Annotated in this window: 436 protein-coding genes, 4 tRNA genes, 3 other RNA genes, 1 pseudogene and 1 riboswitch (2 of these 445 running past the window's edge); of the genes and pseudogenes, 221 read left to right on the forward strand and 223 right to left on the reverse strand. The window is 68.5% G+C overall.

Going from position 1 to position 439,393, the window contains the following annotated elements; translation table 11 throughout:
* The 10 genes from ACSSVZ_RS02680 to ACSSVZ_RS02725 form a co-directional block, all read right to left on the reverse strand.
* Window positions 1-223: the 5' portion of an anti-CBASS protein Acb1 family protein gene (locus tag ACSSVZ_RS02680; protein ID WP_453968116.1), read on the reverse strand. The gene continues 389 nt to the left of window position 1, outside the view; 223 of the gene's 612 nt are visible here — the first part of the coding sequence; the start codon lies at window positions 221-223; its stop codon lies beyond the left edge, outside the window.
* Window positions 220-1,458, reverse strand: coding sequence for a PBSX family phage terminase large subunit (locus ACSSVZ_RS02685; RefSeq protein WP_453968117.1), 1,239 nt, complete (start codon window positions 1,456-1,458; stop codon window positions 220-222). Before ACSSVZ_RS02685 ends, ACSSVZ_RS02680 begins: the two co-directional genes overlap by 4 nt.
* The gene (locus tag ACSSVZ_RS02690) at window positions 1,439-1,666 is read right to left on the reverse strand and encodes a hypothetical protein (RefSeq protein WP_453968119.1); all 228 of its coding nucleotides are present in this window, start codon (window positions 1,664-1,666) and stop codon (window positions 1,439-1,441) included. Before ACSSVZ_RS02690 ends, ACSSVZ_RS02685 begins: the two co-directional genes overlap by 20 nt.
* Before the next feature lie 786 nt (window positions 1,667-2,452).
* The gene (locus ACSSVZ_RS02695) at window positions 2,453-2,980 is read right to left on the reverse strand and encodes a hypothetical protein (protein WP_453968120.1); all 528 of its coding nucleotides are present in this window, start codon (window positions 2,978-2,980) and stop codon (window positions 2,453-2,455) included.
* Window positions 2,981-3,009: 29 nt separating this feature from the next.
* Complete coding sequence (locus tag ACSSVZ_RS02700) at window positions 3,010-3,960, reverse strand: hypothetical protein (protein WP_453968122.1); 951 nt, start codon at window positions 3,958-3,960, stop codon at window positions 3,010-3,012.
* A complete protein-coding gene (locus ACSSVZ_RS02705) occupies window positions 3,960-5,315 on the reverse strand; it encodes a replicative DNA helicase (protein WP_453968123.1) in 1,356 nt (451 codons plus the stop codon). Before ACSSVZ_RS02705 ends, ACSSVZ_RS02700 begins: the two co-directional genes overlap by 1 nt.
* A 7-nt stretch (window positions 5,316-5,322) precedes the next feature.
* A complete protein-coding gene (locus ACSSVZ_RS02710; protein WP_453968124.1) occupies window positions 5,323-5,847 on the reverse strand; it encodes a helix-turn-helix domain-containing protein in 525 nt (174 codons plus the stop codon).
* Window positions 5,844-6,944: a BRO-N domain-containing protein gene (locus tag ACSSVZ_RS02715; protein WP_453968127.1), complete on the reverse strand. Its 1,101-nt coding sequence runs from the start codon at window positions 6,942-6,944 to the stop codon at window positions 5,844-5,846. The genes ACSSVZ_RS02710 and ACSSVZ_RS02715 overlap by 4 nt, the downstream gene beginning before the upstream one ends.
* A 5-nt stretch (window positions 6,945-6,949) precedes the next feature.
* A complete protein-coding gene (locus tag ACSSVZ_RS02720) occupies window positions 6,950-7,282 on the reverse strand; it encodes a DUF2312 domain-containing protein (protein ID WP_453968128.1) in 333 nt (110 codons plus the stop codon).
* A gap of 3 nt (window positions 7,283-7,285) precedes the next feature.
* The gene (locus tag ACSSVZ_RS02725; RefSeq protein ID WP_453968129.1) at window positions 7,286-7,765 is read right to left on the reverse strand and encodes a phage regulatory CII family protein; all 480 of its coding nucleotides are present in this window, start codon (window positions 7,763-7,765) and stop codon (window positions 7,286-7,288) included.
* A 95-nt stretch (window positions 7,766-7,860) separates the two neighbouring features.
* Between ACSSVZ_RS02725 and ACSSVZ_RS02730 the strand changes: the two genes are divergently transcribed.
* Window positions 7,861-8,196, forward strand: a complete 336-nt coding sequence (locus ACSSVZ_RS02730; protein WP_453968130.1) for a hypothetical protein — start codon at window positions 7,861-7,863, stop codon at window positions 8,194-8,196.
* A 37-nt stretch (window positions 8,197-8,233) separates the two neighbouring features.
* On the opposite strand, the gene ACSSVZ_RS02735 is transcribed toward ACSSVZ_RS02730, so the two are convergent.
* On the reverse strand, window positions 8,234-8,395 hold the full coding sequence (locus tag ACSSVZ_RS02735; protein ID WP_453968131.1) for a hypothetical protein: 162 nt from the start codon (window positions 8,393-8,395) through the stop codon (window positions 8,234-8,236).
* Window positions 8,396-8,523: 128 nt separating this feature from the next.
* The gene (locus ACSSVZ_RS02740) at window positions 8,524-9,297 is read right to left on the reverse strand and encodes a hypothetical protein (protein ID WP_453968132.1); all 774 of its coding nucleotides are present in this window, start codon (window positions 9,295-9,297) and stop codon (window positions 8,524-8,526) included.
* A 105-nt stretch (window positions 9,298-9,402) separates the two neighbouring features.
* On the opposite strand from ACSSVZ_RS02740, the gene ACSSVZ_RS02745 reads away from it, so the two are divergent.
* From ACSSVZ_RS02745 to ACSSVZ_RS02885, 29 genes are all read left to right on the forward strand, one after another.
* Window positions 9,403-9,768 carry a hypothetical protein gene (locus ACSSVZ_RS02745; RefSeq protein WP_453968133.1) on the forward strand — a complete coding sequence of 122 codons (366 nt, stop codon included), beginning with the start codon at window positions 9,403-9,405 and terminating at the stop codon, window positions 9,766-9,768.
* Entirely contained in the window at window positions 9,765-10,130 is a 366-nt protein-coding gene (locus ACSSVZ_RS02750) for a hypothetical protein (protein WP_453968135.1), read from the forward strand. Before ACSSVZ_RS02745 ends, ACSSVZ_RS02750 begins: the two co-directional genes overlap by 4 nt.
* The gene (locus ACSSVZ_RS02755; protein ID WP_453968136.1) at window positions 10,127-10,420 is read left to right on the forward strand and encodes a hypothetical protein; all 294 of its coding nucleotides are present in this window, start codon (window positions 10,127-10,129) and stop codon (window positions 10,418-10,420) included. The genes ACSSVZ_RS02750 and ACSSVZ_RS02755 overlap by 4 nt, the downstream gene beginning before the upstream one ends.
* Window positions 10,417-10,674, forward strand: coding sequence for a hypothetical protein (locus ACSSVZ_RS02760; protein WP_453968137.1), 258 nt, complete (start codon window positions 10,417-10,419; stop codon window positions 10,672-10,674). Before ACSSVZ_RS02755 ends, ACSSVZ_RS02760 begins: the two co-directional genes overlap by 4 nt.
* Complete coding sequence (locus ACSSVZ_RS02765) at window positions 10,671-10,979, forward strand: hypothetical protein (protein ID WP_453968138.1); 309 nt, start codon at window positions 10,671-10,673, stop codon at window positions 10,977-10,979. The genes ACSSVZ_RS02760 and ACSSVZ_RS02765 overlap by 4 nt, the downstream gene beginning before the upstream one ends.
* Entirely contained in the window at window positions 10,976-11,335 is a 360-nt protein-coding gene (locus ACSSVZ_RS02770) for a hypothetical protein (RefSeq protein ID WP_453968141.1), read from the forward strand. The genes ACSSVZ_RS02765 and ACSSVZ_RS02770 overlap by 4 nt, the downstream gene beginning before the upstream one ends.
* Before the next feature lie 43 nt (window positions 11,336-11,378).
* A complete protein-coding gene (locus ACSSVZ_RS02775; RefSeq protein WP_453968143.1) occupies window positions 11,379-11,708 on the forward strand; it encodes a hypothetical protein in 330 nt (109 codons plus the stop codon).
* Window positions 11,701-12,390 (forward strand): Lar family restriction alleviation protein, encoded by a 690-nt coding sequence (locus tag ACSSVZ_RS02780; protein ID WP_453968146.1) that lies wholly within the window; start codon window positions 11,701-11,703, stop codon window positions 12,388-12,390. Before ACSSVZ_RS02775 ends, ACSSVZ_RS02780 begins: the two co-directional genes overlap by 8 nt.
* Window positions 12,387-12,575 carry a hypothetical protein gene (locus tag ACSSVZ_RS02785; protein WP_453968148.1) on the forward strand — a complete coding sequence of 63 codons (189 nt, stop codon included), beginning with the start codon at window positions 12,387-12,389 and terminating at the stop codon, window positions 12,573-12,575. The genes ACSSVZ_RS02780 and ACSSVZ_RS02785 overlap by 4 nt, the downstream gene beginning before the upstream one ends.
* 184 nt (window positions 12,576-12,759) lie before the next feature.
* Window positions 12,760-13,050, forward strand: coding sequence for a hypothetical protein (locus tag ACSSVZ_RS02790; RefSeq protein ID WP_453968149.1), 291 nt, complete (start codon window positions 12,760-12,762; stop codon window positions 13,048-13,050).
* A gap of 41 nt (window positions 13,051-13,091) precedes the next feature.
* Window positions 13,092-13,571: a siphovirus Gp157 family protein gene (locus ACSSVZ_RS02795; RefSeq protein WP_453968150.1), complete on the forward strand. Its 480-nt coding sequence runs from the start codon at window positions 13,092-13,094 to the stop codon at window positions 13,569-13,571.
* Window positions 13,572-13,633: 62 nt separating this feature from the next.
* Complete coding sequence (locus tag ACSSVZ_RS02800) at window positions 13,634-14,101, forward strand: HNH endonuclease signature motif containing protein (protein ID WP_453968650.1); 468 nt, start codon at window positions 13,634-13,636, stop codon at window positions 14,099-14,101.
* Window positions 14,098-15,078, forward strand: coding sequence for a phage recombination protein Bet (gene bet / locus ACSSVZ_RS02805; RefSeq protein ID WP_453968151.1), 981 nt, complete (start codon window positions 14,098-14,100; stop codon window positions 15,076-15,078). The genes ACSSVZ_RS02800 and bet overlap by 4 nt, the downstream gene beginning before the upstream one ends.
* Window positions 15,075-15,587 (forward strand): hypothetical protein, encoded by a 513-nt coding sequence (locus tag ACSSVZ_RS02810; RefSeq protein ID WP_453968153.1) that lies wholly within the window; start codon window positions 15,075-15,077, stop codon window positions 15,585-15,587. Before bet ends, ACSSVZ_RS02810 begins: the two co-directional genes overlap by 4 nt.
* A complete protein-coding gene (locus ACSSVZ_RS02815; protein WP_453968155.1) occupies window positions 15,584-15,793 on the forward strand; it encodes a hypothetical protein in 210 nt (69 codons plus the stop codon). Before ACSSVZ_RS02810 ends, ACSSVZ_RS02815 begins: the two co-directional genes overlap by 4 nt.
* Complete coding sequence (locus tag ACSSVZ_RS02820) at window positions 15,790-16,161, forward strand: hypothetical protein (protein WP_453968156.1); 372 nt, start codon at window positions 15,790-15,792, stop codon at window positions 16,159-16,161. The genes ACSSVZ_RS02815 and ACSSVZ_RS02820 overlap by 4 nt, the downstream gene beginning before the upstream one ends.
* Window positions 16,158-16,640 carry a hypothetical protein gene (locus ACSSVZ_RS02825; RefSeq protein WP_453968157.1) on the forward strand — a complete coding sequence of 161 codons (483 nt, stop codon included), beginning with the start codon at window positions 16,158-16,160 and terminating at the stop codon, window positions 16,638-16,640. Before ACSSVZ_RS02820 ends, ACSSVZ_RS02825 begins: the two co-directional genes overlap by 4 nt.
* Window positions 16,637-17,080 carry an HNH endonuclease signature motif containing protein gene (locus tag ACSSVZ_RS02830; protein ID WP_453968158.1) on the forward strand — a complete coding sequence of 148 codons (444 nt, stop codon included), beginning with the start codon at window positions 16,637-16,639 and terminating at the stop codon, window positions 17,078-17,080. The genes ACSSVZ_RS02825 and ACSSVZ_RS02830 overlap by 4 nt, the downstream gene beginning before the upstream one ends.
* The gene (locus tag ACSSVZ_RS02835) at window positions 17,077-17,340 is read left to right on the forward strand and encodes a hypothetical protein (RefSeq protein ID WP_453968159.1); all 264 of its coding nucleotides are present in this window, start codon (window positions 17,077-17,079) and stop codon (window positions 17,338-17,340) included. The genes ACSSVZ_RS02830 and ACSSVZ_RS02835 overlap by 4 nt, the downstream gene beginning before the upstream one ends.
* Window positions 17,337-17,726, forward strand: coding sequence for a hypothetical protein (locus ACSSVZ_RS02840; protein ID WP_453968161.1), 390 nt, complete (start codon window positions 17,337-17,339; stop codon window positions 17,724-17,726). Before ACSSVZ_RS02835 ends, ACSSVZ_RS02840 begins: the two co-directional genes overlap by 4 nt.
* Entirely contained in the window at window positions 17,719-17,937 is a 219-nt protein-coding gene (locus tag ACSSVZ_RS02845; protein ID WP_453968162.1) for a hypothetical protein, read from the forward strand. The genes ACSSVZ_RS02840 and ACSSVZ_RS02845 overlap by 8 nt, the downstream gene beginning before the upstream one ends.
* Window positions 17,930-18,643: a hypothetical protein gene (locus tag ACSSVZ_RS02850; RefSeq protein WP_453968164.1), complete on the forward strand. Its 714-nt coding sequence runs from the start codon at window positions 17,930-17,932 to the stop codon at window positions 18,641-18,643. The genes ACSSVZ_RS02845 and ACSSVZ_RS02850 overlap by 8 nt, the downstream gene beginning before the upstream one ends.
* Window positions 18,633-18,944 (forward strand): hypothetical protein, encoded by a 312-nt coding sequence (locus tag ACSSVZ_RS02855; protein WP_453968165.1) that lies wholly within the window; start codon window positions 18,633-18,635, stop codon window positions 18,942-18,944. The genes ACSSVZ_RS02850 and ACSSVZ_RS02855 overlap by 11 nt, the downstream gene beginning before the upstream one ends.
* Window positions 18,944-19,141: a hypothetical protein gene (locus tag ACSSVZ_RS02860; protein ID WP_453968167.1), complete on the forward strand. Its 198-nt coding sequence runs from the start codon at window positions 18,944-18,946 to the stop codon at window positions 19,139-19,141. The genes ACSSVZ_RS02855 and ACSSVZ_RS02860 overlap by 1 nt, the downstream gene beginning before the upstream one ends.
* Window positions 19,138-19,323: a hypothetical protein gene (locus ACSSVZ_RS02865; protein WP_453968168.1), complete on the forward strand. Its 186-nt coding sequence runs from the start codon at window positions 19,138-19,140 to the stop codon at window positions 19,321-19,323. Before ACSSVZ_RS02860 ends, ACSSVZ_RS02865 begins: the two co-directional genes overlap by 4 nt.
* Complete coding sequence (locus ACSSVZ_RS02870; RefSeq protein WP_453968169.1) at window positions 19,313-19,525, forward strand: hypothetical protein; 213 nt, start codon at window positions 19,313-19,315, stop codon at window positions 19,523-19,525. Before ACSSVZ_RS02865 ends, ACSSVZ_RS02870 begins: the two co-directional genes overlap by 11 nt.
* Entirely contained in the window at window positions 19,518-19,775 is a 258-nt protein-coding gene (locus ACSSVZ_RS02875; protein WP_453968171.1) for a hypothetical protein, read from the forward strand. The genes ACSSVZ_RS02870 and ACSSVZ_RS02875 overlap by 8 nt, the downstream gene beginning before the upstream one ends.
* 208 nt (window positions 19,776-19,983) lie before the next feature.
* Entirely contained in the window at window positions 19,984-21,198 is a 1,215-nt protein-coding gene (locus ACSSVZ_RS02880; RefSeq protein WP_453968174.1) for a hypothetical protein, read from the forward strand.
* Between the two features lie 108 nt (window positions 21,199-21,306).
* Window positions 21,307-21,380 (forward strand) — tRNA-Cys (locus tag ACSSVZ_RS02885).
* A gap of 240 nt (window positions 21,381-21,620) precedes the next feature.
* Here ACSSVZ_RS02885 and ACSSVZ_RS02890 read toward each other — a convergent pair.
* Window positions 21,621-23,282, reverse strand: coding sequence for a LysM peptidoglycan-binding domain-containing protein (locus tag ACSSVZ_RS02890; protein ID WP_453968176.1), 1,662 nt, complete (start codon window positions 23,280-23,282; stop codon window positions 21,621-21,623).
* A gap of 252 nt (window positions 23,283-23,534) precedes the next feature.
* On the opposite strand from ACSSVZ_RS02890, the gene ACSSVZ_RS02895 reads away from it, so the two are divergent.
* Window positions 23,535-24,134 carry an LOG family protein gene (locus ACSSVZ_RS02895; protein ID WP_453968179.1) on the forward strand — a complete coding sequence of 200 codons (600 nt, stop codon included), beginning with the start codon at window positions 23,535-23,537 and terminating at the stop codon, window positions 24,132-24,134.
* A 45-nt stretch (window positions 24,135-24,179) separates the two neighbouring features.
* Here the strand turns inward: ACSSVZ_RS02895 and cimA are convergent, their stop codons facing one another.
* Window positions 24,180-25,799, reverse strand: coding sequence for a citramalate synthase (cimA, locus tag ACSSVZ_RS02900; RefSeq protein ID WP_453968182.1), 1,620 nt, complete (start codon window positions 25,797-25,799; stop codon window positions 24,180-24,182).
* The gene (gene cysS / locus ACSSVZ_RS02905; protein ID WP_453968184.1) at window positions 25,796-27,256 is read right to left on the reverse strand and encodes a cysteine--tRNA ligase; all 1,461 of its coding nucleotides are present in this window, start codon (window positions 27,254-27,256) and stop codon (window positions 25,796-25,798) included. Before cysS ends, cimA begins: the two co-directional genes overlap by 4 nt.
* Window positions 27,257-27,594: 338 nt before the next feature.
* Here cysS and ACSSVZ_RS02910 point away from each other — a divergent pair, with 338 nt between their 5' ends.
* Both ACSSVZ_RS02910 and ACSSVZ_RS02915 read left to right on the forward strand, forming a co-directional pair.
* The gene (locus ACSSVZ_RS02910) at window positions 27,595-27,795 is read left to right on the forward strand and encodes a hypothetical protein (RefSeq protein ID WP_453968186.1); all 201 of its coding nucleotides are present in this window, start codon (window positions 27,595-27,597) and stop codon (window positions 27,793-27,795) included.
* Between the two features lie 247 nt (window positions 27,796-28,042).
* Complete coding sequence (locus ACSSVZ_RS02915; protein WP_453968189.1) at window positions 28,043-28,237, forward strand: sugar transporter; 195 nt, start codon at window positions 28,043-28,045, stop codon at window positions 28,235-28,237.
* Window positions 28,238-28,321: 84 nt separating this feature from the next.
* Here the strand turns inward: ACSSVZ_RS02915 and ntrC are convergent, their stop codons facing one another.
* The 3 genes from ntrC to dusB are packed head-to-tail and all read right to left on the reverse strand — an operon-like array spanning window position 28,322 to window position 31,916.
* Window positions 28,322-29,776 carry a nitrogen regulation protein NR(I) gene (gene ntrC, locus ACSSVZ_RS02920; protein ID WP_453968191.1) on the reverse strand — a complete coding sequence of 485 codons (1,455 nt, stop codon included), beginning with the start codon at window positions 29,774-29,776 and terminating at the stop codon, window positions 28,322-28,324.
* Complete coding sequence (locus ACSSVZ_RS02925; RefSeq protein WP_453968192.1) at window positions 29,776-30,894, reverse strand: two-component system sensor histidine kinase NtrB; 1,119 nt, start codon at window positions 30,892-30,894, stop codon at window positions 29,776-29,778. The genes ntrC and ACSSVZ_RS02925 overlap by 1 nt, the downstream gene beginning before the upstream one ends.
* Window positions 30,891-31,916 carry a tRNA dihydrouridine synthase DusB gene (gene dusB, locus ACSSVZ_RS02930; RefSeq protein WP_453968193.1) on the reverse strand — a complete coding sequence of 342 codons (1,026 nt, stop codon included), beginning with the start codon at window positions 31,914-31,916 and terminating at the stop codon, window positions 30,891-30,893. The genes ACSSVZ_RS02925 and dusB overlap by 4 nt, the downstream gene beginning before the upstream one ends.
* 149 nt (window positions 31,917-32,065) lie before the next feature.
* Here dusB and ACSSVZ_RS02935 point away from each other — a divergent pair, with 149 nt between their 5' ends.
* The 3 genes from ACSSVZ_RS02935 to ACSSVZ_RS02945 all read left to right on the forward strand — a co-directional run bounded on the left by ACSSVZ_RS02935 (window position 32,066) and on the right by ACSSVZ_RS02945 (window position 35,066).
* A complete protein-coding gene (locus ACSSVZ_RS02935; RefSeq protein WP_453968194.1) occupies window positions 32,066-33,292 on the forward strand; it encodes a bifunctional 2-C-methyl-D-erythritol 4-phosphate cytidylyltransferase/2-C-methyl-D-erythritol 2,4-cyclodiphosphate synthase in 1,227 nt (408 codons plus the stop codon).
* A 121-nt stretch (window positions 33,293-33,413) separates the two neighbouring features.
* Window positions 33,414-33,911, forward strand: a complete 498-nt coding sequence (locus tag ACSSVZ_RS02940; protein ID WP_453968195.1) for a CinA family protein — start codon at window positions 33,414-33,416, stop codon at window positions 33,909-33,911.
* A gap of 300 nt (window positions 33,912-34,211) precedes the next feature.
* Complete coding sequence (locus ACSSVZ_RS02945) at window positions 34,212-35,066, forward strand: GNAT family N-acetyltransferase (RefSeq protein WP_453968197.1); 855 nt, start codon at window positions 34,212-34,214, stop codon at window positions 35,064-35,066.
* A gap of 80 nt (window positions 35,067-35,146) precedes the next feature.
* On the opposite strand, the gene ACSSVZ_RS02950 is transcribed toward ACSSVZ_RS02945, so the two are convergent.
* The gene (locus ACSSVZ_RS02950) at window positions 35,147-35,977 is read right to left on the reverse strand and encodes a TrmH family RNA methyltransferase (RefSeq protein ID WP_453968198.1); all 831 of its coding nucleotides are present in this window, start codon (window positions 35,975-35,977) and stop codon (window positions 35,147-35,149) included.
* Window positions 35,977-36,921 (reverse strand): class I SAM-dependent methyltransferase, encoded by a 945-nt coding sequence (locus ACSSVZ_RS02955; protein WP_453968199.1) that lies wholly within the window; start codon window positions 36,919-36,921, stop codon window positions 35,977-35,979. The genes ACSSVZ_RS02950 and ACSSVZ_RS02955 overlap by 1 nt, the downstream gene beginning before the upstream one ends.
* A 202-nt stretch (window positions 36,922-37,123) precedes the next feature.
* Between ACSSVZ_RS02955 and ACSSVZ_RS02960 the strand changes: the two genes are divergently transcribed.
* The 4 genes from ACSSVZ_RS02960 (at window position 37,124) to ACSSVZ_RS02975 (ending at window position 41,709) form a co-directional block, all read left to right on the forward strand.
* Complete coding sequence (locus ACSSVZ_RS02960) at window positions 37,124-37,897, forward strand: SRPBCC family protein (protein ID WP_453968651.1); 774 nt, start codon at window positions 37,124-37,126, stop codon at window positions 37,895-37,897.
* An 83-nt stretch (window positions 37,898-37,980) separates the two neighbouring features.
* On the forward strand, window positions 37,981-38,466 hold the full coding sequence (locus tag ACSSVZ_RS02965) for a (2Fe-2S)-binding protein (protein ID WP_453968200.1): 486 nt from the start codon (window positions 37,981-37,983) through the stop codon (window positions 38,464-38,466).
* Between the two features lie 52 nt (window positions 38,467-38,518).
* Complete coding sequence (locus ACSSVZ_RS02970) at window positions 38,519-40,888, forward strand: xanthine dehydrogenase family protein molybdopterin-binding subunit (RefSeq protein WP_453968202.1); 2,370 nt, start codon at window positions 38,519-38,521, stop codon at window positions 40,886-40,888.
* 20 nt (window positions 40,889-40,908) lie between these two features.
* A complete protein-coding gene (locus ACSSVZ_RS02975; protein WP_453968204.1) occupies window positions 40,909-41,709 on the forward strand; it encodes an FAD binding domain-containing protein in 801 nt (266 codons plus the stop codon).
* Between the two features lie 100 nt (window positions 41,710-41,809).
* Here ACSSVZ_RS02975 and ACSSVZ_RS02980 read toward each other — a convergent pair whose 3' ends face one another.
* Entirely contained in the window at window positions 41,810-42,187 is a 378-nt protein-coding gene (locus ACSSVZ_RS02980) for a hypothetical protein (protein WP_453968206.1), read from the reverse strand.
* A 424-nt stretch (window positions 42,188-42,611) separates the two neighbouring features.
* On the opposite strand from ACSSVZ_RS02980, the gene ACSSVZ_RS02985 reads away from it, so the two are divergent.
* The gene (locus ACSSVZ_RS02985) at window positions 42,612-44,177 is read left to right on the forward strand and encodes a bifunctional aminoglycoside phosphotransferase/ATP-binding protein (protein WP_453968207.1); all 1,566 of its coding nucleotides are present in this window, start codon (window positions 42,612-42,614) and stop codon (window positions 44,175-44,177) included.
* A gap of 15 nt (window positions 44,178-44,192) precedes the next feature.
* On the opposite strand, the gene ACSSVZ_RS02990 is transcribed toward ACSSVZ_RS02985, so the two are convergent.
* A complete protein-coding gene (locus tag ACSSVZ_RS02990) occupies window positions 44,193-45,392 on the reverse strand; it encodes an MFS transporter (protein WP_453968209.1) in 1,200 nt (399 codons plus the stop codon).
* Window positions 45,393-45,619: 227 nt separating this feature from the next.
* Here ACSSVZ_RS02990 and ACSSVZ_RS02995 point away from each other — a divergent pair, with 227 nt between their 5' ends.
* A complete protein-coding gene (locus ACSSVZ_RS02995; protein WP_453968210.1) occupies window positions 45,620-47,152 on the forward strand; it encodes an acyl-CoA carboxylase subunit beta in 1,533 nt (510 codons plus the stop codon).
* A 180-nt stretch (window positions 47,153-47,332) separates the two neighbouring features.
* On the opposite strand, the gene cysQ is transcribed toward ACSSVZ_RS02995, so the two are convergent.
* Window positions 47,333-48,145: a 3'(2'),5'-bisphosphate nucleotidase CysQ gene (cysQ, locus tag ACSSVZ_RS03000; RefSeq protein ID WP_453968211.1), complete on the reverse strand. Its 813-nt coding sequence runs from the start codon at window positions 48,143-48,145 to the stop codon at window positions 47,333-47,335.
* A gap of 43 nt (window positions 48,146-48,188) precedes the next feature.
* Window positions 48,189-50,327, reverse strand: coding sequence for an NAD-dependent DNA ligase LigA (gene ligA, locus ACSSVZ_RS03005; protein ID WP_453968212.1), 2,139 nt, complete (start codon window positions 50,325-50,327; stop codon window positions 48,189-48,191).
* Between the two features lie 169 nt (window positions 50,328-50,496).
* Here ligA and ACSSVZ_RS03010 point away from each other — a divergent pair, with 169 nt between their 5' ends.
* Complete coding sequence (locus ACSSVZ_RS03010; RefSeq protein ID WP_453968214.1) at window positions 50,497-51,072, forward strand: YceI family protein; 576 nt, start codon at window positions 50,497-50,499, stop codon at window positions 51,070-51,072.
* Window positions 51,073-51,211: 139 nt separating this feature from the next.
* Entirely contained in the window at window positions 51,212-51,784 is a 573-nt protein-coding gene (locus ACSSVZ_RS03015) for a cytochrome b (RefSeq protein WP_453968216.1), read from the forward strand.
* A gap of 131 nt (window positions 51,785-51,915) precedes the next feature.
* Here the strand turns inward: ACSSVZ_RS03015 and recN are convergent, their stop codons facing one another.
* The 22 genes and pseudogenes from recN to ACSSVZ_RS03125 all read right to left on the reverse strand — a co-directional run bounded on the left by recN (window position 51,916) and on the right by ACSSVZ_RS03125 (window position 77,292).
* Entirely contained in the window at window positions 51,916-53,583 is a 1,668-nt protein-coding gene (recN, locus tag ACSSVZ_RS03020) for a DNA repair protein RecN (RefSeq protein WP_453968217.1), read from the reverse strand.
* Between the two features lie 182 nt (window positions 53,584-53,765).
* Window positions 53,766-54,578 carry an outer membrane protein assembly factor BamD gene (locus ACSSVZ_RS03025; RefSeq protein WP_453968218.1) on the reverse strand — a complete coding sequence of 271 codons (813 nt, stop codon included), beginning with the start codon at window positions 54,576-54,578 and terminating at the stop codon, window positions 53,766-53,768.
* 286 nt (window positions 54,579-54,864) lie between these two features.
* On the reverse strand, window positions 54,865-55,800 hold the full coding sequence (lpxC, locus tag ACSSVZ_RS03030) for a UDP-3-O-acyl-N-acetylglucosamine deacetylase (protein WP_453968220.1): 936 nt from the start codon (window positions 55,798-55,800) through the stop codon (window positions 54,865-54,867).
* Between the two features lie 269 nt (window positions 55,801-56,069).
* The gene (gene ftsZ / locus ACSSVZ_RS03035) at window positions 56,070-57,884 is read right to left on the reverse strand and encodes a cell division protein FtsZ (protein WP_453968652.1); all 1,815 of its coding nucleotides are present in this window, start codon (window positions 57,882-57,884) and stop codon (window positions 56,070-56,072) included.
* Window positions 57,885-57,982: 98 nt separating this feature from the next.
* Window positions 57,983-59,311 (reverse strand): cell division protein FtsA, encoded by a 1,329-nt coding sequence (ftsA, locus tag ACSSVZ_RS03040; RefSeq protein ID WP_453968222.1) that lies wholly within the window; start codon window positions 59,309-59,311, stop codon window positions 57,983-57,985.
* Window positions 59,308-60,147 (reverse strand): cell division protein FtsQ/DivIB, encoded by an 840-nt coding sequence (locus ACSSVZ_RS03045; protein ID WP_453968224.1) that lies wholly within the window; start codon window positions 60,145-60,147, stop codon window positions 59,308-59,310. Before ACSSVZ_RS03045 ends, ftsA begins: the two co-directional genes overlap by 4 nt.
* Window positions 60,144-61,064, reverse strand: a complete 921-nt coding sequence (locus tag ACSSVZ_RS03050; protein ID WP_453968225.1) for a D-alanine--D-alanine ligase — start codon at window positions 61,062-61,064, stop codon at window positions 60,144-60,146. The genes ACSSVZ_RS03045 and ACSSVZ_RS03050 overlap by 4 nt, the downstream gene beginning before the upstream one ends.
* A gap of 2 nt (window positions 61,065-61,066) precedes the next feature.
* Window positions 61,067-62,029, reverse strand: a complete 963-nt coding sequence (murB, locus tag ACSSVZ_RS03055) for a UDP-N-acetylmuramate dehydrogenase (RefSeq protein ID WP_453968227.1) — start codon at window positions 62,027-62,029, stop codon at window positions 61,067-61,069.
* On the reverse strand, window positions 62,026-63,444 hold the full coding sequence (murC, locus tag ACSSVZ_RS03060) for a UDP-N-acetylmuramate--L-alanine ligase (RefSeq protein WP_453968229.1): 1,419 nt from the start codon (window positions 63,442-63,444) through the stop codon (window positions 62,026-62,028). The genes murB and murC overlap by 4 nt, the downstream gene beginning before the upstream one ends.
* A complete protein-coding gene (gene murG, locus ACSSVZ_RS03065) occupies window positions 63,441-64,571 on the reverse strand; it encodes an undecaprenyldiphospho-muramoylpentapeptide beta-N-acetylglucosaminyltransferase (protein WP_453968231.1) in 1,131 nt (376 codons plus the stop codon). Before murG ends, murC begins: the two co-directional genes overlap by 4 nt.
* A gap of 23 nt (window positions 64,572-64,594) precedes the next feature.
* Window positions 64,595-65,755, reverse strand: a complete 1,161-nt coding sequence (ftsW, locus tag ACSSVZ_RS03070) for a putative lipid II flippase FtsW (RefSeq protein ID WP_453968232.1) — start codon at window positions 65,753-65,755, stop codon at window positions 64,595-64,597.
* Complete coding sequence (gene murD, locus ACSSVZ_RS03075) at window positions 65,755-67,146, reverse strand: UDP-N-acetylmuramoyl-L-alanine--D-glutamate ligase (protein WP_453968234.1); 1,392 nt, start codon at window positions 67,144-67,146, stop codon at window positions 65,755-65,757. The genes ftsW and murD overlap by 1 nt, the downstream gene beginning before the upstream one ends.
* Before the next feature lie 76 nt (window positions 67,147-67,222).
* Window positions 67,223-68,308, reverse strand: coding sequence for a phospho-N-acetylmuramoyl-pentapeptide-transferase (gene mraY, locus ACSSVZ_RS03080; protein ID WP_453968235.1), 1,086 nt, complete (start codon window positions 68,306-68,308; stop codon window positions 67,223-67,225).
* Window positions 68,309-68,317: 9 nt separating this feature from the next.
* Window positions 68,318-69,781, reverse strand: coding sequence for a UDP-N-acetylmuramoylalanyl-D-glutamyl-2,6-diaminopimelate--D-alanyl-D-alanine ligase (locus ACSSVZ_RS03085; protein WP_453968653.1), 1,464 nt, complete (start codon window positions 69,779-69,781; stop codon window positions 68,318-68,320).
* Window positions 69,755-71,194: pseudogene (locus ACSSVZ_RS03090) on the reverse strand (UDP-N-acetylmuramoyl-L-alanyl-D-glutamate--2,6-diaminopimelate ligase); the annotation flags it as partial. The gene ACSSVZ_RS03085 and the pseudogene ACSSVZ_RS03090, both read right to left, overlap by 27 nt.
* A 178-nt stretch (window positions 71,195-71,372) precedes the next feature.
* Window positions 71,373-73,088 (reverse strand): peptidoglycan D,D-transpeptidase FtsI family protein, encoded by a 1,716-nt coding sequence (locus ACSSVZ_RS03095; RefSeq protein WP_453968236.1) that lies wholly within the window; start codon window positions 73,086-73,088, stop codon window positions 71,373-71,375.
* A 9-nt stretch (window positions 73,089-73,097) separates the two neighbouring features.
* The gene (gene ftsL / locus ACSSVZ_RS03100) at window positions 73,098-73,451 is read right to left on the reverse strand and encodes a cell division protein FtsL (RefSeq protein WP_453968237.1); all 354 of its coding nucleotides are present in this window, start codon (window positions 73,449-73,451) and stop codon (window positions 73,098-73,100) included.
* A complete protein-coding gene (gene rsmH, locus ACSSVZ_RS03105) occupies window positions 73,448-74,467 on the reverse strand; it encodes a 16S rRNA (cytosine(1402)-N(4))-methyltransferase RsmH (RefSeq protein WP_453968238.1) in 1,020 nt (339 codons plus the stop codon). The genes ftsL and rsmH overlap by 4 nt, the downstream gene beginning before the upstream one ends.
* Window positions 74,464-74,925, reverse strand: coding sequence for a division/cell wall cluster transcriptional repressor MraZ (locus ACSSVZ_RS03110; RefSeq protein WP_453968239.1), 462 nt, complete (start codon window positions 74,923-74,925; stop codon window positions 74,464-74,466). The genes rsmH and ACSSVZ_RS03110 overlap by 4 nt, the downstream gene beginning before the upstream one ends.
* A gap of 532 nt (window positions 74,926-75,457) precedes the next feature.
* An RNA gene (gene rnpB, locus ACSSVZ_RS03115) (RNase P RNA component class A) lies at window positions 75,458-75,859 on the reverse strand.
* Between the two features lie 140 nt (window positions 75,860-75,999).
* Window positions 76,000-76,713 (reverse strand): Crp/Fnr family transcriptional regulator, encoded by a 714-nt coding sequence (locus tag ACSSVZ_RS03120; protein ID WP_453968240.1) that lies wholly within the window; start codon window positions 76,711-76,713, stop codon window positions 76,000-76,002.
* Between the two features lie 204 nt (window positions 76,714-76,917).
* Complete coding sequence (locus ACSSVZ_RS03125; protein WP_453968241.1) at window positions 76,918-77,292, reverse strand: response regulator; 375 nt, start codon at window positions 77,290-77,292, stop codon at window positions 76,918-76,920.
* Window positions 77,293-77,549: 257 nt separating this feature from the next.
* On the opposite strand from ACSSVZ_RS03125, the gene ACSSVZ_RS03130 reads away from it, so the two are divergent.
* Complete coding sequence (locus tag ACSSVZ_RS03130) at window positions 77,550-78,173, forward strand: class I SAM-dependent DNA methyltransferase (protein ID WP_453968242.1); 624 nt, start codon at window positions 77,550-77,552, stop codon at window positions 78,171-78,173.
* A 70-nt stretch (window positions 78,174-78,243) separates the two neighbouring features.
* Here the strand turns inward: ACSSVZ_RS03130 and ACSSVZ_RS03135 are convergent, their stop codons facing one another.
* The 4 genes from ACSSVZ_RS03135 to ACSSVZ_RS03150 form a co-directional block, all read right to left on the reverse strand.
* Window positions 78,244-78,873, reverse strand: coding sequence for a response regulator transcription factor (locus tag ACSSVZ_RS03135; RefSeq protein ID WP_453968243.1), 630 nt, complete (start codon window positions 78,871-78,873; stop codon window positions 78,244-78,246).
* Entirely contained in the window at window positions 78,870-80,048 is a 1,179-nt protein-coding gene (locus tag ACSSVZ_RS03140; RefSeq protein WP_453968245.1) for a PAS domain-containing sensor histidine kinase, read from the reverse strand. Before ACSSVZ_RS03140 ends, ACSSVZ_RS03135 begins: the two co-directional genes overlap by 4 nt.
* Window positions 80,049-80,195: 147 nt before the next feature.
* Window positions 80,196-80,516 (reverse strand): hypothetical protein, encoded by a 321-nt coding sequence (locus tag ACSSVZ_RS03145; RefSeq protein WP_453968246.1) that lies wholly within the window; start codon window positions 80,514-80,516, stop codon window positions 80,196-80,198.
* Window positions 80,517-80,724: 208 nt separating this feature from the next.
* A complete protein-coding gene (locus ACSSVZ_RS03150) occupies window positions 80,725-81,165 on the reverse strand; it encodes a secondary thiamine-phosphate synthase enzyme YjbQ (protein ID WP_453968247.1) in 441 nt (146 codons plus the stop codon).
* Between the two features lie 72 nt (window positions 81,166-81,237).
* Between ACSSVZ_RS03150 and ACSSVZ_RS03155 the strand changes: the two genes are divergently transcribed.
* Window positions 81,238-82,104 (forward strand): acyl-CoA thioesterase, encoded by an 867-nt coding sequence (locus ACSSVZ_RS03155; RefSeq protein WP_453968248.1) that lies wholly within the window; start codon window positions 81,238-81,240, stop codon window positions 82,102-82,104.
* Complete coding sequence (locus tag ACSSVZ_RS03160; protein ID WP_453968249.1) at window positions 82,101-82,988, forward strand: D-alanyl-D-alanine carboxypeptidase family protein; 888 nt, start codon at window positions 82,101-82,103, stop codon at window positions 82,986-82,988. The genes ACSSVZ_RS03155 and ACSSVZ_RS03160 overlap by 4 nt, the downstream gene beginning before the upstream one ends.
* Window positions 82,989-83,020: 32 nt before the next feature.
* Here the strand turns inward: ACSSVZ_RS03160 and ACSSVZ_RS03165 are convergent, their stop codons facing one another.
* Window positions 83,021-83,524 (reverse strand): hypothetical protein, encoded by a 504-nt coding sequence (locus ACSSVZ_RS03165; protein WP_453968251.1) that lies wholly within the window; start codon window positions 83,522-83,524, stop codon window positions 83,021-83,023.
* Window positions 83,525-83,623: 99 nt separating this feature from the next.
* On the opposite strand from ACSSVZ_RS03165, the gene ACSSVZ_RS03170 reads away from it, so the two are divergent.
* A complete protein-coding gene (locus ACSSVZ_RS03170) occupies window positions 83,624-84,607 on the forward strand; it encodes a zinc-dependent alcohol dehydrogenase family protein (RefSeq protein WP_453968252.1) in 984 nt (327 codons plus the stop codon).
* A gap of 6 nt (window positions 84,608-84,613) precedes the next feature.
* Here ACSSVZ_RS03170 and ACSSVZ_RS03175 read toward each other — a convergent pair whose 3' ends face one another.
* Window positions 84,614-85,234, reverse strand: coding sequence for a LysE family translocator (locus tag ACSSVZ_RS03175; RefSeq protein WP_453968253.1), 621 nt, complete (start codon window positions 85,232-85,234; stop codon window positions 84,614-84,616).
* A 132-nt stretch (window positions 85,235-85,366) separates the two neighbouring features.
* On the opposite strand from ACSSVZ_RS03175, the gene ACSSVZ_RS03180 reads away from it, so the two are divergent.
* The gene (locus tag ACSSVZ_RS03180; RefSeq protein WP_453968254.1) at window positions 85,367-86,626 is read left to right on the forward strand and encodes an extensin-like domain-containing protein; all 1,260 of its coding nucleotides are present in this window, start codon (window positions 85,367-85,369) and stop codon (window positions 86,624-86,626) included.
* A 143-nt stretch (window positions 86,627-86,769) separates the two neighbouring features.
* Here the strand turns inward: ACSSVZ_RS03180 and ACSSVZ_RS03185 are convergent, their stop codons facing one another.
* From ACSSVZ_RS03185 to ACSSVZ_RS03225, 9 genes are all read right to left on the reverse strand, one after another.
* Window positions 86,770-88,266: a DegQ family serine endoprotease gene (locus ACSSVZ_RS03185; RefSeq protein WP_453968255.1), complete on the reverse strand. Its 1,497-nt coding sequence runs from the start codon at window positions 88,264-88,266 to the stop codon at window positions 86,770-86,772.
* 133 nt (window positions 88,267-88,399) lie between these two features.
* Window positions 88,400-88,585, reverse strand: a complete 186-nt coding sequence (locus tag ACSSVZ_RS03190) for a DUF2065 domain-containing protein (RefSeq protein ID WP_453968257.1) — start codon at window positions 88,583-88,585, stop codon at window positions 88,400-88,402.
* Window positions 88,582-89,826 carry an SPFH domain-containing protein gene (locus tag ACSSVZ_RS03195; protein WP_453968258.1) on the reverse strand — a complete coding sequence of 415 codons (1,245 nt, stop codon included), beginning with the start codon at window positions 89,824-89,826 and terminating at the stop codon, window positions 88,582-88,584. The genes ACSSVZ_RS03190 and ACSSVZ_RS03195 overlap by 4 nt, the downstream gene beginning before the upstream one ends.
* Window positions 89,826-91,037, reverse strand: coding sequence for an FtsH protease activity modulator HflK (hflK, locus tag ACSSVZ_RS03200; RefSeq protein WP_453968261.1), 1,212 nt, complete (start codon window positions 91,035-91,037; stop codon window positions 89,826-89,828). Before hflK ends, ACSSVZ_RS03195 begins: the two co-directional genes overlap by 1 nt.
* A gap of 239 nt (window positions 91,038-91,276) precedes the next feature.
* A complete protein-coding gene (locus ACSSVZ_RS03205) occupies window positions 91,277-92,539 on the reverse strand; it encodes a flavin monoamine oxidase family protein (RefSeq protein ID WP_453968264.1) in 1,263 nt (420 codons plus the stop codon).
* Complete coding sequence (locus ACSSVZ_RS03210) at window positions 92,536-93,084, reverse strand: dihydrofolate reductase (protein ID WP_453968265.1); 549 nt, start codon at window positions 93,082-93,084, stop codon at window positions 92,536-92,538. The genes ACSSVZ_RS03205 and ACSSVZ_RS03210 overlap by 4 nt, the downstream gene beginning before the upstream one ends.
* Complete coding sequence (locus ACSSVZ_RS03215; RefSeq protein WP_453968654.1) at window positions 93,081-93,566, reverse strand: N-acetyltransferase family protein; 486 nt, start codon at window positions 93,564-93,566, stop codon at window positions 93,081-93,083. The genes ACSSVZ_RS03210 and ACSSVZ_RS03215 overlap by 4 nt, the downstream gene beginning before the upstream one ends.
* Before the next feature lie 66 nt (window positions 93,567-93,632).
* Window positions 93,633-93,962 (reverse strand): DMT family transporter, encoded by a 330-nt coding sequence (locus ACSSVZ_RS03220; protein WP_453968266.1) that lies wholly within the window; start codon window positions 93,960-93,962, stop codon window positions 93,633-93,635.
* Window positions 93,963-94,021: 59 nt separating this feature from the next.
* A complete protein-coding gene (locus tag ACSSVZ_RS03225; RefSeq protein WP_453968267.1) occupies window positions 94,022-94,819 on the reverse strand; it encodes a thymidylate synthase in 798 nt (265 codons plus the stop codon).
* Window positions 94,820-94,956: 137 nt separating this feature from the next.
* Between ACSSVZ_RS03225 and ssrA the strand changes: the two genes are divergently transcribed.
* From ssrA to ACSSVZ_RS03245, 4 genes are all read left to right on the forward strand, one after another.
* Window positions 94,957-95,317, forward strand: a transfer-messenger RNA (tmRNA) gene (gene ssrA, locus ACSSVZ_RS03230).
* Between the two features lie 79 nt (window positions 95,318-95,396).
* Window positions 95,397-95,918: an SspB family protein gene (locus tag ACSSVZ_RS03235; protein WP_453968269.1), complete on the forward strand. Its 522-nt coding sequence runs from the start codon at window positions 95,397-95,399 to the stop codon at window positions 95,916-95,918.
* A 36-nt stretch (window positions 95,919-95,954) separates the two neighbouring features.
* Window positions 95,955-96,551 (forward strand): glutathione S-transferase family protein, encoded by a 597-nt coding sequence (locus tag ACSSVZ_RS03240; RefSeq protein WP_453968271.1) that lies wholly within the window; start codon window positions 95,955-95,957, stop codon window positions 96,549-96,551.
* Window positions 96,552-96,616: 65 nt separating this feature from the next.
* Complete coding sequence (locus ACSSVZ_RS03245) at window positions 96,617-97,549, forward strand: MBL fold metallo-hydrolase (RefSeq protein ID WP_453968274.1); 933 nt, start codon at window positions 96,617-96,619, stop codon at window positions 97,547-97,549.
* A gap of 55 nt (window positions 97,550-97,604) precedes the next feature.
* Here ACSSVZ_RS03245 and ACSSVZ_RS03250 read toward each other — a convergent pair whose 3' ends face one another.
* Window positions 97,605-98,393, reverse strand: a complete 789-nt coding sequence (locus ACSSVZ_RS03250) for a hypothetical protein (protein ID WP_453968276.1) — start codon at window positions 98,391-98,393, stop codon at window positions 97,605-97,607.
* 174 nt (window positions 98,394-98,567) lie between these two features.
* On the opposite strand from ACSSVZ_RS03250, the gene fumC reads away from it, so the two are divergent.
* From fumC to ACSSVZ_RS03265, 3 genes are all read left to right on the forward strand, one after another.
* Window positions 98,568-99,959 (forward strand): class II fumarate hydratase, encoded by a 1,392-nt coding sequence (gene fumC / locus ACSSVZ_RS03255; protein WP_453968277.1) that lies wholly within the window; start codon window positions 98,568-98,570, stop codon window positions 99,957-99,959.
* 11 nt (window positions 99,960-99,970) lie between these two features.
* The gene (locus tag ACSSVZ_RS03260) at window positions 99,971-100,153 is read left to right on the forward strand and encodes a DUF4169 family protein (RefSeq protein ID WP_453968279.1); all 183 of its coding nucleotides are present in this window, start codon (window positions 99,971-99,973) and stop codon (window positions 100,151-100,153) included.
* A 243-nt stretch (window positions 100,154-100,396) separates the two neighbouring features.
* Window positions 100,397-100,609: a ribbon-helix-helix domain-containing protein gene (locus ACSSVZ_RS03265; protein ID WP_453968280.1), complete on the forward strand. Its 213-nt coding sequence runs from the start codon at window positions 100,397-100,399 to the stop codon at window positions 100,607-100,609.
* A 17-nt stretch (window positions 100,610-100,626) separates the two neighbouring features.
* On the opposite strand, the gene ACSSVZ_RS03270 is transcribed toward ACSSVZ_RS03265, so the two are convergent.
* Window positions 100,627-104,490: an AsmA family protein gene (locus ACSSVZ_RS03270; RefSeq protein ID WP_453968655.1), complete on the reverse strand. Its 3,864-nt coding sequence runs from the start codon at window positions 104,488-104,490 to the stop codon at window positions 100,627-100,629.
* 40 nt (window positions 104,491-104,530) lie between these two features.
* Window positions 104,531-105,952, reverse strand: a complete 1,422-nt coding sequence (locus ACSSVZ_RS03275; protein ID WP_453968282.1) for an FAD-binding oxidoreductase — start codon at window positions 105,950-105,952, stop codon at window positions 104,531-104,533.
* A 138-nt stretch (window positions 105,953-106,090) separates the two neighbouring features.
* On the opposite strand from ACSSVZ_RS03275, the gene ACSSVZ_RS03280 reads away from it, so the two are divergent.
* Together ACSSVZ_RS03280 and ACSSVZ_RS03285 are read left to right on the forward strand one after the other, a co-directional pair.
* Window positions 106,091-106,585 carry a thioesterase family protein gene (locus ACSSVZ_RS03280; RefSeq protein WP_453968284.1) on the forward strand — a complete coding sequence of 165 codons (495 nt, stop codon included), beginning with the start codon at window positions 106,091-106,093 and terminating at the stop codon, window positions 106,583-106,585.
* Window positions 106,586-106,685: 100 nt separating this feature from the next.
* Window positions 106,686-108,092, forward strand: coding sequence for a chloride channel protein (locus tag ACSSVZ_RS03285; protein ID WP_453968285.1), 1,407 nt, complete (start codon window positions 106,686-106,688; stop codon window positions 108,090-108,092).
* A gap of 40 nt (window positions 108,093-108,132) precedes the next feature.
* Here ACSSVZ_RS03285 and ACSSVZ_RS03290 read toward each other — a convergent pair whose 3' ends face one another.
* Window positions 108,133-109,941, reverse strand: a complete 1,809-nt coding sequence (locus tag ACSSVZ_RS03290) for a chloride channel protein (protein ID WP_453968286.1) — start codon at window positions 109,939-109,941, stop codon at window positions 108,133-108,135.
* Window positions 109,942-110,126: 185 nt separating this feature from the next.
* On the opposite strand from ACSSVZ_RS03290, the gene ACSSVZ_RS03295 reads away from it, so the two are divergent.
* From ACSSVZ_RS03295 to ACSSVZ_RS03305, 3 genes are read left to right on the forward strand one after another with little or no spacing between them, the layout of a single operon-like run.
* Window positions 110,127-110,984: an AraC family ligand binding domain-containing protein gene (locus ACSSVZ_RS03295; protein ID WP_453968287.1), complete on the forward strand. Its 858-nt coding sequence runs from the start codon at window positions 110,127-110,129 to the stop codon at window positions 110,982-110,984.
* A 49-nt stretch (window positions 110,985-111,033) separates the two neighbouring features.
* Window positions 111,034-111,744, forward strand: coding sequence for an AzlC family ABC transporter permease (locus tag ACSSVZ_RS03300; RefSeq protein WP_453968288.1), 711 nt, complete (start codon window positions 111,034-111,036; stop codon window positions 111,742-111,744).
* Window positions 111,741-112,043: an AzlD family protein gene (locus tag ACSSVZ_RS03305; RefSeq protein WP_453968289.1), complete on the forward strand. Its 303-nt coding sequence runs from the start codon at window positions 111,741-111,743 to the stop codon at window positions 112,041-112,043. The genes ACSSVZ_RS03300 and ACSSVZ_RS03305 overlap by 4 nt, the downstream gene beginning before the upstream one ends.
* A 133-nt stretch (window positions 112,044-112,176) precedes the next feature.
* Here the strand turns inward: ACSSVZ_RS03305 and ACSSVZ_RS03310 are convergent, their stop codons facing one another.
* Complete coding sequence (locus ACSSVZ_RS03310; RefSeq protein WP_453968290.1) at window positions 112,177-113,997, reverse strand: M24 family metallopeptidase; 1,821 nt, start codon at window positions 113,995-113,997, stop codon at window positions 112,177-112,179.
* Window positions 113,998-114,300: 303 nt separating this feature from the next.
* Here ACSSVZ_RS03310 and ACSSVZ_RS03315 point away from each other — a divergent pair, with 303 nt between their 5' ends.
* Window positions 114,301-114,519 (forward strand): hypothetical protein, encoded by a 219-nt coding sequence (locus tag ACSSVZ_RS03315; protein ID WP_453968291.1) that lies wholly within the window; start codon window positions 114,301-114,303, stop codon window positions 114,517-114,519.
* Between the two features lie 205 nt (window positions 114,520-114,724).
* Here ACSSVZ_RS03315 and ACSSVZ_RS03320 read toward each other — a convergent pair whose 3' ends face one another.
* Both ACSSVZ_RS03320 and ACSSVZ_RS03325 read right to left on the reverse strand, forming a co-directional pair.
* Entirely contained in the window at window positions 114,725-115,621 is an 897-nt protein-coding gene (locus ACSSVZ_RS03320; protein WP_453968292.1) for a 50S ribosomal protein L11 methyltransferase, read from the reverse strand.
* Window positions 115,614-115,811 carry a hypothetical protein gene (locus tag ACSSVZ_RS03325; protein WP_453968293.1) on the reverse strand — a complete coding sequence of 66 codons (198 nt, stop codon included), beginning with the start codon at window positions 115,809-115,811 and terminating at the stop codon, window positions 115,614-115,616. Before ACSSVZ_RS03325 ends, ACSSVZ_RS03320 begins: the two co-directional genes overlap by 8 nt.
* Window positions 115,812-116,067: 256 nt before the next feature.
* Between ACSSVZ_RS03325 and ACSSVZ_RS03330 the strand changes: the two genes are divergently transcribed.
* Window positions 116,068-116,142, forward strand: a tRNA-Thr gene (locus ACSSVZ_RS03330).
* A gap of 94 nt (window positions 116,143-116,236) precedes the next feature.
* On the opposite strand, the gene ACSSVZ_RS03335 is transcribed toward ACSSVZ_RS03330, so the two are convergent.
* Window positions 116,237-117,148, reverse strand: coding sequence for a GGDEF domain-containing protein (locus tag ACSSVZ_RS03335; protein WP_453968294.1), 912 nt, complete (start codon window positions 117,146-117,148; stop codon window positions 116,237-116,239).
* A 382-nt stretch (window positions 117,149-117,530) separates the two neighbouring features.
* On the opposite strand from ACSSVZ_RS03335, the gene ACSSVZ_RS03340 reads away from it, so the two are divergent.
* Window positions 117,531-119,075 carry a putative bifunctional diguanylate cyclase/phosphodiesterase gene (locus ACSSVZ_RS03340; RefSeq protein WP_453968295.1) on the forward strand — a complete coding sequence of 515 codons (1,545 nt, stop codon included), beginning with the start codon at window positions 117,531-117,533 and terminating at the stop codon, window positions 119,073-119,075.
* A gap of 60 nt (window positions 119,076-119,135) precedes the next feature.
* On the opposite strand, the gene ACSSVZ_RS03345 is transcribed toward ACSSVZ_RS03340, so the two are convergent.
* Window positions 119,136-120,110 carry a flavin reductase gene (locus tag ACSSVZ_RS03345; RefSeq protein WP_453968297.1) on the reverse strand — a complete coding sequence of 325 codons (975 nt, stop codon included), beginning with the start codon at window positions 120,108-120,110 and terminating at the stop codon, window positions 119,136-119,138.
* A gap of 766 nt (window positions 120,111-120,876) precedes the next feature.
* Here ACSSVZ_RS03345 and ACSSVZ_RS03350 point away from each other — a divergent pair.
* Entirely contained in the window at window positions 120,877-121,302 is a 426-nt protein-coding gene (locus ACSSVZ_RS03350) for a helix-turn-helix domain-containing protein (protein ID WP_453968298.1), read from the forward strand.
* An 82-nt stretch (window positions 121,303-121,384) separates the two neighbouring features.
* Here the strand turns inward: ACSSVZ_RS03350 and ACSSVZ_RS03355 are convergent, their stop codons facing one another.
* Window positions 121,385-122,194 (reverse strand): hydroxypyruvate isomerase family protein, encoded by an 810-nt coding sequence (locus tag ACSSVZ_RS03355; RefSeq protein ID WP_453968299.1) that lies wholly within the window; start codon window positions 122,192-122,194, stop codon window positions 121,385-121,387.
* 143 nt (window positions 122,195-122,337) lie between these two features.
* Here ACSSVZ_RS03355 and ACSSVZ_RS03360 point away from each other — a divergent pair, with 143 nt between their 5' ends.
* Window positions 122,338-122,847: an N-acetyltransferase family protein gene (locus ACSSVZ_RS03360; protein WP_453968300.1), complete on the forward strand. Its 510-nt coding sequence runs from the start codon at window positions 122,338-122,340 to the stop codon at window positions 122,845-122,847.
* Window positions 122,844-123,764: a DMT family transporter gene (locus tag ACSSVZ_RS03365; RefSeq protein ID WP_453968301.1), complete on the forward strand. Its 921-nt coding sequence runs from the start codon at window positions 122,844-122,846 to the stop codon at window positions 123,762-123,764. Before ACSSVZ_RS03360 ends, ACSSVZ_RS03365 begins: the two co-directional genes overlap by 4 nt.
* A 7-nt stretch (window positions 123,765-123,771) precedes the next feature.
* Here the strand turns inward: ACSSVZ_RS03365 and wrbA are convergent, their stop codons facing one another.
* A complete protein-coding gene (gene wrbA, locus ACSSVZ_RS03370) occupies window positions 123,772-124,371 on the reverse strand; it encodes an NAD(P)H:quinone oxidoreductase (protein ID WP_453968302.1) in 600 nt (199 codons plus the stop codon).
* 333 nt (window positions 124,372-124,704) lie between these two features.
* Here wrbA and groES point away from each other — a divergent pair, with 333 nt between their 5' ends.
* The 4 genes from groES (at window position 124,705) to ACSSVZ_RS03390 (ending at window position 129,424) form a co-directional block, all read left to right on the forward strand.
* Complete coding sequence (groES, locus tag ACSSVZ_RS03375) at window positions 124,705-124,992, forward strand: co-chaperone GroES (RefSeq protein ID WP_453968303.1); 288 nt, start codon at window positions 124,705-124,707, stop codon at window positions 124,990-124,992.
* A 57-nt stretch (window positions 124,993-125,049) separates the two neighbouring features.
* Complete coding sequence (gene groL, locus ACSSVZ_RS03380) at window positions 125,050-126,696, forward strand: chaperonin GroEL (protein ID WP_453968304.1); 1,647 nt, start codon at window positions 125,050-125,052, stop codon at window positions 126,694-126,696.
* A gap of 275 nt (window positions 126,697-126,971) precedes the next feature.
* Complete coding sequence (locus ACSSVZ_RS03385; protein ID WP_453968305.1) at window positions 126,972-127,874, forward strand: mechanosensitive ion channel family protein; 903 nt, start codon at window positions 126,972-126,974, stop codon at window positions 127,872-127,874.
* Window positions 127,871-129,424 (forward strand): phytoene desaturase family protein, encoded by a 1,554-nt coding sequence (locus tag ACSSVZ_RS03390; protein ID WP_453968306.1) that lies wholly within the window; start codon window positions 127,871-127,873, stop codon window positions 129,422-129,424. The genes ACSSVZ_RS03385 and ACSSVZ_RS03390 overlap by 4 nt, the downstream gene beginning before the upstream one ends.
* Before the next feature lie 6 nt (window positions 129,425-129,430).
* On the opposite strand, the gene ACSSVZ_RS03395 is transcribed toward ACSSVZ_RS03390, so the two are convergent.
* The 5 genes from ACSSVZ_RS03395 to ACSSVZ_RS03415 all read right to left on the reverse strand — a co-directional run bounded on the left by ACSSVZ_RS03395 (window position 129,431) and on the right by ACSSVZ_RS03415 (window position 135,463).
* Entirely contained in the window at window positions 129,431-130,264 is an 834-nt protein-coding gene (locus tag ACSSVZ_RS03395) for an ABC transporter permease (protein WP_453968307.1), read from the reverse strand.
* Complete coding sequence (locus ACSSVZ_RS03400; protein WP_453968656.1) at window positions 130,261-131,211, reverse strand: ABC transporter permease subunit; 951 nt, start codon at window positions 131,209-131,211, stop codon at window positions 130,261-130,263. The genes ACSSVZ_RS03395 and ACSSVZ_RS03400 overlap by 4 nt, the downstream gene beginning before the upstream one ends.
* A gap of 282 nt (window positions 131,212-131,493) precedes the next feature.
* Entirely contained in the window at window positions 131,494-132,642 is a 1,149-nt protein-coding gene (locus ACSSVZ_RS03405; RefSeq protein ID WP_453968308.1) for an ABC transporter ATP-binding protein, read from the reverse strand.
* A 155-nt stretch (window positions 132,643-132,797) separates the two neighbouring features.
* Window positions 132,798-133,892, reverse strand: a complete 1,095-nt coding sequence (locus ACSSVZ_RS03410) for a polyamine ABC transporter substrate-binding protein (RefSeq protein ID WP_453968309.1) — start codon at window positions 133,890-133,892, stop codon at window positions 132,798-132,800.
* Window positions 133,893-134,083: 191 nt separating this feature from the next.
* Window positions 134,084-135,463, reverse strand: coding sequence for a glutamine synthetase family protein (locus tag ACSSVZ_RS03415; protein ID WP_453968310.1), 1,380 nt, complete (start codon window positions 135,461-135,463; stop codon window positions 134,084-134,086).
* Between the two features lie 369 nt (window positions 135,464-135,832).
* Between ACSSVZ_RS03415 and ACSSVZ_RS03420 the strand changes: the two genes are divergently transcribed.
* Genes ACSSVZ_RS03420 through ACSSVZ_RS03435 form a run of 4 tightly spaced genes read left to right on the forward strand, consistent with a single transcriptional unit; the run spans window position 135,833 to window position 141,417 of the window.
* Window positions 135,833-137,230 carry a glutamine synthetase family protein gene (locus ACSSVZ_RS03420; protein WP_453968311.1) on the forward strand — a complete coding sequence of 466 codons (1,398 nt, stop codon included), beginning with the start codon at window positions 135,833-135,835 and terminating at the stop codon, window positions 137,228-137,230.
* Window positions 137,223-138,626, forward strand: a complete 1,404-nt coding sequence (locus ACSSVZ_RS03425; RefSeq protein WP_453968313.1) for an aspartate aminotransferase family protein — start codon at window positions 137,223-137,225, stop codon at window positions 138,624-138,626. Before ACSSVZ_RS03420 ends, ACSSVZ_RS03425 begins: the two co-directional genes overlap by 8 nt.
* On the forward strand, window positions 138,623-139,933 hold the full coding sequence (locus tag ACSSVZ_RS03430) for an NAD(P)/FAD-dependent oxidoreductase (protein WP_453968314.1): 1,311 nt from the start codon (window positions 138,623-138,625) through the stop codon (window positions 139,931-139,933). The genes ACSSVZ_RS03425 and ACSSVZ_RS03430 overlap by 4 nt, the downstream gene beginning before the upstream one ends.
* Before the next feature lie 35 nt (window positions 139,934-139,968).
* On the forward strand, window positions 139,969-141,417 hold the full coding sequence (locus ACSSVZ_RS03435) for a peptide MFS transporter (protein WP_453968315.1): 1,449 nt from the start codon (window positions 139,969-139,971) through the stop codon (window positions 141,415-141,417).
* A gap of 15 nt (window positions 141,418-141,432) precedes the next feature.
* Here ACSSVZ_RS03435 and ACSSVZ_RS03440 read toward each other — a convergent pair whose 3' ends face one another.
* Entirely contained in the window at window positions 141,433-142,794 is a 1,362-nt protein-coding gene (locus ACSSVZ_RS03440; protein WP_453968316.1) for a malonyl-CoA decarboxylase, read from the reverse strand.
* Between the two features lie 116 nt (window positions 142,795-142,910).
* Window positions 142,911-145,265: a DUF3141 domain-containing protein gene (locus ACSSVZ_RS03445; protein ID WP_453968317.1), complete on the reverse strand. Its 2,355-nt coding sequence runs from the start codon at window positions 145,263-145,265 to the stop codon at window positions 142,911-142,913.
* Between the two features lie 201 nt (window positions 145,266-145,466).
* Between ACSSVZ_RS03445 and ACSSVZ_RS03450 the strand changes: the two genes are divergently transcribed.
* The 6 genes from ACSSVZ_RS03450 to ACSSVZ_RS03475 all read left to right on the forward strand — a co-directional run bounded on the left by ACSSVZ_RS03450 (window position 145,467) and on the right by ACSSVZ_RS03475 (window position 151,003).
* The gene (locus tag ACSSVZ_RS03450) at window positions 145,467-146,024 is read left to right on the forward strand and encodes an NUDIX domain-containing protein (RefSeq protein WP_453968318.1); all 558 of its coding nucleotides are present in this window, start codon (window positions 145,467-145,469) and stop codon (window positions 146,022-146,024) included.
* Between the two features lie 257 nt (window positions 146,025-146,281).
* A complete protein-coding gene (cysG, locus tag ACSSVZ_RS03455) occupies window positions 146,282-147,721 on the forward strand; it encodes a siroheme synthase CysG (RefSeq protein WP_453968319.1) in 1,440 nt (479 codons plus the stop codon).
* A gap of 11 nt (window positions 147,722-147,732) precedes the next feature.
* Window positions 147,733-148,047 (forward strand): DUF2849 domain-containing protein, encoded by a 315-nt coding sequence (locus ACSSVZ_RS03460; RefSeq protein WP_453968320.1) that lies wholly within the window; start codon window positions 147,733-147,735, stop codon window positions 148,045-148,047.
* A 34-nt stretch (window positions 148,048-148,081) separates the two neighbouring features.
* Complete coding sequence (locus tag ACSSVZ_RS03465; RefSeq protein WP_453968321.1) at window positions 148,082-149,743, forward strand: nitrite/sulfite reductase; 1,662 nt, start codon at window positions 148,082-148,084, stop codon at window positions 149,741-149,743.
* Window positions 149,718-150,458 (forward strand): phosphoadenylyl-sulfate reductase, encoded by a 741-nt coding sequence (locus ACSSVZ_RS03470; protein ID WP_453968323.1) that lies wholly within the window; start codon window positions 149,718-149,720, stop codon window positions 150,456-150,458. The genes ACSSVZ_RS03465 and ACSSVZ_RS03470 overlap by 26 nt, the downstream gene beginning before the upstream one ends.
* A 23-nt stretch (window positions 150,459-150,481) precedes the next feature.
* Window positions 150,482-151,003, forward strand: a complete 522-nt coding sequence (locus tag ACSSVZ_RS03475; protein WP_453968324.1) for a DUF934 domain-containing protein — start codon at window positions 150,482-150,484, stop codon at window positions 151,001-151,003.
* A gap of 220 nt (window positions 151,004-151,223) precedes the next feature.
* Here the strand turns inward: ACSSVZ_RS03475 and ACSSVZ_RS03480 are convergent, their stop codons facing one another.
* Entirely contained in the window at window positions 151,224-152,303 is a 1,080-nt protein-coding gene (locus ACSSVZ_RS03480; RefSeq protein WP_453968325.1) for an NAD(P)-dependent alcohol dehydrogenase, read from the reverse strand.
* A 223-nt stretch (window positions 152,304-152,526) separates the two neighbouring features.
* Here ACSSVZ_RS03480 and hisS point away from each other — a divergent pair, with 223 nt between their 5' ends.
* From hisS to hisG, 3 genes are read left to right on the forward strand one after another with little or no spacing between them, the layout of a single operon-like run.
* Entirely contained in the window at window positions 152,527-154,056 is a 1,530-nt protein-coding gene (gene hisS / locus ACSSVZ_RS03485; protein ID WP_453968326.1) for a histidine--tRNA ligase, read from the forward strand.
* An 8-nt stretch (window positions 154,057-154,064) separates the two neighbouring features.
* Window positions 154,065-155,201 (forward strand): ATP phosphoribosyltransferase regulatory subunit, encoded by a 1,137-nt coding sequence (locus ACSSVZ_RS03490; protein ID WP_453968327.1) that lies wholly within the window; start codon window positions 154,065-154,067, stop codon window positions 155,199-155,201.
* On the forward strand, window positions 155,198-156,184 hold the full coding sequence (gene hisG / locus ACSSVZ_RS03495; RefSeq protein ID WP_453968328.1) for an ATP phosphoribosyltransferase: 987 nt from the start codon (window positions 155,198-155,200) through the stop codon (window positions 156,182-156,184). The genes ACSSVZ_RS03490 and hisG overlap by 4 nt, the downstream gene beginning before the upstream one ends.
* A 254-nt stretch (window positions 156,185-156,438) precedes the next feature.
* On the opposite strand, the gene ACSSVZ_RS03500 is transcribed toward hisG, so the two are convergent.
* On the reverse strand, window positions 156,439-157,083 hold the full coding sequence (locus tag ACSSVZ_RS03500; RefSeq protein ID WP_453968329.1) for a DNA-3-methyladenine glycosylase I: 645 nt from the start codon (window positions 157,081-157,083) through the stop codon (window positions 156,439-156,441).
* A gap of 150 nt (window positions 157,084-157,233) precedes the next feature.
* On the opposite strand from ACSSVZ_RS03500, the gene ACSSVZ_RS03505 reads away from it, so the two are divergent.
* Window positions 157,234-157,965: a DUF2927 domain-containing protein gene (locus ACSSVZ_RS03505; protein WP_453968330.1), complete on the forward strand. Its 732-nt coding sequence runs from the start codon at window positions 157,234-157,236 to the stop codon at window positions 157,963-157,965.
* A gap of 54 nt (window positions 157,966-158,019) precedes the next feature.
* Here the strand turns inward: ACSSVZ_RS03505 and ACSSVZ_RS03510 are convergent, their stop codons facing one another.
* The 9 genes from ACSSVZ_RS03510 to ACSSVZ_RS03550 form a co-directional block, all read right to left on the reverse strand.
* Window positions 158,020-158,979 (reverse strand): AEC family transporter, encoded by a 960-nt coding sequence (locus ACSSVZ_RS03510; RefSeq protein WP_453968331.1) that lies wholly within the window; start codon window positions 158,977-158,979, stop codon window positions 158,020-158,022.
* 83 nt (window positions 158,980-159,062) lie between these two features.
* Window positions 159,063-159,845, reverse strand: coding sequence for a M48 family metallopeptidase (locus tag ACSSVZ_RS03515; protein WP_453968332.1), 783 nt, complete (start codon window positions 159,843-159,845; stop codon window positions 159,063-159,065).
* A gap of 159 nt (window positions 159,846-160,004) precedes the next feature.
* Window positions 160,005-160,451, reverse strand: coding sequence for a DUF2852 domain-containing protein (locus ACSSVZ_RS03520; protein ID WP_453968333.1), 447 nt, complete (start codon window positions 160,449-160,451; stop codon window positions 160,005-160,007).
* A gap of 198 nt (window positions 160,452-160,649) precedes the next feature.
* The gene (locus tag ACSSVZ_RS03525; protein WP_453968335.1) at window positions 160,650-162,290 is read right to left on the reverse strand and encodes an ABC transporter ATP-binding protein; all 1,641 of its coding nucleotides are present in this window, start codon (window positions 162,288-162,290) and stop codon (window positions 160,650-160,652) included.
* 8 nt (window positions 162,291-162,298) lie between these two features.
* Entirely contained in the window at window positions 162,299-163,435 is a 1,137-nt protein-coding gene (locus ACSSVZ_RS03530) for an ABC transporter permease (RefSeq protein WP_453968657.1), read from the reverse strand.
* A 34-nt stretch (window positions 163,436-163,469) separates the two neighbouring features.
* On the reverse strand, window positions 163,470-164,624 hold the full coding sequence (locus ACSSVZ_RS03535; RefSeq protein ID WP_453968336.1) for a microcin C ABC transporter permease YejB: 1,155 nt from the start codon (window positions 164,622-164,624) through the stop codon (window positions 163,470-163,472).
* 12 nt (window positions 164,625-164,636) lie between these two features.
* A complete protein-coding gene (locus tag ACSSVZ_RS03540) occupies window positions 164,637-166,544 on the reverse strand; it encodes an extracellular solute-binding protein (protein ID WP_453968337.1) in 1,908 nt (635 codons plus the stop codon).
* Window positions 166,541-168,391, reverse strand: coding sequence for an extracellular solute-binding protein (locus tag ACSSVZ_RS03545; protein WP_453968338.1), 1,851 nt, complete (start codon window positions 168,389-168,391; stop codon window positions 166,541-166,543). The genes ACSSVZ_RS03540 and ACSSVZ_RS03545 overlap by 4 nt, the downstream gene beginning before the upstream one ends.
* Before the next feature lie 203 nt (window positions 168,392-168,594).
* The gene (locus ACSSVZ_RS03550) at window positions 168,595-169,680 is read right to left on the reverse strand and encodes a c-type cytochrome (RefSeq protein ID WP_453968339.1); all 1,086 of its coding nucleotides are present in this window, start codon (window positions 169,678-169,680) and stop codon (window positions 168,595-168,597) included.
* A 189-nt stretch (window positions 169,681-169,869) separates the two neighbouring features.
* Between ACSSVZ_RS03550 and ACSSVZ_RS03555 the strand changes: the two genes are divergently transcribed.
* Window positions 169,870-170,601, forward strand: a complete 732-nt coding sequence (locus ACSSVZ_RS03555) for a 3-deoxy-manno-octulosonate cytidylyltransferase (RefSeq protein ID WP_453968340.1) — start codon at window positions 169,870-169,872, stop codon at window positions 170,599-170,601.
* Window positions 170,602-170,633: 32 nt separating this feature from the next.
* The gene (locus tag ACSSVZ_RS03560; RefSeq protein WP_453968341.1) at window positions 170,634-171,521 is read left to right on the forward strand and encodes a prephenate dehydratase; all 888 of its coding nucleotides are present in this window, start codon (window positions 170,634-170,636) and stop codon (window positions 171,519-171,521) included.
* Between the two features lie 40 nt (window positions 171,522-171,561).
* On the opposite strand, the gene nudC is transcribed toward ACSSVZ_RS03560, so the two are convergent.
* Both nudC and ACSSVZ_RS03570 read right to left on the reverse strand, forming a co-directional pair.
* Window positions 171,562-172,512: an NAD(+) diphosphatase gene (nudC, locus tag ACSSVZ_RS03565; protein ID WP_453968342.1), complete on the reverse strand. Its 951-nt coding sequence runs from the start codon at window positions 172,510-172,512 to the stop codon at window positions 171,562-171,564.
* Between the two features lie 99 nt (window positions 172,513-172,611).
* Window positions 172,612-173,028, reverse strand: coding sequence for an HIT domain-containing protein (locus ACSSVZ_RS03570; protein WP_453968343.1), 417 nt, complete (start codon window positions 173,026-173,028; stop codon window positions 172,612-172,614).
* A 128-nt stretch (window positions 173,029-173,156) separates the two neighbouring features.
* Here ACSSVZ_RS03570 and ffs point away from each other — a divergent pair.
* The 5 genes from ffs (at window position 173,157) to ACSSVZ_RS03595 (ending at window position 176,616) form a co-directional block, all read left to right on the forward strand.
* Window positions 173,157-173,253, forward strand: an RNA gene (ffs, locus tag ACSSVZ_RS03575) — signal recognition particle sRNA small type.
* A gap of 34 nt (window positions 173,254-173,287) precedes the next feature.
* Window positions 173,288-175,060 carry a DNA polymerase III subunit gamma/tau gene (locus ACSSVZ_RS03580; RefSeq protein WP_453968344.1) on the forward strand — a complete coding sequence of 591 codons (1,773 nt, stop codon included), beginning with the start codon at window positions 173,288-173,290 and terminating at the stop codon, window positions 175,058-175,060.
* 3 nt (window positions 175,061-175,063) lie between these two features.
* Window positions 175,064-175,387 carry a YbaB/EbfC family nucleoid-associated protein gene (locus ACSSVZ_RS03585; protein WP_453968345.1) on the forward strand — a complete coding sequence of 108 codons (324 nt, stop codon included), beginning with the start codon at window positions 175,064-175,066 and terminating at the stop codon, window positions 175,385-175,387.
* Between the two features lie 199 nt (window positions 175,388-175,586).
* Entirely contained in the window at window positions 175,587-176,189 is a 603-nt protein-coding gene (recR, locus tag ACSSVZ_RS03590) for a recombination mediator RecR (protein WP_453968346.1), read from the forward strand.
* Window positions 176,190-176,328: 139 nt separating this feature from the next.
* Complete coding sequence (locus ACSSVZ_RS03595; RefSeq protein ID WP_453968347.1) at window positions 176,329-176,616, forward strand: GIY-YIG nuclease family protein; 288 nt, start codon at window positions 176,329-176,331, stop codon at window positions 176,614-176,616.
* Between the two features lie 139 nt (window positions 176,617-176,755).
* Here the strand turns inward: ACSSVZ_RS03595 and ACSSVZ_RS03600 are convergent, their stop codons facing one another.
* Window positions 176,756-177,757 carry an adenosine kinase gene (locus ACSSVZ_RS03600; protein WP_453968348.1) on the reverse strand — a complete coding sequence of 334 codons (1,002 nt, stop codon included), beginning with the start codon at window positions 177,755-177,757 and terminating at the stop codon, window positions 176,756-176,758.
* 301 nt (window positions 177,758-178,058) lie between these two features.
* On the opposite strand from ACSSVZ_RS03600, the gene ACSSVZ_RS03605 reads away from it, so the two are divergent.
* The 6 genes from ACSSVZ_RS03605 to ACSSVZ_RS03630 all read left to right on the forward strand — a co-directional run bounded on the left by ACSSVZ_RS03605 (window position 178,059) and on the right by ACSSVZ_RS03630 (window position 183,348).
* Window positions 178,059-178,730, forward strand: a complete 672-nt coding sequence (locus tag ACSSVZ_RS03605) for a sulfate transporter family protein (protein ID WP_453968349.1) — start codon at window positions 178,059-178,061, stop codon at window positions 178,728-178,730.
* A gap of 268 nt (window positions 178,731-178,998) precedes the next feature.
* Window positions 178,999-179,397 carry a succinate dehydrogenase, cytochrome b556 subunit gene (gene sdhC, locus ACSSVZ_RS03610; RefSeq protein WP_453968350.1) on the forward strand — a complete coding sequence of 133 codons (399 nt, stop codon included), beginning with the start codon at window positions 178,999-179,001 and terminating at the stop codon, window positions 179,395-179,397.
* Window positions 179,398-179,406: 9 nt separating this feature from the next.
* Window positions 179,407-179,790, forward strand: a complete 384-nt coding sequence (gene sdhD, locus ACSSVZ_RS03615) for a succinate dehydrogenase, hydrophobic membrane anchor protein (protein ID WP_453968351.1) — start codon at window positions 179,407-179,409, stop codon at window positions 179,788-179,790.
* A gap of 4 nt (window positions 179,791-179,794) precedes the next feature.
* A complete protein-coding gene (gene sdhA / locus ACSSVZ_RS03620) occupies window positions 179,795-181,660 on the forward strand; it encodes a succinate dehydrogenase flavoprotein subunit (RefSeq protein WP_453968352.1) in 1,866 nt (621 codons plus the stop codon).
* A 23-nt stretch (window positions 181,661-181,683) separates the two neighbouring features.
* On the forward strand, window positions 181,684-182,556 hold the full coding sequence (locus ACSSVZ_RS03625) for an FkbM family methyltransferase (protein WP_453968658.1): 873 nt from the start codon (window positions 181,684-181,686) through the stop codon (window positions 182,554-182,556).
* Between the two features lie 12 nt (window positions 182,557-182,568).
* The gene (locus ACSSVZ_RS03630) at window positions 182,569-183,348 is read left to right on the forward strand and encodes a succinate dehydrogenase iron-sulfur subunit (protein WP_453968353.1); all 780 of its coding nucleotides are present in this window, start codon (window positions 182,569-182,571) and stop codon (window positions 183,346-183,348) included.
* A gap of 121 nt (window positions 183,349-183,469) precedes the next feature.
* Here the strand turns inward: ACSSVZ_RS03630 and ACSSVZ_RS03635 are convergent, their stop codons facing one another.
* The 3 genes from ACSSVZ_RS03635 to ACSSVZ_RS03645 all read right to left on the reverse strand — a co-directional run bounded on the left by ACSSVZ_RS03635 (window position 183,470) and on the right by ACSSVZ_RS03645 (window position 185,784).
* Complete coding sequence (locus tag ACSSVZ_RS03635) at window positions 183,470-183,847, reverse strand: MAPEG family protein (RefSeq protein ID WP_453968354.1); 378 nt, start codon at window positions 183,845-183,847, stop codon at window positions 183,470-183,472.
* A 60-nt stretch (window positions 183,848-183,907) separates the two neighbouring features.
* A complete protein-coding gene (locus ACSSVZ_RS03640) occupies window positions 183,908-184,933 on the reverse strand; it encodes a diguanylate cyclase (RefSeq protein WP_453968355.1) in 1,026 nt (341 codons plus the stop codon).
* Between the two features lie 332 nt (window positions 184,934-185,265).
* The gene (locus tag ACSSVZ_RS03645; protein WP_453968357.1) at window positions 185,266-185,784 is read right to left on the reverse strand and encodes a Dps family protein; all 519 of its coding nucleotides are present in this window, start codon (window positions 185,782-185,784) and stop codon (window positions 185,266-185,268) included.
* Between the two features lie 223 nt (window positions 185,785-186,007).
* On the opposite strand from ACSSVZ_RS03645, the gene ACSSVZ_RS03650 reads away from it, so the two are divergent.
* On the forward strand, window positions 186,008-188,200 hold the full coding sequence (locus ACSSVZ_RS03650) for a cytochrome c biogenesis protein CcdA (RefSeq protein WP_453968358.1): 2,193 nt from the start codon (window positions 186,008-186,010) through the stop codon (window positions 188,198-188,200).
* A 47-nt stretch (window positions 188,201-188,247) separates the two neighbouring features.
* Here the strand turns inward: ACSSVZ_RS03650 and ACSSVZ_RS03655 are convergent, their stop codons facing one another.
* The 3 genes from ACSSVZ_RS03655 to hrpB all read right to left on the reverse strand — a co-directional run bounded on the left by ACSSVZ_RS03655 (window position 188,248) and on the right by hrpB (window position 192,791).
* Complete coding sequence (locus tag ACSSVZ_RS03655) at window positions 188,248-189,474, reverse strand: adenylate/guanylate cyclase domain-containing protein (RefSeq protein ID WP_453968359.1); 1,227 nt, start codon at window positions 189,472-189,474, stop codon at window positions 188,248-188,250.
* A gap of 8 nt (window positions 189,475-189,482) precedes the next feature.
* Window positions 189,483-190,217 carry a metallophosphoesterase family protein gene (locus ACSSVZ_RS03660; RefSeq protein ID WP_453968360.1) on the reverse strand — a complete coding sequence of 245 codons (735 nt, stop codon included), beginning with the start codon at window positions 190,215-190,217 and terminating at the stop codon, window positions 189,483-189,485.
* 102 nt (window positions 190,218-190,319) lie between these two features.
* Complete coding sequence (hrpB, locus tag ACSSVZ_RS03665) at window positions 190,320-192,791, reverse strand: ATP-dependent helicase HrpB (RefSeq protein ID WP_453968361.1); 2,472 nt, start codon at window positions 192,789-192,791, stop codon at window positions 190,320-190,322.
* Window positions 192,792-192,886: 95 nt separating this feature from the next.
* Here hrpB and ACSSVZ_RS03670 point away from each other — a divergent pair, with 95 nt between their 5' ends.
* Genes ACSSVZ_RS03670 through ACSSVZ_RS03680 form a run of 3 tightly spaced genes read left to right on the forward strand, consistent with a single transcriptional unit; the run spans window position 192,887 to window position 196,454 of the window.
* Window positions 192,887-194,104 carry an ABC transporter substrate-binding protein gene (locus tag ACSSVZ_RS03670; protein WP_453968362.1) on the forward strand — a complete coding sequence of 406 codons (1,218 nt, stop codon included), beginning with the start codon at window positions 192,887-192,889 and terminating at the stop codon, window positions 194,102-194,104.
* Window positions 194,105-194,127: 23 nt separating this feature from the next.
* Window positions 194,128-195,813, forward strand: coding sequence for an ABC transporter permease (locus ACSSVZ_RS03675; protein WP_453968363.1), 1,686 nt, complete (start codon window positions 194,128-194,130; stop codon window positions 195,811-195,813).
* The gene (locus ACSSVZ_RS03680; RefSeq protein WP_453968364.1) at window positions 195,810-196,454 is read left to right on the forward strand and encodes an ATP-binding cassette domain-containing protein; all 645 of its coding nucleotides are present in this window, start codon (window positions 195,810-195,812) and stop codon (window positions 196,452-196,454) included. The genes ACSSVZ_RS03675 and ACSSVZ_RS03680 overlap by 4 nt, the downstream gene beginning before the upstream one ends.
* A 67-nt stretch (window positions 196,455-196,521) precedes the next feature.
* Here ACSSVZ_RS03680 and bfr read toward each other — a convergent pair whose 3' ends face one another.
* From bfr to hemC, 6 genes are all read right to left on the reverse strand, one after another.
* A complete protein-coding gene (gene bfr, locus ACSSVZ_RS03685) occupies window positions 196,522-197,007 on the reverse strand; it encodes a bacterioferritin (RefSeq protein ID WP_453968365.1) in 486 nt (161 codons plus the stop codon).
* A gap of 256 nt (window positions 197,008-197,263) precedes the next feature.
* A complete protein-coding gene (locus ACSSVZ_RS03690) occupies window positions 197,264-197,893 on the reverse strand; it encodes a class I SAM-dependent DNA methyltransferase (protein WP_453968366.1) in 630 nt (209 codons plus the stop codon).
* 295 nt (window positions 197,894-198,188) lie between these two features.
* Window positions 198,189-199,976 carry a heme biosynthesis HemY N-terminal domain-containing protein gene (locus ACSSVZ_RS03695; RefSeq protein WP_453968367.1) on the reverse strand — a complete coding sequence of 596 codons (1,788 nt, stop codon included), beginning with the start codon at window positions 199,974-199,976 and terminating at the stop codon, window positions 198,189-198,191.
* 18 nt (window positions 199,977-199,994) lie between these two features.
* Window positions 199,995-201,671 carry a hypothetical protein gene (locus ACSSVZ_RS03700; protein WP_453968368.1) on the reverse strand — a complete coding sequence of 559 codons (1,677 nt, stop codon included), beginning with the start codon at window positions 201,669-201,671 and terminating at the stop codon, window positions 199,995-199,997.
* A gap of 132 nt (window positions 201,672-201,803) precedes the next feature.
* Entirely contained in the window at window positions 201,804-202,517 is a 714-nt protein-coding gene (locus ACSSVZ_RS03705; protein ID WP_453968369.1) for a uroporphyrinogen-III synthase, read from the reverse strand.
* A 2-nt stretch (window positions 202,518-202,519) separates the two neighbouring features.
* Entirely contained in the window at window positions 202,520-203,443 is a 924-nt protein-coding gene (hemC, locus tag ACSSVZ_RS03710; RefSeq protein ID WP_453968370.1) for a hydroxymethylbilane synthase, read from the reverse strand.
* A gap of 111 nt (window positions 203,444-203,554) precedes the next feature.
* Here hemC and tsaD point away from each other — a divergent pair, with 111 nt between their 5' ends.
* From tsaD to ACSSVZ_RS03750, 8 genes are all read left to right on the forward strand, one after another.
* Window positions 203,555-204,631: a tRNA (adenosine(37)-N6)-threonylcarbamoyltransferase complex transferase subunit TsaD gene (gene tsaD, locus ACSSVZ_RS03715; protein WP_453968371.1), complete on the forward strand. Its 1,077-nt coding sequence runs from the start codon at window positions 203,555-203,557 to the stop codon at window positions 204,629-204,631.
* Window positions 204,632-204,633: 2 nt separating this feature from the next.
* Window positions 204,634-205,632, forward strand: a complete 999-nt coding sequence (locus tag ACSSVZ_RS03720) for an NAD(P)H-dependent glycerol-3-phosphate dehydrogenase (RefSeq protein WP_453968372.1) — start codon at window positions 204,634-204,636, stop codon at window positions 205,630-205,632.
* Between the two features lie 158 nt (window positions 205,633-205,790).
* Entirely contained in the window at window positions 205,791-206,084 is a 294-nt protein-coding gene (locus ACSSVZ_RS03725; protein ID WP_453968373.1) for a YciI family protein, read from the forward strand.
* Between the two features lie 4 nt (window positions 206,085-206,088).
* Complete coding sequence (locus tag ACSSVZ_RS03730; protein ID WP_453968374.1) at window positions 206,089-206,508, forward strand: EVE domain-containing protein; 420 nt, start codon at window positions 206,089-206,091, stop codon at window positions 206,506-206,508.
* Complete coding sequence (locus tag ACSSVZ_RS03735; protein ID WP_453968375.1) at window positions 206,469-207,194, forward strand: class I SAM-dependent methyltransferase; 726 nt, start codon at window positions 206,469-206,471, stop codon at window positions 207,192-207,194. Before ACSSVZ_RS03730 ends, ACSSVZ_RS03735 begins: the two co-directional genes overlap by 40 nt.
* Window positions 207,195-207,306: 112 nt before the next feature.
* On the forward strand, window positions 207,307-208,290 hold the full coding sequence (locus ACSSVZ_RS03740; RefSeq protein ID WP_453968376.1) for a L,D-transpeptidase: 984 nt from the start codon (window positions 207,307-207,309) through the stop codon (window positions 208,288-208,290).
* A 225-nt stretch (window positions 208,291-208,515) separates the two neighbouring features.
* On the forward strand, window positions 208,516-209,379 hold the full coding sequence (gene pdxY, locus ACSSVZ_RS03745) for a pyridoxal kinase PdxY (RefSeq protein WP_453968377.1): 864 nt from the start codon (window positions 208,516-208,518) through the stop codon (window positions 209,377-209,379).
* Complete coding sequence (locus ACSSVZ_RS03750; protein ID WP_453968379.1) at window positions 209,376-210,113, forward strand: DUF429 domain-containing protein; 738 nt, start codon at window positions 209,376-209,378, stop codon at window positions 210,111-210,113. The genes pdxY and ACSSVZ_RS03750 overlap by 4 nt, the downstream gene beginning before the upstream one ends.
* Before the next feature lie 3 nt (window positions 210,114-210,116).
* Here the strand turns inward: ACSSVZ_RS03750 and ACSSVZ_RS03755 are convergent, their stop codons facing one another.
* Entirely contained in the window at window positions 210,117-210,848 is a 732-nt protein-coding gene (locus tag ACSSVZ_RS03755; RefSeq protein WP_453968380.1) for a L,D-transpeptidase, read from the reverse strand.
* 270 nt (window positions 210,849-211,118) lie between these two features.
* Here ACSSVZ_RS03755 and ACSSVZ_RS03760 point away from each other — a divergent pair, with 270 nt between their 5' ends.
* Entirely contained in the window at window positions 211,119-212,027 is a 909-nt protein-coding gene (locus ACSSVZ_RS03760) for a DMT family transporter (RefSeq protein WP_453968381.1), read from the forward strand.
* Window positions 212,028-212,037: 10 nt separating this feature from the next.
* On the opposite strand, the gene ACSSVZ_RS03765 is transcribed toward ACSSVZ_RS03760, so the two are convergent.
* The gene (locus ACSSVZ_RS03765; RefSeq protein ID WP_453968382.1) at window positions 212,038-212,955 is read right to left on the reverse strand and encodes a YihY/virulence factor BrkB family protein; all 918 of its coding nucleotides are present in this window, start codon (window positions 212,953-212,955) and stop codon (window positions 212,038-212,040) included.
* A 117-nt stretch (window positions 212,956-213,072) separates the two neighbouring features.
* Between ACSSVZ_RS03765 and ACSSVZ_RS03770 the strand changes: the two genes are divergently transcribed.
* Entirely contained in the window at window positions 213,073-214,755 is a 1,683-nt protein-coding gene (locus ACSSVZ_RS03770) for an acyl-CoA dehydrogenase family protein (RefSeq protein ID WP_453968383.1), read from the forward strand.
* Window positions 214,756-214,768: 13 nt separating this feature from the next.
* On the opposite strand, the gene ACSSVZ_RS03775 is transcribed toward ACSSVZ_RS03770, so the two are convergent.
* The gene (locus tag ACSSVZ_RS03775; protein WP_453968384.1) at window positions 214,769-215,260 is read right to left on the reverse strand and encodes a winged helix-turn-helix transcriptional regulator; all 492 of its coding nucleotides are present in this window, start codon (window positions 215,258-215,260) and stop codon (window positions 214,769-214,771) included.
* A 95-nt stretch (window positions 215,261-215,355) separates the two neighbouring features.
* Here ACSSVZ_RS03775 and ACSSVZ_RS03780 point away from each other — a divergent pair, with 95 nt between their 5' ends.
* On the forward strand, window positions 215,356-216,015 hold the full coding sequence (locus tag ACSSVZ_RS03780) for a glutathione S-transferase family protein (RefSeq protein ID WP_453968385.1): 660 nt from the start codon (window positions 215,356-215,358) through the stop codon (window positions 216,013-216,015).
* Between the two features lie 3 nt (window positions 216,016-216,018).
* Window positions 216,019-216,585 (forward strand): dihydrofolate reductase family protein, encoded by a 567-nt coding sequence (locus ACSSVZ_RS03785; protein WP_453968386.1) that lies wholly within the window; start codon window positions 216,019-216,021, stop codon window positions 216,583-216,585.
* Window positions 216,586-216,617: 32 nt separating this feature from the next.
* Here the strand turns inward: ACSSVZ_RS03785 and ACSSVZ_RS03790 are convergent, their stop codons facing one another.
* The 3 genes from ACSSVZ_RS03790 to gltB all read right to left on the reverse strand — a co-directional run bounded on the left by ACSSVZ_RS03790 (window position 216,618) and on the right by gltB (window position 224,386).
* Window positions 216,618-218,000 carry an MFS transporter gene (locus tag ACSSVZ_RS03790; protein ID WP_453968387.1) on the reverse strand — a complete coding sequence of 461 codons (1,383 nt, stop codon included), beginning with the start codon at window positions 217,998-218,000 and terminating at the stop codon, window positions 216,618-216,620.
* Between the two features lie 35 nt (window positions 218,001-218,035).
* On the reverse strand, window positions 218,036-219,460 hold the full coding sequence (locus ACSSVZ_RS03795; RefSeq protein WP_453968388.1) for a glutamate synthase subunit beta: 1,425 nt from the start codon (window positions 219,458-219,460) through the stop codon (window positions 218,036-218,038).
* 210 nt (window positions 219,461-219,670) lie between these two features.
* A complete protein-coding gene (gltB, locus tag ACSSVZ_RS03800) occupies window positions 219,671-224,386 on the reverse strand; it encodes a glutamate synthase large subunit (protein WP_453968389.1) in 4,716 nt (1,571 codons plus the stop codon).
* 870 nt (window positions 224,387-225,256) lie between these two features.
* On the opposite strand from gltB, the gene acs reads away from it, so the two are divergent.
* Entirely contained in the window at window positions 225,257-227,203 is a 1,947-nt protein-coding gene (acs, locus tag ACSSVZ_RS03805) for an acetate--CoA ligase (RefSeq protein ID WP_453968390.1), read from the forward strand.
* An 89-nt stretch (window positions 227,204-227,292) separates the two neighbouring features.
* Complete coding sequence (locus ACSSVZ_RS03810; protein WP_453968392.1) at window positions 227,293-228,012, forward strand: M15 family metallopeptidase; 720 nt, start codon at window positions 227,293-227,295, stop codon at window positions 228,010-228,012.
* Between the two features lie 3 nt (window positions 228,013-228,015).
* Here the strand turns inward: ACSSVZ_RS03810 and ACSSVZ_RS03815 are convergent, their stop codons facing one another.
* Window positions 228,016-228,621 (reverse strand): septation protein A, encoded by a 606-nt coding sequence (locus tag ACSSVZ_RS03815; protein ID WP_453968393.1) that lies wholly within the window; start codon window positions 228,619-228,621, stop codon window positions 228,016-228,018.
* A 290-nt stretch (window positions 228,622-228,911) separates the two neighbouring features.
* Between ACSSVZ_RS03815 and lptB the strand changes: the two genes are divergently transcribed.
* From lptB to leuC, 5 genes are all read left to right on the forward strand, one after another.
* Window positions 228,912-229,802 carry an LPS export ABC transporter ATP-binding protein gene (lptB, locus tag ACSSVZ_RS03820; RefSeq protein WP_453968394.1) on the forward strand — a complete coding sequence of 297 codons (891 nt, stop codon included), beginning with the start codon at window positions 228,912-228,914 and terminating at the stop codon, window positions 229,800-229,802.
* 78 nt (window positions 229,803-229,880) lie between these two features.
* Complete coding sequence (rpoN, locus tag ACSSVZ_RS03825) at window positions 229,881-231,470, forward strand: RNA polymerase factor sigma-54 (RefSeq protein WP_453968395.1); 1,590 nt, start codon at window positions 229,881-229,883, stop codon at window positions 231,468-231,470.
* Between the two features lie 160 nt (window positions 231,471-231,630).
* A complete protein-coding gene (hpf, locus tag ACSSVZ_RS03830) occupies window positions 231,631-232,212 on the forward strand; it encodes a ribosome hibernation-promoting factor, HPF/YfiA family (RefSeq protein WP_453968396.1) in 582 nt (193 codons plus the stop codon).
* A gap of 87 nt (window positions 232,213-232,299) precedes the next feature.
* Window positions 232,300-232,761 (forward strand): PTS IIA-like nitrogen regulatory protein PtsN, encoded by a 462-nt coding sequence (ptsN, locus tag ACSSVZ_RS03835; protein WP_453968397.1) that lies wholly within the window; start codon window positions 232,300-232,302, stop codon window positions 232,759-232,761.
* Between the two features lie 90 nt (window positions 232,762-232,851).
* Window positions 232,852-234,264 (forward strand): 3-isopropylmalate dehydratase large subunit, encoded by a 1,413-nt coding sequence (gene leuC, locus ACSSVZ_RS03840; RefSeq protein WP_453968398.1) that lies wholly within the window; start codon window positions 232,852-232,854, stop codon window positions 234,262-234,264.
* Between the two features lie 111 nt (window positions 234,265-234,375).
* Here leuC and ACSSVZ_RS03845 read toward each other — a convergent pair whose 3' ends face one another.
* Window positions 234,376-234,738 (reverse strand): hypothetical protein, encoded by a 363-nt coding sequence (locus ACSSVZ_RS03845; protein WP_453968399.1) that lies wholly within the window; start codon window positions 234,736-234,738, stop codon window positions 234,376-234,378.
* Window positions 234,739-235,160: 422 nt separating this feature from the next.
* Complete coding sequence (locus ACSSVZ_RS03850) at window positions 235,161-235,478, reverse strand: hypothetical protein (protein WP_453968400.1); 318 nt, start codon at window positions 235,476-235,478, stop codon at window positions 235,161-235,163.
* A 254-nt stretch (window positions 235,479-235,732) separates the two neighbouring features.
* On the opposite strand from ACSSVZ_RS03850, the gene ACSSVZ_RS03855 reads away from it, so the two are divergent.
* Window positions 235,733-236,185 carry a GNAT family N-acetyltransferase gene (locus ACSSVZ_RS03855; RefSeq protein ID WP_453968401.1) on the forward strand — a complete coding sequence of 151 codons (453 nt, stop codon included), beginning with the start codon at window positions 235,733-235,735 and terminating at the stop codon, window positions 236,183-236,185.
* A gap of 134 nt (window positions 236,186-236,319) precedes the next feature.
* Here ACSSVZ_RS03855 and ACSSVZ_RS03860 read toward each other — a convergent pair whose 3' ends face one another.
* Window positions 236,320-237,213 carry a polyprenyl synthetase family protein gene (locus ACSSVZ_RS03860; RefSeq protein ID WP_453968402.1) on the reverse strand — a complete coding sequence of 298 codons (894 nt, stop codon included), beginning with the start codon at window positions 237,211-237,213 and terminating at the stop codon, window positions 236,320-236,322.
* Between the two features lie 206 nt (window positions 237,214-237,419).
* Here ACSSVZ_RS03860 and ACSSVZ_RS03865 point away from each other — a divergent pair, with 206 nt between their 5' ends.
* The 4 genes from ACSSVZ_RS03865 to ACSSVZ_RS03880 all read left to right on the forward strand — a co-directional run bounded on the left by ACSSVZ_RS03865 (window position 237,420) and on the right by ACSSVZ_RS03880 (window position 239,383).
* Window positions 237,420-238,133: a transglycosylase domain-containing protein gene (locus ACSSVZ_RS03865; RefSeq protein ID WP_453968403.1), complete on the forward strand. Its 714-nt coding sequence runs from the start codon at window positions 237,420-237,422 to the stop codon at window positions 238,131-238,133.
* A 217-nt stretch (window positions 238,134-238,350) separates the two neighbouring features.
* Window positions 238,351-238,536, forward strand: a complete 186-nt coding sequence (gene rpmF / locus ACSSVZ_RS03870) for a 50S ribosomal protein L32 (protein ID WP_453960665.1) — start codon at window positions 238,351-238,353, stop codon at window positions 238,534-238,536.
* 147 nt (window positions 238,537-238,683) lie between these two features.
* Window positions 238,684-239,103 (forward strand): hypothetical protein, encoded by a 420-nt coding sequence (locus tag ACSSVZ_RS03875; RefSeq protein WP_453968404.1) that lies wholly within the window; start codon window positions 238,684-238,686, stop codon window positions 239,101-239,103.
* A 40-nt stretch (window positions 239,104-239,143) separates the two neighbouring features.
* Window positions 239,144-239,383, forward strand: a complete 240-nt coding sequence (locus ACSSVZ_RS03880; protein WP_453968406.1) for a YdcH family protein — start codon at window positions 239,144-239,146, stop codon at window positions 239,381-239,383.
* Between the two features lie 254 nt (window positions 239,384-239,637).
* On the opposite strand, the gene ACSSVZ_RS03885 is transcribed toward ACSSVZ_RS03880, so the two are convergent.
* Window positions 239,638-240,069 carry a GlcG/HbpS family heme-binding protein gene (locus ACSSVZ_RS03885; protein WP_453968408.1) on the reverse strand — a complete coding sequence of 144 codons (432 nt, stop codon included), beginning with the start codon at window positions 240,067-240,069 and terminating at the stop codon, window positions 239,638-239,640.
* Window positions 240,070-240,124: 55 nt separating this feature from the next.
* Window positions 240,125-240,799: a polyhydroxyalkanoate synthesis repressor PhaR gene (gene phaR / locus ACSSVZ_RS03890; RefSeq protein ID WP_453968410.1), complete on the reverse strand. Its 675-nt coding sequence runs from the start codon at window positions 240,797-240,799 to the stop codon at window positions 240,125-240,127.
* 314 nt (window positions 240,800-241,113) lie between these two features.
* On the opposite strand from phaR, the gene ACSSVZ_RS03895 reads away from it, so the two are divergent.
* Both ACSSVZ_RS03895 and ACSSVZ_RS03900 read left to right on the forward strand, forming a co-directional pair.
* Entirely contained in the window at window positions 241,114-242,295 is a 1,182-nt protein-coding gene (locus ACSSVZ_RS03895; protein WP_453968411.1) for an acetyl-CoA C-acetyltransferase, read from the forward strand.
* Window positions 242,296-242,573: 278 nt separating this feature from the next.
* The gene (locus tag ACSSVZ_RS03900; protein ID WP_453968412.1) at window positions 242,574-243,080 is read left to right on the forward strand and encodes a Panacea domain-containing protein; all 507 of its coding nucleotides are present in this window, start codon (window positions 242,574-242,576) and stop codon (window positions 243,078-243,080) included.
* 426 nt (window positions 243,081-243,506) lie between these two features.
* Here the strand turns inward: ACSSVZ_RS03900 and ACSSVZ_RS03905 are convergent, their stop codons facing one another.
* Complete coding sequence (locus ACSSVZ_RS03905; protein ID WP_453968413.1) at window positions 243,507-244,481, reverse strand: nucleoside recognition protein; 975 nt, start codon at window positions 244,479-244,481, stop codon at window positions 243,507-243,509.
* A gap of 183 nt (window positions 244,482-244,664) precedes the next feature.
* On the opposite strand from ACSSVZ_RS03905, the gene ACSSVZ_RS03910 reads away from it, so the two are divergent.
* Window positions 244,665-245,117 carry an Lrp/AsnC family transcriptional regulator gene (locus ACSSVZ_RS03910; protein ID WP_453968414.1) on the forward strand — a complete coding sequence of 151 codons (453 nt, stop codon included), beginning with the start codon at window positions 244,665-244,667 and terminating at the stop codon, window positions 245,115-245,117.
* An 89-nt stretch (window positions 245,118-245,206) separates the two neighbouring features.
* Here ACSSVZ_RS03910 and ACSSVZ_RS03915 read toward each other — a convergent pair whose 3' ends face one another.
* A complete protein-coding gene (locus tag ACSSVZ_RS03915; RefSeq protein ID WP_453968415.1) occupies window positions 245,207-246,025 on the reverse strand; it encodes a hypothetical protein in 819 nt (272 codons plus the stop codon).
* 807 nt (window positions 246,026-246,832) lie between these two features.
* On the opposite strand from ACSSVZ_RS03915, the gene phbB reads away from it, so the two are divergent.
* Together phbB and ACSSVZ_RS03925 are read left to right on the forward strand one after the other, a co-directional pair.
* The gene (phbB, locus tag ACSSVZ_RS03920) at window positions 246,833-247,561 is read left to right on the forward strand and encodes an acetoacetyl-CoA reductase (protein WP_453968416.1); all 729 of its coding nucleotides are present in this window, start codon (window positions 246,833-246,835) and stop codon (window positions 247,559-247,561) included.
* 481 nt (window positions 247,562-248,042) lie between these two features.
* Window positions 248,043-248,975 carry a GGDEF domain-containing protein gene (locus tag ACSSVZ_RS03925; RefSeq protein ID WP_453968417.1) on the forward strand — a complete coding sequence of 311 codons (933 nt, stop codon included), beginning with the start codon at window positions 248,043-248,045 and terminating at the stop codon, window positions 248,973-248,975.
* 36 nt (window positions 248,976-249,011) lie between these two features.
* Here ACSSVZ_RS03925 and ACSSVZ_RS03930 read toward each other — a convergent pair whose 3' ends face one another.
* On the reverse strand, window positions 249,012-251,009 hold the full coding sequence (locus ACSSVZ_RS03930; protein ID WP_453968418.1) for a copper amine oxidase: 1,998 nt from the start codon (window positions 251,007-251,009) through the stop codon (window positions 249,012-249,014).
* Window positions 251,010-251,292: 283 nt separating this feature from the next.
* On the opposite strand from ACSSVZ_RS03930, the gene ACSSVZ_RS03935 reads away from it, so the two are divergent.
* The 4 genes from ACSSVZ_RS03935 to ACSSVZ_RS03950 all read left to right on the forward strand — a co-directional run bounded on the left by ACSSVZ_RS03935 (window position 251,293) and on the right by ACSSVZ_RS03950 (window position 255,673).
* Window positions 251,293-253,209, forward strand: a complete 1,917-nt coding sequence (locus ACSSVZ_RS03935) for a PhoX family protein (protein WP_453968419.1) — start codon at window positions 251,293-251,295, stop codon at window positions 253,207-253,209.
* A 305-nt stretch (window positions 253,210-253,514) separates the two neighbouring features.
* Window positions 253,515-254,321 carry a class D beta-lactamase gene (gene blaOXA / locus ACSSVZ_RS03940; protein WP_453968420.1) on the forward strand — a complete coding sequence of 269 codons (807 nt, stop codon included), beginning with the start codon at window positions 253,515-253,517 and terminating at the stop codon, window positions 254,319-254,321.
* Window positions 254,322-254,440: 119 nt separating this feature from the next.
* The gene (locus ACSSVZ_RS03945) at window positions 254,441-255,202 is read left to right on the forward strand and encodes a YrhK family protein (RefSeq protein WP_453968421.1); all 762 of its coding nucleotides are present in this window, start codon (window positions 254,441-254,443) and stop codon (window positions 255,200-255,202) included.
* Between the two features lie 174 nt (window positions 255,203-255,376).
* Window positions 255,377-255,673: a hypothetical protein gene (locus ACSSVZ_RS03950; protein ID WP_453968422.1), complete on the forward strand. Its 297-nt coding sequence runs from the start codon at window positions 255,377-255,379 to the stop codon at window positions 255,671-255,673.
* A 614-nt stretch (window positions 255,674-256,287) separates the two neighbouring features.
* Here the strand turns inward: ACSSVZ_RS03950 and ACSSVZ_RS03955 are convergent.
* From ACSSVZ_RS03955 to ACSSVZ_RS03980, 6 genes are all read right to left on the reverse strand, one after another.
* The gene (locus ACSSVZ_RS03955; protein WP_453968423.1) at window positions 256,288-256,563 is read right to left on the reverse strand and encodes a DUF1127 domain-containing protein; all 276 of its coding nucleotides are present in this window, start codon (window positions 256,561-256,563) and stop codon (window positions 256,288-256,290) included.
* A 469-nt stretch (window positions 256,564-257,032) separates the two neighbouring features.
* On the reverse strand, window positions 257,033-257,902 hold the full coding sequence (ccoP, locus tag ACSSVZ_RS03960) for a cytochrome-c oxidase, cbb3-type subunit III (protein WP_453968424.1): 870 nt from the start codon (window positions 257,900-257,902) through the stop codon (window positions 257,033-257,035).
* A 6-nt stretch (window positions 257,903-257,908) separates the two neighbouring features.
* Complete coding sequence (locus tag ACSSVZ_RS03965) at window positions 257,909-258,100, reverse strand: cbb3-type cytochrome c oxidase subunit 3 (RefSeq protein ID WP_453968425.1); 192 nt, start codon at window positions 258,098-258,100, stop codon at window positions 257,909-257,911.
* A gap of 4 nt (window positions 258,101-258,104) precedes the next feature.
* Entirely contained in the window at window positions 258,105-258,839 is a 735-nt protein-coding gene (gene ccoO / locus ACSSVZ_RS03970) for a cytochrome-c oxidase, cbb3-type subunit II (protein ID WP_453968427.1), read from the reverse strand.
* A gap of 14 nt (window positions 258,840-258,853) precedes the next feature.
* On the reverse strand, window positions 258,854-260,515 hold the full coding sequence (gene ccoN / locus ACSSVZ_RS03975; RefSeq protein ID WP_453968428.1) for a cytochrome-c oxidase, cbb3-type subunit I: 1,662 nt from the start codon (window positions 260,513-260,515) through the stop codon (window positions 258,854-258,856).
* A gap of 148 nt (window positions 260,516-260,663) precedes the next feature.
* Complete coding sequence (locus ACSSVZ_RS03980) at window positions 260,664-261,713, reverse strand: AbrB family transcriptional regulator (protein ID WP_453968429.1); 1,050 nt, start codon at window positions 261,711-261,713, stop codon at window positions 260,664-260,666.
* Window positions 261,714-261,889: 176 nt separating this feature from the next.
* On the opposite strand from ACSSVZ_RS03980, the gene hemN reads away from it, so the two are divergent.
* The 11 genes from hemN (at window position 261,890) to ACSSVZ_RS04035 (ending at window position 270,692) form a co-directional block, all read left to right on the forward strand.
* The gene (hemN, locus tag ACSSVZ_RS03985) at window positions 261,890-263,242 is read left to right on the forward strand and encodes an oxygen-independent coproporphyrinogen III oxidase (protein WP_453968430.1); all 1,353 of its coding nucleotides are present in this window, start codon (window positions 261,890-261,892) and stop codon (window positions 263,240-263,242) included.
* 155 nt (window positions 263,243-263,397) lie between these two features.
* The gene (locus ACSSVZ_RS03990) at window positions 263,398-264,255 is read left to right on the forward strand and encodes an urease accessory protein UreD (protein WP_453968431.1); all 858 of its coding nucleotides are present in this window, start codon (window positions 263,398-263,400) and stop codon (window positions 264,253-264,255) included.
* Between the two features lie 55 nt (window positions 264,256-264,310).
* Window positions 264,311-264,613, forward strand: coding sequence for an urease subunit gamma (locus ACSSVZ_RS03995; RefSeq protein WP_453958597.1), 303 nt, complete (start codon window positions 264,311-264,313; stop codon window positions 264,611-264,613).
* 10 nt (window positions 264,614-264,623) lie between these two features.
* The gene (locus ACSSVZ_RS04000; protein ID WP_453968432.1) at window positions 264,624-264,929 is read left to right on the forward strand and encodes an urease subunit beta; all 306 of its coding nucleotides are present in this window, start codon (window positions 264,624-264,626) and stop codon (window positions 264,927-264,929) included.
* Window positions 264,926-265,285, forward strand: a complete 360-nt coding sequence (locus ACSSVZ_RS04005; RefSeq protein WP_453968434.1) for a GFA family protein — start codon at window positions 264,926-264,928, stop codon at window positions 265,283-265,285. The genes ACSSVZ_RS04000 and ACSSVZ_RS04005 overlap by 4 nt, the downstream gene beginning before the upstream one ends.
* 46 nt (window positions 265,286-265,331) lie before the next feature.
* Entirely contained in the window at window positions 265,332-265,826 is a 495-nt protein-coding gene (locus tag ACSSVZ_RS04010; RefSeq protein ID WP_453968435.1) for a GFA family protein, read from the forward strand.
* Window positions 265,827-265,898: 72 nt separating this feature from the next.
* Window positions 265,899-267,608, forward strand: a complete 1,710-nt coding sequence (gene ureC / locus ACSSVZ_RS04015; protein ID WP_453968436.1) for an urease subunit alpha — start codon at window positions 265,899-265,901, stop codon at window positions 267,606-267,608.
* Window positions 267,609-267,848: 240 nt separating this feature from the next.
* On the forward strand, window positions 267,849-268,514 hold the full coding sequence (locus tag ACSSVZ_RS04020) for an urease accessory protein UreE (protein WP_453968437.1): 666 nt from the start codon (window positions 267,849-267,851) through the stop codon (window positions 268,512-268,514).
* On the forward strand, window positions 268,504-269,439 hold the full coding sequence (locus ACSSVZ_RS04025; RefSeq protein WP_453968438.1) for an urease accessory protein UreF: 936 nt from the start codon (window positions 268,504-268,506) through the stop codon (window positions 269,437-269,439). Before ACSSVZ_RS04020 ends, ACSSVZ_RS04025 begins: the two co-directional genes overlap by 11 nt.
* Window positions 269,436-270,065 (forward strand): urease accessory protein UreG, encoded by a 630-nt coding sequence (ureG, locus tag ACSSVZ_RS04030; RefSeq protein ID WP_453968439.1) that lies wholly within the window; start codon window positions 269,436-269,438, stop codon window positions 270,063-270,065. Before ACSSVZ_RS04025 ends, ureG begins: the two co-directional genes overlap by 4 nt.
* Before the next feature lie 84 nt (window positions 270,066-270,149).
* Window positions 270,150-270,692: a methylated-DNA--[protein]-cysteine S-methyltransferase gene (locus ACSSVZ_RS04035; RefSeq protein ID WP_453968440.1), complete on the forward strand. Its 543-nt coding sequence runs from the start codon at window positions 270,150-270,152 to the stop codon at window positions 270,690-270,692.
* 10 nt (window positions 270,693-270,702) lie between these two features.
* Here ACSSVZ_RS04035 and ACSSVZ_RS04040 read toward each other — a convergent pair whose 3' ends face one another.
* Window positions 270,703-271,497, reverse strand: a complete 795-nt coding sequence (locus tag ACSSVZ_RS04040; protein WP_453968441.1) for a siderophore-interacting protein — start codon at window positions 271,495-271,497, stop codon at window positions 270,703-270,705.
* 241 nt (window positions 271,498-271,738) lie between these two features.
* On the opposite strand from ACSSVZ_RS04040, the gene ACSSVZ_RS04045 reads away from it, so the two are divergent.
* From ACSSVZ_RS04045 to ACSSVZ_RS04060, 4 genes are all read left to right on the forward strand, one after another.
* The gene (locus ACSSVZ_RS04045; protein WP_453968442.1) at window positions 271,739-272,728 is read left to right on the forward strand and encodes a DODA-type extradiol aromatic ring-opening family dioxygenase; all 990 of its coding nucleotides are present in this window, start codon (window positions 271,739-271,741) and stop codon (window positions 272,726-272,728) included.
* A gap of 123 nt (window positions 272,729-272,851) precedes the next feature.
* Window positions 272,852-274,582, forward strand: a complete 1,731-nt coding sequence (locus ACSSVZ_RS04050) for a thiamine pyrophosphate-requiring protein (RefSeq protein WP_453968443.1) — start codon at window positions 272,852-272,854, stop codon at window positions 274,580-274,582.
* A gap of 5 nt (window positions 274,583-274,587) precedes the next feature.
* Window positions 274,588-275,475, forward strand: a complete 888-nt coding sequence (locus ACSSVZ_RS04055; protein WP_453968444.1) for an amidohydrolase family protein — start codon at window positions 274,588-274,590, stop codon at window positions 275,473-275,475.
* A gap of 78 nt (window positions 275,476-275,553) precedes the next feature.
* Window positions 275,554-276,237, forward strand: a complete 684-nt coding sequence (locus ACSSVZ_RS04060; RefSeq protein ID WP_453968446.1) for a dienelactone hydrolase family protein — start codon at window positions 275,554-275,556, stop codon at window positions 276,235-276,237.
* A 55-nt stretch (window positions 276,238-276,292) separates the two neighbouring features.
* Here ACSSVZ_RS04060 and ACSSVZ_RS04065 read toward each other — a convergent pair whose 3' ends face one another.
* From ACSSVZ_RS04065 to ACSSVZ_RS04085, 5 genes are all read right to left on the reverse strand, one after another.
* Window positions 276,293-276,925 carry a class I SAM-dependent methyltransferase gene (locus ACSSVZ_RS04065; protein WP_453968447.1) on the reverse strand — a complete coding sequence of 211 codons (633 nt, stop codon included), beginning with the start codon at window positions 276,923-276,925 and terminating at the stop codon, window positions 276,293-276,295.
* On the reverse strand, window positions 276,922-278,160 hold the full coding sequence (locus tag ACSSVZ_RS04070) for a LysR family transcriptional regulator (RefSeq protein WP_453968448.1): 1,239 nt from the start codon (window positions 278,158-278,160) through the stop codon (window positions 276,922-276,924). The genes ACSSVZ_RS04065 and ACSSVZ_RS04070 overlap by 4 nt, the downstream gene beginning before the upstream one ends.
* Before the next feature lie 122 nt (window positions 278,161-278,282).
* Entirely contained in the window at window positions 278,283-279,341 is a 1,059-nt protein-coding gene (locus tag ACSSVZ_RS04075) for a 4-oxalomesaconate tautomerase (RefSeq protein ID WP_453968449.1), read from the reverse strand.
* 8 nt (window positions 279,342-279,349) lie between these two features.
* Window positions 279,350-280,042 (reverse strand): 4-carboxy-4-hydroxy-2-oxoadipate aldolase/oxaloacetate decarboxylase, encoded by a 693-nt coding sequence (locus ACSSVZ_RS04080; protein ID WP_453968450.1) that lies wholly within the window; start codon window positions 280,040-280,042, stop codon window positions 279,350-279,352.
* Complete coding sequence (locus ACSSVZ_RS04085) at window positions 280,042-280,770, reverse strand: PIG-L deacetylase family protein (RefSeq protein ID WP_453968451.1); 729 nt, start codon at window positions 280,768-280,770, stop codon at window positions 280,042-280,044. The genes ACSSVZ_RS04080 and ACSSVZ_RS04085 overlap by 1 nt, the downstream gene beginning before the upstream one ends.
* Before the next feature lie 414 nt (window positions 280,771-281,184).
* Between ACSSVZ_RS04085 and ACSSVZ_RS04090 the strand changes: the two genes are divergently transcribed.
* Complete coding sequence (locus ACSSVZ_RS04090; RefSeq protein ID WP_453968452.1) at window positions 281,185-282,015, forward strand: sulfite exporter TauE/SafE family protein; 831 nt, start codon at window positions 281,185-281,187, stop codon at window positions 282,013-282,015.
* Between the two features lie 149 nt (window positions 282,016-282,164).
* Here ACSSVZ_RS04090 and ACSSVZ_RS04095 read toward each other — a convergent pair whose 3' ends face one another.
* The gene (locus ACSSVZ_RS04095) at window positions 282,165-284,540 is read right to left on the reverse strand and encodes a mechanosensitive ion channel domain-containing protein (RefSeq protein ID WP_453968453.1); all 2,376 of its coding nucleotides are present in this window, start codon (window positions 284,538-284,540) and stop codon (window positions 282,165-282,167) included.
* 313 nt (window positions 284,541-284,853) lie between these two features.
* On the opposite strand from ACSSVZ_RS04095, the gene ACSSVZ_RS04100 reads away from it, so the two are divergent.
* The 3 genes from ACSSVZ_RS04100 to ACSSVZ_RS04110 all read left to right on the forward strand — a co-directional run bounded on the left by ACSSVZ_RS04100 (window position 284,854) and on the right by ACSSVZ_RS04110 (window position 287,569).
* On the forward strand, window positions 284,854-285,285 hold the full coding sequence (locus ACSSVZ_RS04100; protein WP_453968454.1) for a hypothetical protein: 432 nt from the start codon (window positions 284,854-284,856) through the stop codon (window positions 285,283-285,285).
* A gap of 143 nt (window positions 285,286-285,428) precedes the next feature.
* Window positions 285,429-285,929, forward strand: coding sequence for a copper chaperone PCu(A)C (locus ACSSVZ_RS04105; RefSeq protein WP_453968456.1), 501 nt, complete (start codon window positions 285,429-285,431; stop codon window positions 285,927-285,929).
* Window positions 285,930-286,087: 158 nt separating this feature from the next.
* Window positions 286,088-287,569: a methyl-accepting chemotaxis protein gene (locus ACSSVZ_RS04110; RefSeq protein ID WP_453968457.1), complete on the forward strand. Its 1,482-nt coding sequence runs from the start codon at window positions 286,088-286,090 to the stop codon at window positions 287,567-287,569.
* Window positions 287,570-287,721: 152 nt separating this feature from the next.
* On the opposite strand, the gene ACSSVZ_RS04115 is transcribed toward ACSSVZ_RS04110, so the two are convergent.
* From ACSSVZ_RS04115 to ACSSVZ_RS04145, 7 genes are all read right to left on the reverse strand, one after another.
* Window positions 287,722-289,314 (reverse strand): serine hydrolase, encoded by a 1,593-nt coding sequence (locus tag ACSSVZ_RS04115; RefSeq protein ID WP_453968458.1) that lies wholly within the window; start codon window positions 289,312-289,314, stop codon window positions 287,722-287,724.
* 110 nt (window positions 289,315-289,424) lie between these two features.
* On the reverse strand, window positions 289,425-291,008 hold the full coding sequence (locus ACSSVZ_RS04120) for a serine hydrolase (protein WP_453968459.1): 1,584 nt from the start codon (window positions 291,006-291,008) through the stop codon (window positions 289,425-289,427).
* A gap of 197 nt (window positions 291,009-291,205) precedes the next feature.
* Entirely contained in the window at window positions 291,206-292,468 is a 1,263-nt protein-coding gene (locus ACSSVZ_RS04125; RefSeq protein ID WP_453968461.1) for an amidase family protein, read from the reverse strand.
* Window positions 292,452-293,279, reverse strand: a complete 828-nt coding sequence (locus tag ACSSVZ_RS04130) for an ABC transporter ATP-binding protein (protein WP_453968462.1) — start codon at window positions 293,277-293,279, stop codon at window positions 292,452-292,454. Before ACSSVZ_RS04130 ends, ACSSVZ_RS04125 begins: the two co-directional genes overlap by 17 nt.
* A gap of 11 nt (window positions 293,280-293,290) precedes the next feature.
* Window positions 293,291-294,046, reverse strand: a complete 756-nt coding sequence (locus ACSSVZ_RS04135) for an ABC transporter permease (RefSeq protein ID WP_453968463.1) — start codon at window positions 294,044-294,046, stop codon at window positions 293,291-293,293.
* A gap of 61 nt (window positions 294,047-294,107) precedes the next feature.
* On the reverse strand, window positions 294,108-295,067 hold the full coding sequence (locus ACSSVZ_RS04140; RefSeq protein ID WP_453968464.1) for an ABC transporter substrate-binding protein: 960 nt from the start codon (window positions 295,065-295,067) through the stop codon (window positions 294,108-294,110).
* A 117-nt stretch (window positions 295,068-295,184) separates the two neighbouring features.
* Window positions 295,185-295,946, reverse strand: a complete 762-nt coding sequence (locus ACSSVZ_RS04145) for an IclR family transcriptional regulator (protein ID WP_453968465.1) — start codon at window positions 295,944-295,946, stop codon at window positions 295,185-295,187.
* Between the two features lie 114 nt (window positions 295,947-296,060).
* On the opposite strand from ACSSVZ_RS04145, the gene ACSSVZ_RS04150 reads away from it, so the two are divergent.
* Window positions 296,061-296,798, forward strand: coding sequence for a sulfite exporter TauE/SafE family protein (locus tag ACSSVZ_RS04150; RefSeq protein WP_453968466.1), 738 nt, complete (start codon window positions 296,061-296,063; stop codon window positions 296,796-296,798).
* Window positions 296,799-296,949: 151 nt separating this feature from the next.
* Window positions 296,950-297,339 (forward strand): hypothetical protein, encoded by a 390-nt coding sequence (locus tag ACSSVZ_RS04155; RefSeq protein WP_453968467.1) that lies wholly within the window; start codon window positions 296,950-296,952, stop codon window positions 297,337-297,339.
* A 78-nt stretch (window positions 297,340-297,417) separates the two neighbouring features.
* Here the strand turns inward: ACSSVZ_RS04155 and ACSSVZ_RS04160 are convergent, their stop codons facing one another.
* The gene (locus ACSSVZ_RS04160) at window positions 297,418-298,995 is read right to left on the reverse strand and encodes a DHA2 family efflux MFS transporter permease subunit (protein WP_453968468.1); all 1,578 of its coding nucleotides are present in this window, start codon (window positions 298,993-298,995) and stop codon (window positions 297,418-297,420) included.
* 182 nt (window positions 298,996-299,177) lie between these two features.
* A complete protein-coding gene (locus tag ACSSVZ_RS04165; protein WP_453968469.1) occupies window positions 299,178-300,626 on the reverse strand; it encodes an HlyD family secretion protein in 1,449 nt (482 codons plus the stop codon).
* A gap of 249 nt (window positions 300,627-300,875) precedes the next feature.
* Between ACSSVZ_RS04165 and ACSSVZ_RS04170 the strand changes: the two genes are divergently transcribed.
* On the forward strand, window positions 300,876-301,526 hold the full coding sequence (locus ACSSVZ_RS04170; RefSeq protein ID WP_453968470.1) for a TetR/AcrR family transcriptional regulator: 651 nt from the start codon (window positions 300,876-300,878) through the stop codon (window positions 301,524-301,526).
* A gap of 73 nt (window positions 301,527-301,599) precedes the next feature.
* On the opposite strand, the gene ACSSVZ_RS04175 is transcribed toward ACSSVZ_RS04170, so the two are convergent.
* Window positions 301,600-302,382, reverse strand: a complete 783-nt coding sequence (locus ACSSVZ_RS04175) for an SDR family oxidoreductase (protein ID WP_453968659.1) — start codon at window positions 302,380-302,382, stop codon at window positions 301,600-301,602.
* Window positions 302,383-302,513: 131 nt separating this feature from the next.
* Here ACSSVZ_RS04175 and ACSSVZ_RS04180 point away from each other — a divergent pair, with 131 nt between their 5' ends.
* The 3 genes from ACSSVZ_RS04180 (at window position 302,514) to ACSSVZ_RS04190 (ending at window position 304,980) form a co-directional block, all read left to right on the forward strand.
* Window positions 302,514-302,897 carry a winged helix-turn-helix transcriptional regulator gene (locus ACSSVZ_RS04180; RefSeq protein ID WP_453968471.1) on the forward strand — a complete coding sequence of 128 codons (384 nt, stop codon included), beginning with the start codon at window positions 302,514-302,516 and terminating at the stop codon, window positions 302,895-302,897.
* 109 nt (window positions 302,898-303,006) lie between these two features.
* The gene (locus ACSSVZ_RS04185) at window positions 303,007-304,167 is read left to right on the forward strand and encodes an iron-containing alcohol dehydrogenase (protein ID WP_453968472.1); all 1,161 of its coding nucleotides are present in this window, start codon (window positions 303,007-303,009) and stop codon (window positions 304,165-304,167) included.
* A gap of 174 nt (window positions 304,168-304,341) precedes the next feature.
* Complete coding sequence (locus ACSSVZ_RS04190; protein ID WP_453968473.1) at window positions 304,342-304,980, forward strand: LysE family translocator; 639 nt, start codon at window positions 304,342-304,344, stop codon at window positions 304,978-304,980.
* Window positions 304,981-304,999: 19 nt separating this feature from the next.
* On the opposite strand, the gene ACSSVZ_RS04195 is transcribed toward ACSSVZ_RS04190, so the two are convergent.
* The 7 genes from ACSSVZ_RS04195 to ald form a co-directional block, all read right to left on the reverse strand.
* Window positions 305,000-305,443 (reverse strand): PaaI family thioesterase, encoded by a 444-nt coding sequence (locus ACSSVZ_RS04195; RefSeq protein ID WP_453968474.1) that lies wholly within the window; start codon window positions 305,441-305,443, stop codon window positions 305,000-305,002.
* Window positions 305,440-306,045, reverse strand: coding sequence for a glutathione S-transferase family protein (locus ACSSVZ_RS04200; RefSeq protein ID WP_453968475.1), 606 nt, complete (start codon window positions 306,043-306,045; stop codon window positions 305,440-305,442). The genes ACSSVZ_RS04195 and ACSSVZ_RS04200 overlap by 4 nt, the downstream gene beginning before the upstream one ends.
* A gap of 139 nt (window positions 306,046-306,184) precedes the next feature.
* Complete coding sequence (locus ACSSVZ_RS04205) at window positions 306,185-307,333, reverse strand: cobalamin-independent methionine synthase II family protein (RefSeq protein ID WP_453968476.1); 1,149 nt, start codon at window positions 307,331-307,333, stop codon at window positions 306,185-306,187.
* A gap of 40 nt (window positions 307,334-307,373) precedes the next feature.
* Window positions 307,374-308,678 carry a TRAP transporter large permease gene (locus ACSSVZ_RS04210; RefSeq protein WP_453968478.1) on the reverse strand — a complete coding sequence of 435 codons (1,305 nt, stop codon included), beginning with the start codon at window positions 308,676-308,678 and terminating at the stop codon, window positions 307,374-307,376.
* Window positions 308,675-309,178, reverse strand: coding sequence for a TRAP transporter small permease (locus ACSSVZ_RS04215; protein WP_453968479.1), 504 nt, complete (start codon window positions 309,176-309,178; stop codon window positions 308,675-308,677). Before ACSSVZ_RS04215 ends, ACSSVZ_RS04210 begins: the two co-directional genes overlap by 4 nt.
* A gap of 41 nt (window positions 309,179-309,219) precedes the next feature.
* Complete coding sequence (locus ACSSVZ_RS04220) at window positions 309,220-310,233, reverse strand: TRAP transporter substrate-binding protein (RefSeq protein ID WP_453968480.1); 1,014 nt, start codon at window positions 310,231-310,233, stop codon at window positions 309,220-309,222.
* 259 nt (window positions 310,234-310,492) lie between these two features.
* Window positions 310,493-311,629 carry an alanine dehydrogenase gene (gene ald, locus ACSSVZ_RS04225; RefSeq protein ID WP_453968482.1) on the reverse strand — a complete coding sequence of 379 codons (1,137 nt, stop codon included), beginning with the start codon at window positions 311,627-311,629 and terminating at the stop codon, window positions 310,493-310,495.
* A 150-nt stretch (window positions 311,630-311,779) separates the two neighbouring features.
* On the opposite strand from ald, the gene ACSSVZ_RS04230 reads away from it, so the two are divergent.
* Window positions 311,780-312,253, forward strand: a complete 474-nt coding sequence (locus ACSSVZ_RS04230) for an Lrp/AsnC family transcriptional regulator (protein ID WP_453968483.1) — start codon at window positions 311,780-311,782, stop codon at window positions 312,251-312,253.
* Window positions 312,254-312,292: 39 nt separating this feature from the next.
* On the opposite strand, the gene ACSSVZ_RS04235 is transcribed toward ACSSVZ_RS04230, so the two are convergent.
* The gene (locus ACSSVZ_RS04235) at window positions 312,293-312,811 is read right to left on the reverse strand and encodes a YcgN family cysteine cluster protein (RefSeq protein ID WP_453968484.1); all 519 of its coding nucleotides are present in this window, start codon (window positions 312,809-312,811) and stop codon (window positions 312,293-312,295) included.
* 225 nt (window positions 312,812-313,036) lie between these two features.
* Here ACSSVZ_RS04235 and ACSSVZ_RS04240 point away from each other — a divergent pair, with 225 nt between their 5' ends.
* Window positions 313,037-313,756, forward strand: coding sequence for an EAL domain-containing protein (locus ACSSVZ_RS04240; protein WP_453968485.1), 720 nt, complete (start codon window positions 313,037-313,039; stop codon window positions 313,754-313,756).
* Between the two features lie 113 nt (window positions 313,757-313,869).
* Window positions 313,870-314,616, forward strand: coding sequence for an EAL domain-containing protein (locus tag ACSSVZ_RS04245; RefSeq protein WP_453968486.1), 747 nt, complete (start codon window positions 313,870-313,872; stop codon window positions 314,614-314,616).
* 11 nt (window positions 314,617-314,627) lie between these two features.
* Here ACSSVZ_RS04245 and ACSSVZ_RS04250 read toward each other — a convergent pair whose 3' ends face one another.
* Both ACSSVZ_RS04250 and ACSSVZ_RS04255 read right to left on the reverse strand, forming a co-directional pair.
* Complete coding sequence (locus ACSSVZ_RS04250) at window positions 314,628-314,966, reverse strand: DUF1491 family protein (RefSeq protein ID WP_453968487.1); 339 nt, start codon at window positions 314,964-314,966, stop codon at window positions 314,628-314,630.
* Between the two features lie 55 nt (window positions 314,967-315,021).
* Complete coding sequence (locus ACSSVZ_RS04255; protein WP_453968488.1) at window positions 315,022-315,774, reverse strand: peptidoglycan-binding domain-containing protein; 753 nt, start codon at window positions 315,772-315,774, stop codon at window positions 315,022-315,024.
* Between the two features lie 324 nt (window positions 315,775-316,098).
* Here ACSSVZ_RS04255 and ACSSVZ_RS04260 point away from each other — a divergent pair, with 324 nt between their 5' ends.
* Together ACSSVZ_RS04260 and ACSSVZ_RS04265 are read left to right on the forward strand one after the other, a co-directional pair.
* Complete coding sequence (locus tag ACSSVZ_RS04260; RefSeq protein WP_453968489.1) at window positions 316,099-316,518, forward strand: DUF5330 domain-containing protein; 420 nt, start codon at window positions 316,099-316,101, stop codon at window positions 316,516-316,518.
* 113 nt (window positions 316,519-316,631) lie between these two features.
* On the forward strand, window positions 316,632-317,069 hold the full coding sequence (locus tag ACSSVZ_RS04265; RefSeq protein ID WP_453968490.1) for a SufE family protein: 438 nt from the start codon (window positions 316,632-316,634) through the stop codon (window positions 317,067-317,069).
* A 40-nt stretch (window positions 317,070-317,109) separates the two neighbouring features.
* On the opposite strand, the gene ACSSVZ_RS04270 is transcribed toward ACSSVZ_RS04265, so the two are convergent.
* Entirely contained in the window at window positions 317,110-317,652 is a 543-nt protein-coding gene (locus ACSSVZ_RS04270) for a DUF6456 domain-containing protein (protein WP_453968491.1), read from the reverse strand.
* Complete coding sequence (locus ACSSVZ_RS04275) at window positions 317,649-318,068, reverse strand: helix-turn-helix domain-containing protein (RefSeq protein ID WP_453968492.1); 420 nt, start codon at window positions 318,066-318,068, stop codon at window positions 317,649-317,651. The genes ACSSVZ_RS04270 and ACSSVZ_RS04275 overlap by 4 nt, the downstream gene beginning before the upstream one ends.
* Before the next feature lie 244 nt (window positions 318,069-318,312).
* Here ACSSVZ_RS04275 and ACSSVZ_RS04280 point away from each other — a divergent pair, with 244 nt between their 5' ends.
* Window positions 318,313-318,609, forward strand: a complete 297-nt coding sequence (locus ACSSVZ_RS04280) for a hypothetical protein (protein WP_453968493.1) — start codon at window positions 318,313-318,315, stop codon at window positions 318,607-318,609.
* A 146-nt stretch (window positions 318,610-318,755) separates the two neighbouring features.
* On the opposite strand, the gene ACSSVZ_RS04285 is transcribed toward ACSSVZ_RS04280, so the two are convergent.
* From ACSSVZ_RS04285 to ACSSVZ_RS04320, 8 genes are all read right to left on the reverse strand, one after another.
* Window positions 318,756-319,190 carry a MucR family transcriptional regulator gene (locus ACSSVZ_RS04285; protein ID WP_453968494.1) on the reverse strand — a complete coding sequence of 145 codons (435 nt, stop codon included), beginning with the start codon at window positions 319,188-319,190 and terminating at the stop codon, window positions 318,756-318,758.
* 296 nt (window positions 319,191-319,486) lie between these two features.
* Complete coding sequence (mnhG, locus tag ACSSVZ_RS04290; RefSeq protein ID WP_453968495.1) at window positions 319,487-319,891, reverse strand: monovalent cation/H(+) antiporter subunit G; 405 nt, start codon at window positions 319,889-319,891, stop codon at window positions 319,487-319,489.
* Window positions 319,891-320,214: a cation:proton antiporter gene (locus ACSSVZ_RS04295; RefSeq protein ID WP_453968496.1), complete on the reverse strand. Its 324-nt coding sequence runs from the start codon at window positions 320,212-320,214 to the stop codon at window positions 319,891-319,893. The genes mnhG and ACSSVZ_RS04295 overlap by 1 nt, the downstream gene beginning before the upstream one ends.
* The gene (locus ACSSVZ_RS04300) at window positions 320,211-320,684 is read right to left on the reverse strand and encodes a Na+/H+ antiporter subunit E (RefSeq protein ID WP_453968497.1); all 474 of its coding nucleotides are present in this window, start codon (window positions 320,682-320,684) and stop codon (window positions 320,211-320,213) included. The genes ACSSVZ_RS04295 and ACSSVZ_RS04300 overlap by 4 nt, the downstream gene beginning before the upstream one ends.
* Window positions 320,684-322,210 carry a Na+/H+ antiporter subunit D gene (locus ACSSVZ_RS04305; protein ID WP_453968661.1) on the reverse strand — a complete coding sequence of 509 codons (1,527 nt, stop codon included), beginning with the start codon at window positions 322,208-322,210 and terminating at the stop codon, window positions 320,684-320,686. The genes ACSSVZ_RS04300 and ACSSVZ_RS04305 overlap by 1 nt, the downstream gene beginning before the upstream one ends.
* Window positions 322,211-322,250: 40 nt before the next feature.
* Complete coding sequence (locus tag ACSSVZ_RS04310) at window positions 322,251-322,628, reverse strand: Na+/H+ antiporter subunit C (protein ID WP_453968498.1); 378 nt, start codon at window positions 322,626-322,628, stop codon at window positions 322,251-322,253.
* Complete coding sequence (locus ACSSVZ_RS04315; RefSeq protein ID WP_453968499.1) at window positions 322,628-323,047, reverse strand: MnhB domain-containing protein; 420 nt, start codon at window positions 323,045-323,047, stop codon at window positions 322,628-322,630. Before ACSSVZ_RS04315 ends, ACSSVZ_RS04310 begins: the two co-directional genes overlap by 1 nt.
* On the reverse strand, window positions 323,044-325,434 hold the full coding sequence (locus tag ACSSVZ_RS04320; protein ID WP_453968500.1) for a putative monovalent cation/H+ antiporter subunit A: 2,391 nt from the start codon (window positions 325,432-325,434) through the stop codon (window positions 323,044-323,046). The genes ACSSVZ_RS04315 and ACSSVZ_RS04320 overlap by 4 nt, the downstream gene beginning before the upstream one ends.
* 284 nt (window positions 325,435-325,718) lie before the next feature.
* Here ACSSVZ_RS04320 and msrB point away from each other — a divergent pair, with 284 nt between their 5' ends.
* The 4 genes from msrB (at window position 325,719) to ACSSVZ_RS04340 (ending at window position 329,052) form a co-directional block, all read left to right on the forward strand.
* Window positions 325,719-326,147, forward strand: a complete 429-nt coding sequence (msrB, locus tag ACSSVZ_RS04325) for a peptide-methionine (R)-S-oxide reductase MsrB (RefSeq protein WP_453968501.1) — start codon at window positions 325,719-325,721, stop codon at window positions 326,145-326,147.
* A complete protein-coding gene (locus ACSSVZ_RS04330) occupies window positions 326,144-328,267 on the forward strand; it encodes a S9 family peptidase (protein WP_453968502.1) in 2,124 nt (707 codons plus the stop codon). The genes msrB and ACSSVZ_RS04330 overlap by 4 nt, the downstream gene beginning before the upstream one ends.
* Before the next feature lie 132 nt (window positions 328,268-328,399).
* Window positions 328,400-328,633, forward strand: a complete 234-nt coding sequence (locus ACSSVZ_RS04335) for a type II toxin-antitoxin system prevent-host-death family antitoxin (RefSeq protein ID WP_453968503.1) — start codon at window positions 328,400-328,402, stop codon at window positions 328,631-328,633.
* Window positions 328,633-329,052 (forward strand): PIN domain-containing protein, encoded by a 420-nt coding sequence (locus ACSSVZ_RS04340; RefSeq protein ID WP_453968504.1) that lies wholly within the window; start codon window positions 328,633-328,635, stop codon window positions 329,050-329,052. Before ACSSVZ_RS04335 ends, ACSSVZ_RS04340 begins: the two co-directional genes overlap by 1 nt.
* 13 nt (window positions 329,053-329,065) lie before the next feature.
* Here the strand turns inward: ACSSVZ_RS04340 and ACSSVZ_RS04345 are convergent, their stop codons facing one another.
* A complete protein-coding gene (locus ACSSVZ_RS04345; RefSeq protein WP_453968505.1) occupies window positions 329,066-329,896 on the reverse strand; it encodes an MBL fold metallo-hydrolase in 831 nt (276 codons plus the stop codon).
* 229 nt (window positions 329,897-330,125) lie between these two features.
* On the opposite strand from ACSSVZ_RS04345, the gene ACSSVZ_RS04350 reads away from it, so the two are divergent.
* From ACSSVZ_RS04350 to ACSSVZ_RS04365, 4 genes are all read left to right on the forward strand, one after another.
* Window positions 330,126-330,857, forward strand: coding sequence for a DUF1194 domain-containing protein (locus tag ACSSVZ_RS04350; protein ID WP_453968506.1), 732 nt, complete (start codon window positions 330,126-330,128; stop codon window positions 330,855-330,857).
* Between the two features lie 73 nt (window positions 330,858-330,930).
* Window positions 330,931-331,233, forward strand: coding sequence for a hypothetical protein (locus ACSSVZ_RS04355; protein ID WP_453968507.1), 303 nt, complete (start codon window positions 330,931-330,933; stop codon window positions 331,231-331,233).
* A gap of 344 nt (window positions 331,234-331,577) precedes the next feature.
* Window positions 331,578-331,934, forward strand: coding sequence for a hypothetical protein (locus ACSSVZ_RS04360; protein ID WP_453968508.1), 357 nt, complete (start codon window positions 331,578-331,580; stop codon window positions 331,932-331,934).
* A gap of 132 nt (window positions 331,935-332,066) precedes the next feature.
* Window positions 332,067-332,384, forward strand: coding sequence for a hypothetical protein (locus ACSSVZ_RS04365; RefSeq protein ID WP_453968509.1), 318 nt, complete (start codon window positions 332,067-332,069; stop codon window positions 332,382-332,384).
* Window positions 332,385-332,475: 91 nt separating this feature from the next.
* Here ACSSVZ_RS04365 and ACSSVZ_RS04370 read toward each other — a convergent pair whose 3' ends face one another.
* Both ACSSVZ_RS04370 and ACSSVZ_RS04375 read right to left on the reverse strand, forming a co-directional pair.
* On the reverse strand, window positions 332,476-333,072 hold the full coding sequence (locus ACSSVZ_RS04370) for a superoxide dismutase (RefSeq protein WP_453968511.1): 597 nt from the start codon (window positions 333,070-333,072) through the stop codon (window positions 332,476-332,478).
* Between the two features lie 212 nt (window positions 333,073-333,284).
* Window positions 333,285-334,139, reverse strand: coding sequence for a branched-chain amino acid aminotransferase (locus ACSSVZ_RS04375; protein ID WP_453968512.1), 855 nt, complete (start codon window positions 334,137-334,139; stop codon window positions 333,285-333,287).
* Window positions 334,140-334,462: 323 nt separating this feature from the next.
* On the opposite strand from ACSSVZ_RS04375, the gene ACSSVZ_RS04380 reads away from it, so the two are divergent.
* Complete coding sequence (locus tag ACSSVZ_RS04380; RefSeq protein ID WP_453968513.1) at window positions 334,463-335,125, forward strand: haloacid dehalogenase type II; 663 nt, start codon at window positions 334,463-334,465, stop codon at window positions 335,123-335,125.
* A gap of 35 nt (window positions 335,126-335,160) precedes the next feature.
* Here ACSSVZ_RS04380 and ACSSVZ_RS04385 read toward each other — a convergent pair whose 3' ends face one another.
* The 5 genes from ACSSVZ_RS04385 to ACSSVZ_RS04405 all read right to left on the reverse strand — a co-directional run bounded on the left by ACSSVZ_RS04385 (window position 335,161) and on the right by ACSSVZ_RS04405 (window position 340,674).
* On the reverse strand, window positions 335,161-336,237 hold the full coding sequence (locus ACSSVZ_RS04385; protein WP_453968514.1) for an NAD(P)H-dependent flavin oxidoreductase: 1,077 nt from the start codon (window positions 336,235-336,237) through the stop codon (window positions 335,161-335,163).
* 221 nt (window positions 336,238-336,458) lie between these two features.
* Window positions 336,459-337,052, reverse strand: a complete 594-nt coding sequence (locus ACSSVZ_RS04390) for an HdeD family acid-resistance protein (protein ID WP_453968515.1) — start codon at window positions 337,050-337,052, stop codon at window positions 336,459-336,461.
* Window positions 337,053-337,113: 61 nt separating this feature from the next.
* Window positions 337,114-338,496, reverse strand: coding sequence for a M20/M25/M40 family metallo-hydrolase (locus ACSSVZ_RS04395; protein WP_453968516.1), 1,383 nt, complete (start codon window positions 338,494-338,496; stop codon window positions 337,114-337,116).
* A 289-nt stretch (window positions 338,497-338,785) separates the two neighbouring features.
* Window positions 338,786-338,995 carry a hypothetical protein gene (locus ACSSVZ_RS04400; protein ID WP_453968517.1) on the reverse strand — a complete coding sequence of 70 codons (210 nt, stop codon included), beginning with the start codon at window positions 338,993-338,995 and terminating at the stop codon, window positions 338,786-338,788.
* Between the two features lie 83 nt (window positions 338,996-339,078).
* Entirely contained in the window at window positions 339,079-340,674 is a 1,596-nt protein-coding gene (locus ACSSVZ_RS04405; protein WP_453968518.1) for a helicase HerA-like domain-containing protein, read from the reverse strand.
* A 181-nt stretch (window positions 340,675-340,855) separates the two neighbouring features.
* On the opposite strand from ACSSVZ_RS04405, the gene ACSSVZ_RS04410 reads away from it, so the two are divergent.
* The 6 genes from ACSSVZ_RS04410 to ACSSVZ_RS04435 all read left to right on the forward strand — a co-directional run bounded on the left by ACSSVZ_RS04410 (window position 340,856) and on the right by ACSSVZ_RS04435 (window position 347,348).
* A complete protein-coding gene (locus ACSSVZ_RS04410) occupies window positions 340,856-341,242 on the forward strand; it encodes a DUF2267 domain-containing protein (RefSeq protein WP_453968519.1) in 387 nt (128 codons plus the stop codon).
* 115 nt (window positions 341,243-341,357) lie between these two features.
* Window positions 341,358-341,768, forward strand: coding sequence for a DUF4332 domain-containing protein (locus tag ACSSVZ_RS04415; protein ID WP_453968520.1), 411 nt, complete (start codon window positions 341,358-341,360; stop codon window positions 341,766-341,768).
* A gap of 172 nt (window positions 341,769-341,940) precedes the next feature.
* Window positions 341,941-343,914 carry a methylmalonyl-CoA mutase family protein gene (locus ACSSVZ_RS04420; protein ID WP_453968521.1) on the forward strand — a complete coding sequence of 658 codons (1,974 nt, stop codon included), beginning with the start codon at window positions 341,941-341,943 and terminating at the stop codon, window positions 343,912-343,914.
* A gap of 102 nt (window positions 343,915-344,016) precedes the next feature.
* Window positions 344,017-346,179 (forward strand): methylmalonyl-CoA mutase, encoded by a 2,163-nt coding sequence (gene scpA / locus ACSSVZ_RS04425; protein WP_453968522.1) that lies wholly within the window; start codon window positions 344,017-344,019, stop codon window positions 346,177-346,179.
* 7 nt (window positions 346,180-346,186) lie between these two features.
* The gene (locus tag ACSSVZ_RS04430) at window positions 346,187-346,666 is read left to right on the forward strand and encodes a cytidine deaminase (RefSeq protein WP_453968523.1); all 480 of its coding nucleotides are present in this window, start codon (window positions 346,187-346,189) and stop codon (window positions 346,664-346,666) included.
* A 172-nt stretch (window positions 346,667-346,838) separates the two neighbouring features.
* Window positions 346,839-347,348, forward strand: a complete 510-nt coding sequence (locus tag ACSSVZ_RS04435) for a hypothetical protein (protein ID WP_453968524.1) — start codon at window positions 346,839-346,841, stop codon at window positions 347,346-347,348.
* 48 nt (window positions 347,349-347,396) lie between these two features.
* Here ACSSVZ_RS04435 and ACSSVZ_RS04440 read toward each other — a convergent pair whose 3' ends face one another.
* The gene (locus ACSSVZ_RS04440) at window positions 347,397-347,945 is read right to left on the reverse strand and encodes a glyoxalase superfamily protein (RefSeq protein ID WP_453968525.1); all 549 of its coding nucleotides are present in this window, start codon (window positions 347,943-347,945) and stop codon (window positions 347,397-347,399) included.
* Between the two features lie 271 nt (window positions 347,946-348,216).
* Between ACSSVZ_RS04440 and ACSSVZ_RS04445 the strand changes: the two genes are divergently transcribed.
* The 4 genes from ACSSVZ_RS04445 (at window position 348,217) to ACSSVZ_RS04460 (ending at window position 351,050) form a co-directional block, all read left to right on the forward strand.
* Window positions 348,217-348,633: a DUF3574 domain-containing protein gene (locus tag ACSSVZ_RS04445; protein WP_453968527.1), complete on the forward strand. Its 417-nt coding sequence runs from the start codon at window positions 348,217-348,219 to the stop codon at window positions 348,631-348,633.
* Window positions 348,634-348,726: 93 nt separating this feature from the next.
* Window positions 348,727-349,278: a DUF1131 family protein gene (locus ACSSVZ_RS04450; RefSeq protein ID WP_453968528.1), complete on the forward strand. Its 552-nt coding sequence runs from the start codon at window positions 348,727-348,729 to the stop codon at window positions 349,276-349,278.
* Window positions 349,279-349,336: 58 nt separating this feature from the next.
* Window positions 349,337-350,359 (forward strand): methylmalonyl Co-A mutase-associated GTPase MeaB, encoded by a 1,023-nt coding sequence (gene meaB, locus ACSSVZ_RS04455; protein WP_453968530.1) that lies wholly within the window; start codon window positions 349,337-349,339, stop codon window positions 350,357-350,359.
* Window position 350,360: 1 nt separating this feature from the next.
* A complete protein-coding gene (locus ACSSVZ_RS04460) occupies window positions 350,361-351,050 on the forward strand; it encodes a pyroglutamyl-peptidase I family protein (RefSeq protein ID WP_453968532.1) in 690 nt (229 codons plus the stop codon).
* Here the strand turns inward: ACSSVZ_RS04460 and ACSSVZ_RS04465 are convergent.
* Both ACSSVZ_RS04465 and ACSSVZ_RS04470 read right to left on the reverse strand, forming a co-directional pair.
* On the reverse strand, window positions 351,043-352,026 hold the full coding sequence (locus tag ACSSVZ_RS04465) for a DnaJ C-terminal domain-containing protein (RefSeq protein WP_453968533.1): 984 nt from the start codon (window positions 352,024-352,026) through the stop codon (window positions 351,043-351,045). The genes ACSSVZ_RS04460 and ACSSVZ_RS04465 overlap by 8 nt on opposite strands.
* Window positions 352,027-352,142: 116 nt before the next feature.
* Window positions 352,143-352,625, reverse strand: coding sequence for an RT0821/Lpp0805 family surface protein (locus tag ACSSVZ_RS04470; RefSeq protein WP_453968535.1), 483 nt, complete (start codon window positions 352,623-352,625; stop codon window positions 352,143-352,145).
* Between the two features lie 12 nt (window positions 352,626-352,637).
* On the opposite strand from ACSSVZ_RS04470, the gene pdxH reads away from it, so the two are divergent.
* Entirely contained in the window at window positions 352,638-353,276 is a 639-nt protein-coding gene (gene pdxH / locus ACSSVZ_RS04475) for a pyridoxamine 5'-phosphate oxidase (protein ID WP_453968537.1), read from the forward strand.
* A gap of 417 nt (window positions 353,277-353,693) precedes the next feature.
* On the opposite strand, the gene ACSSVZ_RS04480 is transcribed toward pdxH, so the two are convergent.
* From ACSSVZ_RS04480 to ACSSVZ_RS04505, 6 genes are all read right to left on the reverse strand, one after another.
* A complete protein-coding gene (locus ACSSVZ_RS04480) occupies window positions 353,694-353,978 on the reverse strand; it encodes a GIY-YIG nuclease family protein (RefSeq protein WP_453968538.1) in 285 nt (94 codons plus the stop codon).
* 225 nt (window positions 353,979-354,203) lie between these two features.
* Window positions 354,204-355,187 (reverse strand): magnesium transporter CorA family protein, encoded by a 984-nt coding sequence (locus ACSSVZ_RS04485; RefSeq protein ID WP_453968540.1) that lies wholly within the window; start codon window positions 355,185-355,187, stop codon window positions 354,204-354,206.
* Window positions 355,188-355,959: 772 nt separating this feature from the next.
* The gene (locus ACSSVZ_RS04490; RefSeq protein ID WP_453968541.1) at window positions 355,960-356,103 is read right to left on the reverse strand and encodes a hypothetical protein; all 144 of its coding nucleotides are present in this window, start codon (window positions 356,101-356,103) and stop codon (window positions 355,960-355,962) included.
* 278 nt (window positions 356,104-356,381) lie between these two features.
* Window positions 356,382-357,386: a hypothetical protein gene (locus ACSSVZ_RS04495; protein WP_453968542.1), complete on the reverse strand. Its 1,005-nt coding sequence runs from the start codon at window positions 357,384-357,386 to the stop codon at window positions 356,382-356,384.
* Between the two features lie 56 nt (window positions 357,387-357,442).
* Complete coding sequence (locus ACSSVZ_RS04500) at window positions 357,443-359,044, reverse strand: AAA family ATPase (protein WP_453968543.1); 1,602 nt, start codon at window positions 359,042-359,044, stop codon at window positions 357,443-357,445.
* Between the two features lie 72 nt (window positions 359,045-359,116).
* Window positions 359,117-359,515, reverse strand: a complete 399-nt coding sequence (locus ACSSVZ_RS04505; RefSeq protein ID WP_453968544.1) for an acyl-CoA thioesterase — start codon at window positions 359,513-359,515, stop codon at window positions 359,117-359,119.
* A gap of 542 nt (window positions 359,516-360,057) precedes the next feature.
* On the opposite strand from ACSSVZ_RS04505, the gene ACSSVZ_RS04510 reads away from it, so the two are divergent.
* The gene (locus ACSSVZ_RS04510) at window positions 360,058-361,701 is read left to right on the forward strand and encodes a long-chain-fatty-acid--CoA ligase (RefSeq protein WP_453968545.1); all 1,644 of its coding nucleotides are present in this window, start codon (window positions 360,058-360,060) and stop codon (window positions 361,699-361,701) included.
* Here the strand turns inward: ACSSVZ_RS04510 and ACSSVZ_RS04515 are convergent.
* Window positions 361,698-362,639, reverse strand: coding sequence for an MBL fold metallo-hydrolase (locus tag ACSSVZ_RS04515; RefSeq protein ID WP_453968546.1), 942 nt, complete (start codon window positions 362,637-362,639; stop codon window positions 361,698-361,700). The two genes, ACSSVZ_RS04510 and ACSSVZ_RS04515, sit on opposite strands and share 4 nt — an antisense overlap.
* Before the next feature lie 331 nt (window positions 362,640-362,970).
* On the opposite strand from ACSSVZ_RS04515, the gene ACSSVZ_RS04520 reads away from it, so the two are divergent.
* Window positions 362,971-363,047: transfer RNA gene (locus tag ACSSVZ_RS04520), tRNA-Pro, on the forward strand.
* 266 nt (window positions 363,048-363,313) lie between these two features.
* Here ACSSVZ_RS04520 and ACSSVZ_RS04525 read toward each other — a convergent pair.
* Window positions 363,314-363,439: a hypothetical protein gene (locus tag ACSSVZ_RS04525; protein ID WP_453968547.1), complete on the reverse strand. Its 126-nt coding sequence runs from the start codon at window positions 363,437-363,439 to the stop codon at window positions 363,314-363,316.
* 252 nt (window positions 363,440-363,691) lie between these two features.
* The gene (locus ACSSVZ_RS04530) at window positions 363,692-364,450 is read right to left on the reverse strand and encodes a sulfite exporter TauE/SafE family protein (protein ID WP_453968548.1); all 759 of its coding nucleotides are present in this window, start codon (window positions 364,448-364,450) and stop codon (window positions 363,692-363,694) included.
* Window positions 364,451-364,781: 331 nt separating this feature from the next.
* On the opposite strand from ACSSVZ_RS04530, the gene ACSSVZ_RS04535 reads away from it, so the two are divergent.
* Window positions 364,782-366,404 carry a sensor domain-containing protein gene (locus ACSSVZ_RS04535; RefSeq protein WP_453968549.1) on the forward strand — a complete coding sequence of 541 codons (1,623 nt, stop codon included), beginning with the start codon at window positions 364,782-364,784 and terminating at the stop codon, window positions 366,402-366,404.
* 158 nt (window positions 366,405-366,562) lie between these two features.
* Here ACSSVZ_RS04535 and ACSSVZ_RS04540 read toward each other — a convergent pair whose 3' ends face one another.
* Both ACSSVZ_RS04540 and ACSSVZ_RS04545 read right to left on the reverse strand, forming a co-directional pair.
* Window positions 366,563-366,829 carry a DUF1488 domain-containing protein gene (locus tag ACSSVZ_RS04540; RefSeq protein ID WP_453968550.1) on the reverse strand — a complete coding sequence of 89 codons (267 nt, stop codon included), beginning with the start codon at window positions 366,827-366,829 and terminating at the stop codon, window positions 366,563-366,565.
* 149 nt (window positions 366,830-366,978) lie between these two features.
* Window positions 366,979-367,302 (reverse strand): hypothetical protein, encoded by a 324-nt coding sequence (locus tag ACSSVZ_RS04545; RefSeq protein ID WP_453968552.1) that lies wholly within the window; start codon window positions 367,300-367,302, stop codon window positions 366,979-366,981.
* Window positions 367,303-367,795: 493 nt separating this feature from the next.
* Here ACSSVZ_RS04545 and ACSSVZ_RS04550 point away from each other — a divergent pair, with 493 nt between their 5' ends.
* Window positions 367,796-367,966, forward strand: coding sequence for a hypothetical protein (locus ACSSVZ_RS04550; protein ID WP_453968553.1), 171 nt, complete (start codon window positions 367,796-367,798; stop codon window positions 367,964-367,966).
* 144 nt (window positions 367,967-368,110) lie between these two features.
* On the opposite strand, the gene ACSSVZ_RS04555 is transcribed toward ACSSVZ_RS04550, so the two are convergent.
* From ACSSVZ_RS04555 to ACSSVZ_RS04570, 4 genes are all read right to left on the reverse strand, one after another.
* On the reverse strand, window positions 368,111-368,809 hold the full coding sequence (locus tag ACSSVZ_RS04555) for a TIGR00266 family protein (RefSeq protein WP_453968555.1): 699 nt from the start codon (window positions 368,807-368,809) through the stop codon (window positions 368,111-368,113).
* A 234-nt stretch (window positions 368,810-369,043) separates the two neighbouring features.
* Window positions 369,044-369,532 carry a hypothetical protein gene (locus ACSSVZ_RS04560; protein WP_453968556.1) on the reverse strand — a complete coding sequence of 163 codons (489 nt, stop codon included), beginning with the start codon at window positions 369,530-369,532 and terminating at the stop codon, window positions 369,044-369,046.
* 279 nt (window positions 369,533-369,811) lie between these two features.
* Window positions 369,812-370,201 (reverse strand): RidA family protein, encoded by a 390-nt coding sequence (locus ACSSVZ_RS04565; protein ID WP_453968558.1) that lies wholly within the window; start codon window positions 370,199-370,201, stop codon window positions 369,812-369,814.
* Window positions 370,202-370,206: 5 nt separating this feature from the next.
* Entirely contained in the window at window positions 370,207-370,527 is a 321-nt protein-coding gene (locus ACSSVZ_RS04570) for a hypothetical protein (RefSeq protein WP_453968559.1), read from the reverse strand.
* Between the two features lie 136 nt (window positions 370,528-370,663).
* Here ACSSVZ_RS04570 and ACSSVZ_RS04575 point away from each other — a divergent pair, with 136 nt between their 5' ends.
* The 16 genes from ACSSVZ_RS04575 (at window position 370,664) to ACSSVZ_RS04650 (ending at window position 385,755) form a co-directional block, all read left to right on the forward strand.
* Complete coding sequence (locus tag ACSSVZ_RS04575; protein WP_453968560.1) at window positions 370,664-370,924, forward strand: recombinase-like helix-turn-helix domain-containing protein; 261 nt, start codon at window positions 370,664-370,666, stop codon at window positions 370,922-370,924.
* Between the two features lie 30 nt (window positions 370,925-370,954).
* Window positions 370,955-372,004 carry a Rieske 2Fe-2S domain-containing protein gene (locus tag ACSSVZ_RS04580; RefSeq protein WP_453968561.1) on the forward strand — a complete coding sequence of 350 codons (1,050 nt, stop codon included), beginning with the start codon at window positions 370,955-370,957 and terminating at the stop codon, window positions 372,002-372,004.
* 22 nt (window positions 372,005-372,026) lie between these two features.
* On the forward strand, window positions 372,027-372,653 hold the full coding sequence (locus ACSSVZ_RS04585) for a pentapeptide repeat-containing protein (protein ID WP_453968562.1): 627 nt from the start codon (window positions 372,027-372,029) through the stop codon (window positions 372,651-372,653).
* 46 nt (window positions 372,654-372,699) lie between these two features.
* Window positions 372,700-373,479, forward strand: a complete 780-nt coding sequence (locus ACSSVZ_RS04590; protein WP_453968563.1) for an ABC transporter ATP-binding protein — start codon at window positions 372,700-372,702, stop codon at window positions 373,477-373,479.
* Window positions 373,480-373,507: 28 nt separating this feature from the next.
* Window positions 373,508-374,500: an ABC transporter substrate-binding protein gene (locus ACSSVZ_RS04595; RefSeq protein ID WP_453968564.1), complete on the forward strand. Its 993-nt coding sequence runs from the start codon at window positions 373,508-373,510 to the stop codon at window positions 374,498-374,500.
* Window positions 374,501-374,571: 71 nt separating this feature from the next.
* Entirely contained in the window at window positions 374,572-375,372 is an 801-nt protein-coding gene (locus ACSSVZ_RS04600; RefSeq protein WP_453968565.1) for an ABC transporter permease, read from the forward strand.
* A 167-nt stretch (window positions 375,373-375,539) separates the two neighbouring features.
* Entirely contained in the window at window positions 375,540-376,406 is an 867-nt protein-coding gene (locus ACSSVZ_RS04605; RefSeq protein ID WP_453968566.1) for an alpha/beta fold hydrolase, read from the forward strand.
* Window positions 376,407-376,487: 81 nt separating this feature from the next.
* A complete protein-coding gene (locus ACSSVZ_RS04610; RefSeq protein ID WP_453968567.1) occupies window positions 376,488-377,402 on the forward strand; it encodes a VOC family protein in 915 nt (304 codons plus the stop codon).
* Between the two features lie 4 nt (window positions 377,403-377,406).
* On the forward strand, window positions 377,407-378,198 hold the full coding sequence (locus tag ACSSVZ_RS04615; RefSeq protein ID WP_453968568.1) for an SDR family oxidoreductase: 792 nt from the start codon (window positions 377,407-377,409) through the stop codon (window positions 378,196-378,198).
* Window positions 378,164-379,870: a thiamine pyrophosphate-binding protein gene (locus ACSSVZ_RS04620; RefSeq protein WP_453968569.1), complete on the forward strand. Its 1,707-nt coding sequence runs from the start codon at window positions 378,164-378,166 to the stop codon at window positions 379,868-379,870. The genes ACSSVZ_RS04615 and ACSSVZ_RS04620 overlap by 35 nt, the downstream gene beginning before the upstream one ends.
* Before the next feature lie 8 nt (window positions 379,871-379,878).
* Window positions 379,879-380,706, forward strand: a complete 828-nt coding sequence (locus ACSSVZ_RS04625; RefSeq protein ID WP_453968570.1) for an aspartate dehydrogenase — start codon at window positions 379,879-379,881, stop codon at window positions 380,704-380,706.
* 9 nt (window positions 380,707-380,715) lie between these two features.
* Window positions 380,716-382,209: an aldehyde dehydrogenase gene (locus ACSSVZ_RS04630; RefSeq protein ID WP_453968571.1), complete on the forward strand. Its 1,494-nt coding sequence runs from the start codon at window positions 380,716-380,718 to the stop codon at window positions 382,207-382,209.
* A 106-nt stretch (window positions 382,210-382,315) separates the two neighbouring features.
* Window positions 382,316-383,068: an SDR family oxidoreductase gene (locus ACSSVZ_RS04635; protein WP_453968572.1), complete on the forward strand. Its 753-nt coding sequence runs from the start codon at window positions 382,316-382,318 to the stop codon at window positions 383,066-383,068.
* 32 nt (window positions 383,069-383,100) lie between these two features.
* Complete coding sequence (locus ACSSVZ_RS04640) at window positions 383,101-384,372, forward strand: FAD-dependent oxidoreductase (RefSeq protein ID WP_453968574.1); 1,272 nt, start codon at window positions 383,101-383,103, stop codon at window positions 384,370-384,372.
* Between the two features lie 2 nt (window positions 384,373-384,374).
* Window positions 384,375-384,845, forward strand: coding sequence for a flavodoxin domain-containing protein (locus ACSSVZ_RS04645; RefSeq protein ID WP_453968575.1), 471 nt, complete (start codon window positions 384,375-384,377; stop codon window positions 384,843-384,845).
* A gap of 121 nt (window positions 384,846-384,966) precedes the next feature.
* Window positions 384,967-385,755, forward strand: coding sequence for an IclR family transcriptional regulator (locus tag ACSSVZ_RS04650; RefSeq protein WP_453968576.1), 789 nt, complete (start codon window positions 384,967-384,969; stop codon window positions 385,753-385,755).
* A 100-nt stretch (window positions 385,756-385,855) separates the two neighbouring features.
* Here ACSSVZ_RS04650 and ACSSVZ_RS04655 read toward each other — a convergent pair whose 3' ends face one another.
* Window positions 385,856-386,806 (reverse strand): cupin domain-containing protein, encoded by a 951-nt coding sequence (locus tag ACSSVZ_RS04655; RefSeq protein WP_453968577.1) that lies wholly within the window; start codon window positions 386,804-386,806, stop codon window positions 385,856-385,858.
* A 101-nt stretch (window positions 386,807-386,907) separates the two neighbouring features.
* On the opposite strand from ACSSVZ_RS04655, the gene ACSSVZ_RS04660 reads away from it, so the two are divergent.
* Window positions 386,908-387,795 carry an IclR family transcriptional regulator gene (locus ACSSVZ_RS04660; RefSeq protein ID WP_453968578.1) on the forward strand — a complete coding sequence of 296 codons (888 nt, stop codon included), beginning with the start codon at window positions 386,908-386,910 and terminating at the stop codon, window positions 387,793-387,795.
* 57 nt (window positions 387,796-387,852) lie between these two features.
* On the opposite strand, the gene ACSSVZ_RS04665 is transcribed toward ACSSVZ_RS04660, so the two are convergent.
* Window positions 387,853-388,701, reverse strand: a complete 849-nt coding sequence (locus ACSSVZ_RS04665) for an IclR family transcriptional regulator (RefSeq protein WP_453968579.1) — start codon at window positions 388,699-388,701, stop codon at window positions 387,853-387,855.
* Window positions 388,702-389,026: 325 nt separating this feature from the next.
* Between ACSSVZ_RS04665 and ACSSVZ_RS04670 the strand changes: the two genes are divergently transcribed.
* The 3 genes from ACSSVZ_RS04670 to ACSSVZ_RS04680 all read left to right on the forward strand — a co-directional run bounded on the left by ACSSVZ_RS04670 (window position 389,027) and on the right by ACSSVZ_RS04680 (window position 391,309).
* Window positions 389,027-390,169, forward strand: a complete 1,143-nt coding sequence (locus tag ACSSVZ_RS04670) for an FAD-dependent monooxygenase (RefSeq protein WP_453968581.1) — start codon at window positions 389,027-389,029, stop codon at window positions 390,167-390,169.
* A gap of 57 nt (window positions 390,170-390,226) precedes the next feature.
* Window positions 390,227-390,378: riboswitch (FMN riboswitch) on the forward strand.
* Between the two features lie 174 nt (window positions 390,379-390,552).
* A complete protein-coding gene (locus ACSSVZ_RS04675; protein ID WP_453968582.1) occupies window positions 390,553-390,987 on the forward strand; it encodes a 6,7-dimethyl-8-ribityllumazine synthase in 435 nt (144 codons plus the stop codon).
* Between the two features lie 34 nt (window positions 390,988-391,021).
* Entirely contained in the window at window positions 391,022-391,309 is a 288-nt protein-coding gene (locus tag ACSSVZ_RS04680) for a hypothetical protein (RefSeq protein WP_453968583.1), read from the forward strand.
* 16 nt (window positions 391,310-391,325) lie between these two features.
* Here ACSSVZ_RS04680 and ACSSVZ_RS04685 read toward each other — a convergent pair whose 3' ends face one another.
* The 3 genes from ACSSVZ_RS04685 to ACSSVZ_RS04695 all read right to left on the reverse strand — a co-directional run bounded on the left by ACSSVZ_RS04685 (window position 391,326) and on the right by ACSSVZ_RS04695 (window position 394,205).
* Window positions 391,326-391,826, reverse strand: a complete 501-nt coding sequence (locus ACSSVZ_RS04685; protein WP_453968584.1) for a MarR family winged helix-turn-helix transcriptional regulator — start codon at window positions 391,824-391,826, stop codon at window positions 391,326-391,328.
* A 65-nt stretch (window positions 391,827-391,891) separates the two neighbouring features.
* Complete coding sequence (locus tag ACSSVZ_RS04690; protein WP_453968586.1) at window positions 391,892-393,040, reverse strand: alpha-hydroxy acid oxidase; 1,149 nt, start codon at window positions 393,038-393,040, stop codon at window positions 391,892-391,894.
* 4 nt (window positions 393,041-393,044) lie between these two features.
* Window positions 393,045-394,205 (reverse strand): mandelate racemase/muconate lactonizing enzyme family protein, encoded by a 1,161-nt coding sequence (locus ACSSVZ_RS04695; protein ID WP_453968587.1) that lies wholly within the window; start codon window positions 394,203-394,205, stop codon window positions 393,045-393,047.
* A gap of 168 nt (window positions 394,206-394,373) precedes the next feature.
* Here ACSSVZ_RS04695 and ACSSVZ_RS04700 point away from each other — a divergent pair, with 168 nt between their 5' ends.
* From ACSSVZ_RS04700 to ACSSVZ_RS04715, 4 genes are all read left to right on the forward strand, one after another.
* Complete coding sequence (locus tag ACSSVZ_RS04700) at window positions 394,374-395,336, forward strand: Bug family tripartite tricarboxylate transporter substrate binding protein (protein ID WP_453968588.1); 963 nt, start codon at window positions 394,374-394,376, stop codon at window positions 395,334-395,336.
* Window positions 395,337-395,367: 31 nt separating this feature from the next.
* Window positions 395,368-395,844, forward strand: coding sequence for a tripartite tricarboxylate transporter TctB family protein (locus ACSSVZ_RS04705; protein ID WP_453968590.1), 477 nt, complete (start codon window positions 395,368-395,370; stop codon window positions 395,842-395,844).
* 69 nt (window positions 395,845-395,913) lie between these two features.
* Window positions 395,914-397,392 carry a tripartite tricarboxylate transporter permease gene (locus ACSSVZ_RS04710; protein WP_453968592.1) on the forward strand — a complete coding sequence of 493 codons (1,479 nt, stop codon included), beginning with the start codon at window positions 395,914-395,916 and terminating at the stop codon, window positions 397,390-397,392.
* Window positions 397,389-398,111 carry an arylmalonate decarboxylase gene (locus ACSSVZ_RS04715; RefSeq protein WP_453968593.1) on the forward strand — a complete coding sequence of 241 codons (723 nt, stop codon included), beginning with the start codon at window positions 397,389-397,391 and terminating at the stop codon, window positions 398,109-398,111. Before ACSSVZ_RS04710 ends, ACSSVZ_RS04715 begins: the two co-directional genes overlap by 4 nt.
* Before the next feature lie 39 nt (window positions 398,112-398,150).
* On the opposite strand, the gene ACSSVZ_RS04720 is transcribed toward ACSSVZ_RS04715, so the two are convergent.
* The 8 genes from ACSSVZ_RS04720 to ACSSVZ_RS04755 form a co-directional block, all read right to left on the reverse strand.
* Window positions 398,151-400,019, reverse strand: a complete 1,869-nt coding sequence (locus tag ACSSVZ_RS04720) for a TRAP transporter large permease (protein WP_453968594.1) — start codon at window positions 400,017-400,019, stop codon at window positions 398,151-398,153.
* 117 nt (window positions 400,020-400,136) lie between these two features.
* Window positions 400,137-401,168, reverse strand: coding sequence for a TRAP transporter substrate-binding protein (locus tag ACSSVZ_RS04725; RefSeq protein ID WP_453968595.1), 1,032 nt, complete (start codon window positions 401,166-401,168; stop codon window positions 400,137-400,139).
* Window positions 401,169-401,226: 58 nt separating this feature from the next.
* On the reverse strand, window positions 401,227-402,174 hold the full coding sequence (locus ACSSVZ_RS04730; protein ID WP_453968596.1) for a fumarylacetoacetate hydrolase family protein: 948 nt from the start codon (window positions 402,172-402,174) through the stop codon (window positions 401,227-401,229).
* Window positions 402,175-402,296: 122 nt separating this feature from the next.
* A complete protein-coding gene (locus ACSSVZ_RS04735) occupies window positions 402,297-403,115 on the reverse strand; it encodes an IclR family transcriptional regulator (protein WP_453968597.1) in 819 nt (272 codons plus the stop codon).
* Between the two features lie 39 nt (window positions 403,116-403,154).
* Complete coding sequence (locus ACSSVZ_RS04740) at window positions 403,155-404,846, reverse strand: hydantoinase B/oxoprolinase family protein (RefSeq protein ID WP_453968598.1); 1,692 nt, start codon at window positions 404,844-404,846, stop codon at window positions 403,155-403,157.
* A complete protein-coding gene (locus tag ACSSVZ_RS04745) occupies window positions 404,843-406,927 on the reverse strand; it encodes a hydantoinase/oxoprolinase family protein (protein WP_453968599.1) in 2,085 nt (694 codons plus the stop codon). Before ACSSVZ_RS04745 ends, ACSSVZ_RS04740 begins: the two co-directional genes overlap by 4 nt.
* 126 nt (window positions 406,928-407,053) lie before the next feature.
* Window positions 407,054-408,250: a sugar-transfer associated ATP-grasp domain-containing protein gene (locus ACSSVZ_RS04750; protein ID WP_453968601.1), complete on the reverse strand. Its 1,197-nt coding sequence runs from the start codon at window positions 408,248-408,250 to the stop codon at window positions 407,054-407,056.
* Between the two features lie 178 nt (window positions 408,251-408,428).
* Entirely contained in the window at window positions 408,429-408,602 is a 174-nt protein-coding gene (locus ACSSVZ_RS04755; RefSeq protein ID WP_453968603.1) for a hypothetical protein, read from the reverse strand.
* A 104-nt stretch (window positions 408,603-408,706) separates the two neighbouring features.
* Between ACSSVZ_RS04755 and ACSSVZ_RS04760 the strand changes: the two genes are divergently transcribed.
* The 4 genes from ACSSVZ_RS04760 to ACSSVZ_RS04775 all read left to right on the forward strand — a co-directional run bounded on the left by ACSSVZ_RS04760 (window position 408,707) and on the right by ACSSVZ_RS04775 (window position 412,774).
* Window positions 408,707-409,651, forward strand: a complete 945-nt coding sequence (locus ACSSVZ_RS04760; protein ID WP_453968604.1) for a hypothetical protein — start codon at window positions 408,707-408,709, stop codon at window positions 409,649-409,651.
* An 11-nt stretch (window positions 409,652-409,662) separates the two neighbouring features.
* Window positions 409,663-410,535, forward strand: a complete 873-nt coding sequence (locus tag ACSSVZ_RS04765) for a sulfotransferase domain-containing protein (RefSeq protein WP_453968605.1) — start codon at window positions 409,663-409,665, stop codon at window positions 410,533-410,535.
* Window positions 410,536-410,619: 84 nt separating this feature from the next.
* The gene (locus ACSSVZ_RS04770; RefSeq protein ID WP_453968606.1) at window positions 410,620-410,886 is read left to right on the forward strand and encodes an HPr-rel-A system PqqD family peptide chaperone; all 267 of its coding nucleotides are present in this window, start codon (window positions 410,620-410,622) and stop codon (window positions 410,884-410,886) included.
* 4 nt (window positions 410,887-410,890) lie between these two features.
* Complete coding sequence (locus ACSSVZ_RS04775) at window positions 410,891-412,774, forward strand: asparagine synthase-related protein (RefSeq protein ID WP_453968607.1); 1,884 nt, start codon at window positions 410,891-410,893, stop codon at window positions 412,772-412,774.
* 191 nt (window positions 412,775-412,965) lie between these two features.
* Here the strand turns inward: ACSSVZ_RS04775 and ACSSVZ_RS04780 are convergent.
* Together ACSSVZ_RS04780 and katG are read right to left on the reverse strand one after the other, a co-directional pair.
* Window positions 412,966-413,042: transfer RNA gene (locus ACSSVZ_RS04780), tRNA-Arg, on the reverse strand.
* Between the two features lie 330 nt (window positions 413,043-413,372).
* The gene (katG, locus tag ACSSVZ_RS04785) at window positions 413,373-415,592 is read right to left on the reverse strand and encodes a catalase/peroxidase HPI (RefSeq protein ID WP_453968609.1); all 2,220 of its coding nucleotides are present in this window, start codon (window positions 415,590-415,592) and stop codon (window positions 413,373-413,375) included.
* Between the two features lie 273 nt (window positions 415,593-415,865).
* On the opposite strand from katG, the gene ACSSVZ_RS04790 reads away from it, so the two are divergent.
* Window positions 415,866-416,795: a LysR substrate-binding domain-containing protein gene (locus ACSSVZ_RS04790; RefSeq protein WP_453968611.1), complete on the forward strand. Its 930-nt coding sequence runs from the start codon at window positions 415,866-415,868 to the stop codon at window positions 416,793-416,795.
* Window positions 416,796-416,877: 82 nt separating this feature from the next.
* Here ACSSVZ_RS04790 and pnp read toward each other — a convergent pair whose 3' ends face one another.
* The 14 genes from pnp to ACSSVZ_RS04860 form a co-directional block, all read right to left on the reverse strand.
* Window positions 416,878-419,001: a polyribonucleotide nucleotidyltransferase gene (pnp, locus tag ACSSVZ_RS04795; RefSeq protein ID WP_453968612.1), complete on the reverse strand. Its 2,124-nt coding sequence runs from the start codon at window positions 418,999-419,001 to the stop codon at window positions 416,878-416,880.
* A 214-nt stretch (window positions 419,002-419,215) separates the two neighbouring features.
* Window positions 419,216-419,485: a 30S ribosomal protein S15 gene (gene rpsO, locus ACSSVZ_RS04800; protein WP_453958774.1), complete on the reverse strand. Its 270-nt coding sequence runs from the start codon at window positions 419,483-419,485 to the stop codon at window positions 419,216-419,218.
* A gap of 231 nt (window positions 419,486-419,716) precedes the next feature.
* Window positions 419,717-420,718, reverse strand: coding sequence for a tRNA pseudouridine(55) synthase TruB (gene truB, locus ACSSVZ_RS04805; RefSeq protein WP_453968614.1), 1,002 nt, complete (start codon window positions 420,716-420,718; stop codon window positions 419,717-419,719).
* Complete coding sequence (gene rbfA, locus ACSSVZ_RS04810; RefSeq protein ID WP_453968616.1) at window positions 420,715-421,119, reverse strand: 30S ribosome-binding factor RbfA; 405 nt, start codon at window positions 421,117-421,119, stop codon at window positions 420,715-420,717. Before rbfA ends, truB begins: the two co-directional genes overlap by 4 nt.
* 36 nt (window positions 421,120-421,155) lie before the next feature.
* On the reverse strand, window positions 421,156-421,818 hold the full coding sequence (locus ACSSVZ_RS04815) for a class I SAM-dependent methyltransferase (protein ID WP_453968618.1): 663 nt from the start codon (window positions 421,816-421,818) through the stop codon (window positions 421,156-421,158).
* Between the two features lie 125 nt (window positions 421,819-421,943).
* A complete protein-coding gene (gene infB, locus ACSSVZ_RS04820; RefSeq protein ID WP_453968619.1) occupies window positions 421,944-424,937 on the reverse strand; it encodes a translation initiation factor IF-2 in 2,994 nt (997 codons plus the stop codon).
* A gap of 50 nt (window positions 424,938-424,987) precedes the next feature.
* Window positions 424,988-425,632 (reverse strand): RNA-binding protein, encoded by a 645-nt coding sequence (locus ACSSVZ_RS04825; protein WP_453968621.1) that lies wholly within the window; start codon window positions 425,630-425,632, stop codon window positions 424,988-424,990.
* Between the two features lie 49 nt (window positions 425,633-425,681).
* Window positions 425,682-427,301, reverse strand: a complete 1,620-nt coding sequence (gene nusA / locus ACSSVZ_RS04830) for a transcription termination factor NusA (RefSeq protein WP_453968623.1) — start codon at window positions 427,299-427,301, stop codon at window positions 425,682-425,684.
* A 71-nt stretch (window positions 427,302-427,372) separates the two neighbouring features.
* On the reverse strand, window positions 427,373-427,975 hold the full coding sequence (gene rimP, locus ACSSVZ_RS04835; protein WP_453968624.1) for a ribosome maturation factor RimP: 603 nt from the start codon (window positions 427,973-427,975) through the stop codon (window positions 427,373-427,375).
* Between the two features lie 306 nt (window positions 427,976-428,281).
* Entirely contained in the window at window positions 428,282-429,043 is a 762-nt protein-coding gene (locus ACSSVZ_RS04840) for an ABC transporter permease (RefSeq protein ID WP_453968625.1), read from the reverse strand.
* Window positions 429,040-429,966: an ABC transporter ATP-binding protein gene (locus ACSSVZ_RS04845; RefSeq protein WP_453968626.1), complete on the reverse strand. Its 927-nt coding sequence runs from the start codon at window positions 429,964-429,966 to the stop codon at window positions 429,040-429,042. Before ACSSVZ_RS04845 ends, ACSSVZ_RS04840 begins: the two co-directional genes overlap by 4 nt.
* A gap of 127 nt (window positions 429,967-430,093) precedes the next feature.
* Complete coding sequence (locus ACSSVZ_RS04850; protein ID WP_453968628.1) at window positions 430,094-430,864, reverse strand: SDR family NAD(P)-dependent oxidoreductase; 771 nt, start codon at window positions 430,862-430,864, stop codon at window positions 430,094-430,096.
* A gap of 350 nt (window positions 430,865-431,214) precedes the next feature.
* Window positions 431,215-431,772 carry an HNH endonuclease gene (locus ACSSVZ_RS04855; protein ID WP_453968629.1) on the reverse strand — a complete coding sequence of 186 codons (558 nt, stop codon included), beginning with the start codon at window positions 431,770-431,772 and terminating at the stop codon, window positions 431,215-431,217.
* A 118-nt stretch (window positions 431,773-431,890) separates the two neighbouring features.
* On the reverse strand, window positions 431,891-432,544 hold the full coding sequence (locus ACSSVZ_RS04860) for an alpha/beta hydrolase (RefSeq protein ID WP_453968630.1): 654 nt from the start codon (window positions 432,542-432,544) through the stop codon (window positions 431,891-431,893).
* Between the two features lie 205 nt (window positions 432,545-432,749).
* On the opposite strand from ACSSVZ_RS04860, the gene ACSSVZ_RS04865 reads away from it, so the two are divergent.
* Window positions 432,750-433,010 (forward strand): GlsB/YeaQ/YmgE family stress response membrane protein, encoded by a 261-nt coding sequence (locus ACSSVZ_RS04865; RefSeq protein ID WP_453968631.1) that lies wholly within the window; start codon window positions 432,750-432,752, stop codon window positions 433,008-433,010.
* Between the two features lie 86 nt (window positions 433,011-433,096).
* Here ACSSVZ_RS04865 and ACSSVZ_RS04870 read toward each other — a convergent pair whose 3' ends face one another.
* Window positions 433,097-433,738, reverse strand: coding sequence for a DNA-3-methyladenine glycosylase family protein (locus ACSSVZ_RS04870; RefSeq protein WP_453968662.1), 642 nt, complete (start codon window positions 433,736-433,738; stop codon window positions 433,097-433,099).
* A 144-nt stretch (window positions 433,739-433,882) separates the two neighbouring features.
* Between ACSSVZ_RS04870 and gluQRS the strand changes: the two genes are divergently transcribed.
* Window positions 433,883-434,785, forward strand: coding sequence for a tRNA glutamyl-Q(34) synthetase GluQRS (gene gluQRS, locus ACSSVZ_RS04875; protein WP_453968663.1), 903 nt, complete (start codon window positions 433,883-433,885; stop codon window positions 434,783-434,785).
* 22 nt (window positions 434,786-434,807) lie between these two features.
* Here the strand turns inward: gluQRS and ACSSVZ_RS04880 are convergent, their stop codons facing one another.
* From ACSSVZ_RS04880 to ACSSVZ_RS04895, 4 genes are all read right to left on the reverse strand, one after another.
* The gene (locus ACSSVZ_RS04880; RefSeq protein WP_453968632.1) at window positions 434,808-435,629 is read right to left on the reverse strand and encodes an exodeoxyribonuclease III; all 822 of its coding nucleotides are present in this window, start codon (window positions 435,627-435,629) and stop codon (window positions 434,808-434,810) included.
* Entirely contained in the window at window positions 435,629-436,519 is an 891-nt protein-coding gene (locus tag ACSSVZ_RS04885; protein WP_453968633.1) for an HpcH/HpaI aldolase/citrate lyase family protein, read from the reverse strand. Before ACSSVZ_RS04885 ends, ACSSVZ_RS04880 begins: the two co-directional genes overlap by 1 nt.
* A 167-nt stretch (window positions 436,520-436,686) precedes the next feature.
* Window positions 436,687-438,030, reverse strand: coding sequence for a DUF2252 family protein (locus ACSSVZ_RS04890; protein WP_453968634.1), 1,344 nt, complete (start codon window positions 438,028-438,030; stop codon window positions 436,687-436,689).
* Between the two features lie 58 nt (window positions 438,031-438,088).
* Window positions 438,089-439,393, reverse strand: the 3' portion of a protein-coding gene (locus tag ACSSVZ_RS04895) for an acetoacetate--CoA ligase (protein WP_453968635.1). It continues 654 nt past the right edge of the window; 1,305 of the gene's 1,959 nt are visible here — the last part of the coding sequence; the start codon falls outside the window, past its right edge; its stop codon occupies window positions 438,089-438,091.

A 439,393-nucleotide genomic window follows, 5' to 3' on the forward strand; every position in this document is an offset into this window, starting at 1 on the left:
TCTCCAACAGGAACGGATAGTCCTGCCAGGTCTTGAGGATTGTCTTCTCGACGCCTGCCCGGGCGAGCCCGTTGCGGCGGAACATGTCGTAGAGGTTCTGGAAGGTGACCTCGGTCGGAAACCCGAAGTCGCGGTAGTGGTTGTGCTTCGCCTCGGGGAAGTAGCCCGGGAACATGGCCTCCACGCGCCGGTAGGCCGCGTTCACGATCTGCAGAGCGTTCATGCGGCGCGGTGCCTCTTTTTGAGGATCATCATGCTCTGACCGGCGCGCTTGATCAGCGGCGTCACGGCGTAGCGGATCGCATCGATGTAGTGGTTCCAGGCATCGACGACGTCCGGCAGGATGTCCCCGCTCATCCGATCGACCTTGTAGGAGTAGAGGCGCATCTCACGGGCGGTCTCAGTACAACGCGGGTGCACCACGATCCGGCGAAACGAGCGCAGGAAGGCGATGCCGTCCTCCACGCTGCCAGGCCATTTATCGACCGACTCCGACCTGGGTAGACCGTGCCGCTTGATGTGGCTGATCGACTCCGGCCGGGCGTTGTCCCAGCGCGTCACGTAGTCGGCAAAATCTGGGATGCGTCGGGTGATGAAGCCCGCCGTGTCGTCCAGTTCCAGCCCCGTCTTGCCGGCCTCGTATTCCACGTAGAGGCAGTCGCCATGCACCCAGCACCGAACTGCGGCTGTCGGGTCCTGACTAAACCCGAAGTCGCCGCCCTGATACGGCCCCTCCCATCCGTCGGAGGGTTCGAAGTCCGCGACCTCCCACTTGCCGCCAAGGATCTGGACCTCGGAGTTGGTGAGATAGGCCCCGTCCCACACATGGGCGTAGGTGTTGGGGTCGAGCCGCTTTTGCTCGCGCTGGCGAAGCTCCTCTAGGCCGGGCGGGAAGAACGGGTTGTCCTGCCAGTTGAGCGTTGCGATCAGTGCGTTCGCAGGCGGGTCTTTGACGAACCGGAGATCCACCGGAGACCCGTCTAGGCGAGGGTTCCAGATCGGCCATAGCTCCGACCGTGGCCGGCGAAAGACGGTGGCCTCCAGGGCCAACCACGACTCCTCCGGGACGTCCTCCGCTTCCTCGACGATGGTCAGATCGATGTTGGCGAGCGACTTGATCGATTGCGTGTTGCGCCGAAGCCCACGGAAAATGAACTCCGTGCCGTTCTTGCCTCGCAGGTAGTCGCGGCCGACGTCATAGGCGGCGTCGAGCCAAGGTTCGCTTGCAATCGCCGCCTTCAGTTCGGCATGGAAGCTCTCAGCGATCGAGACCTGAAACTCACGAGCGCAGAGGATGCGCAGCGGCTCGGCGTATCCCCAGATCGCTGCCATCTTCGCGGCGTTGAGGCTCTTGCCTGACCCGCGACCTCCCTTGAGCGCCCTGTATTGGACCGATCCGCGCGCCGTGCCGAACACCGGCACCAGCTTCGGAGGGAGCTCAACCGTCGCTGTCGTCATTCCCTGAGCCTGCGGCGACGAGCTTGATCACGCTCGGGCCGATACTGCTTCCGTCAGGATTGCTGAGAGCCATCGACTGCGGTGCCTTGCCAAACGCCCTATCCAGGATCGCTGACGCAGCGGAGACCCGTGCGGCGGCCGGTGCGCCATCATCGGCGTGGATCGTGGCCAGCGTGGCCAGAGCATCATCGGCGTACTCGCGCGCCATCTCGGAGATGGTTGCTCGCGTCTTTGCCGTGGCCCTGTTTCTTGCCCCCTTCGGCCTTCCGGCGCCGGGGCGCTTCCCGCCTCTATGCGCCATTTGATTTCCCTGATTGGTTTTTCAAACCGGTCGTGCCGGAGCCTTGCCCTGACACTTCGGGCACTGGCACTCGTCCCCGGTGTCTTGATCGTGACGGGCGGCTCGGATGAGGCTGTCGCCGGCTGCGGACATCTTCGCCTCTCGGAATGAGAAAGGCCGCCACCCCTTTCGAGATGACGGCCTCGCGTCAATGCTGGCGTTACCAGCGCGTTACATGACAACCTCCATCGGGGGTAAGTCACGAAGGCCACAGACGGGCCGCTATCAATGCCCTGATTGTGCCTGAAACGCTGGAGTCTGGCAAGTTGAAAGGGCCACCTTCTCTGAAGCTCTTTGCATTTTCTGCAATTTACTCGGAGATGACGGCCCTGTCCGGCGGGGCGTGCCTGCCGGGGAATTTCAAGCGGGCCCCACGCTACCGGGGCTCCTTGGCGATGTCTTAGGCTACGGGCCGGCCGACCCGAGTTAGCCTTTGGCTTTCACCGGCAGCCACTACCGCGCTTCCTGCTTTCAGCGCCGCCGCTTGAACTGATCCGGTGCGGTGGGGCCTGCGGGAACCCCACAATGCGCTCCAGGCTTTCGCCTGTGCTACGGCCAGCAGAATATCACCGTGTCACGCACCGGATCAGAACGCCCAGCCAATAGCTAGCTGAGCTGGGCGCAATCTTTTCACTGTGAATTTAAGACCCGAAATTACGCAGCCTTCCCGATGCTGTCAAGCCCATAGTGCGCGGAAAGAGCATCAAGCCCGGCCTCGATCATGGCCATGTTCCGATCAGCCAAATCGCAGTCCGAGATAGTCAGCATCGTGACCACGCGATAGACGTCCCGGCCGGCGTCTTTGAGCGCGCCTGCGGCCCCGAGGAAGCGCTTCACCGCAGCAACGTCCTGATCGCTGTCCGGCTCATGGCTCACCCGCTCCCCGTCGACGATGACCTTGCCGAGGATGGACCGCGCAACGTCCGGCGCGCCACAGATCCGCAGATAGGCCCGGTGCTGCTTCGCGTAGAGCCTGCCCGCTTCGAAGCGGCGCATCCACCGATCCGAGCTGGCGTGCCGCAGGTACAGGCGCCCTAGTGCGCTCTCGAACCGCGGGTCAATCGCATTGCTCGAGGTAGCCCCGTGATGAATGATCCGCTGTGCCTTGACCACGCCCTGGATATCCTCTCGCCTTGCCGCCGTGTCCCGCTGGACTTTTCCATTGGGCTCACGGGATTTCATGCTCCGCTTGCGTCCGCGCCTAGCCATGGCTACTCAGCCGCCTCCTGATCGTGTGGTTGTGGGTTCTCGCGTCGGTATCGCTCGACAAACTCCCAAGGCACCGTCGTGTCCCTGAGATCCGGCGCCGGCCCGTACGCATTCCACGGCCAGTAGCCGTTGGCGTGCCAGCCCTGGAGCGCTGGAAGGAGCTCGTCGTAGGTCCACGATCGCTGGTCTGCCGGCGACGCCGTCGCCGCCGTCCTGGAGGGCTTCACGCTACCGTGCTCGATCGCCGTGCGGATCCAGTTCCGCCACGTCGCCTGCCAATCGGCCTTGGTGGCCCCCTGCCCGGTTTTGGCGTGCCAGTAGTCCCGGAACTTCGCAGCCTCTCGCCTGATATCGTCGGCAGAGGCGCCAAACTCCTGCATGGCCCAGTCGCCCCAGGGCTTGGGAAGGGTCCAGTCTGCTGGAAGGCGTGAGCCTCGCTTTGCCGGCGAAGCGCGCTTCGGGCGCGCGTCAACAAACGAAGGTTCGTTAGAACCGTAGTTTGTTGTTCTTTCTGCCTCTGCTTCTGGCTTTGGCTTATGGGGCTTATCCTCAAGGTTAAGCCTAGGGTTATCCGACGGGTGATTTCCCTTTTGTTTGCATAGGGTTGGGTTGCCCCCTTCTTTGCCATTTTTTCGCGCAATCCGCGACTTTTTTTCATCCCGAACCATTCGCCGGGAATAGATGCGGCCTTTGGCGTCGCGGGAAAAGACGCCGTTAGAGGCTAGCTCTGAGAGCAGCGTTTCGATCTCTTGCTCGCTTGAACCGACGAGGCGGGCCATGTCGGCAGGAGAAAGAGAACGTCCGGCTGCAACCAGGTAGCCCTTCGGGTTCGCTTTCGCGCAAACGCAAAGGACACGCATCCACAGTCCCTGCGCAGCCAGGCTGCACAGTCTCAGTGCTGGGTCGGTTTCCCAGTCATTCCAGAAAAACTTGCCCCATGGGTTGCCTGACATTACGCCCCCTCATCTCGGATGGCGTTGCAGGCGACATCGATAAACAGATCCACCCGCCCTTCGGCACCGGATCGGTTCTTTGCGATGATCACCTCCAGGAGGTTCGCGATGCTCTCCGCTACGGGGTTCCCGGCCTTGTGCTCGTAATAGGCCGGCCGATAGAGGAAACAGACCGCATCGGCGTCCTGTTCGATTGCGCCACTGTCGCGGAGGTCGGAGAGCACCGGGCGCTTGTCCTCGCGGCTCTCGACCTGACGGGAGAGCTGGCAGAGCAGGATGACGGTGATGTCCATCTCCTTCGCCAGCGCTTTAAGCGCTCCGGTGATCTCTCCGATTTCATCGACCTTCCGGCCCTTGTAGCGATCGCTGGCCTGGACAAGGCCGAGATAGTCGATCACCACTGCCCCGAGGGGTTTGCCCTCCTGTCGGCACCAGTCCGCAAAGGTACGGGTCGACGCGATGATGTCTGTGATGCCCAAACCGCCGCGCGTGTCGATATGGAGCGGAAGCCCCGAAAGCTGCTCATGGCAGGCCGTGAGGCGTCGCTGTTCGGCTTGCGATAGCTGCCCCTTCATGATGCGGCTGAAATGGATGCCCTGGACCGGGTGCCACATCTCGTTTGCGACGAGCCGGGCCGTCACCTGGGTTTGCGACAGCTCCAGGCTGTAGAGCGCCACGCCCCTTCCCTGGTGGGCAATGGCGCGCGCGGCGCATATCGCCTGCACAGACTTCCCCATGCCCGGTCGACCGGCGAAAACGACGAGTTCCCCCTTCCGGTAGCCGCCAAGCTTCGCGTCCAGAAGCTGCAGCCCGGTCGAAAGCGTACCGTCGGAATAGTCTCCCAGACCGATTGCTTCGATCCGGCTGTAGAGTGCGTCGATTGCCTTCGAAACGAGCGCGCGGTCGCTGTCCTGCCCCCGCATGCGGGACACGATGGACTCGTAATCTCCCTGGTGGCGATCGAGGGCCTTGCGGTCGTTCACATCCCGAACGCCCTTGGCGACCACCGCGGCAAGCTCGCTCCAGTGCCATTCTGTGATAAGGTCGGACGCGAGGTTCGGCACGTTGATGAGCGAGACGAATTCCCGGATCAGGCAGAACAGCGACTTCGCATCCACACCCTCGGCACGCGCCGCAATGGCAAACGGGGTTGGCGTTTCCTCCGCCTCGAGGCACGTCATGAACGCCTTAAGCACCTTCGCTGCCCACGGGTCCGGGAAATGCTCCGGCCGCAGGAACGACAGCTCTCCCCACACCTCCGGGTCGGACAGGAACGCCCCGAGCAATTGCCGCTGCGCATAGAGGATGTGGGGGCGCTCGACCTCGTCGGCCTGGGCGATTGAAATGACGTTCATCGCGCGATCACATCCCTTCCGGGAGGCGATAGCCGCGGGCCCGCAACTCGGCGGCGCAGGTGCGGACGAGCGCCGACGCTGCTTCGTCCCCAGCCTTCAGCAGCCGTTCGATCTTCTGAACGGCATAGAGGACGGTGGTGTGGTCTCTGCCGTCGAATTTCTTCGCGATGACAGGATACGAATGCGGCGTCGTCGCCTTTGCGATGTACATCGCAACATGGCGCGGGAGGACGATCTCGCGGGCGTGCCGATGGGAGACGATGTCGCTGAACGAGACACCGCTCTCAACCGAGACGATCTGAATGATCACCTCGATTGTCGGGAGCCTATTGACCTCTGAAATGCGAGGCCGTGTCCAGTCTGGCACCTCTAGGCGCTCACTGCCCCTGATCCGCACATGCGACCACAAGAACCCCTTTTCCTCGCTCGTGAGCCTGTCAGCCCCTTCGAGCCTCCGAAGGCGCACCTTCCGTTCGTCCGCAAGCCTGCGAGCCGTCTCCGTGATCATCGGTGCATACGCATGGGCGTTCACGAAGCCACCTCCTTCCGGTGATCCGAAAGGGCAAGCACGACAGCGCGAACACCATGGGCGCCCGCCACACGCTGCCGGATGAAGTCCCGGCCTCCAGTGGCGAGCCAATCCCGGCAGACGGACGGGTCGAACAGCTTGCGGCTGGACGTGCCGTTGCGCTGGATGTGCACGGTGACGCCGCGCTGCCGATGGATTTCGCAGAGTGAAGCGGAGACGGCGTTGATGGGGCCACGAAGCCCCCTCCGATCACCGACGCCTGCCAGTGACATGACCTCTCCTGCGGTCAGCCCGGTATCTGCCGGATGCCGCGGCGCGAGGTGCGCCATCATCTCCGGCAGAATGCGCGCCACGGTGTCAGCGGCGGCCCGTGACGCGATCTCTGCGATGCGGGCGTAGTCGATGGCCTGGGGTGCGCCAGTGGCCACGTAGGCCCCCGTCTTGCGGATTGTCGGCAGGACTTCCGACGTCACCCAGCGTTTGAACCGCTTCGCCTCCGGTTTCCGGCTGGTGAGGATCAGGGAATAGAGGCCGGACTCGTTGATGATAGTGACGTTCTGTGGGCCACCAAGGGTGTCCACTACTACCGACCCCCTTTCGTCGGGGTCCAAGCGGGCGGCCGCATCCCTGTGCTTGCTGATTTCCAAAATCCGGCAAACGTCGGCGAGGACGAACCAAGGCTCTCCGCTATCGGAGGGAACCGTGCGGACGGCCTGCCCATCGAAGTCGAACGGGACGACGCCACGGGCAGGCTGGGGCTCCGGTGCGGGCGGGGGCACGTCCAGATAGAGGCGCCCGTTGTCGACGTCGGCAGCGGTATGATGGTTGATCTTCAGCTCACGGCCGCGCCCCGGTTCCATCCGAAGGGCCTCGATGCCGCGCTCCAGCTTCTTCGCATGGGTGACATGGCTACGGCCCCGCGTCGAAGGCGTGCAGGCGAAGTGAAACTTGACCTTCCAGCCGTTCACTCCGAAGCCGATGTACGGGTGCGGACGGCAGTCCTCGACGGTCCAGCCCTCGATGCGCTCGGCCTCGAGCACGCGCTCCAGAGCCTTGTAGACGTCGCCGTTGCGGATTTTGGAGAGGGTGTCCTTGCTCATGGCGCCTACTCCGCAGCCATGAGGGACGCGGACTCGATGTCGATCTGCCCGGTGTAGCGCTCGACAGCCTGCACACGCTCCGCAGTCGTCATGCCGAGCGCGTGCATGTAGAGGTCCAGCAGCTGCTCTTGCTCGGACCGCTCCGCCGAATCCTGCTTCCGAAGGCGAACCACTTGCCGAATGATTTTGCTGTCGTATCCGTTCGCCTTGGCCTCCGCGTAGACATCCTTGATGTCGTCGGCGATGGTCTGCTTTTCTTCCTCGAGCTTCTCGATCCGCTCGACGATCGCCCGGAGCTGATCGGCTGCAACGCCGCCTGAAACGTTCTCGTAGGTCATTGGTCAGTCCCCCTTCATCACCACGGCGGTCAGGGCGCTGCGCATCCGCGCGAGAGCCCTTTCCGCCTGATGGATTTCTTCGATCAGAGCGGCGGCTTCGGTGGCGTCGACTTCGCCGTCTGCCATTGCCTCTGCCAGCCCGATTTCCACATCGCCGCCCTCCCGAATGAAGGTGGTGAGGTAATCAATCCAGTTGGCGTCTTCTCTCCCGTGCTGGGGGCAGCGCTGGAGAACGTGCCCCTGGAGCCGGGAAAGGCGTTCCGTCACCGGGGCCATGCCACAGGACCGCTCAAGGTCCATCACCACGTCGATGGTCAGGAAGCTGTCGTGGAAGTTGGACGTGCAGCGCTGCAACTGCGAAGGCGAGATGCGGGTCCGCTCCGCCGAAGCGTCGAGCCCGCCGTTCTCCTCCACCAGACGCCGGCTCGCGTCCTTGAGGGCCTTGTATTCCACGACGGAGAGAGCGCGGGCGTCGATGTTCACGGTGCGTCCTCTTCGACGGGGCGGGTGAATGAAAATTCCCGGTGACGGTCGCTATCCCGCGTCGCATCATTCCTGCGACCAAGGGGGCCAAACCGATGGATCCAGTGACACGCCAGCAGCCCGACGAAGGCCAGCGACGCCAGAAGCTCCAGATAGTCGGAGGTCTCGACTACGCCGGTCATGACGCGGCCTTGAAATCTGACGGGGCCCGGCCGGACGTGGGGGAGGAAGACCGGGCCCCGTTCCCGTCGCGCATTGCGGGGGAGGACCGCCGCGCGCCGGAAACTGCATTCGGGAAAGCCGTCCGGGAGGTCATGGCCGAAGCCAAGCCGGACGAAGACGGGATCGTGTCGATCTCGCTTGTGGGGATACTGGACCGCGCCGTCGCGAAGATGCGGGCAGCGGCATACGACAGCTCGGCAAACTCGTGATCGGTGCGGAGGGAATGGTGCTCGCGGTGGGAGAACATCAGAGCACCGCCCATACGTGGTGCGCGAGGATCAGTCCTGCGCCGACCCATGCAACGGCAGCGGCGCCGGCTGGCTGACCGGATCGGATGGACATGCCAGCTTGGTTCGCCGACAGCGCGAAAATGAACATCCAGACGACGATTAGATCAGTGCTGCTCATCGGTCAGTCCTCCGCCCGGCCGGAAAGACGCCCGACGCGAAGGCACTCAACCGTGAGCGCGACAATCGCGGCCGTCAGAAACGGAGCGGCGATCCAGACCAGTACCGAAGGGAATTGTCCAGCGAACGTCATGATCCAAACCTTCCGTCCATTACTGGCTGGTCAACCTGTTCGATGAACATCTGACGAGCCTGCGGGGATGACTTGTTCCAGAGCCGAAGGAGGGCTTCGACTTGATCTGCGATCATTTCTTGATTGCTCTTCGGAGCGGTGCGGCGCGCGGCCTCATGCCGGATCACGTCGGCCTGACGGTCCGGGGCAGCCTTGGCGGCCTCCAGAAGGATGACGTTGTTGTCGTCGACCCCGACCTCACGGGCCGCAGCCTTGGCCTCGTCTGTGAGAGATGCGACCTTGACGGCGCGACGGGCTGCGGTGCGTTCAACGCCGAGTTCCCGCGTTGCAGCGCTGAGTCCGCCCTCTGGGCGACCTCCCTGAGGTTTCTGGGCGACTTGCCCAGAAACCTTCTGATCCGTCAGTTCGACCCATCGAGCGATCTGCTCTTGCCGCTCCAAAGCCGTCAGCTCGGAGCGGTGCAGGTTCTCCGAAATTTCCCAGAGTTCAGCGTCGGTGTCATCGCACTCGACAAGGTAGGCGTCGATCTTCTCCCAGCCGAGCTTCTTGGCTGCGGCAAGACGATGCGCTCCCGTGACGAGAACAATGCTATCATCGGCGCTTCCATCTTCAGACGGGCGGTTAGCGAAATAGCGAACCGTCACCGGAATACGAAGGCCGATTGCCGACATGGAGTCAGCAATTCTGGAAACCGCATCCGGGCTGACTGGTCGGCGACCGGGCATTGCCTCGATATCGTCGACCGCGATCTGGGAAATTTTCCGGTCCATGACGGATTACGCCGCGACCTTCGGCAGAGAGCCGGTCCGCATAACCCGCTTGATGCGGCGGTTGGCCCGGTACGCATTCCAGCCATGAAAGATCAACTCGATCTTGTGCTCGGGTCGAAGGCCCCGCTCAGCAATAAGACGCTCACCGAGCCTGTCGAGCGCGGACCTGTCCAGACGCGCACGGTGTTTCTGACCGTGCCGTGGCACCTCCGGGACCTCTCCGAATGGCGCGATCAGAATTGCCGCGTCCACGTCGACGCGTGGATGGAGCACGGCGATCTGGAATGGCGGATCGCGATGATCTGCCCGGCCGATGACGACGGGTTCGAGGAGTGGGGAGAGGGTTCGTCCTCTGCCGCTCAGAAGCTCTTCTACCGGCATCGCGAGACCATCGGGAACGACCCCGGTTTCGAAACCGCAGTATCAGACGCCGCCCACGAGGCCGGCATTACCGAAGGGGAAGCAGCGTGAGCGAGAAGAGGAAGATCCCGAACATCGACCCTGAGTTCATCGTCATTACTGCATATGCATGGATGAACAGCGGCGGCTTTGGCATCGGATACGCTTGGGACGGAGAGCGGTTTAATAATCGAAATGACGCCATCAAGCACGGATGGAAACTCCGCGAGTCAGACGACTTCAACATCGCCCAAACCTATGGCGATGACCTGATCTGGTTCGGCTGGATGGACCGCCGGCTCGATGAGGACGAGGCGTCCATGCGCGAAATCGCAGAGGCCATCGGCCTGACCTTCGATCCGCGCTGGTATTCCCTCGATTTTTCTAAGGCGACCGGTCAGCCGATCGGATGGCGCACGGAGCCCCAGTCATGACCACCGCCACCACCCACACGATCGACATCCCCGCGTTCATCGAGTTCTGCCGGAGCAAGCCGGAGGGGGAGAAGTATTCGTTCGGCAGCTGCACAAATTGCGCCTTGGCGCAGTTCGGAAGGTCGAAGTATCCGAACGCGGATATAGATGCTGGAGCGCACGGCTTCGGTGACGAAAGCTTCGAGTGTGAGCTGCCTGTGGAACTCCACGATGCGGAAAAGAACCCCGTCATCGCCGAACCCCACACCTTCTCCGCCCTCGCCGACCGCCTTGCGGAGCTGGGCCGATGAGTGGGACATGGCGAAATCTGTCCAACCGATTTGGCTCTGGTGAGGAATACCTCCTCGGCAAGGTCGTCGTCGGGTCCGCGTTTTACAACGCCTTGGCCCAGCGCGATGACCCCTTGAAATACGCGATCAAGGTGCGCCTGCCGGGCGTGACACCGAAGGATGACGGGTTCTCTAAGATCGAAGCCGCAAAGGAGCGCGTCGAGGAAATCGTCTCTGCTTGGTGCATCCGCGCTGGTCTGGAGGAAAGCCGATGAGCGCGCACACCGAGGGGGATCTGAAGCAAGACGCGAACTTTCCGTACCATGTGCTCGATGCGGCTGGGATGAGTGTCGCGTCTGCTCACGGGCGTACTTTGGAGCAAGCCCGCGCCAACGCCTCCCACCTCGCCCTGTGCTGGAACACGCACCCGGAGCTGGTGGAGGCGCTGACGAAGCTCGAGAAGTCCGCGTCTGAAGTGGCCCGGCATGGAGCAATACCCGGATCTCAGTGGGTGAAAATGTCCACTGACCTGCTGCTTGCCCGCGCCCTCCTCGCCCGCATCCAGGAGACAAAGTCATGAGCGGCCGGGCGCAGTTCATTCTTCGTTCGAAGGTCTATCAGACCCCGGTTCACAGAGGCGACGGATACGACTGGGGCGGCGATTGGATGGTCACCATTGGCGGTCTGGCCATCAACTTAGGTGGCGGGGATGAGGCGAAAGAAATCGCCCACCTGATCGCGGCAGCTCCTGACATGCAGGACGCTCTGGAGACGGCACGTCCGTACGTCGCATCAGCGGAGGAAGGCCGGTTTGCCAAAGAGGATTCGGCAGAGATCGACGCCGCCCTCGCCAAGTCGCGAGGCGCCATCCCCATCGACCACGAGCTTGACGGAGACCCGTCCGGCTCCGCTCTGGAGGGCCAGAACGATGAATAAGGCGCACCCGATGCCCGGTCCGTGGACCGCATCCGAGATGACCATGTCGAAGAAGGCATGGGCCTCGCTGAACACCGGGCACTGCCTGACCATGGTGCGGGCGAACTGGGATGGCTGGGTCGGCGACGTTGTCGCCTGCGTCTGGGCGGATGATGACCACGACGAGAAGGCGACTGCCCGTCTGATCGCAGCGGCTCCTGACCTCGCCAGAGAGCTTCAGGAATGCCGAACGGATCTGATGATCGCGGCATCGAACGCTGACCACGCGGCGAAAACGGACAGCCGATGGGAAGGGGTCGGGGACAAGCTCCGCATCCGCGTCAAGGCCGCCGACGCCCTTCTCTCCGCTCTGGAGGGAGGCGAGCATGGGTGAGATCAGGGAGTGGAAGCGCTGGGCAGACGAGCGCCCGACCGAAGCTGGCGTCTATTGGTGGCGCCTGCCGGAGAAGGACTACAGCGGGCTCACCTTGCGCCCGGAATGGACGTGCGAAGTGTCTTCGTGCGGCATGGGCTATGCCGACAATGAACTGTGGCCGAGCTTTTCTCACTGGAACGGCTACGTCCGGACGGTCCCGGCCAATCTGGAGTGGACGGCTGCCGAGCCGGGTGAAAAGGGCGGAGCGCACAAGATCCACGTTGACACGCTCGCGCCGTGCCCATTTTGCGCGAAGACTCCGCGCATGGTCGGCGATGACCGCCCGAAGGAAGGTGGATTTCGCCTCTACACGATTCCCTTTCTCCCGTGGAGGTTCAGCATCTCGTGTTGCGGCCGCGCCTCCACAGGCTGGCGCGCGAAACCGGCCGAAGCGATCGCCCTCTGGAACACCCGCCCCACCGAGGACGCGCTACGGGCGGAGGTGGAGAGGCTTACGGCCGCGCTCGATTCGATTTTCTCGCTGATCTCCTACGTCAACATTCATGGCGTGGGCCAGCAACCGGAACCGACCGGTGAACCGCAGCCGATGCGCGTCTCACCGATCGAATTCTGGAGCATTTTCCAGCAGATCGGAAAGCTTGCGTCCGCCGCCCTCCAGCCGAAGGGGGACGGGGGATGAACACGGCGCCGAGCATAGACGATTTCGACGATTTCGATGGCGACGATTCCACCTGCTGGAAATGCGGGGGCGAAGGCTTCTACGCCGACTGCTTCGAGGAATTCGCGTGCATCGATCCGGAGGGCAGCTGCGACCTGTGCACCCGTCGGTGCGATGTCTGCCGGGGGAAAGGGGATCTGAAATGAGCTGGGACCCGCGATATCGGCGACTGTCCGAAGGCGAGATGATCCGAGCGGACGATGAAGTCCTGACGGATACCGACAAAGGCTGGCAGATCACCAACCCGCGTTGCGTCGGCACGCCGGCCCCGTCCCCGCTCTACACGGCGCACCGGATCTATCGGCGCCGGCGGCGATCCGAGGTCTCGTCATGACCCGCCAGTTCACCCCGCCTCCGGAGCACGTCTCCGCCCCGCTGGACAGGATCATAGCCCGGCTGGGCGAAAAGCTCCGCACCGAAGCGCTCGATCGCATATCCGAGCGCACCGAGTTCCGCGAGGGCCTGGGCGCCGCGCTCCACGCGCTACGGGATCACGAGGTCCGGTTCATCGACATCGGCGACGCCGGAAGCCCTGAGGATTCGGAGATCCTGAAGGAGATCCGCGAGGGATACCGGCACCTGTTTAACGCACACCAGCTTTTGAAGGGATCGACGACATGAACGAACACGCAATCCGTCGCGAGACCGAGGCCGCGAAGCTCTTGCTGCGCACCGTCCGCGACATCGTCGGCGATGATGAGGAAGCGCTGGCCGACACCGTCGAAGGCGAGACCGGCCTGATGGAAGCCATCGACGGGGCCGTTGCCCAGATGGATGAGTGCGACATTCTCCTGACCGGCATCGCCGCGAAGATGGCGGACCTGACCGCGCGCAAGAAAAGCGCAGAGGACAGGCAGATGCACCTTCGCGCCGCGATCGAACAGGCCCTCGTCGTGCTGGACATGCGCGAGCCGCTGCGCCGGCCGACCATGACGCTCAGCATCCGCAAGACGCCGCCCGGCCTGATCATCACAGACGAGTCCGCGATCCCGCCGAAGTTCTGGAAGCAGAAGCCAGCGCCGGATCCGACGCTCGACAAGAAGGCCCTGACGGATGCGCTTGGCGCGCTGCCGAAGGGCGAACACATCCCCGGGGCGTCGCTCGACAACGGCGGCGTGTCTTTATTCGTGAGGCGCCGATGAAACCGGGGACGAAAGCAAGATCAGCAGAAAGCAGATTTTGGAAGAACGTAGACACATCGAATATGGATGGATGCTGGGAATGGTCCGGGTATCTTTCCTCCCATGGATACGGAAGGCTTTATACTGGAAGTCGATCGAATAAAAGCAGAAAGCATATCTCGGCTCATCGTCTTTCGTATGAACTAAATATTGGAGAGATCCCATACGGGCTTTTCGTTTGTCACAAGTGTGACAATAGACGCTGCGTGCGCCCCTCTCATCTGTTCCTCGGAACAGCAACGGACAATATGCACGATGCGGCCCTTAAGGGGCGGGTGCGTAATGGATCGGAAGGCGCCACAAAGTGCAAAAACGGCCATCAAAAGAATGGGCCTGGGACTTGCAGAGAATGTCAGCGCGCCGCGTCTCGGCGCCACTATTCCCGCAACGCGGAAGCAGAGCGTAGTCGCGTCCGAGAGCGTTATTGGGCAGACCCGGACAGTGCCAGAGTCCGAAGCTTGAAATACTACCATCGAGGGGAAAAATCATGAACGCTGTCGCGAAGCTCAACACCGGTCAGCTCGCTCTCGTCAAGCGGACGATCGCAGGCGACTGCAACGATGAGGAATTCGACCTTTTCGTGGAAGCTGCCCGCTCGTATGGGCTCGACCCGTTCCGAAAGCAGATCATCCCGCTTGTCTTCGGCAAGAACGCCAAGGATCAGTCGAAGCGGCGCATGTCGATCGTCGTCACCCGAGACGGCCTCCGGATTCTGGCACAGCGCTGCGGCAACTATCGCCCGGCCTCGAAGCCGGCAGAGTACATCATCGATGAAGGATCGCGCTCCCCGACAAACCCGCTCGGCATCGTTTGCGCCCGCGTCACACTCTGGCAGCGCGACGACCGCTCAGGGGATTGGTACGAGGTCGCTGGCGAAGCCTATTGGGACGAGTTCGCTCCGATCAAGAAGGACGCGGAAGACGGCTACGACTGGGTCGAGACCGGCGAAGTATGGCCGGACACCGGCAAGCCGAAGAAGAAGAAGGTGCCGCGCGGCGCTGAGACGCTGAAGCTCGACGAGGACGGCAACTGGGGGCGGATGCCCCGCGTCATGATCGCCAAGTGCGCCGAAGCGCAGGCCCTTCGCGCCGGGTGGCCCGACCAGTTCAGCGGCGTCTACGTCCAGGAGGAGATGGACCGAGCCGTCGTCGACGACATGACGGCATCGCAGGCGCTTCTGCAGCAGGAACAGGAAAACCGCCTGTTGCTCACGTCCGGCGCGAACAGCGTCATGATCGTCTGGCTGGCAGGGATGCCGCTGGAGCCGGTGCCGGTCGGGACCCTCGCTGATCGCATCCTCGAATGGATCAACGACCCGTCACGGTCGGCGGACCAGATCGACCAGTTCACCGGGATGAACACCCATTCCCTTCGCGAGTTTTGGGCGAAGGCGAAGAACGACGCCCTGGGGGTCAGGAACGCCATCGACCGGAAGCTCGCTGAATTGCGGGCGAGCGAGGCGGCATGACGCGCCCGATCCCCTTTTCATGGGATGGCGAGGCCATGGTGCCCCTCAAGGGCTTTGGGGCGGCGTGCGACCGGGCATACGTGATCGGTGAGGTCTACCGGCTCGCGCCGGCGGAGGAACGGTCGGCGAAGTCGCACTCGCACTTCTTCGCGGCCGTGCACGATGCCTGGGCCAACCTTCCCGAGAAGATCGCGCCCCGGTTCCCAACGTCGGAGCACCTCCGAAAATTTGCGCTCGTGAAGGCCGGGTACTGCGACGTGCACGAGATCATCGCGGCGGACGATCGGCAGGCGATGGAAGCGGCCACCCTGTTTCGCCAGATCGACGGGTACGCCGTCATCACGATCAACGGGCCTGTGGTGACCGTGCACCGCGCGCAATCCCAATCACGCCAGGCGATGCGCGGGAAGGCCTTCCAGGAGAGCAAGACCGCCGTGCTCGACATTATCTCGGAGATGATTGGCGTGGACGCCGGGACGCTCCACAAGCAGGCAGGAATGGCGGCATGATCGAGGCATATCGAGCATCCGAGATGATCGCCGATTTCGCCGCTGCGGTCCGGGACGCAAAGACCATGGACAGGCTGGACGCGGTCGGCCGGGACAACAGCGCGTCGATCCTCCGCCACGGGGTGCGGTCTCTCTGCGCTGAGATCTACTCGCGGCGGAAGCTGGAGCTATCGCAGCCGGGAGACGGCGGGGGAGAGGCGGCATGATGCGGAAGCCGGAAACCTATTGGACCCGCAAGGGACCGCCTATCCCGGATGCCAGTGATCTGCCCGCCGGGACCTTCAACGGCGATGAGCGGGCGTTCGGCTCCCTATCGCCGGGCATGCGCCGCGAGATCTGGCGGGACGCTATCCAGCGCGAGGCCGCCAAGCGGGGCCTGCCGGAAGATGTTCTGTCCCGCCTGCGGTCGGCGACCATCGACGGCGGACACAGCACGCTCGACGACTACCTCTTGCTGTTCGAACGACAGGACGCCGCGCGGGCAGTCATCCGCGAGGACGTAGACCGTCTGGAGCGCGCCGACGCCATGCACGCGCAATCCGAAGTTCAGATCGCGGCGAGGGAAACCCTATGACCAGCTATCGCCCATGCGCGGGATGCGCGTTCGGAGGACAACACTGCGCTGAACGCGAAAGGGTCCGGGCACATATCAAGGGCCTAGCCGTGTCGCTCGTCAGTTGGCGGTGCCGCTGGCGACAGCCTGCCTACCGCCCCGGTGATGCTGTCTGGGCAAGGCTCGCGGCTGATTTTGAGGGCCCGGAAGGCGATGTTGTCTACGCTGATTTTCCCGCGCACGTCGTGCAGATGAACGGCGGCAAGGTCGTGGTCTTCGTGAGCCCCGGCGCTGAAAGCCGATCCGGCGGCTACGAGTTCGAGCCTCACCACAATAGCCGTGGATTCTGCCGGACCGGCATCGCCCGGATCTCGAAGCGCGACGCTCCGGCCATGAACCCGTGCGGCGACTGCGGAGCCTTCCCCGAGATCCACGGCCATGACGCCATGTGCAAGCGGCATCCCGACTGGGAGAAGAACTGGCGGGAGATGTGGGCATGACGATCCGCGAGCCCGCCCCCGCCCCGCCGAAAGCCAAGCGCCGGCAGCCAACCGAAAAGCAGAAGCTCCAGATCATGGCGCGCTATTGCCGCTGCCCTGGTCTTCCAGAGCTGAACCACGAGTGCGGTAAGCACCTGCCGAGTATGCACGAGACGCAGTTCGACCACATGCACGCACGGGCGCTCGACGGCCCGGAAGACCTCGATAATTTCCGGCCCCTCTGCCCGGACTGCCACGATATCAAGACGAACGGTCGGAAGGCGACGACGGCGGGATCGGATAAGCACCGGATCGCGAAGATGAAGCGCCTCGAGGCCAAGCGGTCCCCCCCGAGCGAGTCCCGCGACCACAGCATAGAGGGGCCGGCCAAGCCGAAGCGCGCATGGCCGAAGGGCCGGAAGCTTCGCGGCGGCGGGTTTCAGAAACGGAGAGTGGGATGAAGATCCAGAGCACGTTCGCAATTCTCGATGTCAAAGGAGGCCGCGATCGGCTTACCAAGCTGTTCGAAGGGCGCCCCCGCATGGGGCCGTGTCCGGAGAACATGCGCGTCCCCGTGACGATCGTCGGCTACATCGACAGCATCCACGGAAACGACGACGGCGAGAGCCGGGAGTTCAACGTCACGGTCGAGCGTGTCGATGTCCGCAGTGCGGCCCCGGTTCTCCGACTGGTGCCCGACAATGACGGAGACGCAGCATGACCACCGACGACCCGAGTGAAGTCCGCCCCGGCGACGTGCGAACGTTTACGGGCTTGGTGGATATGCACGATGAGAGCGAAGCCTGCTGGGTGGTCACTTTCGGCACACAGGGGCGCTTGCAAAGCCGGTTCATCTACCGAGAAACCGTCGCCGCCTCCACGCTCATCCGCCGCGCCCGGCCGGAGATCAAGGTGGGAGACACAGTAGGCGTTCCCAATGAGCCGTCTTGGGTTGGCGACGTGGATGCTCTCAGCGCCGATGGACGGCGTGCTTACCTTCGCAACATGCGTGCAAGGCCGGAATACATCGTCAGTGCGTCCACACCGTCGGCTGGCCCCCACGACATCTCCGACCTCACCCCCGTGGAGGACAATGCCGATGGGTGACCTCGGAGTGCCTGCGCCGAAACGGCCCGATCTGGACGCGCTGCTTGAGAAGGCACGCAACCACGTCATGACCGAAGACGAAATCGCAGATCAGCGAGCGTCGTGGGTACGAGCATTCACCACGCCTTGCGAGCATGGCGAACTGGACTGGGAGCAGTGCGGCCCATGCCGTGATGCCGCCCGCAGCCGAAAGGACCCGACCGATGTCTAAGACAGTGCCGTCAGAGGCGTTCACGCGTGTGATCGTTTCAGTTTGTGAATTTCTCGAAGACTGGCGCAAAGGTGATATCAACCTCTCGACCTTGGCAGCGCTGGACGCACAGAGCATCGAGGAAGCGCTGACCGAGCTTGGCGCGGCGATGGACGCCGCCCCCTCCGTCGAGCCGGATGCGGACAGGGTCGAGCAGGCCGCACCGCGCGATATCTACGTTCCGGGCGTCTGGCAATGCCCGAAGTGCGTATTCAGGCTCGTGCAGAGCAACCTCAACGCCAGAGACGGCACGGTCACGCCTCGCGACAACCCCGGCGACAAGTGCCCCAACTGCAATAGCTCGCTCTGGCGGGTGTCTTGGAAAGACGAGGCCAAGGAAGCCTACCAGATCGCCGAAAATCAGATGACCCGCGCGCTTGAAGCGGAAGCAGCCCTCGCCGAAGCCCGCGCCACGATCGCCGCCATGGGCGACCGCTGGCGAACTGACGAAAAGCCGAAGACCGGAGAATGGATCACGGTCCGCGCCGAATGCACCTATCGATGGCTCCCCTACAAGCCCGGCGCGCCCCAGCGAAAGCACGGGAAAATGGGCCGTTGGCAGGAGGCAGATGAGTACGGGTTCAAGAACTGCCCCGAGCCGTTCGGCGACTGGCGGCCCTCGCCTCCGATCCGCTCCGCCCTCCAGGGAGACGGCCATGACGATTGAGATGGATCCGGCCGAATGGCAGTACAGATGGCGATGGGCTGGAGGCCCGTGGAGCGAATGGCAGGACGGACGCGCTCCGGACGCTTCCCAGATTTTCGGCGAGATCGAGACTGAAGAGCGGCCTGTCTACACCGAGGCGCAGGTCAAGGCCCGCGAGGCCGCCGCCTGGGAAGCCGGGCGAGAGGCGAGTGCGGGGGTGGCGGACGAGCATAGCACCGGCGGAACGAACACCTACGGGCACGGGCGGGCCGATGCGGCCAACGCCATCCGTGCCCTCGATAACCCGCACAAGGTGCCGTGATGGAACTGATCGAGCGATCTATCCGTGCTTGCCTGCCGCGGGATGTCGATTTCGTCATCTACTCCAGTGCCGGCGCGAACAAGCCGCGCGTCGTGCTGATGTCGAAAGACCGTCGGCGCTACATCGGCCGAGAGGCTGACAGCGTCGACAAGGCCGTCGAGGCGGCGGCTACCGCCTACCAGCGAGGCGAGAAATGACCCCGCCCATGACCTCCCCACCCACCCCGGCCGACACGCTGCGCAGGATGATCGCAGAGGCGGAGGACGAAGTGGCGTGGTGGAAGCTTCATCACGACAGCGCCAAGGAATCCGCTTGGCTGTCCGAACTGGCGGAGCGCCGCGAAGCCCTCAAGGTGCGGGAGAAGAACGATGCCGGGTGAACCGATCGACCACGTCCTCGCCGACGCGATCCGCAATTTCTACATGCGCGGCCCGGTGCGCCCGCTGTTCGATGATTTGCCGGCAGAACGGCAAGAGGCATGGCTGTCCGAAGCCGCGCGCCTCCGGGTCGTACTGCGGTCGCGGGGCGTGACGCTCAGCGGCTCTCCGGGCTCCGACGAGAAGGAACAGGACGATGGGTAGAAACGTGACGAGGAAATTAACAGACGCCGAAGTCGTCTCCTGTTTTTCTCCGAAGGAGAAGATCGCATTGCGCTCGCTCATCGCCATCGTCGGCGACGACACGGACACGATGCTCAACTACCTGCACAGCTTGGCTGCCCGCGTTGCGATCCTGGCAGGGGTTGAGCCGGAGGACTTCGCGGCGGGGGTGAAAGCTCATTGGGATGCGGCCGCCGAAGTGGTCAACGCCCTCCCTCCGGGCTCCGAATAGCCATGCCCCGCGCCGGCGCCCGTTTCAGCCAGGTTGCGTTGAAGCGCGCATTGCGTGGCGCGAGCGATGCCGGCGTGCCAATTGATCGGGCGGAGATCGACCCGGACGGACGGATCGTCCTATTCTTCGCCCGTGGCGAGGCGAAGGAAACGGGTGACGATCAATGCCGGGAGGACGGAGTCCTGGACGCAGGAGAGGCGTGGTAGCCGTGTCGATCGTCAAACCGCCCTATGTCCAGGACCGGGAGCGCAAGGGCGGCACGGCGTTCTTCTGGATCCCGCCGTCGAAGTACCGCAAGGCCGCACAGGAGGCCGGTGAGCCGTTCCCGTTCGAAACGGTGCATCTCGGCACCAACCTCTCTCAGAACGCGCTGGACGAGGCCGCCCGGCCCCACAACGATCATCTCCATGCGTGGCTGAAGGATCGGGCCCAGCCGAACGCCGACGCCAGGCCGAAGCACAGCACGCTTCGTTGGCTCCTGTTCGAGGTCTACCTCGAGCACGCCGTGTTCACGCGCAAGGTGGCGCCGCGGTCCAGGCCGGACTACGAGCGCCTGTTCCGCCGCCTGTGCGACATGCCGGCGAAATCGGGCGGGACGATCGGAGACGCCGCGGTCAACACGATCACGGTGACGGCCGCCCAGAAGCTCTACGACCGGATAAGCGAGGAATGGTCCGTCGCCCAGGCGAACAAGGCGATCCGCTACCTGACCCCGGTGTGGAAGCGCCTGCGGCCGCATCACCCGGCATTGCTCGGATCACAGGCCGACGCAATCCCATGGGCCGGCGTGGCGAAGATCCAGCACACCAGGACTGAAAAGGCCGCGGTGGATCGCGAGACGGTCTACCGGTTCACCGAGGCGGCGATTGCCGAGGGCCGGCCGGAGTGCGCCGCGGCCGCCGTGATCTGCTTCGAGTGGCTGCAGCGGCCTGAGAACGTGATCAGTGGGAAGATCAGGTGGGGGGATTATCGCAATCGCGATTGGCCGAACGCTCTCCGGATCGAGCATCACAAGACCGGAGCGTTCGTCTGGCACCCGCTGGAAGGTGAGGACCCGGAATCGGGCGAGCGGGTGCTGTTCTACGCCGATGCCGAAACGGTGCTGTGGAAGCTACCGCGGCGGGGCGTGTCGATGATCCTCGGGCCCCAGGGGCAGCAGTATCGAGGATCGAGGTTTGCCCACATCGTGCGCTCGATCGCGGAACGCGCGGGGCTTGTCGGCTTCAACCTGGACGCCTGCCGGCACGGCGGGCTGAACGAGCTCGACGATGCCGGCCTGTCCGATGGGGACGGCATGGCTCTATCAGGACACCGGACCAAGAGCGCCTACCGGGGCTACATGAAGCGGTCGCTGGAACGGGCCATGGCGCCGACGATGAAGCGCATGGCACACCGGCAGGCTGACCAGGCGAAGGCGTCGTGACGGAACATGCGGGGAATGCAGTTCCCACAAGGCTGCGGACAGCTGTTCCCACAAGATATTTTCGGGCTTGATTAAGTGATTGAGGCCGAATAAGTATTCGCCCCTGTTGGCGACGTGGCGGAGTGGTTACGCAGCGGACTGCAAATCCGTGCACGCCGGTTCGATTCCGGCCGTCGCCTCCATCCGCTTCCCCGACCATCTCCGACCTGCATGCGGCCGCGGCGCTGAGTTCAGCGGTCCGCCGACGCTCGGATCCGGCTCGCCACTTCGGTGAGCGGCGGGATGGCGGCCGCTTCGGGCTGCGCCGCTACGAAGCCGGTCCCGATCGCTTCCGATCGTCTAAATCGGGAGACGGGCGACCCACCGCGCCGATCCGCACCCGCACCGACACGCCGACGAGACATGGCGCCGGAGAGGATCGGTCAGAGCGCGCGCCCTTTGGCGGCGTCGCCGATGTCCTTCTTCGTCAGGCCCGGCATCACGAAGACCTGGCCCGGATAGATCAGGTGCGGATTGCGGATCTGACCGTTGTTCTCGCGGTAGATGTTCGCGTAGCTGAAGCCGTCGCCATAGAAATGGTGGGCGATCGTCCAGAGATTGTCGCCGCGGCGGATGAGCACCCGCACGCCGTCCTCGGTTTCGCCGAGCACCGCCACCTTGGTGTCGCCAGCGGCCACCGCAGGCCCCTTGCCGGCCCGCTTGAAGGCGAACGGAACCTCGGCCCGGGTCGCCACCGCGCCCGCCCGGTTGGCGACCTGGTCGACGCGGATGCTGTAGTCGCCCTCCTCGAAGTCCATCGTCGCCTCGAACGACCAGCGCCCGGCATCGGTGGCATGGGCCTCGCCGATGTACTCGCCGGCGAGGTAGACCCAGATGTCGGCGCCGGGCTTGCTCGTTCCCTGCAGCCGGAACGTGTTGCCTTCCGCCTCGGCGATCTCGATCGTCACCGGAACGGCATCCTGCGGGGTGGGCGCCTTCTGGCCGGCGGTGGCGCCGGACGGGGCCGCGCTCGGCGCGTCCGCCGTGGAGACCGCCCCCGCGGCAGCGCCGGACTCTGCCGCGGCGGCAGGCGGCGCGGGTGCTTCGGCAGCCGGTGCCGCCACCTTCGGCGCGGCAGGCGCCTCCTCGCCCGCGTTCGGGCGATCGGCCCCGCCGTCACGGCCAGCGGCCGTCCCGCTCGCCTGCGCCGGGCCGGAAGATGCCGGTGCGCCGTCGGCGGCGGATGCGGGCGCGGGATGGCCGGATGCAGCGACGTCCGCCGACGCGGCGGCGTCCGTCCCGCCCGCAGGCGGCGACGGTTCTGCGGCCGCAACCTGGGTGGCGGGGGGCTCGATGGTCGCGGCCGGCTTCTGCAGCACCTGGATCGGAGCGTTGGGCCGCGACAGCGCCACCATCGGCGTTTCGGTGCGGTTGGCCGGAATGGAGACCGCGAGCCGGTCGTTCGAGGTCGTCGGCGCCTTGGCGTTCTTCGCGCTCGCCCTGAGCGCGATGTCGTAGTCGCCCGGCGCGAGCGGCTGGTCGAGGACGATCACCCATTCGCCGCTGTCGTTGGCCACAGTCGATCCGACGACCTTGCTGTTGGCTTCGAGCTCGACGGTGGCGCCGGCCCCGGCGCGGCCGGCGATGACGGCATCGCCGGTCGGCTCGACGCGCACCAGATCATAGGTGGGCGCCGCGTCCTCGGACGCGCTGTCCGCGTCGCCCGGCTTGCCGGATGCCGTGTCAGGGGCGGCCGCCGTCCGCGCGCCCTGGGCAGGGGATGCCGGCGCGGGCGCGATCGAGGCGGACTGCGCAGGCGGTGCGGGGTCGGGAGTGCCGGAAGCCGTGTCGGCGGCTTCGGGTTCAGCCGCCGGGGGCGCCTCCGCCGTGGCGGGCGCGGCGCCGGAGGAAGCACCGGCCTCGTCGCGCGCCGGCGCGATCGGGGTGGTGGCCACCGCATCGGCGGTGTCGCCGACGGACGCCGACGGGGGCGCGGAGCCCGCCGCGTCCGGCACCTTCCGTTCCGCCCGATAGGCGGCCAACAGACCGATGCCCACAATGGCGACGACAAAGACGATAGCGCCAGCGCTCGAACGTGAGCTCATGATTTTCGATCCAGTGGCGCACGAATTGCGGTACGCCGCCGGCCCCGGGTCGCGCGCCCGAACTGTCGAGCCTGATTCGGCGCGTGTGTCGTCGAATAATCGGGCCTGCGGCGGCTCGACTTCAAGTGCGAAATCGCAATAACTTTCCGGTTATTAGCGCCGAAATCCGAGCCACACAACTGCATGCCGGCCATTCGGACGGAGGCCGACGGCGTTCTTGACGGCCCTCGGCCCGCCTGCCACATCGATGCCATGACACATCTGAAGCGCGTTTGCGTCTATTGCGGCTCCGGCCACGGTATCAATCCCGCCTACGAAGCCGCAGCGGCGGAGCTTGGCCGGGCGCTTGCCGGAGAGGGGCTGGAGCTCGTCTACGGCGGCGGTTCCGTCGGCCTGATGGGCACCCTCGCCCATTCCGTGCTCTCCGCCGGCGGCACCGTCACCGGCGTGATCCCCCAGTTCCTGAAGGACCGGGAGGTGATGCTGAACGACGTGACCGAACTCGTGACCACCGTCGACATGCACGAGCGCAAGCGCATCATGTTCGAGCGCGCCGATGCGTTCGTGGCGCTGCCGGGCGGCGTCGGCACGTTGGAGGAAGTCGTCGAGATGATGACCTGGGCACAGCTCGGCCAGCACCGGAAGCCGATCCTGCTCGCCAACATCGAGGGCTTCTGGGAGCCGCTGACGGTGCTGCTTGCGCACATGCGCCAGGAGGCGTTCCTGCGGCCGGGCCTCGACGTCACCTTCGTCGTCGCCGACAGGATCGCGGACGTGATCCCGCGCCTGCGCGACGCGCTCGGCCGAACCACGGCGAGCAGCGGCATGAAGGCGCCCATCGAGGGGCTGTAGTCGCGCCTCCGATCGGGTGTCGGACCCGTCGGATCGGACGCGGATCTACTCCGCCGCGACCTGCACGTCCGCGCCCGCCTTCATCTTCATGAGGCGGTAGGTGATCGAGTCCGTCAGCGCCTGGAACGACGCGTCGACGATGTTCGGCGACACGCCGATGGTGAACCAGCGGGCACCGTGGGAATCCCCGCTCTCGATCAGCACCCGGGTGACCGCAGCCGTCGATCCGTTGAGGATGCGGACCTTGAAGTCCAGCAGCTCGAGGTCGGCGATCGCGTCCTGATAGGGGCCGAGGTCCTTGCGGAGCGCAACGTCGAGGGCGTTCACCGGGCCGTTGCCCTCCGCCACCGACATCACCGTTTCGCCACCGACCTTGATCTTCACCACGGCCTCGGAGACCGACACCAGCTCGCCGATCGCGTTGTGGCGGCGCTCGACCATGACGCGGAACGACTCCACCTCGAAGAAGTCCGGCACCGAGCCCAGGATGCGGCGCGCCAGCAGTTCGAACGACGCGTCCGCCGCCTCGTAGGAATAGCCCTCGGCCTCGCGCTGCTTGACCTCGCTCAGCAGCCGGTCGAGGCGCGGATCGTCGCTGGCGACCTTGATGCCGAAGCGCTCGAGCTTGGAGATCAGGTTGGACTTGCCCGCCTGGTCGGAGACCAGCACCCGGCGCTGGTTGCCGACGATCTCCGGACGGATGTGCTCGTAGGTTTCCGGCTCCTTCAGGATCGCCGAGGCGTGGATGCCCGCCTTGGTGGTGAAGGCCGACACGCCGACATAGGGCGCATGCTGGCTCGGCGCCCGGTTCAGCAGCTCGTCGAAGCGCCGCGACAGCAGCGTGATGTCGGCGAGCGCGTCGTCGCTGACGCCGATCTCGAACCGGTCGCGGTACGGCGCCTTCAGCTTCAGCGTCGGGATCAGCGTGATCAGGTTGGCGTTGCCGCAGCGTTCGCCGAGGCCGTTGAGCGTGCCCTGGATATGACGCACGCCGGCGCGCACGGCGGCCAGCGAATTGGCGACGGCATGGCCGGTGTCATCGTGGGCGTGGATGCCGAGATGGCTGCCCGGCACCCGTTCGCAGACCTTGGCGACGACCGCTTCGACGGTGTCCGGCATCGTGCCGCCGTTGGTGTCGCACAGGATGACCCAGCGCGCGCCGGCCCGGTACGCCGTCTCCACGCAGGCGAGCGCGAACTCCGGATCGGCCGCGTAGCCGTCGAAGAAATGCTCGCAATCGACCAGCGCCTCCTTGCCGGCCGCCAAGGTGGCGCCGACCGAGTCGGCGATGCCGTCGAGGTTTTCCTCGAGCGAGATGCCGAGCGCGACGCGCACATGGTAGTCCCAGGCCTTGGCGACGAAGCAGATCGAATCCGAGGCCGACTGGAGAAGCCCCTGCAGGCCCGGATCGTTGGCTGCCGAGCGTCCGGCCCGCTTGGTCATGCCGAACGCGGTGAAGCGTGCCCGCGTTGTCCTCGGCACCGTGAAGAACGCGGTGTCGGTGGGGTTGGCGCCCGGGTAGCCGCCCTCGATGTAGTCGACGCCGAGCGCCTCCAGGATATCGACGACCGCGATCTTCTCCTCCAGCGAGAAGTCCACGCCGCTGGTCTGCGCGCCGTCTCTCAGCGTGGTGTCGAAGAGGGTCAGCGTCTCTTTCTCGGTCATCTGGAAACCTCCCACGTCGTGATCAGCTGGCCGCTTTCCGGATCCTTGCCGTCCTTCAGGACGATGCCGTGCTGCACGAGCACGTCGCGGATCCGGTCGGCCTCGGCAAAATCGCGGTTGATGCGCGCGGCCACCCGGGCCTCGATCATCGCGGCGATCTCGGCTTCCGGGATCGGCGGCGGCGCCTGCGCGGCGGACGCGAACCCCAGATCGAAGCCGAGAAGCGCCAGCGAGGCCGCCAGCCGGGCGGCCGCCTTCGGGTCGGCGCCGTCCTGACTGATGGATTTGGCGATCCCGTGGAGACGGGCGATCGCCTTCGGCGTGTTGAGGTCGTCGGCAAGCGCGGCCACCACGTCGGCGTCCGGCTCGGCGTCGGTCGCCGCGGCGTCGCCGATGCGCCGGCTCCAGCGGCGCAGGGTCGTCTCCGCTTCCTGCAGCCCCTTCACCGTCCAGTCGATGGGCTGGCGGTAGTCGGTTGCCAGCATCGCAAGCCGCAGCACCTCACCCGGCCAGGTCCGGCCGCCGAACACCTCGGTGCTCAGCAGGTCGCGGATGGTGATGAAGTTGCCGAGCGACTTCGACATCTTCTCGCCCTCCACCTGCAGGAAGCCGTTGTGCATCCACACCGTCGCCATGCCGCCGGTGTGGAAGCAGGCGCGCGACTGGGCAACCTCGTTCTCGTGGTGCGGAAAGACGAGGTCGATCCCGCCGCCGTGGATGTCGAACTGATGCGGCTGGGCGCGCGCCGCCTCGCTGAGACGGTCTTCCAGCGCCGTCCAGAGGAACCGGTCGGCCATCGCCGAGCACTCGATGTGCCAGCCGGGCCGCCCCTCGCCCTCGATCCCGCACGGGCTCGGCCATCCCGGCTCCCCGGCGGCCGACGGCTTCCAGAGCACGAAGTCGGCCGGGTCCTTCTTGTAGGGCGCCACCTCGACCCGCGCGCCGGCCAGCATCTCGTCCATCGAGCGGCCCGACAGGCGACCGTATTCCGGAAGCGACGGCACGTCGAAGAGGACGTGGCCTTCCGCGACGTAGGCGTGGCCGGAGGCGACCAGGGCCTCGATCATCGCCGCCATGTCGCCGATGTGCTCGGTCGCCCGCGGCTGATGGGTCGGCGGCAGGCACTGCAGCGCGGCCACGTCGTCAGAGTATTCGGCGAGCGTCGTCTCGGTCAGTTCGCGGATGGTGATGTCGCGCTCGGCCGCCCGCGCGTTGATCTTGTCGTCGACGTCGGTGATGTTGCGCACGTAGGTGACGTGCGGGTCGCCGTAGACATGGCGCAGCAGCCGGAACAGCACGTCGAACACGATCGCCGGGCGCGCATTGCCGATGTGGGCGCGGTCGTAGACCGTCGGCCCGCAGACGTACATGCGCACGTTCGCCGGATCGATCGGCTCGAACGGCTCCTTGCGTCGCGTCAGCGTGTTGTGGAGCGAGATCGTGCTCTCAGGCGCCATGCCCAAATCCCTCCGTCGCCGGCCGGGTCCGTGATCTCTTCCGATTGTCCGTTTGGGCAGAAGAAGACGGCCACAGCCAGCGAGCGCTAGCTGTTAATAATGATCCCGCAGATGATGGCTGCAGCGACGTGCGTCTTCATGGCTTCGGTGATCCTCCATCGCGAGGACTTCGTCAAGCCTTGGTTTGACGGTCCGGCCGGGATTCAGCTTCTCTTAACGCCTACGGAATAGGCTCTGGGGAACGGAGGTGGGCAGCGACCCGCCCAGGCGAGAGGCCGCCGCCATCGCGTCGGCCCCTTGGCTGGATAAGATCCGGATACGATAAGGAGCCGTCGACCATGATCCGCATCGCTCTCCAGGCGATCTGTGGTGGCGCCATTCTCGCCGTCATCGCAGTCGGCCCGACCGTCCTCTTCGCCAGCGCCGCGCGCCTCAATCGCGAGCCCGGCGTCATCACCGAACGCATGCCCTGCGGCATGACCGGGTCCGAGTGTGCCGAAGCCCGCATGCTCGCAAACCTGCAGGGCTTTCAGCAGTAGCCGCCCGCCTTTCTGCAAGTCTTACCCGCCCGCGCCGGATGGCCTTCGAGAGAGGCCGCCGGCGCCTTTCGTCGTGTCCAGGGCGAAGTCCGACAGCGCCGCAGCCCGCCATTCCGGCGGGCGATTCATCATTCTGAACCCCAGCTAAAAGACCGGCTCAGGATCGGTTCAGGGCCACTCCGTCAGTCTCGCAATCAACACGGCGCCACCAACCCGGCGCTCCCGATTGTGAACCGGAGTATCCCCCATGACCCGCACCCTGATCCAGGCCATTTCCGCCGGCGCACTGATGGCCACCCTGATGGTCGGCCCGATCGCGGCCTCGGCGGTTGCCTTCCACGGAACGCCGTCGGTCCTGTCGGACAAGGTGCTGTGCTACGCCCGGGGCATCTCCTGCGGCCAGGGCCCGGTGCTCCTGCCGGCGATGATGCGCATCCGGTAGGCCAATCCCCGCCCGGGAACGATCGATCCGCGCAAGGCCGCGCCCCGCCCCAGTCAGGACGCGCCCGCGATTGCCGGCTTCGCTTCAGCGGTTCCAGCGGATCAGCTGGATGTCCAGGTCGCGGATCTTCTTGCGCAGGGTGTTGCGATTGACGCCCAGCAGCTCGGCCGCCTTGATCTGATTGCCGCGCGTGGCCGCCAGCGCTGCCGAGATCAGCGGATACTCCACGTCCCGGATGATCCGGTGGTAGAGCCCCGGCGGTGGGAGCTGGTTTCCGAAGCTGGTGAAATAGGCATTCAGGTGCCGCTCGACGGACAGCGGCAGCGTCTCGTCGTCGCGCCCTTCCGACCCCTCGTCCTCCATGGAAACCGGCGCATCCGCCTGTTCCAGCTCGTGCTCGATCAGGGCGGCGTTGACGACGTCCTGGGGATAGAGCGCCGCGAGGCGACGCACCAGGTTCTCCAGTTCGCGCACGTTGCCGGGCCAGCGATAGGCCTGCAGGCGTTCCAGCGCGTCCTGCTCGATGCGCTTCGGGGCCAGGCCTTCCTTTTCGATCTCCACGAAGAAGTGGCGGACCAGATCCGGAATGTCCTCCCGCCGCTCGCGCAGCGGCGGAATGCGGATCGGCACCACGTTCAGCCGGAAGAACAGATCCTCGCGGAACAGTCCCTGGCGGATCAGCTGGCGCAGGTCGCGGTGGGTGGCGGCGACGATGCGCACGTTCGATTTGATCGGGGTGCGCCCGCCGACCGTCGTGTACTCGCCCTGCTGCAGCACGCGCAGCAGCCGCGTCTGCGCCTCCATCGGCATGTCGCCGATCTCGTCGAGGAACAGGGTCCCGCCCTCGGCCTGCTCGAAGCGGCCGGCGTGGCGGGTGGCCGCCCCGGTGAACGCCCCCTTCTCGTGGCCGAACAGCTCCGCCTCGATGAGATCCTTGGGGATGGCCGCCATGTTGATGGCGACGAACGGCCCCTTGCGGCGCTTGCCGTAGTCGTGGAGGGCCCGGGCGACGAGCTCCTTGCCGGTTCCGGACTCGCCCACGATCATCACCGACAGGTCGGTCTGCATCAGCCGGGCGAGGACCCGGTAGATGTCCTGCATGGCGGGAGACCGGCCGACGAGCGGGATCTTCTCGCCGGAATCCGCCGCCTGCTCGGTGTCGCGGGGCGTCTTCGGTTCCGCGAGCGCCCGCCCGATGATCGAGGTCAGCTCCTTCAGGTCGAAGGGCTTCGGCAGATACTCGTAGGCGCCGCGCTCGGACGCCTTGATGGCCGTCATGAACGTGTTCTGCGCGCTCATCACCACGATCGGCAGGTCCGGCCGGATCCGCTTGATCCGGGGAATGAGGTCGAACGCGTTTTCGTCGGGCATCACCACGTCGGTGATGACCAGATCGCCCAGGCCCTGGCTGACCCAGTTCCATAGCGTCGTGGCGTTCGACGTCAGCCGGACATCGTACCCGACGCGCGACAGCGCCTGATTGAGGACGGTGCGAATGGCCGCGTCGTCGTCGGCGACGAGGATTGTTCCCTGGGACATTAGTGCTCCGTAGCCTGGCCGCCCTGGTGGCCTTTGATTTCGAAGAAGGCCGGCATGAGGATCCGGAACGTCGTGCCGCCGTTGCTGGTGTCACATTCGATGACACCGCCATGATCGCCGATGATCTTCGCGACGAGCGCGAGGCCGAGACCCGACCCGTTGGTCTTCGTGGTGATGAACGGATCGAACAGGTGCGGCAGGATGTCTTCCGGCACGCCCGACCCATTGTCGCGCACGCAGAATTCCATCGGCAGGCTGACCCGGTCCGTGCTGCCCGGCATCGAGAGCCGGATGCCCGGCCGGAAGGCGGTCGACAGCACGATCTCGCCATCGTGCCGGTCGCCGATCGCCTCGGTCGCGTTCTTCACCAGATTGATGAACACCTGGATGAGCTGGTCGCGGTTGGCCAGCACCGGCGGCAGCGAGGGGTCGTATTCCTCGACGATCCGGACCTGCCGCGCGAACCCCGAGGCGGTCAGCCGTTTGACGTGCTCGAGCACGGCGTGGATGTTCACCGGCTCCCGCTCGATCGGCCGCTCGTCGCTGAACACCTCCATGCGGTCGACGAGCTTCACGATGCGGTCGGTCTCGTCGGTGATCAGCCGGGCGAGCGGGCGATCCTCCTCGTTCAGGCTCGGCTCGAGAAGCTGCGCCGCCCCCCGAATGCCCGAAAGCGGGTTCTTGATCTCGTGCGCCAGCATCGCGGCCAGGCCGGTGACCGTTCGTGCCGCGCCGCGCGATGTGAGCTGACGGTCCATCTTGTCGGCCATCGTGCGTTCCTGCAGCATCACCACGATGTCGCGCGTCTCTTCGGATGTGGGGGCGGCGTAGATGTCGACCATGCGGTCGGCGCCAAGCCGCGGTGAGGACAGATCAATGCGGTACTCCGCAACCGCCCCCCCGCGCGTTCGCACTTGCATGAGGAGTGCCAACAGCGGGCTGCCGAACGGAATCAGGTCGGCGAGCCGGGTCCGCTTGAGAACCGGAAGGCTCGCCTGGAAGAACGCCTCGGCGGCACTGTTCGCCGCGCGGATTCGGTCGCTCTCGTCGAGGAGCACGATCGGATGCGGCAGGGCGTCGAGCATCGCTTCGGACAGGAAGGCCCGCGCGTCTGTCATGCCGCTTGCTCCTTTGGGGTTTCGTCGAACCAGACCGCCAGAAGGCGCAGGACGGCCTCCGGCTTCGTTTCGGTGAGAATCGCGCGGCGCAGATGCGGCCTGTCGCTGGCGCATCCGGTCGCGACGGTGTGCTCGAGGGCGGCGGCCAGATGCTTGCGCGCGGTCCGCACGCCGACATCGTCGCCGTAGTGATCGACGCAAGCCGAAAAATGGCCGGCGCTGATGGCGGCAAGCGTTCCCGCATCCGGTGCGACCGCGTCGGCGCAGCCGGCATCGAGGGCCCGGGCGATCGCCCCGGGAAGCCATGGCTTTCCGGTGGCCGCACGGCCCACCATGATCGCCGCGGCGCCCGATCGGGCGAGCATCTCGCGCGCATCGGCCGCCGTGGCGCAGTCGCCGTTCGCCACGACCGGGATCGAGACGGCCTCGACCACCTCCCGAATCGCGTCCCAGTTCGCCTGGCCCTTGTAGAACTGCTGGCGCGTGCGTCCATGCACGGTGACGAGCTTCGCGCCCTCGTCCTCTGCGCGCCGGGCGAGTTCCGGCGCATTGATGGTCGCCTCGTCCCAGCCAAGCCGCATCTTCACCGTGACCGGAACGGACACCGCCGCGACCACGGCGCGGATGAGCGACACGGCATGGTCGAGGTCCCGCATCAGCGCCGATCCCGCCAGGCCGCCGGTGACCTTCTTGGCGGGGCACCCCATGTTGATATCCACGAGATCGGCGCCGTTCGCCTCGACAAAGCGCGCCGCCTCGGCCAGATAGTCGGCGCGGCAGCCGGCAAGCTGCACCGCCCGCGGCGACATGTCGGCGCAGTCGGCCTTCGAAGTCGCCTCGATGTCGCCGGCAAGCAGACGGTCGCCGGCCACCATCTCCGAAAAGACGAGGCCAGCGCCCAATCGATGGGCAATGCGGCGAAACGGGAGGTCGCTGACGCCGGACATCGGCGCAAGCAGCACCCTGTTCGGAACCGACAGGCGATCTATCCGGAAGGCCGGGGGGGAAGAGGGGTCCGGCATGCCTACTCTCTACGCAAAATTATGCGTTGCCTATAATGTAGCCATTTCTGAGGCAACAGCAAGCAACTCCGTGCCTTGTCGGTTGCAGCGATCACGAACTAAACGATTGGCGTGAAGGTGCAAGGAACGAGGGAACGGATTGGGCCTTGGTGAACGGTGAAGAAAACGGCGGAATTCGGGTCGCGGCCCTCGTCGTCGCAGCGGGACGGGGCGTGCGTGCGGCCGATCCGGCCGCGCCGCTGCCCAAGCAGTACCGACGGATCGGCGGGGCGGCCGTCCTGACCTGGACGCTGCGGTCCCTGCTCGCGCATCCGCGCGTCTCCCGGGTCTGCTGCGTCATCCACCCGGACGACGCGGACCTCTACGTGGAGGCGGCAACCGGCGACCCGCGCGTCTCGCCGCCCATTGCGGGCGGCGCCTCGCGGCAGGTCTCCGTACGGCTCGGGCTGGAAGCGCTCGCGGCTGAGGCGCCCGACATCGTCCTCATCCACGACGGCGTCCGGCCATTTGTCGCCCCGCCGCTCATCGACCGGCTTCTGGAGGCCGTCGGCCATGCCGACGGCGCGATTCCCGCCCTCCCCGTCACCGACACCGTCAAGCGCGTCGATGGCGCCGGGCGGGTCATCGAAACGGTGCCGCGCGACGGCCTGTGGACGGTGCAGACGCCGCAGGCCTTCCGCTTCTCGGCGCTGCTGGAGGCCCACCGACGCGCGGCGATGGACGACCCCGACCGATTCACCGACGATGCGAGCATCGCCGAATGGGACGGACTGACCGTCGCGATCGTGCCGGGAGACCCGATGAACCGGAAGCTGACCACCGCCGCAGACATCGCCGAGGCCGGCGCGCACCTGACGGCCGCCGGCGCGCCGCTGACGGACGTCCGCGTCGGCTCCGGCTATGACGTGCACCGCTTCGGGCCCGGCACGTCGGTCACCATCGGCGGCATCGACATCGCCCATGACCAGGGCCTCGTCGGCCACTCGGACGCCGATGTCGGCCTTCATGCCCTGACCGACGCGATCCTCGGCGCGCTCGCCGACGGCGACATCGGCGCGCACTTTCCGCCGACCGACGCGCGCTGGAAAGGCGCAGCCTCGGACGCGTTCCTGGCATTCGCCGTGCAGAAGGTCGCGGCCCGGGGCGGCCGCATCACCCATCTCGACCTCACCATCATCTGCGAGAGGCCGAAGATCGGACCGCATCGCGACGCCATGCGCGCCCGCATCGCGGAGATCGCCGGCCTCTCGCTCGACCGGGTCGCCGTGAAGGCCACCACCAGCGAGACGCTCGGCTTCACCGGCCGGCGCGAGGGCATCGCCGCGAGCGCCACCGCAACCGTTTCCCTCCCCTCGTCGCCGGAGGGCGGAAGCTGAGGCCCCTTCCGACCGGGCGGATCGCCTGGTCGACAACAACGGCTTCCGATTCACATATGTTGAGCAAATCCCCTTTGCCGGGATCGCTTCGATCGGAACGGGAATTGCTCCAGGAGGTCCCATGACCACATCCGCAACCCTGATCGCTTCGGCGACGTCGCTCCTCCAGCTGTGCCGGGAGCGCGGCGTGATGCTGGCCACCGCCGAATCGTGCACCGGCGGTCTGATCGCGGCGACGCTGACCGAGGTAGCCGGGTCGTCCGACGTCGTCGATCGCGGCTTCGTGACCTACTCGAACGCCGCCAAGCGAGAGCTTCTGGGCGTCGCCGCCGACCTCATCGAGGAACAGGGCGCCGTCAGCGAAGGGGTGGTCCGGGCGATGGCCAAGGGGGCGCTGGCCCGCTCCATTGCCGACGTGACCGTCGCCGTCTCCGGCGTCGCCGGGCCGGGCGGCGGGACCGAGGAAAAACCGGTCGGCCTGGTCCACTTCGCGGTCGCCCGCACCGGCCGCCCGACACTGCACCGGGAGCGCCGATTCGGAGATGTCGGACGGGCACAGGTCCGGCTCGAAACGGTCGCGGAAGCCTTCGCCCTCATCGAGCAGACGCTGGCCGGCTGACCCGGGCTGTTGCGCCGGCGCACTGCCGGCACAATTTAATGGGTGCCGATTGTCACGGCTTGCCCGGAAAAGTATGGTCGGCTTCAAACAAGCAAGCGGGTGGGATGACGCTCAGGTCAGAGTTTGAGCATTCGCCCGCAGCGGCTGGAATTCGTTCCGCTCCCACATTAGGCGGTGGATTGAGAGCGGACTGAGGGGGCCAGACGGCCGGCCAATGAGCGAATGACACCAAAGCCATCCATGAGACGATCTGTTCCCGCCGACCGACCGTATGGCCGCCCGGTTCGATGGATTCCCGGAATGCGGTTCGCCAACGGCCGCTTTACGCCGCGCGACCGTTTTTCGCCGAGCCTCGGCCAGCTCGGGCCGCTGGAGGTCCGGCTCGCCCGGACCGCGGCCGAAGTGCGCAAGGCCCAGAACATCCGCTACCGGGTGTTCTATGAGGAAATGGCGGCGATTCCCGACATCAATGTGCTTGCAACGCGGCGCGACCAGGACTCCTACGACGCGCTCTGCGATCACATGCTCGTCCTCGATCACGAGGCCCCGCAGAAGGCGTTCCGCCGGCGCAAGCCCCAGGTGGTCGGCACCTACCGGCTGCTGCGCCAGGAAACCGCCGACCTCAACGGCGGCTTCTACACCTCCGGCGAGTACGACGTTCAGCCGATCATCGATTCGCATCCGAACCTGCGCTTCATGGAGCTCGGCCGCTCCTGCGTGCTGAAGCCGTACCGCAACAAGCGCACCGTCGAGCTTCTCTGGCACGGCGTCTGGTCCTACGTGCTGATGCACGGCGTCGACGTGATGATCGGCTGCGCCAGCCTCGAGGGCACCGACCCGGAGCGCCTCGCGACGCCGCTCTCATTCCTGCACCACAATTGCCTCGCGCCCGATGAATGGCGCGTGCAGGCGCTGCCCGAGCGCTACACCAGCATGAACCGGATGCCGAAGGAGGCCGTCGACGCGCGTGCCGCGCTGCATGCGCTGCCGCCGCTCATCAAGGGCTATCTGCGGCTGGGCGCCTTCATCGGCGACGGTGCGGTGGTCGACCACCAGTTCAACACCACCGACGTGCTGATCGTTCTGCCGGTGTCCGGGATCTCCAGCCGCTACATCAACTACTATGGTGCCGACGCCAGCCGCCACGCGAGCTGACGGCACGCCGGCGCACCAGCGGGAACCGGCATGGAGACGTTTCGCGCCGCTCTGGCGATCCCGCCCGAGCGGCCAATCCTCTACAGCGCGAGCCGGTTTCGCCCGAGTTCGTAGAGCATCACGCCGGTCGACACGGCGAGATTGAGCGAGTCCGCGTGTCCCGCCATCGGGATCTTTGCCAGCTGGTCGCACGCCGCCGTCAGCGCGTCCGACAGGCCGCGCTGCTCGGTGCCCATCAGCAGCATCACCGGCTCGTCCGTCGCCACGGTGCGATAGTCGACCGCGCCGGCAAGATGCGCGCCGACCACCTTGCCCGGATACTGCGCCCGCCAGGCGAGGAACGCCTCGCGGCTGGTCTTCACCATCGGCACGTGGAAGATCGAGCCCATCGTCGCGCGCACGGCCTCCAGGCCGAACGGATCGGTGGTGTCGCCGATCAGCACGATGCCGGCGCCGGCAACCGAATCGACGGTCCGGATGATGGTGCCGAGATTGCCGGGATCGCGGACATCCTCGAGCCCCACCCACACGGGCCCCGGATTGGCGAGGACGGCATCCAGATCCGCGAAGCGCTGGCGGAAGACGCCGATGACGGCCTGCGGGTTCTCGCGCCGCGTCAGCCGCGCCATGATCGATCCGCTCGCCTTGACGATCAGCGCCCCGCGGGCGCGCGCCGTGGCGGCCGTCTGGGCGGTCATCGGCTGGCTCTCGAAGTCATCCGACACCACGACGGTGCGCACCGGCCAATCCGCTTCCAGCGCATCCGCCACCAGCTTCAGGCCTTCGGCGAGAAACAGGCCGGTTTCGGCGCGGTGCTTGCGCTGGGTGAGCGCCCGGATCTCCTTCACCACCGGGTTGGCGGCGCTGGTGACCGTCTTGATGGCGCCGGCGCGGGGGGCTTCGGTGCTCATCAGCGTGACCATCTGGAAAACAGGGAGGTGGGAAGGAGCAGCCGTCCGCCGTCCTCGCGAATCGCCAGATCGCCGCTCTCGAGCGCGCCGCCGAGGTCGCCGAACGTCTCCGCCATCAGTCCGTGCGCGGCCAGCGCCGATGCCCGGATCGCATAGGCGGTGAGGACGACGAAGCCGGCATCGTCGGAGACGATCTTGCGCAGGTCCGACAGCAGCGGCGGCAGGCTCTCGAACACCTGCCACGTCTCGCCCTTCGGTCCCCGACCGAACTTCGGCGGATCGAGCAGAATGCCGTCATAGACCGAGCCGCGCCGGGTCTCGCGGGCGACGAACTTCGCCGCGTCCTCGCAGATCCAGCGGATCGGCCGGTCGTCGAGGCGCGACAGCGCCTGGTTGTCGCGCGCCCAGCCGATCGCCTTCTTGGACGCGTCGACATGGGTCACCGCCGCGCCCGCCGCCGCTAGCAGCAGCGAGGCGACGCCGGTGTAGCCGAACAGGTTGAGCACCTTGAAATCGCGCTTGCCGCTCGCCTTGACGCGCTCGGCCATCCAGTCCCAGTGAGCCCGCTGCTCCGGGAACACGCCGAGATGGCGGAAATTCGTGAGACGGCCATGGAACGTCGCCGCGTCGTAGGACATTTTCCATGTTTCCGGCACCGCACGCGACGTGCGCCAGCGGCCGGGCCCGTCGTCGTCCTCGCTGCCGGTGAAGACCGCGTCGGCCTTCTCCCAGACCGCCTCGGGAAGATGCCGGCGCCACATCGCCTGGGGCTCGGGCCGGACCACGGTGAAGCGGCCATAGCGCTCGAGCTTCTGACCGGCGCCGCAATCGAGGAGCGCATAGTCCGCCCACCCGTCGCTGACGAGGGCGGTGAGGCCGGACGGCAGGCCGGGCGATGCGCCGGCGGGCGGTATGGGGGTCGGGGAAGCGGGCGAACAGGACATCGGCACCTCTTATCACCCCAATTCGCCGGGCGCATCGTGGCAGGCACCCACGCCGGCGCAAAAAACGCGATGCGCAGCGGCCAGTTGCTCCGCGCCGGGCGACGCGGCAAGGTAGCCCGCGAATGCCGGTGCCACGCTGGCGAACAGATCGACTGCTCAATTGCCCGGCGACGGGTTCATCAGAAAAAGGAGTTCGCGTTCCATGGAAATGTCAGGGGAATATCGGATCCCGGCAAGCCGTGATGCGGTTTGGCAGGCCCTCAACGACCCCGAGATCCTCAAGGCGTGCATCCCGGGCTGCAAGTCGCTCGAAAAGACGTCGGACACCGAGATGTCCGCGGTCGTGCAGGCGAAGGTCGGCCCGGTGAAGGCGACCTTCACGGGCAACGTCACCCTGCAGAACCTCAATCCGCCGACCAGCTACACGATCTCCGGCGAAGGCAAGGGCGGCGTTGCCGGGTTTGCCAAGGGCGGCGCCGACGTGAACCTCGCCGAACACGACGGCGAGACGCTGCTCACCTACAAGGCGACCGCGCAGATCGGCGGCAAGCTCGCCCAGCTCGGCTCGCGCCTGGTTGATTCGACCGCCAAGAAGTACGCCGATGAGTTCTTCTCCTGCCTGTCGCAGAAGGTCGGCGACGCCTCGGCCACCGGCGGAACCGTGACTTCGGAGGCACCGGCCGCGGCCGCCCCTGTGACCCCGGCCGCCACTGCCGCCCCTGCGGCCACGGCCCCCGCAACGGCCGAACCCGCCCCCGCTCCCGCCTCGGCGGCTGCCGCACCGGCGCCAAAGCCCGCCGCACCGGCGAAGCACGAGTCCTCCCTGGAGGAGTTCGAGCACCAGGTCGAGGAACGATATCACGATGTCGAAGAACGGGTTGAGGTGGAAGCCGGCAAGGGAACGTTCGGCGGACCGTGGATGTGGGGACTGATTGCCTTTGCGGTCGTCATCGTACTCCTGCTAGTTTTTAATTGATGGAAGTCGAGATACGGCCAAAGTAAGCGCGGGCCGGGCCCGGGACGTACGGGCACGGCCGCCGCGCAGTAAGGGAGGACTGGATGACCACCGTTTCCATGACCGTCAACGGACGCTCCGTGTCGGGCGACGTTGAGGATCGCACCCTGCTCGTGTCCTTTCTTCGGGAGACACTGGGCATGACGGGAACCCACGTCGGCTGCGACACGACCCAGTGCGGCGCCTGCGTGATCCACATGAACGGCAAGGCCGTGAAGTCGTGCACCGTCCTGGTCGGCCAGGCCGACGGCGCCGAGATCACCACGATCGAGGGTCTCGCCACCGGCACCCAGCTGCATCCGATGCAGGCCGCCTTTCGCGAGCATCACGGGCTGCAGTGCGGCTTCTGCACGCCGGGCATGATCATGATGGGCGTCGACATCGTCCGTCGTCACGGCGCGAGCCTCGACGAGCAGACCATCCGCCACGAGCTCGAGGGCAACATCTGCCGCTGCACCGGCTACCACAACATCGTGAAGGCCATTCAGGCCGCGGCGCAGTCGTCGGAGGTTGCCGAAGCAGCCGAATAATCCACGCAGCAAAAGCCGGAGAACGGCGCTTTTCGATCGGGAGGACGAAATTATGGGTGCGGAAGGGTTCGGCGCACGCTTGCTGCGCAAGGAAGATCGGCGGTTCATCACCGGCCGGGGCCAGTACACCGACGACATCAGCATGAAGGACACGACGCATGGTGCCTTCGTGCGGTCGCCGCACGCCCATGCGAAGATCCGCTCGATCGATACGGCTGCGGCCCGGGCCATGCCGGGCGTCGTCGGCGTCCTGACGGGCCAGGATCTCGCCGCCGACAGTCTCGGTCCGCTGATCTGCGGCTGGATGATCCATTCCCGGGACGGCACGCCGATGAAGATGGGCGCCCACCCGGCGCTGGCGGCGGAGACGGTCCGCTACGTCGGCGACGCGGTCGCCATCGTCATCGCCGAAACCCGCAACCAGGCCCGGGACGCCGCGGAGGCCGTCGAGATCGACTACGAGATCCTGCCCTCCGTCACCGACCCCGCCCGGGCCACCGAGGCCGGGGCGCCGCTGATCCATCCGGAAGCCGAAAACAACCTGATCTACGACTGGACCATCGGCGAGGAAGCCGCGACGGAGGAGCAGTTCGCCCGCGCCGCGCACGTCACCCGGCTGGATCTCATCAACAACCGGCTCGTCCCCAACGCGATGGAGCCGCGCGCGGCGATCGGCTCCTACGACCCGGGCGGCGAGCATTTCACCCTCTACACCACCAGCCAGAACCCGCATGTCGCCCGTCTGGTGCTGTCGGCCTTCGTCGGCATGGCGCCCGAGCACAAGCTGCGCGTCATCGCCCCGGACGTCGGCGGCGGCTTCGGCTCCAAGATCTTCATCTACCCGGAAGAGACGGCCTGCCTGTGGGCCTCCAAGCAGATCGGCGGGCGCCCGGTGAAATGGGTCTCCGACCGCACCGAGGCCTTCCTGACCGACGCCCATGGCCGCGACCACGTCACCCATGCCGAGCTGGCGCTCGACGCCGACCACAAGGTCATCGGCCTCAGGGTGAAGACGGTCGCCAACCTCGGCGCCTACATGTCGACCTTCTCGTCGGCGGTCCCCACCTACCTCTACGCCACGCTGCTGTCGGGCCAGTACGCGATCCCGCAGGTCTTCGCGGAAGTGCAGGCGGTCTACACCAACACCACCCCCGTCGACGCCTATCGCGGCGCCGGCCGGCCCGAGGCGACCTTCGTCGTCGAACGGCTGATGGAAACGGCGGCGCGCGAACTCGGCGTCGACCCGGCCGAACTGCGCCGCAAGAACTTCGTGCGGACCTTCCCGCACCAGACGCCGGTGATCATGGCCTACGATGCGGGCGACTACGAAGCGAGCATGTCGGCCGCCCTCGCCGCCGCCGACTACGACGGCTTCCCGGCCCGTAAGGCCGAGGCCGAGCGCCGTGGCAAGAAGCGCGGCATCGGACTGTCCTGCTACATCGAGGCCTGCGGCATCGCGCCGTCCCAGGCGGTGGGCTCGCTCGGGGCCGGCGTCGGGCTCTGGGAGTCGGCGGAGGTGCGGGTCAACCCGGTCGGCACCATCGAGGTGCTCACCGGCACCCACAGCCACGGCCAGAGCCACGAGACGACGTTCGCCCAGATCGTCAACGAGCGCTTCGGCGTGCCGACCGATTCCGTGTCGATCGTCCACGGCGACACCGACAAGGTGCAGTTCGGCATGGGCACCTACGGCTCGCGCTCGGCCGCCGTCGGCCTCTCTGCCGTCTTCAAGGCCCTCGACAAGGTCGAAGCCAAGGCGAAGAAGCTCGCCGCCCACCTGATGGAGGCGGCGGAAAGCGACATCGTGCTGGAGGACGGCAGCTTCAAGGTCGCCGGCACCGACCGGAGCCTGGCCTTCCACGAGGTGGCCCTCGCCGCCTACACCGCCCACAACATGCCGGAGGGGATGGAGCCGGGCCTGAAGGAGACCTCCTTCTACGATCCGACCAACTTCACCTTCCCGGCCGGCTGCTACGTCTGCGAGGTTGAGGTCGATCCGGACACCGGCGTGACGACGATCGTCCAGTTCGTAGCCGCCGACGACTTCGGCCGCATCATCAACCCGATGATCGTCGAGGGTCAGGTCCACGGCGGCCTCGCCCAGGGCATCGGCCAGGCCCTCATGGAGGGCTGCGTCTACGACCACGAGTCGGGCCAGCTGCTCACCGCCTCGTTCATGGACTACTGCATGCCGCGCGCCGAAGATCTCCCGTCGTTCAAGGTGATGACGACGGAGACCGTCTGCCCGGGCAACCCGCTCGGCGTGAAGGGCTGCGGAGAGGCGGGCGCGATCGGCTCGCCGCCGGCGCTCATCAACGCCCTCACCAATGCGATCGGCACCAACGAGCTCGCGATGCCCGCCACCCCGCTCAGGGTCTGGCAGGCGCTGAAGAGATCGTCCCCGAACGCGGTCGCCGCATAACTCCGAGTAAGGACAGGACCATGTACGCCACGCACTACTCCAAAGCGACTTCGCTGGACGACGCCGTCGCCAAGCTCGGCGGCGCGGAAGACGGCAAGTTCCTCTCCGGCGGCCAGACGCTGCTGGCCACCATGAAGCAGCGGCTCGCCGCGCCGTCCGATCTCATCGACGTCACCCGGATCCCCGAGCTGAAGGGGATCTCCCTCGACGGCGACACCCTCACCGTGGGCGCCGCCAGCACCCACTACGAGGTGATGTCGTCGGAGACGGTGAAGAACGCGATCCCGGCGCTCGCCGAGATGGCCGGGGTGATCGGCGACCCGGCCGTCCGCAACATGGGCACCATGGGCGGCTCCATCGCCAACAACGACCCGGCCGCCGACTATCCGGCCGCCCTCGTCGGCCTCAACGCCACGGTGCACACCAACAAGAGGGCGATCTCGGCGGACGAGTTCTTCACGGGCATGTTCGAGACGGCGCTCGAGGACGACGAGATCGTCGTGAAGATCTCGTTCCCGGTCCCCGAGAAGGCCGGCTACGAGAAGTTCCGCAACCCCGCCTCGCGCTATGCCATGTGCGGCGTGATGGCGGTGAAGCTGAAGGACGGCTCTATCCGCGTGGCGGTGACCGGTGCCGGCGACGGCGGCGTCTTCCGCGTGCCCGAGATGGAATCCGCCCTCGCCTCCAACTGGTCGCCGGATGCGGTCGCCTCGATCACCGTACCGGCCGACGACATGATGGGCGACCTGCACGGCTCGCAGGAATACCGCGCGCACCTGGTAACGGTGATGGCGAAGCGGGCGGTTGCCGCCGCCCACTGAGCAGACAAATACCCGACTGAAACGGGAAAGCCCGGCCTCTCGCGAGGCCGGGCTTTTTCATGCCTGGACGGTGAAAGGGTGCGGCAAGCCGCGCGAGGCGCTACGCGTCCTCCACCGTCACGACGGTGAACGTGTGCATTTCGTCGTCGTCGTCGCGCACCGACACGTACTCGCCCGGGACGAAGGCGTGGGCGCCGAATCGGTAGCCGCTCTCATCGTCCTCGTCGCCATCGATGTCGTAGCGAAAGGCCCAGCGCCCGCCGGGACCGTGCACGAGATGGCCGATGTCCCACTCCTCGTCGGCCCAGAAGCGCCGCACGGTGCATTTCTCGCGGACCGTGCGCCACGCCTCGGCATCGATGTGGCCGTCTTCGTCCAGCGGCGCGAAGAACTCGTAGCCGTGCCTGGCCGAGCCGTTCGGGAATTCCTTGGTGCGCGCGAGATTGAGGCGGATTCTCTTCAGTTCGGTGTCGCTCATCGTCTTCTCCTGGCAATCGGCGGCTGGAGCCGCATCCCGTCGGCCGACATCGCCGGACCGAAACCTTGGCTCCAGATCCAATCGTGTGAGCAGGTCGTTCCCGTCCAGATCGGGTCGATCCGGCCGGAAACCCCTGCTGGGCTTCCTCCCGCGCCGTCTTCCTGCGCAGCGTACGGCTGTGCGCCCTGACCGCGCGCCGGATCGGGGCATCGGGTCATGGAACGCTCCGGGGCATCGGACGGTTCTGTCCGGACGGACGATCGGTTCGAGGCCCCGCGCCGATGCTCCGCAGGTTTCGCCTTGCCGGTCAAGCGCAGCAGCCGCTTGCGACACGACGACACCGTCGGCGCAGACGCCTTGATGCGGGTCAAACCGGCGCCCAGACTTCGGGCGTATTTCCGACTGCCGCTTTCCGGAGGACGACATGAGCGCCGAACCGAACGCTTCGGACCAGGACGGGCAGGCTGCGGTGATCGCCTTCCTGGAGGATCCGGCGACCCATGGCGGCGCACGCACGCGCCGGATCGATACCCATGCAGCGATGGTCTTCCTGGCCGGCGACGACGTCTACAAGGTCAAGCGGCCGGTCAAGTACGCCTACCTGGATTTCTCCACCCTGGAGCGGCGGAAGGCGGCCTGCGACCGCGAGCTGGAGGTCAATCGCGCCTATGCCGGCGAGATCTACCGCGGCGTGGTGCCGATCACCCGCGATCCGGCCGGCGGGCTGGCGATCGACGGGGACGGCGTGCCGGTCGAGTGGGCCGTGCACATGCAGCGTTTCGACGAGACCGCGACCCTCGACCACGCGATCCTCGACGCCCCGCTGCCCGCCGATGTGCTCGACATGCTTGCAGACCGGCTGGTCGAGGCCCATGCGGTCGCGCCGCGCCGGGACGGAGGGCCGTGGATCGACGACCTCGGCAGCTATCTCGACGACAACGCCGCCTCGTTCGCCGCCGCCCCCGACCTGTTCGCGGTCGACGACGCGGACCGGCTCGATGGCCGGGCCCGCGACACGCTTGCCGCGATCCGACCGCTGCTGGAAGCGCGCGGCAGGGAAGGCAAGATCCGCCACATCCACGGCGACTGCCACCTCGGCAACGTCGCGATGATCGACGGCGCCCCGCGCTTCTTCGATGCCATCGAGTTCGATGACCGTATCGCCACCGGCGACGTGCTCTACGACCTCGCGTTCCTGGTGATGGACGTCTGGCGCCACGGGTATCCCGCCGGCGCCTCGCGCATCTTCAACCGCTACCTGACGGTCCACGGCGACGCGGGGGATCTGGCGGCGCTGGAGGCCTTTCCCTTCTTCCTGATGATGCGGGCCGCGATCCGCGCAAAGGCGGGTGCGGCGCGGCTGCGCTTGATCGACGAGAGCGAACGCCCCGACGCCGGGCGTGACGCGAGCGACGCCTTCCACCACGCCTGCGGCTTCCTGGAGCCGGTGCCGGCCCGCCTCGTCGCCGTCGGCGGACTGTCCGGAACCGGCAAGACGACTATCGCGCGCCGGCTTGCCCCTGCCCTCGGCCGCCCCCCCGGGGCGGTCCATCTGCGCACCGACGTGCTGCGCAAGCGCCAGGCGGGCGTGGCGCTCACCGACCGGCTGCCGCCCGAGGCCTACACCAGAGCGGCCTCGGAGGCCGTCTACGCCGAGCTGTTCGCCCAGGCCCGCACCGTGCTGTCGGCCGGCCAGGCTGTGGTGCTCGACGCGGTGTTCGCCGCGCCGGACGAACGCGCCGAGGCCGAGCGCATCGCCACGGAGACCGGCGTGCGCTTCTCCGGCATCTGGCTGGACGCGCCGCCGGAAACCCTTGAGGCACGGGTCGGAGCGCGTACCGGCGATGCCTCCGACGCCACCGAGGACGTGGTGCGCACTCAGGCATCCTACGATCTCGGCGAGATCGGCTGGCGGCGGGTCGCGGCCGGCGGCACCGGCGACGCGACATTCGAGGCGGCGCAGGACGCAATGGAGCAGGGCGGCGGCTGACGCCTCCCCGGGCGCCTACTCGTGCGTGAGCCGCGCGCGGACGAAGATCGCCCCGGCAATGGCGACGGCTCCCAGGGAGGCCGCAAAGATCGTCATGCCCTCCGCCTGGCCATAGACATCGACGAGGACGCCCGTGGCGAGGGCCGACAGCCCGCCCATGAGATAGCCGCCGAACGAGAACAGCGCCGTCGCCTCGGCGCGGTTGCCGGAGGGCACGTGCAGCCCAATCAGGGTGAACCCGCCCAGCTGCGCGAAGCCCTGCGCCGCGCCGGCGAGTGGCGCGGCCGCGATCAGCAGCACCGCGCTCGACAGGACCACCGCGAACGTCATGGAGACCGTCGCGGCCAACGTCAGCGCCGAGCCGATCAGCAGCAGGGTGCGGATCGACAGCCGGCGCAACGCGAACTGGACGCCCGTCGCGGCGATGAACATCAGGCACGCGGTGCCGCCGGCCACCAGCGGGCTGGTGACGCCCAGAAGCCGCGACAGCACCGATGGTCCGAGCGACAGCACGAACGAGGTGGCTGCCATCGCCGGCGCGAAGATCGCCAGGCCGGCGGCCAGGTTCAGCCCGTTGCCGGCCGGGATGCGCGGCACGCCGAAGCGGCGCGGCGCACGGTCCCCCATCGGCGGAAAGGTCAGGAGCGCGACGACGACGAAGGCCGCCAGCATGGAGGCGAACAGGACCGCGAAGACCGGCACGGCAGGACGGTCGAGGATCTCGGCCATCGCGCCCGCCAGCAGCGGGCCGATGGCCGCGCCCAGCACCGTTGCCGCGGACGCCGCCAGCGACGCGCGCCGCCGCCGGTCCGGACCGCCCAGGTCGAGGATCGCGGCAGTGCCCACCGACACCGTCGTTCCGCCGGCGATCCCGGCGAGCACCCGCGCCGCGAGCAGCATCGCCACGTTGTCGGCGAAGGCGAACAGCAATGTGGCCACGAGGCCGCACGCGATGCCCGGCAGCAGCACCGGCTTGCGGCCGTAGCGGTCCGACAGCTGGCCCGCCACCAGCAGCGCCGTGAGAAGGCCGCCGATATAGGCCGCAAAGACGACGGTGATCGTCCCGGCCGAGAAGCCGATCTCGTGCTGCCATGAGACGTACAGCGGCTGCGGGGCGTTCGACAGCGCGAACACGGCGGCCACCGCCCACGCGGCGGCCCACATGCGCCAGGCGGGATGGCGCTCGGAAGCGGAAGATGCCGGGGGATTGAACAAGAACGCACGACTCGCGGCAGGGACGGACGTGCGCACTCTATGGCCTGCGCGCGCCTTGCGCGAATATCGTTTGCAGCACGCAGGCATTGCCGCGCCTGCCATGACCTGCGGTAGGCTGAGGACAGCGGAACGCCCCCGGCCGGCGTCGACATGCTTCTGTCGGCCGGGCCTCCGTGCTATGCGCGAAGAAACGGCGCGTTGTTGCCGTGTCTGGGAGGACCTTGGCTGTGAAGGAAATACTCGGCGAACTCGAAGCGCGGCGCGCGGTGGCGCGACTGGGCGGCGGCGAGGCCCGCATCGCGGCCCAGCACAAGCGCGGCAAGCTGACGGCCCGCGAACGGCTGGAAATCCTCCTCGACGAGAACTCGTTCGAGGAGTTCGACATGTTCGTCGAGCACCGCTGCACCGATTTCGGGATGGAGGAAACCAAGTTTCCGGGCGACGGCGTCGTCACCGGCTGGGGTACCATCAACGGCCGCACCGTCTACGTCTTCGCCAAGGACTTCACCGTCTTCGGCGGGTCGCTGTCGGAAACCCACGCCCAGAAGATCGTCAAGATCCAGGACATGGCGGTGCGCAACCGCGTGCCGATCATCGGCCTGTTCGATGCCGGCGGCGCCCGCATCCAGGAGGGCGTGGCGGCGCTCGGCGGCTACGGCGAGGTGTTCCAGCGCAACGTGCTGGCCTCCGGCGTCATCCCGCAGATCTCCGTCATCATGGGCCCCTGCGCCGGCGGCGACGTCTACGCGCCGGCGATGACCGACTTCATCTTCATGGTGCGCGACACCAGCTACATGTTCGTCACCGGTCCCGACGTGGTGAAGACCGTCACCAACGAGACGGTGACGGCGGAGGAACTCGGCGGCGCCTCGATCCACACCACCAAGTCGTCGATCGCCGACGGGGCGTTCGACAACGACGTCGACACGCTGCTGCAGGTCCGCCGCCTCGTCGACTTCCTGCCGGCATCCAACGTCGCCGAGATCCCCGAGATCGAGACCTACGACGACCCGGAACGGACCGACCCCTCCCTGGACCGTCTCATTCCGGACAATCCGAACAAGCCCTACGACATGCGGGAGCTGATCCTGAAGGTCGTCGACGAGCGCGACTTCTTCGAGATCCAGGAAAGCTTCGCCAAGAACATCCTCACCGGCTTCGGCCGCATGGAGGGCCGCACGGTCGGCATCGTCGCCAACCAGCCGATGCTGCTCGCCGGCGTGCTCGACATCGACGCCAGCCGCAAGGCGGCGCGCTTCGTCCGCTTCTGCGACGCCTTCTCGATCCCGATCGTCACCTTCGTCGACGTGCCGGGCTTCCTGCCGGGCACCGCCCAGGAATATGGCGGCCTCATCAAGCACGGCGCAAAGCTGCTCTTCGCCTACGCCGAGGCCACCGTGCCGAAGGTCACCTGCATCACCCGCAAGGCCTATGGCGGCGCCTACGACGTGATGGCCTCCAAGCATCTGCGCGGCGACCTGAACTATGCGTGGCCGACGGCGGAGATCGCGGTGATGGGGCCGAAGGGCGCGGCCGAGATCCTCTATCGCTCGGAGCTCGGCGACAAGGAGAAGATCGCCGGCCGCATCGCCGACTACGAGCGGCAGTTCGCCAACCCGTTCGTCGCCGCCGAGCGCGGCTACATCGACGAGGTGATCATGCCGCAGTCGACGCGTCGGCGGATCAGCCGGGCACTCCGCCTCCTGCGCAACAAGACGCTGGAGAACCCCTGGAAGAAGCACGACAACATCCCGCTGTAGGCGGGCTTCGTTTCGCTCACGCGTGCCAACTTCGTTGGCCGCTGCGCGGGCGCGGCCTGACCGGCCGGCGCGCGGTCGCACGCCGGTGGGTGCCGTCCGGAAACGCTTTTGCCAGATGGCTGCGCGCCCGCCCCCCTCCGCCCATCCCCGATTTCGCGAGGATGCGCGGAGTGAAGGGCCTCAGCCCGCCAGCACCCGCTGATCGACGGGCTGTCCGGCCGCCACGAACGACGGGTTGAGGAAGTCGGCCACGCCCGCCCGGCCCCGCTTGCCGTAGGCGAGCGGAACGCCGTCGAAGGTGGTGCAGACGCCGCCGGCCGCCCGCAGCACCGCATCGCCGGCCGCCGTATCCCACTCCATCGTCGGCCCGTGGCGCGGATAGAGATCGGCCGCCCCCGCCGCGATCCGGCAAAATTTCAGCGACGAGCCGGCCGACACGATCTCAGCCGCGTCGACCCGCGCGATGAACGCGTCGGTCTCGGCCAGGCGATGGGAGCGGCTGGCCAGCACGGTCGGCCCCACAGCCGGCACGGCGCGCACGGCGATCGGCCGCTCGCCGGCGACGGCGGCGCCGTGGAGGCGCGCGGCGAAGGCTCCCTCGCCCACCGTTCCAAAGAACGCCTCGCCCGTCACCGGCACCGTGACGATGCCCCAGGCCGGCGCGTGGTCGACCACCAGCGCGATGTTCACCGTGAACTCGCCGTTGCGCCGGATGAACTCCTTGGTGCCGTCGAGCGGGTCGACCAGGAAGAAGGTGCCGCCGGTGTCCGGCACCCGGCCGGCCGCGGCCTCCTCCTCGGCGATCACCGGGATGTCCGGCGCGATCGCCCTGAGATGGCGCAGGATGATCGCCTCCGCCGCCCGGTCGGCCTCCGTCACCGGCGAGCCGCCCACCTTGGTCTCGACAGGCGTGCCGGCCGCGTAGAAGCGCAGGATCGCATCCCCCGCCTCGATGGCGGCGGGCAGGAGGTCGGTCACGCGGGGCCGCGTCATCGCATTCAGTCCCTTGTCCGGAGGTCCAGTTCGGAAGACGCGCTCACAGCCCGTCGACGAGCGCGATCCATTCGTCCTCGTCGAGGATCTGCAGTTGCAGCTCCTGCGCCTTCTTCAGCTTGGAGCCGGCGCCGGGTCCGGCCACCACGATGTCGGTCTTCGCCGACACGGAGCCGGACACCTTGGCGCCGAGGGACTCGGCCCGCGCCTTGGCCTCGTCCCGGGTCATCTTCTCCAGCGTGCCGGTGAAGACGATGGTCTTGCCGGCGACGGGGGTGTCGGCCGTGCGGCCGGCATCGTCCTCGGGCGTCACCTCCTTGAGGAGCGCCTGAACCACCTCGACATTGTGCGGCTCGCCGAAGAACTCCGCCAGCGCCTGGGCCACCGTCTCGCCGATGCCGTCGTGGGCGACCAGCTCGTCATGGGCGGCCGTATCGCCCTTCGCCAGCGCCTCCATCGCCGTCTCGAACGCCGGCCAGCTGCCGTAGGCCTCCGCCAGCATGCGGCCGGTGATGTCGCCGACATGGCGGATGCCGAGCGCGAAGATGAAGCGCCTGAGCGCGATGGTGCGGCGCGAGTCGATCGCCTCGAACAGCTTCTTGATCGAGGTGGCGCCCCAGCCCTCGCGGTCCTTCAGCTTCTTCAGGCTGTCCCTGTCGCGGGCCTCCAGCGTGAAGATGTCGGCCGGCGTGCGCACCAGGCCGTCCTCGTAGAACGCCTCGACCTGCTTGGCACCCAGCCCCTCGATGTCGAAGGCGGCGCGCGACACGAAGTGCTTCAGCCGCTCCACCGCCTGGGCCGCGCAGACGAGGCCGCCGGTGCAGCGCCGGACCACGTCCTCCTTGCCGGTGCGCGGATTGATGTCGCGCACCGCATGGCTGTTGCAGACCGGGCAGCGGGTCGGGAATTCGTAAGGCACCGACTCCTTCGGCCGGTGCTCCGCGAGCGCGCGCAGCACCTGCGGAATCACGTCGCCGGCGCGCTGCACCACGACCGTGTCGCCGACGCGCACGTCCTTGCGGGCGATCTCGTCCTCGTTGTGCAGCGTCGCGTTGGAGACCACCACACCGCCCACCGTCACCGGCTCCAGCTTCGCCACGGGCGTGAGCGCACCCGTCCGCCCGACCTGGATCTCGATGGCGTTCAGCACCGTCGTCGCCTGCTCGGCGGGAAACTTGTGGGCGATCGCCCAGCGCGGCGAGCGCGAGACGAAGCCGAGCCGGCGCTGGTAGTCGAGCCGATCGACCTTGTAGACGACGCCGTCGATGTCGTAGCCGAGCCCGGAGCGGCCCTCCTCGATCTCGTGATAGACGGCGATCAGTTCGTCGACCGTGGTGCAGCGCCGCATCAGCGCGTTGGTCTGGAAGCCCCAGTCCTTGAACAGGGCGACCATCTCCAGCTGGGTCTCGCGCGGCAGCGACGGGATCTCGCCCCACGCATAGGCGAAGAACTTCAGCGGCCGGCTCTCCGTCACCTTGGGATCGAGCTGGCGCAGCGAGCCCGCCGCGGCGTTGCGCGGATTGGCGAACACCCGTCCGCTCTCCGCCTGCATGCGCTCGTTGAGGGCGCGGAAGTCGGCGTGGGTCATATAGACCTCGCCGCGCACCTCGACGACGTCCGGCGCACCATCGGGCAGCTGCACCGGAATGTCGTCGATGGTCCGCGCGTTCTGCGTGACCGCCTCGCCGACCACCCCGTCGCCGCGGGTCGCCGCCACCGTCAGGCGGCCGTTCTCGTAGCGCAGGTTGAGCGACAGGCCGTCGATCTTCGGTTCGGCCGTGATCGCCAGCTCGTCGTCGGCGCCGAGCCGCAGGAACCGCCGGATGCGGGCGGCGAAGTCGGCGACGTCCTCGTCGGAGAAGGCGTTGTCGAGGGAGAGCATCGGCACGGCATGGCGCGCCTCGGCGAACGCCTCGCTCGGCGCCGCACCCACCGTCTGGCTCGGGCTGTCGGGGGTCACCAGGTCCGGGAACGCCGCCTCCAGCGCCTGCAGCCGCCGGCGCAGGGCATCGTATTCGGCGTCGGAGACCGTCGGCGCGTCCTTCTGGTAATAGCGCTTGTCGTGGGCGCGGATCTCCTCGGCGAGGCGCGCGTGCTCCTCCGCCGCCTCGACCGCCGTCAGCGTGTCGACGCGGCCTGCCGGGGTCTCGTCGCCTGCGGATGTGTCTGCCGACTTCGCCACCTGAAGCTCCGACCTCGCATCAACCTTTTGCGATCTGTCTCGCACAATTTGCCCAATCCCGCGACTGTCGTCAGAACGCGAACAGCCTGTTTCCCACGGGCGGGTTCACACCGGCGGTGAAACGCCCAACTTGCGGCCTTGTTCGCAACTGCAACAGGAGTGCAGCCGCATGCTGATCCGCACCGTCGCCCTGGCGACCACGCTCGCCCTCTCCCCCGTCGCCGCCTTCGCCGACTGGCAGATCGATCCGTCCCACACGGCGGTCGTCTTCGAGGTCGAGCACTTCGGCTATTCCGAGGTGACCGGCGTCTTCCCGACGGTCGAAGCCACCATCGACAGCTTCGATCCCGAGGACCTGGACACCGCGAAGTTCTCCGTCACCCTCGACGCGACGGCGATCACCACCTTCTGGGGTCCGCGCGACGAGCACATCAAGAGCCCCGACTTCCTCGACGTCGCGAACTTTCCCGAGATCACCTTCGTCTCGACCGCGGTGAAGACGACCGGCGACGGCACCGCCGACGTGACCGGTGACCTGACCATCAAGGACGTCACCAAGCCCGTCACGTTCAAGGCGACGGTCAACAAGATCGGCGAAAGCCCGGTGATGCCCGGCACCCAGGTCGCCGGCTTCACGCTGACCGGCGAGATCGACCGCACCGAGTTCGGTGTGGACACCTACGCACCCGCCGTCGGCGCGGTCATGCCCGTGACCATCAACGTCGAGCTGAACAACAAGAGCTAAGGCCGGCTCTCCTCCCCGTCCGGGCCGTACGGGCCCGGACGGGGGCATGAGCGTTTCAACCGATCGAAGCTGCCGTCGTTTCCCGTGGCCGCGGCGTCGCCGTCCCATCGGAGATCGCTGCAGCCACGGAACATCCTCCATGCACACGAAAAACACGACCGAGAGCTGGGGCTGGCCGGCGCGGCTCCTCCACTGGTCGATCGCCGCGCTGATCCTCTTTCAGCTCGGGCTCGGCCTGTACATGACCGATTTCGTGCCCGACCTGTCCGAACAGTTCAAACTGTTCCAGCTGCACAAGAGCTGGGGCTTCGTGGTCTTCTGTCTCGCCGTGATCCGCGTCGCCTGGCGCCTCGCCAATCGCCGCACACCCCGGCTGCCCGCCGGCACGCCGCGCTGGCAGGCGGTCGCCTCCCACGCCAGCCACGGGCTGCTCTATCTGCTCATCCTGGTGATGCCGCTGTCGGGCTGGGTGATGTCGGCCGCCTCGCCCACCCAGGACTATCTGGGTATCCAGAACATGGTGTTCGGCGCCTTCGCCATGCCGGATCCGTGGGTGCCTGGCGTGCGCTGGATCGCCGAGGCGGCCAAGGAGATCCACGAGCTCAGCGCCTGGGCGATGATCGCCATCCTGGCGATCCACGTGGCGGCGGCACTGAAGCACCACGTCGTCGACCGCGACGCGGTCCTCCGTCGCATGAGCTGGGGCGCGTGAGCCCCGCTCCCGTGCCGAACTCTCGAGCCTTTTCCGATCAGGTGGAATCACCTGATCGGAAAAGGCTCGAGAATCAATGACTTGAGCAATTCCTTGTCGTTCAGATCGTTTCGATCTGAACGGGAAATGCTCTATGTCCCCGCGCCCATGAGCTTCGAGGCGGCGGCGCGCGCCTCGTCGGAGATGGTCGCGCCGGAGAGCATCCGGGCGATCTCCTCCAGCCGGTGCGGTCCCTCGATCAGGCGCACCCGCGTCGCCACCTGATCGGTCTCCAGCGGCTCCTTGGCGATCAGCATGTGATCGGCGGCCCGCGCGGCCACCTGCGGCGCATGGGTGACGGTGAGCACCTGCACGGTGTCGGCGAGGCGCGCCAGCCGGTTGCCGATCGCCTCGGAGACCGCCCCGCCCACCCCGGAATCGATCTCGTCGAACACCAGCGTCGGCGCCGAGCCGCGCCCGGCCAGGGACACCTTCAGCGCCAACAGGAAGCGCGACAGCTCGCCGCCCGAGGCGACCTTCATCATCGGGCCGGGCCGGGTGCCCGGGTTGGTGCGCACCCAGAACTCGATCTGGTCGATTCCGTCGGCGCCGCCGCCCTCGCCGACGCTCTCGATGCGCACCTCGAAGGCCGCCCGCTCCAGCCGGAGTGACGGCAGCTCTGCGGCCACGGCCGCCTCCAGCGTGCGGGCGGTCTCGGTGCGCGCCTCCGACAGATGCGTCGCCGCTGCCCGGTAGGTCGCGACCGCCGCCTCGACGGCCTTGGCAAGCCCTGCCAGGCGCTCCTCGCCGGCATCGAGGTCGGCAAGGTCCGCCGCCATCCGGTCGCGCAGTGCCGGCAGCTCGTCCACCTGCACCTGGTACTTGCGCGCCGCCGCCCTTAGCGCGAACAGCCGCTCCTCGGTCTGTTCCAGCACCCGCGGATCGAAGTCGGTGCGGGCGATGGCGTCCTGCAGCGCGGAGCGCGCCTCCTCGAGGTCGTCGAGGGCGCGGCCCAGCGCATCGGCCGGCACCTGCAGGATGTCGGGGGCGCTTTCCGCCTTGCGCGACAGCCGGCGCATCAGGCTGGACAGCTGCGGGATCGGCGACGCCGGCCCGTCGAGCTCGCCGAACGCCTCTGTCAGGTCGCCGGCCACCTTCTCCACCTGCATCATCTGCTGGCGCCGGTCGGCCAGCACCGTCTCCTCGCCGGGCTCCGGCTCCAGCGCCACCAGCTCCGCCACCGCATCGCGCAGGAAATCGGCCTCGCGGCGCGCGGCCTCGATGCGGCTTTCGTGCTCCGCCAGCGCCCGTTCCGCGTCACGCCGCGCCTGCCAGGCCGCCCGCACGGTGCGGACGTCGGCGCCAAGCCCGCCGAAGGCGTCGACCAGGTCGCGGTGCACGGCCGGATCGATCAGCGCCCGGTCGGCGTGCTGGCCGTGGATCTCCACCAGCGCCCCGCCGATCTCCTTCAGGAGGCCGACGCTGACGGGCTGGTCGTTGACGTAGGCCTTCGAGCGCCCGTCCGCCGACTGCACCCGGCGCAGGATGAGATCGCCGTCGGTGTCGATGCCGTTCTCCTCCAGCCGCGCCAGCACCGGATGCACCGGGCCGACGTCGAACACCGCGGTCACCTGCCCGTGCGGACAGCCGTGACGGACCAGCGCCGCGTCGCCGCGGGCGCCGAGGGTGAGCGAGAGGGAATCGAGGAGGATCGACTTGCCGGCACCGGTCTCGCCGGTCAGCACGGTCAGGCCCTCGGAAAAATCGAGGTCCAGCCGGTCGATGAGGACGATGTCGCGGATCGAGAGGCGCGTCAGCATGTCGATGCACCGGCCACTAGAGCATGTCCCGTCCGGCCGACATCGGTCCGAACGGGTCGGCAACGCCAGAGCGGCTGTTTCCGAGCCGTTGCCGAAGGGTCAGGCGCATCCCCCAGCCCGCACGCGGCGAGGTCGGGCGGCGGATGCGACGCGCGCAACCCCGCGCGCCGGCATGCGTCCGGTCAGAGGAGCTTGATGCCCTCGAAGGCGCGGCTGATCCAGCTCTGCTTGTTCTCGCTCGGCTCATACCCGCCCGTCTTCAGGAGAGAATAGGCATCCCTGTACCACCGCGAGTCCGGGAAGTTGTGCCCCAGCACCGCGGCGGCCGTCTGCGCTTCGGGAACGATTCCAAGAGCATAATAGGCTTCGGTCAGCCGGAACAGCGCCTCTTCGATGTGGCGCGTCTGCTGGTACTGCTCGACCACGACCCGGAACCGGTTGATGGCGGCAAGGTAGTCCTTCCGCTCCAGATAGTAGCGGCCGACTTCCATGTCCTTGCCGGCGAGCTGATCCCTGGTCACCTGGATCTTGTGGCGGGCGTCGTTGGCATATTCCGAATCGGGATAGTTGCGCACCAGCTCGTCCATCGCGGCGAGCGCCCGTTGGGTCATCGCCTGGTCGCGGCTGATTTCCGGGATCTGCCGGAAGTAGGAATTGCCGATGATGTACTGGGCGTACGGCGCATCCTCGTGGCCGGGATACAGCGCCAGGAAGCGCTGGGCGGAGTTGATCGCCTCTTCGTACTGGCCGCGCTGGTAGTAGGCGTAGGCCAGCATCACCATCGATTTGCGGGCGTATTCCGAATAGGGATGCAGCCGGTCGACTTCCTGGAGCTTGACCATCGCCTCCTTGTAGTCCCCGTCGTTCAGGAGAACGAGGGACTCGTTGTACAGCTGGTCGGCCGGAACGTCCTGGAACGCCAGCTTGTCGGTGTCCTTCGACGAACACCCGGCCAGCATCAACACGGCAATCACGGCAAAGACGCTACGCTTCATCAGCCGAAAACTCGCTCCGTCGCCATTCGCTTCGCTGCCCGCACCGGTCCGGCAGACCGGATCCGGCGGCCGGCAAGCCGCCATCTGCGTCCGTTCCGGTCCGGGGGGATTCGGATCGGCCGCGCGAGACCATACCCAAACTGGCTCGCCGGATCATCCCCACCCGCATGCCATCGGCACATCGGGCGAAGCGATCGATCCGGCAGACACGAAAAAGCCAGCACCCGGCAGGAAATCACCGGACAGGTGCTGGCCCCAGATTTGAGCAGAACTGTGGCGGACGGGCTCAGACGCGCTCGTCGAGCGCCAGCTCGCGAACCATCGCCGGATATTCCGGCGCGGCGCCGGCCGGCGCGGGGACCAGCTCATAGGCCGAGCTGTCCGACATCAGCTGCCGCACCACCTGATAGTTGACGCGGTGCCCGCCCTTGTAGGAGCGGTAGAGGCCCAGGATCGCATGACCGGCCAGCGCGAGATCGCCCACTGCATCGAGGGCCTTGTGGCGCACGAATTCGTCCGACCAGCGGGTGCCGCCGAAGTTCAGCACCCGGTCGCCGTCGATCGCGACCGCGTTGTCGAGCGAGGATCCGCGGGCGTAGCCCATCTTCCACAAAGCCTCGACCTCGTGGAGGAAGCCGAAGGTGCGCGCCCGTGCCAGCTCCTTGCGGAACACGCCCGGGGTCAGGTTGAAGGCCATCGACTGGGTGCCGATGATCGTGCCGGCGAAATCGATGTCGATCTCGAAGCGCGGCATGTCGTGCGGGAGCAGCTCGGCAACCGAGCCGTTGATCTCGACGCGCACCGGCTTCAGCACCCGAATCATCCGGCGGCGCTGGTTCAGCGGGTAGACGCCGGCGAGATCGAGCTCCTCGACGAAGTCCGACGAGCTGCCGTCCATGATCGGCATCTCCGGGCCGTCGATCTCGACGAGCGCGTTGTCGATGCCGAGGCCGCGGAACGCAGCCATCAGGTGCTCGATGGTGCCGATGGTCCGTCCGTCCGCACCGGCAAGCATGGTGCAGAGTTCGGTGGCGGCGACGGACTGCCAGACGGCAGGGACCGCCGGGCCGACGTCGCCGTCGGTGCGCTGGAAACGGATGCCCGTATCGGCGTCGGCCGGAACAATGGTGATCGTGACGGATGCGCCGGAATGAACGCCGATGCCGGTCAGCTCCACCGGGCGAGCCAGGGTGGTCTGAAGGGCCGAGTCTTGATGCACCATTAGAACGCCTTACTGCCCAAACGAAAACGGGCTCTCGGGAAGGCCGGCCCAATCGGGAGGAATCGGTCGGCCGTCAGAAATCGACGGCCAGAACCTAGCGATGGTTTTCCGCAGATCGGAATCAAGCTCTGTTACGGAATGTAACGTGGTGGAAGAAACCCTAACAAAGCCAAGGCGCCCGCCTCCGGATGGAGGCGGGCGCCCTGCATTTTCAACCTCTGTACCAGCCCCTCGCGGGAGGGATCCGGAACCGATCGGCGCTTGAGCCTCTAGGTGGCCTGGCGGCGGAGGAACGCCGGGATTTCCAGCTGGTCGTCCTCGTTGTAACCGCGCGCCGCAGGCCGCGTGCGCGCCTCCGGCTCCTGACCGGAAGACCGCGGCCGGCGGTAGCTTTCACCCTGCGGCCGCGCCTGGGGCGGACGGCGGGAGAACTCGGTGCCGTCGGCACGCCGCTGCTGCGGCTCCCGGGCCTCCTCGCGCACCGGCTGGCGGGCCGGAGCCTGCGGAGCGGCCTGCTGGACGGCCGGCTCCTCGCGCGGCCGCTGGGCCGCCCGCGGCATCGGCTGATCGGCAACCCCGGCGTCCTCGTGCTCCTCCTCCTCGCGACGGCCGAGGCCGTTGGCGAGGCGGCGCAGCAGGCCCATCGGCCGGCGGTCGTCGGTTTCGGCGTGCTCCTCGCGGCGGCGGGTCTCGCGCGGCGCCACCGGCGGGAAGTCCTCGACCTCCGGCATGCGCGGCATCCGGGTCGGGGCGGCGGCATGCTTGTCGGCGCGCGGAGCAACCGGCTCCACCGGCGCCTCGGCAACCCGGAGGTCGGCGTCGGCCATGTCGTCGTCGATGAACTCGTCGTCGGCGAACGCCACGCCCTCTTCTTCGATGAAGGCCTCGTCCTCGGTGAGGAAATCGCTGCCGATGTCGCTGTCCTCGGCCCAGCCGCCCGGTGCGGCGTTGGTCCCGAGGTCGGCGGCGACGGCGGAGAGCGCCGTTTCCGGAACGGCGGTCGCCTTGGCGCGGGCGCCCTGCGCCGGGCGCGCGCCCTGCGACTGCGGACGCAGGCGGTCCGACAGCGCGACCACGCGGTCGCCGTCGTCTTCGTGGTCGCCGGTCTGTTCGAACGGCTTGTCGATGCCGGTGGCCACGACCGACACGCGCATCATGCCCTCCATGGTCTCGTCGAAGGTCGCACCGAAGATGATGTTGGCGTCGGGATCGACCTCCTCGCGGATGCGGGTGGTCGCCTCGTCGACTTCGAACAGGGTCAGGTCGTAGCCGCCGACCACGGAGACGAGCAGCCCGCGGGCGCCCTTCATCGAGGTCTCGTCGAGGAGCGGGTTGGAGATCGCGGCCTCGGCGGCCTGCATGGCCCTGCCCTCGCCCGACGCCTCGCCGGTGCCCATCATCGCCTTGCCCATGCCGCGCATGATCGAGCGGACGTCGGCGAAGTCGAGGTTGATGAGGCCCTCTTTCACCATCAGGTCGGTGATGCAGGCGACGCCGGAGTAGAGCACCTGGTCGGCCATCGCGAAGGCGTCGGCGAAGGTGGTCCGCTCGTTGGCGATGCGGAAGAGGTTCTGGTTCGGGATCACGATGAGCGTATCGACGTGGTGCGACAGCTCCTCGATGCCGGAATCGGCGAGCCGCATCCGGCGGTGGCCCTCGAACTGGAAGGGCTTGGTCACCACGCCGACGGTCAGGATGCCCTGGTCGCGGGCGGCCCGGGCGATCACCGGGGCGGCGCCCGTGCCGGTCCCACCGCCCATTCCGGCGGTGATGAAGGCCATGTGGGCACCGGACAGATGGTCGGCGATCTCGTCGATCACCTCCTCGGCGGCGGCCCGGCCGACATCCGGCTGGGAGCCGGCACCGAGACCTTCGGTGACGGCGATGCCCATCTGGATGATGCGCTCGGCCTTGGACAGGGCGAGCGACTGGGCGTCGGTGTTGGCGACCAGGAAATCGCAGCCCTGAAGGCCGGCCTGGATCATGTTGTTGACGGCATTGCAGCCTGCGCCGCCGACGCCGAACACCTGGATGCGCGGCTTCAATTCGGTCAGGTCGGGGGTCTTAAGGTTAATCGACGGCATCACACCCTCACTGTTCTTTTCCGCTCCGCCGCTCTCGCGGTCCGTGGTCGCCAAGTCCCACTCGGCACCGAAATCTGTCTCGTGTTCATTGCCCATCATCAGAAGCTGTCCCTCAGCCAGCGTCCGACCCGCGAGAAGTATCCGTCCGTACCTGTCATTGCGAAGGCGGACGGCCGCTCGGAGCCGGAGGTGTCGAGGACGGCGACTTGTGGGAAGATCAAAAGTCCGACGACGGCCGAGAAGGATGGTCCCTTCGCGGCTTGCGGAAGGCCCGCGATACCGAGCGGCCGGCCAAGCCGGACGCTGCGGCCGAAGACCGACCTTGCGACGTCGAGGAGCCCGGTCAGTTGACTGCCGCCGCCCGTAAGAACGATTCGCCGACCGACCCGGCTCGAACATCCGGACGCGACCAGCCGGTCGCGCACGAGTTCGAGGATTTCCTCCGCCCGCGGCCGGATGATCCGGTTCAGCGCGGCACGGGGGATCTGCAGCGGAGCACCGCCGTCTTCTTCGCCCACGGGATGGATCGTGAGCATGTCGTGATCGTCGCTGGAGACCGAGAGGCAGGTCCCGTGCAGCGTCTTCAGCCGTTCGGCGTCGTCCAGGCGGATCGACAGGCCGTTGGCAATGTCCAGGGTCACGTGGTCGCCGCCGATGGCGATCGCGTCCACGTGCAGCAGACGGCCGTCGCCGTAGACGGCGATCGAGCTCGTGCCGCCGCCGATGTCGACCACCGCGGCCCCCAGTTCCGCCTCGTCGTCGACGAGGGTGGAGAGCCCGCTGGCGTACGGTGTCGCCACCATCGCTTCGACGTCGAGATGGCAGCGGTTGACGGTCAGGCCGAGATTGCGCTGCGGCGCCTCGTCGGACGTGACGACGTGAACGTCGACGCCGAGCCGTCGTCCGACCATGCCGCGCGGATCACGAATGCCGCGCTGACCGTCCAACGTGTATCCAATCGGCAACGCGTGCACGACGGAGCGTCCTTGTCTCACCGAGTGCGTGCTTCCGGCCGCCAAGACCTTTCGAATATCGTGATCGCTCACCGACTCGCTGGTGAGATCGACTTTGGCCGTGAAGGTTTCGCTGCCCAACCTTCCGCACGTTTGGGTGAGGATAAGTGATTCGACCGTAACTCCGGCCATTCTTTCTGCGGCATCCACCGCCAGTCGAACGGCGTGTTCGGCCGCATCGAGGTCGATGACCACGCCGGACTTGATGCCGCGGGCCCGCTGGTAGCCGTATCCGACCACCTCGATGGAGTGGGACCGCCCCGGCATCACCTCTTCGGGAGGCCGCGGCTTCAGCCGGGCGATCAGGCAGGCGACCTTGGTCGAGCCGATGTCGAGAACGGTGACGATCGACGGACGACGGTTGGAGAGGCGCGGCCCGTCCTGGCCGCCGCGATGAGGCAGGAACAGGCTCATATGCGGGCCTCCCGGCGGACCTTGCGCGGAGATCCGGCCTTCGCGTCCACCGCGAGGGCTGCCTCCGTCGGGCGGATGGCGATCCGGTCGCTGAGGCGCACGTCGATCGAGGCGATGTCGCGGTCGAACAGCGCTTCCCGGCGGTCGATCTCGACCAGATTGGCCAGCGCCTCCCGGGCGCCGTGCTCGGGAAGCCGGATCTGGACGCCGTTGGCGAGCACGACGTCCCAGCGCCGTCCGCCGACATAGACGGCGGCGCGGCTGCGCGCCTGGAAGTCGGGGAAGCCGGCCAGCAGGGTGAGGATCGCGTCCACCTGCTCGTTGGCGTCGGTGCCGACCAGCAGCGGCAGGCCGGCGAAGCGGGCGTCGTAGCCATCGGCCAGCACGTTGCCGTCGCGGTCGATGACCGACAGCACGCTCTCATGCTGCCAGAGGGCGGCGGCGGACCGCTCCTCGATCTGGACGTAGACGGATCCGGGATAGGTCTTGCGGACGGTTGCCTCTTCGATCCACGGCAGCGACACCAGCCGCGCCCGCGCCTCGCCCGCATCGACGGAAAGGAGCGACGAATCGGGACCGATGCCAAGGGCCGCGAGGATCGCGCTTTCGGAGGTTTCGCGCTGCCCGTCGAGATGGACCTGGGCGACGCTGAAGCCGATCGCGCTGCCGGCCGCATCCAGCACCGTGTTGGTGTGGCCGCCGTAGCCGATGCCGGCACCGACGGCGACGGCGAGAAGGCCGAATGCACCGAGCGTGCCGAGGCCGAGCGCGCGCGTCGGCTTGCGCTCGAGGCGCCCGCCCGTGCGTCGTCCTTTTCGGCCTGTCCGTGCGTTCATCGACGGCAACTCGCGTCCTCCACCAACCAGCTGACCAGCCGCTCGAAATCGTAGCCCGCGTGTGCGGCCATTTCGGGCGCCAGTGACGTTTGCGTCATGCCGGGCTGGGTGTTCACTTCGAGACAGATGAGAGTCTCTGTCGCGTCGTCGAACCTGAAGTCGGCTCGCGACACTCCGCGGCACCCGAGCGCCCGATGCGCTTCAAGGGCCAATCTTTGGACTTGTTGGTAAATATTTGGTTTAAGTTCTGCCGGAAGGATGTGTTTCGACCCACCTGGCAGGTATTTTGCGTCGTAATCGTAAAATCCCTGCCCCGCCGTCACGATGTCGATCACCCCGAGCGCCTCGTCGCCCAGCACGGCGCACGTCAGCTCCCGCCCCGGGATGTAGCGCTCGACCATCACCTCCTCGCCGAAGGTCCAGTCGTCCCGGTAGAGCGCCTGTGGCGGATGGGTGGCGCCCTCGCGCACGATGATCACCCCGAAGCTCGATCCGTCGGCGACCGGCTTGACCACGTAAGGCGGCTCCATGACGTGGGTCTTGGCGGCCACGCTGCGCTCCACCAGCTGGTGCACCGTCACCGGAATTCCCGCCGCCGCCAGCACCGCCTTTGCCTTGTCCTTGTTCATGGCCAGCGCCGAAGACATCACGCCGGAGTGGGTGTAGGGGATGTCCATCACCTCCAGGATGCCCTGGATGCAGCCGTCCTCGCCGAACGGCCCGTGCAGGGCGTTGAAGGCCACGTCGGGGCGCAGCTCCGCCAGCCGGGCGGCGATGTCGCGCTGCACGTCGACGCGCGTCACGCGGTAGCCCGCGCGCTCCAGCGCGTCGGCGCATTGAGCGCCCGAGGACAGGCTGACGGGCCGTTCCGCCGACCAGCCGCCCATCAGCACCGCAACGTGGGGTCCAACCGGCATCGTCAGTGCTCCGTGAACGGGGTGAATTCGGGAACGGCGAGGCCGGCCGGCCAGCTGCCGAGGCGCTTGATCTCCCAGTCGAGCCGCACGCCCGAGGTGTCCAGCACCCGCGCCCGCACGGTCTCGCCCAGGCGCTCCAGGTCGGCCGCCGTGGCATCGCCGGTGTTGATCAGGAAGTTGCAGTGCAGCTCGGAGACCTGCGCACCACCGATGGTCAGGCCGCGGCATCCCGCGGCGTCGATCAGCTGCCAGGACTTGGCGCCGGGCGGGTTCTTGAAGGTCGAGCCGCCGGTGCGGCTCTTCACCGGCTGCGTCGCCTCGCGGCTTTCGGTGATCGTCTGCATCTCCGCGCGGATCGCGGCCTGATCGCCCGGCTCCGCCTGGTAGAGCGCCTCGGTGAAGATCAGGTCGCCAGGGGCCTCGGAATGGCGGTAGGCGTAGCCGAAGTCGGCGTTCGACAGCACGTGCACCCGCCCCGCCCGGTCGACGGCGCGCGCCTCGATCAACCGGTCCTTCGTTTCGCCGCCATAGGCGCCGGCGTTCATCCGCAAGGCCCCGCCGATCGCGCCGGGAATGCCGCGGTAGAACGCCAGGCCCTGCAGGCTCGCGTCGGCGGCGGCCTTGGCCACCTTCACGTCGGGAGCGGCGGTGCCCGCGCGCACCCGGTCCCCCTCGACCGCGATCCGGCCGAAGCCGCGCGCAGACAGCCGCACCACCACGCCGGCGATGCCGCCGTCGCGGATCAAGAGGTTCGAGCCCAGCCCGATCGGCAGCACCGGCACCTCGGCCGGCAGCGCCGCCAGGAAGGCCGCCAGGTCGTCCTCGTCGGCCGGCTGAAACAGCAGCTCCGCCGGCCCGCCCACCCGGAACCACGCGATGTCGGCGAGCGCGCGGTCCGGCTCCAGGACCCCGCGGATCTCCGAGCGTGCCGCTCCGAGCGCGTCGAGGATGTCGGCTCCGCTCATGCGCCACCCTTCGGCGCGAGCGCCTCCAGCTGGCCCGGCAGTGCCTGCGCCCACTGGGTGATCGAGCCGGCGCCGAGGCAGACGACGAAGTCGCCGGGCCTGGCGATGTTGGCGACCAGCCCGGCCAGATCCTTCGGGTCGTCCAGCGCCATCACCTGGCGGTGGCCGCGGGTGCGCAGGCCGGCGATCAGCCCGTCGCGGTCGGAGCCCGGGATCGGGCTCTCTCCGGCGGAATAGACGTCCGCCACGATCACCGCGTCGGCGTCGTTGAAGCAGGCGCAGAACTCGTCGAAAAGCGAATGCAGCCGGGTGTAGCGATGCGGCTGCATCACCGCGATCACCTTGTGCTTGGTGGAGGCGCGCGCCGCCTTCAGCACCGCCGCGATCTCCACCGGGTGGTGGCCGTAGTCGTCGAACACGTCGACGCCGTTCCAGGTGCCGGTGTGGGTGAAGCGGCGCTTCACCCCGCCGAACGCCTTGAGGCCGGCGCGGATCGCGTCGGCGCCGATGCCGAGCCGGTCGGCGACGGCGATCGCCGCGGTGGCGTTGGACACGTTGTGCAGCCCCGGCATCGGCAGCACGAGGTCGGCGATCGTCTCCTCCCGGCCGGTCACCCGGTCGTAGAGGTGCACGTCGAACCGGCTGGTGCCGCGGTCGGAAGTTACGTCGGTGAAGCGCACGTCGGCTTGCGGGTTGGCGCCGTAGGTGATCATCCGCCGGTCCTCGATGCGGCCGACCAGCGACTGCACCTCCGGATGGTCGAGGCACATCACCGCGAACCCGTAGAACGGCACGTTCTCGACGAACTGGAGGAACGCCTCGCGCTCCTTCTCGAAGGTGCCGTAGTGGTCCAGGTGCTCGGGATCGATGTTGGTGACGATGGCGATGTCGGCCGGCAGCTTAACGAAGGTGCCGTCGGACTCGTCCGCCTCGACCACCATCCACTCGCCGCCGCCCAGCCGGGCGTTGGTGCCGTAGGTGTTGATGATGCCGCCGTTGATGACCGTCGGGTCGAGCCCGCCGGCCTCCAGCAGCGTCGCCACCAGCGACGTGGTGGTGGTCTTGCCGTGGGTGCCGCCGACCGCGATCGACTGCTTCAGCCGCATCAGTTCGGCCAGCATTTCCGCCCGCCGCACCACCGGCAGCAGCCGGGCGCGAGCCGCCATCAGCTCGGGGTTGTCGCGCTTCACCGCCGACGACACGACGATCACGGTGGCCGCGCCGAGGTTGGCGGCGTCGTGGCCGATGTGGATCTCGACGCCGCGCTCGCGCAGGCGCTTCACGTTGGCGTTCTCGGCGATGTCGCTGCCCTGCACGGTGTAGCCGAGGTTGGCCAGCACCTCGGCGATGCCGCTCATGCCGATGCCGCCGATCCCGACGAAGTGAACCGGTCCGATGTCGGTGGGCAGCTTCATTGTGTCGTCCCTTGTTTCCTGTCGTCGCCGGCGGGCGTGAGCCCGGCAACGGTGGCGACGAAATCGGCAAGCCGCGCGGCCGCATCGGGCTGCGCCATGGCCTTCGCCGCGGCCGCCGCCGTGGCAAGCTGCTGCGGCGCCGCGGAAAGCGCGGCGATCTCGTGCGCCAGCCGGTCCGGCGTGAAGTCCGTCTGGTCGATTTTCCATCCGCCGCCGGCGGCGGCGAATGCGGTGGCGTTTTCCCGCTGGTCCTGGTCGAGCGCGTTCGGAAGCGGCACCAGCAGTGCCGGGCGACCGATCGTGCCGAGCTCGGCGACGGTGGAGGCGCCCGACCGGCCGATCACCAGGTGGGCAGCGGCGATGCGCCCCGGAAGATCGGAGAAAAAAGGCGCGAGTTCGGCGGCGACGCCGGTTTCGGCATAGGCCGCGCGCACCGCGTCCAGATCCTCCTGGCGGCACTGCTGGACGACCGACAGCCGGCGCCGCAGCTCGTCCGGAAGCAGCGCCATGGCCGGCGGCAGGATCTCGGAGAAAACCCGCGCGCCCTGGCTGCCGCCGAACACCAGCAGGCGGAACGTCCCGTCGGCGGCGGGCACCGGATAGGGTGTCGCGGCCGCCTCGATCACGTTGGGCCGCACCGGCATTCCGGTGTGGACAGGCGCGTCGGCGCCGCTTGCCAGGCCGCGCGCGTTGGGGAATGCGACCGCCACCTTGGCGAAACGCGACAGCAGGCGATTCGCGCGGCCGAGCACGGCGTTCGCCTCATGGACGATGGCCGGCCGTCCGAGCATCCGCGCCGCCAGGATCGGCGGCAGCGTCGGATAGCCGCCGAAGCCGACGACCGCGGCGGGCTTCGCCCGCCGGATGATGCCGGCCGACTGCACGAAGCCCGCCCCCAGACGGGTCATGGCGCCGGCCATCGCCGCAGGCGACATCCGGGTGGTCGCCGACGAGGAGGAGACGACATGCATCGCCCGCGCCGGAAACGTCGCCCGGTAGGGCTCGGCGCGCTCGTCGGTGACGAGTTCGACGGTCAGGCCGCGGCGGCCGAGCTCGTGCGCCAGCGCCTCGGCCGGGAACAGGTGCCCGCCGGTGCCGCCGGCCGCCAGGAGGATCGTCGCGCCCATGGTCTCTCCGCCCTGCATGCGCCCTACGCCGGCTGCGGGGTGGCGTAGCTCGCTTCGGGAGCGAACGGGCCGATGTGGACGGTCTGCGGGCGCCGCCGCGTCAGCGCCAGCACGAAGCCCATGCCGAGGGCCACCGCGACCAGCGACGAGCCGCCGTAGGAGATGAACGGCAGGGTCATGCCCTTCGCCGGCATCAGATGCAGGTTCACCGCCATGTTGATCATGCTCTGCACGCCGAACAGCACGATCAGGCCGCAGACCGACAGCCGCGTGAAGGCGTCGTGCATCCTGAGCGCGTGCAGCAGCCCGCGCAGCACCACGAAGCCGAACAGCGAGACCAGCAGGATGCAGATGATCACGCCGAATTCCTCCGCGGTGACCGCGAAGACGAAGTCGGTGTGGGAATCCGGCAGGATGCGCTTCACCGTCCCCTCGCCCGGTCCCTGGCCGAACCAGCCGCCGCGCACGAAGGATTCGATCGCCGTATCGACCTGGAAGGTGTCGCCCGAGGTCGGGTCGAGGAAGCGGTTGATGCGGGCGGCCACGTGCGGAAGGTTCATGTAGGCGAGCCCGAGCCCGCCCATCCCCATGAAGCCCAGCGACACCACCCATTTCCAGGGCATGCCGGCCAGGAAGAACATCGCGCACCAGACGATCGCGATCAGCATCGTCTGGCCGAAGTCGGGCTGGGCCACCAGCGGCGCGACCACCATGGCCAGCAGCAGCACGGCGAACAGCTTGCCGGGAAGCTCCGGGCGCTTGCCGCCCTCGGCGAACAGGAACGCCGTCAGGATCACGAACGCCGGCTTCAGGAACTCCGCCGGCTGCACCGACACGCCGAGGATCGACAGCCAGCGGCGCGCACCCTTCGCCTCGTCGCCGAGGAACAGCGTCGCGATGGTGGCCACCAGCATCACCGCGAACAGGATCAGCGCGAGCCGCCGGACCTTGCGGCTCGGCAGGAACGAGACCCCGATCATCACGGCGAGGGCCGGGATGGCGAAGAACGCCTGCCGGATGACGAAATGGTAGCTCGGCAGGCCGAGGCGTTCGGCCACCGGCGGGCTCGCCGCGAACGACAGGACCACCCCGCCCGCCAGCAGCGAGACCAGGGCGATCAGCATCAGCCGGTCGACGGTCCACCACCACTCGGCAAGCATGCTGCGGTCGGCGCGCGAAACCATCAGGCAACCCTCCGTTCGATGCCGTCGAGACCGAGGACGAGCGCCTTGAACGCCTCGCCCCGGACTTCGAAGTTCGCAAACTGGTCGAACGACGCGCAGGCCGGCGACAGCAGCACCACCGCCTCGCTTTGCCCGTTTGCGGCGTCGGCGGCCGCCTGGGCGACGGCCGTCTCGAGGTCGCCGGACACGACGGCCTCGGCGCGGCCCTTCAGCGTCGCGGCGAACACGTCGGCGGCCTCGCCGATCAGGTAGGCCCGCGCCACCCGCGGGAAGAGATCGTCCAGGCTCTCGATGCCGCCGGTCTTCGGCCGGCCGCCGGCGATCCAGTAGATGCGCTCGAAGCTCGCCAGCGCCCGGCGGGCGGAATCGGCGTTCGTCGCCTTGGAATCGTTGACGAAGAGGACGTTGCCCCGGCGCCCGACCTGTTCCAGGCGGTGGGCAAGGCCGGGGAAGCTGGCAAGCCCGGCGGCCGCCCGATGCGGATCGTGGCCGAGGCCGACGAGGGTTGCCAGCGCGGCGGCGGCGTTCTCGGCGTTGTGGCGCCCGCGCAGGCTGCCGATGCCGGAAATGTCCGTGATGGTCGTCTCGGCGCCGCCCCGGGCACGCACGATGCGGGTGCCTTCGGCAAACACGCCGTCGCGCACCGGACCCGTGGTCGAGACCCGCAGCGTCGGCAGGCCGCGCCCTTCGCGGCGCTCGGCCATCTCCAGCGACCAGGCGTCGTCGACGCCGACGACCGCGACGCCGGCACGGGCGACCACGCGCTCCTTGATCGACGCGTAGTGGGCGATCGTGCCGTGGCGGTCGAGGTGGTCCTCGGAAATGTTGAGGTGCAGCCCGACGGTGGGCGCCAGGCTCGGCGCCAGGTCGATCTGGTAGGACGAGACCTCGACCACCGCGACGCTTCCCTCCGCCGGCACCGGCAGGTCGAGCACCGGAATGCCGATGTTGCCGCCGACGTGGGCCGGAATTCCCATCGCGTTCAGGAGGTGGCCGATCAGCGCGGTGGTCGTCGACTTGCCGTTGGTGCCGGTGATGGCCACCAGCGGCGCCTGCGGCGCGCGGGCCCGCCGTTCGCGCTCGTAGAGCTCGATGTCGCCGATCACCGGCACGCCGGCCGCCTGCGCCATCACCACGGTCCAGTGCGGACGGGGATGGGTCAGCGGCACGCCGGGCGCCAGCACCAGCGCGTCGAAGGTCTCGAAGGGCACCGTCCCGAGGTCGGCGGTCGGAACGCCGGCTGCGGCGGCCTGCGCCACCTTCGCCGGCTGGTCGTCGTAGGCGGTGACCAGCGCGCCGCCGGCCATCAGCGCGCGCGCCGTCGCAAGGCCCGACCCGCCCAGCCCGAACAGCGCGACCTTGCGGCCGGAGAAGGTGGCGACCGGGATCATCGGCGCCCCCTTCGGGCGGTGCCGCGCGTGCCGGTCGAATAAGTGGGCCTGACGGGGCGGGTCACGTCCATTCTCCTCAGCGCAGCTTGAGTGTGGCGAGGCCGAGAAGCGCGAGCACCACGGCGATGATCCAGAAGCGGATCACCACCTGCGGCTCGGTCCAGCCAAGCTGTTCGAAGTGGTGGTGGATCGGCGCCATCTTGAAGACGCGCTTGCCGGTGAGCTTGAAGGAGGCGACCTGGATGATCACCGACACCGCCTCCAGCACGAACAGGCCGCCGATGATCGCGAGCACGATCTCGTGCTTGGTGGCCACCGCGATCGAGCCCAGCATGCCGCCCAGCGCCAGCGAGCCCGTGTCGCCCATGAAGATCGCGGCAGGCGGCGCGTTGAACCAGAGGAAGCCCAGTCCCGCCCCGATCACCGCGCCGCACAGCACGGCGAGTTCGCCGGCACCGGCGACGAAGTGGATCTGCAGGTACTCGGCGAACACCGCGTTGCCGCAGAGATAGGCGATCACCCCGAACGAGCCGGCGGCGATCATCACCGGCACGATCGCCAGCCCGTCGAGGCCGTCGGTCAGGTTCACCGCGTTGCCCGCGCCGACGATGACCAGCATCCCGAACGGGATGAAGAACAGGCCGAGATTGATGACGAAGTCCTTCACGAAGGGCAGCGCCAGCGCCGTGTCGAGCGGCCCCTGGCTCAGCGACGACACCACCGCCGCCGCGATGCCGGCGATGATCGCCTCCAGCAGCAGCCGGATGCGTCCGGAGAAACCGCCGTGGGTGGCCTTCGAGACCTTCAGGTAGTCGTCGTAGAAGCCGATCATCCCGAAGCTCAGGGTGACCAGCAGCACGACCCAGACGTAGGGGTTCGAGAGATCCGCCCACAGCAGGGTGGCGGCGAGCAGCCCGAGCAGGATCAGCAGGCCGCCCATGGTGGGCGTGCCCTTCTTGGTCATCAGGTGGCTGGCCGGGCCGTCGGCACGGATCGGCTGGCCCTTGCCCTGCCGCAGCCTGAGGCTGGTGATGATGCGGGGCCCGAAGAAAAAGACGAGGAACAGGGCGGTCAGCATCGCCCCACCGGTCCGGAACGTGATGTACCGGAACACGTTGAGGCCTGAAACTTGGCCGGCGAGCTCGCCCAGGAGATAGAACATTCGGACCCCTCAGCCCTGCGGATGAATCGGTGGAAGCGGCGCGTATCGCTCGACCAGCGCCGACACGACATCCGTCATGCGGCTCGCCTTGGAGCCCTTGATCAGAACCACGTCGCCGGCCGCCACGGCCTGGCTCACCAGCGGCGCGAGGTCGGCGGCGGTCTCCGCCCAGGCGCCGCGGCGCGCCTGCGGCAACGCGTCGAACAGGATCCGCATCAGCGGGCCCGAGCAGAAGACCAGGTCGATGCCGGCATCCTCGAGCGGGCCGGCCAGGTCCCGGTGGTAGGCGGGCGCGTTCGCGCCGAGCTCCAGCATGTCGCCGAGCACGGCGATGCGCCGGCCGCCTGCCCCCGTCGCCGTCAGCGCCAGCGTGTCGATGGCGGCGCGGACCGAAGACGGGTTGGCGTTGAAGGCATCGTCGATGAGGCGCAGCCTGCCGCCTGTCACCGACAGATCCGTCTGCTTGCCGCGGCCGGTGCCGGCCTCCAGGCCGGCGAGTGCCTCGGCGCCCGCCACCACGTCCGCCCCGACCAGGTCGACCGCGGCCAGGACGGCAAGCGAGTTCATCGCGGAGTGGCGGCCGGGCGCGCCCAGCACGTAGCGTACGGTGGTGCCGAACACGCTCGCCGTCACCGTCGACCGGACCGGCCCGGCCTCGAGGTCGACGAGGCGGACGTCGGCGTCCGGCCTGGTGCCGAAGGTCACGATGCGGCCGACACCCGCGGCCCTCGCATCGGCGCGCAGGACATCGGTCACCGCGTCGTCGCCGTTGAGGACCGCCACACCGCCGGGCTCGAGCCCGGTGAAGATCTCGGCCTTGGCGTGGGCGATCGCCTCGACCGAACCGAAGAACTCGATGTGAACGGGCCCCACCGTCGTCACCACGGCCACGTGCGGCCGCACCATGGCGGCCAGCGGCGTGATCTCGCCGGCATGGTTCATGCCGATCTCGAAGACCCCGTAGGCACTGTCTGGCGCAAGCCGGGAGAGGGTCAGCGGAACCCCCCAATGGTTGTTGTGGGAGGCCAAGGATGCATGAGTCGGCCCGCAGGCGGAAAGCGCCCGGCGCAGCGCCTCCTTGGTGCCGGTCTTGCCGACGCTGCCGGTGACCGCCACGATCTGCGCCGATGCGCGGGCCCGCGCGGCGCGGCCGAGATCGCCGAGCGCCTCCAGGACGTCCGGGACGATGATCGCGGCGTGGCCCGCCGGCGGCTCCGCCCTCTCCGACACCACGGCCGCGGCCGCACCCGCCTTGTAGGCGGCGTCGACGAAGGCATGGCCATCGAACCGGTCGCCGCGGATGGCGAAATAGGCATCGCCCGGGTTCAGCGTGCGCGTGTCGATGGAGACGCCGGTCACCGCGCAGTCCGCACCGGCGAGGTGGCCGCGCGCCGCGTCCGCGATCGCCTGCGCGGTCCACAGCGGCGGGCCGTCCACGGCCGTCCCGGATGCCAGCGCGGCGCGGATCTCCACATGATCGGAGAAGGGATGGGTGACCCCGCCGACGATCTGGCCCGTCTCGTGCCCCTTGCCGGCCACGACGCACACGTCGCCCGCCTCCAGCCCGGCCACCGCTGCACGGATCGCTGCCCGTCGATCGGCAATTTCGCGCAGCTTGGGCGACGCGGCCAGGATCTGCGCACGGATCGCCGCCGGGTCCTCGGAGCGCGGATTGTCGTCGGTGACGATGGCGATATCGGCCAGTCTCGCTGCGATCTCGCCCATCAGGGGCCGCTTTCCGGTGTCGCGGTCGCCGCCCGCGCCGACCACGACCACGAGACGGCCGCGCGCAATGGAGCGCAGCGTTTCGAGCACCGTCTCGAGCGCGTCCGGCTTGTGCGCGTAGTCGACGAAGACCGGCGCGCCCTCTGCCGTGCGCCCAACCAGCTCGAGCCGCCCGGGCGCCCCTTCGAGCGCGCCGAGCGCCCTGAACGCCACCTGAAGCGGAACGCCCACGGCGATCGCCAGACCGGCCGCGAGCAGCGCGTTGTCGACCTGGAAGCCGCCCAGAAGCGGCACCTTCACGTGGTGCGAGCCGCCGCCGGCCTCGATGGTCAGGCGCTGGCCGTCGGCCTCCACCACCGTTTCGATCAGGCGCAGGTTGGCGCCCGCCGTGCCGACGGTGAACGTCGTCAGGCTGCGCGCCTTCGCCACGTCGGCCACGGCCTCGGCGCCGGGGGCGAGCGGATCGAACACGACGACGCCGTCGGGTCCGAGCAGGGTATCGAACAGCCGCAGCTTGGCGGCGAGATAGGCCTCGACGCTGGCGTGGTAGTCGAGGTGATCGCGGCCGAGATTGGTGAAGGCGGCGGCCTTGATGCGGACGCCGTCGAGGCGGCGCTGGTCGATGCCGTGGCTGGACGCCTCGAAGGCGAGATGGGTGACCCCGGACCGCGCGAGGTCGGCGAGTTCCTGCTGGAGCGCCACCGGATCCGGGGTGGTCAGTCCGCCGTAGCTGGCGCCGGTGTTGGTGACGACGCCGAGGGTGCCGACGCTGGCCGCCTGGTGGCCGGCCGCCTCGAAGATCTGGCGGGTGAAGGCGGCGACCGATGTCTTGCCGGCCGTGCCGGTGACCGCGACGATGGTCTCGGGCTGGTCGCCAGCGAACCGCGCCGCCATCAGCGCCAGCCTGCGGCGCGGATCGTCGTCGCGGACGACCGGGACGGCGAGGTCTGCCGGCAACGCGGCGTCGGTGCCGGCCAGGATGGCCGCAGCGCCGCCGGCGACCGCGTCGGCGACGAAGGCCGTTCCGTCGGCACGGCTGCCCGGCAGGGCCGCGAACAGCATGCCCGACCGCACCTTGCGGCTGTCCGCAGTCAGCCCCGAGATCGCGACACCGCCGTCGGTGCCGAGATCGAGATCCGGGGCCAAATCCTGCAGCCGCATGTCGCTTGCCTCTTCGTGCGTGTCAGGGCGGGCGCAACCTCGGTGCGCACCGCCGAACAAGAATCATAATGAGCCGGAATTGTTGCCGGCTCGTTTACCATGTTCGCCCGGGCAAGACGCAGCCGCGCACAGCGCGGCTGCCTGGTCCCGATCGTGTGTCGCGCGCCGCCGGCGCGCCTCAGTTGTTCTCGAACGACACGAGCAGGGTTTCGGCGTCGTCGGTCTCGAACTTGGGCGGCACGCCGAGCATCGGTGCGGCGCGTCGCACGATGTTGGCCACGGTGGGCGCGGCATTCCAGCCGGCCGTCGCATAAACCTTGCCTTCCTCGGGCTCAGGCTCGTCGAGCACGACCAGGATCACGTACTGCGGATCGTCCATCGGGAACGCCGCGAGGAAGCTGTTGCGCCGCTTGTTGTGGGAATAGCGGCCGTTGACGACCTTGTCGGCGGTGCCGGTCTTGCCGCCGACCCGGTAGCCGTCGACCTGGGCGTTGCGGCCGGAACCCGTCTGGCCGTTGAGCAGGAACAGGTCGCGCATTTCCATGCTCGTGCGGGTCGAGACCACCCGCTTGGCCGACGACAGGGCTTCCGACCGGGTGCGCGGGAAGAAGGTCGGATTGATGAGATTGCCGCCGTTCATCAACGCCACGGTGGCCACCGCCGCATTCATCGGGCTGACCGAGAGACCGTGACCGAAGGAGATGGTCATGGCCGCAAGGTTGGACCACTTCGGCGGCAGCATCGGCGCCGCGACTTCCGGAAGCTCGGTCTGAACCCGGTCCAGGAGCCCCACCCGCTTCAGGAACTCCCGCTCCGCGTCGACGCCGACGCTCAGTGCCATGTGAGCCGTGCCGATGTTCGACGAATGCACGAAGATCTCCGGCACCGTCAGGATCCGGTTGGTCCCATGGTAGTCGTTGATGGTGAAGGAGCCGACCCGGATCGGGCGGCGGGCATCGAAGCTGTCGGTCAGCTTGACCTTGCCGCTGTCGAGCGCCATCGCGGTGGTGAACGTCTTGAACACCGAGCCGAGCTCGAACACGCCGCCCGTCGCACGGTTCATCCGATCCTGGTCGAGGGCCTGGCCGGGGTCGTTCGGGTCGTAGTCCGGCAGCGACGACATGGCCATCACCTCGCCGGTGTGGATGTCGAGGATGATGCCGATCGCCGCGATCGCCTTGTAGCGGTCCATCGCGCGGCTCAGCTCGTCGCGCACGGCGTGCTGGACACGGATGTCGATGGACAGCCGCACCGGTGACAGATCCTCGCCGGTGCGGGCGAGGCCCGCCTGGTGCAGGGCCGACAGGCCGTTGTCGTCGATGTACTTCTCGAGGCCGGCGATGCCGGCGTTGTCGACGTTGACGGCGCCCAGGATATGACCGGCAAGGCCGCCGCCGGGATAGAAGCGGCGGTTCTCGGTCAGGAAGTCGATGCCCGGAATGCCGAGCGCATGGATCCGCTCGCGCTGCTCGGCGGTGATCTCGCGCTTCAGCCAGACGAAACCGGCGTCGGAGGCAAGCCTGCGGCGGGTGGCGGCGGTGGCCAGATCCGGCATCACGGTCGCCAGCGCCTCGATTGCTTCGTCGACGTCGAGCAGCCGGCGCGGCTCGGCGTAGAGCGACGCGGTCGACAGGTCCGTGGCCAGGATCTCGCCGTTGCGGTCGACGATGTCCGGACGGGCTGCCGACACGGCTTCCTGCGCCGTCTGGTAGGCGACGTTCGGCCGTTCGTCGGTCATGCCAAGAACGACGAGGCGTCCGGCAATCACCACGTAGGCGATCACGAAGGCCGTCATGGCGAGAACGATGCGACCCCGGCCGCGCTCATCGCGCGCGGCAGCCTTCATGCTCGAGGCGCGCCTGGCAGCTTCTGCGGTCTGTTTGTCTTTTGCCATGACGTGCCCCTATCGGCCGGTTGTCGCGCCCGCGGCCGGCGATCCGTCGAACGGATCTGCCGGTGGCGCGGGAGGGCGACGCGGAATGTCTCGGAAGGTGCCGATCTGGGCGGCCTCGATCGGCTTCAGGACGAGAAGGTCCTGATGCTGGTCGACGAGCTGCTGCAGCCGGCCCGGATCGTCGGCGACGCTCCAGGCGGCCCGGAGCTCGCCGATCTTCGCCTTCTCCTCGGTGATCTGGCGGTGCAACCGGCCGGCCCGCTCGGCCGCCCGCTCGGCGTCCTTCTTGATGGCGAACACCGACGAGGCGGAGAACAGCACGCCGATGGCGAGAAACAGGATCAGGAAACGGTAAGCGGTCATGCTTCCCACCCCGCAAGCTCGGGCACCATCGGCACGCCGAGCGCCTTCGGATCGATCGGACGCGACGGCGCCGCGGTGCGCACGGCGGCCCTGAGCCGGGCCGAGCGCGCGCGCGGATTGCGGCGCGTCTCGTTTTCGCCCGGCGTGTCGGGCTTGCGCGTCAGAAGTTCGAAGGTCGCGTCGGGAATGGTGCTCTCCGGAAGGTGTCTGGAGCCGCCGGCCAGCACCCGGCTGCGGTCGGCCAGGAAACGCTTCACGATGCGGTCCTCGAGGCTGTGGAAGGCGACCACGACGAGGCGCCCCGCCTCGCGGAGGATCCGCTCGGCAGCGGCCAGCGCCTCGGCGAGTTCCTCGAGTTCGCGGTTCACGTAGATGCGCAGCGCCTGGAAGGTCCGGGTCGCCGGGTTGATCTGGTCGCGCGCCGACGGCACGACGCGCGCCACCAGGTCGGCGAGCTGGGCGGTGGTCTCGATCGGCCCCTTGGTGCGCTCGGCGATGATCGCCCGCGCCACCGCACGGGCCCGGCGCTCCTCGCCCAGGCGCTGCAGGATCTGGGCGATCGCCCGCTCGGGAGCGGTGTTCACCAGGTCGGCGGCGGTCGGCCCGTCCAGGCCCATGCGCATGTCGAGCGGCCCGGACTGCCGGAACGAGAAGCCCCGGCCGGCAGCATCGAGCTGGGCGGAGGAGACGCCCACGTCCAGCACCACGCCGTCGACGGCGGGGAAGCCGCTGGCGATGGCATGGGCGTCGAGCTGGCTGAACCGGCCCCGGACGATGATGAGCTTGTCGCCCCACTCGAGGGCAAGCGCCTCGGCGCGGGCGATCGCTTCCGGATCGCGATCGATCGCGATGACGGTGGCGCCCGCCTGAAGCAGCGCGGTCGTGTAGCCGCCCGCCCCGAAGGTGCCGTCGATGATGACGTCGCCGGGCTTCGGCGCGAGCCGCTCGACGACCTCGTCGCACATCACGGGGAGATGGATGGAGCGTTCCGGTGGGGCGTCGTCCCAGGCGGTCATGACGGGGCGCCCCCGCCGGCCGGCTGACCACCCAGCATGCCGAACGCCTGGCGCATCGCGGCGGCGCGGTGTTCGGCGAAGCGCTCGGGAGCCCAGATCTGGAACTTGTAGCCGAGACCGACGAAGACGACCTGTTCGGCGATGCCGGCGTGGGCCTTGATCGTTTCGGACAACATCACCCGGCCTTCCCCGTCCACCTTCAAGACTTCACTGATGCCAAACAGGGCCGTCGACACGAGGTCGTGGTCCGCGGAAAGGGTCTGAAATCCGCCGAGACGGCCTTCGATTTCAGACAGGAGTCCGTTGCCCCCGGCATCGACTGCCGGCTGATGCGGAGAGGGGAAGCAGTACAGCCCCTCGAACCCGTCGCGGGTGAGCACGGCACGGAACTGGGCCGGGATCGACACCCTGCCCTTCGCGTCCAGCCTGTTCGTGTAGTGAGACACGAACCCGTGCATCGGCCCTCTCGCAGTCCATCTGACGGGCCAATGACCGGGTCGACTGCGCCCGGAGCGGTCTCCATGTGCGTCTGCACGGCATCGACCCAACCGACCCCAGGCGTCGCAGGCACGAACATCCGCCCCCGATAATGGCGCCGTCGCTCGCTCATCCGACCGGGTGTATTTGGGATACCATGGGGGTGTATGGGCGTCAATGGAATCTCCTGGGTCGGAATGGATTCCGCCCTGGTGATTCGCGCGACGCAACCCCGCCGTTTCCGGCGTGGCGGAGCGGCGGATCACCGCCAGAAAAGACAACGCAAGCGCTTGAAAAATCGACGCTTTCGCAAGCTGGGGCCGGCCCGCTCGCGACGGCCCTCGACCAGGCCGTCCGGCAGGACGCTCTGCAGCATGACAGGAGACGGGTTAACGAAGAATCCACCTCGGCCATGGCCGGCCGGGAGGCCGCCGGCGCCGGCCTCGGGCGCGGTGGGGGCCGCGCCCAGCCGGCGCGCGCGGCCGGGCCGGCGCCGCAGGCCGGGAAATCGAGATCGCCAGCCGGCCTGTAAGCCGGGTTCTGTAAGGTGCCCGGACGGATCCGGACACGTGACGGCCATTCATCTGGGACGCCCGTTGCGGGACGCCTCACGCGACCTACCCGAACGGCTGGTCTGGAAACGGACTGGACGGCCTTTCGGCCGGCCGCGCCGTTCCTATTCGGTCTTGCTCCCGGTGGGGTTTACCATGCCGGTCCTGTTGCCAGTCCCGCGGTGGGCTCTTACCCCACCCTTTCACCCTTACCGGCGCGGTGGCCGGCGGTTTGCTTTCTGTGGCACTTTCCCTAGGGTTTGACCCCCGCCGGGCGTTACCCGGCACCGTGTTTCCATGGAGCCCGGACTTTCCTCCCCGGCAGCCTTTCGACTGATGCCGGAGCGGCCGTCCGGCCGGCTGGCGACCTCCAATAGGGCGCGCCGTCCGGCAAAATCAAGAAGCCGCCGCGCGAGAACCCGCACGGCGGCCTGATTGACCCCGGAAATCGGCACGGAGCGCGAGGGCGTTCGTCCGATCGGCCGCGTGGCGGACGGCAGGCGCTCAGCGCGATCCGCTCTTGCGGCACAGCGCACAGACGTCGGTGATCCGCAGCCGGTCCTGCCGGTCGGCCACCAGAAAGCCCTTGCGCTTCATGTCGGAGATGATGCGGCTGACGGTCTCGATGGTGAGGCCCAGATAGTCGGCGATCTCCTGGCGGGTCATGGTGATCCGCACCACCGCCTCGTCGCGGTCGCCCTCCGGCCGGCCGCGGCAGTGCTCGCCGAGCGCCCGGCCCGGCACCATCTGCGTCAGGTAGCTCGCCACCCGCTCGAAGGCCGACTTGCGGCCGAGCAGCACCGAATGCTCGCGCAGCCCGGCGAGCTGGCGCAGCAGGCACCCGTTGATGTGGGTCAGCAGGGCGGCGGACTCGCGCACGTCGCGCCGCTCGATTGCCTTCAGCACCGACGGCACCAGCGTCTCCGCCGTGCTGTCCTGATCCTCGCCCGCCGGGAGGCCGAAGATGTCGCCGCGCCCGAGGATGCCGACCACCTGGCGCCGGCCGTCGGGCAGAAGCTTCACCAGCATGACGGCACCGTCGACGATCTCGTAGAACCGGTCGGCCGGGTCGCCCTCGTAGTAGACCACCGAATGCTCGGCCAGCCGGACCGACTTGGTGCGTGCGGAGGACAACAGCGCGGCCCAGTCTTCCTCGCCGGCAACCTGCGCTGCCACCGGCGTGCGTCGCGCGTCGACCAGAGTGTGGACGGTATTCATGCTGTCCTCCTGAGCCCGGATCCTGTGGACTCCGGCTCCCTACCACGGCCGATGAAGCCGCAGATCGGGCCGGATGCCGCATGCGGCGCGGTGCCGCGATCGATGAGGGGACGCTAGCCGCTTGGCGCGGCGCAGGTAATTCGGCCGGCTACGTACGATGAACTGCGTACGTGATCGTGCGGACGGACAGGACGCCGCAGGGGCTCAGCCGCCCGCCTCCGTCTCCGGCGGTTCGCGGGCCGCCAGGAGATCCGCCAGCGCCGCGCCGTCCAGCGGCTTGCGCAGCATCAGCGGTGCCGGCTCGTTGCGGAAGGCTCGCGCCAGATACGGCTCCGACTGGCCCGAGATCGCCACGATCCGCGGCGCGCTCTCCAGCCGCCGAAGCCAGCGGATCACCTCCACGCCGCCGATGCCCGGCAGCGCCACGTCGACGATGACGAGATCCCCCGCAGCCGGCGGCGGCGCCTCGAAGAAACTCTCGGCCGAGCGATGCAGCACGACACGCTCCCCGGTCAGCTCCAGGAGAAGCCGCATGGCGTCCAGAACGCTGGTGTCGTCTTCCAGTATGTGAACGGCCACGGGCCCTGTCCTCGACGTCGATGGCCCTGACGATAGGCCGACGGCGTGCCGTCGCGACATGACAAAGGTCAAGCCGGAACCCCGCTGGACTAAAACCAGGAGGTTCAGATTTCGCAGGACAGCTGCGAGATTCCGGCCAAACCTCCGGGCGGATCGATGCGCGAATCCGCCATTCCCTGCGATTTTTGCAAAACCGTGCCAGATTCAGGATAATGATGGCTCACCTGAAGCCTGAAGATTGACGAGGCCTGATCACGATGAAAGCCGATACGTCCATTCTCGACCGCCTCTATGCCATGGAAGGCGGGCCCGAGACCTGCCGGGACATTTACGCGGACTGGGCGAACGACTACGACCGCGACACCCTTGACGGGATGGGATATGTCGGCCCGTCGCTGGTGGCCGAAGCGCTGGCCGAGCGCATTTCGTCCGGCGCCCGCATTCTCGACGCCGGCTGCGGCACCGGCCTCGCCGGCGAGCAGCTGGCGGCGCGCGGCTTCATGCGCGTCGACGGCATCGATGTCTCGCCGGAGATGCTGCGGGTGGCGCGCGGCAAGAACGTCTACCGCTCGCTGCGCGTGGCCGACCTGACCGCCCCCATCGAGCTGCCGGACGACAGCTACGACGCCGCGGTCTGCGTGGGCGTGTTCACCAACGGCCACGTCGGCCCGTCCGCCCTCGACGAACTTGCCCGCGTCGTCCGTCCCGGCGGCACCATCGTCGCAACGGTGCACGAGAACGTCTGGGACGTCGACGGCTACGCCGAGCACCTCGAGCGGCTGGCCGAAACGGGCGCCGCCAGCATCGTCGCCGCCGCGGTCGCCCCCTATCATCTCAAGGAAAACTACAACTGCCGCCTGTGCGTGCTCCAGGCCGCCTGAGCCCGGCGGCAGACAGGCCCACGTGCGGGGTGCGGGCGGGCCAACCGGTGCCCACTTTTCCTCATCCCGCTCAGCGCGTGCCGCTGGCCGAGTGCCCGAGCACGATGCGCACCAGATCGGCGACGTTGCGCGCTCCGAGCTTCTCCATGATGCGGGCGCGGTGCACCTCGATGGTGCGCGGGCTGATGCCGAGCCGGCGGCCCGCCTCCTTGTTGGAGGCGCCGGCGATGATCTCCGACAGCACCTCCTTCTCGCGCGGCGTGAGCAGGTCGGACCCGGCAAAGCCCGGGTCCAGACCGGCCGCCGCCGCGTCGCGTTCCAGACGCGCGGCCATCGCGCCGCGCACCCGGTCGATGAGCTGATCGGCATCGAACGGCTTCTCGAAGAAGTCGAAGGCGCCTTCCTTGATCGCCAGCACCGCCATCGGGATGTCGCCCTGGCCCGACATGATGAAGATCGGCTCGGGATAGGTGGCGGCGTTGAGCAGCTTGAGGATGTCGAGCCCGGAACGGCCGGGCATGTGGACGTCGAGGATCGTGCAGGCCGGTTCGGCCTGGGCGCGGCGGATGAACTCCGCGCCGTTGGAGAATGCCTCGACGCGGAATCCTTCCAGGCGGAACAGCTCCGACAGCGCGTCGCGCACCGCGGTGTCGTCGTCGACGACGTAGATCAGCGCCCCGTCGGCACCGTTCTCGCTCATCTCGCCTCCTCATCGACCTGATCGCCGGGGCCCGGCAGGGGCGGCACGACCGGAAGGTCGAGGCGAAAGCAGGCCCCGTGGCCGCCGCCGCCCGGATCGACCGTCAGGTCGCCGCCGTGGTTCTGGGCAATCGAGCGCGAGATGGCCAGTCCAAGCCCCAGCCCGCTGCGCTTGCTCGACGCGAACGCCTTGAAGAGGTCCGGCAGTTGGTCGGCCGGGATGCCCGGCCCGCTGTCGGAGACCGAGATCCGCAGCACGTCGTCCATCTGCGCCGCGGCGATCTCGATGCGCCGCTCGTCGGCCTCGCCGATCACCTCCACGGCGTTGCGGAACAGGTTCACCAGGATCTGCTCGATCTGGATCGCGTCGACGTCGACGGTCGGAAGCTCCGGGGAAACGTGGCGGACGATCTCGATGTCGCGCCGCCGGGAGCCGACGAGGGCGAGTTCGAGAGCATCGTCGATCAGGGCGGCGACGGCGCAGTGCTTCCGCTTGGGCTCGCGCTTTTCGATGAAGTCCCGCATCCGCTGGATGATGGTCGCCGCCCGGCCGGCCTCCCGCACGGCCTTGCCGACGACGTCGAGCACCATCGGGTCGGGCGGCGCCTCGGCCTGCTTCATCCGGCGGGTGGCGGCCTGCAGATAGAGCATCGCGGCGGTCAGCGGCTGGTTGAGCTCGTGGGCGATCGCCGAGCCCATCTCGTCCATCGCGCTGACGCGCGCCATGTGGACCAGCTCGGCCTGCAGCTCGGCCAGGCGCTCCTCGTAGGCGGCGCGCGGCCGGCCGTCACGCAGGATGCCGATGAACTGGCGCCCGTCGGGCGTCTTCGCCTCGCCCACCGACAGGTCGACGGGAAACACCGTGCCGTCGCGGTGCATCGCCTCGACCTGGCGGCCGATGCCGATGATCTGCGCGTCCCCCGTCCGGCGGTAGTTGTCGATGTAGCTGTCGTGAACATCGGAGTAGCGCGGCGGCATGATCGCCTTGACGTTCTTGCCGATCATCTCGGCGGCGGGATAGCCGAACAGGCGCTCGCAGGCGGTGTTGTAGACGAGAATCCGCGCATTCTCGTCGATGACGATGATCGCATCGACCGCCGTGTCCAGCACGCTGAGGAGGCGCGCCGCGGAGACCCCCTCGTGCTCCGGACTGTCAGGCCCGTGGTGATCGCGCATCTGTGGGATAGCTTCCGCTTGCCATGCGTTTCTGAGACGAGGTCCAGCCTACGACCGACCATAAGGGCATTCATCAAGCACGGTAAAGGTGCCCCCACCCCGCCCCCGCCTCACGCGCGCTTCGGCCGCGGGCCGCGCGCCGCCGCCTCACAGCGGCGCCGCCGGAGAGACGTTGTCGCGCAGCTTTGCAAGCAGACGCTTCCAGCGCACCACGATCCACAGGGCCGCGACGACGTTGCCCAGCACGAACAGGGCGGCGATCAGCACCACCGCGACCGGCCGGCTGCGCTCGGTCAAGGCGATCACCAGCCCGAACACAACGAAGCCGAGATAGAGATCGGCCAGCGCCACCAGCCCCCAGGGATCCGACAGGATCACGGAGAAGCTGGCGAGAAACGGGGATTCGGTGGCCGCCCATCCGATCAGGATGCCCAGGGCCACGGCGAAGACGACAAGCAGTGCTCTCATGACACGCTCCCAGCGGAAAATCGTGAAGTCGGTTCGGGCCCAATCGGCCCGTCTGCAGTCAGATCCCAAGGTGCCGACCGATTCGGCGGCGTCGTCGCCTGGAGCATTGCCGGCCCGATCGGGGCGGGCTGAACGAGCGACAAGCGCTCAAGGCATGGAGACCGTCTCTATCTTCACTGACCCGATGCGTCTGCCTGGTCGGAAAGGCCTAGTCGCCCAGATAGTGCAGCGTCAGGGTGCGCGGCCGTCCGCGCGCCCGGTGCTCGATCAGGAACAACCCCTGCCAGGTGCCGAGATCCATCCGCCCGTCGAGGACGGGAACGGCGATGCTGGGACCGGTAACCATCGTCTTGATGTGGGCCGGCATGTCATCGGGCCCCTCGGAGCCGTGGCGATAGCCGGCGTTCGCCGGCGCGATCCGGTCGAGGGCATCCAGCAGGTCGGCCAGCACGTCGGGGTCGGCGTTTTCCTGGATGGTCAGCGACGCCGACGTGTGGCGCAGGAACACCGTCAGCAGCCCCTCGCCCGCGCCGATGGCGCCGAGCCAGCCGTCCACGTCGCGCGTGACGTCGTGCACATGGCGGGGCCGCGTGTCGACCGTCACACGCGTCAGGGTCTGTCTGAGCCCGGTTTCCTTCGTCGTCGGCATTTTCCGATGCTCGCTCATGGTTTAACGCTTGCAGGCGGACGCCGACGGACCGCGCGAAAGGACCTGCAGCCGATGCCGGCACTTCAAACTCAAGTCTCGTTCGTGAACGCCTGGGAATGCGATGAGAACGATCACCTCAACGTCCAGTTCTATTTCGGGCGCTTCGAGGAGGCCGACCAGCATTTCCGTGCGATGACCGATCGCGACCCGGCGCTCGTCCGCTCCGCCCGTCACGTCCGCTACCACGCCGAACTGCGCAAAGGCGACCTCGTCGAGGTGGAAAGCGGGTTCGCCGACGACGGAGACGGCGGCGTTTCGGTGGTTCACGCCCTGAAGAACCTGTCCGACGGACGCATCTGCGCGACCGCTCTCGACACGTACGATGCGCACCCGCGCGAACTCACCGCGACGGCGACCCGATCGGACGCCTTCACCGACCTGCCGGTAAAGCTCTATGGCCCGCGCGGGCTGAGCGGCACGCTGCCGGAGGCGATCGCCGCCGAGACGCTGCGCGACCGGGGCGGGTTCGTCACCGCGCGCAGCGTGATCTGGCCCGCCGACGCGGGCGCGGACGGCCTGGCGACGGAACGCGCCCACGTCGGCCACGTCTCCGACGGCGCCTCGAACGTCTGGGAGACCATCGGGCTCACCAAGGCGCTGCTCGACGAGCAGGGATGGGGCCGGGTGGCCGTCGAGATGCGCCTCACCATGTTCGACGCCTATGCGCCCGGCGACCTCGTGGAACAGATCAGCGGCCTCATCGAGGCCACCGACCGCACGATCCATTTCCGCCATCATCAGTTCGAAGCCCGGTCGGGCCGGCTGATCGCCATCATCGAAGCGATCGGGCTGGCCATGAGCCTCAAAACCCGCAAGGCGGTCCGCTTTTCCGATGACGTGATCGCGGCGGCGCCGCGCCTGTCGATGGCCGGCGCATGACGGCCATGGTCAGGGGGCAGCTCCTTCTCCGCGCGCTCTTCTTCGGTGCACTCCTGGCCCTCGCCGGCTGCCAATCGACGGCGGAGCCTCCGCCGGAGGCGCTGGAGCCGCCCCCGCCGGCGATCGAGGTCGCTCCTATCTCGGTTCTTCTGGGCACCGGGGAGGTCCGCGGCCGTTCGGTCTACGTGGCCGACATGGTCACCGGCAAATCGCTCCACGAGGAGAACGCCGAGGCGCTCCGCTTCCCCGCCTCGCTCACCAAGATGATGACGCTGTTCCTGCTGTTCGAGGCGGTGGAGACGGGCCGGCTGTCGCTCGACGACGAGTTGCCGGTCTCGCAGACCGCCGCCTCCAAGCCGCCGTCGCGCCTCGGCCTGAAGGCCGGATCGACGATCCGGGTCAGCGACGCCGCCCAGGCGATGGCCATCAAGTCGGCGAACGATGTCGCCGTGGTGGTTGCCGAAGCCCTCGGCGGCTCGGAGTCCGCCTTTGCGGAGCAGATGACGGCGAAGGCGCGCGAGCTCGGCATGCAGCGCACCCGCTTCGTCAACGCGTCCGGGCTGCCGGACCCGATGCAGGTGACGACGGCGCTCGACATGGCGATCCTCGGCCGGGCGCTGAAGACCCGCTACCCGCGCTTCGCGCCCTATTTCCGGACCGAGGAGTTCACCTATGCCGGCCGCCGCTACGAGGCGACCAACAAGCTTTTGGGCAAGGTGCGCGGCGTCGACGGGATCAAGACCGGCTATGTGCGGATGTCGGGCTTCAACCTCGTCGCCTCGGTGAACCGGCGCGGACGGCGGCTGATCGTCGTGGTGATGGGCGGGCGCACCGGGCGCGAACGCGACCAGGAGGTGACGGAGCTGATCGAGCGCTATCTGTAGATCGCCGGAATCCCCGGGCGCAATGCAGGCATCTACTGCGGCGGCGGGGCGTCCGTCTGGTAGTCGCGCTTGAGGCCCTGGACGATCCCGAAGAAGCGCCGCATGGCGCGCTCGGTGACGTCCAGCGCCTGGTCGAGCTCGTCGTCCATCGACGTGTCGGAACTGGTCGACGGGGTGCTGGGGGCGACCGCTGCGTCCGGGCCGTCCACGGGGCTCTCCGCCAGCCCGATGATCGCGTCGAGCCGTGCTTCCAGGGCGCTGACGCGGCGCTCCAGCACGGCCTTCTCCTTCTCCAGCCGGACGATCTCGTCGGAATAGGCCGTCCGATCGTCGGCGATCAGGTCGCAGGTCCAGCCCTGGTCGCGCTCCCGACAGAGCGACACCTCGCCCGACGTGTGGTCGAGCCTCAGAAAGCCGGCCCGAACCTCCTGCAGGGTGAAGCGCCCGCCGTCCGTATCCGGAGCGGCCTGCTGGGCGAACGACGGACCGGCCGTGAGGCAGATCAAGGCGAGGGCGAGCGGTGCGCGCGCAATCATGAGACAGTCCTTTCATCATCCGGCGGACGCCAATCATACGCAGCCGCGTGACGCAAGAATGGCAGAAGCCAGGCCCGCCCGGATACACGGAGGTTGCCCATGCACGCGATGATCCTGGAGCGGCCGGGCACGCCGCTGCGCCCGGTGGACCGGCCGACGCCGGCGCCGGGGCCCGGCGAGATCCTGATCGAGGTCTCCGCCTGCGGCGTCTGCCGCACCGACCTCCACGTGGTCGACGGCGACCTGCCGGACCCGAAGCTGCCGATCGTCCCCGGCCACGAGATCGTCGGGCGCGTCGCCGCGCTGGGTCCCGGCGTCGACACTTTCGCGCTCGGCGAGCGGGTCGGCATTCCCTGGCTCGGCCACACCTGCGGCACCTGTCCCTATTGCGGCAGCGGGCGGGAGAACCTCTGCGACGCGCCGGTGTTCACCGGCTACACGCGCGACGGCGGCTACGCCACCCACACCCTCGCCGACGCCTCCTTCGCGTTCCGGATCCCGGACGCCTACTCCGACGTCGAGGCCGCGCCGCTGCTGTGCGCCGGGCTGATCGGCCACCGGACCCTGAAGCTCGCCGGGCCGGGCGAGACGATCGGCATCTACGGGTTCGGCGCTGCCGCCCACATCGTCGCCCAGGAGGCCCGCCACCAGGGCCGCCGGGTGCTGGCCTTCACCCGCCCGGGCGACACGGAAGCCCAGTCCTTCGCCCGCAGCCTGGGCTGCGTCTGGGCCGGCAGCTCCGAGGAGCCCTCCCCCGAGCCGCTCGACGCTGCGCTGATCTTCGCCCCGGTCGGCGCGCTGATCCCGGCCGCCCTGAAGGCGGTGCGCAAAGGCGGCACGGTCGTCTCCGGCGGCATCCACATGTCCGACATCCCCGCCTTCCCCTACCGCGACCTGTGGGAGGAACGGGTCATCCGCTCGGTGGCGAACCTCACCCGCGAGGATGCCATCGAGTTCCTGGCGCTCGCCCCGAAGGCGGGCATCCGGACCCAGACCGTGGCCTATCCCCTTGCCGAGGCGAACCGCGCCCTCGACGACCTGCGCGCCGGCCGTCTGAAGGGCGCCGCGGTGCTCACCATGTGAGCCCCGTCAGGAGCGCTGCACCGCCGCCGTGGCGAGCCCGGCGGCGATCAGCACGGAGCCGCCGATCCGCTGGGCGATGCCGAGCGTCGACGGCCGCCGGAACCGCTCGCGCACCTTCGAGGCCAGCATCGCGTAGACGAGCGCATTGACGATCGCGAGCACCACGAAGGTGACGCCGAGAAGCAGCAGTTGCGGTGCCAGCGGCGCCGACGCCGAGACGAACTGCGGCAGGAAGGCGATGAAGAACACGATGCCCTTGGGATTGAGCGCGGTGACCAGCCAGCAATGCAGCAGAATGCGCCGGCGATCGTTCTCCGGCGGCGCCGTGACATCGATCGCCGTGGCACCCGCCCGCCACATCCGGACGCCGAGATAGACCAGATAGGCCGCCCCGATCCATTTGAGGATCATGAACAGGCTTGCGGACGCCGCGAGAATCGCCCCAAGCCCTAGCAGGGAGACGGTGGCGGCGGTGGTGTCGCCCAGCGCGACGCCGATGACCGAGGGCAGGATCGCCGGCCGGCCGCGCGACACCGCGTAGGAGACCACCAGCAGGATGGTGGGACCAGGGATCGCCAGCACCACGAAGGTGGCCAGCACATAGGCGGCAAAGACATCGGCAGTCATGGCGTGACCGTCCTTCACGGGCAATGGGTCGAACCGAAATCAAGCACCAGGCGTTTTCCCTTCGCAAGGCCGGGATTGCCGCCGGAGCCGTTGCGGTCGGGGGACGACCCGATCGACACGATACGGCTTCGGATGCGACAGGCTGGGCATGCGCGTCCGCATCGACGGGGCGGCCGCCCGGCGGACAGAGGTTCAGGAGGCTCGACGGTCATCACCAGCACCCACATCCGCCGGCTGCGTGCGGCCCTGCCGCTTGCGGGCGCGCTGATCTTCGGCGCGACAGCGATGGCTGCCGAAGCGCCGCCGACCCCGATGCCGCGCCCGGACGGCGCGCCGGCGGTGGACGGTGGCGTCAAGCGGTCGATCGCCGTGGTGCCGAGGCCGCAGCTTTCGCCCGGCCGCACGCCGACGCCGGCGTCACGGCCGGACGGACAGGCAGAGGGCCCCGGGGCGCCGGCCGACGGTGAGGGCGCGACGTCGGCTCCGGCCGACGCGCCGCCCGCCACGGCCGCGCCGCCCGTGGCCGTCGCGCCACCGGTCGAAGCCGCCCCGCTCGGCCCCCTGCTCGACACCGGTGCCAAGGATCCGCCGCCCGAGGGAGGCGAAAGCCCGCCGGCCGCCACCGTGTCGCCGGATGTGGCGAAGTCCCCCGCGCCGGCAGCAGCCGAGGCCCCGCCGGCCACCGACACCGGCCCGATCGGACCGCCGGCGCCCGCACGCCCGGGGCCGGACAACGCGCCGGTCGCCCGTCCGCCGTTCGAGGCACCGCCGAAGCCGCCCCTCGACGACCAGTCGGTCGCCACCCGCGACGCCTTCGGGCCGCCCAAGGCCAACCCGCTGATGGCCGACCGCCAGTGCGTGTTCGCGCCGGCGGTGCACGCGGTGTTCTCGCTGAAGCCCGAGATCGAGACGGAGGAAGGCTGCGGGATCGAGAACCCGGTGCGGCTGGAAAGCGTCGGCGACGACCCGAAGATCAGCTTCGTCGACCCGCCGATCTTCTCGTGCGCGTTCGCCAACGCGATGGCCGACTTCCTGGTCGGCGACGTGGAGAGGCTGGCCGCAAGGCACCTGGAGTCGCCGGTGGTCGAGGTCGGGCCGGGCACGTCCTATGCCTGCCGCGGCCGCAACAACGACGAGCACGCCAAGCTGTCGGAGCACGCCTTCGGCAACGCCTTCGACCTGCAGGCGCTGCGGCTCGCCAACGGCACGTTCCTGACCGTGGTCGGCGGCTGGAACACGGTGGGCGCGGAGAAGGATTTCTGGCGGGCGCTCCACAACGATGCCTGCGCGCGCTTCAAGACGGTGCTCGGCCCCAACGCCAACAAGCTGCACGAGGACCATTTCCACCTGGACATGGCCAAGCGGAACCGCGGCTACGCGCTCTGCGAATGACCTCTGCGAATGAAAAAGGCGGCGGGGTCGCCCCCGCCGCCTGTTCGTCTGGTCCTTACCGGCCGCGGCCGGTGGACCGAAGCTGAGACCCCGGAGCGGGATGCGGGCCGGAAGCCGGCGCCCCCCCTGATCCGGGTTCGAGTCTAGTCGTCCAGGCGGATCGCCACGAAACGCAGCTCGCCGTTGCCGTTGGAGAGCAGCAGCAGCGCGGTCTTGCGGCCGTCGGTCTTGAGCGCCTCGACCTTTTCCGCCACCTCGGCGGGGTTCGCCACCGGCTCCTGACCCACCTCGACGATCAGGTCGCCGGCCTGCACGCGCTTCTCCGCCGCCGGGCCATTGGGATCGACCTCGCTCACCAGCACGCCGTCGACGTCGTCGGAGAGGTCGAACTTGTCGCGCAGGTCGTCGGTGAGCACCGTCAGGGTCATGCCGAGCAGCGACTGCTCCTCGACCTCGGCCTGGTCCGCGTCGGGCGCCGCACCGGCGTCTCCCTGCTCGGCGGCCAGCTCCCCCTTCTCGGCCTCCTCGAGGCGGCCGAGCGTCACCGGGATCGTCACCGTCTCGCCCTTGCGCAGCACCTCCACGTCGACCTCGGTGCCGATCTGGGTGTCGGCCACCATCCGCGGCAGGTCGCGCATCGACGGCACCCGTTCGCCGTTGAAGGTCAGCACCACGTCGCCGGCCTCGATGCCGGCCTCTTCCGCCGGGCCGCCCTCGGTCACGCCGGCAATCAGCGCGCCGTAGGCCTCGTCCATGCCGAGGCTGTCGGCGATGTCGTCGGTGACCGTCTGGATCCGCACGCCCAGCCAGCCGCGGCGGGTCTCGCCGAACTCCTTGAGCTGGTTGATGACGTTGATGGCGATTTCGGAGGGAATCGAGAAGCCGATGCCGATCGAGCCGCCGGACGGCGAGATGATCGCGGTGTTCACGCCGACGACCTCGCCCTTCATGTTGAACAGCGGACCGCCGGAGTTGCCGCGGTTGATGGCCGCGTCGGTCTGCAGGTAGTCGTCGTAGGGACCGGAGTTGATGTCGCGGTCGCGGGCGGAGACCACGCCGACGGTCAGCGTGCCGCCGAGCCCGAACGGGTTGCCGATCGCCATCACCCAGTCGCCGATCCTGAGATCGTCGGAGGAGCCGAAATTCAGCGCCTTCAGCGGCGCCTCGGGCTCGACCTTGAGGAGGGCCAGATCGGTCTTCGGATCGTGGCCGAGCACCGTCGCCTTCAGGCTGCGGTCGTCGCTGAAGTTCACCAGGATCTCGTCGGCATCCTCGATGACGTGGTTGTTGGTGACCACCAGGCCGTCGGAGGAGATGACGAAGCCGGAGCCGAGCGACTGGACCCGGCGCGGCTGGTCGTCCTGTTGCTGCTGCTTGTCGAAGAACTCGTTGAAGAACTCCTCGAACGGGGAGCCGTCGGGGATCTTCGGCATCGGCACCGACCGGCGGCCGGTGACTTCCTGGGACGTGGAGATGTTGACCACCGATTCAAACAGCGGCTCGGCGATGTCGGCCACCGATTCCGGCCCCTGGGCGCGGGCCGGCAGGACGGAGAACGCCGCGCCGGCAAAAAGCGCTGCGGTCATTCCCCGCGCCAGCCTGGTCCAGGTCGACGGTGCGTGCTGCGTGATGGTGGTCATAGTCCCTCCTTCAGCGAGGTGCGTCGCGTGCGGTGCCGGCCGGACGAGAACCGTGTCCGGCAGGCTCAACTCGGGCCGCCTGCAACCATGCAGCACCGCCGTTGGGATCGGGCCGATCCGAACGGCGAATGCCCTAGCCGCGGGCCAACCAGACGACCAGGACGCCGATCGCGAGGGCTCCCACCCCCGCGATCCGCAGGACCTGATCGGGCGTGTCGATCGCCTGGCGCATCATCCGCTTGAGCGGACCGGGAACCACCGCATAGAGCGTTCCCTCGATGGCCAGCACGAGACCGACCGCCACGATGAAGTCAGTCATTGCGCCGGCTGCGGAGCCGGCGTCGTGGCGCTATCGGAGGGCGCCGGTGCGGCGTTGCCCGACGGTGCCGGTGCGGCATTGCCCGAAGGCGCGGCCGGAGCCGTGCTTCCGGAGCCGGTGGCCGGTGCGGTCGAACCCGCCGCGCCGCCGGCCGGGGCGCCGTTTCCGGTCGCCTCGGTCTCCCGCTCCGCCTCATCCTCGACCGCGTTCACCTCGTCCTGAACCTGTCGGTCCAGCGTGCCGCCCCCGGCCGCCGAACTGCTCTCCAGCGGTGCGGACGCGCCCGAAGCAGGCGCCCCGTTCGCGGGTGGAACCGGCGTGCCCAGGCTGGGCAGGCTCTGAGCGTTCCGGGGATCCGGGAGCACGCGCGGATCCTCGCCGCCGGTCGGGCTGTTGAAGTAGCGGAAGAACTCCGAGTTCGGCGAAATCACCAGACGGGTGTCGCCGGAGTTCATGCTGACTTCGTAGGCCCGCATCGACCGGAAGAAGGCGAAGAAGCCCGGATCGCGGTTGTACGCGGTCGCGAAGATCTTGCTTCGCTGGGCGTCGCCCTGACCGCGGACCTGTTCGGCCTCCTTGTTGGCCTCGGCGACGATGACCGTTGCCGTGCGGTCGGCGTTGGCGCGAATGCGCTGCGCCGCCTCCTCGCCCTCGGCACGGATCTCCGTTGCCTCCTGCTGGCGTTCGGTCTGCATCCGACGGAAGATCGCCTGGCTGTTGGCCTCCGGCAGATCGGCCCGGCGGATGCGCACGTCGACGACGGTGATCCCAAGGGCGTCGGCACGGGTCTGCACCTCGGCGCGGATCCGTTCCATCAGCCCCGGCCGGTCGTCACGCACGATCTCCGTGAACGTGGCGTCGGCGAGCACGGCACGCAGGGCCGACTGCATGAACGTCGACAGTCGGCTGGCGCCTTCGGCGATGTTGTTCACCGACTGGTAGAACAGCACCGGATTCTGGATCCGGTACCGCGCGAACGCGTCGACGACGAGCCGCTTCTGGTCCCGGGCGATGATTTCCTGGGCCGGGACGTCGAGATCGAGAATGCGCTTGTCCAGGAACAGCACGTTCTGGACGAACGGGATCTTGAAGTAGAGGCCCGGCTTGGTGATGGCCTGGCGCACCTGACCGAACTGCACGACGAGTGCCTGCTGGGTCGGGTTGAGCACGAACAGCGACGTGTTCACCAGGATGAGTGCGCCGACGATGACGGCGATGAGTGCGATGAGACCTGTGCGCATCACTGGCCCCCACCGGTCTGAGTGTTGGTTCGCGACGTGGTGGCAGACGGCCTGGCCTGCAGCTGGTCGAGCGGCAGATAGGGCACGACGCCCGACGAGCCGCCGGCTCCTTCGCTGATGATGACCTTGTCGGTGCGGCCGAGCACCCGTTCCAGCGTTTCCAGATACATGCGCTGACGGGTCACGTCCGGCGACTGGGCGTACTCCTCGTAGACGGCGACGAAGCGATCCGCCTGACCTTCCGCCTCGGCGACGACGCGGTCCCTGTAGGCGTTGGCCTGCTGGACCACCTGGGCCGCCTCACCACGCGCTTCCGGGATGACCCGGTTGGAGTAGGAGTTCGCCTCGTTCTGCAGACGCTCCTGGTCGGCGCGGGCCGCCTGAACGTCGCGGAAGGAGTCGATGACCTGCTGCGGCGGGTCGACCTTCTGCAGCTGGACCTGCGCGATCTCGATGCCAGCCTCGTAGTTGTCCAGGGTCTGCTGCATCAGCTGCTGCACTTCGATTTCGATCTGCTGGCGTTCCTGGGTGAGGATCGGCTGAATGTTCCGGGTGCCGACGACTTCACGCATGGCGCTTTCGGCAACCGCTTTCACGGTGCCTTCCGGATTCTGAATGTTGAAGAGATATTCCTCGGCGTTCGAAATCCGCCACTGCACGCGGAAATCGACGTCGACGATGTTCTCGTCGCCGGTCAGCATCAGGCTCTCTTCGGGAACGTCGCGGCCCGGGCTCGACACGGCGCCCACGTCACGGATGCCGACGTTGAGCTCGCGGATGCGCAGCACGTCGGGCGTGTACACGCTGCCGAGCGGATAGGGCCAATTGTAGTTCAGTCCCGGCTGGGTCATGCCGGCGAAGCCACCGAGCACCAGCTCGACGCCGACTTCACCCGGATTGACCCGGTAGAAGCCCGTCGCGAGCCAGATCGCGCCGACCGCAACGACTGCAACGAGCGCGCCCTTGATGCCGACGCTTCGGCCACCGCCGCCGCCCGATCCGCCACCGGGGAAGACTTTCTTGATGCGATCCTGACTGCGCCTCAGGAGCTCCTCGAGATCAGGTGTCTGGCCGCCACCGCCGCCGGGCTTCTGCCCGCCGCCCCAGGGACCGTTGCTGTTGCCGCCGCCGCCGCCGCCCCACGGGCCGCCGCCGCCCCCCCAAGGGCCGCCGCTCTTGCCGCCGCCGCCGCTCTGATTGCTCCAGGGCATCCGTTCTCCTTTTTCGCTCCGCCTTCACGACCGGCACGCAGATGACGTCTCCGGCCGAGCGGGAAACGGATCGTCTGATGCAGCCGGTCACGCCGTCGCGACGTTTCATCCATCGCTTGTGGTGGTTGGGTTATAGGAAACACGCCGTCCGCTTTCAACGAACGTGCCCCTCTCCGCGCACCGACCCTTGATATAGGCAGCCACACGCCGCGTTGCGACCGCTGTCAGTGCTCGAAGTGTCACACCATCGCGATCGCCGCAAGCGCCCGTCCCGCGGCGGCAAGCCCGGTCAGCCGAGCGCCGTGCGCCGTCGAGTACGCATCAGGCGACGTCGCCTCGCCGGCGAAGAAGAGGCGAGCCCCCACCGGATCCGCCAGCCGGCGGCGGCGATTGGCCTGCCCGGGCATGGCGCAGGAGTAGGCGCCGCGCACCAGGGGATCGGACGACCAGCGCGTCGTCGAGGTGCGATGAACCTGCGACCGGATACCGCTGCCGAACGCGTCGGCGAGCGCGGCCAGCGCGAAATCCACCATCGCCGCCTCGCCTGCCTTCTCCAGGTCCCGCGCCACGTTTCCGCCGAGCTGGCCGACCGCCATGGGCCGGCCTTCGGAGTCCTCCTCGACCGTGAAGTTGATCGCCGGCCGATCCGGATCGGTGGGGTCCAGGGTGTCGACGTAGGCGGAGGGATCGAGGCCGGGCAGCTTGTTGGCGAAGGAGATGGCCACCTTTTCCGCATAGCCGACCGGACAGGCCGCAAGCGCCTCGGCGAAGTCCACCGGCAGGTCCGGGGTGAAGCGGATGCCGCCACCGGACAGCACGTTGGTGGAGACCGTGACGATCGCCGACTTCGCCTCGATCGTGCCGGCCGTCGTGTCCGCCCGCACCCCCTTGCCGGACCAGTCGATGGCTTTGACGGCGACGCCGGTGCGCACCGGCACGTCGCGCCCCGCGGCGGCGACGAGCGCGCCGTAGCCGTCGAGCACCGGCCAGTTCTCGCCTGTGTCGGCGTAGCGCGCCAGGTCGAGCGTCGAGATGTCTTCCGGCGCGAACGCCGACAGCAGCCCCATCCAGTGCACCACCATGCGCCGCCAGTCGTCGGGCGGGTCGATCGCCTCGGAGGCCGGCACGTCGAGGCCGCGCTCGCCCGCCGCATGCGCGTCGCGGAACGCCGCCTCCACCGCGTCCCAGGCGGCCTTGCGGGTGGCCTCGTCGGCGAGCTGGTCCTTCAGGAAGAGATGCGCCGCGCGGCGGCTCTTGCGCACCAGGTAGCGATAGCCGAGGGCATCGGCGATGGGCCGGAACGGGTTGACCGACGCCGAATGCAGCCAGTGGCAGCCGCGGTCGAAGGGCACGCCGAACACCGAGCTGTCGGACCAGGCGCGGCCGCCGATCCGGTCGGCGGCCTCCAGCACCACGAAATCGGCCCGCTCGGCGTTCAGCCGCTCGCCCGCGGCGAGGCCCGCGGCGCCGGCGCCGACGACGAGGACGTCGGTCTGGCTCATGGCCGGTCTCTGTCGCCCGGCAGGCGCCGCTGATAGGTGACGAACGTCATCGCATGGTCATCCTTTTCGCCGGCCGGGACCTCCGTCCGGGCGGTCTCCCGCCACATGCTCGGCCTGATCTGGGGAAACACCGCGTCGCCCTCCATCTGGCAGTGGACCTCGGTGATCTCAAGCCGGTCGGCGTCGTGCATTGCGGCGGCGTAGACCTGCGCGCCGCCGACCACGGCGATCTCGTCCGCACCCATCTCGAGCGCGGCGTCGCGCGCCAGCACGAAGGCATCGGTCAGCGTCGTGGCGACGATGGCGCCGCTGGCGACGAAGTGCAGGTCGCGGCTGACGACGATGGTGCGCCGCCCGGGCAGCGGCCGGCCGATGGAGAGCCAGGTTCGCCGCCCCATGATCATCGGCTTGCCCAGGGTGAGCGCCTTGAAGCGCTTGAGATCGGTCGACAGCCGCCAGGGCAGCTGGTTGTCGCGCCCGATCACGCCGGTCTCCGACACCGCCGCAACGATGACCACCGGCGGGTGGCGGCCGTACTGGCTCACGACGTCCGTCCTCCGGTGGCGGCGAGCGCGTCGCCGGTCAGCCGATAGGTCGTCCAGTCCGCCATCGGCCGGGCGCCCAGGCTCTCGTAGAACGCGATGGACGGGGCATTCCAGTCGAGCACCGTCCACTCGAGCCGGCCGAGATTTTCGGCGACGCAGCGCGCGGCGAGGCCCGACAGAAGCGCCTTGCCGATGCCGTGGCCGCGCCGCTCGGGTTCCACGAACAGGTCCTCGAGCCAGATCCCGTGGCGGCCGACGAAGGTGGAGAAGGTGTAGAACCAGAGGGCGAACCCCACGGTCTGTCCGTCGAGGCGCGCCACGTCGCAGAACACCCGCGGCGCGGCGCCGAACAGCGCGGCGGCGAGATCGTCCTCGCTGGCCCGCATTTCCGGCAGCAGCCGCTCGTAGTCGGCGAGCGCGCGGATGAGCCGGACGATGTCCGGAACGTCGTCCCGCTCGGCCGGGCGAATGACCAGTGTCACCATGAAGCTCCCGGGAAAGGTCGGCCGGCCTCCGGCAAGGTCCGGTCCGGCGTCACCGAAGACGGATCAGTGCGAAACCGTGCTCGAGAAGATGTTGATGATGCCGACGCCCGCGATGATGAACAGGATGCCGATGATCGCCGGAAGGTCGAGCATTTCCTTGTAGATCACCACCCCGGCGATCGCGACCAGGACGATGCCGAGGCCGGCCCAGATCGCATAGACGATGCCGATCGGCATCAGCCGGATGGTGAGGGTGAGGAGATAGAAGGAACACAGGTAGCAGGCGAACATCGCCAGCGTCAGCCCGATGCGGCTGAACCCGTCGGTCGCCTTCAGCATGCTGGTGGCGACGACCTCGAACAGGATCGCCAGGCCCAAGGTTACGTAATGCAAGGCGGTTGCCTCCACTCGCGCACCCACGCGCTTTCAGCCGGATCTGCGCCGCGGACGGGTCAGACCGACACTTCGGCGCGGATCAGCGGATGCGGATCGTAATTGTCCACGCGAACGTGCTCGTAGCGGAAAGCGAACAGATCGTCGACGGCCGGATCGAGGTGCAGGCTCGGCAGCGGCCGGATCGGCCGGCTGAGCTGGAGTTCGGCCTGCTCGATGTGGTTCTCGTAGAGGTGGGCGTCGCCGAAGGTGTGGATGAACTCGCCCGCTTCCAGCCCGGTCACCTGCGCCACCATGTGGGTGAGCAGCGCGTAGGAGGCGATGTTGAACGGCACGCCGAGGAAGATGTCGGCCGAGCGCTGGTAGAGCTGGCACGACAGCCGGCCGTCGGCGACGTAGAACTGGAACAGGCAGTGGCACGGCGGCAGCGCCATCGCCGGCACGTCGGCCGGGTTCCAGGCGGATACCACGAGGCGCCGCGAGTTCGGGTTGGTGCGGATCTGCTCCACCACTTCCGAGATCTGGTCGATGGTGCGCCCGTCGGGGGCCGCCCACGAGCGCCACTGCTTGCCGTAGACGGGGCCGAGATAGCCGGTGGCGGGATCGGCCCACTCGTCCCAGATCGTCACGCCGTGGGCGTTGAGGTCGCGGGCGTTGGTGCTGCCGGTCAGGAACCACAAAAGCTCGTGCACCACCGACTTCACGTGGATCTTCTTGGTGGTCAGCAGCGGAAAGCCGTCGGCGAGGTCGAACCGCATCTGATGGCCGAACACCGAGCGCGTGCCGGTTCCGGTGCGGTCGCCCTTGCGGACGCCGTCGGCGAGCACCCGTTCCATGAGGTCGTGATACTGGCGCATCGGCCGCCTCCGAATCGCGAGGTTTTTGGTCGTTTAGTCTTCCCACAGGCGAGACTGCCCGCCAATTGCGACGAGAGCACGGGCGCGGCCTACCATGTGGACAAGCGACGCCGCGCCGCAAGATCGGATGCACGCGGGGGCTTTCGGAGCGGCGCGGGGACGCCTATATTCCGAGGTGCCGGCGGCAGTCGGCTACGGCGATAAACGGCCAACGTAATAAACCTATGGGACCCGGGGGCAGTACCCGGCGCCTCCACCAGAGCCCGCGATGCGGACGCGCGGGTTGTGGCGGGGGCGAAACAGGCTCGACCAAGGCGTAAAGGTTGGACTTTCGCTCGGCATGGTACCACCGTTATCGGGCTAAACATTATAGTTGCCAACGACAACTATGCTGAGGCCCGTCTCGCCGCGTAATGCAGCGTGACACCTCTACCAAGTCCTTGCCGGTAGCACGGTAAGGCGGGGTCCCGGGGGCACCTGGCAACAGAAGCCCCCACTTTGATTCATGCCTGCGCATGGTCGGCCCGTGGGCTTATCCCGTGCGGGCGCAGACACCGCGAAAGCGAGGATTTCCGACATGGCCGACGACTTGATCCGCTACGACGTCCTGGTTCAGGAGTCCTTGCGCGGCGTCGTCAGGAAGGTTCTCAAGGAAGTCGTCGACAACGGCCTGCCCGGCGATCACCACTTCTACATCGCCTTCGATACCGCAGCCCCCGGCGTGCGCATGTCCTCCCGCCTCAGGGAACAGCACCCCGAGGAGATGACGGTGGTCATGCAGCACCAGTTCTGGGACCTCAACGTCACCGAGCACGCCTTCGAGGTCGGGCTGTCGTTCGGCGGCGTGCCGGAGCGCGTGCTGGTTCCCTTCGCCGCCATCAAGGGGTTCTTCGATCCCTCCGTCCAGTTCGGGCTGCAGTTCGAGCCGCACGTGGATGCCGAGGAAGACAGCCCCGCGGCCGAGCACGGCCACGCGCCGGAACCCTCGACGCAGCAGGATGACGTCCCGGGCGCCGCCGATCCCGGCGTCAACGGCGAGCAGATGCGCCCCGACGGCGCCCAGGTTGTCTCGCTCGACGCCTTCCGCAAGAAGACCTGACGCAGCCGGTTCGTCGTTCCAGCCCGGGAGCCGCCCTTGATCACCCTCTACTGGTGCGCACGCACGCGGTCCCAGCGGATCGCCTGGCTTCTGGAGGAAACCGGGCTCGCCTACGAGCGGGTGGCGGTGGACGTTCGCGCCCCGGAAACCCTGCCCGAGGCGTTCCGCGCCGCCAGCCCGATGGGCAAGGTGCCGGCCCTCCGCGACGGCGACGCCACCGTCTGGGACTCCGCCGCCATCTGCGCCTACATCGCCGACCGATACCCGCAGACGGGCCTCGCCCCGAAGCCCGACCATCCCGACCGCGCCCGCTACCTGCAATGGCTGATCTTCGCGCCGAGCGTGGTCGAGCCGGCGCTGTCGGAGAAGGCCGGCGGCTGGGAGACGTTTCCCACCCGCAACGCCTGGGGCGATTTCGACCGGATGATCGCGGCCTTCGAGCATGGGATCGGTGACGGCCCCTGGATCCTGGGCAACCGGTTCTCGGCCGCCGACGTCATGCTCGGCTCGTCCGCCTCGTTCCTGCGCCAGTTCGGCATGATGCCCGACAGCGCCGCGCTCAACGCCTACGCCGACCGGTGCGAGGCACGGCCGGCGTACCGGCGCGCGCTGTCGTTCGAAGACGCCGGCTAGCCCCAGGCCTTTCCGCGCGCCGGCCCGCCCCTATCTCCCTTCAGTGGGCAGATGGGGAGCGGATCATGACGGTCTCGGCATTTCAGAATGCGTGCGATACGGGCCGCGGCCGGCATCGGCAGCTGGCATCGGGGCTGCTGGCCCTGGCGTGGCTGGCGGGCGCGGGGCTGCTGGCCGCAGCCGTCCCGGCATTGGCCCAGGCGGAAACCCCCTCCCCGAGCTACCATCCCTCGATGTGCCAGGCGGTGGCGCAGTCGCTGCCCGGCGCCCGGTTCGCCTCGGTGATGCCGCTGCCGCGCGACGCAAAGCCCCGCGCCACGAAGACGGCCACGGGCGACGCGCGCGACGGCATCGTCACCATCACCTTCGTCGGCCACGCGACCTTCCGCATCGAGACGCCCGGCGGCGTCATCATCGTCACCGACTATGCCGGCCCGGCCGGAGCCGGTCCGGTGCCCACCGTCGCCACCATGAACCACGCCCATTCCTCCCATTGGACGGTGGCGCCCGACCCGGGAATCGCCCACGTGCTGCCCGGATGGAACCCCAATGGCGGCCCGGCCGACCATCATCTGCTGGTCGGCGACGTCCTGATCCGCAACGTGCCGACCGACATCCGGCGCTGGGAGGGCGGCGTCGAGGCGCAGGGCAATTCGATCTTCATCTTCGAGGTGGCGGACCTGTGCATCGGCCATCTCGGCCACCTGCACCAGGTGCTGGAGGACGATCACATCGCCCTCATCGGCCGGCTCGACGTGGTCATGGTGGCGGTGGACGGGACCTACACCATGAGCCAGGCGGCGGTCGTCCAGGTCGTGCAGCGGCTGCGGGCCCGCATCGTTCTGCCGATGCACTATTTCTCGGCATGGCGGCTGAACCAGTTCCTGGGCGACGTCCGCTCCGAACTCGCCATCGACATCCGCAGCGACCCGACGATGACGGTCTCGCTCGCCACCCTGCCGCGCGAGCCGACGGTGGTGGTGCTGCCGGGATACTGAGGCGCGCACCGCGCGGGGCCCCACGCAGCCGAACGGGCTGCGGGCGGGACCTCCATCAGCCGTAGCTGCTGAACTTTTCCAGATCGATGTTGGTGATCAGCCCCAGCGGCGTGCCGGTCGGCGTGCCGTCCTCGGTGACGAACACGTCGCGGCAGGGATAGCCCGACACCGAAGCCTTCTCCATCGCCGCCTTCACGTCCGCGAGCGTCGCATGGGGCCCGACGAAAGCGACGGAGTTCGTGAAAATCGGGGCGATCGAGGGGTGTGTCAGAAACGCCTTCAGCGGCACGTTCTTCGTATTCGCGGTGGGCGGAATCCCGTTCTGCCAGGCGTAGTCGCGAACGACGGAGTCGTGAATGACGCCGTATGCCTGGCTGCCGATGATCGGAATGCGGCCGACCTTCTTGTTGAGAAGGCCGAGGACCTCTGTGTCGAAGAATGCGCTGCCCCAGTTCGGCGGGTTTGCCTCGATCGCCTGGATTCGGCTCAGGGGCACCATCGCTTCCGTCACCGAGATCTGGCGGAGTTTGGCGTCCCGAGCCTCCGATGCCGTCTTGCGCGCTTCGGAGGAAGCGAGCTGGAAACTGTCGTTGGAGAAGTAGAACGCCAGCACCGTGCCGATCCACGTGCCGACCAGCGGCAGCACCGCGAAGATATAGTTTTCGGCGAGCTGGCGGCCGTGACCGGCGCTGTCGCCATTCCACATTTGGACCGTGACAACGATAAACACACCGCACGTGAGCACCACCAGCACCCAACCGGCCTTGCCGATCAACCGGTTCGCGATTTCGCGGCGCGCCTGCGCCTTTGCCTCCGGTGTCGAGGATAAAACTGACTCGGCCATGTCGCCCCCCATATGGACGCAAGCAAAGGTTCATCGGACCCAATACACACTCATAAGTAGATTTTTGAATATTGTGCAACCAATTTCGTTGATACGCGCCGCATTGCGCCGCCCGCCCCTTCCCGGTAATTCAGGCGCAAGATCGACAGCCCTTTGCCTGGGAGGCCCGCCGTCATGACCGCGACCCGCACGGAAACCGATTCCTTCGGTCCGCTCGAAGTTCCCGCCGACAAATACTGGGGCGCGCAGACCCAGCGCTCGCTCGGCAACTTCAAGATCTCCGGCGAGCGGATGTCGCCGCCGGTCATCCGCGCGCTCGGCATCATCAAGAAGGCCGCGGCGCTGGCCAACGAAGAGCAGGACAACATCGATCCGAAGCTCGCCGCCGCCATCATCGAGGCCGCCGGCGAGGTGATCGACGGCAAGCTCGACGACAACTTCCCGCTCGTCGTCTGGCAGACCGGCTCCGGCACCCAGTCGAACATGAACGCCAACGAGGTGATCTCGAACCGCGCCATCGAGATCCTCGGCGGCAAGCTCGCCTCCAAGGACCCGGTCCACCCCAACGACCACGTCAACCGCGGCCAGTCCTCCAACGACACCTTCCCGACCGCCATGCACATCGCGGCGGCGGAAGAGTTCAACCGGACGCTCGTCCCGGCACTGGAGCACCTGCACAAGGCGCTCAAGGCGAAGTCGGACGAGTTCAAGGACATCATCAAGATCGGCCGCACCCACACCCAGGACGCGACGCCGCTGACGCTGGGCCAGGAATTCTCCGGCTACGCCGCTCAGGTGGAGCACGGCATCCGCCGGGTGAAGGAAGGCCTCGACGGGCTCTACGATCTCGCCCAGGGCGGCACCGCCGTCGGCACCGGGCTCAACACCAAGAAGGGCTTCGCGGAGAAGTTCGCCGCCCATGTCGCCACGATCACCGGCCTGCCCTTCCGCACCGCGCCGAACAAGTTCGAGGCGCTCGCCGCCCATGACGCCTACGTCTACGCCCACGGCGCGCTGAACACCGTCGCGACCTCGCTGTTCAAGATCGCCAACGACATCCGCTTGCTGGGTTCCGGGCCGCGTTCGGGCCTGGGTGAGCTGATCCTGCCGGAGAACGAGCCGGGCTCGTCGATCATGCCGGGCAAGGTGAATCCGACCCAGTGCGAGGCGATGACGATGGCCTGCTGCCAGGTCTTCGGCAACCAGACCACCATCACCGTCGCCGGCAGCCAGGGCCACTTCGAGCTCAACGTCTACAAGCCGGTCATGGCCAACGCGATGATGCAGTCGATCCGCCTGATTGCCGACTCCGCCGTCTCCTTCACCGACCACTGCGTCGTCGACATCAAGGCCGACGAGACGCGCATCAGGGAGCTGATGGAGCGCTCGCTGATGCTCGTCACCGCGCTCGCCCCGAAGATCGGCTACGACAACGCCACCAAGGTCGCCAAGACCGCGCACAAGAACGGCACGACGCTGCGCGAGGAGGCGACGAAGCTGGGCTTCGTCACCGAGGCCGAGTTCGACGCGATCGTCCGTCCGGAAAAGATGATCGGCCCGAACTGAACGAGGGCCAAATGGCCGAGATCGTCAACCTGCGGTCGGCGCGCAAGGCACGCAAGCGCGCCGACGAGAAGGACCGGGCGGCGGAAAACCGCGCGCTCCACGGTCTCAGCAAGGCGGAGAAGGAGGCCGAGGCGGCGCGTCGGACCCAGTCCGAGACCCATCTCGACCACCACCGCCTGGAGAAGGACGACTAGAGCCTTTTGCGGTCAGGTGATATCACCTGATCGATAAGAAATGGCTCCAGAATCAAACCCTTGAGCAATTCCTCTGCGTTCAGATCGCGTCGATCTGAACGGGAAATGCTCGAGGGCCTTTTCCGGTCAGGTGGGCCCACCTGGTCGATAGGAAATGGATCCGCAATCGATACCGATCCGCGGTTCACGGAAGCAGGGCGGCTCTTGTCGGAACCGCAACCCCTTCAAGCCCGAAGAGACTTCATGCCTCTCGAAAAGCGGTCCCTCACCCTCGAGCAGCACCAGACGAGCGTCGCGCTGGAGCCGGAGTACTGGGCCGAACTGGAGGCATGGGCCGAGCGCGAAGGCTCCACCATCACCGCGGTGATCGAGGGCATCGACCGGGAGCGCGACCCGCGCGACAGCCTGGCCTCGAGCATCCGCGTCGCCGCGCTGCTGCGGCTTCGCGCGGACTGACCCCCCCGGACCGCGCTTTACTGCACGTCCTGGGGCGCGATCGGAAACGGTCCCGCCACGTCCGGCTGCGACCCGGACCGCTGCTCCGGCGCCGGGCGGAGATCGATCGGCCCCCTGCTTGGCGCCCCGGGAGACGGCTCGATCTCCACCGGCGGGCCGAACGGCTCCGGCCGCAGCAGCGTCGGGCCGCGCTGGATGATCGACCCGATCGGATCGAGCGCCCCATCGATGGGCGGCAGCGGCGCCTGCGGCCGCGGCGTCGGCGCGGCGGGTGCAATCAGCGCCGCCTTCGCCGCCGCCTCTGCGGCGGCCCGCGCCTCCTCCTCGGCCCGCAGGCGCGCGGCCTCCTCTTCGGCGGCGCGAACCCGGGCTGCCTCTTCGTCGGCCTTGCGCTGGCGCTCTTCCTCGGCACGCCGCTCGGCCTCCAGCTTGCGCAGCAGTTCCTCCTCGCGCGCCCGGCGCTCCTGCAGCTGCTTTTCCAGGAGTTCCAGCCGCCGGCGTTCGATCTCGGTGGCCCGCAGCGTCAGGTAGCTGGCGAGCGGGCCGGCATCGAGGGTCGCCGAGGGTGCCGGGAGCGGCCCGGAGAACGAGACGTTCACATCGGCCATGGTGTCCGGCACCAGATCGGGATCGGGCGGAACGACGCTCAGCCCGAGCGAGCCGGATGCCGTCCACTTGGCCACGTCGAGCAGCCCCGATCCGTCGACCGTCGCCGCGTCGGTACCGACCTCGACCTCGCCGACGCGCACCGCGCCGGCGGCGATCGCCAGCGTTCCGGAGATGTGATCGAAGCGCAGCGACCCGCCCGCGCTTGCGCGCCGGAACGCTTCGGCCACGGCCGCCTCCTGCAGGTCCGCCCCCGCGTCCGCCGCGTCGATCGCCGTCCGGAAGGCGGCCGGGTCGAGATGGCGCAGCACCCCGTCGCGCAGCGCGAAGGTGCCGCTGCCGGACAGGGCCGACACCATGCCGGACACGGAGCGGCCGATGGCGTCCGCCTCGACGGTCAGGTCAAGGGTTCCGGTCGCCACCGGTTCGCCGTCGTGCTGCCAGGCAAGCGTTTCGAAATCGGCGCCGGTCAGGGCAATCCGCGTGGCGAGCGTCGCCTGCCCGTCGGCCCGGGCGAGCGCGAGATTGCCGGCCACGTCGCCGCCCGCATAATGGCCGGCAACGTCGTCGAGGCGCATCCGGTCCGGGCCGAGCACCAGGCCGAAGCGCGCGTCGTCGATCCGCGCGGAGCCGGCCCACAGCGTGTCGGTGGCGACGTCGAGGGCGATCTCCGCGCCGCTGAGGAGCGGCGGACCGAAGCCCTGGTCGGGCCAGACGGTGTCGCCGGCGGAGCTCCAGGCGTCCGGCCCGAGCACGAACTCGCTCAGCAGCCGGCCGTCCACCTCGCCGACGCGCAGCCCCCCGCGCACCTTCGCCGGATCCGCGGTCCGGTCGACCGTGGCCTGGCCGGAGATCCGCACGCCGGCGACGGACCCCGTCAGCCGGGACAGCTCCACCGTATCCGTGCTGCCGGCCACCCGGCCGCGCAGCTCGACGGGCGTGCCGCCGACCAGCACCGGCAGCGCCCGGCCGGTGGCAATCGCCAGCGCCGAAACGTCGTCGCTGGTGACGGCGACGGAGGCGTCGATGGAAGGCTTCTCGTCGGCCGGGAACGACAGCGTGCCGTCCGCCGACACGTCGACGCCGACGAGGCGCGCCGTGAGCGACGACGACAGGCCCGTCCGCGGCGTGCCGTCGACGGTGACCTCCAGCGTGCTCGGCGCGCCGTCGCCGACCGGGATGGCGTCGAAGCCGAGCTGCGAGAGCAGCACGTCGCCGGACGGGTTCGAGAGGCTCGCCCGCCCGCTGACCGAGCCGTTGCGCCAGGCCTCCCGCGTGCCGGTCATGTCGGCGCTGACCGCAACGTCGGTGCCGCCCGCGGTGCCGGAGAGCGAGACGGCAACGTCGGAGCTCCGGCGCATGCCCTGGCCGGAGACCTCGAAGGCAAGGTCCGCCGGCGCCAGGGCAGGCGCGGTCGCCGCAAGCCACCGCGCCAGCGGCGAGGCCGGCGCCACCTCCGCCACCAGCCCGGCGATGCCGGCCATGTCGGTGGCCTCCAGCGTGCCCGACAGCCGGCCGCTCGGCCGGTCGCCGGCCAGCGCGAACGAGCCCGAGCCGGCGAGACGGGCGCCGGCGAGGTCGGCGATCTCGAAGCGCTCGAGGGTGAAGGCGCCGTCGATCAGGCTCGCCGCGACGGTCAGGCCCTGCCCTTCCGCCTCGGCGTAGCGGGCGGTGTCGGCGGTGAGGTCGAGGGTGACGTCCGACCCGACCGCCGAGAGCGCGGCTGGGTCCGGCCGGTCGATCGCCAGCGCCTGGGCGAGCGCCACCAGCGGAGCGGCGTCCAGCCGCTCGGCGCGCAGGTCGAGGTCGAGGGCGCCGCGCACGTCGGGCTTCGGCGTGCGGTAGCGCAGCGACCCCAGCAGCGTCGTGCCGGCCGCGGTCAGCTGCAGCGCCGGCATGGCGATCTCCTCGGCCGTGACGCGAATGCGGCCGTCCAGCCCGAGATCGCTGCGGATGGGGATCGCGGCGCCCTGCCCGCCCCGCCACCAGCGCGCGAAATTGCCCGGCTCGGACGAGGCGAGGCCGATCTCACCGTCATAGGAGATCGGTTCGCCGACGCGCAGCAGCCCGGACGTCTCCACCCGGGTCGCGCCCGGGAGGCGGGCACGGGCCGACAGGATCCGCCAGCCGTCTTCGGTGGCGCGCGCCTCGGCGGCGATGTCCTCGATCACCGCGCCGCCCGCCACCACCGAGGCGAGCCGGGCGGTCACCACCCCTTGCGAGGCGACCAGCGGCACCGCGTTGAGGGCGTCCAGAAGCGGCGCGATCCGCTCCGCCGGCCGGCCGTCGTCGGTGCTGCGGCCGAGCGCCTTCAGCACGCCGTCGAGATCCAGCTGCCGCGACGCGACCTCGAGCCGGAATGCCCGGTCGTCGGCGAACGGCAGGTCGAGGCCGGCGGCCAGCACGACGGGGCGCTCCAGCGGGCCGTAGCGGATCTCCCCCTCGCGGACCGTCAGCCCCTCCGCCGTCATGTCCATCGTGCCCGTCGCCCGCCACGGGATCGGCGCCTCGTCGGGATCGGCGTCCGGGTCGGGCCGCGGCGCGATGGTCAGCGCGCCGATGAAGTGCTCCGGCGTCTGGGCGGTGTCCAGCGCCCCGTCGACGGCGAAGTCGACGGCCCGGTCGCGCGGGCTGATGCGGGCCTTGATGGGGAACGCGGCGCCGTCGGCATAGGCGCCGGTGGCGAAGCGGAAATCGTACGGCGTGCCCTCGAACCGCGCATCGCCGGTGGCCTCGAACGGCCCGTGGATGGAGCGCCCCGAGCCGTTGAGGGTGATCCTGTCGATCAGCGTGGTGTGGCCGGTATGCAGGTCGTCGACCAGGATCTGGCCGTCGACGACGTCGATCTGGTCGAACTGCACCTTGGCCGGATCGACCCAGTCGAGCGGGCTGTCGGCCAGGTTGATCTCGGGGCCGTGGATCATCCCCGCCGCATCGACGGTGGCGCGCACGTGCGGTCCGACGAAGGTCAGCGCCACCACGTCGATCTCGCGCTTCAGCAGCGGCGAGAGGTCGACCTCCATCTCCACCCGGTCGGCGGTGAAGATCGGCGCCTCCTCCGGCCCGACCCGCACGGTTTCGATGGAGATCCGCGGCGACGGCAGGAAGCGGACGTCGGTGCGCCCCAGAATGCGCACGTCCTCGCCGACGAGCCGTTCCGCCTGGGCCTCTATCACATTGCGATAGACGGTCCAGTCGATGAACAGCGGCCCGACGAGCGCGGCGGTGAGCGCAAGGATGACCGCAACACCGATGCTGATGAAGAACGCGTTCAGCGTCGGCCTCCGTCCTGTCCGACCGTGATCTCCCCGGCCGTCAGTGGTTCGTGACCTCGGGCAGGATCTTTCCCGGGTTCATGATATCGCGCGGATCGATCGCGCGCTTGATCATGCGCATGAAGTCGACCGCATCGCCAAGCTCGGCGCGCAGATATTTCGCCTTTCCGTGGCCGATGCCGTGCTCGCCGGTGCAGGTGCCGTCCATGGCGATCGCCCGCTTCACCAGCCGCCCCATGAAATCCTGCGCCCGGGCGACCTCGTCCGGCGCCTCCATGTCGACGAGCAGGGAAACGTGGAAGTTGCCGTCGCCGACATGGCCGACGATCGGCGCCACCAGCCCCAGCGCGTCCAGATCGCGCCGGCTCTCGGTGATGCACTCGGCCAGCCGCGAGATCGGCACGCAGACGTCGGTCGCCACCGCCTTGGTGCCGGGGCGCAGCGCCACGCAGGCCCAGTAGGCGTCGTGGCGCGCCTGCCAGAGCCTCGTGCGCTCCTCCGGGCTGCTCGACCACTTGAACTCGCCGCCGCCGAACTCGGTGGCGATCTCGGCGAACATCTCCGCCTGTTCCCGCACGCCGCTCGCCGAGCCGTGGAATTCCAGCAGCAGCGTCGGCGTCTCCTCCAGGTCGAGCTTGGAATAGGCGTTGCTCGCCTGGACCTGGAGGGTGTCCAGGAGCTCGATGCGGGCGACCGGGATGCCGGACTGGATCGTCGCGATGACCGCGTTGCAGGCCCCTTCCAGCGTCTCGAACGGGCAGATGCCGCCGGTGATCGCTTCCGGGATGCCGTGCAGGCGCAGGGTGATCTCGGTGATGATGCCGAGCGTCCCCTCGGCGCCGATCAGCAGTCGGGTGAGATCGTAGCCGGCGGAGCTCTTCTTGGCGCGCGTGCCGGTCTTGATGATGCGCCCGTCGGGCATCACCGCGGTCAGCGCCAGCACCGCGTCCTTCATGGTGCCGTAGCGCACCGCGTTGGTGCCGGAAGCGCGGGTGGAGGCCATGCCGCCGAGGCTGGCGTCGGCGCCGGGATCGATCGGGAAGAACAGCCCCTGGTCGCGCAGATATTCGTTGAGCTGCTTGCGGGTGACGCCCGGCTGGACGACGCAGTCGAGGTCCTCGGGATGGACGGCCAGCACCGCGTTCATCCGCGACACATCGACCGACACGCCGCCGTAGAGCGCGTTCACCTGCCCCTCCAGCGAGGTGCCGGTGCCGAACGCAATGACCGGCGTGCCGGTATCGGCGCAGATGCGCACGATCTCGGCGACCTCCTCGGTCGTCTCGGCGAAGACCACCGCATCCGGCGGGAAGTTGCCGATCCAGGTGGTGGTGTTTCCGTGCTGCTCGCGGATCGAGGCTCCGAGCTGGCAGCGCTCGCCGAACCGCTCGCCAAGCAGCGCGATCGCCTTGCCGATTCCCGCCTCGTTGCGTTCCATCATGCGGACCGGTTCGACACCCATACACTTACTCTCCCGGAAACGGTGCGCGCGGCGCGCTCGACGCCCACCGCTCTTTCGTCACCCTAGCAAAAAGGCAATGATCGCCAAAGTGGAGGCCGAATGCCGGCCGCGCCTTGCGAACGAACACAGGACTTGACCATGTCGCTTCCGACCATCCAAGCCCCCTTCCTGTCACCGGACCTCGGCATCGAGGAAGCCTGGATCGACTACAACGGACACATGAACGTTGCCTATTATATCGTGCTGTTCGACCGGGGTCTGGACGATGCCTTCGACGCGGTCGACATCGGCGGCGACTACCGCTCCCGCGAGGGCAAGTCGTTCTTCACCGTCGAGAGCCACGTGTCCTATCTGCGCGAGCTGACCCTCGGCGACATGGCGACCGTCACCACCACGCTGGTCGCCCACGACGACAAGCGCATCCAGACCTTCCAGGAAATGCGGCACGCCACCGAGGGCTTCCTCGCCGCCACCCTGGAGACCCTGCTGCTCCACATCGACATGGAAGCGCGCAAGGCACTGCCCTGGGCGGCGGACGTCGACGCGCGCATCGCCGCGGCGTTCGCGGCGCACCGCGATCTGCCGCGCTCCGAGCGCATCGGCCGCGCCATCACCCTGTCCGGAAAGGGATAGTCCGGCTTCCGGGCGCACCCGCGGGCCGGCGACAATGCTATTCTGACCCCTGGACGACTACCCAGCGATTCGCATCGCGGCCCTCGGACCCGGCTCGAACATGAGCGACCCCACCCGCCCGGACGACCCTTCGCGGAACCCCGCCGATCCGCCCGTTACGCTGATCTGGAGCGACATCCGCCCCAACCTGGTGAAGTTCGTTGCGGGTCGGCAGCCGCTGATCTGGGTGCTGGCGCTGGTGGTCGGTGCCGTGGTGGCGGTGGCGGCCATCCTGTTCCGCCTGCTGATCGGCCTCGTGCAGCTGCCGTGGCTGGGCACCACCGGCGAGAATGTCGTCACGGCCGCCGCCCACGTCTCGCCGCTGGTGATCCTGCTGGTGCCGGCGGCGGGCGGCCTCGTCGTCGGGATCCTGCTGAAATACGTGCAGCCGCTCCAGCGCACCTATGCCGTCGCCGACGTGATCGAGGCGAGCGCCAAGGTCGGACGCAGCTTTCCGTTCTGGCCGGGCATCTCGTCGGCCCTGCTGACGGCGTTCTCGCTGGGCGTCGGCGCCAGCGCCGGCCGCGAGGGACCCGTGGTGCATCTCGGTGCAACGCTCGGGACCGACATCTCCCGGGTGTTCCGGCTGCCCGACGCCAGCAAGCGCATCCTGCTCGGCTGCGGCGTCGCCAGCGCCATCGCCGCCTCGTTCAACGCGCCCATCGCCGGCGTGCTGTTCGCCCACGAAGTGGTGCTGCGCCACTACGCGCTGACGGCCTTCGTGCCCATCGTCATCGCCTCGGTGATCGGCGCGCTTTTGTCGCGGCTGTGGTTCGGCGACTTCGCGGCCTTCATCATCCCCTCCCACCAGATCACCTCCTACTGGGAACTGCCGGCCTTCGCACTGCTGGGGCTCACCTGTGCGGCGGTGGCCATCCTGTTTCACCTGGCGCTGCTGTGGTCGGAGTGGATCGCCCGCCACTCCCGGCTGCCGATCTGGTCGCTGCCGGCCCTCGGCGGCCTGGTGGTCGGCGCCATCGCGATCTTCTATCCAGAGATCCTGGGCGTCGGCTACGAGACCACCGACGCGGCGCTGAAGAACCATTTGACCATCAAGACGATGCTGGTGCTGCTGGTGGTGAAGGCGGCCGCCACCTCGATCTCGCTGGCCTCGCGCTTCGGCGGCGGCATCTTCTCGCCGTCGCTCTATCTGGGCGCCATGGCCGGTGGTGCCTTCGGGCTGATCGCCGCGAAGGCGTTCCCCGAGATGGCCTCCAGCGAGGGTCTCTATTCGCTGCTCGGCATGGGCGGGGTGGCGGCGGCCATGCTCGGCGCGCCGATTTCCACGACGATGATCGTCTTCGAGCTGACCGGTGGCTACGGCCTGTCGATCGCGCTCCTGCTCACCGTCGCGATCTCCAACGGCGTGTCGCTGGCCATCCTCGGCCGGTCCTATTTCGAGGCGCAGATCCTCATGCGCGGCGCCGCTCCGCCGGACCGTCAGCGCGACGGTTCCGGCTCAGGGTGAGCGGACCGGCACCGCCGGGCCAGCCAGCGCGCGGCACATCTCAGGCGTAGTGGTTCCTGACGACCGCGCCGGCGATCTCCGCCGAATCGACCACGCCGACCACGTCCTCCGGCCGCGGCACGCCACCGCCATCGCGCTTGAGGATGACGGCGAAGCTACGCGCCCGCTTGTTCATGCGGGTGATGATGGAGTTCAGGTTGTTGGTCTCCGGCGCCACCACGAAGTCCGTCGCCATCACCGACTTCAGCGTCTGGCCGTCATGGGCCGGCCGATAGGGAACCGACCCGAACCGGACATAGCCGGAAATCCGGCTGTCTTCCGACACGATGACGTGGGTTTCCTTTTTCTCGGAAAGCAGGGCGATCGCGTCCGCGACCGGCGTTTCCGCCGGCAGGATGGCGAACCGCGCGCTCATCACCTGGCTCGCCGGCTGCACCAGATACATGTTGGTGTGGCGGACGGTGGGGATCTGCTTGCCCCGGTGGCGCAGCTTCACCGTGTAGATGTTCACCGGGATCAGGTAGCGCCGCACGCCCACCGCGAGACCGACCGCCAGCACCAGCGGCACGATGACGTTGTAGTCGCGGGTCATCTCGAAAATCATGACGATGGCGGTCATCGACGCGCCGGTCGACCCGCCGACGAGCGCGCCCATGCCGACGACGGCGAATTCCGGCACCGAGAACGCGCCCGGGGCGATCATCGCACCGACCGCACCCACCGCGCCGCCGAGCGTCGCCCCGATGAACAGCGACGGCGAGAACACGCCGCCGGACGCGCCCGCTCCGAGGCTGACGCTGGTGGCGATGATCTTCGCCACCAGCAGCACGAGCAGGAAGATCGCGCTGTTCATGCCGCCGTTGAGGACGGCCTGGATCGTCGCGTAGCCGACGCCGGCGGTGTGGTATTCGCCGGTGAACGAGAACAGGCCGTAGCTCAGCAGTCCGACGATCAGCATGCCGACGATCGAGCGGGTGTAGTCGTTGCCCGGCATCTTCGGGAACCAGTCCTCGCAACTCGCGAGAAACTTGATGAAGGCCCAGGAGGCCACGCCGCCGAGCACGCCGAGGACGGCAAAGCCGAGCAGCGCGGCGGGCGAGATCGCCGAACTCGCCGGATCGGCCGCCACCGGCACCAGGAAGGCCGGGTCGAGCCCGAAGACGATGCGGCCGACATAGGTCGCGGTGGCCGTGGCCACCACGACGGGCAGGAACGTGCGGCTGGAGACTTCCGGCAGCAGCAGTTCCACCGCGAACAGCACCCCGCCGAGCGGCGTGTTGAACGTCGCGGCGATACCGGCACCGGCGCCGGCCGACAGGAGGGTGATCTTCTGCCAGCGCGCCAGGTTCAGCCAGCGCGCCATGGTCGAGCCGAACGACGCGCCGATCTGGATGATCGGGCCTTCGCGTCCGACCGAGGCGCCCGAGCCGATGGAGATCGCCGAGGCGATCGACTTCACGATGGCCACGACGCCGCGGACGTTTCCGGAGTTGTGATAGACCGCGTACATCACCTCCGGCACGCCGTGGCCCTTGGCCTCCGGCGCGAAGGTCTTGACCAGCCACACCACGATCAGGCCGCCGATCACCGGCGAGAGAATCACGAACGGGCCCCAGAGGCTCGGCGGATCGTACTGGTTGGCGTCGTAGCTCCAGCCGAACGTCCCCAGGAACAGGACGTTGTGGGTGACCGAGATCATCACCCGGAAGACCACGGCGCCGGCGGCGGCGACGAGGCCGATCAGGAAGGCGGTGAGGCAGAGGGCGGGCATCGCGAGGTTGCGCTCGCGCAGCTCCGCGTCGGTGTCGGGAATCGCGACGGATTCCGATATCGGGGTTTTACTGGTCATCGTCCCGTGGGCGCGGGGGCCTGGAAGGAGGTTGGGGAAGCGAGGGTGTCGTGAACCCCTTGACGCGGCGAGTCAAGGCAACGGCCGCGGCGGAAAGGACGCAGGCTGCTGCGAACCTGGGGCCGGGCAAGACGGCGCGACTTTTTTCCAAGACGGCAGCGTCGCAAGCCGGCAATATCCCGCCCATGGATCAGATGACACAGTCGCTCGCTCTGGGAGAAAGGCCCGCCTCGGCCCGCGAAAGCGTCGAATTCTGGCGGGCACCGCGCTTCGACGCGCTCGAATGCCTGTCGGCGACGTTTCGAACCCACGCCTACGCGCCGCACACCCATGCGACATACGTGGTGGGCGTCATCGAAGCGGGCTGCGAGACCTATTGCGTGCGCGGCGAGCGCCACTACGCGGTGGCCGGCGACGTCTGCTTCGTCAATCCGGACGAGGTGCACGACGGCGAGCCGGCCGAGGACGGCTACAGCTATCGGATGACCTATCCGTCCGTGGACCTGATCGGCAGCCTGGTGGAAGACCTGACGGATGCGCCGCTCCGCGGCACGCCGGCATTCGTCCTGCCGCGTGTCCACGATCCGGAGCTGGCGCGCCGGTTCGCGGTCGCCCACCGCCGGCTCGGCGGCGGCAGCGACAGCCTCGCCCAGGACGAGGGGCTGACGGCCGTCTACAGCGACGCGCTGGCGCGCTACGGACGGATCGCCCCCAAGCCGGTCGGCACGGAATCGGCGGCAATCGGCCGCACGATCGAGTTTCTCGACGCCCACTTCGACGGCGATGTCACGCTCCTCGACCTTGCCGGCGTCTCAGGCCTGTCGCGCACCGGGCTCATCCGGGCGTTTCGAGCCGCGACCGGGCTGACGCCGCACGCCTGGCTGACCGACCGGCGCGTCCGCGCGGCCCGCGGCAAGCTGGCGGCGGGCGCCGCGCCCTCCGACGTCGCGCTCGCCTGCGGCTTCTACGACCAGAGCCACCTCAACCGCGCCTTCAAGGCGCGGGTCGGGGTGACCCCCGGCGCCTACCGCCCCGCCTGTTGACGCCCGGACGATCCCTTCCCCTTCCCTTCCCGATCCCCGAGGTTCGACCATGAGCGCCGAGAACCGCGCCCGCGCCCGCGCATCCCAATGGAGCGACGGCGCGCTCGCCATCCTGCCGGTGGCCGCCGCCGCCAGCCCGTTCGGCCTGCTGCTCGGCGCCATGGCCGCCCAGAAGGGCCTGTCGCCGCTCGAGACGACCTTCATGTCGGCCACCGTGTTCGCCGGCAGCTCCCAGTTCGTCGCCGTCGACCTGTGGAGCGCATCGATCGCCGTCGCCACGATCGTCTTCGCCACGTTCCTGGTGAACACCCGGCACATCCTGATGGGCGTGTCGCTGCTGCCGAAGATGGGCGCCTTCGCGTCGCGGACGAAGCCGCTGGCGCTGTTCTTCCTCGCCGACGAGATCTGGGCCCTGGCCGAGCAGCGCGCCCGCACCCAGGAGCTGCGGCCGAGCTACTATTTCGGCATGGCCATCACGCTCTACTGCGGTTGGCTCGCCTTCACCCTCGTCGGCACCTTCGTCGGCAGCGGCCTGGGCGATCCGGCACGGCTCGGCCTCGACTTCGCCTTCACCGCGCTGTTCATCGGCCTGCTGATGAGCTTCCGCCAGGCCCCGCGCTTCGCGCTCACGGTCGCGGCCTCGGCGGTGGTCTCCGCGCTCGTCGCGCTCGTCTCGACCGGGCCCAACGCGATCGCCGCCGGCGCCGTCGCCGGCATTGCCGCCGCGGCCCTCGCCCGTCCCACGCAGGCGGGCGCATGAGCGTCGATCCGCTGACCGTCGTCACCATCGCCCTGATGGCGATCGCGACCTATGCCACCCGCATCGCCGGGCTTGCCCTGGTGCACCGGGTGCCGGCGGGCGGACGCCTGCGCGCCGCCCTCGACGCTGTCCCCGCCGCCGTGCTGACCGCCCTCGTCGCCCCCGCCGTGCTGACCGGCGGGATCGCCGAACTCGCCGCCGGAGGCGTCGCGGCGCTGGCGGCCCTCAGGCTGCCCCTGCTGGCGGTGGTGGTGCTCGGAGCGGGAACCGCCGCGCTGCTGCGCGCAGCAGGACTGTAGCCGTGCGCAGCTGCGCACGGCATGGCCATTGCGCACCCGAAAAGGCCCCGAATGCGCAGAATAGCGCAAGTTGGTGCAGCGATGTGCGCACGCCGCCAGTGCGCACTTTCAACCGGTGGAATCGAGGCCGCGGCTAGCCCGCGAGGGGGCGGGTGGCGTCGATCAGCCAGGCCCGGTCGTCGGCACCTAGGTCGCCCGCGAGCGCCCCCTGTACCCGCAAATGATAGCCGTCGAGCCAGGCGATCTCATCGGCGCCGAGCAGATTCGGCAGGATCAGGCGCCGGTCGATCGGCGCCAGCGTGATGGTCTCGAACGCCAGCATCTCGCGCTCGCCGCCGGGAATCACCGCCGGCGGCGTCACCAGCACCAGGTTCTCGATGCGGATGCCGAAATGGTCGGGCTTGTAGTAGCCGGGCTCGTTGGAGACGATCATGCCCGGCTCCAGCGCGACGTGGCCGAGCTTGGAGATCCGCTGCGGCCCTTCGTGGACCGACAGGTAGGCGCCGACGCCGTGGCCGGTCCCGTGGTCGAAATCGCATCCCGCCCGCCACAGGGCGATCCGGGCGAGCGCGTCGATCTGCGCACCCGAGGTTCCGGCCGGGAAGCGCGCCGTCGCGATGGCGATGTGGCCCTTCAGCACCTGGGTGAAGCGCACCTTCATCTCGTCGCTCGGCACGCCGACCGGGACCGTGCGGGTCACGTCGGTGGTGCCGTCTGCGTACTGCCCGCCGGAATCGATGAGGAACAGTTCGCCCGGCATCGCGCGCCGGTCGGTGCGGTTGGTCACCCGGTAGTGGACGATGGCGCCGTGTTCGCCGGCGCCGGAGATGGTGTCGAAGGAGATCTCCTTCAGCGCCCCGGTCTCGGCGCGGAAGCGCTCCAGCGCGGTCACCGCCTCGATCTCGCCGAAGCCGCCGGCGTCGGCCTTATCCTCCAGCCATTTCAGGAACCGCACCAGCGCCACGCCGTCGCGATGGTGCGCCGCGCGGGTGCCCGAAATCTCGGCCGCCGTCTTCACCGCCTTGGCCGCCAGCACCGGGTCCTGCGCCTCCACGAGGCTGCCGCCGGCCTCCTCGATGGCGCGCAGATGGGCCTCCGGCGTCAGGTCGGGATCCACCAGCACCGCGCGCTTGTCCGTGCCCAGCGCAGCCAGTTGCACGGCAAGCCCGGCGGGTTCGGCGACGTCGGCGACCTCCTCGATCCCGTCGCGCACGGCGTTGGACAGCTTGCGCGCGTCGACGAACAGCGTCGGCCGCCCCTCGGCCGGCACCAGCGCCGACGCGAGAACCACCGGGATGTGGGGGATGTCGCCGCCGCGCACGTTGAAGAGCCAGGCGATCGAATCGGTGGCCGTCAGCAGGCCGACATCGGCGCCGGCCTTGACGATATCGGCCTGGAGCGCGGCGATCTTGTCCGACGCGGCGCGGCCGGACAGGCTTTCCGGATGCAGCTCGACCGGCGCCAGCGGCGGTGCGGGCCGGTCGGCCCATACGGTGTCGATGGGATTGGCGTCGAGCGGCACCAGCGTCCCGCCGGCGGCGGCGCAGGCCTTCTCGAAGCGCCGCACCTCGGCGCGGGTGTGCAGCTTCGGATCGAACCCCAGCGCGGCGCCGGCCGGCAGATGCGCCTCGATCCACTGGGTGGGTCGGGTCTCGGCGATGGCGACGGGAGCGAAGGCATCCGCGTCGACCTGCCGGCGCACCTGGGTCGTGTAGCGGCCATCGACGAAGACCGCCGCCGCGTCCGCCAGCACCACCGCGGTGCCGGCCGAGCCGGTGAAGCCCGTCAGCCAGGCGAGCCGTTCGGCGCAGGCCGGAACGTATTCGCCCTGGTACTCGTCGGTGCGGGGGACGATGAAGCCGCCGACCCCGGCCGCGCTCAGCGCCGAACGCAGCAGGGCGAGGCGCTCCGGTCCGACACTCGGATCCGCACCGTCTTCGAAACTCTGAAACATCGCGATGTCCCCGCTGCGCCGCCAGACCGGCCACCCATGCCTGTTTCGCCCCCCACGATGCCGCCGTCCACCCGGAAATTTCCATGCGTTTTCATGGGTATTGGTCGGACCGGAGCCGGCACAAGACGGCCTCTATGGTCCTCCGGAGGTCGACCGCGCCGCATTGTGCATTGCAATATCGTCAGGGCAGTCATGCACCTCAACGCATTGCGCATGGGCCTAAACGCTCTCATGTTGCATTGCAGAATTTGGGCGTGACGCCCCGGATCGAGCGTCACTACGGAAAGGACTTTCAAGATGGCCATGACCAGCACGACCGGCGATTTCCGACTGACGGGTACCGAGCGCGAGCACTCCGTCTTCCACCGGCTGATGACCCGCATCGTCGAGGCGCGCCAGCGCCAGGCGGAGCGCGCCATCAACTCCTACCTGATGAGCCTCGACGACGCGTCGCTCGAGCGGCTCGGCTACAACCGCGCCGAACTCGAGGCGCAGGGCGGCGGCGGATACCCGTTCCTGTAGACCACGCTGACGTCGCGTCGGCTCGACGTGATGAGATGACGCCCGGTTGCCTCGACTGATCGGGATCGGAGTGCGGACGGAAAACCCGTCTCCTCCATTCCGATCCGCCAGCGCGGACGAAGTTGACAGTTTCGGGTCCTTTTCTTCCTCCCGAAGGACCCGATCTTTGGGCGGCCGCCATCGTGCAGGCCGCCCTTTTTTTTTGTCAGGCCGCGAACACCAGCGTGACCCACGCGCCCATCCGGTAGTGACGGCGGAAGCGGAAGCCGTGGGCGCCGTATGTGGCGCGAATCGGGCGTTCGTCCACCAGCCTCAACCCCGACAGCACGAGCACGCCGCCCGGCTGGATCTGCCGTCGCATGGTCGGCGCCAGCGCCAGAAGCGGCCTGGCAAGGATGTTGGCGGCGATCAGCCCCGGCCGGAATTCGCGCAGCACCGGATGATCGAATCCCGGCGCGGCGACGGTTCTCACCCGGCCGGCGACCCCGAAGCCCTTGAGATTTTCATCGGCCACCGCGACCGCGACCGGATCGATGTCCGTCGCGACCACGTGGTCGACACCGAGACGCACGAGCGCTGCCGCAAGAACGCCGGTTCCGGTGCCGAGATCGAGGGCGGTCCTGGGCAGCCGTCCGGCCCGCGCCAGATCCTCGATGGCGCGCAGGCAACCGACCGTGGTCTCGTGATGCCCCGTACCGAAGGCCTGGCCGGCGTCAATCTCCAACCGCCAGCGGGAGGCCGGAAGCCGGGCGCCGTCGTGGCTGCCATGCACGATGAAGCGTCCGGCCCGCACGGGTGCCAGCCCGGCGAGACTCTTGGCCACCCAGTCTTCCTGGCCGAGCCAGTCCGCCTGGAGGCCCTTGGAAAGCGGCGTCTCTCCCAGCCGATCCCGGAAACGGGCAACGGCCGCATCCATGTCGTCGACGCCGAACACCAGCGCTTCCACGCACCAGGGCCCGTCGTCCTCGAGCTCGTAGCGGGTGATGACCGCGCTCTCGTCCTCGAGCGCCGCCTCGAGCGCCTCGGCCGCCTGGTCCACATCGGCCTGGGCGACGGGGCAGAACACCTTCAGGACGCGCACGTCCACCGCCGCGTCACTCATCGTTTCCACCTTCGTCCTCGGGCCGCCGCTCGGCTGCACCTGCGCCCGTATCGGACTTGCGCGAGCGCGCCTGCGCCTTGCGTCGCTTGAGATTTGCCCGCAATTCTTCCGCAAGGCGCTTGGCCCGCTCATCCCCGCCGGCCCGCCGTTTTCCGGCGGGTCCGCCTGTCTCGTCGCTCACGCCGCTCATTCTCCAGATCGAGGTCGCCTCCGACCGCGTCGCGGCCGCAGATTGCGTCAGGCTGTGGGCTGCACCAATGCCACCGCCGTGTGCCTTGCGCACCGGCCGCTGCTGTGGCACAACGCGCCTCGCCTGCTTCGCCCGGCATGGCGGCGGAACGCTCCGTCGTCAAGTCCAGCGCCGTCCACCGGGGCAGTGCACCGCTCCGACACCTGACGGACGATGCCCGCCTCGGCGAAGGATCGGCCCGGATGTCGACCGGTCGGCCGCAGTAGCTCAGTGGTAGAGCGCACCCTTGGTAAGGGTGAGGTCGGGAGTTCAATCCTCCCCTGCGGCACCAGCCCGCTCCGCGGGCCCGTCTCTCCCCACGTCCCAGACATCCCCGTGTGGGCCTTCCCGCTGGTCGGATCGAACGAATCGCGGGCGTCCCCGTCTCATCCCGCCGGCGCGTCCGCGGCCTGGAGGATACGCGTGGAGCTCCGCCCCGCCGACTTCGCCAGATAGAGGGCGCGGTCGGCTCGGGCGAACATCTCCTCGTAGTCTTCTCCGTCGCTTCGCCGGTTCGTCACCCCTGCCGAAAACGATAGCGGCACACTGTCGGGACCCATCACGTCCGCGAGGCCCGTCCGGACGTCGTCCAGCCACTCGGCGGCGGTGTCGGTCGTCAGCCCCAGGAACATGACACAGAACTCGTCGCCCCCGATGCGGGCCACCAGATCGGCGGCCCGGCGGCGTCTGCGCAGGATTTCCGACACCGCCCTCAGCGCGGCATCGCCGAAGCTGTGGCCATAGCCATCGTTGAGCGCCTTCAGCCGATCGACGTCGATCACCGCGAGGGCAACGCTTTCATCGCCGCTGCGCCGGCTGAACATGTCCTTCGCACGGGACAGGAGCCAGCGCCGGTTGCCGAGCCCGGTGAGCGGATCTTCGAACGAGAGATTTTCGAGGTTTGCGCGCAGGTCGTCCACCGCGTGCAGCGTCTCGTTGACGCTGCGCATCATGGCCCCGGCCTCGTCGCCCCCGGATCCGGGGAGATCCTGAATGATGCCGAAACGCCGATACGCATCGAGGGCATCGCCGACCGCCCGGATCGGAGCCAGCAGCCGCCGCACCAGAACGAGCGTCAGCACCGTTGCGGCGAGCGTTGAACCGAGCAGGACGGCAAGGACCGGAAGCAGCGCCGAATGGGGCACGCGCAGGCCGAAAAACAGGGCGACGGCGGTGATAATCAGCGGAACGTGGGTTCCAAGAAAGCACACCGCCAGGACCTTGACGAAGTAGCTTTTCGGCCATGGCAGGCGCGACATCCAGAGATAGAGGCCGAGCCGTGCCGCGTCTTTCGTCATGGACAGTCGAACCTCGTGACCCAGCCCTGCAGGGCGCGCCCCGGGGGCAACGCTGACCCTCCTGAAGGGCGAATGTCTCCATTTTGCGGCGCACGGGCAACCACGCGGCGGGATCGCACGGCAGCGCGGCCGACCTCACGTCTCTCCCGCAGCGGCCGCTGTCTGTATACATAGTTTCGACAAGCCGAGCGCCCGGCCGTTAATCAGTTCATCATCACGCAATCGAGATTCGCTCCGGATCGCACTAAGAACGAGCAACATCGGGCAGGAAGGAACCCGGCGACGTCAGGCGCCGGGCGTTGTAACAATCGGTAAACCTCGCGCCCGTGCCTTGGAGCGGCGACGCGGGACAATGTCCGGGGGGACGATGGAAGCTGAGATCGTGAGAACCAAGCCCAGACGATCGGGACGATATCTCGTTCGGCCTGCCTATCTCGCGGTGACCGTCGCAGGTCTCGCGCTGGCGATCTGGCTGGTGACCATCGATGCGATGCAACTGCTCTTCGACTTCAGCCGCGCCCATGAAGGGCTCCAACTCGACGCCGTCGTCCCCGTCCTGATGGTTGCCGGACTGGTCTCCATGGTGATCCTGGTGCTCCGCGAGCGGGACGTCCGACGGGAAATTCACCAGCGCGAATTGGCCGAGCACACCGCCGAGCGGCTCGAGCGCTACGACGAGATCACCGGGCTTCCGAACCGGCGGCTGCTGTTCGAGGAACTGCACCGCCGCATCGTCGGTGCCCGTATGCACGGCTCGCGTTTTGCCCTGTTCTTCCTGGACGTCGACCGCTTCAAGTCGGTCAACGATACCTACGGTCACGGCTCCGGCGACGAACTCCTGCGTGCCATCGGCGAACGACTGGTGCTGACGCTCCGACCGCACGACTTCGTCGCGCGGCTGGGCGGCGACGAGTATGCGGTGGTCATCAACTCCTCCCCCGAGAAGAACATCGAGCGACATGTCGCCCAGCGCATCCTGTTCTCGCTCGCCCGTCCCTTCACCATCGACGGCGGCCGACTGGACATGACCGCGAGCATCGGGATCGCATATTTTCCCGACGATGCCGAAAACGCCGAACTTCTGATGCGCAGCGCCGATACGGCGATGTACCGGGCCAAGGCATCGGGCCGGAACACCTTCGCCACCTTCGACAAGTCGATGGAGGAGATCGGCGGCCAGCTGCGCGACTCGCTCGCCAAGGGCCACTTCCGACCCTACTACCAGCCCGTGATCGACCTGAAGACGCACAAGGTGGTCGGACTGGAGGCGCTCGCGCGCTGGGACCACCCTACGAAAGGCGTGCTCGGTCCCGATACCTTCGTGGCCGTCGCGGAGGATGCCGGCCTCATCGACGACCTCTTCATCCTGATCCTGAAGCGCCTGGCCAGCGACGCCATGCGCTGGGACCCCGCACTGCGCATCGCCGTCAACATCTCTCCCTACCAATTCCGCGACGAAAAGCTCAGCAAGCGGATCATCGCCTGCCTCTCCAAGACGGATTTCCCCGCGGATCGCCTCGATGTGGAACTCACGGAGAGCGCCCTGATCATCGACGTGGACACGACCCGTCAGGTGATCGGCGATCTGAAGGAGAAGGGAGTCCGGATCTCGCTCGACGATTTCGGAACCGGCTACTCGAGCCTGCGATATCTGCGCGAGCTGCCGTTCGACAAGATCAAGATCGACCGGTCCTTCGTCCAGCGCATGGACACCGACCCGGGCAGCCGCAAGATCATCGAGTCCATCATCAGCCTGAGCCACGCGCTCGGCTACGTCACCGTCGCCGAAGGCGTGGAGACGAAGACGCAGGCAAAATGGCTGAACGACATCAACTGCGATCTCGCCCAGGGCTATCTGTTCTCCCGGCCGCTGCCGCCCGAGGAGATCGACGCCTTCCTGACACGCGACCTGGCCTCGTATACATGAGACACAGCACCCACCGACGTGGGGGCGCCCCGCGCATCGGCCGGGCGGACCGAAGGACGGTCAGCCGCCAGCCAGGGTGAGACGGCGAAGCAGCCGCTTCAAGGTCGCGATCTCGGCCGCATCGACCGTTCCAAGACGTTCCATCTCAAACCGCCGGGCGTGATTGAACAGCGTGCGCAGCCGCGCCGCGCCCTCGTCGGTGAGACTGAGCCCCGTGTCCCCGCTGCCGCCGACGAGCCCCCGCTCCCGCAGCGACGCGATCGCCTCGTCGGTGGTCTGGTCGCCCAGGTAGGTGCCACGGCTGACGAGCTCCGCCGTCGCCTCCGGGCGGAAGGAGAGGTAGGCAAGGACACGCATTTCCGGGCCGCTGGTGCCCTCCTCCTCGAGCAGGACCGAGAAGGCGGAAAACAGGTTCGAATAGGCCCTGTGGAGCAGCGGGATCAGAAAATCGTCGTAAGGGTGCGGGGTGTCCTCGGCGCGGACCGCCGCCGCCGGCTTCTCCACCCACGGATGGTCGGCCGTGATGCCGTAGCGGCCCTGGGCGAACACCAGTCCGGATCGCTCGAACCGGGCGAAGCGTTCCACCTCGCCCACCATGATGATGTGGTCGCCGCCGTCGTGCTCGGCGTGCCGGGCGCACTCGAAGACGGCCGCCGTTCCCGCCAGCACCGGCGCGCCACCACGTCCGGGGCGCCAGGAAACGCCGGAAAACTTCTCGGACCCGGGCCGGGAGAAACGGTTCGAATGATCGAGCTGCTGCTCGGAGAGAATGTTGATGGCGAAATGCGTCGCCTCTAGAAACACCGGAAGGCTCTTCGCCTCGCGCACGATGGACCAGAGCACCAACGGCGGATCGAGAGAAACGGACGAGAACGAATTGGCCGTCATGCCGACGATTTCACCCGTTTGCGGGTGCGCGGCGGTGACCACCGTCACGCCGGTCGCGAACTGGCCAAGGGTCCGCCGCAGCGCCTTGCCGTCGACGTCGCCGGCCTCGCCGGACTCGATCGGTTGATCGTCCGGATCACTCGTCACTGGCTTCGATATCACAGGTCCCCGCAATGCTGGCACGGCCAGGCGGCCGGAGTTCAATCGATTCCCCCGCGCCGCATGGACGGCGACAGGGTCGCGCGAGACCGGCGTTCATTCAAGCAAGCGTCGTTCGGTCGCACCACTTTAAATCGGTCCGTTTTCGCTTGCCGCACAGTGGACACAAAATAATCGATAATCCCACCCGTCGCCACAATCGAAGGACACGGTCCCGCGAGCGTGACGACCGGGGGTATGGACGCCGCCGGATCAAAGCGCTTCACCCAATCGTGGCAACATCGGGGAGGCTTCGAGATCTGGCAGAGTAAAGGCAAGGTTTTTTTTGCATGGCTGCCTTGCTTCCGACTGGCGGTTGCGCAAAAACGAATGCCATGCATCAATCGATAATTCCGGGCGATCGAAGTGTCTTTCCAGTCGTTAGCAGTGACAGCCGCGAGCGAGATCCGGTGCAACCGTTGCGATGTGAGCGCCACCGGGCGCTTCGTCGGCCGAGCCTAGACATTTGAGTGGGCGTCACGCGTAGGTTTCAGAATCTGCGAACGTTCTCTCAGACAGACGCGAGACACATCCGTATCCGACCGACCGGTGGCAGGCGCATGGGCCGACGGATCGGGCGATCAGACCACAACCGATCGTTGGCCCCGCCTTCAGCCGACGCGGCCTTCAGCCTCCCACAACATGCGGGCCTCACGAAAGGTTTCCAATCTACCTTTGGATTAGGAAGCCAGTTTGGATGACAGGAAAGATTAAAATGCAGAACCAGCGTTCCGCCAACTCCATTGACTATCATGTCGGCACCCGTTTGCGGCTTCGCCGCCTCGAACTGGGCATGAGCCAGGAGCGGCTTGCGGAAAAGCTCGGAATTACCTTCCAGCAGATCCAGAAGTACGAGCGCGGAACCAATCGAATTGGCGCCAGCCGGCTGCATGACATCTCCATCGCGCTGCAGGTGCCGATCAGCTACTTCTTCGAAGGTGCGGAAGGCGTGAAGCCGGGCCCGATCAGCGGCGTCGACTCGCCGCTGTCGGAAGCGCTGAACGATTCGGCGACCGTGCGGCTTCTGCGCGCCTTCTCGCAGATCGAGGATGCCAGCGTCCGTCAGAAGGCGGTGACGGTCATCGAGGCGATCGCGTCGGCGTCCGGCTCCGAAGCGGTCGTGGCCGAGAAGACGGCGTAGCAGGGTCCTGCCCGGATCGGCGCGTTCACCGAGCGCGTCGATCCGCCGCTGCCCGCCCGCCCGATCCGGCTCGCTCGCCGAATCAGACGATGATCCGGCCGGCGGCGGCTTGGCCCTCCATGGCCCGGCGCGCCGACGCCATCCAGCCAAGCCCGGCTTCCGTGCGTCCGGAAGGCCGGTATTCCGCCGAAACGGCACCCGTGTAGCCGACCGACCGGAGAAGCCGGAAGGCCGTCGCCAGGTCGACCTCACCCGTTCCGGGCTCGTGTCGTCCGGGATGATCGGCGAATTGCACGTGCCCGATCACCGCCGCCGCCCGGTAGATCGCCGCGATCAGGTCCGGCTCGGTGCGCGCGACGTGATATAGATCGAACTGCAACCGGACCGCCGGGTGATCGATCTCGCCGAGCAGGTCCAGCGCATCCTCCAGATTGTCGATAAAGTACCCCGGAACGTCGTACGGGTTGACCATCTCGACCATCACCCGGCGGCCCTCCGGCGCAAGCGCATCGGCAAGCGCCCGGACATTCTCAACCAGCACCTGGCGCGTTACGTCGGCGGCCTGCCCCGGCGGCGGCCGGCCGGTGAGGACGTTCACCATCCGGCAGTCGAGCACGTCGGCATAACGCCGCGCCGTCTCGATGCCTTGGCGAAAGCCTTCGACCCGTCCCGCATCGGTCGACAGACCGACGTCTCCGGCACCGGGGTCTCCGGCCGGCGCATTGATCAGGTGGATCGGGCAGCCCGCAGCGGCTCGGGCGATCAGCACCGGGTCGCTGTCATAGGGAAACTGGATCTCGACCCCATCGAACCCGGCCGCAGCCGCTGACGGTATCCGTTCGAGGAGGGGTCGCTCGGTGAACAGAAGCGAAATGTTGGCGATCAGCTGCATCGGGGCCCCACGTCATGATCGCGGACACTGTGCGGTCGGGCGGAAGGGGTTGCAAGGCCGTGGTCCGCGCGCCCGCACCGCTTGACCGCCCGGACCGGCAGGCGCAAGAGCGGAGGGTGCGCCTCAGACGGCCAGGATCTTCGATGACGCCAACCGACATCCGCTTCCGTCCCGCGAGTGACACCGACGGCCCCAGCCTGGCGCGCGTCATCGCAACGGTGTTCGCCGACTATCCGAACTGCCACTTCGTGCCGGACGAGTTTCCCGAACTCGACGCACCCGCCACCCACTACGCCTCGCGGGGCGGACGCCTCTGGGTGGCCTCCGACGGTGACCGCGTCATCGGATCGTGCGCAATTGCGCGGACGGCGGATCGCACCGTCTACGAGCTGTTCAAGGTGTATCTGCTGCCACAGGCGCGCGGAGGCGGTCTGGCCCGGGCCATGCTCGCCGAGGCGACGGCATTTGCGCAGGCCGGCGGCGGTCGGCGGCTGCGGCTGTGGACGGACACCCGGTTTGCCGAGGGCCACCGGTTCTATGAGCGCAACGGCTTCGTCCGGCTGCCCGGCAGCCGCGCCGTGCCGGACGCCTCCGACACCTGGGAGTTCGCCTACACCCGCGAGATCCCCGCCGACGCGACAGCTTCCCGATGAGAAACGAGACGGGCTTCGCGCCGGTCGCGCTCGTGCTTCTGGCCATCGGGCTGCTGTCGGCGATGGATGCCGGCATGAAGATGCAGGCGACCCTGATCCCCCTCCTCCAGGCGGTGTGGCTGCGGTATGCGACGGCGACGGCCGTTCTCGTCCCCGTGTTCCTCGCCCGCCCGCAGAGGCTCACCGTCCGCTCGGTGCGCGCCAACGCGCTCAGGGGCGCGATCGTCGCAGCAACGGCGCTTTCCTTCTTCTACGCGATCGCGGTCCTGCCGCTCGCGCTGGTGGTCGCGATCGCCTTCGTCGCACCGTTCTTCATCGCGCTGCTGGGCTGGCTGCTTCTCGGCGAACCGATCCACCCCCGGATCTGGCTTGGAATCGGCGTCGGCTTCGCCGGCGTGCTCGTGATCTTCGGTGGAGAGCTTCGGGTCGGCGTATCGGCCGACCAGCTGGGCGGCTTTGCCGCGGCCCTGGCCGGGGCGTTCGGCTATGCGCTGGTGGCCGTGCTGATCCGCCGCCAGGCGGCGACCGATCGGACGCAAACGATGGTCCTGCTGCAGACCGCGACGGCCGGGCTGATCCTGACGCCGCTGGCGATCGGCGTATGGGAGCCACTCGACCAGACGACGTTGCTGCTCGGGATCGTCATCGGATGCCTGGGCGCATTCGGCCAGTTGGCGGTCGCCGCCGGCTTCTCCCGCGCACCGGCCGCCCGATTGGGCGTGCTGGAATACACCGGGTTCCTCTGGGCGGCGGTCTTCGGTTTCGTCTTCTTCGCGGAGATTCCGCGTGCCGAAACCCTGGCGGGGGCCGCGATCATCGTCGCGGCCTGCCTGATCGCGCTCCGGCCGGCCCGTGCGGAACCAGCCGGCCGGGCAACCGCGCGGGCGCCCTATGTGGATCCCCCGCGCGACAGCTGAGGCCTCGTCAGGCGGCGAGCTTCGCTGCGATCTTGGCGACGTGCCCGCCCTGGAAGCGGGCGCCGGCGAGTTCGTTGTCGCTCGGCTGACGCGATCCGTCGCCGTCGGCGAGGGTCGTGGCACCGTAGGGGCTGCCGCCGGAGATCTCGTCCATTTTCAGAAGACCGCCGAAGGCATAGGGCAGCCCGACGATGACCAGGCCGTGATGCAGGAGCATCGTCTGGGTGGAGGTGATGGTGGTCTCCTGGCCGCCGTGCTGGGTGGCGGTCGAAGCGAACACCGAGCCGACCTTGCCGACGAGCGCGCCGGACATCCAGTGGCCGCCGGTCTGATCCCAGAAATTCTTCATCTGCGCGGACATCACGCCGAAACGGGTCGGCACGCCGAGGATGATCGCGTCGTAGTTCTTCAGGTCGTCGACCTCTGCGATCGGCGCGTCCTGATCCATCTTGTAGCCGGATGCGCGCGCGACCTCTTCGGACACCAGTTCGGGAACGCGCTTGATGTCGACCTCGGCGCCTTCGGCACGCGCCCCTTCCGCGACGGCCTTCGCCATCGTCTCGATGTGGCCGTAGCTCGAATAGTAAAGAACCAGGACCTTTGCCATTGATCACTCTCCTCGCACACCGGCCCCGGAAATCGGGTCCGCTACTTACTCACCCAGATAGCGGTGCGATCTCCCGGACACGAGGGCCGAGCGTTGAACAGACCGTTGCGGATTAGCGAACCATGCCCACATGGGGGCGACGGGCGGCAGAAAAGTCGCCCCTCTGCTCTCTTGACAGGTCTGGCGACCCCGCCTACGTCAGGCCCGTCGCTAGCACTCACTAAGCCGGAGTGCTAGCGACGCCGGTGGCCGCTCCTCGGAGCGCCGACGGCCTGCTCCGATCCCACCGAGCGGACGCCTGTCCGCTTACCGAGTTCAAGAGGGAAGCAAGCGATGAATTTCCGTCCTCTTCACGACCGCGTCGTCGTGCGCCGCATCGAGTCCGACACCAAGACGGCCGGCGGCATCATCATTCCGGACACCGCCCAGGAGAAGCCGCAGCAGGGCGAAGTCGTCGCCGTGGGCGCGGGCGCCCGTGATTCCAAGGGCGAAATCGTCGCCCCGGACGTGAAGTCCGGCGACAAGGTGCTGTTCGGCAAGTGGTCCGGCACCGAGGTGAAGATCGATGGTGAGGAGCTCCTCATCATGAAGGAATCCGACATCATGGGCGTTCTCGCGTAAGGCAGGCCCCAGGCCGCCCGCGACGCCCCATCGAACTGACATAAAAGGAACCATCCCATGGCCGCGAAAGAAGTTAAGTTTTCGCTCGAAGCCCGCGACAAGATGCTCCGCGGTGTCGACATCCTCGCCAACGCCGTGAAGGTGACCCTCGGTCCGAAGGGCCGCAACGTGGTCATCGAAAAGTCGTTCGGCGCCCCGCGCATCACCAAGGACGGCGTCACCGTCGCCAAGGAGATCGAGCTGGAAGACCGCTTCGAGAACATGGGCGCCCAGATGGTGCGCGAAGTGGCCTCGAAGACCAACGACCTGGCCGGTGACGGCACCACCACGGCGACCGTTCTCGCCCAGTCGATCGTCAAGGAAGGCGCCAAGGCGGTTGCCGCCGGCATGAACCCGATGGATCTGAAGCGCGGTGTCGATCTCGCCGTCGCCGAGGCCATCAAGGATCTCGAGAGCCGCTCGCGCTCGATCGACACCTCCAACGAGGTTGCTCAGGTCGGCACCATCTCCGCCAACGGCGAGAAGGAGATCGGCGAGATGATCGCGTCGGCCATGCAGAAGGTCGGCAACGAGGGCGTCATCACCGTCGAGGAAGCCAAGTCGCTCGAGACCGAACTCGAAGTCGTCGAAGGCATGCAGTTCGACCGCGGCTACATCTCGCCGTACTTCGTGACCAACTCCGAGAAGATGATCGCCGATCTCGAGGATCCCTACATCCTCATCCACGAGAAGAAGCTTTCCAACCTGCAGGCGATGCTGCCGGTGCTCGAAGCCGTCGTGCAGTCCGGCAAGCCGCTGGTGATCATCGCCGAGGACGTCGAAGGCGAGGCGCTGGCCACCCTGGTGGTCAACAAGCTGCGCGGTGGCCTGAAGGTCGCGGCCGTGAAGGCGCCGGGCTTCGGCGATCGCCGCAAGGCCATGCTGCAGGACATCGCCGTCCTGACGGGTGGCACGGTGATTTCCGAGGACGTGGGCATCAAGCTCGAGAGCGTCACCCCGGAGATGCTCGGCCGCGCCAAGAAGATCACCATCACCAAGGACGAGACCACGGTCGTCGACGGTGCCGGCGAGAAGTCCGACATCGAAGCCCGCGTGTCGCAGATCAAGGCGCAGATCGAGGAGACCACCTCGGACTACGACCGTGAGAAGCTGCAGGAGCGTCTCGCCAAGCTGGCCGGTGGCGTCGCCGTCATCCGCGTCGGCGGAGCGACCGAGGTCGAGGTGAAGGAGCGCAAGGACCGCGTCGACGACGCGCTCAATGCGACCCGCGCAGCCGTCGAAGAGGGTATCGTCCCCGGTGGCGGCGTGGCTCTGCTGCGCTGCAAGGCCGCCATCTCCAAGCTGAAGTCCGACAACGCCGACGTCCAGGCGGGTATCTCGATCGTGGTCCGTGCCCTCGAGGCGCCGATCCGTCAGATCGCCGAGAACGCCGGTGCCGAAGGCTCCATCGTGGTTGGCAAGATCCTCGAGGACTCCAATCCGGATCTCGGCTTCGACGCCCAGACGGAAGAGTACGTCAACATGATCGAGAAGGGCATCATCGACCCGACCAAGGTCGTGCGCACCGCCCTTCAGGATGCCGCCTCGATCGCCTCGCTGCTCATCACCACCGAGGCGATGGTCGCCGAGCTGCCGAAGAAGGACTCCGGCGCTCCGGCCATGCCCGGCGGCGACATGGGCGGCATGGGCGGCATGGGCTTCTAATCTCCCAAGCGACGGCCGAGATCGGCGGGCCCTTCGGGGTTCGCCGATCCGACGACGCCCACTTCGGGGCCGGCGGCAACGCCGGCCCTTTTTCTTTGCCAGCCGTCGTCCGGGCGACCCCTCATGGGCGATGGTCCCGTCCAGGGCCCCGCTCTTGAACTTTCGAGGCGATGACGTTTCATGACGTCCAACGGAAGACATCGGCGGCGGAGGATGGCGGGAGGCCCGCATCGGCGGCGGCCCTCTCTCGATCCAGACAAGGGAACAAGCGACCGTTGGACATCATCGACAAGCTGAGCACCGACGCACATTCCGTCATGGACCCGATCCTGACGTGGCTGACCCTTCAGGGGCTGTCCGTCATCTACGCTCTGGTGATTCTGGTCGTCGGCTGGCGCGTTGCCAAAGTCGTCCGCCGCCTCGTCACGCAGATGCTCGACAGGACGCGGCGGGTCGATCCGACGGTGCATGCGTTCCTGTCGAGCCTCGCCTATTATTTCGTGCTCGCATTCGTCGTCATCGCCGTGCTGCAGCTGTTCGGCTTCCAGACGACGAGCCTCATCGCCGTGCTCGGCGCCACGTCGCTGGCCATCGGCCTCGCGCTTCAGGGCACCCTGACGAACCTCGCGGCCGGCGTGATGATCCTGATGTTCCGCCCGTTCAAGCAGGGTGACTACGTGACCGTGGCCGGCCAGTCGGGAACGGTGAAGGAGATCACCCTCTTCACCACCGAACTCGCCACCCCCGACAACGTGCAGATCATCGTGCCGAACGGCAGCGCCTGGGGCACGACCGTCACCAACTATTCGGTCTACCAGACCCGGCGGCTGGAGGTCTCGGTGGGCATCTCCTACGAGGACTCGGTCGACCACGGTCTCGCGACGCTGATGCAGATCGCCACCAGCGACCCGCGGGTCCACGCAGAGCCGGCGCCGTTCGTGTACGTGTCCGAGCTGGGCGACAGCGCCGTGACGCTTTCGCTGCGCGTCTGGTGCGCGGCCAGCGACCTGTGGGCGCTGAAGACGGACTTCACGCGCCGCCTGAAGGTCGACGTCGAGGGCGCCGGCCTGTCCATCCCCTACCCGCACACGACCTTCGTTCCGGCAACGTCCGGCGCCGCTCCGGTCGGTGAGCCGCCCAAGGGTTCCTCTCAAGACGACCGGCCCGCGAGCCCATGAGCAGGCCCGTCGACGTCGCGATCGTCGGGTCCGGGCTCGGCGGCCTGATGGCCGGCGCGCTGCTCGCCAAGCGCGGCTTTTCCGTCGCGCTGCTGGAGCGTTCCGACCACTTCGGCGGCGCCGCTTCGACCACCCGGCGGGCCGGCCTCTCCCTCGGAGCGCCGGGCGATGAGGGGCGGACGCCGGGCGACCCGAACCGGCGCCACCTTGCGGAATTGGGCCTCCTCGCCGAGCTGGACCTCGTCGGCGTGCCCGACCTCTTCGAGGTGCGCGGCGGCCCGGTCGGCGCGCCGTTCAGGCTGCCGTTCGGCTTCGACGCCGCGAAGGCTGCCGTCGCGGACCGATTTCCGGATGCCGCGCGGGGCGCCGCCCGGGTGCTCGACGACATGGCCAGGGTGGCGCAAGCCCTGCAGACCACCGCAACGTCGCCGGGAATGGCCGGCATGCTCGCCCAAGCGCCCCGCATGGCCCGCGACGTCTGGCCCATCGTCTCCGGCTGGGACCGCACCCTTGACGGTGTCCTCGCCCGAACCCTCGACGGACACGAAGACGCGAAGTTCGCGCTCGCCGCCAACCTGTCCTCCTTCGACGACAGGCCCGCCGATCTCTGGTGGCCCGCCTTCGCCGCCGCCCAGTCCGCCTCTCTCGCCAACGGCATCACGTATCTGCGCGGCGGCGCCCAGGTTCTCGCCGACCGTCTCGTCGAGGTGATCCGGCAGAACGGCGGCTCCGCGATCACCGGACGGCCGGTGACGGACATCCTGCTGGCCGCCGACGGCTCCGTCCGCGGCATCAGCCATTCGGCTGCGGAAGGCGGAGCCGCGGAGGAGATCCACGCACCGGTGGTGCTGGCCAACGCCGCGCCGACGGTGGTCACCGGCATGCTTCCCGCCGATGCGCGGGCGGGCTTCGTCGACGCCTTCCGGGGCAACGCCCTGTCGATCTCGCTGTTCGCCGCGCATTTCGCGCTGGCGCGCAGACCGGCGGACTTCGGTGTCAGCTCCCATTCGACGATCCTGTTGCCGGTCGGGATGGAACGCCTCGACGGCGTCGCCGCGTGCGCGGCCCTAATGGGCGAGATGCCCGGCACGGCCCTGCCGCTTCTCGACATGGTCGACCATTCGGCGATCGAGGCGGGAGGCGCCTCGGAGGCGCCCTACCTGCTGTCCGTCGTCGGCGTCGACCGGGTGGCGAACTGGGACGGGCTCGACCCAGCCGCCCACGACGACCGGCACGACGCCTGGCTCTCGGCGATCGAGGGCGAGATCGACCGGCAGTTTCCCGGCTTTGCGTCGGCGATCACCTCCCGGATGCTTGCCTCCGCATCGACCCACGCCCGCGCCCTCAATGCGCCGGGCGGGGCGGTCTACGGCTTCGCTCCGTCACCACCACGGACGCCGGTGTGGAAGGGCTACCCGCGCTCCTGCGATACGCCGGTCCCGGGTCTGCTGCTGGCCTCCGCCTATGCCGGGGCCGGCGGGTTCGCCGGCGCGCTCAAGGTCGGCGGCCAGGCGGCGGAGCGTGTGACGCGCACCGGCAGCGGCCGTTGATCGTCGTCAGGTGGTCGCGGCGTTGCCGGCATAGGCCATCTGCTCGTCGCGCCGGCGGCGAACCTCCTTGCGCTTCATCGACAGCGACGCGCCGATCACGCCGACGGTGACGACGCCGATGAGCAGCGTACACACCGCGTTGATCTCCGGCGACACGCCCAGCCGGACGGCGCTGTAGATCTTGATCGGCAGCGTGGTGGCACCGGGACCGGTGGTGAACGATGCGATGACCAGATCGTCGAGCGAGAGCGTGAAGGCGAGCATCCACCCAGCGGCGACGGCTGGCGCGATGATCGGCAGCGTGACGGCGAAGAACGCCTTCACCGGCGTGGCGCCCAGATCGAGGGCGGCTTCCTCCAGCGACCGGTCGAAGGAGATCAGCCGCGACTGCACGATGACGGCCACGTAGCACATGGAAAACGTGATGTGCGCCATGGTGATGGTCCAGAAGCCGCGCGAGAAGCCGACGGCGACGAACAGCAGCAGCAGCGACAGCCCGGTGATCACGTCGGGCATCACCAGCGGCGCATAGACCATGCCGGAGAACAGCGTGCGGCCGCGGAACATCCCGCCGCGAATGAGCGCCAGGGCCGCCATGGTACCGAGGATGGTGGCGACGGTGGCGGACAGCAGGCCAACCCGCAGCGTCACCCAGGCGGCCGACAGAAGCTGTTCGTTCTGCAGCAGCGCGAAGTACCACTTGGTCGACCAGCCCTCCCAGACCGCGACGTTGCGGCCTGCGTTGAAGGAGTAGATCACCAGCAGCACGATCGGCAGGTAGAGGAAGGCGAACCCCAGCACGATCGAGGTGATGTTGAACCAGCTCGCCCCACGTCTCATCGGTCGCGCTCCTGCAGGCGTGCCTGGTGGTTCTGGAAGTACATGATCGGCACCACCAGGATGAGGAGGAGGACCACCGCGATCGCCGACGACAGAGGCCAGTCGCGGTTGTTGAAGAACTCCGTCCACAGCGTCCGGCCGATCATCAGCGTCTGCGAGCCGCCGAGAAGATCGGGGATGACGAACTCGCCCACGGCCGGAATGAAGACCAGGAAGCAGCCGGCCACCACGCCCGGAACCGCGAGCGGGACGGTGATCTGCCAGAACGCCTTCCAGGGCGGGCAGCCAAGGTCGCTGGCCGCCTCCAGCAGCGTCTCGTCCAGCTTCTCCAGCGTCGCGTAGAGCGGCAGCACCATGAACGGCAGGTAGGAGTAGACGATGCCGATGTAGACGGCGGTGTTGGTGGAGAGGATCACCAGCGGGCTCGCCGGATCGAGGATGCCGAGCCAGATCAGGAACTGGTTCAGCAGGCCTTCGCGGCTGAGGATGCCGATCCACGCGTAGACGCGGATCAGGAAGCTCGTCCAGAACGGCAGGATCACCAGCATGACGAGCAGCGGCCGCCATTCGCGCGGCGCGCGCGCCATGCCGTAGGCCAGCGGAAAGCCGATCAGCAGCGTGATCGCCGTCGCGATCAGGGCAATCTTCACGCTCGACAGATAGGAAAGATAATAGAGGGAATCGGTTGCCAGGAAGCCGTAGTTCGCGACGGTGAACTCTCTGAACTTCGCGAGATTTCCGGCGATCCCGTCAGCGATGTCGAAGACCGGCGTATACGGCGGGATGGCGATGGTGATGTCGGAGAACGAGATCTTGAAGACGATGGCGAACGGCAGCAGGAACAGCAGCAGCAGCCACAGATAGGGCACGCCGATCAGGGTCAGCCGCCCCAGGCCCAGGCGAAATCCGCGGCGCTCCAGCGGCGCGACGTCGCGTCCGCCCGGCATCGGCTCGCCGGTCAGTTCGCTGATACGGAGCGCTTCCTCGTCTGCCATCCTGTCCCGCCCCGCCCTGCATCCACCCCGGCATCGCCCAGCCGCGCGCCGCGTCGTTCCGAAGCCCCTGCCCCACCTGACCCGGCGGCCCGATACAACCGCCTCCAGCTCAGGGATATTCGCCCGGTCTCTCCGTCCACACGGCTGCGACCGGACCGAAAGGTGATACCGAAGCCTTTGAGTCCGGAGCCATTTCCCGCCGACCCGATGAGGTCCATCGGGTTGGAAAGGGCTCTAGTGCGTCAAGACCACCCCTGCGCTGTTCTCCCAGGTCAGCCACACCCGGTCGTCCCAGGAGATCGGCCGCTCCACGAGGCGTGTCGTGTTCGCCGTGGTCGCCCGCATCACCGTGCCGTCATCCAGCTTCACGTGATAGATCGAGACGTCGCCCAGGTAGGCAATGTCCCATATTTCGCCGCTCACGGCGTTGACCGCGGTCTCCGCGGGTGGGTCGAGCGACACCTTCAGCTTCTCCGGACGGATCGCGTACCACGCGGTTTCCGGATCGCCCTCGACCGGCTGGTCGGTCTCGACGACGAGACCGCTCGTCGGCGACACTAGGCGCGTCACGCCGCCGGTGCCCCTCTCGATGCGTCCCTCCAGGATGTTGATGTCTCCGATGAAGTCGGCAACGTATCGAGACGCCGGCTGTTCGTAGATCTCGGCCGGCGTCGCCACCTGGCGGATCACCCCCTGGTCCATCACGGCGATCCGGTCGGCGACCGTCATCGCCTCTTCCTGGTCGTGGGTCACGATCAGGAAGGTCATTCCGAGATCGACCTGAAGATCGGTGAGTTCGAACTGGGTCGCCTCGCGCAGCTTCTTGTCGAGGGCGCCGAGCGGCTCGTCGAGGAGCAGCACACGGGGCTTCTTGGCGATCGACCTGGCGAGGGCGACGCGCTGGCGCTGCCCGCCGGACAGCTGATGAGGCTTGCGTTTGGCGAACTGGTCGAGCCGGACCAGCTTGAGCATCTCCGCCACCCTGTCGGCGATCTCGCTCTTGGCCATGCCCTCCTGCTTGAGGCCGAACCCGACGTTCTTCTCCACGCTCATGTGCGGGAACAGCGCGTAGCTCTGGAACATCATGTTGACGGGCCGGCGGTAGGGCGGGACGCCCTTGAGGCTCTTGCCGTCGAGGATCACGTCGCCGTCGGACGGCTCCTCGAAGCCGGCCAGCATCCGCATCAGCGTGGTCTTGCCGCAGCCCGACGGGCCGAGCAGCGCATGAAACTCACGCTCGTAGATCGGCAGGTCGACATGGTCGACGGCCGTGAAGTTTCCGAAGCGCTTCGACACGCGGTCGAAATGGATCAGCGGCTTGGTGTCCGGGTCATCCCAGGGAGCGAAGGACCGCCGGATCGGACCGAGAGCCTGCTTGGCCATGTTGAAGCGCACCTGCCTGATGAGCCCGCGTCACACGGCCGATGCCGGGATGCCGTAGCCGATCGTTCTCCAAGTCGGAAGGAACGGGATCCGCCGGTTGCGGCCTCCTCGCCCCGCGCAAGAGGAGCGGCGGCATGGCGCCGCCGCCCGGTCGATCAGATGCCGGACTTCACCGTCGTCCAGCTCCGGGTCAGAAGCCGCTGGTCGCGAGGATTGTAGACCTTCACCGTGTAGAGGCGTTCCAGCACCTCTTTCGGCGGATAGATCTGCGGATCGTCGAGGATCTCCTTCTCCACGAACTGCTGCGACGCCTCGTTGCCGTTGGCGTAGTAGATGTAGTTGGTGGCCTTGGCGATTTCCTCGGGCTTCATCATGAAGTTGATGAAGGCCATGGCGGCTTCCGGGTGCGGCGCATCCTTCGGAATCGCCATCTGATCGAACCACATCAGGGCGCCTTCCTTCGGAATCGAATAGGCGATGGTCACGCCGTTGTTTGCCTCTACGGCGCGGTCGCGGGCCTGGAAGACGTCTCCCGACCAGCCGATGGCCACGCAGATGTCGCCGTTCGCCAGCCCGTTGATGTACTCCGACGAATGGAACTTCTGGACATAGGGCCGCACCTTCTTGAGGAGCTCGACCGCCTTTTCGAAATCGTCGGCGCTGCGCGCATTCGGATCGAGGTTCAGGTAATTGAGCGCCGCCGGAATGATCTCCTCGGGCGCATCCAGCATGGTGATGCCGCAGTCCTTGAGCTTTTCCGCATACTGGGGATCGAACACCAGCGCCCATGAATTGACCGGGGCGTCGTCACCCAGACGTTCCTTCACCTTGTCGACGTTGTAGCCGATGCCGGTGGTCCCCCACATGTAATTGACGGAATACGTGTTGTCCGGGTCGTAGATGGCGGTCCGCTTTTCGATGACCGGCCACATGTTCTTGATGTTCGGCAGCTTCGACTTGTCCAGTTCCTTGAACACGCCCGCCTGGATCTGGCGCGCCAGGAACGAGGCGGTGGGGACGACCACGTCGTAGCCGGTCGATCCGGACAGAAGCTTCGTCTCCAGGATCTCGTTGGAATCGAACACGTCGTAGTTGACGGTGATGCCGGTCTCATTCTTGAAGTCCGCCAGGATCGACTCGTCGATGTAGTCGGACCAGTTGTAGACGTTGACGACTTTGTCCTGAGCCGCCACCGGACCGGCAACGATCATGGCCGCCGCGATCAGACCGCCTGCGAGATGTCCGCGCATTGAAGTCGACCCTCCCCTGTTGACGCCGTATCCACCGAAGATGGTCCCTCGGCTCCTGCCCACTCGCGAGCGTAAGCAAGGTGCCCCTACCGCTCAACCATTTTTCCGCGGTCGCCTGCCCATTGTGAGGGCGTGCGGAAGTCGCCGATCGGGCAGACTGCTTTTCGCGCGGGCACCGGCGCCCGGAAGCCTCACAGATAGGTCGATCGCTCGAGCGGCGAGATCTCGGAGCGGAAGGCCGCGATCTCGGCTTCCTTGATGGCGGCGAACATGGCCCGATACTCCACGCCGAAGGTGCGCCGGATGAAGTCGGAGTTCTTGAAGAGGCGCAGCGCCTCGTCCATCTGGTCCGGCAACTGCGGCGCAGGGGCCTCGTAGGCATTGCGGTCAGTGGGCGGCGGCGGGGTCCGCCCGCTCTCGATCCCGTCCAGCATTCCGGAGAGGATCGCGGCCAGCACCAGATAGGGGTTGGCGTCCGCCCCGGCGATCCGGTGCTCGATGCGCATCGCCGAGCCCTCGCCCGCCGGAATGCGTACCGCGACGGAGCGGTTGTTGTGCCCCCAGGCAACCCGCGTCGGGGCGTAGGAGCCCGGCAGAAGCCGCCGGTAACCGTTCCATGTCGGCACGAAGACCAGCATCGCCGCCGACATTGTGTCGAGCAGACCGGCCACGGCGGCCTCCAGGGTCTTCTGGCCCTTCGCCGGATCGGCGAACACGTTGTTCCCGTCGGCATCCAGCATGCTGACATGCAGGTGCATGCCGTTGCCGGCCCACGGCATGAACGGCTTCGCCATGAACGTCGCCCGCAGAGAGTGGCGCCGGGCCGTTTCCTGAACGAGGCGCTTCAGCAGCAGCGCGTCGTCGGCGGCGGCGAGCCCGTCCGCCCGGTGCTTCAGGTTGATCTCGAACTGGCCGGGCGCGGCCTCCGAGATGATCGTGTCGATGGGCAGGCCCTGCGCCTTTGCGCCCGCCCGGATGTCGGCAAAGAGGCCCGCATAGGCGGACAGGTCCGACAGCGCATACATGTTCTGCCGGTCGGGCCCGTCCCCGAACGACAAGACCGGCCGGAACGCGTCGGCGGCGGTCTCGCCCGCCCCGGCCGTCATCAGATAGAATTCCAGCTCGAAGGCGACGCAGGGCCGCAGCCCGGCCGCATGGGCACGCGCCATGGTGGCCTGCAGCGCATGGCGCGGATCGCCGTGGAAGGGCTGACCGGTCTCCGTCGTCATGGTCAGGATGGCCTGGGCCGTCGGCACGTCCGCCCACGGCACCGGACGGAGCGATCCGGGGACTGCCATGCAGAACCCATCCCGGTCGCCGGTATCGACGTGGAGGCCGGTCTCCATGACCTCGCGGCCCCAGACATCGAGCCCGTACATCGACAGCGGAAACGCCACACCGGAGGTGAACGCCTTCTCGATGCTCCCGGCCGGCGCCCACTTGCCGCGCATCACGGCATTGGTGTCGGTGATCAGAAATTCGACGGCTTCCGTCTCCGGATGCACGGCAAGATAGCGCTCCATCTCGTCGAGAGGAGAGGCGATGGAGTCCACCGGATCTTGAGGGGTCATTGCCTGAGCGCGGTCTTGAGGTCGTCGCCCCGGTGGACCGGATGTCGGACCGGCGGCGATCGGTGTTTCAGCAGCCCGCGGCGATCACTGCAAGAGGTTTCGCGAGGGTGGGACCACTGGATCGCCGCCAACCGCACCGCCGGTCACCGGGCATGACACGCGCCCCAACGCCGAAGATCGCCGCCCCGACAGGTTGTGACCTAGGCAGTGTCCGGTCTGGCCTCTATGATGTTGGGCACTGGTTCTGGGGCCTGCATCCGGCCGCCCCGGCCGGGTTCGTCACCTCACGCGACACACGCGTGGGGAGTCCACGCCGCCATCAATGAGGATGCCGATCGGTGCGAAAGCGCCGCAGGCACACGTGTGAACATGAGCGCCGAAGACCGCCCCGAGACCGAGCAGGCATCCGCCAGAGGGGTCTCCTCCCACGAAGAGGCCGTCCGCTGGCTGAAGGAACGCCGGATCCAGGACGTCGAGTGCATCGTGCCGGATCAGGCCGGCGTGGCCCGAGGCAAGCTCATGCCGATGGAGAAGTTCGCCGCCGGGCCGTCGCTGACGATGCCGACCTCGATCTTCACCCAGACGATCACCGGCGACTACCCGGAAGACGACGATCAGTTCAAGCACGACCCCAGCGATTCCGACCTGATCTTCACGCCCGACTATTCGACGCTGTGCGTCGTGCCCTGGGCGAGCGACCCGGCCGCCCAGCTGATCCACGACGCACGCTACCGCGACGGACGCCCCGTCGAACATGCCCCGCGCCAGGTGCTTCGCCGCATCGTCGATCTCTACCGGCTGCGCGGCCTCAAGCCGGTGGTCGCACCGGAGATCGAGTTCTACCTCGTCAAGCCGAACACCGACCCGGACTATCCGCTCGAGCCGCCGATCGGCCGTTCCGGCCGGCCCGAAATCGGCCGCCAGTCGTTCTCCATCGCCGCGGTGAACGAGTTCGAGGACGTGTTCGACGACATCTACGCCTATGCCGAGGCGCAGGGGCTGGAGATCGACACGCTGATCCATGAGGAAGGCGCGGCGCAGATGGAGATCAATCTTCTCCACGGCGACCCGATCGACCTTGCCGACCAGGTGTTCCTGTTCAAACGCACGATCCGCGAGGCTGCGCTGCGCCACAACATGTATGCGACGTTCATGGCCAAGCCGATGACCAACGAACCGGGCTCGGCCATGCACATCCATCACTCGGTGCTCAACATCGAGACCGGCAAGAACATCTTCTCGACGGCGGACGGCACGCCGAGCCGCGAGTTCTTTTCGTTCATCGCGGGCCAGCAGAAATATCTGCCCAACGTGATGGCGATCCTGGCGCCCTACGTGAACTCCTACCGGCGTCTCGAACGCTGGACCACGGCGCCGATCAACGTCTACTGGGGCTATGACAACCGCACTGTGGGCCTGCGCGTCCCCCACTCGTCGCCGGACGCGCGGCGTGTCGAGAACCGGGTCCCCTCGTCGGATGCGAACCCCTATCTCGCCATCGCGGCGTCACTGGCCTGCGGCTATCTTGGCATCGAAGAGGAGCTCTCGCCGGACGAACCGATCGACGGATCCGCCCGCGAACTGCCGTACGGCCTGCCGCGCGGCCTGCTGGAGGCGGTGGCGCTGTTTGAGGAATCCGAAGAGCTGGTGGAGATTTTCGGCAAGAGCTTCGTGCACACCTACCGCGCCATCAAGCAGGCCGAGTACGAGACCTTCATGCGCGTGATTTCACCCTGGGAACGGGAGTACCTCCTCCTCAATGTCTGACGTGTCCTTGTCCAACGACCCGCAGTCGACGCCCGAACTCCGGCGCCGCGATGCCGCCCATCACATCCACCCGTTTTCGGACACGGGAGCGCTGAACGCCGAGGGCGCGCGCGTGATCGTCGGCGGCGACGGGGTCTGGATCACCGATTCCGACGGCAACCGGCTCCTCGATGGAATGTCGGGGCTCTGGTGCATGCAGATCGGCCATGGCCGGCGCGAGATCGCGGACGCGGTGCACCGGCAGATGTCGGAGCTGAGCTACTACAACACGTTCTTCAAGACGACCCACAAGCCGGCAATCGAGCTTGCCGAGCGGCTGGCGCGGCTGGCGCCGGCCCATCTCAACCACGTCTTCTTCACCGGCTCTGGGTCGGAGGCGAACGACACCGTCATCCGCATGGTCCGCACCTACTGGGACCTGAAGGGCAAGCCCGGCAAGAAGACCATCATCTCGCGCAAGAACGCCTATCACGGCTCGACCGTCGGCGGCGCCAGCCTCGGCGGCATGGGGGCGATGCACGGCCAGGGCGGCATGCCGATCCCTGGCATCGTCCACATCGCCCAGCCCTACTGGTTTGGCGACGGCGGCGAGCAGGATCCGGACGCCTTCGGCCGCTGGGCGGCACAGGAGCTCGCCCGCGAGATCGCCGCCCTGGGCGCCGACACCATCGCGGCGTTCATTGCAGAGCCGATCCAGGGTGCCGGCGGCGTCATCATCCCGCCCGACAGCTACTGGCCCGAGATCAAGAAGGTGCTCGCGGCCAACGACATCCTGTTCGTCGTCGACGAGGTGATCACCGGCTTCGGGCGGCTCGGCCGCTGGTTCGGCTCGGAATACTACGACCTCCAGCCGGACCTGATGCCGATCGCCAAGGGGCTGTCGTCGGGCTACCTGCCGATCGGCGGCGTCCTGGTCTCCGACCGGGTGGCCGACACGTTCATCGCCGAAGGCGGCGAGTTCTATCACGGCTTCACCTACTCCGGGCATCCGGCCTGCTGCGCCGCCGCGCTCGAAAACCTCCGGATCATCGAGGAAGAAGGCGTCGTCGAGCACGCAAACGAAGTCGCGCCCTATCTGCAGGAGCAGTGGACGGCGCTCGGTGATCACCCGCTCGTCGGCGAGGCGCGCATGGCGGGGCTGATGGGCGCCATAGAGCTGGTGCCGGCCAAGCCGAGCCGCAGTGCCCGCTTCGCCCACGAGGGCACCGTGGGCACCCTGTGCCGCGACAATTCGCTGAAGAACGGCCTGGTGATGCGCGCCGTTCGCGATTCCATGATCATCTCGCCGCCGCTCGTGATCACCCGGGACGAGATCGACCAGCTCGCCGCCCGGGCCCGCAAGACCCTCGACGACACTGCGGAGACCCTGAGGCGCGACGGCCGAATGGCGTCATGAGCGCGGCGGGCGCCGCATCGGCGCCGCAGAGCGGCGGCATCCCCGCCGTTCCGCGCACGCTCTACGCCGCCACCGTCCCGCAACGCTTCCACCCGCCGCTTGGCGGCGAGTCCCATGCCGACGTCTGCGTGGTCGGGGGCGGCTTCACCGGCCTGTCCGCAGCCCTGCACCTGGCGGAAGCGGGCCGGTCGGTCATTCTGCTGGAAGCCCAGCGGATCGGCTGGGGCGCGTCGGGCCGCAACGGCGGCCAGGTGCATTCCGGCCAGCGCCGCGACCAGATCTGGCTCGAAAAGACCGTCGGCCGGGACGACGCGGCGAAACTCTGGGAGCTGGCGGAGGCAGCCAAGGACCTGGTGCGCGCACGCATCGCCCGGCACCGGATCCCCTGCGAGTGGACGGATGGCCTGATCAGCGCCTCCCACACCACCGAGACGCTCGACGGCGAACGCCGGATGGTGGACCACATGGCATCCACCTATGGCGTCACCTCCCTCTCGATGCTCGGCCGTGCCGAGATCGAGACGGCGATCGGCACCGGACGGTTCGTCGGCGGCTACCGGGATGCCAGTGCCGGACATCTCAACCCCCTCGCCCTGGCCGTCGGGCTCGCCACGGCAGCGACCGCCGCCGGTGCGCAGATCCACGAAGGGTCCGAGGTGGTCGGCATCGACACCGGCAGCAACGGCCGTCGTCTGGTCCGAACCTGCGGCGGGTCGGTCGAGGCCGACCAGGTGGTGCTGGCCGGCAACGGCTACCTCAAGGACATCGCGCCCGGCGTCGAAGCGCGCGTGCTGCCCATCAACAACTACGTCGTGGCGACGGCGCCACTCGGTGCCGAGCGCCTGATACCGGGACGGGAGTGCGTCGCCGACAGCCGTTTCGTGGTCCGCTACTGGCGCCAGACCGCGGACGGACGGCTGGTGTTCGGCGGCGGCGAAAGCTACACGCGCCGGCTGCGCGACGACGTGGCAGGCCTCGTCCGCCCCTATCTCGCCGAGGTCTATCCGGACCTTGCCGATGTTCCCATCGACTACGCCTGGGGCGGGACCCTCGCCGTCACCCGCCACCGCATGCCGTTCGTCCGTCGGGTCGCGCCCGGGCTCTATGCCGGGTGCGGATATTCCGGACAGGGCGTGGCAACGGCGACGTTTGCGGGCAAGATGCTCGCCGACGCCATCAACGGCGACACCGGCACGCTCGACGTCTTCGCGCGGCTGCCCGTCCCGGCTTTCCCGGGCGGGACGCTTCTGAGAACTCCGCTGCTCGTGCTGGCAATGACGTGGTTCGCGCTGCGCGACCGGATGTAGGTGCGCGCGGCGACCGATCCGGAGGGGGGATTGACGTGTTCCGAGACCAGCCGAAGGCGCTCTACGTACTGGCACTCACCGAGCTGTGGGAGCGGTTCGGCTACTACACGCTGACCACCGTCTTCACGCTCTATCTGATCGACGTCCTGAAGATGCAGGACGCCCAAGCCTACCTGCTGTTCGGCGCGTTCACCGCGTTTGCCTATCTGATGCCGGTGGTGGGCGGCGTCATCGCCGACCGCGTCCTCGGCCACGGCCGCGCCATCGTTCTCGGCGCCGCCATGATGTCGGCCGGCTACCTGATCCTGGCGCTGAGCTCGACGGCCACCATGTACCTCGCGCTCGGCGTCCTCGTCGTCGGCAACGGGCTGTTCAAGGCGAACGTGTCCGCCCTCCTCGGACATTTCTTCGAGGACCAGGACACCCGGCGCGCGTCCGCCTTCACCATCTTCTACATGGGCATCAACATCGGCTCGCTTGCAGCCACCCTGGTCGCCGGCATCCTGGCGGTCCAGTTCGGCTACTGGGTCGCCTTTGCCGCGGCAGGCTGTGGCAAACTCCTGTCACTGCTGACATTTCTCTACGGCCGCCGCTACCTCGAGGAGCATCATCATCCACCGGCCCACGCGGCCGGGGGCCTGCGCGAAAGCGGCCTCGTGGGAGTGGCGCTCGTCGGGCTGGTGCTGATCTCGATCTATCTGATCTCCCGCCCCTCGGAGGCCGGCATCTTCCTGGCGGTGGTGGAGAGCGCGGCGATCGCGATCTATGTCGTGATGGTGTTCCGCGAGCCGGCCGAGCTGCGCAACAAGCTGATCGCCCACCTGGTGCTCGTCCTCTTCGCCGTCGCGTTCTGGGCCGTCTACCAGCAGGACGTCACCTCGGTGATGGTGTTCACCCAGCGCGACCTCGACCTGAACGTGTTCGGCTGGCAGTCGCCGCCGGAGGAGTTCGCCTCGCTCAATCCCTTCTTCATTCTGGCCCTGTCGCCGTTCCTCGCCTTCCTGTGGCCGGCGATCGAGCGGCGTGGCATCCGCTTCGACGACGTGGTGAAGTTCGCGTTCGGCCTCGCCTTCCTGGGCGTCGGTTACTGGGTCCTCACCGCCGGCATCTTCGAAACGCCGGTCGGGGCCAAGACGACGGCGTTCTGGGTTGTCCTGTTCTTCCTGCTGCTGTCGATCGGAGAGCTGCTGCTGTCGCCGGTCGGACTTGCCCTGACGACGGAGCTGGCGCCCCGCCACCTGGCCGGCTTCGCCATGGGCATCTGGCTGATGGCCACGTCCGGAGCGAACTACATCGCCGGCCTCCTGGGAGGTCTTGCCTCGGTACCGGAGGGGACCCCGCCGGCCCAGGAGGCGGCCATCTATTCCCACGCCTTCTTCGTCTATGGCGCGATCTGCGTGGCGGCGGCGGCCCTCCTGCTGCTCATGCTGCCGCTGGTCAGACGGGCGATCGGCTTCACCAAGCCGGCCCGTAACGCGGGCTGACGTGCTCCGGGCGGGTCAGGTGGTGGCCAGCGCCTTCGGCTGGGGCAGCGTGCGGGCGAGCTTGCTGACCGAGGATGCCGCGGCGACGGTCCGCTCGTTCACGAAACTCTCGTGGTTCTTCTCGATGTCGGAGAGCCGGTAGAGATAGTTGACCATCACCCCGTACGCGGATTCCAGCCCCTTGGGCGACAGGTCCGCGGCAAAATTCACCCGTTCGAGACGGGCGCCATTGCCGAGATGGAACCGCGCCACCGGATCGAGCACGCGGTTGCGCGCATCGCGAGCCCGGGTGAGGTACCACGCCGCCAGCGGGGGCAGCACCCTGGCAAGCTCCTCGCAGGCGGCTTCGTCGCGCCACCAGCCCTCGGCGTCCAGCCGGTCCAGTGCGGCCCGCATCTCGGTGGGAATCAGGGGAGACTCGTCGAGGCGGCGCTCGCGATCCAGCCACTGGGCGAAATCGGGTACCGGGGACAGGGTGACGAACGTCTTCAGCTCGCGGAGCTCGCGCTGCAGGTCCTCGACGACCTGCTTGATGAGGAAGTTGCCGAACGAGATCCCCTGCAGGCCCTTCTGGCAGTTCGAGATGGAATAGAAGACGGCCGTGTTGGCACCCTGGGGCGCAATGATCTGGCGATCCATCTCCAGGATCGGCTGGATCGCCGCCGGGATTTCGGTGGTGAGGGCCACCTCGACGAAGATCAGCGGATCGTCGCCCAGCCGCGGGTGGAAGAACGCATAGAGCCGCCGGTCCGGCAGGTCGATCCGGCTGCGCAGATCGTCCCAGCCGTGGATGGCGTGGACCGCCTCGTACTTGATGATCTTTTCCAGAACCGCGGCAGAGGTCTGCCAGTCGATGCGCCGCAGGATCAGAAAGCCGCGATTGAACCAGGACTGGAACAGCGTCTTGAAATCGTCGTCCAGGGTCCAGAAATCCGGATGGTCCTTGAGCCGGGCGAGGAGATCGACCCGCATGGACACGAGATCCGCCGTCCCTCCAGGCGCGAAGTTCAGCCGCCGGAAAAGCTCCAGACGCCTTGGCTCCGCCCGGCGCTGAACGGCCTTGGCATTCTGCTCGCTGGGATCCTCGAGAAACCTGCCGGCGGCTTCGGCCAGGGCCTCCCGATCGGCTCCGTACCTCTCCACCAGCAACCGGAAGAACGACGTCTTTCCGGCGTAGTCGAGCCCCTTGTAGCCGTCGAGCAGGTCGCGGGCCCGCACCACGCCCGAGGCTTCTCCCGGAACCGACAGCAAGAGGTCCGCGAGTTCGCCCAGGGCACGGCCGCTGGTGCGCCGGGGCTGACGGCGCCAGTCGACGAGCGCCCGTCCGCGGTCACTGATGATTTGCAGCAGATCGTTCAAGACGGAAGCCTGGTTCATGGTTTCGGATGATGCGGCAAGTGCGGCGCCGGCTCAACGTTCCGTTGCGAGGCGGCGCCATCTGGTTCGTCGATCAGGGACGCGGACCCGCGCCAGCCCTCACTTCGCACCGCGCATCAGGCGACGGACGCCTCGGACGCGGCGATCGACAGCACGCCGGCCAGCCGGTCGATCATGGTCTGGGTCGGCAGGTTCATCTCGCTGCGCGGCCCGGCCACTTCGGCAACGATGTCGAACGCCCGGCGCCGCTCCGCCGCATCCGGCAGCAGCAGCGGCAGGGCGGATACGGCCCGATCGGGCTCGAAGTCGATGATCACGGTCTGATCGTGGATCATCTGGGCCCGCTCCTCCGCCGACATCGACGCGAACGGTTCGGTCTGCGACAGCAGCGCGTTCGACCGCTCGAGCCGCGAACGGCGCACCGAGCCGCGGGCATGAGCCAGCAGGATCATCATCCGGATGACCGCTTCCGCGAACCCACCGCGATCGATCGTGTCGAGTGCGGTCTGCACCTGCGGGAGATCCCGGAACGAGGCCACCGGTGAGCCGGCCGTCCCGAGCTGCCGTCGCTCGCCGAGCCGGTGCATCCACGGCGCGCCGAAGATGGCGTTGAAGGTCAGCTCGTATGTGGCGTCGCGCATGTCCCGGTAGAGATCCCAGTTGCGCTCGACCATGTCGGCCACGGCGCGCTCGAGCACCTTGAATGGATTGTCGGCGCCGATTGGCCGGCGGTAGCTGCGGGAGAGTTCGGCAAGCGGCTCGGCCGCAGCCATCGCCGGATTGCGGTCCGACAGCAGCCGGCGGCGGCGGCGCAGGGGGTGGGCCCGGAACATTGCGTCCGCGCTGGCGGGCGTCACCATCGCCTTCACGAACGGCCGGGCCGTCATGTCGTAGGCTTCCTCGGCCAGCGTCGACAGACGGGCCACGGTGGCGAATTCCGCCTCGTCCTCACGCCCGTCGTCGTGGGTGGCGATGTCGGCAATGGTGCGGGACTGGAAGTCGACGGTGAACTTCGCGGTCGGCCCATCGCCCTCCTTGTCGACGATCTGCATCTCGTAGAGACCCGGTGCCAGCGACTCGATCATCTCGATGGTCGACGCGATCTGGGCATGCTCGCGGCGCGCCACCTTGCCGGAAACGAAGATGCCGAGATGGCCGACGTCTTCATGGACCATGTAGATGATGCGCTGGCCGCGCACGCGGATCTCCTGCTCGTCGTGGTAGAGATCCGAAATCCAGTTCAGCGCCTGCTCCGGCGGGGTGATGTTGTCGCCACGCGACGCGAAGACGACGATCGGCTGCCGGATGCGCCTGAGATCGACCGTCTCGCCCGGCACGAACGACGCCTCGCCGCGGCCAAGCTTGTTGCCGATGAACAGGTTGTCGAGGATCCAGAGAATCTCGGCCTCGTTCATGAAGAAGAAGCCCGACCACCAGCGCTCGAACTCGAGGAAGCGTTCGCGCTCGGTGTCGACCTGGTCGTAGAGGTCGTAATATTTCCGCCACCAGGTCTTTGCCGGATTGAGCGATTCGAAGTTGAGGACGAGGTTGGCGCCGTCGAACTTACCGTTGCCGAGATCCGACAGGATCAGGGCAGGCAGCGCGCCGCCCTGCAGGCCGCCCATGTAGCGCATCGGGTTCACGCCGTTGCGTCCCGACCAGTAGGACAGCGGCGCACCGTTCATGACCAGCGGCCCGGTGAGGTCGGGGTTCGAGGCGGCGAGCAGCATGCCGGCCCAGCCGCCCTGACAGTTGCCGATGACCACCGGCTTCGGCGCTTCGGGATGCAGGATCGCGATCTGGCGCAGGAACTCCGCCTCGGCGTGGGTCACGTCGCCGAGCGTCTGGCCGGGCTCGGGTTCCGGATGGAAGACCACGAAGTAGACCGGATGGCCGTTCGCAATGGCCACCCCCACCTGGCTGTCCGACTTGAAGCCGCCGATGCCGGCGCCGTGTCCGGCGCGCGGATCGATGATGACGAACGGCCGCTTGGCGGGATCGATCGCCCCGTCTTCGGGTGCCAGGATCTTCAGGAGCGAATAGTTGACGGGGCGCGGCAGCATGCGGCCGTCGACCACCGTCTCGTGCTGGAAATACAGCACCGGCGGCTGGCCCGCCGCTTCGTGCGCCAGGAAGATGTTGCCGCGCTCGCGCAGGGTGTCGAGATAGAGGAACCAGCGCTGGATCGCATCGACCCCGTAGCCGGCGGCATCCTCCGCCGCCGTCGAGGGAATCATCTTCGCACCGACGTCCGCCAGCGCCTGCTGGTTTGCCCTGACCGTGTCGTCCAGACGCGAGGTCAGCGCGCTGCCGTGCAGCGTCAGGAGCCTGGCCATCTGCCCCTGCCAGGCGACGTGGCCTGCGGTGGAGCGCTGGACGGCGTCCAGGCGCGCGTTGACGCCGAACGAATCCTGTTCGCTGTCGAACAGCGCCGCGGGATTGAAAATCCGGTCGAGGGATGTCGGTGACATTGTGCTGCCTCGTGAGTGCGCGATAGGACGGCAACCGAGTGCGATACTCGAGGATCCGACGGCGGCCACGCCGTTGTCCGTATTGCACTGCAATAAACCGAGCCCGTGACGATCCTGTGTCCGGGGATCACCTGTTCGAAGAAGGCCGAGATGATCGCACCTCCTAATGAACGCCGCGTCTCAGTCACCGGATCCACGCGCTTGCATGACGGTTTCGTAAGGCTGGAACAGTTGCGCATCCGGGTCGAACGCGACGGGCATGAACCGATCGAGTTCGAGCGCGAGGTCCACGATCACGGCCACGCCGTGGGCGTGCTGCCGGTGGACGCGGCTCGGCGCACCGCGGTGGTGGTGCGCCAGCTCCGGGTCCCGATCATGATCACGGACGATCCGGATCCGTTTCTGATCGAAGCGTGCGCCGGCATCATCGACCCGGAAGACCCCGACCCGGAAGCCGCCTGCCGCCGCGAGGGCGAGGAGGAGCTCGGCATCCGCGTGGGTGACATGCGGAGCATCGGCCGGGTCTATCTCTGCCCCGGCACGGTCACCGAGGCGATCACCCTCTATCTGGCAAGCTACACCGAGGCCGACCGCGTGTCGGCGGGTGGCGGCATCGACGAGGACGAGGACATCGACGTCATCGAGGTCCCGCTCGCCGAGCTCGACCGTGCCCTCGCCCGCGGTGAGATCCGCGACGCCAAGCTGATGATGCTGCTTCAGGCGCTGAAGCTCTCGCAGCCGGAGCTGTTCGCCGGCTGAGCGGGCGCTCCGCGAAACGGCAGCCTTCCCCCGGGAAAGCCCCGCGGCAGCCGGAAAGGCGCGCGGCACGGCCACGTTTCGCGCGGCCGGATTGGATGCGCGCGGTTGGGCCGGCAACCGGATTCCTTTTCTTTTCCGGCGATTTCATTTGGAATTCCATGTCCCGCAATCGGAGCGCGGGAGGCGTATCTCTGAGGACAGTGTCACCGTGCCCTATCCGATCGATGGGCTGATCCGTCCGGGAGCCGCGCGAACCCATGCTCGCCGCATCCGCATTCACCGCCGACCGCAAGCTCGCGGTCTTTCCGGCCTTTCACCAGGTCGACGGCCGCCGGGTGGTGATCGTCGGCGGTGGTGACGAGGCCGCAGCGAAGGTCCGTCTCCTGTCGGAAACCAGCGCCGCCCTCGTGGTGGTGGCGCCGTCGCTGTCGCCCGCGGCGAGGGCCGCGATTGCGCGCGCCGGCGCCGAATGGGTTGCCCGGGACTTCGACCCGAGCGACGTGGCCGGCGCGGCCCTGGCCTTCGCCGCCTCCGGCGAGGAAGACGACGACCGCGCCGTCGTCAGGGCGGCCCGCGCCGCCGGCGTGCCGGTCAATGCGGTCGACCGCCCCGAGATCTGCGACTTCTATGTCGGCGCGCTGGTCAACCGCGCGCCGGTCGCCGTCGCGATCACCTCCACCGGCACGGGTCCGGTGCTCGCCCGACACATCCGCGCGAAGATCGAAGCCATGCTGCCCCAGGAGACCGGCGCGCTCGCCCGTGTCGCCGAAAGCCTGCGCGGCAAGATCGCCTCGGTCTTTTCCGACGGCGTCGACCGCCGCCGCTACTGGGAGCGCTTCTTCGCCGGCCGCGTGGCCGACACCCTGCGCACCGACGGCGAACAGGCCGCCCGGCGGGTTGCCGATGGGCTGATCGGCCCCGGTCGTTCCGGTGAGGGCTTCGTGACGCTGGTGGGCGCCGGCCCGGGTGCCGAGGACCTGCTCACGCTGCGCGCCCAGCGCGTCCTCCAGGAGGCCGACGTGATCGTCCACGACCAGCTTGTGCCGGATGCCGTGGTGGCCATGGGCCGCCGCGACGCCGAGCGGGTGCCGGTCGGCAAGGCCAAGGGCGCCCATTCGGTTACCCAGGAGCGGATCAACGAGATCCTGGTCGAGCGCGCGGCGCGCGGCGAGCGCGTCGTCCGGCTGAAGAGCGGCGACCCGATGATCTTCGGGCGGGCCGGCGAAGAGATCGCAGCGCTCGAGGCCGCGGGCGTTGCCTACGAGATCGTGCCCGGCATCACCGCGGCGCTTGCCGCGGCGGCGTCGGCGAAGATCCCCCTCACCCTGCGCGGCGTGTCGTCGAGCGTGGTGTTCGCCACCGGCCACGACCAGACCGGCGCCGTGCTTCCGGACTGGGCCAACCTCGCCCTCTCCGGCTCGACCGTCGCCGTCTACATGGGCCGCACCGTCGCCGGCAAGATCGCCACCCGCCTGATGGCCGCCGGCCTCTCGGGTCACACGCCCGTCGCCGTCATCGAGAACGCCGCGCGGGCTGACGAAACGGTGCTGATCGGCTCGCTCGACAGCCTTCCGCGGCTGTCGCGCCGCCCCGACATCGACGGCCCGGTGCTGATCGTCATCGGCGAGGCCGTCGCCCACGCCGGCACGATCCGCGCCGGCCAACTCGACGCCGTTCCCGAACTCACCGCCGCCTGAGGATGACCGCGATGAAGATCGTCACCGCCAACCGCCTCGACGACGGCATCGTCGTCTTCCTCGGCCGCAGCCTGCGCTGGGCGGACCAGATCGACGAGGTGACCGCCTTCGACGACGACGACGCTATCGAGCATGCGCTCACCCTTGCGGCGAAGGCCGTCGAGAACCGCGAGATCGTCGAGCCCTACGCCATCGATGTCCTCTGCGAGAACGGCCGTCTCGTTCCGGTCCGGCTGCGCGAGGCGATCCGCGCCAAGGGGCCCACCGTCCGCCTCGATCTCGGCAAGCAGGCCGAACGCCGCACTCAGATCGACACCGCCGCCTGAAGGTTTCCAGGCGCACAGTCGAGGATTGATTGACATGTACCGCTACGACGAATTCGACCATGCCTTCGTGCGGTCGCGCACCGAGCAGTTCCGCGACCAGGTCCGGCGCCGCCTGTCCGGCGAGCTGACCGAGGACGAGTTCAAGCCGCTCCGGCTGATGAACGGGGTCTACCTGCAGCTGCATGCCTACATGCTGCGAGTGGCGATCCCCTACGGCACGCTGTCGGGCGCCCAGATGCGGATGCTCGCCGCGATCGCCCGCGACTATGACCGCGGCTACGGTCATTTCACCACCCGCCAGAACATCCAGTTCAACTGGCCGAAGCTCGCCGACATTCCGGCGATCCTCGATCGGCTGGCCGAAGTCGAGATGCACGCCATCCAGACGTCGGGGAACTGCATCCGCAACGTGACGGCCGATCATTTCGCAGGTGCGGCCGCCGACGAATATGCCGATCCCCGGCCCTATGCCGAGATCATCCGCCAGTGGTCGTCGCTGCATCCGGAATTCACCTTCCTGCCGCGCAAGTTCAAGGTCGCCGTGTCCGGCGCCGAGCGCGACCGCGCCGCCATCCGCGTCCACGACATCGGCCTGCAGATCAAGCGCGACGACGCCGGCCGGCTCGGCTTCGAGGTCTGGGTCGGCGGCGGCCAGGGCCGCACCCCGATGATCGCCAAGAAGACCCGAGACTTCGTGCCCGAGGAGGACCTCCTCGCCTATCTCGAGGCGGTGCTGCGCACCTACAACCGCTACGGACGCCGCGACAACAAGTACAAGGCGCGCATCAAGATCCTCGTCCATGAGACCGGGATCGAAGAGCTCAGTCGCGACATCGAGGAAGAGTTCGCGGCGATCCAGGGCGGCGCGCTGACGCTGCCGCAGGATGCCGTCGACGCGATCGAGGCCTATTTCGCCCCGCCTACCTTCGACGTGACGGTCGCTGGCGAGGAAGAGCCCGCAACCAGAGATCCGTTGTTCGCCGCGTGGCGCGAGACCAACGTGCATGCCCACAAGCAGGCCGGCTACGCGTCCGTGACCATCTCCCTGAAACCGATCGGCGGCATTCCGGGCGATGCCACGGCCGAGCAGATGGAGGCCGTGGCCGACATCGCCGCGCGCTACTCGTTCGACGAGATCCGCGTCAGCCACGAGCAGAACCTCGTGCTGCCCCACGTGGCGAAGCGGGATCTGCCGGCGGTTCATGCGGCGCTGATCGAGATCGGGCTCGCCGAGGCCAACGCCGGCCTCGTCACCGACATCATCGCCTGCCCGGGACTGGATTACTGCGCGCTCGCCAATGCCCGCTCGATCCCGGTCTCCCAGCGCCTGTCCGAGCGCTTCGGCGATGCCGCCCGGCAGCGCGACATCGGTCCGCTCTCCATCAAGATCTCGGGCTGCATCAACGCCTGCGGCCACCACCACGTCGGCCACATCGGCATTCTCGGCGTCGACCGGAAGGGCGAGGAACTCTACCAGATCACCCTCGGCGGCGCGCCCGGCGAGGACGCGGCGATCGGCGCCATCGTCGGCCGCGGCTTCTCCGAGGACGCCGTGATCGACGCGGTGGAGACCATCGTCGACACCTACCTGGCGCTGCGGACCGGCCCGGCGGAGCCGTTCCTTTCGGCCTATCGACGGCTCGGCGACCAGCCGTTCAAGGAGGCGCTCTATGGCCCCGCCCGACACGCTGCCTGAGCCGGCCGCGAGCGCTGGCACGGTGCACCGCCTGCCCGCCATCGAGCGCGCGGTGCGGCTGCAGCGGTCGCTGGCGACGATATCGTCCGTGCTGGTCGACAAGGTTGCCGGCGAGGCCGCCGTGGTGTCGTCGTTCGGCGCGGAATCGGCGGTGCTTTTGGCGCTCGCCGCCGAAGTCGACCGGTCGGTGCCGGTGGTCTTCCTTGAAACCGGCAAGCACTTCCCCGAGACACTGCGCTACCGCGACCGGCTGATCGAGGTGCTGGGGCTCACCGACGTCCGATCAATCGAGCCGGCGAGGGACGACCTCTCGACCGACGATCCGGACGGCATCCTGTGGGCGAGCGACCCGGACCGCTGCTGCGAGATCCGCAAGGTGCGGCCGCTGGAGCGCGCGCTGGCCCCGTTCGATGCCTGGCTCACCGGCCGCAAGCGCTTCCAGGCGGCGACCCGCCAGGAGCTTGCACCCGTCGAGTGGGACGGCGTGCACGTGAAGATCAACCCGCTCGCCGAGTGGGACCGCGACGACCTCGCCGCCTATGTGGCGGCGCGCGGCCTGCCCGCCCACTCGCTGGTGGCCCAGGGCTTCCCCTCGATCGGCTGCATGCCGTGCACGGAGCGGGTGGCCGAGGGCGAGGACGCCCGCTCGGGCCGCTGGCGCGGCCAGGGCAAGACCGAATGCGGCATCCACCTGCGGCCGAGCCGCGCGGCGTGACGCCGAACCTTGGGAACGAACCGATGGCCGACATCTTCCGAAACGGCGCCTTCGTTGACGACGCCTGGACACGCCTCGACGACGACGCCCCGGTGCCAGACGAGGGCTTCGTGCTGGTGCCGGCCGCGCGCTGGCTGGCCGATCGCGACATCCTGATCGCCCGCAACCATCCGCTCGGCATCGTCATCGGCGTGGCCGACCGGATCGAGGACCTCTCCGCCGACCTCGACCGTTTCCAGGTCGTCGCCATCGACTTCCCCGCCTACACCGACGGGCGCGGCTACTCGGCCGCCCGCCTTGCCCGCGACCGCTACGGCTATCGCGGCGAGCTGCGGGCGGTCGGCAACGTGCTCGCCGACCAGATCTCGCTGATGGCCCGCTGCGGCTTCGACACCTTTGCCGTCACCAAGCCGGCGGCGCGCCAGGTGCTGGAGGACGGCGGGGTGCCGGACGTGCCGGTCTACTACCAGCCGGCGACCCGCGCCGAAGCGCCCGTCCCCCGCCATCGCCCCTGGCTGCGCCGCTCGCCGCCGGGTGTGGGCTGAGCCAGCAATCCCGCCTTCGTCGGCGGCAGGAAGCGGGCAAGTCCCCCGATCCTCCACTCATCCGGCGAGAGCGAGGATGAGCGGAGGATGGGGCTGACCGCGGTTTGCAACAGCACCAAGCTCGTCAGAAAGCACCAGCCAGCGCGCGACCGCGCGCCGGCGCTTATGCGCCGTCCCCGCGGAGACGTCGCGCGAAGCGCGACTGTCGTGAGCGCAAAAACTAGTTCGGCGTGATCGCCACCTTCAGCACGCCGTCGCGCTGGTGGGAGAACAGATCGTAGGCCGCGACGATGTCGTCGAGCTTGTAGCGATGGGTCACCAGCGGCTTCAGGTCGACGCGGCCCGAGCCCACCACCGCCAACAGGCGCCGCATCCGCTCCTTGCCGCCCGGGCAGAGCGAGGTGACGATCTTGTTGTCGCCGAGGCCGGCATGGAAGGCGTCGAGCGGAATGGTGAGGTCGCTCGAATAGACGCCGAGGCTCGAGAGCGTCCCGCCTGGCTTCAGCACGCGCAGGCAGTTCTCGAACGTCGCCTGGGTCCCGAGCGCCTCGATCGCCACGTCAACGCCGCGGCCGTCGGTGATCCGCATGATCTCCGCCACGGGATCGGTGGCGCGGAAATCGATCGTGTGATCGGCGCCCATCAGGCGGGCGATGTCGAGCCGCTCCGGCACGCTGTCGACCGCGATGATCGTCGTCGCGCCGCACAGCTTGGCACCCGCCGTGGCGCACAGGCCGATCGGCCCCTGGGCGAACACGACCACCGTGTCGCCGATCTTGATCTTGCCGGACTCGGCCCCCGCGAACCCCGTCGACATGATGTCCGGGCACATCAGCACCTGCTCGTCGGTCAGCCCGTCCGGCACCGGCGACAGGTTCGCCATCGCATCCGGCACCAGCACGTACTCGGCCTGGGTGCCGTCGATGGTGTTGCCGAAGCGCCAGCCGCCGAGCGGCTTGAGCCCGTGCTTGTGGTGCTGCCCGTCCTGGGAGCACAGGCCGTCGAGGCAGGCGTTGGAATAGCCCGATGGGCAGATCGCCCCGGCGATCACCCGCTGGCCTTCGGTGTAGCCAAGCACGCTGGAGCCGAGCTTCTCGATGACGCCCACCGGCTCGTGGCCGATGGTGAGGCCCTTCGCGACGGGGTACTCGCCCTTCAGGATGTGCACGTCGGTGCCGCAGATCGTCGTCGTCGTGATGCGGATCAGGGCGTCGTTCGGTCCGATGTCCGGAATCGGCTTGTCGTCGAGCTCGATACGGCCCGGCTCCACGAACACGGCAGCTTTCATCATCGTCGCCATGGCTATCCCCTTGCGGCAGGATTGGTCGTCGTTGACCCCAGCCTGTACCCCATGGCGACGCCCGTTCATTGATCCAGGATAAAGTGGGCGAGGCCGGTGCGGCCGAGGACGCGCCTGCGCCTTGTTCCGCACCGGCCTTTCGTCTACTCACCGGGCGGTGATCGGTGCCGCGTCCGCGCGGCGGCGGCCAATCCCATCAAGCCAACGTTAAAGCCCCACGTCGATGAGCCGAGAGACCAAAGAGAACTTGCCGAAAGCGCGGCTGCCGCGCGGATTCGCCGATCGCACCCCGGCCGAGATCAAGGCCGCCGACCGGATCATGGGCGTCATCCGCGATGTCTACGAGCGCTACGGCTTCGAGCCCGTCGAGACGCCGTTCATCGAGTATGCCGATGCGCTGGGCAAGTTCCTGCCCGACCAGGACCGGCCGAACGAGGGCGTGTTCGCCTTCCAGGACGACGACGAGGAGTGGCTGTCGCTCCGCTACGACCTGACCGCGCCGCTTGCCCGCCACGTGGCGGAGAACTACGAGCGGATCGTGAAGCCCTACCGCAGCTACCGCGCCGGCTGGGTGTTCCGTAACGAGAAGCCCGGCCCCGGCCGGTTCCGCCAGTTCATGCAGTTCGATGCCGACACCGTCGGCGCGCCGTCGGTCGCCGCCGACGCGGAGATCTGCATGATGGCTGCCGACACCATGGAGGCCATCGGCATCCCGCGCGGCGACTACGTCATCCGGGTGAACAACCGCAAGGTGCTCGACGGCGTGATGGAGGCGGCCGGCATCGGCGGAGCGGAGCAGGCCGGAACACGCCTGAGCGTGCTGCGCGCCATCGACAAACTCGACAAATTCCCCCTCGAAGAAGTCCGCCTTCTTCTCGGCAAGGGCCGGATGGACGAGAGCGGCGACTTCACCAAGGGCGCTGGTCTCGACGAGCCGACCATCGACAAGTTCATGGCCTTCATCGAGGCCGCGACCGGAGACCTCGGCGCGACGTTCTTCGACGACCTGGAAAAGACGACGCTCGGCGAGAGCGAAACCGGCAAGGCGGGTCTCAGGGAGCTTGCCGAGATCCAGGCGCTTGTTTCCGCTTCCGGCTACGGCCCCGACCGCATCAAGATCGACCCGTCCGTCGTCCGCGGCCTGGAATACTACACCGGCCCCGTCTTCGAGGCGGAGCTGACCTTCGAGATCACCGACGACGACGGCCGCCCGATGCGCTTCGGTTCGGTCGGCGGCGGCGGCCGCTATGACGGCCTCGTCGGCCGCTTCCGCGGCGAGGACATGCCGGCCACCGGCTTCTCCGTCGGCGTCTCCCGGCTGGTCTCGGCGCTCGCCGCGCGCGAAGGCGCGACCGCCAAACCGCTCGGCCCGGTGGTGGTGCTCGCCATGGACCGCGACCCGTCGGCGATGGCCGCCTACCAGCGCTTCGCCAAGGAGCTGCGCGACGGCCTCAAGGCGGCCGGCATCAAGCTCGGCGCCGAGGTCTACCTCGGCGGCTCGGGCATGAAGGCCCAGATGAAATACGCCGACCGCCGCAACGCGCCCTGCGTCGTCATCCAGGGGTCATCGGAACGTGAGACCGGCACGGTCCAGATCAAGGACCTGATCGAGGGCAAGCGGATCTCCGAAGGTGTGACCGACAACAAGACGTGGCGCGAGGAGCGCTTCGCCCAGACGAGCGTCGCCGAAACCGAACTGGTCGCGACCGTCGTCGAGGTGGTGTCGCGCTACGTTGAAGCGCCGGAGGACTGAGGCCCGCCATGGCTCCCGACCGTCTGCGCGCCCTGCGCGCCCTCATCGCCGATGCGGCGGACGAGATGATCGACCCGCCGATCCTGCAGCCGGCGGACGTGTTTCTCGACCTCGCCGGCGAGGACATCCGCCGTCGCCTGTTCGTCACCGCCGCGACCACCGGCGGCGAGCTCTGCCTGCGTCCGGACTTCACCATCCCCGTCTGCCTGGCCCACCGTGCCCAGGGCGCCGGATCCGGTCCCGTCACCTACGGCTACGTCGGCCCGGTGTTCCGCCAGCGCCGCTCCGGCGCCGCGGAGTTCCTGCAGGCCGGCGTCGAGTGGATCGGCCACGCCGATGTGGAGGCGACCGACGCCCACGCGCTGGCGCTGGCGCTGCGCGCCGCGTCGACGCTTGGTCTGGCCAATCCGCGCATCCGGGTCGGCGACGCCACCCTGTTCGGCTGTCTCGTGGAGGCGCTGCCGCTGTCGCCCGCATGGCGCCGGCGCCTGATCGCGTGGTTCGGTGAACCCGAGCGGCTCGGCGGGGCGATCGCCAAGCTCGCCGGCGGCCAGCCGCTGAGCATCGGCAAGGGTCCGGCCGGGCTGTCGCGCGCGCTGGCCGGTGTCGATCCGGAGGAAGCTCACAACATCGTCTCCGACATGCTCGGCGTCGCCGGCCTGACGCTCGTCGGCGGCCGCACGTCGGACGAGATTGCCGACCGGCTCCGCGACACCGCCACGCTCCAGGCCGGCGACGGCCAGGCCCAGGGCGCCGCCCGTGTGCTCGAGCGCTATCTGACGATCAACGCCCCGCTCTCCGAGGCGGCGGCCGCAGTGGCCGCGTTCGCCGAGGCCGAAGGCATCGACCTCGCCGACGCGCTGGCCCGCTTCGAGCGCCGGGTGCGCCTGTTCGAGGAGGCGGGCGTACCGCTGGCGGACACCACGTTCGCCGCCGATTTCGGCCGGCGGCTCGACTATTACACCGGCCTCGTCTTCGAGCTCTACGACCCCGCCCAGCCCGAAGGCGCACAGACCATCGGCGGCGGCCGCTACGACCGGCTGCTGTCGCTGCTCGGCGCGCCCGCGCCGGTCCCGGCCGTCGGCTTCTCGGTCTGGCTCGACAGGTTCGGCATCGAGACCGGCATCGGAGGCGACTGGTCATGAGCGACCTCATCATCGGCATCCCCTCCAAAGGTCGTCTCGAGGAAAACGTCAGCCAGTTCTTCGACCGCGCCGGCCTGCCCATCCGCCGGGCGGGCGGATCGCGGCGCTACCGTGCCGGGGTCTCCGGCATCGACGGCGTCGAGATCGCCTTCCTGTCGGCGTCCGAGATCGCCCGGGAGATCATCGCCGGCAGCGTCCACTTCGGCGTCACCGGCCTCGACCTCGTCCAGGAAACCCTTTCCGATCCGGCCGAGCGCGCCGAGGCGCTCCATCTGGTGACGCCGCTGGGCTTCGGTCACGCCGACGTGGTCGTCGCGGTGCCGTCGGTCTGGATCGACGTGGAGACGATCGACGACCTTGCCGAGGTCGCCGAGGACTTCCGCGCGCGGCGCGGCCGCCGGATGCGGGTAGCCACCAAGTACGTGAACCTGGCGCGGCGTCATTTCGCCGATGCGGGCATCGTCGACTATCGGATCGTGGAGAGCCTGGGAGCCACCGAAGGTGCGCCGGCGGCGGGTTCGGCGGAGATCATCGTCGACATCACCACCACCGGCTCGACTTTGGCCGCCAACGCGCTGAAGGTGCTCGACGGCGGGCTGATCCTGGCCTCAGAGGCGCACCTCGTGGCGGCCCGCGGCGCGGCCTGGACGCCGGCGGCGCGCGCCGCTGCCGCGACGGTGCTCGACCGCATCGGAGCCGAGCTGCGGGCCCGGGAGATCCGCGAGATCCGGGCCGTCGTCGCCAATCCCGAACGGCTGTCCTCCGAAGCCGCCAACCTGTTCGGAACCGTCGCCCCGTTCGGGGCACAGGCCAAGCCGCTGACGCTTCACTGCCCGGCCAAGGAGGCCTATCGCTGCGCGCAGTGGCTGAAGACGCAGAGCGCCGAAACCGTCACGATCGCCCGGCTGGACGACGTTTTCGAGCCTGCGAACCCCCTGCTCGAGGCGTTCGAGGCTGCGATGGCCGACCGCTTCGCAATCTAGCGACTTGGATCCCCCAGAGTGGGAGCCGGGCCCGGGCCGTTGCCGGACCAGGAAGCTGGGCCTCCAAACGGCAAGAGGCCACCTGCCGGGGGGGAAGCAGGCGGCCTCGACCACGATGGGCGACCGGCGGGTACGCATGAAAACAATGGCCGGCCACGGACCACGGCTGATGGCTTCTACGCCGAAGCGGCGCTCCCGGATCACCGGCGTCGCCACCTTTGCGAACCTGACCCGCCTGCTCCGACCAATCGCCCTCAGGCCGTGGGGCGGACGAACGCTGCCCGCTCGGCGGTGACGGCGTCGCGCACGATGCACCCGTCCACGTGGTCGTTGACCAGTCCGACGGATTGCATGAAGGCGTAGAGCGTCGTCGGCCCGACGAAGCTCCAGCCGCGCTTGCGCAACTCCTTCGCCATGGCGCGCGACTGCTCCGTCTCCGCCAGCTTCCGCAGCGTCTCCCAGTCGTGCACCTCCGGACGATCGGTGGGCGACGGCTCGTAGCGCCAGATGAAGGCCGCGAGCGAGCCCTCCGCCTCGACGAAGTCGCAGCAGCGTTGGGCGTTGTTGATGGCGGACTCGATCTTCCGGCGGTGGCGCACGATGCCGCTGTCGAGCAGCAGACGTTCGACGTCGGCCTCGGTGAAGCGGGCCACCTCCTCGAAGTCGAAACCGGCGAACGCGGCCCGGAAATTCTCGCGCTTGCGCAGGATCGTCAGCCACGACAGTCCGGACTGGAAGCCCTCGAGCACGATCTTCTCGAAGAGCCGGCGGTCGTCGGCAACCGGCCGGCCCCACTCCGCATCATGATAGGCCTGATAATCGGGGAGATTGCCCTGCCAGAAGCAGCGTGCGCAGCCGTCTGCGCCTTCGATCAGCCCGTCCCGCCCGAGATCCGTCATGCCCGTCCATCCGACTCAATGATTGCCTGCAGCCGGGATGATAGGGATGCGGCGGCGCCCTGCCCACCCGTTGACGGACGCGGGAGACTTGCGCGCGTCGGCGAACATCTGCGATGGTTTCAGACCATACGTCGCTCGGGGGACCGGCCTGTGCTGGGAAGACGGATCGCGACTGCGCGCACAGCTCTTTCAACGGTGTTGGCCGCCGGCCTCTGCCTGGCCGCGATGACGGCGGTCTCGGCCGCGGGCTCGCCGACGCCCGAGCGCCTGCGGGACGGCTTCTTCAAGGTCGTCTTCGGCCTCGAGTATGGCAGAGGCCATGGCGACTCCCAGCGCGTGAAGAAGTTTTCCGATCCCGTCCGCTTTCACATCATCAACCTGGGGCAACCGGATCGCTCGGCGACGGTGAAGGAGTTCGTTGCGGCGTTGCCGGAAAAGGTCGGTGGCATCCGGTCGCGGCTGGTCAACGACCCCCAATCGGCCAACTTCAGGATTTTCCTGGTCGAGCGGCATGATTTCGCCCAGACCGTCGCCCGGGAACTGCGCGCCGACGCGGTCGCCATGAACGCCCGTTGCCTGGTGGGCGTGCGCACCCGCAACGGACGGATCCTGTCATCGACCGCCGTCATCGTCGTCGACGACCCCTACCTCTTTCAGCGCTGCATGGTGGAGGAGATCCTGCAGGGGCTCGGTCCCATGAACGACAACGCCACCCTGACGGACAGCGTTTTCAACGACTCCTCCCGCCACACGGACTTCACCAGCTTCGATCTGGGGCTGATGCGCATGCTCTACCATCCGGCGATCCGCCCCGGCATGACGGGCAGCGAGGTTCACCAGCTGCTGCCGCAGGTCTTCGTGGATCTCGGCTACTACCGCTGAAGGAGGCCCCGCCCCGTCCTCCGCTCTCCCGTGCGGAAACGGTGGCGCGCGGTCTCAGTGGCCGAGCACCGTCAGCCAGAAGCCCATCATGACCAGCGAGGCGGCCGTCGTCAGCGTGATGGCCGTGGCCGACAGCGCGTGGCCAGTGCCGATCCGGGTGGCGATCAGATAGGCGTTCACCCCGGTCGGGCAGGTCGCCCCGATGGTGGCCACGGCCACATAGAGCGGCGGCATGTGCGCCACGTAGCGGGCGATCAGGTAGACCGTCACCGGCAGGACCACGACCTTGAGGACGGTGATGGCCGCGGCCGGCATGATCGATCCGCGCACGCCATAGCGCTTCAGCGCCATGCCGAGAGCCAGCAGCGCGCACGGGATGGCGATGTCGGCCACGCGGTCGATGAGCACGCGCGGAATTCCCTCCAGCGGAAGGCCGGTGGCGCTGTAGGCGACGCCCGCCAGCGTGCCGATGATGATCGGGTTCTTCAGAAGCGACACGACGACGCGGCGCGCGACGGTCAGCAGGTTGAGGGACGCGTCGTTGAGGCCATCCTGCTGCGCAGCGATCTCGATGTGGATCGCGCTCACCGTCATCATCACCGCCAGGTGGATCGAGACGAGCATCAGGATGATGACCAGTCCCTCCTGACCAAAGGCCTGGTTGATGACCGGAATGCCGAGAAGGACGAGATTGGAGTAACCGGCCGAGATGCCCGCCACCACGCCGGCCCGCGCGTCGCGCTTGAAGATCTTGCGCACCGACAGGGTGGCCAGCGTCCAGACGATGGCCACCCCAGCGAAATAGGTCAGCCAGAACGGCCAGGGCGAGGTATCCGGCCAGCCGGCGGTCCCCAGCGTGCGGAACAGGAGCAGCGGCAGGCTGATGGTGAACACGAACTCGGCCAGCGCATCGCCGATCTGATCACCGATGAGACCGACGGCCACGACGAAATAGCCGATGCCGATGAGACCGAAAACGGGGAGGATGACGCCGAGCAGCGCTTGCGTGGACATGCTGGTTTTCTGCTAGCGCACAAACGCGCCGCTGCGAAGTCCCAGCGTCGGGACCCTCCCCCGACAGAATGGCATGCGTCCGGTCAGCCGCCGGCCTCAGGGCCGGCCTCGCCGCCGATCGAGAACAGCCCCGGCCCTTGCTTGCGCAGCCACCGGCGCGCCTCCGGCGTGCGCGGCGCGAGCTGTTCCGTCAGCCGCCAGAACCGATCGGAATGGTTGTGTTCCACCAGATGCGCGACCTCGTGCGCAGCGACATAGTCGAGCACGAACGCAGGCGCGAAAATCAGCCGCCAGGAGTATGAAAGCGCGCCTTTGCGGGTGCAGGAGCCCCACTGGCTGCGCGTATCGCGCACGCGCACCGACGTCACCTTGCGTCCGGCAGCGGCGGCGTGGCGCAGCGACGCCTCTTCAAGATCGCTGCGCGCCATCCGCTTCAGCCCGTCGGTGACCCGCCGAACGAGATATTTCTCGTGCCCGGTGACGCAGAAGAGCTTCTCGCCATCCTCTTCCTCGATCCACACCGTGCCGCGGCGACCGGGCGTGTGGCGGATGCGATGGTCGACGCCGCGCAGGGGAAAGACGACGCCGTCGGCAAACGCGAGCGGAGGGGCCTGACGTGCGAGCCGTTCGCCCAGCCACCCCGTGTGGCCACGCACGAAGCGGTCGATGACGACGTCCGACATGGTCATTGGCGCCGTGACGACCGGCGCGCCGCCCGAGGGGATGCGCAGCGTGGCCCGGCGCGCGCGGTGCGACCGCTTCACCGCGACGGTGATCGCGCGCCCCTGCAGATCGAGCGCGATTGCGGTGAGGGGCTCAGCCGCCAAGGATCGTTTGTCCGGTTTCAGAAAAAGCCGCTTCAGCATATCCGATTCCTATCCCGCCGCGTCGCCTTCGGCCATCCGTTGCCGCTGATATGTCGGGGGCGGAACAAAAAAACGGGCCGCGCGAAGCGGCCCGCTAGGGGGAGGTCAGGGGCTTGGAAGCCAGGTCTGGAGGGGATCATTCCGTCCCCTCCCGAATTGTCAGGCCCGATAGGGCTCACCCTGCGGTTCGGTGCGGGGCGCAGCGTCCCCGCCGTTGTGGCGGGCCGCCATGAAGCGATCGAACTCCTCCTGATCCTTCGCGCGGCGAAGGTTGTGAAGGAAGTCGTCGAACTCGGAGCGCATCGCGTCGATGCGGCGGCGCTCTTCCTCAAGGCGAGCCAGCTCGCGGTCACGGTACTCGTCGAAGGCGACGTTGCCGGTGCGAGATCCGCCCGCGAAGGCGGCGTCTTTCATCTTTCGCATGCTGCGCATCGAGCATCCCCGAAAATGTCCGCGCGCGTCTTCCGCCACGCGGTGAAAATTGTGACCCCACAGGATGTAGGCGAGCATCGCCAGGCCGAGCGGCCAGAAAACGATGAAGCCCAGAATCATGAGGAAGGTCGTAAGCGGCGTCCACGCCGGGCGAAGAGTCAGAGTGTTGGTCATCGTCCGTTCCATCCAATCCACCGATGACTGGGAGGTGGTGACGCCACGCCACCGCTTCAAGAAAAATCGGACGCATGCCCTCCGAAAGCTTGCCAGCCGGCCGGAGACCTAAATGCACCAAGTTGAACGGCGACGGATGCTTGCGCGCACGTGCCGCACTTGCGCAACCGCGCATCACGTTTCCGACAGGAGCCGCCCCTACTGGGAGACGGAGTCCAGTCCGATCGCCTCGAGCCGGAACGCCGCCGCCATCAGGGCCTTGGTGTAGTCGGTCTGGGGATCGTCGAAGATGCGCTCCGCCGGCCCCGCCTCGACCACCTTGCCGTCGCGCATGACGATCACGTCGTTGGCGAGCGCCCGGACGACCTTCAGGTCGTGGGAGATGAACAGATAGGCCAGGTCGTGGCGCTGCTGCAGTGTCCGCAGGAGGTCGACCACCTGCGCCTGGACGCTCATGTCGAGCGCCGAGGTCGGCTCGTCGAGCATCAGGAACTTAGGTTCGAGCACCAGCGCCCGGGCGATGGCGATGCGCTGGCGCTGGCCGCCGGAGAACTCGTGCGGATAGCGGTGCACCGTCGCCGGATCGAGGTCCACTTCGATCAGGACGTCTGCCACCTTCTGCTCCCGCTCGCGGCCGGAAAGGTGCGGGAAGTGAATCTTAAGGCCTTCCTCGATGATCGCGCCGATCGACATGCGCGGGCTGAGCGACCCGTACGGATCCTGGAAGACGATCTGCATGTCGCGCCGGAGGGGCCGCATTTCCTTCCAGGAGAAGGCGTCGATCTCGGAGCCCAGAAACACGATCCGGCCCTTCGAGGAGATCAGACGAAGCAGCGCGAACCCCAGTGTCGTCTTGCCCGATCCGGATTCGCCCACGACTCCCAGCGTCTGGCCGGAACGGACCTCGATGTCGACCCCGTCGACGGCCTTCACATGGCCGACGGTGCGCCGCAGCAGGCCGCGCTTGATCGGGAACCACACCCTGAGGTCTTTCGCCTCGACGATCGGTGCCGCCGAACGGTCGGTCTTGGTCGGATCGCCCTTCGGTTCCGCCTCCATCAGGTGCCGGGTGTAGGGATGCTGCGGCCGGTCGAGGACCTCCATCACCGGCCCCTCCTCGACGAGTTCGCCCTTGGTCATCACGGCGACCCGGTCGGCGATGCGCCGCACCGTGTTGAGGTCGTGGGTGATGAACAGCATGGCCATCCCGAGCCGCTGCTGCAGCTCCTTCAGGAGTTCCAGGATCTGCGCTGCGACCGTCACGTCGAGGGCGGTCGTCGGCTCGTCGGCGATCAGGAGCTCGGGCTCGTTGGCGAGCGCCATCGCCAGCATCACTCGCTGGCGCTGGCCGCCGGAGAGCTGGTGCGGATAGCTCTTCAGGCGGGTTTCCGGATCGGGAATGCCGACCGCGTGCAGCAGCTCCAGCGTGCGCGCGCGACCGGCGGATTCCGACATGCCCCGGTGAACCCGCAGCACCTCACCCACCTGCCGCCCGACCTCGTGCAGCGGGTTGAGCGAGGTCATCGGCTCCTGGAAGACCATCGCGATGTCGTTGCCGCGCAGGCCCCGCATCTCGCGCTCGGATGCCTTCAGAAGGTCCTTGCCCCGGAACAGGATCTCACCGGAGGGATGGAACGCCGCCGGATAGGGCAAGAGCCGCACCACCGACAGCGCGGTGATCGACTTGCCCGACCCGGACTCGCCGACGATCGCCAGGGTCTCCCCCTTCTTCACCGACAGGGAGACGCCTTTCAGCGCCTCGACGGGCGCGCCCTCTTCCTGGCGGAAGGAGACGGAGAGGTTGTCGATCCTCAGGAGCTCTTGGCTGGTGTCGGTCATCGATCCCCTCACACGAACGTCTTGCGCGGATCGAAGGCGTCGCGCACCGCCTCGCCGATGAAGATCAGCAGCGACAGCATGATCGAGATCACCAGGAAGCCGGTGATGCCGAGCCACGGCGCCTGCAGGTTGTTCTTGCCCTGGGCCAGCAGTTCGCCGAGCGATGGCGAGCCGGGCGGCAGGCCGAAGCCGAGGAAGTCCAGCGAGGTCAGCGTCGTGATCGAGCCGTTCAGGATGAACGGCATGAAGGTGAGCGTCGCCACCATCGCGTTCGGCAGAAGGTGGCGCCACATGATGGTGCGGTTGCCGACGCCGAGCGCCTTCGCCGCCGTCACGTACTCGAAGTTGCGCGCCCGCAGGAATTCCGCGCGCACCACGCCGACCAGCGCCACCCACGAGAACAGCAGGAGGATGCCGAGCAGCACCCAGAAGCTCGGCGCCAGCACCGCGGAGATGATCAGCAGCAGATAGAGCGCCGGGATCGACGTCCAGACCTCGATGAACCGCTGGAAAATCAGGTCGGTCCAGCCGCCGAAGTAGCCCTGGACCGCGCCGGCCGTGACGCCGACGATCGACGACAGGATGGTCAGCACGAGACCGAACAGCACCGAGATCCGGAAGCCATAGATCAGGCGCGCCGCGACGTCGCGGCCCTGGTCGTCGGTGCCGAGCCAATTCCAGTTCCAGCGCGAGCAGTTCGGATCGGCGACGCCGTCGGTATAGGCCTGGCAGCGCTGCTCCTTGTCGAGCATCCAGGTCGGCGGCGAGGGCGCCGGCGTCGGCAGCTCGTTGTTGACCGTGGAATAGGAATAGCGGATCGGCGGCCAGATCATCCAGCCGTTGGCCTCGATCTCGTCCTGGATGAACGGATCGCGGTAGTCGGTCACCGCCAGGAAGCCGCCGAACTTCTCCTCCGGATAGTCCACGAACACCGGCGACAGGATCTCGCCGTTGTAGGAGACGAGCAGCGGCCGGTCGTTGGCGAGGAACTCCGCGCCCAGCGTCAGCACGAACAGGACGAGGAAGATCCACAGCGACCAGAAGCCCCGCTTGTGGCCTTTGAAGTTGCGCCACCGGCGACGGTTGAGCGGCGACAGGGTGATCAGCCCTTTGCCCGTGGACGGCTCGGAGGCGACGGGAGCCACTTCTTCGGCGGAAGGTTCGAGACGGACTTCCACCTCAGACCTCCCGGCTCTCGAAGTCGATGCGCGGATCGACCCACATGTAGGTCACGTCGGTGATCAGGTTCACCACGAGGCCGACGAGCGAGAAGATGTAGAGGGTCGCGAACACCACCGCGTAGTCGCGGTTGATGATGGATTCGAAGCCGAGCAGGCCCAGCCCGTCGAGGGAGAAGATCGTCTCGATCAGCAGCGCGCCGGTGAAGAACGCCGAGATGAAGGCGCCCGGGAAGCCGGCGATGATGATCAGCATGGCGTTGCGGAAGACGTGGCCGTAGAGCACCTGCCGGTCGGTCAGCCCCTTCATGCGGGCCGTCATCACGTACTGCTTGCGGATCTCCTCCAGGAAGGAATTCTTGGTGAGCAGCGTGGTCGTGGCGAACGCCGACAGCGACATGGCGATGATCGGCAGCGTCAGGTGCCAGAAGTAGTCGGGGACGATCACCGTGACGCAGCGCTTCAGGTCGAAGGCGGCGTTCCATGGCGCGCAGGTCGCGCCGCTCATGCCCTCCGATAAAAGCCCTCTCAAGGGGAACCAGTCCCAGAACGAGCCGCCGGCGAACAGCACGATGAGCAGCACGGCGAATAGGAAGCCCGGGATCGCGTAGCCGACGATGACCACCGCCGAGGTCCAGATGTCGAAGCGCGACCCGTCGCGCACCGCCTTGGAGATGCCGAGCGGAATGGAGATCCCGTAGGAGATCAGCGTCATCCACAGCCCGAGCGAGATCGACACCGGCAGCTTCTCGCCGATCAGCTTGAGGACGCCGATGTCGCGGAAATAGCTCTGGCCGAAATCGAAGCGCAGGTAGTTCCACAGCATCAGCCCGAAGCGCTCGACAGGCGGCTTGTCGAAGCCGAACTGCGCCTCCAGCTCCTTGATGAATTCCGGATCGAGGCCCTGCGCGCCACGGTACTTCGAGGTCACGTCGCCGGAACCGGCGCTGGAGGTCCCCGGCTCCGATCCCGAGGCGAAATCCCCGCCGCCGCCGGAAATGCGGGCGGTCGCGGAAACGTCCATGCCCGAGAGCTGGGCGATCACCCGCTCGACGGGCCCTCCAGGGGCGAACTGAACGACGAGGAACGAGATCAGCATGATCCCGAACAGCGTCGGGATGATCAGCAGCAGGCGACGCAGGAGGTAGGATGCCATCGGCGCGCGGCCCTATCCGTTCTTGTTCAAGGCGGCATCGGCGTGCCACCACGTCCCGGCCACCGGGAACCCATAGTGGGGCGGCTTGTCCGGGAACCCGAACTCGTCCCAGTAGGCGACCGTGTGGATCGGCTTGTACCAGTTCGGTACCCAGTAGAAGCCAAGCCTCAATACCCGGTCCAAAGCACGTGCGGCGGTCACCATGTCGGCGCGCGTCGGCGCGTTGATCAGCGCCTCGACGAGGGTGTCGACGGCCGGGTCGGAGATGCCGGCGAGATTGTACGAGCCGTCCGTTTTCGCCGCCTGGGACGTCCAGAAATCGCGCACCGCCTCGCCCGGCGTCGGCGACAGCGAATAGCGCTGGCCGGTCATGTCGAAGTCGAAGCCGCTGCGCCGCGCCTGGTACTGGGCCGGGTCGACGAGCCGGAACGTGAGCTCGATGCCGAGGCGCTCGAGATTGCGAGCATACGGCTGCACGACCCGCTCGAAAGCCGGGCTGTTGTCGAGGAACTCGATGGTGAACGGCACGCCGTTCGCGTCGACGAGGCTGCTGCCCTGCCGCTTCCAGCCCGCGGCCAGCAGCAGGTCGTTCGCCTCGCGCAGGAGCTTGCGGTCGGCGCCGGAGCCGTCGGACACCGGCGGCGTCCATGCCTCGCCGAACACGGCTTCGGGGACCTTGTCCCGAAGCGGCTCCAGCAGCGCAAGTTCCTCGGCACTCGGCATGCCCTCGGCCTTCATCTCGGAGTTCTCGAAGTAGGACGAGGTCCGCTGGTAGGCGCCGTAGAACAGGTTGGTGTTGGTCCACTGGAAGTCGAAGGCCAGATCCAGCGCGCGGCGGGTGCGCGGATCGGCGAACTTCTCCCGGCGCAGGTTGAGGAACCAGCCCTGGGCGCCCGCAGGCAGGTTGTCGGGGAACTCCGCCTTGACGACGCGCCCGTCCTGGACGGCCGGGAAGTTGTACTCAGTCGCCCAGGTCTTGGAGGTGAACTCCTCGCGGTAGTTCAGCGTGCCCTTGGTCAGCGCCTGGAAGGCGATCTGGCGGTCGCGGAAGAACTCCACCCGGACGACGTCGAAATTGCCCTGCCCGCGCGCAACCGGGAGGTCCCTGCCCCACCAGTCCTTCACCCGGTCGTACTCGACGAACCGTCCGGTCTCGAAGCGCCCCACCCGGTAGGCGCCCGACGACAGCGGGATGTCCATCGAGGACCGCTGGAAGTCGTGGGCCTCGTAATAGGCCTTCGACAGGATCGGCATGGTGGCGACGGTCGGCGGCAGGCGGTTGCTGGCCCCCGCCTTCATCACCACCACGACGGTTTGCGGGCTCTCCACCGTGACGCTGTCGGTCCAGCTCAGCACCTGCCGGAGCATTGGGTGGCCCCTGGTGCGCAGGGTCTCCAGCGAGAACGCCACGTCCTCGGCGGTGAGCGGCGAACCATCATGGAACCGCGCCTCGGGCCGCAGGTGGAAGGCGAAGGTCTTCTCGTCGTCGGAGACGGAGACCGATTCGGCGACGAGGCCGTAGACGGCGTCGGGCTCCTCGAGCTGCCGCACCATCAGGGTGTCGAAGCAGGACTCCATCAACGGCGGGGCGTCTCCGGCGAGGATGAAGGTGTTGAACGTGTTGAAGGTCTGGGGGTTCTGGTTGAACCCCCACTGGGACGGCACGAACCGGAAGGCACCGCCCTTCGGCGCGTCCGGGTTCACGTACGGAAAATGCGAGAAGTCGGCGGGCAGCATCAGGTCGCCGAACACCGACAGCCCGTGACGGGGCGCGCCGAGCGCGGCACCGGATGCGGCGCCCGCCTGCTGCGCGAGGGCGCCGCGGACACCGAGGGACCCGAAGGCGGCCCCCGCGAGGCCGAGCGCGCCGAACCGCAGCGCCGCGCGCCGGTTGAAGGAGAGCGAGCGCCGTCGGCTCACTTCTTCGCCCTCGCGATGTCTTCGGCCTTCTGCTTGTCGTACCACCAGGTCATCGGGAATCCGGTGGTGAACTTCGGAAGATCGGTGTGATCGATCCGGTCCCAGTAGACGATGCGGTCGTTCGGGGCGCGGAATTGCGGCACGACGTATTCGTTGTGCAGCAGCACCCGATCCAGCGCCTTGGTGGCAGCGACGAGCGTGTCGCGATCCTCCGCGTAGACGATGCGCTGGATGAGCGCGTCAACGGCCGGGTTCTTGATGCCGACATAGTTCTGCGAACCCTCGCGGTCGGCCGCCTCGGAGCCCCAGTACTCGTTCTGCTCGTTGCCCGGCGACAGGCTCTGTCCCCAGACGAAGATGGCGATATCGAAGTCGCGCGCCCGCACCCTGCGGACGTACTGGGACGAATCGACCGTGCGCAGCGACGCCTGGATGCCGAGCTTCTCCAGATCCTTCTTGTAGGCGAGCGCGCCGCGCTCCGCCCCCGGCGACGACAGCAGGATCTCCACGTCGAGCGGCTGGCCTGTCCTGGTGTTGATGAGCCTGCTGCCCTTGATCTCGTAGCCCGCCTCCTTCAGCAGGCGCGACGCCTCGCGCAGGTTCTTGCGCAGCGCCTGCGGCGATCCGCCGACCGGCAGGTCGTAAGGCTCGGTGAAGACCGTCTGCGGAATCCCCTCGCCGTCGACCTCTTCCTCGACGCTCTTCAGGATCTCCAGTTCCTTGCCCTCCGGCAGGCCGGTGGCCGCCAGGTCGGTGCCGGCGAAATAGGAGTCGATCCGCTCGTTGAGGCCGTAGGACAGGAGCTCGTTGGATGTCTCGAAGTCGTAGGCGAGGTTGAAGGCGCGGCGCACGCGCGGATCCTGGAACTGCGCGCGGCGCAGGTTGAACGCGTAACCCTGCATCCGGCCGGAGCCGACGTCGGGCACCTCGAGCTTCTTCACCCAGCCCTTCTCGATGGCGGGGAAATTGTACTGGGTGGCCCAGCGGTTGGCCGACAGCTCCTGATACCAGTCGTACTCGTCGGCCTTGAACGCCTCGCGCGCGATGTCCTCGTCGCGGTAATATTCGTAGCGGATCTCGTCGAAATTGTTGGTGCCGACGTTCACCGGCAGGTCCTTGCCCCAATAGTCCGGCACCCGCTCGTAGGTGATGGAGCGGCCCGGCACCACCGACTTGATCCGATAGGGACCGGATCCCAGCGGCGGCACGACCGTCGACCCGGCGATGTCGCGGCCTTCGGTCGTCCAGTAGTGCTTCGGCAGGACGATCAGCTGCCCGACGATCTTCGGCAGCTCCCGGTTTCCGGCCTGGTCGAAGGTGAACGTCACCTCGCGCTCGCCGGTCACCTCGGCCGACTTGACGTGCCGGTAGTAGAAGGCCTGGCCGGGATTGTTCTCGGTCAGGACCTGGAACGACCAGACCACGTCCTCAGGCGTCACCGGCTCGCCGTCGTGCCACTTGGCGCCTTCGCGCAAGCGGTACTTCACCCACGAGTGGTCGTCCGGCCACTGGACCGCCTCGGCAAGCAGGCCGTAGTCGGCCGAGATGTCGAGTTCGTCGTAGGACGGCGTCATCAGCGTGTCGTAGACGAAGCCGAGGCCGAGGGCCGGCTCGCCGCGCCGCGGGACGAAATTCAGATTGTCGAAGGAGCCGACGCTGTGCAGGCGGACGGTGCCGCCCTTGGGGGCATTCGGATTGACGTAGTCGAAGTGCTCGAAGCCGTCCTTGTATTTCGGATCGCCCGTGAGGGCGGCGGAGGAATGCCAGACGGGCTCCTGCGCCATGGCCGGCGCTGCAAGCAGCGTGGCGAGGACGGCGGCGAATCCGAGCGAGAGCGTGCGCATCATCGATTGCGGCATCCGGTCAATTGAACACGGCCCCATTCTAGGGAGCCTCGGCGCCCGGCGACACCGCCGACGGCCACTATGACCAAAATTTAATGCCGGGCCCGGGGCCACATGGACGGACGGGGCGGACCGCTCTCGCGATTCCGCCCCGCCGGTTCGGTTCGGTCGGACGGGCGAAGGCGCCCGGCCGTCGTCTCAGGTTGCTACTGGGCGGCGCCCGGCAGCGGCGCGGGGCTGTCGGAAAGCGTCCGCAGATAGGCCACGATCGCCGCGCGATCCTCTTCCTTCTTGACGCCCGCGAAGGCCATCTTGGTACCCGGCACGAGCTTCATCGGCGCCGCCAGGTAGGTATCGAGAAGGTCGTAGGTCCACGTCTTGTCGGCACCGAACTCCTGCATCGCCTTGGAGTAGGAGTAGTCGCCGTGAATGATCGGCTTGTTCACGACATTCCACAGGTTCGGACCGACCTTCGTCGCGCCGCCCTGCTCGAAGGTATGGCAGGCCTGACAGGCCCGCACGCCGCGCTTGCCGTCATCGGGGCTGGCGGCGGCGACCATCTGCACGAAGGAATCGGCGCCGCCAGCGGCCGGAGCGGCTTGGGTGCCGGCATCGGCTGCCGCGGTCTGGGTCGTGCCCTCTGCTGCGGCGTCCTTCTGGGCATCACCCGCAGGGGCGGCCGGAGCCGCCGCACCTTCCGGCGCCGCGTCGGTCGCCGTGCCGGTGTCCGCCGCCGCGGTCTTCTCGACCTCGGGCAGCGCCACCGGGCTGTCGGATAGCGAGCGCAGATAGACGAGCACGTCGGCGCGCTGCTGGTCGTTCTTGATGCCGGCGAAGCTCATCGCCGTGCCCTTCACCGTGCCGCGCGGATTTTCCAGGAACGCGTCGAGGTGCTCGAACGTCCAGGTCTTGTCGGCGCCCCACTCCTTCATGCCGGAGGAGTAGTTGAAGTTCGGATGGCTGAGCACGGCTCCGCCGACCACGTTCCACAGGTTCGGGCCGACCTTGTTGGCGCCGCCCTTGTCGAAGGTGTGGCAGGCCTGGCAGGCGCGCGTCGCGCCCTCGCCGTCGGAAACGCTGGCGCTGGCGAGCAGAACCGGCAGCGGCTCGGCCTGCGGCGCGGCGGGGCTGCTGCCCTCCGGATGCTCCTCATCAGGAATGGCGATGGCGTAACCAGGCTCCTCCGGCGGATGGTTCTCGAAGATCGCATCCGACAGAACCCCGACGGCCATCGCAAAAAGGCACGTCCCGAGTACGGCGCCGGCGACCTTGTTAAATTCGAACGAATCCATCCTTGTCCTCATCCTCGTCGCGGAGGCCCAGGTTCCGGCCGTCATCGCGGAGCGGAAATCGCGTGGACACTACCCGCTATAATAATTCTATGTCCATCCGTATAAAGCGCCGCGCACAAGACACAATCCGTTCGTTGCCGCGCGCTATTGACGCGCCCCGCCCAGCGGGCGGGTCATGAGAGAGGCTCCATGCCGGACCGCACACTCGTCCTCATCCCTGCCCGGCGCAGCGCCACACGCCTCCCGGACAAGCCGCTCGCCATCATCGGCGACGTCCCCATGATCGTCCAGGTTTGGCGACGGGCGCATGAAGCCGACATAGGGCGCGTCGTCGTCGCCTGCGACGATCTGGAGATCGCGGCGGCGGTGCGCGACGCCGGCGGCGAGGCGGTAATGACGGCCGCCGACCACCCCTCCGGATCCGACCGCATCCACGAGGCGCTGTGCCGGCTCGACCCGGATGGGTCGGTGGCCACCGTGGTCAATGTCCAGGGCGACCTGCCGACCATCGAACCCGCGACGATCCGCGCGGCGCTCGATCCGCTGACCGATCCCGCCGTCGACATCGCGACGCTGGCCGCCGTCATCACGGTGGAGGAGGAGCGCACCAACCCGAACGTCGTGAAGGTGGTGGGCAGCCCGGTCTCGGAGCGCCGGCTGCGCGCGCTCTACTTCACCCGCGCCACCGCGCCCCACGGCGACGGGCCGCTTTATCACCACATCGGCCTCTACGCGTTTCGGCGTCAGGCCCTCACACGATTCGTGAGCCTGCCGCCGTCGGTTCTGGAGCAGCGCGAGCGACTCGAACAACTGCGTGCCCTGGAGGCCGGCATGCGTATCGATGTGGCGATAGTTGACGCCGTGCCGCTGGGGGTCGATACCCCCGCCGATCTCGAAAGGGCCCGCGCGCTCCTTTCCTGACTCCGATTCCGGCGCGCCGATCGAATGAGAGCATGACCCAGTCCGACCGCCCGCGCATCGTGTTCCAGGGGGAGCCCGGTGCGAACTCCCACATCGCCACCCACACCGTCTTTCCCGAGGGCGAGGCCATTCCGTGCCACACCTTCGAGGACTGCTTCGTGGCGCTGAAGGCGGGCACGGCGGACCTGGGCATGATCCCGATCGAGAACTCCCAGAACGGGCGCGTGGCCGACATTCACCATTTGCTGCCGGGCTCGGGCCTGCACATCATCGGCGAGTACTTCCAGCCGATCCATCACCAGCTCATGGCGCTGCCCGGCACCAAGCTCACCGACATCAAGACCGTGCAGAGCCACGTCCAGGCGCTCGGCCAGTGCCGCAAGGTCCTGCAGGAGCACGGCTATCGCGCCGTCGTGGGCGCCGACACCGCCGGTTCGGCGCGCCAGATTGCCGAGGCCGGCGACCCGTCGGTCGCCGCCCTCGCCTCGCGGCTGGCCGCCGAGATCTACGGCCTGGAGATCCTGCTGGAAGACGTCGAGGACGCGTCCCACAACACCACGCGCTTCGTGATCCTGTCACCCGAGGAGAAGTGGGCGCCGCGCGACGGCCCCGTCGTCACCTCGGTCATCTACCGGGTGCGCAACGTGCCGGCCTCGCTCTACAAGGCGCTCGGCGGGTTCGCGACCAACGGGGTCAACCTGACCAAGCTGGAATCCTACCAGCTCGAAGGCGAGTTCTTCGCCAGTCAGTTCTATGCCGAGGTCGAGGGCCATCCGGAGGATCCGAACGTCGCGCTGGCGTTCGAGGAACTGGCCTTCTTCTCCACCGAGCTGCACATCATGGGCGTCTATCCGGCCGCCGAGTTCCGCGCGAACATCCGTGAGCCGGAGGAAAACCGGGCGCTTCGTCCGCGCCGGTGAGGCCGCAGGGGAAGCCGGGACGGCGCCTGGGCGTCCATCCTCACATCACCCCGCCGTCCGCATAGGCCTTGATGAGATGATGGGCGATCGCCATCGCCGGCGGCACCATCAGCCCGTCGGGATGGGTGCGCGCCAGCATGGCGGCGAGCTCCTTGCGCTCGAACCAGCGCACGTCCTCCAGCTCCTCGACCTCGCGCACCAGATCGAAGCTCGTCGCCTGGGCGAAGCAGCCGATCATCAGGCTGGACGGGAACGGCCACGGCTGGCTGGCATGGTAGGCGACGGCGCCGGTGCGGATGCCGGCTTCCTCGAAGAGTTCGCGGCGCACCGCATCCTCCAGCGTCTCGCCCGGTTCGACGAAGCCAGCGAGACAGGAAAAGACCCCGGGCGCGAATCGGTACTGGCGGCCGAGCACGCAACGGTCGCCGTCGATCGCCAGCATGATGACGACCGGATCGGTGCGCGGAAAATGCTGGGTTCCGCAAGAGGGGCAATCGCGCCGGTAGCCGCCCTGTGTGGGCCGGGTCGGCTGGCCGCAGTTGGCACAGAAGCCGTGACGCTCATGCCAGGACACGAGGCTGCGCGCCTGGGCGATCGCGCCGAGATCGTGCTGGGCCAGCCGTCCCTCCACCGCGAGCGAGCGGAGGTCGCTCGCCCAGAAGGACGATGCCTCGTCGTCCATCGCGACACGGACTCGCGCGGCAAGACGCGGTGCGCCATCGTCGAAGCCGAGCAGCACAGCGCTCTCGAGGTCCGCATCGAGGGCGATGGCGGTGTCGCGGTCGTGCAGCGCCACGGGCGCCTCCGCGGCACCTGCAAGCACCGCCTGGTCACCACTGAAGAGATAGAAGCCTGCCTCGGCTCGCCGGCCGATGTCAGCCGCCGACAGCCCCGTCCGCGCCTCGGCGATGCGGTCGAGGCGGTTGCCGGCAAATCCTGTCCGGTCGGAGGCGTCGATCGCGGGGAAGTTCGGAAACGACGTACGACCCATCTCACCCACACCGGCCTGACAAACGCGGCCCGCGCCGTCCGCGCATCCGCCGGCCCATAAAACCATGATTCGCCGCGCGATACCCTTGCAAGGCGTGCCTCAGCTTTCGTGGAACGCGCGCTCCAGCCTGGCCGTGAAGTCGGCCCGTTCGAGCCGATCCCAGGGAAGCGGCGGGCCTTTCCCCCAGACCGGGCCAGGCCAGGCCGGATCGTCCGGAAAGCGCGCGATCACGTGGACGTGAAGCTGCGCTACGGAATTGCCCAGCGCGGCTACGTTCAGCTTGTGCGCATCGGTCAACGCCTTCAGCACCTTCGAGGCGGTGGCGATCTCTTCCATCAGGATGGCGCGGTCGTCGGGCCCGAGATCGATCAGTTCGACGCAGTCGGCGCGCTGCGGCACCAGGATCAGCCACGGATAGGTCCGGTCACCGCTCAGACGGACCGTGCACAGCGGCAGGTCCAGGACAGGTGTCGTGTCGGCCGCGAGCTGCGGATCGAGGGCGAACCCAGAGGACATGAACAGGCTCCGGTGCGTTGGGAACGGGCGGGATACGGCCGGCCGGGCCGATATCCGGTGGGAAGGCAAAAATTGCATGTCTGTCCCTCCTTGCCAAAGGGGGGGCCACCTTTGATATAGAGAAGTCGGGAGGTTGGCGGTGGACGGGTCACTCGCCAACCGGGTCAGGTCCGGAAGGAAGCAGCCCTAACGAGCCAGGCACGGGTCGCCGTGCCAGCCTCCCACCTCCGTTCTTTTCGAGAGGCACCGGCGCCGGGTCATGGACGACACATCCCCCCGCGATGCCTCGGCTGCGCCGTATCGCGTCCTGGCTCGCAAGTACCGTCCGCGAACCTTCAAGGACCTGATCGGTCAGGAACCGATGGTTCGGACGCTCAAGAACGCGTTCGAGACCGGCCGTATCCCGCAGGCCTGGATGCTGACCGGCGTGCGCGGCGTCGGCAAGACCACGACCGCCCGCATCCTGGCGCGCGCCCTCAACTACGAAACCTCCGCCGTCGACCAGCCCACCATCGACATGCCGGAGCTCGGCGAGCACTGCGCCGCCATCATGGAAGGCCGCCATGTCGACGTGATCGAGATGGACGCCGCCTCCCACACCTCCATCAACGACATCCGCGAAATCACCGACGCGGCGCGCTACAAGCCGGTGAGCGCACGCTACAAGGTCTACGTGATCGACGAGGTTCACATGCTGTCGACGGCGGCCTTCAACGGCCTGCTGAAGACGCTCGAGGAGCCGCCCGAGCACGTGAAGTTCGTGTTCGCCACCACCGAGATCCGCAAGGTCCCCGTCACCGTGCTGTCGCGCTGCCAGCGCTTCGACCTGCGCCGCGTGGATGCGGAGCCTCTCGTGGCCCACCTTGCCCGCATCGCCGGGGCCGAGAAGGTCGAAGCCGAGGACGAAGCCTTCCGGATGATCGCGCGCGCCGCCGAAGGGTCGGTGCGCGATGCGCTGTCGCTGATGGACCAGGCGCTCGCCCACGGCGCCGGGGCCGTCACCGCCGCCTCGGTCAAGGACATGCTCGGCCTCGTCGACCGGGCGCGCGTCGTCGATCTGTTCGACATGGTCATGCGCGGCGACGTCGCCGGCGCGATCGGCGAGCTGGACGACCAGTACGCGGCCGGCGCCGATCCTGCCACCGTGCTGTCGGACCTTGCCGCCTTCGTGCATCTCGTCACCCGCTTCCGCCTGGTGCCGGACGTCGCCGCCGACGGGACCGTGACCGAGGACGAGAAGCTGCGCGGCTCGGAATTCGCCGGAAAGCTGTCGATCCCGGTGCTGTCGCGCGCCTGGCAGATCCTGCTGAAGGGCCTGCCGGAGGTGCAGACCGCGGCCAAGCCGCTGGCCGCCGCCGAGATGGTGCTGGTGCGTCTTGCCCATTCCGCCGACCTGCCGACGCCCGACGCGCTCCTGAAGGCCTTCGGCGCGGCCGCCGACCAGGGCGGCGGACGGCCGGCCCCTGCCGGCCCGTCGGCATCGGGTCCGGGATCGCCACAGCCTGAAGCGCGGGCGCGGGCCGTCGGGCAAGGCGCGGGTCCGCCCTTCGCCGAACCGACGCGCCAGCCGGTGGCCTCCGCCGCGCCGGTGAGTGAGACCGATGCGGCCCCCGGGATCGTCCTGTCTTCCCTGGAGGATGTCGCCGCGCTCGCCGCCCAGATGCGCGCACCGAAGCTGAAGTTCGCGGTCGAGCGCGAGATGCGGCTGGTGCGTTTCGAGCCCGGCCGCATCGAAGTGGCGATGATGCCGAACGCACCGGTCACCGTCGCCGGCGAGTTGGGCCAGCGGCTGACCGAGTGGACAGGACGGCGCTGGATCGTGGTCGTTTCGTCCGAGGATGGCGACGAGACCATCCACGAGGCGCGCATCCGCACCACCGAGGAGCGTCTGGCCGATGCCGCCGCCGACCCGATCGTGGCGGCCGTTCTCAGCAAGTTCCCGGGCGCCGAGATCGTCGACGTCCGCATCATGGAAACCGAGGAGCCGTCGCTCGAGGCCCCGCCGCCCGACGACGAGCCTGAGGAGGAGTAGGTCATGGACTTTCTGAAGATGATGAAGCAGGCGAAGGAACTCCAGTCGAAGATGGGGGACCTTCAGGAGCAGATGACCCAGGTGGAAGCCGAGGGCACCTCCGGCGGCGGCCTCGTCACCGTGCGCGTCAACGGCGCCCAGCAGCTTCTGGGCGTGCGAATCGATCCGTCGCTGCTGAAGCCCGACGAGGGCGAGATCGTCGAGGACCTGGTGGTCGCCGCCCATGCCGACGCCAAGGCGAAGGTCGATGCCGCCGTGCAGGAAAAGACCCAGGAAATGATGTCCGGCCTCGGCCTGCCGCCGGGCATGATGCCTCCCGGCATGTGAGGGAGCTGCCGGCGCCGCGTTTCGTCCCGCAGATCGTTCCTCTGCTCCGCTCGTTCCCGGTCCCTTCCGGAGGTCCGTCGTGGGGGCCCACGGGTTCCTGCCTTTGCGGGAAGGAGCGGAGAACGGGGGAGCCCCTCCCGAGTCGCCTCCCCCTTCACGCGACCTAATTCCGCTCCAACGATCCAACCGACACCCAGCGATGGCCGCGACAACCGGACCCGAAATCGAGCGACTGATCCAGCTTCTGGCGAAGCTGCCCGGCCTCGGACCGCGCTCGGCGCGCCGGGCCGCGCTCTCGCTCGTCAAGAAGCGCGAGATGCTGCTGGTGCCGCTGGCGGCCGCCCTCACCGAGGTCGCCGACGCGGTGAGGGTCTGCTCGACCTGCGGCAACATCGACACCGCCGATCCGTGCTCGATCTGCACCGACCCGCGCCGCGACCGCTCGCTGATCGTGGTGGTGGAGGACGTGGCCGACCTGTGGGCGCTGGAGCGCGCGGCGGCCATCTCCGCCCAGTATCACGTGCTCGGGGGCACGCTGTCGGCGCTCGACGGCGTCGGCCCCGACGCGCTGCAGATCCCGAAGCTCATCGAGCGGGCCCATTCCGACGAGGTGCGCGAGGTCATCCTCGCGGTGAACGCCACCGTCGAGGGCCAGACCACCGCCCACTATCTGATGGAGCAATTGAGCGGGCTCGGGGTCACCGTGAGCCGGCTTGCGTCGGGCGTGCCGATCGGCGGCGAACTCGACTATCTCGACGAGGGCACGCTGTCGGCGGCCATGCGGCAGCGACGGCCTTTCTAGGGACTTTCCCCCTCAAGGCAGTCGAGGGATGGACAGGTCGAACCATTTACTCCGCTCATCCCCGCGAAAGCGGGGATCCATAGGGAGTCCGAACCAAATTCCGGCGGAATGAGAGAAAAATGCGGGCTATCCTCCCGCCATGGCCTTCTACGTCTACATGCTCGCGAGTCGGCGCAACGGCACCTTCTATGTGGGGATGACCGACGACCTCGCGCGCCGGATCCCCGAGCACCAGATCGGCGCCCTACCGGGCTTCACCCGCACGCATCGGATCAAGAGCCTCGTCTGGTACGAGGTCCACGACAGCCGGGAAGCCGCTTTCGTCCGCGAACGTCAGATCAAGAAAAGGCGACGGGAGTGGAAGATTGCCCTGGTTCTCGAGCAGAACGGCGAGTGGCGCGATCTCTACCGAACACTTCAACTCTGACGGTCAGGCCCTATGGATCCCCGCTTTCGCGGGGATGAGCGGAGTTTAGGGCATCCGCATTGAACGAAACTTCGTCCAACAAAAAAACGGCCCGCCTTGGGGGCGGGCCGTCTGGCAGTCGGAGCTCGGAGGCGATGCCTCAGATCTCGAAGCCTTCCTGGCGGACCAGGTCGACGAGCTTCACTTCCGGTCGCGCGCCCAAATGCTGGATCACCTCGCCGGCGGCAAGGCCGCCGATGGTGGCGCACTCAGGCAGCGAGAAGCCGCGGGCGAGCCCGAACAGGAAGCCGCCCGCATAGAGATCGCCGGCGCCGGTGAGGTCGACGATCCGCTCGACCTCGGCGGCCTTCACGTGGTGGGTCTCGCCGCGGGTGATCGTCAGCGACCCCTCCGCGCCCATGGTCACGGCGGCGAGCTTGGCGTCCTCGCGCAGCGCCTTGACGGCGGTGTCGAAGTCGGCCGTCTCGTAGAGCGCGCGCAGCTCGTGCTCGTTGGCGAAGACGATGTCGACGGTGCCGGACTTGATGAGGTCCAGGAACTCGGCGCGGAAGCGGTCGACGCAGAAGGTGTCGGACAGCGTCAGCGCGACCTTGCGGCCGTTCTGGTGGGCGATTTCAGCGGCCTTGCGGAAGGCATCCTTGGCCTGCGGCGGATCCCAGAGATAGCCTTCCAGGAAGGTGATCTCGGCATCGGCGACCAGCGCCGGGTCGACGTCGTCGGGCGTCAGGTTCTGGCAGGCGCCGAGGAAGGTGCTCATGGTGCGCTCGCCGTCGGGCGTCACCAGCACGAGGCAGCTCGCCGTCGGCGCGCCGCCGGACAGCGGATCGGTGTCGAAGGTGACACCGACGCCGCGCATGTCGTGGCGGTAGGCAGCGCCGAACTCGTCGTCGGCCACCTTGCCGATATAGGCCGCCTTGCCGGAGAGGGAGGCGACGCCGGCGATGGTGTTGCCGCCCGAGCCGCCGGAGATGCGGACAACCTGGCCGAGGTCGCCGTAGAGGCGCGCGATCTCATCGCCGTCGACGAGGCGCATGGATCCCTTGGCAAGCTTCTCGCGGACGATGAAGTCATCGTCCACATGGGCGAGAATGTCGAAAATCGCATTCCCGATTCCGAGTACGTCGTAACGCGGCGCGGCCATATCTGGTCGGTCCTCCTTGGGGGCATCCGGGTGGGTCGGAGATTGCCAGCCGGCGGCGCGGCGACGCGCTCGACCGACCGGATCTCGATCTGGTGCGTTGGCTGGTCCGGCATCGCATCGGCTCGAACGGCGTCAGCGGCCGCAGCGAGCGAATTGGGACCCTGAAGTGCGGCGAACCTTACAGAGTTCGCGCCGGATTTCCACCCCGCCCCCATTTCCCCGCCCTGCCGACGGATCTTGAGCGCCCCGGTGGAAACCCCTATCTCGCTCTCGTCATCCCTCCGGACAACGGCCCCGCTTCATGCTCGCGAGCGCCTCCCGCGCCTTCTCCGAAATCTTCTCGCCGCAGCTGCGGCCGGTGTTCCTGAAGACGCTCGGAATCACCGTCGCGCTCCTGATCGTCGCCTGGATCGCCGTCGAGGGGGCGCTGACCCATTGGGTCGAGCTGCCCTACGGCTGGCTCGAGACGGTGGTCTCCATCGTCACCGGCATCGGCATGATCTTCGCGCTCGCCTTCATCGCCGCGCCGGTCTCGGCCGCCGTCGCCGGCATCTTCCAGGACGAGATCGCCGGCACCGTGGAACGCCTCGACTATCCCGCCGATGCGTCCGGCCGCGACGTCCCGCTGGTCCGCGGCCTCTGGCACACGGTGAAATTCACCGGGGTCGTCATCATTGGCAACATCCTGGCGCTGCTCCTGCTGCTGGTGCCCGTCGTCAACATCGCCGCCTTCTTCGTGGTCAACGGCTACCTGCTCGGCCGCGAGTATTTCGAGGCGGCCGCCATGCGCTTCCACTCGGAGGCGGACACCAAGGCGATGCGCAGCCGCAACGGCTTCACCATTTTCCTCGCAGGACTGATCATCGCCGGCGTGCTGGCCGTGCCGCTCCTCAACTTGGTGACGCCGATGTTCGCCACCGCCTTCATGGTGCATCTGCACAAGCGCATCGCCGCCCGGGAACGACGGACCTGACGGCCTTCCGGTCGGATCGGATCCGCCGCCGCCGGTGTCTCGACCATCGTGATGCGCCCCACCGGGGTCATCCCGCGGCGAAGCGCATCACCCCGCCGCCTCAACTGCTCATCCGATCAGGACGTGCCGGGTCAGGTCTTGCTTGCTGCCGTCGTCGGGGTGCAAAAAGCCGCAGTGCGGAAACTTGTCGCCACGCTTTGACGGGGGGCGGACCGCAGGCTAGAACGATGCCAGAAACCGCCAGGCGGCCCATCCCGGAGAACGCGTAATGTCGCAGGTCGACGCCAAGGCAAACCGACCACTTTCGCCCCATCTCTTCATCTACCGGCCGATCATCACCATGGTGATGTCGATCATGCACCGGATCACCGGTTGCGCCCTGTTTTTCGGCACGATTCTGATCGTGTGGTGGCTGGTGGCGGCCGCGACCGGGCCGGACGCGTTCGCAGTCGCGAACGGCTTCTTCGGCTCGATTTTCGGGATGATCATCCTGTTCGGCTTCACCTGGGCGCTCCTGCACCACATGATCGGCGGGATGCGCCACTTCATCTGGGACACCGGCAACGGCTTCGACGAGAAGCCGCGCGAGATGCTCGCCTGGGCCACCATCATCGGCTCCGTTTCACTGACGATCCTGCTCTGGATCGTCGCGCTGATCGTGATCTAGGAGACGACCATGGCTGACATGACCACACCGCTGAAGCGCGTGCGCGGCCTCGGATCGGCACGCTCCGGCACCCAGCACTTCTGGCACCAGCGACTGACCGCGCTCGCCAACGTCCCGCTCGTCGTTTTTTTCGTCGTCCTGATGATCTCCACGGCCGGCGAGACGTATCCAGTGGTGCTCGACCGCCTGTCGTCGCCCTGGGTGGCGATCCTGTTCATCCTGACGATGATCTCGATCAGCTACCACATGCGCCTCGGCATGCAGATCGTCATCGAGGACTATGTTCACGGCGAACCGCAGCGCGTGCTGCTGCTGGTCGCCAACACGTTCTTTTCGCTGATCGTGGCCGCGGCCTCGATCTTCGCGATCTTGAAAATCAGCTTCGGAGGCTAACGCCATGGCTGGCAGCAACGGCACCGGCTCGAACGGTGCGGGCTCCAACGGTGCAGGCAATGGAAGCGGCCCGGCCCTGATGGGCGAGGCCTATCCGATCGTCGATCACATCTTCGACGTGGTCGTGGTGGGCGCCGGGGGCGCCGGTCTCAGGGCCGTTGTCGGCGCGGCCGAGGCCGGCCTGAAGACCGCCTGCATCACCAAGGTCTTCCCGACCCGTTCCCACACGGTCGCCGCCCAGGGCGGCGTCGCCGCCTCGCTCGGCAACATGGGCGAGGACGACTGGCGCTGGCACATGTACGACACCGTCAAGGGGTCAGACTGGCTCGGCGACCAGGACTCCATCGAATATCTGGTGCGCAACGCGCCGGCCGCCGTCTACGAGCTCGAGCACTGGGGCGTGCCCTTCTCGCGCACCGAGGACGGCCGGATCTACCAGCGCCCGTTCGGCGGCATGACCACCCATTTCGGTAAGGGCACCGCCCAGCGCACCTGCGCCGCGGCCGACCGCACCGGCCACGCGATCCTGCACACGCTGTACGGCCAGTCGCTGCGCCATTCGGCGGAGTTCTTCATCGAGTACTTCGCGCTCGACCTGATCATGGACGACGGCGTCTGCCGTGGCGTCATGGCCATGTGCATGGACGACGGCTCGATCCACCGGTTCCGCGCCCACAAGGTGATCCTGGCGACCGGCGGCTACGGCCGCGCCTACTTCTCCTGCACCTCCGCGCACACCTGCACCGGCGACGGCAATGCGATGGTGCTGCGCGCCGGCCTGCCGCTGCAGGACATGGAATTCGTGCAGTTCCACCCGACCGGCATCTACGGGGCCGGCTGCCTGATCACCGAGGGTTCGCGCGGCGAAGGCGGCTACCTCACCAACTCCGAGGGCGAGCGCTTCATGGAGCGCTATGCGCCGTCGGCCAAGGACCTTGCCTCCCGCGACGTGGTCTCCCGGTCGATGACCATGGAGATCCGCGAGGGCCGCGGCGTCGGCAAGCTCAAGGACCACATCTTCCTGCACCTCGATCACCTGGACCCGGCGATCCTGCACGAGCGGCTGCCGGGCATCTCCGAATCGGCGCGCATCTTCGCCGGCGTCGACGTGACCAAGGAGCCGATCCCGGTGCTGCCGACCGTCCACTACAACATGGGCGGCATCCCGACGAACTTCCACGGCGAGGTCCTGACCAAGGTGGACGGCGACCCGGACGCGGTCGTGCCGGGCCTGATGGCCATCGGCGAGGCGGCCTGCGTGTCGGTGCATGGCGCCAACCGGCTGGGCTCGAACTCGCTCATCGACCTGGTGGTGTTCGGCCGCGCCGCCGCGCACCGCTGCGCCGAGACGATCGGAGCGAACGAGAGCCACGCCGAGCTCCCGAAGAACGCCGGCGAGCCGGCCATCGCCCGCCTCGACCGCTTCCGCTACGCCTCGGGCGGCACCTCCACCGCGGAGCTGCGCGACGAGATGCAGCGTACGATGCAGTCCAACTGCGCCGTGTTCCGCACCGGCGAGGTGCTGGAGGAAGGCCACAAGCTGATCCACGACGTCTGGGCGAGCGCCGATGACGTGAAGGTCACCGACCGTTCGCTGGTCTGGAACTCGGACCTGATCGAGACGCTGGAGTTCGACAACCTGATTGGCCAGGCGGTCGTGACGATGGACTCGGCCCGGAACCGGCTGGAATCGCGCGGCGCCCATGCCCGCGAGGACTACCCGGATCGCAACGACGCGGAATGGATGAAGCACACGCTGTCGTTCTGCAACACGGAGACGCGCGAAGTCGTGCTCGATACGCGTCCGGTCCATTCGTACACGCTGTCGAACGACATCGCCTACATCGAGCCGGCGAAGCGGGTCTACTGAGGATCCGGCAGCCCGTGGCGACCATGACCGAGATGACGGCACCCCTGACGGCAGCCCCCTTCGGCAGCCTCAAGCCCGGCGCGGCGATGCGGGCGATGCTCGCGCTCGCGCGCGCCCAGGGCCTGGCCCCGGGGCCGCGCAGCTGGGTCCGCCGTCACGTGCGCCACCTGCTGCCCGACGACGAACTCGACATCGAGGTCGAGGGCCTCGCCTTCCGGGTCTCGCCCCGCGACAACAAGGACGGCTTCGACCTGGCGGCGAAGGGCCGGTTGCCCGAAGCCGACGAGCGTGCCTTCGTGCTCGCCCAGCTTCGACCGGGCGACCTGTTCGTCGACATCGGCGCCAACCTCGGCGTCTACGCCATCGCGACGGCGGCCCGTGCGCCGGCCGGAACCCACGTGGTGGCGTTCGAGCCGCACCCGGTCTCGCGCGATCGGCTCGCCTACAACGTCGCCGCCAACGGCGTCTCCGAGCGGGTCACGATCGAACCGTTCGCGGTGGGGGCCGAACCGTCGACGGCGACCTTGTGGGCGAACGCCTCGGGCAACCAGGGCCGCGCCTCGCTGCACGCCTTCGCGGGCGACCGCTCCCTCGGCTACGACGTCGAGATCGTCCGCCTCGCCGACCGGCTCGCCGCCTACGCCGCGCCCGTGGGCGTCCTGAAGATCGACATCGAGGGCTACGAAGACCGCGCCCTCCTGCCCTATTTCGCCGCCGCCCCTGCCCAGCGCTGGCCGCGTGCCATCGTCGTGGAGACGACGCACGCCGCGCTCTGGCAGGACGATCTGTTGAAGGCGCTCGCGGCTTGCGGCTACGTGGTGGCCGAAGAGAACGCCGAGAATTCCATGCTCATCTTGTCTGGGGCGGCTGCCGCTCCTTCGTTTGAGCCACGTTGAGGAAAGACGACGATGGTCGAGCTCACGCTTCCGAAGAATTCGAGGGTCTCCAAGGGCAAGACCTGGGACAAGCCCAAGGGCGTCGACAACCTTCGGGAATTCAAGATCTACCGCTGGAACCCGGACGACGGCCGCACGCCGCGGATCGACACCTATTACGTCGACACCGGCGACTGCGGGCCGATGATCCTGGACGGGCTGATCTGGATCAAGAACAAGGTCGACCCGACGCTGACCTTCCGCCGCTCCTGCCGCGAGGGAATCTGCGGCTCGTGCGCGATGAACATCAACGGCATCAACCACCTGGCCTGCACCAGCGGCATGGACGAGGTGACCGGTCCGGTGACGCTCTATCCGCTGCCGCACATGCCGGTGGTGAAGGATCTGGTGCCGGACCTCACCAATTTCTACGCGCAGCTCCGCTCGGTGGAGCCGTGGCTGAAGACGGTGACGCCGACCCCGCAGCGCGAGTGGCGCCAGAGCCACGAGGACCGGGTGAAGCTCGACGGCCTCTACGAGTGCATCCTCTGCGCCTGCTGCCAGACCTCGTGCCCGAGCTACTGGTGGAACTCCGACCGCTATCTCGGCCCGGCCGTGCTGCTGCAGGCCTACCGCTGGATCCACGATTCCCGCGACGAATCCACCGGCGAGCGGCTTGACGATCTGGAGGATCCGTTCCGCCTGTACCGCTGCCACACCATCATGAACTGCGCCAACGCCTGCCCGAAGGGTCTGAATCCGGCCAAGGCGATCGCGGAGATCAAGAAGCTGATGGTCGAACGGCAGGTCTGAACCGGACACGGCGAGGTCGGGACGCCGTCCGCACCGCTTCGCCTGCCTCATGCTTCAATGAGAAAGGCCCGTCCCGGTTGGGGCGGGCCTTTTTTGTTCGTCGCGGCTTCGTCCGCGCCGCTCAACCCCAGACGGGGCTGGTGAAGATCGCCACCGAGAGGATCCAGCCGGCCGACCACAGGCCGGAGCGGATGAACCCCACCCCCTTCAGATAGGCGGCGATGTAGGCGATCCGGACGACGATGAAGACGATCGCCAGCGCATTGACCGCCGCTTGTGGTCCGCCGTTCATCTCGGCGGCGATCACCGCGATGGCGAACACCAGCAGCGCTTCCCACGAGTTCTGATGCGCCGCGTAGGCACGGCGCCGGAAGCCGGTCTGGACGGCGTGCCGGGCCCGCGGATCGCGGTTGTCCAGATCCGGATCGGCCTTCGCCGGATACGCCGCGAGCAGCGGCAGGATGCTCGCCACGAGCACGCACCAGAATGCAATCGACATGGTCCAACCTTCCTTGCGGCAAACCTGGGCCCGGAAAGGCTCCGTGCCGGGTTGCTTCGTTCAGTTTTGAAATCTCGGCGTTTCTACGCAGACCGTCCGGTCCCGACCCGCCTCCTTGGCCCTGTAGAGGGCTCTGTCGGCGCGCTCGAGCATCGATTTCAGCGTATCGGGCTCACCCGTGCCCGGCCGGTGCTCCCCCACCCCCGCGCTGAACGTCACCGGCTTCGTCTGCGCGACCGGTCCCTCGGCGGCAAGCGCCCCGCGGATGCGATCGATCACGTTGCTTGCTTCCTCCACTCCGGCGTGGACGATCAGCACGCCGAATTCCTCCCCGCCCAGCCGGAACAGCCAGTCCTCCGGGCGAAGGTGCGCGCGAATCACCTCGGTGAAGCGCACCAGCACGTCGTCCCCCGCGCCGTGACCGAAGGTGTCGTTCAACTGCTTGAAGTGATCGAGATCGAGCATCGCGATGGAGAAGGTCCGGCCGGAGCGCGCCGACCGGCCGAACTCCGCCGTGGCGACACGTGCCAGCATCCGCCGGTTCCAGCTTCCGGTCAGTCCGTCCACCAGCGCCGCCCGCCCCAGCTCGATCTGGTGCATCGCCAGTTCGGCGAGGTCATTGAGGATGGCACGCTGCTCGGCCGTGAAGCAGCGCCGGCTGTGGTCGATGGCACACAGGGTGCCGATCGCGATCTGGTTGTTCGTGAAGAGCGGAGCACCCGCATAGAAGCGGATGTGCGGATCGCCGGTGACGTACTTGCTCTGCGCGAACCGCACGTCGTTGGCCGCGTCTTCGACCACCAGCATCTCGCCGGCCTCGATCGCATGGATGCAGAAGCTGTCTTCCAGCGGCACCTCCATCCGATCGATCCCCACCGCCGCGCGCACCCATTGCCGGTCGCCGTCGAGGAAACTGACATGGGTGATCGGCATCTTCAGGGCCGCCGCGGCGATCCTGCTGATCAGCTCCAGGTCGGCGGGGCTGCCCTCATCCAGGACCCCGACGTCCTCGATCTCCTGGCGCCGTCGCACACCGCGCTCGACGGCGTCCGGCGAGGTCGGGCGATCCAGGCTGTATCCGGGCATCATTGGCTCTCTGACATTCTGGCATGAGGTGTCGACGCAGCCGCCAGATCGATCGTCCGCCCCGCTTGCCGCGGGCGGGCGTCTGGTCGGGCTTTCACGCACCGGCAATCATCTCATAGCGTCCATGCACACGTTTGCACGTGTGGTCGCATGGCGGCCCATGCCGGTCTTACGTCTCCGAACATGGGTTGGATCAGGATGCGAGTCCACCGTTCGCCAGCAGAATTGAAGTCAGAGGCCTCCCCAAAAACGCAATCGCGGCGGCACCGGAAGGTGCCACCGCGGATACAGTCGGATTTCAAGACGACCCCAGGGGGCGAGACCCCTGCCGATCAGGCCAGCGTGTTCAGTACCGACGCGGTCACCTCGTCCTTGTCGTCGACCTCCTTCAGCATGCTCTTCATCATCCAGATCTGCTTTTCGTGCTGGACGAGACGGTCGTCGAGAAGATTGGCGCTCGCGTTGTCGGCAGCGTCTTCGATCGCCGGGCGGATCTCTCGCATCGTACGCACCACGAGCTCATTGTCGTGCACGAGCTTCCTCAGCATTTCGAGCGGCCCCGGAACGCCGCGCTCTTCCTGGACCGAGCTGAGCTCGGCAAAATCGGAATAGCTTGTCGGCGCATAGTGGCCGAGCGCCCGGATGCGCTCCGCGAGCTCGTCGAGGGCATTCCAGAGGTCGGTGTATTGCTCTTCGAACAGCAGGTGATAGGTACGGAACTTCGACCCCTCCACGTTCCAGTGGAAGCCGTGCGTCTTCACGTAGAGGCCGTGCGTGTCCGCCAGTACCCGGGCGAGACCCTTGGCAATTGTCTTGCACTCCGCTTCGGACATCACCTTGTCGTTTCGCATCTCGTTCTCCTTATTCGTTTCGTCGGTCGGGGGCCCCGGACGCATCGGCACATTCGCCGCGGCCCCGCATCCGTCCGTTTCCGCCGGTCATCTCGAAGATGTGACATTCGGCGATTTGGCGTAGCGCCACGCAAGGCGGTACACGCTCATATCCATGCGGAAAGCCCCATCAGCCATGAAGCGCGCTACCTTCGATAAACGTTCTATCACAGCCGCTGGTTCGGTGTGGCGCACCGTCGCAGCGGCACTGGGCTTTGCGCTGCTGTCGACACCGGCTTCCGCGGCCGGCGCCCGGATCGACACCGATCACATCAGCACCCGGATCGTCGTCGGCAACACCACGGTTGCACCCGGCGACACCGTCGAGATTGCGATCGCGCAATCGGTTGAGGAAGGGTGGCACACGTACTGGGAGAACCCCGGCGATTCCGGCGCGCCGACGCTGTTCGGCTGGACGCTGCCTTCGGGCGCCCAGGACGTCCGGATCCAGTGGCCGATTCCCGAGCGTCTGCCCTACCCGCCGCTGGTCAACTTCGGCTACTCCGGCAAGACGACCTACCTCGCCACCCTCACCGTTCCGGCCGACTGGCCGGCCGGCGATCCCCTGCCCGTCGACCTGACGATCGATTGGCTGGTGTGTTCCGATATCTGCATTCCGGAGAGCGGATCGGCGAGGTTCGAGATTCCCACCGCCGCCGCGAGCGAGCCGGATTCCTCCGTCGCTTTCACCTTCGTGTCCGCGCGCCGCAACATGCCGACCGCCGTCAACTGGCCGGCCCGTCTCAGCGGCTCGCCGATCGGCATGTTGTCGCTGAACGTCGAGCCCCGCGGCGTCGACCTGGCCCCGCTGTCGACCGCCGCCTTTTTTCCCCTCGCGCCCGACCTCATCGACAACTCGGCGGAGCAGACCTTCGATATCCAGGAAGGTGGAACGCTGGCGCTGACGCTGACGCCGCAGGGTGCGACGCGGGCCGCCCCCGTCGACGGTGTCCTGGTGCTGACCGACACCTCCGGCCGGCGAAAGGGATATGCCCTCTCCGCCAAGGGCCCCGAGAGGGACATCCCGGCCCCGGCTGCCGCGTCGACCGTCGCACCGCCGCCTGCGCCCGGCGATGGCACCCCCGTCGCATCCGCTCCGGGCGCCGGGACCGACGTGGTGCCCGCAGCAGAGGGCGGCACCGGCTTCCTGCGGGCGGTCGTCTTCGCGCTCGTCGGCGGGCTGATCCTCAACCTGATGCCGTGCGTATTCCCGGTGCTTGCGCTGAAGGCCGTCGCCTTCGCCGGCCACGGCCATGCCTCCGCCCGGGAGCGGATCGGCCAGGGCGCCGCCTACACGGCCGGCATCCTGGCGAGCTTCCTGCTGCTGGCCGGCACCCTCATCGCACTCAAGGCAGGCGGAACGGCGGTCGGCTGGGGCTTCCAGCTGCAGCAGCCGCTGGTGGTCGCCGTGCTCGTCTACGTGCTGGTGCTGATCGGGCTCAACCTGTCGGGCCTCTACGAGATCGGCCTCGGCCTGACGCGCGCCGGCGGGCTGGTCCACGGCAGCAGCGGTGTCGGCGGGTCGTTCCTGACCGGCGTGCTGGCCGCCGTGGTGGCGACGCCGTGCACGGCGCCGTTCATGGCGGTGGCGATCGGCTACGCGCTCACGCAGGGCACCGGCGTCACGCTGGCCGTCTTCGCCGCCCTCGGGCTCGGCCTGGCGCTGCCCTTCCTCGTCATCTCGCTGGTGCCGGCGATCGGGCGGCTGTTGCCGAAACCGGGCATGTGGATGGTCCGGCTCAGGCAGATCCTCGCCTTTCCGCTCTATGCGACCGCCGCGTGGCTCGTCTGGGTCCTGACCCAGCAGGCGGGCGTCGACGCCATGTTCGCGGTGCTCATCGGCTGCGTGCTGCTCGCCTTCGCGGCGTGGATGACGGGGCTGCGCCAGGGAGGATTGCAGCGCGGCCGCTTGGCCGCGGCACTGGCGGCGCTGGTCGGGCTGGCGGGCGCGGTGGCGCTCCTGTCTCCTTCCCTGGCCGGGGTACCGGCCGGAGGTGGTTCGGCATCGATGACGGCGGAGAACGAGGGCGCCGAAGCGTTCACCCCGGCACGCCTCGATGCACTCCGGGCGGACGGCAAGCCGGTGTTCCTGAACATCACGGCCGCCTGGTGCATCACCTGCAAGGTGAACGAGAAGGTGGCATTCCGCGGAGGCTTCCGCGAGGCGCTGGCCCGCGACGGCATCACCTACATGACCGCCGACTGGACCCGCCGCGACCCGGCGATCACCGCCTACCTGGAGCGCTACGGGCGCGCCGGCGTGCCGCTGTACCTGGTGTTCCCAAAGGGCGACGGCCCGGCAGCGGTGCTGCCGCAGATCCTCACCGAGGACATCGTCGTGCGCGCCCTCGACGCGGCGGCCGGCCGCAACGGCTGAGGCACTTCGCCCGCCGCGGTTGCAGTTTTTCGCTTCGCCCTGCCGACTCAGACCCCGAAGATCGCCACCGAGGCCTCGCGGCCACGAAGTTCTACGGCGCCGATCTTCTGGAGATCGGTCTCGCCCGACAGCCCGCTGGCGGTGTCGGCGTCGAGCAGGATGCGCGACTGCAATCCCTTGTTCTGGCTCTGCAGGCGCTCGGCGCGGGTGACCGTGTCCCCGTAGATGTTGAACGCCTGCCGCGCACTGCCAACAGCGCCGGCCGTGACCGGCCCGGTTGCGATACCGATCCCGAGCGCCAGGTTGGCGTCCGCAAACGTCTCCTTGCGCACCATGTGGAGGAGTGCGCGCGCCGTCCAGAGCGCCCTGTCAGGATAGTCGTTGACTTCCAGCGGCAGATTGAAGGCCGCAAGAAACGCGTCTCCCCGCACGTTGACGATCACGCCGCCGCCATCGGCCACCACCTCGCTCGCCCGCCGGAAGAAGGCATCGAGGATGGCGATCGCCTCGGCGGGAGACTTGTCTTCCGACGCGGCCGTGAAGCCGGCTATGTCGACGAAGATCACCGTCGCATCCCGTACCGTCGGAGCGAGCGACGCCGGGCTGCGGACGAGATCGTCGATCACGCCGGCCGGAACGTAGCGGCCGAACGCGGTGCGGATGCGCGTCCGCGCGTCGTCGGCCGCGGCCCGTTCAACAACGATCTGGCGCGCGCGCGCCAGCCCGAGCGCCAACAGGCCGGCCGTCGCCAGCATCACGGCGCTGGGCATCAGCGGCAGGCTGCTCCACGACGGCGTCCAGGCGAGATCGACGATGACGACCAGGAACGCGCCCCACCAGGCGAGCACGGTTGCGACCCCGGTCCAGGCCACCAGCCGCGGCTGCAGCGACAGCGCCGCCAGCGGCATCAGCAGCAGGACGATCAGCGCGCCGTATGTCCCGAGGATCAGGTTCACCGTCCCCTCGGACGCGTAGGAGAGCGGACCGAACACCACCAGCGCGACGAGGCAGACGGCATCGACCGCGAAGGTCGCATAGCGGAACCACGCCCGGTCGAAGCGGGTGCCGGCGATCTGATGCAGCACCGCACCGATCACGAGAACCACGAGCGCGCTTGCGAGCGGGATGGAAAGTACGTCGACGGGATAGGCAGCCACCAGCCACCCGGCGGCGAGCAGAGCCGCGGCCATCTGCCCCCTCAGCGCGATCTTCAGGCCGCTGTCCTCCGCCGCCTTCAGGGCGCGCGCCGCCAGTCCGTCCGCAGCCGTCGTCATGCGAGCTCTCAGCCCCCCGTCGCCAGGAAGCGTCGGGTCTCGTTCTCCAGCACGAGACATGTGAGCACTCCGGACGACACCGCCCCGGTGTCGATGTCGATCCGGAACGGCCGCACGTCCGGCCGCTCCACGGGCGTGTGTCCATGGACGACGCAGTGGGGAAACGGTGCCATGTAGGAGAGGAAGGGCTCGCGGATCCACATAAGATCTTCGGAATCCTGGGCGTCCAGCGGCACGCCGGGACGGATGCCGGCATGCACGAACAGATAGTCACCCTCCACGTGGGTGAGCGGCAGCTTGGCGATGAACCCGACATCGCCTCCCATCGCCTCGATCAGCTCATCGCGGATCTGGGTCATCGAGGCCTGGCCGACCTCGGCCGGCGGGGTGATGCCGTAGGACGCGAGCGTCGGCTGGCCGCCGTTCTGCAGCCAAAGGATCAGCAGCTCCGGATCCTCCAGGAAGTCGAGCACCATGTCCTCGTGGTTGCCCTTCAGGCAGACCCGCTCGCCGTCGTGATGGGGGTCGTCCCGCAGGATCTCCAGCACCTTCTTCGATGACGGTCCCCGATCGACGTAGTCGCCGACAAAGATCTCGACGATGTCGTCGCACGGATGGCGATAGAGGTCGCGGTCGATCTCGGCCAGCAGCCTCTCGAGCAGATCCGCGCGCCCGTGCACGTCGCCGATCGCGTAGATGCGGGTGCCCTCGGGAATGCGCGGGGCGGAATCGGGAAATGGCATGGGTGCGCCGTCCAGGTGTTTGAGGTGACTGTCCATCAGGTAGCGGAAGCGACGCCGGTAGGGAATCGGGACGTTGAAATTGAGGCCGGTTCCGGGGCCCTGCTACCGGGTGTCGCCGGTCCTCAGGTGCTTGTTGAGCCGCACAGGCGGGGCGGTGGCGGGATCCTCGGGCCAGGCGTGCTTCGGATAGCGCCCGCGCAGGTCGCTGCGCACGTCGGACCAGCTCCCGCGCCAGAAGCCGGGAAGGTCGGTCGTCACCTGGATCGGCCTGTCGGCCGGCGACAACAGCTGCACCACCAGCGGCAGCGCGCCACCGGCCACCGTCGGGTGGGTCGCCAGGCCGTAGAGGTCCTGCACCCGGACCGAGACCGTCGGCCGGTCACCGGCATAGTCGATCTCGGCGCTCCGCCCCGACGGCGTCGCAAGGCGCGACGGCGCAAGCCGGTCGAGATCCCCGGTTCGGCCCGCGCCGGAGAGAAGCCCGTCGAGAGCCGCGGCAAGCGCCGACCGAGAAATGTCGGAAAGCCCAACCGCGCCGGGAACATAGGGGCCGAGCCAGTCGGCGAGCGTCGGCAGCAGCGCGGCATCGGACACGTCCGGCCAGGGCGCACCGAGGGTGCGATGGAGAAACCCTGCGCGCGCACGCAGCTGCCTCGTCTCAACCGACCAGGGAAGACGGTCGAGGCCGAGCCCGGCGATGCCGTCCAGAAGCGCCGACAGCGCCTTCGCATGGGGCTTCGGAACGGTCCGGCGCTCCGCCAGCACCAGCGCCCCCAGCCGCCGGACCCGCGTCGTGCGCACGCCCTCGACCTCCGGATCGAAGGCGGAGACCTCCTCCTCGACGATGCGGTCTGCGAAACCCGCCTCGATCGTCGCCAGGTCGAGGGGCGCGGCGAGCAGGATCCGGGCGTTCTGCGCCGCGCCCTGCAGCTCGGCGATTGCCAGCCACGGCTCCCGCGCCAGCGCGAGCGCCGGATCGAGCAGTCCCCCCCGCCCCGCGGCCGTCCGGTAGGCACCCGCCTGCCCCCGCGCCTGGGCGATCCGGTCGGGAAAGGCGAGCGCCACCAGCCGGCCGACGAGCAGCGGATCGATGGACGCGGTCGCGCCCTTGCCGCCGGCCATCTGCGCCCAGCGTCGCGCCGCGTCCCGTCCGGCCCGGGCGCGCTCCGAGCGGTCGCGCGCCAGCGCGTCCAGCCGGTGCGCCACGTTCACGTCGCGTCCGCCGAGCCCCTGCTCGGTGAGCACGAGGGCAATCTCGGCGGCAAGTCCCGCCTCACCGGTCTCGGCCGCCTTTTGGACCATGTGCGCCAGGCGCGGCGGCAGCGGCAGCGCCCTGAGCGCCCGGCCGTCCGCCGTGATGCTCCCGGCCGCATCGATGGCGCCGAGGCCTTCCAGCAGCGCGCGCGCCTCCCGGAACGCCGCCTCGGGCGGCGGATCGAGCCAGGCGAGCTTGCGCGGGTCGTCGACACCCCACTCGGCGAGATCGAGGGCGAGGCTCGCCAGATCGGCGTCGAGGATCTCCGGCGGGTCGAACGGCAGCAGGGCGGCGGTCTGCGCCTCGGCCCACAGCCGCACGCAGATGCCCGGCTCGGTGCGGCCGGCCCGCCCCCGGCGCTGGTCGGCGGCGGCGCGCGACACCTTTTCCGTCACCAGCCGCGTCAGCCCCATCGCCGGTTCGAAGCGCGGCCGGCGCACGTAGCCGGCGTCGACGACCACCCGTACGCCCTCGATGGTGATGGACGTCTCGGCGATCGGCGTCGCCAGCACCACCTTGCGGCGGCCACTCTCGGCCGGCCGGATCGCCGCGTCCTGCGCACGGCCGTCGAGGCCGCCATGCAGCGGCACCACGTCGACGTTCGGCGGGAGCCCGTCGGCGAGGCGCTCGGCCGTGCGCTCGATCTCGGCGCGGCCCGGCAGGAAGGCGAGCACCGATCCCGTCTCGTCGCGAAGCGCGCGGCGCACCGCGTCGGCCACGGCATCCTCCATGCGGGTGCGCGGCGCGGGCGGGGCGTGGCGGGTTTCGACGGGGAAGCTGCGGCCTGTGCTTTCCACCAACGGCGCACCGCCCAGCAGCGCCGCTATCCGTGCCGCATCGGCGGTCGCCGACATCGCCAGGATCTTCAGGTCCGGCCGCAGGGCGCCCTGGCTGTCGAGGGCGAGCGCCAGGCCGAGATCGGTGTCCAGCGCGCGCTCGTGCACCTCGTCGAACAGCACCGCGGCCACGCCGGCGAGCTCCGGATCGTCGGCGATCATCCGCACGAACACCCCGGACGTCACCACCTCGACACGGGTCGCCGCCGACACCTTCGCGTCCATGCGCACCCGGTAGCCGACTGTGCGGCCCACCGGCTCGCCCAGCGTGTCCGCCATCCGCCGAGCCGCGGCGCGGGCGGCCAGGCGGCGCGGTTCGAGGACGAGAATCCGGCCGTCACCGCGCCAGCCTTCGTCGAGCAGCGCCAGCGGCACCCGCGTCGACTTGCCGGCGCCGGGCGGCGCCACCAGCACCGCCGAGGCGCGCGCCGACAGGGCGGCCCGAAGCTCCGGCAGCGCGGCCTCGACGGGGAGAAGCGTCACGGTCGCGTGTTCCGGGCGCGCGCCTGTTGGCACCTGCCGAGCGCCCGACTAGGGTCTGTGATCATCGTCTCCAACCCATCGCAGGTTTGCCGTCCGTGATCCGTCTCAAGGCTCTCATCGTCCTCATCGTCGCCGCCCTTGCAGCCGGGCCCGCCGTCGCGGCCGACCCGAACCCGCAGGACTGGCCGGCGGTCACGAAGGAGGCAACCGGCCAGACCGTCTATTTCGACGCCTGGGGCGGCGAACCGCGCATCAACGCCTACATCGCCTGGGCCGCAGGCGAACTGAAGGCGCGCTACGGCATCGACCTCGTCCACGTCAAGGTGAGCGACACCGCAAACGTCGTCTCCCAGGTGCTGGCGGAGAAGACGGCCGGCCGCGACACCGGCGGCAGCGTCGACCTGGTCTGGATCAACGGCGAGAACTTCGCCGCCATGCGCAAGCACGACCTGCTGATGGAGCCCGGCTGGGCGACCCTGCTCCCCAACTGGGCCTATGTCGACGTCGACGGCAAGCCCACCGTGCTCACGGACGCCACGGTGCGCGTCGACGGGCTCGAGGCGCCGTGGGGCATGGCGCAGCTGGTGTTCCTGCACGACATCGACACCCTGCCCGCCCCGCCGCGCGACCTCGATGCGCTGAAGGCCTACATCGTCGACCATCCCGGCCGCTTCACCTATCCGCAGCCGCCGGATTTCCTCGGCACCACCTTCCTCAAGCAGCTGCTGGTGACGCTCGCCCCCGACCGGCTCGCCCTCGACCGGCCGGCCACCGATGCGAATTTCGCCGCCGAGGTGGCGCCCGTGCTCGCCTATCTCGACGAGATCACCCCGCATCTCTGGCGCAAGGGCGCCGCCTACCCGGCCAACGTTTCCGAACTGCGCCAGCTGTTCGCCGACCGCGAGACCGACCTCGCCTTCACCTTCAATCCGTCCGACGCCAGTGCGGCGATCGCCGACGGCGAACTGCCCGACACCGTACGGCCCTACGTGCTCGAAGGCGGCACCATCGGCAACACCCACTTCGTGGCGATCCCCTACAACGCCAATGGCAAGGCCGCCGCCCTCGTGACCGCGAACTTCCTGTTGTCGCCCGAGGCGCAGGCGCGCAAGGCGGATCCGGCGATCTGGGGCGACCCGACCGTGCTCGACGTGGCCGGATTGCCCGAGGCCGACCGCGCGCGGTTCGACACCCTTGCCGAAGATCCGGCCATCCTTCCCCCGGCCCAGATGCGGCCGACCCTGCGCGAACCGGACCCGAGCTGGACGGAGCGCCTGGAACAGGCGTGGACCGCCCGCTACGGGAGCCGCTGAGGCGCGGGAGCCAGGACCAGACCATGCTGCGCCTTGCGCCGGCCGCCGCGATCGCGCTGCTGATCGGACCGGTGATGGCGGGTCTCGCCGGGGTTGCGCTGCCGGCCTTCGGCTATTTCCCGGCGCTCGGCGGAAACGCCTTCTCGCTGGAACCGTGGCGGCAGCTCCTGGCCGAACCGGGCCTTGCGACCTCGGTGGGCCTCAGCCTGTGGACGGGGCTCGCCTCGGCACTGCTCGCCACCCTCATCACCCTCCTGTTCCTGGCGGGCTGGTCGCAGACGCGCGCCTTCGCCTGGATGCGGCGCACCCTGTCGCCGCTGCTCTCGGTGCCCCATGCGGCCGCCGCCCTCGGGCTGGCCTTCCTGATCAGCCCGTCGGGCTGGCTCGTGCGCCTCGTCTCGCCCTGGGCGACCGGCCTCGACCGTCCGCCGGACCTGCTGATCGTCCACGATCCTGCAGGACTGGCGATGATTGCCGCCCTGGTCGCCAAGGAGGTGCCGTTCCTGCTGCTGATGGCGCTGGCAGCGCTGCCCCAGACCGATGCCGAGCGGCTGACGCGGGTGGCAACCGGCCTCGGCTACGGCCGCGTGAGCGGCTTCTTCTTCGCTGTCCTGCCGCGCCTCTATCCGCAACTGCGGCTGCCGATCTTCGCGGTGATCGCGTTCGCGACGTCCACCGTCGAGGTCGCCCTGGTGCTCGGCCCGACCACGCCCGCCCCGCTGGCCGTGCGGCTGGTCGGCTGGATGGGCGATCCCGACCTCACCCGTCGCTTCTCCGCCTCCGCCGGCGCGCTTCTCCAGGTTGGGGTGACCGGCATCGCCATGCTGGCCTGGCTCGGCCTGGAGACCTGCGTGCGGGCCGTCGGACGCACCGTCATCACCTCCGGCCACCGCCGGCCGCGCGACGGGATCGCGCGGGCACTCGGCGCCGGACTGGCGCTGCTGTGTGCCGGGCTTGTCGGGCTCGGTCTCCTGAGCCTCGCGGTCTGGTCGATGGCGGACGTCTGGCGCTTCCCCGACGCGCTGCCGTCGCGCGTGTCGCTCGACGCGTGGACCGCCAACTGGCCCGGCACCCGATCGCTGCTCGCCGTCACCGTCGCCGTGGCGCTTCTGGCGACCCTCGTCGCCACGGCGATCACCCTCGCCTGCCTGGAAAACGAGAGCCGGACGGGCCGCGCGCCCGGGGCGCGCGTGCTGTCGCTGCTCTACCTGCCGATCGTCGTGCCCCAGGTGTCGTTTCTATTCGGACTGCAGGTCTTGATGCTCGCGGCAGGCTTCGGACCGTCGCTGGCGGCGGTCGCCTTTGCGCACCTGATCTTCGTGCTGCCCTACGTGCTGCTGTCGCTCGGCGATGCGTGGCGGTCGCTCGATCCGCGCTACGGCGAAATCGCGGCGGCCCTCGGGGCCTCGGATGCCAGGATCTTCGGACGCGTCCGCCTCCCCCTCTTGCTGCCGGCGATCCTCACCGCCGCCGCCGTCGGCTTCGCCGTCTCCGTCGGGCTCTATCTGCCGACGGCGCTGATCGGTGCCGGCCGGATCATGACGGTGACCACGGAGGCCGTCGCCCTGTCCGCGGGCGGCGCGCGCCGGCTGATCGGCGTCGCGGCGGTGCTGCAGATGCTGCTGCCGCTTCTCGCCTTCTCGCTGGCGCTCGCCGTTCCGGCGATTGCCTTCCGCAACCGTCGGGGACTGAGGAGCGCCCGGCCATGACGACCGCTTCCGAGACCGGCCTCGTCCTCGACGGCGTCATCATCCGCACGTCCGGCACGCCGCTGCTGTCGCTGTCGGCACGGATCGCGCCGGGAACGGTCCATTCGGTGATGGGTCCCTCCGGTAGCGGCAAGTCGACGCTGCTCGCCTACGTCGCCGGCTTTCTGCGCCCGCCCTTCTCGGGCGAGGGATGGGTGAGCCTCGACGGCGTCGACCTCGGCGCGTTGCGGCCGGCCGCGCGGCGGCTTGGGCTGCTGTTCCAGGACCCGCTGCTGTTCCCGCATCTCTCGGCCGGCGGCAACGTCCGCTTCGCCGTCCCCGCAACCGTGCGCGGGCGGGCGCGGATGGAGACCGTGGAGAGGGCGCTGGACGAGGTCGGCCTCGCCGGCTTCGGCGGGCGCGATCCGATGACGCTGTCGGGGGGCGAACAGGCCCGCGTGGCGCTTGCCCGGGTGATGGCGGCACAGCCGCACGCCCTGCTCCTCGACGAGCCGTTCTCAAAGCTCGACGCCGCGCTGAAGGACCAGATCCGCACCCTGGTGTTCAAGACCGCGACGGAGCGTCGACTGCCCGTGCTTCTGGTCACCCACGATCCTGCGGATGCCGAGGCCGCCGGGGGACCGGTCACACGGCTGGCATGAAAAAGGCGGGCGCCGCAGCCCCCGCCTTCGTTCGGTTCATTCGTCTAGACCGGACGCCCGGGCTGGCCTACTCGGCTTCGTTCGCCGGGGCCGCCTGCAGCAGGCAGTAGCGCTCCAGGCCGATCGATTCCAGAAGCTGAAGCTGCGTCTCGATGAAGTCGATGTGGCTTTCCTCGTCGGACAGCAGCTTCTCGAAGAGCGCCATCGACACGAAGTCTTCCTTCTGGTGGCAGAGCTTGCGGCCTTCCTTGTAGAGCTCGCGCGCGGACTGCTCCGCGGCCAGGTCGCACTCCAGGACTTCCCTGACGTTCTGGCCGATGCGGAGCGGCTCAAGCGTCTGCATGTTCGGGAAGCCATCGAGGAAGATGATGCGCGTGACGAACGAATCCGCGTGGTGCATCTCTTCGATGGACTCCTCGCGCTCCTTCTTCGCCAGAAGCGTGAAGCCCCAGTCATCCAGCAGGCGGTAGTGCAGCCAGTACTGGTTGACCGCCGTCAGCTCGCTCTTCAGGCCACGGTTGAGATAGTCGATGACCTCGGGATCGCCCTTCATGGCGGCTGGCTCCGTTCTTTGCGTTACAGATTGGAATTATTCAAATATCTCCCTACTCGGGATCCGTCCAGACCCTTTTCGCCGCCGCGGTCAAAAAAATGGGGGAATCCAGTCAGGATTTGTGCCGAAGCGCCGCGACGGGGTGCGCTGACAAACGCGCGCTCCGTCCGACACAAACCGGCGCCGCGATCCGCACCGGCTGCCGCCAGCCGGTGCGTGGGGAGACGCGAAGGAGCGGCCGACGAGCGACGCGCGCCTATTTCGAATAGACGTGGATGCGGTGGAGAATTTCCACCGACTCACCGGGCATTCCCGGGAAAGGCGGGCTCGATTCCACATGCCGCCAGCGGCCGTCGAACCGATAGTGCTCGATCATCTCGCCATAGCCGGGATCGATGCCCTCGTCGGCCCGCAGCGAAAAGATGATCCGTCCGCCGGGGCGCAGGATCCGGAGAAGCTCCTCGAACGCCTCCGGGCCGGCGTGGCCGGGCGTGAGGGTGCCGACGCAGAGAATTGCCGCGAACCCGTCGTCGGGGAAATCCAGCTTGTCGCCAAGCCGCATCATCTTCAGGTCGTCGTAGATGCCCTTGTTGCCTGCCTCGGTGAGCATCGCATCGGACAGGTCGATTCCCACGATCGGGGCATAGCCGACGAGGGACAGCAGCTGACCGACGAGCCCGGTGCCGCAGCCGGCATCGAGAACCGTTCCGTCGCCGGTGCCGACGTGACGGGCGGCCATGGCTGCCGCCACGCCCGGCAACAGATAGCCGCATCGCGCCAGGTCCCTTTCGTAGTCGTTCGCCCAGGCCGCATAGGCGGACCGCCGTTCCTGATCGGACCTGGCCCCGTACACGAGGGCAAGCCTGTCGGTGGCGGAATCGGTCATTCAAGTCTCCTTTCACCGGCGCTCTCTCCAGTCAGGCGGGCTCACCTGGGCAAGGAGACAACGGAGCCGGGTTCACGCTGGGGAGCACTGTCCCCGGCGGTTCGACCGCTTCGTCAGGGACGTGGATGCTCGCTTGGACGTCGAACGCACGCCCACCAACGCAGGTCGGCCTGTTACGGGCCGGACCGCGCCGAGGCGCGCAGATCGACATGTGCTGACAGCGCGTACTATACGGCGTCCCGCCGGGTTGACCAAATCGGCCGGCCCGGCGCCCGCTCAGATCAGGGCACTGGAATCAGTTGAAGAACCGCATCCGCCGCTTCGGGTCGGGCAGGCTGTCTTCGCCTTCGGGGTCCGGGCCGGGATCGTCCGGTGGTGTTTCGAGCGGAAACCGCACCGTTTCCGGCCGGCCGCTGCCGTTCGAGGCGGACGCAGATACGTCCTTGTCGGACGCGGTCCGGTCCTCGGCGGCCACCGGCTCCGGCTTCAGGTCGGTGACCTCTTCCTCCGGGATCGGCGATGCCGTCCTGAGGCCGGGCGGCGCCACGATCTCGGGTTCCAAAGGCTTGGGTTCCCCAGGCTTGGGATCCGAGGGCGCAGGTTCGACGGCGGCAGTCTTCGCCTGCGCATCCGGTACGGGCGCGGGCGCCGGAGCCACGGGCTTTGCGGCGACGGGTTCGGTGGAAATCGCCACCACCGCCGCTTCGGCCGATGCCGGAGCCGTAGCCGGGACGGTCTTGAGCATTGCCGGGGCGGCGGCGAACATCGCCTCGTCGATCGGCGGTTCGATCGCGCCGCCGAGCGCCTCGTAGGGCACCCGCCACTCGAACGCGTCGAGACGCCCGGAGACCGGCGACACCGGGGCCCAGGACTCCGACACGATGCCGTCGGCGGTCCAGGCAGGATCCCGCGGTGCCCGGACGGCGCGCGACAGCCATTCGCGCACCCGCCCCTGGTCGTTGGTTTCCGCTTCCTCAAGCTCCGCCATCAGCAGGCAGGCACGCTGTGTCGGGTGATTGTTCAGCACCGGCCGCATGGCGGCGCGCGCCTCGTCGAACTCCCGCGCGTCGATGGCCGCCGCGGCGATCGCAAACGCGCCTTCGTCGCTGGCAGGCTGCATCGCCGCGAGAGCCTTGACCCGCTTCAGTCGGTCGCGCGCGGCGTCGCCCTGGCGGATGTGGCTGTAAGCTTCGGCGAGGTCGGGATGCGGCGTCCGCTTCCAGGTCTGCTCGATGATCTTGCCGGCCCGGCGCACGTCGCCGAGGCGGGCGAGCACCCGGCTGGCAACGGCAGCCGCAGGAACCAGATCCTGGGCGAGGCTGTGGGCTTCGAGCGCCAGGGCCCGGCACTTCTCCGGCTCGCCCATTTCGATTTCGATGGCCCGCGCCGTCAGCAGAACGGCCTTGAGCCGGCGCGCTTTGGCCTTGTCGACGAGCTTGTTGTGGGCATTGCGATCGAGGATGCGGGTCGCCTCCTCCCAGTCGCGATCGGCGGCGGCGTGCTCGAACTGTGCGGTCGCCGCCCACGGCAGGCTGGGCGCGACCTCGACGGCCTCGTCGGCATAGTGCCGGGCGGCCTCGCTCTCGCCTTCCCGGCTCGCCTCGATATAGAGGCCGCGCAGGCCGAGAAGCCGGGTGTCGCGGTCGTCGAGCATCCCCTCGAACACCGTGCGCGCCTGGGCGCGGTCGCCGCCGAGCTGCGCCGTCTGGGCTTCCAGCAGCGCGACCGCCGGCTCGTTGGGCAGCGTGCGCCGGGCCTCGACGGAATAGCGGCGCGCCAGACGGTAGTCGCCGGAGCCGACCGCGATCAGGCCGTTGGACAGGGCCTGATAGCCCTTGTCCTTCTTTCGGCGGGTGAGGAACCGGGACATCTTGCCCGGCGACCGCAGGATCGCGCGGAACAGCGACCACAGGATGATGGCCAGGACGACAACCGCAACCAGGCCGGCCACCGCGACGGTGGTGGAGGTCTGGATCTGGTAGCCGAGCCACTCGATCTCCACCGCACCAGGGCGATCGGCCACCCACGCACCGGCAAGCGCCAGTGCGAAGACCAGGACCAGGAACACAAGAAGGCGAATCATGGCTTTGCTTCCGCTCGATCAGTTCCCGGGCGTGGTGGGGGCGGCCGGCGCAACCTGCTGCGCGGTCGGGGTGTCGGCAAGGCTCGCGAGCACGTCCTTGGTGACTTGGTCGACGAGACGGTCGGCGGCGACGCGGGCCGCAAGCTGGCTGTGCCAGTCGGCCGACGCGGCCTGAGCCGGCCCCGGCAGGCTGGTCCAGGCCGACGACGCCCCGGCAAGGTCACCCTTCGCCAGGTCGGTCCGGATCGTGTCAAGGGTGGCGTTGACGCCGTTGTCGTCCGGCGCATCGGTCCGGCGCACCTTCACCAGCGATTCCGCGTTGGCGAGAAGGCCGGCCACGAAGCCGTCGGACTGGGCATCGCCCCTGAGCGCCGTCCGAACGGCGTCCTCGACCTGCGGATAGGCGGCGATCAAATCGCGCCGCGTCGGCAGGCCTGTCTCGGCGTAAGGCTCCAGCGGTGCCACCATCGCCGGATCTTCGAGGCGGGTCTTCACCGCGGCGAGGGCCGTGCCGTAAGGCTGGCCATTGCGCAGCGCGCTGTCGAGCACCGCCGTCGACAGCGCCAGCGCGGCCACTTCCCGCGGGCCGGTGCCGCCGACGATCTTTTCGAGCTCCGCCACCCGCCCGGAGATGTCCGTGACGGTGGTCTGCAAGTCGGCCTGACCGGACTGCAGCGCCTGCACCGACTGCTGGAGTGGGCCGATGGCGGCGGTCGCGTTGCCCGCCGTGGTGGCGGCATTGCCGGCGGCGGTCGACGCCTGGGCCGCCGCGTCCGCCGCCCTCGACACGTCGCCCTTCAGCGCTTCGATATCGGCCGGCGTGACCGCCGGTTCGGCATTCGCCAGATCGGAGACCCGGCTCTCCAGCGCGGCAACCTTGTCCGGCAGTCCGCTGTCGACCGCCCCGAGATCGGACTTCAACGCCGCGACGTCGGACTTCAGGGCGTCGACATCCCCGGCCCCGAGGGAGGCCATTCTGTCTTCCAGCGAGGACAGGCGCGACTGCACGTCCGCCCCGGCCATCTGGGCGCCCGGCGGGTTCGGCAGGCGGATGGCGCCCGAGCTGAGGGCGAGATAGCCGCCGCCCAGCACGATGGCACCGCCCACCACGGCGCCGAGAAGTACGCCGCCGATCCCGGCGCCGCTGCGGTCTGGCGCCGTCTGAGCCGGTGTCTGCGAGGAGGCCGTCGCCGTGTCTTTTGCCGGGCTGTCCGGCTTGGCGGACGCCGCCGATCCGGACGTGGATGTCGATCCGGTCGTCGATGCCGTGCCGGCGGTAACGGTCTTGTCCGGCGACGACGGTCCCGCATCGGCCTTGGCGCCGATGCTTGGAACGGGGCTCGCAGCCCGCGCCGCCGCTCCGGTCTTCGCGGTGTCGCCGGTCTTCGCGGCCTCGCCGTGCTTCGACGGGTCGCTGCTCGTCACGCTCGAATTCTTGTCGTCTGCCGGCTTGCCGTCGACCGGCTTGTCCGGCGCGGCGGCGCCCTTGGCGGGCGATGCAGGCGTATCCTTCGGGTCAGTCGGCGTGGCTTTCGAGGCCGTGCCGGGCGCGGTCACGTCCTTCTGCGCGCCCGCCATCTCGTTGGCCGCGCCGGTCTTGCGCGGCTCGACTTCCGAGGCCGACAGATCGAGGACCGGCGGAGGCCGCCGTCCGCTTCCGCCCGTCGGATCTCCCGGATCATTCGTGCCCGCCATCGTTGTCCCCGTCCTCGCTTCGATCCCGGAGAGACACTATCGCCGCCTCAGGTCCGGTTATACACCAAATGTCGGACGCCACGGTCCGGATCGACCGGGCCGCCGTGCCCGCAGCCCGCGTCTCCGGCCGCACTACGCCGTCCCGACCAGTTCCAGGAGAGCCTGCTGGTCCGGGCGTTCAGCCACCTCGGTGCGACTTGCCCCGGCGCCCTGCAGCACCTCCGCAACGGCTTCCGACAGGCAGAAATGACGCAGCGCCATCACGGCCGGCTCGAGGCCTTCCGCGACGGCCAGCGCGACCAGCGTTTCTGCCGAGCGCGGCGAAAACGACAGCACGGCGTCGATGTCCCCCTCCCTCAATGCGGCCGCGACGCCGGCGGGCAGGTTCCCGGCCGGCTCTGCGCGGTAGCACACGCGTGTGACGACAGCGACCCCAGTGGCGGCCAGAAGCGCGCCCAGATCGCCGCTGCGGTCGCGCCCTGCCAGATGGAGAACGGCCCGGGGCCGGTTTGGATCCGTCTCGATCGCCTGCGCCACCGACAAAAGGTCGCCGCCGGCCGCCCGCACCTGCGAAAAGCCCGCCGCCCGCGCCGCCTCTGCGGTCGCCTGCCCCACCGCCAGCGTCGGCAGATCGCGCACCCGTCCGAGTTCGGGATGCTGCGCCAGCGCGCGGACCGCTCCCCTGCTGGTCAGCACGACCAGATCCGTCCCGTCCGGCGCCAGCGACACGGCCGGGTCGGCAATGATCTCCAGCAGCGGCGCGACATGCACGACATGCCCGCGGCCACGCAGCAGCGTGGCCGTCTCCTCGGCCTGGGCGATCGGCCTCGTGACGAGCAGCCGCATGATCAGACCCAGTCCACGAAGAAGTCCGGACCGCCGCGCTCCTTGAGCCGCAGCCCGATTTCGCGGCCGATCTCCACCGCGTCGGCAGACGGGCCGTCGAGCACCATTTCCTCGACCCGGGTCCCGTCGGGCGTCGCGATCAGCCCGTGCAGGCTGAGCGTCTCGCCGGTGATCGTCGCCAGCCCGGCGATCGGCGTCCGGCACGAGCCGTCCAGCGTTTCCAGGAAGGACCGCTCGGCCGCAAGCGCGGTGCCGGTGGTCACGTCGAGCAGCGGCGCCAGCGCCTCCAGCACGCGGATGTCGTCGATCCGCGTCTCGATGGCGATCGCCCCCTGGCCGAGAGCCGGGGGAAACCGGTCCATCTCGAGAATCGAGGTGGCGATCTCCGGCCGGCCGAGGCGTTTCAGGCCCGCCATGGCGAGCAGCGTCGCATCGACGTCGCCCGCCTCGAGCTTCTTCAGCCGGGTCTGGACGTTGCCGCGGAAGTTGATGATCTCAAGGTCCGGCCGCAGCCGCTTGGCCAGCGCGCCGCGCCGCAGGCTCGCGGTGCCGACGACCGCGCCACGGGGCAGGTCGTCGAACGTCTTCGACGTCAGCGAGATGAAGGCGTCGCGCACGTCCTCGCGCGGCAGGTAGCCGGCCAGCGCCAGCCCCTCCGGCAGTTGGGTCGGCACGTCCTTCGCCGAATGCACCGCCAGATCGAGGGAGCCGTCGAGCAGCCCCTCCTCGATCTCCTTGGTGAACAGCCCCTTGCCCCCGAGCTCGGACAGCGGCCGGTCGAGGACCTTGTCGCCGGTCGTCTTGATGACGACCACCTCGATGTCCTCGGGCGCGAGCCCGGTCGACGCGACGAGACCGCCGCGGACTTCATGGGCCTGGGCGAGCGCCAGCGGGCTGCCACGGGTGCCGATGCGTATCCGTTCCAATGCTCAAGTCCAATTGCAAGAAGTGCGCTTCCGATGCTACCGCATGGGACGAAGCACGGACCATAACGACGCGCCCCCCGGTGGCCAAGCCGCTTGGCGCCAGCGGACCCCATGATCGTACTCGGCATCGAGACCAGCTGCGACGAAACGGCCGCGGGCATCATCCATTCGGATGGTCCGGGCAGCGGCCGGATTCTGTCCGACGTCATCCGCGGCCAGGTGGAGGCCCACCGGGCCTATGGCGGCGTGGTACCGGAAATCGCCGCGCGCGCCCACGTCGAGGTGGTCGACGCCGTGGTGGAAAAGGCGATGGCCGACGCGGGCCTCGGCTTTTCCGACCTCGATCTCGTCGCCGCCACTGCCGGGCCGGGCCTGATCGGCGGCCTGCTGGTCGGCCTGACCACCGGCAAGGCGGTTGCCAGCGCAGCCGGCCTGCCGTTCCGGGGCATCAACCATCTCGAGGCCCACGCGCTGACCGCCCGCCTCACCGACGGCCTCGACTTCCCCTACCTGCTGCTGCTGGTGTCCGGCGGCCACAGCCAGTTCATCCTGGTCGAGGGCGTCGGCCGCTACCGCCGCTGGGGGACCACCATCGACGACGCGCTGGGCGAGGCCTTCGACAAGACCGCCAAGCTCCTCGCCCTGCCCTATCCCGGCGGCCCGGAGGTCGAAAAGCGCGCCATGACCGGTGATCCGAAGCGCTTCGCCTTCCCGCGGCCGCTCGCCGACCGGCCCGACCTGGCGCTGTCGTTCGCCGGCCTGAAGACCGCGGTGCGCCTCGCCGCCGAACGCACCCACCCGCTGGACGACCAGGCGATCGCCGACATCTGCGCCAGCTTCCAGGCGGCCGTCGCCGACGTGCTGGCGATCAAGTCCGCCCGGGCGCTGGCCCGCTTCCGCGCCGAGACCGGCTCCGACAGTCCCGCCCTCGTGGCCGCCGGCGGCGTCGCTTCGAACGCTGCCGTGCGCACCGCGCTCGACGGCGCCGCGCGGGCGGCCGGCGGGCGCCTTGTCGTGCCGCCGCCGCGCCTGTGCACCGATAACGGCGTAATGATCGCCTGGGCGGCCGCCGAACGCGCCGCTGCCGGCCTCGACGACGACCCGGCCCTGACCGCCCGGCCGCGCTGGCCGCTCGACGCCGATGCCGCCCCGCTGGTCGGCTACGGCCGGCTCGGGGTGAAGGTCTGAGGATGGCGGCCGCCCGCACCATCGGCATTCTCGGCGCCGGCGCCTGGGGCACCGCGCTCGCGCAGGTCTCCGCGCGGGCCGGCAACCGTGTCCTCCTGTGGGGCCGCTCGGCGGAGACCGTCCAGGCGATCAACGCCGACCGCCGGTCCCCGCACCTTGCAGCCGTCGACCTCGACCCCGCCGTCGTCGCCACAACGGAGATCGCCGAGGCCGCAGGCGCCGACATCGTGGTGCTTGCCACCCCCGCCCAGACCACCCGCGAGGTAACCACAGCCGCCGCTGCTGCGATCGCCGATGGCACCCCCCTCGTCATCACGGCCAAAGGCATCGAGCGCGCCACCGGCCGGCTGCTGTCGGAAGTCGTCTCCGAGACCGTGCCGCACGGGCGGATCGCCGTCCTGTCGGGGCCAGGGTTCGCCGCCGAGGTCGCGCGCGGCCTGCCGACTGCCGTGACCATTGCCACCGTCGAGCACGCGCTGGCGCCGCTGCTCGCCGAAGCCTTCGCGGCCCCCGGTTTCCGCCCCTATGCCTCCGACGACGTGCGCGGCGTGCAGATCGGCGGGGCTTTGAAGAACGTGCTCGCCATCGCCGCCGGCATCGTGACCGGCCGCGATCTCGGTGCAAGCGCCCACGCCGCCCTCACCACCCGCGCGCTGGCCGAGCTGATCCGGGTCGGCGTCGCCGACGGCGGCCGCCGCGAGACCCTCACCGGGCTGTCCGGGCTCGGCGACCTCCTCCTCACCGCCACCAATCCCCAGTCGCGCAATTTCGCGTTCGGCGTGGCACTCGGCCGCGGCACCGCCACCGTCGCCGCCCATCTGGAATCCGGGCCGCTGGTGGAGGGCGCGGCCACCGCTCCGATCGCCCTGACGCGCGCGCGCCGGCTGCAGGTCGACACGCCCATCATGGAGGCCGTCGTGGCGGTCCTCGCGGAAACGCTGACCATCGATGAAGCCATCGACGCCCTGCTCAGTCGCCCGCTGAAGCGCGAGGACGGCTGACCGCCGCAAGATATGCGGGACTCGTCGCGGCTTCTTCTGGTGTCCGGCTGCGGACTGCGCTACCCGGAGATCAGCCATCCGGTCACGGACACGTTCTTGAGCCCTTTCGATCAGACAGGTTTGCTCAGGACGGCGATTGCTCGATTGAGAAGGAAAGGATGCCCATGCTGTTCCTCGCCATCTGCCGCGACAAGCCCGGCGCCACCCAGCTGCGCGCCGACACCCGTCCCGACCACGTCGCCTGGCTCCAGCGCACCGGCAAGAACATCAAGCTCGGCGGACCGTTCCTCGCCGACGACGGCGTGACGCCGAAGGGCTCCATGCTGATCGTCGAGGGCGACAGCCTGGACGAGGTCCGCGCCTATCTCGCCGACGACCCGTATGCCCATGCCGGCCTGTTCGAGACCACCGAGATCATGCCCTGGCGCTACGTGCTCGGAACGGAGCTCTGAAGCCGTGGCTTACTGGCTGTTCAAGTCCGAGCCGAACACCTGGTCGTGGGACGACCAGGTGAAGAAGGGCAAGAAGGGCGAAGAGTGGAACGGGGTCCGCAACCACCTCGCCAAGAACCAGATGCAGGCGATGAAGGTCGGCGATCTCGGCTTCTTCTACCACTCGGTCAACGAGAAGCAGATCGTCGGCATCGTGAAGGTGGTGGCCGAGGCCCATCCCGATTCCACCGACGGAACGGGCACATGGCACTGCGTCGACATCGCCGCGGTGAAGCCGCTGAAGGAGCCCGTCACGCTGGAGACCGTCAAGAAGACGCCGGAGCTCGCCGACATGATGCTGGTGAAGAACTCGCGCCTGTCGGTACAGCCCGTCACCGACGCCGAATGGGAGCGCGTGTGCAAGATGGGCGGCGTGACAGCCTGACCGCGATCCCGCCCACCGGCGAGGATCCTGCTGCCGCGCGCCGCCGCGCGTTCATCCGCGCCCACACGCGCCTGTGGGCGCCACCCCACGTGCCCGAAATCCTGCTGCACCTCGCCGACGAGGCGACGGACCTCTGGGAAAAGACCGAAGAAGAGCTCGGCGCGCTCGGCGTCCCGCCCCCCTTCTGGGCCTTCGCCTGGGCCGGCGGCCAGGCGCTGTCGCGCTACCTTCTCGATCATCCGGGCCTCGTGGCCGGCCAGAGCGTCCACGACTTCGCCAGCGGTTCCGGGCTCGTCGCCATCGCCGCGGCGCGCTCCGGCGCGCGCAGCGTGATGGCCAGCGAAATCGACGCCTTCGCCGTCGAGGTGATCGGCATGAACGCCGCCGTCAACGGCGTGTCGGTCATCGCCCGCCTCGGCGACGTCCTGACGGGCCCGCCGCCCGATGTCGACCTGCTCCTCGCCGGCGACGTCTTCTACGAGCGGCCGATGGCCGAGGCGACCCTCGCCTGGCTCGACCGCGCGCGGTCCGCCGGCACCGAGGTGCTGATCGGCGACCCCGGACGGTCCTACCTGCCGCGCGACCGCCTCGCGCGCGTCGCCGAGTACCACGTCGAGGTGACCCGCGCGCTGGAGGACAGCGAGGTCAAGCACACCACCGTCTGGCGGCTTCAGAAGAAGCGCTAACCCGCCGTTAACCATAACCGGTGAGATCATGCGCCGGCGGCGGAGCTCGTCCGCGCGCCTGCCCCCGCTGAGGCCGCCGATCGCTGCGGCCCGCGCTCTGCGAGGATTCGCCGTGATCGATCGCCGTCTCTTTCTCAATGGTCTTGTCATCTTCGGTGCGGCGGGCATCGGGCTCGTTTCGCGCGGCCATGCCCTCGACATCGCGGCGATGAAGCCCGGCGAGTTCTTCTGGGACCTCGACCGCGCCCCCGCCGGCCCGATGGTCCTCATCGTCTCGCTGCCGGCCCAGCGGCTCTACGTGTACCGCAACGGCGAGCTGGTCGCGGTCTCCACGACCTCCACCGGCAAGCCGGGCCACGAGACGCCCACCGGCGTGTTCACGATCCTGCAGAAGGACAAGGACCACCACTCCAGCATCTACAACAACGCATCGATGCCCTACACCGAGCGGCTCACCTGGTCCGGTGTCGCGCTGCACGCCGGCAACCTGCCCGGCTATCCGACCTCGCACGGATGCGTTCACCTTCCGCTGGCATTTGCCAAGGACCTGTTCGGCATCACTCCTCTCGGCACGCCGGTCATCATCGCCGACAGCCACTCGGGTCCGGCCGACGTGCTGCACCCTGGCCTGCTGTTGCCGGCGGACGCCGAAAGCGAGGCGGTTGCCGAGACGATCATGACCGACGGCGACACCGCCGTGCCCGCTGCCGCATCGACCGCCACGCCCGCGGCGGTCATCGCCTCCGCCGCCGACGGCCGGATCTATGTCATGGAGAACGGCACCCTCACCTTCGACGGGCCGATCACGGTCGCCGACGGCCCTCCCGTCGGCAACACGCTCTATGTGATGAAGGCCCAGGGCACCGACGGGCCGCCGGCCTGGGTCGCCGTCCGCTACGAGACAGCGGCCGGTTCGCAAACGCCCGAGGCCCCGAGCAGCGATCCGCTCCACCGGATCTCCGCCGACGCGGACGTGCGCCAGCATCTGGCCTCGCTGTTCGTTGCGGGCTCCACCCTGCTCGTCACCGACGATCCGGCACATCCGGGCACCCGCTCGGATCCCGGCTTCGTCGTCGCCACCCACGACATGGTCTGACCGACGGCGGCAGAGGGGCGGGCGTGTCGGCATCGGGTCGATCTGACCACCGCATCATGCCCCGAGGGCCTGCTCTCGCGATCGCGTGATTTCCTGCCGGCCACGGATCGGCTAGATCAACGGGCAACCAGACCGGCACCCGGCCGCTGAAACGTTGATCGCTCGCTAGAGGACGGCGCATCGTGCCCGCGCCCCTCGCGCGATGCAGGCTTCGGACAGGATCCCATGACCACCGCTCCGCCCGCCGCAGTCGTCGTCATTTCCTCCCTCGTCGCACGCGGCGGGATCGGCCTGCGCGCCGCCGGATTCGCGCTGGAACGCCTGGGCCATCCGGTCTGGTTGGTGCCGACGGTGTTCCTGCCGTGGCACCCGGGCCACGGCCCCTCGACCCGCATCGTGCCGCCGATCGCCGATTTCGAAGCGGTGCTGGCCGAGCTTGCCGAAACCGGCTGGCTCGACGAGGTGGGGGCGGTGATTTCCGGCTATCTCGGCAGCGCCGAGCAGGCCCCGGCGGTGGCCCAGTTCGTCAGGCGCGTGAAGGAGCGCAAGCCCGACATCCGCTATCTGTGCGATCCGGTGTCGGCCGATGACGGCGGCCTGTACGTGCCCAACGCAACCGCCGAGGCGATCCGCTCGGAACTGCTGCCACTGGCCGACATCGCCACCCCCAACCGCTTCGAACTGGCCTGGATGACCGGCCGCTCCATCGACACCATCAACGAGACGCTCGACGCGGCCCGCTCGCTGGGGCCCGAACGGGTGCTCGTCACCTCCGCCCCCGCTCTAATGCGCAATTCCGTCGCCATGCTCTACACCACGCCGCGCGGCGCCTGGGTCGCCGAGCACCCGCTGGTGGCGCATCCGCCGCATGGGCCGGGTGACCTGGCAAGCGCCCTCCTCATCGACCAGGTGCTGGCCGGCCACCCGGGCCCGGCGGCGCTGGAGCGCACCGCCGCCGGCGCCTACGAAATCGTCGCGCGCTCGGCGAAGGCCGGCTCCGACGAACTGATGGTGGTCGCCGAGCAGGCCCGCCTGCCCCGTCCGATGGCGATGGTCCAGATGCGTCGGCTCGCCGAAGCCCGGTCATGAGTGGGCCGGCGATCGTCGCCGGCGTCGACGGCTGCCGCGGCGGCTGGGTGGCCGTCATCCTCGACCGCGACCAGCCGGACGCCCCGAAGGCGCGCACCTATGCCCGCATCGCCGACCTCGTCGAGGACCTCCCCGGCAGCGCGGTCCTCGCCATCGACATGCCGATCGGCCTGCGCGACCACACCGGCCCCGGCGGACGGGGGCCGGAACGCGCCGTCCGGCCGCTGCTCGGCATGCGCCAGTCGTCGGTGTTCTCGGTGCCGTCGCGCGCGGCCGTCTATGCGGACGGCTACGCCGAGGCATGCCGCATCGCGCGCGAGACGTCCGATCCGCCCCGCGCGGTGTCGAAGCAGTGCTTCTTCCTGTTCGACAAGATCCGGGAGATCGACACGCTGCTCATCGCGCGTCCAGATCTGATCCCGCGCATCTACGAGACCCATCCGGAGGTCGCCTTCTGGCGCCTGAACGGCGAGCGCGCGATGGCGCTGCCGAAGAAGGTGAAGAGCGCGCTGGCTCAAGACGGTCTGGTCGAACGCCGAGCCCTGCTGGAAGCATGCGGTCTGCCGGCGGCGCTGTTCGACGCGCCGCGCCTGCCCGGCGTCGGCGCCGACGATCTGCTCGATGCGGCCGCCAACGTGCTGATCGCCTGCCGGATCGCCGATGGCGAAGCCCAGCCGTTTCCGTCCCCGCTCGAGCGGGACCCCCGCGGGTTGCCGATCGCGATCTGGGTGTGAGGCTCAGCCGGCCGGGTCGAGCGCGGCGGTGACGATCCGGCGGTCGCTTTCCAGGCCGAGCACGATCACCTTGGCGCCCACCGGAACCCGGTCGTAGAGATCGGCGACGTCCTCATTCTTGAGCCGGATGCATCCCGACGACACGGCGTAGCCGATGGTCCAGGCCTGGTTCGTCCCGTGGATGCGGTAGAGCGTCGAGCCCAGATAGAGGGCGCGGGCGCCGAGCGGGTTTTCCGGTCCGCCGGGCATGTAATCCGGCAGTTCCGGCTGGCGGGCCAGCATGTCGGCCGGCGGCCGCCAGTCCGGCCACTCCGCCTTGCGGCTGATGTGCTCCACGCCCTGCCAGGTGAAGCCGTCGCGACCGACGCCGATGCCGTAGCGGATCGCCTGGCCGCTGGGCTCGACGAGGTAGAGATAGCGCGTGGCGGTGTCGATGATCACCGTGCCCACCGGCTCGTTGGTGCGGAACGGCACGACCCGGCGCCGGTACTGGGCCTCGTGGATCGCCGCCATTTCTTCCCGCGACGCCTGGTAGGTCTTCCACTTGCCGGAGGTCGGATCGTAGAAGCGGTACTGGGGCCGCGGCGCGGCCTTCGGCTTGGAGCCGATCGGCCGGTAGTCGATCCAGCGCTGGTTCTGGGGATCCCAGACGCGCACGGTCTCACCCGCGTGGGCGGCGCCGGAGACGAGCGCCACGAAGGCGGCGGAAACGGCAAGGGCTCGCAAGCGGTTCATGGCAGGACCCGTCAGGCTGGTTGGCTCTCCGGCGGAACGCCCCCTTGGCCGTTCCTTCGCATCCACGATCGCGCAAACATGGTTAGCGTCCGGTTAATGGCGTGGCGACGGCACGCTTCGATTGCCGCCCGGCCGAGACGGTGCTTTGGTCGGGGCGACCAGAATCACCGTTCCCTCACCGGACGTGCGCGCCCCTCACCGCCGCCCGGCCCCGCTTCCAGGAGTGACCCGCGTGCCCATGCCCGCCGCTTCGGCGCCCCGGTCCGTTCGATGAGCGACCGTCCCCCGCCGGGCGGACCGCCCCGGCTTCTCGTCGAGTGGGCGATCCCGTCGCTGTTCGTCGTGCTCTGGTCGACCGGCTACATCGGCTCGAAGTTCGGCGCGCCCTATGCCGAACCGTTCACCTTCCTCAGCCTGCGCTTCGTGCTGGTGATCGCGGTGATGGGGCTCGCCATCCTGATCACCGGGGCGCGCTTCCCCACCGGCCGCGGCCGCATCCGCCACTCCATCGTCATCGGCATCCTGATGCACGGCGTCTACCTGGGCGGCGTGTTCTTCGCCATCGCCCACGGGATGCCGGCCGGCGTCGCCGCGCTGATCGTCGGCCTGCAGCCGCTGATGACGGCGATTGCCGCCGCCCTCGGCCTCGGCGAGAAGCTGTCGCCGCGCACCCTCGGCGCGCTGGGCGTGGGGCTCGTCGGCGTCGGGTTCGTCGTCGGTCCCCGCTTCACCCTCAGCGCCGGCGGCATCACGCCGATGACCACGATGGCGGTCGTCATCGCGGTGATCGCGATCTCCTGCGCGACCGTCTACCAAAAGCGCTTCGCCACCGACACGAACCTGTGGATCGGCGGGCTGCTGCAGTACACCGGCGGCCTGATGGTGGCGCTGCCGCTCGCGCTCCTCACCGAGGCGATGGTGGTGCACTGGACGCCCACCTTCATCCTCACGCTCGCCTGGCTGGTGCTGGTGCTGTCGGTGGGCGCGGTGACGCTGTTCATGATCCTGATCCGCGCCGGCGCCGTCTCCAAGCTCGCCACCCTGTTCTACCTGGTGCCGGCGACGACCGCGCTGATGGGCTTCCTGTTCTTCGGCGAGAACCTGCTGCCGCTGCAGATCTTCGGCATGGTGCTGGCCTCCGCCGCGGTCGCGCTGGCCGGCCGGAGCAAGGCCGGCTGAGCCGACCCGCTCAGTCGGGCTCGGGCGTCAGCGCGCGCTGGGAGCGGTAGCGCAGCAGCGCGGAGTTGATCTCGGCGCCGAGGATCAGGAGCCCGGCGGAGATGTACAGGAACACGATGGCGGTCATGATGCCGGCGAGCCCGGCATAGGTGGCCGCGTAGTTGGCGAAGTCCTTCAGGTAGTAGCCGAAGCCGGCGGCACCGATCATCCACAGGACGAGCGTCGCGACGATGCCCGGCATCAGGTCGGCGAACCGCCGCCGTCCCGCCGGCAGCCACACGTGGGCGGCCACCAGCGCCACCACGATGATCATCGCGGCCAGGAAGAAGCGCGCCAGGTGGAAGATGCCCGTGAAGGCGCCGAGCCACGGCGCGAAGATGACCGCGCTCGACCAGCCGATCGGGCCGAGCACCAGAAGCACGCCCACCGCCAGCATGGTCACCGAGCCGAACACCACGAAGCCCAGGCTCTGCAGCCGGCGGAACACCAGCCCCCGATCCTCGCTCGACCGGTACGCACGGTTGAGCGCCAGCCGCAGCGCCTCGATGCCGTTCGAGGCGACCCAGATGGAGGCGACGAAGCTCACCGTCAGCAGGCCACCGTGCGGGCGTTTCAGCACCGCCGCCACCTCGTTGGCGATCGGATCGGCCACGCCGCGCGGCCAAGTGGAGAACACCAGTTGCGTCGCCTCGGTGGCGAGCTCCTGCGAGCCGAACAGGCTGGCGAGCGTGCCGAGGATGATCAGGAACGGAAACAGCGACAAAAGCAGCGACAGCGCCACATGGCTGGCGATCGCCCAGCCGTCGTCGCCGTCGAACCGGACCAGCGCGCTCGACACCACCCGCCAGGTCGGCCAGACCCACGGAAGACGCCGCGTGAACCGGCGCAGCCGGTCGACGTAGGCGCGGTGGTCGACGGAAAAGGCCATGGCCGGTGACGACACCCTCAACACGCAGCGCGCGACATGCCGCAACGCACAACTTCATTTGCCCAGCTACCCGACCTGTCTATATCGTCTTCCCAGGGTCTTGCCAGGGAGGTTGCCATGCTCGCCGATGTTGTCCCATCCGAGGTGTCGCAGGAAGCGCTGATCGCGCGCGCCCAGGAAGCGGTGTCGGCGGTCGACGGCCTGACGGCCCGCGCCCGGTCGAGCGTCCGCGCCTCGCTGACGGTCGAGGGCCGCATCGATACGGAGCGGATGGAGGCCGATCAGCACGGCGTCCACGGCCTGGCGTGGCTTTCCACCTACGTCGAGGCGCTGCGCCAACTGGCCGACTACGCCGAGCGCCTCGCCGGCGAGAACGCCCTCGGCGCGGCGGAAACCCTGATCGTCCGCATCGGCTTCGGCGAGTACCTCACCCAGATCTTCGCCGGCGTGCCGATGAACCAGGGCGAGACGGTCCGCCTGCGCGACCTCGGCCTGACCGAAGACGACGTCGCGCCCGCCCGCACCGAGGCCGTCCGCTGGTTCCTCGACGAGGGCAACACCCGCGCCACCCGCGCCGGGCTGGCCGGGCTCCTGGAGATCCACGACCTCGGCTCGCCCGTGGGCGCGCTCGGCCTCGACGAGACCATCGAGGCGATGCGCGTCGAGATCCACCGCTTCGCCGAGGCCGAAGTCTCGCCCTTTGCCCACGAATGGCACCTGAAGAACGACTACATCCCCATGGACGTGGTCGCCAAGATGTCCGAGCTCGGCGTCTTCGGGCTGACGATCCCGGAGGCCTACGGCGGGCTGGAGCTCGGCAAGGAGGCGATGTGCGTCGTCTCCGAGGAGCTGTCGCGCGCCTATATCGGCGTCGGCTCGCTGGGCACCCGGTCGGAGATCGCCGCCGAACTGATCCTCGGCGGCGGCACCGAGGCGCAGAAGGAACACTGGCTGCCGAAGATCGCCTCCGGCGAGGTGCTGCCCACCGCCGTCTTCACCGAACCCAACACGGGCTCCGACCTCGCCTCGCTGAAGACCCGGGCGACGAAGGACGGCGACGTCTACAAGGTGAACGGCAACAAGACCTGGATCACCCATCCGGTCCGCGCCGACCTGATGACGCTGCTGGTGCGCACCAACCCCGCCGAGAGCGGCTACCGCGGCCTGTCGATGCTGCTGGCGGAAAAGCCGCGCGGCTCCGACGCGGACCCGTTCCCGGCCGACGGCATGTCCGGCGGCGAGATCGAGGTGCTCGGCTACCGCGGCATGAAGGAATACGAGATCGCCTTCGACGGCTTCGAGGTGGCCGCCGACGCGCTGCTCGGCGGCGTCGAGGGCCAGGGCTTCAAGCAGCTCATGCAGACCTTCGAGGCCGCCCGCATCCAGACCGCGGCGCGGGCCGTCGGCGTCGCCCAGGCGGCGCTGGAGCTCGGCCTGCGCTACGCCCGGGAGCGGGTGCAGTTCGGCAAGCCGATCTTCGCCTTCCCCCGCGTCGCCGACAAGCTGGTGATGATGGCGGTGGAGGTCGCGATCGCCCGTCAGCTCACCTACTTCTCGGCCCGCCAGAAGGACTCCGGCCGGCGCTGCGACCTGGAAGCCGGCATGGCCAAGCTGCTCGCCGCCCGCGTCGCCTGGGCAGCTGCCGACAACGCCCTGCAGATCCACGGCGGCAACGGCTTCGCGCTGGAATACCCGATCTCCCGGGTGCTCTGCGACGCCCGCATCCTCAACATCTTCGAGGGCGCCGGCGAGATCCAGGCCCAGGTGATCGCCCGTCGGCTGCTGGATGGGACGAACTGAGGGGGCAGCCCACTCACCCCTTCTCGGCCATCGCCGCCTCGTAGGCCGACTGCAGCTCCGCGAACACCGAGCGCTCCGGCCTCGGCGCGCCCAGGTGCAAATGGCGCAGCTCGTCCATGAAGGCCTCCCAGAGCAGCGGGCCGCCGTTCTCCAGGAGTTCTGCACGCACCGACAGCTCCCGGCTCGGCTGCGTATGCCGGCGCCCCCAGGCGCCCATGTGGGCGAGCAGCGGCACCAGCTCGATGGACGCCTCGGTCAGGCTGTAGATCGCCTTCTGCCGGTGGGCGGGGTCCGGCGCACGGCTCAGGAGCCCGGCCGCCGTCAGCCGCTTCAGCCGGTCGGCGAGGATATTGGAAGCGATCCCCTCCTCGCTCCCGGTCAGAAGCGCGCCGTAGCTGCGCCGGTTCCCGAACATCACGTCGCGGACGACGATCAGGCTCCACCGGTCGCCGAGCTGTTCCAGGGTCAGGTTGATCGGGCATCCCGACCGGCCGTGCTGCGCCATGCGATTCGCTCCGGAGCTTCCACTTGCAACATGCAAGGAGATGGGCTACCCCTCAACCACTTGCAATTAGCAAGCAGATTGAAGAAAGGCCCGCCATGCCGCTCGCGCTCTACGGACACCCGTTTTCCTCGTACACGCAGAAGGTCCTGATCGCGCTTTACGAGAACGGCACGCCCTTCGAGTTCCGGTGCCTGGAGCCGGACCAGACCGAAAACACCGCCGAGTGGCTGCGCCGCTGGCCGTTGCGCCGCTTCCCGCTGCTCGTCGACGACGGCCGCACGGTGGTGGAGTCCTCGATCATCATCGAGCACCTGCAACTGGCCCACCCCGGCCCGGTCCGCCTTCTGCCGGCGGACCCGGCCGAGGCCCTCGACGTGCGCTTTCTCGATCGCTTCTTCGACTATCACGTCATGGATGCCATGCAGGTCGCCGTCGAGGCCGCGCTGAACCGCCTGCCCATGTCCCGTGGCGAGGGACTCGCGCTCGCCGCCGAGAAGCTGGAGCGCGCCTATGGCTGGCTCGAGGGCGCGCTCGCCGGCCGCACCTGGGCCGCGGGCGAAACCTTCACCATGGCCGACTGCGCGGCCGCGCCGTCCCTCTTCTACGCCGAATGGACGCATCCGATGTCCGAGGCCTATCCGACGCTGCGCGCCTATCGCGCCCGCCTCTTGGCCCGCCCGTCCTTCGCCCGGGCGGTGGAGGGCGGCCGTCCGTTCCGCCACTATTTCCCGCTCGGCGCCCCCGACCGCGACTGAGGCATGAGAGAGGCCGACGCGATGCGCCCGCTCCGCTATTCCATCAACGTGACCCTGGACGGCTGCTGCGATCACCGCGCCGTCCCTGCGGACGAGGCACTGCATCGCCACGCCGCCGCCACCCTCGAGCGGGCCGATGCCCTCCTGTTCGGGCGCGTGACCTACCAGATGATGGAGGCGGCGTTCCGCCAGCCAGAGGCCTCCGGGGCGATGATGAGCGGAACGGATCCCTTCCCCGGCATCATCGACGCGGCGCGGAAGTACGTGGTCTCGAGCACGCTGGAGCGGGTCGACTGGAACGCCGAGCTGGTGCGCGGGGATCTGGAAAGCGCGGTCCGGGAGCTGAAACGGATGCCCGGCGAGGGCCTGCTGGTGGGAGGCGTGACCCTGCCGCTCGCCCTGGCGGAACTCGGACTGATCGACGAGTACGAATTCGTCGTTCATCCGAGGGTCGCAGGCCACGGGCCGACGGCGCTGTCGGGCCTCTCAGGGCCCCTCGACCTGCGACTGGTAGACCGCCTGGAGCTCGGCTCCGGCGCGGTGGCCCTACGCTACGAGCCCCGATCGTAGCCGCCGGCCCCCGGCTTCGCCGTGATTTCCCCTCACCGGGTCGGCCAGACCTGATGGTGCAGGTCCACCACGAAGGGGTGGCTGTGGCGCATCGCCTCATGACGATGCCGGTGGCTGTGCGGCTCGGCCGGGTCGACGCCGGTGTGATGATCGTGGCCGTGGGCGTGGTGGATGTCGTGCACGTGCGCGTGCGTGTGCTCGGCCGGGGCGTGCACGTGCTCCAGCTCGATCGGATCGTTGGCCGGCCAGACGCGGGCCGCAGCCACCGTCGCGGCAAAGGAGATCGCTGCCAGAAGCGCGAAGGTCGGGCCCATGCCGAGCGAAGCCCCGCCCCATCCGGCGAGCGGATAGCAGACGAGCCAGCACAGATGCGACAGCGCGAACTGGGCGGAGAACAGCGCCGAGCGGTCCCCCTCGTGGGACGAGCGGCGCAGCAGCCGCCCGGCCGGCGTCTGCACCATTGACGAGCCTGCCCCGAGCAGGAACCAGATCGCAAGCAGCGCGGCAAAACCGGGGTGGGTCAGGCCGAGCATGAGACCTGCCGTCATCACCGCCCCGCCGGCCAGCATGACTTGCCGGTCCGGCAGGCGCTCCAGCAGCCTGGGCAGGATCAGCGCCACCAGCATCGACCCCGTGCCCGCCGCGGCGAAGGCAATGGCCACATCGCTGTCCGATCCGCCCAGCCGGTCGCGCACCAGCACCACCGTGTTGACGATAGTCATCGAGCCGGCCGCGGCAACGGCCAGCGCCAGGGCAAGCAGCCCGCGCAGGCGGGGCGTGCGCAAATAGACGGTCGTACCGAACCCCAGCGTCTCCAGCAGCCGGCCACTGCGCTCGGGAACCCGCGCCGAGGGCAGTCCCACCGACACCACCAAGGCCGCCGAGACCACGAAACCCGCCGCGTTGGCGACGAACAGATCGGAGTAGCTCACCAGCAGCAGCGCGGCCGCGGCCAGGCTCGGGCTCAAAAGGTTTTCCAGGTCATAAGCGAGCCGGGAGAGCGAGAGCGCCTGGGTGTAGCGCGCCTCGTCCTTCAGCACGTCGGGGATCGACGACTGGAAGATCGGGGTGAAGGAGGCCGAGCAGGCATTGATCAGAAAGATCAGTCCGTAGATCTGCCAGACCGAGGAGACAAAGGGGAGGCAGATGACGATGGCCGCGCGGACCAGATCGAGGGCGACCAGCAGACGCTTGCGGGGCAGCAGATGCGCGAACGCGCCCACGACCGGCGCGACCGCAACGTAGGCGACCATCTTCAGGGCCAGCGCGGTACCAAGAACGGCTCCCGCGTCTGCACCAGCGATATCATATGCCAGAAGGCTCAGTGCGACGGTGGTGAGCCCCGTGCCGACGAGCGCCACCACCTGCGCCGCGAACAGGTGCCGGTAGGTGCGGTCGGCAAGGGCATGCGCCATCGCAGGCTCCCCGGTCAGGCGTAGTCCCCCGCCCCCTACCGCGGCAGCGTCGTCGAGCCGGTCAGAAACTGGTCGATGGAGCGGGCGGCCTGGCGGCCTTCGCGGATCGCCCAGACGATCAGCGACTGGCCGCGCCGCACGTCGCCGGCGGCAAACACCTTCTTGACGCTGGTCTGATACGCTTCGGTGTCGGCCAGCACGTTGCCGCGCCGGTCGCGCTCCATGGTCGACATCTCCTCAAGGTAGGTGCCTTCCTTGGGGCCGGAGAAGCCGATGGCGATCAGCACCAGGTCGGCGCGCACCAGGAACTCGGTGCCGGCGATCGGCTGGCGCTTCTCGTCGACGCGCGAACACTGAACGTGGGTCGCGCGGCCGTTCTTGCCGACGATGCCGAGCGTCGCGGCGGAGAACTCGCGCTCGGCGCCCTCGGCCTGGCTGGACGAGGTGCGGAACTTGGTCGGCCAGTACGGCCACACGGCGAGCTTGTCCTCGTGCAGCGGCGGCATCGGCCGGATGTCGAGCTGGGTGACGGTCAGCGCGCCCTGGCGGAACGAGGTGCCGATGCAGTCCGACGCCGTGTCGCCGCCACCGATGACGACGATGTGCTTGCCGCCGGCGAGGATCGGCGCCTCGTCGATCGGCTCGCCGCCGACCCGGCGGTTCTGCTGGACCAGGAACGGCATCGCGTAGTGGACGCCTTCGAGATCCATGCCCGGCAGGCCCGGATCGCGCGGCTTCTCGGCGCCGCAGGTGAGCAGCACCGCGTCGTGGCCGTCGATCAGCTCCTGGAAGGTCGCGTTGACGCCGATCTCGACGCCGTAATGGAAGGTGACGCCCTCGGCTTCCATCTGCCGGACGCGCCGGTCGATGTGATGCTTCTCCATCTTGAAGTCGGGGATGCCGTAGCGCAGCAGCCCGCCAGCCTTCGGCTCGCGCTCGTAGACGTGGACCGCGTGGCCGACCCGGGCGAGCTGCTGGGCCGCCGCCATGCCGGCCGAGCCGGCGCCGATGACGGCCACCGTCTTGCCGGTCTGGAAATTGGCCGGCTGCGGCCGGATCCAGCCGTTCGCCCACGCCTTGTCGGCGATCGCCTGCTCGATGGTCTTGATGGAGACCGGCACGTCCTCGAGGTTGAGGGTGCAGGCCTCCTCGCACGGCGCGGGGCAGACCCGGCCGGTGAACTCCGGAAAGTTGTTGGTGGAGTGCAGGTCGTGGGAGGCGGCCTGCCAGTCGTCGCTGTAGACCAGATCGTTCCAGTCCGGGATCTGGTTGTCGACCGGACAGCCCGTCGGTCCCTGGCAGTAGGGCACGCCGCAGTCCATGCAACGGGCAGCCTGGCGCTGCACCTCCGGTTCGGTCAGCGGCAGGGTGAACTCTCGAAAATGGCGCACGCGATCGGAGGCAGGCTGATACTTCTGATCCTGCCGGTCGATCTCCAGAAACCCTGTCACCTTGCCCATTCGGCCATTCCTGCCTTGCGTCGTCGGTTGTCTCTTTTCGGCGCAGTCGCGTGCGCCGGCCCGCGCCGCATCGATGCGGCGGCCGGTCGGTCCCTTACCCGAGCCTCTTAGAGGCGTTTCAGTGAAGGGTCGAGCCGGAGGTCTCCTTCCGGCCCGGTTTTCGCCACTGGCGTGCGGGGCGGGTCACCGCCGGCCTGCTCCCCATGCCGCTCATTCCGCCGCCATGCCGACCCGTGCCCGCTCCATCTCGCGGAGCGCGCGGCGGTACTCGACCGGCATCACCTTGACGAACCTGGGACGGTAGGTCTCCCAGTTGTCGAGGATCGTCTGGCCGCGGGTCGAGCCGGTGTGGCTCACGTGCGCCATGATCAGCGTGCGCAGCCGCTCGTCGTCGTGGTGGGTCATGTCCGAGGACACGTCCACCCGGCCCTTGGTCTCCACGTCGCCGCCATGGTGGTGCAACTTCTCCAGGAGGTCGTCCTCCTCGGCCACCGGCTCCAGGTCGACCATCGCCAGGTTGCAGCGCGACGGGAAGTCGCCCGCCTCGTCGAGCACGTAGGCGACGCCGCCGGACATGCCGGCCGCGAAGTTGCGTCCGGTCTGGCCCAGCACCACCACCACGCCGCCGGTCATGTACTCGCAGCCGTGATCGCCGGCGCCCTCGACGACGGCGATTGCACCGGAGTTGCGCACCGCGAAGCGTTCGCCCGCGACGCCGCGGAAGTAGCATTCGCCCTCGACCGCGCCGTAGAGGACCGTGTTGCCGACGATCATCGAGTGCTCGGCCACGAACTGCACGTTCTCCGGCGGCCGCACGATGATCTTGCCGCCGGACAGGCCCTTGCCGACATAGTCGTTGGCGTCGCCGACGAGGTCGAGCGTCACGCCCTTCATCAGCCACGCCCCGAACGACTGACCGGCGGTGCCCTTCAGCTTGATGCGGATGGTGTCGTCGGGCAGGCCTTCGTTGCCATGATGGCGGGCCACTTCGCCGGACAGCATGGCGCCGGCCGAACGGTCGACGTTGGTGATCCGCGTCTCGATCTCCACCGGCGTCCGGGTCTCGATGGCCGACATCGCCTGGCTGATCAGGGTCCGGTCGAGCACGCTGTCGATCGGGTGGTTCTGGCGGGCGGTATGATAGAGCGCGTCCGGCGCGCCCTCCGCCTGGAAGAACACCTTGTCGAAGTTCAGGCTCTTCGCCTTGAAGTGGTCGACGAGCCGGCTCTGGTCGAGGATGTGCGACTGGCCGACCAGCTCGTTGATCGTCCGCACGCCGAGCTCGGCCATGAGACCGCGGACCTCTTCCGCCACGAAGAAGAAGAAGTTGATCACGTCCTCGGGCGTGCCCTTGAAGCGCTTGCGCAGCACCGGGTCCTGGGTGGCGATGCCGACCGGGCAGGTGTTCAGGTGACACTTGCGCATCATCAGGCAGCCGGTGGCGATCAGCGGGGCGGTGGCGAAGCCGAACTCGTCGGCGCCGAGGATCGCCCCGATCACCACGTCGCGGCCCGTCCGCATGCCGCCGTCGACCTGCAGCGCGACGCGCGACCGCAGCCCGTTCAGCACCAGCGTCTGGTGCGCCTCGGCGAGCCCCATCTCCCACGGGCTGCCGGCGTGCTTGATGGAGGTCAGCGGCGAAGCGCCGGTGCCGCCCTCGAAGCCAGCGATGGTGATGTGGTCGGCGCGCGCCTTGGCGACGCCCGCCGCGACCGTGCCCACGCCCACCTCCGACACCAGCTTCACCGAGATGTCGGCGGCCGGGTTGACGTTCTTCAGGTCGAAGATCAGCTGAGCCAGATCCTCGATCGAGTAGATGTCGTGATGCGGCGGCGGCGAGATCAGGCCGACGCCCGGCGTGGAATGCCGCACCTTGGCGATGATCGCGTCGACCTTGTGGCCGGGCAGCTGGCCGCCCTCGCCGGGTTTGGCGCCCTGGGCCATCTTGATCTGGATCTGGTCGGCGTTGACCAGATAGTCGGTGGTGACGCCGAAGCGGCCGGAAGCGACCTGCTTGATCGCCGAGCGCTTGGAATCGCCGTTCGGCATCGGCACGAAGCGTTCCGCCTCCTCGCCGCCCTCGCCGGTGTTCGACTTGCCGCCGATCCGGTTCATGGCGATGGCCAGCGCCTCGTGGCTCTCCTTGGAGATCGCGCCGAACGACATCGCGCCGGTGGCGAACCGCTTGACGATGTCCACCGCCGGCTCGACCTCGTCGAGCGGCACCGGTGCGAGCCCGCGCTCCTCGGCCGACTTCAGCCGGAACATGCCGCGGATCGTGTAGCGCCCCGCCTCCTGGTTCACCAGGCGGCTGTAGGTGACGTACTCTTCCGGCTGGTTGGTGCGCACCGCATGCTGCAGGTGGGCGATGACGTCAGGGCCCCACATGTGGCTCTCGCCGCGGGTGCGGTAGGCGTATTCGCCGCCGACCTCGAGGCTGCGCACCAGGATCGGATCGTCGCCGAACGCGGAGACGTGACGGCGCACCGTCTCTTCCGCGATCTCGTTGAGGCCGATGCCGCTGATGGTGGTCGCCGTGCCGAAGAAGAAGCGCTCGACCAGATCGTCCGACAGCCCGACCGAATCGAAGATCTGCGCGCCGCAGTACGACTGGTAGGTGGAGATACCCATCTTGGACATCACCTTCAGGATGCCCTTGTCGATCGACTTGATGTAGCGGTGCACGACCTCCTGGTCGTCGACCTCCTCCGGGAAGCCGGACTTCATCTCCGCCAGCGTCTCGAAGGCGAGATAGGGGTTGATCGCCTCGGCGCCGTAGCCGGCCAGCACGCAGAAATGATGGATCTCGCGCGGCTCGCCGGATTCCACCACCAAGCCGACCGCCGTCCTCAGACCCCTGCGGATCAGGTGATGGTGGACGCCGGCGGTGGCCAGCAGCGCGGGAATCGCGATGCGCTGGCGGCTGACCAGCCGGTCCGACAGGATGATGATGTTGAAACCGTCCGCGACCGCCTTTTCCGCCCGGTTGCACAGCCGCTCGATCGCCGCCGACATGCCGGCGGCGCCGTTCTCGGCCGAATAGGTGCAGTCGAGCGTGATCGTCTGGAACTGGTTGTCGGCGATGTCGCCGATTTCCCGGATCTTCTCCAGATCGTGGTTGGTCAGGATCGGCTGGCGCACCTCCAGCCGCTTGCGCGTCGACTGGCCCTTCAGGTCGAACAGGTTCGGCCGGGGCCCGATGAACGACACCAGGCTCATGACGAGCTCTTCGCGGATCGGATCGATCGGCGGGTTCGTCACCTGGGCGAAGTTCTGCTTGAAGTAGGTGTAGAGCAGCTTCGGCCGGTCGGAAAGCACCGACAGCGGCGTGTCGGTCCCCATCGAGCCGATCGCCTCCTGGCCGATCGTCGCCATCGGCGCCAGCAGAAACTTCAGGTCTTCCTGGGTGTAGCCGAACGCCTGCTGGCGATCGAGAAGGCTCTCGTTGGTGGTCGGCGTGCGGCCGCGCACCGGCACCAGATCCTCCAGCACCATCTGGGTGCGGGCGAGCCATTCGCGATACGGATTGGCCGTGGAGAGCTGACGCTTCACCTCCTCGTCGGAGATGACGCGGCCTTCCTCGGTGTCGATCAGCAGCATGCGACCGGGCTGCAGCCGCCACTTGGAGATGATCTTCTCGTCGGGGATCGGCAGCACGCCGGCCTCGGAGGCCATCACCACGAGGCCGTCCTCGGTGACGACGTAACGCGCCGGACGCAGGCCGTTGCGGTCCAGCGTCGCGCCGATCTGGCGGCCGTCGGTGAAGGCGACCGCGGCCGGCCCGTCCCACGGCTCCATCAGGGCGGCGTGGTACTCGTAGAAGGCCTTGCGCTCGTCATCCATCAGCGGATTGCCGGCCCAGGCCTCGGGGATCAGCATCATCACCGCGTGCGACAGCGAGTAGCCGCCCTGGACGAGGAACTCGAGAGCGTTGTCGAAGCACGCCGTGTCCGACTGGCCCTCGTAGGAGATCGGCCACAGCTTCTGGATGTCGGCGCCGAAGTGCTCGGATTCGGCGCTCGCCTGGCGCGCCGCCATCCAGTTGACGTTGCCGCGCAGCGTGTTGATCTCGCCGTTGTGGGCGACCATCCGGTAGGGATGGGCGAGACGCCACGACGGGAAGGTGTTCGTGGAAAAGCGCTGGTGCACCAGCGCCAGCGCCGATTCGAAGCGCTCGTCGGTCAGGTCGCGATAGTACGGACCGAGCTGGTTGGCCAGGAACATGCCCTTGTAGACCATGGTCCGGCAGCTCATCGAGACGACGTAGAACTCCGACTTCTCGCCCTCTGTCTCCCGGTAGATCGTGTTGGAGATGACCTTGCGCAGCACGTAGAGGCGCCGCTCGAAGCTGTCCTCGTCGACCTCGTCGGCGCCGCGGCCGATGAACACCTGCATGTGCACCGGCTCGACGTCGGTGACGAGCGACGACAGCCCGGAGTTGTCGACCGGCACCTCGCGCCAGCCGAGCAGCACGTGGCCCTCCGCCTCGATCGCCGAGGCGATGATGTCCGCGCAATGGGCGCGCAGCCCGTCCTCGCGGGGCATGAACACCATGCCGACGGCATAGGCGCCCGGCTCCGGCAGCTCGAAGCCGAGCCGGCGGCATTCCTCCACGTAGAGGCCGTGCGGAATCTGGCAGAGCAGGCCGGCGCCGTCGCCGACGAGCGGATCCGCGCCGACCGCGCCGCGGTGGGTCAGGTTGACGAGGATCTCCAGTCCCTGCCGGACGATCCGATGCGACTTGCGGCCGTGCAGGTCGCACACGAAGCCGACGCCGCAGGCGTCGTGCTCGGCGCCCGGACGATAGAGGCCGTTGGTGGCGGCCCGGGTCCGTGCGGCGTGCGCGGCAGCGCCGCGGTCCTGCGTGCCCTGGCCGGTCTGGGCCGGGGCCACGACGCTCACTGGTCCACCCGTGATCTCGTTCATCGTCCGCATGCCTCGTCTGGATCGCCTGCCGCCGGCTGATGCCAGCCGGCGGCAGCGCGATCGCGTCCACTCGTGTGAAGCGCCGGCCCGTGCCCGGTCCGGTACGCTTCCCGGCCGAATGACCCCGCGGGCGGCCCGCCCCCGGGGTCTTCCGACCGATCTCGATACCCTGCCCCGCCCAGACTGCGTTCGTACGAACGCCGGATGGCGCAGCGGCCGTGCTCACGGGAGGGTTGCCTCCGCGCGCGTACGGCGCTCAAACTCGCATAGAGCCGGAGCCACCGGTCCGGGAAGGTCCCGCAACCCTGGTCGCTCCGATGGCAGGCGCTGGCGGATCCCGCCCGACCGGGCCGCGCCCCCGCCCGGAGGGCAGCAGCTCGATCCAGCAGGCGATCGTCACCGGAAGCGCCGCGCAATCTTCGGCTGGCCCATTTGCGGGAGCCGCCTGCGCGCGCGTCTCCCGGCCGGTGATGGGGATCGATCCTCCCGATCGCCCCGATACCCCGCCCGCCAGTCAGTGGTCGCCATCATCTTACCGGACGGCCCGGATTTCCAGCCCCGTCGCTTGGTCCGGTCTATTTTACGACAGCAATCCTGTCCTAATCGCTTGTCAGAAATTGCCAGAAGAACGCGTCTGCCGCAAGATGTGTGCTCAACACCGTCCCCCGCCCTGGTGTCGCCTGCCCCGGAATTGCCCGTCTCCGCGGCATTTTGCTGGTTGACGCGACTTGCGCGTGCATCCAGTCAGGTCCACTGAGGTCGTGTAGACGCGGGCAAGGCCCCTTCGCATAATGCGCGCCAAACGCATAATGCGGGCCAACCACCGCGCGGGACCTCAACCCGGTCAACCGGTTTCAAGGGAGGACATGCATGTCGGAGACCATCATCCCCGTTTCGCAAGCCGTCGCCAGGGACGCCTTGGTCGATGCTGCGGGCTACGAGGACATGTACCGACGCTCGATCGCGGACCCGGCCTCCTTCTGGGCCGAGCAGGCCAAGCGCATCGACTGGATCAAGCCGTTCACCAAGGTCAAGAACACCACCTTCGACCCGCACAGGGTATCGATCAAGTGGTTCGAGGACGGCACCCTCAACGTCTCCTACAACTGCGTCGACCGGCACGCGGAGAAGACCCCCGACAAGACTGCGATCATCTGGGAAGGCGACGACCCGAACGAGCAGAAGATCATCACCTACCGCGAGCTCAAGGAGCACGTGAGCCGCTTCGCCAACGTGCTCAAGGCGCACGGCGTCGGCCGCGGCGACCGGGTGACGATCTACCTTCCGATGATCCCGGAAGCCGCCTACGCGATGCTCGCCTGCGCGCGCATCGGCGCGATCCACTCCGTCGTGTTCGCGGGCTTCTCGCCCGATTCGCTGGCCGGTCGCGTTCAGGACTGCGATTCACGCCTGATCATCACCGCCGACGAAGGCGTGCGCGGCGGCCGCAAGATCCCGCTGAAGGCCAACGCCGACGCCGCCTGCGACAAGTCGCCGAGCGTCGAGACGGTGATCGTGGTGAAACGCACCGGCGGCGACGTCACCATGAAGGAAGGCCGCGACGTCTGGTATCACGACGTCTCCGACAGCGTGTCGTCGAGCTGTCCGCCGGTCGAGATGGGGGCCGAGGATCCGCTGTTCATCCTCTACACCTCCGGCTCGACGGGCAGCCCCAAGGGCGTGCTCCACACCTCCGCCGGCTACCTCGTCTATGCCTCGCTGACCCACCAGTACGTGTTCGACTACAAGCCCGGCGAAGTCTACTGGTGCACCGCCGACGTCGGCTGGGTAACCGGCCACTCCTACATCGTCTACGGCCCCCTCGCGAACGGCGCGACGACCGTCATGTTCGAGGGCGTCCCCACCTACCCCAGCGCCTCGCGCCACTGGGAGGTGATCGACAAGCACAAGGTCGCCATCTACTACACCGCCCCGACCGCCATCCGCGCCCTGATGGGTGCCGGCGACGAGCACGTGAAGAAGACCTCGCGCGCCTCGCTCCGAATCCTCGGCTCGGTCGGCGAGCCGATCAACGCCGCTGCCTGGCTGTGGTACTACAACGTGGTCGGCGACGGCCGCTGCCCGGTCGTCGACACCTGGTGGCAGACGGAGACCGGCGGCATCCTCATCACGCCGCTGCCGGGGGCCACCGACCTCAAGCCCGGCTCGGCGACGAAGCCGTTCTTCGGCATCCAGCCGGCGCTGGTCGACGCAAGCGGCACGGTGCTCGAGGGCGCCGCCGAGGGCAACCTGATCATCGTCGATTCGTGGCCCGGCCAGATGCGCACGATCTACGGCGATCACGACCGCTTCATGCAGACCTATTTCTCGGCCTATCCGGGCAACTACTTCTCCGGCGACGGCTGCCGGCGCGACGCCGACGGCTACTACTGGATCACCGGCCGGGTCGACGACGTCATCAACGTCTCGGGCCACCGGATGGGCACCGCCGAGATCGAATCGGCGCTCGTCGCCCACGACAAGGTGGCGGAAGCCGCCGTGGTCGGGTTCCCGCACGACCTGAAGGGCCAGGGCATCTATGCCTACGTCACGCTGATGGAGGGCGAGGAGCCGACCGAGGAACTGCGCAAGGAACTCGTGAAATGGGTGCGCAAGGAGATCGGACCGATCGCCTCGCCCGACCTGATCCAGTTCGCCCCGGGCCTGCCGAAGACCCGCTCGGGCAAGATCATGCGCCGCATCCTGCGCAAGATCGCCGAGGATTCCTTCGACAATCTCGGCGACACCTCGACGCTGGCCGACCCCTCGGTGGTCGACAGCCTCGTGGAAAACCGGATGAACCGCACCGCCGGCTGATCGTCCGATACCTGCGGCGCCTCCGACGGGGCGCCGCAGGCGACGACCGGCCCCTCCTCGGCCTCGCAATGTCCGACTTGAGGTCCGCCATGCGTCGATGGATCTGCGCCCTTCTCCTCTCCGCATTCGCCTCGCCGGCCGCGGCCGCAGATCTGCCCGATGGCTTCGTCCATCTCGCAGATCTCGCACCCACGATCCGGCAGGAGATGCGCTATGCGGGCGCGGACAACTTCACCGGGTCACACGTGCCGGGCTATCGCGCCCCGGCGTGCATCCTCACGCGGCCGGCCGCCCAAGGCCTGGCCCGCGTCCAGGCAGCCCTGAAGCCGAAGGGCTATTCGCTGATCGTCTACGACTGCTACCGGCCGGGGAAGGCGGTGGCGGCGTTCGTCGAGTGGACGAAGTCGGAGGTCCCGGGCGAGCGCTACTTCTATCCCGAGATCGACAAGGCCCGGCTCATTCCCGACGGCTACATCGCCGACCGCTCCGGCCATTCGCGGGGCAGCACCGTCGACCTTGCGATCGTTCCGCTCGCCATGCCGGAGGCACCGCTGCCCGCCCGTCCCGAGCGCTGCGACCAAAGCTCGTCAAGCTCGACAGGGGTCGAGATGGGCACGGATTTCGATTGCTTCTCGCCGCTGTCCGCGACCGCCTCGACGGAGGTCTCAAGCGAGGCTCAGGCGAACCGGCGGCTGCTCCTCGATGCGATGACGACGGCCGGTTTCCGCAACCTGACCGAAGAATGGTGGCACTACACGCTGCGCGACGAGCCGTTCCCGGATACCTACTTCGAATTCGACGTCGAATAGCCGTCAGGGGTCGTTTGCAGGGGCGGCGTCCTTGCCCGCCTCCACCGTCTTCCCCTCGAGGCTGTGCCGTTCGATCAGCCTGATCTGCGCCAGCGCGAAGACCAGCGTGATCGGCATGATCCCGAACACCTTGAACGACACCCAGAAATCGCTGGAGAAGTTGCGCCAGACGATCTCGTTGAGCACCGCCAGGAACACGAAGAAGAACGCCCAGCGCAGCGTCAGCTTGCGCCAGCCGTCGTCGTCGATCGAAATCACCGAATCGAGCACCAGCCCCAGCAGCGGGCGCTTCCAGAAGATGAGTCCGGAAAACAGCACCACCGCGAACAGGCTGTTCACGATGGTCGGCTTGAGCTTGATGAAGGTGTCGTCGTTGAGCAGCAGCGTCAGGCCGCCGAAGACGAGCACCACGACGCCCGTGACCATCGGCATCAGCGGCAGGCGCTTCTGCAGCACGTAGGAGACCGCGAGCGCCACCAGCGTCGCCACCATGAATGCCGCCGTCGCCGACAACAGGTCGGCCCGCGCGTTGACCACGAAGAAGATCGCGAGGGGCCCGAGCTCGAGCGCGAGCTTCAGGAGAGGATTGATCGGTTTGGGGGCTGCCATGCCTTCCTCTGCCAACCACAGCGCGGGCGATCAAGTCGAAAATCGCGCCGCCGTCGCGCTTTCGCCGCAGAACCGGTCGACATCTGCCCGCACTTGACGACGTCAAAGGGTGGGCGCCCGGGGGAAGAGCTCCCATATTGGACCGTCAGCCGGTCGTTGCGGACGCGCGGAAGGCCGGCGCCTGCGCCACCTAATCTCCCGATTGCGGGACGAAACGCCATTGGGTGTTTTCATTACGGCGCGGGATGAACTAACAGGATTGGAATGACACCAGACTCGGAGCCCGCCACGTGAACCGCCAGGAGCCGCCCCGTCGTCCCCGACCCGCGCGGCCGATCACCGCGGATCCGCGGGCCGAGGAGGGCGCCGCGGCACCGCGGCGGCCCGTCCGGCCGAGGCGCGCCAGGCCCGCCGACGCTCCGTCGGCCTCCCGCCAGGATTTCGACGCCCGGCCCGAGGACGGCGTGCTCGCGGTGCATGGCATCGCCAAGGCCTACCGGCGCCGCACCGTCGCGCACGGCATCTCGATCTCTGTCAACCGCGGCGAGGCCGTCGGCCTGCTCGGCCCCAACGGTGCCGGCAAGACCACCGTCTTCTACATGATCACCGGGCTGATCCGTCCCGACGCCGGCAAGATCAGCCTCGACGGCTTCGACATCACCGAACTGCCGATGTACCGCCGTGCCCGCCTCGGCATCGGCTACCTGCCCCAGGAAGCCTCGATCTTCCGCGGCCTGACCGTCGCCAACAACATCATGTCGGTGCTGGAGGTGGTGGAGAGCGACCGCAAGAAGCGGCGGGCCGAGCTGGAAAGCCTGCTGTCGGAGTTCGGCATCACCCATCTGCGCGATGCCCCCGCCACCGCGCTGTCGGGCGGCGAGCGGCGGCGCTGCGAAATCGCCCGGGCGCTCGCCAGCCGGCCGTCCTTCATGCTGCTCGACGAGCCGTTTGCGGGCATCGACCCGATCGCCGTCGGCGACATCCAGGATCTCGTCCGCCACCTGACCAAGCGCGGAATCGGCGTGCTGATCACCGATCACAACGTCCGCGAGACGCTCGGCCTGATCGACCGGGCCTACATCATCGCGTCCGGCGAAATGCTCACCCACGGCAGCCCCGCCGAAGTCGTGGCGCACCCCGACGTGCGCCGACTCTATCTCGGCGAGCAATTTACCCTTTGATTCGGCGCGGCAAGGCGTTACCCCTTTCGGGTGCGACTACGCAAGAATTGGACCAACAACCAACAATGGCGGCCGCCCGTGCCGATCAGTCTCGCGCCACGCCTTGATCTGCGGCCAACGCAGACCCTGATCATGACCCCGCAGCTGATGCAGGCCATCAAGCTGCTGCAGCTGACCAATCTCGAACTGTCGGCGGTCATCGACAAGGAAATCGAGGAAAATCCGTTGCTCGAGCGCGTCGAGACCGACGACGACGGTCCCGACTTCACGCACGCCGAGACGGTCCGCGACGCCGGCCCGGAGGCCGACGACGGCGACGCCCCGTCCGCCGATCGCTACGACGCCGCCGACCCCGCCGATCTCGACGCCCCGCCGAGTGCCCTCGATCCCGACGCGCCGGCCGTCGCCGACGCCTCCCAAGATGCCTACGCCACCGACCCCTGGCGCTCGGTCGGCGCAGGCGGCAACCGGCCGGACGACCCCTTCGAGCCGTCCGACAGCCGCACGGCGACGCTGCGCGACCACCTGATCGAGCAGATCTCCCTGGGCTTCGAGCCCGGGCCGGCCCGCGTCGTGGCGCTCTATCTCGTCGACTGCCTGGATCCGGCCGGCTACCTGCGCGACGACCGCGCCGAGCTGGGCCGGCGGCTCGGCGTCGCCGCCCCCTTCCTCGACCAGGTGATCACTCGCTGCCAGGCCCTTGATCCGGCCGGCGTGTTCGCCGGCGACCTCACCGAATGCCTGTCCCTGCAGCTCGCCGAGGCCGGCACGCTCGACCCGGCGATGAGCCGGCTGCTCGCCAATCTGGAGCTGGTGGCGCGGCGCGACTTCCCTTCCCTGGAACGCGTCTGCGGGGTGTCGTCCGGCCGGCTCGCCGACATGCTGAACGCGCTGAAGGCCCTCGATCCCCGTCCCGGGCTGCGCTTCGACGTGGAGCCGGTGCGCGCCGTCGTACCCGACGTGCTGGTCACCCCCGATGCCGACGGCGGCTTCCGGATCGAGCTCAACAGCGACACGCTGCCCCGCGTCCTCGTCAACCGCGGCGTCTACACCACCGCCGTGCGGGCCTCCCGTAACCCCGGCGACAAGAGCTACCTCAACGAGCGCCTGCAGGCCGCCAACTGGCTGGTGAAGAGCCTCGACCAGCGCGCCAGCACCATCCTCAAGGTCGCCGCCGTCATCGTCGAGCAGCAGCGCGGCTTCATGGAGCACGGCGTCTCCCACCTGAAGCCGATGACGCTGAAGATGGTCGCCGACGAGATCGGCATCCACGAATCGACGGTCAGCCGGGTCACCTCCAACAAGTATCTCGCCTGTCCGCGCGGCCTGTTCGAACTGAAGACGTTCTTTTCCGCCGCGATCGCCGCCACCTACGGCGCCGAGGCCCACTCGGCCGCCTCGGTGCGCCACCGGATCCGGCGGATGATCGATGCCGAGTGCGCGGACACGGTGCTGTCGGACGACGCCATCGTGAAGCAGCTCAACGAGGACGGCGTCGAAATCGCCCGGCGGACGGTGGCGAAATACCGCGAGGCGATGCACATCCCCTCCTCGGTCCAGCGGCGGCGCGAAAAGCAGCACGCGCAGCGCACGGCGCGGCCCGTTCCGGTTGAGGCGGACGCCTCCGGGACGACCCTAAGCGTGCCGCTCGCGCCGGTGCAGCGTTGACAGCGTTCCGGCGCACTCGTAGAACCGCGCGGCTTTCCGAGCGTCGCCCTCAGGGTGGCCTCGCCGGGCCGGGCGCGCCTTCCCCCTTGCCGCACCGGTCAGACTGCGACCAAATAGGGGTCCACCGAGCCCGTCCTCGATCCTGCGACCGATACCCAACATGTTGAAGATTTCCGGCAAGAACATGGATATCGGCACTGCGCTGCGCGAACGCATCCAAGAGCGTGTCGACGAGGCGGTGCGGAAATATTTCGACGGTGGTTACAGCGGCCAGATCGTCGTCGAGCCCGAGGGTCACGGCTTCAAGACCGACTGCTCGGTGCACCTCGACACGGGTGTCGTGCTGAAGACCTCCGCCCAGGCGACCGATGCGACGGCGAGCTTCGACCAGGCCGCCGAGCGCGTCGAGAAGCGCCTGCGCCGCTACAAGCGCCGCCTGAAGTCGCACCAGCCCCAGCCGGGCGCCGAGGAAGCGTTCCAGGCGTCGGCCTTCGTGCTCGAGACCCCCGACGACGAAGAGGAAGTGCCGCTCGACTACGCGCCGGTCGTCGTCGCCGAGACCGCCACCCACATCCGCACGATGACGGTCGGCATGGCCGTTCTGGATCTCGACCTGACCGAAGCCCCCGTCGTGGTGTTCAAGAGCGCTGCGAACGGCACCATCAATGTCGTCTACCGGCGCACCGACGGGAACATCGGCTGGATCGACCCGGCCTTCCAGGCCGGCGCCCGGGGCAACTGACCCTCGGAGCGAGCCCGGCCTCGTAGCAGCCGCAGCCAAGCCATTTCGCCTGAGCGCCTCCGCTACGGACCCGAACGGGAATTCGTCATGGAACTCAACGACCTCCTGAGCCTAGAGGGAGTCGTCCCCGCCTTGAGGGCGCAGAGCAAGAAGCAGGTTCTGCAGGAGCTCGCCGCCAAGGCCGCCACGCTTACCGGGCATCCGGAGCGGGAGATATTCGACACGCTCCTGCACCGCGAGCGCCTCGGCTCGACGGGCATCGGCGATGGCATCGCGATTCCGCACGGCAAGCTGGTGCCGCTCAACAAGATCGTCGGCGTGTTCGCCCGCCTCGACCGTCCGGTCGACTTCGACGCGCTTGACGACGAGCCGGTCGACCTGGTGTTCCTGCTGCTCGCGCCGGAGGGTGCCGGCGCGGATCACCTGAAGGCGCTGGCGCGCATCGCCCGGGTTCTGCGCGACGGCGAAACCGCCACCAAGCTGCGCGCCTCGCGCGATCCGGCGGCCCTCTACGCGCTCCTCACGCATCCGTCGGCGAGCGTCGAATGAGGCGCGCGCGATGCATGCGCGTGCATCTTTTTTCGCCGTCCGCCTGCGCCTGAACTTGCCTTTCCGCGTCAACCGACCGAAGTAAGTGCCATGACGAAGCCCCGCACACTCTACGACAAGATCTGGGACGACCACGTGGTCGATCGGCAGGAGGACGGGACCACCCTCCTCTACATCGACCGGCACCTGGTTCACGAAGTCACCAGCCCCCAGGCCTTCGAAGGCCTCCGCCTCACCGGCCGCAAGGTCCGCGCGCCGTCGCGCACCCTCGCCGTCGTCGACCACAACGTGCCGACGACCGACCGGAGCCACGGCATCGAGGATCCAGAGTCGGCGCTGCAGGTGGCGACGCTGGGCGAGAACGCCTCGGAATTCGGCATCGAGTATTACAACGAGCTCGATCCGCGCCAGGGCATCGTCCACATCGTCGGCCCCGAGCAGGGCTTCACCCTGCCCGGCATGACCATCGTCTGCGGCGACAGCCACACCTCGACCCACGGCGCCTTCGGCGCGCTGGCGCACGGCATCGGCACCAGCGAGGTCGAGCACGTGCTCGCCACGCAGACGCTCCTGCAGCGCAAGGCGAAGAACATGCGCGTCACCGTCGACGGGACACTGCCCGACGACGTGACCGCGAAGGACATCATCCTGTCGATCATCGGCACCATCGGCACCGCCGGCGGCACCGGTCACGTGATCGAATATGCCGGCGAGGCGATCCGCGCGCTGTCCATGGAAGGCCGGATGACCGTCTGCAACATGTCGATCGAGGGTGGCGCCCGCGCCGGCATGATCGCCCCGGACGAGACGACCTACGCCTATATCCGGGATCGCAACCGCGCCCCGAAGGACGCGACATTCGACAGCGCCCGCGCCTACTGGGAATCGCTGCCGAGCGACGAGGGCGCCCACTTCGACAGCGAGATCCGCCTCGACGTCGCCAACCTGCCGCCCATCGTCACCTGGGGCACCTCCCCGGACGCCGTCGTGTCCATCGAGGGCAGCGTGCCCGATCCGGCCGATGCGCCGAACGAAGGCAAGCGGCGCGCCATGGAACGTGCGCTCGACTACATGGGCCTGGTGCCGGGCACGAAGATCACCGACATCACCATCGACAAGGCGTTCATCGGCTCCTGCACCAACGGCCGCATCGAGGACCTCCGGGCCGTCGCCAAGGTCGTCGAGGGCCGCAAGGTCCACGAAAGCGTCGGCGCGCTGATCGTGCCGGGCTCCGGCCTCGTGAAAGAGCAGGCGGAAGCCGAGGGTCTGGACAAGATCTTCATTGCCGCCGGCTTCGAATGGCGCGAGCCGGGCTGTTCGATGTGCCTGGCCATGAACGCCGACCGGCTTCAGCCGGGCGAGCGCTGCGCCTCGACCTCGAACCGCAACTTCGAAGGCCGCCAGGGCTTCCGCGGGCGCACCCATCTGGTGTCGCCGGCCATGGCCGCGGCCGCCGCGATCGCCGGCCGATTCGTCGACATCCGCGAGTTCCGGCGGAGCTGATCCAGGCCTCCGCAGACCGGCCAGCCTGCGTACACCGACTATCGAAAGAGCCGCGTCGCGATCCCCGCGACGCGGCTCTTTCCGTTCCGGGTCCATCATCCGAGGCGATGGTCAGCGCCAGTGGCGGCCGCCGCCGAAGAAGCAGGTCTGCTGGCGGATGACGCGGACGACCTTGCCGCGCGGCGTCCACTGGACCACCCGCATCGGGCGCACCTGGCAGATCTGTCCCCGGCGGTAGCCGCGCTGGTAGCCGTGACCGCGATGGTCGTTGTGGCCACGCCGATAGTGCCTGCCCCGGTCGTTGCGGTCGTTGTGGTCATAGCGGTCGCGAACCTGAACGATCGGCGACGTGCCGGCCTGGGCCGCGGCAGCTGCGCCGGCAGGGGTCGGGCCCACCGCTGCGGCGGGGACGACGGAGCCAACGCCGATGGCGGCGACGGTGGCAACAGCGATGAAGGTCTTGCGATTGAACATCTCTCTTCTCCTCTGAGCGCGGCGGCCTCGCTTGCCGCCAACGCTCATGAAGGTAGAGGGCACCCGCTGAACCCAACCTGAGCCCTGCGTTTATCGGCGGTTCATGTTGCGGAAGGTCCATCCCATCGGCGCGCAAGGGCCGGTTGGCGCGTCAGTCCGCGGCCCTTTCGACCCGTCTGCCGCTCGGATCTCACGATCGGAAGCAACAGGGACACCGTTCCCCATTCGACTGCGAGCTGCTCGGAGCCCCTTGCCGGCGTACCGGGCTTCTTGGCCCCCCTCACACGAGCGGCGTGGCCGCGGCCGCACGCCGAGCGCGCGCTGCGAACGCAAAAAAAGCCGCTCCGATGGATCTCGGAGCGGCTTTTTCGTTGTGCGGCAGTCGCCGACCGGGCGGCCCGTCCTCCGGACGGCGGAGACGGTCAGCGCGGGCGGTAGTTGACGTAGTGGCAATCGGTCTTCGGGACGAGGCGAACCACCTTGCCGTGCTTGGTCCACTGGACGGTGCGCACCTTTTGGACGCTGCAGACCTTCTGCGGCTTTGCGTGCTGATTGTGCTTCTGGACCTGGTAGTTGCGGCCTACGTCGCGGGCGTCGTGGTGGCCGTTGCGGCTGTCGTAGACCTGGACGGAGCCCGTCCGGGCGTCATGGCCGTACGTCGGCCCGGCGGTGGCGGGAACGACGGAAGCCGCACCGAGCGTTGCGACGGTGGCCAGTGCGATCATGGACTTGCGAAACATGTCTCTTCTCCTGTCGTTCGCGGCTGTCATCCTGCCGCTCACGATGGAGAAGCTAGCGACCGGCCGCTGAACGCGAACTGAGCCCGACGTTTAGGCTCGGTTCAGGTTGGGGCCAGCCGTAGCGAACGCCGGCCGCGGGACCCGGTTCCCGATTAAGACTGGCCATCGCCGGTCGATCTGTGCAATCCGACGGGCTGACCAGAACGACGATCGCGCGCCGCAACGCCCTGCGGCCGCCATCCGAAAGGAGAGCCATGGACCTTCAGATCGGCACCATCGGACAGGAATCGGCCCACCAGCTCGCGCCCCTGATCGCAGCCTATGCGCAGGAAATGCGCCGCGGCGCGCCCCGCCGTCCCGACGAATATTATGCGGAGCTGCTGCTCGCCGACCCGACGGCCGAGCTTCTGGGCGCCCGCCTCGATGGCCAGCTCGTCGGGTTCGCCATCTTCTTCGACCTTCCGGAGACGATCACCGGGCACCGGGCCGGCCAGCTCGACGATCTCTACGTCATCCCGGAAGCCCGCGACCACGGCGTCGCCCGCAAGATGATCGACGCGCTCGAAGAGATCGGCAAGACCCGGGAATGGGCGCACCTGCGCTGGCTGGTGCCGACGTCCAATACCGCCGCCATCGGCCTCTACGAGCGCGTGGCCGAGCCGGCGCCCTGGAAGAGCTACATCATCAAGATCCAGGACCGGCGCTGAGCGGGATGAGGAAAAGCGGTCACTGCTTTTCCGTCCGCATCCCGCTCTGAGATATGAGAATCGATCGCGCTTTCAGAATTCAGGTCGATCAGGCCTGAGTTCGTCGTGATCTGGATCAGACCGGCTGCGGCCCGTCACGCCTTGCGGTTGGCGACGAAGCGGGCGGCGTCGACGAGCACGCCCTTCGCTTCGCCGTACATGTCGAGCGTATCCGCCGCTTCCTCGACCAGCTGCTGCAGCCGGCTGCGCGCCCAGTCGGCGCCCTTCAGCGACACCAGGGTCGCCTTGCCCCGCGCCGCGTCCTTGCCGGTCCGCTTGCCGACGTCCGCCTCGCTGCCGTCGACGTCGAGCAGGTCGTCGGCGAGCTGGAATGCCGCGCCGATGGCCTCGCCGTAGCGCTGCAGCCGCGCCCGGTGCATCTCTTCCGCATGGGAGAGAATCGCGCCCGCTTCGCACGACGCCGCGATGAGCGCACCGGTCTTCATGGCCTGCAGGCGGACGATGCCGCCCTCCGTCGGCGCCTCGGTCGCAGCCTCGGCCTGAAGATCGAGCATCTGCCCTCCGACCATGCCGCCGCTGCCGGCGGCGCGCGCCAGGCAGACGACGAGATCGGCCCTCACCGACGGATCGGGATGGGTCCGGTCGGATCCGAGCGTCTCGAAGGCGACCGTCAGCAGCGCATCGCCGGCAAGGATGGCCGTCGCTTCGTCGTAGGCCTTGTGGACCGTCGGCTGGCCGCGGCGCATGTCGTCGTCGTCCATGGCCGGCAGGTCGTCGTGGACGAGGCTGTAGCAGTGGACGCATTCGATCGCCGCCGCTACCGCGTGGGCCGTGCGGATGTCGCCGCCCAGGAGCCGCGCCGATTCGATGACCAGGAACGGCCGGAACCGCTTGCCGCCGCCAAGCGCCGCATAGCGGACCGCCTCGGCGATCCGCGCGGGCACCTGTTCGCGGGTGGGAAGCAACTCGTCGAGCGCGCGTTCGGTGGCGGCGGCGGCGTCCGCGAGACGTGCCTCGAACGGGGTCATCGGAAATCCTTCTTGCCTGGCCGGTCCGGCAACTGGGCGCTGGGGCCCCCGAAAGCTCGGCGCCCGTTCCGTTTGCGACCGCCGCGCCGCCCCGTCAAGAGCGTGTGGCACCTTCCGGCAGGTTCGTGAGTTGACCCGGGCGGCAGTTCCGATCACATCGGCGGCGAACCGGCAACCGGATGGGCACCTTGGCAGAGACGGACCCCGTGGCAGAGCGGACGAGAAGATCGAGACGGCGGGCCGCCCGCGTCCTGCGGCGCGCAGGCTGGGTGCTGCTGGCGCTCGCCGCCCTCCCCTTCGTCCTGACGCTGCTCTACTCCGTCATCAACCCTGTCTCGACCCTGATGCTCGGTCGCTGGCTGACCGGTCAGCCGGTGGCGCGCAGCTGGGTCCCGCTGGAGGCCGTGTCGGCGCCCCTCATCCGCGCCGTCGTCGTCTCCGAGGACGCGCGCTACTGTATGCACTGGGGCGTCGACACCGCCCAGCTCTCCCAGGTCGTCGATGGGTTCATGGCGGGCGAGGAGACGCGCGGCGCGAGCACGATCTCCATGCAGACCGCCAAGAACCTCTTCCTGTGGCCGGGCCGATCCTACGTGCGCAAGGCGCTGGAGATCCCGATCGCCCTCTGGCTCGATCTCGTGCTGTCCAAAGACCGCCTGCTGGAAATCTACCTGAACATCGCCGAGTTCGCGCCGGGCGTGTTCGGCGTGGAGGCGGGCGCCGAACGGGCGTTCGGCAAGCCGGCCGCCCGGATCAGCGCCGCCGAGGCCGCGCTGATGGCCACCACCCTGCCCGATCCGGACGGCCGCAATCCGGGAAAGCCATCGTCCGGGCACCGGCAGCTGGCCGGCCGGGTGACGCGCGAAGTGGGCCGGTCGGACTGGGTTTTCTACTGCCTGGAGCCGCGCGTCCGGCCCTAAGGGGGGCGTTTTCCGGGCCCGGAACGGAGGCGCGCGGGCGATCTGGCGGATTCCGCACGGATCCACGCGATTTTTCCGTGTGACCGGCTTTGCAACGGGCAGCACAGTTTGTATATACACCGGCTCAACATCCAAGTGCATGGACGGTTGCCAAACCCCAGGCTCGGTCTGGGGCATCGGAGCTAATTGGTCCGCACTGTCCGCGAAGGAGACGACGATGGCAGTTCCGAAGCGCAAGACTTCGCGCATGAAGCGGGGCAATCGCCGTTCGGCTGATGCGCTCGCGCAGCCGAGCTACATGGAAGACAAGGAGTCCGGCGAGCTGCGCCGGCCGCATCACATCGACTTGAAGACCGGCAAGTACCGCGGTCGTCAGGTTCTCGAAGTGAAGGGCGACGCGTAGGCGTCCTCCGATTCGGTCGCGTGTCGGCGCTGAGCCCGGTCTCGCCCCGACCCGCCCGCACAAACCGGACCTGCCCGGCATCCCCGATGCCCGGGCAGTCTGCACATATCGGCAGCCGTCCCTGACGGCACCGATTCGGAGGCCCGGATGATTTCCGCGATACCGCTGACCATCGTCCCGCTGATCCTCTACAACGTGATCGCGTTCGTCTTTGCCGGCGGTGAGGCCACCTCGCCGATCTGGCAGAGCAGCCTGTTTACGCTCACGCTGGTCTCCGGCCAGCCGTGGACGCCGACGCTCGCCGACCTGATCCTGGCGGTGGCCGTGTGCCTGCTCGGCGCGGAGATCATCAAGGCAGCGCGCTTCCACCGGCGCCTGGTGCTCGATCACATCGTCTCCACGGTGGTGATGATCGTCTACATCGTCGAGTTTCTCGCCGTGGGTGCCGCGGCGACCTCAATCTTCTTCCTGCTGACGGTGATCGCGATCGTCGACGTCATGGCCGGCGTGGCCATTTCGCTCGGCGCAACAAAGCGCGTCGTTTCAGTGAACAGTGCCGATCACTAGATCGGCCTCCCAGAGTCCGCGGAACGGAGCCCGTCGATCAATGTCGAACACACCCCATGAGCTGGCGGAAGAATTCCCGGAGCATGCCGATGCGATGCACCGGCTCAAGGCCGAAAACGCGCATTACGCGAAGCTCTCCGACGAGTATCACGAGCTCAACCGGGCGATCCATCGCGCCGAAACCGATGTGGAGCCGACCGGCGACGCGCATATGGAAGACATGCGCAAGCGCCGCCTGGCGCTGAAGGATGAGATCTACGGCATCCTGACGGCAAAGTAGCGCTCGCAACGATCGAGATGGCGGCCGGCGTGGCGATTTCGCTGCTCACCCGGCGCAAGACGGCGCCCGCCGACCACATCCACCAGCGACTTTCTGGCCTCCACGAGAGACATTCTGGCGTCGGATTCGCTGCGCACTGACCGCGTGCGCAGCGATGGGACCAATCTGCGCGCTTCTGCGCAAAAACGCCGATTGCGCAGCCAAACTGGCACGCGCACGCTGCGCACAGCGCGCGCACCCGCAGTGCGCACGCGTCAGTCGACCAGCGCCTTGAATCCCGCCGCCTCGATGCCGGCCACGGCACAGATCTCGTCGTTGTCCGAAGTGTCCCCGGAGATGCCGACGGCGCCGAGCGTCTTTCCGGCCTCGTCCTTGATCACCACCCCACCCGGCACCGGCACCAGCTTGCCGCCGGCGATGCCCGACAGCGACTGCACGAAGTGCGGCCGCTCGAGCGCGGCGTTGTGCAGGAAGCGGCTGCCGCGTCCCATGGCCAGCGCCCCGTAGGCCTTGCCCTGGGCCACGTCGGTGCGGAGCATCGACGAGCCGTCCTGGCGCACGAGGGCGACCGGGTGGCCGCCGGCATCGAGCACCACCACGCCGAGCGGGTTCATGCCCAGCTCGGCGCCCTTGGCGAGCGCGGTGTCGATGATGGTGCGGGCATGGTCGAGGGTGAGGTCGGTCATCAGCTGCCTCCGGGGCGCATGGAAAATGGTCGGGTGAAAGGATCCGGAACGGCGGTCAGTCGGAGGGGGTCGATCCGCCCTCGCCGCCGCCCTTGCCGCCGCTGCCCTTGCCGCCCTTGGCCGGGCGGCCGGGGGCCGCGAAGCCGGTGAGCGCGTTGAGGGTCTTCTGCATGTCGGCCATCTGCCGCTTCATCTCGTCGAGCTCGCTCGCGGCACCGCCGGCCGGCTGCTGGCCCGCCTGCTCCTCGCCGGCGGGGGTTTCGGTCCCCTCCTCGCCGGCCGCGCCGAACGGAATGAACATCCGCATCGCCTTCTCGAACATCTCGGTGTTGCGGCGCACCTGCTCGTCGAGGGTGTCGAACGGGCTGACGCCGAAGCTCGAGGTCATCTGCTTGCGCAGCTTCTCCTGGTCGCGGACGAACGATTGCAGGGAATATTCCAGGTAGGACGGCACGATGTTCTGCATGGAATCGCCGTAGAACCCGATCAGCTGCCGCAGGAACGCGATGGGCAGCAGGTTCTGCCCCTTGTTCTCCTGCTCGAAGATGATCTGGGTGAGCACCGAGCGGGTGATCTCGTCGCCGCTCTTGGCGTCGAAGACGACGAAATCCTCCTCCGCCTTGACCATCTCGGCCAGGTCCTCGAGGGTGACGTAGGTGCTGGTTCCGGTGTTGTAGAGCCGCCGGTTGGCGTATTTCTTGATGACGGTCGGATTGTCTGTCTTCGCCATGATGGTGCGTCGACCTCCCTTTGCGCCCGGCCGGGATTGACGTCTATCAAACCCGATCGGCCCGGTTTCCGGTTACGATAGGGGTTCGTTTGCCGCGATGCCACACCCGTTTTTCCGCACCGCATTTTTCGGCACGCCGCGCCGATCGGCACCGGCCGGGCTCCGGCGTTGACAGCGCCGCCCCGGCGGGTCTCTATCGGCCGGCAACCACCATTCAAGGTTAGAAGTCCGACTTCTTCCCCATATATGAGGACGAGAGCGGCCGCGCCCCAGCGACCGGCAATTCCGTCCCATCCAACACTCGGAGGACTCCGATGAGCCAGGACTCGATCGTCATCGCCAGCGGCGCACGCACGCCGGTCGGCGCCTTCAACGGAGCGTTCGCCAACACGCCCGCCTCCGACCTCGGCACCGTCGCGATCACCGGCGCCATCGAACGCGCCGGCATCAGCGCCGACGAGGTCGACGAGGTCATCCTCGGCCAGGTGCTGACCGCGGCCCAGGGCATGAACCCGGCCCGCCAGGCCGCCATGGGCGCCGGCATCCCGAAGGAAAAGACCGCCTGGTCGCTGAACCAGGTCTGCGGCTCCGGCCTGCGCGCCGTCTGCCTCGGCATGCAGCAGATCGCCACCGGCGACGCCAGCATCATCGTCGCCGGCGGCCAGGAGAACATGACGCTGGCCCCGCACGCCGCGCACCTCAGGGCCGGCCACAAGATGGGCGACCTGAAGATGGTCGACACCATGATCAAGGACGGCCTCTGGGACGTCTTCAACGGCTACCACATGGGCGGCACGGCGGAGAACGTCGCCCGCCAGTGGCAGATCACCCGCGAGATGCAGGACGAGTTCGCCGTCGGCTCCCAGAACAAGGCCGAGGCCGCCCAGAAGGCCGGCAAGTTCAAGGACGAGATCGTCCCGGTCACCATCAAGGGCCGCAAGGGCGACACGGTGGTGGAGGACGACGAGTACATCCGCCACGGCGCCACGCTGGACTCCGTCGCCAAGCTGCGCCCGGCCTTCGACAAGGAAGGCACCGTGACCGCCGGCAACGCGTCGGGCATCAACGACGGTGCCTCGGCGGTGGTGCTCATGCGCGCCTCCGACGCCGAGAAGCGCGGCATCGAGCCGCTGGTGCGCATCGTCTCCTGGGCGACCGCCGGCGTCGACCCGTCGATCATGGGCACCGGCCCGATCCCGGCCTCGCGCAAGGCGCTGGAGAAGGCCGGCTGGAAGCCCGAGGACCTGGAACTGGTCGAGGCCAACGAGGCCTTCGCCGCCCAGGCCTGCGCCGTCAACAAGGACATGGGCTGGGACACCTCGATCGTGAACGTGAACGGCGGCGCCATCGCCATCGGCCACCCGATCGGCGCGTCCGGCAACCGCGTCCTCGTCACGCTCATCCACGAGATGAAGCGCCGCGGCGCCAAGAAGGGCCTGACGACGCTGTGCATCGGCGGCGGCATGGGCGTTGCCATGTGCGTCGAGCTGGTCTGACCGACCGCGCCTGACTGACGACAACATGGGCTGCGACCGGGACCGGTCGCAGCCCTTTTATTCGCTCTTTCGATGACCAAGTCTCCGCGTATGAGATGAAGCGCTGTTATGGCAGACGCCTTTTCTAGCTTGCTCGTCTTCCGCGGGTCCAAGGAGCTGCGCAGCCAAATCTCATATCCCCGGGCATTCTAGTTCTGACATCATTGCGCCTGCGTCTCACATTACAGGTGACACGAATCAGGAAAATCACTTAAAGTTGTGAACTTGGGGAGGTCGCTATGACCGATTTGTGTCCGCCAATCGACATTGCACGATGGTTCATCAATCGCGTCGACCGCGAAGCCGGCGAAGCTATGACGCACCTGAAGGTCCAGAAGCTTCTGTATTTCTCACAGGCTTACTACCTTGCAAATTTCTCAAAGCCCCTCTTTGAAGAGGACTTCGAGGCTTGGGCGCATGGGCCAGTAATTACATCCGTATTCCATGAGTATTCATCGAACCGGTGGGAGGCCCTCCCCGCTGGACCGGCCCCTGCAATCGCTGAAGAGATTCAGGATTATCTAGAGGCGGTGTACAGGAATTTTGGGAAATTTAGCGCCAAACAACTTGAGAGAATTAGCCATAACCATGCCCCTTGGATAAAAGCTCGGGGAGGCCTTCCAGAAGAAGCACGTTGCAACAATATAATTCCCAAGAATGAAATAAAGATCTTCTATGCGGAACGCATCCAAAAAGCCAAAAAAGAGAAAAAAGAGCGCTCTGTTCGGACAGGAAACGCTTCCTGAATCCGAACCGGTAGTTGACGCGATTGACCTTAAGAAGCACCTGGACTCATCGCAAGTTTCAGTAAGCCTTAGATACTATCTGCAAAGCTGCGAATGCTTCTCCGACTGGCAGAAAATAGAACTGAAAAAATTTAGCTCCACGCTGCTGAAATTGCGCAGTATGAACTCGGATAAACTAAAGCGCTACAAGCCGCTCTGTGACCTCCATAAGGGAAGCCCTAACGAGGGTCGATTTTCTATTCCGGATGAAATAAGTCCTGATATTTCTATATACGAAATCAAAATTGACCCATCAAACAAATTAAGAATGCATGGATTTTTTGTGGGTCAAGTGTTCTTCCTTCTGTGGCTAGACCGCAATCACGCTTGTTTTAAAGTCTAATTCGGCAGTCTTAATTCTGTCGTTGAATCTAATTCTCCCCGCCGTCAGAGATGTTGTATCCCGCCCTGCAGGCGGTAGAGCCAGCGGCCGAACGCCCGGTCGGAGACGGCGGCGAGCAGGACCGCGATGAGCGCCGTTGCGGCGATCGCGAAGGCGAGGCGCCCGACCAGCACGCTGGTCAGGTCGGCGCCCACCGCCACGACGACCAGCGTGTCCTCGATGATCCCGTGGGCGAAGCCCATGAAGACGCAGGAGAGGAACACCTGCCGCGGCGGAACGTGGCCGGCCCGCGCCTCGGCGATGAGGAGCCCGCCGCCGAAGGCGATGCCGAGGACGAGGCCGACGGCGGTGAAATGGGTCGCCTCGCGCGACAGGCCGGCCAGGCGGAACAGCGGACCCAGCGCCCGGTTCACGAAGGCCATCGCCCCGACGAGGCGCAGGATCTCCACGGTCCATGACAGCGCCAGCAGAATGGCGAGCATCAGCAGCATGCCCCAGCCGAGATCGATGAGGAACGCCCCCCACCCGGCCGCCTCGTTCACCGGGATCCAGGCCGGATCGATGGGCTCGGACAGCCAGCCGGTGGCGGCGAAGACCGCGTGCAGGACCGCCGCGTAGGCCAGCCCGCCGACGATGCGCAGCCCGGTGGTGACGGTGAAGGACGGCCCGGCCTTCTGGACGATCCGCTGCTCGATGGGCAAAGCGTGCATGAACAGCAGCATGGTGGAGAAGACGGTGATGTCGGCGGTGCTGATGGCGGCCGCCGGCACCAGCGTGAACAGCACCGCCAGTCCGCCCCAGATGCCGACGAGCGCGCCGGTGAGGACGCCGAGGGCGAACTCCGGCTGCAGGCCGTAGAGGCCCATCAGCGGCGCCAGCGCCGGGGCGACCGCATCGATCGCGCCGAGCTCGGCGAGGAGATGGGTGACGATGGTGACCGGCACGATGATGCGGACCAGCATCCAGTAGATCCGCAGCATCGCGGCGGTCCGGCGGACGACATAATCGAGTGGCGACAACGGGCGACCTCCCTCGTTCAACCCTCTCGTCACTACCCCGGGGCGGATCGCAGTTTTGGTCAAAATGAGCACCTTTGTGCAATAATATTGCACGCGAACGGCCTGTGGGTCCGGTCGGCGGGTCGCTTCCGGGCTCCGCCCGGCTTCTGGGCAGAGGGCGCGGCCGGTTGGGGAAGCGAAGACATGGACCGGATCGACAGGAAGCTTCTGACGCTGATGCAGCGCGATGCGGGGCGCACCAACGCGGCCCTGGCCGACCAGGTCGGCCTGTCGCCGTCGAGCTGCCTCCGGCGCGTGCGGCGGCTGCGCGCCGCCGGCGTGATCGACCGCATCGTGGCGATCCTCAATCCGGCAAAGGCCGGACGCGCGCTGCGGGCGATCGTGACGGTCGAGCTGAAGGAGCACGGCGAGCAGCAGATGCGCCGCTTTCTCGGCCTCGCCTCCGCCGAACCGGCGGTGAGCCAGGCCTATGCGGTGACCGGCTCGGTCGACGTGGTGCTGGTGATGCGGCTCGCCGACATGGAGGAGTTCGACGCGCTCTGCGAGCGGCTGTTCCGCGACCGCACCAACGTCGCCCGCTTCTACACGCTGGTGGTCATCCGCACCGCCAAGGACGACACCGCCATCGCCCTGTGAGGGGACCGGCGCACCCACCAGTGCCCTGTCCGGCCAGGTAGAAACGCCTGATCGATCGGATCCGAACGGGACATGCCCCGGCGGGGATGTCAGCTGTGCGGCACAAAGTCCCATTTCTGGAACGACCAGTGCTGGTCGTTGCGGCCTGCTGCTTCGCCGTCGCACGGACTGGCGACGGCCAGGAACACCCGGAGACCGGGTTCGAGCTCTGGCACCGACCGCGCGTACTGCGGGAGCCAGTAGGCCGACCATTTTGAGAGGGGCACGTACCGGGTGGCCGACATCGTCCGCACCCTGACGTCGCACAGATCATGAGCCGCTGCGAGGCGCGAAACCGACAGCGCCGTTGCTGCCGATCCCCCAAGTCCTACAACCGCGGCCGCGCCGAGCGCCGCCCCGAACGCCCGTGCAGCCAGCGACAGCGAGAGCCCGCGCACGGGCCAGAGGAACACGACCCCCATGATCAGCACCGCCGACGTGAGGACGAGACGCTCGAGGATCACGGCAAGCGCATTCGGGAAATCCGAGGTGATGAACGATCCTGACAGCCAAAGGGCCGGAAAAAAACTGAGAAGCCCCCAAAGCGGAAACACCACAACCATGGCGCGCCAGAGCCGGCGCGGCCACAGCGCGGCGCCGAGCCCGCCGGCCAGCATCATGGCGCTGGCCACCAGGATCGGAAGGTTGGCAAAAAGCGCCACGGGCACGAGGCTGCCGGCATCGCAGATGCCCGGCGCCATGAAGCACGGCACCGAAACGCCGCTGGCAATGAGGATTGCAGCCGCCAGATAGACGCCGGCGGCAATGCTGAAGATCCGCGCCAAAGGACGGGGGGCATCAGTCGGCAGCGCGCTGTCCTGGTTCATCGCAATTGGGGTCCGACACGGCAGGAGCGGCGACTTGCGCACCGGCAGGCGAGATGGCGACCGGCCTGGCGGCGAGAAGACGGGCGCAGGCACCTCGGGTGCACCGCGTCGGCAGGCTGAGCTTTGCGCCGCGGTTTCAGGGACTGTCAAGGAAGTGGCCGTGTCTGCTCGACGAATGATCCACTTCGGACAGCTTTTCGCCCCCTGCGGCTTTACCCGACCGCAGGATCGGCTACGGTTCGAGGTGGAGCGTGTTCGGCCGGAAACGGCGCCCGGCCGAGCGCGCCGAAGCACCAGAAGTTGACGGCGGTCAAACCGCTGCGGCCCCAAGGAGGATACCAGAGGAGACGGCGTGGCCCGGCCGGCCGCGCGGGCGACACGTCCGGCGTTGCCCTTGCCACCACCAAGGCCTTGAAAAGACCCTGCCGTTCGGACCGGTTCGATCCGAGCGGACACGGCAGAGGCCGGCTTTTGGACGCGGAACCGTTTCCGACCGGGCGCGTGGCTTCACGCTTTCGGGAGCGGCTCAAGAAACTGCCATCGAATCATGAAGTTAAGGCATAAGCGCCTGCAAATTCGGCATTGGATTGTCACGGAGTCGGGTTAGAGCATTCCGCGTCCGGTTCGAACCGGCCCGATCGACCGGGCCGGTCCGTCGGGATCGGCATCCGGGGCCGCCCTCGATCGGTCCCGGCAGACCGGACGCCGGGCTCCGACCGGCCCGCCACCGCACTGACCGGCGCGGCCCCGATCGGGGCGGCGCACCGGTCCGGGGCATCCGCCCCACATGACACGCGCCTTCGGCGGGAGCTGCCGCCGACGGCGATTTACCGAGAAAAGGGAGGAAACATGAGCAAGGTCGCACTGGTCACCGGGGGAACCCGCGGAATCGGAGCCGCCATTTCCCGGGGGCTGAAAGACGCGGGCTACACCGTCGCAGCCAATTTCGCCGGCAACGTCGAGAAGGCCGAAGCCTTCAAGGCCGAGACGGGCATCGAGGTGTTCCGGTTCGACGTGGGCGACCACGAGGCGGCCGCGGCGGGCGCCGCCGAGATCGAGGCCGCGCTGGGGCCGATCGAGGTGCTCGTCAACAACGCCGGCATCACCCGCGACGCGACGCTCCACAAGATGAGCTGGGAGCAGTGGTCGGAGGTGATCCACACCAACCTCAACTCGATGTTCTGCATGACCCGGCCGGTCATCAACGGCATGCGCGACCGCGGCTACGGGCGCATCGTCAACATCTCGTCGATCAACGGCCAGAAGGGCCAGATGGGCCAGTCGAACTATTCCGCCTCCAAGGCCGGCGTGATCGGCTTCACCAAGGCGCTGGCCCAGGAGAACGCCCGCAAGGGCATCACCGTGAACGCTATCTGCCCGGGCTACATCGACACCGACATGGTCGCCGCCGTGCCGGAAAAGGTGCTGGAGAGCATCATCGCCCAGATCCCGGTCGGCCGGCTCGGCAAGGCCGAGGAGATCGCCGGAATCGTGACGTTCCTGGCCTCCGACGCGGCCGCCTTCATGACCGGCTCGGTGGTGACGGCCAACGGCGCCCAGTACATCGCCAACGGGTAGAGCATTTCCCGTTCAGCTCGAAGCGATCTGAACGAAAAGGAATTGCTCAAGGTATTGAATCTGGAGCCATTTCTCATCGATCAGGTGATTTCACCTGATCGGAAAAGGCTCTGGCCCTGACGCCGCCCCCCGCACCAGGCTTCGCCGCGCTGCGCCCCGTTCGGGCGCAGCTTGCGTCTGGGGGGTGCCGGATCTCCTGTCGAAGCCGGGAGGGCAACCCGGGTGCGCTCGACCTTCCCGCCGCGGAGCGCCTGCGGGCGGGAACATTTGGCCTGCATCAGGGTTCTCTTTGAGACACCCGCGGTGGCGGTCTGCCTCCCACGTTGCGTTCAGCGTCTCAAGTCGTGCCCGGTCTCTTCGATCGATCGGGTCGCGTTTCGCGTCGACCAGACACCGCGCTCGCCATTTCGAAGAAACTCATTTCACACTGACGTCCACAAGTGGAGCCGGCGTTCTGCTTGAATATTGAGGGACAGGCCGAGTGAACGAAGCCGCACCGACCGGCGACGCGTATGTCAACTGCAAGCTGGCCGCCTCCATCCCCTTTGAACTTGCGCTCCTCGACCGGTCCGGACGGATCCGGTGGTCGAACGCCGCCTGGAACCGCTTCACCGACAAGCATGCGTTCACAGACGCGAGCACGTCGCTGCTGTCGAACTATTTCGACACGTTCTACGCGGCGATCGACAGCCGTCCCGGCCAGCGGCAATTCTCCAACATCATCGACTTCGTGCGGCTGTCGGAGCAGCGCGTCTCGCTCAACTACAAGATCCGCCTTCAGGACGGGCACTGGCTGCACGTCTACCTGGAGAGCCTGCAGCTCGACGGCGAGGAACTGATCCTCGCCAGCCACGCCGACATCACCGAGCAGAAGGCCCGGGAACGGACCATCCGCCAGATGGCCGACGTCGACGGCCTGACGAACCTGACCAACCGGCGCGGGCTGGACGCCTTCCTGGGCACCGAGTTCAAGCGGGCCCAGCGGATCGACCAGCCGGTGTCGCTGCTGCTGATCGATGTCGACCACTTCAAGCGCTACAACGACCTGAACGGGCACCTGGCCGGCGACGACGCCCTGCGGAAGATCGCCCGGGCGCTGGGCCGGTTCGGCCGGCGCCCGACGGATCTCGTCGCGCGCTACGGCGGCGAGGAGTTCGCCATCGTGCTCGGCAACACCGACCACCGGGGCGCCCTGACGATGGCCCGCAGGGTCCACCGGGCGGTCGGCGACCTGAAGCTGCCGTTTGACGGCGGCAACGACGGCCGGGTGAGCGTCAGCATCGGCGTCGCGACCGCGTACCCGGAGCGCTCCAGCGCCCCGGACGCCCTCATCCGGCTGGCCGACGGGGCCCTCTATTCCGCCAAGGCGGACGGACGGGACCGCATCGCCTGCGCCGACCCGCCCAGGCGCTGAGCGCCGGGACGGCACGCTCCGCCCCGGCGGCAGGCCTCACTCGGCCGGCGTGCGGATGGTCAGCGCCGGGTTGTGGGCGAAGAAGTTGAACGGCCGGATCATGAAGCCCTTCCACATCGTCGACATCACCGGCCAGTCCTCGGTGTGCGGCACGTGGTGGAAGCCCATCGTGTACCAGGTGACGATGTCGGTGTTGGCGATCGGCCGGTCCTGCTCGACCCAGGTGGCCAGCGTGTCGGAGCCGTCGCTCTGGAAGGCGTACGCGCCGCCGGCATAGCGCTCGTCCGGCATGTAGGGCGTGTTCCAGAACGTGTACTCGATGTAGGCGTTGCGCTTCATCGGCGGGTCGCCGGCGAAGTCGAACGGCCCGTAGGCGACCGAGTTGTTGGGGATGATCATGTAGCCCGGCTTGTGGCCCAGCGGCCCCTCGGCGCCCATGTTCATGACGTGGTACATGGCCGGCGTGTCGGGGTTCACCTTGAAGCGGCCCTCAAGCTCGGTCTTCGCCGGCACGGTCCTGGTCACCCACATGGACGTGCGCGGGATGTCGCGGTCGTGCTCGGCCGGCACCAGCCCGGTGCGCATGAAGGTGTTGGCCTGCCCGTCGACGTCGAAGTCCAGGCGGAAGTTGAAGTAGTGGTCGTGGTTGGGGGCGACCAGGTTCGGCGCGATCAGCGTGCCGTAGCGGGTCTCCTCGGCGGCCGTCGGATCGGACATCTTCTCCGCCGCCGCGCCCTTCACCGCGTCGAGGCCGGTCGAGCCGACCATCACGTCCATGCGGCCGTCCTGGTGGAACACGTAGTCGACGAGGTAGTCGTAGTTGCCGACCTCCGAGGCGGACCGCACCACGAGCTGGGTGGCCGGGCGGCCTTCGGCGGGCACGAACTGATCCGGCGTCTGGGCGAAGATCTCGAAGTGGCGCCACGCCGGGTCGCCGATGTTGCGCTCGAAGATGCAGATGGCGTCGGGGATCGACAGCGGCGAGCCGTCGTCCTGGTGCACCACGGCCGGCAGGTAGGTGGCGTGGGCCGGGCAGTCGACGCCGGCGCGCAGCGGCGTCAGGAAGATGCCGAAGCCGTATTCGCCGCTGTCCATGTAGGTGCGCCAGTACCAGCCGTCGTCCGGGTCCATGTAGGGCACGAACACCTCCGACAGGTGCGCCTGGTACATCAGCTGGCGCCAGCGGCCCTGGTCGTCGACCGCGATGTTGGAGATCACCACGCCCGGCCGCTTGTCGACGCGGACGCGGAAGCGCCAGATGTCCCAGCTCACCAGCCCGTTCTCGATGGTGACGTTGGAACCGTCCGGCTGGGAGAGCGTCGCCGGCTTCATCTCCGGCCGCAACGCGCCGGTGCGCGCCTCCACCTCCGCGTCGGTGTAGCCCCAGCCGTCCTTGGGCACCGGCAGCGCGCCGGAATCCAGCACCTCGACCACCTCGTCGGCGTTGAGGTCGACGACGGCGTACAGCCCCTCGATCGGCTTGGCGTAGAAGTTGGACGTCTCCGGCAGCACGTAGCACGGCACCTTCAGGAGCCGGCGCCCCTCCTCCTCCGGCAGGCCGAACGAGCCGGCGGTCAGCGGCAGGCAGAACACGTCCTCCGGCGTAAGCCCGCGCTTCTCCAGCCCGGCCACGAACTCCGGCGCCGAGGTGGCGAGGTTCATCGCCTCCAGGAACTCCGCCAGCAGCAGCATGGTCTGCTGGTCGGTCGGCGCGATGGAGGCGACTTTGTCGGCGGCGAGGTCGACTTCCGCCACGAAGGCGCCGTCGGGCCGCTTCAGGTGCACGGTCACCATGCGCGGCTCCGGATCGCCCTCCTTCCAGGCCAGCACCGTCGCCTTGTCGGGCTCGTGCAGCGCTATGTAGGGGAACAGCGTGTCGTCGCCGGCGTCGCCGCTCGACCGCAGCAGCGCCACCGCCTCGGTGATCTCGGCCTCGCTCAGCCCGTCGAGCGGATGGGCGGAGACGGCGGGGGCCGCCGCCGCCAGCGCGGCGAGGCCGGCGCCCACGACGGCGCCTCGAAACATGGTGTGCATGGTCAGTGCTCCCCTTTTTCCCGTGTGGATGCGGCGGTTGAATCCGCTCTGACGCCCGAGACCAGGCAAAGTGTCGCAGCTCCATTGTGCATTTCCGGCGGCCGCGTCAAAGCTACCTCAGGTTGCAGATTGGCAAGAGGGGCCTCCCGGGGCCGGGCCCGGCGAAAATGGGGCCGGCCGGGGGAGCGTCATCAATCTGTTCAAGACTGGAATTAGTCTAACTCGATCTGGAATCGCGGCGCGACCAGGAACCCTTCCGTCAAACAGATATCGAGATCGAGACATGTCCGAGAAGACCCGCACCCGTCTTTCCGCCGACGCATGGGACGAGATCAACTTCCCGCGGCCGGAGGGGAACGACTTCGACAAGGTGGTGGAGCGCGCGATCTCGCGGCGCGGCTTCCTGGGCGGCGCGCTCGCCTTCGGCTCCGGCGCGGCGGTGATGAGCGCCGGCCTGCTCGACGCGATCCCGGCGCTGGCCCAGCAGACCGAGCGCTTCGCGTTCAAGCCGATCCCGGCGGCCACCGACGGCACCGTGCACGTGCCGGACGGCTACAGCTGGAAGGTGCTGGCGAGCTGGGGTGACCCGCTGTTCCCCGGCGCGCCGGAGCTCGACCAGGAGACCGCCGGCAGCGCCGACGACGCCGACAAGGTGTTCGGCGAGAACACCGACGGCATGGAGTTCTTCGTCGTCGACGGCCGGCAGGTGATCGCGGTCAATCACGAGTACACCAACAACGAGATCAACCTGCCCGGCGCCCCCGAGGGCAAGCCGCAGAGCGCCGATCAGGTCCGCAAGCTGCAGAACCTGCAGGGCGTGACGGTGATGGAAGTGGCCGAAGGGCCGGACGGCTGGGCGATCGTCCAGGACAGCCCGCTCAACCGCCGCATCACCCACACCACGCCGATGAAGATTTCCGGCCCGGCCGCCGGCCACGACCTGATGAAGACCGAGGCCGACCCGACCGGCACCGAGAGCCTCGGCACCTTCAACAACTGCGGCGCCGGCAAGACGCCGTGGGGCACCTATCTGACCTGCGAAGAGAATTTCAACGGCTACTTCGGCGCCACCGAGGATGCGGACTACGCCGAGCCCGTGGCCGCCGGCTACAAGCGCTACGGCGTGTCGAAGGAAGGCTGGGACTACGAGTACCACACCTTCGACGCCCGCTTCGACACCTCCAAGACGCCGAACGAGCCGCACCGCGCCGGCTGGATCGTCGAGATCGACCCGTCCGACCCGCAGAGCGTTCCGGTGAAGCGCACCGCGCTCGGCCGCATCAAGCACGAGAACGCCGCCGTGGCGATCGCTCCGGACGGCCGCGTGGTCGTCTATCTCGGCGACGACGAGCGCGGCGAGTTCCTCTACAAGTTCGTCTCGCGCGACGTCTACGTGCCGGGCGGCGACACCTCCACGCTGCTCGACGAGGGCCAGCTCTACGTCGCCAAGTTCAACGACGACATGACCGGCGAATGGGTCGCACTGACCCCGGACGCGACCGGGATGTCGGCCGCCGAGATCGCCATTTTCTCGCGCATGGCCGCCTCCGAGGTCGGAGCCACCACGATGGACCGTCCCGAGTGGGTGGCCGTCAATCCGGTGGCGGCGGAAGCCTACTGCGCGCTGACCAACAACAGCCGGCGTGGCGTCAAGGCCGACGACGGCTCGCTGCGGACCAACGCCGGCGGCGACCCGATGACGGTCGGCGGCCCGAACCCGCGCGAGGCCAACGACTACGGCCAGATCGTCCGCTGGCGCCCGGAGGGCGGCGACCATGCGGCCGACGCGTTCGAGTGGGATCTCTACGTGATGGCCGGCAACCCGACCGTCCACGACGACGCCTATGCCGGCTCTGAGAACATCAACGAGGGCAACCTCTTCAACTCGCCGGACGGCATGGCGATCGACACCTCCGGCATGGTCTGGATCCAGACCGACGGCGACGATTCCAACGAGGGCGACTTCGCCGGCCACGGCAACAACCAGATGCTGGCGGGCGATCCGGTCACCGGCCGCATCGAGCGCTTCCTCACCGGCCCGAACGGGTCGGAAGTGACCGGCCTGTGCTGGTCGGCCGATCGGCGCACCATGTTCGTCGGCATCCAGCACCCCTCCGCGCCGTTCCCGGACGGCGAAGGCAAGCTGCCGCGCTCCTCGATCGTCGCCATCAAGCGCGACGACAACGCCTACGTCGGCTGATGCCGACCCGCGCTCCGAACGGCGCGCTGCCGCAGGCGCACCGCTGCATCACGTCCCCGCCTCCGGGTCCGCTCGACCCGGAGGCACCGTGAGACAGCGGTGCGCCTCGTTCATTTTCCGGCCGAAACAATGCAGACCCTTGGCGTTCGGCGCGGCGACGGCCGGCGGGCGGGCTTGCGCTTTGTCGCGTTAACCCGCCGTTCACCCTGATCGGCGCCGGGGAGGCCGGCGCGGCGCGCTGCCCCGGGACCGCCGCCTTTTTCCGTCACCGGTGGGCGATCGGCACGCGAGCGAAGGAAGCGGGGATGCGACAGATCTGGGCGACGGCACTGGCCCTCCTGGCGGCAAGCGCGGCGTGGACCGCACCGGCAGCGGCGAAGACGCTGTGCACCATCGTCGCCACCCCCGACGGCCGCACGGTGCTGGAGCACGGCGACTGCGCCAGCCGCGTCACCCCGGCCTCGACCTTCAAGGTGGCGCTCGCCGTCATGGGCTTCGACGCCGGGTTCCTGAAGGGGCCGCACGACCCCGTCCTCCCCTTCAAGGAAGGCTATGTCGCCTGGCGCCCCGAGTGGAAGCAGCCGACCGACCCGACCCGCTGGCTGAAGTACTCCGTGGTCTGGTATTCCCAGCAGATCACCCACGCGCTGGGCGCGGACAAGCTCCACCGCTACGGCACCGCGTTCGACTACGGCAACGCCGACTTCTCCGGCGACCCGGGCCAGGACAACGGCCTCGACCGGTCGTGGATCGCCTCGTCGCTGCAGATCTCGCCGCGCGAGCAGGCGGCATTCCTGTCGAAGCTCGTCGCCGGCACCCTGCCCGTCTCCCGGGCGGCGATGGAGATGACCCGCGCCAGCGTCGAGACGCGCGAGGCGGAGGACGGCTGGACGGTTCACGGCAAGACCGGCGCCGCGTTTCCCCGCCGGGCCGACGGCGAGTTCGACCGGGCGCGCGGCTGGGGATGGTACGTGGGCTGGGCGGAGAAGGACGGGACGACCTACGTGTTCGCCCGGCTGACCCGCGACGAGGCGGCCAACAAGGTGCCGGCCGGCTTCCGCGCCCGCGACGCGCTGCTCGCCGACTGGCCGGAGCTGGCGAAGGGGTTCTGAGCCGACCCGTTTCGAACCGGGCGGCAGATGCGCTAGGTCATGGGGACGCCAGGGGACGCTGGGTCGATCGACCCGGCGTTGCGCGCCATGATCGATCCTGAAGCGGGAGCCGCCGCCCCATGCCGCATCTGTTCGTCAACCGGCCGCGCCTGCACGACCTCGTCGGCGAGCAGCCGAGCCTGAAGACGCATTTCCGCTGGGAGACCCTCAACGCGATCGTCTACGAGGCGGGCGGGCTGGTGTTCATCGCCGGCAGCATCTGCTTCTTCCCGGCGCTGTCGGCCTGGGCCGACACCGGCGCCTGGACCTTCTTCGCCGGCTCGCTGCTCTACCTCCTCGTCACCGGCCACGACATGGCCGAGCTGGTCCGCCATCACCGGCACCGGGGCGCGCCGGCCGACGTGTGGGAGAAGCTGGAATTCTGGGCGGGCGCCAGCTATCTGGCCGGCACGCTGCTGTTCGTCGTGGGCAGCGTGCTGTTCCTGTCGTCCGTCGGGCTCACCACGGCCGGCGCCTGGTGCTTCATCGCCGGAAGCCTGCTGTTCGTGGCCGGCGCGGTGATCAACGTCCTGCAGATCGTCCAGGCCGACGACCTGGTGACGCTGCAGCTGATGAACCTGACCGCGCTGACCTTCGTGGTCGGCTCGGTGCTGTTCGCCGTCGCCTCGATCCCCTACCTGTGGGACTTCGCCAGCGAGGGCGACAGCCGGACGCTCGACGGCTTCCTGGCGTGGCAGTACCTGGTCGGAAGCGGGCTGTTCTTCGCCGGCGGGCTGATCAACTACCGCCGCGCCTACCGGGTGGTGGCCCAGGCCATCGGGGCGCCGACGCCGATCGGTCCGGTTCCCCTGCCCGGGCGCTGGCGCCGACGCGCCCGCTAGGGCATTTCCAATCGATCAGGTGATTCCACCTAATCGGAAATGGCTCCAGCGGCCGGTCTCCGGAACCGGAAGGCGCCGCCGCCGGTCAGGCCACTTCCGTCCGAGGGCGATTTGGGCTAGCCCTCATCGGGGCCCTTCGATAGCCAGACCGCGCATCCAAGCCAAGGACACCGCATGACCCGCATCGCCGTCAGCACGCTCAGCGCCTGCATCCTGCTTTTCTCGATCGCCGGAGCCGAGGCCCAGCAGCACAAGAACACCGAGAGCGGCGGAACGCCGGCCGCCGAGGAGAACAACCTGCCGTCGATCGCCGAGGAAGCCGAGATCTCCGGCGAGGGCGAAGGCACCGCGCCGGGCTCGCTCGACGGCGAGGAGAAGGTCATGGACGAGATGGACGACAGCGAGGACCAGGACGGCTGCAGCGGCACCAACGACGACCCGGGCGTCTGCGACGGCCAGCTGCTGGACTAGCGCATTTCCCGTTCGGATCGAACCGATCTGGACGAAACGGAATTGCTCAAGGGTTTGATTCTGCAGCCATTTCCCGCTCGGACCGACGCGGTCCGACCGCAGAGGACGGGCTTACGGGGTTGATGCCGGCGCCGTTTCTGATCGGTCAGGTGAGTCCGCCTGATCGGACAAGGCTCCCCTGATCGGACAAGGCTCCGGAGCCCCGAACGCAAAAGCGGCGGACGCGCGCGCGTCCACCGCTGGTGGGAAGCTCATCCTGGACATTGCATGGCGCGGTCGGGCCAAGGAACCGGGTCGCCGAGGCGGCCGGCCCGGCGCAATCGCCCGACCGGACCATGCCGTCCCCGCCGCCGAGCGTTCGGCCGGCCAAGCAGAACCCGCGACCGGTCGACACGAAGGCGTCAGGGAAACCGTTTCTCGTCCGCCAGGGTCAAGCACCTGGCCGGAAAAGGTTTCTTGAGGGAGCCATTTCTTATCGGCCAGGGGAAGAACCTGGCCGGAAAAAGCTTGTTGGCAGAGCCATTTCTGATCGGCCAGGGAAGAACCTGGCCGGAAAAGGCTTGCTGGCAGAGCCATTTCTGATCGGCCAGGTGAAGCACCTGGCCGGAAAAGGCTCAGGCCGCGAGGCGGTAGTCCTGCTCGGCGGCGACGGCCGGCGCGGCGGCAACCGGCTCGGACGGGCGGCGGAACGTGCCCTCGGCGACCGACCGGATGTCGGAGCGCAGCAGGCCGATGTCGAGAAGCTCGCGGTCGCTGAGCGCCGACAGCTCGCTGTGGGTCACGTGGATCTGGTGCATTTCCCAGAGGGACGCGGAAATCTTGCGGAACGCGCCGACGATCTGGCCGAGAAAGCCGGAGGTCTGGGCGGTGTTGACGGTGGTCGTGTTCATGGCTTCAGAGCTTTTCCTGCCGCAGCTGCGGACTGGTTCGATGCGTGAGCGGACCGATCCGATGCGCGGTCCTCTCTGCCCCACCAGATAGGCCCGGTCGGCGCCGGGAAGTAGCCGGTATTGTTGCAACGCAGCAATGCAGTCTGCGCAGCCCTTGGGCAGGCACGGCCTAAAAAGGAGGCAGCCACAGGGCCCGGTTCTGCTGGGATCGGGCGCTCTGCGCCGGCCGCCGTGCCGTCCGCGCGGGCAAGGGAGCCGGCGGACGGGCCTCGCAGGCGCGAAAAGGGCGGGCCGAGACGGCCGGGCCGCGCGCGCGGGGGAGCGGCCGAGCCGCCAGGCGGGTCCGCGCGCCGGAGCGGGCCACGGAGGGCGGACAAAACCGCCCGGCAGGCTGGGGGATCCGCCTGCCGGGCGCCAGAGGGGGATCCCCAAGCGTGGGGTCAGGCGGGGCGGACCTTCGGCGGCGCCCTTATTGTCCGCCGCCAAGGCCGTGGACGTAGATCGCCAGCGACTTGACGGTGACCGGGTCGAGGCGAGAGGTCCAGGCGGGCATGACGCCGCCGCGGCCATGGGTGATGGTGTTCTGGATGGTCTCGATGTCGCTGCCGTAGAGCCAGACCTTGTCGGTCAGGTTCGGCGCGCCGAGCTCCTGGTTACCCTTGCCGTCGGCGCCGTGACAGGCGACGCAGTTCTCCGCGAAGACCTGCTGGCCGGCGGCGACGTCGACGTTGGAGGCGGGCTCCAGGCCCGACAGCGTGCGGACGTAGGAGGCGACGTCGCGGATCTGCGCCCGGTCGAGGATGCCCATGTCTCCGAAGGCCGTCATGTCGCCGAGGCGCGTGTCGGGATCGTCCGAGCGGATGCCGTGGACGAGCGTGGTGTGGATGGCGTCGAGGGTGCCGCCCCACAGCCAGGCGTCGTCCTGCAGGTTCGGATAGCCCGGGCTGCCGGTGGCGCCGGAGCCGTGGCAGGGCGCGCAGTTGTCGCCGAAGGCGGCCTTGCCCTGGGCCATGGCGAACTCCAGCATGCTGGCGTCGGCGTTGATGGCGGAGAGGTCGGCGTTGGCGATCTGGGTGCCGAAGACGGCGCGCTGGGCGACCACCTCCTCGTAGGCGATCTCGCCCTGGCGGCGCTGGTTCTCGCCGAGCAGCCCCTTGGTGTAGCCGTTCGCCAGCGGCCACGCCGGCATCAGGATCCAGTACACCACCGCGTAGAGGATGGTGGCGTAGAAGATGTAGAGCCACCAGCGCGGCAGCGGGTTGTTGAGCTCCTTCAGCCCGTCCCACTCGTGCCCGGTCGTCTCGACGCCCGACACGGCATCGATGTCCTTCTTGGCCATGTCGGTCTACTCCGGTTTGCCGCCGGCGGGCCGGTCGTCGGCCGCGGGCTTGTCGTCTTCGAGGGGAATGCGGGAGGCTTCCTCGAAATTCTTCCTGTTCTTCGGCCACAGCGCGTAGGCGACGATCACCGCGAACACGGCGACGAAGATCAGCAGGCCCCAGGTCTGGGCGAAGGAGGAAACGGCTTCGTAGCTCATGACATCACCTGTAGTTGGCCTGATCGTCGTAGACGCTGAAGTCGACCAGGGTGCCCAGCATCTGCAGGTAGGCGATGACCGCATCGAGCTCGGTGACCTTGCTCGGGTCGCCGTCGTAGTCGCGGACCACGGCCGTCGGCCAGCGCTCCAGGAAGGCGTCGACGTGCTTGTCGTCGGGATTGGCCTGGGCGCGGAAATCGATGCGCGCGCTGGCGACCTGCTCGGCCGTGTAGGGAACGCCGATGCCGGCGTTGGCCTTGACGTCCAGCGGCACCAGGCGGTCGTCGACCACGGTCCCCGCGAGGATGGGATAGCCGGGCATCACCGAGCCCGGCACCACCGAGCGCGGGTCGATCAGGTGGGCGCGGTGCCACTCGTCGGAGTACTTGCCGCCGACCCGGGCGAGGTCCGGCCCGGTGCGCTTGGAGCCCCACTGGAACGGATGGTCGTACATGGACTCCGCCGCCAGGCTGTAGTGGCCGTAGCGCTCGATCTCGTCGCGCATCGGACGGATCTGCTGGGAGTGGCAGAGGTAGCAGCCCTCGCGGATGTAGACGTTGCGGCCGGCGAGCTCGAGCGGCGTGTAGGGGCGCATGCCCTCCACCTTCTCGATGGTGCTCTTCAGCCAGAACAGCGGCGCGATCTCCACGAGGCCGCCGATGGCGACGACGATGAGGACGCCGACCATCAGCCAGACGGTGTTCTTCTCGAAGAACTGGTGTTTTTGCCAGAGCGACATGATCTCGCCTCCTCTCACGCGGCCACGGGCGCCGGAGCGGCGACTTCGACGTCCACCGCCTCGCCGGAGCGGATCGTCATCCAGACATTGAAGGCCATGATCAGCCCGCCGATGAGGAACAGCACCCCGCCGATGGCCCGGATCACGTAGAACGGGTGCATCGCCTCGACGGTCTCGATGAACGAGTATTCGAGGAAGCCGAGCTGGTTGTAGGCGCGCCACATCAGCCCCTGGAGGATGCCCGACACCCACATCGAGGTGATGTAGAGAACGATGCCGATGGTCGCGATCCAGAAGTGCCAGTTCACCAGCCGGAGCGAGTAGAGCTGCTTCTTGTTCCACAGCCACGGCACCAGGCAGTAGATCGCCCCGAAGGAGATGAAGCCGACCCAGCCGAGCGCGCCGGAGTGGACGTGGCCGATGGTCCAGTCGGTGTAATGGCTGAGCGAGTTGACCGCCCGCACCGACATCAGCGGGCCCTCGAAGGTCGACATGCCGTAGAAGGCGACCGACACCACCAGCATGCGCAGCACCGGGTCGGTGCGCAGCTTGTCCCACGCCCCCGACAGCGTCATCAGGCCGTTGATCATGCCGCCCCAGGACGGCATCCACAGGATGATCGAGAAGGTCATGCCCAGCGTCGACGCCCACTGGGGCAGCGACGTGTAGTGGAGGTGATGCGGGCCGGCCCAGATGTAGAGGAAGATCAGCGCCCAGAAGTGCACGATCGACAGCCGGTAGGAGTAGACCGGCCGGTCCGCCCGCTTCGGCACGAAGTAGTACATGATCGCCAGGAAGCCAGCCGTCAGGAAGAAGCCGACCGCGTTGTGGCCGTACCACCACTGCACCATGGCGTCCTGGACGCCGGGCCACAGGATGTAGGACTTGGACGAATAGACCGAGACCGGCAGCGCCAGGTTGTTCACCACGTGCAGCATGGCGATGGTGATGATGAAGGCGAGGTAGAACCAGTTGGCCACGTAGATGTGGCTCTCGCGCCGCCGCATCAGCGTGCCGGCGAACACCACCAGGTACAGGACCCAGACGATGGTCAGCCAGATGTCGGCGTACCACTCGGGCTCGGCGTATTCCTTGGACTGGGTGACGCCCATCAGGTAGCCGGTGGCGGCGATGACGATGAAGGCGTTGTAGCCGAGCACCACGAACCACGGCGTGATCTCGCCGAGCATCCTGACCCGCGAGGTGCGCTGCACCACGTACATCGACGTGGCGATCAGCACGTTGCCGCCGAAGGCGAAGATCACCGCCGAGGTGTGCAGCGGACGCAGCCGGCCGAAGCTCAGGAACGACAGGTCGAAGTTGAGCACCGGAAAGGCGAGCTGGAAGGCGATGTAGACGCCGGCCAGGAAGCCGGCGACGCCCCAGAACACCGCGGCGATGGTGGCGAAGCGCACCGGCCCCATGTTGTAGTTGGGAAGCCCCGCGACCATCTGCGGCACCGGCTCCACAGGCCGGTCGATGTAGTGGCGCATCAGCGCGAACAGGCCGATCGCCGCCATGATGGCGCCAAGCACGCCGTGCACGCTCATCGGGAAATCGTAGGCCTTGCCGCCGATCAGCAGGCAGGCGAGCGCCAGGACGCCGAGGAAGGCGGCGTAGATCCCCTCCTCCAGGGTCATCATCTTCGGGGCGGGGGCAGTCGCGGCGTGCGCCATAGCTCAACTCCGGTCGGCGGCAGGACGGCCGGCCGACAGGGCGGTCGGCCGTTCGCTCCGGACCGTAGTTGGCGGGCCTCCCGGCGCCTTGACGTATGTCAAGCGGCCGTTCGGGCCCGCACCGATCAGGCGGGACGCGGGGAAAGGCTCAGCGTGCGGCGGATTTCAGCCGGGCGGCGAGCACCGGCAGGGCTGCGGTGATCACCAGGAATCGCACGAAATGCAGGCCGGCGACGTAGGCCGTGTCGAAGCCGAGCAGATAGGCGAGCGTGGTCATCGATTCCAGCGCGCCGGGCGAGATCGCCAGGATCACCTGGCCGGCCGGCAGCCCGGTGATCTCGATGAGGGCGAAGGCCGCAAGGAGCGACACCGCCAGGCCGGCCGCGAGCGCCGCCACAGAGGCGGCGACGATCTTCATGAACAGCGACCGGTCGATGCCGGCGAAGCGCGAACCGATCAGGCCGCCGAGGACCAGGAAGCCGGGGATCAGCAGCCAGGACGGCAGCCAGGTGGTGATGATTCCGCTGGCGTGCAGCACCGCGCTGAGCAGCAGCGGCCCGAGCAGCATGCCGGCCGGCTGGCCGAGGCGCATGAACAGGTAGCCCAGCGCCGCACCGCCGCCGAACAGCAGGGCGAGGTCGCCGAAGCCGGCTTCGACGTGGACGACGGCAACATCGGCGGGGGCCAGCGTGTGGCCGAAGATGCCGATCAGCGGCGGCAGCACCGCCACGAGGAAGAGCAGCCGGATCGACTGGGAGAGCGCCACGCGGCTGAGGTCCGCCGGGCTCGCCGCCGCCACCGCCATGACATAGGAGAGCGCCCCCGGCACCGCGCCGTAGACGGCGGTCACCCGGTCCCAGCCGGCCACCCGGCTCAACACCAGATAGGCGGCGAGCGTCACGAAGGCGCTGGAGACGACGACGAACAGGATGGACATCGGCCAGGCGCCGAGCCGGTCGATGGTGTCTGGCGAGACGCTGGAGCCCATGCCGATGCCGATCAGCAGGAACGCGACCTGCCGCACCGCGCTTGGCATCACCACCCGCACCCCGGAAAGCGCGGCGATGGCCACGGCGACGGCACCGCCCGACAGCCAGCCCGCCGGCACGCCAATGAGCGTGAACAGGCCGCCGCCGATCGCGGAGAGCCCGAGGGTCAGGGCCAGACGGCCGATGAGGGAGAGGTTGGGAACGGTCACGACGGGGCCGTGTATGCGACGCGAGGGCGCAGGTGACAAGTGCGCGGGGCGCATGGCTCGTCCGCCCGAGATGCCGCGCAGAAATTATTTTCATGGCGGGCGAACACGGCGGCCACCTTCGCCGTTTTGACCTCGGTCAATGCACGAACGGCGTGCCGGGGGGAGGCTCGACAACGATGGACAGGATCGCGGAAAAATATGCCGGACGCGCCGTGCCCCGGTATACCTCCTACCCCACGGCGCCCCATTTCACCGATGCCGTCGATGGCGGGGTCGCCGCGCGCTGGCTGTCCGAACTGCCGCCGAAGGCCCCGGCCTCCCTCTACATCCATGTGCCGTTCTGCGCCGAGATGTGCGCCTATTGCGGCTGCACCACCAAGGCGACGAAGCGGATCGAGCCGGTGCTCGCCTACACCGAGACGCTGACCCGCGAGATCGCGCTGGTGCGCAAGCACATCGGCCGGCGGCAGCCCGTCAGCCACGTTCACTGGGGCGGCGGCACGCCGAGCATGATCCCCGGCGGCACCTTCCTGTCGCTGGCGGCCCGCCTGCGAGAGGCCTTCGCGCTCGCCCCCGACGCCGAGCACGCCATCGAGCTCGACCCGCGCACCGTCGACCGGACGCTCGCCAGCACGCTGAGCAAGGCCGGCATCTCCCGCGTGTCGCTCGGCATTCAGGACACCGATCCGACGGTGCAGGCGGCGATCGGCCGGCTGCAGCCGGACACGGTGGTGCATGCCGCCTTCTCGCACCTGCGCGCCGCCGGCCTGACCCGGATCAACGCCGACCTGATGTACGGCCTGCCGCACCAGACGCCGGACACCGTGCGCCGCACCGTCGACGCGATGGCGCTGCTGGCGCCGTCGCGGGTGTCGGTGTTCGGCTACGCCCACGTGCCGTGGGCGAAGGCGCACCAGCGGCTGATCGACGAGAGCGCCCTGCCCGGCGCCGACGTGCGGCTGCTGCTGGAGGCGACCATGCGCGCCGCGCTCGAGGACGCCGGCTACGTGCCCATCGGCCTCGACCATTTCGCCCGGCCGGACGATCCGCTGGCGATCGCCGCCAAGGGCGGCTGGCTGCGCCGCAACTTCCAGGGCTACACCACCGACACCGCCGAGGCGCTGATCGGCATCGGCGCATCGTCGATCGGCAAGCTGCCCCAGGGCTACCTCGCCAACGCCGCCGACGTGGGCGGCTGGCGGCGGGCGATCGAGGCGGGCCGCCTGCCGGTGGCGCGCGGCTTCGCGCTCGCCAACGACGACCGCATGCGCGGCGCGGTGATCGAACAGCTGATGACCAGCTACTCGGTCGACTTCGCCGACCCGCAGCTGGCCCGCTTCGGCGACGGACTGGCGCTGCTCGACGAGGCCGAGCGGTTGCTGAAGGAGCCGATCCGCGACGGGCTGGCGCGGCTGGACAAGACGCAGCTGCACGTCACCCGGGCGGGGCGCCCGTTCGTCCGCATCCTGGCCGCGTGCTTCGACGCCTACCTCGCCACCGGCAAGGCCCGCCACTCGGCGGCGGTCTGAGGCGAACCGGCCGACCGGCCGGACGACCCGCGCCGCCCGCACAGCTTTTTCGCGAACCGGCTTTGCACTGCCGCCAAAACCGACCATTCTCCCCCAAGCGCGATGAGGGTCAGACCCGACGATCCTCCGTGCGCGTGGCGGGGACCCCTCGACGGATGGATGCACGGACGCCGGCAGACGAGACGATCACGCTTCCGGCCGGGCTGCGCCCCGTGCTGGAGCGCGCGATCGGCCACGTCCGGCTCGCCGTGAAGGCGGACGCCGGCGGCCGCACCCGCATCGACCGGGCCTTCCAGGAAGGCTCGCTCAAGGTCCGCTTTCCCCACACCGACAGCGGCCGCTTCGAGGCGGTGCTGCTGAACACCGCCGGCGGACTGACCGACGGCGACGTGTTCGCGGCCGATGCGACGGCACCGGCCGGCACCGCGCTGACGCTCACCACCCAGGCGGCCGAGAAGGTCTACCGCGCCGCCGGCGCCGATGCCCGGCTGGACGTGCGGCTTGCGCTCGGCGCCGATGCGGCGCTCGCCTGGCTGCCCCAGGAAACCATCCTCTACGACGGCGGCCGGCTGGCCCGTACGCTCACCATCGACATGGCCGGCTCGGCGCGGCTGATCGCCTGCGAGATGCTGGTGCTGGGCCGCACCGCCCACGGCGAGACGGTGCGGGCCGGCGCGCTCTCCGACCAGTGGCGCATCCGCCGCGACGGCCGCCTCGTCTACGCCGACGCCTTCCGCATCGACACCGACATCGTGGCGGCAGGACGGGGCGGCGCAACTCTTGCAGGCGGACGGGCGACGGCGTCTCTCCTCCTGGCGGCAGCGGACGCGGGCGACCGGCTGGACGCCGTGCGCGCGCTGCTGGACGGCTTCGGGCTGGCCGCCGGCGCCAGCGCCTGGGACGGGCTGCTCGCCGTGCGCGCGGTGGCGGACGATGCCCAGCGGCTGCGCCGGGCGATCGCCGCGGTGGTGGACTTGCTGGCCGGGGGCGTTCCCCGCGTCTGGTCGCTGTAGACTGGGGCCCGGGCCCGACGGGCCGCGCCGCAAACGGATCTTGGGAGGACGATACGTGCGACTGACACCCCGGGAAAAGGACAAGCTGCTGATCGCCACCGCCGCGATGGTGGCCCGGCGCCGGCTGGAGCGCGGCGTCAAGCTGAACCACCCCGAGGCGGTGGCGCTGATCGCCGACTTCGTGGTGGAAGGCGCCCGCGACGGCCGCACGGTGGCCGACCTGATGGAGGCCGGCGCCCACGTCATCACCCGCGAGCAGGTGATGGAGGGCATCGCCGAGATGATCGACGACGTGCAGGTGGAAGCGACCTTCCCCGACGGCACCAAGCTGGTGACCGTCCACCATCCGATCCGGTGAGGGCGCGCACATGATTCCAGGCGAAGTCATCACGCTGGACGGCGACATCGAGCTGAACGCCGGCCGGCCGACCACCACGCTGACGGTGGCCAACACCGGCGACCGGCCGGTGCAGGTGGGCTCGCACTACCATTTCTTCGAGGTGAACGAGGCGCTCGCCTTCGACCGCGACGCGGCGCGCGGCCAGCGCCTGGACATCGCCTCCGGCTCGGCGGTGCGCTTCGAGCCGGGGCAGACGCGCGACGTGACGCTGGTGCCGCTTTCCGGCGCCCGCGAGGTTTACGGGTTCCAGGGCAAGGTGATGGGCAAACTATGAGCGACCCGCAGACCTACACCGGCGGCTGCCAGTGCGGCGCCGTGCGCTACGAAGTCGACCTCGCCATCGGCGAGGTGGCGTCGTGCAACTGCTCGCGCTGCCGTAAACTCGGCTCGCAGTTCGCGTTCGCCCCTGCCGCTGCCCTCCGGCTGCTGACGGACGACGGCACGATGACCGACTACCAGTTCAACACCAAGCGGATCCATCATCTGTTCTGTTCGACCTGCGGGATCGAGTCGTTCGCGCGGGGAACCGGACCGGACGGCACCGAGATTGTGGCCATCAATGTGCGCTGCCTCGACGGCGTGGACCCGGACGCCTTTGCGGTGCGCAAGGTCGACGGGGCCAGCCTCTGACCGATCCCAAGACGCCCAACAGACCGACACGCGAGGAGACCCAGCGATGCCCGTGACCCTCGAAGGATCCTGCCACTGCGGCGCGGTGACGTTCTCGGTGGAGAGCCACACGCCGTATCCCTACCAGCGCTGCTACTGCTCGATCTGCCGCAAGACCGGCGGGGGCGGCGGCTACGCCATCAACATCATGGGCGACGCCGACAGCCTGACGGTCGGCGGCGAGGACGCCATCGGCATGTTCCACGCCAAGATCCACGGCGACGACGGCAGCTGCGCGGTGAGCTCGGGCGAGCGCCGCTACTGCACGAAGTGCGGCACGGCGCTGTGGCTCTACGACGAATCGTGGCCGGAGCTGATCCACCCGCTCGCCTCGGCCATCGACACCGACCTGCCGGTGCCGCCGGAGAGCGTCCACCTGATGCTGAAATACAAGGCGTCGTGGGTGGAGCCGCAGATCGGCCCGACCGACCAGACCTTCGAGCTCTACCCCAGGGAGTCCATCGAGGACTGGCACAAGAAGCGTGGGCTGTGGGTGGCGTGACGGCCGCCCAGCCGCCCCGCCTTTCCTGACGCCGACGCGAAGCGACGACCGCCCTTCCACCGGAGACCGACCATGCCCGCCAAGATCTCCCGCAGGACCTACGCCGACATGTTCGGCCCGACCGTCGGCGACAAGGTGCGGCTCGCCGACACGGAGCTGTTCATCGAGGTGGAGGCCGACCACACCAGCTACGGCGAGGAGGTGAAGTTCGGCGGCGGCAAGGTGATCCGCGATGGCATGGGCCAGTCGCAGCGCACCCGCCACGAGGGTGCCGTCGACACCGTCATCACCAACGCGCTGATCGTCGACCACTGGGGGATCGTCAAGGCCGACGTCGGCCTGAAGGACGGCACCATCGTCGCCATCGGCAAGGCCGGCAACCCGGACGTCCAGCCGGGCGTCGACATCGTCGTCGGGCCCGGCACCGAGGTGATCGCCGGCGAGGGCAAGATCCTCACCGCCGGCGGCTTCGACGCCCACATCCACTTCATCTGCCCGCAGCAGATCGACGAGGCGCTCAACTCCGGCGTCACCACCATGCTGGGCGGCGGCACCGGCCCGGCCCACGGCACGCTGGCCACCACCTGCACGCCGGGGCCCTGGCACATCGGCCGGATGATCCAGGCGGCCGACGGGCTGCCGATGAACATCGGCTTTTCCGGCAAAGGCAACGCCTCGAAGCCGGCGGCGCTGGAGGAGATGATCAAGCACGGCGCCTGCGCGCTGAAGCTGCACGAGGACTGGGGCACCACGCCGGCGGCGATCGACTGCTGCCTGTCGGTGGCGGACGAGTTCGACGTGCAGGTGATGATCCACTCCGACACGCTGAACGAGGGCGGCTTCGTGGAGAGCACCATCGCGGCGCTGAAGGGCCGCACCATCCACGCCTTCCACACCGAAGGCGCCGGCGGCGGCCATGCGCCGGACATCATGAAGGTGTGCGGGCTGCCCAACGTCATCCCGTCGTCGACCAACCCGACGCTGCCCTACACCCGCAACACCGTCGACGAGCACCTCGACATGCTGATGGTCTGCCATCACCTGTCGCCGGCGATCCCGGAGGACCTGGCGTTCGCCGAAAGCCGCATCCGCAAGGAGACCATTGCGGCCGAGGACATCCTCCACGACCTCGGCGCGTTCTCCATCGTCTCGTCGGACAGCCAGGCGATGGGGCGGGTCGGCGAGGTGATCATCCGCACCTGGCAGGTCGCCCACAAGATGAAGGTGCAGCGCGGCCGGCTGGCCGAGGAGACCGGCGAGAACGACAACGTCCGGGTGAAGCGCTACATCGCCAAGTACACCATCAACCCGGCGATCGCCCAGGGGATGAGCGCCCACGTCGGCTCCATCGAGACCGGCAAGCGCGCCGACCTGGTGCTGTGGGACCCGGCCTTCTTCGGCGTGAAGCCCGAGATGGTGCTGCTGGGCGGCATGATCGCGGCGGCGCCGATGGGCGATCCGAACGGCTCGATCCCGACGCCGCAGCCGGTGCACGCCCAGGCGATGTTCGGCCAGTACGGCCGGGCGCTGGCGGCGACCTCGGTGACCTTCGTCTCCAAGGCCGCGCACGAAGCGGGGCTCGGCAAGATGCTGGGCGTCCACAAGACGCTGCTGCCGGTGGAGCACACCCGCACCGTCACCAAGGCGTCGATGGTCCACAATTCCGCGACGCCCACGATCGAGATCGACCCGGAGACCTACGAGGTGCGCGCCGACGGCGAGATCCTCACCGCCCCGCCGCTCGACGTGCTGCCCATGGCGCAGCGGTATTTTCTGTTTTGAGGCCATGCGCAGCCCGGAAAACAAGACCTCCGCTCATTCCCGCGAAAGCGGGAATCCATGGGGAGTTGGAGGGGACAGGCAGCATTGCGGCCATGAAGACGGTCGACATGGCCGGGGAGTCGGTATGCCGCAGCAGTGCCCAGCCGCGCCCGCCCTATGGATTCCCGCTTTCGCGGGAATGAGCGGAGTGGGTGGGTTCTCCGCGGGCAAACCGCGGCAGGGCCAACCGGGATTGTTCCCATGCTGACCGCAACCACCGTTCTCGCCGCCGGCAGCTACGGCGCGCCCGCCGACACCGTGACCCTCGACTTCGACGGGCGGCACCGGCGGCGGATCGCGCTTGCCGGCGACGGCGGGCTGGCGTTCCTGCTCGACCTTGCCAAGGCCACCGCGCTGCAGGCGGGCGACGGGCTGCTGCTGGACGACGGACGGATCGTCCGGGTCGAGGCCGCGCCGGAGCCGCTGACCGAGGTGACCGCCGCCGATCCGCACCACCTGCTGCGGCTCGCCTGGCACCTGGGCAACCGGCACCTGCCGGCGATGATCGAGGCCGGCCGCATCCTCATCCGCCGCGACCACGTGATCTCCGAGATGGTGCGCGGGCTGGGCGGCCGGGCGCGCGACATCGAGGCGCCGTTCGATCCCGAGGGCGGGGCCTACGGCGGCTCGGCGGGCGGCCATGGCCATTCCCACGCCGAGACTCATGGCCATGCGCATGGGGACGCGCACGGCCACAGTCACGCCGAGGCGCACGCAGAAGCCCGCGGCAGCCACACGCACGCCCATGCGACCAGCCACGGCCCTGCGCAGGCGGGCAGCGCACACACTCAATCCCATTCCCACTCCCATTCCCATAGCCACGGCCACTCCCACAGCCATGCCGACGGCGAGCCCGATGACCACTGACGCGGGCGGCCTCTACCGGCTGATGGCCTGGCTGTCGCCGTCCTATCCCGTCGGGGCGTTCACGCTCTCCCACGGGCTGGAATGGGCGGTGGAGGACGGCACCGTCGCGAACGCCGATGGGCTTGCCGCCTGGGTCGGCGACGTGCTCGTCCACGGCGCCGGGCGGCAGGACGCCATCCTGCTGGCGGCGGCCTACCGGGCGCGGACGGAGGACATTGGCCGCGCGGGTGTGGCCTCAGGTTCGGCTTCCTCTGAAGGCGTAGAAGGGGGTGCGGAGCTTCCGCAATCTCCCGCTCATTCCCGCGAAAGCGGGAATCCAGGGCCCCGCGGCAAGGGCCCGAGTAACCCGCCCTGGATTCCCGCCTTCGCGGGAATGAGCGGAGTGAAGGGTGAGGCCGAGCAGACCGCCTCTGCTCCGGTCGGTGAGGCAGGGCGCGCGGCGAACCGGCATCTTGCGGGAGGCCAGACGCCGGGCGTGGACGCCCCCTCCCTCGCCGCCATCGTCGAGCTGGCGGCGGCGCTGAACCCGTCGCGCGAGCGGCGGGTGGAGACGCTGTCCCAAGGCGAGGCGTTCCGCAAGATCACCGGCGACGTCTGGGCCTCGCCCGTTCCCTGGCCGGACGGGCCGCTCGCCTATCCGGTGGCGGTGGCGATCGCGGCCGCCGACCACGGCGTCGCCCTCGACGCGACGCTGACGGCCTACCTACACGCATTCGCCGCCAACATCGTCTCGGCCGGCGTGCGGCTGGTGCCGCTCGGCCAGACCGACGGCCAGGCGACCATCGCCCGGCTGGAGCCGGCGATCGCCCGCATCGCCGACGCGGCGGCCCACTCCACCCTCGACGATCTCGGCGGCTCAGCGCTGCTCGCCGACATCGCCTCCATGCGCCACGAGACCCAGTACACGAGGCTGTTCCGCACATGACCCCCTCCCCCAACGGACCCCTGCGGGTCGGCATCGGCGGCCCGGTCGGGTCCGGCAAGACGGCGCTGATGGAGGCGCTCTGCAAGGCGATGCGCGACCGCTATGACATCGCCGCCATCACCAACGACATCTACACCAAGGAAGACGCGCTGATCCTGACGCGCGCCGAGGCGCTGCCGATCGAGCGGATCATGGGGGTGGAGACCGGCGGCTGCCCGCACACGGCGATCCGCGAGGACGCCTCGATCAACCTCGCCGCCATCGCGGAGATGCGCGAGCGCTTTCCGGCGCTGGACGTGGTGCTGATCGAATCGGGCGGCGACAACCTGGCGGCGACGTTCTCGCCGGAGCTGGCCGATTTGACGATCTACGTCATCGACGTGTCGGCCGGCGAGAAGATCCCGCGCAAGGGCGGGCCGGGCATCACCCGCTCCGACCTGCTGGTCATCAACAAGATCGACCTCGCCGACATGGTGGGCGCGTCGCTGGAGGTCATGGACGCCGACACCAAGCGGATGCGCGGCGACCGGCCCTACGTCTTCACCAACATGAAGACCCGGCACGGCCTGGAGACCATCCTGGCGTTCCTGGTGGAGAAAGGCGGGCTGGCGCCGTCGAAGGCATGAGGGGCTGAGCGGCGTCCGAAATCGGGTGGATCGGCGGCCGGCGCTGCGCCACACTCGGCCGAGCCCCACCGACGAGCCACCAAGATGCCGGACCCGATTCACGCCACCGTCTTCGACACGCCGCTCGGACCCTGCGGTCTGGCCTGGGGACCCGCAGGCATCGTGCGCGCCGGCCTGCCGGAGGCGAGCGAGGCTGCCGCCTGGACCCGGCTGACCCGCGGGCTCGACGACGTCGTGCGGGTGGACCTGCCGGAGTCCCTGCGACCGCTCGCCGATGCGATCCGGGCGCTGATGGCAGGCGAGGATGCGGACCTGTCGGCGGCCGACCTCGACATGACGGCGGTCTCGGACTTCGAGCGGTCGGTCTACGCGATCTGCCGGGCGATCCCGCGCGGCAAGGCGCTCACCTACGGCGACGTGGCCTACCGGCTCGGCGACGTCTCGCTGTCGCGCGCGGTGGGCGTGGCGCTCGGCCGCAACCCGTTCCCGCCGATCGTGCCCTGCCACCGGGTGCTCGGCGCCGACGGCAGGATGATCGGCTTCTCGGCCACCGGCGGCATCGCGCTGAAGCGCCGACTGCTGGCCATGGAAGGCGCGATCCAGGAGCAGCCGGACCTGTTCGGCTGAGCGGGCTCGCTCAGTCGCGGATGTGGTCGTGGCCGCCGATCCGGCCGGGGCGCCAGTAGCCTTCCGCCGAGATCTGCTCCTTGGCGAGCCCGCGCTCGATGAGCCGGCGGCGCATCTGGCGGACCTTGCCGGTCTCGCCGATGACGTAGGCGTGGCCGGTGCCGGCCGGCAGCTCGAAGGCTTCCAGACGGTCCAGCAGCTCGGTGTCGTCCTCGGCCTTCGCCGCCGTCCGGTGCACGTAGACGAGGTCGAGGGTGGCGGGGGTGTCGACGGCCTGCTCGTCGGAGGCCTCGCCCACCTCGATGAAGACCTTCGCAGGCGTCCCTTCCGGCATTTCCTCCAGGATATGGAAGAGCGCCGGGATGCAGGTCTCGTCGCCGACGAGCAGATGCCAGTCCGCCTCCGCATCGAACACGGTGGCGCCGCGGGGGCCGCGCGCCAGGAGCACGTCGCCGGGCTTTGCCGACCGCGCCCAGCTGGAACCCGGCGCATCGCCATGCAGCACGAAGTCGATGTCGAGACGGCCGGTGTTGCGGTCGAGGGAGCGGATCGTGTAGTCGCGCCGGCCCCATTCGCCGTCGCCCGGCAGCGGCACCGCCAGCAGCAGCGCCTGACCCGGCTCGTAGGTGAAGTTCTCGATACCGTCGAAGACGAAACTGACGCGGCGCATGCGGGGCGTGACGTCATGGGCCTCGACGACGGTGAGCCGGCGCGTCGGCCCGCTGCCACGGGCAATGACGGCGGGCGTGTCTTCCGGCGACAGGGTGGTGCCGGCGGGCGCCGTGCGGGGGCTGGTGTCGGTCATGGCAGGCTCCTCGAACTCATCTGGCCTTGAACGGCAGGCGCAGGACTTTCCCTATGGCATGAAATCATTTAGACACTTGTTCAACAAACAACGGCCGCCGACGAGGAACGAAGACGGCGGACCAGGGCGTTGCAGCGGACCGCCGGGCGCCCGATACCGGCGCTTCGGACGGGCGGCGCGCCGGGATCCGGAACTGCCCCGCGGCCACCGGGCGACTGACATCCAGGGAGGGATAGCACGCATGGCCGAAATCGTGATGGGCATCGGAGCATCGCACAGCCCGCTCCTGAACAGCCCGCCCGAGGATTATCCCAAGCACGCCGAAATCGACGCATCGGGGCGCAAGCTTCTCGATCAATACGGCCGCCAGGTGACCTATGGCGACCTCCTGGAGAAGGCCGATCCCGGCATCGCCGCGCAGATCGCCCCGGCGGTTCTGGAGACGCGCGCGCAGGCCTGCACCGACGCCATCGACCGTCTCGACCGGGAGATCGCCGCCGCCGACCTGGACGCGCTGATCATCATCGGCGACGACCAGAACGAGCAGTACGGCGAGGAGAACCTGCCCGCGATCCTGATTTACCGCGGCCAGACCATCGTCAACAACCCGCTGTCGATGGGCGCCGATGCGCCCGCCTTCTGGCGCCATGCCCGCTCCCAGTATCACGTGAAGGACGGACCGATCGAATACCCGGTCGCCTACACCCTCGCCGACCACCTGATCAACGCGCTGATGGACGATGCGTTCGACATTTCCCAGGCGAAGACGCTGGCCCGCGCCCACGGCGAGGGCCATGCCTTCGGCTACGTCCACCAGCGGCTGATGACCGAGCGCGTCGTGCCGATCGTGCCGGTGGCGCTGAACACCTATTTCCCGCCCAACCAGCCGCGGCCGCGGCGCTGCTACGCACTCGGCCAGGCCATCGCGCGGGCGGTCCGCAGCTTCGACGGCGACCGGCGCATCGGCATCCTCGGGTCGGGCGGCCTCAGCCATTTCACCGTCGACGAGGAGCTCGACCGGCTGATTCTCAACGCCTGCCGCGCCAAGGATGCCGAGGCGCTGATGTCCATCGACCCGGCCCGCCTGAACTCCGGCACCTCGGAGGTGCGCAACTGGATCACGGTGGCCGGAGCCTGCGAACATCTCGACACCGCGTGGCAGGAATACATCCCCTGCTACCGCTCCGAAGCCGGCACCGGCTGCGGCATGGGGTTTGCGGTGTGGCAATGAGCATTTCACGCAATTCCCGGTTTGGCAGCGGGCCGACGCTGTGTCAGGGTTCCTGATGAACCCGGCGCGCTGGAGCGCCGACGCAAGAGGCCGAACGGCCGAGATCGCGGGAGCAGACGCACGATGAACCAGATCACCCAGACCGCCACCGAGGCATCCGGCGCCGAAATCTTCCTGTCCGCCCTGTCGGCGCGCGGCGTCGACTACGTCTTCGGCAACGCCGGCACCGACTTCGCGCCGATCATCGAGGCGTTCTCCAACGCCGCCGCGTCCGGCCGGACGATGCCGGTACCGGTGACGGTGCCCCACGAGAACGTTGCGATCTGCATGGCTCAGGGCGTCTACCTGACCACCGGCCGGCCCCAGGCGGTGATCCTGCACGTCAACGTCGGCACGGCCAACGCCATCTGCGGGCTGATCAACGCGTCGCGCGAGCGCACGCCGGTGTTCCTGGCGGCCGGACGCACGCCGGTGCTCGAGGACGGCATGCGGGGGGCGCGCAACGCCTTCATCCACTGGGGCCAGGAGATGTTCGACCAGGCCGCCATGGTGCGCGAGTTGGTCAAGTGGGACTACGAGCTGCGCTATCCGGAACAGGCGGCGGCCGCCGTCGACCGGGCGCTGGCGATCGCCATGAGCGAGCCGAAGGGCCCGATCTACATGACGCTGCCGCGCGAGGTGCTGTCGGCCAACGCCAGCGGGCCGGTGCCGACGCCGGCCACCCCGCCCTCGCCGGCGCCCGCGCCCAACGTCCAGGCGCTGGCGGACGCGGGCGCGCTGCTGTCGCAGGCGAAGCGGCCGCTGCTGGTCTGCGCCAGCCTCGGCAAGACCGCCGAAGAGGTCGCCGCCCTCACCGCCTTCGCCGAGGCCCAGGGCATCGGCGTCGTCGCCTACCGGCCGCGCTACATGGCGCTGGCGAGCACCCATCCGAGCCACCTCGGCTACGACGTGACGCCCCACATCGGCGACGCCGACCTGGTCATCGTGGCCGAATGCGACGTGCCGTGGATCCCCTCGCACCACACCCTCGCCGACGACGCCAAGGTGCTGCACCTCGGCGTCGATCCGCTGTTCGCGAACTACCCGATGCGCACCTTCCCGGTCACCGCGTCCGTCGCCGGCGACGCCGTGTCGATCCTGCAGGCGCTCGCCACCGCACCGGCGGCCGACGACGTGCTGGCGGCCCGCCGCTCCTGGCTCGAGGCGAAGCAGGAGAAGAAGCGCGCGGCGCTGGCGGCCAACCCGCCGAAGGGTGGCGCCGGCCCCTCGTCCAACGCCTGGCTCGCCAAGTGCCTGGCCGACGTGCAGCGGCCGAGCGACGCCTTCATCCTGGAGACGCCGTTCCCGATCGTGCACATGACCTTCTCCGAGCCCGGCACCTATTTCTCGACGCCGTCGGCGGGCGGGCTCGGCTGGGGCCTCGGAACCTCGCTGGGGGTGAAGCTGGGCGCGCCGGAGCGCCGGGTGATCGCCGTCGTCGGCGACGGCAGCTACATGTTCGGCAACCCGACGCCGGCGCACATGATGTCGCGCTCGATGGACATCCCGACGCTGACGGTGATCATCAACAACGGCATGTGGGCGGCGGTGCGCCGGGCGACGCTGGGCGTCTACCCCGACGGCGCGGCGGCGCACAGCAACCATGCGCCACTGACCTATCTGGAACCCACCCCCGACTACGAAAAGATCGTAGAAGCCTCGGGTGGCTACGGCGAAAAGGTCGAGCACGCCGACGATCTGCCGGCGGCGCTCGCCCGCGCCCTGCACGCCGTCGAGCACGAGCGCCGTCCGGCGGTGCTCAACGTGCTGACGGAATATTCGGACGACCAGGCGAAACGCGACGCAAGGACCTGAACGAGATGGACGTGGACACCAAACCGGCAGCGGGCGGACTTCCCTACGACACCAACCCGAAGACCCCCGAGACCAAGCTGCCGGCGGGCGCCTGCGACGCCCATTGCCACGTCTTCGGGCCCGGCGACGCGTTTCCCTACGCGCCGGGCCGCACCTACACCCCCGTCGACGCCGGCAAGGAGACGCTGTTCGCGCTCCACAGGCACCTGGGCATCGAGCGGTCGGTGATCGTGCAGGCGAGCTGCCACGGCCGCGACAACACCGCCATGCTCGATGCCATCGCCGCCGGCGGCGGCCGCTACAAGGGCATCGCCATGGTCGACCCGGACGTCTCGGCGGACGAGCTGAAGCGGCTCGACGACGGCGGCATCAAGGGCGTCCGGTTCAACTTCGTCAGCCACCTGGGCGCCGACGCCGACATCGACGGCGTGCTCAGGGTGGTCGACAAGATCGCCCCGCTCGGCTGGCACCTGGTGGTGCACTTCGAGGCCGACCGGCTGGAGACGCTGGCGCCGGTCCTGAAGCGCATCCCGCTGACCATGGTCATCGACCACATGGGCCGGGTGGACGCCAGCCGGGGCCTGGACCAGCCGGCCTTCCGGCTGCTGCAGGAGCTGATGGAGGACACGCGCTTCTGGGTGAAGGTGTCGGGCTGCGAGCGGGTGTCGCGCGCCGGCCCGCCGTTCCACGACGCGGTGCCGTTCGCCCGGAGCCTCGTCGAGGCGTTCCCGGACCGGGCGCTGTGGGGCACCGACTTCCCCCATCCGAACATCAAGCGCTTCATGCCCAACGACGGCGAACTGGTCGACCTGCTGCCGCTGATCGCGCCGACGCCGGCGCTGATGCAGGGACTGCTCGTCGACAACCCGACGAGGCTCTACTTTACCGACTGAGGGCGACCGCTCCCGGATCGACGATCCGACACCGGGGGCCATGCGCCTCCCGCCATCCGACAGACAGGAAAGCGAACCATGGGCGAACACATCACCCTGACCGCCAGCGACGGACACACCCTGGGCGCCTACCTCGCCACGCCGGCAGAGGGGCCCGTCAAGGGCGGCGTCGTCGTCGTGCAGGAGATCTTCGGCGTCAACGCGCACATCCGCGAGGTCTGCGACTGGTTTGCCGAGGCCGGCTACGAGGCGCTGGCGCCGGCGCTGTTCGACCGCCAGCAGCCGGGCTTTGAATCCGGCTACAGCGAGGAGGAGATCAAGACCGCGCGCGGCTTCATCGCCAATCCGGACTTCGATGCCTTCATGCGCGACACCGAGGCGGCCAAGGACCATCTCGGCGCGCGCGGGCCGGTCGCCGTGGTGGGCTACTGCCTCGGCGGCTCCATCGCGTTCGCCGCCGCCGTCCGCTGGCACGGCCTGGCCGCCGCCGTCGGCTACTATGGCGGCATGGTGGTGAAGATGGCCGACCAGACGCCGCACTGCCCGACGATGCTGCACTTCGGCGAGACCGACCACACGATCCCGATGGCGGACGTGGAGGAGGTGCGGAGCAAGCGGCCGGACGTGGAGATCTACACCTATCCGGCCGGCCACGGCTTCAACTGCGACCACCGCGCGTCGTTCGACGCGGACTCCGCCCGGATCGCCGGCGAGCGCACGCTGGCCTTCCTGGACAAGCACATGGGCGAATACCAGGTCTGAGAGCCGCTCCCGGCGCGCTGGCTGCCCGGCGCCGGGTCCGCGGGCCCGGCGCGCCTCATCCCGTCGGCACGCCCTCCTTCGCGGCGAGCAGGATCGTGTGGAAACCGCAGGCGGGGTCCTCGGCGACGAAGTCCGTCACGGCGATGTCGAGCACTCCCAGCGCGGCCCTGTACTCGGCGGGCGACAGGCTGGCGTGGTAGACGCGGTCGTCGCCGACCCGGCCGGCCACCTCGCCGTCGCCCGGCCCCACCGTCAGCATCAGCGGCGCCCCGCCGGGGTTCAGATGCGCCGCCAGCCGCGGCAGCACCGCGCGTTGGTCGTCCCGGGTGAGGTGGAAGAAGCTGTCCCAGCCGACGATGCCGTCGAACCGCTCGCCAAGCGCGAGGCTCCGCATGTCGCCGATCCGCCAGTCGCCGTCGGGCCTCCGGGTGCGGGCGAGCGCGATCATCGCATGCGACGCGTCGACGCCGGTCACCCGGAAGCCGCGATCCATGAAGAAGTGGGCGATCGGATCGCCTGCGCCGCAGCCGAGATCGAGGATCGTCGCGCCCGGGGCAAGGCCGTCGAGGAAGCGCTCGAGCCAGACCCGCTCGACCAGGCCCTTCGCGCGCTCGGCATCGAACCGCGCGGCGTTGCGCTCGTAGACGGCCTGCGTCCGGCGGGCGAGCGCGGCCAGATCGTCGCTCACCGGCGTTCCGCCGTCGCCAGGCCCGATCCCTCCTCCGCCACCGCGCGGCGAAGTTCGGCCAGGAAGTCGGCCTGCAGCGTGGTGGGCTGCCAGCCGGCGCGGGTGGTGAGGCCGATCGGCCGGGCGGTGTCCTCCAGCTCGAAGTTGAGGACCGTCAGGAACCCCGCCTCCTCCTCGAACAGGATCTGCCGGCGCGACAGGATGGTCAGCCGGTTGGACTGCATCAGGATGCCGCGCAGCGCCACCAGCGAGCCGGTCTCGACGATGCCGACGGACGGCCGGTCGGCATCGAAACGCGCGGCGAGCCGGTCGAACATCGCCCGGCTGGGGGTGCCCGGGCGCGGCAGCACCCACGGATAGCGGCCGAGCGCCGCCGCGCTGACGCGCGCGCGGGCGAGCGGATGGCCAGCACGGGCGACGATCGACAGGTCGTCGGTGAACAGCGCCTCCTGGGCGAGGTCGGGCTGGGCGAGATCCTCGCGCAACGCCCCCACCAGCACGTCGACCCTGCCATTGGCGAGATCCTGGATCAGCGTGTCGTAGGGGCCGTCGACGATCTCCACGTCGGCCTCGGGGCGCTTCTCCGTCAGCGCCACCACAGCGGCGGGCACGATGCGCGTGCGCACCAGCGGCAGCGTGCCGATGACGACGCGGCCGTCGAAGGCGCCGGAGAGCTCGCGGATCTCGTCGAAGGCGGCGTCGATCTCCTTGAGCACCAGGGTGGCGTGGCGGGCGAGCAGCCGGCCGGCCGGCGACAGCACCAGATGCCGCCCGCCGCCGTCGAAGAGCGGCACGGCGGCGATCTGCTCCATCTCACGGGCGGCGCGCTGCACCGACGGCTCGGTGAGCCGCAGGCGGCGCGAGGCGGCGGAGAAGCTGCCGGTCTCGGCAAACGCCGCCAGCGCGCGCAGATGGGTCATCGAGGTCTGCGGTTCGGCGAGATCGGCGGCGCGGCTGCCGGATTTGGTCAGCCGCGCGAGCCGGGCGTGGCCGGATTTCAGCAGCCCCAGCGCGCGCTTCGACCGGCGCGCCACCACCTCGCCGCGCGGCGTCGCCACCACCTTCGCGCCGGAGCGCTCCAGCAGCCGTCCGCCGAACAGCCGCTCCAGCCGGGCGAGCGCCTGGGAGGCGGCGGGCTGCGAGATCCCCACCGCGTCGGCGCCGCGCGTCAGCGAGCCAAGCCGGACGGCGGCATCGATCAGCCTGATATGGCGGAGGTTGGGATACTCGCGCATCGCCCCGACGGTCGCTCAGAGGTCATGATGCGGCGAAGACTAGTGCCGCGCGCTGATTCTGTCGCGGCCCACGTTCGCAGATCCGATCCTCCCGACCGCAAGAGCACTTTTCCTGGGAATTGCTAGCCGAACACCGTCCCGTCCATGAGCTTGCGGGCGGTGCGCAGGACGCCGGCGGACTGGACCTGGCCGGCATCGTCCATCGTCGCGATGACGGTGAACTCGCCGGTCGGGTGCTCGATGGAGAGCGACTTCTCCCGGCCGTCCGGCACGCTGGCGATGCGCGCGGCGGGGCCGTCGTCGAGCAGGCAGGCGGTGCCGACCGACACCGCGCCGAGCACGCCGATCGCCTTGTGGGCGCGGTGCGGGATGAAGGTGCGGGTGGAGATGCAGCCGCCATCGGTCGCCGGCGAGACCAGCGTCATCTTCGGCACCGACTTTTCGCTGACGTCACCGAGGTTCATCATCGGCCCGACGGCGAGGCGGATCTTTTCCACCCGCGCCCGCAGATCCTCGTTCGCCTCCAGCTCCGCCGGGGTCTCGTCGCCGGTGAGGCCGAAGTCGGCGGCGGCGAGGATGACGCACGGCATGCCGTTGTCGATCAGCGTCACCTCGACGCCCTCGACCGTATCCACGGCGTTGCCGGTGGGCAGCAGCGCCCCGCAGGTGGAGCCGGCGGTGTCCTCGAAGACGATGCCCATCGGCGCGGAGGTGCCGGGCACGCCGTCGATGCGGGCCTCACCCTCATAGGTGACGCGGCCGCCGGGGGTTTCCACCGTGGCCACCGCGATCTGGCTGGTGTTCTCCATGAAGATGCGGACGTCGGTCTTGTCGCCCGCCGCCTCCACGAGACCCCGCTCCAGCGCGAACGGCCCGACGCCGGCGAGGATGTTGCCGCAGTTCTGGCTGTCGGAGACCAGCGCCTGGTCGACGAAGACCTGCAGGAACAGGTAGTCGACGTCGACGCCCTCGCGCTCCGACTTCGAGATCACCGCGACCTTGGAGGTGAGCGGGTCGGCCCCGCCCATCCCGTCGATCTGGCGGTCGTCGGGCGAGCCCATGATGCGGAGCAGGAAGCGGTCCCGCGCGGCCGGATCGGCCGGCAGGTCGTCCTTCAGGAAGTAGCCGCCCTTGGAGGTGCCGCCCCGCATCCACATGCAGGGCACGCCGGTCTCAGCCATGATGCCTCTCAGACATATTTCAGGCCCTTGGCCGCGAGCTGCTCGCGCATGCCGTAGATGTCGAGGCCGAGTTCGCCGGCCTCGAAACGGGCCCGCTTCTCGGCCTCGTTCGCCTCGCGTGCCTTCGCCTTCTTCAGCACGTCCGCCGCCTCTTCGCGGCGGACCACGCAGACGCCGTCATCGTCGGCGACGATCACGTCGCCCGGGTTGACCAGTTCGCCGGCGCAGACGACCGGCACGTTGACCGAGCCGAGCGTCTCCTTGACCGTCCCCTGGGCGAAAACCGCCTTCGACCAGACCGGGAATCCCATTTCGGTCAGGTCGCGCGTGTCGCGCACGCCGGCATCGATCACCAGCCCCTTGCAGCCGCGCACCTTGGCGGACGTCGCCAGAAGGTCGCCGAAATAGCCGGCATCGGACGGCGATGTGGGCGCGAGGACGAGGATGTCGCCGGCCTTGAGCTGCTCGATGGCGACATGGACCATCCAGTTGTCGCAGGGCGGCGCCGAGATCGTCACCGCAGAGGCCGCCAGGCGCGCTCCGGGATAGATCGGCCGCATGTAGGCGGCGAGCAGGCCCTTGCGGCCCTGCGCCTCGTGCACGGTCGCCACGCCGCATGCGCCGAGCCCGTCGATCACCGCCTGGTCGGCGCGCTCGATGGTCTGGACGACGATGCCGGATTGTGTGGTCGAGCCGGCCATCACAGCGTGTCCACGGTGCGGGGGAAGACCGACTGGAAGGCCTCGGCGTAGCGGGAGTCGCGGCCGCCGGACTGGCCGCCGGAGTTGCGGCGGAAGTGGTTGGCGCGGTTCTCGGCGACGTTCTCGTAGAAGTGCCAGAGATGCTCCTGGCCCTGCATGCACTGGATCGCCGCCCACTTCTTGTCCCACACCTCGGTGATGTCGAGGATGGTGTCCGGCTTCCATTCCATCTGCTCGGTCTGGTGCGGCTCGAACAGGTAGAGCTGCGGCGCGCCGAGCACCTTCTGACCAGGGTTGTGGCCCCAGGCCTGGGCGATCATGCGGCAGGTGAGCGCGAAGTCGGTCGTGTACATGTGGTCCGTGTTGTACGGGTCCCACTTGGAGTGGCTCATCATGAAGGCCGGCTGGACGGCGCGGATGACGTCGACCATCCGGTCCTGGGTCTCGCGGCCGAGATCGAGCGGGTAGTCGCCGACGTCGAAGAACTGGATGTCGTGGACGTCGAGCGCGGCGGCGGCGTTCTCGGCCTCCTTGCGGCGCTCGGCCTTCACCTTCTCCAGCGTCATGCCCTCCTGCTTCCACAGCTTGGCGCTCTCGCCGCGCTCGCCATAGGAGAGGCAAACCACGGTGACCTCGTAGCCCTGCTTCTGGTGGAGCGCGATGGCGCCGCCGCACCGCCAGACGAAGTCGGCGGAATGGGCGCTGATGACGAGCGCGGTCTTGCTCATGGAAGAACTCCTGGCTGGATGTCGAAACGAGGGGCCCGGGCGGAGCGCGAGGCGGCGCGGCCGTGCGGCCGCCGGCGTCCCGGCGCGATCCTCCCGTGTGTCTTTTCTTTTCCGGGCGAACAATAGGGGCTCGGGCGGCGTTGCCCAAATTCGAAGCCGCGGACGAACATAAGCTCCATGCACAGATGCGGCGGCATGGCCGCCCGATGTCGCACCTTCCCCAGAATACCGATATTTGCTAGCTCAGAGCACCCGGCGGCTTCACGCCTTCGGACCGACCCGCCGATCGCCGACCGTCATCGGCCGCCGATCCCTCGATTTCCGCCGGACCGCCGAGGCCTCCCCCGACGCGGACCACCGGCATTGCGCCCAGGCCGTCGGCGACGACCGGGCGACGCTTGCGAAAAGGCCGTCATGACAATCGATGGATACTCCACCGCCCTCCTGATCCAGCTCGTGGTCGGGCTGATCGCCACCGGCGTCGTCGCCGGGATCCTGGCCGGACTGCTCGGCGTGGGCGGCGGCATCGTCATCGTGCCGGTGCTGTTCTGGATCATGACGACGCTGCATTTCGACCCGGCGATCGCCATGCCGATCGCCGTCGCCACGTCGCTCCTGACGATCATTCCGACCTCGATCTCCTCGATGCGCGCCCACAACAAGCGCGGCGCCGTCGATATCAGCCTGCTGAAGCTGTGGGGACCGGCGGTGGCCGTCGGCGCGCTCCTCGGCGGCGGTCTGTCGAAGGTCATCGACGGCGAGGGCCTGCTGTTCATCTTCGGCATCATCGCGCTCGCCGTGTCGGTGAACATGGCGATCCCGAAGACGCTGGTGATCAGCGACCAGCTGCCGAAGAACAGCTGGGTGAACCGGGCGATCGCCTTCGTGATCGGCCTGTTCTCGTCGCTGATGGGCATCGGCGGCGGCACGCTCTCGGTGCCGACGCTGTCGTCGTTCTCGTTCCCGATCCACAAGGCGGTGGGCACCGCCTCGGCGATCGGCCTGCTGATCGCGGTGCCGGGCGTCCTCGGCTTCATCTGGTCGGGGATGGGCGTCGACGGGCGGCCGCCGCTGTCGCTCGGCTACATCAGCGTGCCGGCGGCGATCGTCATCTTCCCGGTGACGTTCCTGTGCGCGCCGATCGGCGCCGGCCTCGCCCACCGGCTCAATCAGCGCTACCTGAAGCTCGCCTTCGCGGTCTTCCTGGCGCTGACGGCGGTGAAGATGCTGTCCTCGGCGCTCTGAGGCGCCGGGCCGGTTTTCCTTTTTCCGGATTTGCCGGGTCTCTCCCCCGCAAACCCGGACGGAAAACCGGTTCCCACTTTTCCTGGGTTTGCCGGTTCATTCCCCGCAAACCCGGACGGAAAACCGGTTCCCACTTTTCCTGGGTTTGCTCAGCGACCGCCGTCGGCGTCGGGGCCGTCCTGGTTGGACGGCGTGATCGGCCCCTTGCGGGGCTCCTCGACGACGCCTTCCTCGACCGGCGCATCGGCGGTCTCGGACGCCTCCTCCGCGGCCGTTTCCGGCAGCGCCGTCCGGGACGCGCGCTCGTTGAGCACCCGCATCGGCGGCGCGTTGCCGGCCTTGTCCTCGCCCATGTAGAGCGTGACGTGGGGGAACGGGATCTCGATGCCGCGGGCGTCGAACACCTCCTTGATGATCTCGTTGTAGGCGCGGCCGACGCCCCACTGGCTGCCCGGCGGCGTCTTGATGCGGGCCCGCACGACGACGGAGGAGTCGGCGAACTGGGTGACGCCGTGCATCTCCAGGTCGCCGATGATGCTCTCCCCGTGCTCGGTCGCCTTCAGCATGTCGAAGGCGTCGTGCATCGCCTGCTTCACGTCGGGGATGTTCTCGCGGTAGGCGACGCCGATCTCCGCCACGTGGAAGGAGAAGCCCTTCATGTAGTTGGAGACGGCGTCGACGGAGGAGAACGGCACGATGTGCAGCGTGCCGTCGAGCGAGCGCAGCGACACCGAGCGGATCGACAGCCGTTCGACGACGCCGGTGATGCCGCCGGCCCCGACGACGTCGCCGGTGTTCATGGCGTTCTCGAACTGGATGAACACGCCGGTGACGACGTCCTGCACCATCTTCTGGGCGCCGAACGAGAAGGCCAGCGAGAGCACGCCGACGGAGGCGAGCAGCGGGCCGATGTTCACCCCGATCTCCGACAGCACCAGCATGAACAGGATCACGCACAGGATGATCGTGAAGGCGTTCTTCAGGAGCGACAGGAGCGTCGTCTCGCGCGCCGTCGGCGCCCGCCCGTAGGACGGGTTGAGCCGGTACTCGATCCACGAGGTGACGGCGAGATAGATGCCGCCGCCGATGGCCAGCACGATCACCACCGACATGATCCGGCCGATGAAGCCCTGGCCGTCCTCCGACACCATCCAGTCGAACACCTTGAGCAGGTTCCAGGCGTCGGCGATCGCCAGCAGGACCACCACCAGCACCACCAGCCGCACCACCTTGAGGACCGTCGGCACGAAGGCGTTGAGGCGCGTCTCCAGCAGCGGCAGCCGCTCCTTGACGTCCGCCGGCAGCCGCAGGCCCAGCGAGATCGCCTTGGAGATGAAGGCGGTGACGAGGACGCCCACGACGATGGCGATGAGCGATTCCACCGTGGCGCGCAGCATGAACGGCAGCGCCTCGATCGGATTGACCAGCCACACGATGAAGAAGGCGATCAGGTAGAGGATGGTGATCTGGTGCCAGTGGTTGCCCAGGAAGGCGAAGAAGCGGCCGAGCGCGTCGGTCTTGCCCGCCTCCATCCGCCGATGCAGGAAGCCGCGCACGCGCGTCTTGTTCTGCAGCACGATCAGGATCGTCATGACGATCGCCGTCAGCACGAACAGCACCTTCAGCGCGTCCGCGAAGCGCGGGGTGATCTCGGAAGCCGCCACCGGCACGACGAAGAGCAGGCCGTAGCCGACCAGGCTGATCACCCGGCTGAGCCAGAAGTACCAGTAGGCCGCGCCGGTGTCGGCGAGCGGCACGAAGCGCAGCGAGGGAAAGCTCGGCATGAACAGCAGCCGGGCGACCAGCTTGATCGCCTCGATGACGATGAAGGCGTTGAGGAAGAGCGTCTGGTAGATGCTCATCTCGCCGCGCGTGCCGAAATAGAGCGAGAAGACGTAGCCGGCGAGCCAGGCCAGCACGACCGTCGCGGCTTCGACCAAGAGCGTCGGCACGAGATACATCACCCGGGCCGCCCAGCCCCTGCCTTCCGCGCGGCGCGCCAGCGTCCGGAGCAGGGCCCGGGCGAGGATGCGCAGCACCAGGAACGAGCCGAAGACGACGGCGATCGACAGGCAGAGATTGAGGACGGTGCGGCCGAACTTGGCCAGGTCGACCCCGCCGCCGCCGTCGAACGCGTCGCCGAGATCGGCGCCGACGCGGGTGAAGGCGGTGACCACCGTCGCCGCCTGGTTGGCGAGCGAGCGGGTGTATTCGGCGGCGAGCCGGGCGGGGCCCATGTCCTCCTCTTCGACCGCCGCTTCGGCGGCCGGAGCACCGGTCGCCGTCGTCTTCAGCTTGTTGATGAGCTCGGCCCGCGCCTCGTCGTTCTCCAGGATCTGGATCAGCGCGTCCACCGAGCCTGCCGCCGGCGCCTCCGTGCCGTCGGCCGGAGCGCCGCCTTCAGGCGCGCTCGCGGCGCTCTCGCCGCCCCCCGAACCGGTTCCCAGCGGAAGCCCCAGTTGCGCGGATGCTCCGCCTGCCGTGAGGAAGAAGGAGAGGAGGAGAGCAACCAGAAAACTGCGCATGCGACACCCGGATCAGAGACGACAGACGTGATGGTTCGGCAGAACGGCAGACACGGGCGAAAGGGTCGCAAATGGAACAGGGGTCTGTCCACGGCCCATTCGCCCTCGGCATTCCCGGACGACGCCGAAGCGGCCCGGCCGGGAAATACTCAAGCAGTCGATTCCGGAGAGATTTCCTGCCGACCAGGTGGCCCCACCCGACCCGAAATGCCTCCAGCCTGCCGGTGTTTTGCCAGACGCATCGGCGGATTTCCACCCGCCGCGGCGATCCGCGCCGGGACACCATGGCGCAGGATCCCCCCGATCGGCCGCCATGGCGCCTGCAATCCAGGTCGGCTATCACCATCCGATGCGCACCATTCGGCTTCTGATGGCGGACCGGGGTCTGGGCGGAGCAATCGTCTCGCTCATCGCCTATCTCGTCGTGCTTCAGGGGCTGGTCGGCGCGGTGGCGAACGGCGCGATGGCGGGGACCCCTGCCTCTGCGGGGACGGTCCTGTGCTCGGGCCGCGTCGTGCCCGCCGGCGACGACGGGACCGCACCCGCCGCCGGCCATGCGCCCTGCTGCATGGCGCTCTGCCGGGCCGCGTGCCTGACCGGCGCCTGCCTGCCGCCGGCCCCCTCCGGCGGGCTCGACGCCGCAGCCGGCGCAGCCGCCGTGCCGATGGCCGAAGCGGTCATCGCCGGGGGCCCGCGCACCTTGCGCCTCCTGCCCCACGCCCGCGCGCCCCCAGCCCACGCGTGATCCGGCGCGCCGCCCGCGATCCGCGACGAGGCCGCCCGCCCCCTGCAGTGCTGCGCGCCGATCCCGACGGATCGGCGCCTTTCCATGATGCTGATCGGGACGCGACGGTGCACGGCACCCGTCCCGGAAATGGAGCCAAGTCCATGCGCAACCTCATCGCAGCCGTCGCTGCCACCCTCATCCTCGCCGCCGCCCCGGCCGCGGCCCACGACATCAAGGTCGGTGACCTGACGATCTCCACCCCCTGGACCCGGGCAACGCCCCCGGGGGCGGCCAACGGCGGCGGCTTCGTCACCATCACCAACACCGGCACCACCGACGACCGGCTGGTCGGCGCCGCCTCGCCGATCTCCAAGAAGGTCGAACTCCACACGATGGAGATGGCCGACGGCATCATGAAGATGCGGCCCGTCGAGGGCGGCATCCCGGTTCCGGCCGGTGAAACGGTGCAGCTCGCCCCCGGCGGCGAGCACATCATGTTCATGGGCCTCGACGCGCCGATCGAGGCGGGCAGCCTCGTGCCGGTCACGCTGACCTTCGAGAAGGCCGGCTCCGTCGAGCTGGAGATGACCGCGACTCCTCCCGGCGCCCCGGCGCCCGACGGCGACGGCCACGACCACGGCATGAAGATGCCGAAGGACTAAAGCCTCACCGCCCGCATCCCCGTCCGGATCGGATCGACCCGGACGGGGCCTGCCCGGCAGCGCACGGGCTGGCAGCGGCATGCCTCTCGGGCCGCAACGTCGGCGCAAGCTTCGATACGTAGAGATACGGATCCGCTGCATCACGAGAGTGCATCATCATGTTCCGTCTCCTGCCGAACGCCGACGCTGACCGTGTGCTTGCCGCACTCGACAAGTCCCTTGCCATCATCGAGTTTTCGCCCGAGGGAGTTATCCTGCGCGCAAACACCAACTTCCTCGATCTGATGGGCTATCAGCTGGACGAGGTCGTCGGACGGCACCACGAGATCTTCATCGGCAAGGCCTACGCGGAAAGCGCGGAGTATCAGACCTTCTGGGCAGACCTGCGCGCCAATGCGTTCAAGTCGGCGGAATTCCAGCGCTTCGGCAAGAACGGCAAGGAAGTCTGGCTCCGGGCCACCTACAACCCCGTGACGAGCGGCAACAAGGTGGTGAAGGTGGTCAAGGTGGCCGCCGACGTCACCGAGCAGACGATGCACACCGCCTTGCTCGAGGGCCAGATCGCCGCGATTTCGCGATCGCAGGCGATCATCCGCTTCGGGGTGGACGGGACGATCCTCGACGCCAACGACAACTTTCTCAAGACGATGGGCTATGCGCACGACGAGATCGTCGGCAAGCACCACTCCATGTTCGTCGAGCCGGCGTTCCGCGAGAGCGTCGAGTATCACCAGTTCTGGGAAGCGCTGGCGCGCGGCGAGTTCCAGGTCGCCGAATACAAGCGGATCGGCAAGGGCGGCCGAGAGGTCTGGATCCAGGCGTCCTACAACCCGATCCTCGACGCTGCCGGGCGGCCCGTCGGCGTGGTGAAGTTCGCCACCGACCTGACGGCCCAGGTCGCCGACCGGCGGCGCCGGGAAGCGCTCCAGAGCGACATCGATGCGGATCTCGGCCAGATCTCCCTTGAGATCACCGATGCGAGCCGCCAGGCGTCCACGGCGGCTTCCGCCTCCCAGCAGACGTCGGCGAACGTGCAGGCCGTCGCCTCCGGGGCCGAAGAACTGGCCGCCTCGGTCGCCGAGATCAGCCAGCAGGTCACCCACGCGCTGCGCATTTCCGAGGAGGCCGTCCATGAGGGAGACCGCACCAACACGATCGTCGGCGGACTGTCCGAAGCGGCCCAGCGCATCGGCGACATCGTCAACCTGATCAACAACATCGCCGCGCAGACCAACCTGCTCGCGCTCAACGCCACCATCGAAGCCGCGCGGGCCGGCGATGCCGGTCGCGGCTTCTCGGTCGTCGCCGCGGAGGTGAAGAACCTCGCCGGGCAGACGGCGAAGGCGACCGACGAGATCAGCGCGAACATCGCCGCCGTTCAGGGCACCACCCAGCAGGCCGTCGCCGCGCTGTCGGCCATCGGCCAGCGGATCACCGAGATCAACACCATCTCGGTCAGCATCGCCTCGGCGGTCGAGGAGCAGGCGGCGGTGACGCGCGACATGTCGATGAACATGCAGACCGCCTCGCAGGGCGTCGACACCATCATGGAGAACATGTCGGCCATCGCCGCCTCCACCCAGCAGGTGGACACCGCCACCCGTCAGGTGCGCCAGGCGTCGATGCAGCTGGCGTCCTGAGGCAGGGCGAGGACCGCGCGGCCCGCGGCGCCCGGGTTCCGCGTGGCCGTCAGCGCGCGAAAGGCGGCGTCTGGCCGGCGGCGGAATACGTCCCGAAATCGGCGAAGATGGCGTCCGTGGGCCGGGCCGTATCCGGTGTCCGAGCGGTCGGTTCAGCGCCGCTCGAAGGTGCCGAGACCGTTGCCGTCGTAAGCCTCGATGGTCATCGTGCGCGCCCGGGTCCCATCGATGTCGAACGTCACCGATGACACCGAGCCGACGATACCGTCGTCGGCGTCCGGATCGAAGGTGAAGGTATCGCCGTCCCAGTGGGTGAGCCGGAAGGTCCGCGCGGCCGGTCCGATCTTCAGGGTCAGCTGGCCGGCGCCGCCGGCGATCTCGGCCGGTCCGAAATAGGCGTTGTCGTAGGTGCCCAGCAGTGCCGCCGCATCGGCGGAGGGCGCCGGATCGGACGGCCGCGGCGCGCCGAACAGCGCCCCGCCGGGCGCCAGCATCTGGGTGAAGGCCCCGTTGAACAGCGCGTACCAGTCCCGTTCGACCGCCCCGGTCTGGACGAGGTCCTCGAACTGGCGGGCGATCGCCTCCGCGGTCCCGTTGGGCGCGGCATTGGTGAGCACCACCACCCCGACATCGGCCGACGGGATCAGCGAGAAGGCGGTTCCCGCGCCCACCGAGAAGGCTCCCGAGTGGCCGATCAGAAGGCGGCCGGAGGAGGAGATCGTCTGGGTGAAGCCGAACCCGTAGAAACGCGGCCGGCCGGCGATGGTGGCGGCCGGCGCGCTGACGATCTGCGGCTGCATCGCCATCCGCAGCGGTTCGGGAGCGACGATCTCGCGGCCCTCGTAGACGCCGTCCTGGAGGAGCATCGTCATCCAGCGGGCCAGATCGTTGACCGTCGACGAGACCCCGCCGGCCGGCGACTGCGCATCGGGCTGGCGAACGAACTTCGGCCGGTAGACGCCGTCGACCAGCACGTGCAGGGACGCCCGGTCCACATGCGCCGCGAAGTCGGCAAAGCGCCCGCTCGTCGATGTCATCCCCAGCGGGGCGAAGATCGCGCTCTCGGCAAGATCGGCCCACTCCTGCCCGGAGGCCGCGGCCACGGCTTCGGCACCGGCGGTCAGGCCGAAGTTGGCGTAGGCGTAGGTGTCGCGGAAGCTGGCGAGCGGCATCAGCCGCAGGCGTTCGAGGATCTCCCGACGGTCGAAGCCGAGGCCCTCTAGAAGATCCCCAGCCTGGCCGGGCAGGCCGGAGCGGTGGGCGAACATGTCGGCGACCGTGACGTGGCTCGTGACGTACGGATCGGACAGCTCGAACCACGGCAGGTGCGCGACCAGCGGCGTGTCCCAGCCCACATGGCCGACGCCGACTTCGTGCGCCACGACGGAGCCGCTGATGGACTTGGAGACCGAGGCCAACTGGAAGACGGTGTCGGCATCGACCCGGGCGTCCTCGCCGGCCTTGCGGACGCCGTAGCCCTTGGCGAAGACCGTCTTGCCGTCGCGCACCACCGCCACCGCGACGCCCGGTGTGCCGGATCGCGCCATCGCCTCGGTGACGATCCCGTCAAGGCGCTCGATGGCGGCCTCGATCTGCGCGGGGGTGATGGGTGCGACCGACGCCAGGTCCGGCGGCACGTCGTCGGCTCGGACGATCGAGGCGCCCCCGAACGCGACGAAGAGCGCGGCGCAGCCGGCAACGGCCATCCTGCGCGCGCCCATCCCCAAACCAGCAGCGCCCGTCATGGATCCTTCCCCCTGCTCCCATCCGGCAGCGCATGACGCCACCGGCATCCTGTCTCAAAGCGCGGCAGGCCCGCGCAGTGCTCCGGCGATCGGCCGGGAAGCGTTGCCGCTCAGTCGCGCGTGAACGTCCCGAGACCATTGCCGTTCAGAAACTCGATGGTGACCGACGTCGCCCGTTCGCGCGGCCCGGCGGGCGCGAACGTCAGCATCGACACCGAACCGTCCGGATTGTTCTCGTCACGCGGCTGCAGGACATAGGTCCGCCCGTCCCAGTAGGTGAGCGGATAGGTCATCGGCTTGGGCCCAAGCTTCACCACCAGCCCCTCGCCGCTGTCGGCGATCTCCATCGGTCCGAAGTACGCGCTTTCGTAGGTGCCGAGGAGCTGATCGTCCATGCCGGGGCCCGTCGGGTCGGCCGGCGGCTGCTTGCCCACCAGTTCGCCGACCGGATCCATCATCGGGGCAAAGCGCGGCGCATAGGCCGCAAACCAGTCCCGCTCGGGCTCGCCGAACTCGACCAGGTCCATGAACGTCCGCGAAACCGATTCCGCCGCGCCGACCGGCGAGCCGTTGGTCAGCACGCCGATGGCGATGTCGTCGAGGGGCAGCAGCATGTAGTTGGTGCCGGAGCCAAGCGCGAACGCGCCGGAGTGGCTGAGGACGACCCGGCCGGAGGCATCGACGCCGGTGCCGATGCCGTAGCCGTAGAGGCCCGGACGGGCGGCCGGCGACGGCATCGTGTCGCTCGGCATCTGGGCCTGGGTGGCCGGAAGCAGCGCCGCCTTCGGCACGATGTCCCCGCCTTCTTCCATCAGCATCGCCAGCCACTTGCCGAGATCGTTCGCCGACGCGCTCACGCCCCCCGCCGGCGCCTGCGGATCGGGCTGGCGGGCAACCGACGCCTGCCAGGTTCCACCAAGCTTTGCATGGCCGGGCGCGCGGTTCTCGCGCGTCACGAAATCATCGAACCGGAAGCTGGTGGAGGTCATGCCGAGCGGCTGGAAGATGGTCTCTTCGGCCAGCGTTTCCCAGTCAGTCCCGGCCGCCGCGGCGACCGCCTCGGCTCCGGCGGTGAGGCCGAAATTGGTGTAGGCATAGGTGTTGCGGAAGCTCGCGAGCGGCAGGTACTTCAGCCGCTTCAGAACCTCGTCGCGGTCGAAACCGATATCCTCCAGGTTGTCGCCGGCGTGAGGCGGCAGCCCCGAGCGATGGGCGAACATGTCGCCGACCGTGACATGGCTGGTCACGTAGGGGTCGGACAGCTCGAACCACGGCAGGTGCTGGACCAGCGGCGTGTCCCAGCTGACCAGCCCCTTGCCGACGGCATGGGCGACGACCGTCGCGCTGATGGACTTCGACAGCGAGGCGACCTGGAACACCGTGTCGGCATCGACCGTGGCATCCTCGCCGGCCTTGCGCACGCCGTAGCCCTTGGCGAACACGGTCTTGCCGTCGCGCACGACGACGACGGACATGCCGGGCAGGCCGGAGCGCCGGAAGATGTCGGCGGCGACGCCGTCGAGCGCATCGATCGCCCGCTCGATCTGGCCGTCGGGGATCGTCACGCCCGGCGCCATCGGCGGCGGCAGCGCGTCGTCCGCCCTCGCCTGCCCGCTGCCCGCGCACGCCAGCGCCAGCCCTGCGAAGAGGGCCGCGCCGACCGCGCGCCCGTCACCGATCCGATAGCCTGTCATCCGACCCGTCCCCCGCACGATTGATGTCCGGCCGTCGGCGCACAGCGGGCCGAAGCAATGACGACCGTAGTGCTCCCCTCCCGAGCCACCAACCGGAGACATTGGAAAAGACTGGAAAGTAGCGGCGCCGTTCAGAATTCCGCCGCCAGCCGGAAGCAGGCGCGGGTGCCGGGGTCCCGGCCGGTGCGACCGGCGATCTAGCCTCCGACCGATGGCGGCGCGTGGCCCGCGAGCCGTTCCGCCACGTCGAGCAGAATGTGATCGCGACCCCGCTTGGCGACGAGCTGGACGGCGAGCGGCAGGCGGATGCCATCGGGCATCTCCGCCGTCCCCCAGGGCAGGTTGAGGGCTGGCCAGCCGATCAGCGTGGCCAGGCGCTGGGGATCCCGCCGCCCGGTGCCCGAACCGATCTTCGGCGCCACGTCGATGATCGACGGCATCACCAGAACGGCATCATCGGGGACGGCCGCCTCCATCAGGGCGCGCACACGGTCCCGGGCGGCCAGCGCATCGGCAAGACCGCCTGCTCCGACCCGCGCGCCGGCGGCCTCCAGCGCGATCAGCGCCGCTGGCAGACGGTCGCCATGGCACCGGATCCAGTCCCCGTGGTTGGCGTGGATGCCGGCGACGAGCAGAGTGCGGAGGATCGCCTCTTCGTCACGGGCGACGCCATCGGGAAGCGTGGTCGCGGCGGCGCTCCAGCCGAGCCGTGCCGCCGCCGCGCGGACACCGTCGGCGATCGCCGGCCAGCCCGCCTCCGGCTCCATCTCGAAGCCCATGTCGGGAAAGAGCAGCTGGATGCCGCCGAGGCCCGGGACCGGATCCGGCGCCGGGTCGAACAGGGCGTAGGCGGCCCGGGCGGTCGCCACGTCCTTCGCCAGGAAGCCGACGTGGTCGAGCTCCGCCGACAGGCACATGCCGCCCTCGGTCGGCACCCGGCCGAAGGACGGCTTGAAGCCGACGACCCCGCAATAGGCGGCAGGGCGGACGATCGACCCGACCGTCTGGGTGCCGATGGCGAAGTCGACCGCGCCGATCGCCACCGCAGCCGCCGACCCGGCCGACGAGCCGCCCGGCGTGCGCGACAGGTCCCACGGGTTGCGTGTGCCGCTGTCGCCGGTGATCGCCAGGGCGGTCGAGCGGGTGGTGCCGACGCAGACGGCGCCGGCTGCGGCGATGCGGGAGACGACCGGCGCCGTGGTGTCCGCAATCCGATCCTTGAGGAGGTCGAGGCCCCAGGCGGCGCGCCGGCCGGCCTGATCGAGCACTTCCTTGACCGCGAAGGCGTGCCCGGAGAGCGGGCCGGCCGCGCCCGGCACCCCTTCCGGCGCGTCGAAGATCTCGCAGAAGGCGCCGACCTCGCGATCGAGTTCGCGCAGGCTGCCAGATGGTCGAAAGGCCGGCGACCGGGGCATGTCGGCGCCAGGGCGGATCACGCCCACATCAGTCTGCATGCCCATCCGATGCTTCCAGCTTGAAGGTTTTCGCCAATTCCTCGTCGAGGGACTCGAAGATCATCGCCTCGACATCGCGGAACCCCGGATCGTTGATCCGCCGCGGATAGGCAAGGTCGACCGCCTGGTCGCGCTTGATGCGGCCGGGCCTGGCGGTGAACACCACGACGCGGGTGGCGAGATAGACCGCCTCCTGGACGGAATGGGTGATGAACACCACCGTCTTGCGGTGCTTGCTCCAGATGTTGAGGAGCTGCTGTTGCAGGAACCGCCGCGTCAGCGCGTCGAGGGCGCCGAACGGCTCGTCCATCAGGATCAGCTTGGGATTGGTGGCGAAGGTGCGGGCGATCGCCACGCGCTGCTTCATGCCGCCCGAGAGCTGCTTGGGCGCCTTCATGGCGAAATCGCCGAGCCCGACGAGCTCGAGCCACTCCCGGGCGACGGCGCGCGCCTCCTCCCGGGAATGGGTCTTGCGCAGCCCGAACGCGACGTTGTCGAGAACCGAGAGCCACGGAAACAGCGCGTAGTCCTGGAACACCATGCCGCGCTGGATGTCGGGGCCGGAGATCGGCTCGCCGTCGACCAGGACGCGGCCGGCGGTGGGCTTGTCGAAGCCGCCGAGGATGTTCAGCAGTGTGCTCTTGCCGCAGCCCGACGGGCCGACGATGGCGACGAAATCGCCCTCGTTGATGGTCAGCGAAATGGGCTTGAGCGCTTCGACGAACTCCCCCTTGCCGTCGTAGAAATGCTTGCTCGTCTGGTCGATCTCGATCTGGGGAACGAGCACGCCGGCGGCCGCCTGGGATGTGGTTTGCATCGGATCGGCTCTCATTCGAAGCGGGTCAGGGCGAGCTTGAACAGGGAGTCCACCAGCACCCCGATGATCCCGATGACGATCATGCCCACGATGACGAGGTCCGACCGCAGGATCTCCATGCCATCGGAGATCAGGTAGCCGAGGCCGGAGTTCGCGGCGACGAGCTCCGCCGCGATGATCGCCGCCCAGCCGGTGCCGAAGGAGATGCGCAGGCCGACGAGGATGGACGGCAGCGAGGCCGGCAGCATGACGCGCCGGAACAGGTCGAACTGGGTGTCGCAGCCGAGCACCCGGCCGGCCCGGAGCAGCACCGGATCGATCCGCTTCACCCCGTCGACGGTGTTGAGCAGGATCGGGAAGAAGGTGGCGACGAAGATGATGAAGATCTTGCCGGACTCGCCGATGCCGAACCACAGGATGGCGAGCGGGATCCAGGCGAGCGGCGAGATCGGACGGAAGATCTCGACCACCGGGTTGATGAACCGCTCCGCCGCCCGGCTGCGCGCCATCACCACGCCGAGCGGAATGGCGATCACCGCCGACAGCAGCCAGGCCACCACCACGCGGGCGATCGACACCCAGGCGTTGGTCAGCAGGTCGCCGGACAGCAGCTCTTCCATGAAGGTGGCGCCGACGACCGACGGCGGCGGCAGGATCGTGACCGGCGGCGCCAGCACGGTGACGGCCATCTGCCAGACGAGGACGATGGCCAGCGCCGCCAGCAGGTAAGGCCCGACGGCAGCGAAGACCCGACGGGTCGCATGCATGGGGGAACTGGTCCTCACGGCTGCTGGCCGCCCCGCAAACGGGGCGGCCTGGGTGCCGAGATCACTCGGCATTCTTGGCCTTTTCCGCGAACGAGGCATCCACCTTCGGCGCATCCTCGGCGGTGAGGATCTCGGCGGACTTCAGGAAGGCCGTGTATTCCGCGACCGCCTTCTCGTCCGGCGTGATGTCGGCCGTGTAGACCGAGATGCCCTTGTTCAGGGAGTATTCGATCACCTGGCGCGGGAAGCCGATTTCCTTCTCCCACATGTCGATCGCCGTCTCCGGCTGCGACAGGATCAGCTTTTCCGCCTTGACCAGAGCATCGACCACGTCCTGGACGATTTCCGGGTGCGCCTCGATGAAGTCCTCGCGGATGTAGAAGCCGTTGCCGATGTAGTGGCCGTCCTTGATCGGCAGGATCGCCTTGGAGGTGAGCAGCACCTCGGCCGATCCGTCGGCGAGCGCCGAGGAGATGTGCGGATCCCAGGTCATGCCGGCATCGACCTGCTTGGAGGCGATCAGGCTGCCGACGTCGGAGCCCTTGGTCTTGAACAGCTCGACGTCGTCCTCGGTCATGCCGGCATCCGCCAGCGCCTTGATCAGCAGCGGATACTGCTGCGACCCGCGGCCCGGATAGGCGATCTTCTTGCCCTTCAGGTCGGCGACGGACTTAATCTCCGAACCGGTCGGCACGATAATTGCTGTCTGATCGAGGATGGTGATGGCCACCAGCTTGGCCGGGAGGCGGGCGGCCGCGACGATGGCGGGGCCCATTCCGGCACTGGCCATCTGGATGGCGCCGGCGGCCATCGCCTGGTTCTCCGGCGCGCCGTACGAGAAGTTCTGGAATTCGAAGGTGACGTCGTACTTCTTCTCGATGGGCGCCAGGAACCCGGCGGCCCGGGCAATGTAGATCGGCTGCGTGGCGGGCTGCACCCCGACACTGATCGTGTCCGCGGCCTGGCTTGCCGTGCCGCCGAAGGCAGACGCGGCGGCGATCGCAATCAGTAAGCGTCTCATTCGACCGATTCCCTCTTGTCGGTGGCTGCGCACGTCCGCAGCGCGGCGCGCGTCACGACCGAAATATTGCACCGCAAAAAGGGAACTGTCAAATTCCGGGACGACGTGTCCCGTTTTTCAGAATATCGCCGCTGCCATTTCCTCTGCAGCCGCCCGCATCTTCGGCAGGAAGCCCTTGGCCCGGTCGACCGACATGCGCGCCGTCGGCGCGTGCATGCCGAGGCCGGCGACGACCACGCCGGACGGATCGCGGATCGGCACGGCGATGGCGACGAGGCCCACGGCGTCCTCCTCCCGGTTGAGCGAGAAGTTGCGCACCCGGATTTCCTCAAACGCCAGGTCGAGCAGGACCGGATCGGTGATGGTGTTGTCGGTGAGCGGCCGGAGCTCGATGGAGGCGAGGATTTTCTGGCGCGAGCGGCTCTCGGCGAAGGCGAGCAGCAGCTTGCCGATCGCCGTGCAGTAGACGGGCACGCGGCTGCCCGGGCGCAACTGGACGCGCAGCGGCCATTCGCATTCGACCCGGTCGATGTAGACGATCTGGTTGCCGTCGATCATGCCGACGTTGCAGGTCTCGCCGATCTCTCCCACCAGGTTGGTGAGGATCTGGTGGGTGGCACTGGTCTGCTGGTAGCTGGACATGCAGCTGAGCGACAGCGAGCGCAGTCGGGGACCGACGCTGAAGCGGTCCGAGCCCGGCTCGCGGGAGACGAGCCCCAGCGCCTCGAGCTGGGTGACGAGCCGGTGGACGCTCTGGCGGGGAAGCCCGAGTTCGAGGGAAAGCTCCTGGACGCTGACCGGCCGCAGGTGACCGGAGATCGCCTCCAGAAGCTCCACACTCCGGGAAATGGCGGAGTTTGGCGGCGTCTGATTTTCCATTTATCGGGCTTCTGCGTCTTGTTTTTTCATTCTCGCCCGTTAGCATCCGCCTGTTCTGGAGGCAAGCTTCAGAGCTTTTTCGTCCCAGCCCCAACCCCCGGATCCGTTCAGCCCATGCCCTGGCACGTCGTTGCGATCGGCTGCGCCATCGTCGTCTTTGCGGCCGGGCTGCGGCGCATGACGGGCTTCGGCTTTGCCATGGTGACGGTGTCCCTGCTGTCGCTGATGATCGGGCCGAAGCAGGCCGTGCTGGCGACCCTGATCCTGCAGCTGTTCCTCGGGGCGCGGAACGCGAGGCTGATCGTGCTGGAGACGCAATGGCGGCTGCTGCCCTTTCTGCTGGGGGCGGGTCTGCTGGCGGTTCCCCTCGGCCTGGCGATCCAGCACGCCGTCGACGAACGGACGCTGCGGCTGCTGGTGGGGGTGAGCATCCTGTCGGCACTGGCCCCCATCCTCGGGCGCAACCGGCCGCCCCTCGACGCCAGCTGGATCGGCGGGTCGCTCAGCGGCTTCTTCGCCGGGCTCCTGAACAGCCTGGCGGCGATGCCGGCGCCGCCGCTGCTGCTCTACCTGATGCGCCTGCGAGACCTCAGCCTCGATGGCCGCCGTGCCACGCTGATCACCATGTTCACCCTGCTGACGATGGCGGCCCTCGCCGGACACCTGATGACCGGCGGGGTCGACCGCTCGTCGGCGCTGCTGGCGGCGGTGCTGTGCCCGGCCGCCCTGTTGGGCGATCATCTCGGCCGCCGCACCCCCTGGTCGATGAACCGGCGGGTGATCGACGCCCTGTCGATCGCGATCGTCATCGGGTCGGCATCGATTCTCGTCATCTCTGCCCTGACGACATAGGCGCATGCGCACGCGTCGGTTGCGCACCCACGACAATTCGGACACCTTCCCGATGAACCGGCGACCTTGACCAACAATCGGATTGCCGCTTCGGGTTCATTCGTCACCGCCCGCCGGTGATTCCCAACAGAGAGCAGGAACGCACACGACCATGAAATTGACCCAGCTTGGCGCCGCCGCGCTTGCTTCCGCCGTACTTGTCTCGACGACGCTGTCGGCGGGAGCGATTCCCTATTCGGCTCAGCAGGATGTCCGGGCGGTCCAGTCCATCAAGACAACCATGGTCAAGCTGACGCAGGACCAGATCGCCGCTGCCTATGTCGGCAAGACCGTCAGGTCGAGCGCCCATTCGACGACGTATCTTGCCGACGGCACCTGGGTGAACAAGAGCGGCCAGAAGGGCCGCTACAAGATCACCAAGGACGGGATCCTGGTCATGTCGGGTGCGTTCAATCTGAGCCTCGAAGTCTTCAAGGAAGGCAACCGCTACTACAACCGGAACGTCAAGACCGGCGAAGGTGGCTACTACACGGCCAATTGACGGCCGCGTCCGCGGCCTCGGTGCACCGGCCGAGGCCGGTGCACCCGCTTCTCGGCAGCCCAGTCAGGGACAGCCGGCTCAGTGGCCGCCGGCGCCCGCGGGCAGCGGCGCCGGCCGCCGCATCAGCGGCGTCGCGAAGACCAGCAGGAAGAACAGGCCGGTCAGCAGGTAGAAGACGTCGGCGAAGGCCATGACGTTCGACTGCTGGCTGACGATCTGCCCGATCCTGTAGATCGCCGCGTTGTGCGCGTCGGGCCCCAGCGACGACAGACCCTGGGTGATCGTGGCCACCGCCTCGTCGGCCGGGGGCCGCCCCCAGCGGACGCTTTCCGCCAGCCGCGCGGCGTGCATGTCGCCGCGGTTGGTGAGGATCGTGTTGATGATCGCCAGCCCCACCGCGCCGCCGAGGTTGCGGGTCACGTTGAACAGGCCGGAGGCGTTCTTCAGCGAGGCGATCGGCAGCGTGCCCAGCGACAGGTTGGTGATCGGCACCATGCAGAGCATCAGCGAGACGCCGCGCAGCACCTGCGGCATGAACAGCTCCCAGAAGTCCCAGTCGGACGTGATGTGCGAGGCCTGCCAGGTGCCGAGCCCGAAGCCGAAGAAGCCGATGGCGATCATCAGGCGGGGATCGATCCTCGCCGCCAGCCGACCGGCGAACGGCGCCGTCAGGAACATTGCGATGCCGGAAACGAACATGGTCTCGCCGATCATCAGCGCCGAGTAGTCGCGGATGCGCGCGAGATAGATCGGGTAGAGATAGGTGAGGCCGTAGAGGCCGATCCCCATGACGAAGGAAAAGGCCGAGCCGGTGGCGAAGTTCCGGTTGGAGAAGGCGCGCAGGTCGACCACCGGTTCCCGCGCGGTGAATGCGCGCCAGAAGAAGCCGAGGGCCGAGCCGGCCGAGACCATGGTGAAGAAGACGATCAGCCGGTCGTCGAACCAGTCGTTCGCGGCCCCCTCCTCCAGCACGAATTCCAGGCTGCCCAGGAAGCCGGCCATGAACAGCAGGCCGAACCAGTCGAAGCGGTCGAGCAGCGACAGGTCGGGCTCGTCGAAATCGACCAGCGTAATGGTGGCGATGGTGACGCCGATGCCCGGGATTATGTTGATCAGGAACAGCCAGTGCCAGGAAAACAGCTCGGTCAAGTAGCCGCCGATGGTCGGCCCGATGGTCGGCGCCAGCGTCGCCACCAGCCCGATGATCGGCGCCACGATCGGCTGCTTTTCGCGCGGAAACACCGAGTAGGCCGCCGCGAACACCGTCGGGATCATGCCGCCGCCGATGAAGCCCTGCAGCGCCCGGTAGACGATCATCTGGTCGATGGAGGTGGCGGTCGCGCACATGAAGCTCATGAACGTGAAGCCGGCGCACGAGGTGGCGAACAGCCACCGGGTCGAGAACGCCCGCGACAGGAAGCCCGACAGCGGGATCATGATGACTTCGGCGATCAGGTAGCTGGTCTGCACCCAGGAGATCTCGTCGGCCGACGCCGACAGCCCCGCCTGGATCTCCGACAGCGACGCCGAGACGATCTGGATGTCCAGGATCGCCATGAACATGCCGAACACCATGCAGATGAAGGCGAACATCTTGCGCCGGTCGAGACCGGCGGAAGCGGCGGCGGGCGCCGGGATGGCGGTGGTGGTGCTCACGGAATTCAGGCGCCCTGGATCGCGACGTAGGGAAACGGAGTGCGGGCGGACATCCGCCGCCCGCGCTTCCTGGTTCCGGGTGTGGGTCCGGTCAGGCGCATACGCCTGGCCGAAACGGGCTGCGGACCGTCTGCCGGCTGCGCCTCTCCGCCCGGACCCGAGGGATCCGGCGGGGAGATGCGTCAGTTGGCGGCGGCGGCCTCTGCGGCGGCGGCCGTATGCTGCGGGCCCTGGCCCGCGTCGAGGCCCAGCAGGCCGCGGACGCGTTCGACCAGACCCGTCACGGCGGCCACGGCCCGATCGCCCATCGAGGCTTCCGGCGCTTCGGCCGCCCGGGCCTCCGAGCCAGGTCCCGTGCGGGTGTCGACGGTCACCACCGCCGACATGCCGGGGCGCAGCGCGTGGTCCGCGGTCGATTCCGGCGACAGCTTGATCCGCACGGGCAGGCGCTGGACGACCTTGGTGAAGTTGCCGGTGGCGTTTTCCGGCGGCAACAGGCTGAACAGCGCACCGGAGGCCGGCGAGATGCTCTCCACTTCGCCGGTGAACGTCCGGTCGGGGTAGGAATCGAGGGACACGGTGGCAGCCTGGCCGACCCGCATCTCCTCCAGCTGCGTTTCCTTGAAGTTCGCATCGACGTAGACGCTGTCGAGCGGCACCACCGCGGCCAGCCGCGATCCGGCCTGGACCAGTTCGCCGACATCGACGGCCTTGTTGCCGATGACGCCGTCGACGGGCGCCCGGATGGCGGTGAACGACAGATCCCGCTTGGCCTGGTCGAGGGCGGTGCGCAGGCTCTTCAGCGTTTCCTCGGCCTCGACGCGCTCGGCCTGCAGCACCGAGACGTTCGCCTCGGCCGAAACCACCGCCGCGCGGGAGGCCGCGACGTCGGCACGGGCCTTGTCGCGATTGGCGCGGGCGGTGTCGAGAGCCTGCTTGCTGGCAAAGTCGCGCTCGGAAAGCGTCGTCTTCCGCCCGAACTCGCCTTCGGAGAAATCGAGCCCCGCCTGGGAGCTGTCGAGGTTGGCGCGCGCCTCGTCGATCTTGGCCCGCGCGGCCGCGATCTGCACGTCGATGCGGTCGACGGTGGCTTCCTGCATGTCGATCTTGTTGCGGGCGGCCTCGACGGCCAGCCGGTAGTCGCCGTCGTCGAGCCGCGCGATGACCTGGCCGGTCCTGACCGGCTGATTCTCGCCGACATCGACCGAGGCCACGTAGCCGCCGATCTTGGCCGACAGCACCGACATGTCGGCGCCCAGATAGGCATCGTCCGTCGACAGCTCGAAGCGGCCGACGGTCCACCAGTGGTTGCCTTCGTAGACGCCGAACCCGAGGGCGGCGGCGATGACGGCGAACAGCACGAGCCGCTTCCGGCTCTTCTTGCGCGGCTGCGCCGGCGGCGCGACCTCGGTGGTCAGGCTGCCGCCGCCGGCGGCCGCCTGGGGTGACGGACCCTCTTGGTCGGGCTTGCGGGCAAGCGTGCGACCGGCGTCGTCTTCCGGGGCCGGTCGCGCCGCGGGGGACGCACTACCTGCCCCCGCGGCGTCGGTCGGCATCCCGCCGGACACGGCCGAATTCCCGTCACGATTCTGAGCCTCACCGAGGGTCATCGTGTCGTTGCTCCGCTTCATGACTGCTGTCTTTTCTAGCTTTTTACCGAACCGTTCGGTCAATTTCGCCGGAAGCTAGCATTGACTGAACGGTTCGGTCAATGCACACTGAGCATGTGAGAGTTGCATTCGCGGAGGTCGACACGCGGGACAAGACGGCGGCCGAGCGGCCGGCGTCGTCCCGTGTTACGATGTTCGCCAGCAGCCGGATCAGACAACCGCCATCCCTGACGGGATACGACCCCGACGCCCAGCGCCGAGTGACGCCCGATGAACAAACCCGTACAGCCGCCCGAGCGCGGCAAGTCCGCCGCCACCGCCAGCAGTGCGAAGCGCGCGGAGATTCTGGAAGGCGCCCGCCGCGTGTTCCGGGCCGAGGGATTCGACGGCGCGAGCATGGACAAGATCGCCCAGGCGGCGAAGGTGTCGAAGGGAACGCTCTACGTCTATTTCCGCAACAAGGAAGAGCTGTTCCAGGCGCTGGTCATGGTGGACCGCCAGGAGGCGGCCGAGCAGATGTGCATCGTCACCGACGACGAGGCCGATATCGACGCGACCCTGCTGGGCCTCGGCGAGCGCTTCCTGACGATGATGACGGCGCCACAGCACATCGCCCTGATCCGCATGGTGATGGGCGCGGCGGAGAAATTCCCGGACGCCGGCCGCACCTTCTTCGAGATGGGCCCCTGCTTCGGCATCAACCGGCTCGCCGACTATCTCGACCGGCAGGTGGAGCGCGGCCGGCTGACCATCGACGAGGACACCACCTTCGCCGCCGCCAACTTTCTCAATCTCTGCCACGGCACCATCGTCAAGCGGCTGCTGTTCGGCTTCCTCGACACGCCGGACGAGGCCGAGATCAAGGCCACAGTCGAAAGCGCCGTGCGCATGTTCCTGAAGGCCTACGGCACCAAGGGGTAGGCCAGAGCGGCACCGTCGGGACCGGTCCGCCGGTCGTCCCGGCGGACTTCAGTAGCTACACCTCAACCGGCTCCTAGACCGTCGGCACGGTTCCGCCATCGATGGTGTACTCGGCGCCATGGATCGCCGACGCCCGGTCGGAGGCCAGGAACGCGATCAGTTCGGCCACCTCTTCCGGTCGGGACGGCCGGCCGAGCGGAATGCCGCCGAGCGCGTCCAGGATGGTCTGACGCGCCCCCTCCTCGGTGATCCCCGCTCCCTCGGCGATCCGCTGCACGAGCGCTTCGGCTGCGGACGTGTAGATCCAGCCCGGCGCGATCGCGTTGACCCGGACGCCCTTCGGACCAACCTCCTTGGACAACGCCTTGCTGTAGGTCGACAGCGCGGCCTTTGCCGCGGCGTAGGCCGTCGTGCTGTCGGAGAGCGGCAGGCGGCGCTGGATGGACGAGGTGTGCACCACCACGCCGGACCCGCGCGCCACCATCGACGGCACCAGCGCGCGGTCGAGCCGCACCGCGCTCATCAGGTTCAGGTCGAGTTCGTCGTGCCACGCGGCATCGTCGAGAACGGAGAAGCCTCCGCCCGGCGCCTTCGATCCACCCACCACATGGATCAGAACGTCGACCCCGCCGAGCCGCGTCAAGGCCGCCTCGGCGAGCGCCGCGCAGCCTTCGGCGGTCGCGAGGTCGGCCTGGACGAAGGACAGCTCGGGCACATGCTCCGGACGGTCGGAGCGGGCGGCGGTGATCAGCCGCGCGCCGCTCGCAGCGAAGCGGCGAAAGACGGCCTCGCCGGCACCCTTGGTCCCGCCGGTCACCACCACACGCTTGCCGGCGAACTCGCCGGAATGATCCATTCCCGTCATCTGAGGCTCCCTCGATCGATGGTCCGCCCGGGGCGATCTGCCGCCGATGGCTTGCGTTCGGCCTCAGATGAGCCAAGACTTGCGTACTGACAAGTACACACGAAAAAGTAAGGTACTTACTTATGGGTAAGCGGCCGGACTACACGAGTTCCCTCGGCGCGCGCGGCATCCAGAACGTCCTTCGGATTCTCGAGGGCCGCTGGAAGCTGGTCATCCTCTTCCACCTCTTCGGCGGCAAGCGGCTGCGCTTCTCCGAGCTGGAGCGCGCGATCCCCGGCATCTCCCAGAAGATGCTGATCCAGCAGCTCCGGCAGATGGAAACGGACGGCGTGGTGACCCGCATCGTCCACCACGAGGTTCCGCCGCGGGTGGAATATCATCTGACCGACTGGGGACAGGCGCTCTGCCCCGCCCTCGACGCGCTGCTGATGTGGGCCGAGGCCGCTCCCGAGGAGATCCGGCCGAAGCTCATCGGAGACGCGGCCGACGAGGCGGAAACCGCCTGACGCGCGGCGCCACGCCGTTGAGACGGGTTCGCCGCGACCCGGAGATCGACTATTGTCCGGACAAATACCGAATCGATCGGATCGGCACCCAGCCGGGAGGGGAAACCGCATGACGGCACCGTTCAGCTTCAACACCGCGCCGAGCATCGTCTTCGGCGAAGGCAAGGCGGCCGAGATCGGCGCCCTCGCTGCGGCCCGTGGCTGGACTCGCGTCCTGCTGGTCACCGATCCGGGGCTCGTCAGCGTCGGCCTCGTCGATCCGGCCGTTGCCTCGCTCAGGGCGTCGCGCATCGAGGTGGCGATCTTCTCCGACGTCGCGGCCGATCCGCCGGAGGCCGTCGTCGAGGCCGCCACTGCCGCCGCCGGCACGCACCGCGCCGACGCGGTGATCGGCTTCGGCGGCGGCTCGTCGCTCGACACCGCCAAGCTCGTGGCGCTGCTCGCCCGCGGCACCGAGCGGCTCGCCGACGCCTACGGGATCGGCAACGCGAAGGGGCCGCGCCTGCCGCTGATGCTGGTGCCGACCACCTCCGGGACCGGCTCGGAGGTCACCCCCATCGCCATCGTCACCACCGGCACCAGCGAGAAGATGGGCGTCGTCTCGCCACTGCTGCTGCCCGACGTGGCGCTCCTCGATCCGGAGCTCACCTACGGGCTGCCGGCCCCGGTGACCGCCGCCACCGGCGTCGACGCCATGGTCCACGCCATCGAGGCGTTCGCCTCGGCCAGCGCCAACAACAACCCGGTGTCGCGCACGCTCGCCTGCGAGGCGCTGCGGCTGATGGGCGGGGCGCTGGAGCGCGCGGTGACCGATGGCGCAGACAAGAGCGCCCGCGCCGACATGCTGCTGGGCTCGATGCTGGCCGGCCAGGCCTTCGCCAACTCCCCGGTCGCCGCCGTGCACGCCCTCGCCTATCCGATCGGCGGCCATTTCCACGTGCCGCACGGACTGTCGAACGCGCTGGTGCTGCCGCACGTGCTGCGCTTCAACGCGGAGACCAGCGGCGAGGTCTACGCCGACATCGCTCCGATCGTGTTCCCGAAGCTGGCGGAGATCGGCACCCAGGGCCGCGCCGCGGCGTTCGCCGACGACCTGCAGGAGCTGTCGATCCGCTGCGGCCTGCCGCGGCGGCTGCGCGACGTGGACATCCCGGAAAGCGCGCTCGATATGATGGCCGACGACGCCATGAAGCAGACCCGCCTGCTGGTCAACAACCCGCGCACGGTCACCCGTGCCGACGCGCTGGCGATCTACCGCGCCGCCTGGTGAGGCGCGGGCGCCCGTCCCGGCGTCGCCCGATGCGACCCCGGCGGGCCATGCGCAGGGCGCGACCGGCAGCCGGCGAGCCCTGCGAAACTGTCCGTTCGCGCGTCCGCCCCGGCATGCCATGATCGCGGCCGCTTCGGCGTCCGACGGACGGGCGCGACGCAAGAGGGGTACGGCATGATCGGCTGGTCGGAGATTCTCGCCTTCGCACTGGCGGCCACCCTGCTCGTCACCTCGCCGGGGCCGAACGGGGTGCTGATCGCCAAGACGGTGCCCACCTCGGGCCGCGCCGCCGGCTTCGCCAACATCGCCGGCTTCTTCGCCGCGTTCTACGTGCACGGCGCCCTGTCGATCCTGGGCCTGTCGATCCTTCTCGTGCAGTCCGCCACGGCGTTCGCGATCGTCAAGTACGTGGGCGCCGCCTATCTGTGCTGGGTCGGGCTGAAGGCCCTCGCCGCCGCGTTCAGGGGGCTGGATCTCCCGGCCAAAATCGCGCCTGCGCGGCGGGAACGGACGCTGCGCAAGGCCTTCGTCGAGGGGCTTCTCACCAACGGGCTGAACCCCAAGGTGTCGATGTTCTACCTGGCGGTGTTCCCGCACTTCATCCCCGTCGACGATCCATCAGGGGTGTCGGCGTTCGTGCTCGTGTTCGTGCATTCGCTGATCAATGTCGCCTGGTTCAGCGCGATCGTGATGCTGTTTTCCAGGCTCTCGGTCGTCGCGCGGCGCGGCAGCGTCCAGCGCTGGATCAAGGGCGTCACCGGCGCCGTCTTCCTCGGCTTCGGCTACAAGCTGGCGATGTACCGGCCGGCCTGACGGACCGGCCCGCCCGCCCCTATCCTACCGGCTCCGCGACACCCGAGGCGCTGCGCACCGCCTTCCAGACGCCATCGGCGGTGGCGACGATGCGCTCGCCCACCACCAGCGTGCCGCGCATGAAGATCAGCGACTTCGTCCGCCGCACCACTTCGCACCGTGCCTCGACGAACTCGCCGACCTGCACCGCGTCGACGAAGTGGACGTTGAGCTGGATCGTCGCCTGGGGCTTCTTCTCGTTGTTGTACCAGCAGGTCATGCCCATCGCCCGGTCGGCGAAGGTCATCAGCATGCCGCCCTGCACGACGCCGCGCCGGTTGTGGTGCTTGGACTGCGCCATGAAGGCGAAGTCCGGCGCCGGCTCCTTCGCGCGGATCCACAGCGGACCGACGAGGCCGATGAAGCCTTCGTCGGTGTAGGGCTCCCAGCCGTGCGCGGCGGGATCGAAGGCCACCCCGCTCATTCCGGCTTGGTGGCGACCATCGAGGGCCGCTCGGCAAAGCCGGCGAACCAGGCGGCGAGCGCCGGATGGCCGTCGCGCCAGCCCAGGTCGGCAAAGCGCAGGTCGAGATAGCCGAGCGCGCAGGCGGCGGCGATCAGGCCGGCGTCGATCTCGCCGCGTCCGCCGATCTCGGCCTCCATGACGTCGAGGGCGGAGGCGATCTTCTCGGTCTGGCCGGCGATCCATTCGGGCCAGCGCTTTTCCTCCGGACGCATGAACGTCTCGTAGCGGAGCAGCAGGGCGGCATCGAGCAGACCGTCGGCGAGCGCTTCCCAGCGCATCACCGTCCAGCGCTCCGGGCCGTCGGCCGGATAGAGCGGCGCGCCCTCGTGGCGGGCGTCGAGATACATGGCGATGGCACGGCTGTCGTAGAGGGCGGAGCCGTCGTCGAGGATCAGGGTCGGCACCTTGCCGAGCGGGTTGACCGCCACGATGGTCGCGTCGCGGGCGACAGGGCTCGCCGCCGACGGCAGCTTCTCGATGTCGGAGGCCTGGCCGGTCTCGAGCGCGATCACCATGACCTTGCGGACATAGGGAGACGACAGGGAATAGAAGAGCTTCACGGGCTGGGATCCATCGCAGGGGCGGATGACGGTGGGGCCGGAGCGGAACGCTGCGGCGGTTGCCGCCAGAATGGGCCACCCGGCGCGGCGCCGCCACTCCAAAAATCGATCCGCACCCGCGCGGCCGGCATCGGCGCCGCTACCCCCACAGCTCGGCGGAGGCGATGCGGGCCCCCTCGGCCAGGCTCGCGAACTTCGCCCACATCACCGACGGATGGACCCGCTGGATGCCCTCCGCCTGGGCGAAGCCGCAGTCGGTGCCGGCGATGACGTTCTCGCGCCCGACCATCCGGGCGAAACGGACGATCCGGTCGGCCACCAGCTGCGGATGCTCCACCGTCGTCGTGTGGTGGGTGATGACGCCGGGGATCAGGATCTTGTCGTCCGGCAGCCGGGTCGTTTCCCAGACCCGCCACTCGTGCTCGTGGCGCACGTTGGCGGCCTCGATGGCGTAGGCGCCGGCGTTGACCTTCAGGATCAGGTCGACGATGGCCGACAGCGGCGCGTCGGCGACATGCGGCACGTGCCAGCTGCCGAAGCAGACGTGGTAGCGGATGCGGTCGGACGGGATGCCCTCCAGCGCACGGTTGAGGGCCGCGACCCGGAGTTCCGCCCACTCGCGGTAGCGCTCCGGGCTCTGCTCGACCAGGTGATCGTACATGTTGGCGAGCACCGCGTCGTCGACCTGCAGCACCACCCCGCTCTCGTGGACGGCGCGGTATTCCTCCCGCAGCGCATCGGCGATGGCGAACACGTAGTCGTGCTCGTTGCCGTAGAATTCGTTGGCGGCGTCGTAGCCGACGCTCGCCGGCGCCACGCAGGTGAAGAACACGTCCTGGACGGCGACGGCCTCCGCCGCCGCCTTCAGGTTGGCGAGGTCGCGGCGGACGCTGTCGCGGTCCTGATAGACGATCTCGGAGACGCAGGCGTGGCCTGGCGTTCCCTCTGCACCGCGCGGGAACTCCGCCTTCATGAAGTCGGCGAAGCGGTGCCGGTCGCGCCCCAGCCAGATGGCGGGATAGAGCGTGTCCGGGCGCGGCTCGAAGCCGCTCATGCGCTCCATCGCGTAGTTGGCCCAGCCCGACTTGCCGAGCTCGCCATCGTTGACGATGTCGATGCCGACGTCGGCCTGCCGGCGCACCATGTCGGCGACGGAGCTGGTCAGCACCGCCTCGAAAACCGCCCGGTCGCCGCCCCTGCGCAGCTCGGCGACGGCGTCGAGCAGCGCCTCAGGGCGCGGCAGGCTGCCGACATGGGTGGTCAGGATGCGGTCGTCGCTGCGCTTCATGTCTCTCTCCCTCGGCTGTGCGGCGGTTTCCGCCTTCTCCTCACCCGATCATCGTGTCCGGCAGCAGGAGCGCAAGGTCCGGGAACATCACCAGCAGGATGACCAGCACCAGCATGGCGAGCCAGAACGGCGCGACGCCGGCGAAGATCTCCTTCAGCGGCACGTCGGGGGCGACCGACTTGACGATGAACACGTTGACGCCCACCGGCGGGCTGATCAGCCCCATCTCCAGGGTGATGACGACGACGACGCCGAACCAGATCGGATCGAAGCCGAGCGACGTCACCAGCGGAAAGAAGATCGGCATGGTGAGCACCAGCATCGACAGCCCCTCCAGGAAGCAGCCGAGCACCAGGTAGCAGGCGAGGATGACCAGCATGATGCCGGTGGGGCCGAGCGGCAGGCTGGTGAGCGCTTCCCCCACCACCGCCGGGATGCGGGTGAGCGCGATGAACGGGTTGATGATGTGGGCGGCGATCAGGATCAGCATCACCGTCGCCGTGGTCGCCACCGCGTCGCGGACCGCCTTCAGGAAGCCGGCCATCGACAGGGTTCGGCCGAGGACGGCGAACAGCAGCGCCAGCGCCGCCCCCACCGCCGCCGCCTCGATCGGCGAGAAGATGCCCATGTAGATGCCGCCGATGGTGATCAGGATGATCGCCAGGATTGGCAGCGCGCCGGTCGTCGCCGCCCGCTTCTCGCGCCAGCCGACCGACGGGCCGCGCGGTGCTTCCTCCGGCCGGAGCCAGGCGACGAGAGTGATGGCGAGGACGAACAGCGTCGCCAGCAGGATGCCCGGCACGACGCCCGCGAGGAACAGACGGCCGATCGATTGCTGGGTGAGGATCGCGTAGACGACGAAGCCGGTAGACGGCGGGATGAGGATGCCGAGGGTGCCGCCGGCGGCCACCGCGCCGGTCGACAGCCGGTCGCTGTAGGCGAACCGCTTCATCTCGCCGAGCGACACCCGCCCCATGGTGAGCGCCGAGGCGACCGACGAGCCGCACAGCGCGGCAAACCCCGCGCAGCCGACGATGGTGGCCGAGGCGAGCCCACCGCGCACCGCGCCGATCCAGGCATAGGCAGCGTCGTAGAGCCGGCGGCTCATGCCCGCCTCGGTGGCGATGTTGCCCATCAGGATGAACAGCGGCACGACGATCAGCTCGGTGCTGGAGGCGAGCGTGAAGCTCTCGCTGGCAAGCAGGCTCAGCGCCGACGACGGCGAGTTGAACACCGACACGCCGACGATGCCGACCACGAACATGGCGAACGCCACCGGGACCCGGATGACCAGGAGCGCGAGGAAGACCGCCAGCCCCGCAAGCCCGGCGGCGACCGCCGTCACGGGGCGCGGCCGGCGGTCTCGGGCTCGACCGCCCGCGCCGCCCTTGCCCGGCCGATGCCGTCGGCCATCCGCACCAGCATACCCAGCGCGGTGATCACGCAGAACGCGGCGACCGCGTACTGGAACGGCGCCTTCGGCAACTTCAGGATGTTGGTGGCGAGATGCAGCATCCGCGAGATCTGCGAGGACTCCCAGATCTCCACCGCGATGAGGACGAAGATCAGCGCCCCGAGCGCGTTGGCGAACGCCGCGAACCACAGGTTCGCCCGCGCCGAGAAGCTGGTCTCGAACAGGTCGACCGTGACATGGCCGCCGATCCGGTCGCAGAATGCCATGCCGCCGAAGACGATCAGCACCAGCGCCATCTGCGCGAGATCCTGGGCCCCGCGCAGCGGCGCCCCGAACACCCGTCCGATCACGTCGATGACGATGATCGCGCCGGCGGCGACGAGGGCGGCGCCGCCGATGGCCACCGAGAGGTCGGCCAGACCATCCGCCACCCGCCGCGCGATCCCGAATCCGCCCGTCCGGACGTGCCGGCTCACTTGCCCTGCATGGTCGCAAGCGTGGCCGAGGCGTCGAGACCGTTGGCGTCCATCTCCTTGATGACCTTGTCGCGGAGCGCGAACGCGATGTCGTCGAACGGCTTGCTCTCGGCCTCCGACAGCACGATCACCGTCTTCGCCGGATCGGCCTTGAGCGCCGCCAGCGTTTCCTCGGCGCGCTTGTTCCAGCCGGCCTCGCCGCTGCCCGACAACGCCTCGCCGATGTTGGCGTCGAGCGCCGCCCGCTGCGCCTCGGGGAGCGCATCGTACCTGTCGCGGTTCATGACCAGATAGAACATCACGCTGCCGAGCGCCGGACCGACGGTGAAGCTGTTGGCGACCTCGTCGAACTTGAAGTCGCGGATGGCGCTCGCCCCGGTCACGCAGCCGTCGACGAGGCCGGTCTGCAGCGCGTTGTAGGTCTCCGAGGCCGACATGTGGACCGGCGTCGCCCCGAACGCCTCCATGAGCTTCGCCGACACGTCGCCCGACACCCGGATCTTCAGGCCCTTGAGGTCGGCCGGCGTGCGGATCTGCTTGTCGCGCATGATGAACACGCTGGGCTCGCTGACCCACAGCGCCAGCGGGATCGTGCCCGGATACTCGCCCGTCAGGTGCTTGTCGTAGGCGCGCCAGATCGCCTCGTAGCCCTTGCCCTTGTCGGGGAAGGCGCCGGGCATCTCGGCGATCATCGACTTCGGAAACTGCGACGAGGTGTAGCCCGAGACGCCCCAGGTGATGTCGGCCACGCCGTTCAGCGCGCGGACATACTGCTCCATCGGTCCGGCGCCCAGTTCGCCGCCCGGATAGACCTCGATGACCAGGTCCCCGTTGCTCGACTTGGCCACGCCCTCGACCAGGGGATCGACCACCGAGCTGGTGACGATGTGGGCGGGCGCCACGAAATGCGCGAGCTTGAGGGTTTCGGCGTGGGCGCCCAGCGGCAGCAACAGGCAGGCGGCGGCAGCGGGCAGGACCCGCCGGACAAGCGAATGGATCGTGTGGACCATGGTTCCTCCCCTTGAGCCGGCTTCCACCCGGGCGGTCGGACCTGACCGCGCAAGGAAACGGCTCCAGCTTCCAGCTGTCGGCTTCGGCCGGATTGTTCCGGCTCTTGAGCGGGCGGCGCCGTGCGCGTCCCGACCTTGCAATTATGGATTGTGGGGCCGAACGGAGCCCTCGGCAAGCCGAACATGAAAAAGGGAGGAGCTAGCCGCTCCTCCCTCTGGCGATGTCCCGATCCGCCGGGGCTGTCGGAACCGGCGCGCCTCAGGCGGCCGCGGCGGCGGCACCCGCTGACAGAGCCACCGCCGGCGCCACGAACGGCAGGCCGAGACTGTCGGCCACCGCCCGGTTGGTCACCTGGCCGCGGTGGACGTTGAGGCCGGCAAGCAGGTGCGGATCGTCGGTCAGCGCCGCGAGCCCCTTGGTCGCCAGCGCCAGACCGAACGGCAGCGTGGCGTTGTTGAGCGCCGCCGCCGACGTCATCGGCACGGCGCCGGGCATGTTGGCCACGCAGTAGTGGATCACCCCGTCGACCTCGTAGGTGGGGTCGTCGTGCGTCGTGGCGTGGGAGGTTTCAAAGCAGCCGCCCTGGTCGATGGCCACGTCGACCACCACCGAGCCCGGCTTCATCCGCTTCAGCAGCGGCCGGCGCACGAGCTTCGGTGCCGCGGCACCCGGCACCAGCACTGCGCCGATGACAACGTCGGCGGCGAGCACCTCCGTCTCCAGCGCATCGGTGGTGGAGTAGACGGTGCGCACGCGGCCGTCGAACTGGTCGTCGAGCACCCGCAGTCGCGGCACCGACCGATCGAGGATGGTCACCTCCGCGCCCAGCCCGACGGCCATGCGCGCCGCATGGGTGCCGACGACGCCGCCGCCGATCACCACGACGCGGGCCGGGGCGACGCCGGGTACCCCGCCCATCAGCAGGCCCCGCCCGCCGGAATTGCGGCGCAGCGAGAAGCAGGCCGCCTCGATCGCCAGCCGCCCGGCGACTTCGCTCATCGGCGCCAGCAGCGGCTGGCCGCCGAGGCGGTCGGTGACGGTCTCGTAGGCGATCGCGGTTGCGCCGGAGGCAATGAGCCCCTTCGTCTGCTCGGGATCGGGGGCAAGATGAAGGTAGGTGAAGAGGATCTGGCCCGGACGGAGCATGGCCCACTCGACCGGCTGGGGCTCCTTCACCTTGACGATCATGTCGGCCGCGTCGAACACGGCCTTCGCGTCGGCGGCGATGCGGGCGCCGGCCGCCTCGTAGGTCGCGTCGTCGGCATGGATGCCCTCCCCGGCCCCGCACTCGACGATCACGTCGTGGCCCGCGGCCACGTATTCGCGCACCGACGCCGGCGTGAGGCCGACGCGGTATTCCTGTGGCTTGATCTCTTTCGGCACACCGACAAGCATGTCTTCCGCTCCCATTGCATGGTCAATTCGTCGATCCTCGTCAGATAATGCCGATGGCGCATTGTTTCCGGGCTTTCTGCGGGCTCGCGCGGCGAATTTGCGCGTGATACCGTCGCGACGTCAGCCACCTGTGATGGAATCCGGCGATCTATGAAACTCGACCGCCTCGACCTCAAGCTGATCGACGCCCTTGCCGACGCCGGGCGTGCCAGTCATGTCGAGCTCGCCGAGCGGATCGGACTGTCGCCGACCGCGGTGGCGCGGCGCCAGCGCCTGCTGGAGGAGAGCGGCGTCATCGCCGGGTACCGGGCGGTGCTCGGGCTCAAGGCGCTCGGCATGAGCGCCACCGTCATCGTCCGCATCACGCTGGACAGCCAGTCGGAGGAGGCGCTCTCCACCTTCGAGGCGGCGATCGTCACCTGCCCGTCGGTGACGCGCTGCTTCCTGATGGCCGGCAGCGACGACTATCTGGTGATCGTGATGGCGCGCGACATCGAGGACTACGAGCACATCCACAAGAGCCAGCTGTCGCGGCTGCCGCACGTGGCGCGTATCCAGTCGAGCTTCGCGCTGCGCGACGTGGTGGACCGGTCGGTGCCGGTGGGCGCGACGGCGCCGAGATAGAAGCGCCCTCGCGCGGTCAAACGCTTCGCGCGGGCGCGCTCACTCCTCACCGGGCCAGGCGGCCAGGTGGTACTCGTAGTCCTCGAGCTCGATCCCCTCTTCCGAGATCGTCCGGCCCCGCACCGAGATGCCGGCCTGGTGCACCGTGTCCGGATCGCCTGAGACAAGCGGATGCCACCAGAACAGCGGCTTGCCCTCGCCGACGAGCCGGTAGCCGCAGGTGGGGGGCAGCCAGGTGAGCTCGCGGATCGCCTCCGGATCGAGGGGGATGCAGTCGGGGACCGTGTCGGTGCGGTTGGCGTAATCGTGGCATCGGCAGCTGTCGTCGTCGAGCAGCCGGCAGGCGATGTTGGTCCAGTGGATCTCGCCGGTGTCCCAGTCCTCCAGCTTGTTGAGGCAGCAGCGGGCGCAGCCGTCGCAGAGCGACTCCCACTCGGGGCCGCTCATCTCCTCGAGCGTCTTGGTCTCCCAGAACGGCCGCTCCACCGGCCCGGCCTCGGGCGGAGCGGCGCCGTCGGCAAGATCGGCAAGGGTCAAAGGGTCGTACGGTCCGGGCATTCCACTCCGACTTTCAGGCTGGGAACCGATCAGGGTCCGAAATTTCCTCAGTTTTCCTAAATGAAATGGGATTAAAATGGACATATGCCAGATCGAAACGCCGAACGAACCGATCCCGTCGAACAACGATAGAACAGGCGAAATGACGTAATACTATATTCGTGTATAGTAGGAGCCGGACAATCCGGGGGGCAGCAGACGTCCCGAGAAGGCAGCACAAGCGAAGTGGGGTTGGAGTTCAACAAGCGTTTGACAATGGCGTTCCAGCCGATCGTCGATCTGGCTGGCGAGAGCGTATTCGCACACGAGGCACTGGTCCGGGGGCCGCAGGGTGAGGGAGCGCCGAGGGTTCTCGTCAACGTCGGCTCCGGCGAAGGATACGCATTCGACCAGCAGTGCCGCCAGACGGCGATCCGGCTCGCCGAGCGACTACACCTTCCGGAGACGACCGCCAACCTCTCGATCAATTTCAGCCCCGGCATCGTCCGCGATCCGCTCGACAGTCTGGCGAAGACATTCAACATGGCCGAGCACGCCCGGCTTCCGCTCGAACGGATCATATTCGAGTGCCGGGACACCAAGTGGCTGGACGTCGCCCACACGATCGAGGTGCTGAGCGCCTACCGTGCGGCGGGCGTGCGGACCGGCCTCGACAATTTCGGGCCGACCGCGGCGAGCCTGGAACTCCTATCCAAGTTTCAACCCGATTTCGTGAAGATCGACATGCGGCTGGTGCGCAACATCGACACCGACGCTGCCAAGCGCCGGGTGGTGAAACGCGCACTTGGCTGGTTCAGAGACCTCGGCATCCGCCCCATCTGCGGAGGCGTGGAAACCCATGGCGAGTTCACGGCCCTGACGGACCTCGGCGTCGGGCTCCTCCAGGGCTACCTGTTTGCGCGGCCGGCGTTCGAGCAACTTGCCACGCCTCGCCTGAGGGCCTGAGCTGGTCCACCCCCCTCCGAGTTGCGGGGAGAGCGGGAACGATCGACGGCCCCGGAATGTTACGTTTCCCGGGCACCCGGCGGCGGGCGCAACGAAACCGGAGATGAGTCTGCGTGAATGTCGTGTGTGAGGGCTGCCGCGACGGCGAGGCCTTCGAACTGCCCTTTTCGATGGCGTTTCAGCCGATCGTCGACCTTTCCAGCAGGTCCGTCTTCGCCCACGAGGCGCTGGTCCGCGGGCCGAACGGCGAAGGCGCGAAAGCGGTGCTGTCGCAGCTCACGCCCCAGAACCGTTACGCGTTCGACCAGCAGATCCGGGTTCGCGCGATCGAGATGGCCACCGATCTCGGACTTGCCGCGTCGGGCGAGAACCTCTCGATCAACTTCTTTCCCAATGCCGTCTACGAACCCGCGGCCTGCATCCGGCGGACCCTGATGGCCGCGCGCCAGACCGGATTCCCGCTGGAGCAGATCATCTTCGAGTTCACCGAAGACGAATCCGTCGACGTGCCGCACGTGGTGAACATCCTCGAGAGCTACCGGTCCATCGGCTTCAAGACGGCCATCGACGACTTCGGTGCAGGCCAGGCCGGCCTGTCGCTGCTCTCGCGCTTCCAGCCGGACATCGTGAAGCTGGACATGAATCTCGTGCGCGACGTGGACACCGAGCCGGCCAGGCGCACCGTGCTCAAGCACGTCGTGCGGATGCTTGAGGAGTTCGGCATCCGGCCGCTCGGGGAAGGCGTGGAAACCCGCGGCGAACTGGACGTCCTCGCCGATCTCGGCGTCGAACTCGTGCAGGGCTACCTGATCGCCCGCCCGGCGTTCGAACGCCTGGCCGAGCCCGCATTCGCCAGCTGAGCATCGCCGCCTCAGTCGACGAAGATCCGCCCCTGCCTGTCGTCGATCTCCACCAGCCACAGATCGGAATCGAAGTTGCGCTCGCGGGCGATGCGGTCGTCGGCCTCCGCCTCCGGCCGGCCGAGGAGCAGCGGCTCGAAGCTTCGTCCCCCCCACCCTTCGACGGCGCCCTCCCCGGACAGCGACTGCGGCGCCGGCCCGTAGAGGTCGCAGGTGCCGTCGAGCCGGTTCACCCTCAGGAAGATCGCCCCCGCCTCCTCCGCGCCGTGCCGCGCGACGACGCCGTAGACGCCCTCGCTTTGGCAGCGCCGGAGGTAGGCCGAGACCCAGATCGACGAGGTGAGGCGCATGGGAGGTCAGATCCGGGGTTCGCGGCACGCCGACGACGTCGGCGGCCGACAGGGGCTAGCCTTCCGGCTGCGTCGGCGCAACCCCGAGCCGGGCCAGCAGCGGATCGGAGACCGTTCCGTTCACCGACATGCCGTGGTCGAGCTGATAGCGCCGGATCGCACCGGCGGTCTCCGATCCGTAGAGCCCGTCGACCGTGATCGGTCCGTAGCCCGCCGCAACCAGTGCCTTCTGCAGCCGCTGCACGAGGGCGCGCGAGGGCGCGGACGCGGTCTGCGAGGATTGCGACGGCGCGGAGGAAGACGGCTTTGGCGGCGGCGCGGAAAGGCTTGCCAGCAGCCCAAGGCTCGGCGCCCCGGTCACGTCGAGGCCCATCTTCTGCTCATAGGCGGAGATCGCGGCCCGCGTCGCCGGTCCCATGGCGCTATCGACGGCGTCGGTGTAGAGGCCGCGCGCCTTCAGTGCCGTCTGGATTTCGGCGACCAGGTTGTCCGGGGGTGGCGACGGCGCGGCCGATGCCCCGGCCTGCGACGGCGCTCCGGTCGGCGCGGAAGTGGGCGCGGTGTCCACGTCACCTGGCAGCGATGCGGTCCGCACCGCCGGCGGCTGGTGGGCGAACATCGGCGCGGGATGCTTGCCGGTCTGGAGGTAGAGCGCGTTGACCGAGATCGCCGTCATCGACACCACGGCGGCAACCGTCAGCAGCACCGCCTTCGGCCGGGCACGCACGGCCGCGACCGCGCGGCCGGCAAGGCCGATCGCCTCCTCCTCGTCCGGCTCCCTGGTCCGGCGGGTTCGATCTGCCTTCATCGCGGTCACGTTCTATCGTCTTCCGGCTGCTTGGCGGTCAGGGGCTCGTCGGATCGAGCGGCCCCGGCGGGCCCTCGTTGCTGGCGGAGTGTTGCCGCACGCCCCTTAAGGAACGCTGAACCTGCCTCCTTCCCGCCACGTTCGGGCGCCGGGCGCCGGGCTCCGCTGCGGTGCGCACCCGCAGACGCACCCCGGCGAATCGATCGAATTGTCGCGATCGGGACAACCGAACCTTCAAACGCCGTGTGCGAGGATCGCCACCGTCGGCTGCCATCCCCTCAAGCGTTGCGCCGCATCCCGTGCTTCAACGTTCGGACGAGACCCATGATCGGATTTCTCATTCGCGCTGCGTTCTGGTTCACGATCGTTCTGCTCGTGCTGCCGTTCGCGCAATCGCGGCCAGAGCCTCGGGACACGGCATCCGCCGCGCCCCTTGCCCAGGAAAATCCCCAGCCGGAAGTCTCTTCGAAGGAGGCCGTCACCGCCCTGCAGGGCGCGGTCACCGATGTCTCGGGCTTCTGCGACCGCCAGGCCGACGCCTGCGACGCCGGACGCTCGGTGCTCTCCGCCCTGGGCACGCGCCTGCGCGACGGTGCGGCAACGCTGGCCTACATCCTCGACGAGGCTCTGGCCGGCGACGAAGACGGCACCGCCGCGGTTCCGCCGGCAGCCACCGGCACGCTGACCCCCGACGACCGCGCCCCCGAGTGGCAGGCCGGCGGCGACCGGCGCCCGCCCGTCTGACCCTGCGCCGACCTCCGGCAGCTCCCTTCCGCCACCGCGACTTCTCTTGGCGCCAGGCGTTTCCCCTCGGCGCGATCGTCTCTATATGGGAGGAAAGCCGACAGGGAGACCCGATGACCGACGACGTTCAGGATATCGCCACCATCGTCGAGGCGTTCGAGCTGATCGATGACTGGGAAGAGCGCTACCGCTACGTGATCGAGCTGGGCAAGGAGCTTCCGCCGTTCCCGGACGCCGCGCGGACCGAAGCCAACAAGGTGCGTGGCTGCGTGTCCCAGGTGTGGCTGGAAACCCACGTGACCGACGCAGCGGATGGGCCGCACCTGCAGTTTCAGGGCGACAGCGACGCCCACATCGTGCGCGGCCTCGTCGCCATCCTGCTGGCCCTCTATTCCGGCCGCACCGCGTCGGAGATCCTGACGCTCGACCCGGAAGCCACGCTCGGCACGCTCGGCCTGCGCGAGCATCTGACTCCGCAGCGGTCGAACGGCCTGTCGGCGATGGTCGGGCGCATCCGCCGCGACGCCGAACGCGCCCTCGTCGACGCCTGACCATACCGCGGCACGGCCGCCCCGCGCCGCCGTCTGCCCGTCACGGATCGATCCGGGGCCGGTAGTCGTCGGCACCCCAATGGGTCGGGCCGGCGGAGCGCGCCGCACCCCGCGCCGTGCCGCCGTAGCCATAGTGATCGGCCAGCCGCGACAGCGCGATCAGCAGCACCACCTTTGCCGATCGCGACGGCCACGCCCGCTCCCGCTCGACCAGCTCCAGCCCCTTCAGGAAGCAGCAGACATCGACCAGCAGGCCGGAGAGCTCCGGGCCGACCGCGCCAAGCGCCCGGTTCACCCGCTCGCGGGCGGCAAGTGCTGAATCCGACAGGTCCTGCCCACCCCCGGACCGACGGCCGCGGCCGCCGCCATTCATGCCGAGCGACAGGTCGACCGACATGCGCGGCATCATCTGGCCGCGCGTGAAGTCTGCCCGCAGCCGCTCGCCGGCCATCAACTGGGCGGGCTCTAGGATCGGCCTGCCGGACTTGTCGCGCCGGCGCGCCAGCCAGCCCAGCGGGCTCTCCTCCAGATCGATGCCGGGCGCCGTCGGCGCCGGCTTTCGGAGGCTGCGCGGGCCGGTCATGCCGGGCGCTCGCCCGCCGGTGCGGGCAGCCCGGCCGACCGGCACCAGTCGAGCGTCAGCATCCAGGACACGACCACCGCCTCGATGGCGTCCAGCAGGCAGTCGAGGTCGCCGTCGTCGCGGCGGTCCTCCACCACCCGGCAGGCATGGGCGGCCGTCGTCCGGTCGCGCCCGAACAGGGCCCCGGTTTCGGTGAGCGACATGCCGAGCCCCACGTGCGCGACGTACATCGCCACCTGGCGGGCGAACGCCACCGGAGCCTGGCGCCGCGTCGCGGCCCCGAGCTCCGCGACGGGCAGATCGAAGCTCGCCGCCACGGTCGCCTCGATCACCCCGCGCACCGCCAGCCGCTCCGCCGTCGCCTGCCCGCCATCCTGCCTGCCCTCCGTCCGATCTGTCCGACACGCATCCCACATCGCCACGCACCTCCTCTGACGGAACGCCGGCCACTCCGGCCGTCCACCGCGAAATTAGGATTTTATCCCTATACGACGGTTTTACGATGGGTCGGGGGATGCGGGGATAACTTTCTCCTACTAATAGTCAATGAAGAATATATTCAACTCTTGCGTGCATCTGTGGTCATCCCGCGCCGACTTGTCCCCGGTGCCGCGCGCGCCTGCACACTGGAGCCGTTGCCCCTCCAGGAGTCGTGATCCGATGCGCCACTGGCCTCCAGCCCCCGCCGACCTGCCCGGCCCGGTCGCCGACCGGGCCTCCCGCGCGCCGCGCATGACGCGCGCCCAGATCGGCCGCCTGGTTCCGCTGACCGACGCCGAGCGCGCCGATCTGTCGCCGCCAGGGCGGCGCACCGTCATCGGCAGGCTGGCGCGGGCGCTGAGGGCCGAGCGCCGGCGCGGGGTCGCCGGCCACTGGACCTACGACCTCAACCGCCATCTGGCGCTGAAGCAGGCGCTGGCGAGCGAGCGCGCCGGACTGGCGCCGCCAGCGGGGTGATGGCCCGCCCCCGGGCCTTCCGCCATGCGCGCACAAAAAAGCCCGCGGGAGATCCCGCGGGCTCATTGTCTTGACCGTCGCCGGTTCAGGCCGTCGACACCGATGCCGCCGCGCGCGGCGGTCGATCGGTTCGGACGCGCCTCAGATCAGGACTTGCGGCCCTTGACCGGGGTGCGGCTGCGCTGCTGGCCGAGGCCCATGCGCTTGGCAAGCTCGGAGCGGGCGGCAGCGTAGTTCGGCGCGACCATCGGATAGTCCGCGGCCAGGCCCCACTTCTCCCGATATTCTTCCGGCGACAGGTTGTAGTGGGTGCGCAGGTGACGCTTCAGCGACTTGAACTTCTTCCCGTCCTCCAGGCAGATGATGTAGTCCGGCGTCACCGACTTCTTCAGCGGAACGGCGGGCTTCAACGGCTCCGGCTCCGGCTCCATCGCCTCGCCGCTGGTCTTGCGGAGGGCGCTGTAAACCTCATGGATGAGATTCGGGAGATCCTGCGACGAAACGGAATTGTTGCTGACATAGGCGGACACGATATCAACCGTCAGGTCGATGAAATTCGGTTCCTGCGTCATCTCGGTCATTTGTAACTCGCTTTTTGCTGGGCTCTGTCGAGGATGCCGGCGGAAGGAAGTCATTATTTGGCCACATACACGAACAGCGTCGGCGCAAACTTCCTCGGCATCAATCTCGTAAAGTGAATCGTCTACTTGTCAGTCTAAGCGAGTGTATAAGTCTGAATTTTCAAAACACAAGTGGCATCGCCTCGGCGTTGCCCCAAAAAGCGACAATTCACCCAAGTTTTGATCCCACCCCGGATGGAAGCTCCGCCCGGACGCGACAAGTCACCGTAGACGAACCGAGAACAGGCGGCCGGCAATCAGTTGGTGTACTTGGCCGGCTCGTCGCGTTCTAAATCGGCCTCGGGGTCGCCCAGGCCCTCGGGCTGGACGATGGTATCGGCGAGAGCATCGCGATACGTGGCTTTACAGGGCCGATACCCGACCAGATAGGCCGCCCGGGCAAGCAGATGCGCCGATATCGGCGCCGTCAGCAGGAAGAACACCACGCCGGCGATGGCGCGGGTGACCACGTCGAGTTGCTGGGATTCCACCGCCAGCGCAAGAAGAAGCACGCCGGATCCAAGAGTTCCGGCCTTGCTCGCCGCGTGCATCCGCATGTAGACGTCGTCGAGACGGATCAGCCCGATGGCCGCCACCAGCGCGAAGAACGCGCCGACCACCAGCATGATGCCGACGATGAGGTCGATCGCCTGCGCCACCATCACCCGGCCTCCCCGTCGTCACGCCCGACCGGACTGTCCTCCGTGGAGCCCCGCGCCAGCAGGAAGCGGGCGAAGGCGACCGTCGACAGGAAGCCGATCAGGCCGAGCGCGATCGCGATGTCCACGTAGAGATAGAAGCCGCTGCGCACGCCGAACGTCGCGATGAAGCCGATCGCCACGGCGACCATCATGTCGAGGGCGAGGATGCGGTCCGGCAGCGTCGGCCCGGTCGCGATCCGGTAGACGATCAGGATGAAGGAGATCGACAGCAGGGCGAAGGCGATGTCGACGCAGACCTCCAGAAACATGCTCACGTCGATCATCGGAACGTCTCCATGATCTTGCGCTCGAACCCGTTGCGGATGTCGGCGATCACGGCGTCCACGTCGGGAACGTCGATGCAGTGGATGAACAGCGTCTGCCGGTCCTCCGATACGTCGAGCGACAGCGTGCCCGGCGTCAGCGTGATCAGGTTGGCGAGCAGCGTGATCTCGAAGTCCCGGTCGACCTGAAGCGGATAGGCGATGATCGCCGGACGCAGGGTCCGCCCGGGGGACAGCACGATGATCGCCACCCGCACCGACGACATCACCAGCTCGTAGAGGAACAGGCAGGCCAGCGTGAACGCGCGCCAGACCCGCTCGACCGCTCCGCTGGTGCCGATCTGTTCGCGGATGAGCGACAGGGCCAGGGCGGCCAGCACGAAGCCGAACAGCAGGTTGAGAAACTCGAAGCTGCCGGTGATCGCGCCCCAGGCCAGGGCAAGCAGGACGTTTGCGAGAAGAACCGACATCAGCTTCCTCCAGCCCCGAGCACCGAGTCGATGTAACCGGACGGGTCCGTCAGGCTCCGTGCGCCCTCCATCGAGGCCCGCATCAGCCCGTCCGGCAGGATGCCCAGCGCGATGACGAAGATCACCAGCAAGAGGATAGATACCATGACGGTCGTGCGCGCGCCCGGATCCCCGGCGGCCGGCCGGGCCGCGGTGCTGACGCTGTCGCGCCAGAAGACCAGCAGCCACACCCGTCCCATCGCGATGGTGGTGAGGAAGCCCGACACCAGGATCGCCGCGGCGACCCAGCCGAGGCCGCTGGCGATGGTCGCCTGGACCAGCATCACCTTCGGCCAGAAGCCGGAGAACGGCGGCAGGCCGGACACGGCGAAGACGAGGATCAGGAACAGCGTCGCGAGGGCCGGATCGGCCCGATAGACGCCGCTTGCCGACCGCAGCGACGAGGTGCCGGTGATCCGCTCGATCGCGCCGGTCGAGAGGTAGAGTGCGGTCATCACGATGATCGAGTGGATCGAATAGAAGATCGCGCCGGCAAGCGCCTCGTTGGTGCCCATCGCCACGCCGACCATGATGATGCCGATGCCGGAGATGACCACGTAGCCCAGCAGGCGCCGCAGCTCGCCCTGGGCGAGGGCGCCGAACGCCCCCACCAGCATCGTGCCGACCGCCACCCACAGGACGACATCGGCCAGGAGGGCGCGGCTCTCCGGCAGGAGCATCACCAGGACGCGCAGCAGGGCGTAGACGCCGACCTTGGTCAGCAGGCCGGCGAAGATCGCCGCAACGACGATCCGCGGCGTGTGATAGGAGGCCGGCAGCCAGAAGTTCAGCGGGAAGGCCGCCGCCTTCATCGCGAAGGCGACGAAGAACAGCGTCGCGATCACGCCGATCGGCGCGCCGGGCGAAAGCTGCCGCACGGCGAGCGCGATGTCGGCCATGTTCAGCGTCCCGACGAGGCCGTAGAGCAGCCCGACCGCCGCCAGGAACAGCGTGGTCGCGATCAGGTTGAGGACGCCGTACTTCACTCCGCCGTCGAGCTGGGCGCGCTCGCCGCCCAGGATCAGCAGGCCGAACGAGGCGATCAGCAGCACCTCGAACCAGACGTAGAGATTGAAGATGTCGCCGGTCAGGAACGCGCCGGACACGCCGGCGATCAGCAGCAGATAGAACGTGTGGAAGCCGAACCGCCGCCGCCCGGTATCGACGTCCACCCCCGCGTAGATCACCCCGGCGAAGCCGACGAGCGACGTGGTCAGGGCGAAAATCGCGCCCAGGATGTCGACGGTGAAGACGATGCCGAAGGGCGGCAGCCAGTCGCCCATCGCCATCATCACGATGCCGTTGGTGGCAACCTCGTACACCAGACCGACGTTGAGAATGACGAGGATGCCGAGGATCAGGCCCGCGAGGCGCGCCGCCAGATCGATCCGCGAGCGCAGCATCAGGCACAGGGCACCGCCGGCCAGCGGCAGCGCCACCGGCGCGATGACGAGCCAGTCGACCGCCGTATGCGGTGCGACCACCATCGCCTCGGCGAGATCTACGGAGAAGGCCGGTCCCGCCACGTCAGTACTCCATCGGCGGCAACGGCCGCTCGGCAGGTTCCGCGTCGCGCATTTCGTCGATGTCGTCGGTGCCGAGGTCCTGGAAGGCGCGGTAGCTCAGCACCAGCAGGAACGCGAACAGCGAGAACGAGATGACGATCGCGGTCAGGATCAGCGCCTGGGGCAGCGGGTTGGCGACCACATCCTCAGGCGACGGCAGGTTGTGCGGGATGATCGGCGGCACCGCCACCGTCAGCCGGCCGGCCGTGAAGATCAGCAGGTTGACCGCATTTCCGAGGATGACGATGCCGATCATGATCCGCACGGTGCGCCGCGACAGGATCAGATAGATCCCAGCGGCGAAGAACATCCCGACGAGGACTGCGAAGACCGGTTCCATCAGTCGTACCCCGGCTCCTCGAGCGTCAGCCCGATGGTCGAGATGGCCCCGACGACGGTGAAGTAGACGCCGATGTCGAACAACATGACGGAGGACAGCGGGATCTCGACGCCGAAGACATGGAGCGTGATCCACAGACCGTGCAGGAAGGCGTTGCCGGTGAAGATGGACAGAAAGCCCGCGATCGCCGCCAGGAAGACGCCGAAGCCGGCAAGCGTGATCGGATGAACGACGATGGCGCGGCGGACCGGTGCGACGCCCCAGGCGATGCCGTAGATCGCCAGGGCCGACGCCGCGATCAGGCCACCGATGAAGCCGCCGCCGGGCTCGTTGTGGCCGCGCAGGAGGACGAACACGGAGAACAGCCCCGCCAGCGCGGCCAGGAACGGCGCAATGGTGCGAAAGATGATCGTGTTCATGCGTCGCGCGCCGCCTCCTTGAGCGATTCCCCATCGTCGAGATCTGGCGTCGCCTTCCGGTCACCGCTCTCGCGCGTGCGCAGCCGGATCACCGCCAGGATGGCGAGACCGGCCATCATCACCACCGCAATCTCGCCGAGCGTGTCGAGGGCGCGGAAGTCGACGATGATGACGTTCACGATGTTGCGCCCATGGGCGATCACGCGGGAATAGTCGGCAAAGAATTCCGACAGCCGCGGATCGAACGGATGCTCCACTACCGCGATGAGCGTCAGCGCGAAGCCCGCCCCGCAGGCCAGCGCGATGGTGCTGTCGCGCAGCCGCGTGCCCCAGCTCCGGTGGTCGCTGGGGCTCAGGTTCAGGCGCGTCATCACCAGCGTCAGGATGATGACCGACAGCACCTCGATCATGAACTGGGTGAACGACAGGTCCGGGGCGCCGTAGAGCATGAAGATGATCGCCACCATCGTGCCCTGGATACCGAGCGTCACAATGGCGATCAGGCGGGTCGCCGACACCAGCACCGCCCAGAGGCTGGCGGCGGCGATGCCGAAGACCACCCAGAAATAGAACGGCGCGTCGGGCCACGCGACCGAGAAGCTCGGCCATTCGTCGAACAGCCACATGGGCACCAGCAGCGCGGCGGCGGTGACCGTGAAGGTGATCGACACGTAGCCCTTCATCCGGCCGGGCTGGAAGAAGTCGCTGATGCCGCTGGCGAAGAACACCAGGGAGCGCAGCACCTGGTCGAAGCCGCGGTCCGGACCCCAGCCGATCGCCGTGACCAGTCCGGCGAAGGCGGCGCGCATCGGCGTGAACACCAGCGCCAGAACGATCCCGGCGGCGATGGTGATCAGCGTCAGGATGACCGGCGGCGTGATCTCGCTCGGGAACAGGTGCAGGTGGATCTCCAGCGGCTCGCCGACGATCGCGCTGGTCATCGGACCGACCAGGTAGTGTCCCGTCTCGGCCAGCAGGACCACCGCCGCAAGCGACAGCAGCGCCAGCGTGAGCGGGCCGAGCCAGAGGGAAATCGGCCCCTCGTGGGCGTGCTTCGGCAGCTCCGGGCGGCGCCCAAAGAACGGCTTCGCCACCAGGATCGCCGCGACCGCGAACATCAGCGCATTGCCGACCAGGGCCACGATCAGCGGCAGCGAGATCCCGCCCGCCTGCCACGCCCCGTCGTACAGCACTTCCTTGGCGACGAAGCCGATCATCGGCGGCAGGCCGGCCATGGAAATGCAGGCCAGCAGCGCCGCCACGAAGGTGATCGGCATCGCGCCGCGCAGGCCGCCGAGCCCGGTGATCTCGCGGGTGCCGGTCTCGTGGTCGATGGTGCCGGCGACCATGAACAGGCCGCCCTTGAACAGCGCGTGGGCGATGAGATAGAGCACCGCGCCCTCGATCGCGAGCTTGGTGCCGATGCCGGTCAGCATCACCAGCAGGCCGAGCGAGGCAACCGTCGTGTAGGCGAGGATCTGCTTGAGGTCGGTGTTGCGCACCGCCATCACCATGCCGACCAGGAACGTCGCGCCGCCGAAGATCGGCAGGATCGTCGTCCACAGGGCGGTGTCGCCGAGCGCCGGGTTCATCCGCATCAGCAGATAGACGCCGGCTTTCACCATGGTCGCCGAATGCAGGTAGGCCGACACCGGCGTCGGCGCCTCCATGGCGTTCGGCAGCCACGAATGCAGCGGCACCTGGGCCGACTTGCTGAACGCGCCGGCGAGCACGAGGATCAGCACCGGCACGTAGATGCCGCTGTCGCGGATGATGTCGCCGCCGGCGAGGACGTCGGTCATGCTGGAGGCGCCGGTCGCCGCCATGATGAGCAGGAAGCCGGCCAGCAGCGCCAGGCCGCCGCCGCCGGTGATGACCAGGGCCTGCAGCGCTGCCCGCCGCGCCGCGGAGCGCGCATGGTCGAAACCGATCAGCAGGAACGACGTGATCGACGTCAGCTCCCAGAAGATGAACAGCGAGATCAGGTCGTCGGCCAGCACGAGCCCCAGCATCGCGCCCATGAACATCAGGATGAACGAAAAGAACCGTCCCTGGTGAGCGTGGCCCCTCAGGTAGCCGCCGGAATAGATCACGATCAACGTGCCGATCCCGGTGATCAGCAGCGCGAAGACGAGCGACAGCCCGTCGATACGGATCGAGTAGTTGATCGACAGGGAGGGCGCCCAGGCGATGGCCGCGTGCAGGACGGTGCCGTCGGCCACCGTCGGCAGCATGCCGGCGAAGTGAACGAAGAGGAGCGCGGGCACGATGGCCAGGATCCACCCGGCGCGATGCCCGGCAATGCCCGTCAGCCAGGGACCGAGAGCAGCGGCGACGAACGGCGCAAGCGCAAATAGGAGCGTTCCGTCGATCGCACTCGGCGGCATGCGCGGGCGCCTCCTGGATAAGAGCCGGCGTTGGTGCCGGACGCAAACGATGGGCTTGGCATCGCCAAGGACGTACGGATCGAGTTCCGCAGATTGCGTGAATATAGTCCACCCGAACCGCGGGCAAGCGACCGGAGGGAGAAAATTGACGCACCCCGGAACCATTCTTGTTCAAGAAAGGGTTCCCGGCATCCGGCTTGTCCGGCTTGATCGGACTTCTTAAGTCTGGCCATGTCTGCCATGCGCCGCATTTGCCACGCAGCGCTCCAACAGGATCCTCCGACATGACCGACAGCAAGACCAAAGTCAGCAAGTCCGACGCCGAATGGCGCGCCGAGCTGACGCCGGAACAGTACCAGGTGACCCGTAACCACGGCACCGAGCGCGCCTTTTCAGGCCCCTACCTGGAGGAAAAGCGCCCCGGCGTGTTCCATTGCGTGTGCTGCAGTGCGCCGCTTTACCGCACCGATGCCAAATACGAATCCGGCAGCGGCTGGCCGAGCTTCTTCGAGCCGATCACGCCGGACGCCGTGACCCGGCACGAGGACCACGCGTTCGGCATGACCCGCGTCGAGATCCGCTGCGCGACCTGCGACGCCCATCTCGGCCACGTCTTCCCCGACGGCCCCCGGCCGACCGGCGAGCGCTACTGCATGAACGGCGTCGCCCTCGACTTCGAACCCGAGGCCGCCGGCGGATCGACCCCCGAATGACGGCTGAAGTGATGAACGTCGCCGTGCCCGTCGCACCGGTCGCAGCGGTCGCTCCCGTCGACCGCACCGTCCATGGCCGCAGGCTCGTCGACCCCTACGCATGGCTGCGCGCCGACAACTGGCGCGACGTCATGCGGGATCCGACCGTGCTGGCGCCGGACATCCGCGACTATCTCGAGGCGGAGAACGCCTACGCCGCCGACATGATGGCCGGCACCGCCGGGCTGCAGGCGGCGCTGTTCGACGAACTGAAGGGGCGCATCAAGGAGGAGGATTCCGCCGTCCTCTCCCCGGACGGTCCCTACTCCTACGGCGTGCGCTTCGTGGAAGGCGCCGAGCAGCCGCTCATCGTGCGCACCGCCCGCGACGGCGGCGCCGAGACTGTCCTTCTCGATGCCAACGTCGAGGCCGAGGGCAAGGCCTACTTCCGGCTCGGCGGCGTCGAGCATTCGACCGATCACGCCTGGCTCGCCTGGGCCTCCGACGAGACCGGCGGCGAACTCTTCACCGTGCACCTGCGCGATCTCGCCACCGGCACCGACAAGGCGGAGACCATCGAGAACACCGCCGGCAGCATCGTCTGGGCCGACGACGGCCGCAGCCTGTTCTACATCCAGCTCGACGAGAACCACCGCCCGGCGCGGGTCTACCGCCACACCCTCGGCACTCCGTCTGCCGACGACGTGCTCGTCTACGAGGAGGCCGATCCGGGCTTCTTCGTCGGCGTCGGGCGCACCCTGTCCGACCGGTTCATCGTCATCGACACCCACGACCACGAGACCTCGGAAGTCTACCTGATCGACGCCAAGGCGCCCGACGGACCGCCGCGCCTGGTCGCCCCCCGCCTGACCGAGCAGGAATACGACGTGGAGGACGGCGCCGGCGACCTCCTCTACATCCTCACCAATGCCGACGGCGCCGAGGACTTCCGGATCGTCACCGCGCCTGTCGATGCGCCCGACCGCGAGAACTGGCGCGAGCTGGTGCCGCACGTGGAAGGCCGGCTGATCCTGTCGATGACCGTGTTCGCCGGCCACATGGTGCGGCTCGAGCGCGAGGACGGGCTGCCCCGCATCGTCATCCGGGATCTCGCCGACGGCCACGAACACGCCATCGCCTTCGACGAGGAGGCCTACAGCCTCGGGCTGGTCGGCGGCTACGAATACGACACCACCATGCTGCGCTTCACCTATTCGTCGATGACGACGCCGGCCCGCGTCTACGACTACGACATGACGACCCGCGAGCGGACCCTGCGCAAGCAGCAGGAGGTGCCGTCCGGGCACGATCCCGCCCGCTACGCCACCCGCCGCCTCCACTTCACCGCCCCCGACGGCGAGGAGGTGCCGGTTTCCATCCTCTATCGGCGCGACACGCCGATCGACGGGACGGCGCCGTGCCTGCTCTACGGCTACGGCTCCTACGGCATCACCATCCCGGCCAGCTTCAACACAAACTTCCTGTCGCTGGTCGACCGGGGCTTCGTCTACGCCATCGCCCACATCCGCGGCGGCCGCGACAAGGGCTACCACTGGTACCGCGACGGCCGGCGCGAGAAGAAGACCCACACCTTCACCGACTTCATCGCCGTGGCCGAAGGCCTTGTGGCGGACGAATGGGTGGCCCCCGACAGGATCGTCGCCCAGGGCGGCTCGGCCGGCGGCATGCTGATGGGGGCGATCTCCAACATGGCGCCCGCCCGCTTCCGCGGCATCGTCGCCGAGGTGCCGTTCGTCGACGTGCTCAACACCATGCTCGACGAGACGCTGCCGCTGACGCCGCCGGAGTGGCCCGAATGGGGCAACCCCATCGAGGACACCGAGGCGTTCGACCGGCTGCACGCCTACAGCCCCTACGACAACGTCACCGACCAGGCCTACCCGGCGATGCTGGTGCTGGCCGGCGTGTCGGACCCGCGGGTGACCTACTGGGAGCCGGCGAAGTGGGTGGCGCGGCTGCGCGCCACCGCCACCAACGACCCGCTGATCCTGTTCAAGACCAACATGGATGCCGGCCACGGCGGCGCCTCCGGCCGCTTCAAGCGGCTCGAGGAGGTCGCCCTCGTCCAGGCCTTCGCGCTGACCATCACCGAGGCGGTGGAGGAGCGGATCGGGAGCTGATCCACGCTTCCGCATTCCCAATCCAGAGATCTTTCGGGGACGGGCCGTGGCGGTCCGTCCCCTTTTTTCGTTGACTCGCGCCACATATGATCCATTTAATCTAGACACTCTAGCTAGAATAAGGATCGCCTGATGACTTGGCAGCTCGCAGACGCCAAGAACCGCTTCAGCGAAGTGGTGCGCCGGGCGCTGAAGGAAGGTCCACAGCGGGTGACGCGCCGCCGTGAGGCCGTCATCATCCTGTCTGAGACGGACTACCAGCGCCTCACCGGCACTGGTCAAAACGTCGTCGATTACCTGCTGTCCGGTCCGTCGCTGGAAGACGTACAGATCGAGCGCGACCGGTCGTCCATGCGCGACCTGTAATGCGTGTCCTCGTCGACACCTGCGTCATTTCGGAAGTCCGGCATCCCAACGGTCTCCGGCAGGTGAAGGACGCGGTCTCCGCGCTCCATCCGGGCGACGTCTTCTTCAGCGTCATAACGATCGGTGAACTGACCGCCGGCATCGCAAGGCTTGCAGCAGGAGCACGACGGGACGGGTTGACCGCATGGCTCGCTGGTCTGGAGGCCGGTTATGCTGATCGGATCCTGCCTGTCGATACCGCGGTTGCGCAGCGATGGGGTGAAATGACTGCGAACTGCCGGGACTCCGGCAAGACGCTGGCGGTTTCGGATGGCCTCATCGCCGCGACCGCAAGCGTTCAAGGCATGGCGGTCATGACCCGAAACGAGAAGGATTTCGCGGCGACCGGCGTCCGGATCATAAACCCTTGGGACCGGTAGCTTTCCTCTCCCCCTACTCCTCCGCGTCGGCCGGCCCGCGCCCCTCGATGGCGTCGATGTAGCGGGTGGCCGAGCGGGCGACCGCCGCCTTGGCACCGCTCTCAATGGTGCGGCCGCGGAAGGCGCCGTGGATCCGGTCGAAGGCGAACGGCTCGATGCGGGCGCAGATGCGCCGGACCACGTTGGCCGACAGCGGCACCATGTTCGGATAGCTGCGCAGGAACGAGACCGACTGCCGGTCCGGCGCCACCTGCAGCAGGTCGCCGGTCAGGAGCGTCCCGCGCCCCTCTGCACCGCCGGCCCAGTGCAGCACCGCACCGCCGGCGAAATGGCCGCCGGTGCGGATGGCCGTGAGGCCGGGAAGCAGCTCCGTCGCGTCCCCGGACCAGAACCGGACGGCCTCGCCGCTGCGCATGACCCACTCCCGGTCCGCCGAGTGCAGCCACACGGGCACGCCGCCGAACGCCGCGCTCCACGCCGCCATCGCCGAATAGAAGTGCGGATGCGAAATCGCGATCGCGGCGAGCCCGCCCAGCCCCTCGATGAGCCTGACCGTCGCGTCATCGACCAGCGACAGGCAGTCCCACAGCACGTTGCCGTGCGGCGTCGACACCAGGAACGCCCGCTGGCCGATGGCGAAGCCGGGTTCCGTGCCGATGTCGAGGAGGCCGGGCTCCACCTCGTGGAAGGCGTTGCGGTGGGTTCGGGCGAGCGCCGCGCGGCTGGTCCAGGCCTGACCGCCCGCCGGCACGAACTGGCGCTCGTCGGCGCAGATCGGGCAGATCTCCGGCGCAGGAGCGTCCGGGAACTCGGTCCCGCAGGCGACACACATCGGACCCGTCATCGTGCTCTCCTCGATCCGTGCCGGCGGCTCCATCCGCTGGAGGCGCCGCCGTGCGGCGCAGACCAACGGGCGCGGCTCCGGTCCCGGCTTTATGCCCCGATGAGGCCCGAGATCAAGGCCATGGAGCGTTGCCGGTTGCCACCCGCCTTGCCGGATGCGCGCCCCGCCCCAGTTCCCCTATCAGGCCGGCCGATCGTCCGACCGGCCCTGTTCTTGCGGCGAGGCGGACATGACCAAGCGAACGTGGATCCTCCTGGCGGCGCTGCTGGCTGCCTCTCCGGCAGCGGCGGCAGAGGCCGTCGACGTGGAACTGGTCCTCGCCGCCGACGGGTCCGGCTCCATCGACGACGACGAACTGCAGCTGCAGCGCCAGGGTTACGCCGATGCGATCCGGAGCGTGGAGGTGATGCGCACCATCGTGACCGGCATCCACGGCCGCATCGCCATTGCCTATGTCGAATGGGGCGGGCCCGCCTCCCAGCACACCATCGTCGACTGGACCATCATCGAGGACAGCGCCTCGGCGGAGCGCTTCGCCGAGGCGCTGGTCGCCGCTCCACGCGCCGCCTACGGCTACAATTCCATTTCCGCGGCGATCGACTATTCCGTCCACAAGATCGAGACCAACGACATCGAAAGCCTGCGCCGGGTGATCGACGTGTCGGGGGACGGTCCGAACATCGGCGGGCGTCCGGTGACGGCGGCCCGCGACGACGCCGTCGCCCGCGGCATTGTCATCAACGCGCTGCTGATCAGCCGGCCGGGCGGCCTGTCCATGGCGATGCCGGCGCCCCAGCTCCGGCTGCACTACGAGCGCGACGTCACCGGCGGTCCCGGCGCGTTCGTGATGGTCGCCGATGCGACGACGACGTTCGCCGATGCCGTCCGTCGGAAGATGATCCTCGAGATCGCAGCCCTGGAAGATCCCGGCCGGGCCGGGAGGCCGGCTTCGTTGCCCTGAGAGGGCCTTGACGCCCGGCCCTCCGGCCGCGAACAGTCGCCGTGTGGTTGGCGTTGACGGTGGGGAGAAACCAATGCGGAATCGGCTGGGGGTGGCGGCTCTGATCCTGGCTCTGACGACGGGAGCGGCGCTGGCGCAGTCGGCGTTCGAGCAGGCGATCAGAATCCAGAACAACGTGCCGCTGTGTCACGAACATCCCGATTACCGCTGGGAAGGCCGGGTTTCCGGCAATGCCATCGACCCCGGCAACGACCGGTCGGTGCCGGTCTCCTTTCTCGGCTGCTTCCCGACCAAGCAGGAGTGCGAACGGTGGCTCGGCCCGGCCTCCGGCTTCGTGACCGGCCGGCTCATCTTCGCCACCTGCAGGCAGCGCTGACGCCGGACCATCTTCGAATCGGCTGCAGCAGCGGATCGACGGGACCTGGCCGAGGTACGGATGGATGGGGCGCGGCCACGGCGTCGGAGTCGGCTCCCTCCGCAGGTGGAACGGGCCCGTGCGTGCTGGCGTGCTTGCTCCGTCGGTCGGGACGTGGGATTCTGCGCACAGCGCTCGGCCTGGCCCCGGCACTCCGGCCGGAGCCGGGTCAGGCTGCGGACCGGTGCCCGCCCGGTGCCCGTCCCATCGGCGGGCAGCGAAACGGCCGGACCGTTCCTATATGGATCTCGTGCCCGCGTGCTGCTCGGGTGCCCGTCGCGTGCCCTGACCATCGGAAGGCTTTGATGACCCGCTCCGCATTTCGCACCCTTGCCGCCGGCCTGTTCGCGGCAGCCGCCCTCACGGTTCTGCCGGCTCCGGCGTCGGCCGAAGTGTCTCTCGGCTTCCTCAAGCACTGGCTGGGCCCGCCGCCGCTGTCGAACCCCGACATGCGCGCAATGACCCCGAGCTGCGCGGCGCGCCCGACCGCGCCCTGGCAGGGCCGCGTCTCCGGCAACTCCGAAAGCACCTACTACGAGCACGAGCAGGCCGTGTCGCTCGTCGGCTGCTTCCCGACGCTGCGGGAATGCACCCTGTGGCGCCTCCGGATGACCGGCTCCATGCAGGGCCGCATCATCTACGACGAGTGCCGCGAACGCTGATCAGACCGCGCCCCGCGGCGTCCGACACTTCTGCGTGATTGCCCACCCGCACACGTCGGTGTGTCTCGCGGGGCGGGCGGCCGTCGACTAGCATTCTCCGCAATCGCGAACGTCGTACCGAGGTCACCCGTCATGATTGCGCTCGCCCGCATCCTGGGCCTTTCCGCCGCCGTGCTGCTCGGCACCGGCGCGGCCGCGCCCGTCTCCGCCGCTCCCTCCACCGAATATCTGATTTCCCAGCTCCAGCGCGCGGCGCCCGACTGCCGCCGCAACCCCACCTTCGCCTGGGAGGGCCGCGTCTCCGGCAACCGCGAGGCCGACGGCCGCGCCGCCGCCATTTCCTTCGCCGGCTGCTTCCCGACCCAGGCCGAGTGCGAGGCCTGGCGCAAGCAGGCCCAGGTGTTCGTCACCGGGCTGCAGATCTACAACCAGTGCAAGCCGCGCAGCTGAGCGCTTCCCAACACCCCCCAAAACGAAAAACGCTGCCGCCGGATCCCGGCGACAGCGTTTTCAGAGATGTCCGCAGATACGGGAGGGGCGGTCAGGCCGCCTCGTACAGCTCCAGCACGTAGTCCCAGTTGACCAGGCTGTCGAACCAGGCCTCGAGATACTTCGGCCGGGCGTTGCGGTAGTCGATGTAGTAGGAGTGTTCCCACACGTCGCAGCCGAGCAGCGGCGTCGCGCCATGCACCAGCGGGTTCTCGCCGTTCGGGGTCTTCATCACCTCGAACTTGCCGTCGCGCAGCGCCAGCCAGGCCCAGCCCGACCCGAACTGCGACGTGCCGGCGTTGATGAACGCCTCGCGGAACTTGTCGTAGCCGCCGAGATCGGCGTCGACGCGCTCGGCGATCTTGCCCGGCAGCGACTTGCCGCCGCCGTTCGGCTTCATCCACTTCCAGAAATGGGTGTGGTTGTAGTGCTGGCCGACCTGGTTGAAGAGACCCGGATTGGAGCCGTAGCTCTCCTTGACGATGTCCTCGAGCGACTTGCCCTCAAGGCCGGTGCCTTCGATCAGCTTGTTGCCGGTGGTGACATAGGCGTTGTGGTGCTTGTCGTGATGATACTCGAGCGTCTCCTTGGACATGTAGGGCTGGAGCGCTTCGTAATCGTAAGGCAGGGCGGGAAGTTCGAACGCCATGGTGTTCCTCCGTGCAAACCGGGGTTTGGGCGGCACCCCGGGTTCACCGCTTCGGTGCTGGTGCCGCCGTCGGCGAGACCATAAGCGGCTCGCGTTGTCGGGACAACGCCGAAGCGGCGCTTCGGTTGCAGCGCGCGGCCGCCCGGCGGGCGAATGCGCACACGATGCGTCGCCCGCCCCCGGCGCGGCCGCGGCGCCCGACCCCGGCCCGCTCAGGCGTGCGCCCAGTCCCAGTAGAGCGCGCGGGCGCGCGCGGCCACCGGGCCGGCCTGCAGTTCGCGGTCCTCGATCCGGGTCACCGGCCCCACCTTCGAGTAGTTGCCGGTGGTGAAGATCTCGTCGGCATCCATGAAGTCGGCGACGGTCAGCGTGGTAGCGTGCACCTCGTATCCGTCCCGGCCCAGCAGATCCATCACCCGGCTGCGGGTGACGCCGGCCAGGAACGAGCCGTTGGCGGCCGGCGTCGCGACCTTGCCGTCCTTCACCAGGAAGACGTTGGAGGTGGCGAGCTCGGCGACGTTGCCCAGCATGTCGAGCACCAGCGCGTTGTCGAAGCCGCCCCGGCGCGCCTCCATCAGGGCGCGGGCGTTGTTGGGGTAGAGGCAGCCCGCCTTGGCGTTGGTGGGCATGGTCTCCAGCGACGGCCGGCGGAACCGCGACACCGTCACCGAAGTTCCCGACGGCCCCGGCATCGGCGTCTCGTAGAGGCACAGGCAGAACCGCGTCGTCTCCGGATCGGCGGCAACCGCCATGTAGCCGCCGTCCTCCGCCCAGTACATCGGCCGGATGTAGAGCGCCGTCTCCTTGTCAAACCGGCCGACCCCTTCCCGGGTCAGCTCCATGATCGCGCCCGCCGACATCGTCGGCTTCAGACCCAGCGCCTCGGCCGAGCGGTTCACCCGCGCGCAGTGCTGGTCGAGGTCGGGCATCACGCCCTCGAAGGAGCGCGCCCCGTCGAACACGCTGGAGCCCAGCCAGGCGGCATGGGTGCGCGGCCCGATGATCGGCGGATTGCCCGCGATCCAATCGCCGTCGAGCCAGGTCCACGTCTCAGACCACTCGGTCATCGCACCGATCCTTCATCTGCCACCTGAGGGCCGGGATCGAACGCCGATCCCGGCACGCCGTCAACCTTGCCGCCGCCGCCGGGAAAAACGTCCTCAAGTCGGCCCGATTCCCGACCGATCTGGGCAGGATATTGCTCTCCGCCCCGCCCAACCACGCCATCGCCGCCCGCGCGCGCCGTTCGACCGGGCCGGCACGCCTACCCGTCGCATGGGTCCCCTTCCCCCGCGGCCGATGCGCCCCGGCGCTGCCGCACCGCAACAGCGGTCTTGCGGCAGCCGCCGCAGGCGTGCAGAACGGACGCTCAACCGATGGGAGCCCGACGATGGCCCACGCCGTTTATGTCTTCGACGCCTACGGCACGCTGTTCGACGTCCATGCCGCCGTCCGCCGCCATTCCGGCGGGATCGGCGCCGACGCCCCGCTCCTGTCCGACATCTGGCGCCAGAAGCAGCTCGAATACTCCTGGGTCCGGGCGCTGATGGGCCGCTACGAGGACTTCTGGACCCTCACCGAGCAGGCCCTCGATTTCGCCCTGCGCAAGGTGCCGAGCGTGGACGCAGGCCTGCGCGACCGGCTGCTGGAGGCCTATCGCAGCCTCGACTGCTATCCGGAAATTCCGAAGGTGCTGACCGCGCTCCGCGACAGGGGGGCCCGCCTCGCCATCCTGTCGAACGGATCGCCGTCGATGCTGGAGACCGCCGCCGCCTCGGCCGGCATCGCCGACCTGTTCGAGGAGATCGTCTCGGTCGACGAGATCCGCACCTACAAGACCGCCGAGGCCGTCTACGAGCTGGTGGCCGACCGCTTCCGGGTGTTTCCCGAGGCCGTGTCCTTCCAGTCGTCGAACCGCTGGGACATCGCCGGCGCCAGCGCCTACGGCTTCCGCACCGTCTGGATCAACCGCTCCGACCAGCCGGACGAGTACCACGACCTGCCGCCTGCGGCGGTGCTGCCGTCGGTCGAGGGGCTTCTCACCCTGGACTGACGCGGCCTGCGGGCCGACGCGCTCAGGCCGGCGCGCTACCCCGCCAGCCGCGCCAGGCAGGCCTCGGCCTCCGCCGCCAGCCGCCGGGTGACGGCGGCGGCCGGCTCGGCCCGCGCCAGGGTCATCGCCTGGCCGGACCACAGCGACGAGAAGTCCGGCGACCCGGACTGCTCGGCCTTCGCCTTCAGGGGCGCCAGCGCCCCGCCCGCCGTCGGGAACGGCGGCGCCTCGGGCGCCAGCGGCCCGACCTCGCGCATCACCCGGTTGACCAGACCCCGCGCCGGCTTTCCCGAGAACACGTTGGTCAGCGCCGTCTCGTCGGCGCTGCCGTGGACCAGCGCCGCCCGGTGCAGATCGGAAATCGTCGCCTCGGGCGTCAGCAGATACGCGGTGCCGATCTGGACGGCCGACGCACCCAGCGCAAACGCCGCCGCGATGCCGCGCCCGTCGGCGATGCCGCCCGCCGCGATCACCGGCACCGACACCGCGTCGACCACCTGAGGGACCAGCGCGAAGGTGCCCACCTGGGAGGCGACCGCCCGGGTCAGGAACATGCCGCGATGGCCGCCCGCCTCGGCGCCCTGGGCGATGATCGCGTCGACGCCGTGATCCTCCAGCCAGTGCGCCTCGGCCACCGTCGTCGCCGACGACAGCACCACGGCGCCGGTTGCCTTCACCCGCTCGAGCAGGTCTTCCGACGGCAGCCCGAAATGGAAGCTCACCACCGCCGGCCCGAGCTCGTCGACCAGTTCCGCCATCGCGGCGTCGAACGGCGCCCGGTTGGGGGCACTCACCTCCATGCGCGGGTCGAGGCCGAGCTCGACATAATAGTCGCCGAGCCGCGCCTTCCAGGTGGCCAGCGCGTCCGCATCGGGATCGCTGGCGGCGTGGCAGAAGAAATTGAGGTTGAAGGGCTTGTCGGTCGCGGCCCGGATCGTGGCGACCTCGGCGCGGATGCCGTCGGGCGACAGCATGGCGCAGGGCTGGCTTCCGAGCCCGCCGGCGGCGGAGACGGCCGCCGCCAGCGCGCCGTCCTGGGCGCCCGCCATCGGCGCCTGGATGATCGGCAGGTCGATTTCCAGAAGATCGGTTACACGGCGGTCCGGCCACATGGCGGCTTCTCCCGTTGATGTCCCCGCGTCGCGCCCGCGCCGGACCGTACGCCCGTTCACCGAGCCGGCACAAGCGAAGCGGTGCGACCGGGCGCCACCCGCGGCGGCAGGGCGACGGGCGGCAGTCGGCGCCGGCGCTGGAGCATTTCCCGCTCAGATCGGCACGATCCGAACCAAGCGGAGTTGCTCCAGGTCTTGATTCCGGCGCCGACTGGGCCGTATCAGCGCGCCGGCTTGCCGGCCGGCGGGTCCATCGGCAGCGAGCGCGCCGCCAGCGCCACGGAAATCAGCGCCATGCCGTGGAAGATCAGGTCGATCGCCACGAACAGGCCGATGACCCAGGCGCCGGAGATCGGCCAGTTGGCGAACACCATGCCGCCCAGCAGGATCGAGACGGCGCCGGCCAGTCCCAGCCAGATCGCCGCGCCGCCCTTCACCTGGAAGGCCATCACGAGCCGCATCACGCCGATGGCGATCAGCGACGCGGCGATGAACAGCGTCAGCCAGACGGCGGAGGCGAGCGGCAGGGCCACCATCACGATGCCGGCCGCCAGGTAGACGAGGCCGATCAGCACGTGCCAGAGCGTCGACTTCCAGCCCTTGTGGCGGAATGCGCCGATGAGCTGGGCGATGCCGCCGATGCCGGCGAGCACGCCGAACCAGATGACGGCGAAGACGGTCAGCCAGTAGGTCATGCCGAGGCCGACCATGCCGAGCACCACCATCAGGATGCCCAGCGCGAGCAGCCATCCCCAGTTGCGGTGCAGATCTCCGAATACCGACCGTGCGGTCTTTTCTACGTCCAGGCTCGCCATGTCCCCATCCCTTCGCTCATCTTCGGCGCATCGGCGCCTTCGTCTTCCGAATCACGCGACGCTACAACATTCCGAGCATCCGGGCCCACGATCGCATGCCCTTGTGAAAACTGGACATCTCATACTTTTCATTGGGCGAGTGAATGCGGTCGTCGTCGAGCCCGAAGCCGACGAGAAGCGTGTCCATCCCAAGCTTGCTCTTGAAGGCTCCGACGATCGGGATCGATCCGCCCATGCCGATCATCAGCGGATCCACCTCCCATTCCGCCGCAAGCGCCGCCTTGCCGGTCTGCAGGATCGCGCTGTCGAGGGGAATCTTCAGGGCCGGGCTGGCGCCGTGGCTGGTGAAGGTGACGGTGCAATCCTCGGGCACCCGGGCGCGCACGAAGGCCTGCAGCGCCTCGACGAGCTTTGCCGGATCCTGCTCGCCGACCAGGCGGAACGACACCTTGGCGGAGGACTGGGACGGGATCACCGTCTTGAAGCCGGCGCCGGTGTAGCCGCCGATCATGCCGTTCACTTCCGCCGTCGGGCGCGCCCAGATCTGCTCGAGCACGCTGCGGCCGGCCTCACCGGCCGGCGTCTTCAGCCCGACCTGGCCGAGGAACTCCGCCTCGGAGAAATCGAGGCCGTCCCACTGGGCCCGCACGTCGGCCGGCGTCTCCGCGACGCCGTCGTAGAAGCCGGGGACGGTGACGCGGCCGTCGGCGTCGTGGAGGTCGGCCAGGATCCGCGCCACCACATGGTTCGGGTTGCGCGCCGCCCCTCCGAACAGGCCGGAATGCAGGTCCTTGTCGGCCGCCGTGACGGTGAACTCATGGGTGACGAGACCACGCAGCGACACCGAGATCGCCGGGGTGTCCCGGTCCCACATGCCGGTGTCGCAGACCAGCGCCGCCTCGGCCTTCAGTTCCTCGGCGTTGGCGTTGAGGAACGGCGCCAGGCTGGGGCTGCCGGACTCCTCCTCGCCCTCGAACAGGATGGTCACCGGCACCGGCAGGCTGCCGGTCTCGGCGATCCAGGCACGCGCCGCCTCAACGAAGGTCATCAGCTGGCCCTTGTCGTCGGCGGCGCCGCGCGCAACGATCATCTTCGAGCCGTCGGGCCGGGTGGCGATGCGGGGCTCGAACGGGTCGGACTCCCACAGCTCCAGCGGATCGACCGGCTGGACGTCGTAGTGGCCGTAGAACAGCACCCGCCCCTCGGGATCGCGCGATCCCGCCGGATAGTGGGCCACCACCATCGGCTGCCCGTCCGTCGGGCGCACGCTGGCATCGAAGCCGAGCTCGGACAGCGCATCGGCGAGCCACTGGGCCGCCTCCCGGCAGGAGCCCGCGTAGGCCGGATCGGTGGAAATCGACGGAATTCTGAGAAGGGAGAACAGCCGCTCGAGACTCTGGTCGAGATCCCGGTCGATCCGGGCGAGAACCGCGTCGATGCTCATGGTCGCCTCGCTGCACCGTCTGGAGCAATGTCAGGAAAACCGGCTTCGGTTTTCATCCGAAATTGCGGAAAAACGAATGGGTCCAGCGGGTCCACGGCCTCGGATGGGTTCGAACCCGCTGAGCCATCCACCTATGGCGCAGGTTGATGGCCCGCCGCAACCGCAACGGCGGGCGCGTGACGTGGCGAGGCCAGGCATCTGCCCCTTCGCGACCGGACGACCGGACAGATGAACCGAGGCGGTGCGGGCACCCGGCAGGAGCGGCAGGGAGGGGCAGGAAGGGCGCGGCTCAGTCCGAGCTGACGACTTCGTCGGTGCGGCGCTCGATCGCGTCGCCGGCCTGTTCGATCGCCTGCTTGGCGTCCGACCCGGCGGCGTCCACCTGTCGGTCGACCACCTGCCCGGCCTGTTCGAAACCGCCGTCCCGCACCGCCAGCCCCATCAACACGATCCCCAGGACCGCCGAGATCGCCACAAAGACAATCAGAATTCCACGCATCTAGATCCGCTCTCGTGATTCCGTCGTGAATCACAAACACAAGTCGAACGCACTCGTTCCGTCTTGCCATTTCGCGCCACGGCCTATCTGCGCAGCAGGCTGCCGAGGACGCCGCGCACCACGGCCTTCGACACCGTCGAACCGGACCTCCCGCCGACCTGGCGCCCGATCTCGCCGGCCACCTGGTTGGACAGGCTCCGGGCGACGCTGCGGGCGACACGCTGCGACGACGACAGCCGGCGACTGCGGCCGCTGCCGGTGCCGAAGATCGACCCGAGGAAGCCGCCGATGCCGCCGCCGCTCTCCTCCTGAGCCCCCGGCTGGTCCTTCGGGAGGGGTTGATCGGGCTCCGGCGCCACCGTCCCCTCCTCGGCGGTCTGCATCTTCTCCTCGGCCTTGCCGGTGAGCATCTCGTAGGCGGACTCCCGGTCGACCGGCGTGTCGTAGGCCGCAGCGAGCGGGCTGGCGGCGAGCATCGCCTGGCGTTCCTCCGGGGTGATCGGCCCGAGACGGCCCTCCGGCGGACGGATCAGCGTGCGCTGGACCATCGACGGCACGCCCTCCAGGTCGAGGGTCGACACGAGCGCCTCGCCGACGCCAAGCTCGGTGATGGCCTGGGCGGTGTCGAGGTCCGGGTTCGGCCGGAACGTGTCGGCGGCCGCCTTGACGGCCTTCTGGTCCTTCGGCGTGAAGGCGCGCAGCGCGTGCTGCACCCGGTTGCCGAGCTGCCCGAGCACGGCTTCGGGCACGTCGAGCGGGTTCTGGGTGACGAAATAGACGCCGACACCCTTCGAGCGGATCAGCCGAACCACCTGCTCGACCTTGTTGACCAGCGCCTTCGGCGCCTCGTCGAACAGCAGATGCGCCTCGTCGAAGAAGAACACCAGCTTCGGCCTGTCCGGATCACCGACCTCCGGCAGTTCCTCGAACAGCTCCGACAGCAGCCACAGGAGGAACGTCGCGTAGAGGCGCGGGCTGCTCATCAGCTTGTCGGCGGCCAGCACGTTGACGACGCCGCGGCCGCTTGCCGGATCGGTCTTCATCAGGTCGGCGATGGCGAGCGCCGGTTCGCCGAAGAAGCTGTCGCCGCCCTGCTCTTCCAGCACCAGCAGCTGCCGCTGGATCGCCCCCACCGAGGCCTTCGACACGTTGCCGTAGAGCCGCGACAGCTCGTCGGCCTTCTCGCTGACATGGGCGATCAGCGCGCGCAGGTCCCTCAGGTCGAGCAGCAGCAGGCCCTGGTCGTCGGCGAGCCGGAAGACGATGTTGAGCACGCCCTCCTGGGCGTCGCTCAGGTCCATCAGCCGCGACAAGAGCAGCGGTCCCATCTCCGACACCGTCGTGCGGATCGGATGTCCCTGCTCGCCGAACAGGTCCCAGAACGCCGTCGGGGCGCAGGAGAATGCATATTCGTCGGCGAAGCCGATTTTGCCGGCGCGCTTTTCCAGGAAGTCCTTGGGCGCACCCGTCTCCGCGATGCCGGAGAGGTCGCCCTTCACGTCGGCACAGAACACCGGCACGCCGGCGTGCGAAAAGCCCTCGGCGAGAATCTGCAGCGTCACCGTCTTGCCGGTGCCGGTGGCGCCGGTCACCAGGCCGTGCCGGTTGGCGCGCTTGAGAAGCAGATATTCGGGCTGACCGCTCGCCCCCAGAAAGATCGCATCGTCTCGAAGCAGCATGCCGCGTCCCTCCCGCCGTTTTCCCGCTTATAGAGCCGCACCCTGATCGCCTCAATCGGCGCGCACCGGCGCGACCGGCGACGCCGCACGGGATTTGCCGGCCCGGGCCTTGTTCCCGGCCCCGCTCCTGTGGCTATCTGCGACCAGACGCAACGATCTGACCCGGAACGGGAGTGACGACATGGACGCTTTGGTGGACCGCATCGTGGAGCGGACCGGCCTCGACCGCGGAACGGCGGAAAAGGCGATCTCGATCATCGTCAATTTCCTGAACCGCGACGGGCCGCCGGAGACCAAGGAACTGATCGACAAGATGCCCGGCGCCGAGCACATGATCGAAGAGCGCGGCGAAGGCGGCAAGTCCGGACTTCTCGGCGGCCTCGGCGGACTGATGGGCGGCGGCATGGGCGCCATGGCCGCCTTCAACGAGCTGACCGCCGCCGGCCTCGACATGGGCCAGGTCCAGACGGTGGTGAAGCAGTTGGTGGCGTACGCCCGCGAGCACGCCGGCGACGAGGCCGTCGACCGTGTCGTCCAGAAGATCCCGGGCCTCTCCCAGTTCGTCTGACGGGTCCCTCCGGCGCGCAGCCTCTCCCTCTCCCTCCCAGCTAGCCGGGACGGCGAAACGACGGCATCATGTCCCCGTCGGGTTGCACATAAAAAACGGAGAGGGAGACGCTGCGATGTCGAACTATTCGATTGCCAGGATCGAGGGGATCGGGCCGGCCTACACCGAGAAGCTGGCCGCCGCCGGCATCAAGACCACCGCCACGCTGCTTCAGCGCGCCAAGGATCCGAAGGGCCGCAAGGCCGTCGCCTCTGCCACCGGGCTGCAGGAGAAGCAGATCCTCAAGTGGGCCAACATGGCCGACCTGATGCGCGTGCGCGGCGTCGGCGAGGAGTATTCCGAGCTGCTCGAGGCGGCCGGTGTCGACACCGTGAAGGAGCTGCGCACCCGCAAGGCCTCCAACCTCGCCGAGAAGATGGCCGAGGTGAACGGCAAGAAGAAGCTGGTGCGGCTGGTGCCGAGCGAAAAGCGCGTCGAGGCGTGGGTCGCCCATGCCAAGTCGCTCACCCCGATGATGACCTACTGAAATGACCTCTTGACCGGCGACGGCCGGACGCGGCCCGCGTCCGGCTGCGCTGGGTCAAGGCGGACCTCCCGGACGGCGTGCGACCTGGGCGTGCGCACCCTTGCGCTTGCGTCGGGCCACGCGACGGCGCCATAACCGGTTGGCCCCACCCGCGAAGGACGAGAGAAGCCCCGTGGACGAGAACGCCCTCTTCCGCCTCGACGAGACCGCCGCCACCGAAGCCGCCTGGCGCGCCGCCGTCGACAAGGCCCTCAAGGGCCGCCCGTTCGACAGCCTCGTCGCCACCACCGACGACGGCATCGAGCTGGCGCCGCTCTATCCTCCGTCCACGACCTCCGTGCCGCTCGGCCGCGCCGGCGCCGGTCCCTGGGCGGCGATCCAGCGCATCGACCTTCCCGATCCCGAGACCGCCAACGACATCGCCCTGCGCGAGCTCCACGCGGGGGCGGCCGGCCTGACGCTGGTGCTGCCGGCCGCCCCCACCGCCTACGGCGGCGGCGTGCGCGTCACCGATCTCGACAGCCTCGACCGCACGCTGTCCGGCGTCATGCTCGACATGGCGCCGATCCGGCTGGAGGCGGGTGCCGCCGGCCGCGGCCTCGCGGCGCTCGCCGCCGCCCTCGTCGAGCGGCGCGGCCACGACCCGGCCGCCGTGGAGCTCCACTTCGGTCTCGACCCGCTCGGCGGCGGCGCCGTCGCCGGCAAGCTCTCCGCCTCGTGGGACGCGGTGGCGAAGCGCACCGGCGACACGGCGCGCGCCCTGCACGCGCGCGGCTTCCGCGCGCCCTGCTTCCTCGCCGACGGCCGCCCCTTCCACAACGGCGGCGCCAGCGACGCCCAGGAACTCGCCTCGGCGCTGGGCTCCGCGCTCGCCTATCTCCGCGCCTACGTGGACGGCGGGCTCGCCATCGCCGACGCCCTGCCGCTGGTGGGCTTCGCGCTGTCGGGCGACCAGTCCCAGTTCGCCACGATCGCCAAGATCCGGGCGCTGCGCCGCCTGTGGGCGAAGGTCGCCGCCGAGTGCGGCGTCGCCGACGCCCGCACCCACGTCCACGTGGAGACGGCGTGGCGGATGATGACCCGCTTCGACCCCACCACGAACCTGCTGCGCACCACGATCGCCGCCTTCGCGGCCGGCGTCGGCGGCGCCGATTCGCTCACCGTCCTGCCGTTCACCCAGGCGATCGGCCTGCCCGACCGCTTCGCCCGGCGGCTGTCGCGCAACACCCATTCGATGCTCATCGAGGAAAGCCACGTCGACCACGTCGTCGATCCCGCCGCCGGCTCCGGCGGGGTGGAGGCGCGCACCGAGGCACTCGCCGGCAAGGCGTGGGACCTGTTCCGCGCCATCGAGCGCAAGGGCGGGCTGCCGGCCGCGCTCGCCTCCGGCTGGTGGCAAGGCCAGATCGCCGAGAAGCGCGACCGACGCGCCGCCGCCGTGCGCCGCCGCGCGCTGCCGATCGTCGGCACCTCCGAGTTTCCGCTGCTGCCCGACCGCGCCGTGGACGTCCTGCCGGCGCCCGATGCGCCGCCGGCCTCGGCCGCCGGCAGGCGGCTGGACCTCCCGGCCGAAGGCGGCGGCGCCGGCTTCTCCGCCCTCGTAGCTGCCGCAAGCGCAGGCGCCACCCTCGCCGACATCGGCGCCGGCGCCGCGGCGTCGCCCGCCTCCGTCACCACCACCGCGCCGCTGCCCGCGACCCGCCTCGCCGAACCGTTCGAGGCGCTGCGCGACGCCGCCGAGGCCGTCGAGGACCCCATCGACCGCACGGTGATGATCGCCGGGCTCGGTCCGCTCGCCGAGAACGCCGCCCGCGCCGGCTGGGCGAAGGCCGCCTTCGAGGCGGGCGGGCTGATGACCTCGGCCGCAGCCACCCACGACACGCCGGAGGAGGTCGCCGAAGCCGCCGCCACCGCCGGCGTCCGTTGCGTCTGCCTCGCCGGCTCCGACGCCCGCTACGCCGAGATGGCGGTGGCCACCGCCCGTGCCCTCAAACAGTCCGGCATCGCCACCGTCTACCTGGCCGGCAAGCCGGGCACGGCGGAGGCCGACTACCACGAGGCCGGCATCGACGGGTTCCTGTACGCCGGCATCGACCTGGTCGAGGCGCTGTCGGCGCTGCACGCCCGGCTCGGGATCGGCGGCTGACACCGCGCTCCCCGACGCCGCTCGGCTCATGCTAGACTGGGACGTGAAGGATACGGCTGCCGGCAGCGCCGGTGGGGAGATTGCACAAGAAGGACGACGCCCATGACGGCGATCCCCGACTTCTCCGAGATGGACTGGCGCGCGCCGGACATGGCGCAGGCCCAAGCAGCCGGCGACGCCTGGGTGACGCCCGAGGACATTTCCGTGAAGTCCGTCTACGGCCCCGAAGACCGTGCCGGGCTGGGCTTCGCCGACAGCTATCCGGGCCTGCCGCCGTTCGTGCGCGGCCCCTACCCGACCATGTACGTCCAGCAGCCCTGGACGATCCGGCAGTACGCCGGGTTCTCGACGGCGGAGGAATCCAACGCCTTCTACCGGCGCAACCTCGCCGCCGGCCAGAAGGGCCTGTCGGTCGCCTTCGACCTGCCCACCCATCGCGGCTACGATTCCGACCATCCGCGCGTGTCGGGCGACGTGGGCATGGCCGGCGTCGCCATCGATTCCATCCTCGACATGCGCACCCTGTTCCACGGCATCCCGCTCGACCGGATGAGCGTGTCGATGACCATGAACGGTGCCGTCCTGCCGGTCCTGGCGCTGTTCATCGTGGCCGCGGAAGAACAGGGCGTGCCCCAGGACAAGCTCGCCGGGACCATCCAGAACGACATCCTGAAGGAGTTCATGGTCCGCAACACCTTCATCTACCCGCCGAAGCCGTCGATGCGGATCATCTCCGACATCTTCGCCTACACCTCGCAGCACATGCCGAAGTTCAACTCGATCTCGATTTCCGGCTACCACATGCAGGAAGCCGGCGCGACGGCTGACCTGGAGCTCGCCTACACGCTGGCCGACGGCATCGAATACGCCCGCGCCGGCGTCGCCGCCGGCATGTCCATCGACGCCTTCGCGCCGCGCCTGTCCTTCTTCTGGGCGATCGGCATGAACGTCTTCATGGAGATCGCCAAGCTGCGCGCCGGCCGCCTGCTGTGGGCGAAGCTGATGCGCGACAATTTCGCGCCCCAGTCGGAAAAGTCGCTGTCGCTCCGGACCCACTGCCAGACCTCCGGCTGGTCGCTGACGGCGCAGGATCCCTACAACAACGTGGTCCGCACCTGCCTGGAGGCGATGGCCGCCACCCAGGGCCACACCCAATCGCTGCACACCAACGCGCTCGACGAGGCGCTGGCGCTGCCGACCGACTTCTCCGCCCGCATCGCCCGCAACACCCAGATCCTGCTCGCCAGCGAATCCGGCACCACCACGCCGATCGACCCGTGGGGCGGCTCCTACTACGTCGAGCGGCTGACCGCCGATCTCGCGGCGCGCGCCCTCACCCACATCGAGGAGGTCGAGGGGCTGGGCGGCATGGCCAAGGCGATCGAGGCCGGCATTCCGAAGCTGCGCATCGAGGAGGCGGCCGCCAAGACCCAGGCGCGCATCGATTCCGGCGCGCAGACGGTCGTCGGCGTCAACAGGTACAAGGCCGACGAGGAAGCCAGCATCGACGTTCTGAAGGTCGACAACGCCGCCGTCCGGGCGAGCCAGGTGGAAAAGCTCGCCCGCCTGCGCGGCGAGCGCGACGAGGCCGCCACGAAGGCGGCGCTGGAGCGCCTGACCGCGGGTGCGGCAGGCGGCGAGAACCTCCTCGCGCTCTCCATCGAGGCGGCGCGCGCCAAGGCCACCGTCGGCGAGATCTCCGATGCCATGGAGGCCGTGTTCGGCCGCCACAAGGCCGAGATCCGGACGATTTCTGGCGTCTACAAGCGGGAGAGCGGATCGATGGGCGAGAAGATCCGGAAGGTTCAGGAACTGGTCGAGACGTTCGAGGAGAACGACGGCCGGCGGCCGCGCATTCTGGTCGCCAAGATGGGCCAGGACGGCCACGACCGCGGCCAGAAGGTGATCGCCTCGGCCTTCGCCGACCTCGGCTTCGACGTCGACATCGGCCCGCTGTTCGCCACCCCGGAGGAATGCGCCCGGCAGGCGGTGGAGAACGACGTGCACATCGTCGGGGTCTCGTCGCTCGCCGCCGGGCACCTGTCGCTGGTGCCGTCGCTGAAGGCGGCGCTTGCCGCCGAGGGCCGCGAGGACATCCTGATCGTCGTCGGCGGCGTCATCCCGCCCCAGGACTACGACGCCCTCTACCGCGACGGCGCCACCGCGATCTTCCCGCCCGGCACGGTGATCGCCGATGCCGCGGTCGATCTCGTCGCAGCGCTCAACCGCAAGCATGGCTACGCCCCCGCCCAGGCGGCGGAATGAGGCGCCGGTGAGCGATCCGGACGACGACGGCAGCCGGCCGCTCTCCGGGCTTCCCGCCGACGACCAGGCGCTCTGCCGGGCCGCCTTCGCGGCGACGGCGAACGCCCACGTGCCCTATTCCCGCTTTGCCGTCGGCGCCGCCGTGCGCACCGCATCGGGCGTCGTCTATCAGGGATCGAACCTCGAGAACGCCTCCTACGGCCTGGCGATTTGCGCCGAAGCCGCGGCGCTGGTGGCGGCCAACAACGCCGGCGACCGCATCGTCACGGCCATCGCCGTCACCGGCCACCTGATGAACCCGGGAAGCAGCCCCGCAATCGTCGTCACCCCGTGCGGGCGCTGCCGGCAGATGATCGCCGAGTTCGCCGGCCTCGCCCGGGCGGACATCGCGGTGCTGTGCTGCACCGGCGACCTCTCGCGCGTCCTCGCGACCTCCATCGACGCCCTGCTGCCGCACTCGTTCGGGCGGCATTCGCTGCCGGGCTGAGGGCAGCCCCACGCTGCCGCGGACCGCTGCGCAAGGCCTCCGCCGCCTGCCCTCGTCCGCCGCCTTGCCCGCCGGGCCCTGGCGGCGAGAACCGGCTCCCGGAAGCAAGCCCGGAGACAGCCTCGGGCGCTTTCCTGCCCCGTCCGCAGACGTGGGGCCGGGAATCAATCTCATGCTTGTTTCGCTATCGAACCGTCGGTCCGCGCCGCGCGCGCTGACCACCGTCGCGCTGGTCGTCCTGTTGGGCGCACCATCGGCGTCCGCCTGGCCTCCCGTGGGTTCTGCGAAGGCTCAGGCATCCGCATCGAACGACGTGCCGGTCCAGCAGGTGGGCGACCGTGGATGGGGCGGTGCGCCGCCGAGCTGGCCGGTCGGCCGGCCGGGCGCATCCATCTACGACAAGCGCCGCGCGGCGGACTGGGGCGCGGCCGCGGCGGCCGGGGCCATCGGGCTGGACGCGATCGACACCTGGGCGCTGCAGAATGCGGGGCCGCCGCCCGGCTCCGTGTATCCAGGCCCGGCGGCCCCGGTGTCGGCACGGCCGGATCCGAACGAGATCGGCCCGCGCCAGCCCCGGCCGGAGCCGGGCCCGGACGCGATCGGCCCGCCATCGCCGACCCGAATCCCGGAACCGGGCGGCTGCTACACGACCGGCCCGGATCTCATCTGCCCGAACGACTGAAGCACTTCCCGATGAGATCAGAGCGCTTCGATCAGAGCGGGACAGGCTCTAGCCGGACCCGACTTCCATGAAGCGGAGCCGGTTGTTGAACGGGTCGGTGACCTGCACCTCCAGGCGACCGTCGACCGCCTCCAGACCCGGCTTCATGTAGCGATAGGCCTTGTCCGTCAGTTCACGGTGGAACGCGCGAATCCCGGTCATGTAGACGCACGCGTTTCCGCCCGGCGAGGCGTCGCCCGAGTGCTCCGAAAGATGCAGCGCCAGGCCGCCGCGTGACACCTGGGTGTAGAGGGGAAAATCGTCGCCGTAGCGGTGCTCCCAGTCGACCCCGAAGCCGAGGAAACCGAGATAGAACTCGTGTGCCTTGGCCACGTCGAAGATCCGCACGATCGGCACCGCCCGCTGAAAGGCGATGCCGTCCGCCGGCGCGGCCGGCGGGTCCCCCTGGATCTTCGCCGACAGCACGTTCCAGCTTGCCAGCCCGAACTGCCGGGCAACGATTTCCAGCGCCACGGTGTGGGGGATCGTCACGTCGCGCTCGGCGAGCGCCTCGCGCATGGCTTTCGCCATCGCCTTCGCATCACGATGGTCACGCATGTCCGTTTTCCTCGCTGAAGGGCAAAGCGCTCGTCGGTGCTCGCGTTGCCGACGTCTTCGCCCATCGGTCGAAAACGGCAGCGGCGTGGAAAGCGGAGATGTTCACCATGTCCCGGACGGGATGCGAGCTGCGGGCCATCTCCAGGCCATGCCGCCAGACTATCCCGGCAAACGTGCGGTTTCCAGACCCCGCCCCGGAGCGCCCGCTCCGCTTTCGGGCCAAACAATGCTATTGCGGATGCCTGTGGAAACGTTGCCTTCGGAGGTCCCCATGGTTCGCATGTTCGCCTCGGCCGTCCTGGCCGCATTCCTCGTGCTGTCTCCGCTCGCGCTCCGCGACGCATCCGCGCAATCCGCCCCCGCGATGGTTCAGTCGATGCTCTATTTCGGGCTGGTCAACGCGGACGGCGGCGTCAGCGAGCAGGAGTGGTCGACCTTCCTGGCCGACGAGGTCGCTCCGCGCTTCCCGGACGGCCTGACGGTTCTGTCCGCCTACGGTCAGGGTTCGTCGACGAAGCCGGGCAACCTGCCGATGCTCGGTGCGACGACGAAGGTCCTCATCGTCGTCCATCCCGACACCGCCGTGGCGACCGGCAAGCTGGCCGAGCTGAAGAGCGCCTACAAGGAACGCTTCGGCAAGATCGGCGTCTTCCATACGCGTCAGGCGGTGGAAATCGTCGCGGATTGACCGTTCGTTCACCCTGATGCCGCCCTATGGGCCCACCGGCCGGACCCATCGTCCGGCCGATCCGTTTCTCACCCTGTAACCAGGAAGGACACCATGCGTTTCGCGTTGATTGCCGCGCTGGCCCTGTCGCTGGCCGGCTGCGTTTCCAGCGGCGGCGATGCCACCTACCCGACCGAAACCTACCTCACCATCACCAGCAGCGGTGCCGGACCGGTCAACGGATCCACCCGCTATTCGGAATCCGCCCTCAAGGAAGCGCTGCCGTGGGGCGAGGTCCGCACCGTCCAGACGGCCCAGGAGAACAGCACCTCGTGGACGCTCGCGGTGTTCCGCGACGGCATCCAGGTGATCCAGGTCTTCAAGGGCGCCGGCGGCATGGTCGGCGAAGTCCACGGCGTCACCCAGCACCTGACCGGGCCGCGCGGCGAACGCATCGGCATGTCCATGGCCGAGGCCGGCGTCAGCCGCTCGTCCTGCCGTGTCGGCCAGAACCTGTGGCGCGGCATGGCGGTGTGCCCGTCGCGCGGCGCCAGCGACGTGACGCTGGTGTTCGCGATCCCCGGCTACGGCGGACCGTTCGACGAACTGCCGAGCGCCGGCGACCTCAAGGATGCCGAGCTTCAGCGCATCATCTGGAAGTCCTGACCGGCCAGTCCTCCCGGGTGTCGCGGCCGGCGCGAATCTGGGGCAAAGTCCGAGCCCCATGACGAACGATCGCGACACCCCTTCCCCGTATGAACCCGATCCGGAGCTGGACCGTCTTCTCGACGGCATCCGCTCCGGCAAGCGGGCGGCCCTCGCCCGCGCCATCACCACGGTGGAATCGAAGAAGATCGACCACCGCCGGCGCGCCCGCGGCCTCCTGCAGGCGCTGCTGCCCGACACCGGCGGCGGCGTCCGCCTCGGCATCACCGGCGTGCCCGGCGTCGGCAAGTCCACCACCATCGACGCGCTCGGCACCATGCTGACCAAGGCCGGTCACCGCGTCGCGGTGCTGGCGGTCGACCCCTCCTCCACCCGCACCGGCGGCTCGATCCTCGGCGACAAGACGCGCATGGAGCGCCTCGCCGTCGATCCGAACGCCTTCATCCGCCCCTCCCCCTCCGCCGGCACGCTCGGCGGCGTCGCCGCCCGCACCCGCGAGACCATGCTGCTGTGCGAGGCGGCGGGCTACGACGTGGTGCTGGTGGAAACCGTCGGCATCGGCCAGTCGGAGACGGCGGTGGCGGACATGGTCGACACCTTCCTCGTCCTCGGCCTGCCGGGCGCCGGCGACGAGCTTCAGGGCATCAAGAAGGGCGTCATCGAGATCGCCGACATCATCGCCGTCAACAAGGCCGACGGCGACAACGCGCCCCGGGCGATGCAGGCGGCGGCCGAATACCGCAGCGCCCTGCAGATCCTGACGGCCTCCGACGCCGCCTGGCGGCCGCCGGTCATCACTGTCTCGGGACTCACCGGCGACGGCCTGGAGCGGCTGTGGCGGGAGGTGCTGAACCACCGCGCCAGCGGCGAGGCCAGCGGCAGCTTCGACGCCAAGCGCCAGCGCCAGCAGGTCGCCTGGATGTGGACGATGATCCGCGAACAGATGATGGCCGCCATCCACATGCGCCCGGATGTCCGCTCCCGGGTGCGCGAGCTGGAGAGCTCGGTGGCCGGCGGCGCGGTGGCGGCCACCGTCGCCGCCGACGAGATCGCCCGGATGATGGGGCTGGGCGAGATCTGACATGCCCGGGCCCGCCCTCTCCCCCGACGACGCGTCCTGGCTGAAGCGCCGCATGCCTGCCCGCCCCGTCCGGGTGCTGTTGACCGGCTTCGGGCCGTTCCCGGGCGTGCCGGTCAACCCGACCGGGGCGATCGTCGCCGCCGCCGCCCGCCGGCTCGCCCGCACGCGCACCCCGCTTCGGGTTGCCACCGAGACGCTGCCGACCGAGTGGGCGATGCTGGCGCGCCTGCCCGACCTCCTGGGCGTCCACCGCCCGGACGTCGTGGTGATGACCGGGGTTGCGGTGCGTGCGCGCAGCGCGCGCCTGGAGCGCACTGCGCACGCGCGCGCAGACGCTGCGCTTTCGGACGCCGCCGGGGCAAAACTCATCGTGAAATCAGGGATTTACGCACATCGCGCAGCGCGCCGCACCGAAGTGGACGCAAACCGGGTCAAAACTGCGCTAAATCGCGCGAAATTGCGCATTTCGGTGTCCGACGACCCCGGCCGCTATCTCTGCAACGCGGCCTACCTGACCGCGCTCGACTGGGCGGCCCGACGGGCCCCGCGGCCGACCGTGGTGTTCGTCCACGTGCCGCCGCCGCGGCTCAGCACCGGCATCCGGGGACACGACCTGGCCGACCTCGTCGCCCAGGTCGCCGAGACGCTCGCCCGCTCCCCCCACCGGCGCGGCGCGGTGCTGCCTATTTGAGGTCGCGGCGCGGATCGTAGGGGCCCCATTCGCGCCACTTGCGCATCAGGTCCTCCAGGTCCGAATCGCCCTCTTCCGGCAGCGCGATGCGGATGGTGATCAGCAGGTCGCCGCGCCCGCCGAGCGCCTTGGGCAGCCCCTTGCCGCGCAGCCGCAGCACCTTGCCGCCGCTGGTGTTGGGCGGGATCGTCAGGTCGACCGCCGCCTCCAGCGTCGGCGCCCGGACCTTGGCGCCCAGCACCGCCTCGTAGAGCGTCACCGGCAGGTCGAGCCGGAGATCGCTGCCGACCACCGTGAACACCGGATGGGCGGCGATCTTGATGGTGACGATGGCGTCGCCGGCGGCCGAGCCCGTGGGGTTCGGGAAGCCCTGGCCGCGCAGCCGCACCTGCTGGCCCGACGTCACCCCCGGCGGCACCGACATCGCCACGCTCTTGCCGGTCGGCAGGTCGGCGCGGACCTTGTCGCCGCGCACCAGGTCCTCCAGGGTGACGGTGACCGTCGCCTCGGCGTCGCGGCCCGGCTCCTGCGGCGATTTCCACGTGCGGCCGGCGGCGCCGCCCGGGCCCGCCCCCGGACCGGCGCCCCGCGCCCCGCCGAAGCCGCCCATGAAGTCGCGCAGGATGTCGTCGATGTCCGGACCGCCGCCGCCGAAGCGGGCGCTGCGGGCCCGGCCGCCGAAGCCGCCCGCGGGCCCGCCGCCGCCGCCGAACGGATCGAAGCCGCCGGCGCCGGAGAAGGCATGGCCCTTCGGCCGCCCGTCGGCGTCGATCTCGCCGCGGTCGAAGCGGCCGCGCTTGTCCTTGTCGCCGAGGATCTCGTAGGCGTTGCCCACCTCCGCGAAGCGCTCCTTGGCGCGCGGATCGTCGGCGTTGTGGTCGGGGTGATAGGTCTTCGCAAGCCGGCGATAGGCCGACTTTATCTCGGCCTCGCTCGCCGTCTTGGACAGCCCCAAGACGTGATACGGATCTTTCATCGTGCGTCGGATCTGTTCAGAACTGAATGGGTCGATGCCAAGGACGCGCCGCTGCCGGCCGCCCCGCAATTCCCGTCAGATATAGGTGATTTCCCCGGCCTTCGCCAGACGACCGCTCAGCCCGCCGCAGCACCCGGCCCGGTGGCGACGCCGTCGATGCCCCACCGGCCGTCGGCGCGGCGGCAGCCGATGCCGGTGAGCAGCGACAGGCCCTCCGGCGCGTTGACGGTGGTCTTGAAGGTGCGGCACAGATGGCCGTCCGGCCCCGGCACGTCGGCGACGTCGATCAGCCGGCCGCCGGTGCCCTGGGTCGGATTGTCCCAGACGCGGGCCGCCGCATCGTCCGGACCGTCCGGGTTGCGGCCGAGCGCCAGCGCCAGCGCCTCCAGATCGCCCTGCTTCAACCCCGACGATTCGGCCAGCGCCTCGGTGGCCGACGTCGACGCGGTGACCTCGTTGGCGGCGAACATCGCCTCGCCGCGCGGCCCCATCATGCCGCAGCCGCCGAGCGCCACGCAGGCGGCAACCAGCCCCATCCAGGCCGGATGGCGCCCGCGCGGCGGCGCGATATAACGGGGGCAGTTGTCCCGAGCGTACACGGAGCCGTCCTCATGACCGATTTCGACACTGTGCCGTCCGAAGCGTTAACGGCAGGTGACTTCTCCGAAGCGCAGGATCCGTTCGCCCTGTTCGCCGACTGGCTGGCCGATGCCACCGCCCGCGAGCCCAACGACCCGACCGCGATGGCGGTGGCGAGCGTCGATGCGGACGGCATGCCCAACGTGCGCATGGTGCTGCTGAAGGGCCACGACGCCGACGGCTTCGTCTTCTACACCAACTTCGAGAGCGCCAAGGGGGCCGAGCTCCTCGCCTCCGGCAAGGCGGCGCTGTTGTTCCACTGGAAGAGCCTGCGCCGCCAGGTGCGCATCCGCGGCACGGTGACGACCGTCTCGGAGGCCGAGGCCGACGCCTACTTCGCCTCGCGCCCGCGCGGCAGCCGCATCGGCGCCTGGGCCTCGCGCCAGTCGCGCGAGATGGACGGCCGCTTCGCCCTGGAAAAGGCGGTGGCCGCCACCACCGCCCGCTACGGCCTCGGCGAGATCCCCCGCCCGCCGCACTGGTCGGGCTTCCGGGTCAGCCCGCTCGCCATCGAGTTCTGGCACGACCGGCCGTTCCGCCTGCACGAGCGGGTGGTGTTTCGCCGGCCGGGCCCGGGGGCGGGCTGGGAGAAGGCGCGGCTTTTTCCCTGAGCCGGGTTGTTTACCCCTCACGCCGAGTGCGCTTGCGCGCACCGGCTCCGGGTGGGCGGCCTCCGGCCGGCGCGCGGTCGCGCGCTGGTGCGAGGTGTCCTGAGAGGGGGGTGGGGGGGTGCGTTACTGGGAGGGGCTGGTCTTGTCCCCGGAGCGGGCCTCAAACTCCGCTCATTCCAGCGAAGGCTGGAATCCAGGGCGGCAGGCACGGAGCTGACGATCAGGGCTCCGAGCTGGTGCCCGCTTGCGTCACAGGCAGGCAGCCTTCCCCCTCCCCCGGAACCGGCGGCAAGGCCGCAACTGGATTCCAGCCTTCGCTGGAATGAGCGGAATGTGGGGACAGGCTGGAGCAGAACTCTACGGCCCTATGGATCCCCGCTTTCGCGGGGATGAGCGGAGAAACGGGATGGCACGCCGCTAGAGCAGGGTTTCGTAGAGATCCATCCAATCCGGATTCTGCTCTTCGACCAGGCGGATCTTCCACTCCCGCTTCCAGGCCTTCATCTGGCGTTCCCGCACGAACGCTGCTTCCCGGCTATCGTGATTTTCGTACCAAACAAGGTGGCTGACGCCGTAGCGCTGGCTGAAGCCTTGCTTCAGCTTCTCCCGGTGTTCGTAGATGCGGCGCGCGATGTCGTCCGTCATGCCGAGATAGAGCGTTCCATTGCGGCGGCTCGCCAGCAGATAGACGTAGAAGGCCATCTTCGGATCACCTCCTCTGCTTCATGCCCCGCGCGCTCCCTGTCCTGTCAAAAGAAAGACTGGATTCCAGCCTTCGCTGGAATGAGCGGAGGATGGGTCGCGTACCTTCCACCAAACACCCTCAGCCTCCCCGCATCACTCCCACCAGCGCGCGACCGCGCGCCGGCCGGTCAGGCCGCCCACCCGGAGCCGATGCGCGCAGCGCATTCGGCGTGAGGGGCAAAATCAGAGCCACCGCCGCCAGCGGAACACCGCCCAGGAGCCGAGCGCCGAGCAGACCATCAGGATCAGCGACAGCGGGAAGCCGAGCGACCAGTCGAGGGCCGGCATGTCGACGAAGTTCATGCCGTAGGCCGAGGCGATCAGCGTCGGCGGCAGGAACAGCACCGCCATCACCGAGAAGATCTTGGCGATCTGGTTCTGGTGCAGGCTGACCAGGCCGAGCGTCGCGTCGAGCAGGAAGTTCGCCTTGGAATCGAGCGCGTCGGCATGCTCCGTCAGCGACCGCACGTCGCGCAGCAGCGTGTCGATCTTCGCCCCGTCGGCCTCGGCGTTGAGCCCGCCGACGGACAGGTGGTGGCTGAGGAACGCCGTCATCCGCTCCAGGCTCATCAGGCTGTCCTGGATGCGCAGCGTGAGAATGCCGAGCCGGCCGATCGACTTGATGGCGTCGTGGACGTCCGGGTCGCCGCGCCGGTCGCGCACCCCGGTCTCGAAGATCGTCCGGGCGATCTCCTCCAGCCGGGAGGCCACCACCTCCTGGATGTCGGCGGTGCGGTCGACGGCGGTGTTGAGCAGCTCGAACATCACGTCGCCGCCCGACTGGCACGCCGAATGGGCGCGCTGCACCTTGGCGGCGACGATGCCGAAGGCGCGCGGCCCCTCGAAGCGGATGGTGACCAGCCGGTTCTTGCGCAGGATGAAGGTGACCGGCGAGATCGCCGGCTGGCCGCTCTCCACCACCCGCACCAGCATCACCGTCATGAACAGCGCCTCGTCCTCCTGGTAGAAGCGGCTGGAGCTCTCGATCTCCTCCATCTGCTGGCGCGTCGGCAGCGCCACGCCCACCATCGCCTCGACCCGGGCGATGTCGGTGGTCGACGGGTTCTCCAGGTCCACCCAGGTGGCGCCGCGCGGCAGCGGGCCCTTGTGCTCCTGGCCGTCGTGGCGGGTGAGCGCCGAGGCCTCCGGTACGAAATAGCTGAGCAAGATCCACTCCCGACGGCCCGCACCTCCCCCGCCCCCTGCGGCGGCTGGTCCGGGCCGGCGGAGTGAACGGCGCACGGGGCGCGGGGTCAAGCGGGAGAAGTGTGAAGGTTTGATGGTTTGGTGGTTTGATGGTTTGGTGGTTGGTCGGGTTGGTTTGGGTCCCTCGGGGGGGGGGGGGGTGGATTTTATGCCCCTCACGCCGAATGCGCTGCGCGCATCGGCTCCGGGAGGGCGCCCTATCGGGCGGCGCGCGGTCGCGCGCTGGTGGGAGGTGTCCTGTGGGGGTGTTGGGTGGCGCGCGGAGGCGGGCTCCGGAGGCTGCAGCCCTGGATCCCCGCCTTCGCGGGGATGAGCGGAGTAAGGGGGATGTAGGGGAAGAACTCTGACGCCCTATGGATCCCCGCTTTCGCGGGGATGAGCGGAGTAAAGGGCGACGCGGGCGCAGACCTCACCGCATCACACCAACCAGCCGACGACCGTCGGCCGGCCGGAGGCCGCCCTCCCGGAGCCGGTGCGCGCCAGCGCACTCGGCGTGAGGGGAATAAACAACTTCTACAGTCTGAAGCCCTGGATCCCCGCCTTCGCGGGGATGAGCGGAGTGTGGGGTTGGCGCGGAGGACAACATGCAAGGTCCACCCGGACACCCCCGCCAGCGCGCGACCGCGTGCCGGCCGGAGGCCGCCCCCGCGGAGCCGATGCGCGTCAGCGCATTCGGCGTGAGCGGACCAAACCGCCGGTGCGCGTCAGCGCACTCGGCGTGAGCGCAAAAAACCTACTTTACCCAGCTGCTCTTCGGCGCTGGCTTCGGGCCCCGGCAGACGGTGGCGGCGGAGATCGCCTGGATGCCGACCGGCTTGTAGTGGTCGCAAAGGTTCGGCTTGGCGGCGCCTTTGTGGGCGCTTTGGGTGCTGGCCATCTGTCCGTCTCTCATCCTCAAACCCAGACCGCGCGTCCGGCCCCCTCTGGGCCAATGGAACAACCGCGCGCTGGCTCCGGCATCGGGTCCAATTGCGGCAGCATCCGGGTCGAAGCTGGTGCGAAACCTGCTTTGCCACCTCACGAATGGTGGCGCTTTGTTACACGCCCGAACCGCCCGGATCCCCCGGCCCGCGCACCGCGCATGAGCCCGATACTCCCGGATAGCCGAGAAGGGTTAAGGATGGGTTGAGGGGATTGGCGAGCCATAACGCAAAATCAAAATGCCCTTGACGATCTTCTAGCGCTGAGAAACCATAAAATAGGACTAAACCACCCCGAGAAATGAGATGACCAGTATTTCTCGCGCATGAAACGCGAAAACTCGGCTTTAGAGACATTATCAGACATAAATCTTGACAAGATTGAATCACCAAATCCAGAAATATCGACATCTTCAAGCGAATCTTCCGAGACCCTGTACTTTCGGCAAACCCATTCAATAATATCTCTGGAAGAGCAAATTCTCAATACATCGGCACCATTAACACCCTTCTTAATATCAAAATACAACCAAAAGCAATCCCCCGATACCACCTCCGACTGCGCCTCAAAAAGCCTAATAATCCTAGACAATACCGCACTCTTCTTATAGTCCATATACTTGGAAGCAATACTCAAAGGAATAAAATTCTCTATTTCTCTTCCCGGCGTGCCGAATACCCTACCGACAAAAATCATGCTGCCGCCTACTCGCTCAGCAGCTCGTAAAATTTCCGAAATAGGTGCTCCTGGCGCAATTCTATCAGTATCACAGATACAAAGCGAAATCTGCTTATGCTCTATTTGCCGCTTAAGCTCCTCTCCACACGATGCACCGCCTCCATGCACCCACCTATAATTAATTTCGCCAATCTGCTGGGCGCGCGCCTCTTCTTCAAACATGATTTCGTAAAAGGCGCCATCTCTGGCCGCATTCTCTAATACAATTGTCACTGGCTCCGAGTACTTTCCGGACAAGAATTTCCGGTGCCCCATCCTCCAAATCCCGGTCGCAACAGATTCTATTTCACCATCACCATAAGCGACATCAAGCCTGACGGGACTCGACGTCAAAAGTCCCGCTAACTGTGTGTATTCGGAGCGAAGCCGATCTAAATGCATACGATCTCGCTCCGACAAGGATAGATTTGCAACGGCCCAGCCGGCAATATCTCTCTGGACAACATATCTATGGTTCCCGAAAATGCTGGAACGAGCAATCTCAGAAAAAAATTCGCTCATCTCCTCCTGTGGAGCCAATAGCGCCTGCCTCTCGGATAACTCGATCGACACAATCATCAGTAATTAAAAAACCCGTATGGCCAATTTTCCAAAACTCCCCCCTCTGAGAAAACAGAAGTTCGAATACTGGAGCTCGAACCGCCGCTAGAAGATGAAGAAAATATCACAATTTGGATATCGTCAGCGTTAAGATCGCCTCGTCCCACCAATTCCCCCAGCCTGTTGATTAGCGCTTCACTATGGGTCTCGATCAAAAATAATGGCGCCCCGCCTCCCTCATTCTCACTTAGCGTAAGAGCACTGAGAAATACATCCGCGAGCCTAGCCTGATGAGCAGGATGCAGATGAAGTTCCGGTTGCTCCATAGTAATGGGTCTCAATTCCGACATGGATGACCTGACGGGCCTTCTTACAGCCCCCCTTGACGCCCACCAAACCTGCGCCAGAACAGGGAGTATCTGCGATACCCCGTATCCAGTGTCAGATAGATTAACAGAAAGGCCGTTATTTATCAGCTTAATACTGATATGCCCTTCATTTCTCTCTACCTCGACCCCAAAATCAAATAGACTTTTCACCCAATCGGAAAATTCGCCTAATTGCCTCCTCCCGATTGAGGCCAAGAACATTGGAAGGTTCTGCCCATCTGGCGCGATTTCAGAAATTTCCAGCTCTTGAAATCGATAATATCTTTCACTCCTCGCGCGAGCCGGCCCCAAGTATGTAGTTCCACGAAAGAACTCGGCTAACGTTGAACCAACGCCATTTATGGCTAGAAGAGAATGATGGAGCGCGCAAATTAGTTTAACACCCTCAAGAACATCTCCTTCTCCCCCCCTGACCCAACGGCGATAGAGTTTCCTAAATGATTCGGTATCTGCCCTACTTTCGAGATTAGCAATTGAACTCTTATTAAGCTGACTACACATCAATATTTTTCGGGCTTCGAGCAATACGTTTTCAGGAAGTATCCGTTTGTCAACGGATTCTGAAATAATGCTCTTGATGGCATTTACGCACGCAGTAGGAGCATTAACAATACGCCTCTGGCCCGTTTCCCCGCGACGGGAAAGCGCCAAAACCGTAGAAGAAAATACGCTCGATGTGCGAAAATACACTTCATGCCCAGGGATGATAGCCCCGATATCAATTCCGTTCACTCTATATGATTCGCAGACGACTCCTGATCTCGACATAAAAATTTGTAGATCAACATTTTTTTCTGGAACCTTTATGTTTATTCTTCTCCTAACGGTTCTATTATTCTGTAAACCAATACTGTAGTTAACTGTAACTTCTTCATACTTTATTGGTATTCTTCGGGTTGAATAATAATTATAATCACTAATTGAAGGTACATACTCTTCGATTAGAGATCGAGATTCAAAGTCTTCGACCTTAAACCCAAACTCGATTTCTCTCTCGGCCTCGCCATCTCGCACAGCCGCTTTGAAGTCGCCAAAATCGACATAGTCGCCATACCAAAGGATCGGGCCGCTGGTGCGCGCCTCGATTGACTGTCGAAACAAGGGGAACGAGCGCAGGAAAGTACTTTTCCCAGCGCTGTTTCTTCCGAGTAAAATAGTTATGGGACGTAGACTAACATAGTCCGTCTCGTCTAAGCTTCTGAGATTTTTGAGTGAGTATGAGATCCTCAAAAGATATCTCCGTATATTCTGCGTGTGTATTATTTTAGGTCTGTTTACATAATCAAGACGCGCCCTTCCCCCTCACGGCAGCGGCCGCGACTTCCCGTCGGCGCCGATCGCGACAAACGTGAACTTCGCTTCCGTCACCTTCACCCCGCCCTCGCCGTCGCGGGGGCGGCGCCAGGCTTCGACGTGGATGCCCAGCGACGAGCGGCCCTCGTGGACGATGTCGGCGTAGAGGCTGACCTCGTCGCCCACGTGCACCGGCGACAGGAACGTCAGCGCGTCGACGGAAATGGTGGCGCAGCGCCCGCGCGCCCGCCGGGCGGCGACGTTGCCGGCCGCCAGGTCCATCTGCGACATCAGCCAGCCGCCGAAGATGTCGCCGGCCGGGTTGGTGTCGGCCGGCATGGCGATGGTGCGGATCGCCGGCGGGCGGTCCGGCGGCAGCGCATCGGTGGCGGACGTCTCGGTCGGCATGCGGTTCCCCCAGGCTGGCCCCCGCGCGATTCCCGCGCGTTTCCCGCAGCATAGCGCGGGGTTGGAACGTGTACAGCCTGGGGTTGGTTTGCCCGCGCGGGTTTGTTTGCCCCTCACGCCGAATGCGCTTGCGCGCACCGGCTCCGGGAGGGCGGCCTCCGGCCGGCATGCGGTCGCATGCTGGTGGGTGCGATGCGGTTGGGCCGGGTTTGTTTGCCCCTCACGCCGAGTGCGCTGCGCGCACCGGCTCCGGGAGGGCGGCCTCCGGCCGGCGCGCGGTCGCGCGCTGCTGGTGTGATGCGGCGAGGTCTGCACCGACCTCTCCAGCGCGCACAACCAGGGCCTTTCAGGACGCCTCCAACCAGCATGCGACCGCATGCCGGCCGGAGGCCGTGCCCGCGCAGCCGGTGTGCGAAGCACACCGGCGTGAGCGACAAAGAGACAATACCCACCCCCACTTTACACCCCCTTCCGCATGGCCCTTACTCGGGGAAAGGCGCCGCAGAGCGCCGCGTAATCCGTCGCGTCCCGGGAGGAAGTGCATGCAGGGCCTGATGCAGGAGTGGCCGCTCCTCTGCCACAAGATCATCGATTACGCCGCCACCATCCACGGCGGCCGCCAGATCGTGACGCGCGGCGTGGAAGGGCCGATGCGCACCACCACCTACGCCGACCTGCGCAGCCGCGCGCTGCGGCTGGCCAAGCGGCTCGACCGGGCCGGCATCAAGCTCGGCGACCGGGTGGCGACGATGGCCTGGAACACCGACCGGCACCTGGAGGTCTGGTACGGGCTGCTCGGCATCGGCGCCATCTACCACACCGTCAACCCGCGCCTGTTCCGCGAGCAGATCGCCTGGCTGATCAACGACGCGGAGGACCGGCTGATCTTCGTCGACCTGACGTTCGTGCCGATCCTGGAGGCGATCGCCCACGAGCTCGCCACCATCGAGCGGGTGATCGTGCTGACCGACGCGGCGCACATGCCGGAGACGTCGCTGACAAACGCAGTGCCTTACGAGGAGTGGCTGGCGGAGGCCGACGACGACTTCGCCTGGGCCGACTTCGACGAGCGGACGGCGGCGGGGCTCTGCTACACGTCGGGGACGACGGGCGACCCGAAGGGCGTGCTCTACTCCCACCGCTCCAACATGCTGCACGCGTTCTCCATGTCGGCGGTGGACATGCTGAACGTCGGCTGCCGGGACGTGGTGATGCCGGTGGTGCCGATGTTCCACGCCAACGGCTGGTCGCTGGCGTTTTCCGCGCCGCTGAACGGCACCGGGCTGGTGATGCCCGGCGCGCTGATGGACGGCCGGTCGATCGCCGAGCTGCTCACCACCTACAAGGTCTCGATGACGGCGGCGGTGCCCACCGTGTGGCTGATGCTGCTCGCCCACCTGGACGAGACCGGCACGAAGCTGCCCGACCTGAAGCGCGTGGTGATCGGCGGCTCGGCCTGCCCGCGGGCGATGACCGAGGCGTTCCAGGAGCGCTACGGCGTCGATGTCTGCCACGCCTGGGGGATGACCGAGATGAGCCCGCTCGGCACCGTCTGCACGCTGAAGCCGGAGACCGACCATCTGTCGGCGGAGGCGAAGCTCGACCTGCAGGAGAAGCAGGGCTATCCGCCGATGACGGTGGAGATGAAGATCACCGACGACGCCGGCACCGAGCTGCCCTGGGACGGCAGGACCTTCGGCCGGCTGAAGGTGCGCGGGCCGGCGGTGGCGCGGGAATACTACAAGGGCGCCGGCGGCGACATCCTCGACGACGACGGCTTCTTCGACACCGGCGACGTCGCCCACATCGACCCGGACGGCTACATGCAGATCACCGACCGCTCCAAGGACGTGATCAAGTCGGGCGGCGAATGGATCTCCTCCATCGAGCTGGAGAACATCGCCGTCGGCCACCCGGACGTGGCGGAGGCGGCGGTGATCGGCGTCGCGCATCCGGTCTGGGGCGAGCGGCCGCTGCTGGTGGTCGTGGCGAAGCCGGGACGGACGCCGGACAAGGCGTCGCTCACCGACTTCATGCGCGACAAGGTGGCCCGGTTCTGGCTGCCCGACGACATGGTGGTGGTCGACGAGATCCCCCACACGGCGACCGGCAAGATCAAGAAGACGACGCTGCGCGACCAGTTCGCCGGCTACCGGCTGCCGGAGGGGGCGGTGGGGGTGCGTTAATCCTGCAGGTGATCCTCCCGGCTCCAGGGGCCGACCAGCGTGTAGGTGGCGTCGAAGGAGAGCTGCGGGTCGGCGGCGACCGTGCCGCGGGCGACCAGGTCCTCCAGGTGGGCGAGCAGCGACAGCCCGGCGGCGGTGTGGAGCGCCGGGTCGAGGGCCACGTAGATCTGCCGCACCATCTGCGGGATCGTCCGCGGGCCCTCCGACAGCGCCCGCACGATCGCCTCCTCCCGGCGCAGGCGGTGGCCCTTGAGCGCCGCGACGTAGGCGGCCGGGTCCTCCACCGCGCCGCCGTGGCCCGGCAGGTAGCGCGCATCGGGACGGGCGAGCAGCACGTCGAGGGAGGCCATGTAGTCGGCCATGGCGCCGTCGGGCGGCGCCACCACCGAGGTCGCCCAGACCATCACGTGGTCGCCGGAGAACAGCAGGCCGGCATCGGGCAGCGCGAAGGCCACGTGGTTGGCGGTGTGGCCGGGGGTGGCGACCACCTCGACCGGCCGGCCGCCGGCGGTGAGGACGTCGCCGTGGGCGACCGCGATGTCGGGGCGGAAGGCGGCGTCGCCGGCGGCATCCAGCGGGTTCACCTCGCCGGCCCGGAGCACGCGGGAGGCCCGGTGCGGCCCCTCGCCCACCGTCGGCGCGCCGGTGGCGCGCTTGAGCGCCGGCACGGCGAGCGAATGGTCGCCGTGGGTGTGGGTCACCAGGATGTGGCTGACCGGCCGGCCGGCGATCGCCTGCACGATGGCGTCGACATGGGCGTCCAGCGCCGGGCCGGGATCGACGACGGCCACCGTGTCGTCGCCGATCAGGTAGGTGTTGGTGCCGTGGAAGGTCATCGGGCTGGGGTTGGGCGCGGTGATCCGCACGACGCCGGGCGCGACCGCGACCGGCTCGCCGTGGCGCGGGTCGAAGCGGCGGTCATGGGTCAGGGCTGGCACGGGCTTGCTCCTCGATCGCGATGAACCCGGATCGGACCGACCGGGCTCCAGGGACCGTGACCGGCTGTCGCATCCGGCGCGCGAGACGGGCGGACGGCCGCCTCCCGGCTTTCCGCGTCCGCTCCGGGCCGACGGTCACTCCCGGGCGGGATAGAGCGGTCGCGGCGAAAAAGATAGGTGGCATGGTCCGGCCGGCCGCCGGCGGCGGGCCGGACCGCGCCGTGCGGGGGGCTGCGGCGGCGCGCACGGAATGCCTGTTGGAAAGTGGTGCGCGAGCGGCGTCTGATGGCTTGCGGCGCCCGGGCGTGGTGGTTATAAGACCGCCCACTGTCGGAGTGTAGCGCAGCCTGGTAGCGCACCTCGTTCGGGACGAGGGGGTCGCAGGTTCAAATCCTGCCACTCCGACCATTACTCAGCAGGTTCCCGCCCTGCGCTCCCCGATATCCGCACATCTCCCGCATCCCTGACGGTCGTGATCCGCGCGGCGCGCATGCGCTCTTGTCGCGGCGTGGTGATTGAGGATTCCGGCAGCGCGAACCGGATTCACGTCGCGATCGACGCGACTGCGTCTCGGGCGTCGACGCCCTGTTCGACCGGCCGCCACGCCCAAAACGCGAAAAGCCGCCCGGCGGACGCCGGGCGGCTGGGGGACGTTCAGCGATGGCGACGCGCGGTCAGCGCCAGCGCGCCTTGATCCAGTCGTGCACGGTCCGCGAGATCGGAACGGACTTCTCGTCGGCCCTGTCGTCGAGCGGCCGGCCACAATAGAGGGCACGGCCCAGAAGCAGTTGGTTCAGCATGGCGAACCTCCCTCTTTTGCCGTTGTCAGATGCGAGAAGAACGCACTCGGTACGCATTTGGTTCCGCTGAAAACGCAAAAAATGCGCCTGGGCCGGCCCGGGCCGGCCGGGATGGTGGCGGCGCCGGCCCGCCCTGCGCCAGAGCCTTTTCCGATCGGGTGGTGACACCTGCTCGATCAGAAATAGCTTCAGACTCAAACGCTTGAGGAATTTCTTCTCGTCCAGATCGTTTCGATCCGAACGGGAAATGCGCTAGCCGAACGCGGCCTGGGCGACGAGCATCAGCCCGGACACCAGCAGCAGCACCAGGACGACGGCCTGAAAGCGCTTCTCGCTCACGCCCTTGTAGATCCGCGTGCCGAGCACCGTGCCGGCGAGCACGGCCGGCAGGCAGACCGCGGCGACGATCCAGACGTCGCGGGTGACCTGGCCGGCGGCGGTCATCGCGACGCCGGCGAAGACCAGCACGACCAGGTTGAACGGCTGGTAGATGGCCCGCTGCATGTCGCTGGGGCCGCCCTTCAGCTGCAGCCAGATCAACGGCAGCGGACCCGACAGGCCGGCAAAGCCGCCGAGAAACCCGCCGCCCACGCCCACCGCGCCATCGTGCAGCCGGTTGACCCGGGCCGGGATGCGGAGGCGCGACAGGCCGAGCAGCTGGAGCGTGGCATAGAGACAGAGAAAGATGCCGACCGAGGGCCGCAGCACCGTCGGCGACGCGTAGGCAAGCGCCAGCACGCCGAGCGGCACGCCCGCCAAGCCGCCGATCAGGAACGGGGTGACCCGCCGCCAGTCGAACGACTTGCGCACGCTCCGGAAGCTCGTCAGCTGCGCGGCGACCGCGACCAGCACGATCAGCGGCGGCACCATCGACGCCGGCAGGGCATGGAACCAGAACCCCGACGCGATCAGCGCCGTGCCGAATCCGGCAAGCCCGGAGATGAAGCCAGCCGCAAAGGCCCCGGCGACGACAATCACGAGGGGCAGCAGATCGGGAAGGATGGGGATCACGCGGGAGTCACTCGTGCAAATGCCGTTCGGCGTCGTTCTTGTCGTCGACCAGCCGTGTGTGCGGCCTCGAAGCCGGTCCCGCGGAGATCCGTCTCAGACCTGGCATCGCGCGCCGGTCTCGGTCAAGCTGCGCGCCGCCTGCGGCCGGCGGGGACGCGGGGGCCGAAGCGCCACCGCGAGGCCCGCTGCGGGCGGCCCGCCGGCGAAGCGCCGGTGCAGGCGGGCCGGGAACGGCCGGCATGGCGATGCCGTGCCAAAGGCCGGCCACCACCCCATCTATCCGGTGTCCGGGCATCGGCCCGGACCGTCCATCGTGCGAGCAGAGCCCCTCATGCTATCCAGGTCCCCGATCCTGCCAACCATCGAGACCCTGCAGACGATCCTGAACGGGGTGCCCACCCCGGTGTTTCTCATCGATCGCGACCACCGCGCCGTCATGGTCAACGACGCGTTCTGCGACTTCGCGCGGTTGCCCCGGGACAAGGTGCTGAACACCATCGGCAACATGCCCGAGGAACAGATGGAAGTCTTCCGCAGGATCGACGACCAGGTGTTCGAGACAGGGCGGCCGAACGAGAACGAGGAAGTGGCCAACGATGCGGACGGGACCCCGCACATCATCATCACGCGCAAGCGGCTCCTTCACCTGCCGACCGCAGACGGCGACAAGCCGTTCATCATCGCCAGCATCTCCGACGTCACCCAGATCCGCGAGGCGGAAGCGCGGGCCCGCTATCTGGCCTCCCACGACGCCCTGACCGGGCTTCCCAACCGGGCCCAGTTCAACGAGCGGCTGGCCGAGGCGCTGGAGCTTGCGCGCCGGTCGGGCGACCACGTGGCGGTGCTGCTGCTCGACCTCGACGGCTTCAAGGCGATCAACGACATCCACGGCCACGCCGCCGGCGACGAGGTGCTGCGGGTGGTGGGCCGCCGCCTGCTCACCCACGTGCGCGTCGTCGACACGGCGGCCCGCCTGGGCGGCGACGAGTTCTGCGTCATCCAGGTCGGCGTCCGGCAGCCGGATGGCGCCGCGGCGCTGGCGCAGCGGCTGGTGAACGCGCTCAAGCAGCCGATCGCGATGGCGGGCGAGACGCTGGCCGTGTCGGCATCGATCGGCGTCGTCGTCTTCCCGGAGGACGCCGACGATCCCGAGGCGCTGCTGAAGGCCGCCGACGTCGCGCTCTACAAGGTCAAGCGCGCCGGCGGCAGCGGGTTCGTGGGGACCGGGGCCGGCGGGCCGGCGCTGCCCGACGACGCCTGGCCGATCGCCGACGACCTGTGGAGCGCGCTTGCGGACAACCAGCTGTCGCTTGCCTACTCGCCGCTGCGCGGCGTCGACGGCAGCATCCACGGTTACGAGGCGATCCCGACGTGGACCCACCCGAGCCGCGGGCCGATTGCCGGCGAGGTGTTCCTGCCGGTCGCCGAGAAGGCCGGGCTGATCCACGAGATCAGCGCGTGGATGCTGGAGGAAGCCTGCACGGCGGCGGCGACCTGGGACGACGGGCTGCGCGTCAGCGTCAACGTCTCCCCCATCCAGCTGGCCCACGGCGACCTTCCGGAGAGCGTCGCCCGGGTGCTGGCCAAGGCGGGGCTCGCCGCCGAACGCCTGGAGCTGGAGATGCCCGAAACCGCGCTGGCGGGCGACGAGGCGCACGTCGGCGCCATCCTCGGCGCGCTGAAGGCGCTCGGCGTCCGGCTGGCCCTCGACCATTTCGGCTCCGGCACGTCGTCCATCGCGCGGCTCAGGACGTTTCCGTTCGACCGCCTGAAGATCGACGAGAGCTTCATCGCCAGCCTGGGCACCGACCCGCGGTCCGTCGCCATCGTCAGCGCCATCCTGCACCTCGGCCAGGAGATGGGCCTGGCCATCACCGCCGAAGGCGTCGGCGACGAGCGCCAGGCCGTCATCCTGCGGCGGATGGGCTTCTCCGAGCTGCAGTGCCGCGTCTAGCGCATGCCCCATCGACCAGCGGGCCCGCCTCGCAGCAAAGGGCTCCAGAGCCTTTTCCGATCAGGTGGACTCGCCTGAGCGATGAGAAATGGCACCAGATTCAGTATCTTGAGCAATTCCTTTTCGTTCCGATCGCTTCGATCCGAACGGCAAATGCTCTATCGGAAGTCCTTGGCGGTCAGCACATATTCGCGCTGGCGGCGGTGGGAGTAGGATTCCCGGGCGACCGACTCGATGGCGCCGCGGGCCTTGTCGAACGCCTCGAGGAGATCCTCCTCGGACGTCGACGCCTGGGGGGTGATGGACGGCAGGGCGTTCACCTCCAGAAGAAACGGGATCTCCATCATGCCGTCGTGACCGACGAAGGAGATCAGCCGGCGTTTCTGGTCGTAGTTGCGGCAGGGGTTGACGAAGTTCAGGGCCATCTCGGTGCTCTTGCTGGTACGGCGCCCCCGGCTCCTTCAACCGTCCGCCAAAGCGGACGGCAGGGCCGGTCATCGCGTTATGTGTCGAGCGGGATCAGAAAAGGCGCGCAAGGGCGCCGCCCGCATCCCGCACTGAAACCTGCGGCTGGTCAGCTCGGCTCGACCGGGCCGGACGCCGCCCGGGCCGCCCGCACCAATGCCGGATCCAGCCGCACCATCTGGCGCGCGCTCGACGCGGCACGGGGAACCGGCAGGACCACCGAGGTCGACACGATGCGGTAGACGGGGAACGACAGGCCGTCGATCAGCTCTTCGACCGTTTCCACCTCGAAGGTGCCGGCCGGACATTCGCCGAGCGGGCCCTCGACCCGGAACGGCGCGGCGAACGTCAGGTGCTCGCGCGTGACGCGCTCGCCTGCCCACAGGGGCGCAGGCGCGGCGGGCCTGGATGGTCGTGATGTCGGGTCAGCCATGGATCCCTCCCGGGACGGGCCAGCGCATTTCCGGGCCGGACAGGTCCGGTCCGGCCCAAAGGGTGCGGCCTGCCCTTCATATGGCCTTTCGGTGCGCCTCATATAAGGGGCGGGCGGCCGAATGGCGCTGAGGGGCGGACGGATGCCGGCCCGGCGCGAGCCCTGCATTGCGCCCGCGCCAGCGCCCCCTATGATGAAGATCCGTCGACGGTCTTCCACTGTGCAGAGAGCCTGTGTCGCGGGATCCCCCGGAGCCGCGGCAGCGCGGATGGCCCGGGGCGATCCGGTCCGGCGGGCGATGATCACCGCAGGCGTCGGGCTCGCGGAGAAGACCGGCAGCTCGATCCCGCTCCAGGAGCGTGGCATCGATCCCGTTCATGACGTCAGGTCGGCCAGACCCGACGTCGTCGTCATCCAGAGCCTTTCCCGTTCAGATCGGCACGATCCGAACGAAGAGGAATGGCCCGGGTATGGATTCCGGAGACCCACCTTCATGATCGCCATCGGATGCCTCGCCCCCCTGATCCTCGGCGTGGCCGGCGGGCTGATCGGCCACTGGGTGGCCGGCTATCCCGGCATCCCGTGGGGGCTGGGGATCGGCTTCGGCATCGGCAGCATCGGGCTCGGCATCGTCGCCTGGCTGCTCGCCAAGGTGAAATCCTGACGGCCGGGCGGTCAGGATCGCCCGCCGGAGCAGTTCCCGGTCAGACCGAAGCGATCCGACCGGAGAGGAATGGCTCAAGGGTTTGAGGCTGGAGCGATTTCCTGGCAGTCGGGTGACTGCACCTGCCCGGAAAGGCCCTCTCCGTCAGTGGTGCTCGCCCGACGGCAGATAGGGGCGCAGGGCGTGGGCGAGCTTCACCGGCGTGAGCGACTGCAGCCAGACCTTGCCCGGCCCGCGCAGCCGCACCAGGAACAGCCCGTCGCCGCCGAACAGCATGTTCTTCACGCCGCGGATGGTGGTGATCTCGAAGGAGACGCCCTCCTCGAACATGCCGACGTGGGCCGGGTGCACCAGCAGCTCCTGGCCGGCCTCGAGATCGTAGCTGACGATCTCGCCGCCGAGCTCGACGAAGGCGGTGCCGGAGCCTGAAAGCTTCTGCAGGATGAAGCCGTTGCCGCCGAACAGGCCGGAGCCGAGCGACTGCTGGACGCCGATCGACAGCGACAGGCTTTTGCTGCCGGCCAGGAAGCCGTGGCGGTGGATCAGGTAGCCGCGGCCGTCGTGGACCTCGGTCTGGACGATGTTGCCGGGGACGGTGGCGGCGAAGGCGACGAAGCCCTCGCCGCGCTCGGCGGTGAACTCGGTCATGAACAGGCCGCCGCCGGCCACCGCCCGGCCCAGCGCCCCGAACAGGCCGCCGGCCCCTCCGGTCGCGGCGGTGGTGTGCATGCCGATGTTGGCCGTCATCCAGGACAGCCGGTCGGGCTCGGCGAGGATGGTCTCGCCGCCCTCCAGGGTGATGGTCAGGACGGGAAGCGTCGACCCGGTGATCTCGCTGCGCATGGATGGACCTCGCTTTGCGCGCCTCGTCGATGGCGGACGGCCGTGGGTCGGCATCGACGCCGGGCGGGCGGCGGTGGCGACGGGAGGAGGAAAGCAGGAACGGCCCGGGCAGGCAACGCGCAACCGCCGGCCCCCGCAGATTTCGGGAGGCGCGCGGCCGCCGCCCCGGGGCCAGAGCCGGACGGAGCCCGGCCCGCATCCCGCTCCACGATATCGGCGTCGATCGCGACGAGATCAGAACGGATCGACGGCCCCCACCATCGTCAGGGCCAGCAGAGCCGCGATCGCCACCGACGCGACGAGCCGGAACCGGCGGATCCAGTCGGCGAGGCGGGACGAGCCCTGCCCGTCGGACGCCGGCCAGGGCCCGGGGCGCCGCGCGAGGCGGCCGTCGGCGAACGGATCCTCCCCCGCGGCGAGGGCGGCAGCGATGAAGTCGGCGTCGCGCGCCAGCTCTGCATGGGTGTCGCTGTCGATCTGGCCGGCGGCGAGGCGGCGGTCGAGCACGACCCGGATGTCGGAGGAGTCCGACGGCGATTCGTTGGCGAGGGCATCGAGCGAGGCCCGGCGGGGGGCATGCTCCCAGAGCCTCCGCCCCGGTACCGCTTCGGTGCCGGCAAATCCGACCTGGGGCGACAGCGTCACGAAGGGCAGGAGGTATCTCATGCCCAAGTCGGCGGTCTTCTCGATCGTTTCATCGAGATTGCCAGCCCAGTGCCGCATGCCCCCTCCTCCTACGTACAACCCGACTTCACCCAGCGTTATCCACCCTACCTAGAAATTAAGACAGTACAGCGCGCCGGATTTCCACCCTTAAGTAGCATACGGGCCGATATATAAGACTCAGTCCTCCCAAGGAACCTAGTGTCTTCGGCCACGGGAGCAGGAATCCGAGCGCGTCCCGCACGGGAAATCGGGCTCAGACCGCCCTCTCCACTTGTCCGGACCTTCGCCTCGGCCGGTTTCCGACCGGGAAATGCAGAAACACCGGCCGAACGAAGATCAGAGATGCGCGATGGCGTCGACCTCGACCAGCAGGCCGTCCTGGACGAAGCCGGAGACCTGCAGGAAGGTGGATGCCGGGAGATGGTCGGCGAAGACCTCCTTGCGGGCGGCGCTCACTTCGGCGCGCCGGCCCATGTCGGTGACGTAGATCGTCAGCTTGACGATGCGGTCGGCCGAGCCGCCGGCAGCGGTGACCAGAGATACGGCGCGGCGGAGCGCCTCGCGGGTCTGCTCCAGCATCGACGCACCGCCGACGATGCCGTCGGGGCCGCCGGCGTGCATACCCGAGACGTAGACGACGTTGTCGGCCACAATGGCGTTGGAGAACACGCCGGGCGGCGGGGCCGGAACGTCCGGCGCGCTGATCGTGCGGAAGGCGGCGGGCATGGGCGCTACTTCCCCGTCTTCGCCTTCCACTCGCGCGTCAGGCGCTCGCGGACCGGCACGAAGTCGTAGGTCGGGAAGAACTCGGTGGAGAACACGCCCCAGGCGCGGCGTTCGAGCTCGACGTTGACCTTCGGCAGGAGCTCGGGCGGCATGCGCAGGGTGACGATCTGGCCGATGCCCATCACGACGTTCCAAGACAGGATCTCGACGCCCTCCGGCGGAAAGCCCGTCCACCACTCCTGGTCGCCGAGGTGAGCCTGGATCTCCTCGAGGTTCTGCGACTGGTCGTGCCTGAGGAAGACGGTGAGCATGATCCGTTCGGTCATAAAGTCCCACTTTCCGCCGATCCGGCTTGTTTGGAAAAGATGTTGCCTGGATACCAATCTTGCGCCACTATGGCAAATGACGAACGCATCGTTCTTATTTGAACAGACCCGCTCACACAGTGTCCGGAGGCATCCGATGCAAGATCCCGCCCTCAGCCACCAGTCACGCGGCCGGCCGATGACCGAAGCGGAATCCGCGCTCGCCGCCGACCTCGAGGACATTTATGCGCGCGGCGTCCACGATTTCGAAGCCGTCGCCGCCGAGCTCAACGAAAAGGGCACCAGGCGGCCGTCCGGCGAGACCGGCGCCTGGTGCCTTGCCACCCTCGAAGCCGAGCTGAAGGCCATCAACGCGTCCCACGATGCCGCCTACGCCGAGCACGGGATCGGCGCCTGACACCCGCACCCACGAACCGGGGATGAAGCCATGACTGCCACCGTTTCAGGCCGCGACGCCGTCGACGACTACATCAGCCGGGGCCTGCTCGGCCTGTGGGCACCGATCTGCAAGTCGGTGCAGGTCAAGGAAGGCAAGCCGTTCGGCACCAAGATCGCCGGCGAGAACCTGGTTCTCTGGCGCGACGGCGACGGTAAGGTGCACTGCATCGAGGACTTCTGCCCCCACCGGGGCGCCAAGCTGTCGCTGGGCGTGGTCCAGGACGGCAACGTCGCCTGCCGCTATCACGGCGTGTCGGTCGACGGCAGCGGCACCATCGTCCGGGTTCCGGCGATGCCGGAGTGCGCGCTGGAAGGCCGCCGGCCGCTGAAGAGCTTCGAGACGGCCGAATGCGCCGACGCGGTGTTCATCTACCTGCCGAGCGCCGACCAGCCGGAGGCCCCCGCCTTCAACCCGCCGGAAGAGTTCGTCAACGGCGAGTGGGAAGCCTTCCCGTGCATGGTGCGGTGGGACTGCAGCTACCGGCTGTCCCTCGACAACGCCGCCGACCCGATGCACGCCAGCTACCTGCACAATGACTCGTTCACGCTGGCCTACGGCGCCAAGCAGGACACCATGCGCCTGGAGCGCACCGACACCGGCTTCGTCATCGAGCGCGTCGCCCAGAAGGGCGTCAACCTGGACGCCACCGAGGTGGTGGTCGAGCCAGGCTCGATGTTCTTCCGCCTCGACATCCCCTACCCGAACGGCGCCGGACCGGGCGGCCCGTTCCGCATCATCGGCTTCGCCGTCGCCATCGATGAGCACACCCACCATTCCTTCTTCTGGCGCTGCCGCCAGGTGCAGGGTCTGGCCGCGGAGTCCTGGCGCTTCCTGTATCGCGCCTTCCTGGAGGAACGGCACTGGTACGTGCTGGAGCAGGACCGGGTGATGCTGGAATCGATCCCCGAAGACGCCCGCAAGCGCGAGATGCTCTACCAGCACGACATCGGCGTTTCCCGCCTGCGCCAGATGATGGTGCGCAAGGCCAAGGAACACCTGAAGGCGCAGGACGCCGCCCTCGACCAGAAGTCGGCCTGATCGGGAGCCGATGCACGTTCCGATGACGCTCGCAGCCCCCGACGGCCTCATCGACCTCCTGCGCGCCCCCTTCGTGGCGGGTGCGGCGCAGGACCTGACCGGCCGCATCGTCGAGGAGCCGCTGTCGCTCGCCGGGCTGGACGTGACCAGCGTCGACTTCACCGGCGCGGTGTTCCGCGCCCCGGTGGATGCCAGCGGCGCGCGCTTCCAGGGACTGGCCTGGTTCCGCAACTGCACGTTCGAGGCGGGGGCGGACTTTTCCGGGGCGGAGTTCTGGCACGACGCGCGCTTCGACGGCGGCCGCTTCGGCCGGGATGCGAGCTTCTCCCGGTCGGAGTTCCGCGGCACCTTCGTGCTCGACCGGGCGGTCTTCGAGCAGGCGGCGTTCCTAGACCGGATCCAGGTGCTGAGCAACCTGTCGATGGACCGCACGACGCTGACCGGGCCGGCCTCGCTGGAAGGCGCCGAGATCATGGGCGGCTTCTGGTGCAACGCGACCCGCTTCAAGGGGCGCTGCAACGCCGCCGGCATGGAGGTGCACGGACGCACCTGGCTGCGCGGCACCAGCGTCGCCGACGGCCCCGCCAGCGGCGACGGCCTGACCGGACTGATCGGACAGATTCACACCTACGGCTACCTGTGGACCTGATGCCCGCACCACGCCTCCCCTTGGCCTCCAACCCCAACGGTTCGCGATGACATCAAGCCTCGAGCTCAGAGACATCACCAAGGTCTTCCCGGACCGCAAGTCCGGGCACCAGGTCACCGCGGTGACCGGCATGTCGTTCTCCGTGAAGCCCGGCGAGCTGGTCGCGGTCGTGGGCCCTTCGGGCTGCGGCAAGAGCACCATCCTCAACATGGTGTCCGGCCTGTACGGCCCGACCGAGGGCCAGGTGCTGATCAACGACGAGCCGGTGCGCTCGACCCGCTCCGACGTCGGCTTCATGCTGCAGAAGGACCTGCTGCTGCCCTGGCGCAACATCGTCTCCAACGTCGAGTTCGGCCTGGAGGAGAAGCCGATGACGCGCAATGAGCGGCGCGAGCGTGCGCTGTCGGAGCTGGAACGGGTGCGGCTCGCCGACTTCGCCTTCCACTATCCCCATCAGCTTTCCGGCGGCATGCGCCAGCGCGCGGCGCTGGCCCGCACTTTGGCGATCGATCCGGAGATCGTGCTCCTCGACGAGCCGTTCTCGGCACTCGACGCGCAGACCAAGGTGGTGCTGCAGAAGAGCTTCTCGGCGACCATCGCGGAGACCGGCGTCACCTGCCTGCTGATCACCCACGACCTGCAGGAGGCCGTCATCATGTCGGACCGGGTGGTGGTGCTGTCGGGCCGGCCCGGCACCGTGGTCGACGAGTTCCCGATCGAACTGCCGCATCGCGACGACCCGATGGCCCGCTCGATGGAGAGCGGCACGCGCGACTACGTCAAACGCCTGTTCGATACCCTGCACTTGGAAGATCAAGCCGCGTGAAGCGGCCCCCAGAGGAAGGACGACTGACATGACATTCGAACGCTTTGCCCGGACCATGCGGCGGGCCGTCACCGTCGCCGCCGTGTCCGCCATGATGACCGGCGGCGCCATGGCCGCCGAGAAGATGGTCTACCTGTTCCCGGCCCCCGACTTCCTGCCGGCGTTCACGCCGTTCCAGGTGGCCAAGGCGAAGGGCTACTACGACGCGGCCGGCCTCGACGTCGACTTCCGCATCGGCAAGGGCGGCGCCGACGTCGCCAAGCAGGTCGCGGTGGGCAACGCCGACCTCGGCGGCGGCATCGGCGACACGCCGATCATCGTGCGCGCCAACGGCCTGCCGGTGAAGGGCGTGGCGCTGCTGGGCGGCAAGGCGCTGACCCAGATCGTCATCCGCACGGACGCCGGCGCCACCGACATGGCGTCGCTGAAGGGCAAGAAGATCGGCGTCATGGCCTTCCAGGACACCACCTACTACAACCTGCTGGCGGCGCTGCAGTCGGCCGGCCTGTCCAAGGAAGACGTCGACATCCAGGCCGTCGGCCCGGCCGGCATGGTCCAGCTGATGATCTCCGGCGACCTCGACGCGATCTCCGGCACGCCCGACTGGGCCGCCTCGATCGAAGGCGCCGGCGTCGACCTGACCATCCTGCCGATCAACGACATGTTCCCGGCGATGGCCCAGGCGATCCTGTCGTCCGACGACACCATCAAGAACAAGCCGGAGCTGGTGCGCGGCTTCGTGCAGGCGACCCTGCACGGCCTGCGCGACGTGATGGAGGATCCGGAAGGCTCCGCCAAGCTGCTGGCCGAGAAGGTCCCGCAGTTCTCCGGCAAGGAAGCGTTCCTCACCGAAGTGATGAAGCGCTACACCGACCTCGTCTATTCGGTCGACGACATGAAGGACCTGGGCAAGTTCGATCCGGAGCGGGTGAAGGCGGTCGAGGACTTCTACCTCCAGGCCGGCATCATCAGCACCGCGCCGCCGCTCGACGACCTCTACACCAACGAGTTCGTCGATTGACCGACCACGCCACAACCGATGCAGCGCGCGCCCCCGGCTTCGGGGGCGCGTCCGGAAACGGAAGGTTCCAGATGGCCAACCTCCTGCGCCGCGCCGTTCCGCGGTCGTCCACGGCCGGGCCCGAGCTCGCCATCATGATCGCCGTCGGCATCGCGGTCATCGCCGCGTGGGAGTATCTCCCGCCGCTGTTCGACGTTCCGAAATACATCATTCCGACCTTCTCGGAATGCGTGAACGAGTTCTTCCGCATGGTACGGCAGGAAGAGCTCGGCAAAAATTTCCTCTCGACGACGGTGACGTCGATCATCGGCTTCGTGCTCGGCAGCGCGCTGGGCGCGGCGTTCGGCTACCTGCTCGGCCTGTCGAAGCTGTGGGAGCGGGTGCTGTCGCCGTACATCCTGGCGCTGCAGATCGCGCCGAAGGTGGCGTTCGCGCCGCTGTTCATCATGTGGTTCGGTTACAACGCGCTGCCGAAGCTGCTGGTGACCGTGCTGATCGTGTTCTTCCCGATCCTGGTCAACGTGCTGCAGTCGATGAAGACGGTCGACCGCGACCTGATCAACCTGGCGCGCGTCTACAACATGTCGCGGCTGAAGATCTTCTGGAAGATCGAGTTCCCGTCGTCGATGCCGTCGCTGTTCGCCGGGCTGCGCATCGGTGCGACGCTGGCCGTGATCGGCGTGACCGTCGGCGAACTGGTCGGCGGCAACACCGGCCTCGGCTTCCTGATCACCTACGGCGAAGGCCAGGCGAACACCGCCATGGTGTTCAACGCGATCGGGCTGCTGACGGTGATCGGCATCTTCCTCTACTTCGCGGTGGCCGGCATCGAGAAGCGGGTGCTCCACTATCTGGAGCGCGACGACGGCTGAGACAGGGCCGCGGCCCCCTCGGCCGCGGCGGCATCTGCGGCTTCAACAGGGACGGCCGACGCCTGGCACCGCGTTGACAGGATGGCCCAGCGAGCGTAATGTTGATTTTGAACACTATGTTCATTAATGAACATTCTTTCCGGATGTCGAGCGAGGATCCCCTGGCCATGGGCGAGCACAACGCGAAGACGGCTGTTCCGGGCGTGGCGCTGGCGACGTCGGCGGGGATCTCGTTCCTGCGCCGGTCGGCGGCGGGCGAGGCGGTGGTGTTCCTGCACGGCATCGGCTCGCGCGGCGCGTCCTTCCTGCCGGTGGTTCCGCACCTGCACGCCGACCTCGACCTGATCTTCTGGAACGCGCCCGGCTACGATGCCTCCGCCCCTCTCGCCGAGGAATGGCCCACCGAGGAGGCCTACGCGACCGCCCTGCTCCGCCTGTTCGACGCCCTCGGGCTCGACCGGGTGCTGCTGGTCGGCCACTCGCTGGGCACGCTGATCGCGGCGCGCTTCGCCATGCGCCACGGCGACCGGCTGAGCGGACTGGTGCTGTCGGAATGCGCCGCCGGCTACGGCGTCCGCGTCGGCGGGACGCTGCCCGAGAAGAGCCAGGCGCGCATCGATGCGCTGGAGACGCTGGGCGGGCCGGAATTCGCGCGGACCCGGGCGGCGCGGCTGGTCCACGACCCGGAAGGGCGGCCCGACGCGGTCGCGGCCGTCGAGGCGGCGATGGGCGCCGTCACGATGCCCGGTTACGGCCAGGCAGTGCGGATGCTGTCGTCCGGACGGCTGACCGAGAGCCTGGCGCACGTCAAGATTCCCACGACCTTCGTCTGGGCCGAGGGCGACGTCGTGACCCCGGAGGCGCAGACGCTGGCGGCGATCGAGGCGCGCTCGGCCAACGGTGCGGACGATGTCGACTATCGGCGGATCGCCGACGCCGGACACGCGGTCTATCTGGAGCAGCCGGAAGCGTTCGCGGCGGTCATCGCGACCGCCATCGCCGCGGCGCGGGGCCGGACCCAGCACGTGAACTGAGATCGCTGTCCGATGGACCGGGTGAACCCACCCGGTCGGAAAGCGCTCTGGCGCCGGGCGCGCACGACACAGGAGGTGACGATGACTGAGCCATTGAGAGCCGGACACCTGCGCGGCATCATGATGCGCGCGCCGGGAATGACCGCCACGGTCGATTTCTACGTCGACTCCTGGGGCCTGTCGCTCGCCAAGCGCGGCGACGGCGTCGCCTACATGGCCGGAACCGGGCCCGAGCCGTTCCTCTACGGCCTGAAGGACGGCGACACCTTCGGCATCGAGTACATCCACTTCGGCATGCCGGACCGGGCGGCGATGGATGCCTTCTACCTGCAGGCCGTCGAGCGCGGCGCCACCGCGCTGGCCGCCCCCGCCCCGTTCGAGGACGCGATCGGCGGCTACGGCTTCGAGATCCTGGACCCGGACTGCCGCCGGCTGCGCTTCACCACCGAGCTGGAGATGAAGGCGTCGGAGGATCAGTTCGCCCTGCCGCGCAAGGTGTCCCACGTGGTGCTCAACACCCCCGACATGGACGGCGTGCGCGACTGGTACTGCGACGTCATGGGCTTCCGGGTCAGCGACTATTCGGCCGACCAGATGGTGTTCCTGCGCTGCAGCGTCGACCATCACTCGATCGCCCTGGTGCGCGCGCCCTACGCCAGCGTCAACCACGTCGCCTTCGAGATGCCGGATCTCGATTCCTTCATGCGCGGCATCGGCCGGATGAAGCAGAAGGGCCAGGTGCCGAGCTGGGGCCCCGGCCGCCACGGCCCGGGCAACAACCCGTTCGCCTATTTCGTGTCGCCGTCGGGATTCGTGATCGAGTTCACCTCCGAGCTGCAGCAGATCGACGAGGCCACCCACGAGGCCAAGGTGTGGTCGCGCAGCGATCCGGACTCCATGGACCGCTGGATGACCGCCGGACCGCCGACGCCGGCCCAGCGCGCCGTGATGATGGGACGTCCCGATCCGGGCTTCCGGTCGCTGAAGCAGGGCTGACGGCATGGATCTCGGCCTCAACGGCAAGACCGCCGTGGTCACCGGCGGCAGCTCGGGCATCGGGCTCGCCACCGTGCGGCTGCTGCTGGAGGAAGGCTGCAACGTCGCCTTCTGCGCGCGCGGCGCGGAGCGGCTGGAGGCGGCGAAGGCCAACCTGGCCGCCGGCTTCGGCGAGGGACGGATCCTGGCCGAGGCGGTGTCGGTGCTCGATCCGGAGGCGTTCGGCGGCTTCGCCGACCGGGTGCTGGAGCGCTTCGGCGGCGTCGACATCCTGATCAACAACGCCGGCCAGGGCCGCACCTCGACCTTCGCGTCGACCACCGACGAGGCGTGGCGCGAGGAGCTGGAGCTGAAGTATTTCAGCCAGATCCACCCCATCCGCGCCTTCACCGCGGCGCTGAAGCAAAGCGGCCACGGCGCCATCGTGGCGGTCAACTCGCTGCTCGCCCACCAGCCCGAGCCGCACATGGTCTGCACCTCGTCGGCGCGGGCCGGCATCCAGAACCTCCTGAAGTCGCTCAGCGTCGAGCTCGCTCCGGAGATCCGGGTGAACTCGATCCTCGTCGGCCTCGTCGATTCCAACCAGTGGCAGCGCCGCTTCGAGGGCCGGGACGACACGTCCCAGACCCGCGAGGCGTGGTTCGCCGATCTCGCCACCAAGAAGAACATCCCGCTCGGCCGGCTCGGCCAGGCGCAGGAGGCAGCGCGCGCGCTCGCCTTCCTCGCCTCGCCCGCCGCCTCGTACATCACAGGAGCACACCTTGAGATCTCAGGCGGCATCTCGCGTTTCGTTTGACGAGCCGGCGCTCGACACCCTTCCGGACACCGTCGGCGGCCAGATCGCGCGGGCGCTCGCCGAGATGGGCGTCACCACGGTGTTCGGGGTCATCTCGATCCACAACATGCCGATCCTCGACGGCATCGCCGAGCAGGGGCTGATCCGCTTCGTGCCGGCGCGCGGCGAGGCCGGCGCCATGAACATGGCGGATGCCTACGCGCGGGTGGCCGGCGGGCTGGGCGTGGTGCTGACCTCCACCGGCACGGCGGCCGGGAATGCGGCCGGCGGCCAGGCGGAAGCGCTGACGGCGGGCTCGCCGATCCTGCACATCACGACGCAGGTCGACCTGTCCCACGCCGACCGCGACCGCGCGCCGATCCACGACGTGCCGAAGCAGCCGGAGATGCTGAAGGGCATCTCCAAGGCCTATTTCCGCATCTGGGACGCCGCCTCGGTGATCGGCACCCTGTCGGCCGCCTGCTCCGCGGCGCTGAGCGCGCCAACCGGGCCGGTGAGCCTGGAGGTGCCGGTGGACGTGCAGCGGATGGCGCCGGTGACGACCGCGCGGGCCTATCCGCCGGTGATCGTGCGGCCGCTCGCCTCCGACGCGGCGCTGGACGAACTCGCCGCGCGGGTGAAGGCGGCCCGGCGGCCGCTTCTGTGGCTCGGCGGCGGCGCCCGCGGCGCGGCGGCAGAGGCCACCGAGCTGGTCGCCCGCGGCTTCGGCGCGGTGACCAGCACCACCGGCCGCGGCGTCGTTCCGGAAGACAACGCCGCCAGCCTCGGCGCCTTCAACATGACGCGCGAGGCGGAGGAGATCTACGCCAGCTCCGACCTGATGATCGTCGTCGGATCGCGGCTGCGCGGCAACGAGACCCGCGACAACAAGCTGCCGCTGCCGCGCCAGCTCGTCCAGATCGACGCCGACGCGGAACGCTGCGGCAAGAACTACCCCGTCGCGCAGTTCCTGCACGGCGACGCCGCCGACACGCTCCAGCGGCTGCTTGAGCGGCTGCCGGCGAAGCTCGACACCGACCCGACGATGCCGCACGACATCGCCTCGGCGCGAGCCCGGTCGGAAGGCGCGCTGCGCGAGCGCCTCGGCCCCTACCAGATCGTCGCCGACCACCTGCTCGGCCGGGTGCAGGCCGGCCGCCACCCGTGGGTGCGCGACGTGACCATCTCCAACTCGACCTTCGGCAACCGCTACGTGACCGTGGCCGCCCCCAACCTCGGCGTCCACGCCGCCGGCGGCGGCATCGGCCAGGGCATCGCCATGGGCATCGGCGCGGCCCTCGCCTCGCCCGACGCCAAGGCGGTGACGCTGCTCGGCGACGGCGGCGCGATGCTGGGCATGGCCGAGCTGATCACCGCCGTCGACGAGGGCGCCAACCTGGTCTACCTGCTGATGAACGATGCGGCCTACGGCGTCATCCAGAACATCCAGGACGCCCAGTATGGCGGCCGCCGGCACTATTCGGCGCTGAAGACCCCGAACTTCGCCAAGCTGTGCGACGCCATCGACATGCCGCACATGCGCGTCGACAGCATCGAGGCGTTCCCCGACGCCTTCGACGCGGCGATGAAGGTCGCGGGGCCGGTGGTGCTGGAAGTCGACATGGTGGCCATCGGCCCGTTCGCCGAGGCGTTTGCCGGCCCGCCGGCGGGTGCCGCCGGAAAGGCGGGTTGAGGGTGGCCATGCATCGTCTCGGCATCATCGGCTACGGCAACATCGCCGCCGCCCTGCTCGACGTGCTCGCCGGCGACGGACGGGCGCGCTTCGAGGCGGTGGCGATCCTGGCGCAGGCGGGCGCCTCGGCCGCGGCCGAGGCGGCGTTGCGCGCCAAGGCCGCCGTGCTGGCCGACGAGGTCAGCTTCCACGACACCGTCGAGGGCTTTCTCGCCGCCCGCCCGGACCTGACCGTCGAGTGCGCGGTGCATCAGGTGGTGCGCGAGGTGGTGCCGCAGGTGCTGCGCGCCGGCTGCGAGACGGTCATCGTCTCCATCGGCGCGCTGGCCGACGACGCGACGGCCAAAGCGATCGCCGATGCGGCGGCCACCGGCAAGTGCCGGGCGGTGCTGATCCCCGGCGCGATCGGCGGCATCGACGCGCTGGCCGCGGCGAAGATCGCCGGCATCGAGGAGGTGATCTACACCGGCCGCAAGCCGCCCGAAGCCTGGCGCGGGACCCCGGCCGAGACCCTCGTCGACCTGGACGGGCTGACGTCGGAGACCGTGTTCTTCACCGGCAACGCCCGCACGGCGGCGACCGACTATCCGAAGAACGCCAACGTGGCGGCGACGCTGGCGCTGGCCGGCATCGGCTTCGAGCGGACCAAGGTGCGGCTGATCGCCGATCCCGCCGTCACCGGCAACATCCACGAATACGAGGTGCGCTCGGCCTCGGTGAACTTCACGATCCGGCTCGAGGGCAAGGCGTCGCCGGACAATCCGAAGACGTCGGTCTCGACCGTCTTCAGCGTGGCGCGCGAGGTCATCAACCGCGTCGTGCCGGTCGCGATTTGAGGAATGACGATGGCTGACGCGACCTACGACCTGCCCGACGGACGCCTGTTCGTCGGCGGCAAATGGGAGACCGGATCCGGCGCGGAGATCGTCTCGACCTTCTCCCACGACGGCTCGCTGAACCGCCGGCTGGCCGGTGCCTCCCGGGACGACGGCGAGCGCGCCATCGCGCGTGCCAAGGCCGCCCAGGCCGACCCGGCGTGGCGCGACCTGCTGCCCCACGAGCGGGCGCGCTATCTGACGCGGATCGCCGACGGCATCGAGAAGAACGTCGACCGGATCTCGTTCGTGCAGACCCGCGACACCGGCAAGACGCGCGGCGAGACCACCGCGCTCGCCATGTCGGCGGCCGGCACCTTCCGCTATTTCGCCGCCGTGCTGGAGACCGCCGACGAGGACCTGACCACCCGGCGCGGTGCCTACCTGACCATGTCGGTGCACGAGCCGATCGGCCTCGTCGGCGCGATCACGCCGTGGAACTCGCCGATCGCGTCGGATGCCCAGAAGGTCGCCCCGGCGCTCGCCGCCGGCAACGCCGTGCTGCTGAAGCCGTCGAGCTGGTCGCCGCTGGTGTCGCTGGAACTGGCGCGCATCGTGGAAGAAGCGGGCCTGCCGGAAGGCCTGTTCTCGGTGCTGCCCGGCTCCGGCCGCGAGATCGGCAACCTGCTGGTGGAGCACCCGGCGATCGGCCGCATCTCGTTCACCGGCGGCACCGACACGGGCCGCCGCATCGGCGAGCAGGCCGGCCGCAAGCTGATGCCGATCTCGCTGGAGCTCGGCGGCAAGTCGCCGACCATCGTGTTCTCCGACGCCGACATCGATCAGGCGGTGGCCGGCGTGCTGTTCGGCATCTTCTCGTCGAGCGGCCAGTCGTGCATCGCCGGCTCCCGGCTGTTCGTGGAGCGCAGCATCTACGACGGCTTCGTGGAGCGGCTGGTGGAAGCCACCGAGAAGCTCGTGGTGGGCTCGCCCTTCGACCCGGCGACCCAGGTGGCGCCGCTCGTCGGCTTCGAACACCGCGAGGCGGTGGAGGCCTACATCTCGCTCGCCCGCGCGGAAGGCGGGACGATCCTCACCGGCGGCGAGCGGCCGACGGGTGCGGACTATGACGCCGGCGCCTATCTGAAGCCGACGATCATCGCCGGGCTGACCAACCAGAGCCGCACCTGCCGGGAGGAAATCTTCGGGCCGGTGCTGGTGGTGCTGCCGTTCGACGACGAGGCCGACGTGATCGCCCAGTCGAACGACAACGACTACGGGCTCGCCTGCGGCATCTGGACGAAGGACTTCCCCCGTGCCTGGCGGCTGGCGCGCGCCATCAACGCCGGCACGGTGTGGATCAATACCTACAAGCAGTTCTCGATCTCGACGCCGTTCGGCGGCGACGACGCGAGCGGCATCGGGCGCGAGAAGGGCCGGCAGGGCCTGCGCGCCTACCAGCGCCAGAAGGCGGTCTATCACGGCCTCGGCAACGAGCCCCTGCCCTGGGCGAGGATCGCCTGACCATGGTGGCAGACAGCGCACTGGAGCGGGATGAGGAAAAGTGGAAACCGGTTTTCCGCCCGCATCCCGCTCCGGAAACCAAGAATCTGACGGAAGCGGAGCACGCATGATCCTGGAAGGACGCATCGTCGTGGTGACCGGCGCGGGCGGCGGGCTCGGCCGCGCGATCTCGCTCGACTGCGCGCGCAAGGGCGCGACGCTGATCCTCGCCGACCTCGACGAGGCGCGCTGCGCCCAAACGGCCGACGCGATCGCCACGGAGGGCCATTCCTGCGAGGTGCATGCGCTGGATCTCGGCGACCCGGCCTCCATCGAGCGCTTCGCCGAAACGCTTGCCGGCGCCCGCGACCACATCCACGGCCTCGTCAACAACGGCGCCATCGCCACCGGCATCGGCGGCGTCGGCTTCCGCGACGTGACCATCGACACCTGGGACGCGGTGATGCGGGTGAACGTGCGCGGCACCTGGCTGATGACCCGGGCGCTGACGCCGCTGCTGGCGGCCTCCGGCAGCGGCCGGGTGGTCAACCTCGCCTCCGACACGGCGCTGTGGGGCGCCCCGAACCTGATGCCCTACACCGCCAGCAAGGGGGCGGTGATCGCCATGACCCGCTCCATGGCGCGCGAACTCGGCCCGGACCGCATCGGCGTGACCGTGGTGGCGCCGGGGATCCTGACCACCCAATCGACGGAGTACGTGCCGGAGCACCGCCACAAGCTCTACCAGGACGGCCGCGCCGTGCCGGGGCCGCAGTCGGCCGAGGACGTGACGGGCACGATCTCGTTCCTGCTGTCGAGCGAGGCACTGACGCTGACCGGCCAGACGCTGCCGGTGAACAACGGGTTCGTGTTCAACTGAGCCGGCCCGGCCGAGACGAAAGGAAACCGATCGTGAGCCTGCAGATCGCCATCGTCGGCGCCGGACCGTCCGGGTGCTATCTCGCCCAGGCACTGGGCAAGCTGCGCGACGATCTCACGATCGACCTGATCGACCGGCTGCCGGTGCCGTACGGGCTGGTGCGCTACGGCGTGGCGCCGGACCACCAGGGCACCAAGGCGGTGGTGCGCCAGTTCGCGCGGCTGTTCGAACGCGAGGGCGTCGGCTTCGTCGGCAACCTCCGGATCGGCGATCCGGAGCACGGCGCCGACCTGACGCTGGCGGAACTGCGCGAGCTCTACGACGTGGTGGTGCTGGCGACGGGGCTCTCCGCCGACCGCAAGCTGGGCATTCCCGGCGAGGAGCTCGACGGCGTCCACCGCGCCGGCCCCCTCACCCGCCACTGGAACGACCATCCCGACGATGCCGGCAGCGTGCCGGCGCTGGGGGAAAAGGTGGTGATCGTCGGCAACGGCAACGTCGCCATCGACATCCTGCGCATCCTGGCCAAGCAGGCGGACGAGTTCCACGGCTCCGACTTCGCCGACCATCACATGGACCGGCTGGCCGAAAGCCGCATCCGCGCCATCGACATCGTCGGGCGTTCGCCGGCGGCGCATGCCAAGTTCGACCCGGTGATGATCCGCGAACTGGGCAGGCTGGCCGGCGTGCGGATTGTCGTCGTGGACCTGGACGCGCCGGCCGAGGGCGAGGACAAGCGTCTGGCCGCGCTGCGCGAGATCGACGGTCACGGCGCGGCGGACGCGGCGAAGACGGTGACCTTCCGGTTCGGCTGGGTGCCGGAGCGCGCCACCGGCGCCGACGGGCGGGTGCGCGCGGCGCATTTCCACAAGGTGGGCGGCGGCGGCGAGCTGGTGCTCGCCTGCGACAGCCTGATCACCGCCATCGGCTTCGCCGACGACCGCGCCATGGACCGCGACGGGCTGATCGCGCGGGCCGCCGACCCGGACGCCGGCGCCATCGAACCGGGCCTCTACCTCGCCGGCTGGTTCAAGCGCGGGCCGCGCGGGACGATCCCGGAGAACCGCGCCGATGCCCAGGCGCTCGCCAAGCGCATCGCCGCCGACCTGGAAGCAATGCCGCCGGCCGGCGGCAAGCCGGGTGCGACCGCGTTGCGCGCGCGTTTCGACACCGTCACCGACTATGAAGGCTGGCTGCGCATCGACGCCGCCGAGACGGCCGGCACGCCCGAAGGCCGCGCCCGGCGCAAGCTGGCGCGGGTCGAGGACATGCTCGCGGCCGCCAAGAGACAACTGGAGACCTGACGATGGACATCACCATCCTCTACGGCACCGAGACCGGCAACGCGGAGATGCTCTCCGAGGACATCCAGTCGCATCTGGAGGCGAGCCACGACGTGGAGCTGTCGAACCTGTCGGACTTCGACCCGGCGTCGTTCGACGCAGGCCGTTTCTACATCGTCGTCTGCTCGACTTACGGCGACGGCGAGCTACCGGCCTCCGCCCAGCCGTTCGCCGAGGCGATGGAGGCCGCCAAGCCGGACCTCTCCGGCATCCGCTTCGCCGTGTTCGGCATGGGCGACAGCGAATACGCCGACACCTTCAACCACGGCGGCAAGCGCATGGAGGAGCTGCTCGCCGCCCATGGCGCGACCAAGGTGGGCGAGCGCATCACCCACGACGCCTCCGGACCGGACCTGGCCGAGGACCTGGCCATGGACTGGGCCGACGCGCGCATCGCCGAGGCGGAGGCGCTGTTCGCGGGCTCCGACGCCTGAGGCAACCGGCGTTCACCCGGCCGCGGCCCGGACACCTTCGCGGCCCCGCACCTCTCCCCACTTTTCCCGGACCTGCGGGACCGCTACACCTCGGGGCTGGTGACGGCGCAAGAGGGGATCGATGGAGCAAGAGAAGGTGACCGCCTACGAAGTGCCGCCGGTGCGCCGCGCCATCGCCGTGCTGAAGTACATCGGCGCCGGCAACACCTGCGCCAACATCTCCAAGTCCGCTAAGGAACTCGGCATCAACCGGACCACGCTGATCCGGCTCCTGCACACGTTGCGGGAGGAGCGGATGATCGAGGAGCGCGACGAGAACACCGGCTTCCGGCTGGGGCTCGGGCTGATCGGCCTGGCAACCGAATCCATGAACGGCCGCGACGTGATCCAGATCGGTCGGCCGCGCCTGGCAGCGCTTGCCGAAAAGACCGGCCTGTCGGCCCATCTGGGCGTGCTCGACGGCCACGACGTGGTCTACCTGGTGCGGGAATCGCCGAACGCGCAGCTGGTGTCGAACGTGCGCCAGGGCACCCGCCTGCCCGCCCACGCGACGACCATGGGCCGCATCCTGCTCGCCCACCTGCCCGAGGCGGAGGTGCGCGCGCTCTACGAGGGCGAACCGATGCCCGGCTTTTCCGACAAGACGGCGACCAGCTTCGACGCGCTGACGGCGCAGATCGCCGCCGACCGGGCCGCCGGCATCGCCTGGAGCGCGGCGAACTTCGAGGAGGGCATCGGCTCGTGCGCCTGCGCGGTGTTCGACCACCGCGGCCGGCCGGTGGCGGCGATCAACGTGTCGGGGCCGGACCGCATCTTCCGGCAGGGAGACGAGGCCCGCGAGCGCATCGGCGACGCCGTCAAGGCGACGGCGCGCGACATCTCCGAACGGCTGGGCCACGCGCCCGACTGAGCGGGCGCACGCCGGCGGAAAGCCGCTGGAATCGAGAGCGGCCGCGCCCCGGTTCACGAGGCGCGGCCGTCCTGTCGTTGCGGTCGGTCAGGCGGTCCGATCAGGCCTTCTCGTAGACGACCGTCTCCGGCTTGGCGTCGCCGACGATGTACCAGACGGTGGCCGCGCCGGCGGCGTTATTGCGGAACCAGTGCGGCTGGCCGGCCGGCGTCTTCAGGAGATCGCGCGGGCCGAGTTCGACCTCGACGGTCTTGCCGTTCTCTTCCCAGCCCACCGTCAGCGAGCCCTCGAGCACCAGGAAGGCGTCCTCGACCTCCCGGGTGAACGGCTTGACGCCGACGCCGGACGGCACGCCCAGCATTTCCTTGCGGCAGGTGTCGTGATCGACGCCGCCAGGGCCGACATAGACCTTGCGGGTGAAGCCGGCGTCTTCCCAGTGGGTCTCAAGTTCGTTGTGGCGCACCACGTACTGGGCCATCAGCTGCTGCAGCGGATGATCGCCGTTGCGGTCGAACGGCAGCGTCTTGCCGGGCTCGGCGCCGAACGAGCGGGCGAGCTCGGCCGGATGCTCCTTCGGGTGGTAGTGATAGACCGGCGGCAGCGGCTTGCCGACGTCGACGGAGATCGACATCAGCACCGGCTCGACGCCGTCGTTGCGGAAGCCGTGGCCGATCTCGCGGGCGTTGAGGATCATGTCCTTGGGGCCGAGGCGGACCTCGACGACCTCGCCGTCCTTCTCCCAGCCGACGATCAGCGCGCCGTCGATGATCAGGAAGGATTCCTCGATCTCGTGGGAGTGGCAGGCGGCGTACCTGCCGGGCTCCTTGTAGATCAGGCTGACGGTGAAATGATCCGGCTTCAGGGTGGTGGTGTCGCCGACCTTCGGCGAGCCGCCGGCGCCGATGTAGCGCATCTGGGCGCGGGCGAGATCGGCGAAGCCGCGGTTGCTGGGGAAGGCGTCCCAGTCGAACGCCTTGTCGACGAAGCGGCCGACCTGGGCGTGCATCCGCGCCTTGAGATCGGACGACGGGGTGACGGTCTGGATGTTCATGGGGATCCTCCTCGGTGCTGATCTCGATGACTTGAGGAGAGACTAGCGCCCGACCGTTTTGCATGCCATATCGTGTTTTACATACAAAACATGAGAGCGTGATGCCCGTCCGACGCACCGTCCCGTCCGCCCTTCAGCACGACGACGCCCTGCCCGACACGCCCGTCGACGCCGGCGGCGACGACGAGGCGAAGGACCGCTACATCGTGCCCGGACTGGTGCGCGGCCTGCAGGCGCTGAAGGCGTTCACGCCGGAGCGGCCCAACCTGAGCCTGAGCGAGATCGCCGAGCTGCTGGGCACCAGCCGGTCGGCGGCGTTCCGCACCGTCTACACGCTCTCCCACATGGGCTGCCTGCTGCACGACAAGCGCACCCAGACCTACGCGCTCGGACCGGCGGTGCTGCGGCTCGGCTACGGCTATCTCGCCACCCGGGAGCTGGTGGAGGTGGCGTTTCCCGAACTGGAGCGCCTGCGCGCCGAGACCGAATGGTCGGCCCACATGGGCGTGCTCGACGGCACCTCGGTGCTGTACGTGCTGCGCCTGCCCGCCCCGCACCGGCTGTCGAGCATCGTGCAGGTGGGATCCAGGCTGCCGGCCCGCAGCACCACCATGGGACGCGTGCTGCTGGCCGATCTGGACGAGGAGACGCTGGTGTCGCTCTACCGGTCGGAGGCGAAGAAGACGGGAAACGCCAGCCCGCAGACCCTGTCGGGGGTGCTCACCCAGTGGCGCGACGACCGCGGCCGCGCGCACGTGTCCCACGTCGGCGACTTCGAGGCGGGCATCGCCAGCATCGCGGCACCGGTGCGCGACATGACGGGACGGGTGGCGGCGGCGATCAACCTGTCGGCCGCGGCGACGCCGGAAAACGTCGCCGAGCTGGACGGGGATCTCGCGGCGGCGATCGGCCGGACGGCGGAGCGGGTGTCCACCCTGCTCGGATGGCATGCCGATCCCCACGCCAAGCGGCCGCCCCGCGCCCCGTGAGCCCGGCCGCAGGCGGCCGCACGTCGAACCCGGATGGGGCCGGGCGCGAGCGGACGGTCAGGCCTGAGCCAGGCCCGCGGCGGCGCGCACCCGGTCCGGACGGTGGCCGAGCGAGACGCTGATCGCGTCGGCCGCCGCGCGCAGCCCCGCCTCGATCTCGCCGGCGCGGCCGTTCTGCGGCGCAAAGGCCGCGTCGGGCCCGCTGACGTTGACGGCGCCGGCCGGCCGGCCGAGGTGATCGAAGACGGCGCAGGCGCAGGACCCGATGCCGAGCTCGAAGTTGGCGACGCTGCGGGCGATGCCCAGCGCCCGGTCGTCGGCGAGCTGGGTCTGCAGCGCCTCGACGGTGGTCGCGGTCTTCGGGGTGAAGGACGCCAGATCGGCATCGGAGTAGCGCGCCGCCAGCTCTTCGGGGGAGAGCTGGGCGAGCAGGATGCGCCCCATGGTGGTGGCGTGGGCGGGCAGCCGGGTGCCCTCGCGCACGTTGGAGACCAGATGGGCGTTCGGGGACTGGCGGGCGAGATAGACGATCTCGCGGCCATCCAGCACGGCGAAATGCGCCGACAGGCCGAGGTCGCGGACCAGGCCGGCGAGCACCGGCCGGGCGAGCTGCACCACGTCGCGGGCATTCAGCGCGTCGGCGGCCAGCGCCAGGAAGCCCGGGCCGAGCCGGTAGCCGCCGCCGTCGTCGATCTCCTCCACCAGCCTCTCCGCCTGCAGCGTGGCGATGAGCCGGATGAAGGTGGTGCGGTTGATGCCGAGTTCCTTGGCGGCCCGGGAGACGTTGCGGCAGCGGTTGCCGGCCGCGACATAGCGCAGGAGCGCCAGCGCGCGCTGGACCGGCGGGACCGAATAGGTCACGGCGCCGGATGCCTCCTGCGTGCGCCGGTCGTCGGAAGTGTCCATCGGGTTCGCCCAGAGACCGGCCGCGGACGCCGCCGGATAAGGAAATCGAATCGAAAGCCCGCCCACATGCCGGCGGGGTCCCGGAAACGCAGCCGGAAGAGGGCCCAGCCGCCTCGGTTCGTACATAGCTTGAACACTATGTCATTTTGTGAACAGGCGAACAAGACCGGCGCCGGCCGATCGTCGCGCCCGCGGTCGATGCCGGCGCGCCGGCACGAAAAGCGCCGCGGCAGCGCCGGCATCGTGAGACGCTGTTGACCCGCCCCGACAGGAATGATAAAATGAACAAACTGTTCAATATTGGTCGATGACAAGGGGGATGACCATGGCGGGGCTTCGCATCGGGATTTGCGGCGGCGGCGTCGGCGGGCTGTGCGCCGGCATCGCGCTCAGGCGCCTTGGCCACGACGTGTCGATCTTCGAGCAGACGGCCCGCTTCGGCCGGGTCGGCGCCGACATCAACCTGACGCCGAACGCCGTCCATGCGCTCGACGGGCTGGGCGTCGGCGAGGCGGCCCGGGTGACCGCCGCCCGGCCGACCCACCGCATCAGCCGCACCTGGGACACCGGCGACGAAACCTCGCGTCTGCCGCTCTCCGCCGCCGCCGAAGAGCGCTACGGCGCGCCGCAGCTGACCATGCACCGGGCCGACCTGCTGACGCTGCTCTCCGACAAGCTCGGCGCCGATGCCATCACGTTTGGCCGCAAGGTGGCGGGCGTCCGCCGCGCCGCCGACGGCGCGACGATCGACTTCGCCGACGGCAGCAGCCGGAACTTCGACGTGGTGATCGGCGCCGACGGCATCCACTCGGCGGTGCGCCACGCGCTGTTCGGCGCCGACGACCCGGCGTTCACCGGCCTCGTCTCCCACCGCGGCGTGTTTCCCCGCGACCGCGCCGGCGACCTGCCCAACCTCGACGCCTTCACCAAGTGGTGGGGTCCCTCGCCCGAGTACCAGATCGTCACCTTCCCGCTGACCCGCGGCGAGGAGATCTTCGTGTTCACCACCACGCCCCGGACCGACTGGACCGAAGAGGGCTGGACGATCCCGGGCGACCTCGAGGCGCTGCGCACCGCCTACAGGGACTTCCATCCGCAGGCCCGCGCGCTGCTCGCCGCCCTCGACGAGGTGACCAGCTCGGCGCTGCACGTGCGCGAGCCGCTGGCCCACTGGTCGGCCGGCCCGATCACCCTGCTCGGCGACGCCGCCCACCCGATGGTGCCGTTCATGGCCCAGGGCGCCTGCATGGCCATCGAGGACGCCATCGTGCTGGCCCGCAGCCTCGACGGCGTCGCGCCGGACGGCGTGGCGGCGGCGCTCGTCACCTACGAGCAGGCCCGCATTGCGCGCACCGCCGAGATCCAGCGCTCGTCGCTCGCCAACGAGTGGCTGAAGAGCAAGACCAACGCCGACTGGGTCTACGCCTACCACGCCTGGGACGTGGAGCTTCAGCGCCCGGCAGCGTGAGGCGCGCACGCGGCGCCGCAAGGCGATTGCCGAACGGCGCCCGAGCGGCGATACTCGCCCCGTTCTCAGGGCGGGGCGGAACTCCCCACCGGCGGTGAGCAGCGATGCAAGTCCGCGAGCGCCTTCCCGGCACAAGGTGCAGGCAAGGGTCAGCAGATCAGGTGCGATTCCTGAACCGACGGTCACAGTCCGGATGGAAGAGAACGTGTGGTCTGCCGGCGGGGCGTCCCGACAGCCTTCCCCTCGGGGAGGTCGCTCCCCCAAGCATCGGACCGACCGCGACGTCCGCGCAGTGCCGCGCCGGGACGTCGGGATCGGCGCCCCGAGCCGGCCAGCCCGCATGTGATCGTCCTGAATGACGTGTCGTCGCGAAAGGAGTTCACATGACGCCCACCCGATACGCCTTCATCAAGGCCAACTGGCATGCCGACATCGTCGACCAGGCGCTGGAGGGCTTCCGCCAGGTGGTGCCCGCCGCCGACGTCGACGTGTTCGACGTGCCGGGCGCGTTCGAGATGCCGCTGCTCGCCCGCGACCTCGCCCGCACCGGCCGCTACGCGGCGGTGGCCTGCGCCGCCCTCGTCGTCGACGGCGGCATCTACCGGCACGACTTCGTCGCCCAGGCGGTGGTCAGCGGGCTGATGCAGGCCGGGCTGGAGACCGGCGTGCCCGTCCTGTCGGTGTCGCTCACCCCGCACCAGTTCCAGGAGACGGCACACCACGTGGCGATCTTCAAGGCGCATTTCGTCGAGAAGGGTCGCGAAGCCGGCAAGGCCGCGCTGACGATCACCGCCACCCGGGCCGCGATTGCGGCCTGAGGGCCGGCATGGCGACCCGAACCGGAAGAGATTCGTGAAGACCCCGCGACGGACGATGGGGCGGATCGTCTGCCGGCTGACGGTCGTCTTCCTGGCGGTCCTCTACGGGCTCGCCCTCGCGCTGCTTGCCGTCGGACTGTTCGGCCTGTTCGGCAACCCGCCCGATCCCCTCGCCGGGATCTACGTGATCCTGCTGGGCGTTCCCTGGAGCCTGCTGCTGGATGACGTCCCGGATGCGTGGGCACCCTGGGCCGCCGGCCTCGCCCCGCTCGTCAACATCGCGCTGGTGGCGGCGCTGTGCCGGCTCGCCCGGCGGCGCTGAGGCGGGCGGGACCGCGTCAGGGCGTGCCGTCGCCGGTGGGCCTCTCGGCGAGCCCGGCGACGATCTCCTTGAGGGCAGCCACCAGCAGCGGCTTCCTGTCGGCGCCGATGATGTCGTCGAGCCGGCGCATGTGGGTGCGCGCCTTCACCGCGATGCGCTGGTAGACGACGAGGCCCTCGGGCGTCACCCGGCTGGCGTAGGAGCGGCGGTCGTCCTCCAGGCGGGTGCGCTCGATCAGCCCCTTGTCTTCCAGCTGCCGGAGGCCGGCCGTCACGCTGGACTTGTCCCGGCCGCTGGCGCGCGCCAGCACCGTCTGGGTGATGCCGGGATTCTCGTGGATCAGCGACAGCAGCGCGAAGTTGCCGGGCTTCAGGGAATCCGGACCGAGCACCTCGGAGAAGTCGTGGAAGGCGCTCTCGTAGGCGAGGCGCAGATAGAAGCCGAGAAACTCCTCCAGGAGCCCCAGCTCGACCTCTGGCGGGCTGGTGGCCTCGCGGCTGCTTTCGACGATGGTCACGGCGTCATCCATTTCATGCTGGCCATATCGTGCCGGCGCGGGTCCGGCACTGGGATGCATCGGCCTCAACCGAGGCGCAAGCACTCCGTGAAGTCGGCGCGGTCCGTGATGTCGGCGAGGCCAATCTGGGCCATGGCGTTGACGAGTTCGGCCCTGAGCAGATCGAACACCCGCTCGGCGCCGGCCTGCCCGTAGGCCCCGACGGCGTAGACGAACGGCCGCCCCATCAGCACGAAGTCGGCGCCGGCCAGCAGCCCCTTGAGGATGTCCTCGCCACTGCGGATGCCGCCGTCGAGTAGGACCGGTACGTCCGGGCCGAGCGCCGCGCGGACCGCGCCGAGCGCGTGCAGCGTCGCCGGCGCGGCGGCGAGCTGGCGACCGCCGTGGTTAGAGACGGCGACCCCGTCCGCGCCCCGGCGCACCGCCTCGACGGCATCGGCGGGCGACAGCACGCCTTTCAGGACCAGCCGCCCCTTCCAGGTCGCCCGGATCGCGTCGAACAGCGCCCAGTCGAGGCGGCCGGAGCTCTGGGAGGCCATGAATTCGGCGAGCGAGCTGGCCGAGCTCTTCTCGGTGTAGGTCTCCAGGTTGCGAAAGCGCGGCGAGCCGGAGCGGGCGATGGCCAGCGACCAGGCCGGGTGGGTGACCACGTCGACGGCCATCCGCACGCTCGGCCGCAACGGCAGCATGAAGCGGTTGCGGATGTCGCGCAGCCGCTTGCCCGGCTTCGGCACGTCGGCCGTCACCAGCAGCGTGTCGTAGCCGGCGGCCTCGGCCCGGCGCAGCAGGTCGTCGACGATCCACTGTTCCTTGCCGACATAGAGCTGGAACCAGGACGACGTCGGCGCCGCCTGTCGCAGCGCTTCCAGGGTGTCGGTGGCCGGCGTCGACGCCGTGTAGGGCGCCCCGGCGCGCTCGGCACCGGCGGCGAGCCAGCCGTCGATGCCGGGCCAGGCAATGCCGGCCATGCCGATCGGGGCGACGCCGAACGGGACCCGCCAGGTGCGGCCGAACAGCGGGGTTGCGGTCGCCAGGTCGCCGTCGACGTTGCGCAGCACCCGCGGCGTCAGCGTCGCCGCCCGATAGGCATCGACGTTGCGGCGCAGGCTCGCCTCGTCGCCGGCGCCGCCGTCGATGAAGTCGAAGGCGAAGCGCGGCAGCCGGCGCCGCGCCCGCAGGCGCAGGTCGTCGACCGAACTCCAGCTCCCGGCCATCGCCTCAGCCCTTGCCGGTGCCGCGCGAGGTCGGGCGCTTGGCGAATTCGCGCAGGGCGTCCGGGTCGGCCGCGAAGCCCAGGCCCGGCGTCTCCGGCAGCTTGAGCATTGAGCCGCTGCGCTCCGGCAGGCCGGTGTAGAGCTCCTTGCACATCTCCACCGAGATCAGGTGCCACTCGACCAGCCCGCCGTGCGCCAGGCCGGCATGCAGGTGCATGTTGTGGAACGGGAACGCGCCGCCGTTGGCGATCTCGACGTTGTGGGCCTGCGCCATGCCGGCGATCTTGAGGCCCGCCGTGAAGCCGCCGCAGATGACAACGTTGGGCTGGATCACGTCGACCGCGCCGCCGACCAGCAGATCGCGGAAGCGGAACAGCTGGCCCTCGTTCTGGCCGGCGGCCAGCGGCATGCCGGTCTGCTCGCGCAGATCGCGCATGCGCACGACGTCGTTGTCGCGCACCGGCTCCTCGAAGAAGGAGATGTCGTATTCCGCCATCCGGTCGGCCAGGAAGCGCGCCCAGGTCGGATCGAGGCTGCAGTTGGCGTCCACGTAGAGTTCGCACTCGTCGCCGATCGCTTCGCGCACGACCCGCACGCGTTCGATGTCCTCAAGCACGTGGGCGTGAATGTCGCGGTGGTGGGCGCGCCGCTGCAGGGCATGGTGCCCGACCACCATCTTGAACCGGGTCACGCCGTCGGCCTTCAGGTAGGTGGCCGCCTCGCCGAGCTGGTCGCGGTCGAGCGATCCGAAGCCGAAGGTCACGTAGAGCGGCACCTCGCTGCGCGCGCCGCCGAGCAGGCGCCAGACCGGCTGCCCGGTCGCCTTGCCGAGGATGTCCCACAGCGCCAGGTCGACGGCGGAAACCACATGGCTGGCATAGCCGGTCTGGCCGCGCGGGGAGAGCATCCAGTAGAGTCGCTCGGCGATCAGCTCGCGATCGAGGGCGTCGAGCCCCTTCAGGTTCGGCGCCACCACCTCGCGCACGGCCGCCGCGACGACTTCCTCGTCGGTGATGGCCGTGTAGCCGTGCCCGACGACGCCGTCGGTGGTGCGGATTTCCACAACGACGCACGACAGGGCGGTTTCCGCCTTCAGCGTCCCAAGCGGCAGCGTCACCGGAATGTAGGCCGGATAGGCGGTCACTTCCTCGATCGACAGGTTCACGCGCTTCTCCCTATTTTTCTCGGTTCTGGGTTGCCTTCGATCGCGAGCTGGAAAAAATCTAACGCAAGATCGTTGACATCAAGAACGTTGGATACAAAACTAATTTCCGCAGATCAAGCAAGAGGCGCTTCCGCGCGCCCATCAGATTCAACGGGAGGAATGAAGCAGATGAGGACTCTCATAGCCGCCGCCGTGGCCGCCACCTTCGGGCTTGGCCTCGCCGCCCATCCGGCGCTGGCAGACTATCCCGACAAGCCGATCAAGCTCATCGTGCCGTTTGGCGCCGGCGGCGGCACCGACGGTCTCGCCCGCGCCGTGCAGGCCGCCATCGACAAGCACGACCTGCTGCCGGTGCCGTTCGTCGTCGTCAACGCCACCGGGGCCGCCGGCACCGTCGGCTCCCGCCAGGTGCTCACCGCCGAGCCGGACGGCTACACGCTGCTGCAGATCCACCAGGAGATGTTCGCCGTCTCCGCCCTCGGCCGCGTCGAGTACGGCCCGTCGGATTTCGAGCCGGTCATCCAGGCGAGCGAGAGCTGCCTGTTCGTCGCCGTCCCGATCGAATCGGACTTCAAGACGCTCGATGACCTGATGACCTATGCCAAGGCAAACCCGGGCAAGATCAAGCAGGCCGACGACATCGGCAGCTCGACGCACTTCCCCTCCGCGCAGCTGATGGATCTGGGCGGCACCGAGTGGGCGATCGTGCCCACCGGCGGCACCTCGAAGCGGTTCGCCTCCATGAAGGGCGGCTTCACCGACATGGCGCTGATGTCCGCCCCGTGGCTGACCAAGGGCAAGAACGACCTGCGCCCGCTGGCGGCCCTCGGCTCCGAACGCTTCGAGGCCGCGCCGGACCTGGCGACCGCCAAGGAGCAGGGCTATGACGTCGAAGGCTGCCTGCGCCGCCGCTACTGGGCTCCGAAGGGGACCCCGTCCGACCGCGTCGCCTACCTGGCCGACGTCCTCGGGAAGGCCCTGCAGACCGAAGAGGTGCAGGCCTACCTCGCCCAGAACAGTGAGGACCTGAAGCTCCTCACCGGGGCGGAGCTGCAGGCGGCGATCGACGCGGACTATCAGTCCTATCTCGACGTCGTCGATCTGGTGAAGAAGACCTCCGCGAAGAACTGATCCGGGCATCCCCGCGCAAAGGGCCGATCGGATGAAACTCGCTGGAGTTCGCGAAAACCCGGCTGCGATGGTCTTCCTGACCATCGCGGTCGCCGTCGCCGGCCTCGGTCTCTACGACCTGGCGTCGGTCACCACCTCCCCTTACGAGCAGCTGGGCACCGCCGCCTTCCCGCGGGCCATCGCCGTCGGCATGCTGGCCCTCGTCCTGCTGAGGGTCGTCGCGCTCATCTGCGCGCCGGCCAGCCGGAGCGTCGACGAGCCCGAGACGGGCCGGCGCCGCTTCCTGGGGCCGGCCGCCATGCTGGGCCTCGCCGTCCTCTATCTCCTGGCGCTCGCCCGCACCGACGTCGATTTCCGCATCGTCACCAGCATTTTCCTGTTCGTCGCCACGCTGGTGATGGTCGGACGGCTGAAGCCGCGCGCCCTGGTCGTCCTGGTGGCGTTCGCCGTGGCCGCGAGCATCGGCCTCGACCTGCTGTTCAAGCATTTCCTCTACGTCGATCTCTGAGCCCGGATCCGCAGACCCGGTCCGGCCACTGCCTCCCATCGCGTCGGATCCAACGCCTCGAGGCGAACCATGCTCGACATCTATCTCTACGTGTTCACCACCGGCTTCGTCTGGATCCTCATCGGGACCGCCGTCGGCATCCTGGTGGGCGCCATCCCGGGGCTCTCCGGCGCCGTCGTGATCTCGCTCGCCCTGCCGACCACCTATTTCATGGACGGCGCCGACGCGCTGCTGCTGCTGATCTCGATGTACATCGGCGCCACAACCGGCGGCCTGATCAGCGCGACCCTGATGCGCATGCCCGGCACCGAATCCGCCATCATGACGACGCTCGACGGCTACCCGATGGCCGCCGGCGGCCAGCCCGCCCGGGCGCTCGGGCTCGGCGTCCTCGCCTCCTTCGTCGGCGGGCTGATCGCCTGGGCGATCCTCGCGGCGCTGTCGCCGCCGCTCTCGCTGGTGGCGGTCCGTTTCGGCCCCTACGAGATCTTCGCGATGACGGTGGTCGCCCTCACCCTGATCGCGGCGGTGTCGCGCGGCTCGCTCCTCAACGGGCTCCTGGCCGCGGCGCTGGGCGCGCTCCTCTCGATGCCCGGCATCGATCCCGTCTCGGGCAGCCTCCGCCTCACCTTCGGCCTGTCGAGCCTCGACAACGGCTTCCCGCTGCTGCCGGTGATCCTGGGCGTGCTGGTGCTCGGCCAGGTCCTCGTCGACTGCGAGAGCGGCGGCAATCCGCCGATGGAACGCGCCCGCGGCTCGGCCCGCGTCGCCATGCGGCTGCGCGACCTGCGCGACTATGCCGGCACCTTCATCAGCTCCTCGCTGATCGGGTCCTGGATCGGCATCCTGCCGGGCGTGGGCGGCACCACCGCGTCGATCGCCGCCTATTCGGTGACCAAGGCGGTGTCCAAGCATCCCGAGCGCTTCGGCCACGGCGAGGCGCGCGGCATCATCGCGGCCGAAACCGCCAACAACGCCGGCACCGTCGGCGCGCTGGTGCCGCTGATCACGCTCGGCATCCCGGGCTCCGTCATCACCGCCATCCTCCTGGGGGCGATGGTCATCCACAACCTCAACCCCGGACCGCTGCTGTTCGCCGAAAACCCCGAGATCGCCTACACGGTGATCGCCGGCGCGTTCGCCGCGAACGTCGCCATGCTGGGCATCATGTGGGTGGCGACGCCGCTTCTGTCGCGGCTGATGTACGTCAACAAGTTCTACCTGTTCCCCGCCATCGTCGTGTTCTGCTTCATCGGCGCGTTCACCGTGTCGAGCCGCTTCTTCGACATCTGGGCGATGCTCGGCTTCGGGGTGCTCGGCTACGTCATGGCCAAGGCCCGCGTGCCGGCCGGGCCCTTCGTCATCGCCTACATCCTCACGCCGATCGCGGAGACCAGCCTGCGCTCCGGCCTGGTGATCTACGACGGCAGCTACCTGCCGCTGTTCACCCGCCCGGTCTGCGCGGCGTTCCTGGCGATCGCCGCCGCGTCGCTGCTCTGGTCGCTGTGGAACGAGCTCAAGCCCGTCCGCAAGGAGGCCGCGCAATGAGCGGCGCGACGGACGCTCCCGCCATCGGCATGATCGTGCCGCCGGCCCGGGGCGACGTGCCGCCGGAGGCCTCGGCCGTCTATCCCGACACCCGATTCCTCGCCCGGGGCCTCGGCCTCAACGCCATGGCCGGCGACGACTACGCGCGGGTGACCGCCCATGTCGGCGACGCAGCTGCGTCGCTCGCCGCCGAGGGCGCCTCCGTGGTGGGGGTCATGGGAACGTCACTGAGCTTCTTCCGGGGCGCCGGCTTCAACGACGCGCTGACGGACCTCGTCGCCGGTCGCTCCGGCCGCCCGGCCTCCACCATGAGCACGGCGATCGTCCGCGCGCTGAAAGCATTCTCCGCCCACCGCCTCGCGGTTCTGACGGCCTACGAGGACGACGTGAACCGGATGCTGGCGGCGTTCCTGGAGGCGAACGGCTTCGAGATCGCCGCGCTGCGCTCCCTCAACATCCGCGCCGTGGCCGACGTCGCCGGCGTCGGCACCGACCGGCTTGTGGACGAAGGCCGCGCGGCGATCGCCGCGGCCGAGGCGCCGGACGCGCTGCTGATCTCGTGCGGCGGGCTGCAGACGCTCGACTGCGTGCGCCAGCTGGAGGCCGAGGCCCCGCTGCCGGTGGTCACCAGCGCGACCGCGGGCGTCTGGGATCTGGCGCGGCTGGCCGGCGTCCACACCCCGCGCAGCGGTTTCGGCCGGCTGTTCGAGATCGCCTGACCGGCGGGAAACCGGGCAACCGACCTCACGACGGACGCCTCAGTTGCGCATCGCCATGAGCGGAAGCCAGAGGCTCAGGGCCGGGAACAGCACGAGCAGCGCCAGCTTGATGATGTCTGCAAAGACGAACGGCAGCACGCCGCGATAGATCGTCATCAGCGAAACGTCCTTCGCCACGCTCTTCATCACGAAGAGATTCATGCCGAACGGTGGCGAGATGACGCCGATTTCGATCACCACGACCATGACCACTCCCCACCACAGCAGGTCGTAGCCGAGCGTTGCGATCATCCCGGAGACGATCGGCGCGGTCACCAGAAGGATGGTGAAGGCGTCCATGACGCTGCCCAGCAGCAGGTAGGCGACGGCGAGCAGCGCGATGATGGCGAGCGGCGCCAGGCCGGAATCGAGCAGCGACTGGGTGAGAAGCCCCGGCAGGCCGGCGGCGCCGATGAAGAACGAGAAGACGTTGGCGCCGATCAGCACGAAGTAGAGCATCGCCGTCGCCTGGGTCGTCTCGACGATGAGCTCCCGGATCGTGTCGGCGCGCAGCTTGCCGCGAAAGAGGGCGACGAGGAACGCGATCAGCACGCCGACCGCGGCCGCCTCGGTCGCCGTGAACACGCCGGTGAAGATGCCGCCGATGACGGTGCCGAACATGATGAAGGCGCTGACGCTGCGCCACAGCGCCCGCATCAACTCCCGCGCGTCGAAGGGCACGCGGCCGGGCGCGGATTCGGGGCGCAGGTAGATGATCATCCACGTCGAGCCGAGATAGAACACGATCGACAGGAGCGCCGGGACGAGCAGCGCGATGTAGAGCATGCCGATCGATTGCTCGACCAGGATCGCGTAGAGCACCGCCGCGGTGGACGGCGGAATGATCTGGCCGAGGCAGCCGCCGGCGGCGATGCATCCGGTCGACAGGCTCTTGGAATAGCCGCGCGCCTCCATCTCCGGCAGGGCCGCCCGGCCGATGGTGGCGACGGTGGCCAGCGAGGAGCCGGTCAGGGCGCCGAAGCCGGCGGCACCGCCGATCGTCGCCAGCGCGAGCCCGCCGCGCTGAAAGCCGAAGACCGCGGCGGCGAGCCGGAACAGGTCGTTGGCCATGCCGCTCGCCGTCGCCAGGCCGCCCATGATCAGAAACAGGGGAAGCACCGCCAGCTCGCTGCTGGTGATCAGCGCCGTGGTCTCGGAGCCGACGATGTTGAGCGCGATCGGGATCCCCATGATCAGCGACGTGCCGACGAAGCCGCAGAGCAGCAGCGCGAGCGCCACCGGGGCGAGCCCGGCGACGAGCAGCCACAGGGCGGCGAAGATCACGATCGACAGCATCGCGGCCGTTCCGCGCATGCTGCCGCCGTAGAGGTCCAGCAGGTACCAGACGACCGCCACGGCTGCGGCGATCGCCACCCAGAAGCCGATGCGGCCCAGACGGCTGCCGGACGCGCCATCGCCCGTCCCGGCGAACAGGCTGTCGACGGATCGCGCGACCGAGGCGATCTGGACCGGCACGCAAGCGACGAAGATCGCGGCGATGACCGCCAGGAACGGCCAGGTCTTCCACTGCAGGATCACCGTCTGGCGGCCGCTGGCATGCGCCTCCTGGGCGAAGACGACGACCTGCCAAGCGACCACGGCGAGCGCCACCGCGAACAGCGCGCCGGTGACGACCCGCAGCCATGCCGACCGCCGCGGGCCGAGCGATCCGGCCAGAATGTCCACCTCCAGCATGCCCTTCTGGGCAAGGCCGGAGGGCAGCACGGCCGCGACCGCGACCGCAAAGACCGTGCTGAGGATCTCGTTCGAGCCCGGGATCGGCGCGTTCAGCAGATACCGGAAAACGAGGATATCGACGGTGGTGAGAATGGCGATGGCCAGCATCCCGAGGACGCCGGCCATCGCCATGTACTGAGTGACCCGACGACAGAACGCATCAAACTGAACCGACGGTCCGCGTTCGATGGGAGTGCTTTGCGCGGTCATGGTCTGATGCGGTCTCCGATCCGTCGGCAGAAGCTCACGTCACTTGGCGCCGGAAGCCCGCTGGAAGTCGGCAAGCACCTCGGCACCGTTCGGCGTCCGCTCGACCCACAGGTCGATGACCGGCCGGAGCTTCTCCTCCCACATGCGCCGCTGTTCGTCGCTGAGCTCCACGACGTGCTGGTCGCTCTTCGACTGCAGGCCCTGTTCGATCCTCCCGGCAAGCGCGGCCTGGCCTTCGCCGGCGTACTTGGACAGGTAGGCGCCGATGTGCTTGTCGAAGATCTCCTTGCCCTTCGGGGACAGCTTTGCGTAGGAGGCCTCGTTCATGACGAAGAACGACGGCACCGCGCCGAGCGGCACGCCGCGCTGGTGATACTCCGCCACCTCGCCGACGTTGAAGGCCCCGACCATCAGCCAGTTCACCACGGCACCATCGACGACGCCGCGGTCGAGCGCCTGGTACACCTCGTTGGTCGGCAGCGCGATCGGAGACGCGCCCAGCGCCGAGACGGCGTCGGCGGCAACCTTGTCCACCGCCCGGATCTTCATTCCGGAAATGTCGTCGAGGCTTTCGATGGGCTTGCTGGAGCTGATGCCCTGGATCGGGAGGGCGACGAGCCCGATGACCTTCACGCCGGGGTATTCGTCGGCGATGGTCCCGTCCTCGTAGATCTTCCACAGCGCATCCGATGCCTGCACCGGATCCGTGACGATCAGCGGCAGGCTGACCACCATGGTCTTGTCGAAGGGCAGCCCGCTCGCCCCGTGCAGGGCGAAGCCGATGTCGACGACACCCGCTTTGACGCGGTCGATCATGTTGGTGTTGTTGGCCAGCGTGAAGCCGTTGACGACCTCGATCTCGTACTCGCCTTCGCTCGCCGCATTGGCCTCGGCCGCCCACGGCTCCATCACGTCCTTGACGATCGGGCTCTGCGGCGGGATGCCGGTCGCAAAGACGAGCTTCACCGGCTCGGCCCGGGCGGCCGCGCCGAGGCTCGCCAGTCCGAGCGCCGCGACGGCGGCGACGAGACAACTACGCAGCGGCGCGCGCATCTTCGAATGGTCACTCATGGTTGGCATTCCTCCCTTTTTTGGTTGTTCGTAGCGGCTGCCGCGGGGATCGCCCGGATCAGGCAACCGTGTTGGCGATCTTCCCGATCCGTTCGATTTCGACCTCGACGACCTCGCCCGGCTGAAGAAACCGCTTCGGATTGCGCCCGACGCCGACCCCCGCCGGGGTCCCCGTGAGGATGACGTCGCCGGGCCGCAGGACGAGCCAGTAGGCGAGATGCGCAATCAGACGCGCCACCGGGAAGACCATGTTGCCGGTGTGGCTGGACTGCACGGTCTCACCGTCAATGCGCGTCACCAGCTTCAGGTTCTGCGGATCGGGGATCTCGTCGGCCGTCACCAGCGCCGGGCCAAGCGGACAGAAGGTCGGGAACCCCTTCCCCAGCACATTCCGGTCCCAGTTCATGATCGGCTCGAACACGCCGGGCGTCGCCTGGATCGCCGCGACCCAGTCGCGCGCCGAGACATCGTTGGACGCCATGTAGCCGGCGACGCAATCGAGCGCCTCGGCCTCGCTCACCTTGTGACATTCCTTGCCGATCACCACGGCAAGCTCGCCCTCCCAGTCGACCATGGCGTCGTGCCCCTCGGGGCGCACGATGTCGTCGGCGGGACCGGCGACCGAGGCGACGCCCTTGAGGAAGACGAAGGGCTCCTTCGGAACCGGCGTCTTCATCTCCTCAAGGTGATCGCGATAGTTCATGCCGGCGGCGTAGAGCGTTCCGGGGACCGGAATCGGCGCGTCAAGTGTGACCGTGTCCAGCGCCACGAGCGCTCCGGACTGCCGAAGCTGGTCCGTGAGCGGCTCGTCGCGCTCGAGCCGCGATGCCAGCTCGCGCAGCCGCGCAACCGCCGGCTGGCCCGCCTGGAGGATCCCGATCACCGTCGGCGGCAGCCCGGCAACGCCTTCACCGGCCGCCGATGCCTTGCTCAGCGCGAGAACTTCATTCTCCAGGAGGAGGCCTGCTACCGTGAGATTGCCTTGCCTAATCGAGACCAGTTTCATCGAGACGCCCTCGCCGAAGGTTGCACGTGCATTTTCGTGAAATATTTCACGTGTTATATTTAGTCAACAGGATCCCCGCCCGCGATGCCATGCGGGCCAATCGATGATCGTTCGGCCGGCAGCTAGCCTGGCGGCCCCTTCAAGGGCAGGCGCTCGCGCGCCGACAGGAAGGCTTTGGTCACCGCATTCTCCACGTCCGGCCTGCGCATCCCGCGCGGGATGACCGACGTCACGCAGCACGCCAGCTCGCCGCTTTCGTCGAACAGCGGCATGATCGCCACGGTTCCGGACACGATCGCCTGCATGCTCCAGTGGATGTCGGTGGCGCGAATGGCGGAGAGCTCCGCTTCGATCCTGTCCATGTCGATGGGGGTGCCCTCGACCACGTTGACCCGCAGCTCTTCGGTCAGCATGTGCTCGCACTTCTCGCGCGGCATCCAGGCGAGAAACACCCGGCCGGTTGCCGAGGCGATCAGCGGAAGCGCCGACCCGAGCTTCACGGTGAAGGGGAAATAGTGCGTCCCCTGCTCCGAGGCGACGAGGGTCGGGCCGACGGCGGTCCAGACGTAGAGGTGGGTCTGGTTGCCGGTGGCGTTGCGGATGTTCAGCAGCGCATCGCGCACGCCGTCGATCGGATCGTAGCGCCGCAGCGCGGCCATGCCGAGCCGGCGCGCCTCCGGACCGAGGTCGTAGTGTCCGGTCTCTTCCGACTGCACGAGATAGCCGCGCTGGCGCAGGCTCACCAGGTAGCGGTGCAGCTTGTTCGGCTTCTCTCCGGAAATCCGGGAGAGATCCGACAGGCTGACCGCACCGCCGCCTTCGTAGACGAGCCGCAGGATGTCCAGCCCGACCTCGAGCGCGACGATGCCTTCCGGCTCGCTTCGAGTGGCCCGCGGCCGGCCGCGCACCGGCGCCAGGGAAGAGTGGGTGGTCTCGCTCATGCGACGAAGACTATCCGGACCGCCATCAATGCCAAAGCGCTAACCCGGGTAGCCATATGCCGCGCGGGCATGGTCCAGGCTGATGTAGCCGTTTCGCAGATCGCGCTCGACGGCTTCGGCATCGCGCCCCTGCGGCGGCCCGTAGCCGCCGCCGCCGCCGGTCTCCACCTTGATCTTGTCGCCGGCCTCCAGCCGGACGTTGGCGACCTTGCCGCTCTCCAGCTTCTCCCAGGCGCCGTTGCGATAGAGCGCGACGTTGTTGGCCATCCCGTCCGCACCGCCCTCGATGCCCCATGGCTGGCACCGTGTCCGCTCCACCGGCGTGCTGACCTCCACAGGCGCGAGCGCCTCGACCACGATCTCGGCCCCGAGCCCGCCGCGGAAGGTGCCCGCACCGCCGCTGTCCTGGCGCAGCCGGTAGTGCTCCACCAGCAGCGGGTACTTCGCCTCGATCCGTTCCGAGGGGCTGTTGTGGGTGTCGCCGTCGTTGCTGCAGACGGTGACCGGATGACCGTCCTCGGTGGCCTTCGCACCCCAGCCGCCGCCGGTCGGACCAATGGCCGCGACGAAGAACTCGCCGGTTGCCGGATTGATCCCGCGGACCTCGATCACCGCCAGGTCCGCATGGTGCCCGCCGGCCGCCTGCAGAGGCAGGGCGGGCGCCAGCGCCTTGATGATCGTGTCGACGACGGTCATCGGGATCGCCATCCACCAGCGCATGGCGGCGGGCCGCTTCGCGCTCACCACCGTGCCTTCCGGGCAGATGACCTCGAGGCTGCGGAACGCGCCGTCGTTGACGGGATAGACGTCGGGCGTGGTGAGGCACTTGTAGGCGACCTGGGCGCAGGCGATGCCGGTTCCCCCGGCGGAATTGTAGTAGCCCTGCACCTGCGGGCTGACGCCGGACAGGTCGACGGTCACCTTGCCGGCCTTGACGGTGACCTTCACCTTGATCGGGATCGGCTTGCCCTTGGAGAGGCCGTCGTCGTCCATGAAGCTTTCGGCCTCGTAGACGCCGTCCGGGATCAGCGCGGCCCGCGCGCGGGCCGTCTGGTCGCTGTGCTCCATGATCGCATCGATGGCGGCGAGCACCTCGGCTTCCCCGTAGCGCGCGATCATCTCGTTCATGCGCTTCTCGCCGGTCTCGACGGCCGACAGGCCGGCGCGCAGATCGCCAATCGACAGATCCGGCATGCGCACGTTCATGCGCAGGAAATCCACCAGCAGCTGGTTCACCTCGCCACCCGAGATGTACTTGGTGATCGGGACCTGGATGCCCTCGGAGAAGATGTCGCTGGTGATGTCGCCCTTGGTGCCGCCGATGTCGATCCAGTGCGCCATGCAGCAGGTGAAGGCGACGATGCGTCCGTCGCTGTACACCGGCTTGGTCAGGGTGATGTGGTTGAGATGGCTGCCGGTGATGTAGGCGTCGTTGGTCACCAGCACGTCGCCCGGAAGGATGTTGTCCAGGCCGAAGTGGGCGATCTTGGCCTTCACCGTTTCCGACATGCCGCGCACGAAACTGGGCAGCCCCAGCCCGATCGAGATGGTCTCGCCGGTCACCGAATAGAGGCCGACGGTGAAGTCGAGGGCCTCGTAGATGATCATGTTGTAGGCGGTCCGCATCAGATTGATCTTCATCTCTTCCGTCAGAGAGAGGATGCCGTTGCGGACGATCTCGACGAGGACGGGATCGATATCGGCGCCCGTCGGCCGGGACTGCATGTTCATCGGGTTGCTCCCACTTCGATGTCGAGATTGCCGTAGCCGTCGACCCGCAGCCGGTCGGCCGGCCAGATGACGGTCGTCGACGCGTGCTCTTCGACCAGCGCGGGGCCCGTCGCCTCGAAGCCGGGGCGCAGCGCCTCCCGCTTGTAGACGGCCGTGTCGATGAACCCGGCCGTTCCGAAGTGGACCTGCTTCGTGCGATCGGGCGCCGGCGTTCCCCGATCGATCGGATCGTGCCACTGCATTTCCGGCTCCAGCATCTTGCCGTGGGCGGTCACCCGGATCGACACGAGTTCGGCCTTCTCGCGCGGCGCGCTGGTGCCGTAGCGCTGCAGGTGCTCTTCGTCGAACGCCGACTTGACGGTTTCCAGGTCGAACCCCTGGCCGCCGGCGTCGGACATCGGCAGGTCCACGGTGACCGCGTGCTCCTGGCCGCGGTAGCGCATGTCGGCCGACCGCTTGAGGGTGATGTCGACGGCGCCGCTGCCGGCCTTCTCGATCGCCTCGCGGCCCTGCGCCTCGAGGTCGTGAAACCGGTCCGTCAGGGTCGCCATCGTCTCCGCCGTCAGCGGCATGAACACCGAGCGTACGAAGTCGTAGCGCAGGTCGCCGAAGAGCATGCCGTACGCGGAGAAATGACCGGGCGAATAGGGGATGATGACGCGCCGCGTTCCCAGCTCGCGGGCGACGGCCGAGGCGTGAAGCGGTCCGGCACCCCCGTAGACGAGCATGGCGAAGTCGCCGGCGTCGAGCCCGCGTTCGGTGGTGACGCCCTTGACCGCGTAGGACATCGACGTCGCCGCGATCTGCAGGATGCCTTCCGCGGCCTCCTCGACACCGATGCCGAGCGGCTCGGCGATGCGGCGGCGGATCGCCTCGACGGCGGCGTCGGGATCGAGCCGCATCTCGCCGCCGAGGAAGTGATCGGCATCGAGCCGGCCGAGAACGAGGTTGGCGTCGGTGACCGTCGGCTCCTCGCCGCCGCGCCCATAGCACGCCGGGCCCGGCATCGAGCCGGCGCTGCGCGGTCCGACGCGCAGGGCATTCATGGTTTCCAGCCGGGCGATCGACCCGCCGCCGGTGCCCACCTCGAAGATGTCGATGGTCGGCAGCTGGATCGGCAGGTCGCTTCCGTAGGCGCCGATCCTGGCCGAACTGGTCGTCAGCGGCTCGCCGTTGCGGATGAGGCCGGCCTTGGCGGTGGTCCCACCCATGTCGAAGGCGATGGCGTTGTCGAGCTTCAGATGCCGCGCGACGGCCTTCACGCCGATGACGCCGGAGGCCGGGCCCGATTCCAGCATGTTGAGGCAGCGCTTGCGGGCATCGGCGATGGGAAACAGGCCGCCCGTCGACTGAACGGCGAAGAACTTGCCGGCAAACCCGCTCTCCGACAGGTGATCCTCCAGCTGGCCGAGATAGCCCTCCACCTTCGGGCCGACATAGGCGTTGGCGACCACGGTCGAGGCCCGTTCGAACTCCCGATACTCCTGGCTGAGTTCGGTCGACACCGAGACGAAGGCGTCCGGCATCGTCTCGCGGACGATCTCGGCGACCCGCCGCTCGTGGGCGTCGTTGGCGTAGGAGTGCAGCAGGATGATCGCGACCGCTTCGATGCCCTCCGCCTTGAGGCGCTCCGCCAGCGCGCGGACCTGTGCCTCGTCGAGCGGCCGGCGCTCGGTGCCGTCGGACAGCAGCCGCTCGGAGATCTCGTGCCGGTCGACGCGGTCGACGAGCGGCTGGTGCTTCTTGAAGTAGAGATTGTAGGCGTCCGGGCGGTTGATGCGGCCGATTTCGTAGATGTCCCGGAAGCCTTCGGTGATCAGCAGCGCCGTCTTTGCGCCGGTGCGTTCCAGGAGCGCGTTGATGACGATCGTCGAGCCATGCAGAAACAGCGTCCCGTCGGCCGGATCGATGCCGGCTTCGGCGATCGTCGAGGCAATGCCCTGGACCAGGTCCCCGTAGGTCGACAGCGACTTCCCGAAATACAGGGCTTTCCCCACCTCGTCGAAGGCAGCCAGATCGGTGAAGGTGCCACCGATGTCGACGGCGATGCGAAGGCGCCGGGCGGGGTCGAGATCCGTCATTCACGTGCTCCAAAATTGCCTCTCGTGAAATATTTCACGGATCTTGGCGTGTCAACAGCGGCCTGCCCCGGCGCGGGGGCCCGCTCCGGCTTCCTGATCCAGCATCCGGATTTTCCGTCGCCGGCTCTAGCCTCCGATGCGCTGGCGTGCGGGCGCGGACATCCATTGCGCCAGCGTCGGCGTCAACGGGCCGGCATCCAGGCCATAGACGCCGGGAAGGCTGGCCAGGATCCAGTTGCCGGCGCTGTTGCCTTCCAGCATGACGGGACCGGCCGGGGTGAGGATGACGTCCCAGTGGACCAGGGGCAGCGGCGGCACATCCGCCATGGCGCGCAAGGCGGCCGCCACCGCGTCGGAGAAGCCCGTAACGGGCCGTCCGGCCAGCCACGGCCCCTCCGGCCCGAGCCGATCGAGGGTTCGGCGGGGCTCGCCGAGCGCAAGCCCGCCAGCCAGCCGCGCCGCGGCGGGGTCGACCGGCGCATGGATCATCCCCTCCAGAAAATGGTGCGGGCTGTGGCCCGGACGGGCAATCATCAGCAAGGCGGAATGGAGGAAAGGCGCCTCCCCCGGGGCGCAGGCCGTCACCAGCCGCAGGACCGGCGCGCGCCCGTCGCTGGCGAGGTCGGCGAGGTCGCCAGCCGCCATCACCCGCTCCTGCACCAGCAGGTCGTCCGCTTCGATCAGCCGGTCGATCCGCGCCAGCACCGATGGCAGCGGGGCGGCCTTGCCGTCCATGCGCCAGTCGCCGTCGATCCGCGTCAGCGCGAATGCGCCCCGCCCGCCGGAGCCATGCCGGGGCTTCAGAAACAGCCCGGCACCCGCTTCGGCCCCGGTCAGAAGCTCGGGATCGGCGACGCCTCCCCGACGAAACACCGCGCGCAAGGCCGGCGAGGCCAGCCCAAGGTGCGAAAGCCGTTCGGCCAGCGCCAGCTTGTCCGCCAGCAAGGCATGGCCTGCCGGATCGCCGAGCCTGGAAAACACCAGGGCGACAGCGCGCGCCGGCAGAGGGTGGAGGGTGCCGTGCAATTCCCGCCAGACATGAACGTCGAGCGGGTCACCTCCGCTCGTCAGGCAGTCGCGGTAGAGACGCGCCGTGGCGGGCAAGCGCAGGCGGCGCGCGCGGGCGAAACGCCAGGTGCGGCCGAACGCGGCCAGGGCCCAGCCTGCCCTGTCGGCGCCGCGGAGAAGCGGGCGAAGCGGTGCGGGGTACCGCCGGCGCCATGCGCGCGCGGCCCACAGACGCATGTCAAGAAGATCGGAATCGGAGGTGCCGTGCCAGCCAAGCCCGTCCCACGGGAGGGCGCGCCAGAACCGTTCAAGCATCCGGCGTCATCCCGGCGCCTCACTCCGGAGCGGTGTCAGGCCGAGGCGCAGCTCTGCATGGGACAACGACACCGAACCGGATCGATCGTTCCGCGGACCGACCAACCCCCGACCGGCCGCGGTCTCCGTGCAACGCCCCCAGAGTGACTGGCAACCGTGGAATCCGACGAAGAACCCGTCAGGAGCCCGTCTTGAGGAAGGACGTACCTTCTATGCCGGACGTCCCGCCTCCGCTGGTCAGGGCGCTCACATCGGCATCCTCGACCGTTGGCGTCTGCCACGGCTTGCGCGATGCGAAGGTCGTTGCCTGCTCAGGCATGGAGGACGAAGGCGTGTCGCTGTCTCTACTCATCGAAGCACTCCGGCGCTGACTCATGCGAAACTTCGTTTATCAATAGGTGCTTCACGCTCACCTGCCAACTGCCGGCGATAATTCCGCCCGGCGAAAAGACGGTCATGACCGAACACCCCTGCCCCCTGCCCTATCGCTACCGGATGTCCGGACTGAACGTCGCGTCCGAGATCGCGCTGCCGCAGCGGACGGCGGTCGGATCGAACGCGGCCTTCGACGCCGATGTCACGATGCATGTGGGCGACGTGCCTGCGTCCCTCGAGCAGGCCGCGCACGAAGGGCCGAACTGGTCGGTCGACGCGCGCAGCTTCCTGCTCGACCTGCCCGGCATCGGCCGCTTCATGGCGTCGGAGGGATCCCGGCTGACCGTCTGTCCCGCACCCGGCGTACCCGTCGACGACATTCTGGTGTTCGCCACCGGGACCGCGCTGTCGGCGATCCTCTACCAGCGCGGCGCCATGCTTCTGCACGGCTCGGCGGTCGTTCACGACGGTCGTGCCTTCGTGTTCTGCGGCCCGAGCGGCGCGGGCAAATCCACCTTGTCGGGCGCCTTGTGGCGAGCCGGCTGCAGCTTCCTGTCCGACGACCTCTGCTCGGTGACCCAGGCGGCCGACGGCACGCCGCTGATCGAGCCGGACGGGCGGACACTGCGTCTCTATCGGGACAGCATCGACCGGCTGAAGCTGGCGGACGCCGTCGGGCCTCCGGTGCGTCAGCGGGTCGACAAATTTCATGTGGCCCCACGATCGGAGGCGACGGAGCGCGCGGCCGGCGTGCCGCTCGGCGCGATCTACATGCTGGCGGATACCAACCCGGCCCAGCCCGCCGGGATCGTCGAGTTCCCGCCCCTGGTGGCCGCGCAGGCTCTGCTCCGTCAGGCCTATCGGCGGCGGCTCGCCCTGGCCTATTCCGCCAAGGGACAGCTTGCGGCGCGCACCGCGGCCCTGCTGTCCCACGCCCGCGTCTATCATCTGCGCCGGCCGCGCGACCTCGCCCGGCTCGACGAGATGGTCGACGACCTGACCGCCCATTGGGCTCGGCTGTCCTGAGGACGGGGACCTTGGCTTCGATCCCCCCGGGACTTGTCTGGCTCGCTTCCTACCCGAAGTCCGGCAACACGTGGATGCGGGTGCTGCTGGCGAACTTGCTGGCGGGCGCCGATACGCCGAGGAACATCAACGACCTGTCCGACGACGAATCGCTGGTCGGCCGCTGGCGGTTCAGCGACGATACGCTGGTCGATCCGGACCTCCTGGATCCGTGCGAACTGAAGCCGATGCGGCGTGCGCAATGCGATTTCGTGGCCGGCCACCTGGCATCGCCCTTCGTCTGCAAGACGCATGACCGGTTCGATGCGATGGTGCTCGGCCACCGCGCACGCCGGGCGCTCTATCTGGTCCGCGACCCGCGTGACGTCGCGATTTCGCTGGCCCATCATGCCAGCATGCCGCTGGACCGGGCGATCGGCCAGATGATGGACGCGACCTCCCGGTCTTCGGGCCCGTTGCAGCTTCGCTATCCGGTCGGCGATTGGGGGGGCCATGTTTCGGGATGGGCCACCCAGGATCTCGTGCCGACCACGGTCGTGCGGTACGAGGACCTGCACGCCGACGCGGCCTCCAGCCTCACGCGCATCGTCGCCTTCCTCGGCGGGCAGGCGGGCGCCGCGGAGATCGGGCGGGCGGTTGCGCATTCGAGCCTGGCGGAGCTGCAACGCCAGGAGGCCTCCAGCGGGTTTCAGGAAAGCCTGCCCGGCCAGCGGCGCTTCTTCCGAAGCGGGCGTATCGGCGAGTGGCGGGAGGTGATGACCGCGGCCCAGGTCGAGGCGATCGAGAGCCGCTTTGCGCCGGTCATGGAACGCTGGGGCTACGACGTGTCCGGCCAGAGCCACCGCTCGAGCCGGATCGAACCACCTGATACGAACGTGCTTTGAACCACCGACCGGGAGCCTTCCCGAGGCGCGCCAGCCGATCTAGAGAGCGGAACATGCGGCGCGATCGTCGCGCGGGAGAGAAAGATGGGTCAGTCGTTTCAACGTGTGGACGATATCTATGCCGCCTCGCTGGAGGACAGCGTGCTGCTGCTCAACGCCGAGACGGGGCGCTATCACGGCCTGAACCCGGTGGCGTCGCGGATCTGGGACATGCTGGCCGAACCGGTGGACGAGGAGCAGCTGGTCGCCGGGCTCACGGCGGAGTTCGAGGTCAGCCCGGAGCAATGCCGGCGCGAGGTCGCCGACTTCCTGGGGCAGCTGCGCGCGCGCGGCCTGCTCATCGACGCGTGACCGGATGCGCCTGATCTGCGGCCTCCTGCAGCTCGACGGAAGCCCGGCGCCCGAGGCCGCACTGAACGCCATGGCAGCGGCGATGACCGCCCCCGGGCTCACCCCCGCCGTGACCCGGCGGCGGGAGGGGGCGCTGGGACTGGCCGTCGTCGATTTCACCGGACGCGGGGAAGGGCTGGTCGAGCACGACGGATGGATCGTCGCGGCCGATATGCGCCTCGACCGCCCTGCCGGCCAGGGAGAGGCGGTGTTCGCCGACGCCGCACGGCGCCACGGGCCCGACTTCCCGGACCGCGTCGATGGCGATTTCGCCGTGGCGCTGTGGCGCCGCGACGCGGCGGAGCTCTGGCTGGGGCGCGACTTCATCGGGGTCCGGCCGCTGGCGTGGACCCTGCGCCCGGGAAAATGGTTTGCCTTCGCCAGCCTGCCGAAGGGCCTGCACGGCGCCGGCCTCGCATCGCCGGCCATCGATCCCGGCGCGCTGGGGGTGGCGCTGCGCCAGTCCTTCTTCCGCGGCAGCGACAGCGGCTTCGCCGAGATCGCCTATCTGCCCGCCGGACACAGCCTGCGCATCCGCGCCGATGCCCGCGCGCGGCCGCAACCGCACCGCGCTTTTCGTCCCGATCCGGCGCGCGTCGGCAGCTGGCGGGGCACGGCCGACGAAGCGGCCGGAACGCTGCGCCGCCTGCTCGAGGAGGCGGTCGTCCGGCGGCTTCCCGCGGATGGCCCGGTCGCGTGCCATCTGAGCGGGGGACTGGACAGCTCGGCCGTCACCGTGCTCGCCGCCCGCAAGGCGCGGCCGCAGGGCGGCCGGGTGCTGGCGCTCAGCATGACCACGGAGCAGGCGATCGGGCCGGCGGAGTTCGATGAGCGGCCGTTGATCGCCGCGGTGCTGGCCCAGGAACCCGACATCGACCACGTCGTCGTGCACGACGGCATGAGGATGCCCGGTCAGCCGGAGGATCCCGACTGGCCCGGAAGCCGGATCGGCGGCTACGACGACCGCATGCTGGCCGAGGCGGCGGCCTATGGCGCCGGATATCTGCTCAGCGGCGTCGGTGGCGACGAAGGCGCCAGCTACAACGGCGCCAATCTCTACGCCGGGCTGCTTCGGCAGGGGCGCCTGACGACCCTGGCACGGGAACTTCCCGCCCGCGCGCGACGCGACGGGATCCCGCTGGCCAGAGCCATGCGCGACAGGCTGCTGCTTCCGCTGCTTCCCGAACCGATCCACCGCCTTTTCGGACGCCGCGGCGCCGCCGTCTACGGCAAGCTCGGCATTCTGGGATTCCTCAGCCCGGCCCTGCGGGACGAGGTGCAAGAGCGCAGCATGCCGCCGGTGCTGCAGACGAACACCGCCGGCGAGCGCGTCACGGCTTTCGCCGATCACCATATCCCGTCGCGCTGCACCTATTACGCGATCCTGGCGGCCCGTCACGGGCTGGCCGTGAGCTTTCCGCTGCTCGACCGCCGCGTGGTGGAATTTGTGCTGTCGCTGCCGGCACACCTGTTTCTCGCCGACGGATTCAGCCGGCAGCCGTTCCGCCGCGCCATGCGCGGCGTGCTTCCGGACCGGGTGCGGCTGGCCCAGAGCAAGGTCGGCCTCTATGACCAGCGCTTTCTGGACTATGCGCCGCGCAGGGACGCGCTGCTGGCGCTGGTCGAGACGCTCCGGGCCACCTCTCCCGCCGCCGCCGCGATGTTCGATCTGGACGCCATCGCCGCCGGGATCGAGCAGCTGCCCGGCCCCGACGCATGCGCGACGCACGCGACCGCCGGGCGCGCCATGCTGGCGCGCGGCGTTCCGGTGTGGCTACCGCTGATGGCGGTGCAGTGCCTGATCGCCGCCCACAGGCTGTCGATCCGGGCGAAGGACGGCGTCCCTTGAGCACGGCACGCCGCCCGCGACCTGACGGGGTCTTCGGCGCCGGCGGTGGCCAGCCCGCGGTCCGTCGAGCGGCGCCGCCGGCCACGAGCGGCACAGCGGCATCCGGAAGGGCCGAGGTCGCCGGCCCGCCGCATCGATCTGCGGAAGCCGGGCCCGAGCCCGAACACAAGCCTGGAATCAAGTGATGTGAGTGGCGCGCCGGGGAGGATTCGAACCCCCGACCCCCAGATTCGTAGTCTGGTGCTCTATCCAGCTGAGCTACCGGCGCCCGTGCGATCCATTCGAGTGTCGACCAGAACGGGTCAGATCCGTCTCGAAGACCGCGCCGACAGGGTGGGACCCCGTCGGAGCGACATGCCTATTCCGTGGAGCGTTCGATTGCAAGCGCTTCGCACCGGTTTTTGACACTCATCCAAGCCTTGCCCACCGCCGCCCCATCGCAGCCGGCCGGATGCGCCGGCGCAGCCCCGCCGTCGGGCCGCGGTTCGGCCCGCTCCGCAGGCCGTCCACAAAAAAGGCCGGCGCCTCGATGTCTCGAGGCGCCGGCCGGTGTCGGTGGTCGTCGGGCGCCCGCCGAAGGCGGGGCCGCCCTGCCGGATCAGATGTAGGCCGGCAGCAGGTCGAAGCGGTCGGCGTTCATGACCTTCACCCAGGCCTTCACGAAGTCCTTGACGAACTTGTGCTGGTTGTCGCGCTGGCCGTAGACCTCGGCCAGCGCCCGCAGCTGGGAGTTGGAGCCGAACACCAGATCGACGCGGGTCGCGGTCCACTTGCGCTCGCCGGTCTTGCGATCGTGGCCCTCGAACTCGTCCTCGTCGTCGTCCACCGGGGTCCACTTGATCCCCATGTCGAGCAGGTTCACGAAGAAGTCGTTGGTGAGCACGCCCGGACGGTGGGTGAAGATGCCGTGCTGCGAATCGCCGTGGTTGGCACCGAGCGCCCGCATGCCGCCGACGAGGACGGTCATCTCCGGGGCGGTCAGCCGCAGGAGCTGGGCCTTGTCGAGCATCAGCTCCTCGCCGTGCACGGCGAACTTGCCCTTCTGGAAGTTGCGGAACGCATCGGCGACCGGCTCCAGAACGGCGTAGGCCTCGACGTCCGTCTGCTCCTGGCTGGCGTCCATGCGGCCCGGCGAGAACGGAACCTCGACCGGATGGCCGGCGTCGATGGCCGCCTTCTCCAGCGCGGCGGAGCCGCCGAGCACGATCAGGTCGGCAAGCGAGATCTTCTTGTTGCCGTCCTGCGCCGCGTTGAACTCCCGCTGGATGCCTTCCAGCACGCCGAGCACCCTGGCGATCAGCGCCGGCTCGTTGGCCTCCCAGTTCTTCGCCGGTTCCAGGCGGATGCGCCCGCCGTTGGCGCCGCCGCGCTTGTCGGAGCCGCGGAAGCTCGCCGCCGCGCCCCAGGCCGTCTTGACCAGCTCGGTCACGCTGAGGCCGGAGCCGATGATCTTCGCCTTCAGCTCCTTGATGTCCACGTCATCGACGAGGATGTGGTCGCAGTCCGGGATCGGATCCTGCCAGAGCAGATCCTCGGAGGGCACTTCCGGGCCGAGATAGAGCGTCTTCGGACCCATGTCGCGGTGCGTCAGCTTGAACCAGGCGCGGGCGAAGGCGTCGGCGAACTGGTCCGGGTTCTCGAAGAAGCGGCGCGAGATCTTCTCGTATTCCGGATCGAAGCGGAGCGAGAGATCGGTGGTCAGCATCGTCGGCTTGCGGAACCTGCCAGGCGTGTGCGCGAAGGGGATCATCTCCGGCGCATCCTTGGCCACCCACTGGTGGGCGCCGCCGGGGCTCTTCTCCAGCTCCCACTCGAACCCGAAGAGGTTCTCGAAGAAGTTGTTGCTCCACTGGGTCGGCGTCTTCGTCCAGGTGACCTCGAGGCCCGAGGAGATGGTGTCGTCACCGAGGCCCGTGCCGTGGCTGCTTTGCCAGCCGAGGCCCTGGGAGGCGAGGACGCCACCCTCCGGATCGACGCCGACCGCGATCGGGTCGCCGGCGCCATGGGTCTTGCCGAAGGAGTGGCCGCCGGCGATCAGCGCCACCGTCTCCTCGTCGTTCATGGCCATCCGGCCGAACGTGTCGCGGATGTCCTTGGCCGCGGCAACCGGGTCGGGGTTTCCGTCGGGGCCTTCCGGGTTGACGTAGATGAGGCCCATCTGCACGGCCGCGAGCGGGTTCTCCAGCTCGCGTTCGCCGGAATAGCGGCTCTTCTCGCCGCCGCTGAGCTCCAGCCAGGCATCCTCGGCGCCCCAGTAGACGTCCTCCTCCGGCTCCCAGACGTCGGCGCGGCCGCCGGCGAAGCCGAACGTCTTGAAGCCCATCGATTCCAGCGCGACGTTGCCGGCGAGGATCATCAGGTCGGCCCAGGAGATCTTGTTGCCGTACTTCTGCTTGACCGGCCACAGGAGCCGGCGGGCCTTGTCGAGGTTGACGTTGTCCGGCCAGGAGTTGAGCGGCGCGAAGCGCTGCTGCCCGCGCCCGCCGCCGCCGCGGCCGTCGCCCTGCCGGTAGGTGCCGGCGGAATGCCAGGCCATGCGGATCATGAACGGCCCGTAGTGCCCGAAGTCGGCCGGCCACCACTCCTGGCTGTCCGTCATCAGGTTCTTGACGTCCTGCTTGAGGGCCCAGTAGTCGAGCGTCTTGAACGCCACCGCATAGTTGAAGTCCGTCTCCATCGGATCGGAGAGGGACGAGAACTGATGGAGCACCTTGAGGTTCAGCTGGTTCGGCCACCAGTCGCGGTTGGAGCGCATGCTCGTGTTGGTCACTCCGTGAATGACCGGGCATTTGCCCGAATTGTCGACTTTCGCGTCCATGTTTCTCTCCGATGCCTATTCTGAAAAGTTTGCCCAGCCGCTGATCGCGACGATGGCCACCCGCCCGTCGGGGACCCCTCTGAGGTCGGTCGGGGGTTGGCTCTCAGCGCGTGTCCGCGCCGGCTGCCGACCGGGTGGTGGTGTCGTCGATCATGGCGTGCCCCTCGTTGCGGCCCCGGCGTGTCCGGTTCCGCGCGGGCGCATACTGCCCCAAAGCTTTTATAAGTTCTAATTCGTTTGAATACGGACAGCGATTAGATTATCTAATCGATCATGGTCACGATGAAGCAGCTTCGTTATCTCGACGCCCTCGCCCGCCATCGGCATTTCGGCCGGGCCGCCGACGAATGCGCGGTCACGCAACCCGCCTTGTCCCAGCAGATCCGGCTCCTGGAGGCGCAGCTGAGGCTGCAGCTGGTGGAACGGCTGCCCCGGGAGATCCGCCTCACCGCGGACGGCGCCGAGGTGGCGCGCCGCGCCGCGCGGATCCTGACGGAGGCGCGCGACCTCGTCGACCACGCCCATCACCGCGCCGAGGTGCTGACCGGATCGCTCCGGCTCGGGGTGATTCCCTCCATTGCGCCGTACATGCTGCCGGAGGCCCTGCCGCGGCTGCAGCAGGACTTTCCCGGCCTGGAACTGTCGATCCGGGAATCCCTCACGGCGACGCTCCTCGACGAGCTGCTGGCCGGTGCCCTCGACGTGGTCCTGGTGGCCCTTCCGGTTGCCCCTCATGGGCGCGAGATCGAGGCCGTCACGCTGTTCGAGGATCCGTTCGTGCTGGCGGTGAAGGCCGGGGCATTCGACGGTCCCGCGGCGCGCGCGGAGGAGATCATCGCCAAGGCCCCTCTCCTGCTGCTGGAGGAAGGCCACTGCCTGCGCGACCAGGCGCTCGCCTACTGCCAGGCCGTCCGCTCGGACCTGCACTCGCGCTTCGGGGCCTCCAGCCTGACGACGATCCTGCAGATGGTGGCGAACGGGTTCGGCGTGACGCTGCTGCCGGAAATGAGCATGTCGGCCGAGGTGCTCGACCCCCGCATCACGCTGCTGCGCTTTTCCGATCCGGCGCCGAAGCGCGATGTCGGCCTGGTCTGGCGCCAGTCGTCGCCGCGCAAGGCCGATTTCCAGGCCCTCGGCCGCGTCCTGAGCGGCTGCGCCGCAGCCGCCGGCTGCGACCGGCCCGCGGCCGCTTTCGCGACCTGACGATCGGGTCGCCTCGTCCCAAACGAAAACGGCGCCCCCCGGAGGGAGGCGCCGCATCGATGTCCGTCGAAGGTCGGAGCGGTCAGGCCGCTTCGCCGTCGATTTCCTTGCCGGTCGCCTGGTCGACGATCTTCATCGACAGGCGCACCTTGCCGCGCTCGTCGAAGCCGAGCAGCTTGACCCAGACCTTGTCGCCTTCCTTGACGACGTCGGTCACCTTCTCCGGCCGACCGTTGGTCAGCTGGGAGATGTGCACCAGGCCGTCGCGCGAACCGAAGAAGTTCACGAACGCGCCGAAGTCGACGGTCTTCACGACCGTGCCCTCGTAGACCTGACCAACCTCGGGCTCGGCGGCGATGCCCTTGATCCAGTTCAGCGCGGCGGTGATCGCCTTGCCGTCGGAAGAGGCCACCTTGACCGTTCCGTCGTCGGAGATGTCGATCTTGGCGCCGGTCTTCTCGACGATCTCGCGGATCACCTTACCGCCGGTGCCGATCACTTCCCGGATCTTGTCGACCGGGATGCTGATCACCTCGATGCGCGGGGCGTACTCGCCGAGGTCGGTACGGGCCTCGGTGAGCGCCTTCGACATCTCGCCGAGAATGTGGGCGCGGCCGGCCTTCGCCTGCGCGAGCGCCACCTTCATGATCTCTTCGGTAATGCCGTCGATCTTGATGTCCATCTGAAGCGAGGTCACGCCCGCCTCGGTGCCGGCCACCTTGAAGTCCATGTCGCCGAGATGGTCCTCGTCGCCGAGGATGTCGGAGAGCACCGCGAAGCGGTCGCCTTCCTTGATCAGGCCCATGGCGATGCCGGCCACCGGACGCTTCAGCGGAACACCGGCGTCCATGAGGGCGAGCGAGGTGCCGCAGACCGTCGCCATCGACGACGACCCGTTGGACTCGGTGACTTCCGAGACGACGCGGAGCGTGTACGGGAACTCGTGGTGCAGCGGCAGCACCGGACGCAGGGCGCGCCAGGCGAGCTTGCCGTGACCGATCTCGCGGCGGCCGGGCGAGCCCATGCGGCCGGTCTCGCCGACCGAGAACGGCGGGAAGTTGTAGTGGAGCATGAAGGTGGACTTGTAGGTCCCCTCGAGCGCATCCACGAACTGCTCGTCGTCGCCGGTGCCCAGCGTGGTGACGACCATCGCCTGGGTCTCGCCGCGGGTGAACAGGGCCGAACCGTGGGTGCGCGGCAGGATGCCGACTTCCGACTCGATCTGGCGGACGGTCTCGAGATCACGGCCGTCGATGCGGATCTTGTCGTCGAGGATGCGGCCGCGGACGATCGACGCCTCGAGCGACTTGAAGAGGCTGTTCACCACTTCCTTGGCGACCACCTCGCCGTTGCCGTTGTCGACGCAGAGCGCGGAGACGACCTTCTCCTTGACGGCGGAGATGGCGTCACGGCGCTCGAACTTCACCGGGATCTGGTAGGCGGCGCGCAGGTCGGCCTCGGCGAGGTCCTTCACCTTGGCGAGAACGGCGGAGTGATCCGGCACGTTGTGCTCGCGCGGCTCCTTGGCGCCCTTTTCAGCCAGGCGGATGATCGCCTCGATGACCGGCTGGAAGCCGCGATGGCCGAACATGACGGCGTTGAGCATCTCCTCTTCGGACAGCTCCTTCGCCTCGGACTCGACCATCAGCACGGCATCGTGGGTGCCGGCGACGATGAGGTCGAGCTTGGAGTCGGCGACCCGGTCGACTTCCGGGTTGAGCACGAACTCGCCGTCGATCAGGCCGACGCGGGCGCCGCCGATCGGGCCCATGAACGGCACGCCGGACAGCGTCAGGGCGGCGGAGGCGGCCACCATGGCGACGATGTCGGGGGCGTTCTCCAGGTCATGCGACAGCACGGTGATGATCACCTGGGTGTCGTTCTTGTAGCCATCGGCGAACAGCGGACGGATCGGACGGTCGATGAGGCGCGAGGTCAGCACCTCGTGCTCGCTCGGACGGCCTTCGCGCTTGAAGAAGCCGCCCGGGATGCGGCCGGCGGCGAACGCCTTTTCCTGGTAGTTGACGGTCAGCGGGAAGAAGTCGAAGCCCGGCTTCGGCTCCTTCTGGGAAACGACCGTGGCAAGCACGGTGGTCTCGCCGTAGGTGGCGAGCACGGCGCCATCGGCCTGGCGGGCGATGCGGCCGGTCTCGAGCGTGAGCGGACGTCCGCCCCAGTCGATGGTCTCTTTGTGAATCTCGAACATGGTTATCCTTTCGTCATGCGGGAACGGCACGACGGACCATGGGCAAGACGGCAAGACACAGGAGCGGCTCCAGTCGCTTCGCGCGGAATTGCTTTAGCGATGACCCTGCCCCTTTGCCGTGCGATCCTGCCCCATGGCTCGGCGTAGCTCCGTTTTCGGTGTGTGGCATGGGGGGACGGCGGCCGCCCCCCATGGCCGGAGGCAAACGCGCTTGTTAGCGGCGGATGCCGAGACGCTTGATCACGTCCTGGTAGCGGCTCTCTTCGATGTTGCGAAGATAGTCCAGGAGGTGACGGCGCTGGCTGACCAGCATCAGAAGACCGCGGCGGGAATGGTTGTCCTTGGCGTGGGTCTTGAAATGCGCGGTGAGGTTGACGATCCGTTCGGTCAGGATCGCGATCTGGACCTCGGCCGAGCCGGTGTCCGTCTCGGACTTGCCGAATTCCTTGATGAGTTCAAGCTTGCGTTCAGTCGTGATCGACATCGTGGTCCTTTCTTGGCGCCCGACCGCGTGGCGGCCAGGCTGTCTTGTGGGAAATGACTGCGATGGAGGCACATTCGCCCGTCCATCGGGGGGCGGCCGAAGCCGGGATGTCGTCCAGCATGGTCGCCCAATACATGTGGGCCGGGAAACAGCGCTCCCCGGCTCACGGCGGCACTCATACGCAATTCCGTCACGCGAGGCCAGACAATTCCGCAGAAGCGGCCGGCCGCCTCAGCGCCGCGGCTCCGTATGGCGGAACACGCGGCGCGGATTGAACATGCCGCTCTCGACGGCGCCGAGGGCGACGAGCTTGCCCGCCGCCACCGCATAGGCTTCGCCCTCGAACAGTGGCGCATCGCGCCCCTTGAGGATGACGGCCTGGCCGCGGCGCAGCCGCCCGGCGTCTCCGCCGTCCACCGTCACCGACGGCAGCGCGTAGAACGCCGTCTCGACAGACCGCAGGTGGGTGTCCAGCGCCGCCTCGCCATTCTCCGCTTCCGCCATCTCGCGGAGGGCATCGAGGGTGATCATGTCGTGCTCGCCGAACGGGCCGACCGAGAGCCGGCGCAGGTTCGAGACGTGGCCGCGCGATCCGAGATCGCGGCCCATGTCGCGCGCCAGCGCCCGGACGTAGGTGCCCTTCCCGCACTCCGCCTCGAACACCGCCTCGTCGTCGCCGAGGATGTCCACCAGCCGGAGGGCGTAGACGCTGATGGTGCGCGCCGACAGCTCCACCACTTCGCCGTCGCGCGCCAGATCGTAGGCGCGCTCGCCGGCCACCTTGATCGCCGAATAGCGCGGCGGGACCTGCTGGATCTCGCCGACGAACCGGTGGAGGATCGCCTCGATCTGGGCCCTGGACGGGCGCAGGTCGGACGACGCCACGATCGCCCCCTCGGCGTCGTCGGTCTCCGTCTCCTGACCCCAGCGCACCACGAACCGGTAGACCTTGCGGCCGTCGACCACGTAGGGAACCGTCTTGGTCGCCTCGCCGAAGGCAATCGGCAGAAGACCCGACGCCAGCGGATCGAGCGTCCCGGCATGTCCGGCCTTCTCGGGCTTGAAGAGACGCTTGACCGCGCCGAGGGCCTCCGTCGAGGTCAGCCCGATCGGCTTGTCCAGCACCAGCCAGCCGTTGACGTCGCGCTTGCGGCGCGGCGGCTTGCCCCCCTTCTTGCGCGGCTTTGCGGACGGCTGGGGCTCCGGCTGCAGCTCAGGTGTCAGAGCGTTCATTTGTCCGCGTCTCCGCCCTCGGCCTCGTCGCCCTCCTCCAGGTCCTTGCGGACCTCGGGGGCATTCAGGAGCTCGGTGATCACGTCGTCGTCGTCGAAGCGCGTGTCGATGATGAAGCGGACATCCGGCACAAACTTGAGCTCGACGCGCTTGGCGAGGAGGGCGCGGATCTGCTTGCGGGCATCCGCCAGCGCCCTGATCGTGCGGTCGCGGTCGATGGTGTCGCCGAGCGGCATCACCAGCACGGTGGCGATCTTCAGGTCGGGGCTCATCCGCACCTCGGGGACGGTCACCATCTGGCTCGGCACGCCGAGCCCGTGGATATCACCCCGGATCAGGATGTCGGAAATGGCGTGGCGGACGAGTTCTCCGACACGCAGTTGGCGTTGGGACAGGGACATCGGAACGACTTGCGAGTTGAATGTGGAAGGGCTGCCTCATGGGCGGCGGATGGCGATCAGCGACTTGATCAGGCCAAATGCCCGCTCGGCGCGAATGTCGGCGTCGGGAAACAGGGCCCGCATCTGCGAGCGGTCGAGAAGGTTCGCGTCCTGGATCATGTCCATCGCGTGGGAAACGTCGGTCGCCTTGGCGTAGAAGCCGTTGCGGCGGGTCATGAACAGCCGGTAGCGCAACGGCTCCGGAAGAAACTGCACGAAGGGCGTGCGCGCATGCGGCTCGATCGGGAACCAGAAATACGGCGTCTGGACGAAGTAGGCGCGGGCCAGCCGCCGCACCTCGCCGGCCATCGCCTTCATGTCCCGCCACCGGCCGACGTGCTCGATCACCGAGTTGGAATGGACGATGTGGAAACTCCCATCCGCGAACTCCGGCATCGAGCGGGCATCCCCCACCACCGACCGGACCGGCGACCCCTGGGTGTCCTGCGCGGTCAGGTTGGTGAGCGTGACGGAGAGGCGCTCCCACGGCAGGTCGGCGCCGAACGCGTCCCAGTAGCCGGCCGTTCCGCCGATATCGAGGACGCGGCAGGTTTCCCCGGCCGGCAGGCCGGCAAGGACCTCGTCCAGCAGCGCGCGGAAAAGCGCGAACCGCCGGGCCCGGAACCTGTTACCCGCCGAATGCGGAGCGATATCCAGCATCGAGTCTCTCCGCCCGCCGCGGCCAGGCAACCCGCCCGCGGCAGCTTCGGCAACAAGGTCGGCGCCACCGCGCGATCTGGAGCCACTTCTTATCGATCAGCTGAGTCCACCTGATCGGAAATGCTCTAGAGCGACCGCGCGATCTCCTCGACCCGGTAACACTCGATGATGTCGCCGACGCGCATGTCCTCGTACTTCTCGAAGGCCATGCCGCACTCCTGGCCGCCCTGCACTTCCTTCACTTCGTCCTTGAAGCGCTTCAGCGTCGAGAGCTTGCCTTCGTGAATCACCACGTTGTCGCGGATCAGGCGAACGTAGGCACCGCGCTCCACCATCCCCTCGGTGACGCGGCAACCGGCGACCTTGCCGACCTTGGTGATGTTGAACACCTCCAGGATCTCGGCATTGCCGAGGAACGTCTCGCGGCGCTCCGGCGACAGCATGCCGGACATCGCTGCCTTCACGTCGTCGATCAGGTTGTAGATGATGTTGTAGTAGCGCACCTCGATGCCGGCACGATCCGCGGCGTCGCGTGCCTGCCGGTTGGCACGCACGTTGAAGCCGATGATCGCCGCACCCGACGCTTCGGCGAGCGTCACGTCGGATTCGGTGATGGCACCCACGCCGGAATGCAGCACGCGGGCGATCACCTCGTCGGTGTTGAGCTTCTCCAGCGCACCGATGATCGCCTCGACCGAGCCCTGCACGTCGCCCTTGATGAGCAGCGGGAACTCGGAGCGGCCGGCCGACGTCTTCAGGTCGCTCATCATCTGCTCGAGCGAGCCACGGGCGACCGGCTTCGCCGACGCCTTCTCACGCCGCAGACGCTGGCGATACTCGGCGATCTCGCGGCCACGCGCCTCGCTCTCGACCACTGCGAAGCGGTCGCCGGCGTGCGGGGTCGACTGCAGGCCGAGCACCTCGACGGGCATCGACGGACCGGCCGACGTGACCTGTTCGCCGCGATCGTTGACCAGGGCGCGGACACGCCCCCACTCGGTGCCGGCAATCAGGATGTCGCCCACCTTGATGGTGCCGCGATGCACCAGGACGGTGGCGACCGGACCACGACCGCGGTCGAGCTTCGCTTCGATGACGATGCCTTCCGCCGCGCGGTCGGGGTTCGCCTTCAGCTCGAGCACTTCGGTCTGCAGCAGGATCGCTTCCAGCAGCTTGTCGAGATTGGTCTGCTTGAGCGCGGAGACCTCGACCTCCAGGGTGTCGCCACCCATCGATTCCACGACGATCTCGTGCTGCAGCAGCTCGGTGCGCACCCGGTTCGGATCCGCGCCCGGCTTGTCGATCTTGTTGATCGCAACGATCAGCGGCACGCTGGCGGCGCGGGCGTGATGGATCGCCTCGATCGTCTGCGGCATGACGCCGTCGTCGGCCGCCACCACGAGGATGACGATATCGGTCGCCGTGGCGCCGCGGGCGCGCATGGCGGTGAACGCCGCGTGGCCGGGCGTGTCGAGGAAGGTGATCTTCTGACCATCCTGCTCGACCTGGTAGGCGCCGATGTGCTGGGTGATGCCACCCGCTTCGCCGGACACGACGTTCGCCTTGCGGATCGCGTCGAGCAGCGACGTCTTGCCGTGGTCGACGTGGCCCATGATGGTCACGACCGGCGGACGCGTGATCAGCACGCCATCGTCGTCCGGCTGGTCGAAGATGCCCTCTTCGACGTCGGATTCCGACACGCGCTTGACCGTGTGGCCCATTTCCTCGGCGATCATTTCCGCCAGGTCGGCGTCGATCACGTCGGTGATCTTGTGGAGCTCGCCCTGCTTCATCAGCAGCTTGATCACGTCCACGCCCCGCTCGGCCATGCGGCTGGCGAGTTCCTGGATGGTGATCGTCTCCGGCAGGACGACCTCGCGGATGATCTTCTCGCGCGGTCCGGTCTGGGCGGCGCGCTTTTCCTTCTCCCGGCGCCGGCGCATGGCCGCGAGGCTGCGGCCGCGCTCGTTCTCGTCCTCGAGAGCGGTCGTGATCGTCAGCTTGGTGCGGCGACGCTCGTCGGTCTTGGGCGTCGGCTTGGCCGGCACGGCAACGCCACCGCGGCCGCGCTTCGCCTTTGCCTTCTCGGCCTCCTCGTCATCGAGTTCGGCCTGGGTCTTGCGACGGGCGGGCGATCCCTCGGCGTCCTTCGCCTTGGGCGCGGTGCGGCGATCGGTGCGGCCTTCGCCGTCGGGCGCCGGCATCGCGGCTTCCGCATCGGCCGGTGAGGGCGTGCCTTCACGCTGCACGCGCAGCGCCTCGATCGCCTCGGCCTTGCGGCGGGCCTCGTCGGCGACGCGCTTGGCCTCGGCTTCCTCGGCCTGCTCGCGCCGGATCCGGTCGAGCTCTTCGCGTTCCTTGCGGGCCTCTTCCTCGGCCCGGCGGCGGTCGTCCACCTCGTTGACGCGGGCGGACGCCAGCGCCGCGGCGCGGGCCTTGGCTTCCTGCTCGGTCAGGGTGCGATGAATCTGCTGTCCGCCACGACCCGGGCCGCGGGAATTCCCATCCCGGCGGGCATCGTCGCGGCCGCGCGGACGCTGCTGCTCCGGCCGGCCCGGACGGGCCTGCGGGGGGGCGGAAGGCGTGGACGGCGTGCGTGCCACCGGGGCCGGGGCGGCCGGAGCAGGCTTCGCCACCGGAGCGGCCTCGGCCTTCGGGGCGGCCGGCTCCGCGGGGGCAGCCGGCGCCTTGGCCTCGACCGGGGCCGGGGTCTCTTCCACGTCGGGAGCGGCCGTCGGCTCGGCGGCGGGCGCTTCGACGGCCGGCGACGTCGGCTCGGCCTCGTCAGCGCGCTTCGCCGTCACCGCGGCCTTCTCGGCGGCGGCCTTGTCGAGTTCAGCGGCGGCGGCAGCTGCCTTCGCGATCTTCGCGGCAGCGGCTTCCTGCGCGGCGGCAGCCTCCTGAGCGGCCGCCTCCTGGGCAGCAGCTTCCTGGGCCTTGGCTTCCGGCGAACCCGGAACCACGACCCGCCGCTTCTTCTTCTCAACCACGACCGCCTTCGACCGCCCATGGCTGAAGCTCTGGCGCACGGTCCCCTGCTCCACTCCGCGGCGGAGGGAGAGAGTGTTCTTGCGCTCAACGCTCAGGGTCTTGTCGCCGGTGTTATTCGTGTCGCTCATACTTGCCTTCGATCCTACGGTCGGGCCAAGCGCCCACCGCCCTGCGTCCGCTATAACTCAATACCTGTGCGCTCGAACAGGGGCGCTGTCGCGCCACGGCCCGTCCGGAAGCGTTCAAGTCGGTCTGCGCGCTCAAGGAATCCGGTGCTTGCCCGGCCCATTTTAAGGCACGCGTGTATCACATGACCGCGCCCCAATGCCAAACTCAATTGGGACGCGTCGAAACTCGCCACAAGCGGGATCGCGTCGGAAACTCCGAAGCGCCGCTTGACGGCCTGTCCAAGTTTGCGCCGTCCGTCCGCCGCCCCGTCACTCGCCTCGACCAGGCAGGCGAGCGCGTCGCGGGCAATGGAGGCCTCGACGGAGCCGAATCCGTCGATCGCCAGGCCCGCCTTGCGGGCCAGACTCAGAAACGACAGCGCACGCTCGCACAGGAGCGTCTCGATGCGGTCCGCCAACCCGGGCACGACCGTCACCTGCTCCTTGAACCCGCGCGAGAATAGACGCTTTCGCTCGGCTTCTTCAACCGCCGCGCGGGTGGCGGTGACCCACACCCCGCGCCCCGGCAGTTCGCGCTTGAGATCCGGGACCACCTTCCCGTCCGGATCGCAGACGAACCGAATCAGCTCGGCGGCAGGCGCCGTCGTCCGCGTGACCAGGCATTGCCGCACGGCGGGCTTGTCGTTGCGCGGCATGTCCGCCCCGTTCTCCGTTCCGCCTGATCGCGCCCGGCCGTCACCGGCCTCACGCCTCGAACTGATCCGAGGACGCGTCGGAGTCCGCGCCATCCTCTTCCGTCTCGGGCTGGGCGAGGTCCGCCTCGGTGATCCAGCCGATCTTCAGGCGCGCGGCGATGATCATCTGCTCGGCGTCGGCCCGGCTGACGTCGAACTCAGACAGCGCACCGGTATGGCGTTCGACTTCGCCCTGCTTGCGCTCGACCCAGCCGACCAGGTCGTCGGTTGCGCAGCCCGCCAGATCCTCGACCGTCTTCACGCCGTCCTTGCCGAGCGCGACCAGCATCGCCGTCGTCAGCCCGTCGATCTCGCGCAGGTCGTCCTCGACGCCCAGCGTCCGGCGCTCCTCGTCGAGCTGGCGCTCGCGCTCTTCCAGATGCTCGCGGGCACGGGCCTGGATTTCCTCGGCCGTCTCCTCGTCGAAGCCCTCGATGGAGGCGATCTCGTCGGACTCCACGTAGGCAACTTCCTCGATGGAGGTGAAGCCTTCGGAGGCAAGCAGCTGGCCCACGACCTCGTCGACGTTGAGGCCGTCGACGAACAGCACCGTGCGCTCCTGGAATTCCTTCTGCCGGCGCTCGGATTCCTCCTGCTCGGTCAGGATGTCGATGTCCCAGCCGGTCAGCTGCGAGGCCAGGCGGACGTTCTGTCCGCGCCGGCCGATCGCCAGCGACAGCTGCTCGTCGGGCACCACGACCTCGATCCGCTCCGCGTCCTCGTCGAGGACCACCTTGCTGACCTCGGCCGGCTGCAGCGCGTTGACGATGAACGTCGCCGCGTCGGGGTTCCACGGAATGATGTCGATCTTCTCGCCCTGCAGTTCCTGCACGACGGCCTGGACGCGGCTGCCGCGCATGCCGACGCAGGCGCCGACCGGATCGATCGACGAGTCGTTCGACACCACAGCGATCTTGGCGCGGCTGCCCGGATCGCGGGCGACCGACTTCACCTCGATGACGCCGTCGTAGATCTCGGGGACCTCCTGGCGGAACAGCTTCGACATGAACTGCGGGTGCGTGCGCGACAGGAAGATCTGCGGACCGCGCTGCTCGCGGCGCACGTCCATGATGTAGGCGCGGACGCGATCGCCGTTGCGGAACAGTTCGCGCGGGATCAGCTGGTCGCGCTTCACGATCGCCTCGCCGCGGCCGAGATCGACGATGACGTTGCCGTACTCGACGCGCTTCACGACGCCGTTCACGACTTCGCCGATGCGATCCTTGAACTCGTCGTACTGGTGGTCGCGCTCGGCCTCGCGGACCTTCTGCACGATCACCTGCTTGGCCGACTGGGCGGCGATCCGGCCGAAGTCGATCGGCGGCAGCGGCTCGGAGATGTAGTCGCCGAGCTGCGCCGCCGGATTGCGGTGCAGGGCCTCGTCCAGATCGATCTGGGTGGCGGTGTTCTCGACCTCCTCGACGACCTCGAGCAGCCGCTGCAGGCGGATGTCGCCGGTCTTCGGGTTGATCTCGGCCCGCACTTCGGTTTCCGAGCCGTAGCGCGAGCGCGCCGCCTTCTGGATCGCGTCTTCCATCGCCGCGATCACGATGGTGCGGTCGATCGACTTTTCGCGGGCGACCGCATCGGCGATCTGCAGAAGTTCCAGGCGGTTTGCACTAACGGCCATTGTCTTTTCTTCCTCCGGTCAGCCCTGTGTCGGGACCGAGCCATTCCATTCCTGTCCGGACCTGAGACGCCTCAGGCGTCGTCGTCTTCGGCAGCCTTGCGCGCCCGGCTGTCGGCCTTGAGGGCTTCTTCGATCAGCGCGTCGGTCAGCACCAGCCGCGCATCCGCGATGTCTTCCATCGGCAGCGCGACCTCCGCCTGTTCGGCCTTGGCCCCGTCGAGGCGCATCAGCATCGCGTCGTCCCGGGTTCCGAGCAGAATGCCGCGGAACCGCTTGCGGCCATCGACAAGGCGGGCCAGCTCGACCTTGGTGTCGTGCCCCATCCAGCGGTCGAAGTCCGACCTGCGGACCAGCGGCCGGTCGATCCCGGGCGAGGAGATTTCGAGGTGGTAGGCCTTTTCGATGGGATCATCGACGTCGAGCACCGGCGAGACCGCGCGGCTCACCGTCTCGCAGTCCTCGACCGTCATGGTACCGTCCGGCCGCTCCGCCATGATCTGCAGCGTGCAGCCGTTTTGGGCGGTAACCTTGACCCGCACCAGCCGGTAGCCGAGGTCCTCGATGACCGGCTCGACGATGGCCGCCACGCGGGCGTCGAGCCCCTGCTCGCGAACGACGCGCGGCTCCGGGGCTGCCGGTTCGATGTCCTTGTCGTGCTTTTCGACAGCGTTCACACGCAATCCATTCTGTTGTCGTCCGGGGTGTTCGCCTCGATCGGCGCCACGGATGCAGCGACCCACCGGCGCGGCCTGCGCAACTCACCAGCGCCGACGCGGCCTCTGCCGCTGCGATGGTCGACCGAACCGCCCTGGCACCTTCCGCAGCAACGGCCTCCAAGGCTTCGGACCGTGTAAGCAAAAAAGAGCGGGTGCCCGGGGGCCCCACTCTCAGTCCGCATCCGCGAGGATGCCGATAGAGATGTTCGGATCAGCCCCAAATATAGCGGATGCGACCTGAAACGCAAGGCAATCGACTCGGCCTCAGGGCCGCAGCCGCCAGCCCGTCTTGAAGATCAGCCAAATGACCGTGAGGCACGCGAACAGGAAGACCAGCGTCATCGCCAGCGAGATCGCGACGGGAACGTCCGAGGTGCCGTAGAACGACCACCGGAATCCGGACACCAGATACACGACCGGGTTGATGAGGGTGATCTTCTGCCAGATCGGCGGCAGCATCGAGATGGAATAGAACGTCCCGCCGAGGAAGGTGAGCGGCATGATGAACAGCAGCGGAATCAGCTGCAGCTTCTCGAAGCCGTCCGCCCAGATCCCGATGATGAAACCGAACAGGCTGAACGTGAGCGCCGTCAGGACCAGGAACGCCAGCATGATGAACGGATGCTCGATCCGGATCGGCACGAACAGCGCCGCCGTGCCCAGGATGATCAGCCCGAGGATTATCGACTTCGTCGCCGCCGCCCCGACGTAGCCGAGGAGGATCTCGACGTACGACACCGGCGCGGAGAGGATCTCGTAGATGGTCCCGGTGAACTTCGGGAAATAGATGCCGAAGGCGGCGTTGGAGACCGACTGGATCAGAAGGGTGAGCATGATCAGCCCGGGCACGATGAACGCGCCGTAGCTGATCCCGTCGACCTCCTGGATGCGCGAGCCGATCGCGCCGCCGAAGACGACGAAATAGAGCGATGTGGAGACCACCGGCGAAATGACGCTCTGAAGCACCGTTCGCGCCGTGCGGTTCATCTCGAAACGATAGATCGAGGCAGCCGCGCGCAGGTTCATCGCCGTTCCCTCACAAGATTGACGAAGATTTCTTCAAGCGAACTCTGCACCGTGTAGAGATCGCGGAATCGGATGTCGGTGTCCCTGAGGCCGTTCATCAGCGAGGTGATGCCCGTGCGCTCGCCCCGAGTGTCATAGGTGTAGACGAGCTCGCTGCCGTCGTCGGACAGCGCGAGATCGTACTCCGACAGCGCCGCAGGGATCTCTTTCAGCGGCTCCTGGAGAAGCAGCGTCAGCTGCTTGCTGCCGAGCTGCCGCATCAGGTTGGTCTTCTCCTCGACGAGGATCAGTTCGCCCTTGGAAATGACGCCGATCCGATCGGCCATTTCCTCCGCCTCTTCGAGATAGTGGGTGGTGAGGATGATGGTCACTCCGGCATCCCGGAGCCCCAGCACCACGTCCCACATGTCACGGCGCAGCTCGACGTCGACACCGGCGGTCGGTTCGTCGAGGAACAGGATCGCCGGCTCGTGCGCCAGCGCCTTGGCGATCATGACGCGGCGCTTCATCCCGCCCGACAGGGTGCGGATCTGGTTGTCGCGCTTGTCCCACAGCGACAGGTCTTTCAGCACGCGGTCGATGCGCGCGTCGTCGCGGGGCTTGCCGAACAGGCCGCGGGTGAACTTCACGGTGTCGCGGACGGATTCGAACGCGTCGGTGGTCAGTTCCTGCGGCACGAGGCCGATCATCGCGCGCGCGGCGCGAAAGTCGGTGACGATGTCGTGGCCGTCGACGGTGACGGAGCCGCCGCTCGCGTTGACGAGACCGCAGACGATCGAGATGAGCGTCGTCTTGCCGGCGCCGTTGGGACCGAGCAGCGCGAAGATCTCGCCCTTCTCGATCTCCAGATCGACCGACTTCAGTGCCTCGAAGCCGCTCTCGTAGACCTTCGAAAGCCCATTGATGGAAATCACGGGAGGCATGGCTGTCACTTCTGCCTTGGCGGGGGATGGAGGCGGACGGGGCGCGGCAAACCGGACGCTCGCCGGACGGCCCGGGATATTCAGGACTGCTCAGTACAGAATTACGATGGCGGTGGCCAGACCGTCGTCAGAGCGACGACACGAGATGCCCACCGTCGACCGGAATGATGGCGCCGGTCATGAAGCTGGAGGCATCGGTGGCGAGCAGCAGCAGGATGCCGTCGAGTTCCTCCAGATTGCCGATGCGGCGCATGGGAATGCGTTTCATCATCCCCTGCCCCGCGTCGCTCTCGAAGAACGCCGCATTGATATCGGTGGCGAAGTAGCCGGGCGCAATGGCGTTGACGCGGATCCCGTGGCGCGCCCACTCCAGCGCAAGCGCCTTTGTCATCTGGATGACGCTTGCCTTCGAGACGGCATAGGGCCCGACCCCGGTCGCCACCCGCTCCCCCAGCACCGACGCGATGTTGACCACGATTCCCGCCGACTTGGCATCGCGCCACCGCCGCGCGACGGCGACGGCCATCAGCCAGACGCCGCGCACGTTGACCGCCATGACGTTGTCGAAATCGGAAGCCGACTGATCGAGGGCCCAGCCCTCGGTGGCGATGCCGGCATTGTTGATCAGGACGTCGATGCCGCCGAACGCGCCGGTCACGGCGTCGCAGCAGGCCTCGATCGACCCCTCGATGGTCACGTCGAGCTCGACCGCGATCGCCTCGGCCGCTCCCGCTGCCACCAGCTCGGCGACAAGCCCGTCGAGGCGTTCCTTGCGCCGCGCGGCAACGGCGACCTTCGCGCCGGCGCGCGCCGCGACGACGGCAAAGTGGGCGCCCAGTCCGCTCGAGGCGCCCGTCACCAGCACACGGCGACCGGTAAGGCGGCTTGCGAGATCCATTCCCGTCTCCTTTGTCTGCTTCGGCGGGCCCCGCCAGGTCGGCGCGCGCGATGGCGCACCGGCGGGGGCGCACATGCCAGCCCCGCCCAACCGGGCCCACGCGCCTCCGACGGTTCGTCCCGGACCCCGAACTGATCGACCAGGACTGGCAACCTGAAGGAGGTCCGGAAGCGCACCCGGCGCAGCATCGCAGGCGCGCCATCATCCCTGCAGGGCAGGGCCGCTGCATGTCCCGCGGACCGTACATCCGACGGCCAGCACCCCGGAAGGATGTCCGACGCAGGCTCCCGCTTCGGGCAAACGGACCCACGATGTCATGCCGTGGCGAATCGTCCGCCCGGCCCCGGAGTTTAAGGCTCCAGCTCGGTATCCCAATAGAGAAAGTCGAGCCAGCTATCGTGGAGATAGTTCGGCGGGAAGAGCCGTCCGTTGTTGTGGAGGTCCTGAACGGTCGGCCGGTATGGCATCTGCCGGGGCCACATGTCGATGTCGCGGCACGACTTGTTGCCCTTGCGCAGATTGCAGCTGGAGCAGGCGGCGATGACGTTGTCCCACAGGGTCAGGCCGCCCCGGGACCGCGGGATCAGGTGATCGAAGGTGAGGTCTTCCCGGGTGCCGCAGTACTGGCACTCGAAGCGATCGCGCAGGAAGACGTTGAAGCGGGTGAAGGCGGGGTAGCGGGCGGGCTTGATGTAGGTCTTGAGCGACACGACGCTCGGGAGCTTCATTTCGAAGGACGGACTTCGCACCGTCGCTTCGTACTCCGAGACGATGTTCACCCTGTCGAGGAACACCGCCTTTATGGCATCCTGCCACGACCACAGCGACAGCGGATAGTAGCTCAGCGGCCGATAATCCGCATTGAGCACCAACGTAGGATGCGCATCGGGAGATACCGCAATGCTCACTCGATGTCCCTCGTCCCTCAGTTGATTCGCCAACTTCGGATGCGTGACTGAACTATGTATAGGCTCTATGTCACTGTTGTGAAATATGGTGCGTTGCTTCCCGTGCCCATAGGCCGCATCAGCGGGACAACACCTCACTCAGAAAATCGGCACCCAGCCGCAGCCCCGTCTCGTTGATTCCGTGGCCGAGACCCGGCTCGATGTGGGACCGTACGGGCACCTGCAGCCCCTCCAGGACGCGGGCAGCGTGCCGCGTCAGGTCCGCCGGCAGCACCTCGTCGGCCGCCCCGTGCACCAGCAGGACCGGACAGCGCTGGCGCAGATCCTGCTCGAGACGCTCGGGGCCGGCAAGGCTGCCCGAATAGCCGACGAGGCCGGCGAGCGGGCGGGCGCGCCGGAAGCCGACGTGCAGCGCCATCATGGTTCCCTGGCTGAAGCCCACCAGGACGAGGTCCTCCTCCGTCAGGCCGGTGCGCGAGAGCTCGGCGTCGATGAAGGCGTCCAGGACCGGGGCCGCGGCCGTCACCCCGCGCCAGTATTCGGACGGATCGCGCAGCGTCAGCGGAAACCACTGCCTGCCCATCGGCGCCATCTCGCACGGCTCGGGAGCGTTGGGCGCGACGAAGGCGACGGTCGGCAGGCGCGGCGCCCAGAGCTCGGCGAGACCGATCAGGTCGGCGCCATCGGCGCCGTAGCCGTGCAGAAGCACGACGAGACCCGAGGGGGCGTTGCCCGAGGCGGGGTCCAGTCGTGGGCCATCCAGGTCGAGCATGCGGGCGCGTCTCCGGTTTCTGCCTCGGCGGTTCCGGTCGATACCCTTTCACGGGTGCCCGTCGCGGGTCCAGTGAAGGCTTCAAACCTCACGGTCGGCGCCCTGCGTTGTTGTCATCGTGACGTGGACACGCTCTGATATGGCGTGGAACCAATTTCCAGCGTGTGTGTTTGCCGACCGTCCATAAAATCGGGGGTTCTCGACAATGCTCACCATCCTTTCCTGGATCATCCTTGGCCTCATCGCCGGTGCGCTCGCCAAGCTGATCATGCCGGGCAACGACCCGGGCGGTATCTTCGTCACCATCTTGATCGGGATCGCCGGCGCGTTCGTCGGCGGCTATGTCGGCAGCGCGCTCGGGGTCGGAACGGTGACCGGCGGCCTGTCGCTCGGCTCGATCCTCACCGCCATCGTCGGCGCAATCATCCTGCTGTTCGTGTACCGGCTGCTGCGCCGCGCGATGTAGGCGGGCACGCCACCGGACATCAGAATGCGAAGGGCACCGGGCACCGCCGGTGCCCTTTTTTCGTGCCGGCCGCACCGACAAAAGGATCAGACGGGCAGTACCTCTCGGCCGGCCTTGCGCGCGCCATAGTAGGCCCAGAACAGCCGTGCGGCGACGCCGCGCCACGGCGACCACACGGCGGCGATGTCGTGCAACTCCGGGATGGACGGCCGCGCCTCCAGCCCGAACGCATCCGCGACCGCGTTCTGCAGGGCGATGTCGCCGGCCGGGAAGATGTCGGGATGGCCCGCGCAGAACAGCAGGTAGACGTCAGCCGTCCACGGGCCGATGCCCTTCACCGTGCAGAGCATCGTGTGGGCCTCGTCCGCCGGCAGCGCCGCAATCCCGCCGAGATCGAGCCCTCCGCCGACCGCTTCGCAGATCGCCCGCAGCGCGCGCACCTTCGGGCGCGACAGGCCCATGGCTCGGAGCGCCTCGTCGTCGCGCGCCGACATCTGCTCGACAGTGATCTCGCCGAGGCCATCGGCCAGCCGGGCCCAGATGGCCGTGGCGCTGGCCACCGACAGCTGCTGCGACACGATGATCCGGACGAGGCCCTCGAAGCCCGGCTGGCGCAGCCGCAAGGGCAGGTCGCCGGCGAGGTCGCGCACCGGCACGAGCCTGGGGTCCAGGTCGACCAGCGCCTGCAGCCCCGCCGCGACGTCGGCGTCGGTCTCGATCGGCCGCAACCCTGCCGCCGGCAGGGGCGGTGCAGCCGCAGCGGTCCGCTTCACCGGACGCTTCGCCGGCGTCTTGCGTGATCGCGCGCTTGTCATGATCGCCCCATACCCGCTACCGCTCACGACACCCGCAAGCACCATGTGACCCGCGCGATGATCGCCTCGAGCCCCACGACCGCCCGCTTCGCGCCGAGCCCCAACGGCTATCTTCATCTGGGCCACGCGCTCAGCGCAATCCTCAATGCGGAGACGGCCGAGGCCTGCGGCGGCCGCTTCCTCATCCGCATCGACGATCTCGACACCAACCGCGCGCGGCCGGAATTCGAAGCCGCGATCTTCGAGGACATCGGCTGGCTGGGGCTCACGTTCGACCCGCCGGTCCGCCGCCAGTCCGACCATGTGGATGCCTACCTCGACGCCCTCGCCCGGCTCGACGGCATGGGCCTCGTCCGCCGTTCCTATGCCACCCGGAGGGAGATCGCCGACGCCGCCGCGACCGCAGAGACGGCGGGTGCGCCCTGGAGCCGCGACCCGGACGGCGGCTGGCACGTGCCGCCGGACGACGCGTTCCTGCCCGCCGCCGTCGTGCGCGAACGGATCGCCGCGGGCCGGCCGCCCATGCTCCGGCTGCGGATGGCCGACGCCCTTGGGCGGATCGATGGCCCGCTCAGCTTCGAGGAACGCGATGCCGGCCCCGCCGGGGAAACCGGCCGCGTCGTCGTGGACCCGTCCGGATGGGGCGACGTGGTGATCGGCCGCAGCGACGTGCCCGGCAGCTACCATCTGTCCGTCGTCGTCGACGATGCGGTGCAGGCCATCACCCACGTCATCCGGGGCCAGGATCTCTTCCACGCCACGTCGATCCACCGGTTGCTGCAGACGCTTCTCGGCCTGCCGGTTCCGGTCTACCGGCATCACCGGCTGGTCCTTGGCACGGACGGGCGGAAGCTCTCCAAGTCCGCCGGCGCGACCAGCCTGCGCGACCTCCGAGCCGAGGGACTTTCGCCGGCCGACGTGCGCCGCCGCATCGGCCTAGCCGCGACGCCGGCCGGCTGAGGACCGTGAGAGCGAAGCGGCTTCAGCCCGTGATGGTGACCAGCACCGGCACGTGGTCGGACGGCTTTTCCCAGCTGCGCGCCTCGGCGATCACCCGCACGTCGCTCACCCGGTCGGCGAGCGAGGGCGAGGCCCACATGTGGTCGAGCCGGCGCCCGCGGTTGGCGACCGTGTGATCGCGGTTGCGGTAGCTCCACCAAGTGAAGACCTTCTCGGGCGGCGGCATGTCGCGCCGGACCACGTCGATCCAGCGGCCGGCCATCAGCGCCGCATCCAGGCGCTCGGTCTCCTGGGGCGTATGGCTCACCACCTTCAGGAGCTGCTTATGGGACCACACGTCGTCGGGGTGCGGGGCCACGTTGAAGTCGCCGCCGACGAGGCTGGGCTCGGCCGACGACAGGATGCTCCACGGCGCGAACGCATCGAGATAGGCGAGCTTGGCGCGGAACTTCGGATTGATCTCCGGGTCCGGCTCGTCGCCGCCCGAGGGGATGTAGACGGAGTGGAGTGCCGCCGGCCTGCCGCCCACCTCGACGAGACCGGAGATGTGACGGCCTTCGTCGATGTCGGCGAGGTTTTCCCGCCCGACGCGCTCGATCGGACGGTTCGAGGCAATTGCCACGCCGTGATGCCCCTTGCGACCGTTCACCACGACATGGGGGAACCCGAGTTTTTCCAGCGCCGACCGGGGAAACTGGTCGTCCGGGCACCGCGTCTCCTGCAGCAGCAGCACGTCGGGCCGGTAGGCGGTGACGAACCTGTCGACCAGCCCGATGCGCGAGCGGATCGAGTTGATGTTCCAGGTGGCGACGACGAGCCTGTCGGTGGCTTCGCTGCCCACCATCAGGCGGCCCCGCGCAGCGCAATCGCATCGGCGAGCGCGACGGTCTTTTCGGCAATCTCGGCGTGCAGGCGCTCGACCATCCTGCCGTCCAGCGCGATGGCGCCGCGTCCGGCGTTTTCAGGCTTCTCGAAGGCCTCGATGATCTTGCGCGCCCAGGCAACCTCGGCAGCGCTCGGCGCGAACAGCCGGTTCGCCACCTCGATCTGCTTGGGGTGGATCAGCGTCTTGCCGTCCATCCCGAGGTCGCGGCCCTGCCGGCATTCCTCCGTCAGCCCGGACAGGTCGTCGATGTCGCCATAGACGCCGTCGAGAATCGACAGGCCGTTCGCCCGCGCGGCGGCGACGAAGGTCGCGATCCACGGCAGCATCGTCACCCGGCCAGGCACGATCTGCGCGCGGGTTTCCTTGGCGAGATCGTTGGTGCCGATCACCAGCGCGTCGAGGCGCCGGCCGGCGTCCTCCTCGACGGCCTCGGCGATCGAGCCGGCGTTGAGCACGGCCCGCGGCGTCTCCATCATCAGCCAGATCTTCAAATGTGCCGGGGCTCCAAGCCGCGACAGCACCCGCCCGATCGACATGACGTCGTCGACGGTCTCGGCCTTGGGAACCAGGATCGCATCCGCCCTGCTCGCCGCGATCGCCTCGAGATCCGTCATTCCCCAGGGAGAGGAGAGCGGGTTCATCCTGAGGACGATCTCGCGGTGGCCGTAGCCGCCCGCTTCGACCGCCGCCAGCACCTGGGCGCGTGCCGTGTCCTTCTGGTCCGGCGCCACCGCGTCCTCGAGATCGAAGATCAGGCAGTCGGCATCGAGCGTGCGCGCCTTCTCCAAAGCGCGGGCATTGGAGCCGGGCATGTAGAGAACGCTGCGGCGCGGGCGGATATCGGTCATGGGGACTCCCGGTCGGACGGCGGTGCCAGCGTGCGCGGAGGCCCCTGTCGGTGCCTTTGCGCCCTCTGGAACACCTGCGGGATCCCTCGATAGCAAACCGGGGCGCGGTTGCAACCCGTGTGAGCGGCGCGGCGTGCGCTTTGCGCGCGATCGCGCAAGAATGCGCGCTATCGCGCGCGCCGCACCATCGCCCAGTCGCCGACGACGCGCACCGCGTAGTCGGCCGCAACGTCGATCAGCCGGTGGATCGCGTCCTTCTGCAGCCGCTCGACCATGTGGCACTCGAAGCGCCGGGACCGCTTGTCCGACCGGCCGTGGGCGAGCGCCAGCGCCCGTCCGGATGCCTCCGCGTGGTCGACGAGATTGTCCTTCAGATCGCCGTCGGCGAGATCTTCCGCGTCGACGCCCACCTTCGAATGGTGCCGCGTACGGACCAGCCAGTTGCTGTCGTTCCAGTGGACGTGATCGAGAACCCGATCCGGGCGGCGCTGCATGAGGCGCTGGCAGTCGATGACGAGGCGCGCCGACGACATCCGGTTCGCCGGATCGATGTCGGAGAAATGCGGGAGAAAGGCCGGCGGCCGCTGCTCCTTCACCTCGACCAGATGGTAGAGTTCCAGGATCCGCCGCCAGTCCTGGCCGTCGCGGGAGACCGCATCGGGACCGACAAGAAGATAGTATCGGTCGGCGTGGCGGGCGCCGAGACCCGCTCCGAACCGCATCGCCGCGTCGCAGATCGCATCGTCCACATAGGGCCGGAACGCCTCCACCACCGAGCCCGCCCGCTGCCCCAGCAGCCGCTCGAGGCGGCCTGGCTGATGCGCGAGGCGCGGCACCGCCGCTTCGAGGTCGACGGCCTTGGCAAGCTTCGACTTGGTGGTGAAGTCGTCGCCGCGCACCGCCCGGGATTTCGCCTTCTTCTCGAAGGCATGCAGGAAATGCCCGGACGGGAAATTGCAGACCGCCTCGTCCCAGCAGTCGTCCGGCCTTTCGGCGATCGCCTTGCAGGTCTTGCGGTAGGCCTTGAAAAAGCGCTTCACGGCCTTGCGGGCCAGGGCAAAGCCCGGTGACTGCGCGACGCGGTCGTGCGGCCAGTCCACGTAGGCCCCGCCATCGTCGCAGCTGGCCCGGTCGGCGGCGAGAAACAGGCTCACCGCATAGCGCATCAGGTCCCATTCGGCATAGCCGACACCGGCATCGTCGAAATCGTTGGGACAGTAGACGACGTGATGCGGCGCGGCCCAGGCGCCGCCTTCGGTCAGGAAGCCGAAATTCTCAAGATGGCTGTCGCCCTGGATGCGGGTGATCGAGCGCGGCGACACGTCCAGATCGATGCGCCCCGAGGCGAGGTCGCGATAGAACAGGCTCGCGGTTCCACGGTAGAAGGCAAACGGCGAGACGCTCATGTCGGCGTGCTTGGGCAAGCCCTCGTCCGCCAACAGGTCGACCGCGTCGATCCGGTAGATCTCCTCGAGGATCTCCTCGAGCCGGGCGTTGCGTCCGGCATCCATCGTCGCCCCCTTTTCTCTCTCGCCGGGGCGAACCCCCGAACGTCCCCAGGGTTCCGGGTCAGTCGGCCAGCTGCGGCAGATCGCGATAGAAATCGAGCGCTTCCGGATTGGCCAGCGCTTCCTTGTTCTTCACGTCCCGGCCGTGGACGACGTCACGCACGGCAAGCTCGGTGATCTTGCCCGACTTGGTGCGCGGGATGTCGGCGACCGCCACGATCTTCGCAGGCACGTGGCGCGGGCTGGCGCCGCTGCGGATCTGGGTCTTGATCCGCTTCTCCAACGCCTCGTCCAGCGTTGCGCCCTCGGCCAGCCGGACGAACAGCACCACCCGCACGTCGTTGTCCCAGGTCTGGCCGATCGCCAGCGCCTCCAGCACGTCGGGGATCTGCTCGACCTGGGCGTAGATCTCCGCCGTGCCGATGCGCACGCCGCCGGGATTGAGCGTCGCGTCCGACCGGCCATGGATGATCAGCCCGCCGTGCGCCGTCCACTCGGCAAAGTCGCCATGGCACCAGACGTTGTCGAAGCGCTCGAAGTAGGCAGCGCGGTACTTGGCGCCGTCGGGATCGTTCCAGAACATCACCGGCATGGTGGGGAACGGCCTGGCGCAGACGAGTTCGCCCTTGCCTTCGCGGATCGGATGGCCGTCTTCCGACCACACCTGAACGTCGAGGCCGAGGCCCGGCCCCTGGATCTCACCCTTGTAGACCGGCTTGATCGGGATCCCGAGAACGAAGCAGGCGACGATGTCGGTGCCGCCGGAGATCGAGGCCAGGTGGATGTCGTGCTTGATCTTCTCGTAGACGAACGAGAAGCTCTCCGGCGCCAGCGGCGAGCCGGTCGAGGTCATCAGCCGGACGGTCGACAGGTCGTGGGACTCCATCGGCACCAGCCCCGACTTGGCGACCGCGTCGATGAACTTCGCGGACGTGCCGAACAGCGTCATCTTCTCCTGGTCGGCGTAGTCGAACAGGATCTCGCCGCTCGGATAGAACGGCGAGCCGTCGTAGAGCAGCAGCGTCGCCTCGGACGCCAGCGCCGACATCAGCCAGTTCCACATCATCCAGCCGCAGGTGCTGAAATAGAAGACGCGGTCGCCCGGCTTCACGTCCGAATGCAGCCGCTGCTCCTTCAGGTGCATCAGCAGGGTGCCACCGGCCGAATGCACGATGCACTTCGGCACGCCGGTCGTCCCCGACGAGAACAGGATGTAGAGCGGATGGTTGAACGGCAGCCGCTCGTAGGCCACAGGCCCGGCTTCGAAGCGCCCGACCACTTCGTCGAGCGGCGTGGCGCGTTCCAGGCTGCCGGCCACGTCCCCGGCCTGATCGAGGTAGGACACGATCCACAGCTGCTCGGCGCT

The sequence above is a fragment of the Amorphus sp. MBR-141 genome, assembly GCF_053628695.1.

What these genes read in the sequence shown, in the direction of transcription:
- ACSSVZ_RS02715 (WP_453968127.1), bottom strand. Translation starts at nt 6,944, where the DNA reads ATGAGCAAGGACACCCTCTCCAAAATCCGCAACGGCGACGTCTACAAG.
- ACSSVZ_RS04110 (WP_453968457.1), top strand. Translation starts at nt 286,088, where the DNA reads ATGTTCCGTCTCCTGCCGAACGCCGACGCTGACCGTGTGCTTGCCGCA.
- ccoO (WP_453968427.1), bottom strand. Translation starts at nt 258,839, where the DNA reads ATGTCGCTCTGGCAAAAACACCAGTTCTTCGAGAAGAACACCGTCTGG.
- ACSSVZ_RS04280 (WP_453968493.1), top strand. Translation starts at nt 318,313, where the DNA reads ATGCGCCACTGGCCTCCAGCCCCCGCCGACCTGCCCGGCCCGGTCGCC.
- ACSSVZ_RS03045 (WP_453968224.1), bottom strand. Translation starts at nt 60,147, where the DNA reads ATGAACGCACGGACAGGCCGAAAAGGACGACGCACGGGCGGGCGCCTC.
- ACSSVZ_RS02965 (WP_453968200.1), top strand. Translation starts at nt 37,981, where the DNA reads ATGACCACCGTTTCCATGACCGTCAACGGACGCTCCGTGTCGGGCGAC.
- ftsL (WP_453968237.1), bottom strand. Translation starts at nt 73,451, where the DNA reads ATGACCGCTTACCGTTTCCTGATCCTGTTTCTCGCCATCGGCGTGCTG.
- ACSSVZ_RS03515 (WP_453968332.1), bottom strand. Translation starts at nt 159,845, where the DNA reads ATGCTGAAGCGGCTTTTTCTGAAACCGGACAAACGATCCTTGGCGGCT.
- ACSSVZ_RS04645 (WP_453968575.1), top strand. Translation starts at nt 384,375, where the DNA reads ATGGACATCACCATCCTCTACGGCACCGAGACCGGCAACGCGGAGATG.
- ACSSVZ_RS04665 (WP_453968579.1), bottom strand. Translation starts at nt 388,701, where the DNA reads ATGGACACTTCCGACGACCGGCGCACGCAGGAGGCATCCGGCGCCGTG.
- ACSSVZ_RS03750 (WP_453968379.1), top strand. Translation starts at nt 209,376, where the DNA reads ATGAGTGGGCCGGCGATCGTCGCCGGCGTCGACGGCTGCCGCGGCGGC.
- ACSSVZ_RS02955 (WP_453968199.1), bottom strand. Translation starts at nt 36,921, where the DNA reads ATGTCCTGTTCGCCCGCTTCCCCGACCCCCATACCGCCCGCCGGCGCA.
- ACSSVZ_RS04115 (WP_453968458.1), bottom strand. Translation starts at nt 289,314, where the DNA reads ATGACGGGCGCTGCTGGTTTGGGGATGGGCGCGCGCAGGATGGCCGTT.
- ACSSVZ_RS02755 (WP_453968136.1), top strand. Translation starts at nt 10,127, where the DNA reads ATGACCACCGCCACCACCCACACGATCGACATCCCCGCGTTCATCGAG.
- ACSSVZ_RS04025 (WP_453968438.1), top strand. Translation starts at nt 268,504, where the DNA reads ATGACCACTGACGCGGGCGGCCTCTACCGGCTGATGGCCTGGCTGTCG.
- ACSSVZ_RS04490 (WP_453968541.1), bottom strand. Translation starts at nt 356,103, where the DNA reads ATGGCCAGCACCCAAAGCGCCCACAAAGGCGCCGCCAAGCCGAACCTT.
- ACSSVZ_RS02855 (WP_453968165.1), top strand. Translation starts at nt 18,633, where the DNA reads ATGACGATTGAGATGGATCCGGCCGAATGGCAGTACAGATGGCGATGG.
- ACSSVZ_RS04365 (WP_453968509.1), top strand. Translation starts at nt 332,067, where the DNA reads ATGATTGCGCTCGCCCGCATCCTGGGCCTTTCCGCCGCCGTGCTGCTC.
- ACSSVZ_RS03470 (WP_453968323.1), top strand. Translation starts at nt 149,718, where the DNA reads ATGGCCCCGCCCGACACGCTGCCTGAGCCGGCCGCGAGCGCTGGCACG.
- ACSSVZ_RS02820 (WP_453968156.1), top strand. Translation starts at nt 15,790, where the DNA reads ATGATGCGGAAGCCGGAAACCTATTGGACCCGCAAGGGACCGCCTATC.
- ACSSVZ_RS04890 (WP_453968634.1), bottom strand. Translation starts at nt 438,030, where the DNA reads ATGGATGCCGGACGCAACGCCCGGCTCGAGGAGATCCTCGAGGAGATC.
- ACSSVZ_RS03130 (WP_453968242.1), top strand. Translation starts at nt 77,550, where the DNA reads ATGAAAGCCGATACGTCCATTCTCGACCGCCTCTATGCCATGGAAGGC.
- ACSSVZ_RS03690 (WP_453968366.1), bottom strand. Translation starts at nt 197,893, where the DNA reads ATGACCGATTCCGCCACCGACAGGCTTGCCCTCGTGTACGGGGCCAGG.
- ACSSVZ_RS04700 (WP_453968588.1), top strand. Translation starts at nt 394,374, where the DNA reads ATGAGGACTCTCATAGCCGCCGCCGTGGCCGCCACCTTCGGGCTTGGC.
- ACSSVZ_RS03300 (WP_453968288.1), top strand. Translation starts at nt 111,034, where the DNA reads ATGAGCGCCGAGAACCGCGCCCGCGCCCGCGCATCCCAATGGAGCGAC.
- ACSSVZ_RS04060 (WP_453968446.1), top strand. Translation starts at nt 275,554, where the DNA reads ATGGGCGAACACATCACCCTGACCGCCAGCGACGGACACACCCTGGGC.
- ACSSVZ_RS03645 (WP_453968357.1), bottom strand. Translation starts at nt 185,784, where the DNA reads ATGCGAAACGACAAGGTGATGTCCGAAGCGGAGTGCAAGACAATTGCC.
- ACSSVZ_RS04155 (WP_453968467.1), top strand. Translation starts at nt 296,950, where the DNA reads ATGAAATTGACCCAGCTTGGCGCCGCCGCGCTTGCTTCCGCCGTACTT.
- ACSSVZ_RS03945 (WP_453968421.1), top strand. Translation starts at nt 254,441, where the DNA reads ATGCCGCATCTGTTCGTCAACCGGCCGCGCCTGCACGACCTCGTCGGC.
- ACSSVZ_RS04250 (WP_453968487.1), bottom strand. Translation starts at nt 314,966, where the DNA reads ATGCGCCTCACCTCGTCGATCTGGGTCTCGGCCTACCTCCGGCGCTGC.
- ACSSVZ_RS04295 (WP_453968496.1), bottom strand. Translation starts at nt 320,214, where the DNA reads ATGATCGACGTGAGCATGTTTCTGGAGGTCTGCGTCGACATCGCCTTC.
- ACSSVZ_RS03600 (WP_453968348.1), bottom strand. Translation starts at nt 177,757, where the DNA reads ATGGCCGCGCCGCGTTACGACGTACTCGGAATCGGGAATGCGATTTTC.
- cysG (WP_453968319.1), top strand. Translation starts at nt 146,282, where the DNA reads ATGCTCGCCGCATCCGCATTCACCGCCGACCGCAAGCTCGCGGTCTTT.
- ACSSVZ_RS03430 (WP_453968314.1), top strand. Translation starts at nt 138,623, where the DNA reads ATGAGCGCGGCGGGCGCCGCATCGGCGCCGCAGAGCGGCGGCATCCCC.
- ACSSVZ_RS03310 (WP_453968290.1), bottom strand. Translation starts at nt 113,997, where the DNA reads ATGTTTCAGAGTTTCGAAGACGGTGCGGATCCGAGTGTCGGACCGGAG.
- ACSSVZ_RS03420 (WP_453968311.1), top strand. Translation starts at nt 135,833, where the DNA reads ATGAGCGCCGAAGACCGCCCCGAGACCGAGCAGGCATCCGCCAGAGGG.
- ftsZ (WP_453968652.1), bottom strand. Translation starts at nt 57,884, where the DNA reads ATGCCGTCGATTAACCTTAAGACCCCCGACCTGACCGAATTGAAGCCG.
- ACSSVZ_RS02720 (WP_453968128.1), bottom strand. Translation starts at nt 7,282, where the DNA reads ATGACCTACGAGAACGTTTCAGGCGGCGTTGCAGCCGATCAGCTCCGG.
- ACSSVZ_RS04355 (WP_453968507.1), top strand. Translation starts at nt 330,931, where the DNA reads ATGCGGAATCGGCTGGGGGTGGCGGCTCTGATCCTGGCTCTGACGACG.
- ACSSVZ_RS04545 (WP_453968552.1), bottom strand. Translation starts at nt 367,302, where the DNA reads ATGGCTGACCCGACATCACGACCATCCAGGCCCGCCGCGCCTGCGCCC.
- murB (WP_453968227.1), bottom strand. Translation starts at nt 62,029, where the DNA reads ATGAGCGGAGCCGACATCCTCGACGCGCTCGGAGCGGCACGCTCGGAG.
- ACSSVZ_RS04440 (WP_453968525.1), bottom strand. Translation starts at nt 347,945, where the DNA reads ATGCGTGACCATCGTGATGCGAAGGCGATGGCGAAAGCCATGCGCGAG.
- ACSSVZ_RS04345 (WP_453968505.1), bottom strand. Translation starts at nt 329,896, where the DNA reads ATGACGGGTCCGATGTGTGTCGCCTGCGGGACCGAGTTCCCGGACGCT.
- ACSSVZ_RS03640 (WP_453968355.1), bottom strand. Translation starts at nt 184,933, where the DNA reads ATGCCCGGATACAGCCTGGATCGCCCGACCTCGCCGGACGCCGTCGAG.
- ACSSVZ_RS02700 (WP_453968122.1), bottom strand. Translation starts at nt 3,960, where the DNA reads ATGTCAGGCAACCCATGGGGCAAGTTTTTCTGGAATGACTGGGAAACC.
- ACSSVZ_RS04705 (WP_453968590.1), top strand. Translation starts at nt 395,368, where the DNA reads ATGAAACTCGCTGGAGTTCGCGAAAACCCGGCTGCGATGGTCTTCCTG.
- tsaD (WP_453968371.1), top strand. Translation starts at nt 203,555, where the DNA reads ATGATCGTACTCGGCATCGAGACCAGCTGCGACGAAACGGCCGCGGGC.
- ACSSVZ_RS03110 (WP_453968239.1), bottom strand. Translation starts at nt 74,925, where the DNA reads ATGCACGGGTTCGTGTCTCACTACACGAACAGGCTGGACGCGAAGGGC.
- ACSSVZ_RS04815 (WP_453968618.1), bottom strand. Translation starts at nt 421,818, where the DNA reads ATGCTGGATATCGCTCCGCATTCGGCGGGTAACAGGTTCCGGGCCCGG.
- mraY (WP_453968235.1), bottom strand. Translation starts at nt 68,308, where the DNA reads ATGTTCTATCTCCTGGGCGAGCTCGCCGGCCAAGTTTCAGGCCTCAAC.
- ACSSVZ_RS03810 (WP_453968392.1), top strand. Translation starts at nt 227,293, where the DNA reads ATGCGTCGATGGATCTGCGCCCTTCTCCTCTCCGCATTCGCCTCGCCG.
- gluQRS (WP_453968663.1), top strand. Translation starts at nt 433,883, where the DNA reads ATGATCGCCTCGAGCCCCACGACCGCCCGCTTCGCGCCGAGCCCCAAC.
- ACSSVZ_RS04540 (WP_453968550.1), bottom strand. Translation starts at nt 366,829, where the DNA reads ATGGCCCTGAACTTCGTCAACCCCTGCCGCAACTACGACCAGAAACGC.
- ACSSVZ_RS02770 (WP_453968141.1), top strand. Translation starts at nt 10,976, where the DNA reads ATGAGCGGCCGGGCGCAGTTCATTCTTCGTTCGAAGGTCTATCAGACC.
- ntrC (WP_453968191.1), bottom strand. Translation starts at nt 29,776, where the DNA reads ATGTCCCAGGGAACAATCCTCGTCGCCGACGACGACGCGGCCATTCGC.
- groL (WP_453968304.1), top strand. Translation starts at nt 125,050, where the DNA reads ATGGCCGCGAAAGAAGTTAAGTTTTCGCTCGAAGCCCGCGACAAGATG.
- ACSSVZ_RS04090 (WP_453968452.1), top strand. Translation starts at nt 281,185, where the DNA reads ATGACAATCGATGGATACTCCACCGCCCTCCTGATCCAGCTCGTGGTC.
- ACSSVZ_RS04510 (WP_453968545.1), top strand. Translation starts at nt 360,058, where the DNA reads ATGCAGGGCCTGATGCAGGAGTGGCCGCTCCTCTGCCACAAGATCATC.
- ACSSVZ_RS03265 (WP_453968280.1), top strand. Translation starts at nt 100,397, where the DNA reads ATGCCTCTCGAAAAGCGGTCCCTCACCCTCGAGCAGCACCAGACGAGC.
- ACSSVZ_RS03555 (WP_453968340.1), top strand. Translation starts at nt 169,870, where the DNA reads ATGCCGGACCGCACACTCGTCCTCATCCCTGCCCGGCGCAGCGCCACA.
- ACSSVZ_RS04745 (WP_453968599.1), bottom strand. Translation starts at nt 406,927, where the DNA reads ATGACGGATCTCGACCCCGCCCGGCGCCTTCGCATCGCCGTCGACATC.
- ACSSVZ_RS03465 (WP_453968321.1), top strand. Translation starts at nt 148,082, where the DNA reads ATGTACCGCTACGACGAATTCGACCATGCCTTCGTGCGGTCGCGCACC.
- ACSSVZ_RS03405 (WP_453968308.1), bottom strand. Translation starts at nt 132,642, where the DNA reads ATGGCCAAGCAGGCTCTCGGTCCGATCCGGCGGTCCTTCGCTCCCTGG.
- fumC (WP_453968277.1), top strand. Translation starts at nt 98,568, where the DNA reads ATGACCGCGACCCGCACGGAAACCGATTCCTTCGGTCCGCTCGAAGTT.
- ACSSVZ_RS03355 (WP_453968299.1), bottom strand. Translation starts at nt 122,194, where the DNA reads ATGCAGCTGATCGCCAACATTTCGCTTCTGTTCACCGAGCGACCCCTC.
- ACSSVZ_RS04020 (WP_453968437.1), top strand. Translation starts at nt 267,849, where the DNA reads ATGCTGACCGCAACCACCGTTCTCGCCGCCGGCAGCTACGGCGCGCCC.
- ACSSVZ_RS04850 (WP_453968628.1), bottom strand. Translation starts at nt 430,864, where the DNA reads ATGGATCTCGCAAGCCGCCTTACCGGTCGCCGTGTGCTGGTGACGGGC.
- bet (WP_453968151.1), top strand. Translation starts at nt 14,098, where the DNA reads ATGAACGCTGTCGCGAAGCTCAACACCGGTCAGCTCGCTCTCGTCAAG.
- ACSSVZ_RS03150 (WP_453968247.1), bottom strand. Translation starts at nt 81,165, where the DNA reads ATGCCGACGACGAAGGAAACCGGGCTCAGACAGACCCTGACGCGTGTG.
- ACSSVZ_RS04790 (WP_453968611.1), top strand. Translation starts at nt 415,866, where the DNA reads ATGGTCACGATGAAGCAGCTTCGTTATCTCGACGCCCTCGCCCGCCAT.
- ACSSVZ_RS02925 (WP_453968192.1), bottom strand. Translation starts at nt 30,894, where the DNA reads ATGACAGACGCGCGGGCCTTCCTGTCCGAAGCGATGCTCGACGCCCTG.
- ACSSVZ_RS04375 (WP_453968512.1), bottom strand. Translation starts at nt 334,139, where the DNA reads ATGACCGAGTGGTCTGAGACGTGGACCTGGCTCGACGGCGATTGGATC.
- ACSSVZ_RS04710 (WP_453968592.1), top strand. Translation starts at nt 395,914, where the DNA reads ATGCTCGACATCTATCTCTACGTGTTCACCACCGGCTTCGTCTGGATC.
- ACSSVZ_RS02985 (WP_453968207.1), top strand. Translation starts at nt 42,612, where the DNA reads ATGAGCGCCGAACCGAACGCTTCGGACCAGGACGGGCAGGCTGCGGTG.
- ACSSVZ_RS03335 (WP_453968294.1), bottom strand. Translation starts at nt 117,148, where the DNA reads ATGACGAAAGACGCGGCACGGCTCGGCCTCTATCTCTGGATGTCGCGC.
- ACSSVZ_RS04220 (WP_453968480.1), bottom strand. Translation starts at nt 310,233, where the DNA reads ATGGTCCACACGATCCATTCGCTTGTCCGGCGGGTCCTGCCCGCTGCC.
- ACSSVZ_RS03585 (WP_453968345.1), top strand. Translation starts at nt 175,064, where the DNA reads ATGGACTTTCTGAAGATGATGAAGCAGGCGAAGGAACTCCAGTCGAAG.
- ACSSVZ_RS04735 (WP_453968597.1), bottom strand. Translation starts at nt 403,115, where the DNA reads ATGAGCGAGACCACCCACTCTTCCCTGGCGCCGGTGCGCGGCCGGCCG.
- ACSSVZ_RS02890 (WP_453968176.1), bottom strand. Translation starts at nt 23,282, where the DNA reads ATGAGCTCACGTTCGAGCGCTGGCGCTATCGTCTTTGTCGTCGCCATT.
- ACSSVZ_RS04275 (WP_453968492.1), bottom strand. Translation starts at nt 318,068, where the DNA reads ATGTGGGATGCGTGTCGGACAGATCGGACGGAGGGCAGGCAGGATGGC.
- ACSSVZ_RS03655 (WP_453968359.1), bottom strand. Translation starts at nt 189,474, where the DNA reads ATGACGACGGCTGCGGACGGACTGGCGGCGCGCGCCCTGAAGGCGGCG.
- ACSSVZ_RS03425 (WP_453968313.1), top strand. Translation starts at nt 137,223, where the DNA reads ATGTCTGACGTGTCCTTGTCCAACGACCCGCAGTCGACGCCCGAACTC.
- ACSSVZ_RS03510 (WP_453968331.1), bottom strand. Translation starts at nt 158,979, where the DNA reads ATGTCCACGCAAGCGCTGCTCGGCGTCATCCTCCCCGTTTTCGGTCTC.
- ACSSVZ_RS02840 (WP_453968161.1), top strand. Translation starts at nt 17,337, where the DNA reads ATGACCACCGACGACCCGAGTGAAGTCCGCCCCGGCGACGTGCGAACG.
- ACSSVZ_RS02940 (WP_453968195.1), top strand. Translation starts at nt 33,414, where the DNA reads ATGACCACATCCGCAACCCTGATCGCTTCGGCGACGTCGCTCCTCCAG.
- blaOXA (WP_453968420.1), top strand. Translation starts at nt 253,515, where the DNA reads ATGCGACAGATCTGGGCGACGGCACTGGCCCTCCTGGCGGCAAGCGCG.
- ACSSVZ_RS04120 (WP_453968459.1), bottom strand. Translation starts at nt 291,008, where the DNA reads ATGACAGGCTATCGGATCGGTGACGGGCGCGCGGTCGGCGCGGCCCTC.
- ACSSVZ_RS04380 (WP_453968513.1), top strand. Translation starts at nt 334,463, where the DNA reads ATGGCCCACGCCGTTTATGTCTTCGACGCCTACGGCACGCTGTTCGAC.
- ACSSVZ_RS04625 (WP_453968570.1), top strand. Translation starts at nt 379,879, where the DNA reads ATGCATCGTCTCGGCATCATCGGCTACGGCAACATCGCCGCCGCCCTG.
- ACSSVZ_RS02870 (WP_453968169.1), top strand. Translation starts at nt 19,313, where the DNA reads ATGCCGGGTGAACCGATCGACCACGTCCTCGCCGACGCGATCCGCAAT.
- ACSSVZ_RS04395 (WP_453968516.1), bottom strand. Translation starts at nt 338,496, where the DNA reads ATGAGCATCGACGCGGTTCTCGCCCGGATCGACCGGGATCTCGACCAG.
- ACSSVZ_RS02970 (WP_453968202.1), top strand. Translation starts at nt 38,519, where the DNA reads ATGGGTGCGGAAGGGTTCGGCGCACGCTTGCTGCGCAAGGAAGATCGG.
- ACSSVZ_RS03735 (WP_453968375.1), top strand. Translation starts at nt 206,469, where the DNA reads ATGGGAGCGCGTGTGCAAGATGGGCGGCGTGACAGCCTGACCGCGATC.
- ACSSVZ_RS03760 (WP_453968381.1), top strand. Translation starts at nt 211,119, where the DNA reads ATGAGCGACCGTCCCCCGCCGGGCGGACCGCCCCGGCTTCTCGTCGAG.
- ACSSVZ_RS03550 (WP_453968339.1), bottom strand. Translation starts at nt 169,680, where the DNA reads ATGGATTCGTTCGAATTTAACAAGGTCGCCGGCGCCGTACTCGGGACG.
- ACSSVZ_RS04410 (WP_453968519.1), top strand. Translation starts at nt 340,856, where the DNA reads ATGGACGCTTTGGTGGACCGCATCGTGGAGCGGACCGGCCTCGACCGC.
- ACSSVZ_RS03325 (WP_453968293.1), bottom strand. Translation starts at nt 115,811, where the DNA reads ATGAGCGGCGTGAGCGACGAGACAGGCGGACCCGCCGGAAAACGGCGG.
- ACSSVZ_RS04265 (WP_453968490.1), top strand. Translation starts at nt 316,632, where the DNA reads ATGACCGACGACGTTCAGGATATCGCCACCATCGTCGAGGCGTTCGAG.
- ACSSVZ_RS03705 (WP_453968369.1), bottom strand. Translation starts at nt 202,517, where the DNA reads ATGCGGCTGCTCGTCACGAGGCCGATCGCCCAGGCCGAGGAGACGGCC.
- ACSSVZ_RS02960 (WP_453968651.1), top strand. Translation starts at nt 37,124, where the DNA reads ATGGAAATGTCAGGGGAATATCGGATCCCGGCAAGCCGTGATGCGGTT.
- ACSSVZ_RS04655 (WP_453968577.1), bottom strand. Translation starts at nt 386,806, where the DNA reads ATGAACATCCAGACCGTCACCCCGTCGTCCGATCTCAAGGCGCGGATG.
- ACSSVZ_RS04760 (WP_453968604.1), top strand. Translation starts at nt 408,707, where the DNA reads ATGACCGAACACCCCTGCCCCCTGCCCTATCGCTACCGGATGTCCGGA.
- ACSSVZ_RS04605 (WP_453968566.1), top strand. Translation starts at nt 375,540, where the DNA reads ATGGGCGAGCACAACGCGAAGACGGCTGTTCCGGGCGTGGCGCTGGCG.
- ACSSVZ_RS04450 (WP_453968528.1), top strand. Translation starts at nt 348,727, where the DNA reads ATGCGTTTCGCGTTGATTGCCGCGCTGGCCCTGTCGCTGGCCGGCTGC.
- ACSSVZ_RS03785 (WP_453968386.1), top strand. Translation starts at nt 216,019, where the DNA reads ATGAGAGAGGCCGACGCGATGCGCCCGCTCCGCTATTCCATCAACGTG.
- dusB (WP_453968193.1), bottom strand. Translation starts at nt 31,916, where the DNA reads ATGCCGGACCCCTCTTCCCCCCCGGCCTTCCGGATAGATCGCCTGTCG.
- ACSSVZ_RS03180 (WP_453968254.1), top strand. Translation starts at nt 85,367, where the DNA reads ATGCGACAGGCTGGGCATGCGCGTCCGCATCGACGGGGCGGCCGCCCG.
- ACSSVZ_RS04570 (WP_453968559.1), bottom strand. Translation starts at nt 370,527, where the DNA reads ATGACCGAACGGATCATGCTCACCGTCTTCCTCAGGCACGACCAGTCG.
- ACSSVZ_RS03095 (WP_453968236.1), bottom strand. Translation starts at nt 73,088, where the DNA reads ATGGCAAAAGACAAACAGACCGCAGAAGCTGCCAGGCGCGCCTCGAGC.
- ACSSVZ_RS04505 (WP_453968544.1), bottom strand. Translation starts at nt 359,515, where the DNA reads ATGCCGACCGAGACGTCCGCCACCGATGCGCTGCCGCCGGACCGCCCG.
- ACSSVZ_RS03315 (WP_453968291.1), top strand. Translation starts at nt 114,301, where the DNA reads ATGACCAGCACGACCGGCGATTTCCGACTGACGGGTACCGAGCGCGAG.
- rpmF (WP_453960665.1), top strand. Translation starts at nt 238,351, where the DNA reads ATGGCAGTTCCGAAGCGCAAGACTTCGCGCATGAAGCGGGGCAATCGC.
- ACSSVZ_RS02980 (WP_453968206.1), bottom strand. Translation starts at nt 42,187, where the DNA reads ATGAGCGACACCGAACTGAAGAGAATCCGCCTCAATCTCGCGCGCACC.
- ACSSVZ_RS02835 (WP_453968159.1), top strand. Translation starts at nt 17,077, where the DNA reads ATGAAGATCCAGAGCACGTTCGCAATTCTCGATGTCAAAGGAGGCCGC.
- ACSSVZ_RS03845 (WP_453968399.1), bottom strand. Translation starts at nt 234,738, where the DNA reads ATGTTCAATCGCAAGACCTTCATCGCTGTTGCCACCGTCGCCGCCATC.
- mnhG (WP_453968495.1), bottom strand. Translation starts at nt 319,891, where the DNA reads ATGGTGGCGCAGGCGATCGACCTCATCGTCGGCATCATGCTGGTGGTC.
- meaB (WP_453968530.1), top strand. Translation starts at nt 349,337, where the DNA reads ATGACGAACGATCGCGACACCCCTTCCCCGTATGAACCCGATCCGGAG.
- ACSSVZ_RS03205 (WP_453968264.1), bottom strand. Translation starts at nt 92,539, where the DNA reads ATGAGCCAGACCGACGTCCTCGTCGTCGGCGCCGGCGCCGCGGGCCTC.
- ACSSVZ_RS02865 (WP_453968168.1), top strand. Translation starts at nt 19,138, where the DNA reads ATGACCCCGCCCATGACCTCCCCACCCACCCCGGCCGACACGCTGCGC.
- ACSSVZ_RS04185 (WP_453968472.1), top strand. Translation starts at nt 303,007, where the DNA reads ATGACGGCACCGTTCAGCTTCAACACCGCGCCGAGCATCGTCTTCGGC.
- ACSSVZ_RS04600 (WP_453968565.1), top strand. Translation starts at nt 374,572, where the DNA reads ATGGCCAACCTCCTGCGCCGCGCCGTTCCGCGGTCGTCCACGGCCGGG.
- ACSSVZ_RS04550 (WP_453968553.1), top strand. Translation starts at nt 367,796, where the DNA reads ATGATCGCCATCGGATGCCTCGCCCCCCTGATCCTCGGCGTGGCCGGC.
- ACSSVZ_RS02915 (WP_453968189.1), top strand. Translation starts at nt 28,043, where the DNA reads ATGACCCGCACCCTGATCCAGGCCATTTCCGCCGGCGCACTGATGGCC.
- ACSSVZ_RS02760 (WP_453968137.1), top strand. Translation starts at nt 10,417, where the DNA reads ATGAGTGGGACATGGCGAAATCTGTCCAACCGATTTGGCTCTGGTGAG.
- ACSSVZ_RS03955 (WP_453968423.1), bottom strand. Translation starts at nt 256,563, where the DNA reads ATGAACACGACCACCGTCAACACCGCCCAGACCTCCGGCTTTCTCGGC.
- ACSSVZ_RS04070 (WP_453968448.1), bottom strand. Translation starts at nt 278,160, where the DNA reads ATGCGCGAGTATCCCAACCTCCGCCATATCAGGCTGATCGATGCCGCC.
- ACSSVZ_RS03350 (WP_453968298.1), top strand. Translation starts at nt 120,877, where the DNA reads ATGCAGAACCAGCGTTCCGCCAACTCCATTGACTATCATGTCGGCACC.
- infB (WP_453968619.1), bottom strand. Translation starts at nt 424,937, where the DNA reads ATGAGCGACACGAATAACACCGGCGACAAGACCCTGAGCGTTGAGCGC.
- ACSSVZ_RS03630 (WP_453968353.1), top strand. Translation starts at nt 182,569, where the DNA reads ATGGTCGAGCTCACGCTTCCGAAGAATTCGAGGGTCTCCAAGGGCAAG.
- ACSSVZ_RS02860 (WP_453968167.1), top strand. Translation starts at nt 18,944, where the DNA reads ATGGAACTGATCGAGCGATCTATCCGTGCTTGCCTGCCGCGGGATGTC.
- ACSSVZ_RS02950 (WP_453968198.1), bottom strand. Translation starts at nt 35,977, where the DNA reads ATGAGCACCGAAGCCCCCCGCGCCGGCGCCATCAAGACGGTCACCAGC.
- ACSSVZ_RS04360 (WP_453968508.1), top strand. Translation starts at nt 331,578, where the DNA reads ATGACCCGCTCCGCATTTCGCACCCTTGCCGCCGGCCTGTTCGCGGCA.
- ACSSVZ_RS02975 (WP_453968204.1), top strand. Translation starts at nt 40,909, where the DNA reads ATGTACGCCACGCACTACTCCAAAGCGACTTCGCTGGACGACGCCGTC.
- ACSSVZ_RS04190 (WP_453968473.1), top strand. Translation starts at nt 304,342, where the DNA reads ATGATCGGCTGGTCGGAGATTCTCGCCTTCGCACTGGCGGCCACCCTG.
- ACSSVZ_RS03720 (WP_453968372.1), top strand. Translation starts at nt 204,634, where the DNA reads ATGGCGGCCGCCCGCACCATCGGCATTCTCGGCGCCGGCGCCTGGGGC.
- ACSSVZ_RS04580 (WP_453968561.1), top strand. Translation starts at nt 370,955, where the DNA reads ATGACTGCCACCGTTTCAGGCCGCGACGCCGTCGACGACTACATCAGC.
- ACSSVZ_RS02850 (WP_453968164.1), top strand. Translation starts at nt 17,930, where the DNA reads ATGTCTAAGACAGTGCCGTCAGAGGCGTTCACGCGTGTGATCGTTTCA.
- ACSSVZ_RS03460 (WP_453968320.1), top strand. Translation starts at nt 147,733, where the DNA reads ATGAAGATCGTCACCGCCAACCGCCTCGACGACGGCATCGTCGTCTTC.
- ACSSVZ_RS04740 (WP_453968598.1), bottom strand. Translation starts at nt 404,846, where the DNA reads ATGAACATGCAGTCCCGGCCGACGGGCGCCGATATCGATCCCGTCCTC.
- ACSSVZ_RS04350 (WP_453968506.1), top strand. Translation starts at nt 330,126, where the DNA reads ATGACCAAGCGAACGTGGATCCTCCTGGCGGCGCTGCTGGCTGCCTCT.
- ftsA (WP_453968222.1), bottom strand. Translation starts at nt 59,311, where the DNA reads ATGAGCCTGTTCCTGCCTCATCGCGGCGGCCAGGACGGGCCGCGCCTC.
- ald (WP_453968482.1), bottom strand. Translation starts at nt 311,629, where the DNA reads ATGCTTGTCGGTGTGCCGAAAGAGATCAAGCCACAGGAATACCGCGTC.
- ACSSVZ_RS04170 (WP_453968470.1), top strand. Translation starts at nt 300,876, where the DNA reads ATGAACAAACCCGTACAGCCGCCCGAGCGCGGCAAGTCCGCCGCCACC.
- ACSSVZ_RS04100 (WP_453968454.1), top strand. Translation starts at nt 284,854, where the DNA reads ATGGCGCCTGCAATCCAGGTCGGCTATCACCATCCGATGCGCACCATT.
- ACSSVZ_RS02775 (WP_453968143.1), top strand. Translation starts at nt 11,379, where the DNA reads ATGTCGAAGAAGGCATGGGCCTCGCTGAACACCGGGCACTGCCTGACC.
- ACSSVZ_RS04775 (WP_453968607.1), top strand. Translation starts at nt 410,891, where the DNA reads ATGCGCCTGATCTGCGGCCTCCTGCAGCTCGACGGAAGCCCGGCGCCC.
- ACSSVZ_RS04770 (WP_453968606.1), top strand. Translation starts at nt 410,620, where the DNA reads ATGGGTCAGTCGTTTCAACGTGTGGACGATATCTATGCCGCCTCGCTG.
- ACSSVZ_RS03165 (WP_453968251.1), bottom strand. Translation starts at nt 83,524, where the DNA reads ATGATTGCGCGCGCACCGCTCGCCCTCGCCTTGATCTGCCTCACGGCC.
- pdxY (WP_453968377.1), top strand. Translation starts at nt 208,516, where the DNA reads ATGACCACCGCTCCGCCCGCCGCAGTCGTCGTCATTTCCTCCCTCGTC.
- ACSSVZ_RS03560 (WP_453968341.1), top strand. Translation starts at nt 170,634, where the DNA reads ATGACCCAGTCCGACCGCCCGCGCATCGTGTTCCAGGGGGAGCCCGGT.
- ACSSVZ_RS04305 (WP_453968661.1), bottom strand. Translation starts at nt 322,210, where the DNA reads ATGGTGGTCGCACCGCATACGGCGGTCGACTGGCTCGTCATCGCGCCG.
- ACSSVZ_RS04750 (WP_453968601.1), bottom strand. Translation starts at nt 408,250, where the DNA reads ATGCTTGAACGGTTCTGGCGCGCCCTCCCGTGGGACGGGCTTGGCTGG.
- ACSSVZ_RS04255 (WP_453968488.1), bottom strand. Translation starts at nt 315,774, where the DNA reads ATGAAGGCAGATCGAACCCGCCGGACCAGGGAGCCGGACGAGGAGGAG.
- ACSSVZ_RS03395 (WP_453968307.1), bottom strand. Translation starts at nt 130,264, where the DNA reads ATGAGACGTGGGGCGAGCTGGTTCAACATCACCTCGATCGTGCTGGGG.
- ACSSVZ_RS04840 (WP_453968625.1), bottom strand. Translation starts at nt 429,043, where the DNA reads ATGAACCTGCGCGCGGCTGCCTCGATCTATCGTTTCGAGATGAACCGC.
- ACSSVZ_RS04660 (WP_453968578.1), top strand. Translation starts at nt 386,908, where the DNA reads ATGCCCGTCCGACGCACCGTCCCGTCCGCCCTTCAGCACGACGACGCC.
- ACSSVZ_RS04845 (WP_453968626.1), bottom strand. Translation starts at nt 429,966, where the DNA reads ATGCCTCCCGTGATTTCCATCAATGGGCTTTCGAAGGTCTACGAGAGC.
- ACSSVZ_RS03010 (WP_453968214.1), top strand. Translation starts at nt 50,497, where the DNA reads ATGCTGATCCGCACCGTCGCCCTGGCGACCACGCTCGCCCTCTCCCCC.
- ACSSVZ_RS03595 (WP_453968347.1), top strand. Translation starts at nt 176,329, where the DNA reads ATGGCCTTCTACGTCTACATGCTCGCGAGTCGGCGCAACGGCACCTTC.
- ACSSVZ_RS04575 (WP_453968560.1), top strand. Translation starts at nt 370,664, where the DNA reads ATGCAAGATCCCGCCCTCAGCCACCAGTCACGCGGCCGGCCGATGACC.
- phbB (WP_453968416.1), top strand. Translation starts at nt 246,833, where the DNA reads ATGAGCAAGGTCGCACTGGTCACCGGGGGAACCCGCGGAATCGGAGCC.
- ACSSVZ_RS02785 (WP_453968148.1), top strand. Translation starts at nt 12,387, where the DNA reads ATGAACACGGCGCCGAGCATAGACGATTTCGACGATTTCGATGGCGAC.
- scpA (WP_453968522.1), top strand. Translation starts at nt 344,017, where the DNA reads ATGACGGCGATCCCCGACTTCTCCGAGATGGACTGGCGCGCGCCGGAC.
- ACSSVZ_RS03285 (WP_453968285.1), top strand. Translation starts at nt 106,686, where the DNA reads ATGAGCGACCCCACCCGCCCGGACGACCCTTCGCGGAACCCCGCCGAT.
- ACSSVZ_RS04095 (WP_453968453.1), bottom strand. Translation starts at nt 284,540, where the DNA reads ATGCGCAGTTTTCTGGTTGCTCTCCTCCTCTCCTTCTTCCTCACGGCA.
- hpf (WP_453968396.1), top strand. Translation starts at nt 231,631, where the DNA reads ATGTTGAAGATTTCCGGCAAGAACATGGATATCGGCACTGCGCTGCGC.
- ACSSVZ_RS02690 (WP_453968119.1), bottom strand. Translation starts at nt 1,666, where the DNA reads ATGGCGCGCGAGTACGCCGATGATGCTCTGGCCACGCTGGCCACGATC.
- ftsW (WP_453968232.1), bottom strand. Translation starts at nt 65,755, where the DNA reads ATGGTTTCGCGCGCCGACCGCAGCATGCTTGCCGAGTGGTGGTGGACC.
- ACSSVZ_RS04585 (WP_453968562.1), top strand. Translation starts at nt 372,027, where the DNA reads ATGACGCTCGCAGCCCCCGACGGCCTCATCGACCTCCTGCGCGCCCCC.
- ACSSVZ_RS04260 (WP_453968489.1), top strand. Translation starts at nt 316,099, where the DNA reads ATGATCGGATTTCTCATTCGCGCTGCGTTCTGGTTCACGATCGTTCTG.
- ACSSVZ_RS04465 (WP_453968533.1), bottom strand. Translation starts at nt 352,026, where the DNA reads ATGAAAGATCCGTATCACGTCTTGGGGCTGTCCAAGACGGCGAGCGAG.
- ACSSVZ_RS04315 (WP_453968499.1), bottom strand. Translation starts at nt 323,047, where the DNA reads ATGAACACGATCATCTTTCGCACCATTGCGCCGTTCCTGGCCGCGCTG.
- ACSSVZ_RS04040 (WP_453968441.1), bottom strand. Translation starts at nt 271,497, where the DNA reads ATGACCGACACCAGCCCCCGCACGGCGCCCGCCGGCACCACCCTGTCG.
- sdhC (WP_453968350.1), top strand. Translation starts at nt 178,999, where the DNA reads ATGTCGCAGGTCGACGCCAAGGCAAACCGACCACTTTCGCCCCATCTC.
- groES (WP_453968303.1), top strand. Translation starts at nt 124,705, where the DNA reads ATGAATTTCCGTCCTCTTCACGACCGCGTCGTCGTGCGCCGCATCGAG.
- murG (WP_453968231.1), bottom strand. Translation starts at nt 64,571, where the DNA reads ATGGGCGCGACGATCCTCCTGGCGGCCGGCGGCACCGGCGGGCACCTG.
- ACSSVZ_RS04130 (WP_453968462.1), bottom strand. Translation starts at nt 293,279, where the DNA reads ATGCAAACCACATCCCAGGCGGCCGCCGGCGTGCTCGTTCCCCAGATC.
- ACSSVZ_RS02825 (WP_453968157.1), top strand. Translation starts at nt 16,158, where the DNA reads ATGACCAGCTATCGCCCATGCGCGGGATGCGCGTTCGGAGGACAACAC.
- ACSSVZ_RS02895 (WP_453968179.1), top strand. Translation starts at nt 23,535, where the DNA reads ATGACACATCTGAAGCGCGTTTGCGTCTATTGCGGCTCCGGCCACGGT.
- ACSSVZ_RS03260 (WP_453968279.1), top strand. Translation starts at nt 99,971, where the DNA reads ATGGCCGAGATCGTCAACCTGCGGTCGGCGCGCAAGGCACGCAAGCGC.
- ACSSVZ_RS04385 (WP_453968514.1), bottom strand. Translation starts at nt 336,237, where the DNA reads ATGTGGCCGGACCGCCGTGTAACCGATCTTCTGGAAATCGACCTGCCG.
- ACSSVZ_RS04675 (WP_453968582.1), top strand. Translation starts at nt 390,553, where the DNA reads ATGACGCCCACCCGATACGCCTTCATCAAGGCCAACTGGCATGCCGAC.
- ACSSVZ_RS04565 (WP_453968558.1), bottom strand. Translation starts at nt 370,201, where the DNA reads ATGCCCGCCGCCTTCCGCACGATCAGCGCGCCGGACGTTCCGGCCCCG.
- ACSSVZ_RS02685 (WP_453968117.1), bottom strand. Translation starts at nt 1,458, where the DNA reads ATGACGACAGCGACGGTTGAGCTCCCTCCGAAGCTGGTGCCGGTGTTC.
- ACSSVZ_RS04415 (WP_453968520.1), top strand. Translation starts at nt 341,358, where the DNA reads ATGTCGAACTATTCGATTGCCAGGATCGAGGGGATCGGGCCGGCCTAC.
- ACSSVZ_RS04075 (WP_453968449.1), bottom strand. Translation starts at nt 279,341, where the DNA reads ATGGCTGAGACCGGCGTGCCCTGCATGTGGATGCGGGGCGGCACCTCC.
- ACSSVZ_RS04560 (WP_453968556.1), bottom strand. Translation starts at nt 369,532, where the DNA reads ATGCGGCACTGGGCTGGCAATCTCGATGAAACGATCGAGAAGACCGCC.
- wrbA (WP_453968302.1), bottom strand. Translation starts at nt 124,371, where the DNA reads ATGGCAAAGGTCCTGGTTCTTTACTATTCGAGCTACGGCCACATCGAG.
- ACSSVZ_RS02810 (WP_453968153.1), top strand. Translation starts at nt 15,075, where the DNA reads ATGACGCGCCCGATCCCCTTTTCATGGGATGGCGAGGCCATGGTGCCC.
- rpsO (WP_453958774.1), bottom strand. Translation starts at nt 419,485, where the DNA reads ATGTCGATCACGACTGAACGCAAGCTTGAACTCATCAAGGAATTCGGC.
- ACSSVZ_RS04615 (WP_453968568.1), top strand. Translation starts at nt 377,407, where the DNA reads ATGGATCTCGGCCTCAACGGCAAGACCGCCGTGGTCACCGGCGGCAGC.
- ACSSVZ_RS04230 (WP_453968483.1), top strand. Translation starts at nt 311,780, where the DNA reads ATGAAACTCGACCGCCTCGACCTCAAGCTGATCGACGCCCTTGCCGAC.
- ACSSVZ_RS04150 (WP_453968466.1), top strand. Translation starts at nt 296,061, where the DNA reads ATGCCCTGGCACGTCGTTGCGATCGGCTGCGCCATCGTCGTCTTTGCG.
- ACSSVZ_RS04285 (WP_453968494.1), bottom strand. Translation starts at nt 319,190, where the DNA reads ATGACCGAGATGACGCAGGAACCGAATTTCATCGACCTGACGGTTGAT.
- ptsN (WP_453968397.1), top strand. Translation starts at nt 232,300, where the DNA reads ATGGAACTCAACGACCTCCTGAGCCTAGAGGGAGTCGTCCCCGCCTTG.
- nusA (WP_453968623.1), bottom strand. Translation starts at nt 427,301, where the DNA reads ATGGCCGTTAGTGCAAACCGCCTGGAACTTCTGCAGATCGCCGATGCG.
- gltB (WP_453968389.1), bottom strand. Translation starts at nt 224,386, where the DNA reads ATGAACGAGATCACGGGTGGACCAGTGAGCGTCGTGGCCCCGGCCCAG.
- ACSSVZ_RS02735 (WP_453968131.1), bottom strand. Translation starts at nt 8,395, where the DNA reads ATGAGCAGCACTGATCTAATCGTCGTCTGGATGTTCATTTTCGCGCTG.
- ACSSVZ_RS03580 (WP_453968344.1), top strand. Translation starts at nt 173,288, where the DNA reads ATGGACGACACATCCCCCCGCGATGCCTCGGCTGCGCCGTATCGCGTC.
- ACSSVZ_RS03535 (WP_453968336.1), bottom strand. Translation starts at nt 164,624, where the DNA reads ATGGCATCCTACCTCCTGCGTCGCCTGCTGCTGATCATCCCGACGCTG.
- ACSSVZ_RS03605 (WP_453968349.1), top strand. Translation starts at nt 178,059, where the DNA reads ATGCTCGCGAGCGCCTCCCGCGCCTTCTCCGAAATCTTCTCGCCGCAG.
- ACSSVZ_RS04310 (WP_453968498.1), bottom strand. Translation starts at nt 322,628, where the DNA reads ATGGAACCGGTCTTCGCAGTCCTCGTCGGGATGTTCTTCGCCGCTGGG.
- ACSSVZ_RS03880 (WP_453968406.1), top strand. Translation starts at nt 239,144, where the DNA reads ATGTCGAACACACCCCATGAGCTGGCGGAAGAATTCCCGGAGCATGCC.
- ACSSVZ_RS04690 (WP_453968586.1), bottom strand. Translation starts at nt 393,040, where the DNA reads ATGGCCGGGAGCTGGAGTTCGGTCGACGACCTGCGCCTGCGGGCGCGG.
- ACSSVZ_RS04525 (WP_453968547.1), bottom strand. Translation starts at nt 363,439, where the DNA reads ATGCTGAACCAACTGCTTCTGGGCCGTGCCCTCTATTGTGGCCGGCCG.
- sdhD (WP_453968351.1), top strand. Translation starts at nt 179,407, where the DNA reads ATGGCTGACATGACCACACCGCTGAAGCGCGTGCGCGGCCTCGGATCG.
- ACSSVZ_RS03520 (WP_453968333.1), bottom strand. Translation starts at nt 160,451, where the DNA reads ATGACCAACACTCTGACTCTTCGCCCGGCGTGGACGCCGCTTACGACC.
- ACSSVZ_RS04715 (WP_453968593.1), top strand. Translation starts at nt 397,389, where the DNA reads ATGAGCGGCGCGACGGACGCTCCCGCCATCGGCATGATCGTGCCGCCG.
- ACSSVZ_RS03930 (WP_453968418.1), bottom strand. Translation starts at nt 251,009, where the DNA reads ATGCACACCATGTTTCGAGGCGCCGTCGTGGGCGCCGGCCTCGCCGCG.
- ACSSVZ_RS04480 (WP_453968538.1), bottom strand. Translation starts at nt 353,978, where the DNA reads ATGGCCTTCTACGTCTATCTGCTGGCGAGCCGCCGCAATGGAACGCTC.
- ccoN (WP_453968428.1), bottom strand. Translation starts at nt 260,515, where the DNA reads ATGGCGCACGCCGCGACTGCCCCCGCCCCGAAGATGATGACCCTGGAG.
- rsmH (WP_453968238.1), bottom strand. Translation starts at nt 74,467, where the DNA reads ATGACCGCCTGGGACGACGCCCCACCGGAACGCTCCATCCATCTCCCC.
- ACSSVZ_RS04495 (WP_453968542.1), bottom strand. Translation starts at nt 357,386, where the DNA reads ATGAGCGAATTTTTTTCTGAGATTGCTCGTTCCAGCATTTTCGGGAAC.
- ACSSVZ_RS03780 (WP_453968385.1), top strand. Translation starts at nt 215,356, where the DNA reads ATGCCGCTCGCGCTCTACGGACACCCGTTTTCCTCGTACACGCAGAAG.
- ACSSVZ_RS04080 (WP_453968450.1), bottom strand. Translation starts at nt 280,042, where the DNA reads ATGGCCGGCTCGACCACACAATCCGGCATCGTCGTCCAGACCATCGAG.
- ACSSVZ_RS04650 (WP_453968576.1), top strand. Translation starts at nt 384,967, where the DNA reads ATGGAGCAAGAGAAGGTGACCGCCTACGAAGTGCCGCCGGTGCGCCGC.
- ACSSVZ_RS04610 (WP_453968567.1), top strand. Translation starts at nt 376,488, where the DNA reads ATGACTGAGCCATTGAGAGCCGGACACCTGCGCGGCATCATGATGCGC.
- ACSSVZ_RS03570 (WP_453968343.1), bottom strand. Translation starts at nt 173,028, where the DNA reads ATGTCCTCTGGGTTCGCCCTCGATCCGCAGCTCGCGGCCGACACGACA.
- ACSSVZ_RS04635 (WP_453968572.1), top strand. Translation starts at nt 382,316, where the DNA reads ATGATCCTGGAAGGACGCATCGTCGTGGTGACCGGCGCGGGCGGCGGG.
- ACSSVZ_RS03050 (WP_453968225.1), bottom strand. Translation starts at nt 61,064, where the DNA reads ATGCCGGTTGGACCCCACGTTGCGGTGCTGATGGGCGGCTGGTCGGCG.
- ACSSVZ_RS04340 (WP_453968504.1), top strand. Translation starts at nt 328,633, where the DNA reads ATGCGTGTCCTCGTCGACACCTGCGTCATTTCGGAAGTCCGGCATCCC.
- ACSSVZ_RS02780 (WP_453968146.1), top strand. Translation starts at nt 11,701, where the DNA reads ATGGGTGAGATCAGGGAGTGGAAGCGCTGGGCAGACGAGCGCCCGACC.
- ACSSVZ_RS03850 (WP_453968400.1), bottom strand. Translation starts at nt 235,478, where the DNA reads ATGTTTCGCAAGTCCATGATCGCACTGGCCACCGTCGCAACGCTCGGT.
- ACSSVZ_RS03445 (WP_453968317.1), bottom strand. Translation starts at nt 145,265, where the DNA reads ATGTCACCGACATCCCTCGACCGGATTTTCAATCCCGCGGCGCTGTTC.
- ACSSVZ_RS03015 (WP_453968216.1), top strand. Translation starts at nt 51,212, where the DNA reads ATGCACACGAAAAACACGACCGAGAGCTGGGGCTGGCCGGCGCGGCTC.
- ACSSVZ_RS03500 (WP_453968329.1), bottom strand. Translation starts at nt 157,083, where the DNA reads ATGACGGATCTCGGGCGGGACGGGCTGATCGAAGGCGCAGACGGCTGC.
- ACSSVZ_RS04125 (WP_453968461.1), bottom strand. Translation starts at nt 292,468, where the DNA reads ATGGGCATGCAGACTGATGTGGGCGTGATCCGCCCTGGCGCCGACATG.
- ACSSVZ_RS03410 (WP_453968309.1), bottom strand. Translation starts at nt 133,892, where the DNA reads ATGCGCGGACATCTCGCAGGCGGTCTGATCGCGGCGGCCATGATCGTT.
- ACSSVZ_RS03545 (WP_453968338.1), bottom strand. Translation starts at nt 168,391, where the DNA reads ATGATGCGCACGCTCTCGCTCGGATTCGCCGCCGTCCTCGCCACGCTG.
- ACSSVZ_RS02845 (WP_453968162.1), top strand. Translation starts at nt 17,719, where the DNA reads ATGGGTGACCTCGGAGTGCCTGCGCCGAAACGGCCCGATCTGGACGCG.
- ACSSVZ_RS03235 (WP_453968269.1), top strand. Translation starts at nt 95,397, where the DNA reads ATGGCCGACGACTTGATCCGCTACGACGTCCTGGTTCAGGAGTCCTTG.
- ACSSVZ_RS03795 (WP_453968388.1), bottom strand. Translation starts at nt 219,460, where the DNA reads ATGGGCAAGGTGACAGGGTTTCTGGAGATCGACCGGCAGGATCAGAAG.
- ACSSVZ_RS03290 (WP_453968286.1), bottom strand. Translation starts at nt 109,941, where the DNA reads ATGACCAGTAAAACCCCGATATCGGAATCCGTCGCGATTCCCGACACC.
- ACSSVZ_RS03625 (WP_453968658.1), top strand. Translation starts at nt 181,684, where the DNA reads ATGACCGAGATGACGGCACCCCTGACGGCAGCCCCCTTCGGCAGCCTC.
- ACSSVZ_RS03185 (WP_453968255.1), bottom strand. Translation starts at nt 88,266, where the DNA reads ATGACCACCATCACGCAGCACGCACCGTCGACCTGGACCAGGCTGGCG.
- ACSSVZ_RS03365 (WP_453968301.1), top strand. Translation starts at nt 122,844, where the DNA reads ATGAGAAACGAGACGGGCTTCGCGCCGGTCGCGCTCGTGCTTCTGGCC.
- ACSSVZ_RS03525 (WP_453968335.1), bottom strand. Translation starts at nt 162,290, where the DNA reads ATGACCGACACCAGCCAAGAGCTCCTGAGGATCGACAACCTCTCCGTC.
- ACSSVZ_RS03190 (WP_453968257.1), bottom strand. Translation starts at nt 88,585, where the DNA reads ATGACTGACTTCATCGTGGCGGTCGGTCTCGTGCTGGCCATCGAGGGA.
- cysS (WP_453968184.1), bottom strand. Translation starts at nt 27,256, where the DNA reads ATGGCGCCTGAGAGCACGATCTCGCTCCACAACACGCTGACGCGACGC.
- ACSSVZ_RS04670 (WP_453968581.1), top strand. Translation starts at nt 389,027, where the DNA reads ATGGCGGGGCTTCGCATCGGGATTTGCGGCGGCGGCGTCGGCGGGCTG.
- recR (WP_453968346.1), top strand. Translation starts at nt 175,587, where the DNA reads ATGGCCGCGACAACCGGACCCGAAATCGAGCGACTGATCCAGCTTCTG.
- ACSSVZ_RS03175 (WP_453968253.1), bottom strand. Translation starts at nt 85,234, where the DNA reads ATGACTGCCGATGTCTTTGCCGCCTATGTGCTGGCCACCTTCGTGGTG.
- recN (WP_453968217.1), bottom strand. Translation starts at nt 53,583, where the DNA reads ATGCTGACGCGCCTCTCGATCCGCGACATCGTCCTCATCGACCGGCTG.
- ACSSVZ_RS02945 (WP_453968197.1), top strand. Translation starts at nt 34,212, where the DNA reads ATGCGGTTCGCCAACGGCCGCTTTACGCCGCGCGACCGTTTTTCGCCG.
- ACSSVZ_RS04535 (WP_453968549.1), top strand. Translation starts at nt 364,782, where the DNA reads ATGCTATCCAGGTCCCCGATCCTGCCAACCATCGAGACCCTGCAGACG.
- ACSSVZ_RS03910 (WP_453968414.1), top strand. Translation starts at nt 244,665, where the DNA reads ATGGACCGGATCGACAGGAAGCTTCTGACGCTGATGCAGCGCGATGCG.
- ACSSVZ_RS04235 (WP_453968484.1), bottom strand. Translation starts at nt 312,811, where the DNA reads ATGCCCGGACCGTACGACCCTTTGACCCTTGCCGATCTTGCCGACGGC.
- ACSSVZ_RS04105 (WP_453968456.1), top strand. Translation starts at nt 285,429, where the DNA reads ATGCGCAACCTCATCGCAGCCGTCGCTGCCACCCTCATCCTCGCCGCC.
- ureG (WP_453968439.1), top strand. Translation starts at nt 269,436, where the DNA reads ATGACCCCCTCCCCCAACGGACCCCTGCGGGTCGGCATCGGCGGCCCG.
- sdhA (WP_453968352.1), top strand. Translation starts at nt 179,795, where the DNA reads ATGGCTGGCAGCAACGGCACCGGCTCGAACGGTGCGGGCTCCAACGGT.
- ACSSVZ_RS04630 (WP_453968571.1), top strand. Translation starts at nt 380,716, where the DNA reads ATGGCTGACGCGACCTACGACCTGCCCGACGGACGCCTGTTCGTCGGC.
- ACSSVZ_RS03295 (WP_453968287.1), top strand. Translation starts at nt 110,127, where the DNA reads ATGGATCAGATGACACAGTCGCTCGCTCTGGGAGAAAGGCCCGCCTCG.
- ACSSVZ_RS03775 (WP_453968384.1), bottom strand. Translation starts at nt 215,260, where the DNA reads ATGGCGCAGCACGGCCGGTCGGGATGCCCGATCAACCTGACCCTGGAA.
- ACSSVZ_RS04300 (WP_453968497.1), bottom strand. Translation starts at nt 320,684, where the DNA reads ATGTCGGTTCTTCTCGCAAACGTCCTGCTTGCCCTGGCCTGGGGCGCG.
- ACSSVZ_RS04405 (WP_453968518.1), bottom strand. Translation starts at nt 340,674, where the DNA reads ATGCTGCTTCGAGACGATGCGATCTTTCTGGGGGCGAGCGGTCAGCCC.
- ACSSVZ_RS02765 (WP_453968138.1), top strand. Translation starts at nt 10,671, where the DNA reads ATGAGCGCGCACACCGAGGGGGATCTGAAGCAAGACGCGAACTTTCCG.
- ACSSVZ_RS03900 (WP_453968412.1), top strand. Translation starts at nt 242,574, where the DNA reads ATGACCGATTTGTGTCCGCCAATCGACATTGCACGATGGTTCATCAAT.
- hisG (WP_453968328.1), top strand. Translation starts at nt 155,198, where the DNA reads ATGAGCGACCTCATCATCGGCATCCCCTCCAAAGGTCGTCTCGAGGAA.
- ACSSVZ_RS04595 (WP_453968564.1), top strand. Translation starts at nt 373,508, where the DNA reads ATGACATTCGAACGCTTTGCCCGGACCATGCGGCGGGCCGTCACCGTC.
- ACSSVZ_RS04195 (WP_453968474.1), bottom strand. Translation starts at nt 305,443, where the DNA reads ATGAGCGGGGTGGCCTTCGATCCCGCCGCGCACGGCTGGGAGCCCTAC.
- ACSSVZ_RS04010 (WP_453968435.1), top strand. Translation starts at nt 265,332, where the DNA reads ATGCCCGTGACCCTCGAAGGATCCTGCCACTGCGGCGCGGTGACGTTC.
- ACSSVZ_RS02740 (WP_453968132.1), bottom strand. Translation starts at nt 9,297, where the DNA reads ATGGACCGGAAAATTTCCCAGATCGCGGTCGACGATATCGAGGCAATG.
- ACSSVZ_RS04390 (WP_453968515.1), bottom strand. Translation starts at nt 337,052, where the DNA reads ATGGCGAGCCTGGACGTAGAAAAGACCGCACGGTCGGTATTCGGAGAT.
- ACSSVZ_RS04825 (WP_453968621.1), bottom strand. Translation starts at nt 425,632, where the DNA reads ATGCCGCGCAACGACAAGCCCGCCGTGCGGCAATGCCTGGTCACGCGG.
- ACSSVZ_RS04055 (WP_453968444.1), top strand. Translation starts at nt 274,588, where the DNA reads ATGGACGTGGACACCAAACCGGCAGCGGGCGGACTTCCCTACGACACC.
- ACSSVZ_RS04005 (WP_453968434.1), top strand. Translation starts at nt 264,926, where the DNA reads ATGAGCGACCCGCAGACCTACACCGGCGGCTGCCAGTGCGGCGCCGTG.
- ACSSVZ_RS03170 (WP_453968252.1), top strand. Translation starts at nt 83,624, where the DNA reads ATGCACGCGATGATCCTGGAGCGGCCGGGCACGCCGCTGCGCCCGGTG.
- ACSSVZ_RS04145 (WP_453968465.1), bottom strand. Translation starts at nt 295,946, where the DNA reads ATGGAAAATCAGACGCCGCCAAACTCCGCCATTTCCCGGAGTGTGGAG.
- ACSSVZ_RS03935 (WP_453968419.1), top strand. Translation starts at nt 251,293, where the DNA reads ATGTCCGAGAAGACCCGCACCCGTCTTTCCGCCGACGCATGGGACGAG.
- ACSSVZ_RS03875 (WP_453968404.1), top strand. Translation starts at nt 238,684, where the DNA reads ATGATTTCCGCGATACCGCTGACCATCGTCCCGCTGATCCTCTACAAC.
- ccoP (WP_453968424.1), bottom strand. Translation starts at nt 257,902, where the DNA reads ATGGCCAAGAAGGACATCGATGCCGTGTCGGGCGTCGAGACGACCGGG.
- ACSSVZ_RS03480 (WP_453968325.1), bottom strand. Translation starts at nt 152,303, where the DNA reads ATGGCGACGATGATGAAAGCTGCCGTGTTCGTGGAGCCGGGCCGTATC.
- ACSSVZ_RS03790 (WP_453968387.1), bottom strand. Translation starts at nt 218,000, where the DNA reads ATGGCGCATGCCCTTGCCGACCGCACCTACCGGCACCTGTTCGCGGCG.
- ACSSVZ_RS04370 (WP_453968511.1), bottom strand. Translation starts at nt 333,072, where the DNA reads ATGGCGTTCGAACTTCCCGCCCTGCCTTACGATTACGAAGCGCTCCAG.
- ACSSVZ_RS03440 (WP_453968316.1), bottom strand. Translation starts at nt 142,794, where the DNA reads ATGAACCAGGCTTCCGTCTTGAACGATCTGCTGCAAATCATCAGTGAC.
- ACSSVZ_RS04320 (WP_453968500.1), bottom strand. Translation starts at nt 325,434, where the DNA reads ATGCCGCCGAGTGCGATCGACGGAACGCTCCTATTTGCGCTTGCGCCG.
- ACSSVZ_RS02910 (WP_453968186.1), top strand. Translation starts at nt 27,595, where the DNA reads ATGATCCGCATCGCTCTCCAGGCGATCTGTGGTGGCGCCATTCTCGCC.
- ACSSVZ_RS02815 (WP_453968155.1), top strand. Translation starts at nt 15,584, where the DNA reads ATGATCGAGGCATATCGAGCATCCGAGATGATCGCCGATTTCGCCGCT.
- ACSSVZ_RS02790 (WP_453968149.1), top strand. Translation starts at nt 12,760, where the DNA reads ATGACCCGCCAGTTCACCCCGCCTCCGGAGCACGTCTCCGCCCCGCTG.
- ACSSVZ_RS04445 (WP_453968527.1), top strand. Translation starts at nt 348,217, where the DNA reads ATGGTTCGCATGTTCGCCTCGGCCGTCCTGGCCGCATTCCTCGTGCTG.
- ACSSVZ_RS03700 (WP_453968368.1), bottom strand. Translation starts at nt 201,671, where the DNA reads ATGGCGGGCACGAATGATCCGGGAGATCCGACGGGCGGAAGCGGACGG.
- ACSSVZ_RS03895 (WP_453968411.1), top strand. Translation starts at nt 241,114, where the DNA reads ATGAGCCAGGACTCGATCGTCATCGCCAGCGGCGCACGCACGCCGGTC.
- ACSSVZ_RS03770 (WP_453968383.1), top strand. Translation starts at nt 213,073, where the DNA reads ATGCTCGCCGATGTTGTCCCATCCGAGGTGTCGCAGGAAGCGCTGATC.
- ACSSVZ_RS04180 (WP_453968471.1), top strand. Translation starts at nt 302,514, where the DNA reads ATGGGTAAGCGGCCGGACTACACGAGTTCCCTCGGCGCGCGCGGCATC.
- ACSSVZ_RS02695 (WP_453968120.1), bottom strand. Translation starts at nt 2,980, where the DNA reads ATGAAATCCCGTGAGCCCAATGGAAAAGTCCAGCGGGACACGGCGGCA.
- ACSSVZ_RS04270 (WP_453968491.1), bottom strand. Translation starts at nt 317,652, where the DNA reads ATGACCGGCCCGCGCAGCCTCCGAAAGCCGGCGCCGACGGCGCCCGGC.
- bfr (WP_453968365.1), bottom strand. Translation starts at nt 197,007, where the DNA reads ATGAAGGGCGATCCCGAGGTCATCGACTATCTCAACCGTGGCCTGAAG.
- hisS (WP_453968326.1), top strand. Translation starts at nt 152,527, where the DNA reads ATGAGCCGAGAGACCAAAGAGAACTTGCCGAAAGCGCGGCTGCCGCGC.
- murC (WP_453968229.1), bottom strand. Translation starts at nt 63,444, where the DNA reads ATGAAGCTGCCCACCGACATCGGACCGGTTCACTTCGTCGGGATCGGC.
- ACSSVZ_RS03860 (WP_453968402.1), bottom strand. Translation starts at nt 237,213, where the DNA reads ATGACCCCGTTCGAGGCACGTCTCGCGGACGCCGCCGCCGCCACCGAA.
- ACSSVZ_RS04400 (WP_453968517.1), bottom strand. Translation starts at nt 338,995, where the DNA reads ATGCGTGGAATTCTGATTGTCTTTGTGGCGATCTCGGCGGTCCTGGGG.
- hflK (WP_453968261.1), bottom strand. Translation starts at nt 91,037, where the DNA reads ATGCCCTGGAGCAATCAGAGCGGCGGCGGCGGCAAGAGCGGCGGCCCT.
- ACSSVZ_RS03025 (WP_453968218.1), bottom strand. Translation starts at nt 54,578, where the DNA reads ATGAAGCGTAGCGTCTTTGCCGTGATTGCCGTGTTGATGCTGGCCGGG.
- ACSSVZ_RS03965 (WP_453968425.1), bottom strand. Translation starts at nt 258,100, where the DNA reads ATGAGCTACGAAGCCGTTTCCTCCTTCGCCCAGACCTGGGGCCTGCTG.
- ACSSVZ_RS04175 (WP_453968659.1), bottom strand. Translation starts at nt 302,382, where the DNA reads ATGGATCATTCCGGCGAGTTCGCCGGCAAGCGTGTGGTGGTGACCGGC.
- ACSSVZ_RS03950 (WP_453968422.1), top strand. Translation starts at nt 255,377, where the DNA reads ATGACCCGCATCGCCGTCAGCACGCTCAGCGCCTGCATCCTGCTTTTC.
- ACSSVZ_RS04135 (WP_453968463.1), bottom strand. Translation starts at nt 294,046, where the DNA reads ATGCATGCGACCCGTCGGGTCTTCGCTGCCGTCGGGCCTTACCTGCTG.
- hemN (WP_453968430.1), top strand. Translation starts at nt 261,890, where the DNA reads ATGGACAGGATCGCGGAAAAATATGCCGGACGCGCCGTGCCCCGGTAT.
- ACSSVZ_RS04330 (WP_453968502.1), top strand. Translation starts at nt 326,144, where the DNA reads ATGACGGCTGAAGTGATGAACGTCGCCGTGCCCGTCGCACCGGTCGCA.
- ACSSVZ_RS03140 (WP_453968245.1), bottom strand. Translation starts at nt 80,048, where the DNA reads ATGCGCGATCACCACGGGCCTGACAGTCCGGAGCACGAGGGGGTCTCC.
- pdxH (WP_453968537.1), top strand. Translation starts at nt 352,638, where the DNA reads ATGACCGATTTCGACACTGTGCCGTCCGAAGCGTTAACGGCAGGTGAC.
- ACSSVZ_RS04720 (WP_453968594.1), bottom strand. Translation starts at nt 400,019, where the DNA reads ATGGCGATGGCCGGCGTCCTCGGGATGCTGGCCATCGCCATTCTCACC.
- ACSSVZ_RS03135 (WP_453968243.1), bottom strand. Translation starts at nt 78,873, where the DNA reads ATGAGCGAGAACGGTGCCGACGGGGCGCTGATCTACGTCGTCGACGAC.
- ACSSVZ_RS04555 (WP_453968555.1), bottom strand. Translation starts at nt 368,809, where the DNA reads ATGCGCAGCGAGATCACCGGGTCGACGCTTCCCGTCCTGACCATCACC.
- ACSSVZ_RS03390 (WP_453968306.1), top strand. Translation starts at nt 127,871, where the DNA reads ATGAGCAGGCCCGTCGACGTCGCGATCGTCGGGTCCGGGCTCGGCGGC.
- cimA (WP_453968182.1), bottom strand. Translation starts at nt 25,799, where the DNA reads ATGACCGAGAAAGAGACGCTGACCCTCTTCGACACCACGCTGAGAGAC.
- ACSSVZ_RS04460 (WP_453968532.1), top strand. Translation starts at nt 350,361, where the DNA reads ATGCCCGGGCCCGCCCTCTCCCCCGACGACGCGTCCTGGCTGAAGCGC.
- ACSSVZ_RS03755 (WP_453968380.1), bottom strand. Translation starts at nt 210,848, where the DNA reads ATGAACCGCTTGCGAGCCCTTGCCGTTTCCGCCGCCTTCGTGGCGCTC.
- ACSSVZ_RS03765 (WP_453968382.1), bottom strand. Translation starts at nt 212,955, where the DNA reads ATGGCCTTTTCCGTCGACCACCGCGCCTACGTCGACCGGCTGCGCCGG.
- ACSSVZ_RS03280 (WP_453968284.1), top strand. Translation starts at nt 106,091, where the DNA reads ATGTCGCTTCCGACCATCCAAGCCCCCTTCCTGTCACCGGACCTCGGC.
- ACSSVZ_RS03155 (WP_453968248.1), top strand. Translation starts at nt 81,238, where the DNA reads ATGCCGGCACTTCAAACTCAAGTCTCGTTCGTGAACGCCTGGGAATGC.
- ACSSVZ_RS04085 (WP_453968451.1), bottom strand. Translation starts at nt 280,770, where the DNA reads ATGAGCAAGACCGCGCTCGTCATCAGCGCCCATTCCGCCGACTTCGTC.
- ACSSVZ_RS03120 (WP_453968240.1), bottom strand. Translation starts at nt 76,713, where the DNA reads ATGAATACCGTCCACACTCTGGTCGACGCGCGACGCACGCCGGTGGCA.
- acs (WP_453968390.1), top strand. Translation starts at nt 225,257, where the DNA reads ATGTCGGAGACCATCATCCCCGTTTCGCAAGCCGTCGCCAGGGACGCC.
- ACSSVZ_RS03145 (WP_453968246.1), bottom strand. Translation starts at nt 80,516, where the DNA reads ATGAGAGCACTGCTTGTCGTCTTCGCCGTGGCCCTGGGCATCCTGATC.
- ACSSVZ_RS04725 (WP_453968595.1), bottom strand. Translation starts at nt 401,168, where the DNA reads ATGAGTGACCATTCGAAGATGCGCGCGCCGCTGCGTAGTTGTCTCGTC.
- ACSSVZ_RS04885 (WP_453968633.1), bottom strand. Translation starts at nt 436,519, where the DNA reads ATGACCGATATCCGCCCGCGCCGCAGCGTTCTCTACATGCCCGGCTCC.
- truB (WP_453968614.1), bottom strand. Translation starts at nt 420,718, where the DNA reads ATGAACGCTCTGACACCTGAGCTGCAGCCGGAGCCCCAGCCGTCCGCA.
- ACSSVZ_RS03680 (WP_453968364.1), top strand. Translation starts at nt 195,810, where the DNA reads ATGACGACCGCTTCCGAGACCGGCCTCGTCCTCGACGGCGTCATCATC.
- ACSSVZ_RS03225 (WP_453968267.1), bottom strand. Translation starts at nt 94,819, where the DNA reads ATGCGCCAGTATCACGACCTCATGGAACGGGTGCTCGCCGACGGCGTC.
- ACSSVZ_RS03725 (WP_453968373.1), top strand. Translation starts at nt 205,791, where the DNA reads ATGCCCATGCTGTTCCTCGCCATCTGCCGCGACAAGCCCGGCGCCACC.
- ACSSVZ_RS02875 (WP_453968171.1), top strand. Translation starts at nt 19,518, where the DNA reads ATGGGTAGAAACGTGACGAGGAAATTAACAGACGCCGAAGTCGTCTCC.
- ACSSVZ_RS03855 (WP_453968401.1), top strand. Translation starts at nt 235,733, where the DNA reads ATGGACCTTCAGATCGGCACCATCGGACAGGAATCGGCCCACCAGCTC.
- ACSSVZ_RS04165 (WP_453968469.1), bottom strand. Translation starts at nt 300,626, where the DNA reads ATGAAGCGGAGCAACGACACGATGACCCTCGGTGAGGCTCAGAATCGT.
- ACSSVZ_RS04435 (WP_453968524.1), top strand. Translation starts at nt 346,839, where the DNA reads ATGCTTGTTTCGCTATCGAACCGTCGGTCCGCGCCGCGCGCGCTGACC.
- ACSSVZ_RS04140 (WP_453968464.1), bottom strand. Translation starts at nt 295,067, where the DNA reads ATGAGACGCTTACTGATTGCGATCGCCGCCGCGTCTGCCTTCGGCGGC.
- ACSSVZ_RS03320 (WP_453968292.1), bottom strand. Translation starts at nt 115,621, where the DNA reads ATGAGTGACGCGGCGGTGGACGTGCGCGTCCTGAAGGTGTTCTGCCCC.
- ACSSVZ_RS03195 (WP_453968258.1), bottom strand. Translation starts at nt 89,826, where the DNA reads ATGCGCACAGGTCTCATCGCACTCATCGCCGTCATCGTCGGCGCACTC.
- ACSSVZ_RS03990 (WP_453968431.1), top strand. Translation starts at nt 263,398, where the DNA reads ATGGATGCACGGACGCCGGCAGACGAGACGATCACGCTTCCGGCCGGG.
- ACSSVZ_RS03360 (WP_453968300.1), top strand. Translation starts at nt 122,338, where the DNA reads ATGACGCCAACCGACATCCGCTTCCGTCCCGCGAGTGACACCGACGGC.
- ACSSVZ_RS03675 (WP_453968363.1), top strand. Translation starts at nt 194,128, where the DNA reads ATGCTGCGCCTTGCGCCGGCCGCCGCGATCGCGCTGCTGATCGGACCG.
- ACSSVZ_RS04205 (WP_453968476.1), bottom strand. Translation starts at nt 307,333, where the DNA reads ATGAAGCGCAGCGACGACCGCATCCTGACCACCCATGTCGGCAGCCTG.
- cysQ (WP_453968211.1), bottom strand. Translation starts at nt 48,145, where the DNA reads ATGACGCGGCCCCGCGTGACCGACCTCCTGCCCGCCGCCATCGAGGCG.
- ACSSVZ_RS03415 (WP_453968310.1), bottom strand. Translation starts at nt 135,463, where the DNA reads ATGACCCCTCAAGATCCGGTGGACTCCATCGCCTCTCCTCTCGACGAG.
- ACSSVZ_RS03245 (WP_453968274.1), top strand. Translation starts at nt 96,617, where the DNA reads ATGACGGTCTCGGCATTTCAGAATGCGTGCGATACGGGCCGCGGCCGG.
- pnp (WP_453968612.1), bottom strand. Translation starts at nt 419,001, where the DNA reads ATGTTCGAGATTCACAAAGAGACCATCGACTGGGGCGGACGTCCGCTC.
- ACSSVZ_RS04035 (WP_453968440.1), top strand. Translation starts at nt 270,150, where the DNA reads ATGCCGGACCCGATTCACGCCACCGTCTTCGACACGCCGCTCGGACCC.
- ACSSVZ_RS04860 (WP_453968630.1), bottom strand. Translation starts at nt 432,544, where the DNA reads ATGCTCGACCTGGATGGCCCACGACTGGACCCCGCCTCGGGCAACGCC.
- ACSSVZ_RS03660 (WP_453968360.1), bottom strand. Translation starts at nt 190,217, where the DNA reads ATGCCATTTCCCGATTCCGCCCCGCGCATTCCCGAGGGCACCCGCATC.
- ACSSVZ_RS04730 (WP_453968596.1), bottom strand. Translation starts at nt 402,174, where the DNA reads ATGAAACTGGTCTCGATTAGGCAAGGCAATCTCACGGTAGCAGGCCTC.
- ACSSVZ_RS03250 (WP_453968276.1), bottom strand. Translation starts at nt 98,393, where the DNA reads ATGGCCGAGTCAGTTTTATCCTCGACACCGGAGGCAAAGGCGCAGGCG.
- ACSSVZ_RS03475 (WP_453968324.1), top strand. Translation starts at nt 150,482, where the DNA reads ATGGCCGACATCTTCCGAAACGGCGCCTTCGTTGACGACGCCTGGACA.
- murD (WP_453968234.1), bottom strand. Translation starts at nt 67,146, where the DNA reads ATGATCCCGGTCGCCACCTTCTCCGGCCGCAAGGTCGCGCTGTTCGGG.
- phaR (WP_453968410.1), bottom strand. Translation starts at nt 240,799, where the DNA reads ATGGCGAAGACAGACAATCCGACCGTCATCAAGAAATACGCCAACCGG.
- ACSSVZ_RS03160 (WP_453968249.1), top strand. Translation starts at nt 82,101, where the DNA reads ATGACGGCCATGGTCAGGGGGCAGCTCCTTCTCCGCGCGCTCTTCTTC.
- katG (WP_453968609.1), bottom strand. Translation starts at nt 415,592, where the DNA reads ATGGACGCGAAAGTCGACAATTCGGGCAAATGCCCGGTCATTCACGGA.
- lpxC (WP_453968220.1), bottom strand. Translation starts at nt 55,800, where the DNA reads ATGGTGCATCAAGACTCGGCCCTTCAGACCACCCTGGCTCGCCCGGTG.
- ACSSVZ_RS04880 (WP_453968632.1), bottom strand. Translation starts at nt 435,629, where the DNA reads ATGGTGGGCAGCGAAGCCACCGACAGGCTCGTCGTCGCCACCTGGAAC.
- ACSSVZ_RS02730 (WP_453968130.1), top strand. Translation starts at nt 7,861, where the DNA reads ATGGATCCAGTGACACGCCAGCAGCCCGACGAAGGCCAGCGACGCCAG.
- ACSSVZ_RS04050 (WP_453968443.1), top strand. Translation starts at nt 272,852, where the DNA reads ATGAACCAGATCACCCAGACCGCCACCGAGGCATCCGGCGCCGAAATC.
- ACSSVZ_RS04755 (WP_453968603.1), bottom strand. Translation starts at nt 408,602, where the DNA reads ATGAGTAGAGACAGCGACACGCCTTCGTCCTCCATGCCTGAGCAGGCA.
- leuC (WP_453968398.1), top strand. Translation starts at nt 232,852, where the DNA reads ATGACGAAGCCCCGCACACTCTACGACAAGATCTGGGACGACCACGTG.
- ACSSVZ_RS03275 (WP_453968282.1), bottom strand. Translation starts at nt 105,952, where the DNA reads ATGGGTGTCGAACCGGTCCGCATGATGGAACGCAACGAGGCGGGAATC.
- ureC (WP_453968436.1), top strand. Translation starts at nt 265,899, where the DNA reads ATGCCCGCCAAGATCTCCCGCAGGACCTACGCCGACATGTTCGGCCCG.
- ACSSVZ_RS04590 (WP_453968563.1), top strand. Translation starts at nt 372,700, where the DNA reads ATGACATCAAGCCTCGAGCTCAGAGACATCACCAAGGTCTTCCCGGAC.
- ACSSVZ_RS03490 (WP_453968327.1), top strand. Translation starts at nt 154,065, where the DNA reads ATGGCTCCCGACCGTCTGCGCGCCCTGCGCGCCCTCATCGCCGATGCG.
- ACSSVZ_RS03815 (WP_453968393.1), bottom strand. Translation starts at nt 228,621, where the DNA reads ATGGCAGCCCCCAAACCGATCAATCCTCTCCTGAAGCTCGCGCTCGAG.
- rbfA (WP_453968616.1), bottom strand. Translation starts at nt 421,119, where the DNA reads ATGTCCCTGTCCCAACGCCAACTGCGTGTCGGAGAACTCGTCCGCCAC.
- nudC (WP_453968342.1), bottom strand. Translation starts at nt 172,512, where the DNA reads ATGGGTCGTACGTCGTTTCCGAACTTCCCCGCGATCGACGCCTCCGAC.
- ACSSVZ_RS03635 (WP_453968354.1), bottom strand. Translation starts at nt 183,847, where the DNA reads ATGTCGATTGCATTCTGGTGCGTGCTCGTGGCGAGCATCCTGCCGCTG.
- ACSSVZ_RS02705 (WP_453968123.1), bottom strand. Translation starts at nt 5,315, where the DNA reads ATGAACGTCATTTCAATCGCCCAGGCCGACGAGGTCGAGCGCCCCCAC.
- ACSSVZ_RS04000 (WP_453968432.1), top strand. Translation starts at nt 264,624, where the DNA reads ATGATTCCAGGCGAAGTCATCACGCTGGACGGCGACATCGAGCTGAAC.
- ACSSVZ_RS04045 (WP_453968442.1), top strand. Translation starts at nt 271,739, where the DNA reads ATGGCCGAAATCGTGATGGGCATCGGAGCATCGCACAGCCCGCTCCTG.
- ACSSVZ_RS03305 (WP_453968289.1), top strand. Translation starts at nt 111,741, where the DNA reads ATGAGCGTCGATCCGCTGACCGTCGTCACCATCGCCCTGATGGCGATC.
- ACSSVZ_RS04335 (WP_453968503.1), top strand. Translation starts at nt 328,400, where the DNA reads ATGACTTGGCAGCTCGCAGACGCCAAGAACCGCTTCAGCGAAGTGGTG.
- msrB (WP_453968501.1), top strand. Translation starts at nt 325,719, where the DNA reads ATGACCGACAGCAAGACCAAAGTCAGCAAGTCCGACGCCGAATGGCGC.
- ACSSVZ_RS03885 (WP_453968408.1), bottom strand. Translation starts at nt 240,069, where the DNA reads ATGACCGACCTCACCCTCGACCATGCCCGCACCATCATCGACACCGCG.
- ACSSVZ_RS04865 (WP_453968631.1), top strand. Translation starts at nt 432,750, where the DNA reads ATGCTCACCATCCTTTCCTGGATCATCCTTGGCCTCATCGCCGGTGCG.
- ACSSVZ_RS02830 (WP_453968158.1), top strand. Translation starts at nt 16,637, where the DNA reads ATGACGATCCGCGAGCCCGCCCCCGCCCCGCCGAAAGCCAAGCGCCGG.
- ACSSVZ_RS03695 (WP_453968367.1), bottom strand. Translation starts at nt 199,976, where the DNA reads ATGATTCGCCTTCTTGTGTTCCTGGTCCTGGTCTTCGCACTGGCGCTT.
- ACSSVZ_RS03400 (WP_453968656.1), bottom strand. Translation starts at nt 131,211, where the DNA reads ATGCCGGGCGGACGCGACGTCGCGCCGCTGGAGCGCCGCGGATTTCGC.
- ACSSVZ_RS02800 (WP_453968650.1), top strand. Translation starts at nt 13,634, where the DNA reads ATGGATGGATGCTGGGAATGGTCCGGGTATCTTTCCTCCCATGGATAC.